At 41.6% G+C, this 461,373-nt stretch carries 380 protein-coding genes, 10 tRNA genes, 1 other RNA gene, 15 pseudogenes and 4 CRISPR repeat arrays (2 of these 410 only partly in view); of the genes and pseudogenes, 211 read left to right on the top strand and 195 right to left on the bottom strand.

Annotation, left to right across the window (positions count from 1 at the left end):
• The 39 genes and pseudogenes from PluTT01m_RS08795 to PluTT01m_RS08985 form a co-directional block, all read right to left on the bottom strand.
• On the bottom strand, positions 1–212 hold the beginning of the coding sequence (locus PluTT01m_RS08795) for a hypothetical protein (protein WP_011145975.1). 718 nt of this gene lie to the left of the window's left edge; the window shows 212 of its 930 coding nt (coding positions 1–212); it begins with the start codon at positions 210–212; its stop codon lies off the left edge, out of view.
• Between the two features lie 80 nt (positions 213–292).
• A complete protein-coding gene (locus PluTT01m_RS08800) occupies positions 293–1,195 on the bottom strand; it encodes a Pvc16 family protein (RefSeq protein ID WP_011145976.1) in 903 nt (300 codons plus the stop codon).
• Between the two features lie 24 nt (positions 1,196–1,219).
• Positions 1,220–3,286, bottom strand: a complete 2,067-nt coding sequence (locus PluTT01m_RS08805; protein ID WP_011145977.1) for an ATP-binding protein — start codon at positions 3,284–3,286, stop codon at positions 1,220–1,222.
• 9 nt (positions 3,287–3,295) lie between these two features.
• Positions 3,296–4,858, bottom strand: coding sequence for a contractile injection system tape measure protein (locus PluTT01m_RS08810; RefSeq protein ID WP_011145978.1), 1,563 nt, complete (start codon positions 4,856–4,858; stop codon positions 3,296–3,298).
• 178 nt (positions 4,859–5,036) lie between these two features.
• Entirely contained in the window at positions 5,037–6,062 is a 1,026-nt protein-coding gene (locus PluTT01m_RS08815; protein WP_011144720.1) for an IS630-like element ISPlu19 family transposase, read from the bottom strand.
• A gap of 49 nt (positions 6,063–6,111) precedes the next feature.
• Positions 6,112–7,062, bottom strand: coding sequence for a hypothetical protein (locus tag PluTT01m_RS08820; protein ID WP_011145979.1), 951 nt, complete (start codon positions 7,060–7,062; stop codon positions 6,112–6,114).
• 201 nt (positions 7,063–7,263) lie between these two features.
• Positions 7,264–10,170 (bottom strand): baseplate wedge protein, encoded by a 2,907-nt coding sequence (locus tag PluTT01m_RS08825; protein ID WP_011145980.1) that lies wholly within the window; start codon positions 10,168–10,170, stop codon positions 7,264–7,266.
• On the bottom strand, positions 10,167–12,869 hold the full coding sequence (locus PluTT01m_RS08830; RefSeq protein ID WP_011145981.1) for a baseplate J/gp47 family protein: 2,703 nt from the start codon (positions 12,867–12,869) through the stop codon (positions 10,167–10,169). The genes PluTT01m_RS08825 and PluTT01m_RS08830 overlap by 4 nt, the downstream gene beginning before the upstream one ends.
• Before the next feature lie 96 nt (positions 12,870–12,965).
• On the bottom strand, positions 12,966–13,382 hold the full coding sequence (locus PluTT01m_RS08835) for a hypothetical protein (RefSeq protein ID WP_011145982.1): 417 nt from the start codon (positions 13,380–13,382) through the stop codon (positions 12,966–12,968).
• Positions 13,379–13,870, bottom strand: coding sequence for a GPW/gp25 family protein (locus PluTT01m_RS08840; RefSeq protein WP_011145983.1), 492 nt, complete (start codon positions 13,868–13,870; stop codon positions 13,379–13,381). The genes PluTT01m_RS08835 and PluTT01m_RS08840 overlap by 4 nt, the downstream gene beginning before the upstream one ends.
• Positions 13,871–13,882: 12 nt before the next feature.
• The gene (locus PluTT01m_RS08845) at positions 13,883–15,484 is read right to left on the bottom strand and encodes a phage baseplate assembly protein V (RefSeq protein WP_011145984.1); all 1,602 of its coding nucleotides are present in this window, start codon (positions 15,482–15,484) and stop codon (positions 13,883–13,885) included.
• Entirely contained in the window at positions 15,481–16,164 is a 684-nt protein-coding gene (locus PluTT01m_RS08850; protein ID WP_011145985.1) for a CIS tube protein, read from the bottom strand. The genes PluTT01m_RS08845 and PluTT01m_RS08850 overlap by 4 nt, the downstream gene beginning before the upstream one ends.
• Positions 16,151–16,330 (bottom strand): DUF5908 family protein, encoded by a 180-nt coding sequence (locus tag PluTT01m_RS08855; protein WP_011145986.1) that lies wholly within the window; start codon positions 16,328–16,330, stop codon positions 16,151–16,153. The genes PluTT01m_RS08850 and PluTT01m_RS08855 overlap by 14 nt, the downstream gene beginning before the upstream one ends.
• Positions 16,327–16,785, bottom strand: a complete 459-nt coding sequence (locus PluTT01m_RS08860; protein WP_011145987.1) for a phage tail protein — start codon at positions 16,783–16,785, stop codon at positions 16,327–16,329. The genes PluTT01m_RS08855 and PluTT01m_RS08860 overlap by 4 nt, the downstream gene beginning before the upstream one ends.
• Before the next feature lie 13 nt (positions 16,786–16,798).
• The gene (locus PluTT01m_RS08865; protein ID WP_011145988.1) at positions 16,799–18,004 is read right to left on the bottom strand and encodes a phage tail sheath family protein; all 1,206 of its coding nucleotides are present in this window, start codon (positions 18,002–18,004) and stop codon (positions 16,799–16,801) included.
• Between the two features lie 48 nt (positions 18,005–18,052).
• Positions 18,053–19,537, bottom strand: a complete 1,485-nt coding sequence (locus PluTT01m_RS08870) for a phage tail sheath family protein (protein ID WP_011145989.1) — start codon at positions 19,535–19,537, stop codon at positions 18,053–18,055.
• 11 nt (positions 19,538–19,548) lie between these two features.
• The gene (locus PluTT01m_RS08875; RefSeq protein ID WP_011145990.1) at positions 19,549–20,625 is read right to left on the bottom strand and encodes a phage tail sheath family protein; all 1,077 of its coding nucleotides are present in this window, start codon (positions 20,623–20,625) and stop codon (positions 19,549–19,551) included.
• Positions 20,626–20,678: 53 nt separating this feature from the next.
• A complete protein-coding gene (locus PluTT01m_RS08880) occupies positions 20,679–21,128 on the bottom strand; it encodes a phage tail protein (protein ID WP_011145991.1) in 450 nt (149 codons plus the stop codon).
• 633 nt (positions 21,129–21,761) lie between these two features.
• Positions 21,762–22,046, bottom strand: a pseudogene (locus tag PluTT01m_RS08885) (ISNCY family transposase); the annotation flags it as partial.
• A 109-nt stretch (positions 22,047–22,155) separates the two neighbouring features.
• Entirely contained in the window at positions 22,156–23,178 is a 1,023-nt protein-coding gene (locus PluTT01m_RS08890) for an Rpn family recombination-promoting nuclease/putative transposase (RefSeq protein ID WP_011145993.1), read from the bottom strand.
• A 493-nt stretch (positions 23,179–23,671) separates the two neighbouring features.
• Complete coding sequence (locus PluTT01m_RS08895; RefSeq protein ID WP_011145994.1) at positions 23,672–24,694, bottom strand: hypothetical protein; 1,023 nt, start codon at positions 24,692–24,694, stop codon at positions 23,672–23,674.
• Positions 24,695–24,813: 119 nt separating this feature from the next.
• Complete coding sequence (locus PluTT01m_RS08900) at positions 24,814–25,656, bottom strand: hypothetical protein (RefSeq protein ID WP_011145995.1); 843 nt, start codon at positions 25,654–25,656, stop codon at positions 24,814–24,816.
• Between the two features lie 338 nt (positions 25,657–25,994).
• The gene (locus PluTT01m_RS08905) at positions 25,995–26,477 is read right to left on the bottom strand and encodes a hypothetical protein (RefSeq protein ID WP_011145996.1); all 483 of its coding nucleotides are present in this window, start codon (positions 26,475–26,477) and stop codon (positions 25,995–25,997) included.
• A 101-nt stretch (positions 26,478–26,578) separates the two neighbouring features.
• The gene (locus tag PluTT01m_RS08910) at positions 26,579–27,481 is read right to left on the bottom strand and encodes a Pvc16 family protein (RefSeq protein ID WP_011145997.1); all 903 of its coding nucleotides are present in this window, start codon (positions 27,479–27,481) and stop codon (positions 26,579–26,581) included.
• Between the two features lie 24 nt (positions 27,482–27,505).
• Positions 27,506–29,590 (bottom strand): ATP-binding protein, encoded by a 2,085-nt coding sequence (locus PluTT01m_RS08915; RefSeq protein WP_011145998.1) that lies wholly within the window; start codon positions 29,588–29,590, stop codon positions 27,506–27,508.
• Positions 29,591–29,599: 9 nt separating this feature from the next.
• Positions 29,600–31,255, bottom strand: coding sequence for a contractile injection system tape measure protein (locus PluTT01m_RS08920; RefSeq protein WP_011145999.1), 1,656 nt, complete (start codon positions 31,253–31,255; stop codon positions 29,600–29,602).
• Between the two features lie 63 nt (positions 31,256–31,318).
• Positions 31,319–32,623, bottom strand: coding sequence for a tail fiber protein (locus PluTT01m_RS08925; RefSeq protein ID WP_011146000.1), 1,305 nt, complete (start codon positions 32,621–32,623; stop codon positions 31,319–31,321).
• Between the two features lie 187 nt (positions 32,624–32,810).
• The gene (locus PluTT01m_RS08930) at positions 32,811–35,717 is read right to left on the bottom strand and encodes a baseplate wedge protein (RefSeq protein ID WP_011146001.1); all 2,907 of its coding nucleotides are present in this window, start codon (positions 35,715–35,717) and stop codon (positions 32,811–32,813) included.
• A complete protein-coding gene (locus tag PluTT01m_RS08935) occupies positions 35,710–38,427 on the bottom strand; it encodes a baseplate J/gp47 family protein (protein ID WP_011146002.1) in 2,718 nt (905 codons plus the stop codon). Before PluTT01m_RS08935 ends, PluTT01m_RS08930 begins: the two co-directional genes overlap by 8 nt.
• A 43-nt stretch (positions 38,428–38,470) precedes the next feature.
• Positions 38,471–38,887, bottom strand: a complete 417-nt coding sequence (locus tag PluTT01m_RS08940) for a hypothetical protein (protein WP_011146003.1) — start codon at positions 38,885–38,887, stop codon at positions 38,471–38,473.
• Positions 38,884–39,315 (bottom strand): GPW/gp25 family protein, encoded by a 432-nt coding sequence (locus tag PluTT01m_RS08945; protein ID WP_049789826.1) that lies wholly within the window; start codon positions 39,313–39,315, stop codon positions 38,884–38,886. The genes PluTT01m_RS08940 and PluTT01m_RS08945 overlap by 4 nt, the downstream gene beginning before the upstream one ends.
• Before the next feature lie 300 nt (positions 39,316–39,615).
• Positions 39,616–41,217, bottom strand: coding sequence for a phage baseplate assembly protein V (locus PluTT01m_RS08950; RefSeq protein ID WP_011146005.1), 1,602 nt, complete (start codon positions 41,215–41,217; stop codon positions 39,616–39,618).
• Positions 41,214–41,897, bottom strand: coding sequence for a CIS tube protein (locus PluTT01m_RS08955; protein WP_011146006.1), 684 nt, complete (start codon positions 41,895–41,897; stop codon positions 41,214–41,216). Before PluTT01m_RS08955 ends, PluTT01m_RS08950 begins: the two co-directional genes overlap by 4 nt.
• Entirely contained in the window at positions 41,884–42,063 is a 180-nt protein-coding gene (locus tag PluTT01m_RS08960; RefSeq protein WP_011146007.1) for a DUF5908 family protein, read from the bottom strand. Before PluTT01m_RS08960 ends, PluTT01m_RS08955 begins: the two co-directional genes overlap by 14 nt.
• Positions 42,060–42,518: a phage tail protein gene (locus PluTT01m_RS08965; RefSeq protein ID WP_011146008.1), complete on the bottom strand. Its 459-nt coding sequence runs from the start codon at positions 42,516–42,518 to the stop codon at positions 42,060–42,062. The genes PluTT01m_RS08960 and PluTT01m_RS08965 overlap by 4 nt, the downstream gene beginning before the upstream one ends.
• 13 nt (positions 42,519–42,531) lie before the next feature.
• The gene (locus PluTT01m_RS08970; protein WP_041380029.1) at positions 42,532–43,710 is read right to left on the bottom strand and encodes a phage tail sheath family protein; all 1,179 of its coding nucleotides are present in this window, start codon (positions 43,708–43,710) and stop codon (positions 42,532–42,534) included.
• A gap of 54 nt (positions 43,711–43,764) precedes the next feature.
• Positions 43,765–45,156: a phage tail sheath family protein gene (locus tag PluTT01m_RS08975; RefSeq protein WP_011146010.1), complete on the bottom strand. Its 1,392-nt coding sequence runs from the start codon at positions 45,154–45,156 to the stop codon at positions 43,765–43,767.
• Between the two features lie 11 nt (positions 45,157–45,167).
• Positions 45,168–46,232, bottom strand: a complete 1,065-nt coding sequence (locus tag PluTT01m_RS08980) for a phage tail sheath family protein (RefSeq protein WP_011146011.1) — start codon at positions 46,230–46,232, stop codon at positions 45,168–45,170.
• A gap of 14 nt (positions 46,233–46,246) precedes the next feature.
• Complete coding sequence (locus tag PluTT01m_RS08985) at positions 46,247–46,696, bottom strand: phage tail protein (protein WP_011146012.1); 450 nt, start codon at positions 46,694–46,696, stop codon at positions 46,247–46,249.
• Between the two features lie 120 nt (positions 46,697–46,816).
• Between PluTT01m_RS08985 and PluTT01m_RS08990 the strand changes: the two genes are divergently transcribed.
• From PluTT01m_RS08990 to PluTT01m_RS09045, 12 genes are all read left to right on the top strand, one after another.
• Complete coding sequence (locus PluTT01m_RS08990; protein ID WP_041380030.1) at positions 46,817–46,999, top strand: hypothetical protein; 183 nt, start codon at positions 46,817–46,819, stop codon at positions 46,997–46,999.
• A 382-nt stretch (positions 47,000–47,381) separates the two neighbouring features.
• Entirely contained in the window at positions 47,382–49,169 is a 1,788-nt protein-coding gene (locus tag PluTT01m_RS08995; RefSeq protein WP_011146013.1) for a Hint domain-containing protein, read from the top strand.
• A gap of 677 nt (positions 49,170–49,846) precedes the next feature.
• Positions 49,847–50,419 carry a type 4 pilus major pilin gene (locus PluTT01m_RS09000; RefSeq protein WP_011146014.1) on the top strand — a complete coding sequence of 191 codons (573 nt, stop codon included), beginning with the start codon at positions 49,847–49,849 and terminating at the stop codon, positions 50,417–50,419.
• Between the two features lie 157 nt (positions 50,420–50,576).
• On the top strand, positions 50,577–51,371 hold the full coding sequence (locus PluTT01m_RS09005) for a prepilin peptidase (protein ID WP_011146015.1): 795 nt from the start codon (positions 50,577–50,579) through the stop codon (positions 51,369–51,371).
• A gap of 39 nt (positions 51,372–51,410) precedes the next feature.
• Entirely contained in the window at positions 51,411–52,586 is a 1,176-nt protein-coding gene (gene pilV, locus PluTT01m_RS09010) for a shufflon system plasmid conjugative transfer pilus tip adhesin PilV (RefSeq protein ID WP_011146016.1), read from the top strand.
• Between the two features lie 116 nt (positions 52,587–52,702).
• The gene (locus PluTT01m_RS09015) at positions 52,703–53,227 is read left to right on the top strand and encodes a hypothetical protein (protein ID WP_011146017.1); all 525 of its coding nucleotides are present in this window, start codon (positions 52,703–52,705) and stop codon (positions 53,225–53,227) included.
• 103 nt (positions 53,228–53,330) lie between these two features.
• Positions 53,331–53,672: a toxin co-regulated pilus biosynthesis Q family protein gene (locus tag PluTT01m_RS09020; RefSeq protein WP_011146019.1), complete on the top strand. Its 342-nt coding sequence runs from the start codon at positions 53,331–53,333 to the stop codon at positions 53,670–53,672.
• 4 nt (positions 53,673–53,676) lie between these two features.
• Complete coding sequence (pilN, locus tag PluTT01m_RS09025; RefSeq protein ID WP_011146020.1) at positions 53,677–55,281, top strand: PilN family type IVB pilus formation outer membrane protein; 1,605 nt, start codon at positions 53,677–53,679, stop codon at positions 55,279–55,281.
• Between the two features lie 30 nt (positions 55,282–55,311).
• The gene (gene pilO2 / locus PluTT01m_RS09030) at positions 55,312–56,577 is read left to right on the top strand and encodes a type IV pilus inner membrane component PilO (RefSeq protein ID WP_228956764.1); all 1,266 of its coding nucleotides are present in this window, start codon (positions 55,312–55,314) and stop codon (positions 56,575–56,577) included.
• Positions 56,564–57,106 (top strand): type IV pilus biogenesis protein PilP, encoded by a 543-nt coding sequence (gene pilP, locus PluTT01m_RS09035; protein WP_011146022.1) that lies wholly within the window; start codon positions 56,564–56,566, stop codon positions 57,104–57,106. The genes pilO2 and pilP overlap by 14 nt, the downstream gene beginning before the upstream one ends.
• A 21-nt stretch (positions 57,107–57,127) precedes the next feature.
• Positions 57,128–58,690 (top strand): GspE/PulE family protein, encoded by a 1,563-nt coding sequence (locus tag PluTT01m_RS09040; protein WP_011146023.1) that lies wholly within the window; start codon positions 57,128–57,130, stop codon positions 58,688–58,690.
• A 6-nt stretch (positions 58,691–58,696) separates the two neighbouring features.
• Positions 58,697–59,794: a type II secretion system F family protein gene (locus PluTT01m_RS09045; RefSeq protein ID WP_011146024.1), complete on the top strand. Its 1,098-nt coding sequence runs from the start codon at positions 58,697–58,699 to the stop codon at positions 59,792–59,794.
• A gap of 672 nt (positions 59,795–60,466) precedes the next feature.
• Here the strand turns inward: PluTT01m_RS09045 and PluTT01m_RS09050 are convergent.
• Complete coding sequence (locus tag PluTT01m_RS09050) at positions 60,467–61,780, bottom strand: FAD-dependent oxidoreductase (protein WP_011146025.1); 1,314 nt, start codon at positions 61,778–61,780, stop codon at positions 60,467–60,469.
• Between the two features lie 162 nt (positions 61,781–61,942).
• Here PluTT01m_RS09050 and PluTT01m_RS09055 point away from each other — a divergent pair, with 162 nt between their 5' ends.
• The 6 genes and pseudogenes from PluTT01m_RS09055 to PluTT01m_RS09080 all read left to right on the top strand — a co-directional run bounded on the left by PluTT01m_RS09055 (position 61,943) and on the right by PluTT01m_RS09080 (position 67,773).
• Complete coding sequence (locus tag PluTT01m_RS09055; protein ID WP_011146026.1) at positions 61,943–62,617, top strand: TetR/AcrR family transcriptional regulator; 675 nt, start codon at positions 61,943–61,945, stop codon at positions 62,615–62,617.
• A 335-nt stretch (positions 62,618–62,952) separates the two neighbouring features.
• On the top strand, positions 62,953–63,318 hold the full coding sequence (locus tag PluTT01m_RS09060) for a hypothetical protein (protein ID WP_041380031.1): 366 nt from the start codon (positions 62,953–62,955) through the stop codon (positions 63,316–63,318).
• A gap of 102 nt (positions 63,319–63,420) precedes the next feature.
• A complete protein-coding gene (locus PluTT01m_RS09065) occupies positions 63,421–65,037 on the top strand; it encodes an IS1634-like element ISPlu4 family transposase (RefSeq protein ID WP_011144714.1) in 1,617 nt (538 codons plus the stop codon).
• Positions 65,038–65,053: 16 nt separating this feature from the next.
• Positions 65,054–66,439: pseudogene (ldtD, locus tag PluTT01m_RS09070) on the top strand (L,D-transpeptidase); the annotation flags it as partial.
• A 92-nt stretch (positions 66,440–66,531) separates the two neighbouring features.
• Positions 66,532–67,080: a peptidoglycan L,D-endopeptidase MepK gene (mepK, locus tag PluTT01m_RS09075; protein ID WP_011146027.1), complete on the top strand. Its 549-nt coding sequence runs from the start codon at positions 66,532–66,534 to the stop codon at positions 67,078–67,080.
• Positions 67,081–67,125: 45 nt separating this feature from the next.
• Positions 67,126–67,773 (top strand): MBL fold metallo-hydrolase, encoded by a 648-nt coding sequence (locus PluTT01m_RS09080; protein ID WP_011146028.1) that lies wholly within the window; start codon positions 67,126–67,128, stop codon positions 67,771–67,773.
• A gap of 416 nt (positions 67,774–68,189) precedes the next feature.
• Here the strand turns inward: PluTT01m_RS09080 and PluTT01m_RS09090 are convergent, their stop codons facing one another.
• The 5 genes from PluTT01m_RS09090 to pncB all read right to left on the bottom strand — a co-directional run bounded on the left by PluTT01m_RS09090 (position 68,190) and on the right by pncB (position 75,575).
• Complete coding sequence (locus PluTT01m_RS09090) at positions 68,190–69,380, bottom strand: amino acid aminotransferase (protein ID WP_011146029.1); 1,191 nt, start codon at positions 69,378–69,380, stop codon at positions 68,190–68,192.
• A 221-nt stretch (positions 69,381–69,601) separates the two neighbouring features.
• The gene (gene ompC, locus PluTT01m_RS09095; RefSeq protein ID WP_011146030.1) at positions 69,602–70,768 is read right to left on the bottom strand and encodes a porin OmpC; all 1,167 of its coding nucleotides are present in this window, start codon (positions 70,766–70,768) and stop codon (positions 69,602–69,604) included.
• A 505-nt stretch (positions 70,769–71,273) separates the two neighbouring features.
• The gene (locus tag PluTT01m_RS09100) at positions 71,274–72,419 is read right to left on the bottom strand and encodes a porin (RefSeq protein WP_011146031.1); all 1,146 of its coding nucleotides are present in this window, start codon (positions 72,417–72,419) and stop codon (positions 71,274–71,276) included.
• A gap of 336 nt (positions 72,420–72,755) precedes the next feature.
• Positions 72,756–74,156, bottom strand: a complete 1,401-nt coding sequence (gene asnS, locus PluTT01m_RS09105; RefSeq protein ID WP_011146032.1) for an asparagine--tRNA ligase — start codon at positions 74,154–74,156, stop codon at positions 72,756–72,758.
• Between the two features lie 204 nt (positions 74,157–74,360).
• Complete coding sequence (gene pncB / locus PluTT01m_RS09110; RefSeq protein WP_011146033.1) at positions 74,361–75,575, bottom strand: nicotinate phosphoribosyltransferase; 1,215 nt, start codon at positions 75,573–75,575, stop codon at positions 74,361–74,363.
• A 345-nt stretch (positions 75,576–75,920) separates the two neighbouring features.
• Between pncB and pepN the strand changes: the two genes are divergently transcribed.
• The 4 genes from pepN to PluTT01m_RS09130 all read left to right on the top strand — a co-directional run bounded on the left by pepN (position 75,921) and on the right by PluTT01m_RS09130 (position 81,092).
• Positions 75,921–78,533 carry an aminopeptidase N gene (gene pepN / locus PluTT01m_RS09115; protein ID WP_011146034.1) on the top strand — a complete coding sequence of 871 codons (2,613 nt, stop codon included), beginning with the start codon at positions 75,921–75,923 and terminating at the stop codon, positions 78,531–78,533.
• 175 nt (positions 78,534–78,708) lie between these two features.
• On the top strand, positions 78,709–78,876 hold the full coding sequence (locus tag PluTT01m_RS26875) for a hypothetical protein (RefSeq protein WP_011146035.1): 168 nt from the start codon (positions 78,709–78,711) through the stop codon (positions 78,874–78,876).
• 343 nt (positions 78,877–79,219) lie between these two features.
• Positions 79,220–80,230, top strand: a complete 1,011-nt coding sequence (gene pyrD / locus PluTT01m_RS09125; protein ID WP_011146037.1) for a quinone-dependent dihydroorotate dehydrogenase — start codon at positions 79,220–79,222, stop codon at positions 80,228–80,230.
• A gap of 316 nt (positions 80,231–80,546) precedes the next feature.
• The gene (locus PluTT01m_RS09130; protein ID WP_011146038.1) at positions 80,547–81,092 is read left to right on the top strand and encodes a cell division protein ZapC; all 546 of its coding nucleotides are present in this window, start codon (positions 80,547–80,549) and stop codon (positions 81,090–81,092) included.
• Between the two features lie 385 nt (positions 81,093–81,477).
• Here PluTT01m_RS09130 and PluTT01m_RS09135 read toward each other — a convergent pair whose 3' ends face one another.
• The 4 genes from PluTT01m_RS09135 to PluTT01m_RS09150 form a co-directional block, all read right to left on the bottom strand.
• On the bottom strand, positions 81,478–82,773 hold the full coding sequence (locus PluTT01m_RS09135; RefSeq protein ID WP_011146039.1) for a glycosyltransferase: 1,296 nt from the start codon (positions 82,771–82,773) through the stop codon (positions 81,478–81,480).
• 121 nt (positions 82,774–82,894) lie between these two features.
• Positions 82,895–83,779, bottom strand: a complete 885-nt coding sequence (locus tag PluTT01m_RS09140; protein WP_011144786.1) for an IS982-like element ISPlu6 family transposase — start codon at positions 83,777–83,779, stop codon at positions 82,895–82,897.
• A 217-nt stretch (positions 83,780–83,996) separates the two neighbouring features.
• Positions 83,997–85,295 (bottom strand): glycosyltransferase, encoded by a 1,299-nt coding sequence (locus tag PluTT01m_RS09145; RefSeq protein WP_011146040.1) that lies wholly within the window; start codon positions 85,293–85,295, stop codon positions 83,997–83,999.
• A gap of 277 nt (positions 85,296–85,572) precedes the next feature.
• The gene (locus tag PluTT01m_RS09150; RefSeq protein ID WP_011146041.1) at positions 85,573–86,688 is read right to left on the bottom strand and encodes a YcbX family protein; all 1,116 of its coding nucleotides are present in this window, start codon (positions 86,686–86,688) and stop codon (positions 85,573–85,575) included.
• 102 nt (positions 86,689–86,790) lie between these two features.
• On the opposite strand from PluTT01m_RS09150, the gene rlmKL reads away from it, so the two are divergent.
• The 6 genes from rlmKL (at position 86,791) to rmf (ending at position 94,805) form a co-directional block, all read left to right on the top strand.
• Entirely contained in the window at positions 86,791–88,908 is a 2,118-nt protein-coding gene (gene rlmKL / locus PluTT01m_RS09155; RefSeq protein ID WP_011146042.1) for a bifunctional 23S rRNA (guanine(2069)-N(7))-methyltransferase RlmK/23S rRNA (guanine(2445)-N(2))-methyltransferase RlmL, read from the top strand.
• A gap of 5 nt (positions 88,909–88,913) precedes the next feature.
• Positions 88,914–90,824 (top strand): ABC transporter ATP-binding protein, encoded by a 1,911-nt coding sequence (locus PluTT01m_RS09160; protein WP_011146043.1) that lies wholly within the window; start codon positions 88,914–88,916, stop codon positions 90,822–90,824.
• Between the two features lie 89 nt (positions 90,825–90,913).
• Positions 90,914–92,161: a membrane integrity-associated transporter subunit PqiA gene (gene pqiA, locus PluTT01m_RS09165; RefSeq protein ID WP_011146044.1), complete on the top strand. Its 1,248-nt coding sequence runs from the start codon at positions 90,914–90,916 to the stop codon at positions 92,159–92,161.
• A gap of 20 nt (positions 92,162–92,181) precedes the next feature.
• A complete protein-coding gene (pqiB, locus tag PluTT01m_RS09170) occupies positions 92,182–93,831 on the top strand; it encodes an intermembrane transport protein PqiB (protein WP_011146045.1) in 1,650 nt (549 codons plus the stop codon).
• Positions 93,828–94,391, top strand: coding sequence for a membrane integrity-associated transporter subunit PqiC (gene pqiC / locus PluTT01m_RS09175; RefSeq protein WP_011146046.1), 564 nt, complete (start codon positions 93,828–93,830; stop codon positions 94,389–94,391). The genes pqiB and pqiC overlap by 4 nt, the downstream gene beginning before the upstream one ends.
• 246 nt (positions 94,392–94,637) lie before the next feature.
• Positions 94,638–94,805, top strand: coding sequence for a ribosome modulation factor (rmf, locus tag PluTT01m_RS09180; RefSeq protein WP_011146047.1), 168 nt, complete (start codon positions 94,638–94,640; stop codon positions 94,803–94,805).
• Positions 94,806–95,386: 581 nt separating this feature from the next.
• Here rmf and PluTT01m_RS09185 read toward each other — a convergent pair.
• The 3 genes from PluTT01m_RS09185 to PluTT01m_RS09195 form a co-directional block, all read right to left on the bottom strand.
• Entirely contained in the window at positions 95,387–95,725 is a 339-nt protein-coding gene (locus PluTT01m_RS09185) for a hypothetical protein (RefSeq protein ID WP_011146048.1), read from the bottom strand.
• A gap of 425 nt (positions 95,726–96,150) precedes the next feature.
• Entirely contained in the window at positions 96,151–96,669 is a 519-nt protein-coding gene (gene fabA, locus PluTT01m_RS09190) for a bifunctional 3-hydroxydecanoyl-ACP dehydratase/trans-2-decenoyl-ACP isomerase (protein ID WP_011146050.1), read from the bottom strand.
• An 83-nt stretch (positions 96,670–96,752) separates the two neighbouring features.
• Positions 96,753–98,483 carry an AAA family ATPase gene (locus PluTT01m_RS09195; protein WP_011146051.1) on the bottom strand — a complete coding sequence of 577 codons (1,731 nt, stop codon included), beginning with the start codon at positions 98,481–98,483 and terminating at the stop codon, positions 96,753–96,755.
• Positions 98,484–98,689: 206 nt separating this feature from the next.
• Between PluTT01m_RS09195 and matP the strand changes: the two genes are divergently transcribed.
• Positions 98,690–99,145, top strand: a complete 456-nt coding sequence (gene matP / locus PluTT01m_RS09200; protein ID WP_011146052.1) for a macrodomain Ter protein MatP — start codon at positions 98,690–98,692, stop codon at positions 99,143–99,145.
• Positions 99,146–99,294: 149 nt separating this feature from the next.
• Here the strand turns inward: matP and ompA are convergent, their stop codons facing one another.
• Both ompA and sulA read right to left on the bottom strand, forming a co-directional pair.
• Positions 99,295–100,401: a porin OmpA gene (gene ompA / locus PluTT01m_RS09205; protein WP_011146053.1), complete on the bottom strand. Its 1,107-nt coding sequence runs from the start codon at positions 100,399–100,401 to the stop codon at positions 99,295–99,297.
• A 684-nt stretch (positions 100,402–101,085) separates the two neighbouring features.
• Positions 101,086–101,619 carry an SOS-induced cell division inhibitor SulA gene (gene sulA, locus PluTT01m_RS09210; RefSeq protein WP_011146054.1) on the bottom strand — a complete coding sequence of 178 codons (534 nt, stop codon included), beginning with the start codon at positions 101,617–101,619 and terminating at the stop codon, positions 101,086–101,088.
• Positions 101,620–101,867: 248 nt separating this feature from the next.
• Here sulA and PluTT01m_RS09215 point away from each other — a divergent pair, with 248 nt between their 5' ends.
• Positions 101,868–102,470: a TfoX/Sxy family DNA transformation protein gene (locus PluTT01m_RS09215; RefSeq protein ID WP_011146055.1), complete on the top strand. Its 603-nt coding sequence runs from the start codon at positions 101,868–101,870 to the stop codon at positions 102,468–102,470.
• 59 nt (positions 102,471–102,529) lie between these two features.
• Here PluTT01m_RS09215 and yccS read toward each other — a convergent pair whose 3' ends face one another.
• A complete protein-coding gene (gene yccS, locus PluTT01m_RS09220) occupies positions 102,530–104,671 on the bottom strand; it encodes a YccS family putative transporter (protein WP_011146056.1) in 2,142 nt (713 codons plus the stop codon).
• 210 nt (positions 104,672–104,881) lie between these two features.
• Between yccS and helD the strand changes: the two genes are divergently transcribed.
• Positions 104,882–106,936, top strand: coding sequence for a DNA helicase IV (helD, locus tag PluTT01m_RS09225; protein ID WP_011146057.1), 2,055 nt, complete (start codon positions 104,882–104,884; stop codon positions 106,934–106,936).
• Between the two features lie 122 nt (positions 106,937–107,058).
• On the opposite strand, the gene mgsA is transcribed toward helD, so the two are convergent.
• Positions 107,059–107,517 (bottom strand): methylglyoxal synthase, encoded by a 459-nt coding sequence (gene mgsA, locus PluTT01m_RS09230; RefSeq protein WP_011146058.1) that lies wholly within the window; start codon positions 107,515–107,517, stop codon positions 107,059–107,061.
• Positions 107,518–107,639: 122 nt separating this feature from the next.
• Here mgsA and PluTT01m_RS09235 point away from each other — a divergent pair, with 122 nt between their 5' ends.
• Positions 107,640–108,053 carry a CoA-binding protein gene (locus PluTT01m_RS09235; RefSeq protein WP_011146059.1) on the top strand — a complete coding sequence of 138 codons (414 nt, stop codon included), beginning with the start codon at positions 107,640–107,642 and terminating at the stop codon, positions 108,051–108,053.
• A gap of 424 nt (positions 108,054–108,477) precedes the next feature.
• Positions 108,478–109,943: a CRISPR direct-repeat array (repeat unit 28 nt; unit sequence GTGCACTGCCGTACAGGCAGCTTAGAAA).
• Between the two features lie 40 nt (positions 109,944–109,983).
• On the opposite strand, the gene hspQ is transcribed toward PluTT01m_RS09235, so the two are convergent.
• Positions 109,984–110,304, bottom strand: coding sequence for a heat shock protein HspQ (gene hspQ, locus PluTT01m_RS09240; RefSeq protein ID WP_011146062.1), 321 nt, complete (start codon positions 110,302–110,304; stop codon positions 109,984–109,986).
• Between the two features lie 223 nt (positions 110,305–110,527).
• On the opposite strand from hspQ, the gene yccX reads away from it, so the two are divergent.
• Positions 110,528–110,806 (top strand): acylphosphatase, encoded by a 279-nt coding sequence (yccX, locus tag PluTT01m_RS09245; protein ID WP_011146063.1) that lies wholly within the window; start codon positions 110,528–110,530, stop codon positions 110,804–110,806.
• 13 nt (positions 110,807–110,819) lie between these two features.
• Here the strand turns inward: yccX and tusE are convergent, their stop codons facing one another.
• A complete protein-coding gene (gene tusE, locus PluTT01m_RS09250) occupies positions 110,820–111,149 on the bottom strand; it encodes a sulfurtransferase TusE (protein ID WP_041380794.1) in 330 nt (109 codons plus the stop codon).
• Positions 111,150–111,333: 184 nt separating this feature from the next.
• Here tusE and PluTT01m_RS09255 point away from each other — a divergent pair.
• The 11 genes and pseudogenes from PluTT01m_RS09255 to cas6f all read left to right on the top strand — a co-directional run bounded on the left by PluTT01m_RS09255 (position 111,334) and on the right by cas6f (position 123,428).
• Positions 111,334–111,421: transfer RNA gene (locus PluTT01m_RS09255), tRNA-Ser, on the top strand.
• 60 nt (positions 111,422–111,481) lie between these two features.
• A complete protein-coding gene (locus PluTT01m_RS09260) occupies positions 111,482–111,721 on the top strand; it encodes a DUF6538 domain-containing protein (protein WP_125043751.1) in 240 nt (79 codons plus the stop codon).
• 797 nt (positions 111,722–112,518) lie between these two features.
• Positions 112,519–113,544, top strand: coding sequence for an IS630-like element ISPlu3 family transposase (locus PluTT01m_RS09265; RefSeq protein ID WP_011146066.1), 1,026 nt, complete (start codon positions 112,519–112,521; stop codon positions 113,542–113,544).
• Between the two features lie 203 nt (positions 113,545–113,747).
• Positions 113,748–114,287, top strand: a complete 540-nt coding sequence (locus PluTT01m_RS09270) for a hypothetical protein (protein WP_011146067.1) — start codon at positions 113,748–113,750, stop codon at positions 114,285–114,287.
• A gap of 770 nt (positions 114,288–115,057) precedes the next feature.
• Positions 115,058–115,192, top strand: a pseudogene (locus PluTT01m_RS09275) (type I-F CRISPR-associated endonuclease Cas1f); the annotation flags it as partial.
• Positions 115,189–118,470, top strand: a complete 3,282-nt coding sequence (gene cas3f / locus PluTT01m_RS09280) for a type I-F CRISPR-associated helicase Cas3f (protein WP_011146068.1) — start codon at positions 115,189–115,191, stop codon at positions 118,468–118,470. The pseudogene PluTT01m_RS09275 and the gene cas3f, both read left to right, overlap by 4 nt.
• A gap of 93 nt (positions 118,471–118,563) precedes the next feature.
• Positions 118,564–118,824: a type II toxin-antitoxin system Phd/YefM family antitoxin gene (locus PluTT01m_RS09285; RefSeq protein ID WP_011146069.1), complete on the top strand. Its 261-nt coding sequence runs from the start codon at positions 118,564–118,566 to the stop codon at positions 118,822–118,824.
• Positions 118,825–119,503: 679 nt separating this feature from the next.
• Complete coding sequence (gene csy1 / locus PluTT01m_RS09290; protein ID WP_011146070.1) at positions 119,504–120,862, top strand: type I-F CRISPR-associated protein Csy1; 1,359 nt, start codon at positions 119,504–119,506, stop codon at positions 120,860–120,862.
• Positions 120,859–121,827 carry a type I-F CRISPR-associated protein Csy2 gene (csy2, locus tag PluTT01m_RS09295; protein WP_011146071.1) on the top strand — a complete coding sequence of 323 codons (969 nt, stop codon included), beginning with the start codon at positions 120,859–120,861 and terminating at the stop codon, positions 121,825–121,827. The genes csy1 and csy2 overlap by 4 nt, the downstream gene beginning before the upstream one ends.
• A 23-nt stretch (positions 121,828–121,850) precedes the next feature.
• Entirely contained in the window at positions 121,851–122,864 is a 1,014-nt protein-coding gene (gene csy3 / locus PluTT01m_RS09300) for a type I-F CRISPR-associated protein Csy3 (RefSeq protein WP_011146072.1), read from the top strand.
• A 9-nt stretch (positions 122,865–122,873) separates the two neighbouring features.
• Positions 122,874–123,428, top strand: a complete 555-nt coding sequence (cas6f, locus tag PluTT01m_RS09305) for a type I-F CRISPR-associated endoribonuclease Cas6/Csy4 (protein WP_011146073.1) — start codon at positions 122,874–122,876, stop codon at positions 123,426–123,428.
• A gap of 129 nt (positions 123,429–123,557) precedes the next feature.
• Positions 123,558–124,965: a CRISPR direct-repeat array (repeat unit 28 nt; unit sequence GTTCACTGCCGTACAGGCAGCTTAGAAA).
• A 47-nt stretch (positions 124,966–125,012) separates the two neighbouring features.
• Here the strand turns inward: cas6f and iolB are convergent.
• The 8 genes from iolB to PluTT01m_RS09345 form a co-directional block, all read right to left on the bottom strand.
• Positions 125,013–125,840 (bottom strand): 5-deoxy-glucuronate isomerase, encoded by an 828-nt coding sequence (gene iolB, locus PluTT01m_RS09310; protein ID WP_011146076.1) that lies wholly within the window; start codon positions 125,838–125,840, stop codon positions 125,013–125,015.
• Positions 125,841–125,887: 47 nt separating this feature from the next.
• Positions 125,888–126,778, bottom strand: a complete 891-nt coding sequence (gene iolE / locus PluTT01m_RS09315; protein ID WP_011146077.1) for a myo-inosose-2 dehydratase — start codon at positions 126,776–126,778, stop codon at positions 125,888–125,890.
• A gap of 29 nt (positions 126,779–126,807) precedes the next feature.
• Complete coding sequence (locus tag PluTT01m_RS09320; protein ID WP_011146078.1) at positions 126,808–128,712, bottom strand: bifunctional 5-dehydro-2-deoxygluconokinase/5-dehydro-2-deoxyphosphogluconate aldolase; 1,905 nt, start codon at positions 128,710–128,712, stop codon at positions 126,808–126,810.
• A 75-nt stretch (positions 128,713–128,787) separates the two neighbouring features.
• Positions 128,788–129,921 carry a Gfo/Idh/MocA family protein gene (locus PluTT01m_RS09325; RefSeq protein WP_011146079.1) on the bottom strand — a complete coding sequence of 378 codons (1,134 nt, stop codon included), beginning with the start codon at positions 129,919–129,921 and terminating at the stop codon, positions 128,788–128,790.
• Between the two features lie 534 nt (positions 129,922–130,455).
• A complete protein-coding gene (locus PluTT01m_RS09330; RefSeq protein ID WP_041380033.1) occupies positions 130,456–132,159 on the bottom strand; it encodes a solute:sodium symporter family transporter in 1,704 nt (567 codons plus the stop codon).
• A 115-nt stretch (positions 132,160–132,274) separates the two neighbouring features.
• On the bottom strand, positions 132,275–133,261 hold the full coding sequence (iolG, locus tag PluTT01m_RS09335; RefSeq protein WP_011146081.1) for an inositol 2-dehydrogenase: 987 nt from the start codon (positions 133,259–133,261) through the stop codon (positions 132,275–132,277).
• Between the two features lie 365 nt (positions 133,262–133,626).
• The gene (iolD, locus tag PluTT01m_RS09340) at positions 133,627–135,561 is read right to left on the bottom strand and encodes a 3D-(3,5/4)-trihydroxycyclohexane-1,2-dione acylhydrolase (decyclizing) (RefSeq protein ID WP_198408808.1); all 1,935 of its coding nucleotides are present in this window, start codon (positions 135,559–135,561) and stop codon (positions 133,627–133,629) included.
• Between the two features lie 16 nt (positions 135,562–135,577).
• On the bottom strand, positions 135,578–137,089 hold the full coding sequence (locus PluTT01m_RS09345; protein ID WP_011146083.1) for a CoA-acylating methylmalonate-semialdehyde dehydrogenase: 1,512 nt from the start codon (positions 137,087–137,089) through the stop codon (positions 135,578–135,580).
• Positions 137,090–137,392: 303 nt separating this feature from the next.
• Here PluTT01m_RS09345 and PluTT01m_RS09350 point away from each other — a divergent pair, with 303 nt between their 5' ends.
• The 6 genes from PluTT01m_RS09350 to PluTT01m_RS09375 all read left to right on the top strand — a co-directional run bounded on the left by PluTT01m_RS09350 (position 137,393) and on the right by PluTT01m_RS09375 (position 140,859).
• Entirely contained in the window at positions 137,393–138,226 is an 834-nt protein-coding gene (locus tag PluTT01m_RS09350; RefSeq protein ID WP_011146084.1) for a MurR/RpiR family transcriptional regulator, read from the top strand.
• Positions 138,227–138,434: 208 nt separating this feature from the next.
• Positions 138,435–138,794 carry a hypothetical protein gene (locus PluTT01m_RS09355; RefSeq protein ID WP_011146085.1) on the top strand — a complete coding sequence of 120 codons (360 nt, stop codon included), beginning with the start codon at positions 138,435–138,437 and terminating at the stop codon, positions 138,792–138,794.
• A 269-nt stretch (positions 138,795–139,063) separates the two neighbouring features.
• Positions 139,064–139,399 (top strand): tRNA-binding protein, encoded by a 336-nt coding sequence (locus tag PluTT01m_RS09360; protein WP_011146086.1) that lies wholly within the window; start codon positions 139,064–139,066, stop codon positions 139,397–139,399.
• A gap of 56 nt (positions 139,400–139,455) precedes the next feature.
• Positions 139,456–140,163, top strand: coding sequence for a helix-turn-helix domain-containing protein (locus PluTT01m_RS09365; RefSeq protein ID WP_011146087.1), 708 nt, complete (start codon positions 139,456–139,458; stop codon positions 140,161–140,163).
• A 67-nt stretch (positions 140,164–140,230) separates the two neighbouring features.
• On the top strand, positions 140,231–140,518 hold the full coding sequence (locus PluTT01m_RS09370; RefSeq protein ID WP_011146088.1) for a type II toxin-antitoxin system RelE/ParE family toxin: 288 nt from the start codon (positions 140,231–140,233) through the stop codon (positions 140,516–140,518).
• A 14-nt stretch (positions 140,519–140,532) separates the two neighbouring features.
• Complete coding sequence (locus PluTT01m_RS09375) at positions 140,533–140,859, top strand: HigA family addiction module antitoxin (protein WP_011146089.1); 327 nt, start codon at positions 140,533–140,535, stop codon at positions 140,857–140,859.
• Positions 140,860–141,066: 207 nt separating this feature from the next.
• On the opposite strand, the gene PluTT01m_RS09380 is transcribed toward PluTT01m_RS09375, so the two are convergent.
• Positions 141,067–142,605 (bottom strand): peptide MFS transporter, encoded by a 1,539-nt coding sequence (locus tag PluTT01m_RS09380; protein WP_011146090.1) that lies wholly within the window; start codon positions 142,603–142,605, stop codon positions 141,067–141,069.
• 723 nt (positions 142,606–143,328) lie between these two features.
• Positions 143,329–144,270 carry a Kdo(2)-lipid IV(A) acyltransferase gene (locus PluTT01m_RS09385; RefSeq protein ID WP_011146091.1) on the bottom strand — a complete coding sequence of 314 codons (942 nt, stop codon included), beginning with the start codon at positions 144,268–144,270 and terminating at the stop codon, positions 143,329–143,331.
• A 286-nt stretch (positions 144,271–144,556) separates the two neighbouring features.
• On the opposite strand from PluTT01m_RS09385, the gene PluTT01m_RS09390 reads away from it, so the two are divergent.
• Positions 144,557–144,793, top strand: a complete 237-nt coding sequence (locus PluTT01m_RS09390) for a DinI family protein (protein ID WP_011146092.1) — start codon at positions 144,557–144,559, stop codon at positions 144,791–144,793.
• 243 nt (positions 144,794–145,036) lie between these two features.
• Positions 145,037–146,095 carry an oxygen-dependent tRNA uridine(34) hydroxylase TrhO gene (gene trhO, locus PluTT01m_RS09395; RefSeq protein ID WP_011146093.1) on the top strand — a complete coding sequence of 353 codons (1,059 nt, stop codon included), beginning with the start codon at positions 145,037–145,039 and terminating at the stop codon, positions 146,093–146,095.
• A gap of 45 nt (positions 146,096–146,140) precedes the next feature.
• Here trhO and PluTT01m_RS09400 read toward each other — a convergent pair whose 3' ends face one another.
• From PluTT01m_RS09400 to PluTT01m_RS09415, 4 genes are all read right to left on the bottom strand, one after another.
• On the bottom strand, positions 146,141–146,743 hold the full coding sequence (locus PluTT01m_RS09400) for a response regulator transcription factor (protein WP_011146094.1): 603 nt from the start codon (positions 146,741–146,743) through the stop codon (positions 146,141–146,143).
• Between the two features lie 203 nt (positions 146,744–146,946).
• Complete coding sequence (gene bssS / locus PluTT01m_RS09405; protein ID WP_011146095.1) at positions 146,947–147,201, bottom strand: biofilm formation regulator BssS; 255 nt, start codon at positions 147,199–147,201, stop codon at positions 146,947–146,949.
• A 192-nt stretch (positions 147,202–147,393) separates the two neighbouring features.
• On the bottom strand, positions 147,394–148,446 hold the full coding sequence (pyrC, locus tag PluTT01m_RS09410) for a dihydroorotase (RefSeq protein ID WP_011146096.1): 1,053 nt from the start codon (positions 148,444–148,446) through the stop codon (positions 147,394–147,396).
• Between the two features lie 390 nt (positions 148,447–148,836).
• Complete coding sequence (locus PluTT01m_RS09415; protein ID WP_011144786.1) at positions 148,837–149,721, bottom strand: IS982-like element ISPlu6 family transposase; 885 nt, start codon at positions 149,719–149,721, stop codon at positions 148,837–148,839.
• A 346-nt stretch (positions 149,722–150,067) separates the two neighbouring features.
• On the opposite strand from PluTT01m_RS09415, the pseudogene PluTT01m_RS09420 reads away from it, so the two are divergent.
• The 4 genes and pseudogenes from PluTT01m_RS09420 to PluTT01m_RS09435 all read left to right on the top strand — a co-directional run bounded on the left by PluTT01m_RS09420 (position 150,068) and on the right by PluTT01m_RS09435 (position 152,172).
• Positions 150,068–150,932, top strand: a pseudogene (locus PluTT01m_RS09420) (DUF6387 family protein).
• Between the two features lie 147 nt (positions 150,933–151,079).
• A complete protein-coding gene (locus tag PluTT01m_RS09425) occupies positions 151,080–151,298 on the top strand; it encodes a helix-turn-helix transcriptional regulator (RefSeq protein ID WP_041380034.1) in 219 nt (72 codons plus the stop codon).
• A gap of 145 nt (positions 151,299–151,443) precedes the next feature.
• Complete coding sequence (locus tag PluTT01m_RS09430) at positions 151,444–151,773, top strand: hypothetical protein (RefSeq protein ID WP_011146098.1); 330 nt, start codon at positions 151,444–151,446, stop codon at positions 151,771–151,773.
• 87 nt (positions 151,774–151,860) lie between these two features.
• Complete coding sequence (locus PluTT01m_RS09435) at positions 151,861–152,172, top strand: hypothetical protein (RefSeq protein ID WP_011146099.1); 312 nt, start codon at positions 151,861–151,863, stop codon at positions 152,170–152,172.
• A gap of 74 nt (positions 152,173–152,246) precedes the next feature.
• Here PluTT01m_RS09435 and PluTT01m_RS09440 read toward each other — a convergent pair whose 3' ends face one another.
• The gene (locus PluTT01m_RS09440; RefSeq protein WP_011145223.1) at positions 152,247–153,215 is read right to left on the bottom strand and encodes an IS30-like element ISPlu1 family transposase; all 969 of its coding nucleotides are present in this window, start codon (positions 153,213–153,215) and stop codon (positions 152,247–152,249) included.
• 121 nt (positions 153,216–153,336) lie between these two features.
• On the opposite strand from PluTT01m_RS09440, the gene PluTT01m_RS09445 reads away from it, so the two are divergent.
• The 4 genes and pseudogenes from PluTT01m_RS09445 (at position 153,337) to PluTT01m_RS09460 (ending at position 154,554) form a co-directional block, all read left to right on the top strand.
• Entirely contained in the window at positions 153,337–153,699 is a 363-nt protein-coding gene (locus tag PluTT01m_RS09445) for a hypothetical protein (RefSeq protein ID WP_232507910.1), read from the top strand.
• A pseudogene (locus PluTT01m_RS09450) lies at positions 153,599–153,937 on the top strand (IS4 family transposase); the annotation flags it as partial. The gene PluTT01m_RS09445 and the pseudogene PluTT01m_RS09450, both read left to right, overlap by 101 nt.
• A 14-nt stretch (positions 153,938–153,951) precedes the next feature.
• A pseudogene (locus PluTT01m_RS09455) lies at positions 153,952–154,269 on the top strand (hypothetical protein); the annotation flags it as partial.
• 9 nt (positions 154,270–154,278) lie between these two features.
• Positions 154,279–154,554, top strand: coding sequence for a membrane protein (locus PluTT01m_RS09460; RefSeq protein ID WP_041380036.1), 276 nt, complete (start codon positions 154,279–154,281; stop codon positions 154,552–154,554).
• Positions 154,555–154,594: 40 nt separating this feature from the next.
• On the opposite strand, the gene PluTT01m_RS09465 is transcribed toward PluTT01m_RS09460, so the two are convergent.
• Both PluTT01m_RS09465 and mobQ read right to left on the bottom strand, forming a co-directional pair.
• Positions 154,595–156,469: a KAP family NTPase gene (locus PluTT01m_RS09465; protein WP_011146101.1), complete on the bottom strand. Its 1,875-nt coding sequence runs from the start codon at positions 156,467–156,469 to the stop codon at positions 154,595–154,597.
• A gap of 60 nt (positions 156,470–156,529) precedes the next feature.
• Complete coding sequence (mobQ, locus tag PluTT01m_RS09470) at positions 156,530–158,044, bottom strand: MobQ family relaxase (RefSeq protein WP_011146102.1); 1,515 nt, start codon at positions 158,042–158,044, stop codon at positions 156,530–156,532.
• An 800-nt stretch (positions 158,045–158,844) separates the two neighbouring features.
• On the opposite strand from mobQ, the gene PluTT01m_RS09475 reads away from it, so the two are divergent.
• Positions 158,845–159,234: a hypothetical protein gene (locus PluTT01m_RS09475; protein ID WP_011146104.1), complete on the top strand. Its 390-nt coding sequence runs from the start codon at positions 158,845–158,847 to the stop codon at positions 159,232–159,234.
• On the top strand, positions 159,227–159,544 hold the full coding sequence (locus PluTT01m_RS09480; protein ID WP_011146105.1) for a conjugal transfer protein TraD: 318 nt from the start codon (positions 159,227–159,229) through the stop codon (positions 159,542–159,544). The genes PluTT01m_RS09475 and PluTT01m_RS09480 overlap by 8 nt, the downstream gene beginning before the upstream one ends.
• Positions 159,545–159,878: 334 nt before the next feature.
• Here the strand turns inward: PluTT01m_RS09480 and PluTT01m_RS09485 are convergent, their stop codons facing one another.
• Both PluTT01m_RS09485 and PluTT01m_RS09490 read right to left on the bottom strand, forming a co-directional pair.
• Positions 159,879–160,859, bottom strand: a complete 981-nt coding sequence (locus PluTT01m_RS09485) for a hypothetical protein (protein WP_011146107.1) — start codon at positions 160,857–160,859, stop codon at positions 159,879–159,881.
• Positions 160,860–160,914: 55 nt separating this feature from the next.
• Positions 160,915–162,501 (bottom strand): competence protein CoiA family protein, encoded by a 1,587-nt coding sequence (locus PluTT01m_RS09490; RefSeq protein ID WP_125043755.1) that lies wholly within the window; start codon positions 162,499–162,501, stop codon positions 160,915–160,917.
• Positions 162,502–163,226: 725 nt separating this feature from the next.
• On the opposite strand from PluTT01m_RS09490, the gene PluTT01m_RS09495 reads away from it, so the two are divergent.
• Both PluTT01m_RS09495 and PluTT01m_RS09500 read left to right on the top strand, forming a co-directional pair.
• Complete coding sequence (locus PluTT01m_RS09495) at positions 163,227–164,312, top strand: DUF4297 domain-containing protein (RefSeq protein WP_011146110.1); 1,086 nt, start codon at positions 163,227–163,229, stop codon at positions 164,310–164,312.
• Positions 164,313–164,371: 59 nt separating this feature from the next.
• Positions 164,372–166,105 (top strand): hypothetical protein, encoded by a 1,734-nt coding sequence (locus PluTT01m_RS09500; protein ID WP_011146111.1) that lies wholly within the window; start codon positions 164,372–164,374, stop codon positions 166,103–166,105.
• Between the two features lie 83 nt (positions 166,106–166,188).
• Here the strand turns inward: PluTT01m_RS09500 and PluTT01m_RS09505 are convergent.
• The 4 genes and pseudogenes from PluTT01m_RS09505 to PluTT01m_RS09520 all read right to left on the bottom strand — a co-directional run bounded on the left by PluTT01m_RS09505 (position 166,189) and on the right by PluTT01m_RS09520 (position 168,491).
• Positions 166,189–167,452 (bottom strand): annotated as a pseudogene (locus tag PluTT01m_RS09505) (tyrosine-type recombinase/integrase).
• A 179-nt stretch (positions 167,453–167,631) separates the two neighbouring features.
• Positions 167,632–167,707: transfer RNA gene (locus PluTT01m_RS09510), tRNA-Asn, on the bottom strand.
• A gap of 258 nt (positions 167,708–167,965) precedes the next feature.
• Positions 167,966–168,041: transfer RNA gene (locus PluTT01m_RS09515), tRNA-Asn, on the bottom strand.
• 374 nt (positions 168,042–168,415) lie between these two features.
• Positions 168,416–168,491 (bottom strand) — tRNA-Asn (locus PluTT01m_RS09520).
• 711 nt (positions 168,492–169,202) lie between these two features.
• Here PluTT01m_RS09520 and PluTT01m_RS09525 point away from each other — a divergent pair.
• A complete protein-coding gene (locus PluTT01m_RS09525; RefSeq protein ID WP_011146112.1) occupies positions 169,203–170,279 on the top strand; it encodes a hypothetical protein in 1,077 nt (358 codons plus the stop codon).
• 145 nt (positions 170,280–170,424) lie between these two features.
• Here the strand turns inward: PluTT01m_RS09525 and PluTT01m_RS09530 are convergent.
• Positions 170,425–170,500, bottom strand: a tRNA-Asn gene (locus PluTT01m_RS09530).
• Positions 170,501–170,644: 144 nt separating this feature from the next.
• On the bottom strand, positions 170,645–171,151 hold the full coding sequence (locus PluTT01m_RS09535; RefSeq protein ID WP_011146113.1) for a YlaC family protein: 507 nt from the start codon (positions 171,149–171,151) through the stop codon (positions 170,645–170,647).
• Positions 171,152–171,634: 483 nt separating this feature from the next.
• Between PluTT01m_RS09535 and cspE the strand changes: the two genes are divergently transcribed.
• The 14 genes from cspE to cheZ all read left to right on the top strand — a co-directional run bounded on the left by cspE (position 171,635) and on the right by cheZ (position 189,250).
• Positions 171,635–171,847 carry a transcription antiterminator/RNA stability regulator CspE gene (gene cspE, locus PluTT01m_RS09540; protein ID WP_011146114.1) on the top strand — a complete coding sequence of 71 codons (213 nt, stop codon included), beginning with the start codon at positions 171,635–171,637 and terminating at the stop codon, positions 171,845–171,847.
• 475 nt (positions 171,848–172,322) lie between these two features.
• On the top strand, positions 172,323–173,021 hold the full coding sequence (locus tag PluTT01m_RS09545; RefSeq protein ID WP_041380037.1) for an MgtC family protein: 699 nt from the start codon (positions 172,323–172,325) through the stop codon (positions 173,019–173,021).
• 3,796 nt (positions 173,022–176,817) lie between these two features.
• Positions 176,818–177,171 (top strand): flagellar transcriptional regulator FlhD, encoded by a 354-nt coding sequence (gene flhD, locus PluTT01m_RS09560; protein ID WP_011146117.1) that lies wholly within the window; start codon positions 176,818–176,820, stop codon positions 177,169–177,171.
• 3 nt (positions 177,172–177,174) lie between these two features.
• A complete protein-coding gene (flhC, locus tag PluTT01m_RS09565; RefSeq protein ID WP_011146118.1) occupies positions 177,175–177,756 on the top strand; it encodes a flagellar transcriptional regulator FlhC in 582 nt (193 codons plus the stop codon).
• A gap of 136 nt (positions 177,757–177,892) precedes the next feature.
• Positions 177,893–178,780: a flagellar motor stator protein MotA gene (gene motA, locus PluTT01m_RS09570; RefSeq protein ID WP_011146119.1), complete on the top strand. Its 888-nt coding sequence runs from the start codon at positions 177,893–177,895 to the stop codon at positions 178,778–178,780.
• Positions 178,777–179,778 carry a flagellar motor protein MotB gene (gene motB, locus PluTT01m_RS09575; protein ID WP_011146120.1) on the top strand — a complete coding sequence of 334 codons (1,002 nt, stop codon included), beginning with the start codon at positions 178,777–178,779 and terminating at the stop codon, positions 179,776–179,778. The genes motA and motB overlap by 4 nt, the downstream gene beginning before the upstream one ends.
• Before the next feature lie 2 nt (positions 179,779–179,780).
• The gene (gene cheA, locus PluTT01m_RS09580) at positions 179,781–181,832 is read left to right on the top strand and encodes a chemotaxis protein CheA (RefSeq protein ID WP_011146121.1); all 2,052 of its coding nucleotides are present in this window, start codon (positions 179,781–179,783) and stop codon (positions 181,830–181,832) included.
• A 53-nt stretch (positions 181,833–181,885) separates the two neighbouring features.
• Positions 181,886–182,383, top strand: a complete 498-nt coding sequence (cheW, locus tag PluTT01m_RS09585) for a chemotaxis protein CheW (protein ID WP_011146122.1) — start codon at positions 181,886–181,888, stop codon at positions 182,381–182,383.
• 176 nt (positions 182,384–182,559) lie between these two features.
• Complete coding sequence (locus PluTT01m_RS09590; RefSeq protein ID WP_011146123.1) at positions 182,560–184,254, top strand: methyl-accepting chemotaxis protein; 1,695 nt, start codon at positions 182,560–182,562, stop codon at positions 184,252–184,254.
• Positions 184,255–184,307: 53 nt separating this feature from the next.
• On the top strand, positions 184,308–185,942 hold the full coding sequence (locus PluTT01m_RS09595; RefSeq protein ID WP_011146124.1) for a methyl-accepting chemotaxis protein: 1,635 nt from the start codon (positions 184,308–184,310) through the stop codon (positions 185,940–185,942).
• Between the two features lie 6 nt (positions 185,943–185,948).
• The gene (cheR, locus tag PluTT01m_RS09600) at positions 185,949–186,836 is read left to right on the top strand and encodes a protein-glutamate O-methyltransferase CheR (RefSeq protein ID WP_011146125.1); all 888 of its coding nucleotides are present in this window, start codon (positions 185,949–185,951) and stop codon (positions 186,834–186,836) included.
• Complete coding sequence (locus PluTT01m_RS09605) at positions 186,829–187,881, top strand: protein-glutamate methylesterase/protein-glutamine glutaminase (protein ID WP_011146126.1); 1,053 nt, start codon at positions 186,829–186,831, stop codon at positions 187,879–187,881. Before cheR ends, PluTT01m_RS09605 begins: the two co-directional genes overlap by 8 nt.
• 319 nt (positions 187,882–188,200) lie before the next feature.
• Positions 188,201–188,590 carry a chemotaxis response regulator CheY gene (gene cheY / locus PluTT01m_RS09610; protein WP_011146127.1) on the top strand — a complete coding sequence of 130 codons (390 nt, stop codon included), beginning with the start codon at positions 188,201–188,203 and terminating at the stop codon, positions 188,588–188,590.
• 9 nt (positions 188,591–188,599) lie between these two features.
• On the top strand, positions 188,600–189,250 hold the full coding sequence (cheZ, locus tag PluTT01m_RS09615; protein WP_011146128.1) for a protein phosphatase CheZ: 651 nt from the start codon (positions 188,600–188,602) through the stop codon (positions 189,248–189,250).
• A 79-nt stretch (positions 189,251–189,329) separates the two neighbouring features.
• Here the strand turns inward: cheZ and tnpA are convergent, their stop codons facing one another.
• Genes tnpA through PluTT01m_RS27255 form a run of 4 tightly spaced genes read right to left on the bottom strand, consistent with a single transcriptional unit; the run spans position 189,330 to position 190,731 of the window.
• The gene (gene tnpA / locus PluTT01m_RS09620; protein WP_011146129.1) at positions 189,330–189,758 is read right to left on the bottom strand and encodes an IS200/IS605 family transposase; all 429 of its coding nucleotides are present in this window, start codon (positions 189,756–189,758) and stop codon (positions 189,330–189,332) included.
• A gap of 45 nt (positions 189,759–189,803) precedes the next feature.
• Positions 189,804–189,932, bottom strand: coding sequence for an IS110 family transposase (locus PluTT01m_RS27245; RefSeq protein ID WP_228956882.1), 129 nt, complete (start codon positions 189,930–189,932; stop codon positions 189,804–189,806).
• A gap of 54 nt (positions 189,933–189,986) precedes the next feature.
• A complete protein-coding gene (locus PluTT01m_RS27250; RefSeq protein ID WP_049789766.1) occupies positions 189,987–190,526 on the bottom strand; it encodes an IS110 family RNA-guided transposase in 540 nt (179 codons plus the stop codon).
• Positions 190,516–190,731 carry a hypothetical protein gene (locus tag PluTT01m_RS27255; RefSeq protein ID WP_049789767.1) on the bottom strand — a complete coding sequence of 72 codons (216 nt, stop codon included), beginning with the start codon at positions 190,729–190,731 and terminating at the stop codon, positions 190,516–190,518. Before PluTT01m_RS27255 ends, PluTT01m_RS27250 begins: the two co-directional genes overlap by 11 nt.
• Positions 190,732–191,511: 780 nt before the next feature.
• Here PluTT01m_RS27255 and PluTT01m_RS26880 point away from each other — a divergent pair.
• The 13 genes from PluTT01m_RS26880 (at position 191,512) to PluTT01m_RS09680 (ending at position 202,730) form a co-directional block, all read left to right on the top strand.
• A complete protein-coding gene (locus PluTT01m_RS26880) occupies positions 191,512–191,685 on the top strand; it encodes a hypothetical protein (protein WP_011146131.1) in 174 nt (57 codons plus the stop codon).
• 83 nt (positions 191,686–191,768) lie between these two features.
• A complete protein-coding gene (gene aepX / locus PluTT01m_RS09630; protein WP_228956880.1) occupies positions 191,769–192,497 on the top strand; it encodes a phosphoenolpyruvate mutase in 729 nt (242 codons plus the stop codon).
• Positions 192,498–192,678: 181 nt separating this feature from the next.
• Positions 192,679–194,010, top strand: a complete 1,332-nt coding sequence (locus PluTT01m_RS09635; RefSeq protein ID WP_011146133.1) for an LLM class flavin-dependent oxidoreductase — start codon at positions 192,679–192,681, stop codon at positions 194,008–194,010.
• A gap of 36 nt (positions 194,011–194,046) precedes the next feature.
• Entirely contained in the window at positions 194,047–194,733 is a 687-nt protein-coding gene (locus PluTT01m_RS27465; RefSeq protein ID WP_232507911.1) for a hydroxymethylglutaryl-CoA lyase-like TIM-barrel protein, read from the top strand.
• 6 nt (positions 194,734–194,739) lie between these two features.
• Positions 194,740–195,183: a homocitrate synthase/isopropylmalate synthase family protein gene (locus PluTT01m_RS27470; protein ID WP_232507912.1), complete on the top strand. Its 444-nt coding sequence runs from the start codon at positions 194,740–194,742 to the stop codon at positions 195,181–195,183.
• On the top strand, positions 195,180–196,421 hold the full coding sequence (locus PluTT01m_RS09645) for a 3-isopropylmalate dehydratase large subunit (protein WP_011146134.1): 1,242 nt from the start codon (positions 195,180–195,182) through the stop codon (positions 196,419–196,421). The genes PluTT01m_RS27470 and PluTT01m_RS09645 overlap by 4 nt, the downstream gene beginning before the upstream one ends.
• Positions 196,414–196,971, top strand: a complete 558-nt coding sequence (locus tag PluTT01m_RS09650; protein ID WP_011146135.1) for a LeuD/DmdB family oxidoreductase small subunit — start codon at positions 196,414–196,416, stop codon at positions 196,969–196,971. Before PluTT01m_RS09645 ends, PluTT01m_RS09650 begins: the two co-directional genes overlap by 8 nt.
• Positions 196,968–197,753, top strand: coding sequence for a class I SAM-dependent methyltransferase (locus PluTT01m_RS09655; protein ID WP_011146136.1), 786 nt, complete (start codon positions 196,968–196,970; stop codon positions 197,751–197,753). The genes PluTT01m_RS09650 and PluTT01m_RS09655 overlap by 4 nt, the downstream gene beginning before the upstream one ends.
• Positions 197,753–198,214 (top strand): GNAT family N-acetyltransferase, encoded by a 462-nt coding sequence (locus PluTT01m_RS09660; RefSeq protein WP_011146137.1) that lies wholly within the window; start codon positions 197,753–197,755, stop codon positions 198,212–198,214. Before PluTT01m_RS09655 ends, PluTT01m_RS09660 begins: the two co-directional genes overlap by 1 nt.
• The gene (locus PluTT01m_RS09665; protein ID WP_011146138.1) at positions 198,211–199,374 is read left to right on the top strand and encodes an ATP-grasp domain-containing protein; all 1,164 of its coding nucleotides are present in this window, start codon (positions 198,211–198,213) and stop codon (positions 199,372–199,374) included. The genes PluTT01m_RS09660 and PluTT01m_RS09665 overlap by 4 nt, the downstream gene beginning before the upstream one ends.
• A 2-nt stretch (positions 199,375–199,376) precedes the next feature.
• Positions 199,377–200,510, top strand: coding sequence for an ATP-grasp domain-containing protein (locus PluTT01m_RS09670; protein ID WP_041380039.1), 1,134 nt, complete (start codon positions 199,377–199,379; stop codon positions 200,508–200,510).
• Positions 200,507–201,745, top strand: coding sequence for an MFS transporter (locus PluTT01m_RS09675; RefSeq protein ID WP_011146140.1), 1,239 nt, complete (start codon positions 200,507–200,509; stop codon positions 201,743–201,745). The genes PluTT01m_RS09670 and PluTT01m_RS09675 overlap by 4 nt, the downstream gene beginning before the upstream one ends.
• Positions 201,746–201,866: 121 nt before the next feature.
• On the top strand, positions 201,867–202,730 hold the full coding sequence (locus PluTT01m_RS09680) for a hypothetical protein (protein WP_041380807.1): 864 nt from the start codon (positions 201,867–201,869) through the stop codon (positions 202,728–202,730).
• Positions 202,731–203,117: 387 nt separating this feature from the next.
• On the opposite strand, the gene PluTT01m_RS09685 is transcribed toward PluTT01m_RS09680, so the two are convergent.
• From PluTT01m_RS09685 to PluTT01m_RS09705, 5 genes are all read right to left on the bottom strand, one after another.
• Positions 203,118–203,477, bottom strand: coding sequence for a nuclear transport factor 2 family protein (locus PluTT01m_RS09685; RefSeq protein ID WP_011146142.1), 360 nt, complete (start codon positions 203,475–203,477; stop codon positions 203,118–203,120).
• A gap of 51 nt (positions 203,478–203,528) precedes the next feature.
• Positions 203,529–206,726 carry a non-ribosomal peptide synthetase gene (locus PluTT01m_RS09690; RefSeq protein WP_011146143.1) on the bottom strand — a complete coding sequence of 1,066 codons (3,198 nt, stop codon included), beginning with the start codon at positions 206,724–206,726 and terminating at the stop codon, positions 203,529–203,531.
• A 28-nt stretch (positions 206,727–206,754) separates the two neighbouring features.
• Complete coding sequence (locus PluTT01m_RS09695; protein WP_011146144.1) at positions 206,755–208,020, bottom strand: MFS transporter; 1,266 nt, start codon at positions 208,018–208,020, stop codon at positions 206,755–206,757.
• A complete protein-coding gene (locus PluTT01m_RS09700; protein ID WP_232507913.1) occupies positions 208,017–220,541 on the bottom strand; it encodes a hybrid non-ribosomal peptide synthetase/type I polyketide synthase in 12,525 nt (4,174 codons plus the stop codon). The genes PluTT01m_RS09695 and PluTT01m_RS09700 overlap by 4 nt, the downstream gene beginning before the upstream one ends.
• Before the next feature lie 93 nt (positions 220,542–220,634).
• Positions 220,635–221,453, bottom strand: coding sequence for a 2OG-Fe dioxygenase family protein (locus PluTT01m_RS09705; RefSeq protein WP_011146146.1), 819 nt, complete (start codon positions 221,451–221,453; stop codon positions 220,635–220,637).
• A gap of 757 nt (positions 221,454–222,210) precedes the next feature.
• Between PluTT01m_RS09705 and PluTT01m_RS09710 the strand changes: the two are divergent.
• Positions 222,211–222,318: pseudogene (locus PluTT01m_RS09710) on the top strand (transposase); the annotation flags it as partial.
• A gap of 167 nt (positions 222,319–222,485) precedes the next feature.
• Here PluTT01m_RS09710 and PluTT01m_RS09715 read toward each other — a convergent pair.
• The gene (locus tag PluTT01m_RS09715; protein ID WP_011146147.1) at positions 222,486–223,892 is read right to left on the bottom strand and encodes a carbohydrate porin; all 1,407 of its coding nucleotides are present in this window, start codon (positions 223,890–223,892) and stop codon (positions 222,486–222,488) included.
• A 1,241-nt stretch (positions 223,893–225,133) separates the two neighbouring features.
• Here PluTT01m_RS09715 and PluTT01m_RS25745 point away from each other — a divergent pair.
• The 6 genes from PluTT01m_RS25745 (at position 225,134) to PluTT01m_RS09745 (ending at position 233,134) form a co-directional block, all read left to right on the top strand.
• Positions 225,134–225,376: a hypothetical protein gene (locus PluTT01m_RS25745; RefSeq protein WP_041380041.1), complete on the top strand. Its 243-nt coding sequence runs from the start codon at positions 225,134–225,136 to the stop codon at positions 225,374–225,376.
• 185 nt (positions 225,377–225,561) lie between these two features.
• Positions 225,562–227,559: a dehydrogenase E1 component subunit alpha/beta gene (locus PluTT01m_RS09720; RefSeq protein ID WP_011146148.1), complete on the top strand. Its 1,998-nt coding sequence runs from the start codon at positions 225,562–225,564 to the stop codon at positions 227,557–227,559.
• A gap of 9 nt (positions 227,560–227,568) precedes the next feature.
• A complete protein-coding gene (locus tag PluTT01m_RS09725; RefSeq protein WP_011146149.1) occupies positions 227,569–229,134 on the top strand; it encodes a biotin/lipoyl-containing protein in 1,566 nt (521 codons plus the stop codon).
• Complete coding sequence (locus tag PluTT01m_RS09730; RefSeq protein ID WP_011146150.1) at positions 229,127–230,977, top strand: type I polyketide synthase; 1,851 nt, start codon at positions 229,127–229,129, stop codon at positions 230,975–230,977. The genes PluTT01m_RS09725 and PluTT01m_RS09730 overlap by 8 nt, the downstream gene beginning before the upstream one ends.
• Positions 230,978–231,625: 648 nt before the next feature.
• Complete coding sequence (locus tag PluTT01m_RS09735) at positions 231,626–232,048, top strand: cupin domain-containing protein (protein ID WP_011146151.1); 423 nt, start codon at positions 231,626–231,628, stop codon at positions 232,046–232,048.
• A gap of 834 nt (positions 232,049–232,882) precedes the next feature.
• The gene (locus PluTT01m_RS09745) at positions 232,883–233,134 is read left to right on the top strand and encodes a DUF2442 domain-containing protein (protein WP_011146152.1); all 252 of its coding nucleotides are present in this window, start codon (positions 232,883–232,885) and stop codon (positions 233,132–233,134) included.
• An 85-nt stretch (positions 233,135–233,219) separates the two neighbouring features.
• Here PluTT01m_RS09745 and PluTT01m_RS09750 read toward each other — a convergent pair.
• From PluTT01m_RS09750 to PluTT01m_RS09780, 7 genes and pseudogenes are all read right to left on the bottom strand, one after another.
• Positions 233,220–233,402: pseudogene (locus tag PluTT01m_RS09750) on the bottom strand (DUF6392 family protein); the annotation flags it as partial.
• 356 nt (positions 233,403–233,758) lie between these two features.
• On the bottom strand, positions 233,759–233,959 hold the full coding sequence (locus PluTT01m_RS09755) for a CPCC family cysteine-rich protein (protein WP_238401407.1): 201 nt from the start codon (positions 233,957–233,959) through the stop codon (positions 233,759–233,761).
• Positions 233,960–234,041: 82 nt separating this feature from the next.
• A complete protein-coding gene (locus PluTT01m_RS09760; protein WP_011146155.1) occupies positions 234,042–234,509 on the bottom strand; it encodes a DUF6392 family protein in 468 nt (155 codons plus the stop codon).
• Positions 234,510–234,612: 103 nt separating this feature from the next.
• Complete coding sequence (locus tag PluTT01m_RS09765) at positions 234,613–235,083, bottom strand: DUF6392 family protein (RefSeq protein ID WP_011146156.1); 471 nt, start codon at positions 235,081–235,083, stop codon at positions 234,613–234,615.
• Complete coding sequence (locus tag PluTT01m_RS09770) at positions 235,080–235,583, bottom strand: S-type pyocin domain-containing protein (RefSeq protein ID WP_324251768.1); 504 nt, start codon at positions 235,581–235,583, stop codon at positions 235,080–235,082. The genes PluTT01m_RS09765 and PluTT01m_RS09770 overlap by 4 nt, the downstream gene beginning before the upstream one ends.
• An 81-nt stretch (positions 235,584–235,664) precedes the next feature.
• Complete coding sequence (locus tag PluTT01m_RS09775; RefSeq protein WP_011146157.1) at positions 235,665–235,922, bottom strand: bacteriocin immunity protein; 258 nt, start codon at positions 235,920–235,922, stop codon at positions 235,665–235,667.
• Entirely contained in the window at positions 235,919–237,607 is a 1,689-nt protein-coding gene (locus PluTT01m_RS09780) for an S-type pyocin domain-containing protein (protein ID WP_011146158.1), read from the bottom strand. Before PluTT01m_RS09780 ends, PluTT01m_RS09775 begins: the two co-directional genes overlap by 4 nt.
• Before the next feature lie 305 nt (positions 237,608–237,912).
• Between PluTT01m_RS09780 and flhB the strand changes: the two genes are divergently transcribed.
• From flhB to PluTT01m_RS09860, 15 genes are all read left to right on the top strand, one after another.
• Positions 237,913–239,064, top strand: a complete 1,152-nt coding sequence (flhB, locus tag PluTT01m_RS09785) for a flagellar biosynthesis protein FlhB (protein WP_011146159.1) — start codon at positions 237,913–237,915, stop codon at positions 239,062–239,064.
• The gene (gene flhA / locus PluTT01m_RS09790) at positions 239,057–241,138 is read left to right on the top strand and encodes a flagellar biosynthesis protein FlhA (protein WP_011146160.1); all 2,082 of its coding nucleotides are present in this window, start codon (positions 239,057–239,059) and stop codon (positions 241,136–241,138) included. Before flhB ends, flhA begins: the two co-directional genes overlap by 8 nt.
• 521 nt (positions 241,139–241,659) lie before the next feature.
• On the top strand, positions 241,660–242,079 hold the full coding sequence (locus PluTT01m_RS09795; RefSeq protein WP_011146161.1) for a hypothetical protein: 420 nt from the start codon (positions 241,660–241,662) through the stop codon (positions 242,077–242,079).
• 231 nt (positions 242,080–242,310) lie between these two features.
• Positions 242,311–243,324 carry an IS630-like element ISPlu10 family transposase gene (locus tag PluTT01m_RS09805; RefSeq protein WP_011144774.1) on the top strand — a complete coding sequence of 338 codons (1,014 nt, stop codon included), beginning with the start codon at positions 242,311–242,313 and terminating at the stop codon, positions 243,322–243,324.
• A 775-nt stretch (positions 243,325–244,099) separates the two neighbouring features.
• Complete coding sequence (locus PluTT01m_RS09810) at positions 244,100–244,543, top strand: hypothetical protein (RefSeq protein ID WP_011146162.1); 444 nt, start codon at positions 244,100–244,102, stop codon at positions 244,541–244,543.
• Between the two features lie 181 nt (positions 244,544–244,724).
• Positions 244,725–246,296, top strand: a complete 1,572-nt coding sequence (locus tag PluTT01m_RS09815; RefSeq protein WP_011146163.1) for a WD40 repeat domain-containing protein — start codon at positions 244,725–244,727, stop codon at positions 246,294–246,296.
• Positions 246,297–246,314: 18 nt separating this feature from the next.
• Positions 246,315–246,716: a hypothetical protein gene (locus PluTT01m_RS09820; RefSeq protein ID WP_011146164.1), complete on the top strand. Its 402-nt coding sequence runs from the start codon at positions 246,315–246,317 to the stop codon at positions 246,714–246,716.
• A gap of 46 nt (positions 246,717–246,762) precedes the next feature.
• The gene (locus tag PluTT01m_RS09825; protein ID WP_041380043.1) at positions 246,763–248,259 is read left to right on the top strand and encodes a hypothetical protein; all 1,497 of its coding nucleotides are present in this window, start codon (positions 246,763–246,765) and stop codon (positions 248,257–248,259) included.
• A gap of 58 nt (positions 248,260–248,317) precedes the next feature.
• Positions 248,318–249,832 (top strand): hypothetical protein, encoded by a 1,515-nt coding sequence (locus PluTT01m_RS09830; RefSeq protein WP_011146166.1) that lies wholly within the window; start codon positions 248,318–248,320, stop codon positions 249,830–249,832.
• A 62-nt stretch (positions 249,833–249,894) separates the two neighbouring features.
• A complete protein-coding gene (locus PluTT01m_RS09835; RefSeq protein WP_011146167.1) occupies positions 249,895–251,397 on the top strand; it encodes a hypothetical protein in 1,503 nt (500 codons plus the stop codon).
• Between the two features lie 48 nt (positions 251,398–251,445).
• Positions 251,446–252,909, top strand: coding sequence for a hypothetical protein (locus PluTT01m_RS09840; RefSeq protein WP_011146168.1), 1,464 nt, complete (start codon positions 251,446–251,448; stop codon positions 252,907–252,909).
• A gap of 62 nt (positions 252,910–252,971) precedes the next feature.
• Positions 252,972–254,474 carry a hypothetical protein gene (locus PluTT01m_RS09845; protein WP_011146167.1) on the top strand — a complete coding sequence of 501 codons (1,503 nt, stop codon included), beginning with the start codon at positions 252,972–252,974 and terminating at the stop codon, positions 254,472–254,474.
• Between the two features lie 48 nt (positions 254,475–254,522).
• Positions 254,523–255,986: a hypothetical protein gene (locus PluTT01m_RS09850; protein ID WP_011146169.1), complete on the top strand. Its 1,464-nt coding sequence runs from the start codon at positions 254,523–254,525 to the stop codon at positions 255,984–255,986.
• Positions 255,987–256,044: 58 nt separating this feature from the next.
• On the top strand, positions 256,045–257,517 hold the full coding sequence (locus PluTT01m_RS09855) for a hypothetical protein (RefSeq protein WP_011146170.1): 1,473 nt from the start codon (positions 256,045–256,047) through the stop codon (positions 257,515–257,517).
• A gap of 1,079 nt (positions 257,518–258,596) precedes the next feature.
• Positions 258,597–260,072 carry a hypothetical protein gene (locus tag PluTT01m_RS09860; protein WP_011146172.1) on the top strand — a complete coding sequence of 492 codons (1,476 nt, stop codon included), beginning with the start codon at positions 258,597–258,599 and terminating at the stop codon, positions 260,070–260,072.
• Positions 260,073–260,208: 136 nt separating this feature from the next.
• Here PluTT01m_RS09860 and PluTT01m_RS09865 read toward each other — a convergent pair whose 3' ends face one another.
• From PluTT01m_RS09865 to flgA, 4 genes are all read right to left on the bottom strand, one after another.
• Positions 260,209–261,339 carry a hypothetical protein gene (locus PluTT01m_RS09865; RefSeq protein ID WP_041380044.1) on the bottom strand — a complete coding sequence of 377 codons (1,131 nt, stop codon included), beginning with the start codon at positions 261,337–261,339 and terminating at the stop codon, positions 260,209–260,211.
• Positions 261,340–261,684: 345 nt separating this feature from the next.
• A complete protein-coding gene (locus PluTT01m_RS09870; protein ID WP_011146174.1) occupies positions 261,685–262,125 on the bottom strand; it encodes a flagella synthesis protein FlgN in 441 nt (146 codons plus the stop codon).
• A gap of 11 nt (positions 262,126–262,136) precedes the next feature.
• Positions 262,137–262,439, bottom strand: a complete 303-nt coding sequence (gene flgM / locus PluTT01m_RS09875) for a flagellar biosynthesis anti-sigma factor FlgM (RefSeq protein WP_011146175.1) — start codon at positions 262,437–262,439, stop codon at positions 262,137–262,139.
• A 124-nt stretch (positions 262,440–262,563) separates the two neighbouring features.
• Positions 262,564–263,223, bottom strand: coding sequence for a flagellar basal body P-ring formation chaperone FlgA (gene flgA, locus PluTT01m_RS09880; protein WP_011146176.1), 660 nt, complete (start codon positions 263,221–263,223; stop codon positions 262,564–262,566).
• Between the two features lie 248 nt (positions 263,224–263,471).
• On the opposite strand from flgA, the gene flgB reads away from it, so the two are divergent.
• From flgB to PluTT01m_RS09960, 16 genes are all read left to right on the top strand, one after another.
• Positions 263,472–263,885 carry a flagellar basal body rod protein FlgB gene (gene flgB / locus PluTT01m_RS09885; RefSeq protein ID WP_011146177.1) on the top strand — a complete coding sequence of 138 codons (414 nt, stop codon included), beginning with the start codon at positions 263,472–263,474 and terminating at the stop codon, positions 263,883–263,885.
• A gap of 5 nt (positions 263,886–263,890) precedes the next feature.
• The gene (flgC, locus tag PluTT01m_RS09890) at positions 263,891–264,295 is read left to right on the top strand and encodes a flagellar basal body rod protein FlgC (protein WP_011146178.1); all 405 of its coding nucleotides are present in this window, start codon (positions 263,891–263,893) and stop codon (positions 264,293–264,295) included.
• Positions 264,296–264,307: 12 nt separating this feature from the next.
• Positions 264,308–265,003 carry a flagellar hook assembly protein FlgD gene (gene flgD, locus PluTT01m_RS09895; RefSeq protein ID WP_011146179.1) on the top strand — a complete coding sequence of 232 codons (696 nt, stop codon included), beginning with the start codon at positions 264,308–264,310 and terminating at the stop codon, positions 265,001–265,003.
• A 27-nt stretch (positions 265,004–265,030) separates the two neighbouring features.
• Positions 265,031–266,245 (top strand): flagellar hook protein FlgE, encoded by a 1,215-nt coding sequence (gene flgE, locus PluTT01m_RS09900; RefSeq protein ID WP_011146180.1) that lies wholly within the window; start codon positions 265,031–265,033, stop codon positions 266,243–266,245.
• 18 nt (positions 266,246–266,263) lie between these two features.
• Complete coding sequence (locus tag PluTT01m_RS09905) at positions 266,264–267,019, top strand: flagellar basal body rod protein FlgF (RefSeq protein WP_011146181.1); 756 nt, start codon at positions 266,264–266,266, stop codon at positions 267,017–267,019.
• Positions 267,020–267,042: 23 nt separating this feature from the next.
• Positions 267,043–267,825, top strand: coding sequence for a flagellar basal-body rod protein FlgG (flgG, locus tag PluTT01m_RS09910; RefSeq protein WP_011146182.1), 783 nt, complete (start codon positions 267,043–267,045; stop codon positions 267,823–267,825).
• A gap of 137 nt (positions 267,826–267,962) precedes the next feature.
• Positions 267,963–268,652 (top strand): flagellar basal body L-ring protein FlgH, encoded by a 690-nt coding sequence (locus PluTT01m_RS09915; protein ID WP_173362523.1) that lies wholly within the window; start codon positions 267,963–267,965, stop codon positions 268,650–268,652.
• A gap of 12 nt (positions 268,653–268,664) precedes the next feature.
• Entirely contained in the window at positions 268,665–269,774 is a 1,110-nt protein-coding gene (locus PluTT01m_RS09920) for a flagellar basal body P-ring protein FlgI (RefSeq protein WP_011146184.1), read from the top strand.
• Positions 269,774–270,715 carry a flagellar assembly peptidoglycan hydrolase FlgJ gene (gene flgJ, locus PluTT01m_RS09925; RefSeq protein WP_041380045.1) on the top strand — a complete coding sequence of 314 codons (942 nt, stop codon included), beginning with the start codon at positions 269,774–269,776 and terminating at the stop codon, positions 270,713–270,715. Before PluTT01m_RS09920 ends, flgJ begins: the two co-directional genes overlap by 1 nt.
• 126 nt (positions 270,716–270,841) lie before the next feature.
• Positions 270,842–272,491: a flagellar hook-associated protein FlgK gene (flgK, locus tag PluTT01m_RS09930; protein ID WP_011146186.1), complete on the top strand. Its 1,650-nt coding sequence runs from the start codon at positions 270,842–270,844 to the stop codon at positions 272,489–272,491.
• Positions 272,492–272,565: 74 nt separating this feature from the next.
• On the top strand, positions 272,566–273,531 hold the full coding sequence (gene flgL / locus PluTT01m_RS09935) for a flagellar hook-associated protein FlgL (protein WP_011146187.1): 966 nt from the start codon (positions 272,566–272,568) through the stop codon (positions 273,529–273,531).
• Between the two features lie 612 nt (positions 273,532–274,143).
• Positions 274,144–276,111, top strand: coding sequence for a type VI secretion system Vgr family protein (locus tag PluTT01m_RS09940; protein WP_011146188.1), 1,968 nt, complete (start codon positions 274,144–274,146; stop codon positions 276,109–276,111).
• Positions 276,111–277,037 (top strand): DUF4123 domain-containing protein, encoded by a 927-nt coding sequence (locus PluTT01m_RS09945; RefSeq protein WP_011146189.1) that lies wholly within the window; start codon positions 276,111–276,113, stop codon positions 277,035–277,037. The genes PluTT01m_RS09940 and PluTT01m_RS09945 overlap by 1 nt, the downstream gene beginning before the upstream one ends.
• Before the next feature lie 20 nt (positions 277,038–277,057).
• Positions 277,058–278,659 carry a hypothetical protein gene (locus tag PluTT01m_RS09950; protein WP_011146190.1) on the top strand — a complete coding sequence of 534 codons (1,602 nt, stop codon included), beginning with the start codon at positions 277,058–277,060 and terminating at the stop codon, positions 278,657–278,659.
• 49 nt (positions 278,660–278,708) lie between these two features.
• A complete protein-coding gene (locus PluTT01m_RS09955; RefSeq protein WP_228956958.1) occupies positions 278,709–279,686 on the top strand; it encodes a hypothetical protein in 978 nt (325 codons plus the stop codon).
• Between the two features lie 126 nt (positions 279,687–279,812).
• Positions 279,813–280,082, top strand: a complete 270-nt coding sequence (locus tag PluTT01m_RS09960; RefSeq protein WP_011146192.1) for a type VI secretion system PAAR protein — start codon at positions 279,813–279,815, stop codon at positions 280,080–280,082.
• A gap of 246 nt (positions 280,083–280,328) precedes the next feature.
• On the opposite strand, the gene PluTT01m_RS09965 is transcribed toward PluTT01m_RS09960, so the two are convergent.
• The 3 genes from PluTT01m_RS09965 to PluTT01m_RS09975 form a co-directional block, all read right to left on the bottom strand.
• A complete protein-coding gene (locus tag PluTT01m_RS09965; protein WP_011146193.1) occupies positions 280,329–280,703 on the bottom strand; it encodes a helix-turn-helix domain-containing protein in 375 nt (124 codons plus the stop codon).
• A 76-nt stretch (positions 280,704–280,779) separates the two neighbouring features.
• The gene (locus PluTT01m_RS09970; protein ID WP_011146194.1) at positions 280,780–281,040 is read right to left on the bottom strand and encodes a type II toxin-antitoxin system RelE family toxin; all 261 of its coding nucleotides are present in this window, start codon (positions 281,038–281,040) and stop codon (positions 280,780–280,782) included.
• Positions 281,041–281,521: 481 nt separating this feature from the next.
• Positions 281,522–281,806 carry a CopG family ribbon-helix-helix protein gene (locus PluTT01m_RS09975; protein WP_011146195.1) on the bottom strand — a complete coding sequence of 95 codons (285 nt, stop codon included), beginning with the start codon at positions 281,804–281,806 and terminating at the stop codon, positions 281,522–281,524.
• A 461-nt stretch (positions 281,807–282,267) separates the two neighbouring features.
• On the opposite strand from PluTT01m_RS09975, the gene PluTT01m_RS09980 reads away from it, so the two are divergent.
• Positions 282,268–283,011 (top strand): hypothetical protein, encoded by a 744-nt coding sequence (locus PluTT01m_RS09980; RefSeq protein ID WP_011146196.1) that lies wholly within the window; start codon positions 282,268–282,270, stop codon positions 283,009–283,011.
• 100 nt (positions 283,012–283,111) lie between these two features.
• Positions 283,112–285,199, top strand: coding sequence for a DNA methyltransferase (locus PluTT01m_RS09985; RefSeq protein ID WP_011146197.1), 2,088 nt, complete (start codon positions 283,112–283,114; stop codon positions 285,197–285,199).
• A gap of 423 nt (positions 285,200–285,622) precedes the next feature.
• Here PluTT01m_RS09985 and fliR read toward each other — a convergent pair whose 3' ends face one another.
• The 13 genes from fliR to fliF form a co-directional block, all read right to left on the bottom strand.
• Complete coding sequence (gene fliR / locus PluTT01m_RS09990) at positions 285,623–286,405, bottom strand: flagellar biosynthetic protein FliR (protein ID WP_011146198.1); 783 nt, start codon at positions 286,403–286,405, stop codon at positions 285,623–285,625.
• A 2-nt stretch (positions 286,406–286,407) separates the two neighbouring features.
• On the bottom strand, positions 286,408–286,677 hold the full coding sequence (gene fliQ / locus PluTT01m_RS09995; protein ID WP_011146199.1) for a flagellar biosynthesis protein FliQ: 270 nt from the start codon (positions 286,675–286,677) through the stop codon (positions 286,408–286,410).
• A gap of 20 nt (positions 286,678–286,697) precedes the next feature.
• Positions 286,698–287,414: a flagellar type III secretion system pore protein FliP gene (gene fliP, locus PluTT01m_RS10000; RefSeq protein ID WP_109791968.1), complete on the bottom strand. Its 717-nt coding sequence runs from the start codon at positions 287,412–287,414 to the stop codon at positions 286,698–286,700.
• Positions 287,415–287,463: 49 nt separating this feature from the next.
• Positions 287,464–287,916, bottom strand: a complete 453-nt coding sequence (gene fliO / locus PluTT01m_RS10005) for a flagellar biosynthetic protein FliO (RefSeq protein WP_041380047.1) — start codon at positions 287,914–287,916, stop codon at positions 287,464–287,466.
• Between the two features lies 1 nt (position 287,917).
• Entirely contained in the window at positions 287,918–288,337 is a 420-nt protein-coding gene (gene fliN, locus PluTT01m_RS10010) for a flagellar motor switch protein FliN (protein ID WP_011146202.1), read from the bottom strand.
• Positions 288,330–289,334: a flagellar motor switch protein FliM gene (fliM, locus tag PluTT01m_RS10015; protein WP_011146203.1), complete on the bottom strand. Its 1,005-nt coding sequence runs from the start codon at positions 289,332–289,334 to the stop codon at positions 288,330–288,332. The genes fliN and fliM overlap by 8 nt, the downstream gene beginning before the upstream one ends.
• Before the next feature lie 5 nt (positions 289,335–289,339).
• Complete coding sequence (gene fliL / locus PluTT01m_RS10020) at positions 289,340–289,816, bottom strand: flagellar basal body-associated protein FliL (RefSeq protein ID WP_011146204.1); 477 nt, start codon at positions 289,814–289,816, stop codon at positions 289,340–289,342.
• Positions 289,817–289,989: 173 nt separating this feature from the next.
• Positions 289,990–291,318 carry a flagellar hook-length control protein FliK gene (locus PluTT01m_RS10025; RefSeq protein WP_011146205.1) on the bottom strand — a complete coding sequence of 443 codons (1,329 nt, stop codon included), beginning with the start codon at positions 291,316–291,318 and terminating at the stop codon, positions 289,990–289,992.
• Positions 291,318–291,761: a flagellar export protein FliJ gene (gene fliJ, locus PluTT01m_RS10030; protein ID WP_011146206.1), complete on the bottom strand. Its 444-nt coding sequence runs from the start codon at positions 291,759–291,761 to the stop codon at positions 291,318–291,320. The genes PluTT01m_RS10025 and fliJ overlap by 1 nt, the downstream gene beginning before the upstream one ends.
• Before the next feature lie 42 nt (positions 291,762–291,803).
• Positions 291,804–293,168, bottom strand: coding sequence for a flagellar protein export ATPase FliI (gene fliI / locus PluTT01m_RS10035; RefSeq protein WP_011146207.1), 1,365 nt, complete (start codon positions 293,166–293,168; stop codon positions 291,804–291,806).
• On the bottom strand, positions 293,168–293,872 hold the full coding sequence (fliH, locus tag PluTT01m_RS10040) for a flagellar assembly protein FliH (protein ID WP_011146208.1): 705 nt from the start codon (positions 293,870–293,872) through the stop codon (positions 293,168–293,170). The genes fliI and fliH overlap by 1 nt, the downstream gene beginning before the upstream one ends.
• Positions 293,865–294,857 (bottom strand): flagellar motor switch protein FliG, encoded by a 993-nt coding sequence (gene fliG / locus PluTT01m_RS10045; RefSeq protein ID WP_011146209.1) that lies wholly within the window; start codon positions 294,855–294,857, stop codon positions 293,865–293,867. Before fliG ends, fliH begins: the two co-directional genes overlap by 8 nt.
• Entirely contained in the window at positions 294,854–296,557 is a 1,704-nt protein-coding gene (gene fliF, locus PluTT01m_RS10050) for a flagellar basal-body MS-ring/collar protein FliF (protein ID WP_011146210.1), read from the bottom strand. The genes fliG and fliF overlap by 4 nt, the downstream gene beginning before the upstream one ends.
• A 285-nt stretch (positions 296,558–296,842) precedes the next feature.
• Here fliF and fliE point away from each other — a divergent pair, with 285 nt between their 5' ends.
• Both fliE and PluTT01m_RS10070 read left to right on the top strand, forming a co-directional pair.
• A complete protein-coding gene (fliE, locus tag PluTT01m_RS10055; RefSeq protein ID WP_011146211.1) occupies positions 296,843–297,154 on the top strand; it encodes a flagellar hook-basal body complex protein FliE in 312 nt (103 codons plus the stop codon).
• Positions 297,155–297,751: 597 nt separating this feature from the next.
• Entirely contained in the window at positions 297,752–298,564 is an 813-nt protein-coding gene (locus PluTT01m_RS10070; RefSeq protein WP_011146212.1) for a DUF2829 domain-containing protein, read from the top strand.
• Between the two features lie 401 nt (positions 298,565–298,965).
• Here PluTT01m_RS10070 and fliT read toward each other — a convergent pair whose 3' ends face one another.
• From fliT to fliD, 3 genes are read right to left on the bottom strand one after another with little or no spacing between them, the layout of a single operon-like run.
• Positions 298,966–299,343: a flagella biosynthesis regulatory protein FliT gene (gene fliT, locus PluTT01m_RS10075; RefSeq protein ID WP_011146213.1), complete on the bottom strand. Its 378-nt coding sequence runs from the start codon at positions 299,341–299,343 to the stop codon at positions 298,966–298,968.
• A complete protein-coding gene (gene fliS, locus PluTT01m_RS10080) occupies positions 299,343–299,753 on the bottom strand; it encodes a flagellar export chaperone FliS (RefSeq protein WP_011146214.1) in 411 nt (136 codons plus the stop codon). Before fliS ends, fliT begins: the two co-directional genes overlap by 1 nt.
• Before the next feature lie 12 nt (positions 299,754–299,765).
• On the bottom strand, positions 299,766–301,187 hold the full coding sequence (gene fliD / locus PluTT01m_RS10085; protein ID WP_011146215.1) for a flagellar filament capping protein FliD: 1,422 nt from the start codon (positions 301,185–301,187) through the stop codon (positions 299,766–299,768).
• Between the two features lie 274 nt (positions 301,188–301,461).
• On the opposite strand from fliD, the gene PluTT01m_RS10090 reads away from it, so the two are divergent.
• The 3 genes from PluTT01m_RS10090 (at position 301,462) to fliZ (ending at position 304,063) form a co-directional block, all read left to right on the top strand.
• Positions 301,462–302,529: a flagellin FliC gene (locus tag PluTT01m_RS10090; RefSeq protein ID WP_011146216.1), complete on the top strand. Its 1,068-nt coding sequence runs from the start codon at positions 301,462–301,464 to the stop codon at positions 302,527–302,529.
• A gap of 246 nt (positions 302,530–302,775) precedes the next feature.
• Positions 302,776–303,498, top strand: coding sequence for an RNA polymerase sigma factor FliA (locus PluTT01m_RS10095; RefSeq protein WP_011146217.1), 723 nt, complete (start codon positions 302,776–302,778; stop codon positions 303,496–303,498).
• 52 nt (positions 303,499–303,550) lie between these two features.
• Complete coding sequence (fliZ, locus tag PluTT01m_RS10100) at positions 303,551–304,063, top strand: flagella biosynthesis regulatory protein FliZ (RefSeq protein ID WP_011146218.1); 513 nt, start codon at positions 303,551–303,553, stop codon at positions 304,061–304,063.
• Between the two features lie 76 nt (positions 304,064–304,139).
• On the opposite strand, the gene putA is transcribed toward fliZ, so the two are convergent.
• Positions 304,140–308,120: a trifunctional transcriptional regulator/proline dehydrogenase/L-glutamate gamma-semialdehyde dehydrogenase gene (gene putA / locus PluTT01m_RS10105; RefSeq protein ID WP_011146219.1), complete on the bottom strand. Its 3,981-nt coding sequence runs from the start codon at positions 308,118–308,120 to the stop codon at positions 304,140–304,142.
• A gap of 486 nt (positions 308,121–308,606) precedes the next feature.
• Between putA and putP the strand changes: the two genes are divergently transcribed.
• Positions 308,607–310,091 (top strand): sodium/proline symporter PutP, encoded by a 1,485-nt coding sequence (putP, locus tag PluTT01m_RS10110; RefSeq protein ID WP_011146220.1) that lies wholly within the window; start codon positions 308,607–308,609, stop codon positions 310,089–310,091.
• A gap of 78 nt (positions 310,092–310,169) precedes the next feature.
• Here the strand turns inward: putP and xylB are convergent, their stop codons facing one another.
• Both xylB and PluTT01m_RS10120 read right to left on the bottom strand, forming a co-directional pair.
• Positions 310,170–311,681: a xylulokinase gene (gene xylB, locus PluTT01m_RS10115; RefSeq protein WP_011146221.1), complete on the bottom strand. Its 1,512-nt coding sequence runs from the start codon at positions 311,679–311,681 to the stop codon at positions 310,170–310,172.
• A gap of 3 nt (positions 311,682–311,684) precedes the next feature.
• On the bottom strand, positions 311,685–312,713 hold the full coding sequence (locus tag PluTT01m_RS10120) for an NAD(P)-dependent alcohol dehydrogenase (protein ID WP_011146222.1): 1,029 nt from the start codon (positions 312,711–312,713) through the stop codon (positions 311,685–311,687).
• Between the two features lie 472 nt (positions 312,714–313,185).
• On the opposite strand from PluTT01m_RS10120, the pseudogene PluTT01m_RS27480 reads away from it, so the two are divergent.
• Positions 313,186–313,320: pseudogene (locus PluTT01m_RS27480) on the top strand (IS982 family transposase); the annotation flags it as partial.
• Positions 313,321–313,353: 33 nt separating this feature from the next.
• On the opposite strand, the gene PluTT01m_RS10130 reads toward PluTT01m_RS27480, so the two are convergent.
• The 3 genes and pseudogenes from PluTT01m_RS10130 to PluTT01m_RS28240 all read right to left on the bottom strand — a co-directional run.
• Positions 313,354–314,382, bottom strand: a complete 1,029-nt coding sequence (locus PluTT01m_RS10130) for an alpha-xenorhabdolysin family binary toxin subunit B (protein WP_011146223.1) — start codon at positions 314,380–314,382, stop codon at positions 313,354–313,356.
• A 42-nt stretch (positions 314,383–314,424) separates the two neighbouring features.
• Positions 314,425–315,651, bottom strand: coding sequence for an alpha-xenorhabdolysin family binary toxin subunit A (locus PluTT01m_RS10135; RefSeq protein ID WP_109791498.1), 1,227 nt, complete (start codon positions 315,649–315,651; stop codon positions 314,425–314,427).
• Positions 315,652–315,918: 267 nt separating this feature from the next.
• Positions 315,919–316,016: pseudogene (locus tag PluTT01m_RS28240) on the bottom strand (IS1 family transposase); the annotation flags it as partial.
• Here PluTT01m_RS28240 and PluTT01m_RS10140 point away from each other — a divergent pair.
• Positions 316,004–316,114, top strand: a pseudogene (locus tag PluTT01m_RS10140) (Tn3 family transposase); the annotation flags it as partial. The pseudogenes PluTT01m_RS28240 and PluTT01m_RS10140 overlap by 13 nt on opposite strands.
• A gap of 177 nt (positions 316,115–316,291) precedes the next feature.
• Here PluTT01m_RS10140 and wrbA read toward each other — a convergent pair.
• Both wrbA and cycA read right to left on the bottom strand, forming a co-directional pair.
• Positions 316,292–316,891, bottom strand: a complete 600-nt coding sequence (wrbA, locus tag PluTT01m_RS10145; protein WP_011146225.1) for an NAD(P)H:quinone oxidoreductase — start codon at positions 316,889–316,891, stop codon at positions 316,292–316,294.
• Positions 316,892–317,270: 379 nt separating this feature from the next.
• Complete coding sequence (gene cycA, locus PluTT01m_RS10155) at positions 317,271–318,677, bottom strand: D-serine/D-alanine/glycine transporter (RefSeq protein WP_011146226.1); 1,407 nt, start codon at positions 318,675–318,677, stop codon at positions 317,271–317,273.
• Between the two features lie 251 nt (positions 318,678–318,928).
• Between cycA and PluTT01m_RS10160 the strand changes: the two genes are divergently transcribed.
• Positions 318,929–319,004 (top strand) — tRNA-Lys (locus PluTT01m_RS10160).
• A gap of 385 nt (positions 319,005–319,389) precedes the next feature.
• Here the strand turns inward: PluTT01m_RS10160 and PluTT01m_RS10165 are convergent.
• From PluTT01m_RS10165 to dsdC, 3 genes are all read right to left on the bottom strand, one after another.
• The gene (locus PluTT01m_RS10165) at positions 319,390–320,235 is read right to left on the bottom strand and encodes a gp53-like domain-containing protein (RefSeq protein WP_011146227.1); all 846 of its coding nucleotides are present in this window, start codon (positions 320,233–320,235) and stop codon (positions 319,390–319,392) included.
• 624 nt (positions 320,236–320,859) lie between these two features.
• On the bottom strand, positions 320,860–321,408 hold the full coding sequence (locus PluTT01m_RS10170) for an Ail/Lom family outer membrane beta-barrel protein (RefSeq protein WP_011146228.1): 549 nt from the start codon (positions 321,406–321,408) through the stop codon (positions 320,860–320,862).
• A 309-nt stretch (positions 321,409–321,717) separates the two neighbouring features.
• Entirely contained in the window at positions 321,718–322,656 is a 939-nt protein-coding gene (gene dsdC / locus PluTT01m_RS10175; protein ID WP_011146229.1) for a DNA-binding transcriptional regulator DsdC, read from the bottom strand.
• Positions 322,657–322,897: 241 nt separating this feature from the next.
• Here dsdC and dsdX point away from each other — a divergent pair, with 241 nt between their 5' ends.
• Positions 322,898–324,235, top strand: coding sequence for a D-serine transporter DsdX (gene dsdX / locus PluTT01m_RS10180; RefSeq protein ID WP_011146230.1), 1,338 nt, complete (start codon positions 322,898–322,900; stop codon positions 324,233–324,235).
• A 684-nt stretch (positions 324,236–324,919) separates the two neighbouring features.
• Positions 324,920–326,251: a D-serine ammonia-lyase gene (locus PluTT01m_RS10190; protein ID WP_011146231.1), complete on the top strand. Its 1,332-nt coding sequence runs from the start codon at positions 324,920–324,922 to the stop codon at positions 326,249–326,251.
• 217 nt (positions 326,252–326,468) lie between these two features.
• Here PluTT01m_RS10190 and PluTT01m_RS10195 read toward each other — a convergent pair whose 3' ends face one another.
• Entirely contained in the window at positions 326,469–328,190 is a 1,722-nt protein-coding gene (locus PluTT01m_RS10195) for a phospholipase D-like domain-containing protein (RefSeq protein ID WP_011146232.1), read from the bottom strand.
• 515 nt (positions 328,191–328,705) lie between these two features.
• Here PluTT01m_RS10195 and PluTT01m_RS10200 point away from each other — a divergent pair.
• From PluTT01m_RS10200 to PluTT01m_RS10220, 5 genes are all read left to right on the top strand, one after another.
• Complete coding sequence (locus tag PluTT01m_RS10200) at positions 328,706–328,942, top strand: TA system antitoxin ParD family protein (RefSeq protein WP_011146234.1); 237 nt, start codon at positions 328,706–328,708, stop codon at positions 328,940–328,942.
• On the top strand, positions 328,911–329,240 hold the full coding sequence (locus PluTT01m_RS10205; RefSeq protein ID WP_011146235.1) for a type II toxin-antitoxin system RelE/ParE family toxin: 330 nt from the start codon (positions 328,911–328,913) through the stop codon (positions 329,238–329,240). Before PluTT01m_RS10200 ends, PluTT01m_RS10205 begins: the two co-directional genes overlap by 32 nt.
• Positions 329,241–329,623: 383 nt before the next feature.
• Complete coding sequence (locus PluTT01m_RS10210) at positions 329,624–330,679, top strand: alkene reductase (RefSeq protein WP_011146236.1); 1,056 nt, start codon at positions 329,624–329,626, stop codon at positions 330,677–330,679.
• A 181-nt stretch (positions 330,680–330,860) separates the two neighbouring features.
• On the top strand, positions 330,861–331,262 hold the full coding sequence (locus PluTT01m_RS10215; protein ID WP_011146237.1) for a nuclear transport factor 2 family protein: 402 nt from the start codon (positions 330,861–330,863) through the stop codon (positions 331,260–331,262).
• A 206-nt stretch (positions 331,263–331,468) separates the two neighbouring features.
• Positions 331,469–331,933: an Rrf2 family transcriptional regulator gene (locus PluTT01m_RS10220; protein WP_011146238.1), complete on the top strand. Its 465-nt coding sequence runs from the start codon at positions 331,469–331,471 to the stop codon at positions 331,931–331,933.
• A gap of 58 nt (positions 331,934–331,991) precedes the next feature.
• Here PluTT01m_RS10220 and PluTT01m_RS10225 read toward each other — a convergent pair whose 3' ends face one another.
• A complete protein-coding gene (locus PluTT01m_RS10225) occupies positions 331,992–333,032 on the bottom strand; it encodes a LacI family DNA-binding transcriptional regulator (protein ID WP_041380049.1) in 1,041 nt (346 codons plus the stop codon).
• 241 nt (positions 333,033–333,273) lie between these two features.
• Here PluTT01m_RS10225 and PluTT01m_RS10230 point away from each other — a divergent pair, with 241 nt between their 5' ends.
• From PluTT01m_RS10230 to PluTT01m_RS10240, 3 genes are read left to right on the top strand one after another with little or no spacing between them, the layout of a single operon-like run.
• Positions 333,274–333,717, top strand: coding sequence for a PTS sugar transporter subunit IIA (locus PluTT01m_RS10230; RefSeq protein ID WP_011146240.1), 444 nt, complete (start codon positions 333,274–333,276; stop codon positions 333,715–333,717).
• Between the two features lie 29 nt (positions 333,718–333,746).
• Entirely contained in the window at positions 333,747–334,034 is a 288-nt protein-coding gene (locus PluTT01m_RS10235; RefSeq protein ID WP_041380050.1) for a PTS sugar transporter subunit IIB, read from the top strand.
• Between the two features lie 13 nt (positions 334,035–334,047).
• Positions 334,048–335,304 carry a PTS ascorbate transporter subunit IIC gene (locus tag PluTT01m_RS10240; RefSeq protein ID WP_011146242.1) on the top strand — a complete coding sequence of 419 codons (1,257 nt, stop codon included), beginning with the start codon at positions 334,048–334,050 and terminating at the stop codon, positions 335,302–335,304.
• A 319-nt stretch (positions 335,305–335,623) separates the two neighbouring features.
• Here PluTT01m_RS10240 and PluTT01m_RS10245 read toward each other — a convergent pair whose 3' ends face one another.
• From PluTT01m_RS10245 to PluTT01m_RS10270, 6 genes are all read right to left on the bottom strand, one after another.
• Positions 335,624–336,319 (bottom strand): helix-turn-helix transcriptional regulator, encoded by a 696-nt coding sequence (locus tag PluTT01m_RS10245; protein WP_011146244.1) that lies wholly within the window; start codon positions 336,317–336,319, stop codon positions 335,624–335,626.
• Between the two features lie 180 nt (positions 336,320–336,499).
• Positions 336,500–336,745 (bottom strand): helix-turn-helix transcriptional regulator, encoded by a 246-nt coding sequence (locus PluTT01m_RS28055; protein ID WP_324251498.1) that lies wholly within the window; start codon positions 336,743–336,745, stop codon positions 336,500–336,502.
• 530 nt (positions 336,746–337,275) lie between these two features.
• The gene (locus PluTT01m_RS26635; RefSeq protein ID WP_011146245.1) at positions 337,276–337,710 is read right to left on the bottom strand and encodes a hypothetical protein; all 435 of its coding nucleotides are present in this window, start codon (positions 337,708–337,710) and stop codon (positions 337,276–337,278) included.
• Positions 337,711–338,044: 334 nt separating this feature from the next.
• Complete coding sequence (locus PluTT01m_RS10260) at positions 338,045–338,824, bottom strand: MurR/RpiR family transcriptional regulator (protein ID WP_011146246.1); 780 nt, start codon at positions 338,822–338,824, stop codon at positions 338,045–338,047.
• Positions 338,825–339,080: 256 nt separating this feature from the next.
• Complete coding sequence (locus PluTT01m_RS10265) at positions 339,081–340,439, bottom strand: 6-phospho-alpha-glucosidase (RefSeq protein ID WP_011146247.1); 1,359 nt, start codon at positions 340,437–340,439, stop codon at positions 339,081–339,083.
• A gap of 13 nt (positions 340,440–340,452) precedes the next feature.
• Entirely contained in the window at positions 340,453–341,994 is a 1,542-nt protein-coding gene (locus PluTT01m_RS10270; protein ID WP_011146248.1) for a PTS transporter subunit EIIC, read from the bottom strand.
• A gap of 976 nt (positions 341,995–342,970) precedes the next feature.
• On the opposite strand from PluTT01m_RS10270, the gene PluTT01m_RS10280 reads away from it, so the two are divergent.
• From PluTT01m_RS10280 to PluTT01m_RS10325, 10 genes are all read left to right on the top strand, one after another.
• Positions 342,971–343,591: a tyrosine-type DNA invertase gene (locus tag PluTT01m_RS10280; protein ID WP_011146249.1), complete on the top strand. Its 621-nt coding sequence runs from the start codon at positions 342,971–342,973 to the stop codon at positions 343,589–343,591.
• Positions 343,592–344,165: 574 nt separating this feature from the next.
• Positions 344,166–345,293, top strand: a complete 1,128-nt coding sequence (gene fruB, locus PluTT01m_RS10285) for a fused PTS fructose transporter subunit IIA/HPr protein (RefSeq protein WP_011146250.1) — start codon at positions 344,166–344,168, stop codon at positions 345,291–345,293.
• A gap of 72 nt (positions 345,294–345,365) precedes the next feature.
• Positions 345,366–347,033, top strand: a complete 1,668-nt coding sequence (gene fruA, locus PluTT01m_RS10290) for a PTS fructose transporter subunit IIBC (protein ID WP_041380052.1) — start codon at positions 345,366–345,368, stop codon at positions 347,031–347,033.
• A 152-nt stretch (positions 347,034–347,185) separates the two neighbouring features.
• Positions 347,186–348,091 (top strand): GntR family transcriptional regulator YhfZ, encoded by a 906-nt coding sequence (gene yhfZ / locus PluTT01m_RS10295; RefSeq protein WP_011146252.1) that lies wholly within the window; start codon positions 347,186–347,188, stop codon positions 348,089–348,091.
• Positions 348,092–348,114: 23 nt separating this feature from the next.
• On the top strand, positions 348,115–348,471 hold the full coding sequence (locus tag PluTT01m_RS10300; RefSeq protein WP_011146253.1) for a PRD domain-containing protein: 357 nt from the start codon (positions 348,115–348,117) through the stop codon (positions 348,469–348,471).
• A gap of 116 nt (positions 348,472–348,587) precedes the next feature.
• The gene (locus PluTT01m_RS10305) at positions 348,588–349,766 is read left to right on the top strand and encodes a YhfX family PLP-dependent enzyme (protein WP_011146254.1); all 1,179 of its coding nucleotides are present in this window, start codon (positions 348,588–348,590) and stop codon (positions 349,764–349,766) included.
• A 43-nt stretch (positions 349,767–349,809) separates the two neighbouring features.
• Positions 349,810–350,700, top strand: coding sequence for a phosphotriesterase-related protein (locus PluTT01m_RS10310; protein WP_011146255.1), 891 nt, complete (start codon positions 349,810–349,812; stop codon positions 350,698–350,700).
• 11 nt (positions 350,701–350,711) lie between these two features.
• On the top strand, positions 350,712–351,071 hold the full coding sequence (locus tag PluTT01m_RS10315; RefSeq protein ID WP_011146256.1) for a DUF2620 domain-containing protein: 360 nt from the start codon (positions 350,712–350,714) through the stop codon (positions 351,069–351,071).
• A 10-nt stretch (positions 351,072–351,081) separates the two neighbouring features.
• Positions 351,082–352,443 carry a YhfT family protein gene (locus PluTT01m_RS10320; RefSeq protein ID WP_041380053.1) on the top strand — a complete coding sequence of 454 codons (1,362 nt, stop codon included), beginning with the start codon at positions 351,082–351,084 and terminating at the stop codon, positions 352,441–352,443.
• A gap of 47 nt (positions 352,444–352,490) precedes the next feature.
• Entirely contained in the window at positions 352,491–353,627 is a 1,137-nt protein-coding gene (locus PluTT01m_RS10325) for an aminotransferase class V-fold PLP-dependent enzyme (protein ID WP_011146258.1), read from the top strand.
• 286 nt (positions 353,628–353,913) lie between these two features.
• On the opposite strand, the gene PluTT01m_RS10330 is transcribed toward PluTT01m_RS10325, so the two are convergent.
• The 20 genes from PluTT01m_RS10330 to PluTT01m_RS10430 form a co-directional block, all read right to left on the bottom strand.
• Complete coding sequence (locus PluTT01m_RS10330) at positions 353,914–354,609, bottom strand: helix-turn-helix transcriptional regulator (protein WP_011146259.1); 696 nt, start codon at positions 354,607–354,609, stop codon at positions 353,914–353,916.
• Between the two features lie 147 nt (positions 354,610–354,756).
• Positions 354,757–355,428, bottom strand: coding sequence for a helix-turn-helix transcriptional regulator (locus tag PluTT01m_RS10335; RefSeq protein WP_011146260.1), 672 nt, complete (start codon positions 355,426–355,428; stop codon positions 354,757–354,759).
• A gap of 27 nt (positions 355,429–355,455) precedes the next feature.
• Positions 355,456–356,136, bottom strand: a complete 681-nt coding sequence (locus tag PluTT01m_RS10340) for a helix-turn-helix transcriptional regulator (RefSeq protein WP_011146261.1) — start codon at positions 356,134–356,136, stop codon at positions 355,456–355,458.
• 51 nt (positions 356,137–356,187) lie between these two features.
• Complete coding sequence (locus PluTT01m_RS10345) at positions 356,188–356,397, bottom strand: hypothetical protein (RefSeq protein ID WP_041380054.1); 210 nt, start codon at positions 356,395–356,397, stop codon at positions 356,188–356,190.
• Between the two features lie 30 nt (positions 356,398–356,427).
• Positions 356,428–357,108 (bottom strand): helix-turn-helix transcriptional regulator, encoded by a 681-nt coding sequence (locus PluTT01m_RS10350; RefSeq protein ID WP_011146262.1) that lies wholly within the window; start codon positions 357,106–357,108, stop codon positions 356,428–356,430.
• Positions 357,109–357,137: 29 nt separating this feature from the next.
• Positions 357,138–357,818 carry a helix-turn-helix transcriptional regulator gene (locus tag PluTT01m_RS10355; protein ID WP_011146263.1) on the bottom strand — a complete coding sequence of 227 codons (681 nt, stop codon included), beginning with the start codon at positions 357,816–357,818 and terminating at the stop codon, positions 357,138–357,140.
• A 30-nt stretch (positions 357,819–357,848) separates the two neighbouring features.
• Positions 357,849–358,529, bottom strand: a complete 681-nt coding sequence (locus PluTT01m_RS10360) for a helix-turn-helix transcriptional regulator (protein ID WP_011146264.1) — start codon at positions 358,527–358,529, stop codon at positions 357,849–357,851.
• A 29-nt stretch (positions 358,530–358,558) separates the two neighbouring features.
• Positions 358,559–359,239, bottom strand: a complete 681-nt coding sequence (locus PluTT01m_RS10365) for a helix-turn-helix transcriptional regulator (protein ID WP_011146265.1) — start codon at positions 359,237–359,239, stop codon at positions 358,559–358,561.
• Between the two features lie 30 nt (positions 359,240–359,269).
• A complete protein-coding gene (locus PluTT01m_RS10370) occupies positions 359,270–359,950 on the bottom strand; it encodes a helix-turn-helix transcriptional regulator (RefSeq protein ID WP_011146266.1) in 681 nt (226 codons plus the stop codon).
• A 260-nt stretch (positions 359,951–360,210) separates the two neighbouring features.
• Positions 360,211–360,894: a helix-turn-helix transcriptional regulator gene (locus PluTT01m_RS10380; RefSeq protein WP_011146267.1), complete on the bottom strand. Its 684-nt coding sequence runs from the start codon at positions 360,892–360,894 to the stop codon at positions 360,211–360,213.
• Positions 360,895–360,936: 42 nt separating this feature from the next.
• Positions 360,937–361,134 carry a hypothetical protein gene (locus tag PluTT01m_RS27490; protein ID WP_041380055.1) on the bottom strand — a complete coding sequence of 66 codons (198 nt, stop codon included), beginning with the start codon at positions 361,132–361,134 and terminating at the stop codon, positions 360,937–360,939.
• A gap of 30 nt (positions 361,135–361,164) precedes the next feature.
• Positions 361,165–361,845 (bottom strand): helix-turn-helix transcriptional regulator, encoded by a 681-nt coding sequence (locus tag PluTT01m_RS10390; protein ID WP_011146268.1) that lies wholly within the window; start codon positions 361,843–361,845, stop codon positions 361,165–361,167.
• On the bottom strand, positions 361,835–361,975 hold the full coding sequence (locus tag PluTT01m_RS10395) for a hypothetical protein (protein WP_369931610.1): 141 nt from the start codon (positions 361,973–361,975) through the stop codon (positions 361,835–361,837). Before PluTT01m_RS10395 ends, PluTT01m_RS10390 begins: the two co-directional genes overlap by 11 nt.
• Before the next feature lie 30 nt (positions 361,976–362,005).
• Complete coding sequence (locus PluTT01m_RS10400; RefSeq protein ID WP_011146269.1) at positions 362,006–362,686, bottom strand: helix-turn-helix transcriptional regulator; 681 nt, start codon at positions 362,684–362,686, stop codon at positions 362,006–362,008.
• On the bottom strand, positions 362,676–362,816 hold the full coding sequence (locus tag PluTT01m_RS10405; protein ID WP_192880138.1) for a hypothetical protein: 141 nt from the start codon (positions 362,814–362,816) through the stop codon (positions 362,676–362,678). Before PluTT01m_RS10405 ends, PluTT01m_RS10400 begins: the two co-directional genes overlap by 11 nt.
• Positions 362,817–362,846: 30 nt before the next feature.
• Entirely contained in the window at positions 362,847–363,527 is a 681-nt protein-coding gene (locus PluTT01m_RS10410; protein ID WP_011146270.1) for a PAS and helix-turn-helix domain-containing protein, read from the bottom strand.
• A 26-nt stretch (positions 363,528–363,553) separates the two neighbouring features.
• A complete protein-coding gene (locus tag PluTT01m_RS10415) occupies positions 363,554–364,234 on the bottom strand; it encodes a helix-turn-helix transcriptional regulator (RefSeq protein WP_011146271.1) in 681 nt (226 codons plus the stop codon).
• Positions 364,219–364,365 (bottom strand): hypothetical protein, encoded by a 147-nt coding sequence (locus PluTT01m_RS10420; protein WP_369931609.1) that lies wholly within the window; start codon positions 364,363–364,365, stop codon positions 364,219–364,221. The genes PluTT01m_RS10415 and PluTT01m_RS10420 overlap by 16 nt, the downstream gene beginning before the upstream one ends.
• A gap of 29 nt (positions 364,366–364,394) precedes the next feature.
• Positions 364,395–365,072 carry a helix-turn-helix transcriptional regulator gene (locus tag PluTT01m_RS10425; protein ID WP_011146272.1) on the bottom strand — a complete coding sequence of 226 codons (678 nt, stop codon included), beginning with the start codon at positions 365,070–365,072 and terminating at the stop codon, positions 364,395–364,397.
• Positions 365,073–365,127: 55 nt separating this feature from the next.
• A complete protein-coding gene (locus tag PluTT01m_RS10430; RefSeq protein WP_011146273.1) occupies positions 365,128–365,820 on the bottom strand; it encodes a PAS domain-containing protein in 693 nt (230 codons plus the stop codon).
• A gap of 794 nt (positions 365,821–366,614) precedes the next feature.
• Here PluTT01m_RS10430 and PluTT01m_RS25795 point away from each other — a divergent pair.
• A pseudogene (locus tag PluTT01m_RS25795) lies at positions 366,615–367,031 on the top strand (S-type pyocin domain-containing protein); the annotation flags it as partial.
• A 219-nt stretch (positions 367,032–367,250) separates the two neighbouring features.
• Here the strand turns inward: PluTT01m_RS25795 and PluTT01m_RS10445 are convergent.
• The 4 genes from PluTT01m_RS10445 to PluTT01m_RS10465 all read right to left on the bottom strand — a co-directional run bounded on the left by PluTT01m_RS10445 (position 367,251) and on the right by PluTT01m_RS10465 (position 371,869).
• Complete coding sequence (locus tag PluTT01m_RS10445) at positions 367,251–367,919, bottom strand: LuxR C-terminal-related transcriptional regulator (protein WP_041380057.1); 669 nt, start codon at positions 367,917–367,919, stop codon at positions 367,251–367,253.
• Between the two features lie 706 nt (positions 367,920–368,625).
• A complete protein-coding gene (locus PluTT01m_RS10455) occupies positions 368,626–369,300 on the bottom strand; it encodes a PAS and helix-turn-helix domain-containing protein (RefSeq protein WP_011146275.1) in 675 nt (224 codons plus the stop codon).
• A 1,049-nt stretch (positions 369,301–370,349) separates the two neighbouring features.
• Positions 370,350–371,258 (bottom strand): lipopolysaccharide core biosynthesis protein RfaZ, encoded by a 909-nt coding sequence (locus tag PluTT01m_RS10460; RefSeq protein WP_011146276.1) that lies wholly within the window; start codon positions 371,256–371,258, stop codon positions 370,350–370,352.
• 35 nt (positions 371,259–371,293) lie between these two features.
• A complete protein-coding gene (locus PluTT01m_RS10465) occupies positions 371,294–371,869 on the bottom strand; it encodes a serine acetyltransferase (protein WP_041380058.1) in 576 nt (191 codons plus the stop codon).
• A gap of 627 nt (positions 371,870–372,496) precedes the next feature.
• On the opposite strand from PluTT01m_RS10465, the gene PluTT01m_RS10470 reads away from it, so the two are divergent.
• The 4 genes and pseudogenes from PluTT01m_RS10470 to PluTT01m_RS10485 all read left to right on the top strand — a co-directional run bounded on the left by PluTT01m_RS10470 (position 372,497) and on the right by PluTT01m_RS10485 (position 376,493).
• A complete protein-coding gene (locus PluTT01m_RS10470; protein ID WP_011146278.1) occupies positions 372,497–373,414 on the top strand; it encodes a phage tail protein in 918 nt (305 codons plus the stop codon).
• A gap of 793 nt (positions 373,415–374,207) precedes the next feature.
• A pseudogene (locus PluTT01m_RS10475) lies at positions 374,208–374,832 on the top strand (tail fiber protein); the annotation flags it as partial.
• Positions 374,833–375,062: 230 nt separating this feature from the next.
• Entirely contained in the window at positions 375,063–375,689 is a 627-nt protein-coding gene (locus PluTT01m_RS10480) for a tail fiber assembly protein (protein WP_041380819.1), read from the top strand.
• Positions 375,690–375,743: 54 nt separating this feature from the next.
• Positions 375,744–376,493 carry a phage tail protein gene (locus PluTT01m_RS10485; RefSeq protein ID WP_011146280.1) on the top strand — a complete coding sequence of 250 codons (750 nt, stop codon included), beginning with the start codon at positions 375,744–375,746 and terminating at the stop codon, positions 376,491–376,493.
• A 206-nt stretch (positions 376,494–376,699) separates the two neighbouring features.
• Positions 376,700–377,327: direct repeats of the CRISPR family, unit length 28 nt; unit sequence GTGCACTGCCGTACAGGCAGCTTAGAAA.
• A gap of 156 nt (positions 377,328–377,483) precedes the next feature.
• Here PluTT01m_RS10485 and PluTT01m_RS10490 read toward each other — a convergent pair.
• The 6 genes from PluTT01m_RS10490 to uvrY form a co-directional block, all read right to left on the bottom strand.
• Positions 377,484–377,570, bottom strand: a tRNA-Leu gene (locus PluTT01m_RS10490).
• Between the two features lie 6 nt (positions 377,571–377,576).
• Positions 377,577–377,650: transfer RNA gene (locus PluTT01m_RS10495), tRNA-Cys, on the bottom strand.
• Between the two features lie 48 nt (positions 377,651–377,698).
• A tRNA-Gly gene (locus tag PluTT01m_RS10500) sits at positions 377,699–377,774 on the bottom strand.
• 144 nt (positions 377,775–377,918) lie between these two features.
• On the bottom strand, positions 377,919–378,467 hold the full coding sequence (gene pgsA, locus PluTT01m_RS10505) for a CDP-diacylglycerol--glycerol-3-phosphate 3-phosphatidyltransferase (protein ID WP_011146282.1): 549 nt from the start codon (positions 378,465–378,467) through the stop codon (positions 377,919–377,921).
• 57 nt (positions 378,468–378,524) lie between these two features.
• On the bottom strand, positions 378,525–380,357 hold the full coding sequence (gene uvrC, locus PluTT01m_RS10510; RefSeq protein ID WP_011146283.1) for an excinuclease ABC subunit UvrC: 1,833 nt from the start codon (positions 380,355–380,357) through the stop codon (positions 378,525–378,527).
• A complete protein-coding gene (gene uvrY / locus PluTT01m_RS10515; RefSeq protein ID WP_011146284.1) occupies positions 380,341–381,006 on the bottom strand; it encodes a UvrY/SirA/GacA family response regulator transcription factor in 666 nt (221 codons plus the stop codon). The genes uvrC and uvrY overlap by 17 nt, the downstream gene beginning before the upstream one ends.
• A gap of 434 nt (positions 381,007–381,440) precedes the next feature.
• Between uvrY and PluTT01m_RS10520 the strand changes: the two genes are divergently transcribed.
• The 10 genes from PluTT01m_RS10520 (at position 381,441) to phoH (ending at position 390,801) form a co-directional block, all read left to right on the top strand.
• Positions 381,441–381,665, top strand: a complete 225-nt coding sequence (locus PluTT01m_RS10520; RefSeq protein WP_011146285.1) for a DUF2594 family protein — start codon at positions 381,441–381,443, stop codon at positions 381,663–381,665.
• 359 nt (positions 381,666–382,024) lie between these two features.
• Positions 382,025–382,453, top strand: a complete 429-nt coding sequence (locus PluTT01m_RS10525) for a universal stress protein (protein ID WP_011146286.1) — start codon at positions 382,025–382,027, stop codon at positions 382,451–382,453.
• A 260-nt stretch (positions 382,454–382,713) separates the two neighbouring features.
• On the top strand, positions 382,714–383,052 hold the full coding sequence (locus tag PluTT01m_RS10530) for a hypothetical protein (RefSeq protein ID WP_011146287.1): 339 nt from the start codon (positions 382,714–382,716) through the stop codon (positions 383,050–383,052).
• A gap of 178 nt (positions 383,053–383,230) precedes the next feature.
• Positions 383,231–383,668, top strand: a complete 438-nt coding sequence (locus tag PluTT01m_RS10535; RefSeq protein ID WP_011146288.1) for a universal stress protein — start codon at positions 383,231–383,233, stop codon at positions 383,666–383,668.
• Positions 383,669–384,159: 491 nt separating this feature from the next.
• Entirely contained in the window at positions 384,160–384,855 is a 696-nt protein-coding gene (gene aqpZ, locus PluTT01m_RS10540; protein ID WP_011146289.1) for an aquaporin Z, read from the top strand.
• Between the two features lie 382 nt (positions 384,856–385,237).
• Positions 385,238–385,957 carry a phage tail protein gene (locus PluTT01m_RS10545; protein WP_011146290.1) on the top strand — a complete coding sequence of 240 codons (720 nt, stop codon included), beginning with the start codon at positions 385,238–385,240 and terminating at the stop codon, positions 385,955–385,957.
• 21 nt (positions 385,958–385,978) lie between these two features.
• A complete protein-coding gene (locus PluTT01m_RS10550) occupies positions 385,979–386,605 on the top strand; it encodes a tail fiber assembly protein (protein WP_011146291.1) in 627 nt (208 codons plus the stop codon).
• Positions 386,606–386,842: 237 nt separating this feature from the next.
• Complete coding sequence (locus PluTT01m_RS10555; protein ID WP_011146292.1) at positions 386,843–388,129, top strand: phage tail fiber protein; 1,287 nt, start codon at positions 386,843–386,845, stop codon at positions 388,127–388,129.
• A gap of 233 nt (positions 388,130–388,362) precedes the next feature.
• Positions 388,363–389,361 carry an endonuclease gene (locus tag PluTT01m_RS10560; protein WP_011146293.1) on the top strand — a complete coding sequence of 333 codons (999 nt, stop codon included), beginning with the start codon at positions 388,363–388,365 and terminating at the stop codon, positions 389,359–389,361.
• A gap of 651 nt (positions 389,362–390,012) precedes the next feature.
• Positions 390,013–390,801 (top strand): phosphate starvation-inducible protein PhoH, encoded by a 789-nt coding sequence (gene phoH / locus PluTT01m_RS10565; RefSeq protein ID WP_011146295.1) that lies wholly within the window; start codon positions 390,013–390,015, stop codon positions 390,799–390,801.
• A gap of 434 nt (positions 390,802–391,235) precedes the next feature.
• Here the strand turns inward: phoH and PluTT01m_RS10570 are convergent, their stop codons facing one another.
• The 5 genes from PluTT01m_RS10570 to PluTT01m_RS10590 form a co-directional block, all read right to left on the bottom strand.
• Positions 391,236–392,069: a siderophore-interacting protein gene (locus PluTT01m_RS10570; protein ID WP_011146296.1), complete on the bottom strand. Its 834-nt coding sequence runs from the start codon at positions 392,067–392,069 to the stop codon at positions 391,236–391,238.
• Between the two features lie 138 nt (positions 392,070–392,207).
• Positions 392,208–393,296, bottom strand: coding sequence for a histidine kinase (locus tag PluTT01m_RS10575; protein WP_228956960.1), 1,089 nt, complete (start codon positions 393,294–393,296; stop codon positions 392,208–392,210).
• A gap of 208 nt (positions 393,297–393,504) precedes the next feature.
• Complete coding sequence (locus PluTT01m_RS10580; protein ID WP_071824106.1) at positions 393,505–393,663, bottom strand: DUF2474 domain-containing protein; 159 nt, start codon at positions 393,661–393,663, stop codon at positions 393,505–393,507.
• A complete protein-coding gene (cydB, locus tag PluTT01m_RS10585) occupies positions 393,644–394,651 on the bottom strand; it encodes a cytochrome d ubiquinol oxidase subunit II (protein ID WP_011146298.1) in 1,008 nt (335 codons plus the stop codon). The genes PluTT01m_RS10580 and cydB overlap by 20 nt, the downstream gene beginning before the upstream one ends.
• Positions 394,641–395,978: a cytochrome ubiquinol oxidase subunit I gene (locus tag PluTT01m_RS10590; protein ID WP_011146299.1), complete on the bottom strand. Its 1,338-nt coding sequence runs from the start codon at positions 395,976–395,978 to the stop codon at positions 394,641–394,643. Before PluTT01m_RS10590 ends, cydB begins: the two co-directional genes overlap by 11 nt.
• A gap of 131 nt (positions 395,979–396,109) precedes the next feature.
• Here PluTT01m_RS10590 and PluTT01m_RS10595 point away from each other — a divergent pair, with 131 nt between their 5' ends.
• Positions 396,110–397,531 (top strand): aminotransferase-like domain-containing protein, encoded by a 1,422-nt coding sequence (locus PluTT01m_RS10595; protein ID WP_041380060.1) that lies wholly within the window; start codon positions 396,110–396,112, stop codon positions 397,529–397,531.
• A gap of 37 nt (positions 397,532–397,568) precedes the next feature.
• A complete protein-coding gene (locus PluTT01m_RS10600; protein WP_011146301.1) occupies positions 397,569–397,769 on the top strand; it encodes an AbrB/MazE/SpoVT family DNA-binding domain-containing protein in 201 nt (66 codons plus the stop codon).
• 196 nt (positions 397,770–397,965) lie between these two features.
• Here PluTT01m_RS10600 and PluTT01m_RS10605 read toward each other — a convergent pair whose 3' ends face one another.
• The 3 genes from PluTT01m_RS10605 to PluTT01m_RS10615 all read right to left on the bottom strand — a co-directional run bounded on the left by PluTT01m_RS10605 (position 397,966) and on the right by PluTT01m_RS10615 (position 401,489).
• On the bottom strand, positions 397,966–398,808 hold the full coding sequence (locus tag PluTT01m_RS10605; RefSeq protein ID WP_011146302.1) for a hypothetical protein: 843 nt from the start codon (positions 398,806–398,808) through the stop codon (positions 397,966–397,968).
• A gap of 753 nt (positions 398,809–399,561) precedes the next feature.
• A complete protein-coding gene (locus tag PluTT01m_RS10610) occupies positions 399,562–400,587 on the bottom strand; it encodes an IS630-like element ISPlu3 family transposase (protein ID WP_011146066.1) in 1,026 nt (341 codons plus the stop codon).
• Positions 400,588–400,682: 95 nt separating this feature from the next.
• The gene (locus PluTT01m_RS10615; RefSeq protein WP_011146303.1) at positions 400,683–401,489 is read right to left on the bottom strand and encodes a hypothetical protein; all 807 of its coding nucleotides are present in this window, start codon (positions 401,487–401,489) and stop codon (positions 400,683–400,685) included.
• Positions 401,490–402,328: 839 nt separating this feature from the next.
• On the opposite strand from PluTT01m_RS10615, the gene PluTT01m_RS10620 reads away from it, so the two are divergent.
• Entirely contained in the window at positions 402,329–403,540 is a 1,212-nt protein-coding gene (locus PluTT01m_RS10620; RefSeq protein ID WP_011146304.1) for a phage tail protein, read from the top strand.
• A 68-nt stretch (positions 403,541–403,608) separates the two neighbouring features.
• On the opposite strand, the gene PluTT01m_RS10625 is transcribed toward PluTT01m_RS10620, so the two are convergent.
• Both PluTT01m_RS10625 and PluTT01m_RS10630 read right to left on the bottom strand, forming a co-directional pair.
• Positions 403,609–404,043: a type II toxin-antitoxin system VapC family toxin gene (locus tag PluTT01m_RS10625; protein ID WP_011146305.1), complete on the bottom strand. Its 435-nt coding sequence runs from the start codon at positions 404,041–404,043 to the stop codon at positions 403,609–403,611.
• Complete coding sequence (locus PluTT01m_RS10630; protein WP_011146306.1) at positions 404,040–404,261, bottom strand: hypothetical protein; 222 nt, start codon at positions 404,259–404,261, stop codon at positions 404,040–404,042. Before PluTT01m_RS10630 ends, PluTT01m_RS10625 begins: the two co-directional genes overlap by 4 nt.
• A gap of 608 nt (positions 404,262–404,869) precedes the next feature.
• On the opposite strand from PluTT01m_RS10630, the gene PluTT01m_RS27495 reads away from it, so the two are divergent.
• Both PluTT01m_RS27495 and PluTT01m_RS10640 read left to right on the top strand, forming a co-directional pair.
• Positions 404,870–405,148: a phage tail fiber protein gene (locus tag PluTT01m_RS27495; protein ID WP_041380061.1), complete on the top strand. Its 279-nt coding sequence runs from the start codon at positions 404,870–404,872 to the stop codon at positions 405,146–405,148.
• Between the two features lie 445 nt (positions 405,149–405,593).
• Positions 405,594–407,342, top strand: coding sequence for an ABC-F family ATP-binding cassette domain-containing protein (locus tag PluTT01m_RS10640; RefSeq protein WP_041380062.1), 1,749 nt, complete (start codon positions 405,594–405,596; stop codon positions 407,340–407,342).
• A gap of 150 nt (positions 407,343–407,492) precedes the next feature.
• Here the strand turns inward: PluTT01m_RS10640 and ychF are convergent, their stop codons facing one another.
• Positions 407,493–408,584 carry a redox-regulated ATPase YchF gene (gene ychF / locus PluTT01m_RS10645; RefSeq protein WP_011146309.1) on the bottom strand — a complete coding sequence of 364 codons (1,092 nt, stop codon included), beginning with the start codon at positions 408,582–408,584 and terminating at the stop codon, positions 407,493–407,495.
• A 141-nt stretch (positions 408,585–408,725) separates the two neighbouring features.
• Positions 408,726–409,316 (bottom strand): aminoacyl-tRNA hydrolase, encoded by a 591-nt coding sequence (pth, locus tag PluTT01m_RS10650; RefSeq protein ID WP_011146310.1) that lies wholly within the window; start codon positions 409,314–409,316, stop codon positions 408,726–408,728.
• Positions 409,317–409,719: 403 nt separating this feature from the next.
• Between pth and PluTT01m_RS10655 the strand changes: the two genes are divergently transcribed.
• The 11 genes from PluTT01m_RS10655 to ychH all read left to right on the top strand — a co-directional run bounded on the left by PluTT01m_RS10655 (position 409,720) and on the right by ychH (position 429,386).
• On the top strand, positions 409,720–411,660 hold the full coding sequence (locus tag PluTT01m_RS10655; RefSeq protein ID WP_011146311.1) for a phage tail protein: 1,941 nt from the start codon (positions 409,720–409,722) through the stop codon (positions 411,658–411,660).
• A gap of 409 nt (positions 411,661–412,069) precedes the next feature.
• The gene (locus PluTT01m_RS10660; protein ID WP_232507914.1) at positions 412,070–417,244 is read left to right on the top strand and encodes an inverse autotransporter beta domain-containing protein; all 5,175 of its coding nucleotides are present in this window, start codon (positions 412,070–412,072) and stop codon (positions 417,242–417,244) included.
• Between the two features lie 17 nt (positions 417,245–417,261).
• Positions 417,262–417,480 (top strand): hypothetical protein, encoded by a 219-nt coding sequence (locus PluTT01m_RS10665; RefSeq protein WP_041380063.1) that lies wholly within the window; start codon positions 417,262–417,264, stop codon positions 417,478–417,480.
• Between the two features lie 563 nt (positions 417,481–418,043).
• Positions 418,044–419,546, top strand: coding sequence for a hypothetical protein (locus PluTT01m_RS10670; RefSeq protein ID WP_041380064.1), 1,503 nt, complete (start codon positions 418,044–418,046; stop codon positions 419,544–419,546).
• A gap of 584 nt (positions 419,547–420,130) precedes the next feature.
• Positions 420,131–421,633 carry a hypothetical protein gene (locus tag PluTT01m_RS10675; RefSeq protein ID WP_011146314.1) on the top strand — a complete coding sequence of 501 codons (1,503 nt, stop codon included), beginning with the start codon at positions 420,131–420,133 and terminating at the stop codon, positions 421,631–421,633.
• 382 nt (positions 421,634–422,015) lie between these two features.
• The gene (locus tag PluTT01m_RS10680; RefSeq protein ID WP_041380065.1) at positions 422,016–423,518 is read left to right on the top strand and encodes a hypothetical protein; all 1,503 of its coding nucleotides are present in this window, start codon (positions 422,016–422,018) and stop codon (positions 423,516–423,518) included.
• Positions 423,519–423,935: 417 nt separating this feature from the next.
• Positions 423,936–425,456, top strand: a complete 1,521-nt coding sequence (locus PluTT01m_RS10685; RefSeq protein WP_041380066.1) for a hypothetical protein — start codon at positions 423,936–423,938, stop codon at positions 425,454–425,456.
• A gap of 83 nt (positions 425,457–425,539) precedes the next feature.
• Positions 425,540–426,226, top strand: coding sequence for a hypothetical protein (locus tag PluTT01m_RS10690; RefSeq protein ID WP_011146317.1), 687 nt, complete (start codon positions 425,540–425,542; stop codon positions 426,224–426,226).
• Positions 426,223–427,548, top strand: a complete 1,326-nt coding sequence (locus PluTT01m_RS10695; RefSeq protein ID WP_011146318.1) for a hypothetical protein — start codon at positions 426,223–426,225, stop codon at positions 427,546–427,548. Before PluTT01m_RS10690 ends, PluTT01m_RS10695 begins: the two co-directional genes overlap by 4 nt.
• A 114-nt stretch (positions 427,549–427,662) precedes the next feature.
• Entirely contained in the window at positions 427,663–428,631 is a 969-nt protein-coding gene (locus PluTT01m_RS10700; RefSeq protein WP_011146319.1) for an Ig-like domain-containing protein, read from the top strand.
• Positions 428,632–429,110: 479 nt separating this feature from the next.
• On the top strand, positions 429,111–429,386 hold the full coding sequence (ychH, locus tag PluTT01m_RS10705; protein ID WP_011146320.1) for a stress-induced protein YchH: 276 nt from the start codon (positions 429,111–429,113) through the stop codon (positions 429,384–429,386).
• Positions 429,387–429,481: 95 nt separating this feature from the next.
• Here ychH and prs read toward each other — a convergent pair whose 3' ends face one another.
• The 3 genes from prs to lolB all read right to left on the bottom strand — a co-directional run bounded on the left by prs (position 429,482) and on the right by lolB (position 431,994).
• Positions 429,482–430,429, bottom strand: a complete 948-nt coding sequence (prs, locus tag PluTT01m_RS10710) for a ribose-phosphate diphosphokinase (RefSeq protein ID WP_011146321.1) — start codon at positions 430,427–430,429, stop codon at positions 429,482–429,484.
• Positions 430,430–430,492: 63 nt separating this feature from the next.
• Entirely contained in the window at positions 430,493–431,368 is an 876-nt protein-coding gene (gene ispE / locus PluTT01m_RS10715) for a 4-(cytidine 5'-diphospho)-2-C-methyl-D-erythritol kinase (protein WP_011146322.1), read from the bottom strand.
• Positions 431,368–431,994: a lipoprotein insertase outer membrane protein LolB gene (lolB, locus tag PluTT01m_RS10720; RefSeq protein ID WP_011146323.1), complete on the bottom strand. Its 627-nt coding sequence runs from the start codon at positions 431,992–431,994 to the stop codon at positions 431,368–431,370. Before lolB ends, ispE begins: the two co-directional genes overlap by 1 nt.
• Positions 431,995–432,371: 377 nt before the next feature.
• Here lolB and hemA point away from each other — a divergent pair, with 377 nt between their 5' ends.
• The 5 genes from hemA (at position 432,372) to kdsA (ending at position 437,399) form a co-directional block, all read left to right on the top strand.
• Entirely contained in the window at positions 432,372–433,634 is a 1,263-nt protein-coding gene (gene hemA / locus PluTT01m_RS10725; RefSeq protein ID WP_011146324.1) for a glutamyl-tRNA reductase, read from the top strand.
• 31 nt (positions 433,635–433,665) lie between these two features.
• The gene (prfA, locus tag PluTT01m_RS10730; protein ID WP_011146325.1) at positions 433,666–434,748 is read left to right on the top strand and encodes a peptide chain release factor 1; all 1,083 of its coding nucleotides are present in this window, start codon (positions 433,666–433,668) and stop codon (positions 434,746–434,748) included.
• Positions 434,748–435,596 (top strand): peptide chain release factor N(5)-glutamine methyltransferase, encoded by an 849-nt coding sequence (prmC, locus tag PluTT01m_RS10735; RefSeq protein ID WP_011146326.1) that lies wholly within the window; start codon positions 434,748–434,750, stop codon positions 435,594–435,596. The genes prfA and prmC overlap by 1 nt, the downstream gene beginning before the upstream one ends.
• Positions 435,580–436,389, top strand: coding sequence for an invasion regulator SirB1 (gene sirB1 / locus PluTT01m_RS10740; protein ID WP_011146327.1), 810 nt, complete (start codon positions 435,580–435,582; stop codon positions 436,387–436,389). Before prmC ends, sirB1 begins: the two co-directional genes overlap by 17 nt.
• Before the next feature lie 155 nt (positions 436,390–436,544).
• Complete coding sequence (gene kdsA, locus PluTT01m_RS10745) at positions 436,545–437,399, top strand: 3-deoxy-8-phosphooctulonate synthase (protein WP_011146328.1); 855 nt, start codon at positions 436,545–436,547, stop codon at positions 437,397–437,399.
• A 115-nt stretch (positions 437,400–437,514) separates the two neighbouring features.
• On the opposite strand, the gene dauA is transcribed toward kdsA, so the two are convergent.
• A complete protein-coding gene (gene dauA, locus PluTT01m_RS10750; RefSeq protein ID WP_041380067.1) occupies positions 437,515–439,230 on the bottom strand; it encodes a C4-dicarboxylic acid transporter DauA in 1,716 nt (571 codons plus the stop codon).
• A gap of 756 nt (positions 439,231–439,986) precedes the next feature.
• On the opposite strand from dauA, the gene PluTT01m_RS10755 reads away from it, so the two are divergent.
• The 10 genes from PluTT01m_RS10755 to PluTT01m_RS10800 all read left to right on the top strand — a co-directional run bounded on the left by PluTT01m_RS10755 (position 439,987) and on the right by PluTT01m_RS10800 (position 451,158).
• Complete coding sequence (locus PluTT01m_RS10755; protein WP_011146330.1) at positions 439,987–440,679, top strand: SDR family NAD(P)-dependent oxidoreductase; 693 nt, start codon at positions 439,987–439,989, stop codon at positions 440,677–440,679.
• 594 nt (positions 440,680–441,273) lie between these two features.
• Positions 441,274–443,025 carry a carbamoyltransferase family protein gene (locus PluTT01m_RS10760; protein ID WP_011146331.1) on the top strand — a complete coding sequence of 584 codons (1,752 nt, stop codon included), beginning with the start codon at positions 441,274–441,276 and terminating at the stop codon, positions 443,023–443,025.
• Between the two features lie 321 nt (positions 443,026–443,346).
• On the top strand, positions 443,347–443,631 hold the full coding sequence (locus tag PluTT01m_RS10765) for a hypothetical protein (RefSeq protein WP_011146332.1): 285 nt from the start codon (positions 443,347–443,349) through the stop codon (positions 443,629–443,631).
• Between the two features lie 161 nt (positions 443,632–443,792).
• Positions 443,793–444,068: a hypothetical protein gene (locus PluTT01m_RS10770; protein ID WP_011146333.1), complete on the top strand. Its 276-nt coding sequence runs from the start codon at positions 443,793–443,795 to the stop codon at positions 444,066–444,068.
• Between the two features lie 539 nt (positions 444,069–444,607).
• Complete coding sequence (gene luxC / locus PluTT01m_RS10775; protein WP_011146334.1) at positions 444,608–446,050, top strand: long-chain-fatty-acyl-CoA reductase LuxC; 1,443 nt, start codon at positions 444,608–444,610, stop codon at positions 446,048–446,050.
• A 12-nt stretch (positions 446,051–446,062) separates the two neighbouring features.
• Positions 446,063–446,986 (top strand): acyl transferase, encoded by a 924-nt coding sequence (locus PluTT01m_RS10780; protein ID WP_011146335.1) that lies wholly within the window; start codon positions 446,063–446,065, stop codon positions 446,984–446,986.
• 176 nt (positions 446,987–447,162) lie between these two features.
• Positions 447,163–448,242 carry a luciferase subunit alpha gene (gene luxA / locus PluTT01m_RS10785; RefSeq protein WP_011146336.1) on the top strand — a complete coding sequence of 360 codons (1,080 nt, stop codon included), beginning with the start codon at positions 447,163–447,165 and terminating at the stop codon, positions 448,240–448,242.
• A gap of 17 nt (positions 448,243–448,259) precedes the next feature.
• Positions 448,260–449,234: a luciferase subunit beta gene (gene luxB / locus PluTT01m_RS10790; RefSeq protein WP_011146337.1), complete on the top strand. Its 975-nt coding sequence runs from the start codon at positions 448,260–448,262 to the stop codon at positions 449,232–449,234.
• A 61-nt stretch (positions 449,235–449,295) separates the two neighbouring features.
• The gene (gene luxE / locus PluTT01m_RS10795; protein WP_011146338.1) at positions 449,296–450,408 is read left to right on the top strand and encodes a long-chain-fatty-acid--protein ligase LuxE; all 1,113 of its coding nucleotides are present in this window, start codon (positions 449,296–449,298) and stop codon (positions 450,406–450,408) included.
• Positions 450,409–450,576: 168 nt separating this feature from the next.
• Positions 450,577–451,158, top strand: coding sequence for a hypothetical protein (locus PluTT01m_RS10800; protein ID WP_011146339.1), 582 nt, complete (start codon positions 450,577–450,579; stop codon positions 451,156–451,158).
• Between the two features lie 160 nt (positions 451,159–451,318).
• Here PluTT01m_RS10800 and PluTT01m_RS10805 read toward each other — a convergent pair whose 3' ends face one another.
• The 4 genes and pseudogenes from PluTT01m_RS10805 to PluTT01m_RS10820 all read right to left on the bottom strand — a co-directional run bounded on the left by PluTT01m_RS10805 (position 451,319) and on the right by PluTT01m_RS10820 (position 452,022).
• Entirely contained in the window at positions 451,319–451,621 is a 303-nt protein-coding gene (locus tag PluTT01m_RS10805) for a HigA family addiction module antitoxin (protein WP_011146340.1), read from the bottom strand.
• Positions 451,621–451,707: pseudogene (locus PluTT01m_RS28060) on the bottom strand (type II toxin-antitoxin system RelE/ParE family toxin); the annotation flags it as partial. The pseudogene PluTT01m_RS28060 and the gene PluTT01m_RS10805, both read right to left, overlap by 1 nt.
• 54 nt (positions 451,708–451,761) lie before the next feature.
• A non-coding RNA gene (locus PluTT01m_RS10815) (RtT sRNA) lies at positions 451,762–451,885 on the bottom strand.
• A 47-nt stretch (positions 451,886–451,932) separates the two neighbouring features.
• Positions 451,933–452,022, bottom strand: a tRNA-Ser gene (locus PluTT01m_RS10820).
• A 330-nt stretch (positions 452,023–452,352) separates the two neighbouring features.
• On the opposite strand from PluTT01m_RS10820, the gene ghrA reads away from it, so the two are divergent.
• Positions 452,353–453,294 (top strand): glyoxylate/hydroxypyruvate reductase GhrA, encoded by a 942-nt coding sequence (gene ghrA, locus PluTT01m_RS10825; protein WP_011146341.1) that lies wholly within the window; start codon positions 452,353–452,355, stop codon positions 453,292–453,294.
• A gap of 72 nt (positions 453,295–453,366) precedes the next feature.
• Entirely contained in the window at positions 453,367–453,906 is a 540-nt protein-coding gene (locus tag PluTT01m_RS10830) for a TorD/DmsD family molecular chaperone (protein ID WP_011146342.1), read from the top strand.
• Between the two features lie 190 nt (positions 453,907–454,096).
• Here PluTT01m_RS10830 and PluTT01m_RS10835 read toward each other — a convergent pair whose 3' ends face one another.
• On the bottom strand, positions 454,097–454,660 hold the full coding sequence (locus tag PluTT01m_RS10835) for a lipoprotein (protein ID WP_011146343.1): 564 nt from the start codon (positions 454,658–454,660) through the stop codon (positions 454,097–454,099).
• 37 nt (positions 454,661–454,697) lie between these two features.
• A complete protein-coding gene (gene mdtH / locus PluTT01m_RS10840) occupies positions 454,698–455,903 on the bottom strand; it encodes a multidrug efflux MFS transporter MdtH (protein WP_011146344.1) in 1,206 nt (401 codons plus the stop codon).
• 188 nt (positions 455,904–456,091) lie between these two features.
• On the opposite strand from mdtH, the gene rimJ reads away from it, so the two are divergent.
• Positions 456,092–456,676 (top strand): ribosomal protein S5-alanine N-acetyltransferase, encoded by a 585-nt coding sequence (gene rimJ / locus PluTT01m_RS10845; RefSeq protein WP_011146345.1) that lies wholly within the window; start codon positions 456,092–456,094, stop codon positions 456,674–456,676.
• Between the two features lie 227 nt (positions 456,677–456,903).
• Positions 456,904–457,231: direct repeats of the CRISPR family, unit length 28 nt; unit sequence GTTCACTGCCGTACAGGCAGCTTAGAAA.
• Positions 457,232–458,072: 841 nt separating this feature from the next.
• A complete protein-coding gene (murJ, locus tag PluTT01m_RS10850) occupies positions 458,073–459,608 on the top strand; it encodes a murein biosynthesis integral membrane protein MurJ (protein WP_011146346.1) in 1,536 nt (511 codons plus the stop codon).
• 364 nt (positions 459,609–459,972) lie between these two features.
• On the opposite strand, the gene argS is transcribed toward murJ, so the two are convergent.
• Positions 459,973–461,373, bottom strand: the 3' portion of a protein-coding gene (gene argS, locus PluTT01m_RS10855) for an arginine--tRNA ligase (RefSeq protein WP_011146347.1). It continues 330 nt past the right edge of the window; only the last 1,401 of its 1,731 coding nucleotides appear in the window; its start codon lies beyond the right edge, outside the window; it ends in the stop codon at positions 459,973–459,975.

Below are 461,373 nucleotides of genomic sequence, written 5' to 3' on the forward strand. Positions count from 1 at the left end.
GCTGCTGGTTTTTCATTTTTTTTCACTAAATTTGGTATAGATACCTGTGATTTTATTTTACTGTCATCATGTTTTAATTCGAGGGGGGCAGTTTTTTCTTCACTATTATTTAAAACTTTGGAATTAGAGATGGGATTTTTTTTACTTATATGATTTGGTTGATTCTGAATGGGATTTTCGAAACGGCTTAAAAGCTCTGTTAGTTTTGGCATAATATTGTCACCTATAAGTTATTATTAAGAGGTGTTCCTCGATAAAATAATATGGAAATTAAATCTATTAATGAAATGGTTTATATTTCTATTAATTCTTTAGAGTCCTCTTTTGAGATGGTAATATCTATCCCATTTACCTTAACAACGGATTTTTGACTATTTACCCATATTGAAATAATATTTCTTATTTTAGGTAAATAAGTTGAATAGGTAATGCCAGAAATCTCCAGAATAATGCTTTTATTTTCATTACTATCATTATTGTCTGTGACAAATTTAGTTACCAGATTGACTTTAGCCAAAGCAAGACGAGCATCTTCTGTACCACCTAAATCGGCACATAATTTATCTACCAGAGCTTGATTGATTTGTGAATTATTTAGGTTGGGTTTCTGCTCCACAGAAGCGGAAATTTGGTTAATGGGTGTAATATTGTCTTTAATATTTTGCAGTTTCATCGGTACGGTAATGGAATACATTAGAGAGAGGCGAGGGCGATTACCGAGAGCTTGCCAGAAATTACCCAAGCTGTTTAAATTCTCCTGTTGGGGAATAATTCGGGTATAAGCACCGGGAATGTCGGTTAATTGACGGTTGTTAATTAATGCATTTAGAACACGAGTCATCACTTGTGCAGCTTGATTATTGGGTTGGCTATCCGGGCTTGAACTGTCGCTTGATGGTTTATTAGCGTCCCAATAAGTAATTAAATAGTGACAATTGATATTGACCCATCCCGGTAATAATGTGCTGGTCATCGGGTTATAACGTCTTGGTTCGGCAGAACGTAATTGTAAATCTTCATTGATGTCATAAAGAAATACACTGACTGTCGGTTCCGATTGAATGGAGTTAATTTCGGGTAGATCAAAACGGATATCAATCTTATTGCCATTGATATTCAGATGCTGGGATAAAATAGTATTTAATGCATTATTTACTTCAATAATCGCATTGTCAGAAGCAATTAGGATTGTCATGTTTATTCCAATTTTGTTAAATGTTTAGAAAACCAATCGGCCAGTTTTATTTAATTCGAGTGTAATGGCTCGATTGATATGTTTATTTTCGATTTGGTCACAGTGGTCATTTTTCGCTAACATTGAGGCTAATAGCGCAATATTTCTGATATTAGCCCCGGTTAAATCAGCGCGTTTAGCCAGATGGGTAAAATCAATGGTATCGGATAATTTAATCTGTTCCGGCCAAATGACTTGCCACATTTTTTTACGTAACATTTCGTCGGGATAAGCAAAACGGGTAATAAAGGTAAAACGGCGATTAAAGGCGCTGTCTAAATGGCTACGATTATTGGTGGCTAAAATCACTAATCCCGGATAATTTTCCAATCGTTGTAATAAGTAAGAAACTTCAATATTGGCATGTCGGTCTTGAGCATCTTTGGTTTCACTACGCTTGCCAAATAAGGCATCCGCTTCATCGAAAAACAGTACCCCGGAATCTGCTTCGGCCAGATCGAAAATACGGGAGATATTTTTTTCCGTTTCGCCAATATATTTATTCACCACGGTAGAGAGATCCACTTTAATCAGATCAACGCCAAGATGCCCGGCAATCACTTCGGCGGCCATGGTTTTGCCGGTACCGGATTCGCCATAAAATAGCGCACTAATGCCGGTACCATAACCGATTTTTTCCTGAAAGCCGGTAGCCAGAATTTGGTCACGGTAATGAATGGCGGCAATAATTTCTTTTAATTGTTGCGTTAATACGTCTGAAATAACTAAATCATTAAGGCTGCGTTTGGGGGTTATTCGTTGCGCTAATTTACCGAAATTCTGTTGAGCACGGAAACTTAATGCTTTACGCAGATCGGTTTCTTCCAATTGACCTTCCGGTTGTCGGAGTATTTGGTATTGATTTGCTTCTTGAAGAATTTGCGGTAATGTTTCTGCGGTAAATGAAAAACGTTGGCATAATTGAGTGATATTTATTTTCTGGGCGATATTATCCGATAAATTGGCTTCCAGCATGGCTTTTTTATCTGCCAGAGTCAGGGCTGGCATATTAATTTGCACTATTGGTAAGTGTTTAATCCACACTAATGAATCTTGTGGTTCTGCCAGACAAACCACGCGTAATTTTGCTTGGTTCAATAACGTGGAAAATTCACTGTGTAATATTTTCTTTTCATCTTTGAGCAAAGAAAAATTGCGAATTAATAAACAGGCATCATGTAATCGTGCTTCCCGGACTGCATCTATTAGCAAGTTAGAGTTATTTTCTTCCGGCAGTTGAGCTAAGTCTAGAGTTAATGTACTGATATCATGAAGAGCCATCATATTGCTTACCGCTAATTCTCTGGCGCTATCTTGTTTTCCTCTGAGTATTACCAGCGGGCGTATTTCGTCAGTTTTATTTAATAATATCTTTTCAAGTGAAGGGTAAAGGGATTGTGGATACCAACGATGTGAGGCAGAAGAGTGCCAATAAGCACAAGTTGTCAGCGGCGGTAAAATAACCCGTTGGCCTGATAAGAAATGCCAGACAGCGCTGTGAGTTAGAAATTGAGTTTGTAACCAAATAGATTCTTCGTGGTTATTAAGCCGTAATAGTTGATGACTGATTAACGGTGTTTGCGGTAGAAAGCTATTTTGTCGTAATGGCCGATCACCTTGGCGTTGGCTAAATAATTCAATGGCTAAGTCAAAGCTAGGCCACTGTTTTCTACTGTTACCGTGCAGAGCCGCAAATAACGCATGATAACGGCTATCGAAATGGGGTAATAAACCTAATAATAAAACATCTCGTTCAAATTCAGTCAGTTCAAAACGTTCAATTAATTGTGATAATGCATTGGGGTTTTCGTCGATTTCAGGGGAATTAATAATATCATCTTGTTTGGTGACCCAATGAGGAATGCCTTGTGGTTTTGCCAGCCGCGGGTTTAATTCATCTTCGGTAAGTAGAAAACTCTCCGGTAAATAATCGTATTTTTCTCCATGTTGGTAATAGTAATGTTGTAATCGTAGATCAATACGTTCCAGATGGGGATAAATCCAGTGAAATTCTGTCGCCATATCATGGTTGTTTTTAAGTAAAGCGTTCATATAAACCTGTTAAATATTTTTCCAGTCGATTAATAAAGAGCGATCCAACCAGGGAAGTTTGGCGATATTTAATGGCCACGGCCAGTCAGCCAACAATGCATCAAATGGCTGTTGCTGGATGGTGATTTTGATTTCTTGCTCGTTTACCAATAATTCACCCGGTCGTTGTAAGAACAATTGGCGGACGTCATTGCAGCTTAATTTTTTCCAGCCGGGAAGTTGAGTAATAATGGTATCCAGCCATTGCGTGGTGGTTAATTGTTTTTCTGGTTCAACAGAGATTGATTCGGTATTTTCATTGATCATAAGTCCGCACAGAATGTTATTGAGTCTTTTACGTTCTGCCGGTGTTTCGTCGGTTCCCCAAATTAGATAGTCAAGGAAATTAACAGCATGGTATTGGGCTTGACGATGGATAAACTTTTTCCCCTCAAGTAGGCCAAGTTGATTAAACAATGCGGGTAGCATCGGCCAGAGCATTAATATGCCGGCATTATTGACTTGGCATGGAGAGTTTGATGTTGATAGTATTTTCTGATCTTCGGTAATAACCTTCTGATTTACCAGAGGTTGATGTTGCCGAACATCTGAAAAATTAATGTTATTCGTAGCTGATTTTTTGCCGGGTGTATTTTTATCTATATGGTTTGGCATAAAGCATGCCAATAGATATTGGTACTCCTTAACCGACAGATGTTTTTGGCAAAGCCGTGAAACAGAAACAGTTTGCCAGAGTTGTTTCAGCCAACTATTTAATGGCGTGTTTTGGTTCATAGCTTGGCGAAATAGCTTAATAATAGGATCGGTATTAAGTACGCCGTTATTAAGTTCAGTGATAATACGTGAAATGATTTTCGTATTGGGTTTAGGTATTTCCTGAATATTATGCCGCTGTAGATATTCCAGTGCGTTGAGTATCAGTTGTGTGGAGGAGACAAGCTCCTCCTGATGTTGTGGTTTGTTTACTTTTTCGGATAATCTGCGATTAATGGCAATGAATAAAGCGGGTTGTTTGATAGCCAAAAGTCGTTGTAGACCATGTTCAGATAGACAGCTTTTTGCTAATAGCAATATCCATTTGTTCTCTATTTGTGCTAATTGGTGAATAAGTTTATTAATATTAATCTCTTTATGATTGGTTATTGTCTCCAGTGTATTTAATTGGGAATCTTGTTGATATAAAAAATGAATAAAACTCTCCGCATCAATTAAATAATTATCGCAGAATGCGGAAGAATTATCGGTAAATTTATTAGATATTGGTTCATTCAGTAGAATTTCTTCCTGATGGTTGTTTATCTGATATTGGTTAAGTACTTTATTCAGCTCAGCCTTGAGACGAACAGGGAATAATGAGTTAAATTCATAGGAACTTATTTCACCAAGATTAAGGGTTAATGTCTCTAAAGAGATATGCTGATGAATGTTATATTCATCAAAGTATGAGCTGAGTAATTTATGTATATTGTCTTGATTAAGCAGGGAGCCATGCAATACTTTTTTAGCTAGCTGTTGATTATTAGTTGAAATAGTAATGGTAATCCGGTTTAACAGATTTGGTGCCCAAGACATATTAATATCTCATTTTTAACTAATAAATGTGGTTAATATAAATAGATGTATAATACTATTCTGATTAACGAGTCTATTTTTTCATGATATATTTTGTATAAAATGCACTTATTCTTAAATTTCCGTCTTGAACTTTTGTATTGTTTTCACTATTTTCACCATATATACCCAAGAAACTTCAAGATGCAGTTTTTAGCACCTGAAAATGGTCGTTAATTCTAGACATCAGCGAGTCCGCTATATCCGGTAGCGTTGTGGTGAAAAATTTGAAGACGTTGTCTCGAAATTCATGTTTATCCGCAAAATAACGGTTATTTCGAACCTGTTCATTCATGACCTTCCATAATCGCTCTATTGGGTTTAAATTTGGGCTATAGGGAGGAAGGTAATGTAACTCAATATTGCTAACATAAGCCCACTCCTTAACAAGATGAGCTTTGTTGTAACCCGCCCCATCCACAATAAGATGAATTTTTTGATGATAGTCAGGATAAGACTTTCTTATTTCATTGAAAAAACAGCAAATGTTGTAGTCATTGATGGTTTGATATTCCTGGAACACCGTACGACCAATGGCATTCAGGTTGAGCGCGCCCAATATATTCAGGCGAGTCCGGCTTCCTGTTGTTTTTACTGTTTTTTTCTCGCCTTTTCGCATCCAGCCATAACCGAGTTTGGTGCCTTGAGTCGGGTGAACAGCATCAAGAAAAAGGATGGGTTCGTCTTTCGCTGTGACTTTAAGATTCTCATAATATTCAATAAATTGTCGCTGTTTTTCTGCGTCGAATTTATGAGGGACGCCACAAGGTTTTTTATAAGAAAAACCCTGACGGTGTAGCCATTTATTCATGCCGGGAATGCTAAAGGTAATATTCCAGAGCTGAGCAACATAGGCCACGATTTCATGGGTGTGATGGAAAAGATGTTGAGATAAGTGATTGATTAAAAAATCAGTTTGTTCTTGAGAAAGCAAACTATCAGACCCCCCATTATCAGATTTAAGTTTACCTTGATTAAGGTAATCGCTGATATGACGGTTAACGGTCATTTCATGAAGACGCAGGGCCTGAGCGATCATCACTGAACTCCAGCCTTCAGAGGCCAGCAGGACCGCTTTGATGCGATCACACTCCCTCTTATCACGGCAGGTGTGATGGAGATGTTCAAGTTCGGCTTTTTGTTCATCGGTAATGAATATTTTCATAGCGAGGATAATGATCTCCATTTCGGATAAAATCAAGCATCTTCAATGATTACGGGTATATATTATTTAAGATAAAATAAGCACTATTTATTTTTTTTATCCAACCTGCAACTAAGGTGATCTCATTCGGTATACCCTTGTTTAGATTAGGTGTGCCATTATTCCCATCGCACCATAGCCAACCATTAGGTAAACTGCCATTACTATAAAATGGTACAATTGTTCCTGAAGGAATAATTAAGTCCGCGAGTGCTGATGCAATTTGTTGAATATTAACACTTACACCATTTGAATTAACTGTAATACCATTGCCTGCTTTAACTGAAACACCACTATTATCAACAGTAATACCATTACTAGCCTTGACAGCCACATAATCGTAACCTGCATCAATGCCATTACCTGGGTTAACTGATATTCCATTGTCTCTATCAAACAGGCCATTGCCTATCTTTACAGATAAAACATCATTTTTGGGTTCTAATATTAATGGAGAAAAGGCATTACTGATAGGTTTTCCCATTTTTAAACTGACACCGTTACTGTCTACTTTAATACCTTCACCAGCTTTAACTTTTACCCCTTCATTAACTATTTCAATACCGTGATGATTATTGACTTCAAGCTTATCGTTGTTAATTCTCAATCCTCTGCCGGCATTGACTGCTAATCCGTTATTATCAACTGACAGGCTTTTATTCTTGATTTTTACACTTAATCCATTCTCATCTGCCTTTAAACCACCGTTGTCGTTAATTTTTACCGCTAATGCACCGCCATTATCCAGTTTCAGCGCTGAATTTGGATTATCTGTTTGACCGGGAGCTTTACCAACAGCCCAGCGCCCCATATCAGCAATATTAATCAGGTCGGCATAATCGGTTTGTAATGGAATACTGCCTTCTTTAAAGCGCTTTTTTAAATCATCTGCTGATGGGCCATTTGATTTGATATTTTCCATATTGGATTTTGCATTAGATAGATTAGATTTTTTTTCCATTTTTATCATCCTATATTATATGGTGTTAAATTATTATGATTTAAATATCTTATAGGTATTCCTGTATAATTAAACAGGAGAAGATATTTAATATTAAAATAAGTCTTTTGTAGTGCTATATTAATTTATTTTTATATTGGATAAATTAGTTTATATTTTTGCTACTGTCTTTATTAATAATTGCATTGAGTTTAGTTATGCCTACGGCTTAGGCACATATAATAATTGATTACTTGTTATGACTGTTGCATTCCATTGATTGCCAGATCCACCAATGACCTCGGTACGTTGCTGTTTAGTGGCAATTCGCATATTACCAATACCGGTTGCATTAGAAGGTAGGCGTCCCAAGGTTAAGGTTTCTAAAATATGGTATGCTTCGTCTCCTAAAGGGGCGTCATTGTTTTGCCAGCGTTTATAGGTGCTGGCAAAATCTTTAAAATGTTCCGGTGATAACCAATGGATAATCATTGAAATATGCGCGGGGAATTCAGCTAATATTTCTGTTTTCACCCAAGATTCTAGTTTGTAAGGATCAACTTTGCCATTCTGAATTAACCGACGATTCACTACTACGCTAACCACAAATGAAAAGCGATCGGCCAAAGCATATTTTTCGCTGGAGAAATACCAGCGATAAAGCCATGCTTCGGCCTCTTTTGGAAAGTTTTTATTCGGTGAGTCTTGGTTGCATTTAATTAATATCTTGCCTTGAATACGATCAAATTTAACGACTCGTGCTTTGAGTTCATATTCGGTTCTCGGTTCAGGGATAACTGTACGAGGTGATATTTTTAGATCTGGCCCAGAGGGAGTAATCACATATTTCAGGGTGATTTCGTCATTTTCTTCAATCATAGCAGGGAAGGGGCTTTGAGCACTGGAAGTAATCCAACGTTGATCGTCGGTAGCATTTTTATATGTCTCATCGGCATAAACCAATTGATAATCCATATCTTCCAGCCACACTGGGCTATTTTGCCAGCGCAGATTACCATCATTAAATTTCTGTCTTATTCTGTCCAGATTGCGTTCCAAATCGCTGCTGTTACGGGTACTAAGGGAAAAGGTATCTCCTGTCACTTCGGTGATCATTTGGCTCCGTAATATAAACTCTCTATCATCTTCAATAATAATCAGATTAATCACCTGACCTTGTAATAACCGACCTGCAATACCTTGTTGTGTGATGATGAGTTGATGATTTTTAGAGCCTGAATTCTCTTCAATTACCTTTAGATCGTCAGGTTTTTGTTTATCGTCGAATTTCGTGTCGGGTTTTATCGGCAAAAGTTGACGATGTTCAATTAAATAAAAAGGCAGGTCATCCAGATTAGGTGTTTTACTGAAACATTCTCCACCCAAACCTAAGCGGGCGGCAATCCGTTTTTGCAGTGCCGACACTTTATCAATCCGAATATTATTACGTTGATAGGTTAGTTCGGGTTGTTGAGCCAGATAGCCTTGCTGAGTAGACAGAAAGTCTTTGAAACCCAGTAGTGAGTTCGATGTAAGTGGTCTGGCGGCAAGTTGAGCGCCAAAATAGCCCAACAGATAATTCAGAATTGTCGCCTCTTTTATATAGTTTGGCTTCTGAATATGGTTATCAATATAGATTTGTGAATCGCGGCTTAGTTTTGCGGTTAAATCAGGAATGACTTGTTGGTGAACACGATGGCTGACTGTACCCGTTTTAAAAGGCCATTGCACACCGTGTACTGTTTCTCCCCGTTGTTTAAAGGCCAGTAATTTCGGTAAAAGGGCGAGTTCGGCACAGCCGTTAGCCAACATTTGTTCAAAAGGGAGCATAAATTGGTGTAACTGTATTTGCTGTTGGTTGCTGGCATAGGTCTGCAATCCATAGCAAGTGGGTAATTTATTGCTTACCGGATAGTAATCCAGAACTTTACGATATTTACCCCAATGCAGTAATTCCGGCTGTATATCAATCAGTGGTTCTGCAATAAGCTTTTCTTCGATATCTTGTTTAGAAACACCAATTTTAACGCCCCCTTTGGCGGTAATGGTAAGCGGGCTGTTTGCTGAGGTAATTAATGCCAGTGGATCACTCCCCCATAATCTGGGGTAATATTTTTGAGCGATTTCCCAAGACCAATTATCGTTCGACAATGGCGTAATAGTTGTGTCGTGATGAGCTAATGCTAGCCGGGTTACACTCTGAATACCTTTAATCGCTAATAATCGATTAACCAGATGGCTGAGATTTAATACCGTATCGCCGGTGTAATCTTTGGTTTGAGGTAAGGTCGGTATCCAACCGTGATGTAAATAAGGGCCGGCAAATATCTCTTCATGATGGTAACCCTGATCTTTCATGGCCTGAGTGGTATAACGTTCGGGCTTGGGCAGTACCATCTGTTCCGCCGTCATGTAAACCTGAGCGAAGATATCAGGAAGATCAATGACGTTATCTTCAAGTTCAATATCAATCTGCAAGGGGAGATCGGCAGGTTGCAGCCAGATAATTTTGCTGACGGATTCCCCCAGATTACGGTTATCTTTTAGGAAAGTTTTCAGACTCTCCTCAGCCAGTGTTGTATTAGTTTCAGTTTCCCGGCTAGGAAGTAAATAGAGCCAATAATTTCCTCTTAGTGCTAATTGGCTATCTGAGCCGGAGTTTTTAAAGCTGTATTCACGTTTCTGTTTGTTATACCAATACTGATAACGTTGATTTTCAGGTTCACGAATTAATTGGACATCATTAAAGAAAAAATAACCTTCGCGGGTGTTATTAATTGTGTCGCTGCTATGTAAATCCAATAAAGCCCGGCGATAATCTTCTGCGGTGATCGGGCCACAGGTCAGTGTTTGTTGTGGGCCGAACTCCTGAGGAAAAATACCGTCGCCGGATGTTTGGTCTTCTGGTTTTGGCGTTAGAAGGTCTCTCAGTGGTAATGTGTGGCGGTAGGCCAGATCGGAGGCACCATAACAGCAGGCTTCCAATAAGGTGATGCCGGGATCATTTTCACTGGTATTGCTCCAGCATTGGCCGGATTGCTGCTCAATCACGGTTTTGGCCTGAGCGAGTAAGGCATCGAAGGTAATATCGTCTTTGACGATGGGAAACAGGGCATCCTGATGACTCATGGGTTAACTCCTTGGTTTAAGGGACGCTGTTCTGGCCAGACTAAAATCAGCACTTCATTATCGGCGGTTTCGATACTTTTACCCACGGCACCGGTGGTTCGGTTAGCAATGGTTAGGCTTAAATCGGTGACGCGTTCCACCAGAGAAGATTGCTGGATCGTGGCTAACAAGGGGTAGTAATCAATGTGATTACCGGTTGTCACGCCGATAGCGGTATTTTCGCCCCACGGCATATATTTTCGGCTTAATTGCTGTTGTAGCTGATGATATCCGTAGTCGGGGTTAACACCTGCGATAAAGGTCACTTGATAGTTCACATTAACGTCAATGTAAGTGGGATTGCTGATCTCAAGGGTTGCCCAAGGGCTGCTGAGTTGTTTGATCCATTCGACCATCTCTGCCAGCCGAGCGGGATTTAATTTTGGGCGCAGCGCATCGTCGTTATCTTTGTAACGGCTGTCAGGGATCACAATCAGTTGCTGTTTTTCCGGTGCCGGGATTTTGGTTAATTCACTGGCAGACGGGTATTTGACATCAAACAGGCTGACAAATTGCTCTTTTAATAAGGTGACAATGTTGCCCCAACTCAGCGCGCGATTACGGTGAGATAACCGAGGCGGGAGCCGCGTCAGGAAGGCTTGCTCGGTTTCTTGCGGATGACCATCCCAAGAGGCCCAAGGTTGGGTGATGTTGCTGACGGCAACAACCGTGTTTACCGGCTGTTTAATGCTGTCGGCGGCTAATCCGTTGATAAAGTGCGTCTGCTCAACGGCTTCTGCGTTGATCAACGTCGCGGTGGTAGCGTTATACAGTAGACCGTTAATGCGTGGGTAATCTTGCGGATCGGTTTGTTGCGTTATCTCAGCTTTCAGCCAGTAGCGTCCTGTCGGCATCAAGGCCGCCTGATTTGCCGCATCCTGTGGCAATAAAGTGCGCCAGATACCCCGGTCAAACAGGTTATGGGTTTGGTCGTCAACTAATTTGTCTAATTTGCTCCAGCTATTGCTGTTGTTGAGATAAAACCAAGATAACGCGAGCGATTTAATGCCTGCTAATTGCCAATAGAGAGATAGAGTTTGTCCCGGTGATACGCCCGTAAAGCCTAAATAGAAGGCTTCATGGGTTAATGCAGGTGTTTCTGCTGTTGCCTCGCCTTGGCCAAAAGGCGTCAGTGGATAGATGGAAAATTGCTTAGCTTTAGCGCTGAATTGAATCTGCAATGCACTGATTTGTGGCGTATAGGGGACATTTTTACCCGTGGGATTTTGCCAATATTGGGCGTGCATAAAATCTTGTCCGGCCAGTTCTATGCGCACGGATGCCGGCCATTCGTTGGGCGATGGGCTGTCTGCAAGGGGATAATGCATTGCCGGTAAGGTAAATGTCAGGTTTTGTCCTTGTGGTGCCTCTTTTCCATTGAATAATGCTTGCACCTCATTAAGCTTTTCTCTCTTTTGAGGTGTGATTAAGTAACCCTGTACTTTAAAGGCACTATTGTCGGGCTTAGTTTCATATCCTCCATACCATTTTGAAAAGTTTTGTTGAGGTAATCCCACCCATTGAGGCGTAATCGTCAATGTTGCGTTTTCAGAGCCATACCATTCCGGGGCAATCAGATTAAAACCGGAGCCTAACGACGGTGATTGACCAAACGGGAAGCTGGTGGTATCCGTCTGTTCAATACCGCCATCAGAGGCATAGTGCACACTGCGGTTACCGTTAATGCTGACTTCAATGTCGGTAATCTTGGGTAGAGTCGGGCCTTGAGTGGTGCCTAGCTTTAACACCGGTATATCAAACGCCATATTATCCAAGCCATCAGGGGAACTGATAGGGTCATTATTAGCTGATAAACAAAGTGTAAGATAATGGGTATTGTTGCTCTGTCCTTTTTTTGCAGATAAAGAAAGCCAGTGATCGCCCGAACTCATTTTAGCGGTGATGTTCTCAGCATTACCTGTCCATTCGCGGGCTAATGTGGCTTTAATCGTGCGCTCTCCTGCTGACATGGCAAATAAAGGAGAAGTGATCAGGTAACCGGATAGAACCGGAACATCATTGGCCGTTGGGCTAAAAAGTCGAATACCGTTTTCAGGCAATGCCATGTTATCTGCAAGATTTAATGCGATTGCCGATAACCAACCATTATTTTTTTTCCGATACCAACGTAAGTCGGTTAATTCCCCTTGGTTCGCCAATAAATCTGTATCTGACGCATAGTGTAATGGATTGCCGGCGCTGTCTTGCCCCGCATCAAATAGCGTGCTTTGAGCTATCAGCGATTCTGTGCTGTCGGGATTGAGGGTAATTCCTATCGCAACTTTATCTGCTTGCGCTTTTTTGGGTTTCAGCCCCAATAATTCCCGGTAATAAAGATCACGGTGCCGGGCCGGAAAGGTATTTAATAATCGATTAGTTGTTTCTAATAACGTTAAAAAAGCCAAAACAAAAGCTTGATGTGCGGGTAATCGACCATCGGCTTTATTCACATTTTGGTAAATGTCCGCTAGTTGTTGAGGATTATTCTCTTGAATAAAGTAGAAACTGTCCCAGAACTGTTTTTTCTCTTGATCGAAAGGAATTTCTTTAGCGTAAGCTTTAAGCCAGTTTAAAATATCTAGCGTACTTCTTTCATCAAGTTTAAATACAGTATCCGGCACAATAGCAGAGAGTTTATTTTCTAACTCGGCTTGTCCCATATTTTTACCACCTGTTATATAATTATTCCCGATAGGTTTTCAGGGATCGTGATTATTTGAAAATATTGTTATTTAAAATAAAGTTAAAAAGATTATTTATCCGGCAGTGACTGCATATTGGCTGGCAATAAACCGGCCTTTGCCCATACTGGGGGCGGTCACATCCGGGCCGCTCGATGGATTATTGGCTGGCTGTGTCGGGGTAAATCGGGCGATAAATTGTTGCCCGACAACAATTACCGTGACTGGACTACGGCAGAAGTTTACCTGCTGGCTGGCATCCAATTGAGCAATGGTGACCATCCCCATGCCGGGAACTGGGTGGCTTGGAGTGATATATTGCGCTTGAAGTTGCACCTTTTTTTCATCACCGACCATGACAATCTTTTTGCCCTGAATTTGGGTATGTCCGCTACCGCGGATGGTTGCCGGCCCCAGAATGGTGACTTGTCGGTTGCCAAATAACGGCTCGAACAGCAAAGTGTCGCCATCCACCACCAGTTGTTTGCTCATAAACTCACCTGTACCCGGCCTTCATTCACTTCAAGGGCACCTTCAATTTGCTGGCTGATTTCGCTGCCTCTCAGCGTGTAGGTGACCTGAATATGCAAGGTATTGGGCAGGTCGGTTCTCTGGTTGACCTGGATCTCGCTAATATCGGCGCGGGGTTCATAACGCAATACCCGTTCTTCAATTCGAGTCTGAATTTCTGCCATCATTTCGTCACGGATATTGGCAAACAGATAATCATTCAGGCCGCAACCATAATTCTCTCGCATAATTCGTTCGCCGGGTTCGGTGAGAAAAAGAATTTTCATATTTTGGCGGACATTTTCGGCCCCTTCCGCCATGGTGACGCCCGTGGGTATTTCAGGATGAGCGCTATCTTTATACGTACTATCTTTAATAGAAAATTGCAGCGGAAAGGCCCAACCCCGACCATAAATATCGGCTAATACTTTGTTGGTTAATACTTTATTGGCTAGTGCTTTATTTGTCATCTTATTACCTTATTATTGGGTTAGATTAATCTTCGCACCTTTAATATCTACGCCAGATTTACCGGCGGCGGACAGAGATTTTTGCGCCTCTATTTTAATTTCCTGAGCATGGGTAATAAGATTCTTAGCGGAATTAAGCGTGATATCTTTATCCTGTTGCAGAGATAAGGTATGTTTTCCGCTATTCAATGCGAGGGTTTTATCTTTATGATTAAAGAGTAATGCTTGCTGATTTTCTCCCTGTTTAATCACTAAGGTTTTCACCGGGTTTTTTTCACTCGGTTCTAACGGCGCTTTGTTTTTAGGATTGTGCATCGAGCCTAATATCACCGGGAAGCGAGGATCACCTTCAAAGAAGCCGATAATCACCTCATCCCCCGCTTCAGGATAAAAGCAGAAACCGCTTTCATGACTGGCGTAAGGTTTACTTAGGCGGGCAAAAAGGGTGCCGTTGGTTAAGTTTAACGCCGGGATTTTGACCGGAATACGGCCCAATGATTGGCTATCTCGCTGGTATTTTTCCACGATCCCGATATGCAGCTCTTTTGCCTGCGGTACAACTTGCTCTGTTTCCGGTAATAGCCCCAGCGTTAGCCGGGTACGCCAGCCTTGCCGTTGATTGAGGGTCTGACTGACACCGGTGATAATCGCCTGACCATCCATCCCCTGACCAAAGCCGTTTAACGCCAGCACATCCCCCGTTTGATAACGGTTATCGCCTTCGACCTCAAAATTACCGGAGACGTTGTGGCTTCGGCGGTTATTCAGGATGCCTTGAGCAAGCTGTTTGGCCTGTTCATTATCCAACGGATAGCTGAAAACCCACTGCCATGGTTGGCTGGTCAATGATGTCAGGTTGTCTGTGGCGAGTTGATTGCGACCAAGGCCGCTGTTTTTTACCTGATGGGCTGGAGACAGCTTCTGTTGGGCGATATCCCAAGATTGTACATTCACGGTTTTGGGGTTGCGTTGGTTATCCCATTGCAGATTCGCTTCAAATAACACCGCATCCTGAGGGTTGGCTCGCTGGTGGAGAGTATGCACGGTTGACCGATTCAGGGATTCCGGGGTGACCAGCGTCACGCTATCGTTGCCGGGCAGCAGCCAGGTATGGGTCGCGAGCAGCCGATTTTTTAGAAACGTCCAGTCATTACAGCGGAATTGCACCATTTGTTCATGCACCGTTTTAAGCTGAGGGGCTGGTTTTATCGTGACAGGGATACCCGCTTGGCTAAACAACTTCTTGATAATCGCCTCATCACTCTGTTTGTTGAACAGTTGCGAGTGGAAGTTGTGAGTTAATTTTTGCAACGCATGTTTGGCGGTCAGAGTAATGATGCTGTCCTGACCTTTAAGCCCCAATGTTTGCCGAACGATGATCCCCTTAAACACCACGGCTTTTTCGATCTGCACGCTAAGTTGATGATTAGGGCGGCAACTTGCCAGTTCAGCTTGTGCCTTGGCATCAAAAATATGGCGGGCATCACCGGCGATACCCAAGGTGATATTGGCCGAGGGGATGCCATTAATATGATGGTTAACGGTCAGAGTGATAACCGTAAATTGATTGAGGACTTTGCCGTCTATTTTGATCGTTATCGTCGGTATCTTCATGCTTTCCCCTGTGCTTGCAACATTTGTCCGGGGGTAAAGTCATCAAGATTATCCAGGCCGTTTTGCCAAGCCAGCGAGAGATAATCAATACCCCCCGCCAAAGAAGCGCCGGCACCTAAGGCGATCAACGGCAGGGAGAGCATATCCGTGACGTTAACCGCAGTAGCCGGGGGCGATTTTAATTGCTGCTCGGTAGCTTGAATCACAAAGCTTTCATCTGCCACCAGAGATAGGGTAGCGCTGGCCCGCAGCGGTGTGGCGTCCCGGTCAAACAGAGTGTAATGAATGCTGAGACCACTGGCCCGACAGGCAAAATAGCCTTTGTTTTCCCAACGCATTTTGCCCCATTTGATTTTAAGAAAGTGGGGAACGTGAGTACTGGCATCCACGGCACACAAGGCTTTTAGCGTTGCTAATTGCGTTTCTACCGGGGTGTTATGGCCGGGCATGGTGGCGTCAAATAACAGGACTAATGACAGGCCCGCCGGTTGGGATAACACATAGCGGCTGCTTTGGTTGGCACTGTTAACGCTTTCATCCTGCTGATAACGGGTTTGATAATCGAGCTGGATGGTATCGGGGTTATACATTGCCTGTAAACTGCCTACCGAGGTTTTTCCCTCACGATCTTTGAAAGCGGTGAGGGTGAGTTTGGACAGGCTGCGTTCAATTAAGCTCATAATGACCTCCTGTTTCGCGCAAGGCATCTAATACTGCTTGTTTCACTTTTTCAATCAGGTCGGCGTTATCCAGCACTTCCTGCGCTAGTGTTCGTGGAGTGACCGAATGACTGGCTGAATCGGTCACTTTAGCCTGAATAATCAGCTCTTTAATTTCAACAGTCATGCTTTTACTCCTAACCAGCGCATATCCTGATAACGTAATTCCAGAGCGTTCACCAGCACCGTATTGCTATTGGCGTCAAGGTCGCCGGTGGACCAGCGAACCGGCAGCGCGTTACTTAATGTCCAGCTTGCCACAGGAATTGAATGTTCATTCAGTAGAATGATAACCACATCGGCATACACGGCTTTCTCACCACGCAGGACGCGGTCAAACGTCAGAGTGAGTGGCGTAACGGTCATAACGCCGCGCTCCAGTACCAGACTGCCATGCTGGATCTTCTCGGCCAGCCAGGTATTTCTGGCGTTTTCCCCACCCTGACTATGTTGGCTAGTTTGCAACTCACGGCTGAGGCCAGATATCCGTTGAAAGGCAATGTCGAGTGGGCTGGGGATATTGTTAAACAGAAAACTGGCGATAAAACGGTGTGATACCGACGGGGTGTATAAATTGTTCATATTTTGTCCCTGTTTAATGGCTGATCCCGGTGCGGGTATCAAATGTCAGATTCAGCTCAATAAATTCCGCCGGAATTAACAGTGCCAGCCTGATCTTCATGATCATTTTCCCGGCCCGTGGATCTGCTTCGCTCATCGACTCGTCAATCCCCAGTAACACCTCAAATGCCTGATCTTCCTGCGTACCGCGCAGTCCGCCGTTTAGCCATAACTGACGTAACCAGTTGTAAGCCTGACCTTTAAACTTCATCCAGGTGATGGCGTTATTCGGTTCAAACACAAAGGCCCGGCCCAGTTGAGTCATATGGGCTTCGATATAGGAAACCAGACGGCGTGTCTGGATATAGCGCCAGGGAGAATCGGGGGTATTGTCCAGCGTGCGGCATCCCCAGATCTTGATCCCTTTGCCGGGGAAGCTGCGAACCAGATTCAACGAAGGGCCATTCTGGTTAAACAGGGTATCGGCTTCAATGTGAGAGCGTATTGGGCTTATCACCTTGGCTAACGCGACATTCGCGGGGGCATGCCAGACCGCCATTTGGTTATCGTTACGCTGAATGATGGCAGCCACTGCGGCGGTCGGCGAAAGAACAACAGGCTGATTTTGTTCCTGATAAGCACTGTTCAATCTTGGCCAGTATACCGCGCCCCATTGCCGATCACTGGAAGAGAGCTGCGTTAAACATTTCTCGGCCAGAGCGGGATCATCGGGGGCATCCAGCAATCCCATGATGCCGCGTCGGCACTGGCAGAGGCTAAGTACTGATTGCCAAAATTGTAGCCAGAACTGGATTTTGTCGTATTGATCGATTTCTGAATCGGGATCATCCATCTGATTCAGATAGACAATATCGGGGACCACAATCAGCGTGATAGCACTCTGTGCCGAGATCGCTTGTTTAACCCAATCTTGTTGTAGGGTGGTGGTCAATGAGTGAAAATCGCCTCGTGGTTTATCCGATCCTAACGACAGTACATAGGCTTGTTGACCCCCGTTGTCAAAAAAGTGACGCACGGAATAGTATGTTAATCCTGATTCACCAAATGACAGGGTAAAATCGGTCAGGCTGTGGAGCTTGACGGCGGTTTTGTCACTAGCACGATTGTTTTTACTCGGTTGAGTATAGCCGATAAAAACCGGTACACCGATAAACGCCTCATCTTGTTGCTGGGATATCAGGTTCTCCGTAATGGTGACGCCCGGCTGTTTTATTTCCATTCTCATTTCCTTGCCAGAATAGGCGCGGCGAACCGCGCCTCAGTACGATTACTGTGCTACATTTTGCGAAAATTGCAGGATAATAAATTCAGCCGGACGGACCGCCGCCATTCCAACCTTAACCACCATTTTGCCTTGTTTAATGTCAATGTCGGACATGGTGACACCTTGACCAATCTGGACAAAATAGGCTTCCTGCGGGCTATTACCGGCCAGCGCCCCTTGTTGCCAGAGTTGATGGAGATAGTTATCAATCGCTGAGCGGACCCGTTCCCAGGTGGGCTGACTGTTGGGTTCAAAAACGGCAAATCGCATGGCTTGCTTGATATCCCGTTCTGCCGCATTGAATAAGCGTCGAACCGGAATGTAGCGCCAGTTGTCATCATCTTGCAGAGTACGTGTGCCCCAGACGACAAACCCTTTGTTGGTGAAATAGCGAATAGCATTGATACCTTTTTGATTCATGGTGCCTTGCTCATCTTCCGTGAGTCGATCCGCTACATCACTAATCCCGCTGAGAACCACATTCGCTGGTGCTTTCCAGACGCCACGACGAGCATCGGTAGCACAATAGACACCAGCCATGATTGCACTGGCGGGAATGAGTTTTTTGTTATCAGCAATTTTTTGTTTTATTGCCTCGATAACTTGCTTATAGAGTCCTGAGTTTTGCTGTTTGAGCTCTGCCAGATGGGTAACTTTTGCATCCTGATAGCCTGAAACCGTGACGGTATTCTCCTCCACCTGAATAAGTTGTGAGACTTTTACTGCCGGATAATAAGTCGCGGTTTGTGATTGCAGGCTAACGCTAAGTGCAGTTTCTTTATTCGGATTATCCGCGATAAGAAAATATCCGGCCTTTAATAAAGGGGTCAGGTTGCCATATATTGCACTCTGATAAGCAGGATCCTGTTCAGGGCAGACGATCAAGGTAATTTCTAAAGCCTGCTCAATTAACTCAGGGATTAATGCCAGCGTGTTGGTATCTTCTGAATTAGAAATTGGCAGGATATAACAAGGTCCGCCACCATTTTGGAAATAAAGCTTTAAGGCATCACTGCTTGTCGTGTAGGTTACGGTAATCACCTGATGAATGTAATGGGTGCTTTTACCGTCTATGTGAGTAGGCTTTGTTACAGGGACAACTGCTGCATAGTCCTGGACTTCTGCATTAGCTTTAGTTTCTGCATTGTTTTTGGTTTCTGCAATGTGTTTGATTTTTGCATTGCTTTTGTCTTCTACATTATTGTGTTTGTTATCTGCATTACCTTCGCTTTTCTCAGGAACAGAAAGGGAAGGGGGTGGAGTAGACTCAGTTGATTTGATTGCTACCGACCTAATACAACCCACATTGAACAGATTAGTGAAATCCAACCAGCTACTCACGCGTGTTATTTCAGGTGTTGCGCTGATTTTTTTCGGTGAGAAACGGCCAATAAAAACCGGGATTGCCGTGTTCCCTTGGCTAACGGAGAGAGCCAGTGAGGCATCTTCTTCAATATAGACGCCAGGATAAGTTGGTGTAGTTGGCATGTTGCCTCCGATTATTGAGCGATGTTTTGCGTAAACTGCAAGATAATAAACTCGGCTGGACGAACCGCCGCCAGACCCACTTTGACAATCATTTTGCCCTGCTTGATATCGTCATCGGTCATGGTGAGACCTTTACCGATTTGGACGAAATAAGCTTGTTCGGCTTTATTGCCCATCAACCCGCCTTGCTGCCACAAAGTATGGAGATAGTTATCGATAGCGCTGTGGACGGCTTTCCAAGTGGGTTGGCTGTTGGGTTCAAATACCATGGCATTCATGGCATTTTTAATATTTTGCTCTGCACTGTTAAACAGGCGGCGGACCGGGATATAACGCCAGTTATCGCTGTTCTCAAGTGTACGAGCCCCCCAAACCAGCGTGCCGCTCTTAGGAAAGGTACGGATCATATTCAATGCCTTGCCTTGGTTATATTGCGTTTGCAGATCATCGGTTACCGGGTATTTAGGTTGTAAGCCGCCCTGAATAGCAACGTTAGCGGGCGCTTTCCAGACCCCCCGGCTGTTATCGACACTGGCATAAATACCGGCCATAACTGCACTGGGTGGAATATCAATGGCGGCTTTATTTTCTCCCCATTCAGCGGTTAGCCAAGGGTAATAAACTGCGCCATAAGGCGTAGGGGAATAAGGCTTGAGAGCTTTTTCTGGTTCTTTTATATCGGTATCACTTTGTGGGCCGTCAAAAATGGCAAATAACCCTTTGCCCGGCTGACAAAGTTTTCCTGCCACCTCGTTGATCTCTTCTCCGGCAGCAATCAATAATGTCACATCGTCAAGTTTTGGCACTTGTGTTTCTAACTCTTTAGTTTTGACGAGATAGCAATATCCACCGCCGTTAATAAAATAGGCACGCAGTGAAACATCAAGGATATTCTTGGGATCAAATGGTTCGCCTTTTAGTGTTAAATAGTTCATCCAACTACTAACACGAATATAGGGTTTATCTGATATTAATGAACTGTTGTTTGTAATAGCAAAGACTGGTACTGCCGTTGCACTGGAACGAACGGAGAGTGCGGGTGAAGCGTCCTCTTCAATATAAACGCCGGGATAGGAATATGTTGGCATGTTGCCTCCAATTATTGTGCAATATTTTGAGTAAACAGCTTTATAAATGAGTCTTAAGCCGCTTGAATAGTGACTCGATCTGCGGTCAGGCTAATTTCCTGAACCGCGACTTCATTGCTGGTGGCATCAAAAGCAGGAGCGGTTAATGAAGTTGGGAAGGCATTTGCCACGCTCCAGGTCATCAGGATTTCAGTGCCGGCTTCGTTGGTTAAACTAATTGAAATATCTTTTTTCTCGACCTGATTAAGTTGAATAGAATTAAGCCAATCAAAAAGTTTAGTATCACCGGAGAAGACACCTTTACGCAGCGTAATATTGATCGCCTGACGTTGGCCGGGCATTTTATAATAATTACCGGTGCCGTCTTTATATTCGATGACGTCATGAGAAATATCGAGCCCGGAAACACTGTTAAAGGGGACTTTCTCATCACCGATTGAGACAACAAACCGATAAGTAGGGATTGGATATTCAACAGCGATTTGTTCTGGAGTTGTAGACATGATTTATTCCTTGATTGGTTATTTACGTTTAAAAGATAAACAAAGCGTTATAGCCTTGTTTTGATTAATACTGAGGTTTTGATTCGCTCCGAGCTATGGCTATAGCTACCGCAGCAACCTGCCTTATGGCGGTTATTATTTATGCTGAAAAGATTTATTTCGCGATTATTTAGTTCGCATTTAATAAAGCGGCCTGATTATAAGTAATGAATATTTTTAGGGAATATTAATTAATAGTGTGTGATAATTATTAATTGGTATGGTAGGAGTTACTCATTTTAGGTATTAAGCGCGGTTTTATTTGGCTTTGGGGATAGGAAAATTATGAATGAATGATTATTTTCTATTTTGTCGATTAATTGATGATCAAAAGAGTGAGTGGAAAAGATCGTATTGAGCCTATGGTTTGCTTTTTTATGAACTCTGTTCGGATGCAAAAATCAATAATAAACGGTTACATCAGGCGCATGAACATCAAGGTTTTGACGAAACAGAACAAGTTATTTTGTTTCCGCAAACAGCTCACCTAATCGCATTCCCCATGCTCTTAAGGTGTCATTTCTCTCCCTATAAATAAGAACAAAAATGCCGATCTTAAATATCGGCATTTTGCTGTACAAAGAGAAGATTAATTTAATGCTTTAACGTTTCAATTTTATCCCGGCTCAGTCCGGTACTGGTGACAATAATGTCCAAACTCACGCCATGCCGTAATAAGGCACGAGCCGTTTCCAGTTTACCTTCCGCTCGGCCTTCCTTTCGGCCTTGCACAATACCTTGCTCAATACCTTGTTCAATACCCTGCTCAATACCTTGCTCAATACCTTGCTTGATACCTCGCTCAAGCCCTTTTTGTTCAAGCTGTTCTGCAATAGTCATCAACATCGTTTCATGCTCCGGAGATTGCTGTTTCAGTCTGACCGGTTTCAGCTTCGCCGGGCAAACGTAAAAGTAACCATCATCCTGAATAAGAACAAAAATGCCGATCTTAAATATCGGCATTTTGCTGTACAAAGAGAAGATTAATTTAATGCTTTAACGTTTCAATTTTATCCCGGCTCAGTCCGGTACTGGTGACAATAATGTCCAAACTCACGCCATGCCGTAATAAGGCACGAGCCGTTTCCAGTTTACCTTCCGCTCGGCCTTCCTCTCGGCCTTGCACAATACCCTGCTCAATACCTTGTTCAATACCCTGCTCAATACCTTGCTCAATACCTTGCTCAATGCCTTGCTCAATACCTTGCTCAATACCTTGCTCAATGCCTTGCTTGATACCTCGCTCAAGCCCTTTTTGTTCAAGCTGTTCTGCAATAGTCATCAACATCGTTTCATGCTCCGGAGATTGTTCAATCAGTTGATGGACAAATTGTGAGAGATCCGGCGTATGTCCATTCAGTAAAATATAGCGTAACACCACATTGCGCTGCTCAGTTGTATTATACCCCGCATTCAAGAGTTCCACCAATTGGAGGAGCCATTCCTGCATATCCCGACAGCGAATATGTTTTTGCACCAGCTCCATCAGGGCAACCCCTTTATGCGTCAGGATCTCTTCATCGCTGAGCACACTGACGTCCACCAACGGAAACGCCTGACGGTATAAGCGAGCCGCCTGTTCGGGGAGCGTGAAACAATCCAGCCACCGGTTTGAGTAAGGATACGGCCGAATCTCACCATGATAAAACAGCAGAGGTGCCACCAAAGGAAGTTCAGTATGGCCTTTTTTCAGGTGAGCCGCCATCGCTAACATGGCGTAATACATCAGTCGCCAGGCCATCAACGGGTCAGGGGTGGATTGATGTTCAATCAGACAATAGATATAGCCCTGTCCCCGGGCCGTTTCGACCGAGTACAACACATCACTGTGCAGTTGACGTAAATGCTCATCCACAAAACTGCCGGGCTCCAGTTTCAATGTGGCTAAATCACACAACAACTGGATCTCTTCGGGCAAATAAAGGGATAGAAATTCTCTGGCCGTTTCGGGCTGTGTTAAAAAATGTTTGAATAGCGCGTCATGGTGAGGCCGTTTTTCTTTCTTTGCCACAATCTGTTTCTCTGTCTTATTAGTTAGTCATTACCATTTATAGTGTTTTTACCAAGTTACAAAAAACATCTTCGCATATTTTCTCAGGCAAATCTTTACCGAATGCATTAATAGAAGAGCCTAAAGAATCAAATATCAGAAAAGGAAAAACGAGAAAATATTATATTTACAACAACTACTTTATGAAAGCCATTCATTTCAATCAGTTTTTAACTTGCATTCGCATAATGATAATCCTTTTGTCAAAATATCGATTACTTATATTTCCGTTAATCTTGGATGTTCAGATCGCAAAAATTTGTCTGAGTTCTTTCCAGATGATTACTTATTTTGAAGTGTTATTTAGGCAGCAACAAAATCTCTGCTTCAATTTCAGGAAATTCTGTTAGATCTTTATGTATTAAAGATTTCCCATGTGTAATGTTGAGTGACATAAAATAGGCCAAAATCCTCTTTATTTTGCAGGATGTTGTTGACGTAATAATAATTTATTTTATTTTTTCCGGCTAAATCGGGCCATTCCTGGTTTTTGTGGATTGGAAACGAATCCGGGATTTCCAGCGCCGGGTTTCCAGCTTGCTTTCATTTTTGCGCCAATACTATTATAGAATTGCTCCAGTTCATTGATATTATTGGCAATTGTCCATTTCCCTTTACTGACGATAGCAACCGGAAATTCGCCGGGTTCAGCAACGGCTTTAACAATTCCCCCGCGTTCCTTTATCTCTTTTTTTTCTTTATCCATCGCAAAAGCAGGATAGCTTACTTGAGGACCATGCCTGATAACATTATGTTCTATATCTTCAAATGGCCGGTTTGAATCAGATTTAGCGATATATTCGTTAATGCGATCGATAATTTTTTTTTCTTCTGATGAATTGGATGGCACTGAATGTGGCTGAGTGGTGAAACTAATCATGTCATGCATATCATAATCACCGGTGAAAGGCAGCGCAGCCCAGTTCTTTTTTTCTTTTAAAGGAGCCAGACTTGCTTCGAGGTTGTTTAAATCTATGGGATAAATTTTCCCATTGACCTGTCCATTTGGTAAACCGTGACCGCTGCTCATATAAATACCTTCGAGACGTCCCGTTTCTTTATTCCAGTGACCGACATAACCTTCAATACCCGCTTCCCGCACTTTCTTTATGACATCTGAAGCTTCGTTTTCAGGATATGCTTTTTCAATTGAACCGGGTTTAATGGTTTTTTCCAGAATATCATGGCCCTTAGCTGCGGCACCTTTACCCAAAGCTTCGAGTGTTGGTTTACCTGCGGCCCGAAAACTGACAGCAAAATTACCAAGTATGGACGCTTTTTCAATTGCCTCCATATGACCTTCCCAATGACCTTCCCAAATAAATTTTTCCTTAACTTCTTGGCGAACGGAGGAGTCATTAGTCGGAGCATTTGAAAGTGAAAGATGTTCAGTAGAAGAGTTTGATGATGGAGATGTTCTACGGGTATTTTTAGTACTTTGTGTAGGGGTTCTCTGAGAATTAGAATATCTTGGCATATTTATAAATCCTTTATTATAGTTAGATTTGTTATCTGTAGATTTTTTATTTATTTGAAAGGTTTATTTTCCAATGATAGGTTTTAAAATTACAGTTTCCTTTTGCGAAGTTAAAAATCTCACTTCTTGTCCCAATAACCATATCGGTTCTTGTAGGTACCAAGTAATTCTTCTGATTCCAAAGTGAGGTGCTGGCGTAATAAGTTTGGACTGATTGCGAGCTCGTAAGAGAATTCAGTTCCTTTCTCTGCTCCTTCTTTTGCATGGAGTGGCCCCATCCATGCATATCCTTTCTCTCCAAGTTCTTCCAGGAGAAAATTTTTGTCTTCTAGGTTTTTTAACTCGGGAAATGGATTGTCATTCTTTTCGGATTGAGATTGAACATCATTCATTATCTCTTTTGCTTTTTCCCAACCTTCTGTATCGCCTACATAGTAAGAATTAGAATTGTTGTGTGGTTTGAGAACTTTGATATCTTTTGTTACTTTAAATGTGTACAAGAAAACTTTGACTTCTTCTGTATTTTCCAGCAGGTCTTTTCCAGCGTTTTTCAGTAGGTTATTGTAGCTATCTGGCGCTTCATTTGCATATTCATCATAACTTTTTTCTAAGGCGAAATATTGCCCTGCCCACTGTGACTTATTTTTGAGTTTCTCAGCATCCTCAGCTTTACCTAGGTTTAAGTAATCTTGTATATCTTTATGTCGTTTCTCATATTCTGCTAAACCCAGGCTCTTTGCGTTGTCTAAAAACTCTGGGATAGCGGTCGTTTTATATAGAAGAGTACCTGCATTAATGGTACCTGTAGTGACATCTTTTGGTTCTATATCCGGTTTACTTTTCCCTGTATGCTCTAAGTTTATTTCCAAGTGATTATCGGTTTCTGTGTTTTCATGTTTTTCTTCTGTGTTTATTTTATTTATTGTTTGGTTGTCATTTTTACTAGAATATGTGCTGAACATGTTATCACCTTATGATTATTTTAATAAATATATTGCAAGATTTAGCATGGCAAGTGCAATATGCATGACTATGAAAATAAATAGATTGGTATTCTTTTAAATAACTCACTGGATATTTTGTACTTCAATATTCATATGAGAGATTGTTTTTTTATTTATTAAGACTCTATAATTAATCTGACTGAGATAACTTCATCCATTAATTTTGATTAGGTAGGTCAGGTATTTTTCCCCAATTTTTCATATTTTTTCCAATCCTCTAGTAATTTACCATCTAGTTTATTAAATGGTTTACCTTCTGTATAAGCTTATCTTATTTCTTCCAAAGAGGCATGTTTTTATTGAATCATAAATTCAACAATGTTTCCTCCCCATATTTTATTTTCACCGCCTAATCCCTTAGTAAAACAATTGGCAACATAGTCTTTATCGGGTAATATTTGTTTATAAACTTCTCTTGCAAAATAGTCTGTCACATATTCATCATAGTTTAGGTTGTCTGCTCCTGTATCAGTTTGAGACTGTAAGCCTTTATGCTGATGTGATGACGCATGAAGGCTTTCATGAATTATTGTAGATATTATTTTTGCCAAATTGAGCTCAGATTCTCCTTTATTATTCAAATGCGAGTATTCTGGAGAATTTATTCCTATATAAATTTTTCCATTATCAGGATTCGTCCAAGCTATAGGATAACTCGTTATATCTTCATCTTTGTATTCATATTGTCCATATTTTTCATCAGTTTTTTTCATTTCCTCGATTATTCCTTCAACAGTAACGCCTATAAGTTCCAATGGTTCTGTGTCTTCTTTTTTCAATACTTTTTTGATTTTTTCATGAATTTTAGAGAGATCGCCTTATCCTATATAATTATTTATTAGGTGAATGATTGTTTGTTATTTTAGTATAAAAATTAAGTTTAAATCCCAATTAGCTTATCAGCATTTTCTTTAGAAACAACAATGCTAACACCATTTATCTTAACAATAGCCTCTTGACTGCTTTTCCATTTGGTAAGTGTATCTTTTATTTGTGGTAAATAAGTTACGCTAGTAATACCCGAAACTTCAACAATAACACTTTCATTTTCCTGATTTTGATTATTTTCTGTATCAGGTTTGGTTGTCAGATTCACTTTAGCCAAGGCAAGACGTACATCTTCTGTACCGCCTAATTCTACACATAATTTATCTATTAAAGCCTGGTTTATTTGTGAGTTATCCAGATTGGGTTTTTGGTCCACAGAAGCGGATATTTTACTGACTGGGATTACATTGTCTTCAATATTTTTCAATTTCATAGGTACAGTAATGGAATAAAGTAAAGAAAGGCGAGGACGATTACCGAGAGCTTGCCAGAAATTACCCAGACTGTTTAGGTTTTCTTGTTGTGGAATAATTCTGGTATAGGCACCGGGAAGACCGGTTAATTGACGGTTGTTAATTAATGCATTTAAAATGCGAGTCATCACTTGTGCCGCTTGATTATTGGGTTGGCTGTCTGGGCTGGAGCTGTCACTGGAGGGCTTACTGGCATCCCAGTAGGTAATTAAATAGTTACAATTGATATTGACCCATCCCGGTAATAATGTGTTAGTTGATGGGTTATAACGTCTTGATTCGGCAGAACGTAATTGTAGATCTTCATGTATCTCATAAAGAAATACACTGACCGTCGGTTCTGATTGAATGGAATTAATTTCGGGTAGATCAAAACGAATATCAATATTCTGACCAGTAATATTTAAATATTGGGATAAAATGGTATTTAATGCTTGATTAATTTCGATAATCGCGTTATCAGAAGCAATTATGATTGTCATGTTGACTCCAATTCTACTAAGTTTTTAAAAAGCTAGCCGTCCCGTTTTATTTAATTCAAGTATCACGGCTCGTTCTATATGTTTATTTTCGATTTGTTGACAGTTATCATCTGCTGATAATATTGATGACAATAAAGCAATATTCCTGATATTAGCCCCGGTTAAATCAGCCCGTTTAGCCAGATGGGAAAAGTCAATTTCATTGGATAGTGTCAATTGTTCCGGCCAGATTTTTTGCCACATTTTTTTACGTAATTTTTCATCAGGGTAAGTAAAACGAGTAATAAAAGTAAAGCGGCGATTAAACGCGCTGTCAAGGTGGCTACGGTTATTGGTGGCTAAAATCACTAATCCCGGATAATTTTCTAGTCGTTGTAGCAGATAAGAAACTTCAATATTGGCATGTCTGTCTTGGGCATCTTTAGTTTCACTGCGTTTGCCAAATAAAGCATCGGCTTCATCGAAAAATAGTACCCCGGAATCGGCTTCGGCCAGATCGAAAATACGGGAGATATTTTTTTCCGTTTCGCCAATATATTTATTCACTACGGTTGAGAGATCTACTTTAATTAAATCGACGCCAAGATACCCGGCAATCACTTCTGCGGCCATTGTTTTGCCGGTACCTGATTCACCGTAAAATAGCGCGCTAATACCGGTACCGTAGCTGATTTTTTCCTGAAATCCAGCGCTTAGAATTTGGTCACGGTAATTAATGGCTGCGACGATCTCTTTTAACTGTTGCGCTAACATATCTGAAACCACTAAATCGCTAAAACTGCGTTTTGGGGTGATTCGTTGGGCTAATTTACCAAAATTTTGTTGAGCACGGAAACTTAATGCCTTACGTAAATCAGTTTCTTCCAGCTGGCCTTCTGGTTGCCGAATCATTTGGTATTGATGTGCTTCTTCAACAATGAGTGGTAATGTTTCCGCGGTAAAAGAGAAGCGCTGACAAAGCCGAGTAATATTAATTTTTTGCGCGATATTCTCCGGTAAGCTTGCTTTTAGCAAGGTTTGCTTATCCGCCAATGTCGCAATGGGCATATTAATTTGTACCATTGGTTGGTGCTTAATCCAGACTAATATATCTCCCGGCTCTGCCAAGCAAACCACACGTAATTTCGGCTGATTCAACAAAATAGATAAATTGCGATGTAATATTTTCTTTGCCTCTGTAAGCAAAGAAAAATTGCGAATTAATAAACAAGCGTTATGTAGCCGGGTTTCTCGGATTGTATCCGCTAGCAAGTGAGTTATTTCCGTTGGGTTCTCGTCATCTGGCAGAAGGGCTAAATCAAGCGTTAAGGTATTGATGCCATGAGATGCCATAATATTACTGACTGCTAATTCTCTGGCGCTGTCCTGTTTTCCTCTGAGTATGATTAATGGCTGTATTTCGTTGGTGTCATTCAATAATATTTTCTTAAATGAATGATAAAGAGTTTGCGGATACCAATTATGTGGGGCTGGAGTATGCCAATTAGCACAGGTTATTAATGGCGGTAGAATAACTCGTTGCCCCGATAAAAAATGCCATACCGAGTTATGAGTTAAAAATTGTGTTTGTAACCAGATTGGTTCTTCTTGATTATTAAGCCGTAGTAGTTGGTTGTTGATTAATGGTGTTTGCGGTAAAAAACTGTTTTGCAGTAATTGTCGATCACTTTGACATTGGCTAAATAATTCAATCGCTAAAGCAAAACTCGGCCACTGTTTTTTACTGTTACCATTGAGAGCAGCAAATAGTGCATGATAACGGCTGTCAAAATGCGGCAATAAACCTAATAACAAGGTATCCCGTTCAAATTCAGTCAGTTCGAAACGTTCGACTAATAATGACAATGCATCAGGGACAGTATTTTCCTTTGCTGCTGGGTGGCTGATAATATCATCTGGTTTAGTTAGCCAATGGGGAATGCCCTGTGGTCTTGCCAGACGTTGTTCTAATTTATCTTCTGCGAGTAAAAAACTTTCCGGTAAGGAATCGTATTTATCACATTTTTGATAATAGTAATGCTGTAACCGCAAATCGATACGTTCTAAATGGGGATAAATCCAGTGTGATTTTGCCGTTATATCGTGGTTATTTATCAGCGGGTAATCCATATAAACCTTCTAAATATTTTTCCAGTCAATCTTTAAAGGGCGATCCAGCCAGGGAAGTTTGGCGATATTTAATGGCCACGGCCAATCAGCCAACAGCGCATCAAATGGCTGATGCTGGATGGAGATTTTGATTTCTTGCTCGTCTGCCAGTAATTCACCCGGTCGTTGTAAAAACAGTTGACGGACATCATTACGGCTTAATTTTTTCCAGCCGGGAAGTTGGCTGATAACGGCATCCAGCCATTGATCTATTATCAACTGTTTTTCCGGCTCAACAGGAGTTAATTCAATCATTTCGTCGGCCATTAATCCACACAGAACGTTATTCAGTACTTTTCTTTCTGCTGGTCTCTCTTCGGTGCCCCAAATCAGGTAGTCAAGTAAATCAACGGCATTGAACTGAGCCTGATGATGGATAAATTTCTGTGCTTCGAGCAGGCCAAGTTGATTAAACAGTGCGGGTAGCATCGGCCACAAAATTAATATCCCGGCATTATTTACTGGGCGTGGAAAAAGGTGTTCAGGTAATAAAGTCTGTTCAGAGTATGGTTTGTTGATGGTTTGAAGTGGGTTGAGGTTATTTCCTCTAATAACCGATGGGTTATCTGATATTGATAATGCTTGCGGATCTTCGGCAATTACTTTTTGATTTGTCGGATGTTGATATTTCTGATCGTTTGAAGAGTTATCGCCACCCATGGAGGGTTTTATCTCAGATCTATTTTTATCCGTGTGGTTTGGTATAAAGCATGCCAATAGATATTGGTGTTCTTCAACCGACAGGTGCTGTTGGCAAAGCTGTGAAATAGCAACTGTTTGCCAGAGTTGTTTTAGCCAACTATTTAATGGGATATTGTCGGTCATAGCCTGGCGAAATAATGTAATAACAGACGCGGCATTAAGTGTACCGTTATTGAGCTCAGTTGTAATACGCGAGATGATTTTTGCATCGGGTTTAACTAGTTCCTGTGCATTATGTCGCTGTATATATTCCAGTGCATTGAGTATCAGTTGCCCGGAGGAGGCAAGCGCCTCTTGGTGTTGTGGTTTATTTATGTTTTCGGATAATCTGCGGTTGATGGCGCTCAATAAAGCGGGTTGTTTGATAGTTAAAAGCCGTTGCAGGCTATGTTCAGATAAACAGCTTTTTGCTAATAGTAATGCTGATTTGTTGTCTATTCGTGTTAATTGATTTATTAATTTCTTAATCTTGATATCACTGTTTTTATTATTCGCTATTGCCTCCGCTGGATTTAATTGGGGATCTTTTTGATATAAGAAGTGAATGAAATTCTCTGCATTAATAAAGTTATTATCACCAGATAAAGAAGAATTATGGGTGATTTTATTTGGTATTGGTGCATTCAGGTGAATTTCTTCCTTATTATTTATCTGATATTGGCTTAGTGCTTTAATCAGTGCAACCTTGAGGCGAGCAGGAAACAATGAATTAAAGTCGTGAAAATTTATTTCGCCAAGATCCAAGGTTAATGTTTCTAAATAGATATCCTTATTAATAGGATATTGAGTGAATAATGTATTGAATAAGTTATTTATATTGGCTTGATTAAGCAGGGAGCCATGCAATACTTTCTTAGCTACCTGCTGATTGTTAGCCTCAATAGTAATGGTAATCCGATTTAACAGATTTGGCTCCGAAGTCATATTGATATTTCCTTGGTAATGAGTAAATAATAGGTAATTTAAATCTGTATTTGTAGAATAGAATTAAAGTTTCATAATAAAGGCTAATAAGTAATAAGGTGGAATTACATTAACGCTATGATCATGTGAAGGGGATGATGCTGTTGCTGGGTGATTATGTCCTTGTCCTCCTCCTGAGGGTGATGTGTATGCGTATCTCGCGCCATTGGCTGATTGCATTACACTATCCAGATCATTACGTATATATGAAGCATACTCGCTGTAATATTCGGTACCATATTTCATTCCCTTATTAGTCCAATAACCCATACCTCCAATATGGTAATGATAAGGTATTTGTGATTCTGTTAATGTCGTATTTTTCACAGTAACACTAACAGAAACCGTCGTTGATGTTGTATTTCTGGAATAGTTTTTTCCATTTCCACTCCCACTAGCTTTATTACTGCTTTTCCCTGTTTCAGAAATAGTTTCACTGCACATGACAAAACGGCTTCTTAAGTCTGGGGTTCCATGATTACCATCACAAAAAGCCCATCCAGTAGGAGCACTACTACCAGAAAACATCACAATCATTCCTTTAGGGAGTACTGTTTTGGGATCAATACTGACGCCGCTTGAATCAACCGTGATACCGTTACCCGCTTTGACTTTTACACCATTTTTACTCAGGCTCAAACCACTTACACCACTCCAACCATTGTTTGTATTTCCCCCTTCTAATTTCAAATAGAGACCGGAATTATCAGTTGCTACAATACCTCCACCATCCCAATACTTAACAGCTATACCATCCGAATCAACGGAAATACTACCTTTATCTTTAGCCTTAACTTCCACTCCCTTTCCACTAACAGAAATGCCATTACCCGCTTTAACTGAAACACCATCGCTATTAACATTAATCCCATTACTTGCTTTAACTTTTACACCTTCGTTAACTATTTCAATACCATGATAACCATCGACTTCAAGCTGATCGTTATTAATTTTTACCCCTCTACCGGCATTGACTGCTAATCCGTTAGGGTCAGCTAATAAGCTTTTATCCTTAAGTTTTACACTTAATCCGTCTTGATCTGCTTTTAAACCGCCGGTGGAGTTAATTTTTATTTTTAGCCCAGAGTTGTCATCTAGTTCCAACGCTGAATTTGGATTATTAGTTTGATCTGGTGCTTTGCCTACAGCCCGGCGGCCAATATCCGCAATATCAATCAAGTCGGCATAATCGGTTTGTAATGGAATACTGCCTTCTTTAAAACGGCTTTTTAAATCATCGGCTGAAGGACCCGTTGATTTAATATTGGTATTTTCTAAATTGGTTTCTAAATTGGTTTCTGAATTATATGGATTATGTTCTTTTTCCATTTATATCACCTTTTGTATAATGTGAAATGATTATGAGTTTTTCATTATAATTAAATGAAAATTAAAAAAGATACTTGATTTAATGTAAGGTTAATATTTATTTTGTTAAAGTAAATTAATTTCTTTATCATTTGAAAATTAAACATGAGCGTTTTTAATCGATATTTTTCTATATTCATGATTAAAGTCAGCGTTTATTTAAATTTTCTCCAGTATAAGGTACATACACTAACTGATTACTAATAATCACTTCTGTATTCCATTCTTTACCGGATTCACCAACCACACCAATACGTTGCTGTGCGGTAGCAATTCTCATATTACCAATACCTGTTGCGGCAGAAGGTAATCTTCCCAGGGTTAAAGTTTCTAAAACATGGTATGCCTCGTCCCCTAAGGGAGCGCCATTATTTTGCCAGCGTTGATAGGTACTGACAAAATCTTTAAAATCTTCCGGTGACAGCCAGTGGATAATCATGGAAAGATGAGCGGGAAATTCAGCCAAAATTTCGGTTTTCGCCCAAGATTCCAATTTGTAAGGATCAACGTCGTCATTTTTAACGAGTTGGCTATTAATCACCATACTGACTACAAATGAAAAGCGATCGGCTAAAGCATATTTTTCGCTGGAGAAATACCAACGATAGCGCCAGGCGTCTGCCGCTAATGGAAAATTATCCTGTGAGTCCTGGGTGAGTTTAATTAATATCTTGCCTTGAATACGATCAAATTTAATGACGTTTGCCTTGAGTTCATGATCAGATTTCTTCGGCCCGGATGGGGTAATTACATATTTCAGTGTAATTTCATCATTTTCTTCGATCATGGCAGGGAAGGGACTTTGGGGGCTGGAGGTAATCCAGCGTTCATTTTCTGTTCCCGTTTGATATATCTCACTGGCATAAACCAGTTGATAATCCATATCTTCCATCCATACCGGGCTATTACACCAGTATAGATTACCGTCATTATATGCGTTCTGTACGTCGATCAAACTACGTGCTAAAGCCGTGCTATTACGGGTGTCAAGAATAAATGACTCTCCTGTAATATCTGTGATCATTTGGCCTCGTAATATGAATTTTACTCTAATATCTTGATTTTCTTTTTCTTTAATAATTAGATTAATGACCTGACCATACAATAGCTGGCCCGTTGTCCCATTTTGGGTAATGATTAATTGTTGGTTTTTAGAATTGGGTACGCTTTTTATTTTCAGCTTATCGGGTTTTTGCTCCTTGTCGAATTTCGTGTCAGGTTTTACCGGTAATAACTGTCGATGTTCAATCAGGTAGAAAGGAAGTTCATCCAGCTTTGAGGTTTCCTCGAAACACTTTCCTCCCAAACCAAGCCGGGCAGCAATACGTTTCTGAAGCGCTGATACTTTATCAATACGAATGTTATTACGTTGATAGGTTAATTCGGGTTGCTGTGCCAAATAGCCACGTTGAGTAGAGAGAAAATCCAGTGAATCCAGAGTGAGTGGTCTGGCCGCACGATGGGTACCAAAATATTCCAATAAGTAATTCAGGATTGATAGTTCTTTTGTGTAATTTTGTGAATGGATACCGTCATCACTGTTAATTTGGGAATCATTATTTAGTTGTTTGATTAAATCGGGCATGATTTCCTGATGGACTTGCTGACCGACAGTATTCGCTTTAAAAGGCCATTGTGTACCGTATACCGTATTTCCCCGTTGTTTAAATGCTAACAGTTTCGGCAAGAGAGCGAGTTCAGCACAGCCATTAGCCAGCATTTGCTCAAAAGGCAACATAAATTGGTGCAAGTGCACTTGTTGTTGAGTCTCCGCATAGGTCTGTAATCCATAGCAGGCAGGTAACTTATTGCTGACTGGATAGTAATCCAGGACTTTACGATGTTTGCCCCAGTTTAGTAATTCGGGCTGTGTTTCAATCAAGGGTTCTGCAATGATTTTGTTCTCTATATCTTGTTTAGAAACAGTGATTTTTACTCCGCCTTTGGCGGTAATAGTGAGTGGGCTTGCTGATGAGGAAATTAAGTCTAAGGGATCGTTACCCCATAGCCTGGGATAGTATCCTTGAGCGATTGTCCAGGACCAACTATCGTCCGCCAGCGGAGAAATGTTTTCATCATGCTTGCCTAATGCCAATCGGGTAATATTTTGTACTCCGGGAATAGCCAGTAAACGATTAGCCAGATGGCTGAGCTTTAATTCTGTCGGCTTGGTGTAATCTTTAGCCGCCGATAATTCCGGTATCCAACCGTGATGTAAATAAGGGCCTTCAAATATCTCTTCATTACTGTAACCTTGTTCAATCATAGCTTGGGTGCTATAGCGTAATGGGCTTGTAAGCACCATTTGTTCCGTTGTCATATAAACTTGGGCAAATATATCAGCAAGATCACTGACATCATCATCAAGTTCAATATCAAGCTGCAATAAGAAATCCACGGGTTGCAGCCAGATAATTTTACTGACGGATTCCCCCAGATTACGGTTATCTTTTAGGAAATCATTGAGCCTTTTCTGAGTCAGTGTTTTATCATCTTCCGTTTCCCGGTTGGGAAGTAAATAAAGCCAATAGTTTCCTCTTAGTGTTAACTGTAATTGTTCTTGTTCTTGTTCTTGTTCTTGTTCTTGAATAAAACTGTATTCACGGCTTTCTTTGTTATACCAGTACTTATAACGTTCACTTTCAGGTTCGCAAATAAGCCGTACATCGTTAAAGAAAAAATAATCTTCACTTGTTTCATTGTCGGTGTCGCTGCTATGTAAGTCCAGTAAAGCCCGGCGATAATCTTCCGCAGTGATCGGGCCACAGGTCAGCATTTGTTGTGGGCCGAATTCCTGTGGAAAAATGCCATCACCCAGTGTCTGCTCTTGTTTTTCGGGGGTAAGCAAATCGCGCAGGGGTAGCGAATGGCGATAGGCGAGATCAGATGCGCCGTAACAACAGGCTTCTAATAAGGTAATACCGGGATCATTTTCTTCGGTATTGCTCCAGAGTTGCCCAGACTGTTGCTCAATGACCGTCTTAGCTTGAGTGAGTAAGGTCTCAAAGGCGATATCGTCTTTAACGATGGGAAACAGGGCGTCTTGATTATTCACTGTCTGCTCCTTTATTAGTGGAACTATTTTCTGACCAAACCAAAATCAGTACTTCATTATCAGCAGCTTCTACACTGTCGCCGACTGCTCCTGCGGTTTGGGACGATTTTTTCAACGTTAAGTTGGTGACTCGTTCAACTAAAGGTGACTGCTGAATCGTGGCTAATAATGGGTAGTAATCAATGCGATTACCGGTTGTGACGCCGATAGCGCTATCTTCTGCCCACGGCATATATTTTCGACTGAGTTCCTGTTGTAACTGATGACGGCCGTAGTCGGGATTAATCCCTGTGACAAACACCAGTTGATAGCTGATCAGCACGTCAACGTAGGTCGGGTTGTTGATTTTGAGGGTGGTCCAGGGACTGCTGAGTTGGCTTATCCAGTCGACCATTTCCGCCAGTCGGGCCGGATTCAGAATCGGGCGTAGCGCATCATCGTTATCTTTGTAGCGACTGTCGGGGATCGCAATCAGTTGTTGTTCTTTCTGTGCCGGGATTTTAGTTAACTCACTGGCAGAAGGGTATTTAACATCAAATAAGCTGACGAATTGTTCTTTCAATAAAGTGACAATGTTATCCCAGCTCAGTACCCGGTTACGGTGGGACAACCGGGCAGAAACCCGTGTCAGAAAGGCTTGTTCTGTCTCTTCCGGGCGGCCGTTCCAGGATACCCAAGGCTGATTGATACTATCGATAGCAACTAACGCATTGACCGGTTGTGTAATACTGTCGGCGGGTAATCCATTGATAAAGTGGTCAGTTTCAACGAGTTCTGCATTGATTAAGGTAGCTGTGGCGGCGTTGTACAGTATGCCTTTAATTTTTGGGTAATCCTGAGATTCAGCCTGATGGGTTATTTCTGCTTTCAGCCAGTATCGTCCTGTTGGCATCAGAGTTGCCTGATTTGACGCGTCCTGTGGCAGTAGTGTGCGCCAGGTACCTTGGTCAAACAGGTTATGGGTCTGGTCGTCAACTAGCTGATCCAATGAACCCCAAGTGTTGCTCTGATTGAGATAAAACCAGGATAAGTTGAGCGCTTTAAAGCCCTCTAACTGCCAATATAGCGATAAAGTTTGTCCCGGTAACACATTAGTGAAACCCAAATAGAGTGCGTCGTTAGTGAATGAAGGGGGATCTTCGTTTGTGTTTGCCCAACCAAAAGGCGTCAGCGGGTAAACGGTGAATTGTTCAGGTTTAGCTGTAGTGCTGAATTGAATCTGCAATGCACTGATTTGTGGTGTATAAGGAACATTTTTATCCGTGGGATTTTGCCAGTACTGGGCGTGCATAAAATCCTGTTCGGCCAATTCTATGCGCACGGATGCAGGCCATTCGTTGGGCGATGGGCTGTCTGTGAGGGGATAATGCATTGCTGGCAAGATAAATGTCAGGCTTTGCCCTTGTGGGGCACCTGTTCCATCAAATAATGGCTGAGATTTAGCATCATTAAGAACGTCTCTCTTTTGAGATGTGACTAAGTAACCTTGTACTTTGAACACCCCATTACTGGCAGGTTTCGGATTATATTTGTCATACCATGTTGAAAAACTGCTTGTCGGTAAGCCAACCCATTGAGGAGTCATCGTCAATGTTGCGTTTTCAGTGCCATACCATTCTGGGGCAACCAGATTAAAACCAGAACCCAGTGATGGTGATTGACCGAAGGGGGAGCTGGTGGTATCCGTCTGTTCGATACCACCATCAGAGGCATAGCGCACACTGCGGTTGCCGTTAATATTGATTTCAATCCCGGTAATTTTGGGCAACATGGGTTTCTGAGTAGTGCCTAGTTTTAATACCGGTATGTCGAATGTCATGCCATCAAGATTATCTGGCGGGCTGATAGGATCATCAGTGGATGATAATTCAAGCTCAATAGTGTTTTTGTTAGTACGATTAGGATTTACCGACAACGATAACCAGTGATCTCCTGTACTGATTTTAGCGGTGAGATGTTCAGCTTGACCTTCCCAATCGTTTTCCAGCGTCAATGTGATATGGCGTTCTCCTTCGGGCATAGAAAATAAAGATGATTTAATCAGATAACCGGATAGCACTGCCACATCATTGGCTGTCGGGCTAAAAAGTTGAATACCATTTTCAGGTAATGCAATGTTATCTGAGAGGCTAAGAGGTATTGTCGATTGCCAGCTATCCTTATCTTTCCGATACCAACGCAGGTCGGTCAGTTCCCCTTGATTCGCTAGTAAATCTGTTTCTGATGTATATTGTAATGGGTTGCCGACGCTATCCTGCCCGGCATCAAACAGGGTTCCTTTAGGGATAAGATATTCTGCGTTATCTGTATTTAAGGTAATGCCTAAAGCAACGCTATCCGCTTGGGCTTTTCTGGGGCTTAGTCCCAGTAATTCCCGGTAATAAAGATCGCGGTGTCGGGCCGGGAAGGTATTTAATAATCGGTTGGATGTTTCTAATAACTTTAAAAAAGCAAAAACAAAAGCTTGATGTGGCGGTAAAAGGCCATCTGCTTTATTAGCATGTTGGTAAATATCCTCTAATTCTTCAGGAGTATTTTCCTGAATAAAGTAAAAACTATCCCAGAATTGATTTTTATCTTGATCGAAAGGGATTTTTTCAGCATAAGCTTTAAGCCAGTTTAAAATATCCAGTGTACTTCTTTCATCAAGTTTAAATACAGTATCTGGCACAATAGCAGAGAGTTTATTATCTAACTCGGCTTGTCCCATATTTATTCCACCTGTTATTTAAAAATAGGGTTGAAGAGGTTATTTACCCGGCACTGACCGCATATTGGCTGGCAATAAAGCGGCCTTTGCCCATACTCGGCGTTGTCACATCTGGGCCAGTTGACGGATTATTAGCAGGTTGGGTCGGGGTAAAACGGGCGATAAATTGTTGCCCGACAACAATTGCCGTGGCGGGAGTACGACAAAAGTTTACCTGCTGGTTCGCGTCTAACTGGGCAATGGTGACTATGCCCATGCCAGGTATCGGATGGCTAGGGGTAATATATTGCGCTTGAAGCTGTACTTTTTTTTCGTCACCCACAATAACGATTTTTTTGCCTTGGATTTTGGCGTGTCCGCTGCCTCGAATGGTCGCAGGTCCCAGAATTGTGACTTGCCGGTTGCCAAACAATGGTTCGAATAGCAGGTTGTCGCCATCAATCACCAGTTGTTTACTCATAAGCTCACCTGTACCCGGCCTTCATTAACCTCAAGGACGCCTTCAATCTGTTGGTTGATGTCGCTGCCTCTCAACGCATAGGTAACCTGAACATGTAGAGTGCTGGGCAAGTTTGTTCTCTGGTTCACTTGAATCGAGGTAATTTCTGCGCGTGGTTCATAGCGTAATACCCGTTCTTCAATATGGGTTTGAATGTCTGTCATCAATTCATCACTGATATTGGCAAACAGGTAATCATTCAGACCACAGCCGTAGTCTTCACGCATAATTCGTTCACCGGGTTCCGTCAGAAAAAGAATATTTATACTCTGGAGAACATTTTGGGTGCCTTCTGCTATTGCTATGCCAGTCCGAGAGTTGTCTTTTATAGAAAACTGTGGCGGATCATCTTGGCTAACACGAAGGACACCTTGAATTTTTTGGCTGATTTCGCTGTCTCCTAAGGTATAGGTAACCAATATATTCAGGGGATTAGGTAAATTTGTTTGCTTACTTACCTGAGTAGATGTGATTTTTGCGTGGAAGTCGTAGCACATTACACTCTCTTTTATACAAGCTTGGATTTTCACTATCTGTTCAGCTTCGATTTTTTTTTCACTCAGATATTTATTCAGATCACTACTATAATCTTCATAAGGAATACGTTCACCTATAAAAAACTGTGGCGGAAATGCCCAGCCCCGACCATAAATATCGGCTAATATTTTGTTTGTCATTTCATTGCCTTATTATTGTGTTAAGTTAATCTTTGCTCCTTTAATATCTACCCCCGATTTTCCTGAGGCGGACAGGGATTTTTCGGCCTGTATTTTAATTTCCTGAGCATTGGTGATGAGGTTGTTAGCTGAATTAAGCGTGATATCTTTATCTTGTTGCAGAGATAACGTGTTTTTTCCGCTATTGAGCGCGACAGTTTTATCTTGATTATTGAACACTAAGGCCTGTTGATGATCTCCTTGTTTGATGACTAAGGTTTTCATTGGGTTTTTTTCACTGGGTTCTACCGGAGCTTTATTTTTCGGGTTGTGCATGGAACCTAATATCACCGGGAAGCGCGGATCGCATTCGAAGAAACCGATAATCACCTCATCTCCTGGTTCAGGGTAGAAGCAAAATCCGCTTTCATGGCTGGCATAAGGCTTACCCAGGCGGGCAAAAAGTACACTGTTGGTTAAGTTTAACGCCGGTATCTTGACCGGAATACGTCCCAGTGACTGGCTGTCTGGTTGGTATTTTTCAACAATACCAACATGCAACTCTTTAACCGGAGGAACTGCCTGTTCTGCATCTGGCGGCATACCTAAGGTTAACCGGGTACGCCAGCCTTGACGCTGATTAATTATCTGGCTCACGCCGGTGATAATCCCTTGACCATCCATCCCCTGACCAAAGCCATTCAGCGCGAGGACATCACCCGGCTGATAGCAGCTATCACCTTCGACTTCAAAACTACCGGAGACGTTATCACTTCGCAGGTTATCCATAATGCCTTGAGCAAGATATTTAGCTTGCTCATTATCCAGTGGATAGTTAAAAACCCATTGCCAGTCTTTATTGGTCAGTGTAGTTATGCTGTCTACCGCTAGTTTATTACTGCCAAGCCCACTATTCTTCACCTGAATTGTCTGAGACAGTTTTTGTTGGGTAATGTCCCAGGACTGTACACTGACCGTTTTGGGGCTGCGCTGGTTATCCCATTGCAAGTTTGCTTCAAACAGTACAATGTCCTGATCGTTGGTGCTCTGATGGATCGTATGTACAGTTGATTGATTCAGCGCTTTAGGTGTTATCAGTGTAACGACTTCATTGCCGGGCAGCAGCCAGGTATTAGTGGCGATAAGTCGGCTTTTTAAGAATGTCCAGTCATTACAGCGAAATTGCACCATTTGCTCATGCACGGTTTTGAGCTGAGGGGCCTGTTTTATCGTCGTTTGTATACCGGCCTGACTGAATAGCTTCTTGATAATCGCTTCATCACTTTGTTTGCTGAATAGCTGTGAGTGGAGGCCATCTGTTAATTTTTGCAATGGATGTTTTGCCGTCAAGGTCATCAGGCTATCCTGGCCTTTGAACTTAAGTGCTTGCCGAACAATGATCCCTTTAAACAATATGGTTTTTTGGATCTGTACAATAAGTTCATTATTGGGGCGGCAGTTTGCCAGTTCAGCCTGTGCTTTGGCATCAAAAATATAGTTAGCATCGCCGGCGATACCCAGAGTGATGTTAACCGAGGGAATACCATTGATGTAGTGGTTTACTGTCAGGTTGATAGCCGTAAATTGATTGAGGGTTTTGCCGCTTATCTTGATGGTTATCTCAGGTATTTTCATGCCTTCTCCTGTGCTTGCAGTGTTTGCCCTGGGGTGAAGTCATCAAGATTATCCAGATCGTTTTGCCAGGCAAGGGAGAGATAATCAATGTCGCTTGCCAGAGAAGCGCCAGCGCCTAAGGCAATCAACGGCAGGGTGAGCATATCTGTCACACTGATTGTGGTGACCGGTGGTGATTTTAACTGCTGCTCAGTAGCCTGAATAACAAAGCTTTCGTCTGCAACCAAAGATAAAGTGGCACTGGCTCGCAGTGGGGTGGCGTCCCGGTCAAACAGGGTGTAATTAATGGTAAGGCCACTGGCCCGGCCAGCGAAATAGCTTTTGTTTTCCCAGCGCATTTTGCCCCATTTGATTTTCAGGAAGTGGGGCACATGGGTGCTGGCATCAACGGCGCATAAGGCTTTCAGGGTCGTCAGTTGTGTTTCTACTGGGATATTATTGCCTGGCATGGAAGCATCAAACAGCAGGACTAATGACAAGCCAGCCGGTGGCGATGACACATAGTGACTACTTTTTCTGGTATGGTTAACACTTTTATCCTGTTGATAATGGGTTTGATAATCGAGTTGAATGGCATCGGGGTTATACATCGCCTGTAAACTTCCCACGGAAATTTTCCCCTCCCGGTCTTTGAAGGCAGTCAGGGTGAGTTTGGACAAGCCGCGTTCAATTAAGCTCATAACGGCCTCCTGCTTCACGCAATGCGTCTAACACCTCCTGTTTTACCATCTCAATCAGACGGGCATTATCCAGCGCCTCCTGGGCTAATGTTCGCGGGGACAATAAGTCACTTGCGGAATCGGTAACTTTTGCCTGAATAATCAATTCTTTAATTTCGACAGTCATACTTTCACTCCTAACCAGCGCATATCCTGATAACGTAATTCTAGGGAATTCACCAAGACGGCATTGCTATTGGCATCAAAGTCGCCAGTGGACCAACGAACCGGCAGGGCGTTACTTAGCGTCCAGCTTGCCACGGGGACTGAATTTTCATTCAGCAGCATGATGACGACATCGGCATAAACCGCTTTTTCGCCCCGCAGGACGCGATCAAACATCAGAGTGAGTGGTGTCACCGTCATGACGCCGCGTTCCAGATGCAGACTGCCATGCTGGATTTTTTCGGCCAGCCAGACATTTCTGGCGTTTTCTCCACCTTGACTGTATTGGGTCGTTTGCAGTTCGCGGCTCAGGCCCGATATCCGCTGAAAGGCAATATCCAGTGGGCTAGGGATATTGTTAAACAGAAAACTGGCGATAAAACGGTGTGATACTGACGGGGTATAGAGGTTATGCATATTTTGCCCCTGTTTAGCTAGGTATGGTACCGGTACGAGTATCAAATGTCAGATTCAGCTCAATGAATTCCGCCGGAATTAACACGGCCAGTCTGATCTTGATGATCATCTTTCCGGCCCGCAGATCCGCTTCTCTCATTGATTCGTCAACGCCCAGTAATACTTCAAATGCTTGATCTTCTTGGGTGCCCCGTAGCCCACCCTTTAGCCATAACTGACGTAGCCAGTTGTGGGCTTGACCTTTGAATTTCATCCAGGTGATAGCGTTGTTGGGTTCAAAGACGAAGGCTCGGCCAAGTTGAGTCATATAAGCTTCGATATAGGAAACCAGACGGCGGGTCTGAATATAACTCCAGGGGGAGTCGTGGGTATTTTCCAACGTTCGGCATCCCCAGATCCTGATGCCTTTGCCGGGAAAGCTGCGGACCAGATTCAGTGAGGTGCCATCCGGGTTAAACAGGGCATTCGCTTCGATATAAGCGCGTACCGGGCTGATCACTTTGCTTAACGCGATGTTGGCCGGTGCGGTCCAGACGCCTTGTTGGTTATCGTTACGCTGGATGACGGCAGCCACTGCGGCGGTTGGTGAAAGCACGATAGGGTTTTGTGTATTATCCTGATAGGCACTTTTTAGCAGCGGCCAGTATACGACGCCCCATTGTCGATCAGCGGAAGAAAACTGTTGTAAACACTTAGCGGCTAATGTGGGATCGTCTGGGGCATCCAATAACCCCATGATACCGCGCCGGCTCTTGCAAAGATTGAGCACCGATTGCCAAAGTTGTAACCAGAGATCGCGTTGAGTATCGGAGATTTCTGTCTGATCAAAGCGGATAACATCTGGGGTGATAATCAGGGTAATGTCGTTCTCTGCGGCAATCGTTTGTGCCAGCCACGCTTGTTGCAGCGCAGTGATTAATGACGAAAAATCGCTTAATTGTTGCTCCGTACCCAGTGACAGCACATAAGCTTGCTGACCGCCGTTTTCAAAGAAATGGCGCACGGAATAGTACATTAATCCTGACTCAGGAAATGACCGGGCGAAATCGGCCAGGCTGTGGAGCTTGATAGCGGTTTTATCGACCGGCGATGAGGTATAACCGATAAAAACCGGTATACCGATAAACGAGTCATTTTGCTTTGGGAATATCAGATTTTCTGTGATGGTGACGCTCGGCTGTGTTATCTCCATTATCATCTCCTTAACGACTGAATAGACGCGGTGTTTAACCGCGCCTCAGTACGATTACTGTGCTACCTGTTGTGAAAACTGAAGGATAATAAATTCAGCTGGACGTACCGCGGCCATGCCCACTTTGACAATCATTTTCCCTTGTTTAATGTCGTCGTCAGACATGGTGACATCTTTACCTATCTGAACGAAGTAGGCTTCTTGAGGTTTATTTCCCGCTAATGCCCCTTGTTGCCATAAGGAATAAAGATAGTTGTCAATGGCTGACTTCACGCGTTCCCAGGTGGGTTGGCTATTGGGTTCAAAGACAACGGATTGCATGGCCTGCTTGATATCCCGTTCTGCCGCATTAAAGAGACGCCTAACGGGAATGTAACGCCAGTTGTCATCGTTTTGCAGAGTACGAGCGCCCCATACGACAAAACCTTTGTGGCTGAAATAGCGAATAGCGTTGATGCCTTTGGAATTCATCTCTCCTTGTTCATCATCAGTAAGCCGTTCGGCCACATCACTGATCCCACTCAGTACAACATTAGCTGGCGCTTTCCAGACGCCACGGCTGGCATCAGTGGCACAATATATGCCAGCCATGACAGCACTGACAGGAATGATGTTGCCGTTGGCGGCTATTTCGTCCTGTATTGCTTGAACCGCTTGTTGGTAGACAGTTGGGTTTTTCTCTTTGAGTTGCGCCAGGTTTTTGACTTCATCGGATTTTGTTTTTGCATCTTCATAACCTGATACTGCTATCTGGCTATCTTCTGCTTGGATAAGTTGTGAGACTTTAACTGCCGGATAATACGTCGCAGTTTGTGATGCTACTTCAGTAATGAGTGCAGTGTTTTTATCCTGGTTGTCAGCGATAAGGAAATAGCCGGCATTTAATAATGAAGATGTCAGACTGTTATATATTTTGCTCTGGTAACCAGAATCCCATTCAGGGCAGACGATCAAGGTAATTTCTAAAGCCTGCTTAATTAACTCAGGGATTGAGTCCAGAAATCCCTGAGTTAACCTATCTAGTTGTGGCAGGATATAACAAGGCCCGCCACCATTTTGGAAATAAAGTTTTAGGGCATCACTACTGGTCGTGTAGTTAACTATTACCTTGTAAGTGTAAGTGGGATCTTTATTGTCTGCATCAACAGAGATACCAGGAGTAGCAACAACTGCTGTATCACCTTTAACGTTCTCTAAAAGAGTTGGGGCAGGCATTGAAGCCCGTTTTGTTGATTTAATTGTGATTGGTGCAATACAACCCGCATTGAACAGATTAGTAAAATCCAGCCAGCTATTAACGCGTGTTACTTGTGATTTTAGGTTGGTGTTTTTTGGCGAAAACAAGCCAATAAAAACGGGTATTGCCGTGTTCCCCTGATTAACAGAAAGGTTTAATGACGCATCTTCTTCAATATAGACACCAGGATAAGTTGGTATTGTTGGCATGTTGCCTCCAATTATTGAGCGGTGTTCTGTGTAAACTGCAAGATAATGAACTCTGCTGGACGAACCGCTGCCATACCGATTTTGATGATCATTTTTCCCTGTTTGATATCGTCATCGGTCATGGTGATATCTTTGCCAATTTGAACAAAGTAAGCGTCATCTGGTTTATTTCCCGCTAAACCACCTTGCTGCCACAAACTATACAGATAGTTATTGACGGCACTGCGTACCCGTTCCCAAGTTGGTTGGCTGTTGGGTTCAAACACCGCGAAGCTCATGGCGTTTTTAATGTCCCGTTCCGCGCTGTTAAACAGGCGTCGAACAGGGATATAACGCCAGTTATCGTTGTCCTCAAGAGTACGAGCGCCCCATACCAGTGTGCCGCTCTTAGGAAAGGTGCGGATCATATTTAGTGCTTTACCTTGGTTGTATTGTGCTTGCAGGTCATCGGTTACCGGATATTTAGGTTGTAATCCCCCTTGAATAGGGACATTAGCCGGTGCTTTCCACACGCCACGGGTGCTATCGACAGAGCAATAGACACCAGCAATAGCAGCACTTGGGGGAATATCGATAGTAGTAGTCCAATCGGCGGTTAACCAGGGGTAGTAAACGGCAGCAAAAGGATTTGGGTCATAATCGCTGTTGGATGTGCCATCGGATTTTAACTCTGTGGTAGGACCATCAAAAATAGCAAATAAACCTTTGCCCGGTTTGCAAAGTGTACTTACAGCAGTAGTAATATTCTCTCCGGCAGCAACCAGCAATGTGACATCATCCAGCTTTGGAACTTGTTTTTCTAAATCTGTGGTTTGGACCAGATAGCAATATCCACCACCGTTAATAAAATAAGCGCGCAGTGAGATATCAAGTGTATTGGCAGGATCAAATTGTTCATTTTTTAGTGTCAGATATTCCAGCCAGTTACTAATGCGAATATAGGGTTTACCTGATATTAATGGATTGTCACCTGCGACAGCAAAAACAGGCACTGCTGTTGCACTGGAACTAACGGAGAGTGACAGCGAAGCGTCTTCTTCAATATAAACACCGGGGTAGGTTGTTATTGTGGTCATAAAATCTCTCCTTATTAAGCTGCTTGAATGGTTACACGATCTGCTGTCAGTGCTATTTCCTGAACAGCGATTTCATTGCTGGTGGCATCAAAAGAGGGGGAGGTGAATGACGTTGGGAATGCATTCGCCACGTTCCAGGTCATTAAGATTTCGGTGCCAGCTTCATTGGTCAGGCTAATTGCAATATCTTTCTTCTCAACTTGATTAAGTTGAATAGAATTAATCCAGTCAAACAGTTTGGTGTCGCCAGGGAAGACCCCCTTACGCAGGGTAATATTGATCGATTGACGTTGGCCCGGCATTTTATAGTAATTACCGATGCCATCTTTATATTCGATGACATCATAATGAACATCAAGCCCGGAAACGTTGTTAAATGGGATTTGTTCGTCACCGACTGAAACAACAAACCGATAAGTAGGAATGGGATATTCAACAGCGATTTGTTCTGGAGTTATAGCCATGATTCTTCCTTTATTAGTTATTGATGTTTAAAATCTAAGAAAAGCTCTATCGTTTTTTTACTAGCATTGAAAATATGGGTATGGCTACCGCAATAACCTGATTTTTAAAGGTTATTATTCATGATGGATATTTTTTGGTTTGTGGAAATAATTTTTATTTTATTCTTATCATTAATTAATAAAGTGATTCAAGATGGATTTTTTAATAATGTTACAGAACCGACATTTTTATATGCTCATAGCAAGTTTTTCATTATTTTAGTTTGGAATAGATTAAGTCTGATTATTGAAAACAGTGGGTGATATTAAGTACCTGTGACTTTTTTATTTCACTATGAAGGAAGAAATTTATGATGAGTTAATTATCTGGAGTAAACTTTTATTGGGATGTCTGCTGTGCTTAAAGTTAATAACACTTACTCAATGTTTGAATACACATCCCAGTAGATATTTACGCTAAAAATTTTTCATAAAGAAAGAAAATATAAAAATCTTGATGTTTTATTATAAGTGACTATTAATTATATATGTGGTTTTGGTTTTAATATACTTTCCCTTTAATTAATAATTTCAAGAGATAATATTAATAGTTACCTATCAGTTAAGTTCAATAAATAGCGATTTTAAATAAAGTTTGTGTAATGTTTCTGACTTAAGAAATTTTTATTACTTCATAGGAAAAATTATGACTCTATACAAAAGAATATTTATTTTTTTTACCATACTGCTCACCCCTATAATCTCATGCCTTGCTGATACGAAACTGGATACGTTATCTATAGAGGATAATAAGGCTATATCTGAACTTTTAGAAAGCATTAAGACACCTAATAAACCTAAAGTGATCAATTTAACTATTCCTTCACATGAGGGGGGCTATAGAGCACTGTTACGCTACAGTGGTATTACTGAACAGAAGCATCCTGATGTTTTTAAAGATATTGAGACGATAAAAGCAAAGCAACATGCACTGATTAAGAGTGGGAAATCGCTTGAAATACATCGCTCGAATAAAGATCCTGAGAATTTTTTCGGGCAGCCTGTAATCATACCTTCTAAAGATTATAAATCAATTTCAGCTACAGTTTTTAATTCTCTTTACTATCCTGATCCTTCCCTTCCTTCATCGTTCCAAGACTCACTTGTGGTTTTTGCACTTGATAAAGATAAAAAATCTAGACAGGTAATCGCATCAGGTTCAAGCAGTATAGAGGGTAAGGAAGTACGGAGCCATACAACGGAAGCCGTTTCTGAAGAAGATATACTTGATGGTATTAATAATCCTAATCAATCTTCTGTTATCGCTGTTGCAACATATCAGGGAAAAATAAATGGAATAAGTCTCAGTGACGGGCCAATTATCATGAAATCAAATATACTTTATTTCGACGATGTTCCAAAAGAGATGTGTAACACGTCACCTAATGCACCTGATTATGTAAAAAAGAAGATATGTAACACGGACCCTGGTTATAAGGAGTATTTACAGCATATGCGCCCAATAATCGTTTGCTTAAATAGATCAAATCCTGAACGCGGAGCTCCCGATGCTTGCGATTATGGTCCAATGACGCCAGAGATACCATATAGTAATACACATATCAACATGGAAATCATTGGCAGTGTTGAATTCGATGACTATATCCTGATTGATGAGAATAGAAAGCCTAAGGGAACCAAGAGATTACCAATAGGCGCGGATTTGACGCTGGTTGGCCTTGATACTGGTGGTGGATGTAAAGCAAGAGAAATTGATAAAAATATATTTTGGGAACATGTGACGGTTGATGAAAGCGGTAAAAGATTGACATGGGATTTCTCCAAAGGCTCAGGTTACGCTAATTTTGGGTCAATATGCTGGAAGAATAACGAGAGGTATGTATTGGATTTACAGGCTAGTATTCTCACAACTCCTGATGAGACTGATAAGCAAGCATATCCTATTCAATTCACTTATACTAATAAGGGCGGAAGTACTCCGTCTGATTTACAATTCATTTACCCACCCATTAACATCCAATATGGTTGTATTGCTGAAGGTACATTAATAGATATGGCTGATGGTTCTAAGAAGAAGGTTGAAGATATACGTTCAGGCGATAAAGTTCTAACAAAGCAAGGTGGTGTATTACAAGTGAAAAGCCGTATTGTAGGTCACGATACTGAATTTGTTGATTTAATTTATAATAACGATGAAAAAGTTTCACTGACTCCAACGCATCCTGTTGCAACATTACGAGGAATAGTCAAAGCTGATGAACTTAAGATCGGTGATACAATATATACACGTGATGGTCAAACTACCCTTAGCTCAGTTAAATTAAGAAACACTGATCCATTAAACGTATATAATTTCGTGTTAGAAAAAACAGATGATAAAAGTGAATTGTTACTTGAAGATGCTTTGCTTTTTGCTGGCGGCATTTTAGTCGGTGATAATAACCTGCAAAGAAAGGTATCGATAGCAAATTGATCTTTTTAATTGTCAGTATTAAACTGCACCACCTCCTAATGGAGGTGGTTTTTTACTTATTATAGTTTTGTCAAGTCAAAGAACCACACTCTCCGATTTAAGATATCGGCTTAGAGTTGATTTTGTTTCATTGAAGCTTAAATTCTCTATTCCTTTCTCAATAAATAACTAGCAAAAATTCTTTGTCGGCATTTAAAAAAGCCTTGGTTATTGAAAGGTGTTTTTCTTTAGCAAAGAACGCTGTTGTATGTCCTATTTTTACGAAAATGTGATCTGTGACAGCTTGGTACAACAGTAAGTCTTAACAACAAGCTAATTTTATATATAAAAAATATTTATCAATTGTTATTTTCCGCTGATTGGCAGAATAAAATCCATTGATTTTTTAATGAGCTGTATCATTAGTTTTAATCGATGTTTGCGATCTAAATTAATAAATTTGATAGTTTTTATCGATCAATTGCGTGATTTTTGAACGATTTAAACAATTTTATTTTCTAAATGATAACTTATAGTATTAATTTCATAATGAAACATTAAAGTTTTATAAATATTTTTATCAACGAAATCATAACGTAAATGTTTTATTTCTTTTGTAAGTATGTGAGTGATTCATCGGCAAAAGTTCTTAATAACGAGTTGTAACACATCTATTTTTCGATTTTGGAGTTATCAGCATGAATAAGAAAGTCAATGTATTGCGTGGTGCCAAGCGTCAATTAGGTTTTACGCTGATTGAAGCATTAGTTGTGATGATTGTTGGTATTGTGATATTAGCCGCCGCCGCCGCGGGGATTGGTAAGTTGTTTCGGGCTTCGGAAATCTCAACCGAATCGTCGAATATTACTCAGATGGCCGCAAATTTGAAGTCAATTAAAAATGGTGCCAAAGGCTATGACAGTTTGGATAACAAAATTGCTATTAATTACAAAGTGGTGCCGACCAATATGACTCAGGATGGTAAGTCCGGGATTATTTTTAATAGTTGGAATGGCAAGGTAACCATTTCTCCGGGAGATACCACCGCTCAGACTTTTAAGATTGAGTATCAAAATGTGCCTGATGAGGCTTGCCAGCAACTTTCGCTGAAATTGCGAGTGGCGGGTTGGTCGAAAATGACCGTGGGTGGTGGAGGTGGGAAAGGGCAACAGTCAGCCACGGAAATTAAATCAGATTCGACTTTGGCGCAAATTGAAGCGGCATGTAATGCCAATGATGCGAATACCGTGACGCTGGTTTCTGCCAGTTAGGACGTTGATTGATGTCTTGATATGACGTGTGGCTTGGCAAGCTTAGTGAAGGCTTTTCAAGCTGCATTTTCTTGGTGAGGGAAGTAGCTGGTTTCTCTGGTTCTGTTGTTGTTTCCCTTATCCAATCGTTGTGTGCTGAATCTGCCGGGAGATCATCATGATGATAGGGTGGTTGCAATCTTCTACTGGGTGTTTGGTGCTGGCATCAGGGTTGCTAGGGTTGTGCGTCGGAAGTTTTCTTAATGTGGTGATCTGTCGCCTGCCGATGATGATTTTCTCTGAAATCAATAATGAGGTTGCCAGCTTTAATCTCTGTTTTCCCCGTTCCCATTGTCCACGTTGCAGCCACGTGTTAGCGGCCCGCGATATTATTCCCCTGTTGAGCTATTTGCACCAAAAAGGGCTCTGTCGATACTGTAAAGGTGTGATTTCTATACGTTATCCACTGGTTGAAGGCGCAGTAGCGGTGCTCTTTTCCTTACTGGCTTTGGAGTTGGGGTGGAGTTATTCGTTGTTGGGGTTTTTAGTGCTCAGTTCGATGTTGGTCGTACTGGCAGTAGTCGATTTCGAATATCTGCTGCTGCCCGATCAACTGACACTTTCTTTGTTATGGCTAGGGTTGCTGTTTAATTTGCCATCCGCCGGTTTTGTCGCGCTGCCTTTGGCTGTCGTTGGCGCAGTTTGTGGGTATCTGTTTTTCCGGCTGGTTGAGTGGATCGCCCGGCGATTGACTCGGCGCGATGCATTAGGCATGGGAGATGCCAAGTTTCTGGCGGCGCTCGGTGCCTGGCTGGGGTTGGAAGCGCTTCCAGTTGTGATTTTGCTGGCGGTGGAGTTCACGCTGGTAAGTTATCTGGCAATGCGGTGGTTACGCAGAATTAAAACACCACAGATACCTTTCGGGCCGGGTCTGGCAGTGGCTGGATTAATTGTCGCGCTTTGTCATCGGTAGCTAGCCGTGGTGCTGCTTTATAAATAAGAAGGGCTGTTTATGCATGATGGTAAGTCTGTATCTGTATTGATGATACGCCGCCGTAATGCCGGTTTCACTCTGTTGGAAGTGACGATTGCACTCATGGTACTGGCGTCAATGATGGTGGTTGGTGTGATTTATCTGAATAGGCAGAGTGACATGTTGGTAAATCAGGTGGTAGCCGGGCAAATCCAGCACCTCGGCGATGCCGTGGTGGATTATGTCAATAATAATTACACCGCTTTAACTCATGGGCCCACGTCGGCACCAATCCATTGGGCGGAGATGCGCCCTTATTTGCCACCCGGATTGGATCAAAATACGGTCAATCCGCTTGGTCAGAAATATGATGGCGTATTACGTGTCGTTGTGCTGCCTAATGGCAAAAAACGCATCGATCCGCTGATTTATACCGTTCCAGCAATAGAAGGCGGAAAACAGCCGGATGTGGCGGAACATGCAATGAAAATCGTGCAATTGATTGGCGTTGGCGGCCTCTATCTCGATTACCAAGATCGTGACAGTAACAATCCAGTCACTTATTGGAACAGTTATGGTCAGGTCAATGTACCGAAATCTTTTGCCGGTTTTTTCAATCAACAACCTACTGAAATTGGGCGTATTTTTTACGCCCCATTTGTTAGAGATGCATCAACTTATGGTCCCGGTACTTTGGCCGGTGATTTGCTTCATCGGCAAAAAATAGATGGGCATCCAGAGTGGAATAAGATGGAGACCAGCATCAACATGAGTGGCAATCGCCTTGATCAGGTCGATACGCTGTCGATGCAAGGAACCGGTATGGTTGAGGGGGTGAATAAGGTCGCTTTCGCTTCCCGTTTTCAGCAAAAACAATCTTATATCGCGCAAGGTAATGATGGTGCAATGGTTGTTAATCCAACACATGGCACGTTGTTTATTTTGGATGGTAATGCTAATCCCGCGAGGAAAGGCACCTTGGCTGCCGGTGATGTTCATGCAGATAAAAACGTGGTTGTTGGTAATAACTTGGTGATAAGTACGAAAACAGGCAGTTTTGCCGGTGGGGGATGTCCAGCGTTAGGTAGTGTATCCATGAGTAAACAGGGAGAGTTGTTGATTTGCCAGCATGCGGGTTTTGGTATCCCAATTTTGCAATGGAAAGATGCCGCAGGGCAGAGGACAGAAGGCAGAGGACGGAGTATGGAAAGATAGAGGACGGAAAATAGAGTACGGAATACAGGGTATAGGGAACGGATGATTGGCTGTGTTCAATGTTGATTTTTCTGGTGGGTGGATTTTTACGTTTTTAAATTTGCAGGAGAACGAGAATGTGGCCATTAGCGATTGTTAGCGTTGTCGTTGTGTTTTTTATGCAATTGATTTTTGGTCAGTTGTTGCATGAAGTGCGTGTGCAGTCAGTGCGTGCCAGGACCGATGTCGCAGCGCTGTTTCGTAGTTATGCTTCAGCCGGTGTGCAATTACTTGATCATCATGCTCAAGGAAAGGTCAGGCGTCGGAATATGCAGCAGGCATTAACCACTTTGCATATGGAGTGGGTAAACACCGATGCTTGGTGTGACAATTTTTCCAGTCAATGTCTCTGGGGGGGATTTATTTCAGGGGCTCATGTCTATATTTTCCGCAAAAATATCAGTGCCGGTGACAATGTGTTGTTGCACGGGGCTTTCGCGGAATTGCTGAGATGGGGAGCAGAACCCGATCAAATCGGTTTCAAGCGTGGCTCTTGGCTTATCGATGGCAAAGGAAAACGCATAGAAAACCAACTTGCCAGACGATTACCGGGTGATGTTCGGGAATTTGTTTCTGACGGGGCGCTGGTGGAAATATTGTAGCTGGTGGAAATATTGTGGTTGCTATTCCGCAAGCGGGCTTTCTTTGGGTGACTGACCCATTAATGGGTTGTTTGGCTGCTGATTTTCCTTTGGAGAAAGATCGATGAATAAATTAATCGCATCTGTTTTTATGGCGCTTGTCTCTCTGTCAAATGTCGCCGTTTACGCCACACCAGTGCCAACATCGGTTCCTCTGGCGGTAGTGTGGACAGCAACGTCGGGGCAAACGCTGCGTGATGTTATACAAGTGTGGGCCAGTAGGTCCGGTTATGAGGTGGTGTGGGATGCCTCCTATGATTTTCCGATCCGGGCTAATCTGCGTTTCAGTGGCACGTTCATTCAGGCGGTGAGTGCGTTGTTCGACGCTTACACAATGGCGAATCGTCCTTTCAGCGTCGATATTTATCAGGAACAGCGGCTTGTCCATGTACAGGCTCAGGGGTAATAACATGGCTATTCAGTTTTTGACGTTTTACAGATGGTTGTTGTTGCCCTGCGTAGCCGCTGGACTGTCAGGTTGTGCAGCAATCGAGAAGGTCGATCAGCAGGCAGATACCGAGATGGCGCAAGCGACTGAGATTATTAAAGGATTACGTAATAGTGCCGCCGCAATGTCGGTACATGTGCATGAACATGGTTATTGGGTGTCAACTAAGGAGATCCCCTCGAAGAAGGAGAGTGAAACCGTCTCTTGCCGGTTGACCCTTGAGGAAGCTGAGCCAATTACCTTGGGTGAGTTTGCAGATAAGATCAAACGTATTTGCGGTGTACCGGTGGTGATCAGCGCCGATGCCCGGCTTGCTGTCTATCCCGGTTCGGCATCGGGTGAAAGAGGGAGTGAACGAGGTGTTGTGGTGGTCAATTCAGGCACACCGCCGGTATCTGGAGAGGGGGAGCCGGAAGTGTTGAAAATTCATGTGAATTGGCATGGATCGCTAGTGGGGTTGCTCGATTCGGTTGTTTCGTCGTCCGGTTTGCATTGGAAAGTACATAATGGTGCAGTGCATATTTTCAAAACAGAGACGCGGGTGTTTCAAATATATGCATTGCCGGGTACGGATGCATTGTCTTCCAGCGTGACCGCGACGACGAGTGCGACGTTCGGCAGTGGCGTAAGTGAGGGCGATAGTGGTAATAGCGGTAGTACTCAAACCCTGGCAACTTCTTTGACCCGTTCGGTGATGGATGAGATCCAAAAAACGGTATCAGCCATGCTGACGCCGGGGGAAGGTAAGCTAACGCTATCAATGGCGACAGCATCGCTGGCGGTAACCGATTCGCCCGAAGTACTCGATAGGATTAAGGATTACATTGATCAACAGAATAAATTGCTGACCACGCAGGTGGTGCTTAATGTCAAGATCCTGAATCTGACTTTCGATCGTGCTGATCAGTATGGTGTCGATTGGTCGCTAGCTTATAAAAGTGCTCGTATAGGATTGAGTAATGAGAGTGGGAATAGTGTTATTGATGACGGCGGAGTCAGTACCAATATTCATATCCTCAAAGGACCATTCAGTGACAGCACTTTGCTAATTAAGGCGTTATCAGCGCAAGGCAAAGTATCCATAGTGACGCAACCTTCGGTGACTACGTTGAATTTGCAGGCAGTACCGATGCAGGTGGCAACTCAGACCGGTTATGTTGCATCCATTTCCAATACTTCAACGCCACAAGTCGGTACTTCGGTGGGGATTGAGCCCGCAACAGTGACGACGGGTTTTAATATGTTGATGCTGCCTTATGCTATGGCTGATAAGCAAATATTGTTGCAGTACAACATTAGCTTGAGCGATTTAAAGAGGCTGGAGAAATTTGGCAAGGAAGAGACCGGTCAGGTGCAGTTGCCGACGATAGATTTACGCGCATTCAGTCAGAAGGTGCGGCTGCATTCAGGTGAAACGCTGGTGTTATCAGGGTTCGAGCAACAGTCAGATACCAGTGATCGCAGTGGTTTAGGTAGCCCGGATAATCAGCTCTTGGGAGGGAGCCGTCAGGGTAAAAGGAATCATAATGTGATCGTGGTCATGATTACGCCTATAGTGGTAGATTAAAAGATGACCGAAATAGGCGTGGAGCATGTCATGCAAATCAAGTTATATGGTAAGACTCTGGTGGCTGGCATCATCTGGCGGCCACCGGTAGCTGTACTGGCGCGGGCTAACATGCGCAGAAATGGGATTGCAGCGGGGTTTACCCTGGCCGTTCGCCATCGTGTTGGACGAGGTGTTCAGGTTGGTTATGCGCCGAAGGAGGCAGGAGAACCCGGTTATTATTCATTGGCTGCTGTTTTGGCTAAAGTGGTGGATAAATCTAACTGGATCGGCGCGTTTCGTTTGTCTGATGCGTGTTATGCGTTAGTGGCAGTACATCAGGGTGCAATCATGGCTGGACGTGATTTGATCGGAACGCGCGAAGAGATCGAGACGAAGTTGCGTGAGACGGTACAGTTAGTAGAGGACGCTAATGGGGTGTGGCATGCCATCTATGCACCGAAGGAGTTTGAATCGCTGTGGCCGGAGATGCCATTAGAGCAGCTATTATCGAAATCGATATTGAAAAAGTCTGTCGGTCAGCTAGAAAGTTTAACCGGTGAAATGTCGAAGTATCAAATTAAGCTCTTTGCCATGACCACCGGTTTAACACTTTTGTTGGGGGGCGGTTGGTGGATGTGGCATACCTATAAGCAGAATAGGGTGGTGGAAGTGCCGGATTTACCCCGTGAGGTGGTGGAAACCCTACCACCGCATCCGTGGCTTGCACAACCGCAAATGGCACGGCAATTCTCTATATGGAAGAGAGTGTTAGCCAGAGTGCCCTTGTCGCTGGCAGGTTGGCAGGTTGAATCGATAAGTTTGGATACTGATACAGTTTCCGTGAGTTATCAACGTCATGAAGGCATGCCGATCAATATTTTTCAGGTTGCTGCCATCAATATTTTCCGGGCTGGTCCGGTGATCTCCAATGGGGGAGAACAGGCACAGGTATTGATACCGATTGAGCAGCAGAGTGAGGATCAGGCAGATAATGATGATGTATTGCAGTCGTCCGATCAGGCGTTGATTGAATTGATCTCTTATTTTCAGGCGCTAGATTTGCCCCCTCCGGTTTTGACTGAGAGTGCTTCCGTTTTGCCACCACCACCGCCTCCCAGAGCAGAGGGAGAGACACAGGTGTGGGCCAATCCCGATTGGCAGACTTATAGTTGGACGCTCTCTTCTCAGTTACCTCCAGATGCTTTGTTTTCAGGTAAGCCTTTTCCTGGATTGAGGGTCACTAGTGCCAAAGTGGTGTTAGCTGATGGTTTTCCTCAGTGGGAACTCAATGGAGTTTTCTATGCAAAAAATTAGTCAGTTTATGATCAGTCTGTTGATGGTGCCGGTATTTTCGTTGGCATATGCACAAGTATCATCCACTGAGCGTTCAGCAATTCAGGCGAAACCTGTTGCACAGAAACCGGTATTGTCAGAGGTGACGGCGAACAATAGCGTTGCGGCGCAGTTGGAGAAATTACAGACAGATTTGATGTTACTTAGAGCCGAAACTGCAAGGGCAAATGCGCAGGCTGAACTCGATAAAATTTCCAGAATCGTGAATAGAGGCAGTGCTGTTAATAACGATTTGCCTTTAGTTAAGTCAATCTTTGGACGTAACGGTGGGTTGATTGCCACGCTCCGGTTTCGTTTGGGGGGCATTATGGATGTGAAAGCGGGTGATTGGTTACCGAATGGTTATAAGGTGATCCGCATTAATACGGGGGTGGTGACTTTTGCTAAACAAGGACGATGCTATGACGTGGGCCTTACCGCAACTAACGATGCATCGTTGTTGGATAGTCTTGATTTTATGGTAGCGCCACCGTTGCCGTTAAGTCGTTAATTGCTGAGTAGGCGGTTTCCTATGGAAATAACAAGCTCCGATCTGCTGTGTATGGTCAGGCAGGGCGCAAAAGTTTTATCCGCCCTGAGCGGTGCACTTGAAATCGAGTTAGCGAACCGTAGTTTGATCTGTCTGATTGAGTTGCCTCTGCAAAAGGGGCAGTGTGTGCTGGCGGTGTCTGCTTCCCATCGCCTTGATCCCCATGTGCTGGCCTATGAGGAAACGGTTAAAAGACACGGTTTCATCTATCAGATTGTCACCTGTGGAATGGGGAGCATATTGGAATTATACCGTCTTAACAAAAGCCACAATCATAGTCATGGATTAGGCGGAACGGAATCCGATGTTCAGCGTTATATCATTCGCTTAATTGGCGAAGCCACTGAGGAACGCGCGTCGGATTTACATATTGTCGCTCGTCATAATTATTGTGAGATCCGTTGCCGTATTGATGGTTATTTACGGCCAGTAGGACAGTTGCGCCCGGAGGAAGGATTGCGGCTGTGTGCGACGATTTACCAAAGTATGTGTGATGTGGCGGAGCCGACGTTTAAGCCGATGCAAGCACAGCGTGCGCGAATGAAGGATGAATTTCTTGCCGAGTGCGGGCTTTCTGGGGCACGGATTAACACACGTCCCCTTGATCGTGGCATGTTAATGGTGTTGCGATTGCTGTACGCGGATAGCCCCGGTACCGTGTGCACCCTAAGCGATCTTGGCTATTTGCCGGAACAGTGTCAGATATTGGAAGAGCTGATGGACCATCGGGCCGGTGTGGTGCTGCTATCCGGCGCGACGGGTAGCGGCAAGAGCACCACTTTGAAAGTCGTGATGCAGAAGATGATAACCGAGCAGGCCGGCATTCATCTGCTGACACTTGAAGACCCTCCCGAATATGAGATTGAAGGGGCTAATCAATCGCCTATCACCGGCGATCGGGGTGATAGCGTGGTTATCGAGCAAGAATGGGCAATGGCAATCGCTGATGCAATGCGACTCGATCCTGATGTAATTATGGTCGGTGAGATACGCGATGCAGTGACGGCAAAGATGACTTTCCGAGCCGCCATGACCGGCCATCTTATTTGGACCACGATACATGCAAACGATGCTTTAGCGATTTTGCCCCGCTTGCAGGATGAGGCGGTGATGGCGTCACTATTAATGGATTCGCGGCTGGTGATTGGTTTGGTCAGCCAAGCGCTGATTCAGGTGTTATGTCCTCATTGTAAAGTTCCCCTGCAAGGGCATGAGCAAGAAGTCTCCGAGCGTTTGCTGAAACGGCTGAATCTTTATTGTCAGCCGGAATCGGTTTGTCTACAGGGGGAGGGCTGTGACTATTGCAAACAGTGCGGCACCGTGGGCCGAACCGTCGTGGCGGAAGTGGTTCAGACTTCTCCTGGCTTAATGCAAGCTTATCGAACCGGTCATCATCATGAGGCAACCCGATATTGGATTATGGAGATGGGCGGTATCAGTAAGATCGATGCACTTATTCGCAAAATAAATGACGGAATGATTGATCCCCGTGCCGGAGAGCGTGTGATGGGGCCGATTGTCCCGGTGAGCTATCAAATCGAGTAAAACGCTATGTCAATGACCGATTTTGTTGCCAGACTGAATTATCGAATGGCGAAGATACAGTTCAGTAAGAAAGTGCGGGTCCGTTTCTATGAGCATCTGATTATGATGCTAGAGAATCGTGTCATGCTGATTGATGCATTACGTGAAATGTACAATATTGCCAGCGACGAAGGCCATAAGCCTAATGGTGGTTATGCGTTGGTGTTGAGTAGTTGCTATGAATCTGTGAGCCAGGGCAGCACTTTGTCAGAGAGTTTGCTGCAATGGATTGGTCCTAATGAAGTGGCGGTGATTGCCGCGGGTGAGCGCTCCGGTGATATACGTAGTGCTTTCATGGATGCGATCGCCATGATCGAAGCGGGTAGTAAGATCCGTAGTGCGGTTATTGGTGCATCTATTTATCCTGCGGTGCTCATTGGGATGATATGTGTATTGTTGCACATTGTAGCAGGCAGTTTGGTACCGAAATTGGCTGCGGTTTCTAAGCCAGAAACCTGGGATGGTGCGGCTTATACCCTATATTTGATGGGGACATTTGTTAATGACTATGGGCTCTATTCACTGATATTTCTGGTGATATTGTTCATATTAGTAGCATTATCGTTACCTTTTCTTGGGGGGCGATTGCGAACGGGGCTTGACCGGTTTCCACCGTGGTCACTGTATCGAACGATTCATGGCAGTATGTTCATACTGAATGTGTCGTTGTTGATCCGCTCAGGGATGATGTTGCAATCTGCGTTAGAATTGTTGCTGGAACAGGCGGGTTCACGCTGGTTGTATGTGCGTATCGCGGCCACGCTTGAACACATCTCAATGGGAGCCGGTTTTGGTGAGGCGTTGCGCGATACCGGTTACCGTTTTCCTGATAACGAGGCGATCAGTTATCTGCGGCTGTTGTCGCGGTTACAGGGATTTGATCAATCAATGGCAAAGTTCGCCCGGCACTGGCTGGATGAAACGATCATTAAAGTCCAGATCGTGACGCGTGGGTTTCTGTTCGCTTCGATCCTCATGATCGGTGGTATGTTGATGCTGGTGGTTACCGCGGTGTCTGGCATTGAGAATGCCATTGAGCAGTCGTTATCTCTGCCCTCTGTTTAATGTTGGGATTAACTGATGAAAATCAGTCGGGATATGGAAACTAGAAACGTGTGATACATGTCGTGAGAATGTGTTGAATGAGCTAAGAAAAACTTGCGGGCCGATTATCCTCTGAGCGCTTAATGACAAAGGTGTGGCGGAAATAATAATGAAAATATAAGAATAATAATGATAATAAATTTATCTATAATTCATTATCTGATTCTATTAATGGAATGTTTGTTATTTTTAAGATAATGATACTCCAGGTTAAATGATTAAATATTGCTGAACATTGATGTTTGTAGCTAAGAATGATAATTGATTTTTAATTATTTTCATTAATTATCAATTAATTATCTGGATATTATAAATGACAGAATTAATAGATTTACAAACGCATAATTCCCTTAAGTTTTTATGGCCCGGATAGTATAGGGTTAAGCCATTGTAAATTTGGCAAAAACCTACCAAATAATCCGGGCGTGGATTTTTATTATATTTTTTAGACAAAGATATTCCGGCCGATACGATGGTAAATAATCGATTCTGCCTTATCAAGTCTTTATTTTTCAAAAAGAGGTTCTCACTGGTTTACCAAAACCAAATTCTATTCTTGAGCCGACGCAATATTACCGCAAATGCTTTGCTAATCGTTTATTCAAGTTGTCTGGCGGTAAAGTGAAAGCCTCTTTATTGCGTACTACTAAAAGAGTGTGTAGTACCTAATTTTATTTTTCCCTGGTGTTGCGCAGATTTTGTTATCGGGAATAGCACTCGCTTTATTGGCGGTAAAGTTTGTGCAACCCGAAGTACAGTTCGAAATAGTATTCTCTTGATCATCGAACGATCGGCTGCATTTAACGCGGTACGTAATGAAATCTCAACCGCCTCATTCGCATATGTCCGCATTTGTTGTTCATAATCTGAAATCGCTTTGATTAAATCTTCATGACCGGATGCTACCCGAGTCAGGGTTTGAGTGAGCAAAAGTGCGTCTCGAAGCGCTATGTTTGCTCCCATTCCGACCATTGGCGTCATGTTGTGAATAGCGTCACCAAGTAGCGTGACAGCGCTGGAACGCCAGGGTAAGAGGTGATCCATACTGCGTAACGGAATCACAGAGAGGTTTTCCATATCACTTTGTTTAATCAGGGTATGCAGGTTTGGGTCCCATGAAGCAATGCGGGAGCAGATCAGATCACACAGAGATTTCGCAGGAAAATCAGTAATCGTATTCGGATAGCTGTTCGTTGCTGCTGCATAGGCCCACATGACAAAATCGCCAATTTCTGTCGATGTGGCTTTTACCTGAGTATTGATTGGAGCACGCCATAGAGAGACAAACAATCCACCGGGGCTTTTCGGCACAATATTGTTGGGCGAACCATCCAGCAAATAGGGAGGCAATGAGTCAGCAAGAGCTTGGGTAAGGCGCACACGTCCAACGGTGAGCGTGACGCCAATATCCAGCCTTTTTATCGCGGGGAGGTACTGCTTGCGTACTTTTGAATTGCTTCCATCTGCACCGATAAGAACATCGACATCTTCGTGACTTTTATCTGTGAAAAAAAGCCTGATTTTACCGCTTGGCATGTGTTCATAACGCTCGAACGTTTTGTTCCATTGAACGGTATCTGAGAGTCCCTCATTGAGTACTTCTAGAAGTTCAGATCTGCTAATTGACATCCGATCCTCGGTAATGATTTCCCCATTTTCTTGGTAAATATCTCTCTGAGCTGCGAGAAGAAGATGCAGATGTTCATCATAGAATCTTGTCTGTCCACCAACAGGCTTTGAAATCTTTTTAAAGCTTAGCCAGTTGGTTTCTGGGAGGCATTCCTGCATTGCTTGCTGACCGAATGTATCGACGTAAATTCCATAACCGGGAAGTATGGATGATGTAGCAGAGCCTCGTTCATAGACTTTCACCTTTATTCCGTTTTTGCGCAAGCCATGTGCCAGGCATGCTCCACCAATCCCTGAGCCAATTATTCCAACGTTCATTTCTTTTTTCTCCATAAGTAGTACGATGTGATTCTGAAAGAATCATGGTGACTGTAGCTGGCTAGGACCATTTGATCACAGCCATCGGGTTGTGTTACTGCTATAGTCTTAATAATAGTATACCGTACCGTTCGGTACCAATAAAAATTTAGGTTTTTTTACATGACAAATACACCTAAAGCCCAAACAGATCACAAAAGAACCCGTTCGTACTCTAGAATTTCAGGAGAACGAGTTAACGAGCTGTTAAAAATTGCTGCTCAAGTATTTGCAGAACGGGGTTTTGATGGTGCCAGTATCAGTGAGATGGCGAAACGTGCTAATGCTTCGAAGGGAACCTATTATAGTCGATTTCCTTCTAAAGAAGAGCTGTTAGTCGCTGTTGTTAGGCAGAGAATAGAAGAAGTTGAAGGCGGTCTTGACAAGACCATGAATCCCGAACCCGATATTGGGAAAGCATTAACCATTTTTGCAGAGGAAGTTTTCTCGGTAATTCTTTCAGAAACAATGATTGCGAATTATCGGGTAGTCACTCTGGAGGCCCAACGTTTTCCGCAACTAGGTAAAATCTATTATGAAAAAGGGGTCAAAAAGATAGTAGATTTTCTTGTCGAATATCTGGTACGAAAGATGGAGGAAGGAAAATTGAGCATAGTAGACCCGAAAATCTCCGCGGAGGTGTTTATCGATGGCATCATTGGAACGCCAAGGCTTAAGGCTACTTTGGGCATTGGTTTACCTACTCCAGAGGAGAAATCTCAGCGAATTGCTATCGCTGTTCAGTCATTTCTCGCTGCATATGGTACTTCCTCATGTGATAGCACTTCTTCATCATGATAGTCGCGCTGTAGTAAACCAGTCAGGTTGTAGTAAGCAGATGTAGTAAATCAGAAATTATCGTAGGAATAGCGTTGAATTAAGGGCCTGCCTGTTATCAGGTAGGTCTTTCTGCTGAATTAAGAAAGCGGTTTGCATACCTTGAATGATAGACGAGATGCTTTGGCGTCTTTTTTGCTGTTTTGTGTTTGGTGGGTTGGCGATGGTTTATTATATTTCCTTTGTAGGTAAATAGTTTACAATGTAAATAACTTGTTGTTTTTCTTTGATTAGAGTTTGAGTTTGTCATAATTAAAATTAACTCATGAGAATGTTCTGAAGGTGGGGATGTTGATATGGTAAAAAGAGCGATAAAGCCACTGTGTATTTCGGTTATTTGTAGCACATTGATAATAGCTGGATATGCTTTAGCTAATCATCAGAATAGGCTTATTGAAGGTGATATTCAAAATCTGCCAAAAATGCAGATTGAAAAGATATCTGAGACAACAACACCTGAACGCGTACAAATTCAAACTGCTACAATTTCAGAAACAGAACGCCGTAAAATGCTGCGAAGCTGGTTACCGGCAAAAATTAAGCCGGTTTTCTTTGACCGATTGGTTAGTTTGTACTCCTCTAACCAGATGCAACCTTTGTGGCAAGATAAAATCGCGGTTCAACGCTTTGAACCGTCATTCCGCACCGTATTTCTGATTTAAAAATAATGTGATCTTACACAGGTTTTTTGTATTGATGACATCGGTGGGGTTGACGGTAATCGCCAATTTTGATCTATTACTTTTATTTGCCGGAAAGCGAATATGTCCACACCTATACCTGCCATTAAACGTCTCGATCATCTTGGCCTTATCGCCGCTTTTTGTCATGAAGCCGGTTTACCCCGCATGATTGATGCCATTATCCCAAAATATTCATCGCATACTGTCTCTCACGGCGACGCTTTTCTGGCGATGATCCTTAACGGGCTGGGGTTTCACAGCCGGACATTGCACATGTTTTCCGGCTTTTTTCAACATAAGCCGATTGCGCGTTTAATTGGTGCTGACATTGAAGCTGAACACCTTAATGATGATGTGCTCGGCCGTACACTGGATGCCTTATATGAAGCGGGGGTGTCGGAAGTTTATCAGGTGCTTGCTGAGCAAGTGGTTGATAAATTAGGGTTAAATCCCGATTCCGTTCATTTGGATATCACGAGTTTTCATGTCGATGGTGACTATGACAGCGCATTGGGAGATGACACAAAACGTATTGCACTGGTGCCGGGTTATAGCCGGGATCACCGGCCTGAACTGAACCAGGTTGTCCTTGAACTGATTTGCGAAAATCAGGCAGGTATCCCTGTCTATATGCAGGCTATGAGCGGGAATACGAATGATGCCAAAGCCTTTGCCCAGACGATCAAAACCCATATTCAATGCCTGAAAGCAGCACAAAACAGCCGCTACTTTGTGGCCGATGCCGCCCTTTATACTGAAGCCGCGATCGCTTCGCTTCATCAGCAAAAACAACGATTTATTACGCGTGTTCCCCTGACGATCAAGGAAGCTAAACAGTCTCTCCTGAACGTGACAGCGGAGCAATTCAGCCCCATCAGTGAGGGCTATTCAGGCTGCTGGGTGACGTCATCATATGGCGGCGTTCCTCAGCGTTGGTTACTGGTGAACAGTACGGCGGCAGAAAAACGTGAAAACCAGACTTTCCGGAAAAACACACTCAGGGAAACAGAAAACGAGTCTAAACAGTTCGACAAACTGGGCAAAAAGCCCTTTGCCTGCCGGGAGGATGCCTTACAGGCACTGCATGATTTTGAGTCTCAATGCCAGTTTATCGGCATCGCCTCGCCGGAAATTCAGGCGATTACCGCGTATGCGGGGCGCGGGAAACCCGGCAAGCATCAACCCCCCAAATCGGTTCATTATCAATTAGCCGGTCAGGCTTATACCCGGTTAGACAAGGTGAAGCAGGCCAGATTGCGGGTCGGGAGGTTTATTTTAGCGACCAATGAACGGGATGAAGGACGGCTTGATATGGCGGCGTTACTGGCTAATTATAAGGCACAACAAAAGGTGGAGCGGGGTTTTCGCTTCCTGAAAAGTCCGGAATTCCTGACGTCTGCCATTTTCCTGAAAAAACCGGAGCGGATAGAAGCGCTGTTAATGGTGATGACATGTTGTCTCATGGTTTATGCGGCGCTGGAACATAAAATTCGCCATGAATTGAAACAAAATGTGCCGTTTTTCCCCGATATGAAGAACAAACCGACACAATCCCCCACCGCGCGTTGGGTATTTCTGGCCTTTGAAGGGATCAGCACCTTTGAATTTCAAGAACATAAAATGGTGACAGGAATGCAATCTTACCACCATGAGCTTTTGAGTTTATTAGGTGCACAATATAAAGCGGTTTATTCCTGAATTAGGTGCGGAATGAAGGTTTGAACAACAACTTTCAGAACTGGCATTGGCTGGGTTTCAGCCGCAATTTGGTCAATGGCTGATTGAACTCAATGATGCTCAATTGAGTCAGATGGGACGTGATCTCATCTTATCGGATGCTATGCTAGGTTATTTACAATTTGTCTCAGATGTCGGCCACCAGGGCCAACGCTGGCTCTATCGCACTGTACCATACAAAATTGTATTACCTTCACCAGTCGTTATAGATCAGTGGCAGCAAGCTATTATCGATCATAATGTGGCCGCTTATGTCGCTGCACTGGCACCACAACATCCGCAATATGAAAATATGCGCAAGGAGATGATGAAACAACTGGCTGATAGTAAACCGTGGCCACAGCTTTCTGGTAAAAGTGCGCTAAAACCGGGACAGAATAACGCTGATGTTGCTGTGTTGAAGGAAATACTTATTCGTCTTGGTATGTTGAACGAACTGACAGCTCAATCAGATCATATCTACAATCCTGAACTGGTGACTGCGGTAAAAAATTTTCAGCATTGGCAAGGGTTGGCTCCGGATGGTGTAATCGGTAAACGCACAAGAGATTGGCTAAATACTTCGCCTCAAACCAGAGCAGGATTGATGGCGCTTAATATCCAGCGTTTACGTATTATCCCAGGAGATGTGTCCACAGGAATTATGGTCAATATTCCCGATTATTCATTGCATTATTATCTTAATGATCAGGAAGTGTTGGACTCGAAAGTGATCGTTGGTCGTCCAAGCCGGAAGACACCCATTATGAGTAGTGTGCTGAATAATGTGGTGATTAATCCTCCCTGGAGTGTGCCAACTAGCCTGGCAAGAAAAGATATCGCACCACGAGCAGTTGATGATCCCGGATATTTTCAACGGCGAGGATACGTTATCTTTTCAAATTGGCGTGCTGATGCCAGTGTAATCGACCCTTACACTATTGATTGGAACGTGATTACGCCTGCTAACTTTCCTTATCGAATATGGCAAGCTCCGGGGCCGACTAACTCATTAGGCCGTTATAAATTTAATATGCCAAATTCTGATGCTATCTATTTGCATGATACGCCGAACCATAACTTGTTTAACAAAGACATCCGAGCGATCAGCTCTGGTTGTGTACGGGTTAACAAGGCTTCAGAATTAGCAAGTATGTTATTGGAAGATGTAGGTTGGCATCAGAGTAAAGTGAATAATACCCTGAAACAGGGCAATACCGTTTATGTTAACATCCCACAGCGTATTCCAGTTTATTTGCATTATTTAACTGCTTGGGTAGATGAGCAGGGGGTACCTCAGTACCGTACCGATATTTATGATTACGACAATAGTGTGAGACAAGGTGCCCAGTTTTTGTCAAAGTTGTTACCTTTACAAAACTAAATGCAACTAATTTTTGTTATTAATTGTCATATTGACCAGTGACCAATTGCCTGTTGGCCTATTTTTTCTATAATTTGGGTAGATGTTTCTTCATGGATATTATCGATCATAATCGCCGTAAGTGGCTTAGTGCGGGAGCCGCTGCTTTAGGTTTGAGTTTGTTGCCGGGGCATACTTTTGCCACTCTGGCCACTCCACGCCCACGAATTTTACGTTTTGACAACTTACATACGGGTGAAACGATTAAAGCCGAATTTTTTGACGGCTATCGTTACAACAAAGAAGAGCTGGCCCGCTTGGATCATCTGTTTCGAGATTACCGTCAAAATAGCGTTAAGACTATCGATCCTAAATTATTTGATCAGATTTATTTGCTGCAAATGATGATAGAGATTAATAAGCCTGTACAACTTATTTCTGGTTACCGTTCACTGGTAACCAACAATCAGTTGCGCAAGCAAAGTAAAGGAGTGGCTAAACAGAGTTACCATACTCGCGGGCGGGCGATGGATTTTCATATTGAAGGTATTGAGCTTAGTCGTATCTGCAAGGCTGCTCTGAAAATGAAAGCGGGAGGGGTAGGATACTATCCACACAGTAATTTCGTTCATATTGATACAGGTCCCGTCAGGACGTGGTAATCTGGTGAGTAACTATTTTGTTTTGACTATGGAGTAAATGAAATAATGAAATACCAAATTATTCCTGTTACTGCTTTTATGCAGAATTGTACCCTTATTTGGAATGAAGATAGTAAGGAAGCGGCAATTGTTGATCCGGGCGGTGAAGCAGAAAAATTGATCGCCGAGATAGAACGTCGTGGTCTGAAATTGACCCAGATTTTATTGACTCATGGTCATTTTGACCATGTTGGTGCAACAGCGGAGGTCGCTAAACATTTTAATGCGCCGGTCTACGGGCCACAGCAGGAAGATGCTTTCTGGATCGAAGGCTTGCAAGCTCAAAGTCGGATGTTTGGCATTGAAGAATGTCCATCATTTGAACCTGATCGCTGGTTAAATGAAGGTGATGAGCTGCGGGTGGGGGGCGTTGACTTATCTGTATTGCACTGTCCGGGACATACGCCAGGGCATGTTGTGTTTGTGAATCATGTAGATAAGCTGATTTACATGGGAGATGTGCTATTTAAAGGAGGAGTTGGGCGTAGTGACTTTCCACGCGGTAATCACCGGCAGTTAATTAACTCAATTAAAGATAAACTTCTGCCACTTGGTGATGATTATGAATTTATTCCGGGGCACGGACCAATGTCGACGCTAGGTCATGAGCGGCAGACTAATCCATTTTTACAGGATGAAGTACCAAGTTGGTGATGTGGTGTAGCGTTTATATTCAATATACCCGTCATCTTTCAAGTTGCCTCTTTGTTGGCTGCACTCACTCACCCCGGTCACATAGTTATCTATGCTCCCGGGGATTCGTTCCCTTGCCGTCGCGATGCATCTTGAAATCCATAGGGTATAAGTGTCAATTTGAGGGCTGGCTGATAGTTGTTTGATGGCAACTATAACTGGTTGGAGACTTCAGTCAGATTTTGATCCAGATCACGAAAATAAACGGACATAATGGCTCCGTTTGCTCCGGTACGTTTAACTGGCCCTTCAAGGATTTCAACTTCATTCCGATGTACTCAATAAGATTAATATCACAATTGTGTCGGACATCGAATCTTCTGAATGATAAAAGCCGCTGAATTTCAGCGACTTTTCATCGTGAGGTAAATGTTAATTTAGAGTACTGCAACAATGGCTTCACATAGTGGAGCCATGTTTTCTAACGTCAAGCCAGCGACGTTAATACGACCGGAACTGACAGCGTATATACCAAACTCATCACGCAGACGTTCTACTTGTTCTTTTGTCAGGCCACTGAATGAGAACATACCATTTTGGCTAATAATAAAGCTGAAATCCTGTTTTGCCCCTTTTTCCTGCAAGGTATTGACAAACAGTTGACGCATACGCTGGATACGTTCGCGCATGGTGGTCAGTTCCTGTTCCCAAGCTGCTTTCAGGTCTTCATTTGACAAAATGGTAGTGACAATAGATGCACCATGAGCGGGTGGGTTGGAATAGTTAGCACGGATAATCGCTTTAGCTTGGCTGAACGCTTTTTCTGCTGTATCACTGTCACTAGCAACAATAGTACAGGCACCGACACGTTCATTGTACAGGCCAAAGTTTTTGGAGTAAGAGCTGGCAACAATCAGTTCATTATGATTTTTCGCAAAAATACGTAGGCCCTCTGCATCTTCGTTTAGGCCCTTGGCAAATCCTTGGTAAGCGAAATCAAAAATAGGCAACCAGCCTTTCTCCGCAGACATTTCTGCCAGTTTAGCCCATTGTGCCGGGGTTGGATCGATGCCTGTCGGATTGTGGCAGCAGCCGTGGAACAGAACAACATCACCAGCCTGAGCTTCGGACAGGCTTGCCAGCATGTCTTCGAAATTCAGCGCGTGTTTTTCAGCGTCATAGTATTTATATTCACAGACTTCCAGACCAGCGGCGGAAAAAACGTTTTTATGGTTTGGCCAGGTTGGGTTGCTGATCCAAACTCGTTTAGCATTAGTCTGTTTGGCAATGAAATCCGCAGCAATACGTAAAGCACCGGTACCGCCTGGGCTTTGTGCTGTGCGGGCGCGTTTATCTGTGACAACTGGGTGATCTTTGCCAAACAGTAATTCTTGAGTTACGCGGCCAAATTCGGCTAAGCCGCTAATCGGCAGATAATTCTTTGTTGTTTCGTTTTCCAGTAAATATTGTTCAGCTTTTTTAACACTGGTCAGAACCGGGGTTTTTCCTGTTTCGTCTTTATAGACACCGATACCAAGGTTGATTTTATTTGTACGAGGATCAGAACGGAAACTATCGGCTAAGCCAAGAATAGGGTCGGCAGGCGCTGCGGTGATTTTCTCAAACATGTTTGTAATTCCAAAGCTCAGAGTTAAGCCCAAAAGGGCAGTCAGGTTAACGCTGCTAAAACAGTTTGCCAACTATTTGTCGTAAAAAGAAGATAATCTTGTGAGGCAGTTTGCGGAGTGAGAAAAAGAAAGAAAATATAAGACTAAAAAAGCAGCACATAAGCGCTGCTTTCTCTTAATGATGTTTAACTTGTTCAGCTAAATCTATTTACCAACGGTAATTAGAATTGGTAAATCATACCTACGCCAACAACGTTGTCAGTGCTGGTACCCGTTGCTTTGGTGAATTCATTGCTATCCAGCAGGTTGATTTTGTAATCAACATAGGTAGTCAAGTTTTTGTTGAAGTAGTAGTAACTACCAACAGAAATATATTTTACGAGATCGCGGCTGCTGGATTCTTTCCCATCGTCACCGAGCAGATTTTTACCTTTGGACTGAACGTATGCCAGAGATGGACGTAAACCGAAGTCGAACTGATATTGGGCGGTCAATTCGATGTTCTGGGTTTTGTTAGCGATATTTTCCCAGTTTACACCGTCAACATTTCCACCGAAACGAGTCATATTACGGGTTTCACCGTACATGGCAGCCAGGTAGATGTTGTTGGCATCGTATTTGGCGCCAATGTTCCATGATTCAGCGCGATCACCCAAGGCAGTAGAGCCAGTAGGTTTGTCTTTTTTCCCTTTTTCCTCAACAACGCTAAAAGCAGTTTTTTGCGCAGAAGTACGGGCAGAGTTAGAGTATGCACCACCGACGCTAATACCATAACCTACGTCATAAGTTGCAGAGAAACCGTAACCATCACCGTTGTCTTTACGGTTGATACGGCTATTAGCCGTGTTTTCACTATTTTCACCCTGATATTGCAGGGCAAAATTCAGGCCATCAACTAAACCGAAGAAATCGGTATTGCGGTAAGTCAACAGACCAGTAGAACGGCCGGTCATGAAGTTGTCAGTCTGCGCCATTGAGTCGCCACCAAATACTGGCAACACATCGGTCCAAGCGTTGACATCATAAACCACACCGTAGTTACGGCCGTAGTTCAGTGAACCGTAGTTAGAAAGTTTCAAACCAGCGAAAGCTAAACGCGTTTTGGTTTCTTCGTCAGTACCTTCTGCACGGTTACCTTTGATATTGTATTCCCAACGGCCAAAACCGGTCAGTTGGTCATTAACTTGAGTTTCACCTTTGAAACCCAGACGGGCGAAGGAGTTATCGCCATCTTCGCCACTTTTGTTGTTAGCGAATTTGTGCTGGACTTCAACTTTACCGTATAGGTCCAGTTTGTTGCCGTCTTTATTATAAACTTCAGCTGCATTTGCTGCCCCAGCAGCTAACAGAGCTGGGATTACTACTGCAAGAACATTGCGTTTCATCATTATTATTACCCTCATTGGTGTTATTCGGACACCTGCCACTGCCAAAAATAATTCTTTAAAAATCTACGGAACTATTTGTGAGAGTTTAGTGTCGTCTGTTTCGCTGTCAAGTGTTTCATTGGTTGTTATTTTTATCCACTCACAAAATGCTATAAAAAAGAAAATTTAGTAAAAATGTGAAATAAAGTGTTTCAAAATGTAAATGAGAGATTGTTTTTTAATCTCTGGTTGGTCCAGTTGATCAAAAAAGTGAAAAATGACTCGCGGTTAGTGGCGGAAGAAAATTACCTGTTGATCTTAATAAAAAGAGTAAAATGTGGTGTTTATTTCATCAATCATATTTCTTATACGTAACTTACTAATATGCTTGTCGATATGTTGCATATCATTTTTTAACAGATACCTGATAATGATTCTTCTTGGAAGAAGTAGTGCTCACTTTAAGTGAGCACCATACACATGTTAATTGGATTTTCTATTAATCTACCTAATTCATTTCAGATTGTTAGAATTGATATACCAAACCTATACCCACAGCGTTATTCGTATTGACATCAAGATATTTGGTGAAGGGGGTGTCATGGACTAAGTTGATTTTGTAATCAACATAGGCAGACAAATTTTTGTTAAAGTTATAATAAGAGCCAATAGAGATATATTTTACCCAGTCTTGATGAGTGAAAAAAGTTGTTCCCCTGGATTGAACATATGCCAGAGATGGGCGCAGACCAGAATCCAACTGATATTGGGCAGTTAATTCGATATTACGAGTTTTTGCAGAGACAATATCTTGGTAGCCGAAAGAGGTCATATTGTGAGTTTCGCCATACATGGCAGCCAGATATAGGTTGTTTGCATCATATTTGGCACCAACGTTCCATGCCTCAGCCCTTTCACCACGAGCGACAGAGGTAACGAGCCTTTCATGTGTAATAGGGCGGTCAGCATTGGAGTAGGCTCCTCCTACGCTGATACCATTGCCTATATCGTAGGTAACAGAGAGGCCGAAGCCGTCACCATTACTACCACCATTGGGCTTACTACGACTACCGTATTTACTGTGTGAATTGCGGCTGTTTTTGCTGTCTTCGTCGTTCTTACCTTGGTATTGCAGGGCGAAGTTCAGACCATCAACCAGACCAAAGAAATCCGTATTACGATAAGTCAGGACACCGGTAGCACGATTAGTCATGTAGGTGTCAGCCTGCGACATGGAATCAGCGCCGAATACTGGCAGTACATCAGTCCAGGCATTGACGTCATAGAGAACACCGTAATTACGACCGTAGTCTAGAGAACCATATTTAGCCAATTTTAGACCCGCGAAACCTAGACGGGTTTGATTACCTTCGGAATCATTTGCCTCAACTTGGTTGGCCTGAATATTGTATTCCCAACGACCATAACCGGTCAGTTGGTTATTGATTTGGGTTTCACCTCTGAAACCCAGACGGACGTAGCTTGCATCACCATCTTCACTATAGATAGGGTATATATCTGATTTTTGGGTAATTTTAGCGAATTGATGCCGTACATCAACTTTGCCATAAAAATCCAGTTTATTACCGTTTTTGTTATAAATTTCAGCGGCATTTGCTACACCAGCAGTCAACAGCACTGGGATGACCGCGGAAAAGATACTACCCTTCATTATTGTTACCTTCATTTAATTACTATCGTTAATGACCATCATTGGTGTTATTCGGATACTGTTACTGACATAAATAATTCCTTTAAGAAACTCGTTGAAATTATTTATGAAAATATCGTGTTGTCCGAGTTGGGGCACAGTTTTTCATTAGCCGTGGATTTTATCTATCATTTAATTGATACAAAGTGACGATTTTTGTAATAAAGTGAAAATAATATATTGCAAAATGTAAATGAAATAGGATTTTTGATCGTGTCTTGAATTGGAAGAATAAAAAAAGCCAGCTTTTGCTGGCTTTATACATAATGATTTTTTAATGTTTGTTTTACGCAATCATTAGAAGTTTGCGCTTCTTGGTGTGCGCGGGAAGGGGATGACATCACGTACATTTGGCACGCCAGTCACGTAAGCAACCAGACGTTCAAAGCCCAGTCCGAACCCAGAGTGAGGAACGGTGCCATAACGACGCAGATCACGGTACCACCAGTAATCTTCTTTATTAAGCCCCATCTCTTCCAGACGCTTATCCAGCATATCCAGACGCTCTTCACGCTGTGAGCCGCCGATAATTTCGCCAATGCCTGGTGCAAGTACATCCAGTGCCGCGACAGTTTTACCGTCGTCGTTCATTCGCATATAGAAGGCTTTAATATCTTTTGGATAGTTTTTCACGACAACCGGAGCTTGGAAATGTTTCTCTGCCAGATAACGTTCATGTTCCGAAGAAAGGTCAACTCCCCAGAAGACTGGATTTTCAAATTTCTGGCCGCAGTTTTGCAGAATTTCAATGGCACTGGTGTAATCAATCTGAGCAAAGTCAGAATTAATAAATTTTTCCAGGCGGGTGATAACATCTTTATCCACGCGTTCAGCGAAGAATTGCAGATCATCAGCACGTTCTGCCAATGCGGCTTTGAAAACATATTTCAACATATTTTCAGCTAATGTGGCGGCATCATTGAGGTTAGCGAAGGCGATTTCTGGTTCAAGCATCCAGAATTCTGCCAGATGGCGGCTGGTATTAGAGTTTTCAGCACGAAAAGTCGGGCCGAATGTGTAAACTTTGCTTAATGCACAAGCGTATGCTTCACCGTTCAATTGTCCAGATACGGTCAGGAAAGCTTCGCGGCCGAAAAAATCTTGGTTGAAATCCACTTCACCTTTGTCAGTTAAAGGCAGATTTTGTAGATCCAGCGTAGAGACGCGGAACATTTCGCCAGCACCTTCTGTATCAGCCGCCGTGATCAACGGGGTGGAAACCCAGAAGTAACCATTTTCATGGAAGAAACGGTGTAGTGCTTGAGCAAGGGTATGGCGCATACGAGCAACGGCACCAATCAGGTTGGTACGTGGACGCAGGTGAGCAACTTCGCGCAGGTATTCAATGCTGTGGCGTTTAGCGGCCATGGGATAGGTGTCAGGATCTTCAACCAGACCGATCACGACGATTTTCGTCGCTTGCAGTTCAAAGTTCTGCCCTTGACCAAGGGAAGCAACGACTGTCCCTGTCACTTCGACAGAACAACCGGTAGTTAAATGCAGAACTTCATCCTGATAATTGGGCAAATTATTATTAACGACGGCCTGTAATGGATTAAAGCAGGAACCGTCATAGACGGCGAGGAAAGAGATGCCAGCTTTAGAATCTCTCCTTGTACGTATCCAGCCGCGAACGGTGACTTCACTATCAACCGCAACCCGGCCTTGCAGTACGTCGACTACAGGCGCTACGCTCATAGATTTCTCTCTTCTTTATCAGTTCAAGTTTATGAAAATGAATATCCCCACAAGGGGCAACTTATTCTATGTTACTTGCCCTGTTTCAGGAAACAAGGGGAAATCATCAATTTAAACGGTGAAATAGAGGGGAAAGCGCACTTTTCAGATGTGCTGCTGCTTTATCTGCCAGCAGCACAGTGGTATTTTTTAATGAAACTTGAGTTAACAAGCTTGTTTAACCTGGGGTATATCAAAAGCGGCGCGTAGCCTGTTAACAAACTCGTTATCTTCACAAATGGTTTTGCCAGGGCTGTCTGAAAGCTTTGCGACCGGTTTGCCATTACACTCGACAAGTTTGATGACGATGTTCAGTGGCTTAACCCCTGGGATATTGCAGGTGAGCTGTGTACCGATACCGAAAATCAGGTTTATTCTGTTGTGGAAATGACGATAGAGCGCTAGTGCTTTTTGAAAGTCCAAGCTGTCAGAGAACACTAAGGTCTTTGTCATTGGGTCGATACCCAGTTTTTGATAGTGGGCGATCGCTTTTTCACCCCATTGAACGGGATCACCCGAATCATGGCGTAAGCCTTGATAATTTTTGGCAAACTGGGCATCAAAGTCCCGCAGAAACGCGTCCATTGTAATGCAGTCAGTCAAGGCAATACCTAATTGGTTAGGATATTCTTTCAGCCAACTCTGTAATGCTTCTCGTTGACTGCTAGCCAGATCCGGGCTGATTTGCTGATGAGCTTGAAACCACTCATGCGCTTGTGTTCCAACAGGAGGGAGCCCAAGCTGTTGTGCAAGTTGGTAATTACTAGTGCCAATCAGATAAGGGAAATGCTGTTGCAGCTCACTGACGACAGCGTGTTGAACACGGTGTGAGAAACGACGGCGTGTACCGAAATCCATCAGTTTAAAACTGGAGAGATCGATTCCTTCATTTTCAGCATGTTGATAGAACAGTTTGATCAACTTGCGTAGCTGGTTGACGGCATTTTCCACCGTATTATCTGGTGAGTGATGACGATGAATTAATTCACTGATTAACGCCAGTAATGGGACTTCCCACATAATCACTTCATACCATAATCCTGAAATATGGATAGCTAATTGGCCGCCATTTGTAACAGAAATATTGACTTGCTGTGGGTTAAAACGAAAGGTTTTTAACCAGTCCAGATAATCAGCCTTGAAAAAAGGCAGGCTGGAAAGGTAATTAAATTCAGCATCGGTTAATGCCAGATCAGCCATCATATTAACTTGATGACGTAATTCTGTGGCATATTCACCTAGCAGTTCGTCGCCGCGGCAGCGAAACTCTGCAACAACAGGCATGTGGCTGTAGCGGTGGTACACTGCTTGTTGCATATGAAGTTTATAAGCGTCAGTATCAAGCAGTGATTTAATAATTGGGGTAGCGTCTAGTGTCATAGCGCGTTATGCATCCTCACGGAGCGTATTCGTATTAGCTAAATCGATAAAGTTGGAAGAGTATACCGGGATTATTTTGTTATTGAAGTCACATAATGTCATATAGTTCACCAAAATATCGAAGCTAAACAGGGCCTTTGGTTAAATGTTATCATGTTATTTGATCATTAAGTGATAACCAGCACCAAAGAGTAAACAAATTTCTTACATAACATCATACTCGTTCTTAATGAATGTTAAACGCCAGAAGGTGCGTTATTCACTCTTGAAATTCAACCTCTTTCTATGGCAGCGTAAGGTCTAATATTGAATTAATTCCATCAGGCATGAAACAAAAGGTTTCTTATGACACAACAGCGACAAGCTAAGTACCGCCGGGATTATCGCGCTCCCGACTATACGATTTCTGATATTGAACTCGATGTTAATCTTGATGCCGATAACACGGAAATCACCGCAATCAGCCAGATAAAACGTCTGAGTCACGAAATAACGCCATTAGTGTTGGATGGTGAAGATTTGACACTGAAAAGTCTTCATGTGAATGGTCAACCGTGGGTGCATTACCATGAACAGGAGAGGGCGCTGATCATTGAGCAGTTGCCGGTTCAGTTCACTTTGAAAATTGTCAATGAGATCCATCCATCGAAAAATACGGCGCTGGAAGGCTTGTATGTTTCTGGTGATGCGCTTTGTACCCAGTGTGAAGCAGAAGGGTTTCGCCATATTACTTACTATCTTGATCGGCCTGATATATTGGCTCGTTTTACCACGCGTATCACAGCCGATAGAGCCAAGTATCCGTATCTGCTTTCAAACGGTAACCGGGTTGAACAGGGAGAAACCGATGATGGACGTCATTGGGTGAAATGGCAAGATCCATTCCCAAAACCATGTTATTTGTTTGCTCTGGTCGCGGGTGATTTTGATGTGTTGCGCGATACTTTTACGACGCGTAGTGGCCGTGAAGTTGCATTGGAGCTGTTTGTTGATCGTGGCAATCTCGATCGGGCTGATTGGGCAATGACCTCCCTGAAAAATGCTATGAAGTGGGATGAAAGCCGTTTTGGTCTTGAGTATGACCTTGATATTTATATGATTGTTGCGGTGGATTTCTTTAATATGGGCGCTATGGAGAATAAAGGGCTGAATGTCTTTAACTCCAAATATGTGCTGGCAAAATCTGAAACTGCGACTGATAAAGATTACCTTAATATAGAAGCTGTGATCGGCCACGAATATTTCCATAACTGGACCGGGAATCGCATTACTTGTCGCGATTGGTTCCAACTGAGTTTAAAAGAGGGATTGACGGTATTCCGTGATCAAGAATTTAGCTCTGATCTTGGCTTTCGTTCTGTTAATCGTATTAATAATGTGCGTGTTATGCGTTCGGCACAGTTTGCGGAAGATGCCAGCCCAATGGCCCATCCAATTCGTCCGGATAAAGTGATTGAGATGAATAACTTCTATACCCTGACTGTGTATGAGAAGGGCGCGGAAGTTATCCGTATGATTCATACCCTGCTAGGTGAAGAGCAATTCCAGGCAGGGATGCAGCTTTATATCCATCGCCATGATGGTAGTGCCGCAACATGTGATGATTTTGTTCAGGCAATGGAAGATGCATCAAATGTGGATTTGTCACTTTTCCGTCGTTGGTATAGCCAGTCTGGTACACCAGTATTAACAGTCCGCGATGAATATGATGCAGAAAAGCAGCAATATAAGTTGCATGTCAGTCAGATGACACCATCTACCGCCGATCAAAAAGAGAAGCAGCCTCTGCATATTCCCCTGGATATTGAGCTTTATGACAGTAAAGGTCATGTGGTTCCGTTACGTTATGATGGTCAACCGGTTCACAATGTATTGAATGTGACTAATGCAGAACAGACGTTTGTATTTGATGATGTGCCATCACTGCCGGTTCCCTCTTTATTACGGGAATTCTCAGCACCAGTGAAACTGGATTACACATTCAGTGATCAGCAATTGGCATTCTTGATGAAACATGCCCGCAATGCGTTTTCACGTTGGGATGCGGCTCAGTCATTGATGGCAAACTATATCAAACTGAATATTATCCGTTACCAGCAGAAGCAGCCGATCGAACTGCCAATGCATGTGGTGGATGCTTTCCGCGCGGTGTTATTGGATAAAGAGATTGATCCAGCTCTGGCTGCTCATATTTTGGCTTTACCATCAGAGAGTGAGATAGCAGAACTGTTTACGATTATTGATCCTAAAGCGATTCATGAAGTTTTGGATACAATCACCCGTACTTTGGCTCAGGAAATGGCTGATGAATTCGCGGTGGTTTATAACGCTATCAATATCGGTGCATATCGCGTCGCTCATCAGGATATTGCTCAGCGCTCTCTGCGTAATATCTGTCTATATTATCTGGCCTTTGGTCATCAAGAGCAGGCTGATAAAGTGGTATCAAATCAATATCATCAATCTGACAATATGACTGATGCGTTGGCGGCATTATCTGGCGCGGTGCTGGCAGAGTTACCTTGCTGTGATCAACTCATGGCGGAATTTGATGGTAGATGGCATCAGGATGGCCTGGTGATGGATAAATGGTTTAGCTTGCAGGCAAGTAGCCCGGCGGTAGATGTTTTGGCTAATGTACGCCATCTTCTGAATCATCGTTCATTTAGTATGAGCAACCCAAACCGGGTGCGTGCTCTGATTGGGGCATTTGTTAACAATCCGGTTGCATTTCATGTTGAAGATGGCAGTGGTTATCAATTCTTGGTGGAGATTTTGACTGATCTTAACAGCCGTAATCCACAGGTTGCTTCTCGTTTGATTGAACCGCTGATTCGCCTGAAACGTTATGATGAAAAACGTCAAAACATGATGCGTAGTGCGTTGGAACAGTTGAAAGCATTGGAAAATCTGTCTGGTGATCTATTTGAAAAAATTACCAAGGCATTAGAAAGCTGATAGCTATTTTTTATCAGGTTATCGGGCTAACGGTGATTTAGCCCGATATTTTTTCCAATTTATGCCCTATGGATTTCAAGATGCATCACGGCGGCAAGGGAGTGAATCCCCGGGAGCATAGCAAACTATGTGACCGGGGTGAGCGAGTGCAGCCAACAAAGAGGCAACTTGAAAGATGACGGATATAAGTGTTGTCACCAAAGCAGATCTAACAGTTGCTACTGAGAGCATTAAAACCGATATTGGTACTATAAAAACAGATTTAGATTGGATTAAGAAACTGACATTAGCAGTTGGTATTGCTGTTGTTATTGCGGCATTGAAATACATTTTTATTGGTTGATGCTTGTAGTATGAAAATTGCTCAAGATATTAAAGAGCATCCATTGGTTTGCTCCCCTTTGTAGTTGTTCGAGAGAAGCTAAGTATCTTGGGCAAAAATGTCAACGATTGTAGTTACCAGTGTATTCTTGTTTCACGCGCAACATTTGGAAAAAATTTGCTTCTGGTGAGTATATTTCTGTAGATTCAGCCCATGTTATTCGGTTACCCTATCTGCCGAAATATTGGGGGGTTGAAAATGGGCGTTCTTTAGCTCAGAAACTTCCAAATGGTATCTGAATGTGTCATGTGTAGCTTTATCTTTGTAATTTAATGTTTATAAATTAATTAATGGGTTTAGAATTATGTGCTACCCACTAGCCAGGAAAGCGTTGTTCCAGCTTGATCCAGAACACGCCCACGAATTAACCTTCCGCCAGCTCAAACGTATTACCGGTACTCCTTTCGAGTTTTTTATCCGCCAGTCAATTGCGACAAAGCCTGTGACTTGTATGGGCCTGTCATTTAAAAATCCCCTTGGTCTGGCTGCCGGCCTTGATAAAGATGGCGATTGTATTGATGCATTTGGTGCAATGGGGTTTGGTTTTATTGAAATTGGCACCGTAACCCCACGTGCTCAGGCAGGAAATGATAAACCAAGATTATTCCGTATCGTCGAAGCAGAAGGGTTAATTAACCGTATGGGCTTCAATAATCTTGGTGTTGATAACCTGGTAGAGAATGTCAAAAAGGCAAAATATGGTGGAGTGATTGGGATCAATATTGGCAAAAATAAAGATACCCCAGTAGAGCATGGAAAAGATGATTATTTAATCTGCATGGATAAAATTTATCCTCACGCTGGTTATATCACGATTAATATTTCTTCGCCCAACACGCCGGGCTTAAGAACATTGCAATACGGCGAAGCGTTGGATGATCTATTATCGGCGATTAAAAATAAACAGGGTGAACTTCAGCAAAAATACCAAAAATATGTCCCTGTTGCGGTAAAAATCGCCCCGGATCTTTCTGAAGAAGAGTTGATTCAAATTGCAGATAGTTTAATTCGTCATAATATCGATGGTGCTATTGCCACTAATACAACGTTAGATAAGCGCTTAGTTGAAGGGCTTAACTATTGCCAACAAGCTGGTGGGTTAAGTGGCCGACCGGTTCAGTTACGTAGTACAGAAGTTATTCGTCAGCTCTCCCAAGAATTAAGAGATAAAATTCCTATTATCGGTGTTGGTGGAATAGATTCACTCACCGCAGCCAGAGAAAAAATAGCAGCGGGGGCTTCTTTAATACAGATTTTCTCTGGATTTATCTATCATGGTCCAAAATTAATCAAAGATATCGTCAATCATATCTAAATCTTGCTGTTAATTTATCATTGGGGGTTTATTTTTGCCCCCAACTCGTCTATATTCACTCTGATCACCTAATTTTTATCTGTATCTTCGCATATCTTTTAATTATGGCAGGGCTTATTTCACTGAATAGCTGGCAAGTTATTTACAATCTGTTTGGCGATGTAAATTTTCCTGGCATATACCCTATGGATTTCAAGGTGCATCGCGACGGCAAGGGAGCGAATCCCCGGGAGCATAGGTAACTATGTGACCGGGGTGAGTGAGTGCAGCCAACAAAGAGGCAACTTGAAAGATAACGGGTATAAAAGGATAATTCATGAATATTAAACCCGATGACCAATGGCGCTGGTATTTTGATGTTAACCATGACCGTGTAATGCTCGATCTGTCTAATGGTATGGTTTTTCGTTCCTGTTTTCCTGCTAAGATGTTGATACCCTATGCAATGGGAGAAACTTCATTTTCTGTAGAAGATGCGACGCTTTATTATTGTTTTGAAGAACAGACACGCCGAATTAATATTTCAGATGAATCCAGAGCTGAATTAGTTCTTAATGCGTTAGTGGCTTTCCGCTTTATTAAGCCACAGATGCCAAGAAGCTGGTATTTTTCTCGTTTTGCCATGATAGAGAAGCCGGTACAAGGAGAACTGATTCAGGTACGGCTCCAGGATTGCGGGACAGATGCTATATTCTTGGTCGTAGAGGCCGGGGATAGTGCGAGCCTTTGTCTGCTAGCTCAACCACAATTAACATTATCCGATCGAGTAATGAACTTTTGTGATCCCATTAAGATTATGAATGATCGATTGATGCCATTTGTGGAATCTATTTATATGCCAATTTATGGCACTGCGATTTGATTTGGGTTTAAGATCCCATTGTTCTGTGATTTCAAGAGTAAAGAGACTTTTTGAAAATAGAGCGACAAGTCAGAAGATAATCACCGTTTTTAATTAAGAAAATTGTTCTTTATCATTTGAGGAAATTTTATCGCATTTACATCTTCCCATCTGATTATGAGTAAGTCACTCTTTTCCTGTTTCCTGTTTCCTGTTTCCTGTTTCCTGTTTCCTGTTTCCTGTTTCCTGTTTCCTGTTGGCTATTATCACAGAGACTTGCCTATTATATGTGATAGCTATAGCTTGTTCATTTGGAGTTGGTGTGAAAAATAGATAAGAAATATTTTAATAATTTCCTCCCCTTTGGATAACATTAGCTCCGAGATGGGGAGGGGGGATATTGAAGTTAATTAGCACGATTTTCGAAGATTAATTGTTCTGCGTGATGGGATATTGCTGCTAATGCGTCATGACTGGAGTAATCGTCTTGAACGATTTGTGCGCGTTGTTTAAATAAGTTTGTACGTAGCATATTTTCCACTGTTTGCTTAAGCTGAGATTCCGTCGGTTGTGCTGTATCCAGATTAATACCGCATCCAGCCCATACGACGCGAAACGCTGTTTCCTGTTTGCCTTCTCCTGTATCGGCAATGAGCACCGGTGTACCGTGGTTAAGGGCATAATTAATGGTTCCGTAACCCCCGTTGGATATTAGCAATGAAGCTTTTGGTAGCCAGTGCTCAAATGAGATAAATTCTTCGATACGTGCGTTGTCAGGTATGTTCTCTGGCTGTATTTCTATTGAACTACCACCGGTGGTTGCTAATACACGCACAGGTAATTTAGCCAATGCACGTAATGTGGGGAAAATTAACTGGTTTAGATCAGTATTAGACATGGTGCCCTGAGTGACTATAACCAATGGGCGTGGATCATCTTCTTCCCATAATTGAGGTGATTCTGTTATCGGAGCAGGGTTAGGGAGAGGGCCAATAAAATGGACAGTATCAGGCAATTCCTCTCGTGGGTATTCAAATGCCAGGGTTGAAAGTTGCAAAAAACGATCAGAACCCAAAATAACTTCATCGTTGAAAAATCTGGTTAACGTAGTGCACCCTGACTGAGCTAATGCGTCATTGAAGCTATCCTGTACTTCGGTTATGAGTTGTCGGGTTTCCTCGTCTACGAGTTGTTCATGTGTCAATTCTGATGGTAATAGTGCGGGTGGGATACGTGGCCCCCAGAAAATGGAATCTTTCGAAGAGTAAGCCAGAGGTGTTATGCCAATGATGATCACAGGAAGGCGATGAGCTTTTTCTTTTTGCAGCAGTGGCAATATGCCATAAAAGCAATTCTCGGCTATCAGTAATTCTGCTTGTTGTTCATGGATGATTTGTTGTAGTTGGCGGTCGAGGAATGGGATTGGGCTACAGAAAAAATCTTTAAACGCGAGTGCCATTTGCAGATTTCCTGGCGGCAGATGCGCTCGGTCGGGAAAACGTTGTTTTAAATGGCGGTAATCAAAGTCTATCTGCTCATCAAAAGGGATAAATTGTGCGTTTAAAGCTTCTACTTGTTGGCGAAATAATGCGCCAGTGAAGACAGTTACCTGATGTCCTTGTGTTATCAGTGATTGAGTTACCTTTAACATCGGATAGACATGCCCGGGTGTTGCAACCGCTGCAATGACAATTCGTGCCATAATTTGCTCCTTTGTACTGTTTTGATTTAATTACGCTAGTTAGCTCCTGACTCAGAGTGTGATTATTTTATGACTACGGTTATAAATTCATTACAAAAATAATAATTAACCCGAATTCTGCTTAATCCGTCATTGAAAAATCGTCTTCTGAGTAGAAAACTTTCAGTGATGGCTTCTTCAATTTAAGGCAGTAAGCAATCAATCCACCTAAAACGCACAACAGAAAGCCTTTTATACTTCGGTGGCGGGAATGCTCTATTTGAGAAAGAGTTTTTAATTGCCCATTAATCGTTTCAATGATAAAACGCTTTTTTAACATTATCTTATCCCACTCAGCTTGCATACTCGCTTTCATGTTACGCCGTTTTTTCGTGATGAAAGTGACATCGGTTTTAGCTAAATCGTCCGCCAATTCCTGGCTGAGGTAACCTTTGTCACCGTAAAGAGAACCCGTTAATTCTTTTGATAATTCACGAACAGGTTCCCGATCATCCACATTACCCGGAGTCACTTTAAGCGCGAGAATTTCACCCTGATGATTGACAACCAGGTGTAATTTGAAACCGTAAAACCAGCCCATTGAATTTTTTCCGCGCTTTGCTATCCCCGCAAAGACCTTATGTCGAGGGATGCGAATGTTATGGCAGACACTCAAACGGGTGGAATCAATAAAAGCAATGCCTGTGGGTTTCCCTTTTAATTGAGTCAGATAGCTGCATAATGGCACCAAAACGGAAGGAGCCACACTGACAAAACGAGGATAGCTAAGCAAGGTTGGAAAATCCTTATGGTGATATTTCCAAATATGTTCTAGATAAAAATGTTTAAAATCACGGTAATGCGACATATGAAAAAGGATCAAAATGGTCATGATTTCACTGGGATACATATGACCTTGTCGGCGGCGTAAACGATGCCCGCTATCGAGACAAAATTGTTCCCATTGAGGGATGAAAAAACGGCAAAAATCATCGACATCACAGAAAATTTCAACTAAGTTGTCCATAGCCTGTTCCCCCCTCGGAGCTGTTTTTGGTGCACACCAAAACTTTGCTCCTGGAACAGGCTTCTCGTCAATTTCTTATCCAGAATTCGGGTTAATTAATTATGACAATAATAACTTTGATTTATTTTTTCATAATGTGATGAAATATGCTGGTTTCCTCTCCCTGTCGGTCTGTGTTAGCACCAAAACGGAGAGGAAAGAAGAAGGTATCTAGGGTTTAGTGAATGTGGCTTTGTGCAAGAATTAATTGTTCTACGTGACGGGATATTGCTGCTAATGCATCATGTCTTGCGTAATCTTTTTGGACAATTTGCGCACGTTGTTTAAACAAGTCTGTACTCAGCATATTTTCCACTGTTTGCTTAAGTTGAGATTCAGTGGGATGTGCTGTATCCAGATTAGTACCGCATCCAGCCCATACAACACGAAACGCTGCTTCCTGCTTGCCTTCTCCTGCATCGGCAATAAGTAATGGTGTTCCGTGGCTGAGAGCGTAATTGATGGTTCCGTAGCCCCCGTTGGATATCAGCAATGAAGCTTTCGGCAGCCAGTGCTCAAATGAAATAAATTCTTCGACACGCGCGTTTTCAGGTAGATCTTTACTCAGTGTTTCTACCGATCTGCCACCGGTGGTTGCCAATATACGTACCGGTAATGTAGCCAGTGCACGCAATGTGGGGAAAATCAACTGATTTAAATCGGCATTGGAAATAGTACCCTGAGTAACTATAACCAATGGACGTGGATCATCTTCTTCCCATAATTGAGGTGATGTTGTTGTCGGTACAGGGTTGGGAAGTGGTCCAATAAAATGGACTGTATCAGGCAATCCTTCTCGTGGATATTCAAATGCCAGAGTTGAGAGTTGCAAAAAGCGATCAGCACCAAAGATGACTTCATCGTTGAAAAGTCTGGTTAATGCGGAGCCTCCTGACTGGACTAATGAATTATTGAAGCTATCCTGCACTTCGGCTATGAGTTGTTGGTCGGCTTTATCGACGAGCTGTTCATGTGTTAATTCAGGTGGTAATACCGCAGGTGGGATACGTGGTCCCCAGAAAATGGAATCTTTCGAAGAGTAAGCCAGAGGTGTTATGCCAATGACTATGACTGGAAGACGATGGGTTTTTTCTTCTTGCAACAGAGGTAATATGCCATAAAAGCAATTTTCGGCTATCAGTAATTCCGCTTGTTGTTCACGAATAATTTGTCGCAGTTGATGGTCGAGAAATGGGATTGGGGCGGAGAAGAAATTCTTGAATGCGAGTGCCATTTGTACATTTCCCGGAGGAAGTTGAGCACGGTCGGGAAAATGCTGTTCTAAATGGCGGTAGTCAAAATCTACCTGTTCATCAAAAGGGACAAATTGTGCATTTAAAGCTTCTACCTGTTGGCGAAATAATGCACCGGTGAATACGGTTACCTGATGTCCTTGTGCTATCAGTGATTGAGCGATCTTTAACATTGGATAGACATGTCCAGGGGTTGCGAGCGCTGCAATGATGATACGTGCCATGACTTATTCCTTTCTGTGTTTTGGTTGAGTTGCTTTAGCTCCTAATTAGAGTGTAATCATTTTATGACAGTAGACATAAATTCATTATCGTAATAGTTAATTCATTATTGCAATAATCAATATGATTGATTTTTTGGTGAAGTTATGAAAAGGGTCCATTAATTTCCTCCCCTTAGGCCATGTTAGTGCCAACATGGGGAGGATGATAACGGAATCAGGATTTAGATAACGCCTCTTTGTTGAAAAATTAATTGTTCTACATGGTTAGATATTTCTGCTAACGCGTCATATTATTAAGAATAAGGTTATTCTTTGGAATACAACAGCAGGCCAGAATGTGGCCATTTTCTTTAATTGCTGTGGCTTTTAAAGGAAAAACATCTCCTTTAATTAAAGCAATTTTACAACATCCACATATGCCTGCCCGACATGAATAAGGGACTCTTATTCCTTGTTGTTCCAGTTGCTCTAAAATAGTTTGTTGATTGTTACCTGTAAAAGTTTGCCTGTTATATTCGATAATGACAGATTGCTCATTTGTTTTTGGTACATCAATATTCTCAGCTTTTTCACTGCTGCCATATTGACGTGGGTCTTTTTTAGCTAATACGGTGACATTATCTCCGATTCGAATAATACCACTGGAGCGAGCAATTAAATTCTGACCAAAATCGATATCACCATTCTCTGCTGTCCGGAATGATTGCAATGTTGTTAATGGTTCTCCGTTTGGATTTTTAATGCCTTTATCAATGCTGACCGTGGTCAGAATACAGCGGCTGCATGGTTTGGGTAAGTCAAAAATAACATCCCCAATCTGAATTGATTGCCAGCTATCTTCCGCAAATGCTTCTGCGCCGGTAATGACAATATTTGGGCGAAATTGTTCTAATTTAATACTGGCTGGGCAACGTTGTTGTAATAAATGAAATGAGACTTCATTAATAAGCAGAAATGGATAACCATCCGCAAATGATAATGGAATTTCGGGGTGTTTTTTTACTCTGCGGGTTAATTCATGGCTTAACCAGCGTAATTGCACCGGAATGTCAAAGAAACTACTTAGCCATTGGTTAACAGTTTCTGGTGCAATGAGAGCCGTAAAATGGTTGCCCCATACTTCCGTTGGTTGCTGTTCAGGCAGGAAATCACGATAAAGTACCGTGGCGTTTTCTCCGTTGGGCGCACGCAGATAAATACCATTATTTAACATAGCTGGAGTAAATAACAGCATCTGAGGGTATTTACGGGCAGTAATAAAAGTTCCATCTGTCGTTGTGACCATAAAATTGCGATCAAATATGAGGCCACTTTCACTGACTAATGCATGGGAAAGTTGCAAACCACGCATAGATTTTACTGGGTGGGTATACAGGCGAGACAGCGTGATCATCCATTAATCTCCACAAAACATTTTTCTGACATGCGCAACTTTATGACATGTCATCCGGATTGGCTATAATGCGTAACAATTTTCTTTTTGGTGATATGTCATATGAACTCTCTGTTTGCCAGCACGGCGCGTGGATTAGAAGAATTGTTGAAGAACGAACTGGAAATGCTGGGTGCGCAATCATGCAAGATTGTGCAAGGTGGAGTTCATTTTCAAGGTGATGGCAGAGTGATGTATAAAAGTCTGATGTGGAGTAGGCTGGCATCACGTATTTTGCTACCGCTAAATGAATTTAATGTTTATAGCGATTTAGATCTCTATCTTGGGGTTCAGTCTATTGATTGGAGCCAGGTTTTTTCTGTACATAGCACTTTCTCTGTGCATTTCAGTGGTACAAATGAAGAGATACGTAACACGCAATATGGGGCGCTAAAAGTTAAAGACGCCATTGTCGATAGTTTTACTCGTAAGTTGGATCAACGCCCGAATGTGGCAAAGCAGCAGCCGGATGTTCGTATTAATGTTTTCCTAAATAAAGAGAAAGCCAGTGTTGCATTGGATTTGAGTGGTGATGGTTTGCATATCCGAGGTTATCGCGATCTTGCTGGTCAGGCTCCGCTGAAAGAAAATCTGGCTGCGGCGATTGTCCAACGTTCAGGTTGGCAGATAGGGACTCCAATGGTTGATCCCATGTGTGGTTCCGGCACATTGTTAATTGAAGCTGCAATGATGGCGGCTGATCGTGCTCCGGGTTTACATCGTGATCATTGGGGCTTTACTGCTTGGTTAAAACATGATGAAGCAATTTGGCGTGAGGTAATCACAGAAGCGCAGATCCGCTTTCGTAAAGGTCTTCAGGAGACAACTTGCCGTTTTGTTGGTTCTGATATTGATCGCAGAGTGCTGGATATGGCTCGGTCAAATGCTCGTCGAGCTGGGGTTGCGCAGTTGATCACTTTTCAGCAAGGTGATGCCAGTCGTCTGGAAAATCCATTACCAGAAGGCCCTGCTGGGACAGTATTAAGTAATCCACCTTATGGTGAGCGTTTGGAAAGTGAGCCGGCATTGATTGCACTGCACAGTTTGTTTGGGCGGATAATGAAAAGCCGTTTCCCTAGCTGGCGTCTGTCGCTATTCAGTGCGTCACCTGAATTGCTGAGTTGTCTGCAATTACGGGCTGAACGTGAGTTTAAAGCTAAAAATGGTCCACTGGATTGCGTACAGAAAAATTATCTGTTGTCGGATAAACCGCATTCATCAGAGGTGAATGTGGCGGAAGATTATGCCAACCGTCTGCGCAAAAATGAAAAGAAATTAGCTCACTGGGCAAAACAGCAAGGGATTGATTGTTATCGTCTGTATGATGCTGATTTGCCAGAATACAATGTGGCTGTTGACCGCTATGCGGATAAAGTAGTGATTCAGGAATATGCTCCGCCGAAAAGTGTTGATGCTAATAAAGCGCGTCAGCGTTTATTCGATGTTATCAGTGCAACGATGCAAGTTCTTGGACTCTCATCAAATCAATTAGTACTTAAAACTCGTCAGCGTCAGAAAGGCAAAAGCCAGTATGAAAGAATGGCAGAAAAACAGGAATTCTTTCTGGTAAATGAGTATGACGCAAAATTCTGGGTCAATTTAACTGACTATTTGGACACTGGCTTGTTCCTTGATCACCGTATTGCCCGAAAAATGCTAGGTGAAATGAGTGAAGGGAAAGATTTTCTGAATCTGTTTGCCTATACCGGAGCAGCAACGGTACATGCTGGATTAGGCGGTGCGCGTTCAACAACGACGGTTGATATGTCTCGCACTTATCTTGAATGGGCTGAACGGAACTTACAGGCTAATGAATTAACTGGGCGTCAGCATCGGCTGATTCAGGCAGATTGTCTCGCTTGGTTGGCACGGGCCAATGAACAGTTTGATTTGATTTTTATTGATCCGCCAACTTTTTCCAATTCTAAACGAATGGAAGATACATTTGATGTACAACGCGACCATATCATGTTGATGAGACAGCTTAAGCGCTTGTTGCGTCGTGGCGGAACGCTGATGTTCTCTAATAACAAACGTGGTTTTAAAATGGATTTTGCTGAGCTGGAAAAAGTTGGCTTGGTGGCAGAGGAAATCACCAGTAAAACCCAGTCGCAGGATTTTGCCCGCAATCGTCAGATTCACAACTGCTGGCTATTACGTCATGCTGGTGAGGAAAAATAATTACTATGTCATTGATCAATTTATCTGGTGCGTGGTTGTCGTTCAGTGATGCACCATTACTTGATAATGCAGAATTGCATATAGAAGAAAATGAAAGGGTTTGTCTGGTTGGCCGTAACGGTGCTGGAAAATCTACTTTGTTACGGGTATTAGCAAAAGAGCAGCCGTTGGATGATGGTCAGGTTATTTACCAACAGGATCTGGTTGTCGCTCGCTTACAACAGGATCCTCCGCGTAATGTAGAAGGGACGGTTTTTGATTTTGTTGCCGAAGGTGTTCAGGAGCAGGCCGAATATATTAAATCTTTTCATCTGGTCTCCCGCTTGGTGGAGCAGGAGCCAAATGAGAAAAACCTTAACCGCCTGGCAGAATTGCAGGAGGTACTGGATATCCGTGGATTATGGTCACTGGATAGTCGCATTAATGACGTATTGAAACAGCTCTCTTTACCTGCGGAAGCGAAGCTCTCTTCTCTTTCAGGTGGTTGGTTGCGTAAAGCAGCCTTGGGAAGGGCGCTGGTGAGTTCGCCAAAAATCTTGCTTCTTGATGAACCAACTAACCACTTGGATATTGATACGATTGAATGGCTGGAGAATTTCCTGAAAGATTTTCAGGGTAGCCTTGTTTTCATTTCTCATGACCGTTCATTTATTCACAATATGGCAACCCGTATTGTCGATTTGGATCGTGGTAAGTTAGTATCGTGGCCGGGTAATTACGATAAGTTTCTTGAAAGCAAAGAAGACGCGTTGCGTGTGGAAGAGATGCAAAATGCTGAATTTGATCGTAAGTTGGCTCAGGAAGAAGTGTGGATCCGTCAGGGGATTAAAGCGCGTCGTACTCGTAATGAAGGGCGTGTTAGGGCATTGAAGGCATTACGTATTGAGCGTTTACAACGCCGTGAAGTAATGGGAACCGCTAAAATGCAGATGGGAGAAGCGAGTCGTTCCGGAAAAATTGTCTTTGAGTTGGAAAATGTTAACTATCAAATTGGTGAAAGGAAACTGGTCAATAATTTCAGTGCGCAAATTCAGCGTGGGGATAAGATTGCACTGGTAGGGCCAAATGGTTGTGGCAAAACCACTTTACTGAAACTGATGTTAGGTGAGCTGCAATCTGATAGTGGCCGTGTTCATTGTGGTACTAAACTAGAAATTGCTTATTTTGATCAGCATCGGATAGCACTTGATCCGGAAAGAACCGTAGTGGATAACCTGGCTGAAGGTAAACAGGAAGTGATGGTGAATGGTCGCCCTCGTCATGTTCTGGGTTATTTGCAGGATTTTCTGTTTCATCCAAAGCGGGCAATGACACCGGTTAAAGCGCTTTCTGGTGGTGAAAGGAACCGGTTGTTGCTGGCGCGTCTGTTCCTGAAACCCAGTAATCTGTTGGTACTTGATGAGCCAACCAACGATCTGGATGTGGAAACATTAGAGTTGCTGGAGGAGCTGGTAGAGAATTATACAGGTACTGTATTGCTGGTGAGTCATGATCGTCAATTTGTTGATAACTCCGTGACAGAATGTTGGATTTTTGAAGGTAATGGTGCGATCAATAATTATGTTGGTGGTTATTACGATGCTCAGCAACAGCGCGAACAGGTTGTATCGTTGCGCCAGAAAAATGCGAAAAAACTTCAAACGGAAGTTAAAGTAGAAAAGATTCAGGAACCGCCAAAAAACTCTCGTAACAAAATGAGTTACCATTTATTACGAGAGTTAGAGCAATTACCATCATTGCTGGAGAAACTGGAAGAAGAGCTTGATCAGTTACAATCTCAAGTGAGTGCTCCTGAATTTTTTAATCAGCCTCATGTAATAACCCAAAAAATATTGACTGAACTGTCTCAAAAAGAGCAAGTATTAGAAGCGGCTTTTGATCGCTGGCAGGAATTGGAAACATTGAAAAACAGTTAATAGTTAACATAATTAGCAGAATCATACTGCGAAATTCTTCTGAGTATGATTCTGTGGATATTCCCGATTTCCTTAACAGGAGAAAGATCTTGTGTTCCGCTAACCATCATCATGAAATGGTATTGTGCCCTCAATGTGATTTGCTGGTGACATTGCCAGAATGGGTTCAGGGAACGAAGGCAATTTGTCCTCGTTGTAAGACGACATTAGTCACATGGTGGAAAGAACCAAAACATCAGCCAACAGGTTATGCAGTCAGTGCATTATTTATGCTGTTAATGGCTTGCCTGTTTCCGTTTATCAGCATGAGTGTGGCGGGAATTAGCAGTGAAATTACCTTATCTCAAATCCCTCAGGTGATGTTTAATGAAAATTACGTCAGTGTGGGAACATTCTTTTTGCTCTGTGTTCAACTGGTGCCTGCGTTTTGTATGGTAGCGATTATTCTCTTGTGCCAGAGTGTTGTTATTTCTCAGAAGATAAAAGTCTGGTTGGCCAGAATGTTATTTCAGATGAAAAGCTGGTGTATGGTTGAAATCTTTCTGGCAGGGGTGTTAGTCAGCTTTGTTAAGTTAATGGCTTATGGTGATATTGGGTTAGGTTTAAGTTTTTTGCCATATTGTCTGTTCTGCCTTCTCCAGGTGAGAGCATTTCAATGTTTGGATCGCCACTGGTTATGGAATCAGATAACACTCGCACCTAAGGTGAATATACCGTTACAGGCAGGAAGATCGGGGTTAGTGCAGGGTGTTCGATTATGCCAGTGTTGTACGGCTATTTTACCGGCAGACCAATTGGTATGTTCACGTTGTTATACGCGTGGGCATGCCCGTCGTCGCAACAGTCTGCAATGGACAATGGCACTGATAGTGACAGCTTTAATGCTTTATATTCCTGCTAATATCATGCCAATGATGGTGACAGAATCGTTAGGTAACCAGAGTGATTCCACTATTATGGCTGGAGTGATATTACTGTGGAGTGTCGGTTCATACCCGGTCGCTTTAGTCATTTTTATCGCTAGTATTATGGTGCCATCCCTGAAAATGCTGGCAATTGGCTGGTTGTGTTGGGATACCAAAGGTCACGGTAAACGGGATTCTTCCCGCATGCATTTTATTTATGAAGTTGTCGAATTTGTTGGCCGTTGGTCAATGATTGATGTATTTGTTATCGCAATATTGTCATCACTGGTACGTATGGGGAAATTGATGAGTGTCTACCCTGCTATGGGGGCAGTTATTTTTGCTTTAGTTGTGATCCTGACTATGTTTGCGGCAATGACATTTGATCCGCGTTTAATTTGGGATAGAGCCAACGTTAAACATTCGTTATAAGGCAATGAAGGGGTGTCAAGGTGACGGATAAAGTTGAAGACCAGAGTCAGGCTAAAATCGATAAAATTAAAAGTTGGTCGCCAGTTTGGATTGTACCAATTGTGACAGTGCTTATTGGTGCTTGGATATTGTTTTACCATTTCAACCACCAAGGGCCGGAAGTGATGTTGATTACCTCCAACGCGGAGGGTATTGAAGCTGGAAAAACTAAAATTAAAAGCCGTAGTGTGGATGTCGGCGTAGTTGAGAGGGTCATGCTGAGTGATAATCTTAGTCAAGTTATTATTAAAGCTCGGCTGAATGATGGCATGGAAAACCTATTGCGTAGTGACAGCGCTTTCTGGGTAGTGAAACCGCAGATTGGCCGTGATGGAGTATCTGGTCTTGGTACCCTTCTGTCTGGGGCTTTTATTGAGCTTCAACCGGGAACAAATGGTGATGAAGAAGATAAATTTAATTTGTTGGACTCACCACCATTGGCTTCACCTGATGCAAAAGGTATCCGCGTCATCCTAATCAGTGATAAAGCGGGCCAGCTCAATCCGGGTGATCCGGTGTTGTTTCGTGGTTATCGGGTTGGTTCTGTTGAAACCAGCGAGTTTGAACCGAAATCTCATCTGATGAGATATCAGCTATTTATTAATGCACCTTATGATGGTTTGTTGACAAGCAATGTCCGCTTTTGGAAAGAGAGTGGTATTACCTTTGATATGTCTTCTCAGGGGGTACGTGTTGAAATGGCTTCGTTATCAACGCTGTTTGGTGGTGGTGTCAGTTTTGATGTGCCTAAGGGTTGGGAATTGGGAGAGCCAATTAAAGAAAAAGCTATTTATAAACTTTTTGACAACCAAAGAAGCATTCAGGATTCTTTATATACCGAACATAAAGATTATCTGTTGCTTTTCTCTGATTCCGTTCGAGGGCTACAGCCGGGTGCGCCAGTAGAGTTCCGTGGTATCCGTATGGGGACTGTGGCAAAAGTACCATTCTATTCAGAGGGAATGAGACAGCGGTTAGATAACGATTTTCGTATTCCAGTACTTATCTCGATTGAACCGGAGCGCTTTGAGAAGGAGTTGGGAGAAGGGTTTGATGTTGAGAAAGAGCTGAATAGCATAACTAAACGCGGTCTGCGGGCGTCCCTCAAGTCAGGTAATTTGCTGACAGGGGCACTGTTTATTGATTTGGATTTCTATCCAAATGAAAAAGGGTGGGCCGGTCCGTATGAAATTGCAGGTTATCCGCTATTACCGACAATCAGTGGTGGCCTTGCTCAAATTCAACATAAGGTTATTGCAGCGTTAGACAAAATTAATAATATGCCGGTTGAGCCAATGTTTAATCAGGCTATTCGCACTTTGGAAGAGAGCCAGAAAGCGATCAGAAAAGCACAACAGACCCTTGATGAATTGAATAAGGTGCTGGCGAATCCTGAAACCAAAGATCTGCCAAAAGATATACAGAAAACATTGCAGGAGTTTAGCCGCAGTATGCAAGGTTTTCAGCCTGGCTCACCGGCTTATAATAAGATGTTGGATAATATGCAGCGATTAGATCAAGTATTGAGTGAACTGCGACCTGTTCTGAGGACGTTGAATAATAAGAGCAATGCGTTAGTTTTTGAGTCTAAGCCAATTGAAGATCCAGAACCGAAAAAGGCTAAAAAATGATGAGAAGATTGGCATTAATTTTAGTGATTTTTATTTCTGCTTGTAGCCGTCAGCCAGAAAAAACTTACTATCAATTGCCGGTAGTGGCAATAGCATCACAAAAGAGTGCTATTGTGCAGCATGATCGCCAATTATGGGTACAACGGGTTATGTTGTCCGATTATCTGTCCTCCTCCGGTGTGGTGTATCAAAGTAGTGATGTTAGTTATGTCAGTGCGGCGAATCACTTGTGGGCAAGTCCACTTGAACAACAATTACAGCAAGTGCTGGTAGCTGAGTTGACTATGGCATTGCCTCAGCGTTTAGTTTCTGCTCAACCATTGGTTAATAAGCCCGATACTCTAGACGTGACAGTCACCAGTTTTCATGGTCGTTATGATGGTAAGGTGATTTTGCAAGGTTACTGGACATTAACTCATCAAGGGAGTGTCGTTAAACAGCCCTTTAATCTAGAGCTAAAACAGGAAGAAGATGGTTACGATGATTTAGTCCGCACATTGGCAAAAGGATGGAGTCAGTTGGTGCAAGCTATTGCCAGTCAATTAATTTCCCAATCATAACCCTCTGTCATTCTCCGAGTGTAAAACTTTTGCGCTCGGAGAAAATTGGTATTATCAGTAGGATAAAAATTTTTCTTTATTATTAATACGTTATCGTTTTTTTTGTACTGATATAACAAATATTACATTAATATGAATTTCTTGACTTGATTTTCAAAATTTATAGGGGTATTTCTAAATTGTGGTTGGATAAATGATGACCACTGTTTTCTTTCTACTGATCTAGCTTATGAGGTAAATAAAAGCATGAAGAGACAGAAACGAGATCGTTTAGCACGAGCATTATCGAGAGGGTACCATGCAGGTATTTTGGGGCGTCCAAGGGAGCATTGTCCCTATTATTCATTAGATGCCCGTTCTCATTGGTTAGGAGGATGGCGTCAGGCTATGGAAGACAGGGCGATGATGGCTTAGTCTGCCAAACTGATGGTATAGGTTAGGTGAGAAAAACCTCCATTCCTTATCAACGTGGTATATATCCCAAATTTAATCTGACAGTGACTGATTGTTTATACAGATATCTGTCAGATTGAATCCTGTAAGTTTTCTCTGTCCAGATTTTCTTTCAGTTGTGACTAAAGTAAAAATGCTCGTACCGTGTAAAATAAGTTTTTCCCGGCGTCAATGGCTTACCAGCTATTTATTAAATTATTAAATTATTAAATTATTAAAGCATCGTGTAATGAAAGCTTTAAATAAGATTCCAAAATAGTGCCGCATTTTATACCACCAATAATTTCATAACAATGTGTTGAAGAAGGTTATGTGTAGCAGAATTATGAAACGTTATTTAATGCATTGTATGTAATAAATCGATAAGTATTATCAATGTCAGGATTACAATTTTTTCATGTTGTTGTGCTGTTATTTGCGAATTAGGTAATATGTGAATGAGTGGCCGCTAGGTGACATATCCTATTTAACCTATTCAACATGATGACTGAAATTGCGGCCATTAAATAATCCATTTGCTAAATACGAGAGATGATGGTAATTCAATAATTGCAGTAAGATGGGTTTGATAAACATTTATGATGTAATTCAACCCAAAAGAGACGGCTATATTCTTCAATCCCATCGACTGATATGGTTATAGTTTCATGACTTGTATAGGCTGTTTGAAGCAATGATAATAGCGTCGATCCGCCATTAATCGTACATACCCACCTAAATCCCTGGACACGGGTAGGCGTCGCTATTTTTCCATAGCAATCTCCATTTGTGTTAGGCGCTTTTAGCATTTCGACGGTACCGTCAATTCTATCGAGTTTTGCAATGGCAGTTGGTGTAAGAGTCAATGCGATGATTATGAGCAGTATTTTTCTGATGTTCATATAATATTACCTCGGTGTGTTTGTTAATATTAATCATCAATCTTAATCATTATTAATGCTTTTACCTGTTATCAGTATGCTTTGGTGAGCTTGTTTGATATATCAGGTCAATTTGATCATAGCACAATTTGCCAATTGTATACTGATTGGTCAGCGACAATTGGGTGTTTGTAATGCAGATATTCAGGTGCGGATTTGTGTTATTTCTAGTCGAGATAGGCCAAAGTTAGGACTTGATTTGATTTTTTTCTGTATGAATATTGAATCCTATACTCTGAGATATAACCGGAATTACCTTTGAGGGAGCAAAAATAGCACCAGGTATTTTTTTAAGATATTGATTACTTGGTAGTATGCTTTTAGTGAAAAAAGGTGAAAAGCAATTAGCCAGTCACCTTCCTTTTCGATATGTTACTGATTATTGATTAGAAAGCGCTGGTATCTTTAAACAAGCCTACTTTCAAATCCGTTGCCGTATAGATGATTTTACCATCTACTAACACTTCACCATCAGCCAGTCCCATAATCAATTTACGGTTAATGACACGTTTAAAGTTGATACGGTAAGTGACTTTTTTAGCCGTTGGTAATACTTGGCCGGTGAACTTAACTTCGCCAACGCCAAGGGCACGGCCTTTGCCTTCACCGCCTAACCAGCCAAGGAAGAACCCAACCAATTGCCACATGGCATCAAGACCGAGGCAGCCGGGCATTACCGGGTCATCAATAAAATGGCAGTCGAAAAACCATAAATCAGGGGTAATATCCAGCTCGGCTTCTATGTAACCTTTATCGTGGGTACCACCGTTTTCTGTCATTTCAATGATGCGATCCATCATTAGCATATTACCAGATGGTAATGGCGGCCCATTTTCTCCGAACAGCTCACTGCGTCCAGACGCGATAAGATCTTCTTTTGTGTAGGATTTAAGTTTATCAACCATATTATCAGATAGCCTTATATTTAGTGTAGGGTAAATAATAGAGTACACTTGTACGCTGAACAACTCCGATCAGACATTCTAAATTAACCCAACCAGCGAAGAAACCACGGGAATTTAGGTCGTTCCTGATTATTCGCCTGTGTTATACGGTCTTGTATCATAGCTAACAAGTGTGTTTCTTGTTGATCATAATAAGGGATACCTGTCAATAAAGGCAGTGCTTCAGAAACATGTTTTACTGACCATAAATGAAATTTTTGCGCTTTTACCGCATCTACAATGGGTTGATTAAGGCATAAATGATGGATATTCGCTGCTGGTAGGATGACACCTTGTTGACCCGTTAGCCCTCTGCGGTGGCATACTTCAAAGAAACCTTCGATTTTTTCGTTAATACCACCGATGGGTTGAACATAACCAAATTGATCTACTGCACCTGTGACGGCTAGTTGTTGATCAATGGGTTGCAGGGAAAGAGCACTTATCAATGCGCATAATTCGGCAAGAGAAGCGCTGTCGCCGTCAACTTCACCATAGGACTGTTCAAATACAATAGATGCAGAGAAAGGTTGTGGTTGATCCAATTTTAGCTCGGAAATTAAAAATGCTTGCATAATCATCATGCCTTTCGCATGGATATTGCCACCTAACTCAACTTTGCGTTCAACATCAACAAATTCTCCATCTCCCATATGGGCCACGCAAGTGATACGGGATGGCTCTCCTACTGGATCAGGATGGCCGGGATACTCTAGCACAGATAACCCATTAATTTGGCCAATGACCATGCCTTGGGTATGGATAAGAATCTGGCCTTTATGAATTTCTTCTAAACCACGTTCAGGCAGATAATTGTGACGCCAGCGGCGATTTTCCTCTGCTTGTTTAATTGATTGAGCTGTAATCTGATTTTCTTGCTGATAGAGTGCCGCAGTAGTCAGTTGCCGTTGTAGCCAGAGCATATCCAAAGGCAGGTGGTGTTGATCTTCTACATGGCGGGTTGCTTGTTGGACAAGCTCAGGCCAAGCATTATGATGCAATGGAGGTAATTGCCATTGTTGAATGAGCCCATTGATATAATTGCACCACAGGCTTAAATCCTGCTCATTATGAAATGGCATATCTAGCTCAAATTCGCCATATAGAGCGCTTTTTGCTAATTCAGGTTCTGTAGCCTGAAACTCTTCAAGGCTTAGACGATCTCCAACCAGGATCAGACGTAGCTTTAATGGCATAGAAGGGATAGGTAATGGTAACGGTTTGTTGCTATCCGGAGACAACCATTCAAAGCGTTGCTGAATAATCATCTGTTTCAGGCGAACCCACATTAAGGGCTGAGACAGTAGGGTACGTAACGGTAGAATAAGTACACCGCCATTTACCTGATGAATCAGACCGGGTTGTAAGTGAATTTCTCCGTTGTGAGAATGGAAGCGGCCAAATAATTGCTCTGCTTCTATCCATTCACGATAGGCGACGCGTAACTCAGGTGTGAAATGGCCTGCTGTTGAGGGTTGCCAGCTAATTTTCTGTTGCTGTATGTGATAATTGCCACCAATTTGGGGAAGCTCTTTCGTGAGTAATGGACGGATAGACTCAGCTAATGCTGACAAATAAATATCACATTCTTCGGCTTTCAATAGCATAAAAGGCTGGCGGGAATCCATCCGGCAAAAAAGCTGTAAACCACTATGTAGCCGTGATTGAACGGCTTCCATGCTGGCAGACGCCTGTTGGGAAGCAGAATGAAAAAGCGCATCATAAGGAACGCAATTCGGCAGTAATGCCTGCCAGTCTAGTTTGTTAGTGGTCAAAGTGATCGCTGTATGTTGTAAAGTAGGAAAGCGTCGATTATACAAGATTAAGATATAAACCAACATGCTTGAATGTTTGCTATTGCAGACACTTTATGTAAAAAATAATTTTTTCAAAAAACGGATATTAATCAGTTTGGCTATAAGCAATTTACTAAAATAGTTGTTATGCTTATTTTTAGTTACGCTGTCACTGAGAAAGTAAGATGAAATATCAACAACTGGAAAATTTGGAATGTGGCTGGAAGTGGACTTATCTGATGAAAAAACATCAAGAAGGCGAGCTAATTACTAAATATATTGAAAACAGTGCAGCTCATGCAGCCGTTGATAAACTCATTGAACTTGAGAGTGAACCGGTAAGGGTACTGAAATGGATTGAGCAGCATATGAATCCTGATTTATCCAACCGGATGAAACAAACTATCCGCGCTCGGCGTAAACGGCATTTTAATGCGGAACATCAGCATACTCGCAAGAAATCCATCGACTTAGATTTTCCTGTGTGGCATCGCTTATCTGCACTTTCTCAGCGACGGGGTAATACACTGTCTGAAACTATTATCCAGTTAATTGAAGATGCTGAGCGGAAAGAAAAGTATGCCAATCAGATGTCCAGCTTGAAACACGACTTGGAAGCTATTCTGGGTAAGAAAGAGTAATTTCAGTTGTGATAGGTTGTTATAGGCTGGTATCGCCACAAGCTTCTTAATAAGTTTGATATAAAATTTCACTATCGGTAAAAGAAAACCCCAGTCTGACGATGGGGCTTTCTGAGCTTTTAATGATTAATGATAACCAAGAAAGGCTATTATTGAGCAGATTGAGATTGTGCTTGAGTAACAACCTCTTTAGTACCTTGAATTTCGATCTCTACGCGACGATCTGGTGCCAGGCAGTTGATTAGGTTAGGTTTGTGAACCTTATCACAGGTAGAACCAGTGACTGGGTTTGCTTTACCGTGACCTTCCGCGCTGATGCTGCCGGAAGGGATACCTTTAGATACCAGATAGTCAACTACACTTTGAGCGCGTTTCTGAGACAGTTTCTGATTGTAAACATCTTTACCGATACGGTCGGTGTAGCCTAAAACCAGTACTTTGCCCTGATTTGGGTCGATATTTGCTAACTCAGTATAGAGTTGATCCAGATTGTGCTTACCTTCGGCTTTCAGCTCAGAACTTGCAAATTCGAACAGCACATCAGAACGCAGGGTAAAACGTTTATTTTCAACAACGGGTGCTGGAGCTGGTGTTGGAGCAACAACCGGAGCTGGAGCAACAATTGGGGCTGCTGCTTCATCTTGGCCGAAGCGGTAAGAAACACCTACGCTCAACAGACCGTTATCAGGACGTGCACCTACTGAACCTGCATCCCCGATATTGTTAACCCACTGGTAATCCAGACGAGTAGCCCAGTCTTTAGTTATCGCATACTCAACACCGATAGCTGCCAGTGGAGAAACACCGGTATCATGATTTTTCAGATGAGTATTGGTTGCGCTATAAGTTGCTTTGGAATCTGCCCGCCAAACCATACCACCCAGGCGAGTATAGATATCCAAGTCATCCATAATTGGATAGCTCAGTTTGGTTGCCATTTGGAAACCGTGGGCTTTGAAGGCACCATTATTGACGCTGCCTTTGTAAGGCATACGGCCTAACCAGTCGTAACCTATTTCAAAACCTAGGTACGGATTGGCTTGATAACCTAAGAAAGCACCCGCACCCAATTGGTTTTTGTGAGTAGGGCCATTACCGATTGCACTGGTATAACCGTTACCGTAGAAATTCACGTCATGGTATTGGGACCAACCCAACTTACCACCGGTATACCAAGTGTTGTCTTTTGGAGCTGCTTGCGTTGCAGTTGTGAAAGCGGCCACTGCCACTGCTACCGCGATAGCTATCTTTTTCATTTTAACGCCTCGTTATTATCATCACCCAATAGGCAATTGGCTTTGGGAGCCTTTTTACTTACTGCCTACCCCATTAGGCTATTTCATTTGCCATTCTTTGTAATAAAAGCGAACACTGAGTTGTGTTCAAATTCTTCGGTACCGTTATTGTGTGTACGCTTTGAATTTTACGCATTTCCGTGTTCACTGTTTACCCATAAGAATGGCCCGCACTAATTTATACCCGTCATCTTTCAAGTTGCCTCTTTGTTGGCTGCACTCGCTCACCCCAGTCACATAGTTATCTATGCTCCCGGGGATTCACTCCCTTGCCGTCGCGATGCATCTTGAAATCTATAGGGTATCGTATCTTTTAATATCTACTAAGATAGGCTGTTGAGCCATATTGATTAAAGAACTCAGTTAGGAATACTGCACTTCCATAAAACCGATGGACTAAACAATACAAAGGTAGTAAGTGCAGTAACCTTTAATGGTGTAAAGTCTACAACGAAGTTAAAAAGTTACAAGTGCCCCTTGATTAATAGAGTAAAAAATTTAAAAGATAATGTATGATTTCAAAAAAACTTTACTATTCTTTACAACTGATCTTACCTTAATTAATTGATTTTAATTGTGATCAGTGGTTCTTGGTCTGAATTGGCTATTTTGTGTTATGAATATTGCGATAATGCTTGGTTTTAGTCAATGGTAGTGAATGGAGTGGATTTTTAGTAAATCCGATCGCGATTCAGCACGGCTAGTTTCTTTACTTACATCTTGTGGGCGCATAATAAAGCCTAGTGCATTACCTTTTTGTGCCGCAGCCTGTAATCTCACGGTATCTTTTCCCGATAACGTTGGTAACCAGCCAAGCACCACGCTGTAATTACCACTCGCCAATGCTCTTTCCATTGCTTCTACCGTTGTAATGGAGCTCATGCGATTTAATTGGATAATCTTATCTAAAGGTAATCCAGAGTTAATTAACCATTGGCGGCTCAGTTTTTTATGTGGACTAACCCATAGCAACCAGCGGGCTTCATTTCCAGATTGGCGTAACAAAGGTAGCAATATACGATTAATGACCGCTTGGTTATCGCTATATTGGTTATCACTATATTGGTTATTACTATAAATCAATTCACTCACTATACCTCCTTTACCCTCTTTCACCATACCCTCTCTTTTGGCTGACTGATGTTTAGAAGAGTAAAACCAGGATGATTGAATGCCCATAAATGAACCTCGCCATAATTAACTGTATTAATATACAGTATCTTCATGCCAAGCTAAGATCAAGTCTATTTTTTCAAAGAGCTTCGCAAATATTGACTGTAAATGGCTGTAAACTCATTTAACCATTGGCAGATAAAATTGGATTGCGTATGTTTTTAATTGCTTGTTCCTGTTATTTATTTTACTAATAACTGGAACAAATCTATGGATAAGAGATTTATTTGCACAAAACTCATGGAGTGATCTGTATGTTTTTGTCTGAGGTACGTTTTACTCAACTCAAAAATGGTTTTTCTTCGTTTGGGGCACTGACAAGGAAGCCACAGTTCGGCGGTTACAGCCTGTTAGCTGATGGGATTATGTTCGCTATTATTGCTGATGGAGAATTATATTTAAGAGGAAATGGCCATGCTGAAGTATTATTTAAAGCCAGAGGAATGAAAAACTATATTTACTCGAAAAAAGGGGTGCCTGTAACTTTGCGTTATTATCAAGTTGTTGAGTCACTTTGGCAAGATCAAGAGTTGTTATCTCAATATGCGTATTTGGCTTATCATTACTCATTTATTGAAATGGCGGGTAAAAAGAAGATACCAGAGCGTTTGAAGGATTTGCCTAATCTTGGAATGTCTTTGGAACGTCAGTTATGGAAAGTCGGAATATGTAAAGTTGAAGATTTGCGGTTGTTAGGTGCGAAAGCCAGTTATTTAAAACTGCATCAATATAAAAGAAATTCTAATGTTAGTTTGTTACTTGCTTTGGCTGGTGCAATTGAAGGATGCCATTCAGCCGTTTTACCGGTACAGATCCGTAATGATTTATTACGCTGGCACAAAGAATTGGCTTGTTAGATCTTTATCGTGAACAGCTAAAAGAAGGGGCAGTCAACTGCCCCAGTATGTCAATCTGGTTATAATTGATTAATTTGTTTAATGATATTGGTGATTTTAGGTAGCAATTCTATTAATAAACTGATTTGTTGCAATACCAGTTGCTCTTTACTATTTCTTTCTGCCGGCGCTTGCTCAATTCTTTTCACTATGTTGACAGGTATTTGCTTAATTCTATCATCGTCTATTAATATCGATTTTAATGCTGTATCGACATAACAAACGGCATCATTAAGAATATCCAGAATAGCTTTATTATCCAATTTATCTCGATGTGCTCCCAGCGCAGAGATGTAACTTAGCATGGTGTGATTTAGGCACAATAGCTGGAATGCTTTTTCTTGAGAAGTTTGGTCACTTTTCGGCTCGGCAGACATGTTTGAAATAGCGGATACCAGTTCTGCATCACTATTATGGGCATCACGGCGGGCAATTCGATAGGTCAATCCATTATCTTTTCCCTGATAATATTGAACTAAAATGGCATCAAGGTAGCGACAGTTGGTATTCATCGTCCGGTTTATCACTTGTGATAACTGGCGGAATTTCCAGTCTGGCCAAATGAAATTTACGGCTAACCAGGCGCTACCACAACCAATTAATGTATCAATAATTCTTGGTAATGCGACGTCAAAGCCTTCACCTAACAAATTGAAGCATAATAATACCAGTAATGTGATAAACAGGGTTGCATGTGCATATTGGGTGTTACGGAAGACGAAGAACAATACACCAGAAATGACAATTAACACCAGTTGCCCCTCAATGGATGGCACAAAGTAAAGGATTGGTAAGCCGATCAATACGCCGGCAACGGTTCCTATTATTCTCAGTGTTAAACGGCGGCGAGTAGCGCTGTAGTTGGGTTGGCAAACAAATAAACTGGTTAGTAAAATCCAATACCCATGTTGTAAATCTAACCACTGGATCATGGTGTAGCCACTACATAGCAGAACAGACATACGGATTGCATGGCGGAACAGGGCTGATTGTGGGGTTAGATGATGGTTGAGCCTTAGACAGATATCACGCCAGCCAGTCAACGTTTCGTCAGATAGTTGAGTCTCATCTTCTCTGTCTTTGGAAAGATTGTATCGTCCAGAACTCATACTTGCTAATTGTGCATCAATCGCGCGTAGGTTTTTCAGCAAATTATATAAGGCGGTAATCTTGAGGTTATGTTTCTGTTGTTGACTGAGTTGTTGCAGGGAACTTTCCAAATAGTTAAATGCACGTTCGATACGCGGATTGTGCTGGTATGGTTTGTGCCAAAGTATCGATTGAGCAATCTGTTCGCATACACGGGCTTGCACAGAGAGAAGACGTTGAAAGCGGAACAGAATATCGCTGTAACGGAAAGTATGTAATAGGCTCTGATATTGCACATGAGATGAACTTGCCCGTTCGTGAATATCTTGTGCAACAAAGTAATAATGCAGAGTGTGGTGAGTTCCGCGTTGGCGGTTATCGCCTTTCAGACGGGTCAGTAGGGAGGTTTTGGCTTGATTTAGCGTGTTAACTAAGACACTGTTTGCCATTGCTACATTAACGACAGATTGCTGGTATCCTTCTTCTATTATATCGGGATCAAACAGATTAGCTTTAGCATCAAGGTAAACTGCAAGTTGTTGGTAACAACGTGCTAGATTGTCTTGTAATGGGCGAATAGGGAACAGTAAATGGCCCGTTAGAGTTAACAGGTTATACCAGATTGCACCTGTCAGCAGTAATAGGGGTTGTTGATACCATAGTGGGAAAATAGATGAGCCAAGCATGGTATAAATTGCGATCAGCAACGCACCAAATGCAATAGTGGCATAACGTTGTCCGAGAGCTCCCAGTAAGATAAAACTGCAAGTGGATAACGCCAGTCCAATGGTAAAAAGCCAGGGATAAGGGAACAGTAATTCAATAGAGACTGAAGCGATAAAGAAAGAGATTAGCGTAATCACTAGATTACGTAAACGACCAGTCAGACGATCATCAAGATCAGCGAGTGCTGCGGCAACAACGCCCAAGGTCAATGAGATAGTTATTTTAGGTTCTTTATCCAGAAACCAAGGCACTAGTGTTGTTCCAGCCAAGGCGATTAGGATACGGTTATAGTAGAGAAAATGACTGTTATAAAGAAAACGGCGTAGACCAGAGAAAGCAGTTAGCACAAAATACCTCTGAGGTAATAATAATGGTCATAAATAACGATACCCTACGGATTTCAAGATGCATAGCGAACTCTGTGACCGGGGTGAGCGAGTGCAGCCAACAAAGAGGTAACTTGAAAGATAACGGGTATATTATGATAAAAGGTTTATTAGTGATAAAAAACTCTTATAAGACATAATTTAACTATTTTTTAGGTACGGCGCTCGATAATGGAACTTAAAGCAACACAAATTGGCCAATGCCTTGCTCAGCATCCTTATAATCGGGTGCGCTTGCTGAATGCGGGTATTGAAGTCAGTGGTGAAAAGCATCAATACCTGATCCCATTTAACCAGTTAATTAATATTCAGTGTAAACGGGGTATCATCTGGGGTGAGTTAGAGTTTGAACTATCCGATGGACAAGCGGTTCGCCTTCATGGTACTGAATGGCAGCAAACTCAGCGTTTTTACCATTATCTGCTTGGTGAATGGCAGAAATGGAGCCAGGAAATGAGTGATATTAGTGCGAATGTACTGACAGCTCAGGTTAGTGAAATCAACAGAATTGGACAACAGAATCGTTGGTTGAAAAAAGCTGATTTACTCCAATTACAACAACAAATTCAAGCAACATTTCAGGCTTTACCGTTGCCATTACAGCGTCTGGAACAATTTGATCATTGCCGGGATGGGTATCAAATTTGTTTGCGTTGGCTTGAGAATGGCGAAAAGTGTGTTGAAAAAATCAATCTGCAATGGACAGAACGTATGTTGGAGCAACACTGTGACTTTTTTCAGCGGATAGAAGCATCTCCTTTAAACCGTTCTCAGAGTCTGGCTGTTATTAATGGTGAAAATTCAGTTCTGGTTCTTGCTGGCGCGGGTAGTGGAAAAACATCGGTGTTAGTAGCGAGAGCGGGTTGGTTATTACTTCTCCAACAGGCGATTCCTGAACAGATATTATTGTTAGCCTTTAGTCATCAAGCCGTCAATGAGATGAATGAGAGGATTCAGAGTCGTCTTGGTGTGAATGATATTAAAGTAAAAACGTTTCATACTTTGGCGTTGCATATCATTCAGCAAGGGAGTAATAAAGCGCCAAAAATCAGCGTATTGGAAACAGATGGACAAAAAAGAAAAGACTTTCTGATTAAACACTGGCAACAACAATGTAGCGAGAAGAAAGCACAGGCCAAAGGTTGGCGGGAATGGCTGACAGATGAGTTGAAATGGGAAGTGCCGGAAGGTGAATTTTGGCACGATGAACAGCTTGCTAACCGCCTGTCAAATCGGCTTGAGTGCTGGCTGGGGTTGATGCGTATGCATGGTGGTAGTCAGAAAGCAATGATAGAGCAAGTTCAGGAAGAGTATCTGGATCGGTTTCAAAAATGTATTCGCTTGATGGAGCCTTTATTAAAGGCGTGGAAATCTGAATTGAAAACAGAAGGTGCTGTTGATTACTCAGGGTTAATCCATCAGGCAGTGAATATTCTGGATAAAGGGCGGTTTATCAGCCCGTGGAAGCATATTTTGGTCGATGAGTTTCAGGATATTTCACCATTATGGGCCAAATTGCTCACTGCAATGCGAACCCAAAATAGCCAAAGCTGTCTATTTGCCGTAGGGGATGACTGGCAGGCAATTTATCGTTTTAGTGGCGCGGAACGGATGTTGACTAGCGCATTTGCTAATTACTTTGGCAAAGGTGCTGAATGTGTACTGGATATCTCTTATCGGCTTAATGATAGGATTAGTAAGATTACTAACGCGTTTGTGCAACAAAATCCAAATCAGTTAAGGAAATCACTAAATGGTTTGACTAAAGGTAATAAAAAATCAATTGTTATCCTGCCAGAAGACCAGCTTGAACCTTTGTTAAATAAAATGAGTGGCTATGTCACTGAGCAAGAAACGATTTTATTGCTGGCGCGTTATCACTATTTGAAACCTGAATTACTGAAAAAAGCAGCAACTCGCTGGCCTAAATTGAAAATAGAATTTATGACTATCCATGCTTCTAAAGGACAGCAAGCGGATTATGTGATTATTCTTGGTCTGCATCAGGGGCAAGATGGTTTTCCTGCACCAGCAAGGGAATCTGTGATGGAGTGGGTTTTATTGCCACAGCCGGAAGATTTTTCGGATGCGGAGGAGCGTCGTCTTTTGTATGTTGCATTAACACGGGCGAAGAAGCAGGTGTGGTTGATGCAAGACAAGAATAATCCATCGGTGTTTGTACGTCAGTTAGAGCAGTTAAGTGTGCCTGTTCAACGTAAACCTTAAGGTTTTGCGTTGGCTGAAATATTCAGGGCTATCATGGGATACCTTTCTTGGAAATCCCACTCTGTTTTTTCCTGGTATTTGACGTGGAGAAACGTGTAGTTGTAGGTATATGTTGTAAAGACTTATTTCAGACGTCCATTCAGATAATGTTGATAATCAGGTACTTGAATATCTACTGATTCAGAAAATAGAGGAGAACTAACAATAAAATCCGCAGACGCTAGATTAGTTGCAACAGGGATATTCCATACTGTAGCAAGGCGTAGAAGTGCTTTTACATCAGGATCATGAGGCACGGAATTAAGTGGGTCCCAGAAAAATATCAACACATCAATTTTCCCTTCTGAGATTAGAGAACCAATTTGTTGATCTCCACCCATTGGACCACTAAGCATATTGGTAACAGATAATCCGGTTTCGTTCTGAATCAGATTACCGGTTGTGCCGGTAGCGTATAAATGATGTTTCTTGAGTAAACTTTTATGTTTTTTGGACCAAGCTAGCAGCGAAGTTTTACAGTGGTCATGTGCAATAAGCGCTATATTTTTAGCGGTTGCCATTGTGCGGGTTGTCAATTCCATGAGGATGCCTTTGGTAATCGTTATTGTGTTTTCGAATGCAGTGAACTCAATTGATAACAATGTTTATCATATACATTGTAATAAATAAACAAAGTAAAAATATCGAATTTAAGGAGGAGCGAATGAGTGACCAGAAAATTGCAGACATACTAAAACGAGTAAAAACTATCGCATTGGTAGGTGCGAGTGAAAAAACTGCTCGTCCAAGTTATAAAGTTATGGCTTATTTACTGGAACAAGGCTATCAGGTGATTCCTGTCAGCCCGAAGCTTGCCGGACAAACACTGCTTGGGCAACGGGTGTATGCACAACTGGCAGATATTCCACAGGCTGTTGATATGGTTGATGTATTCCGTAATGCTGACGCTGCATATGACATTGCGCGAGAAGCTATAGATATCAAAGCAAAAGTGCTCTGGTTGCAACTTGGTGTTATTAATGAGCAAGCAAAAATATTGGCAGAGGAAGCAGGTCTGGATGTTGTGATGGATCGCTGCCCAAAAATTGAAATTCCAAGATTGGGACTCGAAAAATAATATTTTTCAGCTTGTAGTTATTTGGTTTCTAATTAGTGGATGAAGGGACCCTGGCACCAATATCTAATGTAAACTTAAGGCGTTGGATGAGAAGCGGTGTCCGGGTTCCAAGTGTTCAAAATAATGTTTGAGTTGGATATTGAGTTTACTTTTCTAGACATCTTATAAAATCTATTTTTACAGTTATTACAATATCTTAAGGAAAATTTAGTTGCTCTTATTGCTGCTAAATTTTGCCAGAATCTACACTTTTATTGCTATAAGATATGGTGCTTTTGTTGTGCCCTAGTTTTGACCCTTTTTTATCATCAAAAAACAACCTATTAATTTAAAAGAAAAATAAAACATCTCCTGAAAAAAGGGTTTTTTAATTTTTTATCACTATATTCTTTAACAGTCAGCAACTTAAGGTTAATATGTAACAGTGCACTGCCGTACAGGCAGCTTAGAAAACAAGTAACTATTTTCGTTACCGTAACCTTCTGTGCACTGCCGTACAGGCAGCTTAGAAAATCAAGTAGTGCTTACAAAGGAGAAGAATGTAGTGCACTGCCGTACAGGCAGCTTAGAAACGCATACCAAGCATCGAATCCCCGTTTAGATAGTGCACTGCCGTACAGGCAGCTTAGAAATAAACGATAACCCCATGCTTCTAATGATTGAGGTGCACTGCCGTACAGGCAGCTTAGAAATTTCCGCTGTACGTTGTACTGCACTATTTAATGTGCACTGCCGTACAGGCAGCTTAGAAAATCAAAGCACAGCAACGAACAGGCAAGGAAAGCCGCACTGCCGTACAGGCAGCTTAGAAATGATACGTCCACAGGTAGCTATTTTCGTTACCGTGCACTGCCGTACAGGCAGCTTAGAAAAAGGGAGTGGACCAAAGGGTAAACCTCAGTTAGTGCACTGCCGTACAGGCAGCTTAGAAAAATCAAACTCCAGTCAGTATCGCTATCCGTACGTGCACTGCCGTACAGGCAGCTTAGAAAGTAAACAAACGAAGTATCGGTCTGCCGCTCTTGTGCACTGCCGTACAGGCAGCTTAGAAAAGACGTGCTCCTTGGGTCCTCTCATTAAGTGTGTGCACTGCCGTACAGGCAGCTTAGAAATGCATCCATCAACATTAAGCCCGTTGACGATTGTGCACTGCCGTACAGGCAGCTTAGAAAGGTAGCGCCCGATCCCTGATTCAGCTTTAAGTGCACTGCCGTACAGGCAGCTTAGAAATTACATAGGCGGCGAGTTCTGCACTGATAGAAGTGCACTGCCGTACAGGCAGCTTAGAAAGAGATGAATGACATTGCGCTTCAATGGCAAACGTGCACTGCCGTACAGGCAGCTTAGAAATAACACATCAGCAAGCTGTTGCTGTGGCAAGTGTGCACTGCCGTACAGGCAGCTTAGAAAACACGTCAGTTCGATAATAAAATCCAGGTCATGTGCACTGCCGTACAGGCAGCTTAGAAAAAAATGAGAGTAAGACGATTAGATAGCGATCAGTGCACTGCCGTACAGGCAGCTTAGAAATTTCTCTGTATCAATAACCGCTGTTGTGCCGCGTGCACTGCCGTACAGGCAGCTTAGAAAAATGAAATTAATCGTTTCTCTTACAATATTTCGTGCACTGCCGTACAGGCAGCTTAGAAATACTATGTTGGGATATGCTGCATTATCTAGAAGTGCACTGCCGTACAGGCAGCTTAGAAATCTTGGCCCACATGCGCCACAACGTGGGATGGGTGCACTGCCGTACAGGCAGCTTAGAAAAGTATGCACCTTGCGGAAAGCGACAAAGTGGTGTGCACTGCCGTACAGGCAGCTTAGAAAAAATCCCCGGTCGCTATCAGTAATTGCATCAGGTGCACTGCCGTACAGGCAGCTTAGAAGCGCGATAACTGCCTTAGGTTGTTAGGTATAATATTGGAGGTTAATTGCGCAGTCTTGGGGCCAGTAGTTGATGGCGGATGGATTCTGCTAGCTCATCGAGAGAAGGTTGCTCTGGATGTTCATCGGATGTTTCATAGGCTAATTGTGCTTCGGCCAGATAAGTATGTACAGGTTGACCATTGTCATCTTCCATCACAACGTGATACCAGGGGGCGGAACGCAGGGTAGCATTGGATGCAATGTCATCCTCTTGGGGTTGTTCCAGCGAGTATTCCACATCAATATCCACGATGACTCCCAAATAACCCAGAAGTTTGTGACGTACTTGTTGGCCGATACCGAATTTGCTGGCGATAATCATAGTCACCTCCAAAGAAGTCTTGTATTGACATTGATATAAGGGCAGTAAGGTGAATTACAAGAGCTGTACCCGGTAGTTGAAGCCATTTTTTGTTTTAAATTGCAAATGTGGCTTCATCTATTTTCAGGTTAGCTGTAGTAAATATAAAACACAACCAAGAGTCGTGTGCTTAACTATATATGTGAGCGATACCGCAAGGTGACTGGTTGATTAGGGGGTAATTATGATTAAATATGGGGTAACAATTTATGTTTATGGCCGGGTTCAGGGAGTTGGATTTCGCTATCAAACTTTTCGTTGGGCGAAACTTAATAGGCTGACAGGTTATGTCTGTAATTTGCATGACGGTAGTGTCAAAATCGTAGCTTATGGTGATAGTGAACAACTAAATACATTAACCCATTGGTTGGAGCAGGGTGGTCCTCCAGGAGCACGAATAGATAACTTTTCATCTCAATCCTGCGCAGTGGAGGATATTGCAGATTTTATTGTCCGCCACTGAGCTAGTTTATTGATTAGATACACTTTACCGGTTTCGGTAGCCCGGCGATCTTAGTTGCCTGTTTTGCTGGCCCTTTGGGAAACAGACGGTAAAGATAGCGGCTGTTGCCTTTTTCTTCGCCATACTTTTGTGCGATCGCTTTTACTAACATACGGATAGCTGGGGATGTATTAAATTCCTTATAAAATTCCCGGATAAAACGAATGACTTCCCAATGCGGTTCAGTCAAAGTGATTTCTTCCTGTTTGGCGAGAAGTAAAGCTATTGCTTCCTCCCAGTCACTACTGTTTTTCAGATAACCTTGCGCATCGGTTTCGATTTCTTGACCTTCGAATACCAGCATAATCATTAATAACCATTAAAGAAAAGTAGCCGTAATTTAGCAAAAATCACTTCCATACCCAAGAATGGTATGCACATGTGACGATAAAGTAAGCCAACAACCATAAAAAAGGGTAAATTTACGGCAATCGAACAGAAGGATACTTTACATCTGTCTCGGTGCTGTTTATAGTGCACGCCATTGCGGAGGGGTGGCCGAGCGGCTTAAGGCAGCGGTCTTGAAAACCGCCGATGGGAAACCATCCGAGAGTTCGAATCTCTCCTCCTCCGCCAATTCTTTCTAACTTTATGTTTATAAACAATTTTCCTAAGATTCACACCTTACTGTTGCACATGAGTGTACCACATCGTTCCAACGGTGCTGGAGAATTCATTCGTATGTGTACTCATCTTTATCGTCGTGGGCTAATGTATTATTTCCGCCGGAGAATACCTGCTGATTTGGTACAAGTTTGTAGCAAATCTGAAATAGTTCAATCTCTTAAAACAACCAATAGGGTTGAAGCGCTGATACGTCTTCGTCAACTTGATGTAAATTTAGACCTAAAGTTTGCAGAAATGCGTCTTGGGTAAGGTAGGGATACCAAATTCACTATCATTGTAAGTTTCAAAAGTTTTACCGGAGTTTTTATATATAATCTTTATTCTATTATTTCTTTATCATTATAGTTATTTGGCTGAATGTATTACAAGCGGTTTTATCTGTAAAATCAATATTTATTATGAGTGGTTAAATGCTTATGTTTATTAGTGATGTGAAAATGGTTTAGTAAAGTAATTGGATGTGAAATATATTCAGTAGTTTGCAAATATAATATTTGGTGGCTTAATTGATTAGCTTTTAATTAAATAATTTAATAGTGGAATATGAACATTGTATCCAAAGGTATTGAATTACCTCATAATGAACAATAATGACAAATTGATGCTTGATAACCGTTAATTCTATTAATCCTTATGTTAGGTAAATTTCAAATAATATTGAAAAGAGTACCGTGATTATTTTTTAATTGGAATGTATGTGGTTTTTTAGAATTAAAAATAAGGTCTTGTGATTTTTTAAATATAAATTATTAATTTGATTTTTACATAAAAATGGATTTATTTAAATGGTTTTCACCTGCAATAATATAGATTATTTAAAATCACATTTTTAAAATATCAGACTTTAATAAAGTTTTTGATTGATAGGTGAATTTAGTTATAAATAGATTGAATAATTGACCGTGAAGAATATTGGATGGCAAAATATCCAATGGATTATTTAAAGAAATATGAAATTATTTATAGAATAATAATATTGCATATGTTATACCCGTAATCATTGAAGATGCTTGATTTTATCCGAAATGGAGATCATTATCCTCGCTATGAAAATATTTATTACATCAGAACAAAAAATCAAACTTGAACGTCTTCACGACACCACTCGTGATGGTCAGGTACGAGACAGAATAAAAGCGATCCTTCTGGCTTCTGAAGGGTGGAGTTCTGTGATGATAGCCCAGGCATTGCGACTCCATCAGACCACCGTTGACCGCCATATCAGTGATTACCTTAATCAAGGTAAACTTAAATCTGATAATGGAGGGTCTGATAGTTTGCTTTCCCGAGAACAAACTGATTTTTTAATCAATCACTTATCTCAACATCTTTTCCATCACACCCATGAAATCGTGGCCTATGTTGCTCAGCTCTGGAATATTACCTTTAGCATTCCCGGCATGAATAAATGGCTACACCGTCAGGGTTTTTCTTATAAAAAACCTTGTGGCGTCCCTCATAAATTCGACGCAGAAAAACAGCGACAATTTATTGAATATTATGAGAATCTTAAAGTCACAGCGAAAGACGAACCCATCCTTTTTCTTGATGCTGTTCACCCGACTCAAGGCACCAAACTCAGTTATGGCTGGATGCGAAAAGGCGAGAAAAAAACCGTCAAAACAACAGGAAGCCGGACTCGCCTGAATATATTGGGTGCCCTCAACCTGAATGCCATTGGTCGTACGGTGTTCCAGGAATATCAGACCATCAACGACTACAACATTTGCTGTTTTTTCAATGAAATAAGAAAGTCTTATCCTGACTATCATCAAAAAATTCACCTTATTGTGGATGGAGCGGGTTACAACAAAGCTCATCTTGTGAAGGAGTGGGCTTATGTTAGCAATATTGAGTTACATTACCTTCCTCCCTATAGTCCAAATTTAAACCCGATAGAACGATTATGGAAGGTCATGAATGAACAGGTTCGAAATAACCGTTATTTCGCGGATAAACATGAATTTCGAGACAACGTCTTCAAATTTTTCACCACAACGCTACCGGATATAGCGGACTCGCTGATGTCTAGAATTAACGACCATTTTCAGGTGCTAAAAACTGCATCTTGAAGTTTCTTGGGTATAGTTAAATCCAGAGTGGTTAAATTCTATTTTTATACAGTAGCTATACCCTACGGATTTCAAGATGCATCGCGACGGCAAGGGAGCGAATCCCCGGGAGCATAGATAACTATGTGACTGGGGCGAGTGAGTGCAGCCAACAAAGAGGTAACTTGAAAGATAACGGGTATATAACGAAAGGAGATTGAAACATGATGTATTCAGTTAAAGGTGTTCAATATCAAACGTTAGTGAATATCCCTAAAAATATTGGGTTAGGATATTCTGGGAGTAACGGTAAAGTTCACCTTGTTGATGGTGACTTCTTATTTTATGGTTCTGTTGATATTCAAGGTGAGAACGGGACTATCAATAAAAAAACGGAAGTTGATGCTAACTGGACGGTGAAATTTAATGAAATGCCTTGTGATAGTCAGGGTAATATCTTGCTCAAATCTCACTGGTTTAGTCCTGCGAGCAATGATCGCTGGCTTATAAAAGATAAAATGCGGCTCATGATTCTTTGCTCAAAAGAACCAACTCATCGATTGATTCTTGAGACCGGTGAAATCATTGATAATAAAGTTGACAACGATTATCTTCGTAACATGATATTTTCTTACACCATAACTACGGCGCTAATAGTAAGCAATGCGTTTAACTTAAAAAATGCTCTGATATTTTCAGGGCATTTCCTTAATTATAGAGATAATCCACCATTGTTCAGATGGAATGGAATATTAGATATATGAGAAAACAACCTGATGTTTTTATTTAATGATGGGAGTGGTTGCTGAAATGGTTTATGTAAATGATTGATATAATAGATGTATATTCTGGAGGTGAGTCATTATAGGATTATTAGCTAATAATAAAGAATCATTTTTTATCTGTAATGTTTATATTTGCTCTCATAATAACATGTAATATAGATTATATCTTTAATTAAGCTAATTATATTTCTGAAAATATGAATTGGATACTTGTTAAATTGGGTAATACTGAATTTTTCAATATTTAAGTACATGGTGAAATTAATGAAACTGTTGGAATATTGGATGATGTCACTATTGAAAGGGGCTGTGAGATTAAGAGGTACTGATTTTTGTCGATGACCGAATTCAGTGAATGGTTCCAGTATCATTGAACATTTTACAGGCAACAATTCTCACTTACTGCATAGATCTTAGGCTTAGAACAGATGACTTAAGTATGTGATGGTATTTTTGCTGCTACCTTATTTTTACCCTTTTTTTGAAGGGAGTTGTAATTTATTGATTTTATGGATAAATTAATTATCTCTTATAAAAAGGGTTTTTCACTTTTTAGTAGTTATGCTATTTAAAAATCAGCAGGTTAAAGTTAATATGTAACAGTGCACTGCCGTACAGGCAGCTTAGAAAAACAACAAAACCAACATGTCCTCCACCAATATGTGCACTGCCGTACAGGCAGCTTAGAAAAAGCATCCCGATCACTTCGGTAATATGAATGAGTGCACTGCCGTACAGGCAGCTTAGAAGCGGCAATGGCTGGAGAAGATGAACAGGAGTTTCGCCAACGCTGTATTAGTGGATTTCAAAAAGCTGATGCTTTAGACACCATGATTGAGGCACTACAAACAACTGCGCAACAATTGAGTCAGGTGGCACGATGAATATTCTCTTAGTTTCCCAGTGTAATAAACGAGCGCTAACAGAAACCCGCCGAATTTTGGATCAATTTGCTGAACGTAAAGGTGATAGAACTTGGCAAACGGCTATCACCCAGGAAGGTTTAAATACTTTGCGTAAGTTATTGCGTAAAACGGCACGTCGTAATACGGCGGTGGCTTGCCATTGGATAAAAAGTGGTGGTCAAACTGAGCTGTTATGGATAGTCGGGAATTTGCGGCGCTTTAACTCACGAGGAGTTGTACCTACAAATACAACACAACGTGATGTGCTGAAAAGTCAGGATGAAAATCATTGGCATAGTGTAGAGGCTATCAGCTTATTGGCAGCGATTGCCGGGTTATTTCATGATTTTGGTAAAGCTAATACATTATTCCAGCAAGGTTTACAGGGTAATGGGCGGTTTCAACCGTACCGACATGAATGGGTGTCTTTGCGGCTGTTTCAGGCATTTGTTGCGGAACAAGATGATAGGGAGTGGATGACTTCGTTGAGTCAGATTGAGCCTAGTGATGAGGATAAGATTCTTTCCCGTTTGGTTAAGGATGATATCGATAAAAAATATGCAAACCCTTTTGTTAACTTACCGCCATTGGCAACCACTGTCGCTTGGCTAATCCTCTCTCATCATCGTCTTCCTGTTTATCCTAGTTATGACGATCGATATGTACGCAGACCACAATTAAAAGATATTGATAGTTGGCTGATTAACCACTTAGAACCGTCATGGAACTCAATCAACATGGATAATAAGGTCTGGAGTGATCAGGATAAACGTGATGTCTGGACATTCCCAAATGGTACACCTATCCGTAGTCAGACTTGGCGTCAGAAAGCACAAAAATTTGCGCAAAGAGCGCTGCAATCAACGTCATTAGTGCAATATGGCAATCTGAACCAGCGTTTCACCAGTCATATGTCTCGACTGGTTTTAATGCTGGCCGATCATCATTATTCATCGTTACCTGCAACTTTGGGTTGGCAGGATGTTAACTATGGGGTATTTGCCAATACTGATAGAACCACCGGTAAGTGCAAGCAGCGATTAGATGAGCACAATATTGGTGTTGGACAGAATGCTTTACTACTGGGGAGAAGTTTGCCACATATTCGTAAAACGCTGCCTGCGATTACCCGGCATAAAGGATTTAAACAACGCAGTAAAGATGAAAAATACCGTTGGCAGGATCAGGCGTTCTATGTCGCATGTGCTTTACGCGAACGTTCAGTAGAACAGGGCTTTTTTGGCATTAATATGGCTTCTACTGGTTGTGGTAAAACTTTTGCTAATGCACGCATCATGTATGGATTAGCTGATGAAAAACAAGGATGCCGTTTCTCTATCGCTTTGGGGTTAAGAACGTTAACGTTACAAACCGGTGATGCGTTACGTAAAAGATTGCATTTAGAAGAAGATGATTTAGCGGTACTGATTGGCTCGCAGGCAGTGAAAGAATTACATCAACTCCGCCAAAAGGCGCTTGAGCCTGATGTGGGCAGCATATCCGCGGAAGCGTTATTTGCTGAACACCAGTATGTTAGTTATGACGGTAGCTTAGATGATGGGCGTCTGAGTCATTGGTTACGTAAAGATAATAAACTTAATAAGCTGCTTAGCGCACCTGTACTGGTGGCGACCATCGACCATTTAATTCCAGCTACAGAAGGTATTCGTGGTGGAAAGCAAATTGCACCTATGTTGAGGTTACTCACTTCTGATCTCGTGTTAGATGAGCCTGATGATTTTGATATTAACGATTTGTCGGCTTTATGCCGATTAGTGAACTGGGCAGGATTATTAGGTTCGCGGGTATTGCTTTCATCTGCCACATTACCACCTGCGTTGATTCAGGCATTGTTCAATGCTTATCGTGCCGGACGCCAAGATTATCAATTAGCATGTGGTCAACCTGGTGCTCCGGTGAATATCTGTTGTGCTTGGTTTGATGAATATGAAACAACGCAACAGGATGTGGTCAATGCATATCAGTTTCAGGAACAGCATAATATTTTCGTTAATAAGCGTATTGGCAGGCTTAAAAAAATAGTGCCATTGCGTAAAGCTGAACTTGTGCCGATTATTTCTGAAAGTCGTAAGATTAATGATGTTATTAATACTATCGCCGAAGTGATGCATCACTCTATATTGAAGTTGCGTGAGGAGCATCATCAAACTCATTCATCGGGTAAAACCGTCTCTATTGGTTTAATCCGTATGGCAAATATTGATCCATTGGTTGCTGTTGCACAGCGGTTATTACAAATGCCATCTCCTGAAAATGTGCGCATCCATTATTGCGTTTATCACAGTCAACATCCTATGGCGATACGTTCTCATCTTGAACATCGGCTGGATTCCACATTAACACGATACGATGAAGAAGAGTTGTGGCAGGTGGCGGAAATTCGCAAAGTATTAGAAGAGACATCGGAAAGGGATCATATTTTTGTAGTAGCGGCAACTTCTGTAGCTGAAGTTGGCCGAGATCATGATTACGATTGGAGTATAGCTGAACCCAGCTCAATGCGTTCATTGATACAACTTGCCGGACGTATTCAACGTCATCGACGAAAAGAACCACGGGAGCCTAATCTGCATATTCTGGCGAAAAACTATAAGGCACTTAAAGCGACTGATTTAAAACATCCGGTTTATTGTCGCCCAGGGTTTGAGTCGAAAGATTATCTTTTTGCTAATCATGATTTACATGAATTACTGGAACCTTATCAATATGAACTAATCAGTGCATTGCCGAGAATAAAGGAACGCGATAATGCTGGAGATAGTTCACCTTTTGAAAATTTGGTCGATCTTGAACATCAACGTTTATGGGAAGAACTTCAAGGTGGCTCTGATAATAAACACGGTTACTGCTCAGCTCTTTGGTGGCGAGAACAGGCTTCATGGTGTGCAGAATTACAACGCCATAAACCATTTCGTCAATCAGAACCTGATGAACTACATTATTTGTGGCTTGGAGAAGAGGGTGAAGAAGCGAAGTTTGTGGCTCTGGACAGCGGTCAGGCAGGGATAAAAGAAAGCGACACGTTTGACTATGTGCCAGAATTAGAGTTTGCACTTGGTGTGAGTGCTTGGATTGAACTTGATACTGAGACGATTTACCAGAATTTGGCTGATACAAATGAAATGGAGTTAAAAAATGTAAGCCAACATTTTGGTGAGATTCGTCTTAGGAAGAAAGATGACGGAGAAGCATGGCGTTACCATCCATTTTTAGGGGTGTTTGGAGAAATTGGTTGAATGACATGCAGTGTTTTTAGGTAATGATCGTGGTGATTGTCGTTCGATTCAATCAAACTAAGCGAATCGAACGATATTTGTGAGACTACAAATATGTATGAACTTTCTGCCAATGAAGTTAAAACTCACTTTGGTGATATGCTGCTAAGAGCGCAGCGTGCTCCAATCCAGATTAATAAGAACGGCAAGCTTGTTGCTGTTGTCCTATCAATAGATGAATATGAAAACATTGAAGCGCTTAAGATTCAGCTTTTGAAATCCAGAGCAATCCAAACCAAAGCTGATATTGAAGAAGGTAACCTAGTTGATGGTGAATCGTTTTTTGATGAACTAGAGACAGGTAAATACGACTAATGTCGATTCTCTATCGTTTAACACCGGATGTCCAAAGAGATCTGATCGAAATCCACTGATTCGAGCGAGAAGTGATTTAATGTGATTGATTGTTTTGAATCGAGACTAGAGGTGGAAAATACTAAATGTATTTGCCTGTTATCACGTACGGAAATCGAAGAATTTTATGTTCGTCTGAGTTTAATGCCTATGGATAACGCCTGTATTTTGTATTGAGCCTATTTATAACGAGCTGTACTATGAAAATTCTATATAAAATTGCGGATTACCCTTCAAAAGCACTTAAAGGAGGGAGATTATTTTTTTAAAGATACATTGAACATTTAAAGAAATAAACTGTCTAATGAATATGTCATTGGTGATGAGATGTTTCATGGATATATTCATCTTGAATTGGCAGAAGAAACAAGCTTAATACCGTGACTTGATTGATACCCTATTTCTCATTACCACTGTAATAATTTTGGGTGAAAATAGGATGATTTTTAGGTATTTTGTTGTGAAATACACAGAGGCAAAATTTTGGTAAAGCGAATGAACGGAATAAATTAAAATACACTGGTTAGGGTGATGAATTCAAAGCTGGAGTATTTATTAGTTTATGATGTACAAGATCATGTTTTCGAGCTAAATTTAGCAGACAACCAGATAATCATTTTGATAAGGTAGGTAAGAGCCTATGAATGAAAATGGATTGAGTCGATTTATTGTCGATTATATTGAAAGCCGTAAACAGTCAAAGTTGGAGGTTTTTGATAAAGAGGCTGAAAAAAAATTGGCAAAACTAACCTCTATGGAGGATATTACGCCAGTTAAACAAAAGTTAGCTGAACAACGCAAGGAATTGGAAGAGCACTATGAAGTTAGAAATTGGCTGGATGATGCAGTTAGCCGAGTAGATCAAATCCGCTTAGTGACACATGTTCTGAAATTTGCCCATACTGATGCAAGAGGTAGCAGTATTTTCGCGGTACAATCAAAAGCAAATGTAAAAGAAGATATTAAATATCTTTCCATGGCAGCTTTAGATAGACCTGCTATAGATGCGGCAGGAAATGCGGCTGCTCTTGATATTGCGAAATTATTATTGACAGAATATCGGGAAGGTGATTCATTGCTTGCAAATATAAATCGGGCAGACTATTCAGCACTAGCTGAACTGGCGAAAAATGAGCAGCAGCTTGAATTATGGATCAATGGGTTTAGGCAAGTTTTATCAGATAAACGACTTTCTTCACATAGACTAGCAAAACAGCTTTATTTTCCTGTCGGCTATGATAAATACCACTTATTAGGCCCACTATTTTCTTCATCTCTAGCGCATACCATGCATCAGCGTATTACTGAAGCACGCTTTGGTGAATTATCTAAAGAAATTAACAAAGCGAGAAAAGAAGAATCTTGGCGTCCTGAAACTATCGTGGTTTATCCCAATACTGCTGTGCAGTATTTTGGCAGCACTAAGCCACAAATTACCTCTTATCTTAACAATATGCGGGGTGGACGAGTTTATCTTCTACCATGTTCAGCCCCTGAATGGAAAAATATAACTAAACCACCTATGAAGCACAGATCTATTTTTGATCTGGGCTGTGAATTTGTATCATTAGTCCGTAGCACTGTTTGGCAGATGCAACGGTATTTGTTGAGTGTACAAAAATATGAAAACACGTTAGAGATTCAGCAATGTCGTCAGGAATATGTTGATGAAATTATTGATGTTTTGTTTAACTATGTCGTCGGTATACAAAATTTGATTGAGCTTAAAGGCTGGAGTGCCAATGAAGATTGTGCGTTAAAACGTGCTCAACAACTCTGGCTTGATCCTTATCGTTGTCAGCAAGATGAAACGTTTAAATTTGAACGCGAAGGTGGTGACTGGAAAAAAGAGATAGCCGCAGATTTTAGTTACTGGCTGAATCAGAGTTTAAAGCATGAGCGGTTAGAAATGGGATTATCTGAACGTCGTGAGTGGGCTTCTGTGTTTAAAGAGCGGTTACGTGAATTTGAAGATGAATTACCGGAGGTTATGCCATGAGCCATCTGATTATTTTGCGTAAAATTAAAGTAGAAAATGCGAATGCGATTACGGGTATAACTTATGGTTTTCCGGCAATTACCCACTTTCTTGGATTTACTCATTCTATCTCACGTAAGCTACAAAAAAGCTATAATCTAAAACTGGAAAATTGTGGTGTAATTTGTCATAACCATCAACTTCATGCATATCGGTCCGATCCAATTAAAGATAAAGTTTTTGCATTAACTCGCAATCCGTTAACCAAAGAAGCAAAAACGGCAACGATTAATGAAGAAGGTCGAATGCATATGACAGTTTCTTTATTAATAGAATGTTCTGGTGAAATTGCTGGTGATACAGAAGCTAACGAATTGGAACAATATTTACTAGAAATATGTCCAACTCAGAGACTAGCAGGCGGTACTATCACTGAAATTGCTAAAGTGGATGTTATTGCTTTTCCGCAAGAAGGACAGGATACCCGTAAGTTAATGCGGCGTTTATTACCGGGTTTTGCCTTGCTAGATCGCTCTGAATTGTTAGCTAAACACTACGAAGAATTAAAACAGGATAACCCTCAAGCAGAGATGATTGACGCCTGGCTTGATTTTTCCGCTATTAAAATGCGGGCTATTCCTAAGCAGGATGATAAGCAACCTGAAATTGGTGACCCGGCATATTGGGAGTATGTTCCCAAACCTGCTTCGGGATATTTAGTCCCCTTGATGACAGGTTATCAGGCAATATCGCCGCTATATCCCGCCGGGAAAGTAGATAAAACCCGTGATCCTAATGCTCCATTTTGTTTTGTTGAAGCAATCTACGGAGTAGGTGAATGGAAAAGCCCGCACCGTATTGACGATATTCGCCAGTTACTCTGGTGTTATGACTATCAAGAAGGAGAGGGTGTCTACAGGTGTTGTAATCAACAGACTGTTTCCCGTCAATCCAAACCCAATAAGAAAGTAAGAATAATCGACTGATTAATTTAAAGAAGGATATCTACATGTCTAAATCAACTATTAAAACGGCTTCTGTACTGGCATTTGAGCGTAAACTTTCTAATTCTGATGCTTTAATGTTTGCTGGAAACTGGAAACAAATCGACGGTGAATGGAAACCTATTGCTATTCAGGAAAAAGCTGTCCGGGGGACGATTTCCAACCGCTTGAAAAACGCTTTAACTAGCGATCCAGCTAAGTTGGATGCAGAGATTCAAAAAGCAAACCTGCAACGTGTCGATGTTGCCGCATTGCCTTTTGATGCTGATACTCTAAAAGTCAGTTTTACATTACGGGTCTTAGGTAATCTTTCAACACCATCAGTATGTAATGATCAGGATTATCAAGCTGAACTGGCAAACGTGATCAACGGTTATATTGCTGAACATGGTTTCAAAACGCTTGCAGCACGTTATGCAGAAAACTTGGCTAATGGACGGTTTTTGTGGCGTAACCGGGTTGGAGCAGAAGAAATTAAAGTTCGCGTAAGTGGTAAGAGTGGCAAATGGTGGGAGTTTGATTGTGAAGATTTCAGCTTACGTGAATTTGGTAAGGTAGAAGGTAAGTTAGCGGAACTTGCCGCCGAAATTGAGGAAGGATTGGCAGGCGATAGATCAACATTATTCAATGTTGAGGCTTTTGTTCGTTTGGGGCATGGGCAGGAAATTTTCCCTTCTCAGGAGTTGGTTCTCGACAGTAACAGTAAAAAAAGCAAAGTGTTGTATCAGGTCAATGAGATCGCTGCATTGCATTCGCAGAAAGTGGGTAATGCGCTCCGCACTATTGATACGTGGTATCCAGACGCTACGGAATTGGGTCTTGGCCCAATAGCGGTTGAGCCCTATGGTTCTGTAACTAGTCGTGGTAAGGCATATCGTCAACCTAAAGCAAAAATGGATTTTTATACTTTGTTAGATAACTGGGTCGTTAAAGGAAAAGCGCCAGAAGAAGTAGAGCAGCAACACTATGTTATAGCGACGTTAATTCGTGGCGGTGTTTTTGGTGAAAAAGGTGAATAAGGGGATCAGATGGATTATTACCTTGAAATTCGCGTTCTTCCTGATCTTGAATTCAGTCAGCAAAGCCTGTTCGAAGCGTTATTTGCTAAACTGCATCGGGCTTTGGGGCAGTTAAGTAATGGGCAGGTTGGTGTCAGTTTTCCGTGTGCGAGAAAAACACTGGGGGATACGCTGAGAATTCACGGTTCAAGCGAAGCGCTGAATGACTTACAAGCATTACCGTGGTTAAAAGGGCTCAGGGATTATACTGAGGTGATTGATATCCAGCCAATTCCCCAAGAAACTAAGTACCGCTGTGTCAGCCGAGTGCAGGTTAAAAGCAGTGCGGAACGACTTCGTCGTCGTGCTATTAAAAAGGGATGGTTAACGGGGGAACAAGCTCGGCAGCGTATTCCTATCAGCAAAGAACAACGTACTCATTTACCGTTCTTGTTTCTCAAAAGTTTGTCATCAGGTCAAAGTTTTCTGTTGTTTGTCAAACAAGGGCCAATACAAGACAAACCGACGTCAGGAATTTTTAGCTCGTATGGATTAAGTTCATCAGCTACCATCCCTTGGTTTTGACCCTTTTTTAGCGGCTAATTATAACTTATTGATTTATTTAAGGGATTAGCCGCTGCTAATAAAAAGGGTTTTTCTGCTTTTTATCATTATGTTCTTTAATAATCAGTAAATTAAAGGTAGTATCTAACAGTTCACTGCCGTACAGGCAGCTTAGAAACAAGGGCACGATTTCCCTTTGGTTTTATATGCGTTCACTGCCGTACAGGCAGCTTAGAAAGATGTGCGGAACAATTCAGTCTGCAAATACGTGTTCACTGCCGTACAGGCAGCTTAGAAAAATCGAAGAGCTTCATCCTTGTGAGTTTCTTCGTTCACTGCCGTACAGGCAGCTTAGAAATGTCCAAAGAGTGAAGCCGGTTCCTCCTCCCGGTTCACTGCCGTACAGGCAGCTTAGAAAGGCTGATGAGACAGTCCGATAATAGAACCCACGTTCACTGCCGTACAGGCAGCTTAGAAATGGAATGCGACTTCATCACCATTTTCAATCATGTTCACTGCCGTACAGGCAGCTTAGAAATTTACCGAAATCTTTTAGAGCGCTAGTTGTTTGTTCACTGCCGTACAGGCAGCTTAGAAAAACATTTAAAACATTATTTATTGTTACTGTTCGTTCACTGCCGTACAGGCAGCTTAGAAAATTTACGTAATGACCAATGACGATGGACATGAGTTCACTGCCGTACAGGCAGCTTAGAAATCGTCGATTTGAACGCGACTCAAGCTGCAATTGTTCACTGCCGTACAGGCAGCTTAGAAAATACCGGATTGTTAGTAAAACCTATCCACTTTGTTCACTGCCGTACAGGCAGCTTAGAAACATAAGCGGGACTAACCCGCCATTAATCAAGAGTTCACTGCCGTACAGGCAGCTTAGAAATGTTGAGCAGATGCCAACTCGGGTAGTGTCCAGTTCACTGCCGTACAGGCAGCTTAGAAAGGTCTCGATGTGCTGGTGGGTATCCCGGCTGAGTTCACTGCCGTACAGGCAGCTTAGAAATCACGTCATTTGTACCAATTTACTGACAACAGGTTCACTGCCGTACAGGCAGCTTAGAAAATTAGCGCAGATAACCCCAACTCGGAAGCTCTGTTCACTGCCGTACAGGCAGCTTAGAAATCCTATTTTTAAATAAATCATACACCTATGCAGTTCACTGCCGTACAGGCAGCTTAGAAAGTTGATAGCTGGCGAGATAGCAGCGGTAAGCTGTTCACTGCCGTACAGGCAGCTTAGAAATGTCGTGTTTCATGTAGTAATCTATTGCAACTGTTCACTGCCGTACAGGCAGCTTAGAAAATCAGGAGTACGCAAGAGCCGGACACAGATAAGTTCACTGCCGTACAGGCAGCTTAGAAAACCTATGTGTTCTGCCGACTCTTTAACGTCCAGTTCACTGCCGTACAGGCAGCTTAGAAAAATTAGCGAACAACGTAACATTGTTGATTCTGGTTCACTGCCGCACAGGCAGCTTAGAAAATTACGCAAGCTGTCACTAATGTTGCGTGCCCGTTCACTGCCGTACAGGCAGCAGCGCACTCGATTGAGTGCGCTAAAAAAGCAACCTATTTTCTTCTCGATATGCATCAATTGTTATGCTTTTGTGCATATTCTCCACTATTAACCCATTGATGGTCTTTTTCCCAGGTAAATAGCCACTTGCGGGTTGGTCCGGCCATTACGTTGAGATAATAGTTGTCGTAACCGGCAAGGGTTGCTACTGGGTGGTAGCCTTTGGGGACCATGACCACATCCTTGTTGTAAATAGCCATTGATTCATCCAGTGAACGGTCATCGGTATAGACCCGTTGCATGCAGAATCCTTGAGAAGGGTTCAGGCGATGGTAATAGGTTTCTTCCAAATAGGTTTCCTGTGGCGCATTGTCGGTATCGTGTTTATGGCTAGGGTAGGAACTGGTACAGCCTTCGTCGGTAAAGACTTCAACCACCAACAAGCTATCAGCAGGTTTGTTATCCGGTAGAATGTTGTGAACATAGCGTCGGTTGTAGCCATTGCCACGTTGTTCTGCATCAATATCCTGTGGCGTAATCAGTCGAGTCGGGTAGCTTCCTTTACCCGGTGCTTGGCATACCGCGAGTTCAAGAGCGGTATCGGCAATAATTTCAACAGATTCCCCCGCAGTGATGTAAACAGCATAAGGTTTTTTGCGTTCAAATGGCTGCATGCGATCGCCAATATGCTCAAACCGTTGATGTGGCGTAGTCACTGTGGCTTTGCCTGCCACTAAAACCAGACAGGTTTCATTTTCTGATGCGGGCAAGGTGATTTTTTCACCCGAAGCCAACTCATAAACATCGAAGTGGACATACTTCCAGTTTGCTGATTCCGGCGTGATATGTTGAGTTCGTTTGTTTTGATCCGGTGCATGATATTTTGATAATAATTTGGACATATTATCTACCCTCAGTACTATTTTTGCATGAATCAGATTGTGATTAATTAAAACAATCCGGTATCTCTGGCAAATTTGCGTAAATTGTTATAACCCATCGTGGCGTAGGTCAGTGGGTGAGCAACAGCAGGATCTTGTTCTGCTTCAACTACCAGCCAGCCTTTATAATTTTGTTTTTTCAACACTTGAAAAATTGCCGGATAATCCACACAACCATCTCCCGGTACTGTGAATACACCATTCAGCACAGCATCAAGGAAACTGGTTTTACGGTTTTTTATATCGTTGAGTACGTCAGGACGGATGTCTTTACAGTGAACATGATTAATGCGTTTTGCCCAGCGTTCTGCAACAGCCAATGGATCAGCGCCGGCAAAGGTTAAATGACCGGTATCCAGCAACAATCCAACTTCATCTCCGGTATTTTCCATCAGATGATCAACATCTTTCTCAGTTTCAATAACCGTTCCCATATGGTGGTGATAAGCAATCTGAACACCTTGTTCTTGGGTGTAACGGGCAAATTCAGTCAATTTTTCACCGTATTCTTGCCAGCGGTTAGCTGGAAATTGAGGACGAAGATGGACTGGTTTATTTTGATCGCCGTGAATGCAGTTTGTCACTTCCGCAAATACCATGACATTAGCTCCCAATTCGCGTAGCAGGGTCAGGTGAGATTGTACCGCTTTAATCTCTTCTGCTACTGAACGGGTGAGTAATTCGCCAGAGTACCAGCCAGATACCAGTACGAGATTGTGGGCGGCAAGTATGGGACCCAATACGTTAGCCTGACGAGGGAATTTGTTGCCCAATTCAAAACCGGTAAAACCTGCCTGGCGGCCCTCGGTTAAGCAGGTTTCCAGAGGTGTATCTGCGCCGAGAGTGGGTAAATCATCATTAGTCCAGGTCAGAGGGTTGATACCAAGTTGAACAGCCATGATGGTGCTCCTAGTTGAATAAAATAATGCTATCCGCGCTGACGCCACAGGCTAATCAGGTTGTGATAGTTGGTTTTTATTTTCTGGATCAAACGGTTATCATCAATCTCATTTTTTAGCCATTTTAGGGATGGTTGACCAAATAGGGTTCTTCCGACAGCAAAACCTTTGACGATAGACTTGCCGGCTGCGGCATTAAAGCCCATTTCCAGCTCTTCTTGTGGAGCATCAAGGCCAAGAATAACGACGCCACGGCAATAGGGGTCTCGCTGCTCGATGAGATAGTTAATGTTGTCCCAACTTTCAGAACTGAGAGGTGGGAGTTTCCACCAATCCGGTTTAACGCCAAGGTTATAAAATCGTCTAAGTGCGCGAATATAGAATTCATCTGAGTGTTTCATTTCCGCAGGTAGAATCACTTCCAGTAAAAGTTCGTGACCAGATTTACAGCATGCGGCATAAATTTCCCGAATTTTTTTCTCTTGCTCCAGGCGGAGTGGGTGAGCATCTTCTGGATGGAAAAACACCAGGCATTTGACGATGTGTTCCAGTGGCCAGTCAATAAGTTGGGAACCTATGTTGCCATGTTCCAGACAAAGTGGGCGAGAGCCGGGTAGCTCAATTGGGCGGCCTATCCACCAACCTTGACCGGTAATTTCGTTTAAAACATCCTGACCAAACGTGCTGTCACATAACAGGCCTATTTTTCCTTGTAACCCTGCTTCTGTGGCAACTTCCCGGCTGGCGCGTAATAGAAGTTGTTTTAATGATGAAATACGTTTGATACTGGCATTTGCTTGTCGGGCTAATTCGATAAATTGAATACGATGATCAAATGCCATGACGCACAGTTCGTCCCATTGATTTTTACGGGCGCTGATACGGTGAAGGTGATTAAGTGTTTCATCCAAATCAGGGCGTAGTATTTGATTGGCGCGTGATAGATAGTTATCAAGCTCTGTTTTATCTGGCATTGCCGGTGCGCAGCCATGACGAGAAACAACTAATGCGCCACAGGCATTAGCGTAAGTACAGGCTTTTTCCCAACCTTCGTTATTTAGATAGCCGCGTAGCAGGCCGGACATAAAAGCATCCCCGGCGCCGAGAACGTTAAGCACATCGACAGAAACGCCCTGTATAGTGATGCTGTCATTCAGATCATTAGGGATTTCAGCGGTAAAAATAGAGCATCCCAGTGATCCCCGTTTGCAAACCAATGCAGCAGATGTGAGTTTACGAATGTTGCGTAGTGCTTCGATAGTATCTGTGGAACCACCAGCAATATGGAACTCTTCTTCTGTGCCAACAATGAGGTCAAATAGCGATAATACTTCCTGTAGCTGAGCTGTTACCTGTTCCGATGTGATATAACGTGTTTCACCATCTCCCAAAGAAGTTAACCCCCAAAGTACCGGGCGATAATCAATATCCATGACCGTTTTCACACGGTTACGGCGGGCGTAGTTGAGGGCCGTCAGCACCGCATCGCGAGTGTTAGGATGAGAAAGATGTGTTCCGGTGATAGCCAGACAACGAGCGGATGCAATGTATTCTTCACTGAAATCATCACCGGTAATTGCCATATCGGCGCAGTTATCACGATAGAAGATCAGGGGAAAAGTGGTTTTATCTTTGATTCCTAGCAGCACCAGTGCCGTAAGGCGTTCTTTATCCGTGGTTAGATGGCTGGTATCACAGCCAACACTTTGCAACTCTTCCCTAAGGAAACGTCCCATATGCTCATCACCGACTCTGGCTAGCATGGAGGATTTAAGCCCCTGACGAGCGGTACCATAGGCGACATTACCGGAAGAACCCCCAAGATATTTTGCAAAACTTCCCATGTCTTCCAGACGTGCTCCGATTTGTTGGCCGTAAAGGTCAACGGCGATTCGTCCCATGCAGATGACATCAAATTTTTTTTGCTGCTCCATTGAACAATTCCTTATTAAGTACAACATCAAGCGTTGCTATGATGAGCTCCGACAGTGGAAGATTGATAAAAATAATTAATTAATTTCAGTGACATTCACCCAACGTTGCTCTTGATAAGAATGAGCAATGGCATCCAGAATACGTGAGACTTTCCAACCTTCGGTGAAATCTGGCCATATCGCTTTATTGCTGGCGATGCCATTGATCAAGTCTCTGATTTCCACTGTTTTTTGATCATTGAAGCCGATGCCGTGACCTGCACCGAGACAGAATGGCGCATAGTCAGGATGTTCTGGTCCAATAAGAATAGTTTTAAAGCCTTGGCGGTTTGCTGGTTCATCGTGACGGTAAAGTTTTAGTTCGGCCATTCTTTCTTGTGTAAAGCTCAAAGCACCTTTTGTTCCTGTAATGGTGTAGCTCAAACCCATTTTGCGACCGCAAGCAATACGGGAGGTTTCAATAATACCCCTTGCTCCGCTGTTGAAACGTACCATAGCATGTGCTTGATCTTCGTTTTCTACCGCAACCATAATGCTAGAGCCGGTTTTTTCCGGGCGTTGTTTGATAACAGTGGTCATGTCTGCGCAAACAGTTTGGATATCCCCAACCAGGTACTGCGCCATATTGATGATATGAGCAGCAAGATCGCCTAATGCACCTAATCCAGCTTTATCTTTGAAACAGTGCCAGTGGATAGGAGTGAATGGATCGGCCATATAATCTTCGTTATGAGTGCCGTAGAAGTGAATAACCTCACCTATTTCACCATTCGAAATGATCTCTTTAGCCAGTTGTGCGGTAGGGTTTTTCATATAGTTAAAACCGACTAATGTTTTCACTCTGGCTTTTTTGGCGGCTTCGACCATTAATTTTGCATCATGTGAGTTTAGTGCCAGTGGTTTTTCACAATAAACATGCTTGCCATGTTTGATCGCTTCGAGAGCCATCTCTTTATGAAGGAAATTTGGTGAGCAGATATCAACAACATGAATATCGGGATCTGATACTAATTTGCGCCAATTATCAGTAAAACGCCGGAAACCTAATTGCTCAGACCGTTTTGCGGCGAGTTCAGCAGAAACTTCCGCTACCATTTCACAAACTAGTTTGCCTGCCAGAGGGAAAACAGTCGGCGCTTGTGCGTAAGCAATGGCATGCGTCCGTCCGATGTAACCAGTACCGATTAGGCCGATACGAATCTCTTCCATATAGTTGTTTCTCCGAATAGAAGGAAGCGGATAGGTCGTTTATACCCGTTATCCTTCAAGTTGCCTCTTTGTTGGCTGCACTCACTCACCCCGGTCACATCGTTATCTGTGCTCCCGGGGATTCGCTCCCTTGCCGTCGCGATGCATCTTGAAATCCATAGGGTATATTGTTGCAGTCAATTCTTTAGTGTTTGCCAGTTAGCCTTGGTTATTGTCGTATACCTGTTATAGGAAATATTTGTTTCATTTTCAACTTAAATGAAAACATTAGTTCCAAGTTGTGATCTGATAAGGGTTTTTAGGTAACATCTCGTTATATAAGGTTAATTTTATAATGAGTTAGGTACCATTCAGAGGTAAGAACAGAAAAAATAGAATATTAGAATTTTTGTTTCATTTATGGCTTGGTATATATGGAGTGTGTGTTGGTTAGCAAATCTCCAGGATTTCCTCTTTCAAATATGGGATGCAGGGAAATCCTGGCAGTGAGTTATTCTGATAATAATATTGGAGTAATAAAGTCAGTTATTTATTTTATCTACCTGTTCTTTTTGGTGTACTATTTATTGCAAGCTTGCTGAATAGCGTTTTACCTATCTGGTATAGCGCATAAGATAGTATTAATGCAGCAGAAAGGTAATAAATAATCATGATTACTTTGGGAACGTTATGTGCAAGAAATACGTATATAGAGATTGAACATAGTGTAATTAACCATGCAACGGGTTTCACCATAGACCAAGGTGTAATATTTACCTGTTCGGTATAAACATCTGCAAATGGTTTAGCTGGAAAAAAGTAGCCAATAGCCAACATGAAAATAACATTGAGAACAAATAAAATGCCAACCAGATGAAAAAAGTGCAGGTCAATTTTTAAAATAAAATTACAGATAATATAGGCAGACATCCCGAATAATAGGCCAAGTTTAGCGGCAATAGGCGGCACTCGTTTGGTCATCAGACCAACTAATACCACGCTGAGAATTGGCGCGTTAAAAATTCCTTGTAATTGTTGAATGAGATAGAACAGACCATCCGGTGCATTAGCGACTAATGGTGCGACGATCATAGTGATTAACGCTAGCCCGATCCCTAGATATTTACTCATAGCGACTGTTTGAGTTTCGGTGGCATTTTGGTTGATTCGCGGTTTGTAAATATTGACGATAAACAGTGTTACAGATGAATTAAGTCCGCCGCTGAATGTGGAAAATACCGCACCGACCACCACCGCGGCGAAGAAACCAACCAATATTTCCGGTAGAATTAAATGGACTAATTCTGGATAAGCGTTATCTGGATTATCTATTTGTCCTTTGAAAATATGGAAAGCAATAATGCCTGGCAAAATAATAATAGACGGCATGATGAGTTTAAGTAAAGCACACAACATGACGCCTTTTTGTCCTTCGGCGAGATTTTTTGCACCAAGAGCCTTCTGAACAATGGATTGATTGGTACACCAAAAAAACATATTGGAAACAATTAAGCCGGTAAATAATGTAGAGAAAGGAACCAGAGAATCTTCACTACCGATGGAGTTAAATTTATCAGGATTAGATTGATAAACTTCAACTAATCCTTGCCAGGCATTGCCATTGCCGACATAGAGCAGAGCAAAAATGGTTACCATTAACCCACCAACGATTAAGCCAATGCCGTTAATGGTATCCGCGGCGGCAATGGCTTTAATACCGCCAAAGATGGCATAGACCGCACCTAATCCACCAACGCCCCAAACCATAATCCATAATGCCGTAGTTTTATCAATCCTGAATACATTGGAAACCTGAAATAGACTTTCCAATGCAATCGCGCCGGTATACAGCACAATGGGGAGTAGTGAAATGATATACATAGCCAGGAAAAGAATTGAGGTAATAAGCAGCGTATTTTTATCAAATCGGCGTTCAAGATATTCCGGGATGGTTGAAATACCGAGTTTCAGATATTTAGGCAGGAAATAGATAGCGAATAGAACGATTGTCACCGCGGCTATCACTTCCCAAGCCATAACGATAAAGCCAGTTCGGAATGCTAATCCATTTAAACCGATTAAATGCTCTGTGGACAGGTTCATCAATAACATAGAGCTACCAATATAAACACCTGTGAGAGATCGTCCGCCAAGAAAATAGCCTTCAGTGGATTCTGTCAGACGAGCATTATGGGTTTTGTAATAAGCGAAGCCAGCCACTAATAAGGTAAAACCAATAAATGAGAGAAAAGCTAACATACTATCCTCCAAGCCTGATTGACTATTTTCAGGCAGCAATATGCTGACGGGAAAGCGGCCTTTCCCGTTTTTAGGGTGAAAATAAATGTGAGTCAGTTAGAAATGTAGGGCTGTTTTATAATCTGATTTCTTTACCTGAATGTAAGGATTCGAGAGCTTTATCAGCCAGATAAAGTGCCTGTTCGCCATCAGTGCCATTACATTCTGGTGTGGCACGACCCGCCATGACATCGACAAAATGGTCCCATTCAGCAATGTAGGCTTCCCGGTAACGTTGCAGGAAGAAATGCTCTGGCTTGGCTGTTAAACAACCGCTGTTTTCCCAGAGTTCAACGCTGTTTTCTTTGATGTTGCCGGCGCTAAGCAGCCCTTTTTCACCATGCAATTCAATCCGTTGGTCATAGCCGTACCCGGAGCGACGGCTATTGGTAATGGTTGCCATTGCCCCTGATGGGAATTTCATAACGATAAAGGCGGTGTCAATATCACCCGCTTGCCCAATTGCTGGATCAACCAGATTACTGCCTTGGGCGTAGATCGAGCAGGGTTCCTCACCAATAATGAAACGTGCCATATCGAAGTCATGTATTGTCATATCCCGGAACATACCACCAGAACCTTTGACATATTCAGCAGAAGGAGGAGAGGGATCACGGGAAATAATCAGCAGAGATTCGGCTTTTCCTATCGCGCCGGCGTCAAACAGGGTTTTTACTCGGCGGAATTGCGGATCATAACGGCGGTTAAAGCCAACAAATAAGGGAACCTGATACTGTTTAATCGTTGCAAGGCACTGACGAACACGTTCAATATCAAGATGAACCGGTTTTTCACAGAAGATTTTTTTATGATGTTTTGCTGCGAGTTCGATCAGGTCTGCATGAGTATCTGTTGCTGAGGCAATAAGAACACCATCTATTTGAGGGTCAGACATTGCCTGTTCAATAGTTTGTCTTTTTGTTTGGTATTGCTGTACTAAAAGTTCAGCACTTTTCTGATGGGGATCGACAACCGAATAAAGAGAAGTTTCTTTATGATGAGAGATATTTGCTGCGTGTACTTGCCCAATTCGTCCAGCGCCAAATAATGCAATGTTGAACATGGATGCTCCTTGATACCTAAGTATCTGCTTATGAGATACTTTAAAATATATCAAATAAAACATTTATTTCAATTTATCAATATTTGGAAATTATATTTTTGAGTGTGGCGTAGCATTTTGTTAATAACAATATTGAATTTGTGTTAATTAGATCACGTAAAGTAAGATTGATACTGGATGGAGTGGAGAATTTGTCCTTTAAAAACAAATTATAATATGCATTCGACTCACTATATGGTTACGCTTGGTTATAGAGATTAATGAAAGGAAAAGAGTCACTTATTTCCAGAATAAAAATTTCAAAAATGGTATTGAAAGCGGTGAGGAAAGGGAAAATGGCCTGCAAGATAGCAGGCCACTAACATCTAGTACTGACGCACTTTGGTTGCAACCATCTCCTTTATTTTTTTTGCGGCAGATTCTATCGCTGGGTTTTCTGCTACTTGTGCTGTGCCTACTCGCCAGCATGATTCATAATCATGCGTCATTGTTTTAGGTAACACTTTGATATCTATGAGTACTGGTACCGTCTGTTTTTGGGCTTCCTGTAACGCACAAAGCAGTTGTTGCTCATCGTGGACTCGGTAACTTTTGCAGCCGTAGCTTTCTGCATTTTTGGCGAAGTCGACTTTAATCAGTTTGCCATCCATGTTGCCGCTTTCTGGGTTACGATAACGATTTTCTGTTCCGAAACTGCCCATCCCTTGGCTCATTTGCAGATTATTGATGCAGCCAAATCCCGCGTTATCAAATAGCAACACGGTGATTTTGATATTTTCCTGTACTGCGGTTTGCAGCTCTGAATGAAGCATCATATAAGCGCCATCACCGACTATGGCATAAACCGGTTGGTTGGGGCAGGCTAGTTTAGCGCCAATAGCAGCGGCTATTTCATAGCCCATACAGGAATAGCCATACTCAAGATGATAGGTATCCGGTTGTTTGGGTTGCCATAATCGCTGTAAATCGCCAGGGAGGGAACCTGATGCGCCAACAATAATCGCTTCGGGCTCAAGATATTTGTCTAATAATCCCAATACGCTAGTTTGTGTCAGGCGGGTTTGTAATGTTTGGCTGTACTCTTCCAATTTATCATCGAGATGACCGGGAATTTCTGGTGTGAAATCTGCCTGATACTCAATGTTGAACAGACGATTTAACTCTTTTCTCCATGTTTCCCGTGCCTGATGAATCTCATCTTGATAACCACTGCGATAATTCAATTTAATAAGTTGTTCTGCAATAGCGTTTAACCCTGCTTGGGCGTCTGATACAACGGGTATTGCATCCAGTTTGCAGGCGTCGAATTCCGCTACATTGATAGTGAGAAATTCAACTTCTGGGTGCTGAAATAGCGATTTGGATGCAGTGGTGAAATCAGTAAACCGGGTGCCAACGCCAATAATCAAATCGGCCTCTTTGGCGATCAGGTTGGCCGCAAGACAGCCTGTTGTGCCTAAGCCACCACAATTAAGGGGATGGTCGGCAATTACGGTGCTTTTACCTGCTTGTGTTTCAGCAAAAGGAATATTGAAGTGTTCTGCGAACTGACGAAAAGCGTTATGAGCTTCTGAATAGCGCACTCCACCACCACAGATAAGTAAAGGTTTTTTCTTGCGGTTTATGAGTGCCACCGCATCGTTAATCATGGCGACAGAAGCAGGACGGCGTTCAATGCGGTGAATTCGTTTTTGGAAGAAATAGTCAGGAAAATCCCAAATCTCGCCTTGAACGTCTTGTGGTAGGCAAATTGTGACGGCACCAGTATCGGCTGGATCGGTCAGAACTCGCATCGCATTAATCATAGCGCTCATTAGCTGTTCTGGTCTGGAGATACGATCCCAATAACGAGAAACAGGGCGGAAACAGTCATTGGTGCTGATAGTATGGTCGTGGAACTGTTCAACCTGTTGTAAGACTGGATCAGGTTGACGGCAGGCGAAGAGATCACCGGGTAATAACAGCAGAGGAATGCGATTAGCTGTGGCAGTTGCCGCAGCGGTTACCATATTGGCGGAGCCAGGGCCAACAGAGGAGGTTACGGCAAAAATCTGTTTGCGCTTTTTCTGTTTAGCAAAACCTGTGGCGATATGGGCCATACCTTGCTCATTGCATCCTTGGTAAACGGTCAAGTGACCAGGATCTTGCTCCAGTGCTTGCCCCAATCCAACAACATTACCGTGACCAAAAATGGTAAAGATTCCTCTGATGAATGGGTATTGCTCTCCGTCTGCTTCCACATATTGCTGGTTCAGGAATTTCACCAATGCTTGAGCTGCTGTCATTGTTGATTTGTTCATGTTACAGGACTCCATTTTATTCCATTGTTGGCATCACAAAATTGCTGGAATGATGTTCTAGCCTGATACTTGCTGGCCAGCGGCTGGTAACAGTTTTCATGCGGGTGTAGAAGCGAACGCCATCATTACCGTGAACGTTAAGTGGGCCAAAAATTGAGCGTTTCCAGCCCCCGAAGCTGTGGAAGGCCATTGGTACCGGAATGGGAATATTGATGCCTACCATACCCGCTTGTACATCTTCGCTAAACTGGCGAGCTGTTTCTCCGTCGCGGGTGAATATCGCGGTACCATTACCATATTGATGGCAGTTAATTAATGTTAGCGCGGTGGCATAATCGGGTACACGGACAATTGACAGAACAGGACCGAAGATCTCTTCTTGATAGATTTTCATCTCCGGCGTGACATTATCGAACAGCGTCGGGCCAATAAAATAGCCATTTTCATAACCGGGAACCTTGAGTTGACGGCCATCAATTAACAAGCTGGCCCCCTGTTTTTCGCCACTATCGATGTAATCACAGATTTTAGCTTGGTGTTGGGCGGAGATAACGGGACCCATATCGTTTTCTGTAGTTGCGACAATACCGGGACCGACAGATATTTTGTTGATCTGTTGACGTAATTTTTCAATTAATGCATCTGCCGTTTCATCCCCAATCGCTAATACAACAGACAGTGCCATGCAACGTTCACCTGCTGCACCAAATGCTGCACCTGCAATAGCACTGCTAGCCATATCGAGATCGGCATCTGGCATCAGAATACAGTGATTTTTTGCGCCTCCCAACGCCTGACAGCGTTTCCCGTGAGCTGAGGCGGTAGTGTAGATATATTCAGCGACAGGCGTTGAACCCACAAAGCTGACAGCTTGCACGTGTGGATCTGTTAGTAGTATATCGACGGCTTCTTTATCGCCGTTGATAACATTAAATACGCCATTGGGTAAACCGGATTGTTTAAGTAGTGATGCTAATTCAAGCGCGAGAGAGGGATCTTTTTCTGAAGGTTTCAATACGAAAGTATTCCCTGTCGCTAATGCGATAGGAAACATCCACATAGGAACCATTGCCGGGAAGTTGAAAGGGGTAATGCCAACACAAACGCCTAAAGGCTGCATTAATGAATGGCTGTCCACTCCTGTCCCGGTATTCGCGGAATGTTCACCTTTTTGTAGATGAGGGATGCCACAGGCAAACTCAACGACTTCCAGACCACGAGTTAATTCACCGATAGCATCTGAATAGATTTTTCCGTGTTCTTCTGAAATCAATCGTGCCAGTTTGTCTATATTAGCTTCCAGTAATGTTTTGAACTGGAACATGACACGAGCACGTTTCAGTGGTGATATTTTAGACCATTCTCTGTAAGCTTGATGAGCGATTTCAATTGCCTGTTCAACTTCATGGGCTGTGCTTAGTGCTACCTGACGTATCTGTTTTCCTGTTGCTGGATTGAAAACCGGCGAAAAACGGGTGCTATAACTGGGAATAAGTTGCCCATTAACATAATTCTGTACCTGTTCCATTCTGAGCCTCTTTTGCGGATTTGATGTTAGTACTGAATCGGAAACTTTGATAATAGATATATGAAATATATGTTTTATTTTCAATATGATTTGGAACAAAAGGCAATTAATGTGATCGGCGTAAAGTTTCTATGAATTACCGATAATTAGGTGACTAATTAGATGTTAATCAATATAGTGGTAATAATAAATCATTACAATGAATGGATTATGTATTTCATTTTTAACTATAAAAATGAAATATGATTCAGCTTATACGGTAAAACGATTACAATTGCTGGCGATAAATTTTATGGGGGATTTATGTCTGTCGCATCGAATCTAAATGAATTTCAAGAACAAGTCCGTTCACGTTATAGTGGGTTGAGTAAACGCCTGCAACAAGTAGCTCGATATGTGCTGGATAATACCAATAGTGTCGCTTTTGATACTGTTGCGGTGATTGCCAGAGAAGCTGATGTTCCTCCATCAACATTAATTCGTTTTGCTAATGCGTTTGATTTCAGTGGTTTTAATGAAATGAAACAGCTATTTCGTATGCATATGGTGGAAGAAACCGCCAGTTATGCAGACCGGGCCAGATTATTTAGAGAACTGGATGGCGAACAGGAACCGCCTGAAGACCCTCAGCATATTTTGCAGGAATTTGCTCGTTCAAATGTGCAGGCTATGCAACAGTTAGCTGCCAGAACAGCCCCTGAAGATTTAAGGAACGCGGTAGACTTATTGGCTCAAGCTAAGAATATTTACATTATTGGGCTGCGTCGTTCTTTTAGTGTGGCGGCTTATCTTTCTTATGCATTGAATCATCTGGAATGTCGTCCTTTACTCGTGGATGGTTTGGGGGGAATGTTCAGGGAACAGATTAATTTAATTGGGGAAGAAGATGTTGTTGTTTCAATCAGTTTTACCCCTTATGCAGAAGAGACGCTGATGGTCAGTGAACGGGCGGCAAAAGCCGGGGCAAAACAGATTGTGATTACAGATAGCCAGATTAGCCCGCTTGCCAGCTTTAGTGATGTTTGTTTTGTGGTTAAAGAAGCACAGGTGGAGGCATTCCGTTCTCAGTCTGCTACTTTGTGTTTAGTGCAATCTTTGGCTGTTTCTCTGGCTTATCGGCAAGGAAACACGATTTAATTGTGTATATTCCCGATGAACCTCTAATGACTATTGACCCGCGAATCCCGGCGGGTTAATGCTTTATCAGGTCAGTAGAAAGCACATAATTTAAATAGAGTGTAAACCTGATATTGAAACTGGTTTGTTAGACATAAATGTTGTTGATTCTTATTGGTGATAATTATTTAATAATTATTCTGAGTTATGGTTTTGAAAAGGGATCAATATGATGAGTAAAGGATCGCGTTACATTTTTGTCATTTTATCTGCAATTTCTTTCCAGGCATTTGCCTCAAATTTTGACTACAAAAGTGATATTCCTGCTGATAATAAGCCATCTGCGGACTATTTGAAGAAACGGGAAAATCTTCAACCTAAGCATTGGGATGTGGATAAACTCATTACGGATAATAATGCGGTGGAGAAGCGGGAACTGGCAAGACAGGTGAAAGAAGATGAACTTAATCGGAAGAGCCGAGAGTTTAATGATCGTGTCAATGAGAAAATCCGTCAGGATCTTGAGCGTACTGCGCGTATTAAAGAGAATAACGGTATGACCAGAAGTAACTTTTTTGATCGGGAATAACCGTGACTTAAAGCAGTTCGACAGTGAAGTGAATGACTGGTCGGGAAAAATAGGCAGTTTGTCGATAATCATTGACACTCTTTCGAAAGAATTTCCTCCATTAGCATGTGATTATATACCCTATGGATTTCAAGATGGATCGCGATGGCAAGGGAGCGAATCCCCGGGAACACAGATAACGATGTGACCGGGGTGAGTAAGTGCAGCCAACAAAGAGGCAACTTGAAAGATGACGGGTATAATGACTTCGCACTAAAGGAGAAGAATATATGGAAAAGATCGAATGGACTGACTTTGAGAAAGTCGACATGCGGGTTGGCACAATTATTTCAGTAGAATTGAATCCTCAAGCCAGCAAACCTGCCTATAAATTACAAATTGATCTTGGCGAATTGGGCGTTAAAAGCTCAAGTGCCCAGATAACGGTGCATTATACACCTGAACAATTAATTGGCCGTCAGGTTCTTTGTGTGTGCAATTTTCCACCAAAGCGGATTGCTGGTGTCAAATCGGAAGTATTGCTGACCGGCAGTGTGGATGAAAATGGTGCGGTGGTGATCGCAGAATTTACTCTTCCTGTCCCAAATGGTCATAAGTTATTGTAAATCACACTATTTTGTTGTCGAATGAATGGAGTTTATTTTAATCAGCGACAATGAATATGGCTGTTCAATTACCTTCATTACATTTACGCCGGTATTCTGCCGAAACTATTAGCCATAGCCACCAAGGGTTATGGCAGTTCGTTTTTGGCTATAACGGGCAACTTGAGTTAAACGTAGAAGGACAACAACGTACCGTTAGTTTTGGAAATGTTGTGATGATCCCACCGGATGCGAAACACAGCTTTTTCGCTAGTGGTGAAAATCAGCAATTGGTGCTGGAGTTGCCTTCGGCACTGTTTAATCCATTACATAGTGATGCTTTCTGGCAACCATTACCTGATTCTGTGCTTGCTCTTATTAAGTGGTTACATGATTACCCGCAACCACCGGCTAATCACGCTGATGCTGCCCGTTTGCTGCTCGCTCAGCTACCACAAGTAGGTTCATCTTCAGCGTTGATAGTTAAACTACATCGGGGGCTTGTTGGGCGTCTGCATGAGAAAGTGACGGTGATGGATATGGCTAATATTTGCGCAGTATCTGCCAGTACCTTGCATCGTAAACTTTTTAATGCAACAGGGATGAGTCCAATGGCTTATTTAAAAACGTGCCGGATGGAATTTGCCTATAATTTGTTGGCTTACAGTGATAGGACTTTGGCTGACATTGCTTTTCTGTCTGGTTATGCCTCCCAGTCAGCTTTTACTTTTGCATTTAGTCAACATTATGGTTGTACTCCAGCCAGGTTGCGTAAAGGCAAATGATATTTTCAGCATTTTATGACTTGATGCACAATGTGATTGTGCGTAATATACAAACAACGAGGATGTTATGGCTGTTGAATTCAGGGATGGATGGCTAGAAAGATTTTATGAACAAGATTTACCGCACAAATGCATACCTGCATCTTTACAGCGTGCGTTATACAGAAAACTACAAATTTTGGATGCTTCGGTTAAAGAGGCTGATTTAAGAATCCCTCCGGGAAACCATTTTGAATACTTGAATGGCTATTTGAGGGGATGGTGCTCAATAAGAGTAAATAAGCAATATAGGCTTATTTTTCAATGGATTGATGGTATTGCGGTTGATACATATCTGGATCCTCATAACTATTAAACTGAGGGAAATAAATGATGAGGAATACAAAACGTCGCCCTGCAACAGTGGGTGAAATATTGGTGAGTGAGTTTCTGGTGCCTTTGAATATCGAAATTAATGTGCTTGCGGAAGCTATGGGTGTTCACCGCAATACATTAAGTAGAATTGTGCATGATAAAGGTTCGCTAACCGTTCCTATGGCGATCAAATTGGCAGCGGCTTTGGGCAATACAGCGGAGTTTTGGCTTAATATTCAACATTCAGTTGAACTGTGGGATGTGCGTAATCATGCCTATCAAGCGGAATCACTGAATGTAAAACAGATAGTTAAGCTATCAGTTACAGCGGCAATGCACTAATGTGTTTGTTTTTAAGAATACGAATGCGTTGAAATACGTAAAGCCATCTTATGATGAGATAGCTTTACGTGAGTGATATACCCTATGGATTTCAAGATGGATCGCGACGGCAAGGGAGCGAATCCCCGGGAGCATAGAGAACTATGTGACCGGGGTGAGTGAGTGCAGCCAACAAAGAGGCAACTTGAAAGATAACGGGTATAAATATTATTGAGCTTTCGCTTCTGATTTATCAGCACTGTTAAGCAGGCGGCGAATAGGGACAATTAATACCATTAATACGGCTGCACAAATAACCAGTGCCAAAGATACACGGGAGAACAGATCAGGTAGGTTGTCCAGTTGGTCAGCGCGCACATGTCCACCAATTAAGCCAGCAGCTAGATTGCCCAAAGCACTTGCACAAAACCACAAGCCCATGACCTGACCGCGCATTCGAGATGGGGCCAGTATTGTCATCGTTGCGAGCCCAATGGGGCTAAGGCACAGCTCACCGAGTGTCAGAAACAGAGAACTTGATATCAGCCAGAAAGGAGAAACGGTTTCACCGGTTGCCAGCACATTTTGCGCAGCCAGAATCATCACGCCAAAACCACCGGCAGCGAACAGAATACCAATAATGAATTTACTAATGCTGCTCGGGTTGATGTTGTTTTTTGCTAATCTGGGCCAGAACCAACTGAATACGGGGGCCAGCAGGATAATAAACAGTGCATTAATTGACTGGAACCATACTGTCGGGATCTCAAACCCCATCACTATACGGTTAGTATAATCATTGGCGAACAGGTTGAATGACGTTGGTGTTTGCTCGTATGCAGACCAGAAGAATGCAGCAGATACCAGCAGGATAAAACAGACCAGCAGGCGCGAACGGTCACTACTGCTTAAGCCGGCAAACAGGAACAAATAGGCAAAGTAAAGTGTTACACAGGATGAGATCACATAGACCATTGCGCTGGCTACGGCTACCGGATTGAATGGAATTACACCAAGGATTAGCAGAGCAATAATAGCAATGATAGCGATAACAGTGGTAAAGACCCATTTGCCGACGTTTTCACGCTTCACTGTAGGGTGGTCCCAGCTTGAATCCAAACCACCTTCTTTATCATACTGACGCATCAAAGGGATCGTGTAGAAACGGAATATCAATAGGGCAACTAGCATCCCCAACCCTCCGATACCAAAACCCCAGTGCCAGCCATAGTCACGAACCAGCAAGCCTGTAGTCAGAGGAGCAATGAAGGAACCGATATTAATTCCCATATAAAATAGGGAAAAACCACCATCACGACGTGGATCATCTTTTTTATACAGAGTTCCGACCATCACGGTGACACAGGTTTTAAACAGTCCTGTACCTAATACGATCAGTAATAAGCCAATAAAGAACAAATAATGACTGAAGAAAGCGGAAAGAGCGATAGACAAGTGCCCTAGTGCAATAATGATTGAGCCATACCAGACTGCTTGACGTTGGCCTAACCAGTTATCCGCCAGCCAACCACCGGGTAGTGCGGTCAGATACACACTACCTGCAAAGATACCGACAATGGCAGCGGCCTGTTCACGAGGAATACCCATACCACCATCATAGATGGTTGCAGCCATGAATAAGATCAGCAGTGGACGAATGCCGTAGTAAGAGAAACGTTCCCACATTTCTGTGAAGAACAAAGAACTTAATGGATAAGGATGTCCAAAGAAAGTTCTGGTTTTCGTATTGTTAATGGAGGATTGCATCTAAGTTTTCCTATAAGACTACACTCTAAGAGTGCAGTGTGTGTGACAAATAAAGCTTTTAAAAAGCTCTTTTAAATTTAGGTTTAGAGCAAACAAAAAAGCCACGTTTTTATTAAATAATGTCCTATCTTGTTAATATATTTTTAACATATTTTTCGATCAATTTTATTAACAAGTAGGATATCTCTTACTTTATATTCCATATTTCAGAGCAAAATCCGACATAAATCTCATTTCTCATAATTAATAGGCTAAAATGAGGATAAAACCTATTGACTTATTTCTATTTATATTCGATGTTTTTTTATGGAAAAAATATTTTAAAATAATAAATTAAATAATAACGGTAATATATACCCAATGGATTTCAAGATGCATCGCGACGGCAAGGGAGTGAATCCCCGGGAGCATAGATAACTATGTGACCGGGGTGAGCGAGCGCAGCCAACAAAGAGGCAACTTGAAGGATAACGGGTATATAAGGTATCTTTTCAAAGGCTAGATATTAACGGTAATAATGAAGGGTAAGAAAAGTAACGTGATTTGATTGTCAATTTAGTATTTATTTTGAAATTTTAAATGAATCCTTATTTCTTATATAAAAATTGGAAAAAAATTAAATTAAAAAATATGGCATCAGCATTGAAATGAGATAGTCAATTATTGAGGGATACCAAAGTGATTATGGCTGTTTCCTGGATAAAGAAACAGCCATGAATAGATTTAATGGATTTTATCAGCTTGCCCGTAGAGAGAAGGCATCCCCTTAGGCCGGGTTTTAAAGCGACGATGCAACCACATATATTGATCAGGTGCCTGTAAAATTTCCTGTTCGACAACTCTATTCATGAAAGCAGCCGCTTTCACTTCATCATCTTTTGGAAATCCTGCCACTGTTGGTTGAATAATCAGTTCATAACCCTTTCCATCAGGCAGACGACGGGGAGTAAAGGGGATCATTGCCGGATCAGCGAGGCGCACAAGTATCGACGTGCCGGTGGTGGTTGCAGCGTGTTCTACAGCAAATAGTGGTGCAAATACACTTTTTCGTGGGCCGTAATCATGATCGGGGGCGTACCAGACAATTTCGCCATTTTTCAGACAGCGGATCATGCCTTTGACATCTTTTCTATCCAGCATATATTTGTTGGAGCGCAGTCGTCCCCATGTTTGTAGCCAATCCATAACTGGATTATCATTTGGTCGGTAGACGCCAATGCCAGGATTGAGCAAACCGAGAATGCGGGCACCGAGTTCCAGTGTCAGGAAATGGATACCAATAACAATAATTCCTTGCCCAGTAGTTTGAATTTTCTGAATGTTTTCTTGCCCAGTCACTTTAAACCAGCGTTCTATCCGCCAGTCAGGCCAAAACCAAGCCATGCCCGTTTCAAATATTCCCATTCCGACGGATTCAAAGTTTTTTATTAATAGCGCGTTGCGCTCCTCTTGTGGCATATCAGGAAAACATAGCTCAAGATTTCTTTCGGCAACTTTGGCACGTTTTTTCAGAAAGTGCATAGAAAATCGGCCCAGACGAGTGCCTATCCGGTAAATAATGGGATAGGGGAGCAGCACCAGTAAGTAAAGCAGACTGATACCAAACCAAGTAGGCCAATAACGGGGATGCAGTAGTGAACGTTGAAAAGAAGGCGCTTGTATCATGGATTCTCAGGTTTTTATAGTTCCAACAAGATGGACAAAACAATTTCCTTATTGTGACATTTTTTGACGGGATATCGAAGTTTTCAAGTATGAAATGTTTATGATCTTGATTTTGGTGCACTTAGCTTTTGTCATTGGTAAAGAGTGATAGCTCGTAATTTACTGATAAATAAAAATTAAAATAGTTTTACAGAGCTATTTACAATTTATGTAGATAATATTACTGTTTATATGAACAGTATTGTTTGTGGAGGGAAAAATTATGCATGTAATTATGCATGTAATTATGCATGTAGAAGTTACGATCGATAAATCTAAAAAACTGCCAAAAGGTGCTGTCCCTGCGCTTGCTGTAGAACTAGATAACCGTCTTAAACGTCGCTGGCCTGATATTAAAACCAATGTGAAGTTGGCAAGTCATGATGGGCTGTCTGTTCGTGGTGGCACTCCTGATGACAGGAAAGCTGTTGAAGAGATTCTACAAGAGACATGGGAAAGCGCTGATGATTGGTTCCAGCCTTGATAGAGAGTTACAAATGACTACTCGTTGAAAATCATTTTCGTTATCATATACCCTATAGATTTCAAGATGCATCGCGACGGCAAGGGAGCGAATCCCTGGAAGCATAGGTAACTATGTGACCGGGGTGAGCGAGTGCAGCCAACAAAGAGGCAACTTGAAAGATAACAGGTATATTACGCTTGATAGCGGAGGCTATCACTTATACATCCCTATTTTATGACTTGAAATTCAGGAAAGTACACCATGCCAGTGTTACACAACCGCATTTCTAATAAAGAGCTGAAAGCACGTATGTTGGCGGAGACCCAACCTCGTACGACCATCTCTTTTTACAAATATTTTAACATCTTAAATCCTCTGGATTTTCGTAACAGCTTGTATCAACAATTTACCGACCTCTCAGTATTTGGCCGGGTTTATATTGCTAAAGAGGGGATTAATGCTCAGATAAGTTTACCAACTCATAATTTGGAAGCATTCAAGGCGTTATTGTATAGCGTTGATCCTGCATTGGATAATTTGAGGCTGAATATTGCGCTTGATGATGATGGGAAATCTTTCTGGGTTTTGCGTATGAAAGTACGTGATCGTGTAGTGGCTGATGGGATTGATGATGAAACTTTTGATCCATCAAAAACCGGCGAGTACCTTAAAGCAGAGCAGGTCAACCAGATGCTGGATAATCCTGATACGCTATTTGTCGATATGCGCAATCACTATGAATATGAAGTTGGGCATTTTGAAAATGCAATTGAAGTTCCTTCTGATACATTCCGTGAACAGTTGCCAATGGTTGCGGAAATGTTGCAGGATAATAAGGATAAAAATATTGTAATGTACTGCACTGGTGGTATTCGCTGTGAAAAAGCCAGTGCTTATATGCTGCACAATGGCTTTAAAAACGTCTATCACGTAGAGGGCGGTATTATCGAATATGCTCGTAAAGCGAGAGAACAGGGATTACCGGTACGTTTTGTTGGTAAAAACTTTGTCTTTGATGAGCGGATGGGAGAGCGTATTTCAGACGATGTGATTGCTCATTGCCATCAATGTGGCGTGTCTTGCGACAGTCATACTAATTGTAAAAATGAAGGTTGCCACTTGCTATTTATTCAGTGTCCAGAGTGTGCAACTAAATTTGAAGGCTGTTGTAGTGAAATGTGCAGAGAAGAAGTCAGGTTACCGGAAACCGAGCAGCGTGCTCGCCGTGCTGGTCGTGAAAATGGAGCAAAAATATTTAATAAATCCCGGCACCGTCTACAGGATGGGTTGAACAGTACTTCACTACAGTCTGTTGAATAACGTGATTAATCGCTGGCACAGAGATCAATGTGCCAGTTGATTTGATTAATAGAGATATTTAAATACATTGTAAATAAAGCAGAGTTCAATTCTATTACGCACATTGATTTTTTCAGTAATGTGTCTTTTATGAGAATAGACTGTGCTATTACTGATTTTTAACTTTTGGGATATCTGGTAATTAGGGATTTCTTTCATCCAGTAATCGATAACTTTATGCTCTTGAGGGCTGAAAATAGAGCAATACTGGTCGATTGTTGCTCTGTGTCTCTGAATTTCTTGCAATGTGGTTTTGCTAATTTTATTAAGCAGATAGGTAAGATTTCTCTTTGCCAGAATAACAGCATTATCTTTCAATGTAATATAATTGTCACAATAAGGATAGGCGCTATTAAGGTATATATAAATACGAGTGTTATCTGTAAGAGTTATAAATTTCTGTAAATCGGAACAGTAACTGGCATGATGACAATAATGTGTCAAGTTAGCTAAAACGATATCAGGAGCAAAATGAGTTACAATATTTATCGCCTCATTAATTGAAGGTGAGTCAACAATTTCAAGATCTTCGACATTATCATTTTTCTTTAAAAACTCTCTGATACCTGAACGGGTATAATAGCACTCTTCAACAATTAAGATTTTCATTATTGCACATCCCTGTTCCTGTTTGGCCAAACTCACAATAAACGCCCCATCTATCAGTAGTCAACTCGGCAAATTTGATGGTTAAGTTAGCTTAATCCGAAATTATTATATAGTGATATGGTATTCCAGACAAAATCTTTGAGATGAATCGATGCGTCTCCTAACCGGACACCCATTTATACGGGTGTCCGGGTTTAAGATTATTAATGTTTTGTATGGTTTAGATCGCTGTATTCTGAAGATTCGATCTTTTCAATTCCTGCCTGGAGGATGTATATCAATTGCTTTGCAATGTCAGTTGTCAACCATAAGGTTCGATCTACCATGACATGTTCTGGTGTTTGATCTTGGGAGGACAAATAGTGAAGGCGTAGCATCACTGCATCATATGTATCGACGGTACTGACATCCCAGCCTACAACAGGATGCGTTTGAATAACTTCATCTTTACTGCCCATAAAACCTCCTAATCAGATCACTGCATTATTTATTAATATCATTGACTAAGAGCAAACTACCTCATTCCTGAATGAGTCATTAGTTAGTATATGCTTTTTAATGAAAGTAAGAAGGTTTTTTGTTAGGAATTATGAGTTGGTGTGTTGGTAACTATGTAAATTAATGGGGATGATGACCATCCCCATGTTATATCAGTCTGTTACTTTCACATCCCAGCGGGCATCTTCGCCAGCCAAAAATGGAATAAGTTTTTCATTATTGCAATCAATGTGTTCAATGACGGTAGAAGGTTTGCGAGTTAGTTCAATAAAGCCTTCATTGACAGGTAGCCCGTAAAATTTAGGGCCATTAAGTGAACAGAAAGCTTCAAAATGCGGTAATGCATTCATCTCCTCAAACACTGTTGCATAAGCAGGTAGCGCTGATGGTGCGTTAAAGACGCCGGCACAACCACAAGAGGATTCTTTCTTTTGTTGTGCATGTGGTGCTGAGTCTGTACCTAGAAAGAAGCGATCACAGCCACTGGCGACGGCTGCCCGTAAAGCCTCTTGATGCACATTGCGTTTTAGCACAGGCAGACAGTATAGGTGTGGCCGAATCCCACCAACTAGCATATGGTTGCGATTGAACATGAGATGCTGTGGAGTTAATGTTGCTGCCAGATTGTTATTGCCTTCCAGCACATATTGTGCGGCTTCTTTGGTAGTTATGTGTTCAAACACAACTTTCAGTGCTGGGAATTGATTACGTAGTGGTTCCATGACTTGTTCAATAAAACGGGCTTCTCGATCGAAAATATCAATATGAGAAGCAGTAACCTCACCGTGGACGAGCAGAGGCATCCCCAGTTTTTCCATCACGGCTAATAGTGGATAAATATTCTTTATATCAGAGACGCCGTGACTTGAATTGGTTGTGGCATTGGCAGGGTAGAGCTTGCAAGCGGTAAAAATGCCTTCTTTATAACCAATTTCTATCTGAGAGCTTTCAGTCGTGTCAGTAAGATAACAAGTCATAAGAGGCTGGAAATTATCTCCTTCGGGAATAGCTGCCAGTATTCTGCCTCTATAAGCCTTGGCACTGACCACTTCTGTAATCGGCGTAAGCAGATTAGGCATGACGATAGCTCGGCCAAAGTAATGACTGGTGTAGGGAACGACAGTTCTTAGCATTTCACCATCACGAAAATGGATGTGCCAGTCATCAGGGCGGCGGATTTTTATTGTGTATGATTCAGTGGTCATGAGAAACCGGCTCCAGTATATATGATAGGAATGAAGATGCTGAGTTCAGCATATCCAGGCCGGGAATGGATGATAAAGCTAAAATGGTTGAATAGCTATTAATGAATATAAGTTTTAGAAAAAAATTCAGCCAAATCAACTAGGTTAGGGTAGTCAGAGGTGGATTTTCTTATAACAAAGGAAAAATGAAATATGAGGGTAAAAAATAAATGAAGTTGGCTCCTCTGACTGGACTCGAACTTCATCTGTATCTCCTATTATTACTGCCATTGTGAAAATAACATGATTATTTACCAACATATTTACCATCATTATTGTTTTCTTATGATAAAAATGTCAATTAAAAACAACTGGTTGTTGTCATAACTATCTAACTAACCCGAATTCTGCTTAATCCGTCATTGAAAAATCGTCTTCTGAGTAGAAAACTTTCAGTGATGGCTTCTTCAATTTAAGGCAGTAAGCAATCAATCCACCTAAAACGCACAACAGAAAGCCTTTTATACTTCGGTGGCGGGAATGCTCTATTTGAGAAAGAGTTTTTAATTGCCCATTAATCGTTTCAATGATAAAACGCTTTTTTAACATTATCTTATCCCACTCAGCTTGCATACTCGCTTTCATGTTACGCCGTTTTTTCGTGATGAAAGTGACATCGGTTTTAGCTAAATCGTCCGCCAATTCCTGGCTGAGGTAACCTTTGTCACCGTAAAGAGAACCCGTTAATTCTTTTGATAATTCACGAACAGGTTCCCGATCATCCACATTACCCGGAGTCACTTTAAGCGCGAGAATTTCACCCTGATGATTGACAACCAGGTGTAATTTGAAACCGTAAAACCAGCCCATTGAATTTTTTCCGCGCTTTGCTATCCCCGCAAAGACCTTATGTCGAGGGATGCGAATGTTATGGCAGACACTCAAACGGGTGGAATCAATAAAAGCAATGCCTGTGGGTTTCCCTTTTAATTGAGTCAGATAGCTGCATAATGGCACCAAAACGGAAGGAGCCACACTGACAAAACGAGGATAGCTAAGCAAGGTTGGAAAATCCTTATGGTGATATTTCCAAATATGTTCTAGATAAAAATGTTTAAAATCACGGTAATGCGACATATGAAAAAGGATCAAAATGGTCATGATTTCACTGGGATACATATGACCTTGTCGGCGGCGTAAACGATGCCCGCTATCGAGACAAAATTGTTCCCATTGAGGGATGAAAAAACGGCAAAAATCATCGACATCACAGAAAATTTCAACTAAGTTGTCCATAGCCTGTTCCCCCCTCGGAGCTGTTTTTGGTGCACACCAAAACTTTGCTCCTGGAACAGGCTTCTCGTCAATTTCTTATCCAGAATTCGGGTTAACTATGAACGCCATTTCTTACTTTCTCTGTCAATACGATATTGCTGTTATTTTTCTGAAAGTAATTGATATAAAACAATTAGTTATTGTTTAGTAAATAAAAGATGTTTAGTCAAGATGAGATTGCTCATCTTCAAGGTTACTTGTCTGTCATCACACCATTTTGAAAACCTTCCCCTCATTTTCACTTTCTCTATCATGTTGAATGGGCTAACTTTTATGAAACATGAATGTAATCGGCAGGACAAGAACAATGACTACTCAAAAGGAAATGGACGATATCAGGACAGCCTTATCTTGGTTTGATGTACGCCGATATGATGCCCTGAAAGATCTTACTTTAGAGCAAATCTATGCTGAACTTGAAAGACGGATGTTTGCTTACAAAACAAGGCAGCAATGGGATACAGCAGGCAAAAATAATCAAATGCAAGCTATATACCATGAGGCAACAATCCGATGCGGTGATGTGATACTTGAATCGAAATGGATTTCAGATAATCAGAGACTCTCACATAGCTATGCTGTCAGACCAATGACCAGAGGTGCATTGTTTAACTATGGACGGGCGATGTATCGACTGGAGACTTCTGAGCAAACAGATCCTGTTGCAGTGAGTTCTGACTACATCTCTGAGTATCTGAAACAAGGAGGCATGAACCCTACTAACAAGATGCTGATCGAAATTGACTTGGAACAAGCCAGCAGTGACGATCTCGCAGAACACCTGAAAGTGCTGATTGCTCTATGGCAAAAGCACCTTAAAACGGCAAAACCACCTAAACGATCTTTTCGTTTTGGTCATAAGACCTTTCAAAGAATACTTGATTACAAAGTCATCCCTTTAATGGATTTGATCTCATGGGAACAGACCTACAACGAAGGTAAGAACATACCGTTCAACATTTTAGCTGACATCCTGCATGGTACTGGCGGGGTTCGGAGCCGTGATCACATCAAAGATACTGATTATGATTACGCGAAAAGCTATCTCGATAAGGATGAGTATTTCAAGGTTTTGAATGATTTCTATATAAAAAACATCCTGTTAAAGGACTGGAAGATCACTGAAGTCATAAAAATCAACGATAAAGCCCCCTGATAAAGACAAAAAGTAAACACAAGGGATGTTCACTATCTGTGAGTATCCCTATAACTACTTCCCCTCTACCAGTTTCCGCGAAGTTCGGGATTTGCGAACGTCCCTAGTTTAGAACCAGCCAAAATCCTAGAATTATCTCCATCGAACAACACAGGAGATAAACATGGTCCAAATCAAAACAGACAAACATCAGAAACTTATTCGTTTGCCCGAAGTAATCAGAAGAACGGGGTTTGGTAAAACGTGGATATATACCCTTATAAGAGCGGGTAAATTTCCTAAACAAGTTAAAACCGGATTGCGTTCTATAGCATTTATTGAAAGTGAGATTGATGCATGGATCGAAAAGGTTATTCAGGCATCACGTACTCAAGCAGTTTAATAGATACTGTTAATATAATAATATAAGGAGGTTTTATGTAAAATCTGAAAAAAGAAGTTTGCTATTAACGACATTCCTTACCGAAATAAAATAATACAGGTTTTCTGTAGGGATATTTTCACTCAAATTATAGAAGGAAATGAATATGAATATGAATATGAATAATACAATAACTGAAACTCATGTGATAACAGTCACCAATGAATCAACCAGACTGTTTATTGTTAAAGCATTTGAAGGTTATGAGCTTTATATCAATAATATGCAGGAATACATGGGGAGCCGATTCTTTAAAAATATTGCGGACATGAAATATATGGATGATGTTTTTGATAAAGTAATAGAAAACAGTAAGGAGGGATTTAGTCAGTTCCTGAAAAAAAACAAAAGCGCAGGATCTCTAAAAGAGGTGTTTTTCGATGAGGTCAAAGTCAATCTGAGGTTTATGCATAATGTGATGTTAAACTCAGACTAATAGTTCTGTTATCTCTATTTGGCCCCGCAAGGGGCTAATAGCAACGAAAGAGAATATAAATCTGTATCTAACCATGAGGATATAAATATGAATAAAGAACTTAAGACCGAATCGAATAGATGTTTTTTCCATTTGATGACGATATTTTATGATCTAAGAATGCGCACTGCCATGAACGAGCGTCCTGATGAGATTGAAGCACTATGTAATGATGAAGCTTTCATGGGAGTTGTTTTTAAAGAATGTATCAAAAAAGCTAAATCACATTTACCATTGGTCGAGCGGCATCACCCCGGCGCTGAAGGTGTATCAGTAAAACTGGTTGATCTTGCTTATGTGATGGAAAGGCTGAAAGCATATCATCAGGATAAAGGTTTTATGAAAGAGTCTCAAAAGTAGTCTGGTTTATTTAGGCCCTGTCATTGGGCCGAATAAAAATAAAGTCTTGGATTCACATAATAAGTGCAACATCGTTAATCTGGAAGTAAACATGTTCGTATTCCTTTAAATAATTCATTCGGTGTTTTCCCACCCCGTGTTTTTCGAGGACGATTATTTAATCGGTTTACCACAAAATTTATTTCCTGATCAGAGATTTCATTAAAATTGGTTCCCTTTGGAAAGTATTGTCTGATTAACCCATTGATATTCTCATTGATCCCTCTTTCCCAAGGCGAATAAGGGTGAGCAAAGTAAATTTGGGTTTCTAATTCTTCACCGATGATTTCATGATCTGCGAACTCCAAACCGTTATCGAACGTGATGGTCTTAACCTTTTGTTTTAACGGGTATAATACTTTCACTGCTGCTTTCGCGACTTCTGATGCCTGCTTGCTATCAAGTTTAACGATAATTGTATACAGCGTCTTGCGGTCAACCAATGTTAATAAGACACTTTTTTTATCTTTCCCTATTATCGTATCTCCTTCCCAGTCCCCAATACGTTCTTTTTTATCAACAATTTCCGGGCGTTCATCAATACTGACCCGATTTTTAATTTTACCTCTTCTTTCATAGCGACCATAGCGTTTGCGATAGGGTTTTCTGGCTATTCGCAGATGTTGCCATAAATCACCCCCCTCTCTTTTATCTTGATAAATCAGTCTATAAATCGTCTCATGATGCAAAGATATCCCTTTATGTTGCTTCAAATAATCAGCCACCTGTTCAGGGCTTAAATCTTTCCAAATTAACCGTTTTATCCATCTTTTTACTTCCGGCGTTATTTTCACGGCCTTTTTAGCAAAATGACGACGCGCCAATACCTTCAAATGAGCCTGTTCAGGGCAGTATGTCTGGACTTCTTGATTTCTCTTCAATTCTCTGCTGATGGTCGATGGGCTTCGCTTAAGTGACTTCGCAATAAAAAGCTGTGAAAAACCCGCTTCTCTTAAACTGGAAATCTGGTATCTTTCTGTTTCGGTCAGTTGTGTATAGGCCATAGTGCATTTTCCTTTGGCGAGAAAGATGCCTACTATAGCAACTGACCGCCCTTCTGAAAAATTGCACTTATTAGTCGAATCCGCCAGTTAAATATATATCATTTTAATATGAGGAGTTGTCATGTCAAAAAACATTGAAATTGAAAATACATCTACAGAGTTATTTTATGATCTTGCTAAACGTTCATTTGAAGCAAGCTGGGAAGTTATGCAGGATATGTGTAGTGATAGCATTTCGCATCTTGTCGATGATGCTGATTTTATGAGTGCATTTATACGGCTCATGATTAATCATATTTGTCATAACTTTGACAAGTTTACTACGCAGGAAGGTAATCAAGGAAATATTGATGAGGTTAACTACGAGGAAATAGCAGAACGACTTGTACGTAATGATAGTGCTGCTGGCCTTTATTGCGGTACGAATACACCAGCTGCGTTTTATGGGTCTGAACAAAGAAGAGGCAGAGAAAGAGAGCTGTGAGACAGTATTAAGCCCCCTGGCGTGGAAATTACTGTGGTCAAAACAAGAAAAACGCCGTGTGCCGAAAAAAGCCCCGAGTTTGCATTGGGCCTTCATCAATCTGGGAAAACTGGCCGGCTGGTACGATTCCAAACGCACGGGTCGAGTCGGATGGGAACGACTTTGGGAAGGCTGGTTTCGGCTGCAAACCCTGATAGACGGCTATTTGCTGGCTAAATCAATTGATTTGGAGATCTGATCAAGAGACAGCTCGTAGAACAGGGCTTAATGGCCTTTGTTAAAGGCTGGGATAACAATACGCTTGGGATAACAGATGAAGGTAAACTAGCCAAAATCTGGGATGCCAAAGAAGGTGTTTGTATTGGTCGCCGGGTTGTTGATGAAGTGAAGGAATGGACTGAGCCGGGTAATGGTAATCAGAAAGTTGTCCGCGTCACCTATACATGGAAATTAACTGATGTTCCATCATGGGTGGACAAAAGCGCGTTCTCTGGTGTGAAAGGGATGAATGAACCTGCTGATGGTGCCATGAATCTTGTTAAAACCAGCAATGGTTGGAAAGCGAACTAAGGGGCTATCATGGAAAACAATACCATCAAGTGTCCTTTCTGCCTGCGAGAAAGCCAGCGAGGTGTGCATGTTTGTACCGGTTGTATGGCGACTGTTTTATATGGAGCCTTCCCCGGCTGGTATGCTGCCGTAGCTATCTTACTGTCCTTTGGCCTGTCTATACTGATTGGAATGTCTACAGGTACGGCGGGGGCTACTATCAGCCTGCCAATAATTTTTATTGTAGCTTTTATAGAAGGTAAGGCGATCTTCTCTGATAATGTTGTGTTCAGGCGAAGAATGTAATTTTTAGGGGCTGGTCAATAATATGTCCTGCCCCAGAATCTTACACATTTGGCACTGAAGATAGGATTGTTATTATCTCCTTAATGGTTGTATCAAGCTGTTCCATGAAATGTTTTTTTAGGGGCGGCATTCGAGGTATTTCTTTCGAGATTTTATTTTGTAACTCAATCCAAAACCCCTCTTCAACTTTCAGATAGTTACATGCTTTTAGACCGTTAAGTGTATCTCCTGATGTATAACGTTCTTTTATGATATAAGTGAAGTAAGATGTTATATGATTGCTTGATTGTAATAAGCATTTTACTAAGTCTTTAGCATTTAATTTATTGAAAAATGGCTTAAACTGATTTTCAGTATATAAAATATTGATCAGCTCATCCTTGTTTCCTTGCGCAAGGTATGTAAATATTTCATTTGCTCTGATGATTTCTGCTTGGTATTTTAATTTGTCAGAGATAGATTTACGTTCAGACTTGAGTAAATTAAATAGTTTTCTAAAGTCTTCATCTGAATCATTGTAGTAGCTATAGCCAGTATTGTTTCCAAATACTATATCTTCAATAGAGTGATTGTCCAAAATAGCCCAGTGATCTTTATAGGTTTTAATGTATTTATAAACTGTATCATTTATTTCATCGATTTCCTTACTAATTAGAGCGTTTTTTGAGAAGTAAATAATTAAGGCTAATTTATGTAAGTAAACCTGATGCTCTTCCTCCTGAAGAGAGTCGAACTCCAAAAGAAGCTGATTGGTAAGAGAGATAAACTGCTCCTCATTAAGTGTGTTAAAATTCCATAATTTGAACCAGAGGGGATGCTCATTGTTTTTTGGTTGTTTAAAATATACAAGTTCATCAGTGGCTGACTTTAAATTACTTGCATCACCTTTGAACAAAATATCAGCCCATAAATCACCGGTATACAAGTTTCTATAACTAATGTCATATTTATGAAATACATTCTTAGAACCATCGCTATTGGCTTTTTCACATTGGAATGGCTCATTATGTCTTAATTTTTCCTCGCTTAGCTCACCACTTTTCATTTCTAATGATAAAGCAAAGAAAACACGAATCAACAGCGATGAATACTCTTCATTTTTGAGTTGTTCTTCATCGATATAATTTGCAATGTATCCAAAATCTAAAATACTTTGCTTGAGTTTTCTGAGATTTGTATCCTCTGAGCGTATATAAATATTTTTAATGACATCTCTATGTCTTTTTAATGACTCACATTTTGATTGATCAAGGAAACCTTTCAAAACCCTATCAATATTATGCTTGATTTGAAATGTCTTACCGATAACTTTTTCTTTAAATTTTGAATAAACATCCTTAGTTTTATCCTCGTGTGATTTATCCTTTTCATATAGAATTTTTTCGTTAGCTATGAGAATGACTTTAACCTTTGAAATTTCGACAAGGTAATTAACATATCCCAGAATTTCCTTTAACGGGATATCAGTACGCTCAAGATCATCTAAAGCTATGATGATCTCTCCGCTATCCGTATTAGTAGAGAATATGTCGCTGAATTTTATTTTATCTAAACTTGCATTAATATCTATATCTGGTTTGCTATCGCCGTTTATATCTATCTTACAACCGAGTTTTAATGCTCCCTTTAGAATATTACCAGCTAACTTAGTATATCTGTGGCCTAATAGTGGGTGTAATGATTGAAAAATCATTTCATCAATACTGGATGTGGTTTTAAATCCGAATAAACTTATTTTTATTATTTTATTTCCAGACTGATTATCAACGGCGTTTTCATTATATTCCTTTATAAAACTTTCTATAAAATGGGTTTTTCCCGCTCCCCACCCGCCAGTAATCATGAAAGCATACTCTGGAGCACTTGTATTTAAATAATAATTTAGATTGTCAATTATATGTTTATTAAGTTCCATTTTTTACAAACCATTCACTGTTGAGTAATTTTTATATTTTATATCAAAAATGTTTGATTGTCATTTGTTCTTAATGATATTAGAGCTTGATGGCTTGAGTTTAAGAAAGTTTACCCCCTTAATTAGTTCGAGTGGTAATGAAGGTGACGTCCCATTATCGTAATCACTAACGGATTTAACGCTATTAATACGACTTGGGAAACGGCTGATCTCATCCGGTGTTGGCTTATAGTCATCGTGGTTAAACTTAGCTTGTTTCTCATATTCACTACGTGAAACACGACGGCCTAATACCTCATCAAAGACATAGTTTTCAGCAATACGTTTATCATGTTCTTCACTGATAATATCAACTTTAGTTTTGTTCGTTTTAGCCCATATAAATTTATCTCTGATAAAATCAACTAAAAGAGCAGTGAAGCGTTTAAAGATATTATCCTGACGTGGAGTAGCCTGTATCCTTTTAACATGTTCAGGGGCGATTCTGGATGGCCTTTTTGGGGTTTTAGAAGAGGTTGTTTTCAGAAGAGTATTTGTTCCAGAGTCAGAAATACTTACATATGGCTTCTTAGCAGCAACGACCTTACTGATTTTTGTTTTATCACGGTAAGATTTAACACCTCTGGCTCTTGTATGAGGAGCCGGAGCGACCAGAACAGGTTTCAGTTCTTCAGCGTTCAATGAACAGGTACGGGATTCAGGTAATACAATTTCTTCTGGTTCAGCAAGAACAGCTACAGTAAAGCTTCTGACGTCAACGACGATTTCAAGATCAAGTTCACTGAATGTTTTGTAGACTTCAACGGCTTCTTGCTTGGCAGCATCACGAACAGCCTGTTCTGCGGCTCTTTGTTCCTGAGCTGCTTTACTACGCCATTTAGCACTGTGGATACGCTTCATAGAAGGGCGGTTTGTTTCGGCGGATTTAGCAAGCCACAGCGCTTTTTCTTCATTATCTAAAGCTACTGCTGCTTTTTCCAATGCTTCCTCGTGCTGGGCCTGAAGGGAACGATGATCAATACGTTCTGATGAACCAGCAGCAGCAAGGAAGCTGTTCGCCATCGATGCCCATGATTCACGCCACAACACAGACATTTTTCTGTCGTTCCAGCTTCTTTCTTTTTTACCAAAACCTTCCGGGCCAATGGTTTTTAATGTCAACATAACGTGAGCGTGGGGGTTATCACTATCAAGATCATGGAAAGCGATATCAGCAATCATGCTTTTATCAACGAAATTTTTCTGACAATACTCAAGGACAAGTTTTTTCTTATCATCATTGTTTAACTCGGTAGGAATAGCAACATCGAAATAACGAGCTGTTTGTCCGTTATTTTGACGTTCAACTCTTTCAACTTCATTCCACAATGCCGTGGAGTCCTTTACGATATGTTGAGGAGCATTAACGGGGGCTAATATGAAATGCCCGCATAAATCAGTACGGCGGCTATAATCATAGGTATCACCTGTTCTTTCATCTGTGATTCTGCAACGGGCATGATAGGCAGCTTTAGCAACGGAAGACTTGCCTTCAGAGCGTTTCACAATTTTAAAATCAAGATGAAAAATAGCCATGCAATATAAACAACCTCATATAAATTTAAATATCAAACCAAAATATAAATCTCCAATGCGACTATGCAGGTTTTAGTTTTTCGTAAGAAAAACTCTGGTGTTGACGTTGACCTTGCTTTTAGCCTGCGGCAGGCAACCGTCGGTAGACCCCACACGCTCACGAAGTGAGTGTATAGGTGGGCATTGCTTTATTTTTATATCTCCTAAAGAAGCTAAAAATAACGACAATGTAAAAAGTTTTTCTATGCTTAAATAATAACGCTAGTTTTAATGTCTGTGAAATTAATAGGGTAGGAATCGGACGAACGGCAGAGGTAGCGTAGTTATATTGGGTCTCTGAGAGCGCCCGCGAGGGCAAAAGTAGTGTTTTCTTTCCCGCCGTAAGGCGGGAAAGCGTAAATCAGATGAAATAGTGAAAATAACTGATACTTTTATGTGCTGCACAATTCACAGGTTAAAGTCAGAAAACAGAATATAAAAACAATAGATGAAATTGTTTTCATTAATTTGATAAAATAAGTAACGCGGAGAGTATCAGACATTCAATGTTAGTGGTTGCACTCGTTTGTGTTGCATAATTTTATTTTGAGCTTACTGATATCTCATTTTTAAAACCAAAACACCATTATTTCGGGATAAATCCCATCATTAACAGGGTAAGCCTGTCAGCAGGTGATTGTTTAAAACAATCTTACAGAGCTGCTTCATTATTTATAACACATCATTGTCATATTATTTGACCTTTTCATTTTTTAATTGTATTGCAATGAGTAATCATTGAACAACAAAAGGAAAAATAAATGACATATAAATACATTAACTTCATGGGGCTGGATTTCAATAAGATAGCGGAGATGAAAAAATCGTTCACTGGATTTGAAAAACGAATACAAATCAACAATGATGACTTTGACGATGAGCTATTCTATTTTTGTTGCTTTATGGATTACTTTCTTGAACGCCATGACAGCGTATCTTTCCCTGCTTATTATAAATTTTGCGTGTCTCTGGATGCTTACCTGTATTCACTCATGTATCTCGGAGAAAACATCTCAATGATGAACTTAATCGGTTTCTTTCCCGGCAAACTGTTCTGGCATACCGTTGATAATGGAAATGATGATGTTTTTTGTATACTTCTTTCATTTTACATGAATGAATGGAAAAAAGGGAAGAATTCTGATGAGTAAACAGGGAGATATTAAAAGCAGAAAACCACGAATAGAAAAAACAATTAAACAAAAAATAGCTTCGGCACAGATGCATCTGAATCGACTTAAGAGCAAAGAAAAATCTCTGACCAAGAGTGCTGAAACACGTCTGAAGATTATTTTAGGGGCAGAAGTGGCTAAAGCTGTTGGCTGTAAAGTAGAAGATGTCGATAAGGAGTTTGTATTGGGAATGTTATTACAGGCTTCGAATATTAATGTGGAGGCTAAAGCAAGAATTAAGTTACGAGGAAAAAGATTTCCTGAGGATATGGTGGGAAGGCAGGAATAATATACTCATAAAAGCGATGTGGGATAAATATTTTTTGATCCTCCAGATTTTTATGGGGGATTAAATTTATCCAGAGTAAGCGATTATGATAATCTTTTATTTAAATAGATAAATATATTTGACAATTGATATTTAATGTTATAATTAGTAAGTGTTCCTTGAGAACATTCACTTCAACGAAGTGTCTGATTGCCCCATATATGGGGAGTGGTTTACAGCCCAATGGGCTGATTGAGTTGCCCCAAGTGTGGGGGTATGTATTCTGCCCAATGGGTAGTTCCCTTAAAGGGAAAACAAAGGGCCGTATGGCCCTTTTGCTTGTGTATTTGTCTAATTAATCACAACTTACTTCACTTAGTTCTTTGGCTATGAACATAAACTCTGCACGATGATTTTTATCTTTAGATATGTATATCTTTCCGTCTACATCAGCAATAATGAATAGTTTTATCTTGCTTTTGTCTTTCTGTATTATAACTAACCTTTCAGGTATGGAGTATTTCACCAGATCCTTTTCGTGATAACATTGATTAACATAACCTAACCCGATCATATTCGCTATTTTTTCTGATACACCTGTTGAAAATGCTGTTGCAATATAAAAAACAATAAGCAAGGAGAAAAAAACGTAACACCATATCCTATTCTTTTGATCTCGATTACGTTGATGTATGTCTGCTAATCCAATAATCGCCAATGTAACGATAATAACAAATATTGAAAGAGCTTGAATAATACTAATAAAAGAAAAATTTGTTTCTATATCAAAGTTCAGTGTAATGGAAAGAAACCCAAACATAGCAATGCTTATTGCTAATAATAATACCGTATATAAAAATAACTTTAATGTGACGGCTATTTTCTTATAATGAAAGGGTTTTGTTATCGCTAAAAAATGAAGAGTAAGTACAATTATAACAACTAATGAAACTCCGACATAAAAATGGTAAAATGCGAATGAAGAAGCTACTCCACATGATGTGAAGTATAATAAATATATTAATTTTCTTCTTTTTATCCCCTTTATCTTTTCTTTGACTAATATATCATAATAGAGGCATCGGGCAATTGCTGGAGATAAGTTGAATGATATTAAAAAACATCCAACAATAAAAAGTATTATAAAAAAAGATAATGCACCTGTACTGATGAGTAAATTTGATTGTATCAGATCAATAAACTTCACACCGTGGGTGCGTGCATAGCTAAAGAGGAACCATGCTCCTGAAAACGTACACATAAAAATTATTAGAGTTATGATTTTTTCTATGTTTTTTAATCCCAAGATGGATTGTTGTTTTATTTTGTTTAACACTTTGTTATCCTTTTCATGGGTTTTATCTGGCAGAGATCTTTTCCCCGATTGACAGTTAAACTATGCTTTGAAGAAACAATTGTAGCAGTGGTGTTTCTTTAATGACAATATCACCTTTCACCGTCAAAATACTTCTTTCGATTAATGGTCGTAGAACCTCAAGGATTATATGCCTTCTAAAAATAAGATGGCGATGAGGTAATTGAATGGTTTTCTTATTGGCAATTGCTTCTGCTTCTAAAGATATAAATTCAGGATCGAGAGGTAGGATGTCACTCATTTCATCAAATATGTTATAAACTGTAATGCTGCTTCCAGTTGATACATTATCTATTATATTAAGCATGATGCTTATTACTAAAATTGACCATCTCTGGAACATCCAAAGGCTGGGTGATTCTTTCATTTCTTTGAGCATTTTAGGTAATTTTGGCCACTTCCTCTGTATGCTTGGTGTAAATAGATCATTGCTTATAAGCCATTTACTCCATGTGTTATAGTCTCTATTGAAGAGTTCATCTGTCATGTCTAAATACTCATATGAGCGATTTTTTAATCTATTGCTCATATAAATTGTTAGGGATTTTATATGTATATTTTCTTTACAGGTTTTAATAAATTGAGACCGTACTCGTGATTTTTCTTTTTCAATAGACGGATGTTTCAACCAGCGCCATTGCGGTTTGTTACTATCTTCAGGATAGAATCTAATAATTACACTTCCATCAAATTCATCCATTAGATTCAAATTAAAATAACTTAGTAAATATATTATCCATATATGAAATTCTTTCCCTTTATGCAAGATGTCTCCACGCACGATAAAACCACCATCGGTTTTTTGTATAAGCGATAGCTTATCAACGGTACGATTCCTCTTTGCGTACAGACAGAAGTTTTCAGTAAAAACCTCATTAGATTCTTCATAAGATATACTGTCGTGAATACTTGGCAGGAATACGGTTTTATTTTTCATGGTTTTATTTATTGAATTTATTGTGTTTTTTAATCTTCTTGAGCGCCTCTCATTTATTTCTTTTTCGACAGCTAACTCATGACATTCAATCGCTTTAATACTCTCAGAGTAATAAAACCATTCATTGGGGACTTGATTGTTTTTAATACGTTGATGCCATTCTTCTATCTCGATATCTTCAGAGTATTCGAACACTAACTCTACTGAATTTATTTTGTTATTTTTAAAGTAACGTACCTTTTCAGGTTCGCATTTATGTGTTACGCAGATCTCCACGATGTATAATCCAGTGTCTGTGTTAAGGCAGACATCTGATACATAGTTTCCAATTCGGTGTTCTAAAGTTGCGGATAAAATTTTGGTTTTTATTAGTGGTGTTTTTAGCGTGTGGTTCTTATACGCAAAAGTCAATTGAGGTATTGTTAATACATCTAAGCGAAGGAAAAAATGTTGCATTGCTAAATGCAGCTGTGTCATTCGGCAAGCACGATTCTCAATAAGGTTTCTATGAGCGAAATGATGTTTTTTTAATTTTCCTCCATTGCGAGCTATTAATTCATCATTGCATGACTTACATATGCAATTACACTTAGCCCCGTTAGGAACATCATCAATATGCATGATCTGTTTTGTTTCTTTTTCCACAGCATATTCAATGATCAACACAAACTCCATTTCTTTACTATGACTGACATGTCTAGATTAAATCCTTGTATTGTGTATGTCTACTGCATAAGGCAACGCGATCCTTAGCTTTCAGGTCGTTACTTGCTGCGAGCAAACTTAGATAGCCTGACCATGTCATTAATATTGGCACCTAAATAGCTGCGCGGGATAGCAATCCATTTAGAGCGTAAGGCATTGGTGCTGTTTTCTCTGTCTACCACGCTGTATCAGGTCTACGATGTATGCCTTTACGCAACATGTTACATGCCAGTCAGCGTAAGTGTAGCGGTATTAGATACAGCTATTTAGATAACAAGTCCACCACTGCAACATCAGGAGGTGCTGATCAAGATGTTTGCCTAAGAGTGTAAGTAATGTGAACGCTGTTGTCTTACTTATTGCATATCTGAATGATTTTTACTTTTCATATAACTATATTGCATAATGAATTACCTATTGACCTGTCAATGCAACCATATAACCATCAATATTGATCCCTGATAGTCATCATCATTGTCTTTATCACTCGATTACCGACACGAGCATGAGATGCTGGTAGCATATGTTGAAAAAAATGCTGGCTCTGTTTATCTGCAACGCTCTGTGCTGTGATAGCTCTACTTCAGAGCGGGCTAAGACCACGATTTTATAGACTTTTTGCCCTTCCTAAATTAGATTGGTTAGAAAAGTCAGTAGCGATTCATTAAGTAAGGGTGGGGTTTTCAATGGAACGTAATGTTTTGGGTCATGCTCAAAGAGAAATTTCAGGAGCAACCACATTCGGAAAATATGATTTTCAATATCATTGGGCCTTATGCAGAATAATTGAAAAGCATAAATCAAATTCTGACTATGCATTATTAATCGAATATCATGAGGATGTCGTTATCGCAGACTCATTGTATGGAAGTTCGGCAAAATTTGAATTTTTTCAAGTAAAGAATACTGGAAAACCTTTCACTTCTGACGCCTTAACCAAACGAGAGCAAGGTGCTGAGGGAGCTAAGAGTTCCATTCTAGGTAAGCTATTAAGCTCATGTATTGGTACAGACTATGAAGCACGCATTACGGAAATCGGTCTTGTGTCCTCAAGTGGTTTCTCATTTGAACAAAGAGATAAGAAGTTAAAATTAGACATTATAACTTCAGGTGATCTTAGTGTAGATTGCTTATCGGGGTTAACTGAAAAATTAAAGGATGAGCTTGGAATAGCTCTCTTGCCAGAAAATCTAAAATTCATTGTTCCAAAAATAAAATTAGAGAACCAAGAAGAGTTTGTCATTGGTAGATTTGCTGAATTAGTAAATGAAATATTTCCAAATAGTCATTGTAATGCCGTTAATATTTATAGAGCAATAATCGATGAAATTCATCGCAAAGGACAGAATACTTACGATTTTACTGTTTGGGAGAAAATGGTAGAGGATAAATCTCTCACATCTCATAAGGTAAAGGATGTTATAGCTGTTAACACAACAAGCCCAAAATTTGAAGACTTTGAGAAAGACTTTGAGTACTTAGCTAAAAATGATATGAAATGGAACACCTTAACTTATCGGAAGATTAATAAAAAAATAAAACAACTTTTCTTGCGCCGAATCGGACATTTGTCGGCTTTTGATATGAATATAATGAGAATAGTCCAGCAGGCGCTAAGTAGTGTCCCAGAAGAAGACTTTACAGAAACCCGTGATTACATTGAGTCAGTTATTGTAAAAGCTCAAGAACTTAATATTGAAGATCAAGTACCAGAACATGACGATATATTATGCGAGATAGTTTATAGCTTTTTAAAGGTGATGCATGAATAATATTGGAAGTAATAAAGAAAACTATAAATTATTAATTCGGAATTTAAGGAACAAGAAAAATGAGAAGCTTGAAATTTCAACGATTAGTTCTGATATCAGATTCGAAAAGACTTGCGAATCAGTTCTCGTTCCAGAAAAGATTGAATTTAATTACCGGAAAAGATAACAGTATTGGCAAGTCCACTCTAGCAAAAAGTTTACTGTGGTCTTTAGGATGCGATCCTGTTTTCGATGAAGAATGGAAATCAAATGACATTAAATCTATTTTATATTTTACTTTAAATAACAAAGAGTATTTTTCATGTCGAGGAAGTCACTCAATAATTTTGGGAGCTATCGGTGATGAAGCTCAAAGATATATAAATATAACTGGTGATTTTTCGAAAGGCTTCTCGGATCTCGTCAATTTCAAAATGAAGCTTCCTAATCGTGGTGATGGAAACTTGGAGACACCTCCTCCAGCATATTATTTTTTACCATTCTATATTGACCAGATAAAAAGCTGGAGTTCACCTTGGAATTCATTCGAGAACTTAGGGCAATATTCCAACTGGAAAGGTCCATTAATCAAATACTTTACTGGTTATCTTAAGCCTGAGCATTTTGATATTGAGGAAAACATTTATGAATATAGTGAAATCAAAAAAGAATCAGCACATAAAATAGAAAAATTTCAAAGCGCCGTTGAAGTTATAGTTGATAACACGGTTGATTCCCCTATAACTTTAGATAATAATGACTTCATTAAGATTCAGAATGAAATAAAAAATGAACTTTACGACTTGATTGATTACCAAACAAGACTTTATGATGCTCAGGCTACGATCACTTCAAATATTTATGATCTCGAAAGTCAGTATGCGTTAGCCATTACTTCTGCAAACGAACTCGAGGCAGATTATAAATTTGCGGTAGAATCCATACCTACTGATTATTTAGAGTGTCCATTGTGTGGGACTCTTCACGATAACTCACTACCTAACAGAGCGTTGCTTCTTTCAGAAAAGGACTCATTGCTTAATGAGGCAAATTCAATAGCATCTAAAATAGTGGAACTCAAATCTTCATTGAACTCATTAAATGAGGACGCTCAGTTTATTACTAACGAAATCGAAAGAATAAATAATAAATACATTACAGACGACGATGCGGTTAAAAAAGGTCTCATTGCTCAAGTAATCGATACTCTATCTACTGAAAACGTCTCAAAAAATATTCAAATTAAAATCGATAATGAAGACCTTAACATCAGCAAGGCCAACAGTTCCATCAAGGAATTAAAAAAGGACCAGAAAAAACTTCTTTCTACCAAAGAAAAGGAAGAATTGAACTCGTCCTTTATGTCAAAACTGCTGGCAAATATTGAAGCACTGGGTTCGACAGGAATAAACCTTAGCAAAGTTAAATCACCCACTGATTACAAACAGTTGCTTGGTGGTGGTGCTGCTGAGGCTGCTAGAGGATTACTTGCTTATCAACTCTCTGTACTGCAACAAATTCATGGTGCTAAAACTTGCGTAGTGCCTCCTTTCGTCATCGATACGCCCAACCAGCAGGAACAGGCGGGATACCGTTATGAAACTGTCATTAAAGAATTAATGCGTAGCGTTCCTCAGGATTATCAGATAATACTGTGTGCAATGGAGAATGATGCATTAAATGAATTTAAACATGATGCTAATGTTATTGTGTTAAATTCAAATAGACTTCTAACTGCTTCACAATACGATTCTTTGAGGTCTGAATATAAATCTATTCAGGCAATAGTTACAGATCAAAGTGATAAGGAATAAATAAGGTTAGCTACTCAATCTTCATTTTAGATAATACAAAATAGAGGTAAAGTATGATGGAAGGCCATCCTTGGCCTCTATTTCTATCTTCTTTGAGTAAACTCAAATGGCCTGACCATACCGTTATGGTTTGCATCAAGGAAATCAGCCCACCATTGGAGCATCAGGCGGCGCTGTTCGAGGTGTTTTGCCTTGTGGGTATAAGCAGCACGGACGCTGTTGCTTTCCTTATGGCTCATTTGAAGCTCCACAGCGTCTTCTGACCACAAACCTGACTCAATTAAGGCACTACAGGCCAGCGTGCGAAAACCGTGTCCACAGATGTCCTGCTTCGTGTCATAGCCCATATTGCGAAGGGCTTTGTTGATGGTGTTTTCGCTCATGGGCTTAAACGAGTCATAACAGCCAGTAAAGATTAATCCATCATCATGGCCTTCTTTATAAGTCAGTTGTCGGATCTCTTTCAGTATCCTCATGGCTTGCTTACACAAGGGAACGAAATGCTTACGCTTCATTTTGGCCCCACGAGTGGAATGTTTGACGTTTTCAATCGCTTCCCGCTGTTCGGGGATCACCCACAACTTACTTTTGAAATCAATTTCAGACCAACGGGCGAAACGAAGTTCACTGGAACGAATGAAAATCATCAGATTGAGCTGAATAGCCAGTATGGTTAACCTGCGACCTCTGTATTCGGCAATTTTTTTCAGTAGTTGAGGGATTTCTTCCAGCTCCAGTGCCGGGCGGTGTTCAGTCTGTGGTTTCTGAACAGCACCTTCCATATCATAGGCGGGGTTATGGAGTATCAGTTTTTGCTGTACGGCATGACGCAGGATCGCTGTAATGTATTGTTGAATGCGCATGGCAACTTCAAGATAACCAAGTGCCTCAACCTTTTTCACAGGAACCAGCAGATCGCCTGTATCCAGCTCGGCAACATCTTTGTCTCCAATCGCCGGGAAGACATAGGTTTCAAGGCGCTTCCATACGGAATCACCATAATCTTTTGACCATTTTGTTTTTGTGGCAAACCAAGCCTTAGCCACCATAGCGAAGCAACGTGTCTTATCACGCTTGGCCTTTAGCTCTTTAACCTCTGCCTGTAGGGTCAATACCCTGAGCAAGAAGCCTTCTGGCCTCATCACGGCGTTGTCTTGCATCAGCAAGTGAAACAGCAGGGTAAACACCTATAGAGAGGATTTTTTGCTTCCCTTCGAAGCGGTAAGCCATTTGCCAGTATTTGGAACCCTTCGGGGTAACGCGAAGGAACATACCAAAGCCATCAGTTAACTTGTATTCCTTCTCGAGGGGTTTTGCATTTTTTGCTTTAATATCAGTCAGTGACATGAAAACACCCCTCGATTGTTGGTAAAAGGCAAATCGAACCAGCATTACCAGCATTTTTACCATCAAAATGATATGGCTTCGAGAGGTTTTTAGTGAACGAGGGTGAACGACTGAAGGGGGATAACCAATTGATAGAAATGCAGAAAGCAGACGTCAGTGAACGTCTGCTTCCCTTAAATTGGCTCCCCCAACTGGACTTGAACCAGTGACATACGGATTAACAGTCCGCTGTTCTACCGACTGAACTATGGAGGAACTCCTTCACAACGGGGCGTATACTAGTGATATGCTTTGGCTTTGTCAAAGTAGAAAACAATAAAAAAAGTTTGTTTGCGGGCAAAATGCACTTGTTGTTATATTTTTATGCTAATCACTTGAGATTTGATGGAATTTTATTCCACTAACGTAAGTTGAATAGAACTACCGTGCTTATGTTGTGAGTAAATAGTTGGGAGAATTAAGTAGAGAAGTCAGAATAGCAAAAATCCCGCATTAAGCGGGATTTTCATAATTTGGCTCCTCCAACTGGACTTGAACCAGTGACATACGGATTAACAGTCCGCCGTTCTACCGACTGAACTATGGAGGAACTCCTTCACAACGGGGTGCATATTAACGATATGCTTTTGCTTTGTCAAAGCAGAAAATAACAAAAACGATCTGTTTGCTGTCAAACTGAACTTGTTGATCTATTTTTATGCCGAATAAGGCTTATTTGTTGGAGATGTATGCTATATACCCGTCATCTTTCAAGTTGCCTCTTTGTTGGCGGCACTTGCTCACCTCGGTCACATCGTTACCTATGCTCCCGGGGATTCACTCCCTTGCCGTCGCGATCCATCTTGAAATCCATAGGGTATGGAAGGAAACGGGTTGATTGGAATTGTTATATTATGTTGTAAGCAATTGGTGGAATTAGGAATGCAAAAAGCCCGCACTTGGCGGGCGGGCTTCTTATGAATTTGGCTCCTCCAACTGGACTTGAACCAGTGACATACGGATTAACAGTCCGCCGTTCTACCGACTGAACTATGGAGGAATTGTCCTTGACAACGAGGCGAATAATATCTGGGTATTTTGGGCTTGTCAAAGGGGAAAATTAAAAATTGAGTTTGATTGGTTAACTGATGTTCAATAATGATATTTTTTACCATTTTTTGATCAATTAAATTTTCAGCTCAAGGAATGCGAGAGTTAACTGATATTTATCCATGATAATTAGATGGTGAAAATATCATCTATATTTTTATTTAGGAAATAATTAATCATGAGCATTAAAAATATAATTAAATATATATTAGATAATTTTATTTTTGTGTTATTTATGATATTTTTATATTTCATGGTAATTTTCCTATTTTATCTGTTTTAATAGATCACTTATTGTATTTTGATATTTATTAGCGGATTTACTCGTCTATAATTATTAACTGAAAAAGTAATTTGTTATTTGATCTCTGATTTGGCAAACATGATGTTAATTCACGCCAAAACGAATGGTAAAGAGTTTGCCATTAATAATGAAATCTCATTTTCTGCTAGTATACTAAGATATTCTCGATCTAATAATATGTTTGTATAGGCATATAAAATGCAATAAAGTGAATAATAACTATTTCAGGAAGTATTTTAAATTAAATAATTGGTAAGGAGGTGAAAATAATTTTAAATATAAAATAAGTAAATAATATTTCCCCGAAAAGAGTGGCTAATTTTCTGGTGATTTTTATAGAATAGATGAGGAGAAGTCATGAAGTTTTTAATTAATACTGATGTAACTAACTGGGTTTCACATAAAGACTGGTTTAACGTTCCATTACGATTGTTTGTAGTTCTACAAGATGATGATGGTTCTGCATCATTAGAAAATTACAAAAGTAAAATCGTGGTGAATGGCTTGAATGAGGGCGAATATGAAATCGTAAATAACAATAACATATTTGATCCCATTAGTAGAGCATCTGAAATATTAGTAAAAATCAAGACAGATCAGAGGGTTAATGCTACAATCGGTTTTGATGCTGAAGTAACGGATGCGAGTGGTGGTGTGGTAGCGAAAGCCGCTCTGAGTCGATTTAAACTAAAGTCAGTAGGATTGGCAGCACCTGTATATCCGGCACATTATGATAATGTTATTAGCGGTGATGATATAAAAGCAGGAGTTAGAGTACTTTTTACTGATTCCAATATTTTAGATAAATATGAACTGAAATTTGTTTTTGATAATGATAATGTTGAAGTTGTTCCTGGTGTACAAAATAGCGGTGATATTCGTAGTTTGCCGGTGAAAAATGATCTTCTTACTGAAGGCAAGCATGATAGCCTTTATTATACTATTAGCGAAAGCGGTACTGCTAGATTTTCTGCTATTCAACGTGTACTTGTAGAGCTTGATAAAGATTCTGCAACAGTCCAGGTGCGTCGTGATTTAGAAGTGCCTTATATTGAAGAGTATGATGAAAATAGGGGTCGACCGATTGGTGAGAGTATTATTGATTATGATATCAATATTTTGGTCAACGATGTAAAACTTAAAGATAAGGAGTTGAAAAAAGGTACAGTACATATAAGAGGGTATTCTGCTGACAATCGAGATACAGGGGAATTAGTATTAAAGATAGATTCTTTACAAGGTAGTGAAGATAATATCTTCCGGTTAGCTGTAATTAAGCCTGAAGAAAATGCTGATGGTCAACCGGGTGGAGTTGATTTCTTTAATTATATAGGTAATGGTCAGGTAAAAATTCACTACGAAATATCATTTGTTGGTGAAGTGAATGTATTGCATAAATCTAAAGAGAAGGTTTATAAGGTAGTTCTGGACTGATTATTTTGGTGCTGGCAAATGTGCTGTTGCTTACATAGAAAAAAGCCCAATAAGAATTGGGCTTTTCTGCATGCTAGCCATATTTTTGTATACTGGTTATTTCATGCGTCCTAGAGATTCTCTTTAGCATCTCCAGGCTTGAATTTGGCTCCTCCAACTGGACTTGAACCAGTGACATACGGATTAACAGTCCGCCGTTCTACCGACTGAACTATGGAGGAATCGTTCTTGAGAACGGGGCGAATATTAGCGATCAATTGAAAAGCTGTCAACGCAAAAAAGCTTACTAGTTTGTTATTTGCTTGCCATATGAGCGCATTGTCTTATAACTATGCTATTTTACTGAAATTGAGTACTTTTGTTCATTATCGGCTATGCATCATCGGTAACGATGTTGCTATATGTGATTGTTCAGGAAATGCCATGATATAAACATCATAAAAATGAATTTCACCTTTCATTTGTATAATGCGCTTGATTTCATCTTTTATTGTCAATGGAACATGAGGGTGGGAACAAAGCTCTTTGATTGCACAGTCTGAGATTTTTTCGCTGACGAACCATTCGCCGTTGTAACATACCCGTAGATCAAGTACGCCGATATCATCAAACCGATACACAGGTTTGATTTCGAGTAATAAAACCGCCGACATAATAATGAAGAGTACTGTAAAAGCTAGCAGTGAAAGTAAACTAAAATAGGGGGCGTACCAGATAAGTGCAGCGAGAAACAGATAGGATACAAGCATAGCCAGGCAGAGATAAGGATGGTTACTGATGAATTGGCTGTTAAAACGGGGTTTACCATCACGTTGTTCTTCGATGTTGATTCGTTCAAGATCCTGAATCAGTATCTGTTTAATGATATTCATATATTGACCTGATTAAGCAAAGGAAAAGTGAAATATTTTCATAAATATATTGTTCTTAAGGTTAGCATGGGGGAGGTAATCTTACGTAGATCAGTTGTTTTATTTTAATCAGCCAATTGTTATTGACTAAGATTAACTCTAATGCTTTCATTAAGATAAAGGTTGAATAAATCAAAAAAATTTATAACTAATGGCATTGTTTGTTAATTATTGCTTTAATAATGAGCATAAATATTTTTTTTAAAACACCTATGCATAAAAAGGTTGCTATTCCTTTTCTATCATGAGTTAATGCAGCCGGCCTGATAAACAGACCTACTTTATGTACGACATCTTGAGTTAATGAGTTATGTGTAAGTGTTATCCCCAGATAGCCTTTGTTGACGCGTTTCCTTCTTAGTGCCTCCATAAGTAATAGCTGATATAACTGGCCAATACATGCCCAATGGTGGCAAAATTTTTTTGATATATAGGAAAGTCACAATGTCTGACAAAATGAAAGGTCAAGTGAAGTGGTTCAACGAGTCTAAAGGCTTCGGTTTCATCACCCCAGCTGACGGTAGCAAAGACGTATTCGTTCACTTCTCTGCCATTCAGGGTAACGGTTTCAAAACTTTGGCAGAAGGCCAGAACGTAGAATTCACCATTGAAAATGGTGCGAAAGGTCCAGCTGCAGCAAACGTAATGGCTATCTGATTGCTTGGATGATTTTGAAGCCCGTCACTATTTTCTATAATGACGGGCTTTTTCTTTGCTAAAGCCATATCTTTCTTTACTTATTAGTTACTCCTGATTATACTTCGTACAAATTTTATTGGAGAGATAGTCATTGGATAGTCAAAGTTTTCAGTTAAATAGACAATAAAACGGCAAGCTATTTATTTCCTTCCGATCTGCTGCTTGCCAAATAAAGCGGGCAGTACCACTCAAAATATCTGAGCTGTACTTACTCAAAGAATGGTGTTATCCGATACTTAGAGCCTATTGAGATAGGCAGTTAGTCAAGTAGTCGGGATAGTATATTGGGTTTTTATTATGCTGTTATATATTTACGCTTTGTTACCTCCTGGTATAGACAGAAAATAGGGCTGAATTAAACATTCAGCATACGTTTCTGTGTGCAAAATAAATGCACATGATTATTTATCCATTTGGTTGTATGGAGAATGTCATGTTAATAACTCCTTTTGTCTTTCATTTATTATCGGCTATGTGCTTTGGTGCATTAATTGGTGCTGAGCGCCAATGGCGTCAACGTATGGCAGGTTTAAGAACCAATGCATTAGTTGCGACTGGTGCAGCAGTTTTTATCCTTAGTTCAATAACAACTTCACCCGATAGTGCGGGTCGTATTGCTGCACAAGTTGTTTCAGGCATTGGTTTCCTTGGTGCGGGTGTCATTATGCGGGAAGGTATGAACATTCGTGGATTAAATACCGCAGCAACCTTATGGTGTTCTGCTGGAATTGGTGTGCTGTGTGGCCTTGGCCAATATTGGCTAGCTGCGATAGCAACTGCCATTATTCTTTGCGCAAATATATTGTTACGTGAAGCAGCTCAACGTATTAATTTACAACCCAGGCAGCAGGCCATTGATCAAGTACAGTGTTATAAAATTCACGTAGTGTGTGACAGTGATGACGAAATTCTGGTGAGAACGTTAGTATTACAGGCGCTCAATGGAGTAGCAGTGAGGTTAAAATCATTGAGTTTCGCTGATAAAGTTCAACCTGGAAAATTTGAAGTGTGCGTTGAAGTGTTAGCAACACTGGATGAGCAAAAAGAGATAGAAGCAATTGTTTGTCGTATAAGTCTGGAAAAGAGCGTTAGCTCAATAAACTGGAAAATGGCTTCTGAACTACCGATCTGAAAATCTTTTGTGTAAAACAGCAATCACTAGTTTGATAAGGAATCACCATTGACGAATGGTGTTTCGTCATAAGAAACAAACAAAACGTTGCCTATGGTGTGTTTCCTCGGTTAGGCAACGTTAATTAAGCAGTTATTTAGCACTATTTTTCCGAATAATTAAGGTGAATATTTCGCCTGTAACGCTTTTATTGATATGTTGGTGATTCTGGCAAGGGGATAAATTATAAACAAAGCGGTGAAGCTTGTGATTAGAACGGTGGTAACAGTACTGTGTTGTAGTTTTGCAGATCTTGGTACTAAGAATGACTGATCGAATATCTTGTACCAAGAGAGAGGATGTTCTTGCTGCTATACCTGTTATCTTTCAAGTTGCCTCTTTGTTGGCTGTACTCACTCACCCCTGGTCACATAGTTCGCTATGCTCCCTTGCCGTCGCGATGCATCTTTGAAATCCATAGGTATATTTGAGGCAGATATGCGAAATGGTACTGGTCAAATAGTTACTGTTGTTACAATTAAATCTATAGTTGATGTAGATTTCATCTGACATTTAGTCGTAAACCAAGTTGATTACAAATTTGCTTTATGCTAGCAATAGTTTCGGATGGTATTGTTGATTAATAGCTTCTCTAGGTAAAAGTCGTTCAATGCGGTATTTTTAGCCTTGGTTTTGTCACTGGATTGACTGTTGAACATTGCTATTCTCATATCAGAATTTAGTCGTGGTAAACCTGATATCGGTATCATACGCGGGTACAGAAAAATTGATGAGTTGATATTTAATTTGGTTCTCCATCAGCCGCTCATTATTGCTCAGAATTTTCAGTGAAAATATCAATTATTTTCAAAGGGTAAGTAGAAGAAGTGATCTAAGTTTGTTCTTATATAAGAGTAAAATAGATAATAATTCTGCTTGATGGAGAATGTCGTGAAAAAATAATGGAAGTAGCTGATGGTTACCATCAGACAAGATCTTAGAGTATTAATTTAACAGTTCGATATTTATCCGATGATAAAGTAAAAACGTTTGTCATCTTTATGGTGATGAAAGCGTGATGATATTACAGGAGTTGCTAACTTTCCTTGATCCCGTGGAGGGGAGTGTGGTCCCTGTTATTTCTGTATTAAGAAAGAGTAACACAGCAGCAGGAGTTCTTACCGAGGATAATTCTGCTATTACTGTCAGGATTTGCCATGATGTAGGGTTAGAATTCAAAGTTATTTTAGCATTCTAACAAACAGAGTTGATGGTGACTGAAATCTTGAGAAATGAAATCAGATTGGTATTTAGCAAACTGTGCATCGTAAAAATCTTGTATTGCAAAAGAATGGGCATACAGTTGGTTTCTTGATGATAACATTAATGGTGCTGTGGTATTGAGATACGCTAGTGTAGGCGTTTTTGCTAGTAAAGGTACAGATAGTGCAAAAAAAGCGATAGATATTACTAGGCTTGATAAGAATTTAGGGGTGTCAAATGAAGGGCCGTTAAGAGAAGAGAGGCGAGTGGAAGTATTATCAAGTGCTTGAATATAACGGCAAGTTTGAACTTTGCAATGTTTTTTCAATGTTGATTACCAGAGCCTTTATTCCATTCTTTTTGGCGCAAAATATTCATTTACTAGTACAAGATCTGATGTGTGATATTTCTTGGTTTTTTACATTGAGATAAAATGGATTAAACAGTTCCTGAGAAGATCATTATAAATGAGGTATCAAAAATGTTGAATATTCTGTGGTACTGGCAGAGCTAGTTTACTTCATTTTGATTTTATAGATATATATGTTGATATTGATAATTTTTTAGTGAAAAATTTCGTTCGTCAGGTTTTATTTTAGCCAGATTAGTGTATTGAATTGTTATTTTTTCAGATATCTTTTGCTTATATATTGTGCTTATATATTGTGCATATAAAGGATGTGTTTTATCCAAAAAACAGATACATTTCCAGTGTTATTGATTACATAATTGATAATGATTCTCGATAGCCATATTCTCTTCTTGTTTGATGAACTATTGGGTTTAGTGTCTTCGTTCTGAGAGTGTTTCTGTGATTAGGTTAGGTTGTAATCGGTTGTTGCATTAACTGTCATGTTTGATGAAGAGTTATAATTACTTGGAAAATTATCACTATTATTTATATGGGAAAGTAAATTTCTTATCAAAACCCTATTTTTTTCATCTTTTTTATGGATATCAGGATATTTATATCACCAATGATTATTAATTTCATTATTCTGGTGGGAAATGATATTGATTTTTATCTCTATTTCTATTAATTATTTATACGGTAAATCTCAATTAATTATTTTGTTCCTGTAGAGTTAATTATTTTATCTATTCTTATCATTTAAGAAAATGACGTTAATGATATATATTAATGACATCATTAGCTATGTTTTTTATACGTATAAATAATGTTTTTGGGATGATAATCGTAAATATCACATGAAATAATGAAAAATGGAAAAAATGACTTTTAATATTTCACTTGATTTGTATCATAAGAATATGAATTCGGAAATATCGTGTATTTTTTATTTAAATATTAATGTGTGTATTATTCATTTTTTATATTATATAAAGGGTGGTAATTTAATTTATGATAGATATTTAATAGGGTTATATATTTATGTAGTTTGGGAATTTTATTTCTGGAATTGTATCTCTTATAGAACTTTAAATGTAGATTGTGAGGATAATAAATCATATTTAATTAGTTTAAAATTATTAATGTATTTGAAATATATATATTGAACATGTGTGAATTTAATTAATGATTAATTTGAAGTATGAAGACTAAAGATGAAAAAGATAAAGTAGTTGATAGAGGGGTTTTGCGTATTATTATATCATGAGATACAATTTTTGATAAGTTTTTCTAATTAATTTTGCTGCGGTTTGGGTTGTCAGGAGTCGAAATAGACCGATTTTTCTGGCTATCTCTAGGCTGGATATTGATTGTTATGCAATCAATAAAATGTTGTTATAGTTGTTTTTTTATTCATTATCTTACTGTATTTTATGCTATTTTTGTATGGTTAGTGTTATCTTTGCATGGTGGTATGCATTTTTAGTTAAGCCTTTTGCTTAAAAAAAGCACAAATCTAAACGAAAAGTGATCATACCAGTATCTTTTTTGCAACTAAATTTTACATAAACTCAATCTGTTTTATCGTACAAGTGGAGATGCCGGATCTCAGAATAAGATTATTGTTTACACTTATTACTCAGGGATAAAACTGTCTTTTTTAGTGCTAGTTTGACTCAAGATAGGATTTTTTATCGTTATTTTAAATTTATAAGTTTAATAGATCGTATAAAATCAAAAAATATATCTAATATTTTTATTTAGATAATTTAACTTATTAAAATTGAGAATTCGGATTTTATTTAATTGTTTGAATAGTTAATGAGCAATTCATCGATTAAATGCATATTAAAAGCCCTTGTTTTTGTGAGTTATGTCACATAGTATTTAAAATTGCGCCCTCTTTCCGTTGTATAAGTTGATGATTCAGGAGTAAAGTTGTTCTGCATTAAGAATATTCTTAATCGCCAATGAAAAATGTTATATCAGGTAACGCAATAATACTTTTGCATCTCACTACCGTAATATTTTTGAAGTTGGATGAATCAAAAGTAATACAAAGGATGGTTACTGCTCTGACTAAGCCTGTATATTTTAGTTATGTAAGAGATTATTAATCCCTAAGCTATTTTAGGAATTTTGTCACGAGTGGTTTTTCGAACACTTAACTGATTTTTTAATGTAATCGGACGGGATAGAGAAATGAGTACGGTTGAATTGCTCAAACATATTTATGACATAAATTTATCGTATTTGCTTTTAGCTCAGCGATTAATTAACCATGAAAAAGCGTCAGCGATGTTCCGTTTAGGTATTAGCGATTCTATGGCTGATACGTTGTCTGAATTGACATTACCTCAGTTGGTCAAGCTCGCTGAGACTAATCAATTAGTCTGTAATTTCCGGTTCGAAGAGAGTGAAACTATTCAGCAGCTTACTAGGGAATCTCGAGTGGATGATTTACAACAAATACATACAGGCATTTTGTTATCGACTCATTTGTTTCAGAAGTTATTTTCGAAAAAAGACGATACGTCAGTGAAAAAAAGAGCATAAGAGATGGCCGAGAAAAGTATAGTTCAAGAAGCTAAGGATATACAATTGGCGATGGAACTCATCACTTTGGGGGCACGGTTACAAATGCTTGAAAGTGAAACACAATTGAGCAGAGGGCGACTAATTAAGCTTTATAAAGAATTGAGAGGGAGTCCTCCGCCCAAGGGGATGCTGCCTTTTTCAACAGATTGGTTTATGACGTGGGAACAGAATATTCATTCATCGATGTTCTATAATGCCTATCGTTTTTTACTCAAGAGTGGTTATTGTGAAGGTGTAGAGGCTGTTGTTAAAGCGTATCGACTCTATCTTGAACAATGTCCTCCTGCTGAAGGGGATGCACCGGTTTTGGCGTTGACTCGTGCCTGGACGTTGGTACGTTTTGTGGACAGTGGCATGTTGCAACCTTCACAATGTCGGACTTGTGGTGGAACTTTTATTACTCATGCTCATCAACCTGTGAATAGCTTTGTTTGTAGCCTTTGCCAACCGCCATCACGTGCAGTAAAAAAACGTAAACTTTCCTCAGAGTCTGCCGATACTAATTCACAACTGCTGGATGGACTTGCTCAGCACGCAGTGTGAATTTAAATGGGAAAATTATTCCTACAGGTTACAGATTTTACTTTTTCCTCCTGTAACCTGTATTGAAATCACAACCATTCTGGATTCAAACTGCTCAACTTCCCATCCGCTCACCAGCTTAGCTAAAGGATATCGCGTGTTAGTACTTTTAGGATATATCGTAGTTTTTGGTGCGGTAATCGGTGGTTACCTGATTGTAGGTGGTCATTTAGGCGCACTTTATCAACCCGCTGAATTTTTAATTATCACTGGTGCTGGTATCGGTGCTTTCATTGTTGGTAACAACGGAAAAGCGATTAAGGCAACATTACGTGTTTTGCCAAAGGTCATGCGTAGATCTAAATATAACAAGGTGATGTATATGGATCTGATGGCGTTGCTTTTTCGGTTGTTAGCAAAATCCCGCATGCATGGTGTCTTAGCATTAGAGCGAGATATCGAACATCCTCAGCAGAGTGATATTTTCACCCAGTATCCGCGTTTGCTTAAGGATAAGCATTTGATGGATTTTATCACTGACTACATGCGATTGATTGTGAGTGGCAATATGAATCCCCATGAAATTGAAGCTTTGATGGATGAAGAAATCGAAACTTATGAGCAGGAGAGCGAGATTCCGGCAACCAGCTTGATGATGGTTGGAGATTCTCTTCCTGCTTTTGGTATTGTCGCTGCTGTTATGGGGGTTGTTAATGCTTTGGGGTCGGCAGATCGCCCGGCAGGAGAACTTGGCGTGCTGATTGCTCATGCAATGGTTGGGACATTCCTCGGTATTTTGCTGGCATATGGTTTTATCTCGCCATTGGCAACATTGCTACGTCAGCGCAGCGGTGAACATCTTAAAATGATGCAATGCATTAAAGTGACATTATTGTCCAGCCTGAATGGTTATGCTCCACAAATTGCGGTTGAATTCGGTCGTAAAACACTCTACCTCACAGATCGCCCTTCTTTCACTGAATTGGAAGAACATGTTCGCCGGGTAAAAGCACCTGTTCAGCAAGAAACTGAAGAACAGGTATGAAAACGCGTAACGTCTCAGTCATTAGGGTAAAAAGACGTAAAAGGAATGGCATCAAACATCATGGTGGTTCATGGAAAATTGCTTATGCTGATTTTATGACTGCCATGATGGCATTTTTTCTGGTTATGTGGCTGTTGGCAATTTCCAGCCCACAAGAATTGACCCGAATTGCAGAATATTTCCGTACCCCGTTACAAGTTGCAATTAATAAAGGGGAGCGTAGCAGTGATAGCTCGAATCCTATTCCAGGAGGAGGGGAAGATGTGCTTCATCAGGAAGGCGATATTCTGCGTCAGGTTGAAGTCGTTGAAGCTAATGATGAGGCTCGCAAGTTAAATAGGCTGCGTGAGCAACTTGATCAATTGATCATTACGGATCCTCGCCTTAAAGCATTACGTCCACATCTGTTGATTGACATGATGGATGAAGGGTTACGTATCCAGATTATTGACCGGGAAAACCGGCCAATGTTTATGGTTGGCAGTGCAAAAGTTGAAAGTTACATGAGTGACATTTTGCGGGCTATTGCACCCATCTTGAACGATATTCCCAATAAAATTAGCCTATCCGGTCATACTGATGACTTGAAATATGCTAATGGTGAGCGTGGTTACAGTAACTGGGAACTCTCCGCAGATCGGGCGAATGCATCAAGGAGAGAGCTGTTGATAGGTGGGCTGGATGAAGTAAAGATATTGCGGGTAGTTGGCATGGCTTCAACGGTTCGTTTGAAACAGGAAGATGCCAGTGCACCGGTTAACCGTCGTATCAGTATCTTAGTGCTCAATAAACAAGCGGAAGAGCGGATTGAACAGCAAAACACCGGCAGCGACTCCTTGATTATTAATGATAGTAAGGAAATTCACGAGGTGATTGGAAAGGATTCGGCTGAAAGTAGGCCAACACAGCAGTCCAATGAAATCACAGTATTGGCCCAGCCAGCACCAGCGTCGCAGAGTGCTGAGCCTAATCGTGTACCGACCAAGGTGACAAAGTAACGATGGATATTACCGCGTTTTATCAGACCTTTTTTGATGAAGCAGACGAATTGCTGGAGGATATGGAGCAGCATCTATTGCAGCTCGATCCTGATGCGCCAGATCAGGAGCAATTGAATGCTATTTTTCGTAGTGCTCACTCAATAAAAGGTGGCGCTGCGACTTTTGGTTTTATCAAACTACAGCAAACCACACATGTTCTAGAAAATTTGCTGGACAGTGCCAGACGAGATGAAATGAGTCTGACGACTGATATTATCAACCTGTTTTTAGAAGCGAAAGATATTATGCAGCAACAGTTGGATGCCTATAAAAGTTCTCAGGAGCCGGATGAAAGTGCGTTTACCTACATCTGTGAGACTTTGCGCCAGCTTGCATTGGAAGTACAGAGAGAGAATGAAGGCGGGGTTGAGTCTGCCACAGATGCGGTGATGCCAGAGGTGCCTGAATCTGAGCCAGAATTAAAATCGGAGCCTGTTGCGACTGAAAATCAGCAAGGTAGAGTTCGGGTTCATCTTTCTGGTCTGAAAGAGCGTGAAGTTTCTCTGATGCTTGATGAGCTGAGTAATCTGGGGGAGGTTTATGATGCTGAACAGACTCGGGATAGTGTTGAAGCATCATTGGTAACATCAGCCACAGAGGATGATATCACGGCAGTTCTCTGTTTTGTTATTGAACCGGAACAGATCACTTTCTTGCCGGTAGCTGAACCCAAAGACAAAGTTAAAAATAAAGATACAGATACAGCTAAAGCCGTTAAAACAACTGCACCGGAAAAAGGTTCCACACCGCCTGCCGGGCGTCCTGCGCCGATACCACCGGCGGGATCGCCACGTCAACGGGCAGAATCTTCCAGTATTCGGGTTGCGGTTGAGAAGGTTGATCAACTGATAAACCTGGTTGGTGAATTGGTTATTACCCAATCTATGTTGGCTCAGCACTGTAACGCTCTTGAGCCGACTTTGCATGGCGATTTGCTAAATTGCATGGTTCAGTTACAGAGAAATTCCAGAGATTTGCAAGAATCTGTGATGTCTATCCGTATGATGCCAATGGAATATGTGTTCAGCCGTTACCCGCGTTTAGTCAGGGATCTTGCTAGCAAGCTGAATAAAAAAGTGGATCTAACTTTGGTTGGCAGTTCCACTGAATTGGATAAGAGTTTAATCGAGCGCATTATTGATCCGCTAACTCATCTAGTCCGTAACAGTCTGGATCATGGTATTGAAGAGCCAGAAGCTCGGCTTGCTGTGGGCAAACCTGAAATGGGCAACTTGACACTTTCTGCTGAACATCAGGGCGGGAATATCTGTATTGAAGTTGTGGATGATGGTGCCGGGTTGAACCGTGAAAAGATTCTGGCCAAAGCGATATCACAAGGGTTATCAGTCAGTGAAAACATGAGTAACGAAGAGGTTGCGATGTTGATTTTCGCACCGGGTTTTTCCACGGCTGAAGTTGTAACAGATGTATCTGGCCGCGGTGTAGGAATGGACGTGGTTAAGCGAAATATTCAGGAAATGGGAGGGCAAATCCAGATTAACTTCCAGGCAGGTAAAGGGACAGTGACGCGGATTTTGTTACCTCTGACACTGGCAATCCTTGATGGGATGTCAGTGAAAGTGAATGACGAAGTGTTTATTTTGCCGTTGAGTGCAGTAGTAAGTTCTCTTCAACCGCAGGAAGAAGATATTTATCCCTTGGCGGGAGATGAAAAATTATTGCATGTCAGAGGAGAATACTTGCCACTCATTAAGTTATATCGAGTTTTTGATATTCCTGATGCAAAAACAGATCCGACGAAAGGGATTATTGTGATTGTACAAAGTGCGGGTCGTCGTTATGCCTTGCTGGTTGATCAATTAGTTGGGCAGCATCAGGTGGTTGTGAAAAATATCGAAAGTAACTATCGCAAGGTACCCGGGATCTCCGCTGCCACAATTATGGGAGATGGCAGTGTGGCGTTGATTATTGATATTTCTGCCTTGCAGCAACTCAATCATGACCAATTGGCACTCAACAAAGCTGAGTTATTAGCAAAAAATAAGCACTGAATGGGGAGGAATCCCCATGGAAAATCGTCAATCTCATAGTAAAAGGTAAGATCATGTCGGCCATAGAAGCGTTTAATAAATTGTCAGGAGAAACTGCCGGGGAAGGATATTTAGTTTTTACCCTAGGTGATGAAGAGTATGGTATCGAAATACTGAAAGTACAGGAGATTCGGGGCTATGATCAGGTTACCCGTATTGCAAATACGCCAGCATTCATTAAAGGGATAACCAATCTGCGTGGCGTTATTGTGCCTATTATTGACCTGAGAATTAAATTTGCTCAGGAAACGGTTACCTATAATGATAATACCGTTGTTATTGTTTTGAATCTGTTAAACCGGGTGGTGGGTATTGTCGTTGATGGTGTTTCGGATGTTTTATCGCTCAAAGCTGAGCAAATCTGTCCGGCACCTGAATTTGCAGTAACATTATCTACCGAATATCTAACAGGATTGGGTTCACTTGATGATCGCATGCTGATTTTGGTGGATATTGAGAAGCTGCTTAACAGTGAAGAGATGGCTCTGGTAGATTCAGTAGCCAAAAGTTAATCATTAAATATCACTGCCATCATCGACATCGACATCGACAGATGGCAGCTACTTTTTGTCTATCCCTCGTTAATTTCATCAGAAAAAATATTCAAATTTCTTTTATACGACCAGTAAAGTTTCCTTTGATGATGCCGATAACAGAGCCATGCTGATCTATTGTAAAAAGGGAAAACATGTTTAACCGAATGAAAATAGTGACCGGACTGATGGCGGTCATCATATTATTTGGTGCTCTGCAATTTATATCCGGAGGACTTTTCTTCCATGAGTTGAAAAGTAACAAGGAAAATCTAGAAATACTGGATAAAATGCGGGAACAGCAGACATTTTTGAATGACACTTGGGTTAATTTGTTACAGGCCCGTAACAACTTGAACCGTGCGGGCATTCGTTACATGATGAAAAAAGATGAGGGAGTCGATAATTACTACACACTGGAGCAGTTACTGACAGATGCCAGAAGTAACCTCTCTATCGCAGAGCAGCGTTTTGAACAATACGAACAGACCGCTAAATTGCCTATTCATGAATCAGAAAGTCTTAATCGCCTTAAAAAAGCCTATGATGTTTATATTTCAGCGCTTCATGAACTTATTGTTCTGCTTGAACATGATCGGGCGGTAGAGTTTTTCAACCAACCAACGGGCAAATATCAGAGCGCTTTTGAGGAAGAATATAACTTCTATTTGACCCAAAACGATCATCTCTATTCTGATGTGGTATTTGATGCCAGTATCTCTTACAGAAATGCGGTGATTATGTTGGGTATTATCATGCTGATTCTGGTTTCAGCCATGATTTTTAGTTGGGTTAGCATTAAGCATAGTTTGCTGAATCCGTTAAACAAATTATTGGAGAATATTAAGGCACTTTCTACCGGTGATTTGACACAAAATGTAACTGTTTCAGGCAGAAATGAGATGAGTACGTTGGCTGTTGGCCTGAAGCATATGCAAAAAGAATTTATCACTACTGTCAGTAGTGTTCGTCAAAGCAGTGAAAGTATTTATAACGGAACCAGTGAAATTGCTGCTGGAAATAATGATCTTTCTTCTCGCACTGAGGAACAGGTTGCTTCTTTGGAAGAAACCGCCGCCAGTATGGAGCAATTGACAGCAACTGTACGCCAAAATGCGGAAAATGCTCGTCAGGCAAGTAACTTAGCTGATAGTGCTTCTGAAGTTGCACGCCAGGGTGGGAAAGTCGTGGCGAATGTTGTACAGACAATGCGTGAAATTGCCGGTAGTTCTCAGAAGATTTCCGATATTACTAGTGTTATTGATGCTATTGCGTTCCAGACTAACATTTTGGCACTGAATGCCGCAGTGGAAGCAGCACGTGCTGGTGAACATGGGCGAGGTTTTGCTGTTGTGGCAGGAGAAGTACGTAACCTTGCACAGCGTAGTGCTGAGGCAGCAAAAGAGATCAAAGCATTAATAGAAGATTCAGTAAGCCGCGCAGATACCGGTTCTGTCTTGGTTGAGAGCGCCGGTGAAACAATGAATAACATTGTTAGTTCAGTCACCCGTGTCACTGACATTATGGGTGAAATTGCATCTGCATCTGATGAACAAAGTAGAGGGATAACTCAGGTTGGCCTGGCTATCTCCGAAATGGATCGTGTAACACAACAAAATGCTGCTTTAGTTGAGCAATCCGCGGCTGCGGCGGCTGCACTGGAAGATCAAGCTGCTGGATTGAAGAAACTAGTTTCTTTGTTCCAATTACCGAATCTTGACGATAAATCTCAATCCGAAATGAAAATTGAGCATTTGCCTGTGGCTAAGACTCCTCCTGCAAAATCGAATCCACTGGTGTTGAAGAAAGCCAACAATGTGGAAGAACAAGCTAATTGGGAAACATTTTAAAACACTAAGCGATAACTACGGCTGCACATGCAGCCGTTAACAGAGGTGATTACATGTTAGGCAGGCTTCGTATATCAACCAGTTTATATCTGTTACTGATGATGTTTTGTGTAATGCAGATAATCTCAAGTGGTTTATCACTTGGAATCATTCACGCAGATCAATCTTATATTGAGCAGATTGATCTGGGAACACAGAAGAGGGATACCTTAGGGTTGAGCTGGGCAGCTCTGCTGCAATCGCGTAATACACTTAATCGAATCGCTGTAGGGAAAACGTTACAACAATCTGAGGATCATATTGGCAGTATGGTTGCTAATGTTAAGGAAACCTTAGATAGGGCTGAGATGCATTTTGCTGAGTTTATTGCGCTGCCTAAATTGAATGACGAGGATGGTAGTAGTGTATTGCTGGCCTCGGTAGAAACCAGTTATAAGGAATATATCAACGCGCTTAGAGAACTCTCGGCTTTTTTAGAAAGTGGTAATTATGATGCATTCTTAGATCAGCCGACAGAAAAGTATCAGCAGCAACTTGAATCTGATTTCAATCATTATATGCAATATATCGGTGAGGTGATTACAACCGCCGTTCAAGATGGTCGTCTTTATTACCAAATTTCAGTTGCCATGTTTGTAGGTGCGATCTTAATGGTACTGGTTGTTGCTTGGGCGGCTCATTGGTGGTTGAAAAAGAATCTTCTCAGACCTTTTGCCAATATGCGTAGTCACTTCCAGAATGTTGCGGAAGGAAAACTCAATAAAGAAGTTTCTGTTTTCACTCAAGATGAAATTGGTGAAGTGTTCCTCAAATTACGTGAAATGCAACGTTCACTGGTTAATTCCATTACGTTGGTAAAAGAGAATACTAACTTGATGTATAACGGTATTCAGGAAATTACTCAGGGTAATACCGATCTCTCTTCCCGCACTGAAGAGCAAGCTGCATCACTGGAAGAAACGGCAGCCAGTATGGAACAACTGACTGCAACTGTGCGTCAGAATGCGGAAAATGCTCGCCAGGCCAGTGAATTGGCGGTATCTGCATCGAAAACAGCCTCTAAAGGAGGCGAACTGACCGTTGATGTTGTGGAAACAATGGATGCAATTGCCAATAGCTCACAGAAAATCAGTGCCATTATCAGCGTCATTGATGGTATTGCATTTCAGACCAACATTTTGGCACTGAATGCGGCAGTAGAAGCTGCACGGGCAGGTGAACAAGGCCGAGGTTTCTCCGTTGTTGCTGGTGAAGTGAGGGATCTTGCTCAGCGAAGTGCCGAAGCAGCGAAAGAGATTAAGACATTAATTAGTGAATCTGTTCAGCGGGTAAGCCAAGGTTCCGAGTTGGTTAGTCATGCAGGGAAGACCATGAATGAATTGGTCGTTTCTGTAAACCAAGTCACGGATCTGATGGCTGAAATTGCTGCGGCATCTGATGAACAAAGTCGGGGAATTCATCAAGTAGCACAAGCGGTTACACAGATGGATCAGGTTACTCAGCAGAATGCGGCATTGGTTGAACAGTCAGCGGCGGCGGCGGCGGCACTTGAAGATCAGGCCGATATTTTGGTGCAAATAGTGGCACAATTTGAGTTACCCAATAATTCAGAAAATAAGCTTGAAAATGAACTTTCACTGACGCTGAGGTCTGCGGATAGCGAAGGGGCAGTCAATCAGACTCACTGAGGCCAGATGAAATCAAATTTAATTGCTTCAGTGACAAGTTTGCCATCTTCGCCACTGCATCACATGATTCAGCGTTATACCATGTCAGATGCGCATTTTGAGCGCATCTGCCAGCTCATATATCAACGTGCGGGTATTGTGCTAGCTGCACATAAACGGGAGATGGTTTACAACCGTTTAATTCGGCGTTTGCGTACCCTCGAAATACGTGATTTTGGGCAATACCTGTTCATTCTTGAAAATGATCTGAATAGTGAGGAGTGGCAGGAATTTATCAATGCATTGACAACTAACCTGACGGCGTTTTTCAGGGAAGCGCATCATTTTCCTCTGTTAGCTAAACATGCAAGTAAGAAGAATGGATCGTACCGGGTATGGAGTGCAGCAGCATCGACAGGAGAAGAGTCCTATTCGATTGCAATGACACTAAGTGATGTCTTAGGGGAGCGTTTTCACCGGGCAAAAATTATTGCCAGTGATATTGATACCCATGTATTGGAAAAAGCACGCAAAGGGGTTTATCGACTGGATGAATTGCGTCACCTGACCGATCAACAGAGAAAACGTTACTTTTTTAAAGGGATTGGATCTTATGAGGGTTATGCTCGTGTCCGGCCGCAACTTGCTGACATGGTGACATTCCAGCATCTAAACCTGTTAGATCCCAATTGGCCGTTTGAAGAGAAGTTTGATGCCATCTTTTGCCGTAATGTTATGATTTATTTTGATAAAAAGACGCAGGAACGGATACTGCGCCATTTTGTTGCTTTGTTAAAACCTGATGGATTGCTCTTTGCAGGGCATTCTGAAAATGTCACTCAAATAAGCCGGGAATTCTACTTGCTAGGACAGACCGTTTACGGTGTAGGCCGGGCAAGGAGAGGTCATGAATAAAATAACTGTTCTTTGTGTCGATGATTCAGCGCTTATGCGTCAAATCATGCGAGAGATCATCAATAGTCACTCGGATATGGAGGTAGTGGCTTGTGCGCCAGATCCACTGGTAGCACGTGATCTCATTAAAAAGCATAATCCACAAGTGCTCACACTGGATGTTGAAATGCCACGCATGGATGGTATTGATTTTCTGGAAAAATTAATGCGCTTACGGCCAATGCCGGTGGTTATGATCTCTTCTCTGACAGCCAAAGGCTCTGAAATCACATTAAGGGCATTGGAACTTGGTGCTGTTGATTTTATAACCAAACCTCAATTGGGTATTCGTGAAGGCATGCTGGCTTACAGTGAACTTATTGCGGAGAAAATACGGACAGCAGCACAGGCTAAATTATCTGTGCCAATAATCACACCGGTAAGTTCTGCTCCTTTAAGTTTTAAGCCTTTGTTATCCAGTGAAAAACTGATAGCAGTAGGCGCTTCTACTGGAGGAACGGAAGCAATAAAGAATTTATTGCAACCGTTACCTGTCACTAGCCCGGCACTCCTTATTACTCAACATATGCCACCTGGTTTTACCCGTTCTTTTGCTGAACGACTGAATAAACTTAGCCAAATTACCGTGAAAGAGGCTGAAAATGGTGAACGGATTTTGCCGGGGCATGCTTACATTGCTCCGGGTGATCGCCATATGGAACTATGTCGCAATGGTGCTGATTATCAGGTTCTGATCACCGATGCACCGGCTGTTAATCGTCATCGTCCATCTGTAGATGTGTTGTTTCGATCAGTGGCTAAATTTGCCGGGAAGAATGCTGTTGGAGTGTTACTAACCGGCATGGGCAGTGATGGCGCAGCGGGTTTACTGGAGATGAAGCAAGCGGGAGCGTACACGTTGGCTCAGGATGAAGCAAGTTGTGTGGTATTTGGTATGCCAAGAGCGGCAATACAAATGGGGGCGGTGGACGAGGTCATGGATATACTCAAAATGAGCAAGAGAATGCTGGCAAAAATAAGCTCGGGGCAAGCTGTCCGTATTTAACGGCTGTCGGATATACACTAAAGATTTCAAGATGCATCGCGACGGCAAGGGAGTGAATCCCCGGGAGCATAGCAAACTATGTGACTGGGGTGAGCGAGTGCAGCCAACAAAGAGGCAACTTGAAAGATAACGGGTATACACTAAAGATTTCAAGATGCATCGCGACGGCAAGGGAGTGAATCCCCGGGAGCATAGCAAACTATGTGACCGGGGTGAGCGAGTGCAGCCAACAAAGAGGCAATTTGAAAGATAACGGGTATAAATTTAATATTTTTTAAGCGGCTCTGTGCTGACTGGTAACTAATTTCAAGGAGTTTTTATGGCGAATAAGGATCTGAGATTTTTGGTGGTTGATGATTTTTCAACCATGCGTCGCATTGTTCGTAACCTTTTAAAAGAATTAGGCTTTAATAATGTAGAAGAAGCTCAGGATGGGGCAGAAGCTTTGGCTAAGATTCGTGCATCTCAATTTGATTTTATTATCTCTGATTGGAATATGCCCAATATGGATGGTTTAGAGTTACTAAAAATCATTCGTGAAGATGCCCAATTGGCCAAGATACCGGTTTTGATGGTGACCGCAGAAGCGAAGAAAGAAAATATCATTGCTGCTGCGCAAGCCGGGGCCAGTGGTTATGTCGTTAAACCTTTTACCGCAGCTACTCTGGAAGAAAAGCTCAACAAAATATTTGAAAAACTGGGCCTCTAAGGAGACATAATGAGTGTAAATCCAGTCATGCCAAGGGATGAGACCATTAGCGCCAGTGAAATTATCAGCCGTATCGGCCAGCTTACGCGCATGTTGCGTGATAGTTTACGTGAGTTGGGATTGGATAAAACTATTGCTCAGGCGGCTGAGGCAATACCTGATGCAAGGGAACGTTTGGACTATGTTGTGCAGATGACAGCGCAGGCGGCGGAAAGGGCGCTTAATTGCGTTGAAGCGGCGCAACCTCGTCAGAATGAGTTAGAGTCATCGGCAATATCACTGAAAAAGCGTTGGGATGAGTGGTTTGAAAACCCAGTTGAGATGCCTGTGGCTCGCTCGTTGGTTATAGATACCCGGAATTACCTCAATACGGTACCTGAACATACTGCTTTCACTAACGCTCAATTGCTGGAGATCATGATGGCGCAAGACTTTCAGGATCTTACCGGTCAGGTTATCAAGCGGATGATGGATGTTATTCAGGAAATAGAAAAACAGTTGGTGATGGTATTAATGGAAAACATGCCGGCTGATCAGGTGATAAAAACCAAGAAAGAAGCTGACAGTTTGCTAAATGGTCCGCAGGTGAATCAAAATGGCGTGGGTGTTATTGCTAATCAGGCTCAGGTTGATGATCTACTGGATAGCTTAGGTTTCTGAATAAACAACCACCTACTAAAGTAGGTGGGTTAGTGATTAATGGACTGAAAGTCCGGATACGCGTCGGCTAAACGACGCGTCAATTATCCATCCTGAAATTATCATTCGGATTGGGTTCAAAATGATGTTCTAAATAGCTTTTGATCATTTCCTCCGTTAACTGCCCCACCGTTGCACAAAAATAGCCTCGCCCCCAAAAATGTTGGCCCCAGTACCGCTTTTTCAAATGCGAAAATTCTTCAAACAGCTTACTGGCCGTTCTTCCCTTCAGCCTTCTCATGATTTCATTTGGCGCTAATGTTGGGGGACTGCTGACGAGTATATGCACGTGATCTTGACTCACAACTCCCTTTAATATTCTGATTTCAAAGGAGCTGAATGTCTGACGGATTAATTCTCGCACTCGACTTGCCACTTCTCCTGTCAGCACTTTGTATCTGTATTTCGTTACCCACACAAAATGGTATTCAATCTGAAATACCGTGTGGCTGCCATATCTGTAATCCATGTTGCACCTCCGGTACAACACAGTATCGCAGCTAAAGCTGACCGGCTAAAGCCGGTAGTTAATGAGATGGTCACCCTCACCTAAGCCATCATCGCGTTTTTGACAACAGCGCATCACCGCACGGGCACCATGAATGATTAACGTTCGCAGGTGACGGTTACCCTGTTTGGTCATGCCTGACAGGCGGCTTTTCCCCCCAGAACTGTATTGGCGTGGAACCAGACCACACTAGGCCGAGAGCTGTCGGCCATGCGAGAATTGTTCTGCATTAACTTCACTGATAAAAGCCGCGGCAATCAATGGCACCACACCGGGAATGGTTAGTAAGTGGGAGTAACTTGATTGCTGGTTTGATACCGTCTGAATTTCTTTATCTATTTCGTGAATACGGGCATCAAATCGCCGCATATCTTCCTGTAGCGAATGGAGCAGACGGCGGAGGACAAAGGATAATGAATGGTTTCCCTCTTCCAAAATATCAGGTAAAGCCTGCCGGAGTTGCTGGATGCTCGCAGGGATAACGATCCCTTGCTCGGCGGGCAACGCCCGGATTTGATTAACCAGTGCGGTACGTTGTTCCACCTTAAGTTGTCGGGCACTGCATAGTGCTTTGATATCCTGTTGTTCAAGGGTTTTGACCAGCACAAAGTGGATACCGGGACGACAGGCGGTTTCACAGATAGCCAGCGCATCATTGGCATCATTTTTCTGATTTTTACAGAGTGCCTTGACATGCTGCGTCGGGATAAGCCTGATTTCATAGCCCATGGCTTGTAGCGTTCTTCCCCAGTAATGAGCACTCTGACAGGCCCTCCATCGCAATAAGTGTATCGGGAGGAAACGCCCAGAGTGTATCCAGCAATTTTTGCCGTGAGACTTTTTTGTTCCAGGCGACGGAGTTATCCGTTAACCAGACACAGACCTGGAAAACATTTTTAGCGAGATCAATGCCCACCACTTTGGTTGTGTTCATAAGAACCTCCCGAAATGCAATATATTCAGTATCAAGTCAAAGATGACACGATCAGCAACTGAAAAAGGGAGCGTCCATCATATCACTACATAAAGAAACCGGATAACTTTCATCGTCAGACGGTGGGTGATGTGTCCAACGATATCTGCTTCCAAAAGTGCGCAGATGTACCACAATTTTGTTCTCCCGAGTTTTCGTTCGCCACCTGATGGATAATCCTTTCAGGCAATGGAGCACGAGTAATAGTTATTATCGATTGGATTAAGCGGGGCAAATTTTTGTTTGATTATGAGAATAGCTTCACCTCTATTCATAACATTGGCAGCTTACAATATTTCTTAATCTATATGGTGGACGTTTCCGATTGTACAAGCATTGGAGTAACCTCTCATCTTTTTCTCACAAGCGTTACACTTATTTAAACTGGCGGCAGTTTATATTTGTGTTTATGTGGCTGAAAACCGCATAAACTCTGGGTTTGTAACGATGTAGATCACCTCCAGGTTAATATTATCTGAACTCCTGTTTTATTTTGTGATGATTATCACGGATAAATCGCATTTATATGTTAATTTATGGTTAACTAAAAGTAGGTATTTTACATAAATTTAACTATTGTTTTTTCATTTTTCAATTCATTGTATAAGTCCTCAGGGCGAGAGCATGGGCACCTAAATTTCATTTAGATAGAGTTATAATCAAGCAGTGTTGGCAGTAATACTCATTGAACTATTTGAAATAGCATCTTGATCTGATTGGCTTTTAAACTGAGGTTGTTTTATGTTGAAGAAGTTACTCAAAGAGAAGAAATCGCTTACTTTTATTGAAGCACATAACCCGCTTTCGGCACTCATTATCAAAAATACAAATTATACAGATGATAATGGCTGTACCCATAAATTTGATGGTATCTGGTCAAGTTCTTTAACTGTCATTCCGCAGCTATATCTGTAATGTACTGATTTAAAATCGTTTGTATAAAATTTATTCATTTATTAATTCTTAATTAAAACAACAAATTACGAATGCGGTGCGGAATGTCGGCTTTAACTGACTCAGCTGTTAAAGGTATTCCTGATAACGAAACATTGGATATTAATAGTCGTTTACAAAATATTCATGAGATAAAATTACTCACTAAAATGCCGGTTATTATGGATGCTGACACAGGTGGACGGGTTGAGCATTTTGTCCATTATGTCAGAAAAATGGAGCAGGTAGGTATTGATGCAGTCATTATTGAAGATAAAACGGGCAATAAAAGGAATTCCCTGTTTGGCACCAGTGTTAAACAAGAATTGGCTGATATTAAAGAATTCAGTAACAAAATAGCTAAAGGTAAAGCTGCACAACAAAAGAGCCGATTAATGATTTTTGCACGACTGGAAAGTTTAATTGCTGGTTACGGAATGGAAGATGCATTGGAGAGAGCCAATGCCTATGTTAAAGCAGGTGCTAATGGCATTATGATCCATAGCTGCCAGAATACGTCTGATGAAGTTATTGATTTTAGTCAGTCATTCAGAAAGAAATATCCAAAATTACCACTGATATGTGTACCAACGACTTATTCAGCAACTTATCATCATGATCTGAGCGAAGCAGGTTTTAATATTATTATTTATGCCAACCATATGCTCAGAGCGGCTTATAAAGCAATGGAACATGTATCTCACGAAATATTAAAGTATGGACGTTCCGCAGAAGTAGAGAAAGATTGCATAAGTATAAAAAAAGTCATCAATCTTATTCCTTATGCATCTTGATGCTTGAGTTTTAATATTTTTCTATCAAGAAAATATATTCTCATATATATAACCTATGGATTTCGAGTTGCATCGTGGTGGCAAAAGAGCGAATTCTCGGGAGCATAGATAATCGTGTGTTTATAAAAACGGCGAAGGCTGCCAGAAAAGAGGCAATTTGAAAGATGACAGGTATAGTATAATGGAAAGTGATCAGAAACAACTCGTGCTTGGTGCTTATCTTACTTATGGTACTGGGCATCACCCGGCTGCATGGCGTCACCCTGATGTTAATCCGCAAGCTGCACAAGATATCGGGCATTATCTGAATATGGCTCGTATAGCGGAAAAAGGTTTATTCGATTTAATTTTTCTTTCTGATACACCTTCGGTTTTTCAGGATGATCAGCGGGGTTATGGTAGCCGGGTAGTCATATTCGAACCCATGACTCTTTTATCAGCATTGGCAATGGTGACTGAACATATCGGTTTGGTTGCTACCGCATCCACCACCTATAAACATCCATTTAATATTGCCCGTGAATTTGCTTCGTTGGATCATATTAGCCGTGGGCGCGCTGGCTGGAATCTGGTGACCTCGTCTAAATCTCATGCAGCGAAAAACTTCGGCTTTGCTCAACATCCTGAGCATGATGAACGATACCATCAGGCGGCTGAATCCTGGGACATTGTGACTGGATTATGGGATAGCTGGGATGATGATGCTCTGCCACGTGATAAGCAGAGTGGTATTTTTTATGATCCATCAAAATGCCATGAATTAAATTTTCAGGGACAATATTTCTCCGTAAAAGGGCCATTGAATATTTCCCATCCTCCTCAGGGGCACCCCATTATTGTACAGGCTGGTTCTTCAGAACCAGGAAAAGAATTGGCAGCTAGAACGGCTGAATTAGTTTTCACTGCACAACCTGATATGAATTTAGCAAAAGCATTTTACAGCGATTTAAAATCCCGACTCAGTCAATATGAAAGGCACTATAACAATATTTTAATTATGCCGGGGCTGTGCTTTTTTATTGGCTCTGATGAAGAGAGTGCCAAAAAGAAATTTAACGACTTGCAGGCGCTTATTCACCCTGAATTTGGTCTCAGCATGTTATCTGATTTGCTCGGTGGTATTGATTTATCAGGCTACGATATTAATCAACCTCTGCCAGATCTTCCTGTTTCTAATGGGAATCAAAGCCGTCGGGCGATTATTGAAAAAATGGCCAGATCAGAGTCTTTAACGATTAAACAGTTATACGAAAAAATCATTATTGCCAGAGGCCATTTAATTTGTATTGGCTCTTACCAACAAGTTGCTGAACAAATGGTGCAGTGGCTACAGGAAAAAGCCTGTGACGGATTTAATCTTATGCCTCCTTATATGCCCGGATGTCTGGAGGAGTTTGTGACTCATGTTGTACCTGAATTACAAAAACGAGGAGTGTTCAAAATGGGTTATAAATCAGGGACATTAAGGGAGAAGCTGAATATTCCCAAACCGCCCAGTAAATTTCACGTTTAAATAATACTCATTAATAAAAAATAAGGTTTTGACGCTATGACTATTCAACAAAATATTATTCTGGAAGATACAACGTTACGCGATGGTGAGCAGGCTCCTGGTGTTGCATTTTCAAAAGAAACAAAAGTGAGTATTTTTAATTCGTTGGTAGACGCCGGTGTTAAGTGGATAGAAGCCGGGATACCCGCCATGAAAGGGGATGAAGTTCTGGCATTAGAAGAGATGCTGGAACGCAAGAATGAAGTGAATATTATCGGCTGGAATCGGGGGGTACTGGAAGATATTAAATATACTTTCTCTCTGGGATTTAAGGCGATACATATCGGCCTTCCGACTTCCAATATTCACCTTAAACACAGTGTGAGCAAAGACAGATATTGGTTATTAATGACCGCCAGCGATATGATCAAATTTGCTAAAGATAAAGGTGCTTTTGTCTCAATCAGTGCCGAAGATGTTGGCCGGACAGAAATCAGTTTCTTGCAAGAATATGCGGCTACCGTCGAGCAGGCCGGTGCCGACCGTCTACGTCTTTCAGACACGATAGGCATTCTGAATAGCCAGCAATATGCACAGCGGGTTTCTGCTGTTCGTCAGGCATCAGCCATTGATTTGCAGTGTCACTGCCATAATGACTTCGGGCTGGCTGTAGCCAATACGCTGGCGGGTCTTGAAGCAGGGGCTCGTTATTTCCATGTCTGCGTTAATGCGATGGGGGAATGAGCCGGGATGCCAGATTTAGCCCAGATGGTAATGGCTCTGCAACATTTCCATCAGATAGATACCGGTGTTGATACTCGACAACTTACCCGCCTCTCTCAGAAAGTCGCTCAGGCCAGTAAATATACAATTTCTCCTTGGCAACCTATTGTTGGTGACAATGTTTTTGCCCATGAATCCGGTATTCATGTCAATGGAATGCTGAAAGATAGCAAAACATTTGAACCTTTTGAGCCTGAGCAGGTTGGCGGTCAGCGTCGTCTGGTTGTCGGCAAGCATTCCGGTCGGGCTATCTTACAAAATATGTTAGAAGAAGATAGCATAAAGACAGATCCACAGGCATTGGAATATTGTCTGGCGCTGGTACGAAAAGCTGCCGGAGAATATCCCGGCGGGATCCCAACACATGTATTACATGAACTCTATCAGCAGGCAGAAGGAACATCAGAATGATGATTCATGAACAGCCTATCGTTAATCAGATTATTGCTGAACACAGCCAGAAACCCCGGGTTATGGCTAAGGAGCTGATCACTGTTGATGTCGATAGAATTTATGTTCAGGATGGGAATTCACCGACTATCGCTAAACTCTTTCGCCAGCATAATCTGAAACGGGTTCTGCGCCCGGAAAAAATTGGTTTTTTCTTCGACCATTCAGTGATTGTGCCTGATAGGTTAATGGCTGAACGTGTTAATGAAGCAATGGAATTTGCCAAATCGATTGGTGTCAATATTTTCGCTAGAGGTGAAGGTATCAGCCATTTAATTGCCTTGGAAGAGCAGTGGTTTCAACCTGGTAACATTGTAATTGGAGCTGATTCTCATACTTGTACAGGGGGTGCCGTACAGTCACTGGCCTTAGGCATGGGAGCTTCAGATGTATTGGCAGCAATGCTGACTGGGCAGACTTGGCTGAAAGTACCAGAAACAGTCAGTTTAAGTATTTCCGGTCAACCCCATCCGGCTACACGGACTAAAGATGTGATGCTCGCTTTATTGCGACATTTCGGGCAATCCCCCTTTTTATATCGTTCAGTGGAGCTATGTGGAGAATGGAGCCAGACACTTTCCTTAGATTCTGCTGCCAGTTTCGCCAGTATGGGTGTCGAACTTGGTGCCAAATGCGTCTTTATGCCGGATGGGCCCGGTAGGCCAGCCAATATGCGGCCTATCAATCCAGAGGTCGTTGATCATCATCTGACATTTTTGCTGTCAGAACTGACGCCTCATATCTCCCTGCCACATTCCCCTGCTCAGTCGGTACCGCTGGAAACGCTGTCAGGGCAGAAGATAGATTATGTCTTTATCGGCAGTTGTACCAACAGCCGATTAGAAGACATTGCGGAAGTAGCGGCAATCCTTGATAAGCACCGCGTACATCAGGATGTTCATTGTATCGTTACGCCTGGTTCAAAACGTGTATATCTGGAAGCTATGCGACGTGGCTATATTGAAAAAATTGTTTCTGCGGGTGCTCTGGTGACTCCTCCTGGGTGTGGGGCTTGTGTTGGCACACAAGGTACCATTCCCGCCAAAGGGGAAAGGGTTCTTTCAACGATGAACCGGAATTTTCAAGGGCGTATGGGCAATGCTGAAGCGGAAATTTATCTCTCATCGCCTTTAGTTGCAGCAAATGTGGCATTACATGGCAGGGTGCCGCTGATTACGGAGCTTGAATGGCATGATTGATCAAAAAAACGATTTTGCAAAAAGGAATCCCATCAAAAATCAACGCGTCAGGATGATTACGGGAGATATTTCTACCGACGATATTATTCCTGCACGTTATAAACACATGTACACCGAGCCAACTCAACTGGCTCCTCATCTGTTTGAAAACCGGTTTCCTGAGTTTGTCTCCACACTTCAACTCGGAGATATCATTGTCTGTAATGGTATTTTTGGTATTGGTAGTTCAAGGGAACAGGCGGTGAGCACTTTATTAGCAGTAGGTATACCTATGGTTGTTGCTCCCGCTTTCGGGCGGATTTTTTTCCGCAACTCATGGAATCTTGGCTTGTTAGCGATTGAAGCCGACATTAAAGGTTTTCGTGAAGGATTAGCTGTTGAATGCTTAATTAACGAAGGCCGTTTTATCGCTGAAACGTCATTAGCGGATTTTTATCCACCATCCGAACAAATGTTGGCGGTTGTCCACGCAGGTGGACGACTCAATTACATTTTTAATCAATTGCCCAAAAACCCATCACCCAAAGAGAAGGAGCAGAGGATAATATGACACAGCATAAAGAGAAATTTGATGGTTTGGCTAAAGGTTATGATCGCTACCGCCCTCGTTACCCGCAAGCACTTTTCCGTGAAATTTGCCACTGGCTGCCTAAAGACAAGGCACTGTCTGTTGTCGATATTGGTGCCGGAACTGGTATTGCTCTCGAAGGACTAGCAAATCTGCTTGGTCAGCAACACCACTACACTGCCATTGATATCTCGCAGGATATGATCGACATCGGTAAACAGAAACTGCCATGGGTCAGTTGGTTACATGGCAGTGCTGAACAGCATCTCGCCAATGTGGGTAATCCTGACCTGATCATAGCAGCACAATCTTTTCAATGGATGGATCGGGCAACGGTATTAAATCTGGTCAGAAACAGTCTGGCAGATAATGGCATCATAGCGATCCTGCAAAATAACCGAGATTACCGGCATAGTGAATTTCTGAATGAGTATGAAAATCTGCTGGAAGAATTAAGCCCTAACTATAGCCGTCACTATCGGGATTTTGATTATGCGCTGGAATTGAATACGGCATTCCTGCATGAAAATGCCCTTCATATTACACTTAATACCCGCTGGAGTATGCTTATTCCCGGCGAAGCATTTATCGGGATGAGTCGTTCATCGACTCAAGTGCAACGTGCTTTAGCTGCCTACGGTGAGTTATTTATCGAAAGATTAAAAATGCTGGTGGATAAATATCAATTTGAGGGGAATTTGGCAATTTTATATGAAAGCCAACTGTTTATGGTTGTTAAGCAGGTTAATTCTGGAAATGAATAATGTCAGAAATAGCAATCAGCTTCTCTATACCAACTGAGGAAGATATCAAGGGAATATTGGTACTCTTGCAAGACGTTTATCTGCCATTTGTGGCTGATTTTATGCCGACAGCACTGAATGAAACGCCTGTCAGTATTATGGAGAAGTTAATTTATTGGAGAATTGCTAAATATGATAATCAGGTTGTTGCGGCTGTATTAATTGAGCAAGAGGACGATAATTTAACATTCAGTTATTTATCTGTATTACCGGCATTCAGGTGCCGGGGAATTGCCAGCAAATTACTCAATATCATTTGCCAAGAAGCAGTCCAGCAGGCGCAATTACCTATTATTATTGCATTACGTCGTTCACTGGCGATGAATATTCATTTCTTTACTCAACGAGGATTTGAATATTTAGGCCCTTTTAATACCAACGAACACGATCTCTATATCTGGCGATCAGGAGAAAATGAATGAACAACACGGTTATTGTATTAGGATATCGTGAAGGTATTGCGACAGCTCTAGCCCATCAGGGATATCAGATTATTCATATAGTGAAAAGAGTTAAGCCTGCCCTTAATGGCACGAGGTACTATATAGTTAAAAATCTAGAAGATGCACAAGAAGTTCTTCGGTGTGTATTAAACTTTTCCTTACATACAGTTATAGGTATTGTTACAGGCAACGAAGACGGTGTATTTACGGCGGCGGTATTACGCGATATGTTGCAATTACCTGGCCCTAAAGATTATCGTAATACTTTATATTTTCGGGATAAATTTTTACAAAAACAGAAGCTGGCACACCTTGTCCCTCATGCTTATTGCCGGTATGTAACCCGTGATGACGATTATTCACAATTGGTTGTTGAGTTAGGTACCCCTTTCATCATAAAACCAGCTAATGGCATGGGTTCTTTTGCTACTACTGCTATCAACTCAGAATCAGAGTATGAAACTTATTTCCAACAGTATGAAAAAAATCTAAGTAATGTGGCCTACGTTGCGGAAAATAAGATCACTGCTGATGAATTTTGTGTTGATGGGATTTGGTCTGAAGGTAAATTACATTGGTTCTCTATCAGCCAATATGCCACCCCGGTGATGCAATGTAATGAAGGAAAAACACTGGCTTTACAAATACTATCACGTCGAGATTTTCCAGATATTTACCAACAAATTGATCAGTTTTGTCCACGTATTTTGGAACGTTTAGATGCCGTTAATGGGGTATTCCATCTTGAATTTTTTAAAAATGGGGAAGGGGTATTTTTTAGTGAATGTGCTTTAAGACCTGCTGGTGCCTGGGTACCTGAAATGATAAAACTGAGCTATGGTGTCGATCTATATAGTGCTCATGCCACACTTTCTTTGGGGCTACCTTATGAACACCACCTGCTTGAATATCCTTCTCAGCTTTTTGCTGTTGTGCTATTACGTGCTTTTGACGGTGTTTCACTGACAAAACAGTCTTTTTACCAGAATTTTGATTTGGTTGAACTGGATTGGACAGAAGATACACAGATGCAATCTCAAGGTATTTATGGTCGTGCTGGCTACGCGATTATCACGCATAAGGATCACTACACATTAGTAGAAAATGTCAATAAACTTATTGCGTTTACGGGGGAATGATAATGTCTGAACGAGCCCTTATTCTGGATACTCACAAAATAATGTTAGAACAATCGATTAATCAACATCAGAATATTGATTATATTCGTGTTTCTGAACCGCAGGTGTACTTTGCTTCACAGGAGAAAACGCTGGCAAAAATAGATAACATAATGAATCAGACGCCTTTTCATTATGTGGTTGCAAGTTCAGAGAGTAACATGGCATTTGCTGGATTTCTCCGTAGTCGCTATGGATTGCCAGGCTTAAATTATGAACAGGCGTTATGTGTAACCAATAAATGGCGTATGCGTAAATGTCTTGAAGATGAATTACCTGCCCCAAGGTGTTGGCTTTCCGGTCATTTCTACAACAATTTTGCACAATGTACCCAAGGAGCAGCCACCCATTTTATTATTAAGCCGCTGTCTAGTTCTTCATGCCAGAATGTTGAACGTCTAACCGTCGATCAGCTGTATCAAAAACTTACTCATCTGGATACATTAATGTTGATTGAGGAAGAAATAGATATAGAAGAAGAATTCCATCTTGACGGTATCGTCAATTTGTCTGAGATCGCTGTAGCCTGCCTTTCTTGTTACAGCCTTCCTATCCTCAGTGCCAGAGGTCAAACAAGGGCAAGTATTCACCTACCTTCATCCCATCCAATGTTTTCAATAGCCTATTCTATGGCTCAACGAGCCATTACCAAATTAGCGTTAAAACAAGGTGTTTTTCATATGGAAGTTTACAGACGGGGTGAACGATTAATTTTTGGTGAAATTGGCCTACGGCCACCAGGAGTTGGCGTTGCTGAGTCACTACTGCGTTTTACTGGAGTAAATTTATGGCAGGCTTTTGTTAACAGCCAGTTACTGCGCCCAATTAATAATATACCATCACAGGATTATCACGGTTATTCTGGGGTTATTGGTGTTTATCCCGAGAGGCTCAGAGCATCAGATTTATTACGTTTACCAAATGTTGTTGCTGTATCGGAATTAGAAAAAACACGCCATAAAATGACACGTACTGGTGCTCACGACTTTCGCTATTTGGCATTCGCCTCATGTCAAAGTCTGGCTGAATTTCATAATTTGATTAATCAATTGTCAGACTCTTCCCCATCAACGCATGTTAAGAGAGAAGTACAATGAAGAATCAACAGTTATTGCGGAAAAAATTTATAGGGTTCCAAACTTATACGGCTTTTTCTGCCTTAGCTGAGGGGATGCAAAGTGTGATTATTCTCTGGTTGGTTTTCCAAATCACACATAGTCCATTAGCTGTCAGTCTCACGATAATAGCAGGGTATCTTCCGTCCGCAATTATGGGGTTTTTTCTTCTTTCATTTGCTGATACTAAAAACCCTGTCCGGCAACTCACTGTCAGTAATGGCATCCTCACTCTGTCAGCACTCTGCCTGCCACTGTTTTTTTTATTTTCATCAACACAACCTACACTACTCATGTTGGCAGTTGTAACTGTACAAAGCATTTTATCTCTAGTGAAGATGTTCAATAAAACGTCGGTTAACCGTATTGTCCGGGATAATTTTACGCCGGAGGATGGCAGTAAAATGTTGCAAATTTCGGCAGCAAATATTCAGATTTCGCAAACATCGGGTGCTGCATTGGGAGGAGTATTTCTCACATTGGATGCTGGTAATTCAGGCTTATTTATTGCTGGTTTTTTTTATGCCGCCAGTACAATAGCAACCGGCTTTTTTACTTCTTTTACTTTATCAGTGATACCAACAACAGTTCATACCGATAAAAAACAGAAACAACTACTGGATAAGGCGTATCTCGTTCATGTATTTAACCGACAGGAATTAAGAAAAGTATTATTATTTTCGATTCCTGCCAGTGGTGCATTGCAATTTATTAATACCTCTTTACCACCACTGGCGGATATTCTTACTGAATCGGGGGCGAATTTTTACGCGTCACTCAATATTAGCTGTATGATAGCGGGGTTTATCTCTGGGTTACTTCTGTCGCGAAAAATAGTCGGAGAAAAATTTATTCTTAATCATGCGCTATTAATCAGTGCAATCATAATTGTATTAATGGCTGGAGCAGAGAATAAATATCTGGTAGCTGCATTGTTATTTTGTGTAATACTGTTTACCACCTGTCACATTATATGTATTCAGGTGAAATGTAACCAGGTGCCTGAAAAACAGGATGTCGGCAAATTTATTATGCTAAGAACATCCATTGCTTCATTGTCTAAGATAACGTTTTCATTAGGTGCTGGGGCATTATTATCACTCTTTTCCCTGAAAACTACTTATTACTTGGTGGTTGGTATCTTATTATTATTTTCTTTGCAATGGTATTTATCTCAGCGAGATTTACCTTATAAAGGAATAAAAAAACATGAATAATATAATTTATCGTTAGTTAGTTATTTCACAGATAAATAATAAAAAATCTCTGCTTTTTCCAACCATGCCGGATACATTATCACATCAAATATGGTCTTTATTAGGTTGGAATGAGGTAACATTGAAACGTTTTCTCTGTGCAAAAAAAATATTTGTCACTTTACCCCATGCCAGTCCTAATATCTTTTTTCCACGGGCTGGTGTCAGTAAATTCGTTACTGACAAACAGAAGGAAGACCATGAAATTTTTCATCTCCGGGTTGTGCTGACTCACACAAATTTTAGTGATCTTGGCTGGCGTCCTTATTCTTGGTGGTATCTCAATGAGGAAGGAGTATTAATAAAACAATCTATATTCAGTCGTAATAAAAAGAAAAAACATTATATTATTTCCAGTCAACCTCCTTTATTATTAGATAAACAGTATTATCCCTCTGTTCTTGGGCATGGCATACAATTAGCGCAATATGCCGATAATCTGGCTCTCTCATATATTATTTTGCAGGCATTTCAGGAACAGTTATCGGGGTTTTCTCTTGCCGCCAGAACCCTTTATCTCCCACTGGATATATTGATCTTATTGATGCAGACACTTGCCAGACAGCAACCTGGTGTACACCCTTGGTTATTGAATTTATTAACTCATGCACAAAGCCGAAAACTTAATGAATATCAACTTGAAGATACACATCAGTGGGAAAATGCATATGTTTATGATAATTATACAAATATATCACTATTATTTCCGTTGGCTCCGACTGCAATCGTCGGGGGAATAAAGATGCAGCGGTATTGGCCGGATATTATTGATAGTGTCAGCATAATTAATGAAAAAACCACAACTCCTTGCCCGATACCGCAATGTCTTGCTTTTCCACAGTGTCAGGAATATCTGTTACCTTACCGGCCTAAACAGGAAACATTACGCCAAATTCAGATGGCAGATATTGAATACAGTCTTGCAATGGCAATAACCGAATATTAGCTTTATGTAACTTCATAAATTTGTTACTACATACTTAGGGTGTGTAGTAAGCATGTAAAATTGGTCTACCACATTGCATTACAGGTATACGGTAGTGGTTAACAATTTCCGGAAATATCATTGATAGTATTGAACGGTATTAATCTTATTCTCTCTGGCGGAATGAAATAGAACAGTTGTGGTTATCTTTGCATGAAACGGTTATATACCCGTCATCTTTCAAGTTTCCTCTTTGTTGGCTGCACTTGCCCATACCCCGGTCACATAGTTTGCCATGCTCCCGGGGATTCGCTCCCTTGCCGCCGCGATGCATCTTGAAATCCATAGGGTATAAATTAAATACAATATCCAGAGAGCACCAAATCTTTTATTACAGTGATATCCTGCTTAATGAGGTACTTCAAATTTAAAGTAATCGCTGAGGAGAACTATTTTGTCGTCCATAATTTCTATTAATGTCACGCCCATATTGCTATAAGTATCACTATTTTTACGGCGTCCTTCATTTTCCCAAATAACGCAAGCCTGGTTATTACTAGCAATGAACCCCGTTTGCCTAAAATGTAAATATTCAAAATTCGAAAAAAGTTTCTTGAGAAAAATAATCGACATCTTTTTACCTACCATTGGAGTAAGGCCCGGATAATAAAGTGAAATATCTTCAGAGAAAATATTATCCAGCCGTTTAAGGTCATACTGATTCATTGAGCTAAGAAGTTCTGCGGTTAATTCATCTATTCGGTTCATTATGTTTTTTCCTCTGTTTTATTTATTTGCCAGCATAATCACGTTAAAAATTTAGGTCTGGCTAACGACTTCATTTTCCTGCTGCAAAGCGTTCAATCGTTGCACCAGTTGGCTGACCCTCGGTGCGTTAAATAGATCGCGCAACGTTATTTCAACGCCGAAGTCACTACGCACTCTTGCTATTACCCGCATTGCAACCAAAGATTCGCCGCCGAGCTCAAAGAAATTATCCTCTGGAGAGATATTTTCTAATCCCAGCAACTCGGCAAACAGACGACAAAGCGAGAGTTCTTGTGGGCTGGAGGAGCTACTTTCATTGATTACTACACTGTTCCACATGGGTTTCGGTAACGCTTTACGATCTAACTTTCCGTTAATGGTCAACGGGAAGTGATCAAGCTGCACTATTGCTGCTGGAATCATCGCTTCGGGCAAGCATGTGGTCAGACTGGACCGTATTAACTGTGATTCAAGCGTAATACCTTTATGGGCAATGACATAACCTACCAACCGCTTCTGTTGACCTTCATCTTCACGCACAATGACCTCAGATTGCACGATATCAGGGTGTGCATTTAGCGCTGCCGCCACCTCGCCCAATTCAATACGGAAACCGCGGATTTTAACTTGATCGTCAGTACGGCCAAGGAAGTCCAGTACCCCATCCCGACGCAATCTTGCCAGATCACCCGTGCGATACATGTGTGCATCTGTGCCGATAAAGGGATCAGCCATGAAGCGTTCAGCAGTAAGTTCTGGACGATTCAGATAACCACGCGCTACCCCTGCGCCGCCTACATATATCTCTCCCACGAAACCTACCGGAACCGGGTGTTGAGCCTCATCAAGAATATAAATACCGAGATCATCAATAGGTTCACCAATAAGACTTGAAGCAGGCTGAGCAACGACTTCACGTGAAAGAGGGAAATAGGTTACATGTACAGTAGTTTCAGTAATGCCATACATGTTGACCAACTGAGGAGCGTTATCATCGTGTCTTTGATACCACTCTTCCAGAATATGCGCATTCAGTGCTTCTCCGCCAAAAATCACCGTGCGTAGTACCAAACTCTGCCCAAGTTCAGGGGCTTCGCGATCAGCATGGATCAGCGCCTGAAACGCTGAAGGTGTCTGATTTAACACCGTCACTTTTTCGCTAACTAAAAGCTGCAAAAAATCTGTAGGTGAACGGCTGACTTCCCAGGGAACAATCACCAATCTTCCGCCATTCAATAATGCTCCCCAACACTCCCAGACCGCAAAATCAAAAGCATAAGAGTGAAACATTGTCCAACAATCAGTTTCAGAGAAGTTAAACCAGCGCTGAGTACTTTGTAGCAAACGCATCACATTATGATGAGTCACTACCACGCCCTTGGGCACACCGGTGGAGCCAGAGGTGTAAATGATATAAGCAGGATGTGCTGAAATCAGCGGTTGCAAGCGCTCTTTGTCAGACAGATCAGCAACACTTTGCATTTCCAGATAGGTGAGCAATTCGGGATCATCTAGCAATATCATGGGGATATTGGCTGTCAGGCGTTGCGCAATTTCACTGGTGGTGATCACACAAGCAGGTTCAGCATCGTCGATCATAAAATCAAGACGACTTTGCGGATAATCCGCCTCCACCGGCACGTAAGCAGCACCAGCCTTGATGATAGCCAGCAGTGTCACCATCATCTCAATAGAACGTGGTAAACAGACCATAACACGCTGTTCTGGGCCTATTTGCCGTGATACCAGATAGTGTGCCAGTTGGTTAGCACGTTGGTTCAATACCGTATAACTAATATTCTCCTGTTGATAAGTCAGCGCCACACTATCCGGCATGGCAATTGCTCGTTGTTCAAAGCGCGAGGTCAGTGTTTCCTCATTTAATACGGTGCGCCGTGCAGGCAATAGGCTGTCTCCTATGTGCCAATCTGGCAATGTCAGCTCACCAATGGGGCGTGATATATCCGCCAGCAATTCAGTGATGAAATGCTGAAAAAGAGATTTTTGCAGGTTAATATCGTGGGGAGTGTAGAGGTTATCATTGGTATCGAGCGTAAACTGCAAGCTGTCGCCTTCGCCATGATCATAAATGGTCACAGTGAGGTCTTCTACCGGCCCACTGGACAAATTTTTGGTACGCCCAAAATTACCCGCAAAGCTCACATTGCTGTTAAACAGCATCACATTGATATTCTGCGCAAACAAGCGGGGAGCAGAACCATTTCGCTGTAAATCACGATAGATATCTTCAGAACGATACTGTTGATGTTTGAGTAACTGGCGGATTTCTTGGCTGACCAGCTTACTAATGTCACCGATGGAATGAGCAGGATCTATTGTCAGGCGTAGAGGTAATACATTCGATATCATACCTGGAATACTACGTAACGCACGCCCTGAACGCGCAGTGACTGGCATACCTAAAGTAATATCCTGCTTATCGGTCATACGAGAAATCCAGGAAGCAACGATAGCAATAATAATTTGTGCCATACTACTTCCACTCTCTTCACTCAGAGTACGCAGGATATCCTTGACCTTGGCCGGGATTTCACACGGGGTGCAACTGAACGAACCCAAGTCGGCAAACTGACCGGGCTTCGCTCCCACGGCAAGGCTCTGTGGCTCACTTCGGCCTACCATATATTGTGACCACCACTGACGGTCATGTTGAAAATTTTCCGAGCGACGGTACTCTTCATCAAAAGCCAACAGATCGCTAAGAGGTCCGAAAGGATTTTCCAGCTCAGCAGCGCCAGTCAATTTCTGGGTATACAGTTCAGCAAGCCGCTGAATCAGCAACGTAGTGCCAAAAGCATCACTAGCCAGATGATGGACACGAATAAACAGAAAATAGTGTTCATCACTGATTTTTAGCAGCGCAAGACCAAACAACGGCCCTAGGGTTAACGCCATCGGCCGCACCAATTCAGCATTCATCCAGGTTTCAGCTTCTATTAACGCATCTTCATGGTGAGATAAATCAATAAGTGGGCATTTCCATTGCAGGTTGGTAACAATCTGTTGTTGTGGTCCTTGTGGGTGTTGCACAACGACTACTCGTAAACATTCAGCTTCATCTATCAATTGGGACAACGCCGTGTTAAGTGTCTCAATATCGATAGCACCTGAAATATCAATATAACAACCAGTGTTATAAATTCCTGTGCTTACATTTAATTGTTCAGCCAGCCAAATTTCCTGCTGTGCTGCGGTCAGGGGGTAATAGCTTCCTTGATGTTGTTTCATAATTAATCCTCACAGGCTGGTGATATTTTTATTTATATAAATTGCGTAATGTGATGTCTGCCTGAGAACCACGCAGCAAAATCAATATGGCGCAGAGGCAAACAACGACAGCAATAACAAAGGGAATTCCTTGAAAATAGAGAGATTGCTCCTGACGAGATGAAAAATGCAGTAATAATGCACCTAACAGGGGTGAAGCAGTGATAGCCAGACCTAACATACAGTTCTGCGCTCCCAGATATTCCCCTTGTCGCTCATTGCCGGCACGCAATGAAATCAAAGCACGAAGCGTTGAATCGCTGATCAACGCCAGTGCATGCAGAGCAATTGCACCAGCAACAATCAGTGGTGATACCGCCAGGCTATAAGCGATAAATGCTAACGTATAGAGTCCGTAACCGATGATCGCTGTGCGGTATTCGTTACAACGCGCCACGAACATTTTTAGCAACCAAGTTTGCGTTATGATGATCCCGACGCCGAGTCCGGTGAGAGCCAGCCCGTTTTCACGTGGTCCCCAGCCCAAACGCATTTCATTGAGTAAGACAAAACAGGCCAGAAAAATGCCATAAGCCACCATGCCAAGAGCTGAAGCATAAACCAGTCGTCTTAATACCCCATCCGTCGCCAGTAGTTTCAGGCTGCCCAAAGGGTTGGCACGGTGCCAGTCGAACGAACGCCGGTTCTCCTTGGTCAGACTTTCGTTCAGAACGAACATAGCGGCAATAGCGTTCACGGCGGCCAGTGAGCCAGCAATCACAAACGGAAGGCGCGGTGCAATCATGCCCAATAACCCTCCGAAGGCTGGCCCGGCAACCATGCCGAAGCCAAGAACACCGCTGACCAGACCGAAACGTGCGGCCCGCTGTGCTTCTGGTGTCACATCTGCTACGTAAGCCGATGCCGCGGAAGTACTGGCGGCGGTGGAGCCTGAAAGAAATATACCGGCTACCAGCCATCCTAGTGACGGTGCTGTCGCCACCAGCGCATAGCTCAGCGCTGTGCCAAACAGGGTTGCAAGCAATACCGGCCGCCTGCCCCAAGCGTCGCTAAGCGCCCCTAACAACGGGGCGAAAAGGAACTGTGCAAAAGCATATAGTGAGACAAATAACCCGATTAACGGCATACCCGCTTCCGGTGGTTGCGGGGCAACCTCCCGCAACAGATCGGGTAAAACCGGGAGTACAATCCCGATACCCAAAGCATCCACAGCCAATGTCATTAGGATCACGGCCAATCGGCGTTTATGTTGGCGGTTTTCAGGAAGGTGAACCGTTGGGGAAGAATCACTCATATCTGTCCTCCTGTTATTATTGATGGAAAGTGATGGATTATCGCCCGCGATACATGTGCTACGTGCTCTTCCATCAGGCAGCTATAATGATTCCCCGGCACTTCTGCGATACGAATGGGAAGAGTGGAGAACTTTTCCCAACCCCAGCCATTGGTCTCCCGGATCTCCGGTACAACAACCCCTTTCGGTAGGGGGTCTACCGCTTTTACTAACAGCATAGGAATTGGCAACTGTACGGGTATTGGTCGATATTTCGGTGACATATCCGACGCAGCCCGATAGACATTGAACAATCCGTTAATTGAGCCCATATCATTCTGTGCCTGAATCAACGAGAAACGTTTTAGCTGCTCTTTGATATAGCTCAGTAACGCCTCACGTGGTAATGCACGCATTTCGTTGTCATCCAAGCTGTCGATCATCTCCAGTCGGTTAGTGTAGTAGGCAAAAATACCAAGAATAACTTTGGCAATATCAGCATCTTCCTGATATGGAACCGGTGCATAGGGTGGTGCGGCAGAGTCGAGTAGCACCAGAGAACCGATGCTTTCTCCCTCAGCATGAAGCTGCCGTGCCATTTCATAAGCTACTTTGCCCCCCAATGAATGACCGCCGATATGATATGGCCCCTGTTTTTGAGCCGAGCGCAAACAGGCAATATAATGTGTTGCTATCTCTTCCACCGATTGGTGCGGCGCAGTTTTTCCATCAAGCCCCAAATACTGCATACCGATAAATGGCAGTTCTGGTGGTAATGCCCCGGCTAGGGGCATAAATTGGGTAACATTGCCGCCCATACCCGGCACACAAAAGAAGGGTGAATAATTACCGTTACCGCCGTGATTAATTGGCACCAGGCAATAGCGGATATGGGCATTCTCAGGAACCGAGCTCTTTTTCTCGTCAGATAGTGAACGGACAACACGTGCCATTGTCGGTTGTTCGAGAAACTCCGCCAGCGTCAGGCAGTGCTGGAAATGATCACGCAAACGGGAGATCATCTGCGTTGCCAACAGTGAATGACCGCCCAGTTCGAAGAAATCATCTTCCAAGTGAATCGTCTCTTCGCCCAGTAGCTCATACCACAATTGACGAACCGCTTCCTCTGGGCTGGCGGAATCAGATATCACTGATAAATCCTGTAATTGTGTGCGCTGAACAGGGGGAAATTTATTGACAACGATCTGTGCTTCCATTCCAGCGATCGCCAGATCGAAAATAGCGCAGCCCTCTTGATTACTGAGACCGATCACGCTTTCTTGACGGCGTGCAGCATAATCCACGGCCATCCCCACTTCTGCCCAGGTATCCCAGTTAACTGACGTTACCGGTATAGCCTGCTGTCGCCAATAGTGCGCCACGGCATCAAGATAACGGTTCGCCGCCGCGTAGTCTGCCTGACCCATTCCACCTACCAATGAGGCAAGTGAAGAGCACAACAGAACAAAGTCGAGAGGGTCCTGACTTATCGCCGTCATCAATTGCTGTGTACCACTTACTTTTGCTGCCATCACATGCCGCCAGTCCTGCGACGTGCCATGCTCCAGCAATCCACTGGCTTCAATACCCGCTGAATGAATCACACCGTTGATAGCACCAAATCTTGCCCGCATCTGTGCCAGTGCTTTAGTCAATGCCGCATCATCAGCAACATCAGCGCGTAACATCATGACTTCAGCACCAGATTTCTGTAACACATCGAGTAAAGCTTCACTTACCGCATTAGTTCCTCGGCGGCTCAAAATACCGAGTTTAACCTTACTGCATTGATTGCTGATGTGACGTGCCAGTAACTGACCGATACCCCCCAATCCACCCGTAATCAGGTAAACACCGCCATCCCGCAGAATTTGCCGACGAGGTATCTCATCAAGCTCAGTAAATGTCTGTAATTCACGTTCACCCTGTTTAAGCGAAATGCTGGTAACCGGTATTCCTTCTGTCGTCTCTTCCGGTTGCATATCCGTATACAGTTCCGCAATCAGCGATTGATATGTAGCAAAAGTGTCATCATTTAGATCGATATGACGTGCAGAACATCCCGGATACTCGGCCGCCAATATTCCGAGCAAACCAAGCGCGGGTGCGGCATTACAGGCTTCTAGCACTTTGGCTGCCTGTAGCCCGCGGGAAATCAGGGTAATATTAAAAACTCTGTGATGACCGGTAAGTGCTTTAATTGCAGCCGCCAGTTGTTCAAATGCAGCCTCTGGTTGAGAAATCCCCGCCGCAGTCCAGCACCAGATGATACGTTCTGGTAGCACTTGTTGCTGTATCAGGCAATCTATCAGTCGTTGATAATCTTCGGGCTGGTCCTTACGCAAACTAAAGCGGTAGGTACTCTGTTGCAGAAATTCATCAGCATCTTCAACAACGATACTACCGGGTGCCGCCGCTTGCGATAAATCACTTAGCTCAGCGGCTTGGGCACCAAAAATCAACCACGGCGCACGATTCTGTTTTGCTTCGCCTAGAGGCTTCGGTAACCATCGAGGGTAACGACACCACCGTGCTACATTCGACTCGCTGGCTGGCTGGAATGGTAAGGAATTGAACTGTCGTAAATTGTAACCGTGGATTTCAGCCAGCACCTGTTTGCAATTTTGACGCTCATCCCAACTAAATAGCGTTATGTCATAAGTCCGAGGTGCCGTTTCAACCGCCAGACTGTAAAATTCGGCGCATAATGGTTGGTGCAGCGTCAGCGAACCGTAATGGAACGGTATTGAAGCATCACCCGGCAACAGACAGGCATGTAAGAACACCGTGCCCAAGTCGAGCAAAGCCGGATGTAATGCAATATCCGGCAAATCATCGATAAATGCCTGATTGAGTCGCAACTGTGCCAGCGCACAGCGATCCCCCATCCATACACCTGCAATGCATTGCCAGCGTGGTCCATAGTCAGCAAATGCTTGATTGAAACGCTCCGGTGCCTCTGCAACCTCTTCAAGCTGCAAATTCCGACGCAACTCATAAGGTGAAACAATTTCTGCTGGTGGAGAGCATACGGCAGTAACATTGCCGTTTGCATGGAGTTGCCACATGTCATTACCATCGTCGTGAGACTCCAGCGTAAAGGCCAGGCTGTTATCAATGGCAGTCAAACTGATGCGTATCTGACGTTCAACACCTGACGATAGTACCAACGGTGAGGGGAAGTAAACTTCACTGAAAGTAGCTGTGCCACCGGGTTGCAATTCGTTGAAAACACGACGCACTAATTCCAGGCAACCTGTACCCGGCAATACACCTTGCCCTTCGAAGATGCGATGTTCATCGATAAACCAGACATTATCATCTAGCTTACAAGTAAACCGGGTGATTCCCTCTTTATCTGATGACCGTGTGAAAGTCGGTAGTTTTCTCCGCTGTGTACTGATGACGGTGGCTGATGTAGTGACAGGCTGTTCCAGCCAGAGATGTTGTCGTTGGAGAGGGTACACTGGCAGCATAACCCGATGTAATTTGTGTGAATGACCAAATGCAGCCCAATCGATAGCAACTCCTTGCTGCCATAACTGCCCAACGGTATTGAGCAGCACCTCTTCATCCGGTTTTTGCTGGCGAGTATGGCGCATCGTGGTTAGTATCTGGGCTTGGCCTGTTTGCTGTAGATCTTTCAGCATACTGGTCAGTGCACGCCCTGGACCGACTTCAAGCAGGATCGGATTGTCATAATGGTTCAGTAACGTAAGAATACCGTCATAGAAGCGTACTGGCCGACGCAGATGATCTCCCCAATAACCAGAATTATCGCGATCTTGTTCACTGAACCAACGGCCACTGATATTGGATATCATCGGAATGGTACTGGATTGTAGCGTGAAGCCTGCGCTGAATTCCCGCATCTGTTGTGCGGCAGCATCCATCAATGAACTATGAAATGCATGTGATGTCGTTAGTCGCTGGCAAGAAATACCTGCCTTGTTGCATTGTTCTTCCAGTACCGCAATATTGTCATGGCTGCCAGTTATCACGCACTGTGCGGGCCCGTTGAGTGCTGCAAATTCACACTCCGGTGCCAGCGCAACCATACGTTCAGATGATGCCTGTACCGCCAGCATTGCTCCTGTGGGCTGGCGCTGCATGATTGCCGCTCGATTTGCTACCAATGCCAGTGTATCTTCCAGTTCAAGCATACCCCCTACACAGGCCGCAACCAGTTCACCGAGGCTATGACCAATCATTGCTTGCGGTGTAATACCCCAAGCTTGTAGCTGGCAGGCCAGCGCATACTCAACAGTGAACAGCGCAGGTTGGGTATAACGTGTAGCATTTAACCGGCTGATAGCATTGTCGCGCTCCGATTGCGGATAAATCAACTGCCTGATATCCAGTTTGATGTGTGGCTGTAGCAGTTCGGCACAGCGATCAAATTGCTGGCGGAATACACCATCACGCAGATAGAGCGATTGCCCCATTTCAATAGACTGACTGCCTTGTCCCGGAAACATAAAAATCACCGCACGAGGCTGTTGTTTGCGATTAATCGTCTGCGGTGATAGTTGGCGTAGTTGATTGATTAATTGCTCCCGATCTTTTCCCACAACAAAAGCACGCTCACTGAAAGCGCTGCGTCCTTGTTGCAAAGTTCCGGCAATATCCGCTAATAGCTCATTACCGGTAGTCAATGCTACTGCCAAGCGTTCCCCTTGCTGAAGCAACGTTTGCGGCGTTTTCGCTGAAATTGGCAGCAGATGCCAGCGCTCGTCATCTAATATACGGGCATCTTGCTGGCGCGGAGCTTCTTCCAGAATAAGGTGCGCATTACTGCCGCCAATGCCGAAAGAACTTACACCGGCACGACGTGGCTGACTTGTCTGCGGCCACGGGCATGCTGTATTGATCACAGAAAACGGGGTCTGTTCGAAGGGGATTGCAGGATTGGGTTGATGATAGTGAATACTTGGTGGCAAAGTCTGGTGACGCAGCGCCAACACGGTTTTGATTACCCCCGCTATACCGGCAGCAGCATCAATATGTCCTATATTTCCTTTCACAGAACCTATTGCGCAGCTCCCTACAGGTAGCACTTCACCATCAGATTGTTCCAGGAAAGCCTGAGTCAGCGCACGTATTTCTACTGGATCGCCTAAAGAAGTCGCCGTACCGTGTGCTTCGATATAACTGATGCTGGCAGGCGATACCCCGGCATTACGCAGCGCGTCTTTGATCACTGAAGATTGGCCGTCAATACTTGGTGCTGTGTAACTCACCTTTTGTGCACCATCATTATTGATAGCAGAACCTTTAATTACCGCATGGATGGTATCGCCATCTTGCAAAGCAGCGGACAGACGTTTCAGTAATATCATCCCACCGCCGCTGCCGCTGGCTGTACCGTTGGCCGCAGCGTCAAATGGCCGACAAAGGCCATCTGGAGACATAATTCCACCACTGACATGGACAAAGCCAACCTGTTGCGGATCGAGTGCTACAGCGCCTGCCAATGCCATGTCACATTCACCACGTCGTAGGCTTTCGCAGGCAAAGTGAATAGCGGTGAGTGATGACGAACAGGCGGTGCCAATACTGACAGACGGTCCGCTAAGGTTCAGTTTGTAAGCGGCACGTGTAGCGATAAAATCCTTGTCATTACCTATTTGCCACTGACCGGGGTCGAGGTGCATCCGGTCTTTATTTGGCATGACGTTTTCCAGCAGGTAATAATTGAAGCCACTGCTACCAAAGACACCGACTGAACGCGGTGTACTATCATTGCCATAGCCAGAGAGTTCCAACGTTTCCCATGCCATTTCAAGAAATAACCGCTGTTGTGGGTCCATCACCTGCGCTTCACGTGATGAATAACCAAAGAAGCGTGCATCAAACTCCGCACAACCCTCCAGCAAACGTGCGCGTCTGACAAACTGTGGGTGACTTAACAGCGCTGGATTGACGCCCCGTTGTAACAATTCCTCGTCAGACAACTCCACACTGGCATCGTAACCCGCCAACAACCGCTGCCAAAAAGTGTCGAGATCTGGCGCTTGTGGGAAGCGGCCAGTCATACCAATAATCGCAATAGCATTGCTATCCTGAGTCGAAACATCCAACATTGGTATTGCTGTTGGTATTGCTCTCTTTTCAGTGACTATCAGCGGTGTGACTGCGACTGTAACGGGTGTTTTTTGTTGCGACAGCGTGTCCAGTAGTTGCGCCTGTTGTCGAATGGTGGGATGGGCGAAAATATCGGTCACAGACAAGTTGACACCAAACGCTTCATTCAATTGCTGGAATAGCGCCATAACCCGTAGTGAGTGGCCGCCAGCATCGAAAAAGTTTTCGTCATAACCGATTTCATCCCTCTCTAGCAGTTCACGCCAGATAGCCTCAACGCGACTGAGTGATGACACAACTTTGGCTGGCAAAGGAGAAGATTGATGCTGACCGGCACGTGTCAGTTTCATTTCAGCTAATGCTTTCAGATCGACTTTTCCCGTAATGCCGGTAGGCAGTGCATCAAGAAAGAACAACGCTGTTGGCACCATCACCTCACTAACCTGTTGGCGTAATGCGCTCAGGATCTCACTACGGCTGGTTTCGCCGACAATGTATCCCGCCAACTCTTTATTCCCTTGGCTATCGGTGATCGCCAGTGCTTCGGCCTGACGTACACCCGGTAGCGCACTTAGGGCAGCACGCACAGCATTCAGCTCAATTCGGTAACCACGGATTTTTACCTGACGGTCAACCCGACCAATAAACTCCAGTGCGCCATCCATGCGTTGACGCACAATGTCGCCGGTACGGTACATGCGAGCCTTTAATTGTGGTGCAAAGCTATCGGGTAAAAACACCCCAGCGGTTTTTTCATCCATACCCAGATAGCCCTGTGCAACACAGGTTCCCGCTAAATAAAGTTCACCCATTTCCCCCGGTGCTACGGGCTTTCTCTGTTCATCAAGCAGATGGAAGCGAACATCGCCCATTGGACGCAGCACCAGATTTTGCCCTGCGGCATGATAATCGGTAAGGGATACCACAATTGCGCATTCAGTAGGGCCGTATCCATTCATCAGCCTGCGCCCTACAGACCAGCGCTGGGCGACTTCGGGCATACAAGGCTCACCGGTTACGATAATCACCTGGAGACTTGGCAGCGGTACTAACGGCACTATCGCCAACGCAGAAGGGACAATCCACATATGCGTAATCTGTTTATGTGCCAGCCACTCTGTCAGATTACTGCCAGGCAACAGTTGCTGTTTATTAGCGAAGACCACGCAAGCACCCGCTACAAGTGCTGGAAAAATTTCTCCCAACATCACATCAAATACGGGCGAGGAGTACTGCACTATGCGAGAAGAAGGTTCAAGCCTCAGCTCATCGCGGATTGCCAGAATGTTATGGCAGACACTGCGGTGGGTGACAGCAACACCTTTTGGTTTACCCGTTGATCCAGAAGTGTAAATAACGTAAGCGCAATCATCCGGCTGACAGATCGCCGCCATAGTCATATAAGGTGCATTGGCTATATCTAACTCATCGATATTCATTGCCGCCAGACTAAGACGCTGACACAGAGGCGCTGTTTCATTTCGGCACAATATCGCTTTTATTTCCGCATTATCAATCACATATCGATTTGCTGGTTCGGCGTTATCAGGAGCCAGTGGCACAAACACCGCACCAATTCGGTTAATTGCCAGCATTGCCGTGACATTATGTGGATGGTGTCCCATCAGAATGCCAACTCGATCACCTCGGCCTACACCTACTTGTTGTAATTGTTGCGCCACATATGCGGTCAATGTATCAAGCTGCTGATAACTTAGACTTAATTCATCACTTTCCAGCGCCACATGTCCGCCATACCGGGACAGGTTCTGTTGAAACAACTGAAACAGTCCTTGTGGCTTATCAACAACGAGTTCTGGTTGAGCACTACGGTCAGAATTAACCGTCAACAAATCAGCCAATGCAGTATCTGGTTTTTCAATGAGTTGTGGCAACATCGCCAGCAAATACTCACTCATCCGTCCCAGAGTGACGGCAGATAACCCCCCCGGCATGGCCATAAAATGAGCGTAAACCTGACCATTTACACGATTAATTGCCAGCTCTAAATCAATTTTGGCGCGATAGTCCCCCAACTCAACGTCTGAAACCTTCATGTCCCCGAATGTTGCATCGTTTGGTTGATCCAGTTCACAGGAAAAAATAGTTTGGAAAACGGGATTTTTACCTGCCACACGCGGCAAATTAAGTGTTTGTACCAAATAATCGAACGGCAAATCACGATTTTCAAGAATGTCGAGACTAACCTGTCGCGTGTGCATCAGGAGTTGCTGAAAAGTTTGCAACTCACGGCTATTGATACGTACCGGCAAAGTGTTAGCAAAGTAGCCAATTAGCGTATCCCATGCAGGTATAGTGCGCAGCGACACTGGTGTGCCGACGATAAGATCCTGCTCCCCACTCTGCTGGCGCAACAGGAGGGCAAACAAACTCAACCAGACCATAAACGGTGTACAGTTTTGCTCACGAGCCAGTTTCTCTACACCTTCAACATACACATGAGGAATAGCACAACTTATTGCAGCCGCTTCGTCAGTTGGTGCCGCCATCTCATTCAGTATCAGAGTCGCTGGCGCATCCGCCAATTGTTGACGCCAGAAATGAATCTGTTGCTGCACCGCTGGATCAGTCAGTCGGGAGCGCTGCCAGCTAATGAAATGCCCATAGTTTGCTTCCAACATGGGTAGCATGGGTGCCTTACCGGCCAGACGTGCCTGATAGCCGTGCCGTAACTCATCAAAAAGTATTGCCAGTGAGCGACCATCGGAAATAATGTGGTGCAGAGTAATACAAAGCACATGCTCTTGCGGGGACAGCGTAAACAGTACCGCACGGATGAGTGGCCCATTGACGAGATCGAAACTTGCCATCATCTCTTCCCGCAATTTCGATGCCAGTGCAGACTCACCGCCGGAGATATTTTGCTGGCGCAGGGTTAGCGTTAATTCAGACGCAACCTGATGACTAGGTTCAAAACTGGATGTTCCATCTGGCTCGCTTACTTTGCTGACTTGGCTAGAGAATGTGGTACGTAATACGTCATGACGTTGCACTATGTCATTCAGCGCCTGCATTAACGCAGTAAAATGCAGATTACCATGCAGACGCAATGTGAAAGGCACGTTGTAACTGCAATCATCCGGTCGTTGCATCGCAATCAACCACAAACTGCGTTGACCGAATGAGAGTAAATCACTGACCTGCGAAACGTGCTGCACAGTAACACTCTGTTTCGCATTGCTCTTTTCAACGCCGTCCTTTTCAATACTGTTCTTTTCAATACTATCTTTTTCAACACTGCCCAGTAACGAGGCTAACCCGACGATAGTTGGATGGTTGAAAATAGCGGAAAGTTTAAGCTGAACACTAAATGTCTTATTGATCTGCGTAATCAGATTGGCAGCAATTAATGAATTACCACCACAATAGAAGAAATTATCTTCAGTACTGATGACCTGAACTCCTAACGCTGTTCTCCATAATGCCAGCAATTGTTCTTCACGGGCGTTAGCCGGTTCTGTCATAGACTCCTGATTTTCTGGTAGTGAGAAATCCGGAACTTGTAAGCGCTTGCGATCAACCTTCCCGTTGGGGGTGGTTGGTAATTTATCGAGAAACACGAAAGCACGCGGCATCATATGCCCGGGTAGCCGCAGGGACAAATAACCACGTAACTTGTCAGTATCAGCCGATGACACAACATAGGCGACCAACACTTTATTATTTGTACTGTCATTACAGGCGACAACTGCACACTGGCGCACATCGGCGTGCTCCAGTAATGCACTCTCCACCTCGCCTAATTCAACGCGAAAACCGCGAATTTTAATCTGATGATCACTGCGTCCCATGAAATCAATAGTGCCGTCAGCCAGGAAACAGCAAATGTCTGAGGTGCGATAGAATCGCGTACTGCTATTCTCTGCTACAAGGCCGTCTGCCACAAAACGGCCATGGCTATCGAATTTGCCGGTAATAAATTTTTCTGCCGTGAGTTGGGGATTATTGAGATATCCTTTTGCTACGGTAACACCCGCAATCAACAATTCACCACTAACGCCAATCGGCACTTGTTGCAGGTGTTTATCAACAATGAACAACTCACAGCTAGCCAGCGGCCTACCCAATGGAATGACTCGCCCGGTTTCCAATGGATGTGTTTCCGGATCAAAAACAGTGCTATCAATGGTTGCTTCAGTTACACCGTAAGAACCCAGAATACGCGCATCCGGGCGGCACAGCGCTTGTGCTGCATGCAGCTCATGACCGAACCAGACATCAGCCCCACACACCAGTGTTGATAATCCATCCAGACGTTTCCCATTATCCTGACAGAACTGAATTAATTGACGTAGTACCACGGGAGGAAAATCACCGAAGGTCACGCCTTCGCTCATCATTAAGCGGTGCATTTCAGGGGCATCCAGCAACCACTCACGCGGACACATAACCAAGCATCCACCACAGCCCAGAGTACGACTGAAATCCCCTATACTGAGATCGAAAATCGGTGCCGCAAGTTGTAGTGATACCGGCTCACCGGGTTGGGTGAAACGATAGTCATGGCACCAAGCATGGTACGATGCATGCAGACTACCGTGGCTTACCTCCACCCCTTTTGGATTGCCGGTTGAACCAGAAGTGTAAATAACATAGGCTGAATCACTCTCCTGAACTGGCCAAATGGGTTGCACATCCGGCGGCGCGGGTTGACGAAACAGCTCATCAACGTCCAGCATAATGGCACGAAAATCAAGCAAACCAACAGCATCCTGTTCACTGGTGAGGATCAGTACTGGTTGTGCATCATTTATCTTATCGGCGAAGCGAGGATCAGAAGGGGACAACGGCACATAAACCGCACCGGCAGAGAGAATAGCGTAAAAAGAGATGACAATTTCTGGCCGGTAGCTCATCAATACTGCAACCCGGCTACCCGGCCCAACGCCACACTGGCGCATCTTCGCGAGCAGGTATTGCGCGTACTCGTCCAGTTGCGCATAGGTGAAACGTTGATCACGCCACACCATAGCCCGTGCATCTGGATGATTACGCACTTGTGACTTGATGCGTTCAGCTACCGAAATAAATTCCAATACCGGCAGAGGTTCTGCCGGCCGGGAGAAGCGAGCTAGTGTTTCCAGCTCTTCTGGCGGTAACATGCTACATTTGGCGACAGAACGCTCAGGTTCACTTAGCAATGCATCCAACAATGTCTCATAGTGATTCACCATGCGAGTAATGGTGAGGTTATCAAACAAATCGGTATCAAATTCAACCAGACAGAGTAGTGAACTTGGGGATTCTTCTATCGATAACGTTAAATCATATTTAGCAGTACCAGAATGGATAAATTGTACTTCTGCTGCTAACCCATCCAGTTGCAATGCTTGTCCCGGACTCTTCAAATAATCAAACATAATCTGAAAAACAGGGGAATGGCTCAGAGAACGCAGGGGTTGTACCACATCGACAATCTCATCAAACGGCAAATCAGCATTTTCATATGCATCAAGTAATATATCGCGTGCTTGGACCAATAGATCACTGAAACTTATCCCTTCATTAACGCGAAAACGCAACGGTAACAAATTGATAAAAAAGCCAAGGCGGACATGTTCATCAATATTGTGACGATTCGCAAATGGACTGCCAATAACGATGTCGTCATCGTGTGAATAACGATTCAGTAATACCGTAAAAGCGGAAATCGCCACCATATAAGGTGTCAATCCATAACGTTGGCAGATTTTAGAAATACGTCCAACGAGAGATAAAGGAAGTGACTTATGATATACCGCGCCACGTCCCCGTTGTTCCAAGAGTCGTGGCCGATCGGTAGGTAATTTATGCAGTTCAGGCAATTCCACTAACTGTTTTCCCCAATAGTTGCGTAAGCGTTGCCGATGAGCGCTATTTATATGAATATCTGTTATAGAATCATTGACATGCGGGTAGGTAATCGTCGCCAACTTAGGCTGTTGACCTACTTTATACTGGTTATAGGCATGGCTAAAATCATTAAGAAAAACGTGAGTAGACCAATCATCAAATACAATGTGGTGCAGCGTAAATATTAACTGATGATCGTTCTCTTGCCGACGAAGCAGTAAATAACGAAAAGGCAAATCGTTACTGAGATTAAAACAATATCTGACTTCATTATCACAGATTGACTGTATTTTGGTTTCGCGTTCCTCCGGGGAATAATCGCTGAGATCACTGATACGTAATTCAGGCCACTGCGGATTCAGTACTATCTGTAATTCTCCATTGACAACATGAAATTGTGAACGCAATACCGGATGACGCTCAATCATAAAAATAATCGTTTTTTCAAGTGCTTCTCTATCTAACGTACCACGCAAACGTAGCGAAAATGGCACGTTATATAATGCTGAGTCCATATTTCCTTGGCTAATAAGCCATAGCCTGCGTTGAGCCGGCGTTGGCAATAAGAATGGAACATTCGATAAGGTGTTTGAATAATTACTCACGAAATTTTTCCTAAGATAAAAAGATTTTTGCAGCTTAGTGATTGCCGTAAAAGCTATCACTCCTGGGTGTCAGCCACTTTCATGGCAAAAGCGCTACTGGGAACACCTGTCAATCTGTTCTAGTGGGGTGAAATCAATCAGAATGATAGTGCGGACGCCAACGCTAGCGTTTTCATCGCAAGTTACGGGATTGATGTAATGACAAATCGCTGCATCATCGATGATGTAGCTATCAAGGGGATCATTAAGGAGAAAACGAGTTATCTCATGAGCAGGGACTTCTTCAAGCTGGCAATTCGCATAAGAAGGTGGCGCGATATGCGTTGTACCACCTTCGATATTGTAACGTTCAATTAAATGTACAGCGGTGAACGGCTGACCGTCACGATGAAAACAGTTAGGCGTAATTTTTGCCGGTTTACCCGGTAGTGCCTGCATTCGGATCAGATGTACACCACATAGCAAACGGGAATAATGTTCTGCCATGCCGGTTAGACTCAGATCGTGCCAAATGAGTTTATTAAGTAGCCCTTTATTAAGTATCTCATCAGGCATACGCAGGAATTTTCGTACCACACCACCAAATTCAGGTTGATATTCACTTCCCTGATGATAATCAATCTCTATACTACCATCAGATTGCTGATGACCTGTTTTCCAATCAATAGTTTCTGTTTCACGGTGCCACACTCCCTCACAATAACTGCGGTGACGACCACCTTCACCAAATCGATCTAACGGCAGTGACTTAGATAATTCACACAGAGAGATAAGATCGATTTTTTCACTGTCAGAAAGGTCAAGATCGGTGGCATTGAAAGTGGCAAAACCTTGTTGGTGCAAGCTGTTGCGGATATGTGTGGAAGTAAGATGGTAACTATCTGGTGCGTTAATAAATATATTCCAGCCCATTGTAATATCTCTTTATTAGGGTGAATTACGATGACATCGTATTAAATTAATTACGATATCTTGGGAAAAAACAGTTAATACTGATTAACTCAAAAAATTATTTAGTTATATCCGTCATCTTTCAAGTTGCTTCTTTGTTGGCTGCACTCACTCACCCCGGTCACATAGTTTTCTATGCTCCAGGGGATTCGCTCCCTTGCCGCCGCGATGCATCTTGAAATCCATAGGGTATATATTTAATGATTTTAAAAAACACCTATAAATAAGAATATCTCGATTTAGCATAGAACAACACTGCCATGCTTTTTGTCGATCTACAAAGTCAATCAATCAATTTCTGACAAATCAGATAGTAAAGGATATTGCTGGATAAGTAAGAGAGCTAACTTTAAATAAATAGGCTATTAAAAAAACCTACTATATTATAGCAACTGTTTTTTGAGGGAATTAATGACCTCAATAGTATTACCTTTCTTGCCGGGTGAAACAATATATACCCGTCATCTTTCAAGTTGCCTCTTTGTTGGCTGCACTCACTCACCCCCTTGCCGTCGCGATGCATCTTGAAATCCATTGGGTATATAAGCAGTCCAATAATAAAAATATGTTCACTAAAATTAAATAAAAAATAGAACGCAAAGTATACAATGTCAACTCGGGTCTTTATTTTTAATTTGGCAAAAAAAATTTACATATAAAGAGGTATTAGAATATGATATTAATCTTAATTGATTTTAACTTTGGTATATCATCAACCGCTTTTATTGATTCGACCAAAATTGCTGTTTGTCACAACCTCTATATTCCCCGTCATAGAGTATTTGAGGGAGTTGAGCAGCGAGGAAAAACGAGTACGGGCTGGTTTTTATGGCTTTTTAAACGAAACCGAGGTTAATTAAGACAAAGTGCCGGATAAAAACCAGCACTTTGTCAATAATCTGAGTCCGCAGAGCGGGCTTTCTTCCTTAAAGGTGGAAAGCTATGCGTTTACCTGTTGGAAGAGTCACCTCAAGGCGGCTTATTAGTTTGCAATTAGAAGAGATATTTAAATCTGGCACGTGCACCGTAGCGTCGGTCATTATTACTGTTGGCAATTTTGTTGCTATCATTTGCCTCCAACATAGAGACGTAGGCCCCAAGATAGAGATTAAAATTCTTCATATTCATGATACTAGGAATCTGATATGACATATGGATGGTATTTATATCGTATTTACCCGGCTCATTGAATGGGTGATTAATATATGCGGTTGTATCGTCAGTATTGAACGCTTTGATATTGTTATGGGCATAGACATAACCCAGTTCGAAACGATGCCACATCACATTAATTCCGGTAGTGAAATTGTGTTCATCTGAGGCATCCAGATAAGCGGTATTCAGGTTAGCGACAATGCCATCATCAGGATCGGCCTCCAGGCCGTTCCAGCTTAATGTCATACCGTAACCATTGCGTCTGGATTGATCGACCCATTGCCCTTGATTATTCTGGTAGCCATAGGCGTTATTGACGACATTACTCTCCATCGCTATGGCTGCACTAAACTGATCTTTTTTCCAGGCTGCTACCGGGCGCAAATAGGCGACATTTTTTTTATTTTCCAGTGTGTTGCCGTGGTAAGTGTTATCTCGGAATAGTGAAGTGCCATCTTCAAGTAGAGTATTGAGTTCGAAATACCAGTTACCTGCGTATTTGCTCAGCATCAAGTTACCACCGCTATTACTGCGGCCACGTCCTTCTTTCATCATGTAGATATAGCCGAAACCGTCGGCATACAAATCGTTGGCAGTATTACCAGAATACTGAATAAAAGTATCTTGGTTGAGTGGGAACATATCGTAAGCTTCAAAACGCCCGATTTTTACCTGCCAGTTTTTCTCATTGCCGAAGAAGAAAGCGGCGTCGTCGAGATTCATTTTGCCAGTCATGTCTGCTAATGGTTGCACTCTAAAGCCGGCAAAGTTGTTGTTTTGATCACGGTGGTAACCGTCCAGCCCGATCAAAATGCGGCCATTAACATTCCAACGCTCTTTGTCGCCAGGTTTCCAGTCTTTATTATCGCTGGTTTTAAGTGAAGTAAGCTGACCGGTTCGGCTGGCGCTATCGAGATTGAATTCTACATCGCCATACAATTTTAGATCGCCAAAATCATTCAATTTCAAGTTGCTGGTTGATGGAGCACTATTTTCCTGCGAAGTGGGGTGTTGTGCTACTTGTGTGGTCTGTTGTTTGGTTTCGATAGCGCGTTGTTCTAGTTGCTGTGCGTGTTGCTCGGCGGCAGTGGCGCGCGCTTCCGCTTGGGCGGCTCGTTGTTCTGCTTGTTGTAGTCGCTGCTCCAGTGCATCAAGGCGTGCTTCGATGCTATTAGCAGGTGAAGCAAGGACTGAGGCCGAAAGCATTAATCCTGGTGTGACAATCAGATAGCGAAGGTTCTTCATGATACTGTACTCTTTAGGATATTAGTTATTATATCGTAGCTAAATTATCAAGCTGGTTTTTTTGGATTAAAAGATAATTGAGTTGATTGGCAGATCGCAATCAAGTCGACTAACCAGATAAAACTATTGTGATCGAATACGCAAATTTGACATGAACGATAAGTAACAGTGGAATGGATGACCACCACCGAGTGTTCAGGTTTGCATTTGCAAGATCAACAGGAATGATTGGCATGGTGCGAAAGTGCTGGAGCTGTTTGTCAATGTTAAACCAAGGGGGTTGTCAAAGCCGTTGTTATTTGAAATGAGAGAAAATATCTGAAATAGGAATAATTGCATGAATTAATCATTTTTCGAAGTATGAAAATGATCTATTTTATTCTATATTTATCGAAATAATTTATAGAGATAAGTTCATTAAAATCAATCTTTTGGAAATTATATTTTATCTTATCATTTTTTTAATTTACTATTTGAATGATTGGTAATATATTCAAAAACCTATAAAATATATTTTTATATACCTTATGGATTTCAAGATGGATCGCGACGGCAAGGGAGTGAATCCCCGGGAGTCGGGAGTATAGATAACTATGTGACCGGGGTGACCGGGGTGAGCGAGTGTAGCCAACAAAGAAGCAACTTGAAAGATAACGGATATATGTTGATATCCTACTAATTGCATTATATTATCAGCGCTGTTTGGGATGATAACTTCATAATAATCATATAGTTAAATTTTTTGCTGCCCTTTTTGTGATCATTCCCGCATTACTACAGTTTTTTTTATGATAAAACATAAGAGATAATAAGCTAAATTTGTATAAAATATCAGGATTGATGTTGGATGATTTCATCAATTCAGCTTTATCTATTGTTTGATATGAGGAGGTCATTATTGATATTCATCACAAAACATAATGAATTCTAATGTGAGCATAAAGTCTCAAGTTCGATTGATATAATACGTGTTATTATTGAGGCTATGTCTTGGTTAAACATAAAAATACCTAATGAAGAGCTTGTCGAAAAAATCTGATTATCAAAATAATTTAGCAAAGTAATGAATTATTCCTATGTCTTATCATTGCAGGGCTCAAAGATATAGGTAAGAACCTGTTTTTTAATTGTATTGTGATTATTCGTATTGTGATTATATTGTATTGTAATCATGGAAATGCCGGCGCTTGTTGGTCCTACTCTTAACGAATGGCTGTTGTTCATCGGTTGGAGTTTTTTAAATGGTGTCACATTATGTTCAGGACAATGCTAAAAATTTAGGGAATACCATGACAGCCGAAACCATTTATGGTTATGGAGATAATTTTTCCCCCCATGTTAGATGTATATACCCTATGGATTTCAAGATGCATCGCGACGGCAAGGGAGCGAACCCCAGGAGCATAGATAACTATGTGGCCGGGGTGAGTGAGTGCAGCCAACAAAGAGGCAACTTGAAAGATGACGGGTATAAACGTAATTAAAAATTGTGGCCGTATATCTCTATCTTTTGCAATTCGTGTAGGTAATAACCCTACATTCACTTCTTTATCGGGATCTATAGTCTCTCAAGTAATCATGAACGGGACTACCCCGTGTTCGCTTTTTTATCAAGCATTAAGCGCAATAACGACAACTACCACGTTAACTATTTGTGAGGAAAAAGAGAGTGATAGACGTACAGATCAATGAAGTACCTCTTAAGGAACACAGCCCTTCAATTAATGATTGTTTGGATGAGCAAAAGTTACTTTATGACATGCTGCTGTCACGGGAATTTGATAATCGTAGTGCGATAGTCACACGACAAGGCCGAGCTTGGTTTCATGTGTCGGCTGCTGGACATGAAGGGTTGGCTGTGTTGCCTCAGCTTATGGAAAAAAATGATGTACTGGTTCCTTACTATCGTGATCGGGCGTTAGTATTAGCGCGTGGTATGTCTATTGTTGAAATGACAAGGGAACTTATGGGTAAGGCCACTTCTCACTCGGCCGGCCGAACCATGTCGAATCATTTCTGCTCCAAAGAGCATAATATCTTCTCGGTAGTCAGCTTGACCGGAACCCAATGTATTCCCGCGGCTGGCGCTGCTTGGGCAAGCGTGTTGGACAATAAAAATGGGCTTGTTGTGTGTGGTGTCGGCGATGCGGCAACTCGGCAGGGAGAATTTTATGAAGCGGTCAGCTTTGCGGTTGAAAAGCGTTTGCCAGTCGTCTTTGTGGTTTCCGATAATAAATTGGGTATTAGTACCTCAACGGAGAAGATGGCTCCGTATCGATTGGGAATATTTAACGAGTGTTTGATCCGTCGTGTTGATGCCCGTAAGCCGGAAACTTTGTTTACTGTTGCACAGGAGGTATTCAATAAGGCGCGATTTGAGCGGACTCCCTGCATATTGGTTTGTCGTATGGATCGGTTAGATTCTCACTCCAATTCAGATTCTCACAAACTGTACCGTACCCCGGATGAGCTGGAGGTACTACAGGACCCTATTGAAAATTACGTCGCTTATTTAAAGGAAAAAGGAGCGATTACCGAGCAAGCTCTGGCTGAACAAAAAGAGCGCATTAAAGCGGATGTCGCGGAAATATTTGAGCGTGTTTACCACGAAGAAGAGCCTGATCCTGCAAGTGTCAGTACCTATTTATGCAATCGTGAAGGGACGCCTACCGTACATGTTGAGATGGAAGCCGAAGAGACACAGGTCAAAGCGGTAAATCAAGTTTTGGACGAGGCATTGAGTCAGCATCCGAATGTGCTGATATTTGGTGAGGATATTGAAGATCCTAAAGGTGGTGTTTTTGGTTTCACCCGTGGCTTATCCACTCGCTATCCTGATCGCGTTATTAATGCTCCCCTTTCCGAAGCCACGATTATTGGCTCGTCTGTTGGGTTATCTGCCAGTGGTTGGCGTCCGATTGTTGAACTGCAATTTATTGACTTTGTTGGGCTAGGTCTCAATCAGTTACAGTCACAACTTGGCACTTTAAGTTGGAGAACGGTGGGAAAATGGCGCTGTCCGGTGGTGATATATGCTCCTTATGGCGCTTATCTCCCTGGCGGTGGTATATGGCACAGCCAAAGCTCGGACGGTATCCTGGCGCATATTCCCGGTATTAACGTTCTGGTTCCAACGACACCGGCTGATACCGTCGCGTTGTTCCGTACCGCGTTAAGTCTGGACATGCCGAGTCTGATTCTGATCCCTAAACACCTTATGAGAGAGCGCCATGAACGCCGGCTGGTGAGTCCAGTGTCGCTTGGGCAGGCAAATATCGTCAGGGCAGGAAAGGACATTACACTGGTTGCTTGGGGAAATACGACTCAGCTTGCGACGATGGCGGCTCTTCAGGCGGAAAAAGACAATATTGACATTGAAGTGATTGAATTACGTAGTCTGGTACCTTGGGATAAACAACGGATTGCGGAATCTTTACGCAAAACCGGGCGGCTTATCGTTGTGCAGGAGGATACCCGGACGGCCAGTGTTGGTGCATCCATTATTGCTGATATTTTGGATGAGAATGACAATTTCTTCTCTTTATTGGCACCTCCGCGTTTGGTGACGCGTGAAGATATTCATATTCCTTTTAATCCTTGTTTAGAGAAAGCTGTTTTACCCGGCACGGATGACATTTTAGCCTCCGTCTATGCGGTAATGAGCTAAGGAGAACTTATGGCACAGTTGCTTATTCCCCCGATGGGAGAAGGAACCACTGAAGTCGTCATCATCCAATTACTTAAGCAGGTAGGGGATCATGTCAAACGTGATGAACCTGTTTATGAAATGGAGACGGATAAGGCTGCCTTTACCATTGAATCTGATGTTGAGGGGATCTTGGAAAAATGGTTGGCGGCGGAAAATGATATTATCCCTGTTGGATCTCCTATTGCCGTTATCAGAGCTGTTGGCGAGATGGCAGAGCCTTCCCCTGTCAGTGAAGCGTTAACGCCTCCGCCGGAGAAAATGGAGAGAGTGGCGGAGGATGTCGAAAAAATAGAGAAAGTGGAGGCGGCTCCTGAAGTCTCCGCTCCTCCTGCGCGTATTCCGCCAAAAACCCGTCAGTACGCACAAGAGCACCAAATTGAGCCACTCATTCTTAGTCAACTGGCGGAAAAACATGGCACATTATTGCCTGGTCATATAGATGATTACCTCCAGCAGCACCGCGAAACTAAGATATCAGAAGAAACCAGGCCATCAGAAAAGAGCAATACAGAAAATGACAATGTGGGTTTTCTGTCCAGAGATCAGCAGCGTCTTAATCGTGCAATACGGTTAAATAGTGCTGCGGTACAACCTTGTTGGGCAGCTAAACCACTACCGATTGAGCTTGTTGATAACGCCATTCATCATTTAACGGAAACCTCCGGGCAGCAGGAGTGGATAACGCCATTTCAGGTCATCACTTATGCGATTTCTCAGGCGTTGAAAAAATTCCCGATGTTGCGTTCGAGACCGCTTGATCAGGAGCGTTATCACACTTATACGGATATCAACTTGGGTATTGCTTTTCTGGATGAGAAAGGCGATTTGAGTTCATTAAAAGTACCGAACACGCAGACCATGAGCTTTTTTGAGTTCAGGCAACACTTGAATGGTGTACTTGATCCCGATGCGGAAAAACTGCCTGTTGATATTGATGTTCCTATGATGATCTCCTATACCGGCAACGATGGTGCTACCTTTGCCGTACCTGTTATTGTGCCGCCATCTCAGTCAACATTGTTCATTGGTGCGCCTCACAACAAAGAGATGAGCCTCGTTCTGGCCTTTAATCACTATCTGCTCAATGGGGTAGAGGCATCTGAGTTTATTTCCGAGATTATTGTTCAGGTTCGTGCTCTGTCTGGGCCACGATCTGCCGCACATCAGATAGAAGGTAAAGTAGGTAAATCGGTTTCCGGGCAATTACGCACGTTGCTGGCGGATTTCCTGCATTGGGACGAAGATTTTACTGAATCAATGATGCCGCGCACTTGGGCTGATTTGGGCATTGATTCGCTCAAGGCAGTAAAGCTTGCAGAGTTAATGTCAGTGCATTTTCGTCGGAAATTATCGCCGACGCTGTTCTGGCGTTATAGTTCACCGCATCGATTGATTGAATATCTTGACACTGCCAAAACTGAACTGACTGAGAACAAACATTCCTTAGATGACTTTATTAATGCGATGCGTGGTCTTGATGGCGAAGCAGCATTAAGGTTACAGCGCCTCATAGAAGGAGGAAAGCATGGATAATCTGCACCACATATATCATTCGCTTAGTCCGGATGAACAACGGATAGCTAAATCTGCCTTGTTGGAACATTTAAGTTCCATTACTCCCTCAGTAAGTAGTGCGGGTGATACCAAACAGATGCCTATTGCTATTGTGGGCATGGCTTTCCGACTGCCTGGAGCGGAAGATTCCCCAGAGCAAATGTGGGAGATCTTAAGATCTGGACACAGTGTAATAAAAGAGATTCCCGAGCAGCGGTTTGCATCCGGGAAACCTTACGTCATTCCATTGCCGAAAAAAGCCTTAAAAGCCGGGTTGCTCGATAGTATTGATGGTTTTGATGCGCCATTCTTTGGTATTTCTCCGCGAGTTGCGGCCATGATGGATCCGCAACAGAGAATGCTATTAGAGCTGACTTGGCAAGCGATCGAAGATAGTGGTGCGAATCCGCTTGGCTATTCAGGATCAAAGACGGGTGTTTTTATTGGCTCGTGCAGTAATGATTATCGTGAACTGGTTGCGGCCGATATGGCGATGGCAAATGCTTATGCGCCGACAGGGACACTGAATTGCCTCTTGGCTAACAGATTGTCATTTTATTACAACTTTATTGGCCCAAGTTTGCAAATTGATACCGCGTGTTCAAGTGGATTGACGGCACTGACTCAAGCGGTGAATTCATTGCGTTCTGGGGAATGCCAACAGGCGATAGTTGGCAGCGTTAACTTATTGAGCAACACATTCAACATGGCTGCTTATTACCGGGCGGGGATGTTATCTAAAGATGGCTGTTGTAGGGTTTTTGACGCGGATGCTAATGGTTTTGTCCGTGGTGAAGGGGCTATCTGTCTATTCTTGAAAACGCAAAAACAGGCATTAGAGGATCGGGATCCGATTTATGGATACGTTCGGGCATCGGCGGTTAATCATGGTGGACGTGCTAATTCACTGACTTCACCTAACCCTGAGCAGCAAATTGCGTTGGTTAAAGATTGCTTGCTACAGGCTGGAATTTCTGCGGAACAAATCAGTTACCTTGAAGCACATGGAACGGGAACCTCGTTGGGTGATCCTATAGAATTTAATGCGCTTAATGAGGTCTTTAATCGCGATGAATCAGGAGGAACGCTACAACCTTGCTATATTGGTTCAGTAAAAGCCAACATTGGGCATTTAGAAGGCGCTGCGGGGTTAGCTGGCATCGTTAAAGTTTTATTAATGTTGCAGCATAAATCTATTGTACCTAGCGCTGCGTTTCAGCGTTTGAATCCTGAAATTGATAGTGTGGATTCACGTTTACAACTGGCTACAGAGGAAAATTCTTGGCGAGTGGGGGCAGGGCAAAAGCGTTTCGCTGGACTCAGCTCTTTTGGATTGGGGGGCAGCAATTCCCATGTCATTTTAGAGGAGGCACCAACCCAAGCGCAGCAACAGATTAAAGCCAACCTGGAGGGGTATTATTATCCCATCTCGGCTAATAGCCAGGCATCGTTACAAAAAATAGTGGCTATGCTAGGGGATTTTATCGAGAATGATGAAAGCGTTGAACTACCAGCGGTTAGCTGGACATTACAGTTTGGCAGGGCAGCGTTATCCTATCGGGCACTGTTCGTTGCAACATCACGACAGGATCTTTTGAAGCAGTTACGGGATTTTGCTTCGTCTACGGCAACGAAAGAAGATCAATGGCTTCATATGGCGGAAGATGACTCTCGATTTTTATGGTTACGAGGTCAAGATATAGATTGGCGTACTTGCTGGCCTTCCGGGCAGAAACCGTTGCGTATTCGATTACCCAAATATGCTTTTGAACATCGGCGTTACTGGTTACCTCACAATGAATCCGTGGTTGCAAAACAGTAAGCAGTGAAGCGGGATAGGAAAACCAGAAAGCATGGTGGAGATCCCACAATTTCGTAAGAGGTTGTGGGGTTTCTTTGAGGCACAATTTATGCTGTTCACCCTTGTGATAAAGATGAAATATCAGATCTATACCCGTCATCTTTCAAGTTGCTTCTTTGTTGGCTGCACTCACTCACCCCGGTCACATAGCTATCTATGCTCCCGGGGATTCGCTCCCTTGCCGTCGCGATGCATCTTGAAATCCATAGGGTATATATATCTTTGAAATAATTATTTTTAGTGAGGGTTAAGATCAAGCTTAATTAACGCCATTATTGTCCTAATTTAATAATATAATTAACCTGACTTTTTTCTGATATTATTTTCAACTCGGATTATATTCTACAAAGAAATTTAAAATAAGCGTTTTACAGTGATTGTTATCACAGAGTGAGCTTTTGTAAAATACTACTATGGAATTATATATTTCTATTTGATATATTGTTAATAACTAGTTGGTTTCTTTATCGATATGAGTTTGTGATGATTGAGGTTTTACTGTGAAATATCATTTTATTTGATAGAGAGATAATGTTAATTCAATTAACCAAGAGAAATGATAGTCACTTTAAAATAAAATTTTATTTGTAGAGATAAAAGGAAGGTAATATGGAATTTATTAAAAATAGATTTTGTCACTGGAACGGTGAACACCTTGTTGTCGATACAATGGCCAGAAATCATAAAATGGTTAACAGTATGGGAACGGGCGAGGGATTAGTTTCGTTTGATGGCTTTGGTGCTGATCTAATTCGTTTCAGCAAAGATGAGGGGATGCAGAATCATACTCACTTAGGGCATCATATCTTATTTGTCCTCGCAGGAACGGGTTATGTTATTTATGCGGGTGAAAAGCATAAAATAGAGCCTGGAGTTTGTTATTTTGTGAATGGAGAAATAGATCACGCGATTAAAGCAACCAGCGATTTGGTTATGCTTGTTGTCGGTAATAATCATTGTGCGGTTGATGCGCAAGATAGGACGACGCTGGTGCCATATAGAGAGGGAACGCCAGAGGAATTAAAGGTTTAACTTGGGATAAATTAAATATGTGCTAGTGCTTGATGGGTTGCGAGAATGCCATGATATTCATGAAGGTAATTATAAATCAGGATAAGTCATTGGAGTGATAAAAGGATGATATGAGCATCTCATGAAGGGGATCAGGTACTAGCCTATGGAATATTAAATTTACTGAAAATAAAATGGAGAAATATATTAGAGATAATATGCTATTGTAATGATAAAGGTGGAAATAACGATTGAAATTATTTTAATCTAATATTTAAATTGGAAAATAATTTCAATGAGTGGCGGTAATGAGTTTTCGGATGGAAATTAACTTATACCCTATGGATTTCAAGATGGATCGCGACGGCAAGGGAGAGAGTCCCTGGGAGCATAGCAAACTATGTGACCGGGGTGAGCGAGTGCAGCCAACAAAGAGGCAATTTGAAGGATAACGGGTATAAATAACCTGAGTTCTGGTTAAGCCGTTACTAACATATCCATTTCTAAGCAGGAAATATTCAGTGACTGTTCTCTTTGAGATAATAAGCTATCTGTCCCTCTAACACATTTAACATTAATCCTTGCACACTACAGTGTCGTGAATGTTCTGTTTGGGAAATATTGGGTATCCGTATTTAGGGGTTGATGAACCAACTAAAGGATTCCCTTTCTCGATATTTATATCTCGTATTTAATGGTTGAGTAGTGTCAATCTTAATGCTACGGTGAATAGTATTATCATTGTTTCTCAGGCCATTACAAATGCCAACTATCAGTGAATTTTTTGACATCTTGATCTGGATGTATTAACCATAATCCGCCTCTCAACAAGATTGAACCACTGGAGAGATTATCATGCGCAGAGTAACGAAAGTGGAAATAAAGCCAGAATACACCTTGGCGGTGACGTTCGATGATGGCACCTATGGAGAGGTGTGCATCGCGGATCGGTTGTTCGGACCCATGTTCGAGCCACTGAAAGAGCAGGAATTCTTTGCCCAAGCGCGTGTTGATGAGTGTGGCGCAGTGTGTTGGCCGAATGATGTTGATCTGGCACCCGACGCACTCTACAAAAAGCTCAAATCCCACTTAAGGGGTAATATATGACTGAACTGTTTGCATCGCTTGCGTTTGGATATTGGCAAAAGCGAGCGTTTTAGTCATTTTCTAGAAGGTATTGATGGACTGACTAAAATACAATTTTATCCTTCCGTTTAAAAGCAAGATAAACACCTTCTTTAACCATATCTAGAGATATATATTCAGTGCCAAAATTTCCTGTTGGCTTGGTTTTATAAGGAATGAGTTCTTCATTGAAGATTTCTTGGTAAGATTTCCCTAGACTGTTTATTAATGCCTCTACATTGACTGTCACTTGTATAACCCTTTTTGCTTCCTACCAGCTATCACTCTAGTTGATTTCGGTGGATAGTAGTTTAACACCTGAACCGACTGGAAATACTAGAATATTGCTATTCTTCTGTACCTTCATTCGATATTATTCTTGAAGTCAACTTTTGTTTTTCAATTCCATCTTACATACGCTCTCATTCTTACAGAGTTTATTATAGTTATGACTAAGCTCTGCTGGTTGCAGAGCTTAGTCCTTGTAAGCCACTATTTCTTATTGATAATGTTATGCGAATAATTCATTTGATAGTAATTTCATGTAAATATTAACCACTTACAAGAAAAACAGTGAAATACGACAAAGAATATTTAACTCTAAAATCAATCTTTCTTTGAAAGATAGAGTTTCTTCGCATCTTCCAAACTCATAGAATTAGCTCCTCCTGAAAAATGTGGGTCTGCTGATTGAACAGGATCATCTTCCCAATGACATATCGAACATATTTCATATTCGCCTAAACGTTCAATTGTCTGTTTACCACAACAAGGACAAGTATTATATCCCATTATTTCCTGTTCCAATATTCAAATTCACTTTCAGTTTAATTTTTTAATCTATTGATTAATGAATTGATTTTCAAGAAAAATTTCCTCTTTATATTGACTACCAACACACTTCTGAGGTGAGTAGGAGTGTTATGTATTCAACACGGTCAAGTAAATCATAGGAGATCTGCATACTTGTCGGAACACGGAAATTAAGTAATGTATATAAGTCCTTACGACCAAACTGGTGCTTCATAATCATCTCAGGCGGATGCGACTTTTCAGGCTCTCCAAACTGTTCATGAATCCATTGACGAGACATCATCGAAATTAGGGGAGATGGCAACTCGTTGGGAAATTGATATGATGGCTTATCTCGATCAATTAGGGTAATTGTCACAACAAATAAAATCTTATTTTTTCTTTTAAATGCCAAATACACACCTTCTTTAATCATATCCAATGATATATAATCACAGCCTAGGTGTCCTTTAGGCTTTGTTTTATAAGGAATTAATCCTTCACTATAAATTTCCTGATAAGTTCTACCTAAACTATTAATTAGTACTTCAATGTTAATCGCCATTATTTATATAACCTCTTTTCTCAATTAAGCCAATTCATCTTCAATTTAACCTTTTAAGCTGCTGATTAATGAATTGGCTCTCAAGAAAATCTCCTCTTTTTGACTACCACCAACGTACTTCTGAGGTGGGTAGAAATGTCACTTCTTTAACGCGATCTGATAGATCATAATCAACTTGCATGTTAGTTGGTATACGAAAATCTAGTATCGTGTACAAATCAACCCACCCAAACTCTTCTTTCATTATCACTTTTGGTTCTTTTGACTTTTCAGGCAATCCGAATTGTTCATGGATCCACTGACGTGACATATGTGAGATCAGCGGTGATGGTAACTCATTTGGAAATGTGTATGATGGTTTATCACTATCTAGTAGAGTAAGTGTCACATCAAATAAAATTTTATCCTTCCGTTTAAAAGCAAGATAAACACCTTCTTTAACCATATCTAGAGATATATATTCAGTGCCAAAATTTCCTGTTGGCTTGGTTTTATAGGGAATGAGTCCCGCATCAAAGATTTCCTGATACGTTTTCCCCAAACTGTTTATTAATGATTCTATATTTACTGTCATTTGTATAACCTCTGTTCCTGATTTAGTTTATGCATTTTTACTCTAGCTTCTTCGAGCTGACGCTCTGTTGCACCATATTCCTGTAATGCTGGCATTATCGTATTAAAATCTCGATCGACAGCTCCCCGTAAGTCACAGGCATCCTGTCGTATTTGCTCAGGGGTATTACGTCCCCCATAGGTCGCACTGAGTTTTCTATGGACATCAGCAGGAATAATTATAGCTGCTACATTTTTCGATAATCTTTCCAGTTGCTTGGGTTTCAGTTCTGGATAAAGGTTTTTCCAGTAAGCCTGAACCGCAGCATCCGAAGGCATATGATCTGCATGTGTTCCATTCCTCAGTCTCCCCGCAAAGTTTTTATACAAATCCACCTCAAACAATTTCACCGGCGGTTTACTCAAATACACATACACCGGCGGCATATTCGGGATGGGGAGTATCAGAATATAATCCCGAAAATCCTTCTCTTCCGGCATTGGCAACGATTCAATACCAATATGATAGCTGTGTGAGGTATTAACCTTACTTAACCGTGATAAAAAGGATTATAAAAATCCTTTTTATCACTGACTTAATTGCTATTTTTTAAAGCCAGGTTTACCGCTTTTGGCTCGCCATTCTTTGATTTGCTTCACTATTCCTTCAGGAGAATCATCCTGACCAGACGATGGGTAAAAAAGGATATCAGTACCATCTGGATGCTCTGATAAACGGATAAAATCTTGAACTGCAACATTAGCTTCATCTTCCGTCGCATAGTCTGCATTGCATACTTTTCTGGCAAATTCTAAAAACTCAGCTTCTGTATAATCTTCTAACTTTTTATTTAGCTTCATTTTATTCCACCTTTGCTTGAATGAATTTCGATATGCCTTTTTGGTGTTGTTACACGAAGGTTATCGAGATTATAGACTTCACCACCGTCTTTAATAAATTTAACATGATGGATCTCATATTTTTCTCGATTTCCAATGTGTTCCTGTCGTGGTGAATATGGAGAGTAACTCTTTTTTAAAAACTCTTTATTATGTGAATTAAATTGCTGAGACAACTCAGGATCATTACCAACCTCTTTCCAAAATGCCCTTCTGAAATCATCAAAGTTATTAAATCTCCTCCCTCGTAACTTATCCGCTATCTGGCTAGGGATGGGTGCCCCCATATCTTGTCCTGCGAGACTTAACCAATTACCTTCAACTCTTTGTCCTTGGCCAGTTACCACTCCCGGTTGGTTCCGAGGAGTATTAAACATCACATAAACTGGTTTCATTCCTGAACCGGCGGGAAAGACCAGAATATAATCCCGAAAATCCTTCTCTTCCGGCATTGGCAACGATTCAATATCGCTGCCGACTTTATCCGGGATCGGCAATACGGTTATCTGCGACGGAATAAACGGCTGTTCCTCATTCCCGGTATGGGGTGGAACTTTGAATTCCTGATCGTTTGGTGTCCATAAAATCGTTGGCCGATATTCTCCTGGTTCCCAGAACTCATAATTACCGGTGACTGGATTCCGTTTCATCATACGAACCGGCACTTTATCCAGACCACTTTCTGGGCTGACGTGATACCCCTGAACCGTCATCCTGCCGCTTTTTTCATCTCTGATCCAGCGAAAACGGACACGGGTCGGTGCTTTACCATACTGACTGGCAATTTCACTAAGATGATATTGGTTTAAGTAATCTTCCTCGCTTTCATTTAACCCCGATGAATAAAACAACCCCATTAATCCGACTGTCAACGGATTCGGCGCTGCCAGCCAACGTCCGGCACTAGTAACGCCACCGCCAATGAAACGCATCACCAGCGCTTCGCCATCCGCTACCGCGCTGCGAGTCGTTGCAGCTACAGCAGTCGCAGCGGCTTCGGCTTTATCTTTGCTATTGCTAAACCACCGTTTATACCACGGTAATTTTTTATCCTGTGGCTTATCCGGTTCTGGTGGATGTTTTTTGCCTTGCGGAGGCTGTTCAGGCTTTGATTCCGTGACAGGGGCGGGCGATGATAGAACCTGATATATCCCCATCCTACCGAAATTATTTGCCGGTTCAGTCTCCGTACCGGCGTCGGTACAGCCTTTGCCCCGTTGACGAGATTTGGCAAATACCGGGATCGGTGGAGGCGGCACTTGTGTCACCGGTGGAGGATTGGACTGAACTGTTGTTGCTTCCTTCATTGGTGATGAGAAGTTTTGCGTCGCCGTATAAGCAGGTGTTACCGCTTGTTGACGAGGCTGTTCCTGCTTCTCGTAGCTGTCCATAACCGAATTGATAAACCGGGCCCGGCAAGGGCAGGTGCTGACACTATCCAATGTGCCGGCTAATCGTTGCCCCATATCAAACATATCTGATATGCCGCCGACAATCATATAAGTACCGGGATGCTTGCCGCAGGTAACTTTATCCCCTTCACGCGCGGTGGCTCGCCCATTAAATGTCATGGTGTGATCACCCGTAATAATCTGTCCACCACAGGTAGTTTTGTCACCAACCAGCAGGTAATACCCTATTGCCATCTACTTCACTTCCCCTTTGACTAGCCACATTAATCTTTTTTTTAACTAAAATAATTACCGTATCGTTACAACTTAAAAGGTAATAATTGATCGGTAATGCAATATATTTGAGTTAAAGAGATATAGAAAAGTTCAGAAATTAATGAAAATAAAATCGAATTTTTTGCTGCTAGCTCTATCCCGCAAATACCCGGTCAAATTTCTCATTGTTCCAGCCATCGGATTTTTTCTCTTTTGTCATGCTAACCGCCATTTGATTCCATATTTTCTGATCGATAGCGTTTGAAAATCTGACAAGGAAAGCCGTGGCTGAAGATAGCGATCTTGAGAAAACAGAAGAACCCACGCCCCATAAGCGGGAAAAAGCGCGAAAAGAGGGACAAATAGTCCGTTCCAGAGAGCTGAGTTCTATCTTGATGTTGACCAGTGGTTTAAGTTTGCTCTGGATGAGTGGTCAGTCAATGACGCATGAATTGTCGTTGATGGTGTTTGAAGGGTTTAGCTTTGATCACAGCATGGTCAGCAATGATAAGCAGATGGTTCAACAGATTGGCAGGTTGCTGCAACAGGCTGTTTTGGCCCTGCTGCCGGTTTTTGCTGGATTAGTATTAGTTGCATTAAGTGCCCCGGCGCTATTGGGTGGATTAGTGTTCAGTACCAAATCCATCAAATTTGATCCGAAAAAATTGAATCCCATTTCTGGCCTGAAACGTATTTTTTCAATGAATGCGTTGGCGGAATTATTCAAAGCATTACTTAAAGCGGGATTTGTCGGTATTGGTGCTGCTTTGTTCCTTTGGATGAACTGGCCTGCCATGTTACGGCTTATAGCTCAACCGCCACTGTTGGCACTGGATGATGCTATGCAAATGCTGATATTCGCCGGTTATGTGGTGGTTTTCATGTTGATACCGATGGTGGCTTTCGATGTTGTTTACCAGATATACAGCCATTTGAAAAAACTGAGAATGACCCGGCAGGAAATAAAGGATGAATTTAAAGAACAAGAGGGGGACCCACATGTCAAAGCGCGTATCCGTCAGCAACAACGGGCGGCTGCTCGTCAGCGTATGATGGCGGATGTACCGAAAGCGGATGTGATTGTCACCAACCCAACTCACTATGCCGTTGCGTTGAAATATGATGAAAAAGCGATGAGTGCGCCAAAAATATTGGCGAAAGGGGCGGGGATCATTGCATTACGGATTAAAGAAATAGGTACAGAAAATCGTATTCCATTACTTGAGGTGCCGCCACTTGCCAGGGCGCTTTATCGCCATGGTGAAATTGGCGGGCAGATCCCCGCGACACTGTATGCGGCAGTCGCGGAAGTGCTTGCTTGGGTCTACCAATTGAAACGTTGGAAACGGGAAGGCGGCTTGAAGCCGAAGAAACCTGAAAATCTGCCAGTGCCGCCAGCACTGGATTTTGCTGGAGAAAATAATCGTCATGGCTAATCTGGCCTCTATACTTCGTTTACCGGGCAATATGAAAGGCTCGCAATGGCAAATGCTTGCCGGGCCGGTATTGATCCTCTTGATTTTGTCGATGATGGTATTGCCATTGCCGCCATTCATGCTTGATTTACTGTTTACGTTTAACATAGCGCTATCAATCATGGTGTTGCTGGTGGCGATGTTTACCCGGCGTACGCTAGATTTTGCTGCATTTCCGACCATTTTGCTGTTCTCCACATTATTGCGCTTATCTCTTAACGTAGCTTCAACCCGTATCATTTTATTGGAAGGGCATACGGGTTCTGCGGCAGCGGGGCATGTTGTAGAGGCATTTGGCCATTTTCTGGTTGGTGGCAACTTCGCTATCGGTATTGTGGTATTTATCATCTTGGTATTGATTAACTTTATGGTCATTACTAAAGGTGCAGGGCGGATTGCCGAAGTGGGTGCCCGTTTTGTGTTGGATGGCATGCCGGGTAAACAGATGGCAATTGATGCCGATTTAAATGCGGGATTGATTGGTGAAGAAGAAGCGAAGAAACGCCGTGCTGAAGTGACACAGGAATCGGATTTTTATGGTTCGATGGATGGTGCCAGTAAGTTTGTGCGCGGCGATGCGATTGCGGGATTGATGATCTTAGTTATCAACGTCGTTGGCGGCTTAATTGTTGGTGTGGCTCAACATGGTATGAGTCTGGGGGATGCGGGGGAAGCGTATACCCTGTTAACCATTGGTGATGGTTTGGTTGCACAGTTACCTGCTCTCATTATTTCTACTGCGGCGGGTGTTATTGTGACTCGCGTAGCAACGGATCAGGACGTTGGTCAGCAGATGGTGACTCAACTGTTCAACAATCCCAGAGTGATGATGTTGAGTGCGGGTGTTCTTGGATTGTTGGGCATGGTACCGGGAATGCCCAATTTTGTTTTCCTGTTATTTACCGCGGCATTAGCTGGTCTTGGCTGGTATCTATATCGCCGCACCGATGCGCCGGCGATAAATACAGAAAAACCAAAAATAGAAGAGCAGCAACAGACATCAGAAGCTTCATGGTCCGATGTTCAGCTTGAAGATCCTTTGGGTATGGAAGTAGGTTATCGTCTGATTCCGATGGTTGATTTTCGCCAGAATGGTGAATTACTGGGGAGGATCAGCGGCATTCGTAAGAAATTTGCTCAGGAGATGGGATATTTACCGCCGGTTGTTCATATCCGGGATAACCTTGAACTGGCCCCAGCGGGCTACCGTATTCTGATGAAAGGGGTAGAAATTGGTCGTGGTGAAGCGCATCCGGGGCGCTGGCTGGCGATTAACCCCGGTGGTGCCGTGGGGGAATTGCCGGGTGATATCACCAAAGATCCTGCTTTTGGCCTGTCTGCGGTTTGGATTGATGATAGCCTCAGAGAGCAAGCTCAGGTTCAAGGGTACACGGTGGTTGCCGCCAGTACGGTGGTTGCGACCCATATGAATCACCTGTTGACGCAATATGCGAATGAGTTATTTGGTCGTCAGGAAGCTCAACAACTGTTTGAGCGGGTCAGTCAAGAGATGCCTAAACTGACCGAGGACTTTATTCCTGATGTTGTTAATCTGACAACCTTGCATAAAGTGCTGCAAAATCTGTTGTCCGAACAAGTGCCGATTCGAGACATGCGGACAATTATTGAAACCTTGGCTGAACATGCACCTGGACAAACTGATCCTTATGAATTGACATCTTTGGTTAGAATTGCGCTTGGCCGGGCAATTGCTCAACAGTGGTTCCCCGGCGCACAGGAAATTCAGGTCATCGGATTGGATGCGGGCCTTGAGCGCTTGTTAATTCAGGCGTTACAAAATGGCGGTGGTCTGGAACCCGGATTGGCGGATAACTTACAACGGCAAGCGACGGAAGCACTGCAACGCCAAGAAATGTTGGGCGCGCCTCCGGTGCTGTTGGTCAATCATGCATTACGCCCGCTGTTATCGCGTTTCTTACGTAGAACTTTGCCTCAATTAGTGGTTTTATCTAATCTTGAAATCAGTGATAACCGTCAAATTCGTATGACCGCGACCATTGGTGGTAATGGATAGCGGTATCAATAGAATAGTGGGCCATTTTTATTCCAAAATGGCTTGCTATAATCATCTTGAAATCCATAGGGTATATACCCGTCATCTTTCAAGTTGCTTCTTTGTTGGCTGCACTCCCTTACCCCGGTCACATCGTTATCTATGCTCCCGGGGATTCATTCCCTTGCCGCCGCGATGCATCTCGAAATCCATAGGGTATATATTTATTTTAACTTTTCCATCTTGGATAAATGTAAATAATGGACACAATCTATATGTTATTTATTCCCAACATGCGTTTTATTTGGAATTCATAAATGATGATATTATGTCCGTCGCTGATGTTAAAAGATTTTCGAAATAGCTCAAAAACAGATCAAGTTACACTGGGTGAGAATAATAAATAACGGGATAAATAATCGCATATTGAATAAAAGAATGATAAAGGAAAGATAAAAAATAATACCCAAAATTGGGTGACGAAAAAGGAAAATTCAGTAATATCGGATGCCCTACACAATTCAAAAGGATGAGAGTTAAATATGTATAAAAATATGTTAAATCCCGTAACATTAAGAAAAACAGCAAACGGACCTCAACTAAAAGGAAATGAGGGTACATATGACACATCAATATTAAAAGGCAGCCCTGTAGGACGAAGAGATATTGGGAATTCCGCACCACTACCCGCTCAAGCAGAAGTTTTTCAAAAAGTTGTTGACGAAAAAATAGCAAACTTCAAAACAAAGGGAAATCCAATATCAATCGTTGTCTGGCATAATAGTCGGACAGGGCTTACCCATATCATGGATGGTCAGCATCGATTTATTGCTGCATGTATACTTGGAGTGCCGGTTAATTTGACATGGAAAAAGTTCGGCATACCGCCTAATCAGATAGACTGGAGTGGTACAAAATTCTCAGATGGAATACCAGCCAAAACCAAGATATTTGGAAAATGATCGATTAAGTTAATTTAATGTGTATTAAGCGCAACTTGAGTTGATACAACACCTTGAAAAATTGAGAGTTACCGGTTTTGGTATAGAGTTGAAATCTTAAACAAAATGCCAGGTAACTCTCATGCTTCATAAATAACTTTTCAAAATAGTAGAACACTTGGAGGGAACTCAGTCCAATTTTTGCAATCTGATCAATTGTAGATAATCCCAAACCACTAAACGGACTGAGTTATGCCTATCATAGCACCTATACCCCGCAATGAACGACGCCAGATGAAAAAAATTATCCAGAACACCCGAGATAAAGATTATGCTCGCAGGCTCATGGCCATATTGATGCTGCATCGAGGCGAGTCTGTCTCTCTGGTCGCCAAAACCCTTTGCGCCAGTCGTTCTTCTGTCTATCGCTGGATAAACTGGTTGACTTTATATGGTCTGGAAGGACTCAAAAGCCTGCCTGTGGGCAGACCCGCTGTCTGGAATTTAATCCCGCTTTATCCTTTACTGTCTTTTTTATTGCAATATTCTCCCCAGCAATTGGGCTGCCTGCGTTCTCGCTGGAGTCTTGAGTTTTTTATAATTAAAATCAATGAATTATTAAACATAAAATTATCCATCAGTACCTTCTATCGTTACTTACATAAAATGGGTATCGTGTGGCGAAGGGCAGCCCCGACGCTTAAATTACCCGATCCCGAGTACCATGAAAAAATGGCGAAAATTACCGAGGCATTGTCAACGTGTTCAGAAAAACATCCCGTTTTTTATGAAGATGAAGTCGACATCGAGCTGAATCCAAAAATCGGGGCTGACTGGTATTTAAAAGGGCAACAGAAACGTATAGTGACACCAGGAAAAAACCAAAAACATTATTTTGCAGGTTGCCTGAATGTTCAAACGGGAAAAGTGACTTATGCTGACGGGTTAAATAAGAATTCTCATTTATTTATCAATGTATTGGAAGAACTTGAACGCCAGTATTGTCATGCTGAAACCCTCACTTTGATTTTGGATAATTACAGTATCCATAAAAGCCGACGGGTCAGAGATTGGCTGGCTTGTCATCCTAAATTTAATCTGTTGTTTTTACCTGTTTATTCACCCTGGCTGAATAAAATTGAGCGTCTGTGGCAATCCTTACATGAAACGGTGACACGAAATCATGGCTGTCAGTATATGTGGCAATTGCTTGAGAAAGTGAAAACGTTTTTAAATTCATGTCCCTACAGGAATAGCAGAGAATAAAAAGAGTGAGTGTATTATAATTATGAAAAGTTATTTATTACCAATCCTATTATCAAATATATAAATCTGGAGGATGAGTTCTATTTTTATATTTTGTTAATTTTAAATCTCTATATTCTTAATTCTTTACTATTGTATAATAAATTTTCCATTTAAATGAATTGTTAGTCATATTAAAACAAATCAGTTTTAATTGTTATTTTTAGTCTTATTTAATGTTATGGAAAATTAAATCGGTAATTGATGTGGCTGTTAATAAATTTTTTATATATATTAAGTCTCTCCTTTCGTCATTTTATCGGTTATTCCCGGTTATGAATTATTTAATGTGAATAATTATGATTCTGGTATTATTTAAGTGTACGCTCTATTTTCTTAATTATTAAAATGAAATGTTTTTATTATGTAGCAGAGAAATATCTCGAAATAAATATGTGACATTTATAAATGTCATTGATTATTATGTTTGTCCTAATAAAATTCTTGGTTAATTATTTTGAATCTAATTAAATTAATGGTTGTTTCGATACTGATGGAATATTGTTTAAACGATATCTTTTTATGTGAGATTTTAAAAAAAAAGTAATTAAAATTTTATTAAATAGCTGGCAAAAATTCACTTTTCTATAATGCTTAAATATAGCTGATTGTTTCACACGAAAAACGAATAACGTAGTCAAGTTAAATATTAAATAAGTGTTATCGGAAGCGAGTCTGCCGAGCGCAGTTTCAGCTATAAATAGCCAAGGTCTGATTTTATTAATAGGGGGAAATAATGCCCACTGAACCGCCGCTACATCAAGAAGATATTGTCGTGATACATGTTGCCACACCCGACGATTTGGCGAAGTTTGCTGATCAATCACTTTTCTGGAATGAAGAAACCTATGAACAGATGAAAACTGCGGAAGTGTTGTTTACGCCAGCGGGAGAGATTCCACCTGGCTTGGGAATTAAATATGTCGCCACGCCCGGTGATTTGGTGAGGTTTGTCGATGAAGAAGGCTACTGGAGTGAGGAAACCTATAAACAGATAGAGGTTGTAAGGGTGTTGTTTATACCAGCAGAAAGAATCCGCGGTGTGGGGATTAAACATGTTGCCACGCCCGACGATTTGGCGAAGTTTGCCGATAAAGAGCTTTTCTGGAGTAAGAAAGATTACGAACAGCTAAAAGCCGCAGAGGTGCTGTTTGTACCCAGAGAAGGAATGCCCGGTTAGGGGGCTAAACATATCGCCACGCCTGACGATTCGGTAAAGTTTACCGATAAAGCGGTCAATTAGAATAAAGAGGAAGTATCGAGAGAGGGATAAAGCCGGAATATTGTTTATCCCGAAAATAAAAGAATAGAACGGCGTGTAATAACATTAACTTATCTGTCATTCGGAATTGGAGGTATTAATGGCTCACAACAAGACATCTACTACATCCAGCGAGAATAGTTTGTTGGATAAAGAGGAAGTTAAATCCTGGTTTAAATTATATTCCCTGCCGAAAAGTGAAAATTATGCTCAATTGGTGCAAATAGCGGCGGAAGGTCGACGTTTGGCCGGGCTGGACCCTGCTCAGCTCGATAATAATCCAGGGGCAGGATTGAACCGGGATCTGGATGAAGTGAATTTACTCTTAGTGAATCCCGGTGATGGGGTGCATATCGGCGAAGACCGTGAAATTGCTGTCAATATTGATAAAAGCAGCGGCTTACAGTTCATTAATGGCGAATTGGGATTACGCCCCGACTTTAAATTGTCGCTGGAATTGTTTGAGAGTTTTACAGAGGAACAAAAAAGGGAGCTTTACCGTTGGCTGATTCATGCTGAGGAGATGGCAGCAAGTAAGGCGCAGTTGCCCGCGTTTGACTTGCCGGCCAATGGTAACAATAAAAACCTTGGCGCTGTTGTCAGTGTCAGCGGCGATGGGAAAACTATTGCGCTTAGTGGGGCAGAAGGAAAGGATCCTGTATATCTATTTTCTTATACCGATAACGGTTGGCGGCAGCAATTCGCTGATTACGTTAGTGGTTATAGCGGCAGAGCGTTAAGTTTGAATCGCAATGGTAATGTCCTCGCGGTGGGGATTGATAACCGAAACAGTGATGGTGGGCATGGTTCGGTGTTCGTTTATCGCAGATTGGCAAATGGCGCGTGGGAGAAATCGGCCAAACTTTGGCTTAGTGAGGCGAACGTTCAGCAGCATTTCGGTTGCGCTGTGGGCCTAAGTGCTGATGGCACACTATTAGCAGTAGGTTCTTATGGCTGGAGATCGGGTTTATTGGCTAACTGCGGCGCAGTGTATCTTTATCAGTATGACGGGAAGAAATGGTCACAGCTTGGTGAGCGTCTGACCTTATCTTCTCCGGCACAGGGCGATATGTTTGGCGGCAAACTTAGCTTGAGTGCCGATGGTTCAACCTTGGCAGTGGCGGCAACGGGGCGTAATGGTAATGGTGAAGTGACGATATTTCATCGTCACGGGGAATACTGGCAACCGCAACTGCCACTCAATTCGCTGACTTCGCCTTTAACCATCAGTAAAGACGACTTTGGTGCCAGTCTCAGCCTGAGCGATAGCGGCAATATTCTGGCGGTGGGGTGCCCGGGAGAGAAGAACAATATTGGTGCGGTCTATCTGTACCAGCGTCACCGTAATGTATGGCAAGTTATAGGGATATTGAGAGAAGCGGTGACTGCCGGGGAAAGGTTTGGCAGCGAACTCTCTTTGAGTAGTGACGGCCAGATGCTGGTGGTGTCAACACCTGTTGGTAAAAATGACACAGGTGTGCAAACCGGTGCGGTATGGTGGTTTAGCTATCAGAATGAACAATGGATTATGCAGAGCAAATTACTGGAGCTGGATGGGGAATCAAACCATAAATTTGGTGCCGGTGTTTGTTTTAGCGGTGACGCCAATACATTGGCGATTGGTGCCAGTGGCTGGAAAAGTGGCGAAGGGAAAGTTTACCTTTACGACTAGCTAAATGAGGAAAAGACGATGGTGAAAGAGATAACAGATGAAACGGTCAGTCAGCTTGGTACCCACTTCGCCCCTGGCAAGATCCCGACTGAGGCGGCGTTTTATTCACTGATTGATTGGGCCACGTTGTGGCGACAGCTTTTTGGTTGGCAGGATGGTGCTCAAGCTTATCATCCGGGGGGCGGTTTGCAGGTTATCGACAACCGTTTGGCGGTTAAGACTGGCAATGGCATCGCGGTGAAACCGGAGGGGCTTGCGTTAAGGCTACAGCCCAATGGGGGATTGATGTTGGATAAATCTGGGGCGTTGTCAGTGGATGGTACTGTAGCCGTTTCGGCACAAGCTTTTAAATTGCTTCCTGAGGAGACGCGGAAACAAATTGCCAAGTTGTTATTGAATGCTGAGACAGAAAACAGATGACAGAGAATAGATGACGGTGACTGCCTAATACGGCTTTTGAGGACATATTATGACTGATAAAGAAATGAGTTCTGTTGACTCATTGAAAGCGAGTTTTAAGTCTGGTGTTCCGCCTATGCCTGAAGCATTTTCTCATTTGATTGATGAGGCATATAGGGCATATGAAATCATTGATGGTGATAAGCGGGATGGCCCGACCGCAGGGCTGGGACGAGATGACAAAGGAAAACTAGCCCTCAACACTCACCATTCTGGCGGGTTAAACCTTGATCAGAGAGCTTTGGCCCTGTCACTGAAGCTAGAAGGTGGGCTCTCTTTTGATGGGGGAAGGCGTCTGAAATTAGATGCCGATCGGCAGGTTCAGTTTGCCGATTTTTTCAGTTTATCGCGGTGGGAGCGGATGGAGATCGCACAGTTGTTGGGTTTGAAACGCAGTACCACGATGATGCGTATTGTTTCTCCTTCCCCTAAAGAGAATGAACGCTTTGGCACTTCTGTTAGCCTGAATGCAGCGGGAGATTGCTTAGTGGTTGGGATGGGGAAAGAGCTCTATTTGTATATGAGCCGGAAAGGTGAGTGGAATACAAGCGCTCCCATTGTGTTTGAGGCTGATGGAGATAAATATCGTAGTGCTTCATGGAGTGTCAGTCTGGATGCGGAGGGAGATAACCTGGCTGTGGGATACTCAACTCCAACTGATACTCAAACAATGGAAGTTTGTTTGTATATGCGCACGCATGGTGTTTGGGATACAAAAAATCCCATTGTGTTTCCAATCAAGCGTTCTTATGGAGACTATGATGTGAATGTCAGCTTGAGCGCAGCAGGAGACTGTCTGGTGGTGGCGGGGGACACCTATCCATTCTATGTGTATACCCGCACGAATGGGATCTGGGACAGAGAAAACCCCATTCAGCTTCGTTTTTCGAATGTTGGGGCCACGATTTGTCTGAGTGCCTCGGGAAATTGTCTGGCGGTGCATGGTTCCTATTATTCTGATCGTACTACAATAAACATGGTTTATGTGTGTACACGTACGAATGGGACCTGGGATGAAAGCTACATTAGGTTCAATCCCCCTGAAGATAGCTCACCCGGTTTTGGCAAGGTTTTTAGCCTGAATGCAGAGGGAGATCGTCTGGCGGTGGGGGCGGATGATGATTCACCTATTATTAATGGGAAGGTTTATCTGTATACGCGCACGAATGGGATCTGGGATACACAAAATCCCATTAAGTTTTCGGTGCCTGCAAGTGGCGTAACGTATTTTGGCTGCGCTATCAAACTGAATGATGCGGGAGACCGTCTGGCAGTGGGGGCGGCTTCTAGGGTGTATGTGTATACCTATCTGAATGGTAAGTGGAATATGGAAACACCTACCGAGATTTTGGACCCTTCAGGCAATTTAGACAATTTAAATGGTTTTGGTAAGGCTGTCAGTTTGAATAAGTTAGGAACGAGTTTGGCGGTTGGTGCGGTTTTAGCCAAGGTCGGTTCTGCTCCTGAAGCCGGTGCAGTCTATACCTTTGAGAAGGTCAAATAGAGGACAGAAGACAGAGAACAGATGACGGTGACTGTCTAACTACGGCTTTTGAGGAAATATGATGACTGATAAAGAAATGAGTACTGTTGACTCATTGAAAGCGAGTTTTAAGTCTGGTATTCGGCTTATGTCTGACGCCTTTTCTCATTTGATTGATGAAGCATATAAGGCATATGAAACCATTGATGGCGCTCCGTGTGATAGTCCAACCGCAGGACTGAAACGAGATGGCAAAGGAAAACTGGCCCTCAACACTCACCATTCTGGTGGGTTAAACCTTGAACAAGGGGCTTTGGCGCTATCCTTGAAGCTAGAAGGTGGACTCTCTTTTGATGGGGGAGGGTATCTGAAATTGGATGCCGATCGGCAGGTTCAGTTTGCGGATTTTTTCAGTTTATCGCGGCGGGAGCGGATGGAGATCACGCAGGTGTTGGGTTTGAAACGTACTATGATAACGCGCATTGTTTCTCCCTTCCCTAAGAGAAATGGATCCTTGGGCGATTATGTTAGCATGAATGCGGCGGGGGACTGCTTAGCGGTTGGGATGATTAATAAAGTCTATGTATATACGCGCCGGAAGAGTGGTGAGTGGAATACAAGCACGCCTACTGTGCTTGAGCCTTTTCAAAATGATTATTTGGGATCTTCATGGGATGTTAGTTTGGATGCGGCGGGAAATTGCCTGGCGTTGGGAAATAGAGGACCCGCTGATGCTAGCATGATGGTTGGTGTATATACACGCACGAATGGCGTCTGGGATGCAAGAAATCCCGTTTGGTTCCCGGCTCTGGGTGCCAGAGAATACTTTGGTATTAATGTCAGCTTGAGCGCAGCAGGAGACTGTCTGGTGGCTGGGGGCATATACTCCTCTACGTTCCATATGTTTACACGCACGAACGGGATCTGGGATAGAGAAAATCCCATTAAATTTCCGATCCCTTCGGGTTCTTATGAATTTGGCTGGGCTGCCCACCTTAGTGCTGCGGGAAACTGTCTGGCAGTGTTTGGAGAGGATCCTTCTTCTGGTTACATAAGAGGCACGATTTATGTGTATACACGCACGAATGGGATCTGGGATAGCGAAAACCCTATTAAGCTCAAGCTCCCTGAAGGCAGCTCATCCCTTTTTGGCAAGGTTTTTAGCCTGAATGCAGAGGGAGATCGTCTGGCGGTGGGGGAGGTGCGTGATTATTTCCCCATTATTAATGGAAAAGTTTATCTGTATACACGCACGAATGGGATTTGGGATAGCGAAAATCCTATTAAGTTTTCGGTTCCTGCAAGTGACGTAATAGATTTTGGACGCTCTCTCGAACTGAATGCTGCGGGGGATCGTCTGGCAGTGGGTGCGGCTGCCAGGGTGTATGTGTATACCTGTCTAAATAATAAGTGGAATATAGAAACACCTACGGAGATTTTGGACCCTTCAGGCAATTCAGACAATTTAAATGGTTTTGGTAAGGCTGTCTGCCTAAATAAGGCGGGGACGAGTTTGGCCGTTGGTGCAGATTCAGAAAGTGTCGATTCTCAACCCCGAGCCGGTGCAGTTTATGTTTTTGAGGATGTCAATTGATGGCTGTTATAGAAGACAGAAGGCAGATGACGGTGACTGTCTAATACGGCTTTTGAGGAAATATGATGACTGATAAAGAAATTAGTTCTGTTGACTCATTGAAAGCGAGTTTTAAGTCTGGTGTTCGGCTCATGCCGGAAGCATTTTCTCACTTGATTGATGAGGCATATAGGGCATATGAAACCATTGATGGCGCTCAGGGTGATGGCCCGACCGCAGGGCTGAAACGAGATGGTAAAGGAAAACTGGCCCTCAACATTCATCATTCTGGCGGGTTGAACCCTCATCAAGGCGCTTTGGCCCTATCACTGAAACCAGAAGGTGGACTCTCTTTTGCTGGAGGAGGGTATCTGAAATTGGATGCTGATCGGCAGGTTCAGTTTGCGGATTTTTTCAGTTTATCGCGGCGGGAACGGATAGAGATCACGCGGGTATTGGGTTTGAAACGCACCATGATGACGCGTATTGTTTCTACCACTCTCTCTCCCGAGGCGCGTGAATTTTTTGGCTATTCTGTTAGCTTGAATGCGGTGGGAGACCGTTTAGCGGTTGGGATGAATACTAAAATCTGTATATATACGCGCCGGAAGAGTGGTGAGTGGAATACAAGCACGCCTATTGTGCTTGAGTCTTATCAAAGTGATTCTTCATGGGATGTCAGTCTGAATGCGGCGGGAGATTGCCTAGCGTTGGCAAATAGGTTCAGACAGAGGGTTGGTGTACATATGCGTGCAAATGGCGTCTGGAATGTAAGAAAGCCCGTTTGGTTTCCGGCTCCGAGCCGCATTGAATTCTTTGGCCTGGGTGTCAGCTTGAGCGCAGCGGGAGATTGTCTGGTGACTGGGTGCGAATTCAAATCTGCGTTACATTCTACGTTCCATATGTTTACACGCACGAACGGGATCTGGGATAGCGAAAATCCCATTAAGTTTCCGGTCCCTTCGAGTTCTTATGAATTTGGCAAGGCTGTCCGCCTGAGTGCCGCAGGAAACTGTCTGGCGGTGCATGGTTACGATGATTTCACAATAAGCACGATTTATGTGTATACACGCACGAATGGGATCTGGGATAGCGAAAACCCCATTAAGTTCAGTCACCTTGAAGGTCAATCATCTGTTTTCAGCAAGGTTTTTAGCCTGAATGCAGAGGGAGATCGTCTGGCTGTGGGGGTGGGTTTTTATAAGTCCACGAATATTGTTAGGGAGGTTTATCTGTATACACGCACAAATGGGATTTGGGATAGAGAAAATCCTATTAAGTTTTCGGCCCCTTCAAGTGACGTAACGTATTTTGGCCGCGCTATCGAACTGAATGATGCGGGAGATCGTCTGGCAGTGGGTGCCGCTTCCCGGGTGTATGTGTATACCTGTCTGAATAATAAGTGGAATATAGAAACACCTATCGAGATTTTGGACCCTTCAGGCAATTCAGACAATTTAGATAGTTTTGGCGGGGCTGTCGGCCTGAATAAGGCGGGGACGAGTTTGGCGGTTGGTGTAATTTCAATGAAGATTGGCTCTGCGTCTGAAGCCAGTGCAGTTTATATCTTTGAGAATGTCAAATGATGTCCATACAGAAGACAGTGACTGTCTAATACGGCTTTTGAGGAAAATATGATGACTGATAAAGAAATTAGTTTTGTTGACTCATTGAAAGCGAGTTTTAAGTCTGGTGTTCGGCTCATGCCGGAAGCCTTTTCCTATTTGATTGATGAGGCATATAAGGCATATGAAATCATTGATGGCGCTCAGGGTGATGGCCCAACCGCAGGGCTGAAACGAGATGGAAAAGGAAAACTGGCCCTCAACACTCATCATTCTGGCGGGTTAAACCTCGAACAAGGCGCTTTGGCGCTATCCTTGAAGCCAGAAGGTGGACTCTCTTTTGATGGGGGAGGATATCTGAAATTGGATGCCGCTCGGCAGATTCAGTTTGCGGATTTTTTCAGTTTATCGCGGGGAGCGCGGATGGAGATCACGCAGTTGTTGGGTTTGAAACGTACTATGATAACGCGCATTGTTTCTCCCTTCCCTAGAACGGATGAGTATTTTGGTAGCTCTGTTAGCCTGAACGCGGCAGGAGACTGTTTAGCGGTTGGGATGAATAGTCACGTCTATGTGTATACGCGCCGGAAGAGTGGTGAGTGGAATATAAGCAAGCCGATTATGTTTGAGGATGTTGAATATGATTTATCTTCATGGCGTGTCGGTCTGGATGCGGCGGGAGATTGTCTGGCGTTGGGAGACATATGGCCCGAAGTGGTTCGTGTATATACACGCACGAAGGGCGTTTGGGATACAAAACATCCCGTTGTGTTTCCGAGGGATGCTGTAAGATTTGGTGCGAATGTCAGCTTGAACGCCGCAGGAGACTGTCTGGTGGCTGGGGGCAAATACTCCTCTCCATTCCGTATGTTTATACGCAGGAATGGGATCTGGGATACAAAAAACCCCATTCTGTTTCCGGCCCCTTCGGATGCTTATGAGTTTGGTGCGATTGCCCACCTGAGTGCTGTGGGAAACCGTCTGGCGGTGTGTGATGATTACATTTCCGCGATTTATGTGTATACACGCACAAATGGGATTTGGGATATAGAAAACCCCATTAAGTTCCGTCGCCCTGAAGGTGGATCATCTAGTTTTAGCGGGGTTTTTAGCCTGAATGCAGAGGGAGATCGCTTGGCGGTGGGTACGGATTTTTATAAACCCTATAATGGGGAGGTTTATCTGTATACGTGCACGAATGGGATCTGGGATAGAGAAAATCCCGTTAAGTTTTCGGCCCCTGTAAGTCGCATAGATTTTGGACGCTCTCTCGAACTGAATGCTGCGGGGGATCGTCTGGCAGTGGGTGCGGCTGCCAGGGTGTATGTGTATGCCTGTCTAAATAATAAGTGGAATATAGAAACACCTACGGAGATTTTGGACCCTTCAGGCAATTCAGACAATTTAAATGGTTTTGGTAAGGCTGTCTGCCTAAATAAGGCGGGGACGAGTTTGGCCGTTGGTGCAGATTCAGAAAGTGTCGATTCTCAACCCCGAGCCGGTGCAGTTTATGTTTTTGAGGATGTCAATTGATGGCTGTTATAGAAGACAGAAGGCAGATGACGGTGACTGTCTAATACGGCTTTTGAGGAAATATGATGACTGATAAAGAAATTAGTTCTGTTGACTCATTGAAAGCGAGTTTTAAGTCTGGTGTTCGGCTCATGCCGGAAGCATTTTCTCACTTGATTGATGAGGCATATAGGGCATATGAAACCATTGATGGCGCTCAGGGTGATGGCCCGACCGCAGGGCTGAAACGAGATGGTAAAGGAAAACTGGCCCTCAACATTCATCATTCTGGCGGGTTGAACCCTCATCAAGGCGCTTTGGCCCTATCACTGAAACCAGAAGGTGGACTCTCTTTTGCTGGAGGAGGGTATCTGAAATTGGATGCTGATCGGCAGGTTCAGTTTGCGGATTTTTTCAGTTTATCGCGGCGGGAACGGATAGAGATCACGCGGGTATTGGGTTTGAAACGCACCATGATGACGCGTATTGTTTCTACCACTCTCTCTCCCGAGGCGCGTGAATTTTTTGGCTATTCTGTTAGCTTGAATGCGGTGGGAGACCGTTTAGCGGTTGGGATGAATACTAAAATCTGTATATATACGCGCCGGAAGAGTGGTGAGTGGAATACAAGCACGCCTATTGTGCTTGAGTCTTATCAAAGTGATTCTTCATGGGATGTCAGTCTGAATGCGGCGGGAGATTGCCTAGCGTTGGCAAATAGGTTCAGACAGAGGGTTGGTGTACATATGCGTGCAAATGGCGTCTGGAATGTAAGAAAGCCCGTTTGGTTTCCGGCTCCGAGCCGCATTGAATTCTTTGGCCTGGGTGTCAGCTTGAGCGCAGCGGGAGATTGTCTGGTGACTGGGTGCGAATTCAAATCTGCGTTACATTCTACGTTCCATATGTTTACACGCACGAACGGGATCTGGGATAGCGAAAATCCCATTAAGTTTCCGGTCCCTTCGAGTTCTTATGAATTTGGCAAGGCTGTCCGCCTGAGTGCCGCAGGAAACTGTCTGGCGGTGCATGGTTACGATGATTTCACAATAAGCACGATTTATGTGTATACACGCACGAATGGGATCTGGGATAGCGAAAACCCCATTAAGTTCAGTCACCTTGAAGGTCAATCATCTGTTTTCAGCAAGGTTTTTAGCCTGAATGCAGAGGGAGATCGTCTGGCTGTGGGGGTGGGTTTTTATAAGTCCACGAATATTGTTAGGGAGGTTTATCTGTATACACGCACAAATGGGATTTGGGATAGAGAAAATCCTATTAAGTTTTCGGCCCCTTCAAGTGACGTAACGTATTTTGGCCGCGCTATCGAACTGAATGATGCGGGAGATCGTCTGGCAGTGGGTGCCGCTTCCCGGGTGTATGTGTATACCTGTCTGAATAATAAGTGGAATATAGAAACACCTATCGAGATTTTGGACCCTTCAGGCAATTCAGACAATTTAGATAGTTTTGGCGGGGCTGTCGGCCTGAATAAGGCGGGGACGAGTTTGGCGGTTGGTGTAATTTCAATGAAGATTGGCTCTGCGTCTGAAGCCAGTGCAGTTTATATCTTTGAGAATGTCAAATGATGTCCATACAGAAGACAGTGACTGTCTAATACGGCTTTTGAGGAAAATATGATGACTGATAAAGAAATCAATATCGTTGACTCAATGAAAGCGAATTTTAAATCTGGTGTGCGGCTTATGCCGGAAGCCTTTTCCCATTTGATTGATGAAGCCTATAAAGCATATGAAATCATTGATGGCGCTCAGGGTGATGGCCCAACCGCAGGGCTGAAACGAGATGGAAAAGGAAAACTGGCCCTCAACACTCATCATTCTGGCGGGTTAAACCTCGAACAAGGCGCTTTGGCGCTATCCTTGAAGCCAGAAGGTGGACTCTCTTTTGATGGGGGAGGATATCTGAAATTGGATGCCGCTCGGCAGATTCAGTTTGCGGATTTTTTCAGTTTATCGCGGGGAGCGCGGATGGAGATCACGCAGTTGTTGGGTTTGAAACGTACTATGATAACGCGCATTGTTTCTCCCTTCCCTAGAACGGATGAGTATTTTGGTAGCTCTGTTAGCCTGAACGCGGCAGGAGACTGTTTAGCGGTTGGGATGAATAGTCACGTCTATGTGTATACGCGCCGGAAGAGTGGTGAGTGGAATATAAGCAAGCCGATTATGTTTGAGGATGTTGAATATGATTTATCTTCATGGCGTGTCGGTCTGGATGCGGCGGGAGATTGTCTGGCGTTGGGAGACATATGGCCCGAAGTGGTTCGTGTATATACACGCACGAAGGGCGTTTGGGATACAAAACATCCCGTTGTGTTTCCGAGGGATGCTGTAAGATTTGGTGCGAATGTCAGCTTGAACGCCGCAGGAGACTGTCTGGTGGCTGGGGGCAAATACTCCTCTCCATTCCGTATGTTTATACGCAGGAATGGGATCTGGGATACAAAAAACCCCATTCTGTTTCCGGCCCCTTCGGATGCTTATGAGTTTGGCGCGATTGCCCACCTGAGTGCTGCGGGAAACCGTCTGGCGGTGTGTGATGATTACATTTCCGCGATTTATGTGTATACACGCACAAATGGGATTTGGGATATAGAAAACCCCATTAAGTTCCGTCGCCCTGAAGGTGGATCATCTAGTTTTAGCGGGGTTTTTAGCCTGAATGCAGAGGGAGATCGCTTGGCGGTGGGTACGGATTTTTATAAACCCTATAATGGGGAGGTTTATCTGTATACGTGCACGAATGGGATCTGGGATAGAGAAAATCCCGTTAAGTTTTCGGCCCCTGTAAGTCGCATATCTTTTGGCGGTTCTCTCGAACTGAATGACGCGGGAGATCGTCTGGCAGTGGGTGCAGCTTCCCGGGTGTATGTGTATACCTGTCTGAATGGTAAGTGGAATATGGAAACACCGATGGAGATTTTGAACCCTTCAGGCAATTCAGACAATTTAAATGGTTTTGGTGGGCCTGTCGGCCTGAATAAGGCGGGGACGAGTTTGGCTGTTGGCGCAGCATCAGAAGGTGTTGATTCTAAATCCAAAGCTGGTGCAGTTTATATCTTTGAGAATATCAATTGATGCCCATACAGAAAACAGATGACGGTGACTGTCTAATACGGCTGGCTTTTGAGGAAATGTGATGACTGATAAAGAAATTAATACCGTTGACTCATTGAAAGCGAGTTTTAAGTCTGGTGTGCGGCTCATGCCGGAAGCCTTTTCCCATTTGATTGATGAAGCCTATAAAGCATATGAAATCATTGATGGCGTTCAGGGTGATGGCCCAACCGCAGGACTGAAACGAGATGACAAAGGAAAACTGACCCTCAACACCCAGCATTCTGGCGGGTTAAATTTTAATCAATGTGCTTTGGCGTTATCACTGAAACCAGAAGGGGGACTCTCGTTTGATGGGGGAGGATATCTGAAATTGGATGCCGATCGGCAGGTTCAGCTTGCGGATTTTTTCAGCTTATCGCGGTGTGAGCGGATGGAGATCACGCAGGTGTTGGGTTTGAAACGCACCATGATAACGCGCATTGTTTCTACCTTCCCTAAAGAAGATGAGCGTTTTGGCGCTTCTGTTAGCCTGAACGCAGCGGGAGACTGTTTAGCAGTTGGGATAAATAATCAAGTCTGTGTGTATACGCGCCGGAAGAGTGGTGAGTGGAATATAAGCAAACCTATTGTGTTTGAGGCTTATGAAGATGAATATTATAAATCTTCATGGGATGTCAGTCTGGATGCGGCTGGCGATACCCTGGCGTTGGGAAACATGTCGCCGTATCCCACTTATAACCAAGGGCGGGTTTGTGTGTATACGCGTACGAAGGGCTTTTGGGATACAAAACATCCCGTTGTGTTTCCGATAGGACCTGAATACTTTGGTGTGAATGTCAGCTTGAGCGCTGCGGGAGACTGTCTGGTGGGTGGGGGCAAACCCTACCCTCCGTTCCGTATATTTATGCGCCGGAATGGGATCTGGGATACAAAAAAACCCATTCCGATTCCGATCCCTTCGGATTCTTATGAGTTTGGCTGGATTGCCCATCTAAGTGCTGCGGGAAACTGTCTGGCGGTGCGTGATTATGCTCCCGTGATTTATGTGTATACACGCACAAATGGGATCTGGGATGGAGAAAACCCCATTAAGTTCAAGGTCCCTGAAAATAACCTATTCGTGGGTAGGGCTTTTAGCCTGAATGCAGAAGGAGATCGCTTAGCGGTGGGGATAGAGTTTTATAACTCCACAGATGGGGAGGTTTATTTGTATAAGCGCCGGAATGGGGTCTGGGATACAGAAAATCCCATTAAGTTTTCGGCCCCGGCAAATAGCGTATATTTTGGTAGCTCTCTCGAACTGAATGATGCGGGAGATCGCTTGGTAGTGGGGGCGTATTCCAGGGTATATGTGTATACCTGTCTGAATGATAAGTGGAATATGGAAACACCGATGGAGATTTTGAATCCTTCAGGCAATTTAAATGGTTTTGGTGGGTCTGTTGGCCTGAATAAGGCAGGGACGAGTTTGGTTGTTGGTGCAACGTCAGAGAGTGTTGATTCTAAATCCAAAGCCGGTGTAGTTTATGTTTTTGAGAATGTCAAATGATGACTATAATCATTAAACTGGATGTTAATTAGGTGATGTCGGATTGCTTTTTAAAGTCCTTGGACTTTCCGCCTTATATTCCCGTCCGCATTAGATGAAGGTTTACGGCGTTTTTCGTTAAAAAAGTGTGTTAGCATCATGATTAATTAATTCAACTGTTCTCTTATTTAGTTTTTGTAGAGTTATTGGCGGCATAGAACAGAATATGGGTATCTAACAATTATTTTGTTTTTTTACCTTCAAACATGGAAAGTAAGTGCATGATAATATCTAATAAAAATCAATTAAACATAACAGGAACATATTGTAAAAGGATGTGGTGTTATCATTTTAGGTGATTTTATATTATTTTTAATTTTGTGGTAATTGTGTTTATGAGGAGTTTTAAATTTATTTATTAACCATTATTCTTGTCTTTATATTGATTTTATTTACGATTGTGAATTATTTAACATGGGTAATTATGATTTTGATATTGTTTGAATATGTGCTAATTTTTCTTTAAAAATTAAAATGAAATACATTTATTGAATGATAGTAAAAAGATTATATTTAAATAAAGATGTTTTATTATGTTATTTTTTAATTTTTTAATTTTTTAATTTTTTAATTTTTTAATTTTTTAATTTTTTTGTTTTTTGGTGGATTGATTTTAATCTAATTAACTTTATGGTTGTTGCGGTAATTATATTTCTTGAGTTATTATTTAAGCGGTATATTTTTATGTGAAATTTTATAGGAACAATTAATTTTTTATTAAATAACTGGCAAAAATTTACATTTCCATAATGCTTAATAATATCAGATTGTGTTATACGAAAAGTTAATGACATATTCAACTTAAATATCAAATCAGTGTTATCGGGGATGTGTTTTTAGAAGATAGCAACATACCTGAGGTAGTCAGTGAAGTTAAGTATCGCCAAACCGCAGGATATCGAGCTAAAAGGTGTGAAGGCATTAATTGTGGTGTATTTCGTAGTCAGTGCCGTCACTTAATTCCATCGACTTTAACGAAGTGGATAAAACATTAACAGAAACCGATGGCAGTGACGGCCTAATACGGCTTTTGAGGACATATGATGACTGATAAAGAAATTAGTTCTGTTGACTCATTGAAAGCGAGTTTTAAGTCTGGTGTACGGCTCATGCCTGAAGCCTTTTCCCATTTGATTGATGAGGCATATAAGGCATATGAAATTATTGATGGCGCTCAGGGTGATAACCTAACCACAGGACTGAAACGAGATGGCAAAGGAAAACTGACCCTCAACACCCAGCATTCTGGCGGGTTGAATTCTAATCAAGGCGCTTTGGCCTTATCACTGAAGCCAGAAGGTGGGCTCTCTTTTGATGGGGGAGGGTATTTGAAATTGGATGCCGATCGGCAGGTTCAGTTTGCGGATTTTTTCAGTTTGTCGCGGCGGGAGCGGATGGAGATTACGCAGGTGTTGGGTTTGAAACGTACCATGATAACGCGAATTGTTTCTCCCTTCCCCAAAGAGAATGAGTATTTTGGTAGCTCTGTTAGTCTGAACGCAGCGGGAGACTGCTTAGCGGTTGGGATGAATAATCAAGTCTGTGTGTATACGCGCCGGAAGAGTGGTGAGTGGAATATACGTAAGCCAATTGTGTTTGAGGCTTTTGAAGATGAATATCATAGATCTTCATGGGATGTCTGTCTGGATGCGGCGGGAGATACCTTGGCGTTGGGAAACATGTTGCCGTATCCCACTTATAACCAAGGGCGGGTTTGTGTGTATACGTGCACGAAGGGCGTCTGGGATACAAAACACCCCGTAGTGTTTCCGATTGGAGTTGAATACTTTGGTGTAAATGTCAGCTTGAACGCCGCAGGAGACTGTCTGGTGGCTGGGGGCAAAGACTACTCTCCGTTCCGTATGTTTACACGCATGAATGGGATCTGGGATACAAAAAAACCCATTCTGTTTCCGGCCCCTTCGGATTCTTATGAGTTTGGTTGGATTGCCCACTTAAGTGCTACGGGAAATTGTTTGGCGGTGCGTGATAACGGTTACACGATTTATGTGTATACACGCATGAATGGGATCTGGGATGGAGAAAACCCCATTAAGTTTAGTGCCTCTGAAAATAACCTATTAATGGGCAGGGCTTTTAGCCTGAATGCAGAGGGAGATCGCCTAGCGGTGGGTATGGAATTTTATAAATCCACAGATGGGTGGGTTTATTTGTATAAGCGCACGAATGGGATCTGGGATAAAGAAAATCCCATTAAGTTTTCGGCTCCTGCAAGTGACGTAACGTATTTTGGCCGCGTTCTCGAACTGAATGATGCAGGAGATTGCTTGGTAGTGGGGGCGTATTCCAGGGTATATGTGTATACCTGCTTAAATAATAAGTGGAATATGGAAACACCTATGGAGATTTTGAACCCTTCAGACAATTTAAGTGGTTTTGGTGGGTCTGTCGGCCTGAATAAGGCGGGGACGAGTTTGGTTGTTGGCGCAGGTCCAATCAAGCTTGGTTCTGAGTCCGAAGCCGGTGCAGTTTATGTTTTTGAAAATGTCAAATGATGGTCTAATCTAGGACAGCCCCATTTTTTGTATATATTACAAGGAAATGGGACTACCACAATGGATGGTAATGTACTGACACAGTGCGCAGTTAATGGCCGGTAAGCCACTGGAATTTCCATCAGACTCAGCGGATTCAATATTGTTTGAAAAAATAGTCAATCATTTCTTGTTCAAATTCAAAGGTATCACGTCGTTCTGCAAGGTAGCTTTTTAGTACGGTGAGTGAGCGTAGGTTTTCGCGCAGTTGGATTTCGTTTTCTATATTTTGCCGCAATTTTTTGCAATGTTCGCGGAGGTTATTCTCTATTGTCTTCGATGTATTACCTCCCAGTGTGCGCCAAATCATGCCCGGTAACGAATCAGATTTTTTTAGCTGATTAAGCTCATTGGCTAATATGTCTATACGTGCTTTGAGCAATTTATTGATGTTGGATATATCCCGGCTATTAAAACTGAAAGTTGGATCAATGTACTTGTGGTACATGTCTATTATCGTCCAGACATCATTATCTTTCTTGGCTTTTGATAACTGTACCATCAACTGGTTTTTCTTCTTCTTCTCATCCAAATCTTGTTCACGATCCGGATGCAGTACCTTGGCTATTTTTCTATACATTTGGCTCACTTCCTGCGATTTAAACAAAGAATCCAGTTTTTTCTGGTCTTCTGCCGCAGGATCGAAGTCAGAGGTCTCTTCTGCATCATATTCATCGTGGAAATGCTCTGATTCCCGTTGAAAACGCTGTTCTATGGTGGAACGCATTTTTTCGGGATTTTTTATCATATCAAGTAATTCTTCATCAGATATTTCTTCACTAAAATCAAAATATTCACTAAAAGTCTGTCGGATATCATCCATCTGTTCTGGTGTCGGAATTTCCTCTTCTTTCAACGCATTAAGATTGGAAAAGTGATCGGTCAACTTATTGAGATCAAGGTTTTCGTTAAAGGGGTAAGTATATAACTCAGCAAGCTCTTCTTCTATCCAGGAAAATAATTCTCTCCGTTGGTTTTTCCCCAGCGATTTTTTATCGGCAAATGAAAGCAACCGTGCCGCTTTATCATATCTGGACTGCATATATTGATGTTCTACCGGTAAGATCTCCTGTTGAAAGCGCATGAACAATTCGTCTTGTTGCTGTTGTAGCTTGGCGATCTTCAATTGGTATTTTTCGATGGACTTCCAGTAAGTTTTGAATTGTTGCTGAGGCGTTTTTGGTACCTGTTGTCCGCTCGATTTTCTTTTTTTTAGTTGCTTATGCATCAATGTATTATTCCCAAGGTAGATTAATGAAATGAAGAATGTTCTCGCTGTTAATTTTGATAGTTACCCATTGTTGCTTATTCCTATTTTGCAATATATTTTCGTAACACGCAAAACATTATAGTTGTGCAATTGTTATGTTGACTTACAAATGGTGATTTTTGCTAATCCGTTCTTCCCCGATTGCAACAACTGTTTCACAGTACATTTCGTTTCGTTTGAATTATTCATGCTTGAGGACTCCGTGAGCAGCGACGAAGCTCGGGTTGAACAGGAAGGTGGGCTTACAGATACTATCAAAACAATAAAAAGTAGCACTACCGCAATGGGCGGTAATGCACTGAATCAAACCTGAACTTTGTGGCCGGAAAGCATGCTGTGACGGGCAGCCTGGCCGTCTGAACCGTAAAGCGAGGGGCTATGATGGCTTTTTAGGAAAGCAATGGCTTTACTATTCAAATCAAGATGCTGGGTTAACAACGAACCGTTATGAGTGTTTAAATCACGAACCCGGATAACTGCTTTGCCGATCTGTTGCCATAATGTGGCCAGCAAAGGTTGTTTATCATAAGGCGCAGTAATGTTTAATGCTTTGCTCAAATTAAGACGTTGCTGTTCTGAATGGCTAAGCGCGGACAACAGGAAAATTTTTCGTTCTGTTATCTGGTGCAAATCTCGTGCTTCAATAAAACCCTCGCACAAAATACGCTGTTCTTCCGCCACAGTTTGGGTCAGCGAGGTCAAATAGGTCACTTGCTGTTCGAGTAATTGTTGAAGTTCTTCCATAGCGGGTTTAATTATTTCTTATCGTATTGAAAGTTTTCGGCGGCTTCTTTGAGCAGAGCGTCTGCTATTTTACCGCTGTTCATTTTTAAGCTTCCCTGAGCAATAGCTTCTTTCAACTTTTGCACCTTTTGGATATTGATATCCTGGCTGCTTGGTTGAACCAGTTTTGTTTGTGCTTCGCTCAGTTTTACTTGTGCATCGCTGCTTTGTAAGGTAACGCCGGCGGTTTTTCGGGTGCCCTGGGCGCTTTCATTAGTTGGTCGCTGTTGAACAGCAGCGATAGCTAATAAGGGGTGAGTGCGTTCGATACTCATAATCATTATCCTTTATGGCCAGGCATAGGTTCACCTATGGATCGGAGCAGGTTACATGCCATTTGCATACCTGCAAATCGTGCTCTGCTGGTTATATCGGCACAGTGAAAGAAAACTTTAGAACTTATAACATGATTTTTACATTGCCGTTTTCTAATGCCTGGCCGGTTATAACATGCCCTGAATTTATTCGAACTCTGACTTTATCAGAAATAGCGGCGTTATTAATAGCTTTCCCTTCGTTTCGTATCTGAAAGCCATTTCCCTGTATAATCACCGCCACACTCTGGCCTGACCGTACAACCCACGGGCGGCGTAACATATTATGCGTAATCGCCTGCCCCGCCGGGATGTTACGTATCGCAATACTATTTTTTATCTCATTTTTGTTAATGACCAGATCATGCGGTAGTCTTTCCAGTAATCCTCTTCTGACCTGAAAATCTTTATCTGATAAAACATCATTACGCGAGATAGCTCGGCGGGTAACCAGATAATTCCCTGTCACACTGACAGCGACTTGAATGAATTTGCGTTGTTGATGGCAGATAACAGGTAAAGAGAGATTTCCCCAATTTTGACCACCGATAGCGGGTTGAATTTCTGGCCGTTCACACTGAGGCCATTGTTGTTCAGGGGTTCTGATGTTAACAGAAACTTTGTAATGATTATCCCTATGTATCTGCTGGAAATAGTGCTCCATAGCTTGGGGTAAATTATTGCCCCATGCCATCGAAGTGATAAAGAAAAATGCGAACAGCCCGATAATATTTATAGCTTGCATCTTCTCGCTCTCATTATTTCTGTAGGTCAATATGCTGCCGTTTAGTCGCATATATTAGTCGCGTAATTAGTCGCGTATAAGTGTACCTACATTGAATATCGGCCAATGGGATAAATAGCAATTCAATTAGCGTCTATTCATCCGATAGGCTTTTCCTTCTGCGTTTATTCTGTTTACTGCGAATTTCGCGATCGCGAACAGCGCTATTAAGTTTCACAACACAGGTCAGTCACATCAGAGGGAGGAATATGCTCGATAAATTAGATGCAGCCTTTCATTTTCAGCAGGAAGCTCTGTCATTGCGATCACGGCGACAAGAAATATTGTCCGCTAATATCGCCAATGCGGATACGCCCGGTTATCAAGCGCGGGATATTGATTTCGCCACACAACTGAAAAAAACCATTGCACACGGTCGGGTCACCGGAAACGGGATCGGGCTGACGCTGACATCCGATCGGCATATTCCTATTCAGCCTCAGAAGAGAATGGAGATGGACTTACTGTATCGGGTGCCTTATCAGCCAGCAATGGATGGCAACACGGTGGATATGGATATGGAACGCAGCAATTTTATGGATAACAGCTTGAAATATCAGGCTGAACTGACGGCGACCAGCTCTCAAGTTAAAAGCATGATGGCAGTCTTACAGCAAGGATAAGGGCAATGTCTTTACTCAGTATTTTTGATATTGCCGGCTCGGCATTATCAGCTCAATCCCAACGATTAAATGTCAGCGCCAGCAATATGGCAAATGCCGATAGTGTTGCGGGACCTGATGGTCAGCCGTATCGGGCTAAACAGGTGGTTTTCCGTGTTGCCGCACCGGCAGGGCAGGAAACCGGTGGCGTCAGAGTCAGTGAAATTGTTGATGATCCCACCCCTTTCCGCCTTGAGTATCAGCCGGGACATCCATTGGCTGATGAAAAGGGTTATGTGCGGATGCCAAACGTTGATGTGGTCGGAGAAATGATTAACACCATTTCCGCTTCCCGTAGTTATCAAGCCAACGTTGAAGTGCTTAATACAACTAAGTCGATGATGTTGAAAACATTGACGTTAGGTCAGTAACAGGAGTGACTCATGGCGATTACCGGTTCAGTGAATGAATCACTGAATAACACGATTGTTGGAGAGCCAGTATTGGCTGGCAAGAAAAAGGGTAGTGAAGAGCTCAATAGCAACTTCATGAAATTGCTGGTCGCGCAAATGAAAAATCAAGACCCCACTAACCCGATGAAGAACAATGAGCTGACTTCCCATTTGGCGCAGATTAACACACTAGCGGGGATCGAAAAGCTGAATACCACACTGGGGTCTATTGTCGGTCAGATAAATAATAATCAGCCTGTACAGGCATCAGCTCTGATTGGGCGAGGCGTTATGATCCCTGGGAATACTATTTTGGCAGGTTTAGACAAAGAAGCTGGGAACGTCAGTACGACACCATATGGTATTGAGTTGGAAAGGCCCGCGGATAGTGTGCAAGTCACCATTATTGATAAACAAGGCGGGGTTGTACGCCAAATTGATCTCGGTGGATTGGAAGCGGGTGTCCATAGCTTCCGCCCTTGGGATGGCAAAAAAGAAGATGGCACGAATGTTGAGGATGGCGCTTATAACTTCACTATTACTGCCAGCTATAAAGGCGAACAGAGAGTATTTCAGCCGCTGAGGTTTGCGAAGGTAAATGGTGTTACTCGTGACGCGGACGGCGCTAAGCTAGATTTAGGGCGGATCGGTGCCGTCACTATGGATCAGATACGTCAAATTCTTTAACCAGCAAGAATTTTAACGGAGAATAATATGGCTTTTTCACAAGCAGTAAGTGGTTTGAATGCCGCGGCAGGTAATTTGGATGTTATTGGTAATAATATCGCTAACGCGGCGACATATGGTTTTAAATCCAGCACGGTTGCTTTTTCTGACATTTTTGCCGGTTCTCAGGTGGGACTGGGGGTAAAAGTATCGGGTGTTAATCAGAATTTTAAAGATGGTACGCCAACGACGACTAACCGAACACTTGATCTGGCGATCACGCAGGGCGGTTTTTTCCGTATGCAAGGCGGTGATGGCGGGATTTATTATTCCCGTAACGGCCAATTCAAGATGGATGAGAACCGCAATATTATCAACATGCAAGGCATGAAATTGACCGGCTATCCCGCTGCCAGCGTCAATGGTGGCGCGCCGGAGATTCAGAAAGGGGCTAACCCAGAGCCAATTACAATACCTCAAGGTATATTGATGGCTAAAGCAACAACTAAGGTTACGATGACAGCCAACCTTAATTCGATGCATAAAAAACCGACAGAGGCTTTCTCGCCGGAAAATAACGATTCTTATAACTATCCTACCAGTGTTACCACCTTTGATAGCTTGGGTAACCCACATGCTATCCAGGTTTTCTTTGTGAAAACGAATGATAACGAATGGCAGGTTCATGCTCAGGATAGTGCGGTTGAGGGCGCTAAAGCCGCTTCGTTGGGGACGTTGAAATTTGATGGCAACGGTAAACTAATTGGTGACAATAATCAGTTTACATTTAATGTTCCTTCTCTGAATGGTTCTAATGCCGCTGATATCACTATTGATTTTAATGGCAGTAAACAGCAAAAGATTGATACTGACAGCATATCAGCACCCAAGCAAGACGGTTATGCCGCAGGTGAATTCAAGGGCTACCGTATTGAGCAAGATGGCCGTGTCATCGGCACCTATACCAATGAGCAATCCCAATTATTAGGTCAGATCGTTCTGACTAACTTTGCTAACCCAGAAGGACTGGCAGCGAAGGGTGATAACGTTTGGGTAGAGACGAGCGCTTCAGGTAACCCAGTGGTTGGCATTGCGGATTCTGGCGGTTTTGGCAAATTGCTCAGTGGTTCGCTGGAAGCATCCAACGTCGATATGAGCCAGGAGCTGGTTAATATGATCGTGGCGCAGCGCAACTACCAATCCAGTGCGCAAACCATTAAAACCCAAGATCAGATCCTACAAACGCTGGTCAGCATGCGCTGATAGTTTCAGGATAGCATTATGGATCATGTCATTTATACCGCAATGGGCGGTGCTCGTCAGACACTAGAACATCAGGCAGTGACGGCAAATAACCTGGCTAATGCCTCGACGCCGGGTTTTAAGGCGCAACTGGCTGCTTTGCGAGCGGTGCCTGTTGAAGGGGCTGCCTTTAATACCCGTACTTTGGTTGTGGCTTCAACGCCGGGTTCTGACAATCGTCAGGGGCCGATGAACTATACCTCTCGTCCGTTGGATGTGGCGATTGGGCAGGGGGGATATCTGGCGGTTCAGCTTGAAGATGGGTCTGAGGCTTACACGCGTAACGGCAGCATTCAGATTTCAGCGGAAGGCCAGTTAACTGTTCAAGGTAACTTGTTGATGGGGGACAACGGCCCGATCAATATTCCGCCACAGGCTGAGTTAACCCTGGCGACGGATGGTTCTATATCTGCACTGATTCCTGGTGATCCGCCAACACAGTTGGGGCAACTTGGCAGATTGAAAATGGTGAAACCGGAGAGCGATCAGCTAGTCCGCGGCGATGATGGCCTTTTTCACATGACGGAACAGGCGCAAGGGTTACAGGGTGATGTCTTGCCAGCCAGTGATGAGGTGAAATTAATGCCCGGTGTGCTTGAAGGAAGTAACGTCAACCCAATGGAAAGCATGGTGAGCATGATTGCCAATGCCCGCCGTTTTGAAATGCAGATGAAAGTCATCCATAGCTCAGATGAAAATGCACAACGTGCTAATCAGCTATTAGCAATGAGTTGATTTAGACACAGAGGATAAAACCGATGATCCGATCATTATGGATTGCTAAAACTGGGCTGGATGCCCAGCAAACCAATATGGATGTGATTGCCAACAACTTGGCAAACGTCAGCACCAATGGTTTTAAACGCCAGCGTGCCATTTTTGAAGATCTGCTTTACCAGAACATTCGTCAACCAGGGGCGATGTCATCGGAGCAAACTCGCTTACCTTCTGGTTTACAGATAGGTACTGGGGTACGCCCGGTAGCAACAGAACGTATACATAGTCAGGGAAACTTATCTGAAACTAATAACAGCCATAATGTTGCCATTAGAGGAAAGGGTTTCTTTCAGGTTCAGTTACCTGATGGTACCAGTGCTTATACCCGTGACGGTTCATTTCAGGAAGATCAAAACGGACAGTTGACAACCGCTAACGGTTTTTTGATCTTCCCTACTATTACCATTCCTGATAATGCGACGGACCTCACCATTAGCAGTGATGGTATTGTCAGTGTGAAAGTACAGGGGCAATCGGTACCTCAGCAAGTTGGTCAATTTACTCTGACAACTTTTATCAATGACAGTGGGTTAGAAAGTATCGGTGAAAACCTTTATGTAGAGACTAGCAGCTCTGGCGTACCGATTGAAAATACACCGGGAATCAATGGCGCAGGATTGCTCCAGCATAAATATGTCGAAACATCTAACGTCAATATCGCGGAAGAATTGGTCAATATGATTCAGACTCAGCGTGCTTATGAAGTTAATAGTAAAGCGGTGTCGACGTCTGATCAGATGCTACAAAAACTGACTCAGTTATAACCTAATCGTCAATCAGAACCGCGGGGGAACATTCAGTTTCCCCGTTATTCAGGGATAAATTAAGAGTATCGAAGATGGATACAATGGCTGTTGCCGAGACCAGCGCCGTTTGTCAGTTCCGCCATTTACGGAAAAATATGGCGAATAAATGGCGTTGTAGTATAGCACTGGCGGTATTGTCACTAACGGGCTGTGCGTATATACCGCAAAAACCCCTGGTTGAGGGAGCAACCACCGCCGCACCTTCTGTGGCAACTGCACCAGTCCCTAATGGTGCTATTTTTCAAGTAGTACAGCCGGTTTATTATGGTTATCAGCCGCTATTTGAAGATCGCCGACCACGAAATATTGGCGATACCCTGACGATTACATTGCAGGAAAATGTCAGCGCCAGTAAGAACTCTTCGGCTAATGCCAGCCGTAATGGGAAAAACACGTTTTCCGCAGCACTGACTCCCCGTTTCCTGAAAGGGCTAATTGGTGGAGATAAAACCGATCTGGACATGGAAGCCGAGAACACGTTTGGTGGGAAAGGCGGCGCTAATGCGAATAACACCTTCAAAGGGACGATTACCGTGACAGTCGATCGGTTACTGGCAAACGGTAACTTGCATGTGGTTGGTGAAAAGCAGATAGCTATCAATCAGGGAACCGAGTTTATTCGTTTTTCCGGTGTCGTTAACCCACGGACAATTAATGCTAATAACACGGTCAGTTCCAATCAGGTCGCTGATGCTCGCATTGAATATGTGGGGAATGGCTATATCAATGAAGCGCAGAACATGGGGTGGTTACAGCGTTTCTTCCTGAATGTTGCACCATTTTAACAGGGGATGGTTATGATAAAACAATTTGCTGTCAGCCTTCTTCTTGTATTGCTGACTCTGGTGACAACGACGGCATCAGCAGAACGTATCCGTGATCTCACCACGGTTCAAGGAGTACGGGAAAATGCGTTGATTGGTTATGGATTAGTAGTTGGGCTGGATGGAACGGGTGACCAGACGACTCAGACGCCATTTACCACCCAAAGTTTAAGCAACATGTTATCCCAATTGGGGATTACTGTTCCTCCGGGAACCAATATGCAGTTGAAAAACGTGGCTGCCGTGATGGTCACCGCGAAGTTACCGCCGTTTGGCCGTGCCGGGCAGAATATTGATGTGGTGGTTTCCTCATTGGGGAACGCGAAAAGCTTACGTGGTGGTACTTTGTTGATGACACCACTAAAAGGTGTTGATAATCAGGTCTATGCTCTGGCGCAGGGTAATATATTGGTTGGTGGTGCCGGTGCCAGCGCGGGGGGAAGCAGTGTAAAAGTCAATCAACTTGCAGGTGGTCGGATTAGTAACGGTGCAGTGATTGAACGCGAATTGCCTACCCAGTTTGGTGAAAATGGCGTACTGAATCTTCAATTAAATAACGAAGACTTCTCACTGGCGCAGCAAATTAGCGATACGATCAATCGTACGGATGGAACGGGAACAGCAACGCCGTTGGATGCCCGCACAGTACAATTGCGTATGCCGAGAGATAAAAGTGCGCAGGTTAAATTCCTCTCCCATGTGCAGAATCTCACTGTCCGTGTTGATGTCGGTGATGCCAAAGTGATCGTCAACTCTCGCACCGGCTCTGTCGTGATGAATCGCAATGTCATGCTAGATAGCTGCGCTGTTGCTCAAGGGAATCTTTCTGTCATTGTCGATAATCAAGTGGTTGTTAGTCAGCCAAATACACCGTTAGCAGGTGGTAGTACCGTTGTTACTCGTAATCCCGCTGTTGCTGTCCGTGAACAAAATGGTGCGTTGCAACAGGTTAACGCCAGTGCAAGTTTGAGCCAGGTTATTCAAGCATTGAATGCTCTGGGTGCGACACCGAATGATTTAATGTCAATCTTACAGGCAATGGAAAGTGCGGGTTGTTTGCGGGCGAAATTGGAGATCATTTGATGAATGATTTTTTAACCCTGCCCGGTGCGGCTTATGATGTACAGTCGGTTAACGCGTTAAAATCCAATCTGGCAAAAGATCCACAACAGGGGCTACGGCAAGTAGCCCAACAAATGGAAGGGCTCTTTGTTCAGATGATGTTGAAAAGCATGCGTTCAGCTCTGCCTAAAGAGGGCATGTTGAGCAGTGAACAGACACGACTCTATACTTCGATATACGATCAGCAAATCGCGCAGAATATTGCTCAGAAGGGGCTAGGTTTTGCCGATATGATGCTCAAGCAGCTTGCTAACAACAAAATTGCCCCTGGCGAAATGGCGGGTAAGGTCCCCATGACGCTGGATAACGACGTTTTGCAAACTTTGCCAAGGCAGGCGCTTGAGCAATTTATCCGTCGAACGGTACCGAAACCCGAGGTGGCACCTAAACCGCTCCCCCTGAACAGTACGAATTTTGTCTCTACGCTCTCGACCCCTGCCCGGATAGCTAGCCAACGCAGTGGTATTCCTCATTTGCTGATTATTGCTCAGGCCGCATTAGAGTCTGGTTGGGGGCAAAGAGAGATTCTGACCGCTGATGGTAAGCCAAGCCATAATCTGTTTGGTATTAAAGCGGGTAAAGGTTGGAAAGGGCCGGTAACCAATATCTTGACCACAGAATATATCAACGGTGAGCCACAGAAAATGAAGGATAACTTCCGTGTTTATGGCTCTTACGTGGAAGCGATTGAGGATTACGTCAAATTACTGACAGAGAGTCCCCGTTACGCCAACGTTGCCCGCTCTGCTACCGCGGAGCAAGGGGCTTATTCCTTACAACAGGCAGGTTATGCGACCGATCCCGGATATGCGAAAAAACTGGTCTCAGTGATTCAACAGCTAAAAGGTGCCGGAGAGCAGGCGGTAAAAGCCTATACCTACGATTTGAGTAAACTATTCTGATCTTTATTTTGCTCAAGTTTTATTGAGTTCAGCCGATAAATTAAAGCAGTTCAGACTTTGTTTCTAGCTGAAAGATTATTTGCCGCCACCAGCGGAGACATAAATAAAACGTAAAAGGATCTTCTGATGTCCAGCAGTCTTATTAATATCGCGATGAGTGGCCTGCAAGCTGCTCAAATTGCTCTGGGAACCGTGAGTAATAACCTCGCAAATTCCAAAGTTCCTGGTTATAACCGGCAATCGACAGTTGTCAATCAAAACGGCGGCACGATGACATCCGTTGGCTTTATCGGCAATGGTGTTACTGTCACCAGTATTAACCGTCAATATAATGAATTCATTAATCAACAACTGTCTGAGGCTCGGGCGAAACAAGGTGAATTCACCACTTATTCTCAGCAAATTTCCCAGATTGATAATTTGCTGGCAGATAAAGCGAATAACCTGTCAAACACCATTGATGACTTCTTTACCAGTTTACAAAATGTTGTCAGTAATGCGGAAGATGATGCAGCCAGAACAACAGCGATTGGTAAATCAAAGGGGCTGGTAAACCAGTTGCAAAGTGCGGATGCTTTCCTGCGTAAAATGGAAAATAACATTAATCGGGGAATCGCTAATTCGGCTGAGTCTATTAATAACTATGCGCAGCAACTTGCTAAACTCAATGGTGAAATTACCCGTATGAGAGGCGGTGGCAGTGCTGAGCCGAATGCATTACTGGATCAGCGTGATCAATTAGTCAATGAACTGAATAAGCTGGTTGGCGTGAGTGTGATTCAGCAGGATGGCGATTCTTACAATGTCTCTTTTGCGGGGGGATTGACACTGGTTCAGGGAACAACCGCTTACCGAGTAGAAGCGATTTCATCCAATGCGGATAGCAGTCGCATTACATTAGGTTATGATCGTGGTTTTGGTGATGTTGTTGAAATTGATGAAAAATTCATTGATAAAGGGCAATTAGGCGGTACATTACGGGCGCGTAGTGAAGTACTGGATAATTCCCGTAATCAGTTAAACCGATTAGCGTTGGTATTGGGCGATCAATTTAATCAGGTTCATCGTGCTGGTTTTGATTTAAAAGGCAAACCGGGTGAAGATTTCTTCACATTTAATAACCCGGATGTGATTGCCAATAGTAAAAATAAAGGTTCTGCTAATTTTAAAGTGGAATATACAGATACCTCGGTGGTAAAAGATAGTGATTATCATATTAGCTACGATGGCGCTAATTGGAAAATTCAGCATGCTTCTGGTAAGGTTAAGGTGGATATTGCCGCCAAAGTGACAGGTAATACACTGGAATTTGATGGACTAAAAGTTGAAATTGATCCAACCAATGTAAAAGAAAACGATCGATATACACTGAAAACCGTCAGCGGTGTTATTGGCAATATGGCGGTTAATATTAAAGATGCGTCGAAATTGGCGGCTGCCGGTAATAAAGATGGTGGGGCGAGTGATAACGTCAATGCCAAAAAACTCATTGAATTGCAGAACAAAAAATTGGTAGAGGGTAACGCATCATTTTCTGGTGCTTATGCTTCGATGGTCAGTACCATTGGTAACCAGACCAGCGAGGCGAATGTTGATTTAGAAACTCAGAATAATATTACTAAACAACTTTACGCTGACCAGCAGTCGGTTTCCGGCGTCAACGTAGATGAAGAATATGGCGCATTACAAAACTTACAGCAATATTATCTGGCGAATGCGCAAGTTATCCAGACTGTCACAACGTTATTTAATGCCATTTTGGAACTCCGTCGCTAATAAACGTGCCATTTAATAAAAAATAGCCTGAGACATCTTAGGCATTTCGCTGAATATTTAAAAGGAATGAAATTGTGCGCGTAAGTACCAATATATTGTACGACCAGAAAATGACGAGTATCACTACTGCTCAGTCGAAATGGATGCAGCAGGGAGCACAGCTATCCAGTGGTCAGCGGGTGATAAATCCATCCGATGATCCGATGGCGGCATCTCAGGGTGTCATGGTCGCTCAAGCTGAAGCTCAGAACCAGCAATATATAACGGCCCGCTCGTTTGCTAAAAACGCGATTTCCATGCAATTGAGTGTAGTATCCAAAGCTGTCGGTGTGGTTCAAGATATTCATGAAAGTTTGGTAGCCACAGTAAACGGTGTATTGAGTGACGAAGATCGTAACTCGCTGGCTATTCAACTGACAGGGTTTAAAGAACAACTGGTGAATTTGGGTAATACCACTGATGGTAATGGCCGCTATATTTTTGCCGGTTATAAAACGGATATGAAACCTTTTGATGAGAGTACAACCGGCACAGTCAGCTATCTAGGAGGCTCTGAGGAAATAACTCAGAAAGTGGATAGCAACCGCTCTATGATTATTGGACATACCGGGAAGCAAGTCTTTCTCTCGTCTACCAGTAATCCGATAAAAGAGCCGGATGGCAACCAGAGTGAATCTGATATATTTAAAACCATAGATATGGCGATTCAGTCATTGAAAACACCATTCGTCGAAGCAGATCAAAAGAGTCGTGATGATGCGCTGGAATTGTTGAATAAGGCTAACCGCGGCGCTCGCAACGCATTGAATAATATCTCTTCGGTGGAATCGGTATTGGGTTTACAACTGAGAGAAATGGAAGACTTAGATAATTTGGGGGCGGAACGCAGCCTGGCGAATAAAAGCCGGTTAAGTCAACTGGTTGACGTAGAATGGAACTCAGCGATTTCGAATTATTATCAACAACAAGCCGTACTTCAAGCATCATATAAGACATTTGCTGATATGAAAGGCATGTCGTTGTTTGAGATATTTCGTTAATTCGGTTTTCCTTATTTATATTAATCGCTGGTTCTCAGGCCAGCGATTTTCTCAATTAAATAATCCTGTTTTCTGTTCTCCGTTTTTAGTGAATTTATTCTTATCAATATTTTTATTACTGATTCAGACCAGCGATTTTAGTTAATAAAATCATTATAATTCATTTTAACGTAACCTATTCAATATATTGAAATTTTCTGCCAAAACCCCTCCTATTTATTAGAATAAAATGTTGTTATTTTAAAAAAATAAGTTGATTATTTCTTCCCTCTTCTACCCTCCCGTTCATATGTTGAACAGAGAAAAGTTTGGTTAATGAATTTGCTAGTGAATATTTTCGGTAATCATTTAACGGCCTATCCCAATAGGGCTATTTTATTTGCCCTTCTTTGCCATAAAGAGCGAACCTGGGCAGTGCTCAAAATCCTCACGTACTACGTGTACGTTCCGGTTTTTCCGCGCTGTCCGTGTTCACTGTTCATTGATAAGAATGGCCTGCAACAATTACGCCTATTGGGATAGGCTCTAAGTAAAAGAGGGTGAAATTATGGTTGTTTTACATGATCTATTTAATTCCTGGAGCTTCGACCTCACTCAGTCAGGAGGAATGTAATGGCGGATTCAGGACTGGTTTTTACACTGACTGCGGGTCATCTCCCGGAGAAAACGTTTGCTGTAGTGGAGTTTACTCTAGATGAAGCACTATCAACGTTATTTTGTCTGGAGGCGACATTAACCAGTGCTGATCCAGATATTAATTTCGCTGATGTTCTTGATAATTTTGCGACACTGACCGTTTATCGTGATGGAAAACCCGAGCGCAGTATAACTGGGATTGTGACTCAATTTGAACAAAGTACGACAGGTCGTCATCGCAGTTATTATGCCTTGACCATTCAACCTGCTTTATGGCGTGCGGGATTACGGGTTAATTCCCGTATTTTTCAGCATCAATCTGTGGCTGAGATTATTGACATATTATTGAAAGAAAATGGCGTTAGAAACTTCTATTGCCAATTGCGTTATGAACATCCTGAACGGGAATTTTGTGTGCAATATGATGAGAGTGATCTGGCGTTTCTCCATCGTTTATTGGCTGATGAAGGGATGTTTTATTATTTCGATTTCACTGAGGAGCGGGGTGAACCGATAATTATTTTCATTGATTCTCATCGGATAAATAACAAATTTTCATTGCCCTATCACCCAGAATTGGATGCTACAGGAAGCCAATGCAGCATCAATCGATTCTGCTGGCGTGAACAGGTCGGGATTGCCAACATTGTGTTGAAGGATCGTACTTTTAAAAATCCGCTGTGGGGGGCTGACTGTTACTATCACGAACGCCAAATTAATCACCAGCGTTCAGATTTACCCAGTTACACTTACTATGATTTTCCCGGGCGCTTTAAAGATGAGCGTGGCGAGCGCCTGAGTCAATATCGTCTGGAAGCACTCCGCACTGACGCTATGTTTGGCCGTGCACAAAGTGACTGTTTTGCTCTGGCGCCGGCATCAGGGTTTACGCTTACTGATCATCCGAAAGAGCAATTTAATACCCTGTGGCTGGTCATTAAAATCAGTCATCACGGTAGACAGCCGCAGGCGGATGAATCCCGTTTCGGTGAAATGGGGACGACCTTAACGAACAGCTTCACCTTTGGCGATCGCAACCGGGTGTGGCGTCCCTCGCCTTATCCCAAACCGCGCATTGACGGCTTGCAAATTGCGACAGTGGTTGGCCCGGAGGGGGAAGAGATCTTCTGTGATGAATACGGGCGTGTGCGGGTGCAGTTTGCCTGGGATCAATATGGCAAATTCAATGACCAGAGTTCCTGTTGGATCAGAGTCAGTCAGGCTTGGGCTGGCAAGCGCTGGGGCATGATTGCAATCCCGCGTGTGGGGCAGGAAGTGCTGGTGGATTTTCTGCATGGCGATCCAGATCAGCCAATTATTATTGGGCGTACCTATCATGCCAGTAATGTTGTGCCTAACCCTTTGCCGATAGCAAAAACCCAGATGTCAATTCGTTCAAAAACCCATAAAGGGGACGGTTTTAATGAACTAAGATTTGAAGATGAAAAAGATCGGGAAGAGATATTTATTCATGCTCAGAAGAATTTGGCGATTAAGGTACTGAATTCCTGGGATGAGCGAATTAATTATAACCGTACAACCAGCATTGGTCATGATGACGAACTGGTCATTGCCAATAACCGTAAAATAACGGTTGATGGGCAACAGGAACACAAAACTACCGGGAACTACGTTGTTCAGATTGAGGGTGACAAAACTTTGCAGGTCGATGGCAATGTAGCACAGAAAGTTCAAGGTATGCTCAGTATTGATACCAATGGTGATATTACGGTGCAAAGCGGCAATAAAATCAGTCTGAAAGTAGGTAATAGTTTTATCGTTATTCATGCTGATGGTGTCGATATCAAAGGTCCATCTATCAATCTGAACTCAGGGGGGAGTCCCGGAGATTTATTGCGACCGGCGGATCCGGTCATTTTGCAAGCTGCCGCCAGTGCCGGCTCCTTGTTTGTTGCACATTGTCCGAAGGAGGATAACGACTGATGGCCGCTGAAAAATATTATGCCGTCATTGACGGTGCGATTGAATACCGATTGTTTTTTATCTTGGAAAATTTTAATCCCCCCGCGGTTTGTCTTTATGATGAATCTTTACCACCTGAACGGCTTAAGGTAGCGCCTTACTTGGTGGAGGTGACAGAAAAAGTCGGACTTTATTTGGAGGAATGGCAAACATGTTGGGGAATTTGTCTTCACTCAAAAGCGGATATGAAAACATTGCGTCAGCATTTACGTAAATATCTTCAAGTATTATTACCCGATCAAGATAAACCGGTATTTTTCCGGTTTTACGATCCGCGCAATATCTGGGAGTTTCTCAGTGTCCTCAGTGACTGGGAAATTCACTGTTTTCTGGGGCCGATAAATAAAATTAGCACTTCTCTGATGGGCGTTAAGCATGAAGATAATTTTCACGCGGTCAGAAAACAATTTCCCGTAGAGGCTGGCTCCAGACAAAAGATGTTGCGGATCACAACAAAGCAATATGCTCAGTTAAATGAGCTATTCGAACAACGATATATTAATAAACTGACGCGATTTATTAATGAAGTCAATTACTATAATAGCGCTGGTACCATAGATCTGCCATACGACTCCCTGTCGGCACATTCAGACCGGATATTGAAAAACCCGTTCCCTGATACACATTATTCTCCCGCCTATATGGATGAGGCCACATTTATTCAACATAAAACCCTAGCAGAGGATTGTTTTTATTTTTGTCGGGATAATGAAATCACGGATGAACGCGCCATTGGCGGGTTTCTCTATTTGCTGATGGCGAGACATATCAATCAGTTTGAGCAAATCCCGCTGGCATGGTTAACCGCACTTAGAGACCCCCAGTGGCCGGGTTATTATCGGATGGAAACATTATTAAAAAGCGAATTGGGTTTTATCCCCGATTAGGTAATTAAAAGGTAATTGATATGGCTGAACAAACTATTTCATCCCGTGCCGGTGTTGCTTGCATGACATGCGACAACCCGGACCCCTGTATTTATAAAATCAGCGTCACTTTTGGTCAGAATACTCAGGTATGGCCTGAAAAGCCGGCAATTAAGATGAGCCTGATTGATCATGGAAAAGGTCAAAAAGGGACGATACAGATTGAAGGTAAATGTAATAACACGGTTAAACATCATGCGGTGCTAACGGGGGGACAGAAAGAGAAAACGCTAGAATTTAATGCGCCACAGGAGGTGACATTATTTTATAAAGATCAACTGAAAGACGCTGAGATTGAAAGTGACCTGGATAGTGTCTGGTTTTATTTATCTAATCTTGCCAACCCGACAGATATGTACAGTGAGCCGCGTTATTATAAGTTAATAACCCAGGGTTGCCTGGATAGTCGACAGTACGCGACGATAGCGGTTTACCCGTCGGTCAGTTTTATGGTTTCGGTTGGATTGAGCTTTGATTTTTCCCACGGAGAACGTTCTGTAAAGGAGCGGCGTGATGAACAGAAAAAAGCGCGTCAGGCGATGGAAAATGTCAAGCCTAAAAATGGCAATAAACTGCGCAGTGGATGGACAACCCATACGGACCCATTTTATCTGACCCGACAGACGGCCATTAACGTCGAATACGCTTTAACGGTTCAGGATATGGATTACTCGGCGAAGTTTGCGGAAGTTAATCAGGTGAGGAAAACCCTGCCCAATTTAGAGGCTATCAATCGGGTGGAAAAGCTACTGGGTTATACCAAGGAATACCTGGCGCCCGATCCGGATTCAAAAGGCACCCGCAGCTACCAACTGCTTGAGCTCAAGGTAGATCCCATCAATATTGGACTGGCTTATGCTTATGGCCGAACCACTTCGATGGATGACCGTACCCATTTTTTGGGTTTCAGTGCCGCACCTTTTATGGGGATGACGGCAAAACTGGATCTTATCCAAATGGGGGCGGCGTATTGCAAGATAAAGAAGGTGGTAGCCAAATTCAGGGAGGCGCTGGCCCGCAGGAATTCAAATGATAAAAACTATTTAGATCTGGAATGTTGCCTTATTTTGACATGCAATCTGTCCTTTCAGTTGGGTGCCGCTTATAAACAAAAGCAGTGGACTTTTGACGCCGGTAATAAGAATGATTTGAAATTGAGTCTGGAAGGAAAAGTGAATGTCGCCTTTAAGACTCATATTATGATAATGGAAGTCGCAATGGGAGCGGGTGTGGCTGTAAAAACAGCGGCGGGTTTTGAACTTGATCAACATGATAAAGGGATCGATCTGGCTGGCTACCATAATGGGATTGTTGCTGAGATTCAGGTAGCTGTTGATGCAAGGAGAAATAGTAGTAGAAATTCTATAATCGAAGTTAAAAAGAAGTGGAAATGGGTTATTGCCGATCCGTTAAAAGCCAGTGAATCCCCGTTAAGAATTAATCTGATAGGAGAAGAGCGGCCTATTAATCGACCGGAGATAGTCCCAGGTGCTGAAACAGCATCGTGGGAAATGGGTTATGACCCTAACTTTAAGCCTAAGATGGATAACATCCCGTTTATCACCGGATTACCCGGAATGTGAGGATAAAATGAGATTGAAACTGTTATTGCTGTTATCAGGAGTGATTTTTATGTTAAGTGCTCAGGCAAATGAACCGAGGTTGTATATTCGCAGTTTATTCGATATCCAATATGCCTTTTGTGATATTAAAACCAATGGCGTAACGGGAATGGATAACCGTGATTCGGCTCAAGAAGGACGGGGATTTGGTACTGCCAGTACGGCCTCTATGTTATTCTTGGCAAATGGTGAAAATGAAGTTAGCCTGGAGTTTGGTGCGTTGGGTTGGTTTTCCTCAGATGCGTTATCAGATAAAGACCGCAATCACTTTAACCCTGAGGCTAAATGCACGCTGGAACTGACGGCTATGCGTGGTAAAAAAAGTGAAGTATTGACGGCAATTGAAGTGGCAATTGATAAAAACGGTCAGCCTGTGGCAACAACACCCGCGAATGAAGCTAAATATGCTGCTATTAGCACACCGGTGGTACGCCATGTGGTACAGGCTCAAAATGTAGAAGATGGGCATGTAGAGAAAAAGTATTTTAATCCGAAAGAATTTCCTCCTAATATGACCTTGTACCGATTTAGCCGCAGTGTAAAAATCAGTGGTTTACCTGATTGGGAATGGGTGAAGGCAACCCTTTATACCGATACCCCAGAGCAACGTCGGCAATTGCAACAGGCTTATATGGCGGTCTGGCAGGCTTATAATGCCAAAGATATAAATACTCTTAGGGAACAACAAAAAATTGCGCTTAGAGCCTGGGCTTGGGCCACTGATGAAAGTGAAGAAAGTGTTTTTGCCGATCAACCTATTAACAGTGATATCAAAGAAAAAAGTTTCAAAATGATACCGATTAATTGGGATGACTATATCGTTAAAATAATGAATAAGGGTAGAATGGTCAAATTAGTGAATAAATCAATTTTAGAATATTCTCCAATATCCTATTACACTGTTAATAATGAAGATGGCGATACTTATTTCAGTACTACTGCGCCGATTTTCTCATTAATTAATGGCCGTTTTGTTCAGGTAATTTAATGGGTAGCAATATCGGGTTATTTGACCCGATATTTTTTCTGGATGGGAACAGTAAAAGAAAGCTATTATCGGTTACGCAAGATAAAGACTAATTATGTTAATTCTGCCAGATATGGAGGAAGCAATATGGGTAATGCGGTAAAGATTGGTGATATTGGTACAGCGCATGATGATTGTGGCGCGACACCGGTTATTTCGGGATCGACCAGCGTGAAAGTTGACGGTATTCCTTTAGCTCGTCAGGGCGATAGTTTAGCGCCACATTCATCTCATTCACGAATAATTGCCGGTGGTTCCAGTACCGTTTTTGTTGATGGTAAACCTGCGGCGAGAACCGGTGACGCGGTGAGTTGTGGCGGAATTGTGATTGGTGGTGGTAGTGTTAATATTGGTTAAGGAAAAAACATGCTTTCGATTAACATGAAAAGTGCCGTTTGTGATTGTAAAACCCCGGACCCTTATATTCACAAAATTAGTGTTAAAAGTCGGGAAATGGGTTTTTCATTATAACCAGATTGAACCGATAGGGGATATTTGAGTGGTTGATGAAACGGGTGGTATACCGGCAGAAATTTCATTGGTGGGAAAACAGCAGGGTGAGATCTCACCCTGGTCGTATTGGTAACTTTTTACTAACTTTAATCAGTCGAGCACTAGTTGACTTATTCGGCAATCATATAAATCCGCTAATTTTTCAATCGTTGCTTTGCGTGGGCGATCTGATTTCTCAAACTGAGAAACGGCAGCTTGTTTTATACCCAGTTTTTCCGCTACCTCAGCTTGTGATAGTCCACGATAAATGCGCCAAGCGGCTTGTAGTGAAACTTCATCGTCTACCATGATAGAAACGACTTCATGAGGAATAGTTTCATCGTCATTTGGTCCCGTTGTATAGGGAATAATTTGATAATTTTCATCATGATCCGCAGCTGCCAACAGTCTTTCGTACTCGTCCATTGGCAAAATAACGGCTTGTTTTTTGCCATGCTCGTCTGTAATAAATTGAATACTAGCCATATTCTTTTGCTCCGTATGTTTACGTAGTTACGTAGCCCTTAGAGGTAAATGGTTAAATGGAAAATTCACCTATTTGTTAATAGGTTTTTGTCTGGCGTCGCCTAATTTCCTGAATTTCCAGGATATTAGGTTCTCCATCCAGTAATTCAAACAAAACCCGATAATCGCCAACTCTGAGCCTATATCTGTTATCGAATCCTGATAATTTTCTGATATCCAGAGCAACAAGAGGAAAATCTGTTAGCGAACTCACCTTTTGTTTTATCGTCTTCTGATATCGAGTATCGATCCTCGTTAGCTGTTTGATTGCAGCTTTAGACCAAATGACTTTAACCATTTCTTTCCCTATTTTAAAAGAGCATATCCGCTTTGGATACTCAAAATATAAGTGTTTATTCTTATGTCGTCAAGGGAAAGTCTTATATTTTAAGAGGAAAAATAAGGTTGCGTCCAGTAGAGTTCAATTTTTTATGATGAAATCAGATATAAATTTTATGATGATTGGAATTTATTTTTTAATAAAATTCTTTCTCTGTTTTAAATGTGATTATAGAAATGAAGATTAGTTTCTATTTGTTTTTTTATATTGATTTTATTCCTAATTAAATTAAAAGGGTTTACCCCTTAAATAAAAGATTGTTGTTTATACCCGTCATCTTTCAAGTTGCCTCTTTGTTGACTGCACTCACTCACCCCGGTTATATAGTTTGCTATGCTCCCGGGGATTCGCTCCCTTGCCGTCGCGATGCATCTTGAAATCCATAAGGTATATATTTCCTCACGGTCTTGAATGGCTTCTGGCGTCCAAAATAATTGCATTACTTGGCCTCAAAACGGCGAAGTGTGGCTTTGCGGCGGGCTAAAAATTTAGCTTCAACTTGGTCGGCTGGCACTAGATTGCCGGCATCGGCAGAAGCTTGGCCTATTTCTATTTGCCTGCGGAGCCAAGCATCATGGACGCTCGCTTCTTGTTGCTGACGCACGAAATCGCGCATGAAGTCACGTAGTAGCTGTGCGCCTTTGCGATCGAGTGATTTCGCTGCTGCGGTAAAGTCATTTTTCAGGGCATCATCAACCCTAAAGGTAAAAGTAGTTTCGCTCATAGCTAATGATTCCATCGTAATGTGTTACAAAGTAAGTACAGTGTAGTACTTAAATGGGTAGAATACTGCCAGAAGGACGGTAAAATGATATACCCGTTATCTTTCAAGCTGCCTCTTTGTTGGCTGCACTCTCTCACACTGATTACATAGTTCGCTATGCTCCTGGGGATTCGCTTCCTTGCCGTCGCGATGTATCTCGAAATCCATAGGGTATAATATCTATGAGCCGGGACATATGCAGGATAAAGAGTTGCTATTGCAGAAGTTCGGCGAATTGCTTCATAATTAACCATGTTTGCCAAGTTTGGTCCTGGTTCCCGTGTTATTTGATTTCCCTTTTGATCTTGCTTTTAAAAATTGTTACGGTATAACGCCTAAAGCGGGCAGCGTTTCTGGTTACTATTGCATGGAAGTGGTTGAAAACAATAACCAATATTAGAAAATAATCTTAAGGATTGTGCATGTACCATAATGAACATCAAATAATGAAAGCCGTTTACGATAACTTTTATGGTCAGATTAATGATAATGGTGTTATACCTGTTGACCTGCGTGTGCCTTCTTTGGTTGGTACAGTTCAAGACGATCCCTTTGATTGCTTGATTGAACAAAAACTCCAACAAGCATTTCCTGAATTGGAAGTTGTTCGTTCAGGTAAGCTGACTACCCCTGATATTATTATTCGTGACAAGCGAACGGGTATCATTGTTGGGCTTGAAGTTAAAAAGTTAATTCAGAAGCCGAATGGCGCTGATTCACGTGGTCTTACTATGGATTACAATAGTTGCTTGCCGTGCGGAACTGCTTTGATAAAGATGGGCAATGCAATGGTCGAGATTCCTTGTTATTACATGTACGCATTATTGAGCAATGACAATAGCAGTATTGTAACTTTCATTTTGATGCACGGTGATTTCATCAACTATGATTTTAATCTTTATAAGAAAGCCAAAGTTGCGAACCAAACCAAGTATAACCACGGTCCGTACGGTGAAGGTTCTGTTCGTCATCGGGCAATGTATACGTACCCTAATCCACTAAACTACAAATTGAAGTGTTTTCATACAAGAAAAGTTTTTGTAGCGAAAAAATTTGATTGTGAAAACCTTCAGATATCGCATTTGGCTACAGAAGAAGTATCAAGGTACGACATTTACGAAAACAATTTTTTGTACAATATCATTGATAATGGAAAGCCTGATTAATCTGTTGAACCTGTTCTGATTGAAGATATTTTTGCTGACTGCAAAGCACGTATAGCAAAAATACGTACGTCTGTCTCTATGCCAGTGTTAACAAAATAATATGAAGTATATAATTGAAAATGATTTTCCTTTCGAGCAGATTGATCCAATTGCGGAAATCGAAAGTTACAGAAAGGAAATTAACCGTCCTATCTACCATATTCATAAATGGTGGGCGAAGCGTTTAGGAAGCGTATTCCGTTCTATTGTTTCCGGTGCTCTTACTGAAGGCCAATGGAAGGATTTTTACGAATACCAAAAATATACCGGAAAGGTTGTGCTTGATCCTTTTATGGGTTCGGGAACCACATTGGGGGAAGCGGCGAAGCTTGGAGCAAGTATTATAGGATGTGATGTTAACCCAGTTAGTACATTCTTAGTCACACAAGCAATGGCTAGCGTGAATATAAATGAACTGAAAAAAGAATTTAAATCCATTGAACGGGATGTAAAAGAGGAAATCCTTTCCTACTATACAACAATGGTTCCCGATGCGTCGAAATCCACGCCGGCACTTTACTATTTTTGGGTGAAGGTTGTCGCCACGCCAGAGGGTGAAGAAATTCCGTTGTTTTCAAGTTATGTATTCAGTAAAAATGTCTACGCTAGCAAGAAACCGGATTCGCAAATATGGTGTCCGTCATGCGAATCTATTATTGTGGGGAAATACAATAGTACTGACATTAAATGCCCTTGCTGCTCACATAACTTTAACCCCCAAAATGGACCTGCCAGGGGAACAAAAATTATTGACAGTAGAGGTAATGAATACAAAATCAAGGAATTGGTATCTAGCAAAGAGTGTCCACCCAAGCATAAATTATATGCCATTATGGCGCTTAACGAAGCAGGTGAAAAGGTCTATATCAAACCGACCCAATATGACTACGACCTTTTTAATGAAACGCGTGAACGCTTTTCCCTGATCAAAGGCGATCTTCCATTACCTACTATGAAAGTTAGAGCTGGATATAACACGAACCAAGCACGTGGATATAATTACAATAATTGGTGTGACTTCTTTAATGAACGTCAATTGTTATGTCTTGGATTATTGCTTCAACGGATATTGAAAATTAAAGACAAGGTGATTCGGGATCATTTTGTTTGCCTGTTCAGTGGAACACTTGAATTTAATAACCTGTTTTGCAGTTTTAAGGGAGAAGGTACTGGTGCTGTTCGTCATATGTTTTCGAACCATATTTTGAAACCAGAGAGAACACCATTAGAAAATAGTATATGGGGAACACCGGGGAAAAGCAGCGGTACATTTTCGACATTATTTGAAAGTCGTTTGATTAAGGCGAAGACCTATCTTGACGAACCATTTGAAGTATTCATTGAAAACAATGGGGCAAAATGTTTTTCAAAAAAAGTCGTTTGCAGTGATCCGATAAGGGTAAATCCTACTCAATCATGGGAAACGTTCAAAAACGCTTCTCAAGGTGCTTTGATTTTGAATGCGGACAGTTCTTCACTTCCCATCCCTAATTCATCGGTTGATGCGGTAATTACTGATCCACCGTATTTTGATTTTGTTCACTATAGTGAATTGAGTGACTTTTTCTATGCCTGGCTTTCTAATGCTCTTAGTGGCGAATATGAATACTTAAATAGAAAAGATTCATCACATGAAAATGAAGTTCAAGATAGGGATAACGAAAGTTTCACAAGGAAAATTTGCAGTATTTTTAAGGAATGCAACCGAGTGCTTAAAGAAGATGGTCTCTTGTGTTTCAGTTATCATCATTCGACAATAGACGGCTGGATGGCAATATACGATTCTGTCACTAAAGCTGGTTTTGACATTGTAGCTGCTCACCCGGTAAAAGCTGAAATGTCTGTTGCCAGCCCTAAAAGTGCAGCAAAAGATCCTATCAATCTTGATGCAATCTTGGTTTGTAAAAAGGAAGTTAATCCGCCAAAAATTGAGAACCCACAGGACGAAATCTTTTCTCGGTTCAGTGATTATATTGAACGATTCAACGCTGTTGAAAGAAATCTAAGTTCAGGGGACCGCTTTGTAATTGCTTGCTCTCAGGCAATTACGGTTGCTTCATGCCTTCGAATGGATAGAGGATCGACGATTGACTTGGTTAAATGGTCTGTTGAAACATGTGTTCAGCGTAAAAAGATATCACTTAAATGACCAGAGCGGGATTCTGTTTTACATAAAAAGTCATCAATGGGCGGACATCGATAATTTTGTTCAATTAATACGATTTTATCAATACACTCTGATTGCCATATTAAGAGTATGAAAAATAACAGGTACCGTGCATAAAAACATGGGCGCTGGTACCAATATTGACTTTGTTGTGTAACATATACCCTACAGATTTCAAGATGGATCGCGACGGCAAGGGAGCGAATCCCCGGGAGCATAGATAACGATGTGATCGGGGGTGAGTGAGTGCAGCTAACAAAGAGGCATCTTGAAATCCATAGAGTATGGCTAATTAAAACCTGTGTTTCTTTTACTTATCGATAAGATTTTATAGCATAAATAGTACAATTTATATCATATAAAATACGGATTTTTTCTAGGTAAACTTTGTTTTAAATAATATCTTTAAATAACCATTCCACTGATAATGACCGCCAGTCGATTAAACAATTCACTAAACATACGCTCGGTAAATGGCGCTAACATCGGGATTAAAAGCGTGAGTACCAATATACCGGTAGTCAGTGTTAACGGAAAACCGACCACAAAGATGGAAAGTTGTGGTGTCATCCGGTTTAAAATCCCTAATGATAAATTCAGTGTTAATAATAGTGTTATTAATGGCAGAGCCAGCATCATGCCGTTGATAAATATCATACTGGCGCTTTGTGCTAGCAGTAAAAATCCTTGAGCACTGAGTTGCAGTGGTTGTATCGGTAGAATCTGGAATGTGTCTGCCAGAACCGATAATAGCCATAGGTGACCGTCAAAGGCCAAAAATAACAGTAAGGTCAAGAGGTTAAAGATTCGCGCCAAAATAGGCATATTCGGGCCGCCGGAGGGATCAAAAAAGGTAGCGAATGAGAGCCCCATTTGTAAACCAATCACTTCACCGGCATAACGTACTGCTGCAAAGGCAATTTGCATTGTCAGGCCAAGTGATGCCCCAATCAGGATTTGCTGGAGCATCACCCAGAATGCGGTAACAGAGAAAATAGGCACTTGCGCAGGTTGCAGGTTTGGCATCAAGAGCAGTGTTACCATCACGGCCAGTCCAATTTTGACTTTCTTAGGTGCCTGTTTTTCACTGAATAATGGCGCAGTACTGAACAGCGCAAGCACCCGAACCAGCGGCCAGAAAAATTCACTGACGAACTGGATCAGCATTTCACTGTTAAAAGAGATCATAATTAGCCAATTATCACAGGGATGCTGCTGTAGAGTTCACGCATGTAGTCCAGAAATAGGTTTAGCATCCAAGGTCCGGCGATAACGGTAGTGACAAATACCGCCAGAATTTTGGGAATAAATGATAGTGTCATTTCGTTAACCTGTGTTGCCGCTTGCAACAAGCTCACGATTAAACCACATAATAAAGCCGCTAACAGCAACGGCGCAGCCAGCGCCAGCGCGACTTTCATGGCTTCTGTTCCCAATGCCATGACTGATTCAGGAGTCATAATGTTTGCCTCTTTTCAGGTCAACCGTAAAAACTTTGTGCCAGAGAACCCAGTAGTAATTGCCAGCCGTCAACCAGAACAAATAGCATGAGTTTGAAGGGCAGTGAGATGGTAGCAGGGGGGACCATCATCATCCCCAACGCCATCAATACGCTGGCGACCACCAGGTCAATAATCAAAAATGGAATAAACAGGGTAAAACCAATCTGAAAAGCGGTTTTTAGTTCGCTGGTAATAAATGCTGGCATCAGTACTCGCATAGGAACGGAATCGGCGGTTTCAAACGGCGGCTGATCAGCAAGACGAGCAAACAGCGCTAAATCGTTTTCCCTTGTCTGACGCAACATAAATTGCCGTAATGGCTTGGCACCATTTTCTAAAGCGGTTTCCAGACTGATTTTATCTTCACTAAAAGGCAGATAAGCATCTTGATAAACTTTATCGAAAACCGGTGACATAATGAAAAATGTCATAAATAGCGCCAGTCCAAGTAGAACCTGATTAGGTGGTGCCGATGGGGTGCCTAAAGCATTACGCAGTAAACCCAACACGATAATGATGCGGGTAAAACTGGTCATCATGAGTAAGGCGGCGGGAATAAAGGTCAGCGCGGTAATGAAAACTAACGTTTGAACCGGTAGTGACCAGCTTTGTCCACCGTTTGCCAGCGGTTGACTGATGATGCCCGGCAACTGTGCCGCGGCATCCATCGGTAAAATAAGCGCAGCGAGTATCATCCCCAGGCGGCATGACAATGCAAACTTATCCCTTGTCATAAAGAGAGAACTACTTTTTTTCATCATCCTTGCCTTGTCGCATCAGCGTATTTTTTAAAATCTGACCAAACAGCGCCGGTTTTATAGCTTGTCCTTCGGTGTTATCACGGTTGGATTCAGGTATTGGCATCTGATGTAATAAATTGATTTGCTGAGCAGTGACACCCAGTACCAGCCAGTTATCTTCAACTTCTACAATGACGACACGTTCACGTTGTCCCAGAGAGCAACTGGCTTTGATACTTAATTGTTGCTGAGTCTTCCCTTTGCTGGAAAACAGCCCCATACGGCGTATTAACCAAGTGAGGGTGAAAATTAATAGCAACACCCCCGCCAGTGCACTGCTGACCTGCATCAGTGTCTGACCTGCGGGAAGTGGTGCGGATGTGGCGACTTGAGTCGCCGTTTGGGTTTGCGCGGCAGGTTCTGCCGCGCCATTATGCAGCGAGGGCTGGAAAGCCATATTAACGACTCAGGCGACGCATACGTTCAGAAGGGGTGATGATATCGGTGATACGGATACCGTATTTATCGGATACAACCACAACTTCACCCTGAGCAATCAGATATCCATTGATTAAAATATCCAACGGCTCCCCGGCAAGGCCATCAAGGGAAACAACTGAACCTTGAGATAATCTCAGTAGCTGTTTGATGGTCATTTTTGTCCGGCCCAATTCTACGGATAATTTGACCGGAATATCCAAAATCAGGTCGATATCCGATAAGTGAGCCAGTGCATCCTGAGGCTCCAGAGATTCAAAAATTGCCGCGCTACTGTCAGAGGTTTGTTGTTGCGCGGCCTGTTGTTCCAGAGCTTCTGCCCACATATCTTCGGCAGATCCGGTTGCAGCGGTATCTGTGGGTTGCTTAGCATCACTCATTGGGCTGTTCCTCATCCAGAGCATTTAAAACTGGGTTAATAAGATGTTCGACTCGCAGGGCATATTGCCCATTTAATGTTCCGTACTGGCTGGTGAGCACGGGCACACCATCGACGTGAACGATCAGGCGTTCGGGTTTATCAATAGGTAAGATATCGCCCGGCTGAAGTTGCAGGATTTTTGACAGCCTCAGCGGGATATCAGCAAAGTTAGCGACCAATTCCAGCTCTGAATGCTGAACTTGTTTTACCAGACTCTCTCGCCACAGGCTGTCTTCTTGCCGGGCATTTTCCAATGGTGGATTGGTCAGACGTTCCCGTAGTGGTTCGATCATGGCAAACGGAATACAGATATTAAATTCACCACTCAACGCACCAATTTCCACTTGAAATGGCGTTGTCACCACAATATCGTTCGGTGATGTTGTAATGTTGGTGAATTTCACCTGCATTTCAGAGCGAATGTATTCCACTTCAATTTTGAAAATGGCGCTCCAGGCATCACGATAGGAATCCAGTGCCATACGTAACATCCGGTTAATCACTCGTTGCTCGGTATGGGTGAATTCTCGGCCCTCTACTTTGGTCGGGAAACGTCCATCTCCACCAAACAGGTTATCTACCGCGATGTAAACCAGACTGGGTGCGAATGCAAACAGTGCTGTCCCTCTCAACGGTTTCAGATGAACCAGATTAAGGTTGGTCGGTACTGCCAGATTGCGGGCGAATTCATGATAAGGCTGGATTTTTATTGCGCCGACGGTAATGTCAGGACTACGGCGGAGCATGTTAAACAACCCCATCCTGAAATGACGGGCAAAGCGTTCGTTAATAATTTCCAGTGCTTGCAGACGTTCCCGAATAACCCGGCGTTGGGTATTGGGATCATAAGGGCGAATCTCATTTTCCCCGGACGAGGTATTTTCTACGTCGTCACTGGCACTGTCGCCATTGAGCAGAGCATCAATCTCTGCCTGTGAAAGAATATTGTCACTCATGGTGATTATCGCAGAATAAACGTGGTAAACAGCACATCGGTGATGACCTGATCCGGTTCACCGGGTACCAAGGTTGGGCGAAGTGTTTGCTTGATGTCGTCCATCAGACGCAATTTACCGCTGTCATGAGCCAGATCGGCCGATTTTTGGCGTGATAATAGCAACAACATACGACTACGAACTTCCGGCAGATATTCGTGGAAGCGCTGGCGAGTTTTTTCATCGGCTAAACGTAAAGTCACACCAATGTAAAGCACTCGGTCAAAGTGATCTTCATTGTCGATCAGGTTGACGGTAAAAGGCTCCAGAGTCATAAAGACAGGGACTGCTATGGCTTTAGATGCCGCAGAGTCACTCTCTTTTGCCTGTTTAAGTGCCCACCAACTGTATCCCCCGATGGCGGTACCGATAACGGCAATCAGTACTAACAGTATCATCCCAAATGGATTTTTGCGTTTATGCTCGTAGCTATAGTCAGACATGGACAGACAAATTCCTGTTTTTGTTGCGGATAAGTGTCCACGCATTCCATGGTGGGCTGACTTATCCATCAATATCGATAATCATTATCCCGCGTATTTCCGCAGGCAATAGCTGGAACAAACGGGGAAAAAACGACTAACTCGTTCGTTTGTTATGAAGTTACTTGCTACTATCAGGCGAAAATATCCACACCTCCCCGGGCGGACGCGAGTTGATGAGGTGTTAAATGTACTGTGGATTCAGTGGCTGAGTGATTTTCTGAGGTGGCATCAGCATTGCGACTTGCGGTTCCGTCTGAATGTTGTGAACCAGCACGTTGTTCTTGTTGCCACGGACTCGCGTTGTCACTGCTGACACTGCTTTGGGTCAGTTGAATACCACTTTCTGCCAGTGCATGGCGAAGTCCAGGTAATGCCGCTTCCAGTGCCGCCCGGACATGGCTGTGAGCCGATGCCAGATGCAATTGCGCTTGATTATCTTCAACAGACATGCGGATTTGCAATGCGCCTAGCTCTTGTGGATGCAGGCGTAGCTCTGCCTGTTGCAGGCCATTGCGGTTAAATAAAATGATTTGTTGATTTAATTGTTGTTGCCACTCTTCACTACCCAATTGGGCATTCAGTAAGGGGGTAGAGGCACTGGATAACTGAAACTGGGCTGTCTGATTGTGTCCGGCGGAAAGCAGGGGAGAGGTTGCCACAGAGGAGATTTGCCCGGTTTGTTGATTTTCAGTGGCTGCTGGCGCGGGCTGGATCTCAGCTTGAGCGGTAGTTTGAGTGAGTGCTGATTCACGTGGATGAGTCGGAGTTGCAGTTTCATGTTGGATAGCTGCGGCAGCAATCTTGGGTTTTACCGAAGAATTTTGCCCAAGTCCGTTTTCAGGTTTGGTTTTAAAAAAGGCGTCTGCTTTTTCTTCTTCCTGTTTTGGTTGTTTTGCAATCGCTGTCAGAGGATTCTCTTCAGTCGATAATTCTATAACGACTAATTCTTTAACGCTAATTTGACGGTTTTTATCATTATGCTTAACGAGTCCGTCAGGTTGGAGGCTGGTTTTCTGGTTTTCTGGTTTGATGGCTAAACCGGATAATTGTATGGGTAAACTTGCCGCCAGCTCTTCTGCTGACATAAGTTTCTCATCAACAGCAACCGGTTGTTTATTTGTATCTGCTTTGACATCAAGAGGAATCAGCGAGGAGGTAATAGGCTCTGTTGGTATTTTATTTGAGGTAGATAATTCATTTGCGATAGACAGTTCGTTTGGGGCGGATAATTCGTTTGGGACGGATAATAGTGGCGACAAATCGTGGTCTGTATCATCTGTAACCTCTTCTTCTTTGGATGATACTTTTCCTGGTTTGACCCCGCCTTTCTGTGCCAGTTCGGTTTCCAGATTAAGAAACTGAGCAAAAGCCGAAGGTTGATCGGCATCAGTGAGTGAATTGCTGCGCGTTGGTTGATTTTCTGTCGGTTTCAGGTCGGCAGGCAAAAGAGTGAGATTCATTATTTATTTCTCCGTTGTACGCTACGTTGGGCATATTCATCCATCTGTTTCTGTTCCGTTCTGTTCTGATGTAATCTTCGGTTGTTATCTGCCCGTTGTTGCAAAGTATCGAAGGCATTGAGGCGCTGTTGTTTTTCCCGCCACTGTGATAAAGCCGTATCAAGCCGCTGTTGCCATTGATTGAGCTGCAATTTGTGCTGTTCAATCGCTTTTTCCAGCGTTTTCATGAATTGCTGATAATTTTGCCAAGTGGTACATGGCATACCATGACTCAGTGTGTCATTCAGGCGCTCCCGGTATTCATCTTGATAGCCCATCAACGTTGCGAGTTGTTGCTCCATTTGCTGATAGTTCTGACAAACTTGTGCCAGGTGAGTAGCGGCTTTTTCCACTGCATTTTGTGCAAGGTCACGCAAGGTTATGAGAGGTGATTGTTGCTGCATCTTATTCCTCGCTTTAATGGCAACACCCAGAAAATCGTTACGTTATGTAGGTAACAACTGTTGTAATTGAATGCAGGCAGCGTCATATTCACTACGTTCTTCAATATCTTGCTGTAGAAATTGTGCCATGTAGGGATAAAGCTCAATGGCTTTGTCTAGTAGCGGATCACTGCCCGCAGCATAAGCACCGACATTAATCAGATCACGGTTACGCTGATAGCTTGCGAGTCGTTGTTTGAACTGTTGTACCCGCCGGTAGTGCTGTTTATCAATGAGTGCGGTCATTGCGCGGCTGATAGACGCTTCAATATCAATCGCCGGGTAATGCCCTGATTCTGCCAGCGAACGGGAGAGGACGATATGACCATCCAGAATTGCCCGCGCGGCATCGGCTATCGGGTCTTGCTGATCATCACCTTCGGTGAGTACGGTGTAGAACGCGGTAATCGAGCCACCGCCATTCACCCCATTGCCTGCACGCTCTACGAGCGCCGGAAGTTTGGCGAAAACCGAAGGCGGGTAGCCTTTGGTTGCCGGAGGTTCGCCAATTGCCAGGGCAATTTCACGTTGCGCCATGCTGTAACGGGTCAATGAATCCATAATCAGCAATACATGTTTACCTCGGTCACGAAAATCTTCAGCGATACGGGTGGCGTAGGAGGCACCTTGCATGCGCAACAGCGGTGAGATATCGGCGGGTGCGGCGACAACCACTGAGCGGGCTAAACCAGCGGCACCAAGGATATTTTCAATGAAATCTTTAACTTCGCGGCCACGTTCACCGATCAAGCCAACGACAATCACATCAGCCTGTGTGTAACGTGCCATCATGCCAAGCAGAACACTCTTACCGACCCCGGAACCGGCAAACAACCCCATACGCTGCCCACGGCCTACGGTCAGTAGGGCATTAATCGCTCGCACACCGACATCCAGTACGTCGCTGATTGGTGTACGTTGCAGAGGATTGATTGGCGGCGTGGTGAGTGGGGCACGATAGCTGGTATCTGGCGAAGGAAAACCATCCAGTGGACGACCGGCACCATCCAAAACTCGTCCTAACAGTTCCGGGCCAAGCGGTAACTGGCGCCCACCGCCACAATCTTCACTGTACGGGCGGGCGTATACCCGGGCACCGGGTACAATCCCTTCCAGATCTTCAAGTGGCATAAGGAGAAGTTTTTCGCCATTAAAACCGACAACTTCACTTTCAACTTCTTCAATATTGCTGCCATTTTGTCGTTCAATCAGGCAGGTTGCCCCCAGAGGCAGATGTAAACCCGTTGCCTCCATCACCAGCCCGGTCGCTCTGGTCAGACGTCCATAACGACGCACTGGTGAGGTTTTCGCTAGTTTCTGCTCAAAAGTATCCAGTGTCGCCAGCCAGCGCCCGAGTCTTGCGGTCATTACAATTCCCCCGGTGCGGCCAGCCGGCACAACTCATGCCAGCGGGTGGCCAAACTAGCATCTAAATCGCCTTCATCTGCACTGATTTTGCAACCACCAGGATGCAGTTTGTTATCTGCCAGTAAGCGCCAGCCGTGTAGTGAGAGCGTATTGCCTAATTGTTGTTCAACCATTGGCATATCTCGTGGATGAACCCGCAATTGGGGTTTACCACTCAACATCGGCTCCTGTTGAATAAATTCACGGATCTGATTGAGCAGGGCAGTGCCATCACAAATCGCAGGCTGACCTAAGATCTGTTTTGCAGCGGTCAGTGACAGTTGCATCAAGCGGGAGGCAATGATCGTGTCAAGCCCTTCGAGTGAATGCTGGAAATCGGCCAGCAGATTTTGCCACTGCTCGGTGATAGGTTGCTGCTGCTGAATAGCCTCTTTTCGCCCCTGTTCCAGACCAGCCTCTAAGCCAGCTTGGTAACCTTGTTCATAACCTTGCGCTTGACCCTCGGTAAATCCCTGTTCATGGCCTGTCTGCCGTGCCTGTTCTTTCAGATTATCCAGCATTGCCGCTTGTTCAAGGATTTCATTACGCTCTGACTCTTCCTGTGAGTCATCAACGGGCTCGGGTTTGGCCCGTAGTTTTTCCCACTGTGTGAGCTCGTTTGGTTTCCAGGGTTGCCAGTCAGCATGGTTTAACTTATCAGACATAGCTATCGTCGCCACCATTTAGGATAATCTCACCGCTTTCTGCCAGACGGCGAACAATAAGCAGAATCGCTTTCTGTTCGTTCTCCACTTGCGACATCCGCACCGGACCACGGTTTGCCAGGTCATCGCGCATAATCTCTGCGGCACGTTGAGACATATTGTTGAGGAAATGATCGCGTAGTTGCTGGTTGCAGCCTTTCAGTGCAATGAGCAGGGAGTCAGTGGTGATTTCCTGCAACAGACGCTGGATACTGCGGTCATCCACATCGATAAGGTTTTCGAACAGGAACATTTCATCGATGATTTTTTGCGCCAGTTCGTTATCGTAGGCACGCATGGCTTCGATAACATTCTCTTCCTGCTGACTTTTCATCAGGTTGATAATTTCAGCCGCAGTACGAACGCCACCCATTTTGCTACGTTTGAGATTTTGGCCGTCTAACAGGTTATTGAGTACTTCTGTCAGTTCAGCCAGTGCCGCCGGCTGTACACCCCCGAAAGTCGCGATACGTAGCATGATGTCGTTGCGTAATTTGTCATCAAACAGCGCAAGGATATCGGCTGCTTGTCCGCGATTTAAATGAACCAGAATGGTGGCGATAATCTGTGGATGCTCTTCACGGATCATATCGGCTGCCATTTGAGGTTCCATAAAGTTGAGGGTCTCAATACCGGTGGTGGTTTCACGGGATTCGAGAATATCCTCAAGCAGACTGGAAGCGCGTTCTTCTCCTAGCGCTTTAATTAACACCGAACGCAAATAGTCACTGGCATTGATACTCAGTGCCGCATACTGGCCGGCATCTTCTTCAAACTCTGCCAAGACATCCACCAGTTGCTGGTTAGAAATTTGGCGCATACCTGCCATTGTGATACTGAGTTGCTGGACTTCCCTGGAGTTCAGGTGTTTAAACACCTCGGCCGCTTGATCTTCTCCCAGGGTCATTAACATGACGGCGCTTTTTTCTGTTCCGTTCAGGCTCATTGTTCGTTACTCATCCATTGACGGATCACCAGCGCCACTACGCGAGGATCTTTTTCTGCCAGCTCACGAATGCGTTGGCTTTGAATTTCAGCACTGACTCGTTGACGTGTCAGTTTCTGGCGCGTTTTTTCATCCATTTCCGCACTCGATTCAGTCACTTGTCTTTTCTGAACTTTCTGTGCGTCGAGGGCGGCTTTTTCTGCGGCGCGTTTTTTGGCAAGTTGAGGCACCACCATTTTGCGCCACAGCAGCCATGCCACCAGAATCAATAGCAGGTAGCGGCCAAAATCGAAGGCTTTTTCTAACAGAACCGGGTTCTGCCAGACAGGAATAACCTCGATATTTTCTTTGCTTTCAGTAAATGGTGTATTAACCACATTCAAGCTGTCGCCACGCTCTTTAGAAAAGCCCATCGCTTCTCTGGTCAGCGCTTCTATTTTTGTCAATTGCTCAGGGGTTAGGGCCTGAGTTTCCGGGCCATTTTTGCCTTCTACCGTGACATAATTGACGACAACGGCGACGGATAAGCGTTCAACACCACCGGCTTGTTGTTGCACATGGCGAATAGTCCGGTCCACTTCATAGTTTGTGGTTTCATCACGGCGGTTATTGCGATTACTGTTAACCGTGCGCTCATTACTGTTACCGGCGGATGATGCTTTCTTATCGCTCTTGTCGTTTTTATTGTTCTCTTTGGTGTTTGGTTTATCAATCGGCGCACTCGGTGGTGAGCTCGGTTGATTGGAAAGCGCACCGGGAATACCGCCAACCTGAGGGCCGCCACTCTGCTCACTTTCACTCAACTGTTTTGAGCGAACCGCAGCCTGATTCGGGGGTTGGTTAGGTTTATATTCTTCTGCCGTCTCTTCACGGCGTGAAAAATCCACCTGCGCTGTCACCTGTGCGTGAACGTTACCACGACCGACAACCGGGGTTAGAATCGTTTCGATACGATGCTGGAAGCGATTTTCCACTTCCTGAATGTATTTCAGTTGACTGGTATTGAGATCGCGTCCGGTCGCATCGGCTTGTGTCAATAGACGTCCGGTCTGATCAACGATGGTGACATTGCCCGGTGGTAAGCCAGCGACACTGCTGGAAACCATATGGACGATGGCGTTTATCTGGCCTTCATCCAAGGTACGACCTTGCAGTAATCCAACCGTAACGGAAGCTGAGGGCGATTTCTGTTCACGGACAAACAGCGAGGGTTTGGGAAGTGCCAGATGAACACGAGCATTTTGCACTGGCCCTAAAGATTCAATGGTGCGTGACAGTTCACCTTCCAATGCTCTTTGGTAGTTAACCTGCTCACTAAATTGGCTGATGCCAAACTTTTCTTTATCGAGTAGTTCGAATCCCGCAGCCCCACCTTTGGGCAACCCTTGTTGTGCCAATCTTAGCCGTGTCTCATGCACCTGCTCGGCAGGGATCATGATCGCAGCGCCATTTTCGGCAAAACGGTAAGGGATATTTAATTGGGTTAATTGGGTGACAATATCGCCACCATCTTTATCGCTCAGATTACTGTAAAGCACCCGATAATCGGGGCTGCGTAACCACAGGAAAAGGGCAATGACAATCGCAACGGCTGCGCTGCCGGCAACTAATAATGGCACTTTAGGATCAGCTTTTATCTGGTTAATGATAGCACTGAAACCTTTAGTTTGATTTTCAACGTCGGTTGTTGCGGCACTCATAGACGATCCTTGCCTTGCTGTTCAACATGAATACTAAAAGCGTGGCGTAACAAAACAGACTCCCCATACGCAAGCGAAAAAATTCTTCCTATTTTCAGTTTTGTCATTATTCGCTGTTCACTCATCTTTTAATGGCACAATAAGCCCTGACTTTTTACTTTAATTACCCGCTTTAGATCGAGAGGGCTATGTTAGGGTGGCAGTCTAAAAATATGCCGTATATTACTTTGGGTTAATATGGCATTGAATGGCGTAGGTTATAGGGTGGTTTAACACGAGGTTTTTATGTCAATTCAGGCAATTGAAAGCGTGCTGCAACTGATGCAAGCTCAGGCATTACAGGCAGCCAGTATCGCAAAACCACTACCGTTGCAGAGTGGATTTGCCAGTCAACTGATGGCGGCTGTGGGTAAAATTAATCAAACACGTTTGAATGCCACAAAACGAGCTCAGGATTTTACACTGGGTGTACCCGGTGTTGAATTGAATGATGTAATGGTGGAGATGCAGAAATCCAGTATTGCTTTGCAAATAGGCGTTCAGGCAAAAAATAAGCTAACGGCTTCTTATCAGGAGATTATGAATATGCAGGTGTAGGTATGTTAATTTATTGATGTCTATCGTTAATAAGAGAGATCGCGAGTGTCGTGGATAAATTCCGCGGCGCTGCAAACAGGATATTCCATCGGTTTTATTTCTGGTCTTTTGTGTTGAGAGGCAATCCATAGCTTCATACTGAGATTGCATTTCTGTCCACATTTCAGTACTGCCCATTTTGTTACAATCAGCCCCTTTTAGCGGATGAAGTTTTCAACTCGGAGCGTTCATATCATCTGGTTTTTTAGCCGTGTTTATTGTGGTTAACTGAATTTACAACTTTACCGTATGTTTTGGTTGAATGTTTGTTGTAGTTAGCGATTTAATTAAATATTGTAAAACTCATAGTCAATAAAATATTTAAGGTGTCACGGTTTCGAATAATAATTTTCAACTCTAATTTCTGAGGTTAATGCTAATTTATTGATAAGTATCAAAAAACGATAAGGAGAATGAGCGGTATATCCTGTTATAATTGAATCTTAAGTTTTATGCCGGTTGCATTAATTCATAAAAATTTACTGAATGTTTAATAATAAATTGAAAGTTAAATCATGTGGTTTAATTTTTAATTATTTATAGATATAAGGAAATAATATGTCTGAGGTTATTAAGCTTGAAAATGAATGCCAGTTTGATCCTAAGCAATATGAATGTCATAGTGTTGTCGCTCCGGTTGGTTCTTTTTCTTGGGCCCTGATTCAATTAAAGCTACGTAAGCTTGTCGCTCGTTCTGTTTGGCGCGATAAAAAGATGTATTTGGCTATTACCCCTCGTGTGAATGATTTAACAGTGGAAGAAGGCAGTGCTTACGTTGTTGATGGTGTCGCCGTTGGCACTAAATATGATTATTTGACGCATATTGATCTGCGTAATGAGCATGGCAATTTTGTACCGTGGCAGCCAACGCAAGAAGATATGATGGCTTGTGATTGGGAATTTGTGGGAGAAAAACCAGTTAAACCTAAGCCGCATATTGAACCTGCGTATCAACTGAAAGCAAGGTTAACTGTTGGTAAAGCCTCTAGTATGAAAACCGAATATTTTGGTTACGCTAATAAACTTAATTATTCACTTGGATATAGCATGGGAAAATGGGAAGAAATCAGTAATAATACATTGCTCCTAAAAAATATTATAGAATTCGATGTAGCTCATACAGCTAGCACTCCTCCAAATTGTTTTGTTATTCATGTAGAAGATAATTCCAGTAAAATCAAGGAACAATTTGGTTCAAAAAGATTAATTGTAAAATGCTTAGGTAAAGAATATGATTTAGGGGTAGCTGAAACAAAATATTTATTGACTCTTTTGTATACTAAAACTGATGACTCATCAGAATTAGAAGCGTTATTTGTTGAATCAGTCGGTAAGACACTAGAAATTGAATTGAATTTCTTTGATGAATAATTGAAATTGGTAGATTAACATATCCTTCAATTATCATATTATATTAAAACATCAAGGTTGCGCTCCGGCGTGGCCTTTTTGTTTTTCACAATCAACTGAAATCACAGGGCTGCATATAAAAGCTTATTAATACCCGTTGATCAATGATGGGAGTGGAATATGAAAATGAAGGGCAAGCTTGAGTAGAGCGGGATATTACAAGGTTTTAAAGATGCTTAGTATCATTTTAGTCAGAAATGTAAAATACTTTTCATTGGTGTATGAAATATTGAGAATGAAAAGCCGAACACTATTTAATTGCCAAGACTCCTTATAATCTGAATTGAAATCAATACATCCTAAACCAAGCTCACAAAACGGGTAAATAATGGTGATGAGAGTACATCACCTTTATTTCTCAATTACTTTTGCTCCGTAGAGTTCATAAGGGTATTATGATAGGGTTCAACAGGGAATTGGCCGTAGCTATCATTTAATAATTGCTGTTGGCTTGCTTGTTTGATGAGTTTACTTAATTCATCAAGTCTTTTCTGTAGTAGTTTTTTAATCTCATTTTCATTATCTAAAATTATTTGCAAAATGTTGGTCATTTTTTGCTGTAACGAAAGAGAAGTCGTCGATGATATTGAAGAATGGCTGATCACTTCTACTGCTTTGAGGTAGGTGATTTCCATATCAACAAGTTCATCCCATTTTTCATTTTTAGCTAAATTAAGCATTTGCTCACTTAAACTTAGGATCCGTTGGTAAGCTGACAAAAGATCCATTTTATTATCCATTAAACAATATCCTGACTGGCGTTGTAATGAGGGCCAATTTGCCGCCAAGCATCTGAAATCTCGGTGAGTAACTTTATTACTTCGGTAATGGCTGGCTCATCATTGCGTAAATTAGCGTAGAGTAAACGTTGGGTCATATAGTCGTAAAGGGAAGCGAGATTGTGTGCCAGCTCTCCACCTTTTTCATTATCTAACCCTTGTTTGAGGCCATTATCGATGATATTGATCGCTTTGGAAATAGCTGCGCCTTTTTCCGCGATATTACCTTGTTCCATCAGAATAATTGCTCGACGTAGGGCGCTAAGCGCCCCGTTGAACAAAATCTGAATCAACTGATAGGGGGAGGCGTTCATAATTTCGCTCTCCACATCTATCTGGGCATATAATTGACTTGCCGAACGTTGATACATAATTTCCTTTAATTATCTTATTTTCTGTAATTGTGATAGGAAGTTACCGGTGTTTCCCAAGGAAGAGACCATTTTATCCAGTTGTGAAAATTGGCGTTTATAACGTTCAATTGTTTCGTTAATATTCTGTTTAGTCCTGTCTACTTGTTGATCAAGGGTTTTTAGACGCTTGTTAATACCATCAGTAGCGGTAGCTAAGGTACCTTCATGGCTATCCAGAGCATCTTTTAATAGCTTATGTGTCTGAGTGGCAAAACCCGTTTTTTTACCGTCACCCATAAAGAACGCTTTCACATTAGTCGGCTTTTCTTTTAGATTTTTTTCCAGTTTTTCGTTATCAATTTCCAGCTTACCGTCAGGCTTTTGTTTAATGCCCAGCTTATTCAGGGTTGGAATATCATTAGCCGCCTGAGAGCTGAAAATCTGGCTTCTTAGCTGGTTCTGTATTCCGCGTAATGTGCTGTCACCTAATAAAGCACCATTATCTTTCGACGGTTCTTCACCCTGTTTTACTGGCTTAAATTTGGTCAGTGAATCAAATGTCGTTTGTAATTCATTATAAGCATCAACCCAATTTTTAATCGCCTCTTTCATCGGCTCAATATCACGGGATATAACCAGTATTTCTGGCTTATGTTCCCCTGGTTTATCTTTATCCTCGGTCGTTTTTTTCAGATCCAGTTTAACGCCTTCGGGTGCATCGGTAATATGGTTTGTCTGACGCTCAATTGGGATTTTGTTGACGGTCAATTTCGCATTTTTCGCTTCAACCGTTTGAGTGAGTTTACTCGTTGTACCTGGATAGTTTAGCAACTCGCTAAGTTTGTTATCACCTTCAACCTTGATGGTCATCACCGATTCAGTGCCCGCTTTTTTAGCCGTCAGCACTAAATAGTTTTCGCCATCTTTGGCTTTAATAATACTGGCGTTGACATTACCTTCCTGTTTATTAATCGCATCACGGATCTCAATAATCGATGTTTGTCCGTCTGTCAGCTCGATTTTCATCGGCTTTTTTTCGCCAGGCTGAGTAATGGTAATTGTCCGGGTTTTACCTTCACCCAAAGATTCACCCAGATACTCTTTGATATTACTGACTTTTTCTGTCTGTAATGATTGTGCCTGTGCCAATTGTTTAACTTCAATACTGTAGTTACCTGGGCTGGCTTTAGAATCAGTACTGGCAACGAATGCATCATGTTTTTCGCTGGCAGTGGTTGTGTTAAGTTTATCGAACTTTTTCAGTGATTCAGATGCGGTTTCCAGTTTTTCTAAACTGCCTTTTAATGTACCAAAAGCGGTTAGCTTACCTTTATAACTGGTTTGTTGCTGTGCCAGCGGTACTAAACGTTTTTGTTCTGCTGCCTGAAGTTTATCCAATATAGAGCCCAGATCCATCCCCGACCCGGCGCCTAATGAAGAAATGCTAGCCATTTATTGACTCCTTTATTAGTAAAGCTTTATTGAACCGGTTATCGGTAAGTTTTTGGAAAAGTTTACTAATAAAAATAATTTTTCTATGGTAGGAATAGTCGTGAAGAACCGACGCTGTTTGGCTTATCAGTGCAGCGTGATAAAAAAGAAAAAGTTTTTTCAAGAAAAATTAAAGGTTCTTTGAGGAGCGCCGATAAAACTGTTGGCGGTGATGAACACCGTGGGTAAAACCCAAACTTATATATCGACTTGATTTTAAAAAGGAACTCTAACTATGGCACAAGTCATCAACACCAACAGCCTGTCCCTGCTGACTCAGAATAACTTGAATAGATCCCAGGGTACTTTGGGTAGCGCTATTGAGCGTCTATCTTCTGGTCTGCGTATCAACAGCGCGAAGGATGACGCGGCTGGTCAAGCGATCGCTAACCGTTTCACTGCAAATGTTAGAGGTTTGACTCAGGCAGCACGTAACGCTAATGACGGTATCTCTATTGCACAGACTACCGAAGGTGCACTGAACGAAATTAACACCAACTTACAACGTATTCGTGAACTGACTGTTCAGTCACAAAACGGCAGCAACTCTGAAAGTGATATCAAATCTATCCAGGAAGAAGTGACTCAGCGTTTAAAGGAAATTGATCGTATTTCTGAACAGACTCAGTTCAACGGTGTTCGTGTTTTGCGTGAAGATAGCAAAATGACCATTCAAGTTGGTGCTAATGATAACGAAGTTATCGACATCGATCTGAAAAAAATCGACAAAGAAGCTCTGAATCTGGGTAAATTTACTATTTCTGCGGAAGTTCCACACGGAGAAGTAGTTAAACAGGTTGACGATGGTGCAGGTGGGAAGAAAAATATCGATCACACTGCCGACGCTAAAGTTAAGGGCCTGAAAAGTGTAGAAGTCTATGAAGCTCTTAAGGATGATGGTTCAGTTAATCCTGGTAAATATGTTGTCAAAGGTACTGACGATACAGATGGCAAAGTAAAATATTTCGAAGCCACTATTACTAAAGAGGGTAAATTAACAGCAGATGCAGACATCACTGCTAAAGCATCAGAAAAGCCTCTAGAAACTTTGGACAGCGCTCTGGCACAAGTTGACAGCCTGCGCAGTTCTTTGGGTGCTATCCAAAACCGTCTGGAATCTACCGTTAACAACCTGAACAACACCGTTAACAACTTGAGCGCTGCTCGTAGCCGTATCGAAGATGCTGACTACGCGACCGAAGTGTCTAACATGAGCCGTGGTCAAATTCTGCAACAAGCGGGTACTGCGGTTCTGGCTCAGGCTAACCAAGTGCCTCAGAATGTAATGTCTCTGCTGCGTTAATCGCTCAGCTAGGGCAATATGTGAACCTGATTCACATAAAAATCCAAACAAATCAAGGATCGGCTCGCCGGTCCTTCTTTTTTAGGAGTTTATCAGGAACAGCCTAAAATTTGTGATACTATTAGGCAGACAATAAATTTCGCATAGGTGAAAAAGAAGTGTTTTTACTACATTGTTCAAACGATTGCCCTTGTTAGGGGATTGGATAATGATGGTTAGTCTCTTTTTCCAAAGGTGTCTGTTGTTGTGAGCGATTTGTATACCGCCGAAGGCGTGATGGACAAAAACAGCCTCTGGAAGCGCTACGTACCATTAGTTCGCCATGAAGCGTTAAGGCTACAAGTTAGGTTACCCGCGTGTGTGGAGCTGGATGATCTACTTCAGGCCGGGGGAATCGGCTTACTAAATGCGGTGGAACGTTTTGATTCCTTACAAGGAACCGCGTTTACCACTTATGCGGTACAACGCATCAGGGGTGCAATGTTGGATGAGTTAAGGAGCCGTGATTGGGCTCCGCGTAGCGTGCGCCGTAATGCGCGCGAAGTGACGCACATCATCCGTAAACTTGAGCAAGACTTAGGCCGTCCAGCCAGTGAGCAGGAAGTTGCTAAAGAATTAAAGATTGATCTGGTAGAATATCGGCAGATACTGTTAGATACGAATAACAGTCAGTTGTTTTCGTATGATGAATGGCATGAAATGCATGGTGAAAGCTGTGAACCTGTCATTGAAGAGGGGCATGAAACTAATCCCTTACAACAATTGCTGGAAAGTGACGTTCGTCAACGGGTAATTGAAGCTATCGATTCGTTACCTGAACGAGAAAAAATGGTTCTGACGCTGTATTATCAGGAAGAACTTAATCTGAAAGAGATTGGCGCAGTACTTGAAGTCGGGGAGTCCCGTATAAGTCAGCTACACAGCCAGGCGATTAAACGCTTGCGGGCACGCTTAAATCCGGAAAAGTAACTTTTTTGCTTATTTGTTTTTTGTTTAAGACTACACACAGGGCTTATCTCTTATGTCTGTTACAACACAAAAGAAACGGCCGCTCAGCCGTTACATTAAAGACTACAAACATAGTCAAACTCATTGCTTGCATTGTCACAAAGCTCTTGACCGTATCTCTTTGGTTTTTAATGGCCAAGTGATCAACAAAGAGTCCATCTCCGAGATGACGGAGTTGATTGATGACAAGACTTGGGATGAGCTGCAAGATAAATTTGTCGCGTTATGTCGTTTTTGCAGTGAGATTTATTGCAATAGCGAGACAGATTATTTTGACATCATGTCTTTCAAACAGTACCTGTTTGAACAGACTGAAATGAGTCATAGTACTGTTCGTGAGTATGTGGTTCGTTTACGACGTTTGGATGAATTGCTCACTTCAAGCAATTACCCTGTAAAAGAGTTCACAACAGAGAAAATTCAGGAAAAACTGAGTGAAAAGCTGTCACAGTCAGCATTCAGTAACTACAACATTGCTTTGCGCAAGTATGAACAGTATTTGAGCTGGCAACAGGGCGGTCACTAAGCTGGAAATATAAACAGCAAAGAGATGTTAATTTTGGGGAACACATTTGATGTGTTCCCCTTAGCTACAGCCGAAATTAACCGATAGTCATCAGGCTGGCATTACCCCCCGCTGCCGCGGTGTTAATGCTCAGTGAACGTTCATGTAGCAGACGTTCTAACAGCAGATTAGTTTCTCCACGGGCAAAACCTTGTACGGAAATGATAATGCCTTTACGTTGAGCGACTTGTCCGCAAACTTGACGCAGTTGATCAGAGTCGCCGTGGTAAATAACCGCTTCGAATGCCGTATCTTCACTCTGCCAGTCCTGAACCAAATGGATTGATTTACGGACGCTATCTGGCAATTGACGAAACAGTTGCTGATGTAATTCATCATTTTGCCATAGCAACTGACAGCCTACAGACAGTGTTGCTGCCAGTTGGATCAATGTATCTTGTTGATTATCCGCCAGACACAGCACCTGACCACGAGGTAATAGGGTGTAAGTATTACGTTCGCCGGTCGGCCCCGGCAACAGACGGGTGGTACCACCTTGTGCCAGCAATTTATATTGTTGAACTAACTGATTTAGCTCTTCGTTGTGCTGATTGGCTGCCCATTCTGTCAGCGCATCAAAGGGAGCCATTAGCGCTGAACGAACATTAGCATCCAGTGGATATTCCGCATCCTGACGTTCCAACGTTTGGTTGATCGCATTTTGAGGACGGCAAGAGAGCAGACGATACAGATAGAGTGGGCCGCCGGCTTTTGGTCCGGTACCGGACAAGCCTTCACCACCGAATGGTTGCACGCCAACAACAGCGCCTACCATGTTGCGGTTAACATACAGATTGCCGACTTTCGCTTTAGCGGTAACTTGTGCAATTGTTTCATCAATACGGGTATGGACACCAAGGGTCAAACCATAGTTAGAGTTATTAATCTGATCCAGTAATTTATCCAGTTCATGACGTTTAAAACGGACAACATGCAGAACCGGGCCGAAAATCTCCTGTTTCAATTCATCAAAGCTTTCCAGTTCAATCAGTGTCGGTTTAACGAAAGTGCCTTGATCCCACTCTTGATTGTCGACCACATTATCTTGTGCTGCCTGATAAATCGTGCGCCCTTTGGTACGCATTGCTTGAATATGGCGATCAATGCCGGCTTTGGCTTCCGCATCAATGACCGGGCCGATATCGGTAGACAGGCGTTCAGGATTACCCATCCGGCATTCAGACATGGCACCTTTCAACATAGTCATGGTGCGTTCTGCCACATCATCTTGAATGCAAAGGATACGCAAGGCAGAACAACGTTGACCTGCACTGTCAAAAGCAGAAGCGACCACATCCATAACAACTTGTTCTGTCAGCGCGGAAGAGTCGACAATCATGGCATTTAGGCCACCGGTTTCGGCAACCAGAGGGGTTGGTCGCCCTTGTGCATCAAGTCGTCCGGCAATGTTACGTTGTAATAGACTCGCCACTTGAGTGGAGCCAGTAAACATCACACCTCGCACTCTCTCATCACCCACCAGAAGAGCACCGATGGTTTCACCTTGGCCGGGTAATAATTGCAATGCATCAAGGGGAATACCTGCTTGATGCAGTATTTTGACCGCTGTTGCCGCAATTAATGGGGTCTGTTCCGCAGGTTTTGCTAATACGCTGTTACCGGCAGCCAATGCAGCCGCTATCTGCCCGGTAAAAATGGCTAATGGGAAATTCCACGGGCTGATACAGACAACCGGCCCCAGTGGGCGATGAGTATCGTTAGCGAAATCATGGCGAATCTGTCCCGCGTAATAATGGAGGAAATCGACCGCTTCACGTACTTCAGCAATCGCATTATTAAAGGTTTTGCCGGCTTCCCGAACCAAAATGCCTAATAACGGCTGCATCTGGTTTTCCATCAATTCCGCCGCACGAACCAGAATGGCAGCCCGTTCTGATGGTGGTGTTGCAAACCAGATTGCGCCAGCTTCTGTTGCGACATCCAACGCATGACTGACTTCCTGTTCAGTTGCTTCACGAACATAGCCGACAATATCCGAAGGGGTTGCCGGGTTAATAACTGGTTTGGCGGCCGGTAACTCACCTTGATGGTGATAATTGCCGCCCAGTCGCGGCTCGCTATACTGCTCTTCGGTAGCAGAACTTAATAGTGCACTGGAAAGAGAAGCCAGGCGATGTTCGTTGGCAAGATCCAAACCGGCTGAGTTTGCGCGATCTTTGCCATACAAATTGTGAGGCAGAGGGATTTTAGGATGTGGAAGACCGATTTGGCCGTCGGTTTCGGCCAGCTTCTTGACCTTTGTCACTGGATCGGCAACCAGTTCATCCAGTGGTAATGTGGTATCGGCGATACGGTTGACAAAAGAGGTGTTAGCGCCGTTCTCCAACAGACGACGGACCAGATAAGCCAACAGTGTTTCGTGAGTGCCTACTGGTGCATAAATACGGCATGGGCGGTTTAATTTACCATCAGCGATTTTCCCGACCACTTGTTCATACAATGGTTCTCCCATGCCATGCAAACACTGAAATTCATATTGGCCAGGATAATAGTTTTGGCCCGCCATATGATAAACAGCAGCTAAAGTATGGGCGTTATGGGTAGCAAACTGAGGATAAATCAGATTAGGTACTGACAATAGTTTGCGGGCACAAGCCAGATAAGAAACGTCAGTATAAACTTTGCGGGTGTAAACGGGATAACCTTCCAGCCCGTCGATTTGAGCACGTTTAATTTCGCTATCCCAGTAAGCGCCTTTTACCAGTCGCACCATCAGTCGGCGGCGGCTGCGCTGTGCTAAGTCAATAACTGTATCGATAACAAAGGGGCAGCGCTTCTGATAAGCTTGAATAACGAAACCAATGCCATTCCAGCCAGCCAGTTGCGGTTCAAAACAGAGCTTTTCCAACAGATCGAGAGAAATTTCCAGACGATCTGCTTCTTCGGCATCAATATTGATACCAACATCATATTGGCGTGCTTGTAATGTCAGGGAAAGCAGGCGTGGATATAGCTCATTCATGACGCGTTCATATTGAGCACGGCTATAACGCGGGTGCAGGGCAGAAAGCTTAATGGAAATTCCGGGCCCTTCATAAATGCCGCGGCCGTTGGATGCTTTCCCGATAGCATGAATTGCTTGTTGGTAGGAAACCATATAATTCTGAGCATCTTCCTCAGTTAAAGCGGCTTCACCTAGCATGTCGTAGGAGTAACGGAACCCTTTTTCTTCCAGCTTACGTGCACTTGCCAGCGCTTGAGCGATGGTTTCTCCGGTCACAAACTGTTCACCCATCAGGCGCATTGCCATATCTACGCCTTTACGCACTAATGGTTCGCCACTCTTACTGATAATGCGATTCAGTGAATTGGAAAGTTTAGCTTCGTTATGGGTAGAAACCAGTTTGCCGGTAAACAGCAGCCCCCAGGTTGCTGCATTGACAAACATGGATGAACTTTGGCCCAGATGGGAATGCCAATTGCCGTTACTGATTTTGTCGCGGATCAGCGCGTCGCGAGTGGCTTTATCAGGGATACGGAGTAAAGCTTCCGCAAGACACATTAGTGCAACGCCTTCCTGAGATGAAAGCGAGAATTCTTGCAATAACCCTTGAACCAGACCTGAACGACCCATGCTGTTTTTCTGGTTACGTAATTTTTCTGCAATGCTGTAAGCCAGCTTATGAGTTGCTTGTGCCTGATCTTCCGGCAATTGTGCCTGTTGTAACAGCATGGGAATGGCTTGTGTTTCTGGCAGGCGATAGGCCGCAGTAATTGCGGAACGTTTTACTGATTGAGGCAGGATATGCTCAGCGAAGTCGAGGAAAGGTTGATGAGCAGAATCTGTTACCGTTTCTTCTGCGATTATCTTCTCCTCTTTAACATCTTGATTGGACGAGAGTTCAGCGATCTGTTCATCATTTTCAAGACGTTCAAGATAATTAAAAATAGCTTGTTTAATTAGCCAATGTGGAGTGCGGTCAATCCGTTGTGCCGCAGCTTTAATGCGATCACGCGTTGCTTCATCAAGCTTCACGCCCATTGTTGTACTACCCATCTTTGCTCCTTAATAGGTAAGGTTTATCTAAAATTGCATGATAATATCTGACATGTTGCAACTTTGTGCAACCTTATGAGAATCGCTTGTTTTATTTTTGTGAAATTAATCTAGTTATTATAATTAGGTGGATATATTTATTCTTGTGACTTTATTTGATTGAGACACATTGGTTTAACATTTTGTGGCTAACATAAGGGTATAACCCTGAAATGGTTAAAAAGTATAATTTTTAAAGCAAATAAATGTGATTCAGTAAACGTTTTTTGTAAAAAATGGCGTTAATTAGTTGTTAAATTACCTGATGCTAATCTAGGATTCACTGTAACTTTCTAATTGGTTACAAAAATAATTATTTCAATTTAGAATTATGGACCATTTTTAGGTGCAATCAGGTGCAACGTTCCTGAACCTGACAGGGAAAACTCTGTGTACCCGGGAGAACTGCGGATTTGCAAAACACAGATAACACTATGGAGAACTTGCATGACAGTAAATACACCAATGCTAATCACCTTTATTGTCTACATTACTGGAATGTTGTTGATAGGTTTTTTGGCTTATCGTTCAACTAAAAATTTTGATGACTATATCTTGGGAGGAAGGCGATTAGGTAGCGTGGTAACGGCTTTGTCTGCCGGTGCTTCGGATATGAGTGGCTGGTTATTAATGGGCTTACCTGGGGTAGTCTATTTTGCGGGGATTTCAGAAAGCTGGATAGCCATTGGTCTTGCTTTAGGTGCTTACCTGAACTGGAAATTGGTCGCAGGCAGGCTACGTATCCAGACCGAAATCAATAATAATGCGTTAACATTGCCGGATTATTTCACCAGTCGTTTTGACGATAGTAGCAAGATCCTACGTATTATTTCTGCGTTGGTTATTTTGATCTTCTTTACTATCTATTGTGCTTCTGGCGTGGTTGCCGGAGGATTGTTATTTGAAAGTACGTTTGGTATCAGTTATCAGAAAGCTATGTGGCTCGGTGCCGCAGCGACGATTGCTTATACTTTCCTTGGCGGCTTCTTGGCGGTCAGTTGGACTGATACGGTTCAGGCTTCATTAATGATCTTTGCACTTATCTTGACCCCAGTTATCGTTATTTTCTCTGTGGGTGGCATTGATACCTCTCTGGCGCTGATAGCAGCAAAAAGCCCGGCTTATATGGATATGTTTAAAGAGTTGAACTTTATTGCCATTATCTCGTTGTTAGGTTGGGGATTAGGTTATTTTGGTCAGCCACATATTCTGGCGCGTTTTATGGCGGCCGATTCCCATTACACTATCCGCAAGGCTCGTCGTATCAGTATGACCTGGATGGTGTTATGTTTGGCAGGCACTATTGCTGTCGGTTTCTTCGGTATTGCTTATTTTGAAATGCATCCTGAACTGTCTGGCCCAGTCATAGCCAACCGTGAGCGTATCTTTATGGAATTGGCGGTTATTCTGTTTAATCCGTGGATAGCGGGCATTTTACTCTCTGCTATTCTGGCCGCGGTGATGAGTACCTTAAGCTGTCAGTTGCTGGTGTGTGCAAGTGCTTTGACGGAAGATCTTTATAAACCCTTTATCCGTAAATCTGCCAGCCAGAAAGAATTGGTATGGGTGGGGCGTTTCATGGTGCTGCTGGTGGCGGTCATCGCGATGGTGATAGCAACCAATCCCGACAATAAAGTACTGGCTCTGGTAAGTAATGCATGGGCTGGATTTGGTGCTGCATTCGGCCCGGTTGTACTGATTTCTGTTATCTGGAAACGTATGACACGTAATGGCGCATTAGTGGGGATGTTGGTAGGGGCCGTCACGGTATTGGTGTGGATGAAATACCAGTGGTTTGCGTTGTATGAAATTATTCCTGGCTTTATCTTGGCTTCGATTGCGATCGTGATTGTGAGTCTGTTGGGCAAAGCGCCGAGCAGCGCAGCGCAACAGCGTTTTGTTGATGCTGAGGCGCAATACAAGACTAAATAAGGTAAATTGGAATAAAGGTAACCAACAAACCTCGTTTAAAATAGCGAGGTTTGTTTTTTCATCATGAAAAATATGTCGTCATATTTTCACCTCTGGATATTCAGTAGTCAGCAGAGATAAATAATCTTGATAAAACACATCATATAATGCGGCCGTTTCGGGAGTTGGAATGGTGCGGGTCTCTTCATCAAGATGAACAAAATGTTGGCAAAAGTGGGCGAGCTGCATTTGTTTATCTTTCTCTTCTGTCAAGGAATCACACCACATAGCTTGAATAGCCGCACCTAATGCGGCAGCTTCTTGGTTAGTGACACAAATAACAGGCGTATTCATGACATCAGCCACAATTTGCCGCCATTTTTTGCTGCGAGCGCCGCCACCAGTCAAACGGATCTCATTAATTTCAATCCCTTGCTTGCGAAATAATTCAATGCCAAAACGTAGTCCGTACGTGGCACTTTCAACCGCAGCCAAAATGAAATTTTGTTGATTCATATTGCTAGTATTCAGGTTATGGAGACTCGCTTTGGCATGGGGGAGTGGTGGAACACGTTCACCATTAAAAAACGGTAGCATCATCAAACCATTAGCACCGGGTTTGCTCTGGTTCAATGTGTCATTAAAAGTCTGAATATCCATATTAAACAGCTTTTGAATGGTGGTTGTCGCTGAAGTCACATTCATCGTGCAAATCAATGGTAGCCATCCATTATTAGAGGAACAGAAACCCGCGATCATTTCAGAATCAGCGACAATCGGTTTGTCAGAGTAAGTGAAGAGAGTACCGGAGGTGCCTAAACTCATGGTCGTGATGCCCGGAATGATATTACCCGTTCCAATTGCAGCCATCATATTATCGCCCCCACCAGATGCAACTTTGGTTGTCGGTGAAAGCCCTAATCTTCTTGCTATTTCAGGTCTTACTGTGCCAATACAGGTCTCAGCAGAAACCAGTTCAGGCAGTGCATTCCAAAGACGACCATCTGGATCAATAAATTGGGCAATTTGGTTATCCCATTCGCGTTTACGAATATTCAGTAATCCGGTTCCTGAAGCATCACCATATTCGGCAACTAACCTGCCTGTTAGCCAATAATTGAGATAATCATGAGGTAATAAAACAGCGTTCAGTTTTTCCCATAACTCGGGGCGGTATTTTTTGAACCAAAGAATTTTAGATGCGGTATAACCTGTCTGCGGCATTAATCCGAGTTGTGCTAAAGTGGCTTGGGTACCACCAAGTGCATCAATAATTTCCTGATTTTCGGCCGCAGTTTCAGTGTCACACCAGAGTTTTACCGGTGCTAAAACATGACCTTCTGCATCCAGAGGAACAAAACCGTGCTGTTGACCTGATACGGCAAGAGCGGCAATTTCTGTACCAGAAATTCCTGCTTGCTCAATCGCTTGAGAAAAGGCACTTTCCAATGCCTCTGTCCACCAGTGAACCTGTTGTTCACGACGGCCGTTTGAATCGCTAATTATTGGGTGAGGCGAGCTGCCTTCACCCAAAATAGGCGTTTTTTGGCTATCGACAATAATGACTTTAGTACTTTGTGTACCGCAATCGATACCAGCATAGAGCGCCATGTGTTACTCCATTTCCAACATAATTTTGATATCTGTCGGGCGACCCTCCGCGGCTCGTTCATACGCCTGAACGCTGTCTTTAAATTTATAGGTTGCGGATAATAGAGGGGTTACTTTGAGCTTACCTGAGCTAAGTAAACGAATAGTACGAGGGTACATATTTGCGTAGCGGAAAATAGTTTTGAATGTGATCTCTTTAGCTTGAGCAGAGACAACATCAAATGGTGCCGGATCGATAGGCATACCGACTAGAACAGCTATTCCTCCCGGTGCAATGTGCTCTGAAATAGTGGCAATGACCGGTTTTGCGCCACTACATTCAAAGAGAATATTGACGCCATTACCCTCGGTTAATGCATTCACTTTCTCAGTAAGTACTTTGCTATTAACCGGGTGAAGACCTGGATACTGTTTTGCAATTTCTAGCTTTTCATCGAACACATCGCAAATAATGACATCAGAACAACCACCGGCTAATGCGGCAAGTGCGGTAACAATTCCGATCGTGCCAGCACCAATAACTAATGCGATATCTCCTGGTTTAATTTCTGCTTTTGTGGCGGCTTGCATACCGATAGCTAATGGTTCAACCATTGCACCTTCGGCAAAACTGACATTATCCGGTAATTTGAACGTAAATGCTGCCGGATGAATAACTCTTTCACGTAAGCAACCATCAATAGGGGGCGTCGCCCAGAAACGCACTTCTGGATCTAAGTTATAAATACCTGCCCGTGATTGTGGTGATTGCAGATTAGGAATGCCAGGTTCCATACAGACACGATCGCCGATTTTTAAGTGAGTCACATTTTTACCTACTGCGGTGATGACACCTGATGCTTCGTGCCCGAGGATCATCGGCTTTTCGACAATAAATGGCCCAATACGCCCGTATTGATAATAATGCACATCGCTGCCACAAATCCCCACCGAGTGAATTTTTATTTCAACATCATTTTCACCCAATATTTCGGGGGTTTCCCAGTCTTGAATTGAAATCTGACCTGCTTTTTCTAATACTAATGCTTTCATGATCTGCCCTCTTATTTGGATATTATCGATATCATTTATTTGGAGGGATATTAGATCGAAAATTATTATATTTATGTGATTTAAGTTAAGGTCTTATTAAATGGTGATGTTTTTGCGTTAATATTAAAAAGTGAATTGTTAAAAAGCAAATTGTTTACTTGGTTACTCTTTTAATATGTATATTGACAATGTAATGATATCAATTTCAATAATAAGAATATAAGCATGAATAAACAACTTTATATTGAAAAAATAATAGTTTTTTTCGAAAGGCATATTCAATTCAAGAGTAAAGTGTTTGGATATTTGAATTCGATAAAGATCGTGATATGTCGTTTTTGCGTGACTGAATGGGTTTAAGTGATTAGCATTTAATTGAAAATGGATTACTCAAATGTCATCGCGAAGCTTCCCTTTCTCTCAATGAAATCATGATGTTCCTCATTTTATTTCATAAAAATATTTCTTAGATGAGCATTCAAGGCACCGTAGTCAGCTCGGTTTTTTATTGGAAGTCGCTGCAGGCCTAATCGCTTATACATTCCAACCTAAAAAACCGAGCTTGAATTTACGGGATTCTGATATCGCTATTCTTAAACGAAGTTGACGTTACCAATATATTTATTTCTATTTCAACATATTATATTGATATTACCAAATTATCCAAGAAATTTAATTGTCCGTTTATCAGATTGGTTAGATAGTCCTGATTAATATTCTTATCTGATAATTCGTGTAATTGACTGGAGAATAAACGCCATGCTTTTTCTAGTTTACCTACCTCGTTAAGCATAGTGGTGCGTTCTGTATCGATTTGCATCACATCTTTTAAACCGGAAAGCCTCAGCTCTGTTTCCTCTAATGTCGTTTTTAGTGCCTTGGATTCTTGCATGGTATGATCAATTTGTTCAGTGAGCTTCATTCTGGCATTTTCCAAATCGATGTACTTCAATCCTTCAGAAATTTTGCCCAATACTTTTTTTACTATCTCAATACTTTGTTTAATAATTTCTTTTTCAGGTTGAGCGAAATTCAGGCCATCGATGTCATTGGTATTTGGGAGATAATCTTTAAACATATCCGCAATATTTTTTGCGCGAATAACATCCTGACTTTCGATAATTTTATCCCGTTCGGCATCTAACTTTTTTCTTTCTTTGGTTTTCTGTTCAATATCACTCTGCAATTCTGCCTTTTGTTTTTTTGTTTTTGCCAACACATCTTCAAAATGCCCTGCAATCACTATATCGTTAATATCATTAATTTTTCCAGTCAGTTTGTTGATTCTATCATCGAAATTAGCAATCACATTGTCAATATCTTTTGATAATTTCTGAATAAATTGATCGCGTGCTTTTAGTATGTCACTGCGCTTCTCATCACTCAAATCATGGGCTTCCAGGGCTTTATCAATTTTACGGATTGATTGGAAAATATCTCCTGCTAAAAATTGACTTAATATTGGTGGTAATTTTGATAAAGATTCACTTACCAATTCACTGAGTTCACGGCTATAGGAGCTGACTCGCTCGGCTTTCTCTGCAATAGCTGTAATACCAGATGTTTGTTGTTTTGCCAAAAGCCAAATTTTATTTACAGTCTCATCCAAGGATTTGATATTAACTTTTGGATACTGGATTTCTTTTTGTGAGATGATGCTTTCAGACACTTTTTAATATTCCTTTTTTACTTTATAAATTAATTTAAGAAATTATTTAGAACGTTTTTTATATTCCGCCAATGCTTCATCAAAAATTTTAACCAATTTTTCAGCAGAACCTTGAACTTCTTTCCAGGGGCTAATAGCTTGTTTAAATGTTTCCTCAAACATTAAAAGCATCGATGCATTATCAATTTCAGCAAACGACTTTTTGGAGAGATTAATTTGCTCTAGCATTGTACTCCACATGACATCCAAGTGTTTTAGGGCAACTTCTGCATCTTGCATACAGGAACGAATATTAAGGAAGTGTAAGGATAAATTTTGGAGTGCCGTTTGTAATGCGCTTGCACCTTTAATTTGCTCTTGTAACTCTTTGACTTTCTCAATCAATTCATTTTTCTGTTTACGCGCATTTTCTGCTTTAGGACCAAAAATACTACCGGTAATCACCACGCCAATAACACTAATCGCGCCAGACAATGACAATTTAACATATTGATCATAGTCTTTTTGGAGTTGCTCAATATCTCTTTTTTTCTCATTGATCTCATCTTGCAGCTCTTTGACAGTTGTAGAAAGATTATTATCATCCATCAGTTTTTTCTTGGTATCAACCTGTGGCAGTAATCCATCAGCTGTTTTGCCATCTGATAAAGTTCCACCAAACAGTGTGATTTTAAAGTCGGTTATTGCATCTTTAACTTGCTGGCTATTCTCCCTATATCCTTTTACATCTTTCTCCATGCTTTCTAGGATACTTTTCAATCCGACTGCTACTTTTTTATCAACATCGGTATAAGTTATTTTGAATAATTGCTCATTGGTTGGTTTGCGATTATTGTATGTGTTTTTTAATGTTTCTATACTGTCTGTAATCGGCATTTTTTCAATGATTTTGATTATTGACTCTCCCTTTTGGGTAATTTGTTTTCCTGCATTTTCCAGATCGATACTCTGCTGTTGGACTTTATCTTCTACCTTACTCCAGCTAAGCGCATGGTTATGAATTTCTTCAAATAAAGTCTTAATATTTTCAGGTTTCAAACCCTCAATATTAGTATCATTGTAATGAATATATTCCTTTACCGTCGGCAAAGTAAAAGGAAGTTCCAAGCCATTTTTAACATATAATTTGATATTAATGAGGTCTTCTTTAGTAAAGATTCCCGCTGAACGGGCTGCTCCTTGCACTTGGCCGGTTAATATATTTAAAGTGGCAGCGGGAACTTCTGAGTTAGGTAATTTATTTTCTTCTAAAGATTGATTTAATAACATATTGTTATCCATTAGTTATGGTGATTTATTAAATTAAATTTAACTATATATTTAATGTTATGAAAACCTTTTTATTTAATTACAATTAAAATATGTTTGCTTACATGGACTTTAATGACAAAAGTAAATATTTTAATCTAAAAATTTAGTTTAGTTTATTATTTTATTTATTTAAAGAAAATACTTATGAACTGAAATTTGACTTTAATAAAATTAAAATAAAAAAGTTTAATAATATGGTTATGTATTTAAAAGTTAGATTGCCTATCAAATGTAATATTCGTGTTCAATAAAAGTCCCTATGACCTTATCGTGCATTTGGAATGGCTCATCATTTTTCGGTTCAGCCTTTTTACGTGAACACGGTCAGGCTATTGATGTCGAACTGTTACAATGCCTGTCCCCGCTGGGATGGGAGCACATCAATCTGACTGGTGATGACCTCTGGCGCAGTAGCGCCAAAAATGTTTTTGTTATTCATGGTGTTGATAAGAATAGTGCACCAGATTTCTTTAAAGGGATGGAAGAAAAAGACGAAGGTGAGCACAACCGATCCGGAAAGTGGGTTTATGCATCGCATTAGTAAAACTTATCTCCAGCGTCTGGCGCGTTAGCTCAGTCTCTTCGCCTTGGTATCATGTTAATCTTTCAGTTTTTTAGCGATCTTTGCTACATGCTCACCTTGATAACGGGCGATCTTCAATTCATTTTCGTTGGGGATGCGTGAACCATCACCGTCAGCAATAGTACTGGCGCCGTAGGGGGTTCCTCCCTGCATCTGAGAAATATCGCCAATTTCAGGAATACCGTAACCAATTGGTACAATAATAAAGCCGTGGTGAGCGAGCGTTGTCCAGGTTGAAGTAATCGTCATCTCCTGACCACCACCAACGCCTGTGGAAGTGAAGACGCTAGCGACTTTGCCGTACAGTTTACCTTCGGCCCACAGGCCACCGGTCTGATCTAGAAAGTTTCTCATTTGGCCGGCCATATTACCAAAGCGGGTTGGGGTGCCGATAATTATGGCATCATAATCAACCAGCTCTTGTACGGATGCAACCGGAGCAGATTGATCTACTTTACCACCTGCTTTGGTAAATGCTTCTGGTGGAATGGTTTCTGGTACGCGTTTAATCGTGACTTCTACGTCAGCGACTTTTTTAGCGCCTTCTGCCACTGCGGATGCCAGCGCTTCAATATGACCGTACATGGAATAATAAAGCACAAGAATTTTTGTCATATTACTTTCTCCTACAAGGTTAAAAAGTGGCTGCGAAGTTTACAATAATAGCAGCCTGTTATTTAAATTCATCAATACCCTTCATCTTTCAAGTTGCTTCTTTGTTGGCTGCACTCACTCACCCCGGTCACATCGTTATCTATGCTCCCGGGGATTCGCTCCCTTGCCGTCGCGATCCATCTTGAAATCCATTGGGTAAATATTATTGATGGAATGAGGTGAAATGCTCACGTTATGAAAATTGCCTAATGCTTTTGTAAGGAAGATTTTCTTAACCGATGGAGTTAAGTGTAGTGGTAATTTTTCAGCTTGCAGCAATAAAAAAGACCTGTGGAGTATTATTCCAACAGGTCATATAGATATTAAAGATTTGAATAAGTTAGCTGTACAAACGTGTTCTACGTTTTTTTACAATTTGAAAACCGATAATTAAGATCAGAAACCAAACAGGCGTGATGATTAATGCCTGGCGGGTATCATCCCGTAAAGTGAGTAAGATCAGAACAAATGCAAAAAATGTCAGACAGACCCATGACATGATAATACCCAATGGCATTTTATAGGTTGAAGCCTTATGTAATGCCGGGCGACGTTTTCGGTAAACCAAATATGAGCATAGGATCATGCTCCAAATAAACATAAACAGAATGGCTGAAACGGTAGTTACTAGGGTAAATACATGCATAACATCAGGAATTAAATAAATCAGCACCACACCACAGGATAAACATAAACAGGTGAAGATTAACCCCGATGCAGGTACAGAACGGCGTGAAAGGCGGCTGAATTGCTGTGGTGCATCACCTTCTTTTGCTAACCCAAATAGCATGCGGCTGGTGGAGAAAACTCCGCTGTTGGCTGAAGAGGCGGCAGAGGTTAATACCACAAAGTTCACGATACTGGCGGCGGCGGGTAAACCGATTAGAACAAACAGCTCAACAAAAGGGCTTTTGTCTGCAATGATTGAACGCCACGGTGTGACTGACATAATAATTATCAGCGCCAGCACGTAGAAGGTGATAATACGAATCGGGATGGCATTAATAGCTCTGGGAAGCGATTTCATTGGATCTTTAGTTTCTGCGGCTGCCGTGCCGACTAATTCAATGCCCACAAAGGCAAATATAGCTATCTGAAATCCGGCAAAAAATCCGCTTAACCCTTTGGGAAAGAATCCACCATCATTCCATATATTTGCCAGTGAAGCGGTATGACCGGCTGGAGATTGAAAATGCATGCCAATTAGAACAGCACCTGTTGCGATTAAAGCGATAATGGCAACGATCTTTATCATGGCGAACCAGAATTCCATTTCCCCGAATAATTTCACTGTAGCCAAATTAAGGGAGAGCAGTAGTGAAACACAGAGTAGGGAAGTAATCCATTGTGGAAAGTCTGGTTGCCAATAGCTGATATAGGAAGTGATTGCGACTACATCGGCGATACCGGTAATGACCCAACAGAACCAGTAAGTCCAGCCGACGAAAAAACCTGCCCAAGGACCGAGCAAATCGGCGGAGAAATCACTGAATGATTTATAATTCAGGTTCGAAAGCAGTAGTTCTCCCATTGCGCGCATCACGAAGAACAGCATGAAACCGATAATCATATAAACGAATATGATCGATGGTCCGGCGAGAGAGATTGTTTTCCCTGATCCCATAAACAGACCCGTGCCAATGGCACCGCCAATAGCAATAAGTTGTATATGCCGGTTGCTTAGATTGCGTTGCAACTGCGTTTCCCCGGTTTTAGTGGAAAGCGAAGTGTGTATATTTTCTGCCATAGTAATAGTGTCCAATATTTTCTTAGGTAAATTGTTACGGCTCTTTAAGTGGCCTTATATATGATGATGTTTGCAAAAAATATTGTGACACAGATTACTATAGTAATAACAGCCTGATCTCACTTTAAAAACAAATTGGTTACAATTTAACTTGTTAATGCTGTTGGAATTGGGTATGAATTCTCCGCCGAGAAAAAAATAGCCATAATATATTGACGACAGCTTTGTATCGGGGAATAATTGTCCATATTGGGTTGTTAGCTCAGTCGGCAGAGCAGTTGACTCTTAATCAATTGGCCCGGGGTTCGAGCCCCCGACAACCCACCAATTAAATGAATGAGTTGTAAATATTTCACTGACAACTTATTTTTCTATGTAACTTATTCATGTCATAATCTCTGATTTAATATTCTTTGCATGCTCTTAAGATGATTTGGTGATAAATACACATATCTTCTGAATTTCTCTTACAGTGGTTGTTTCTTGTCATATCATACAGGTAATAGCTCTTGCATTTGAAGTCTGTATATACCTGTTATCTTTCAAGTTGCCTCTTTGTTGGCTGCATTCGCTCACCCCGGTCACATCGTTATCTATGCTCCCGGGGGTTCACTTCCTTGCCGTCACGATGCATCTTGAAATCTTTAGGGTATAAATCATCGGTAACTTTCAATTTTGTAATTCAGTCTTGAGCTAGTACACATCTATTTCCTTACCATCCAATAGCAAACCAAAAAACTTTAGCTGATTGATCATTTGAAGCTTGATCAAGAGTTAATTTAAATCTCGCATTATCCATAATTTTAAAATATGCGGAAATGACACCAGCTTCTATCTTATGATGATCGGGTGTTGCTACTCCGATAGCACAAGTAGAGGGAAATACAATAGGGAAATAATAAATATTAGATGTTTCATCAATTTCCTCAGGAGATTGTCCCCATTGATAAATTAGCCCAGTATCACCACACCGCCACCAACCATTTGTAGTTCTTAAAGAAGCCGTGTTTCTACTACCATAATTACCACGTGGTTGGTATTTCTCGTCTGATTCTGATTTATCGTAACTTCCTACATCCCCGGCAGTTAGGTTAATATCGCTGGATAACACCTTCCCATTGACTTTACGAGTATTGGGTACTTTACCATTAATATTTTCATTCAATGAATTTATGATATTCTGAGCAAATTTTTGCGTAACAGCTAATGTATCATCATTACCCACAACATTTGTAAGCTGGACAACGCCTTTTTGGGTTAATGAGGCATTTGGTATTGCTGTTGTGACTTTTTGTTCTAATGCTTTATGTAATTGTGTAGTAAGTTTAGTTATATTTCCATCATCCAGAATATCATTGTTAGATTGTGTTGCGATAAAATTAGCTACCACAGATGATATCGTCGAAGACTGGCGTAATACTTTATTTAACAAGTGAGTGGGAACATTATCTGGTTGAAATCCGGTATTCAAATTCAGACTTTCTTCATATCTTTCTTGGCTCACTACATTAGCATTGTTATCAATAGAAAACGCCTTAAAATCATTTTTCTGGCTCATATATATTCCTTAAATAATGTTGATTTATAATATACTCGTTATCTTTCAAGTTGCCTCTTTGTTGGCTGCACTCGTTCACCCCGGTCACATCGTTATCTATGCTCCCGGGGGTTCACTTCCTTGCCGTCGCGATGCATCTTGAAATCTTTAGGGTATAAATATATTAAATTGTTGTATAAATGATTTCTTGTCATTTGTATCAACCATAGTCTAGTTCAGATAAAGAATAATGATATGTTTTTATTAGATCAGAAGATTAACTGTTTTTATATTGTTGATGGAAATAAAAAATCAAAAGTATTGTAAATAAAAATATATTTGAATAATATATATTCAACGTTTGGAAATTATTTTTCTTTCATCTATTCAATTTTTTATGATAATATTCAATGGATTTATTATAAATAGTTATGGCGATTTAATATTTAGACAAATCACCAAGGTTGTCAATCGAATAAAATATTCAACCTTGGTGATGATACATTGCTCATTGATTATATCCGTTATCTTTCAAGTTGCCTCCTTTGTTGGCTGCACTCGCTCACCCCGGTCACATCGTTATCTATGCTCCCGGGGATTCACTCCCTTGCCGTCGCGATCCATCTTGAAATCCATTGGGTAAAGTTAGAAACGATAGCCGACAGTTATATTAAAACCGTTAGTAGATAAATGATCTTTCTCGTTTCCGTCTTTAATACTAAAACGGCTACCTTCATAACCGGCAGTAATTGAGGTATTGGTTGTTGGGTTGATAATAAAGCCCGCTCCCCAACCTAAAGTGTTTTTGCTTGTTGATTCCTTCTCGATATATCCACCACTATAGTGGGCAGTAGATTTATCATTTATTCTGGATAGCCCGAGTTGCCCATATAAACTAATGTAGTCATTAATTCTATAGGTTGGGCCAATCATTACAGAATAGTACTTCAAGTCCTCCCCTGTGTAATATTTTGTCTCTTTTTCATCTCCTTTAGCAAAGGTAAATGATGATAATAGCCCCCATTGATCATCAAGTTCATATCGATAACTCAATGTTGCACCATTTAGTGCACTTACATCTTGTGGTTTCACGTAGGCGTATCCGATTGAAGCTGTATGTTGTTCTGCTTGAGCAGGTAAAGTTATCGCAGATACAGAAAAGATAACTCCACAGCTTAATAACAATTTTTGCATTTCATTACACTCTATATACTTCTAAAATAAACGACTTTATAACGCATTTAAACGATTTGCTTACTAGCAGTTGTGATGAATATCATAACTTACACCATGAGTATATATTTTTTGATTAAATTTAGATGTTATTTTCAAATAATTACATTATTACTGATTTTTTAAGGACAGAAATAGTGATAAAGATAACGGGTATAAATAATAGGATTGAAAGTACGGTAGAATCCGTTGCTAAATTCTGTGGCGACTAACATGTCGCCACTTAAAATAGAGCAGGTTTGTTATATCCGTTAATGGTTGGCTATATTTTTATTCGTCTATAGTTGATTTTAGCCATTGGATAAAGGCATTGACTTTCTCATTCTGTTGTTGAGGCAGGGTACAGGTATAGTAATATTGTTTACATAATACTTCAGTGTTGGGAAAGGGGGCGACTAATTCATTGTTTTCAATTTTTTCCCAAATCATATTTTTTCTTCCCATTGCAACACCTGCATGGTGTATTGCAGCAACGGCAGCTAAATCGGAACGATCGAAGACAATACACTTTTGTGATGGCTCCAGTGTAATGTCAAAGTGTTCTGCCCAAGTATTCCACTCTTTGGTATCAGAGTCGTAACTCCATGCTTGTTTATCATGCAATAGTGTGCAGTATCGTAGATTGTCAATATTTCCCATTAGATCATGTTTTTCAGCATACTGCGGGCTACAGACCGGGGTAATATACTCACTCATCAGATATTGATGTGATAATTCATTGGATATAATATCATCAAAATAGATCGCAAGATCGATACCATAACCGCGGAAATTCACATTTTCATTACCGACTAAGATGTTCAGGTTAATGGATGGGTATAGCTGATTAAAATCAGCTAATTTAGGCACTAACCAGCATTGGGTAAAGGTCGGGCGGGAGTAAATAGTCAGGTTACCCGATAACTCCTGATTTTTTATTTCCAGAATTTCCTGATTTAGGTGTTCCAGCGTTGATTTAATTGTCCAAAATAAACGCTTTCCTTCACAAGTTAATTCAATTTTTCTGTGAAAACGCTGGAAAAGTTTGAATCCTAACTCTTGTTCCAGAGAACTGATTCGATGGCTGACCGCACTGGCAGTGATAGCTAATTCGTCAGCAGCCAGAACAAAAGAGCAGTGGCGAGCGGCTATCTCAAATGTATGCAGCTTTGATAACTGGCTTCCATTGAGTAACTTATTTACAACCATGAAATTATCATCTGTGTACATATTTATCGTGTTTCTAGTTCATCGACGACGGATAATATAACCGTATCATTAAGGCGGTATGTTTCAGATAGTTTTAGTGATTTAAATCGCAAATAAAGTGAAAATTTTGATCGGTATCACTGAATTGGCTCAATCTGATTCATGCATGGCTATGTATTAATCATTTGTCAAAAATTGAATATTCATATTCAATAATGAAAATTCGCGTGACGAACAAAGGTTAACTGTGGGGAATGATTAAGTGGATTCACAACCTTGGGTGATTGGTACGTTACTCACAAGTATTGCGTTAATTGTATTTACGATAATTAAATTAAAAATTCACCCTTTTCTTGCTCTATTGTTAGCCAGTTTTTATGTCGGTGCCTTAATGGGAATGAACCCTGTTGAAATGGTGAACGCCATTCAAGGGGGAATCGGAGATACGCTAGGTTTTTTAGCCGTAGTGATTGGTCTGGGGACCATTCTTGGTAAGATGATGGAGATATCCGGCGCGGCAGAGCGGATTGGTATCACATTGCAAAAATGCCGATGGCTATCACCTGATATCATTATGGTACTGATTGGTTTGGTTTGTGGTATTACGCTGTTTGTTGAAGTCGGGGTGGTATTGTTAATTCCATTGGCATTTTCTATTGCCAGGAAAACCAATACATCATTGCTGAAATTAGCGATCCCATTATGTACAGCGTTGATGGCGGTTCACTGTATTATTCCTCCGCACCCGGCTGCATTATTTGTGACGAATAAACTGGGTGCGGATATTGGCTCGGTGATTGTTTATGGGTTGATAGTTGGCCTGTTTGCCGCTTTGGTGGGGGGGCCATTATTTCTGAAATTTCTCGGTAGCCGTCTGCCTTTTAAATCGGTTCCGGCTGAATTTTCTGAAATTGCAGTTCGTCAAGAAGAGGATTTACCCTCTTTAGGCATGACATTGTTTACTGTGTTATTGCCAATTGGGTTAATGTTGACTAAAACGGCTGCTGAATTAAATATGGAAAAAGGTACCACGTTTTATACGGTGCTGGAATTTATTGGTAATCCTATTACAGCCATGTTCATTGCCGCGTTTGTTGCCTATTACACCTTGGGCATTAAGCAAAATATGGGAATGAGTACACTGTTGACGAAGACGGAAGATTGTTTCTCTTCTATCGCCAATATTTTATTAATTATCGGCGCGGGCGGGGCATTTAATAGTATTTTAAAAGTCAGTGGCCTTAGTGATACGTTGGCCGTTATTTTGTCGAGTCTGGATATGCACCCAATTCTTTTGTCTTGGTTGGTTGCCATTATTTTGCATGCGGCGGTTGGTTCAGCAACGGTCGCAATGATGGGGGCAACAGCGATTGTTTCGCCTATGTTGCCGTTATATCCAGATATTAGCCCTGAAATCATTACATTGGCGATTGGTTCTGGTGCTATCGGCTGTACTATTGTGACGGATTCACTGTTTTGGTTGGTTAAGCAATATTGCGGAACAACGCTCAGTGAAACTTTTAAGTATTATACAACCGCAACATTTATTGCCTCTGTGGTTGCGTTGGTTGGGACGTTTCTTCTTTCTACCATCGTGTAGTGGCTACCATTATGTAATGGAAAGAAGTCATCGCTCAGCTTGAAAAATAAGAATAAGAAGTGCGAAGTGTCAATACCAGGGAAGCCTATAAAATAGGCAGATTTACATCTAAAATAATAAATAAGATATACCCTACGGATTTCAAGCTGCATCGCGACGGCAAGGGAGTGAATCCCCGGGAGCATAGCAAACTATGTGACCGGGGTGAGCGAGTGCAGCCAACAAAGAGGCAGCTTGAAAGATAACGGGTATAAACATTAACGTAGTAATCAAAATAAGGGGAAGATAAAAAATAAATAAATACCCAATGGATTTCAAGATGGATCGCGACGGCAAGGGAGCGAATCCCCGGGAGCATAGATAACGATGTGACCGGGGTGAGTGAGTGCAGCCAACAAAGAGGCAACTTGAAAGATAACGGGTAAAGTATGATGTGCTGATATATTGTAGGAAGTTGTAGTAAACATAACATATTGAATATAATAAAAAATTCTAATAATCAAGCAAGTAAGAGTTATTTTATATATCCTATAGATTTCAAGATGGATCGCGACGGCAAGGGAGTGAATCCTTGGGAGCATAGATAACGATGTGACCGGGGTGAGCGAGTGCGGCCAACAAAGAGGCAACTTGAAAGATAATGGGTATATACCAGGGAAACACTTATCTTGGGTTAATACATATATGAAACGTACTGAAATTCAACAATTACTAAATGAATATCCGTTAGTAAAAAATTTGATGGAATTAGAGGAAATCTTCTGGTTTAACCCTTGTAATACCACCTTGAAAGAGGGATTGCCTTTTGTCGGTTTGGGCGCTGATGATGTTGAGGATGCTGAAGCACGCTTGGATCGTTTTGCGTCTTATTTATGTAAAGCTTTTCCAGAAACAGCCGTCACACATGGCATTATTGAATCAGAAATAGTGGCTATACCTACGATGCAAAAAACACTGGAGCAACATTATGGTGTGGGTATCACAGGGAGAATTTTGCTTAAAAAAGATAGCCATTTGCCCATTTCCGGTTCGATTAAAGCCCGTGGTGGAATTTATGAAGTGTTAACTCACGCGGAAAAACTGGCATTACAAGCGGGGTTGCTTGCTGAAAACGATGATTACAGCAAACTGTTTTCAGAAGAGCTTAGACGGTTCTTTAATCAATACAGCATTGCTGTAGGTTCTACCGGCAATTTGGGGCTTTCCATAGGTATTGCCAGTGCAAAATTAGGCTTTAATGTCAGCGTGCATATGTCCGCCGATGCTCGTGAATGGAAGAAGCAAAAGCTACGTTCACATGGGGTCAATGTCGTGGAGCATGAGCTAGATTATGGGGTAGCCGTGGCCCGAGGGCGTAAAGAAGCCGAATCTGCTCCTAACTGTTTCTTTATTGACGATGAAAACTCCCAAACGTTGTTTCTGGGATACTCTGTCGCAGGTGGACGGGTAAAGGCGCAGTTTGAGCAGATGAATATTGTGGTTGATGAAGATCACCCACTCTTCGTTTATTTGCCGTGTGGCGTCGGTGGCGGTCCGGGGGGGGTTGCATTTGGATTGAAACTGGCTTTTGGTGATCATGTGCACTGCATTTTTGCTGAACCGACCCATTCTCCCAGTATGTTGTTGGGGGTATATACTGGTTTGCATGACAATATTTGCGTGCAGGATATCGGGATCGACAATATCACTGCTGCTGATGGTCTTGCGGTAGGCAGGGCTTCCGGCTTTGTTGGGCGTGCGATGGAACGTTTGCTGGATGGATTTTATACTGTTCAAGATCAGGAAATGTATAACCTGTTGGGCTTACTGGATCGTGATGAAGGTATCCGGTTAGAGCCTTCGGCGCTAGTTGGGATGGCGGGCCCTGCTCGTGTGAGTGGAAACCTTGATTACCTGAACAATAAGAACCTTTCAGCAGAAAAGATGAAACAGGCTACGCATTTGGTCTGGGCAACCGGTGGTGGTATGGTACCCGATGATGAAATGACAAAATATTTGGCGACAGCCAAGATCTAATTGGTCTCCTGAAAAGTCATTTCTTTAATGTTTTTCAAGTTATATTCCCGCTAGCAGTTGGCGGGAATATATCCGTTATCTTTCAAGTTGCCTCTTTGTTGGCTGCACTCACTCACCCCGGTCACATCGTTATCTCTGCTCCCGGGGATTCGCTCCCTTGCCGTCGCGATGCATCTTGAAATCCATAGGGTATATATCAGAACACTTGTTATTTACATCAAGTATTTTTGTAATTAAATGAATGTGTTCCTGAATATTTCCACAACGGTTCCCAGTAGGATTCTATAAAAGCTTTCACCGCGTCTTCTCCCTCAATAAGATAATTGAACTCCGAAAGATACCCCGGATAGAGATTATCAGAACCAACCACGTAGAGTTCATCATCAATTATTGTTACTTTTGCATGATTCCCAGGAGCAGGGGGAACTTTGGGATATACCGGACCACTTGCTTTAATTAAGGATCGGAATGGGCGTCCTATAGCACCTATCTGTGGAGGTCTTTCAGAAAGAGACGGTTCTTTTAGCGTAGCAGTATAAGAATTTTCATCCGGGGTTGGCCATCTGTATGTCGTCCCTTCAATCAAAAGATCTTCAGGTACTTTGTCTGTAAAGAAAAAAGGGGCAACCTCTATTCTTTTCAGTGCGGCTTGCCTGATTCCATCCGGATCTTCCAGCTTCTTATCGGTATGCTCATCATGTGTCAAATAGTATTTAAATATTTCAAACGTTCTTTTGGCTCCAGAACCAAAAGAATATTGATCACCAGCAGCACCGGCTGCTGCATCAAGTGGCGATACAACAATTTGAACTTCCAGTTCGGGGTTGGCAAGTAATGCTTCGATCAACCATCGGCACACATGATGATCTCGCCATTGTTTTTTCCATGCACTGACAAGATCCTGTTGGGACATGCGGATTTTTTTCTTTGCATTCTTTATTATAAACTCTTTCATTATTTCAGAGCCTTTTTTATAATCCGTTCGCATATCAGGTCCAGACCAATATTTACCTACGGATAATATCCTGCTTGTTTTCTTATATTCTGGGTCTTTAGGTGGATTTTTTAGGCTCTCTTCTTTTTTTCTATCGATATATTCAGTAACGTACTCTTTTTTTAATGGATCTTCCGGCTTTCCCACAATACCATTTGCATTAACCCATCTATTTTTATCTATATCAAAGAATTCTTTTGTTAAGAGGTCTGTATCAGCCACCCACATGTTATTTAAAAATAATTGTGAGCTTAATGATGCCGTTCCTATAACTTTAACAGAGACATCATGAACTGGAGGGTAATTTTTAAACAGATCCATATTTAAATTATGGCCGCCGACAAATGACTCAATTCCATCAACTGCGATAATTTTTGTATGATTCCATGTCATTCTGGTATCATCTTCTGGAAACATTTCCTCTGGCAGTACTTTCTTCTCTAATGATACTTTAAGTCCGTCTACTATCCGGTAAAACCGACCAATCCATATTTCAGGTACACACTCCCAATGATCTCTCCTTTCTTGAATTAATTTAATAATATCCTCCTTCAATGCCAGATATTCAGGGGTACCTTCAAAGTATGAATTTACACCGTTTAACAAAGATGTCGGTGTTTGAGCGAATAAGAACCTTATCTGAGTTCTCTCCTTCCTGTTTATTTTTTTGGTAAATGCGCTATCAATAGCTGATAGGATAACTTTTCTCCACTCTGCATCCGGGGCATTTAAAGAGGAAATATCACAGCGATAACGCATGTTTTCCAGAATGCTTACAATAGCATCTTCAAATTCCGCTGCTCTTTTAACCGCCTGTGGCATTATCTCTTTTCCAAAAGGAAGCCCCCATATTTGGGGAGTATCAAATATTTTTACATAGTTGATTTCACTTGTTTTATTAAAGTAACCGTCCAGTTTTTTTTGTAAACCATCCAATAAATTCATATATGCATCCTCCGGGCAACAATTTTTTACATATCAACTAACAGTCTGCCAGCATCAGGCAACCCATTTATAATCATAATCAATTTTTGATAGGAGGAGGCTAAAAAAGATAAAACTGGGATCACGTATTTTCAAACTTAATTTATTGCATCTATTCATTAAAGAATATTTCAAGGCTGCGCATTGCTTGGCTTTTTTGTCCCTTAATCGGGCTGGAATTCAGACATTTAATCCTCAAAAAGGGGGAATAAGTCGATTTTTCTGAATCATATGTCCGAAATTCAGGCGATATTGACAATTCAATGAGACCAGTTTTATTGAGGATGAGAATAAAATTGGTCTTGCTGTGCCTTATTACGTTGAGCAGGGGATTTTGAGGGGGTCCCTTTTGTATCACGGGAATAGACATGTTGAAATCGTAATCAATGATTGCATAATGCGATAAAATGTTGCATTTTATACAGATGCGTTTTATATCGCATGGAGTACAAAATCCCAGAGGGGTAAACTAAATTATGGCTATCAGTATACGTTTGGATGATGATTTCGTGAATGATGTAAAAATTCATGCAGAAGCTTCAAGCAGAAGTGTACCTAAGCAAATCGAGCATTGGGCTAAGATTGGCCGCATTGCGGAGGATAACCCTGATTTGCCGTACTCTTTTATCCTTGATTCTTTACTGGCAAAAAGCGAAGTCAATAGCGGTAAGGTGTCGCGTTATGTCAGAAGGACAAAAAGATCCAAAGATTGATGTTTATGAAACAAGACGTTTTTCTAAGGCATTATCCAGGTTATCTGAGGATCTTCTTAGGATAGTAGAAGATGAGATTGATAGAATAATTGATAACCCTGAAATTGGTGAGCAGAAGAAAGGTGATTTAAGTTTCCTTCGAGTTCATAACTTTCAGTTAAATAACCAGTTAACATTGCTTGGTTATTGTTGGGTTGAAGGGAAAATAGAGTTATACCTGCTGAACTTTGGCTCTCATGAAAATTTTTATCAGGAACAAAAGCGACACAGAAAAGCGGATTTAAAACTCATTGGATAGGGGTTCTATTCATTAAAGAATGTTTCAAGGCTGCGTATTGCGTAGCCTTTTTTATACCACTCATTCAACGAATTTCTATTCACTTAAATCAAAGGCGACAAATGGCCTATGTCATTCTTAAGCAAAGTCATTGTTGTGTCATAACATTATTATCTTGCAGATATTCTGGCATCTGACATTTTTATCCTGTTGCAATATGTAACTGTGTAAGTTACATTGATTCATGCCAGAGAAGCCGCCTGCTACTAAAGACTCGGGAACAGAATCAAGAGAAAGAGTTCACACTTCCTAATTAACACTGTTTGTTTCTGGTATGACCTGGCTATGCAGTTATTGATGATTTGCAACGAAGTGCATTTATTAATCTATATGAGAGAAAAAATATGCCTACACTTTTTGATCCAATTCGCATTGGTGATCTCGACTTGCCAAATCGCATCATTATGGCTCCTCTGACACGTAACCGTGCAGAAGGAGAAGGGCGTGTCCCTAATGCGCTGATGGCGGAATATTATGCTCAGCGCGCTTCTGCTGGTTTGATTATCAGCGAAGCGACTTCAGTCACTCCGCAGGGAGTTGGCTACGAGAATACGCCGGGTATTTGGTCAGATGAGCAAGTTGCTGGTTGGCGGTTGGTCACGGATGCTGTGCATGCTGCTGGTGGGCGTATTTTCATACAGCTTTGGCATGTGGGGCGGATATCGGACCCTGTTTTCCTTAATGGAGAACGGCCGGTGGCACCAAGTGCAATTGCGGCTGATGGTCATGTTAGCTTATTACGCCCAAAACGTCCTTTCGTGGTTCCGCAGGCGCTTGAGTCTGAGGAGATTCCCGGCATTGTCGAAGCATTCAGACGCGGAGCGGAAAATGCGAAAACGGCAGGATTTGATGGAGTAGAAATACATGGTGCCAATGGATATTTGCTCGATCAATTCTTGCAAGATAATGCTAATCTGCGGACAGATCAGTACGGAGGTTCAGTCGAAAATCGGGCCCGGTTGCTACTGGAAGTGACAGACGCTTGTATTTCAGTTTGGGGATCATCACGTGTTGGTATGCATTTGGCACCACGTGGTGGCCATTACTCTATGGCGGATTCCAATCCTGTGGCGACATTCGGATATGTCGCACGTGAACTCGGTAAACGTGGTATTGCTTTTATCTTTTCACGTGATGCTGTCGTTGATGGTGACTTAAGTAAGGTGATAAAAGAGGCTTTTGGGTCAACCTATATTGCTAACGAGGAACTGACTAAAGAAAGTGCCGAGCAAGTTCTTGCTGACGGTCGGGCTGATGCAGTGGCTTTTGGTCAATTATTCATCTCTAATCCAGACTTACCTCACCGGTTTTTAGTTAAAGCGCCATTTAATGAACAACAACCGGAAACTTTTATGGTTCCTGGTGCTATAGGCTATACTGATTATCCAGCGCTTACCTAAGTAAGGGGATATCTTACCCGCAATGGATAGCCTAACATGAAAGATGTTCGAATTGTTTTCCGGGGATGTTAATTTAAAGCTTTAATGGCGCTTTTTGGTTGAACGTCCCAAGATATCCGGCCGGCTCATTTTATAAGAGCCGGCCATATTTCATTGCAGGATAATTTGAAGGAGAATGATAATGTCAGATTCATTAAATGTATCTATTGTTCGTCGCTTTTATGACTCTACGGGTGATATTGATGTTCTTCGCCAGATTATGGCGAGTGATGTTATTTGGGATGTTACTGAAGGATCTCGGTATGGTGGGGTTTATGAAGGAATTGAAGATATATTGAATAATTTCTTTGTGCCACTTCTTAATGATGTTGATGAATTCGTTGTAGATGGTTCTGAATATTTTGAGTCAAATGATCATGTCATTGTTCTGGGTAATTATTTGGGACGGGTGAAGCGTGGCAAACGATTCATTGCTCGTTTCGTTCATATATGGACAGTGCGGGATGGGCAGCTAGTTAAATTACAACAAACTGCCGATACGCTTCAAATTGAGCGTGCTCATACCGATTATTCCATTCGGTAATATGGGCTATCATGTTTGTAACATTAACTGAGCCAAACAATAGCATACGGCGGCAAAACGGGAGGAGTAGGAATGTTAATCAGACAAATTAACATTCTGAATTTTACTTCTTGTTATGTGACGAAATTAGTGACATGCTACGCGGTCTTTTTATTCACGCTCTGCTATTCTTCCATAACATCCTTTAAGGTATACAGGATCCTCCAGTGCCAACATCTACCCGTTTTGCTGTTGCTATCCATATTCTCACCGATATTGCGCTTCACCACGGACAAGCCGTGCGTTCTGAAGATATCGCAAAAAGCGTGAATACTAATCCGACGGTTGTTCGCCGGCTCTTAGGTGCCCTTGCGGAGGCTGGTCTGACTTATTCACAAATGGGGCAAGGAGGCGGAGCGTTACTCGCCCGGCCGTCGAATCAAATCTCATTATTAGATATTTATCGCGCAGTTGAAGATCCTCTGTACTTTACGTTGCACCGTTCTAAACCTAATCCCAAGTGTTATATTGGGCACAATATCACCCCAGTATTAGAAGATGAATTCTCGCGTGTTACTTGTGTGCTAGAAACCGCTTTAGCTGAAACGACGGTGGCTGACATAGTCAATAGGGTTGAGGATTGCGCGGGCTTTCCTTTCGCGCCACATGATCTCAGTCAGCAGATAAAATAGTTACCACAGTTAGCGGCTTTAATGGCAATTGATGTCTCATCATGGCGTTATCATTTTGCTAAGCACTTTGTCTAGGCTCGAACTTATATGAAAATAGGTGATATCGGTTGTTTTGATGTTTTGTTTCATCTTCACCTTGTTGAGTGAGCAGTTTTATCAGTAATTTTCCGGTGTCCCTGCCTATTTGGGGATAATTAATGCGAATTGATGTCAGTGTTGGCTGTGTGTGGTCACAGTTATCTGAACCATCCAGACAAGCAACAGCCAAATCAGCGGGTATTTTAAGTAGACGCCGCTGGCATTCAAACATGACACCTAGGGCAATCACTTCATGACTGCAAATCACACCTTCCAGTTCAGGTTGACGTAATAACATTTCAGTAATTGCCTGGCGACCAAATTGCATGCTAGCAGTATCCGAGGTAGTGATATTTTGGTCAGCATTCTGATAGTGATGAAGCATGGCTTTATGCCAGCCATTAATCTGCTGATTGCGTAAACGGCTATCCATTTGGGCACCAATATAACCGATATGCTTGCGGCCATTATTCAACATATGCTCAGTCAACATATAGGCAGCCGCGGAAAAATCAGTTTCTATATTAATTGCCGTCTGCTGTTGATGAGAGCCAGCAACATTAATAATGGGAATATTGATATGAGAAATATTGCTGTAGGTTTTATCTGCCAGTTGTGAACTGAAAATCACCAGTGCTGCGGCATTGCTTTGCAGTAATGTCATGATAATTTCAGCTTCTTTATTATGGTCATATTCATGACATCCAAGCAAAACTTGAAAGGCATGTTTATTCAGCACTTGTTGCAGTGATTGTATAAACGTAGCACTAGCTTTATCTGTCAGTGAGGGCACAAGTACCGCGATAATATTACTTTGGCCCGAAGCAAGTACGCCAGCAGCGCCATTTGGGATATATCCCAATTCTTGTATAGCCTGCTCAATTTTTTCTCGTAATTTATCCGATACCATTTCTGGTGTTCTCAATGCGCGTGAAACTGTCATTGAACCGACACCGGCATACTTAGCAACATCTTGTAATGTTACTCGCCCTGTATTACGGCGTTTTCGTGTCTTTTTCATCAAAATATTTTTCTATTTTTTTAATTAACGGCTATGAATTTGACGATGGGATTCTACCTGATCTCAGGCAAGTCGTGGGAAAAAACCATGATGTACTTGCGCTTGCTGGTGAATTAATCAAATAACAAATGATAGCGCTATCACAATTATGAGCTACGATCATAGATAGCGCTATCATTTGTGACTAATATCACTAGCAGAAGACAGGTAGAGCGGAGTGAGATTTTAATTAGGGGGATCGATGCTAAAGACGTTACTCACCCAAGATGTGATCCAAGTGATACCGGATGTTAAAAATTGGCGCGAAGCGATCGCGATTGCTTGTCAGCCTTTGGTGGAAAATGGTGCTATTTCTGCTTGTTATATTGATGCTATTTATCATTCGCATGAGGTAATTGGTCCCTATTATGTTGTTGGGCCGGGAATGGCTATGCCACATGCCAGACCGGAACAAGGGGTCAATAAATTAGCTTTAGCATTAACTGTGATTAGCAAAGGAGTGGAGTTTGGTTCTGAGGAAAATGATCCGATCAAATTGTTGATTGTTTTAGCAGCAACTGACAGCAATAGTCATATTGAAGTGATCGCTCAGCTCGCTGAGTTGTTTGATAATCAACAGGATGTCGCATTGCTGATGAGTGCCAAAAGTAAAGAAGAGATTCTTGCCGTGATTAGCCAGTATTAAGTCGCTATTTTTTGCTATGGGGAAACAGTATGAAAATTACCGTCGTTTGCGGACATGGGTTAGGTACCAGTTTGATGATGGAAATGAGCATCAAAAATATTCTGAAAGAGATGGGAGTAGAGGCCAGTGTTGATCACATCGATTTGGGATCAGCAAAAGCAACTCAAAGCGATATTTTTGTCGGTACTAAAGATATTGCAGAACAACTGGTTATTCAGGCAGTCGATGGCAAAATTGTTGCGCTGGACAATATGGTGGATAAATCGGCAATGAAAGTACGTCTGTCCGTGGCATTAGTTGAACTTGGTGCACTGTAACCGGGAGGTTGTCATGGAATTTTTTCATTTTCTGATGAGTGATGTCCTGTCAGAACCTGCGATTTTGGTGGGGTTTATCGCGCTTGTTGGTTTGATCGTGCAAAGGAAACCGGTGACTGAATGTATCAAAGGTACCATAAAAACCATTATGGGGTTTTTGATCTTGGGGGCGGGGGCTGGGTTAGTCGTCTCGTCACTGGGGGGTTTTGCTGAAATTTTCCAACACGCTTTTGGTATTCAGGGAGTCGTACCAAACAACGAAGCAATTGTTTCTATTGCGCAAAAGAGTTTTGGTAAAGAAATGGCAATGATCATGTTCTTTGCTATGGTGATTAATATCCTGATTGCACGTTTTACCCCGTGGAAATTTATCTTTCTGACCGGGCACCACACATTATTTATGTCCATGATGGTCGCGGTGATTCTGGCAACCGCCGGGATCAAGGGTTCGATGCTAGTGGCTATTGGTTCTGTGGTTGTTGGCGTTGCGATGGTTTTTTTCCCGGCGATTGCCCATCCATATATGAAGAAAGTGACAGGTTCTGACGACGTTGCGATTGGGCATTTTTCCTCGCTTTCCTATGTGCTCTCTGGCTTTATTGGCAGCAAACTAGGCAATAAGGCTCACTCAACTGAAGAGATGAATGTTCCGAAAAGTTTGCTGTTTCTGCGTGATACACCGGTTGCTATCTCTTTTACGATGGCGATTATTTTCATGATCAGTTGCTTATTCGCTGGCGGTGATTTTGTGAGAGAAGTCAGTGGTGGGAAAAATGGATTTATGTTCTCGCTAATGCAATCTATTACCTTTGCCGCAGGTGTATACATTATTCTGCAAGGTGTGAGAATGGTCATTGCAGAAATCGTTCCCGCGTTTAAAGGAATTTCTGACAAACTGGTCCCAAATGCTAAACCTGCATTAGATTGCCCGGTTGTCTTTCCTTACGCACCTAATGCAGTATTGGTAGGATTCTTGAGCAGTTTTGTGGCGGGCGTTATCGGTATGTTTGTACTGTATGCACTCGGTATGACGGTCATTATTCCCGGCGTTGTGCCGCACTTTTTTGTTGGTGCGGCGGCCGGGGTTTTTGGTAATGCGACAGGGGGGCGTAGAGGCGCTATTCTCGGGGCTTTTGCTCAGGGCTTTCTGATCACCTTCTTACCCGTATTTCTGTTACCCGTTTTGGGGGATATCGGGATTGCTAACACGACATTCAGTGATGCTGACTTTGGCGCATTGGGAATTCTGTTAGGTATTATTGTTCGTTGATTGTGGCGTATCTGGATCTTGGAATGGAAACAGGGTTATAAGCCCCCTGTTTCTTGGCAAGATGTTGATGTAAACCATTCGACCATGATAAAGCACCTGTCAGTGCTCATGGGAATCTCTTGGTTTCATCGTTTTTTATATAAAGTCTTCAACAGAAATAGAAAAGTAAATTTTCAAAAAAATGATTATTTAGTCACGTTTTTAGCCCTTTATTTTGATTTATCAAATTGTTATCCGTATATCAGTTAGGGGGAATTTAAGTAAAATTCAGGTTAATTAAACAGGTCAGAGAGAAATATGTAATAATGAAATCGATTATTTATAGCAAAATATGGCCTATAGATTGAAGGTATTGGGGGGGAATATAAAGATCATAACTATTCTCTTTGCAAAGTGTTCTTAACTCAATTGCTGAGCTAACTGATAGTTTCTCATAGATACTTTCGAAATACTTTTCCACAGTACGATATGAAATTTTCATTTCGTCAGCGATATATCTATTACTAACGCCACGGCAGAATAAAAAAATGATTATCCATTCCTTCTCTTTTAATATATTGTTAGGTTTTTGAAATCGAATTGATATAGGGATATTGTTCTCCATATAATGAGATACAGTAAAGTTATGTATTTCTCTTGCGTGAGCAATTATGCCAATACACTGTTTATTTTCATCCATTAACGGATATTTATCACAGAAATAGGATGTGGCTTGTTCATTTTTTGCTTGAGGGTAAGTGCTAAGAGATGATATTCGTTGCATACCCTGTAACACCTTATGATCATGCTCCTCAAAAAGATGAGAGAATTGACTAACTGGCGAAGGTAATTCTTTATCGGTATACCCAATAATATCAATATTTTCAGGTAGCTTATTAGCTTTAATAAACATTTTATTCGCATAAATAAAGCGGAACTCCTTATCTTTTACAAACCATGGTTCTGAGCTTTTATCCCACATATTAGTTAATTGAGGAGTAATAAAAGGGGCTTTTTTACATCCTGATTGACTCATATTTGACCTTTATAACATTATTACCTTATATACCCGTTATCTTTCAAGTTGCCTCTTTGTTGGCTGTATTCTCTCACCCCGGTCACATAGTTATCTATGCTCCCGGGGATTCGTTCCCTTGCCGTCGCGATGCATCTCGAAATCCATAGGGTATAAAAAATTTGAATAAATAGACGATATTTATAAGTAAGACAATAAGAACCTTTTTGGCGCATAGAGATCAAAACTATTTAGTCGGCAATATTCCTCCAGTTGTGAGTCTGAGTTAACTTTCAATTTATTATAAATCTTTCTTATATATTCCTCTATGGTTTTATCTGAAATTTTGAGTAATTGACAGATTTGTGTCCTATTGTATTTTTGTAGAAAAAGAAAGACAACTTCCCATTCCTGTTCAGTCAAGAGATGAGTCGGCGATTGAAACATAATAGAAGGAGGTAGTTTACTGTGAAATAGCCGAGTCAGTGAATTATCCTGAACTTTCCAGGCATGGAAAAGAATACCGATGCATTCACCTTTATCATCATCGAGTGGAAATTTTTCTTGGAAATAAGATGATAAAACTTTATCTTGTCCAAATACATGTGTCTCTAATGATAAAATACTTTCTCTATTTTTTATTACCTGCAAATCATGTGTAATAAAATCTTTGGCAAATTCATTGCCCCTCTAGGGAATATCACTATCATATTTACCTTCATAATCATAGTTGGCATTTATATTTTGGAGTTTAATTAATGCATCATTACCATAGAGGAAACAGGAAGATTTATCTTTTACTCCCCACGGTTCATTGCTTGCTGCCAATGTGTTGATTATTTGTAACGAGGTAGTTGAGTTTTTTCTAGTCATATTTGTGTAATATTTTGATTTAGGAAAATATAATACTTTCTTGTGGCAAAAATTTTTCTGGTGTGTCGCGCGCGATCAACATCGTTAAGGCAACAATATACCCGTCATCTTTCAAGTTGCCTCTTTGTTGGCTGCACTCGTTCACCCCGGTCACATAGTTTGCTATGCTCCCGGGGATTCACTCCTTTGCCGCCGTGATGCATCTTGAAATCAATAGGGTATATTCTTTTTGTTTTTGGCCGATGTATTTTTGTAAAACACAGACAGGTTAGAGAAAAATCTTTTGCTTTATTGGTATCAAAGAGAGTATTAATACAACTTCCTGAATCTTCATATTTTGCAATAGGCAAGGGTAACTCACTTGCTGAAAATTCGATAATATCAGAATTTTCAGATAAGTTGAGTCGTTGGCAAAAAAACGGATTTGCATAGATAAATGTTGACCGGCAATGTTTAGTTTCCCAAAGATCATGACTATTTTCCCACATGTAAACTAATTGCGGAGTGATATTATTTTGTTTGTTTTTTATATTTAACATGGCAACTCCTTAATGAGTCTTTAAATCATTATCTGAAACGTTTTTTTAATGATTACACTTAAAATAACCTGATTATATAAGAGATTGCAATAATTAATTCGTAGAGAAATAAAATTTATCGATTTTTACACATATCTGTTAATTAAATGGCTTATTATTCTATGTAAAAAAATACCTCTATGTAAAAAAACATAAGCATTAATATTGTTTAGTTCTGAAATTATTTAAATCGTCTTTATACAGGTTTGATTTAATCCTTAACATCTCTTTTTCTGTTTTTATTTTCCTTTTCTTTGTCTGTCGAGATCATGTTGTATGGCTTGTACTCAATGAATTAAGACGTTGCTTGTAATAATAGTAAATCAATGAGCATGATCAGATTAGACTCGAATGAAGTTATTTCGTTGATTTCTGCATCGAAATAAATTGCCTCGTCATACAGTGCAAAGTGCACATCAGCCAGTGAAGCTAATGGATTAGCAGATGAGCGGGTAAATGCAATGACTGTCATACCAACATTATGAGCAATGCGTACTTTATCCAATACTTGTTCTGTCTGGCCGCTGCGAGAGATAGCAATAAAAACTTCATATTTCACCGCATTACTTAGGAAAATCTTACGGCTATCTCCTGGGCCGGATTTAAAAGCAGTTTTCCCTAATATTTGCAATTTTTGCGTCAAGTAATCGGCAAATAGTCTGGAGAAACCGGCACTATAGAGAAAAAAATTCTCTTTCTCACGTAGCAGAGTGCTAAAGCGTGACATTTTTTCTGGTGTAATTAAAGAGAAAGTTTTACGGTAATTAGTCACGAAGTGTTCAAATGCATCAGGAATTATCTCAGTATGATGGGGCTGAATATTCCCGGAAATAGACGTTCCACTGGACAGTAATTGTTTACAGTACCAAATAAATTCACTATAGCCACTGAACCCCAGTTTCTGACATAAACGCATAATAGTGGCGGGAGAAATGAACGTAGCTTTTGCCAGCTCACGTACTGTAATTTGCCCAATTAACAATGGATGCGCGGTTAAATAGGATAATACGCGGTATTCCGCGCGAGTTATTCTTTCGCTGTGCTGTAATAAGGGTGCTAATCGATTATCCGTCATCTTTCAAGTTGCCTCTTTGTTGGCTGCACTCGCTCACCCCAGTCACATCGTTATCTATGCTCCCGCTCCCGGGGATTCACTCCCTTGCCGCCGCGATGCATCTTGAAACCCATAGGGTATATGTTCGGCTGTTCGGTAATTGAATTGTGGTGAATTTTCTTAATCTCCTCAAGATAGTGATTGTCGGATAGTGAGCCGGCTCGCATAAAAATCTGCTTTACTATGTAAGAAAGGCAGATTATAGGTTAAATATGGGTTAAATCGCTTCACCTTGGTGCCAGGCTGGATTTAGCGTAGGCCAATAACCCAGGTTGGCTTCGATCATTTCATCCAGAATCGCTTTGGCTTGTTGCATGGTAGGGACGGTACGATTCAGTGTGAATGCTTGCAGCACTTTCTCATAGCTACCTTCTAATGCCGCTTCCACTAACAACTGTTCTGAAGCCAGTTGTTGCGCTAGCAGCGCTTGATGGAACAGTGGTACGTTCCCTATACATACCGGTTCAGGGCCTTGAGCGGTAATGTAAGCAGGTACTTCCACCATTGCATCATAAGGTAAGTTAGCGATAGCGCCTCTGTTTTCGGTAATGACCAAATGGCGTTGGCGCAAATCAAAAGCCAGTGAACATGCTACATCAACAATAAAAGCGCCATGTACCCCTACATGGAAAGCGTCGGGTAAAATCCCTGTATGTTTAAACTCAGCCGCTGCTTTAAACAACTTCTTTTCGCGCCCGTCCATCACTTCATTGGCACGGGTATAGTCAGGATTTTGGTGCTCAACAATATGGTTTGGCATCAGATAGTATTGCAAATAGGGGTTAGGCACATAATCAGGAAAATGGTCCATGAGCGGCTTGATATTACGCCAGGTTTTAACCCATGACGGATCGGCATGTTGCGGATCTGTCTGTGCGGCATTAGCAGTCAGTAAACCATGCTGAGCGATATGGCGACGCAATTCAGGCAAATGATCTTTTCCGTTCACCCATACCTTGGTAAACCAGCCGAAATGGTTCAGACCAAAGTAATCGACAGTCATATCGTGGCGATCTACGTCTAAAATTGCTGCCATGTTGCGCATAGCGGCCACTGGCATATCACAGATATTGAGTACGCTAGCGTGTGGACGTAGACGGCGTATTCCTTCAGCAACGATAGAGGCAGGGTTGGAGTAATTTACGATCCAAGCGTTGTCTGCGTAGCGCTCCACTAAATCGATCAGTTTCACCATTGGCATAATAGTACGTAGACCATAAGCCAATCCGCCAAGGCCACAGGTTTCCTGACCAATTACGCCGTGGTGTAAGGGGATCTTTTCGTCCTGTTCTCGCATTTTATACTGACCGACGCGTATCTGAGCAAAGACAAAATGGGTACCACTAAAGGCGGTTTTTGCCTCGCTTGTCACGACAAAGCGAATCGTCTGGCTATGTTCGCGTATCACCTTTTCTACTACCGGCGCGATAGTGTTTTGTCGGTGAGTATCGATGTCATACAAACGAATTTCCGCTAGTGGGAAGTCGTTTAGCCGTACCATCAGGCTTTTTACGATACCTGGCGTATAGGTACTCCCGCCGCCAGCGATAGTTAAAATGAAAGGGGCGTTAGCCATGTTTATGCTCCTGTTAAAGTGCTTCTTCTACGGCTTCACGCATTTTTTGGACGTGCAGACCGTAAATTACCTGAACGTTATTTCCCTGACAGATGACACCTTTTGCGCCGGTTGATTTAAGCCTGTTTTTGTCAATGAGCGTGGTGTCATGTACTGTTATGCGTAGCCGGGTGTAGCAGTTGTCGATAGCGACAATATTTGCTGTACCACCTAACCCACAGATGATTTGTTGTCCTGGTTTGTCATCATTGGCAACTTGATACTGTTGCTTGCTATAGAGGCGTGTTTCCTGATCGTTATTTTCGCGTCCCGGGGTTTTCAGGTCGTAATGTAAAATGAGGAAACGGAATGCGAAGAAATAAATCACCGACATGATTAGCCCTACGGCGATATACATTGGCCAGTTAGATTTTTCGGTACCGAGCGGTAAGTTGTACAGTATGAAGTCGATTATGCCATTAGCGCCGATAGCATGTACGCCGAGTAGATAGAACAGCATAAAACCTAAACCGGTTAGCACGGCATGAACACCAAATAGTAGCGGAGCAACAAACAGGAAAGAAAATTCGAGTGGTTCGGTCACGCCTAACAAAAAAGTGGTCATGGCGGCAGGGATGAGAACAGCTTTTGCTGTACTTTTCTTTTCTGGGCGGGCAGTCACATACATTGCCAGTGCAGCGGCAGTCAGGCCAAACATCTTGCTGATCCCTCGTGCATCCCATACCACGCTGTGACTGAGTTGATGTACAGCCGGGCAGGCCATTTCAGCGAAATAGATATTACGAGCTCCTTGATGTACAGTGCCGCATACCTCTGCAATGCCCCCTAATTCGGTATACAAAAAGGGCGTGTAAACCAGATGATGTAAACCTAAGGGGATCAGAATGCGCTCCAGAAAGCCGTATATAGCGACGCCAAATGCCCCGGACTCATGAATACCATGCGCAAGGGCGCTGATGCTCCGTTGCGCATAGGGCCAAATATCACTCATTAAGTAACCCGATATAACGGCCAGAGGGATCATCAGAATGGCAACAAAACAGTGCCCGGAATAAATTGCCATTACACCATTAAACTGTTTTGACGAATAACGGTTATAGCAATAGCCAGCCAGTGCACCGATCAATATCCCGGCAAAAGCCCCCATTTCCAATACTTGCACACCTAGCACCATTCCTTGACCAACATTGCGCATTTGCGTTTCTGGCACCAATTTTCCTTGTAATGCTAAAGTGACGTGCATGGCGTTGATAAAAATGACGAAAGTAACCAGACCGATCAATGCGGCATAACCTTTATTGCGTTTTGCCAGTCCGATAGGGATTCCAACAGCAAAAATCAACGCCAGATTGCTCAATATTGAAATAGCAGATTGGGCGATCAGTTTGCCAGATTGCTGAATTAACCCGTGGTTTAAAAATGGAAGATATTCTGCAAGGTTACCGTTTCCCAATACATTGCCAAAAGCAATAAACAGCCCGACAATAGGGAGAATTAACACCGGGCCATACAAAGATTTGCCAAGGTTTTGCAATGTGTTAATGATTCTTTTCATTAAATTTTTGTTCCCTGCTATGGATATTATTTAATGACATAAAACTAAAGAGACAGATTAAGAATAACAGCATAGGGAGATAAAATGACACTTACCCGATTGTTTTAAATAACAAATAACGGGAAAAGTAACATGTAACTTTTAAACGTGTGATTATGCTCGCAAACTAATTTTTGTTGTAAATGATTGGCGGAGAAGGGCAATAATGGGTCATAATATTGAGGTTTAAAAAATTTATAAAAGGCATCATTGATGACGATATGGATAAAATCTGGTAGTAGTTTGAAAAGCTGAATATTGTATCTAGCTGATATACCAGATTATTCTGTATAGAGGATCGTCTACCCGTGTTACCAGTTTGTTAGATTTGCTGCCCCGCCGGTTTCTTCTAGCAAAGATATATACCCTATGGATTTCAAGATGTATCGCGACGGCAAGGGAACGGATCCCCGGGAGCATAGAGAACTATGTGACTGGGGTGAGTGAGCGCAGCCAACAAAGAGGCAACTTGAAGGATAACGGGTATAGAGAGATTAAATGTTTATCGGAAGCTGGAAGCCGGAAAACATTGCTGCATCAACATCCTTCCTTAGTGATTTGAACCAGACATCAATCTGACGGACACGTCCTTTTGTTAAAATGGTTATTGGGCCTATCGCAGCGATTTTTGTTGGTAATTTTAGCCAAAAAGCCTTATTGGGTAGGGATCGGTTAATTGAATCACTATTTTTCTTTTGGCCTTGTGATGGTAAGAATAGGGGGAAATTACCGGAGAACAGACATTGAATATCTATCCATTACACAGCTTGAGCATAGATCAAGTACAGAAACAGAGGTTTCATACAGTCATCTGCCGCTATTCTGGCGCAGGTTTAATTACTATGGGGGATTTAGGGTTGGTTCCGGGTCTTAATCAGTTACAGATAACGCAGCGTGTTAAATGCGTTGCAACAAAGAATATTTGGGATAGACCATAATGGGTCAGCGAAGACATCTAACGCAATACGAAGTGGAAAGAATGCTGGAAGTGGCGAAAAAGGGCCCTAATGGGGAGCGCGACTATTGTCTGGTATACATGAGTTTTGTTCATGGCTTACGTGTTAGTGAAGCCAGGTATCTACGGATATCTGATCTGGATTTGGAAGATGGCAGTTTGTATATCCGGCGTTTAAAAGGCGGATTTTCTACTATTCATCCTCTGTTAGGCTATGAAATCCAGGCGATCAGGGAGTGGCTAAAAGTCCGTAAAACCTTCCGAGGGGCAGAAAGTGATTGGTTGTTTCTGTCACGCAGCGGAAACCCACTGACTCGCCAGCGCATTTATCAACTTATTAGTCAATTAGGACGATTGGCTAATATTTCCGTAGGCTCTCATCCGCACATGTTGCGCCATGCCTGTGGTTTTGCGCTTGCAGATAGGGGGATAGATACTCGGTTGATACAAGATTATCTTGGGCACAGTAATATTCGCCATACAGTACGCTATACTGCCAGTAATGCAGAGCGTTTCCACGGTGTTTGGGGTGTAAAAAGGAATCGGCACCGAGAATTACACTTTGATTACGTCCCAAATGAAAATCCTTGTCCAACTGAATAAGCGATTCTGATGTATGCGCCTGTTAAGGCGCATATACCCTACGGATTTCAAGATGCATCGCGACGGCAAGGGCGTGAATCCCCGGGAGCATAGGTAACTATGTGACCGGGGTGAGCGCGTGCAGCCAACAAAGAGGCAACTTGAAAGATAACGGGTATACATAAAGACCATCTTAGACCATCTTAAATAGCGTGACGTTTAATATTCTCATATTGAGAGTTCTTACCATCGCTGTAAAACTAACTTTTCTATAAGTGTTTCGGAATGAGTTGACCACTACATTTATAAATGCGGTTAAATCTGTTCCCTCTGTCGATAAAAAAAATGTTTCACAGAACCCTCAAGGTTTACCAAATCTCTTAAACCGGAGATAGACAAAAAACGATGGCTGGAAAAATGTGAGTAATCTCAAAAAATTGCGATTTTATTTCACATAAGTATTGAATGAAAATTAGTCATGTTCCACACTCGTTGAAACGTTTCAGTTTTTTATCTCTTTTTCTTTCTATGGACTTAATGCTTTTTTCTCTGCGTAAACTGAAACGATTCTATTTTTGGTAATAGGGAGAAAATTATGTTCCAGTTGGCTCTGCAAAATATCCATACAGGCGCAATTGCGACCAGTAAAGAGGATGCTATTCGCCAGGTGGCGGCCATGTTAGCCGCGAATGGTAACGTCGGTGATGCCTATGTTGACGGCATGTTGCAACGTGAAAAGCAAATTTCCACCTACCTTGGCAACGGTATCGCCATTCCCCATGGCACGTTAGATACTCGTGATCTGGTCATGAAAACCGATGTACAGGTATTTCACTTCTCACAGGGTGTTGAATGGGATCAAGGCGCGATGTGTTATGTGGTTATTGGTATCGCCGCGCGTTCCGATGAGCATTTGGCACTACTGCGCCAGTTAACACACTTACTGAGTGATGATCGTATTGCAAAACAGCTAAAAACTATTGAGTCAGCACAGGCACTGCATAGCTTGCTAATGGGAGAAGTTCAGCAGTCTGAGTTCAAATTCGATACCAGCTTGATTACGTTAGATGTTAATGCCTGCGATCTGATGACATTACAGGCATTGAATGCCGGGCGGTTACAGCGAGCGGGGGCCGTGGATACGACCTTTGTCAGCAAAGTGATTAACAGTAAGCCACTGGATCTTGGGCAGGGCATTTGGCTCAGTGATAGCCCCGACGGTAACTTAACCAGCGCTGTAGCAGTGAGCCGATTATTCACGCGGGATAACGAGCCGGTGGTGATGTTGCTGACGGTGGCGGTTGCTGACGACCAACCACTAAGTGTGTTGCACCACCTAAGTAACTTGCTATTAGCACAAAAAGCGGAATGTTTGCTGAAAGCTGATGCGCCGACAGTGCTGGCATTACTGACCAGCGGCGCACTGGCGCAGAGCACCATATCCAGCGGGGAATTTGTCCTGTGCAACGAACATGGCTTACATACTCGCCCAGGTGCTGTGTTGGTCAATGTTATCCGGCAATTTTCCAGTGAAATTACCCTCATCAATCTTGATGGTGCCGGTCAACCGGTAAACGGCCGTAGTCTGATGAAAATCATGACATTGGGCGCTAAAAAAGGCCATCGGCTTCACATTACTGCCAATGGTGATGATGCGCCGCAGGCGATAGCGGCCATTGGTGAAGCGGTGGCCTCCGGTTTGGGCGAGGGGCCGCGAGAGTAGAAATCCCCCATTTGCCGTGATAATGGCGCACGTCGATCTACAACCCTTTTAGCTAACAGCAGGAGAAGCATGATGAAAATGCTGCTTATCGTTGATCCTTCACTCGGACTTGCCGGAAGTTATCTGGTGAAAACAATCCTCAGTGCCGCTGCGGCGGAAATCGGGCAGATACTAACAGAAAATCCAGCAGAGGCCGATTTGGTGGTCGTGACCGGCAGTCGCATCCCCACCGATAACACATTGAACGGTAAGCTTGTTTATCTCGGTGACACGGAACAGGCATTGCATGCGCCGAAAAATTTCTTTCAGCAGGCAAAAGCTGACGCCAAGCCGTATCAGATACCGGCAACTGACATCAGTTGTGATACAAAACGGATTGTCGCGGTGACTGCTTGTCCTACAGGGGTAGCGCACACCTTTATGGCCGCTGAGGCCATCGAAACCGAAGCCAAAAAGCGCGGTTGGTGGGTCAAGGTGGAAACGCGTGGTTCAGTAGGTGCGGGTAATGTGATTACGCCGGAAGAGGTAGAAAAAGCGGATCTGGTGCTAGTCGTTGCCGATATTGACGTAGATCTGGCGAAATTTGCCGGAAAACCGATGTACCGTACCTCTACCGGGCTGGCGTTGAAGAAAACAGCGCAAGAATTTGATAAGGCGCTAGCCGAAGCCAAGCTTTTCGAGCCGGAAGGGCAAAAGGTTAAAACTGACCGGAGGGAAGATAATACCGGTATCTATCGTCACTTGTTGACGGGTGTTTCTTACATGTTACCGATGGTGGTGGCGGGTGGCCTGTGCATTGCATTGTCATTTGCTTTTGGCATCACTGCATTTAAAGAATCGGGTACATTGGCGGCGGCGTTAATGCAAATCGGTGGTAGCTCAGCTTTTGCGCTGATGGTCCCTGTACTGGCAGGTTACATTGCTTTCTCGATCGCTGATCGCCCAGGTCTGACACCCGGTTTAATTGGCGGCATGCTGGCAACTAGCACGAACGCGGGATTTATTGGCGGTATTATTGCGGGTTTCCTCGCCGGTTACGTAGCGAAGTTGCTTAACAGCAAAGTGAAATTGCCGCAAAGTATGGCCGCATTGAAACCGATCTTGATCATTCCGCTATTTACTAGCCTGATCACTGGCCTGATTATGATTTACGTTATTGGTAAACCCGTCGCCGGTATTATGGCGGGGCTAACGTATTGGCTTTCTCACATGGGGACAACCAACGCACTCCTGCTAGGAGCCATTTTGGGCGGGATGATGTGTGCTGATATGGGGGGAGCGATAAACAAAGCTGCCTATGCGTTTGGTGTCGGCTTGCTTAGCTCACAAACCTACGCGCCAATGGCGGCCATTATGGCTGCGGGGATGGTTCCCCCGCTGGCTATGGGAGTGGCAACACTGATTGCCCGGCAGAAGTTTGATAACGTTCAGCGGGAAAGTGGTAAAGCCGCATTGGTGTTAGGACTCTGTTTTATTTCCGAAGGCGCGATTCCCTTTGCTGTCCGTGATCCGATACGTGTGCTCCCATGTTGTATCGTTGGTGGTGCGGTGACGGGAGCGATCTCTATGGCAATAAGTGCGCAATTAATGGCACCGCACGGTGGCCTGTTTGTGCTGTTGATTCCAGGTGCTATCACACCAATACTGGGTTATTTGATGTCGATTATTGTCGGTACTTTGTTGGCAGGATTGATCTATGCACTGATTAAGCGTCCAGAAACGACCACAACTAAACCATAAAAACAGAAATTATTAATTATCAAACTAAAATCATTGAAATTTCAGAAAATTACCTATTTATTCGTGACCTCATTCGCATTTTTACTATTTTTCGATTGTCATTTGCCTGCTTAAATTGGATATAAATATATTCAAAAAAATGAAGAATTATTATGAGTCATGGGCTGCTTAAAAAAGAGGGGGTTGCTCAAGCGTGTCTGGCACGTTATCTGCTAGGTGAGCGCTGTGGTAATCGGTTGAAAACGATTGAAGAGCTGTCATCTGACTATGGGTTATCTGTTGGGTTAGTTCAGTTTGCATTAAAAAAACTGGAGAGTTCTGGCGCGGTTTATGTGGAACGACGAGGGCGTAATGGTAGCTATTTGGTCAGTATGGATCACAAAGCACTGTTAGCCCATGCTGATATTAGCAACGTAGTTTGTGCAATGCCGCTGCCTTATACCCGATTGTACGAAGGGCTGGCGAGCGGGCTGAAAGCGCAATTTGAGGGCATTCCATTTTACTTCGCCCACATGAGAGGTTCAGATGCCAGGGTGGAATGCTTGCGTAAGGGTATTTATGACTTGGCGGTGGTATCACATTTGGCGGCGCAAACTTATCTGGAACAAGGTGATGTTTGTACTGTACTTGAATTGGGGCCACATACCTATGTTGGTGCACACCAACTGATTTATCGCAAAGGAGGTGAACATAATATCCGTCGTGTTGGGTTGGATCATCGTTCTGCCGACCAGAAAATCATGACTGAAGTGTACTTTGCCGGGCAGGATATCACGTTGGTGGATATTTCTTACCACGAGAGCCTGTATAAGGTCGCGAAAGGTGACATTGATGCCGTGATCTGGAACGTCAGCAGAGAAGTTGAACTCAGTTCCAGAGAGCTTATTGCAGTACCGCTCAGTGGAAGTGCATGTTTTACCCGAGCCTCTGAAGCGGTGATTTTAACCAGAGCTGATGACATTCTGATGCAACAACTTTTACGCACGATGGTAAATACAACAGAGTTATTAGTTCATCAACAACGTGTACTGGCAGGTCAACAGGACCCAAGTTATTAATTTGGCATGGATGGCGTTAACGCGTGGAAAATCGGCTGAATCTGCTCTATCAGGGAAATGTCATTGATCAGGATATTCATGATGGCATGTTACAAGTTGTGGCGCAGCTTGAAAACGATTGGGAAATTCCTGTCAGGAATGCGTTAGGGGAAATAGTAATAACACATATGGCCAACGCGTTAATGCGCTCACGCCGGGGAGAACAAATCAGTTCAATGGATAATGAACTGCTGATGGAAGTGCGTCAATCGAGAATCTTTTCTCATTTGCAAGCAATTAACGCTTCGCTGCTGGCACATTTTGACGTGCAATTACATCCCTGTGAAGAGGGTTATCTGCTGGCAAACTTGTTTAGCCTTTGGGCGGCAAAGGGGCAGTGATAATACCACCATAGAGATGAGGGAATTTTTTTCCATCAAATATTCAAAAAAATGATGATTTAACATCTAACTTAATGCAGTGGCATTGATCGCCGAAGGAGTACAGGAGGTACTGCATGTTTATACATGCACTGAACAAACAAAATCCGGCACTGATTGAGGCAGCCCAGACATTATGGGCGCAAGGGGTCTTACTGCCTGATACTTATGTGATTGACGTGGATCAGGTTTTAGAAAATGCCAGACGATTGCTTGCGGTAGCGGAGCATTATGGCATTGCTCTCTATCTGATGACCAAACAGGTTGGGCGTAACTCCTGGTTGGCACGTAAACTGATGGAATTGGGTTATCAGGGTGTCACCGCGGTGGATTTTAAAGAGGCTAGAGCCTTGATGAGTGGGAAGATCCCAGTGACTCATGCAGGCCATCTGGTACAGATCCCTCGTAATATGGTCTCCTCAGTGATGCAGCAACATCCGGAAGTGATCACAGTATATTCTTTAGAAAAAGCGGAGGAAATTTCCAGTCTGGCGCGGCGTGAGGGAAATGTGCAACGCATTATGCTGAAAATCTACGATGATCATGACCATTTATATCCGGGTCAGGAAGCGGGTTTTCACTTGTCGGAATTGCACACCATCGTTCAGCACATTATGGCAATGCCCGGTGTAAAACTGACGGGGTTGACACATTTTCCTTGCTTGCTGTGGCAAGAGGATCAGCAGCAGACACTGCCGGCACCAAACTTATTTACTTTACTGAAAGCAAAAGACATTTTACGACAAACTGGGGTTGAGGTGACGCAGATAAATGCGCCATCGGCGTCAAGCTGTAGCACACTGCCGTTACTGGCAAAGTATGGCGTGACCCATACCGAGCCCGGGCATGCGCTAACAGGAACCATCCTTGCCAATTTTCGGGGAGAGCAGCCAGAACGCATTGCTATGCTCTATTTGACGGAAATATCCCACCGATTTAACGGTAACAGTTACTGCTATGGGGGCGGTTATTACCGTCGTGGACGGGCGCATAACGCGCTGATATTCCTGCCAAACGGCCAGATCGCCGCCACGCACCTGTTACCGATGGATAACACCAGTATTGATTACCACTTTCCTCTGAGCGGTGAATTTCCGGTCGGCTGTGCTGTCGTGCTGTGTTTTCGCACCCAGATATTTGCTACCCGCAGTGATGTGGCGTTAGTTAGCGGTATCCAGTCAGGGCATCCGGTCTTGGAAGGGCTTTATGACAGCCAGGGAAACCCTATCCCGATTAATGGAGAACATGGTCTGTGAACAGACACAGTTCCACTCTCTTCGTCTGCGGACCGCCTTACTCATGACCCAGAAAAACAGAATTGACGCGTCCGGCTATACCTATGTACATGAGCACCTGCATCTCGATTTATCATCATTTAAAAACAACATTGACTGCCGACTGGATCAATACGAGCTGATTTGTGAAGAGATGAAAACACTGGTCAGCTTGGGTGTACACAATATTGTGGAGATGACCAATCGTTACATGGGACGTAACCCACAGTTTATGCTGGATCTGATGCGGGACTCCGGCATTAATGTAATAGTTTCAACTGGCTATTACCAATCTGCCTTTTTTCCTGAACATGTAGCACATACCACAGCTCGACAACTGGCGGATGAAATGATCGCTGAGATTGAGCAGGGTATCGACGATACAACGCTGAAAGCCGGAGTGATCGGGGAAATTGGTTCCAGTAAAGGGGTAATTACGCCGGATGAAGAGAAAGTCTTTCATGCTGCGGCTATAGCTCATCTGGCAACCGGGCATCCTATTTCGACGCATACGACATTAAGCACGATGGGCCTTGAACAACTGGCGTTACTGAAAAAGCACGGTGTAGATGCTGAACGTGTAGTTATTGGTCACTGTGATCTTAAAGATAATCTGGACAACATTTTGCGCATCATTGAACTGGGGGCCTATATCCAGTTCGACACGATTGGCAAAAACGATTACTACCCGGATGAAAAGCGGATCGCTATGTTACAGACCTTGGCCCAACGTGGCTTGCTTAACCGCGTCATGTTATCGATGGATATTACCCGTCGTTCTCATTTAAAAGCCAATGGCGGCAATGGATTTGATTATTTAATCACCACCTTTGTGCCGATGCTAAACCGGGCTGGATTAACGCAAACCGATATTGATTTGATGTTACGTGATAACCCAATGCTATTTTTCAACTAAAGGAAAAACCTATGAGATTTGTTATTGGAGGACAAATTGAGAAAGAAAAAATTGCTGAAACTTTACGCCATCTGGCTGGCGATAAAGCCTCATCCATTACCGTGATGGGTGACATAGATGCCGCTATGGCGCTTAAGAGTGGTGATGCGGATTACTATTTTGGTGCCTGTAATACCGGTGGAGGCGCTTTGGCAATGGCAATTGCTATTGTTGGTATTGACAAATGCGCCACCGTCAGTATGCCAGGCAAGATCCTGCCTGATGAAGAAATTATTGCCCATGTAAACGCCGGGAAAACCGCATTTGGTTTTACCGGTCAGGATATAGACGCGGTTATTCTGGTAATTATCAAGGCTATTCTTTTTTCATAAGGAGAGGAAAATGGAATATGAATTTTTCACCCGTTTAATGGAAATTGATCCATTTAAAGCGGGTTTATTGGCGGTGATTGGTGGGATATCTGCCATGATGGCTAACCGCGGTATTGCAGTATTTCATGATGGGCTACGTCCTTTAATGCCGGAACATCTGGAAGGGCGTATGAATCGTAAAACCCTGGCTGCCACCAGTTTTGCCCTAAGTTTTGGGTTAGTTATCGGCTTTGGTATTCCGTTCTCGCTGACCGCCCCGATTATTCTGGTGCATAGCTTATTATTGGGAACCGATGTCATTGGTACTTGGTGTGCAAACAGTAAAAAAGGTTTCATACTTTCTGCTGTCTTGGGAGCGCTGTATGCCGTTGCCTTGATGACCGGTTTACGATCGGTTGTCGATATCTTTGCCCATTTACCGGTTAATTTCATGGGCAACCTGAGTAAAGTTGGCGATCCTATCGTAGCCTGCTTTGCACTATTTCCTGCGATTGTTGTGGCCTATCAATACGGATATGGCAAAGGAATATGGGTACTGATTGCGACATTGGTGGGGTATATCGCGACCAAAGCGGTAGGATCATTAAGTTTTGGTGGGGCTCTGAGCAAACCGGTGCAATTGGATCCTAACGGGATAGCCCTGCTGATCTCAATGATTGTGATGTTCTACTTCGCGATGAAACAGCGTGTTCCCAAAGCTGGCGAGGGATCTGCTCCGGCCAAAGGGGCGAATGAGACGCTGGTTGGGTTATTCTCCACGCGGATACAGCGCATTCAAAATAACATTTGGTTGCTGGTATTAAGTGGTGGTTTGACGGCGGTAGCGGCTTCAATGTCACTCAGTCTGCTGGCGGAAGGTCCGGTATCCTTGCAACTGATGGCGCAGGGGGAAGGGGCTAATGCCATGCTGGTGGCGCTTGCCAGAGCGATCAGCTTTGTGCCGTTAGTCGGTATGACAGCCATTGCTACCGGGGTTTATAGCCCGGTCGGCATGAAGTTTGTATTTGTCGCCGGATTAGTCACGAATAATCTGTGGATTGCCTTCATTGCCGGTAGTTTGATTATGTTTATGGAAATCAAACTGCTGGCGAGAATTGCTATCTGGTTGGATAAATATCCCGGCGTCAAAGCTTGTGGTGAGCATATTCGTACTGTTATTACCCGCATGTTAGAAGTTGCCTTATTGGTGGGGGGAATGATGGCTGCCAACGCCATTCTGCCGGGCATGGGATTTATGGTGGTGGCGGGGATTTATCTACTCAACCGTACGGCTAAACGTCCTTTGGTTGAAATGGCGATTGGGCCGATTGCAACGATTGTAGTTGGGGTGCTAGCTAACGTTATTTATCTGTTCTCCCCCTTTATTTTGTGATGATAAAAATAGAGGGGGGGAAGTGAGGGAGAACAGGAGAACAGATAGTGAACACATATCCATTACCTAGTCTGAGCATGGAGCAGGCGCAGCACAAACAGTTTCATTTAGTTGACATTATTTGCCGCCATTTTCCCGGTGCTGATTTCCTCACCACCGGAGATTTAGGGCTGGTGCCGGGATTGAACCGGCCACAGATAACGCAACGTGTTGAACAGGTCATTGCCGATTTCTTTTCTGCTGAGGCTGCTGTGTTAGTACAAGGGGCGGGAACCGGGGCAATACGTTGTGGGCTATCGGCATTACTTAATGCGGGTGATCGCTTGCTGGTTCATGATGCGCCGTTATATCCCTCGACGGCGATTATTGCCGAGCAGATGGGCTTGCATCTGGTGCGGGCCGATTTCAATCAATCCGAACAAATACGAGCTGCGATTTTGCAACATTTACCGGTGGCGGGGTTGGTACAACACACGCGGCAGAAAATTGATGATGCTTATGAGCTGGCAGACGTTATATCACTGCTGAATGCGGCATCACTACCGGTTCTGGTTGACGATAACTATGCTGCCATGAAAGTGGAACGTATCGGTTGTGAATGGGGCGCGGCGTTATCGGCCTTCTCCAGCTTTAAACTGTTTGGCCCGCAAGGTATCGGTGTTGTGGTAGGTCAACAAGCGGCAATAGAGCGCATTCGGCGTAGTATGTATTCCGGTGGCAGTCAAGTACAGGGATTTCAGGCATTGGAAGTATTGCGTGGATTGGTATTTGCTCCGGTGATGCATGCTGTGCAGGCTCAGGTGAGTGAAACATTAGTGGTCCGGCTTAATCAGGGGATCATACCGCAGGTGAAACAGGCGTTTATCGCCAATGCACAATCGAAAGTATTGCTGGTGGAGTTTTATGATGAGATTGCCGAACAGGTACTTCATGTTGCTCATCAGCTTGGTGCACTGCCATATCCGGTGGGCGCTGAATCAAAGTTTGACATTCCGCCACTGTTTTACCGATTATCTGGTACATTTCGCCAATCTGATCCCACGTTAGAGAGGCGGATGATAAGGATAAATCCTAATCGAAGTGGTGCGGAGACAGTGATAAGGCTGCTGAGTCAAAGCTGTGCACAGGCTGCTTCCTTGCTACACCCTCAACCACTCCCGATATACCGCTTTCCATCAGTATGAGAGGCAGACAACAAGTCCGTTCTTGGGTCTCGTTTTCATTTTGCCGGCGCGTGTGACGATGCTCGACGTTGTGAAACACTATACGGGACGTTAGTCCCGTCGAAACGCCCCTCCCGCCTTATTTCGGCGAGAGTAGATTCATTCCCTTGCCGTCGCGATGCATCTTTAAATCCATAGGCTATAAATCCTGAATTAACGTAAAGGTTGGCGATGTCATTAATTGTATCCCTAATTATTATCTAAATAATTAATAGAATTATTAATAATTAACAGTAAAATCGATTATTTATAATATAAAATGGCCTATTGATAGAAAATACCTTGATGGAACATAGAGATCATACCCTTTTTCTTTGCAAAGTAATCGTAACTCAGTCAATGAGCTGACCGATAATTTTTCATAAATACTTTCAAAATATTTTTCCACCGCATGGCATGAAACATTCATTTCAATGGATGTTTCATTATTATTCATACCGCAGCAAAATAGAAAAATAACCATCCACTCTTTCTCATTTAACAAATCATTAGGTGGCCTGAGGCTAGCTGACGTTGGTATATGCTCTTTAATATAATGATAAACCGTAAAGTGCTCTAATTCTCTGGCGTGAGAGATAATGCCGACACAGTGATTATCCTCACTCATCAATGGATATTTTTCGCAAAAATAGGATTTAGGCGGCCGACCATTACCTTGAGGATAAGTGCCGACAGAGCATACTTTCTGCATACATTCTAACACCTTGCGATCATGTTCTTTAAAGTGATGGGCAAAACCATTAACAGCTATTGGTAATTCTTCAACGGTATACCCTATAATACTAAAGTTTTCCGGTAACTGAATGATTTTAATAAACTTGGTATTTGCATAAATAAAGCGGGATTCCTTATCTTTTACAAACCAAGGATCAGGGCTTCTGTCCCATACATGTGTTAACTGGCGGGTAATAAAAGGGACTTGTTTTAATCCTGATTTATTCATAAATATCCTTTAAGATAATTATTGCTTTTTTAACTTATTGAATGTAAATACATCATTGAAAGCAAAGCATATTTCCATAGGGCCGTATATTTTATCAATAAATAACTAACAAAGGTAGCATGTAGAAACTGGGGAATAATACGTAATCTAAGACAATAAAAACCTTTCTGGGATATAGTGCTCAAAATTATTGGCTCGAAAATACTCTTCCAACTGTTGACTGGAGTGAATCCCGATTTTGCGATATATTCTTAGCATATGTTCTTCAACCTCATGATAGGCGATATTCAATATTTTCCCAATCTGTTTTTTGGGCTGTTTCTGTAAGAAGAGAAAGATAATATCCCACTCCTGTTGAGTAAAAAGATCGGAGGGGGGCTGGAATAGCAAGGATGGCGGTAATTTATCATAATATTGATGTAGGCAGGTCAATGAATACTCTTTAGCCTTCCACATATGGTACATAATTCCCATACAATGACCATTATCATGATAAAGAGGCAATTTTTCACAAAAATAGGATGACAAAGTTTGCTCTTGCCCAAAAACATGGGTTTCAAGTGAACAGACTCTTTCGCCTTTAGTCATGACACTTTTATCGTGGAGAATAAACTCCTTGGCGAATTCAGCACCATCCCAGGGCAATTCATGATCATAAAGCCCTTCATAATCAAATGACGCTTTAAAATTATGGATAAATTTTTTTGTGGCTGAATTACCGTAGATAAAGTTTGAAGAACTATCCTTGACTCCCCACGGTTCATTACTTATTTCCATTGTATTAATAACTTGAGGTGATAGTGAATAGTTATTTTTCATATTAGTAAAACTCCTTTATTCTAAAGGTTAAAGAAAAACTCTGTTTTTTGGATGGATAAATTTCTTTGGCATATAGAGATGATAATCATGAGTGCGACAATACTCTTCCAATTGATCACTAGAATGAACCCCAATTCTTCCATATATTCGTGAAATATGAGTTTCAACCGTACGATAAGAAATATTTAACACCTTACCGGTTTGTTTACTGCTATGCTTTTGTAGCATAAGGAAAATAACATCCCATTCCCGTTGAGTAAAGAGATCAGTCGGTGGCTGGAACATAATAGATGCCGGCAGTTTTCCATGAAATAGCCAAGTAAATGAGGGATCCTGAGCTTGCCAACCATGATATATAATGCCTACACAGCTTCCGTCTTCATGATAAAGAGGATATTTTGCAAAAAAGTAAGATGATAGAATTTGTTCTTTTCCATGTATATGTGTCTCAAGTGAACATATTCTTTTCTCCTGTTCTACCACCTTTCTGTCATGGGCCATATATTCTTTGGCAAATTCGGCACCATCCCAAGGTAATTCATGCTCATAAAGCCCTTCATAGTCAAAATAGCTTGAAATATTTTGAAGGCGTTTACATGCTTGATTGACATAAATATAGCATGTGTTTTTATCTTTTATTCCCCAGGGTTCATTACTTTGCTCCATTGTATTAATAACTTGAGATGAAATAATTAGTTTATTGCTCATGTTATCACTCCTTTTTCTTTAGCCTTGAAATTGGATTTTTTAATCTTATAATCAATTTAACTCACGACTACCTAAAATCCTAGGGTGGTTCATTATCATAAAATTCTTTATAATTAAATGATTGCTTAAAGTCACGAGTAAATCTTTTTTAGCTGAATTGCCATAGATAAAGTTTGAAGAACTATCCTTTATTCCCCACGGCTCATTGCACTTTTCTATTGTGTTAATAAATTGAGGTGATATTGCATAGTTCTTCTTCATATTAGTGAGAACTCCTTTGTAATCTAAGGATTAAGGAAACGTTCTGCTTCCAGGTTGCACAAATCTTTTTGGCACATAGAGATCATAATCATTGGTGCGACAATATTCTTCCAATTGACGACTGGAATGAAGACCAATTCGTTTACATATGCGTGAGATATGGTTTTCAACCGTACGGTAGGAAATATTTAACATTATACCGATTTGCTTATTGCTATATTTGTGTAACATCAGGAAAATAACATCCCATTCTCGTTGAGTAAAGCGATCGGTCGGTGGTTGGAACATAATATTGGCGGGCAATTTTCCACGGAATAATCGGGTGAATGAGAAATCCTGAACTTGCCAACCATGATATATTGTTCCCATACAGCTTCCGTCTTCATGATAGAGAGGATATTTTTCAAAAAAGTAAGAGGACAGAATTTGCTCTTTAAAAAATTTATGTGTTACAAGTGAGCATATTCGTTCTTCTTTTTCCATTACTATTTTATCATTGGCCATATACTCTTCAGAAAATTCAGCTCCGTCCCAAGGAAGATCATAATCATAAAGACCCTCATAGTCAAAGGAGCGTGAAATATTTTGAACGCGATTACATGCTTGATTAGCATAAATAAAGCATGAGTTTTCATCCTTGATTCCCCAGGGTTCATTACTCTGCGCCATTGTATTAATAACCTGAGGTGAGATGGCATGGTTCTTCTTCATATTAGTGAGATTCCTTTTTAATCTAAGGGTTAAAGAAACATTTTGCTTTCTGGATGTACAAATCTTTTTGGCACATAGAGATCATAGTCATTGGTGCGACAATATTCTTCCAATTGGCGACTGGAATGAAGACCAATTCGTTTACATATGCGTGAGATATGGTTTTCAACCGTACGGTAGGAAATATTTAACATTATACCGATTTGCTTATTGGTATATTTGTGTAATATCAGGAAAATAACATCCCATTCCCGTTGAGTAAAGCGATCGGTAGGTGGCTGGAACATAATATTGGCGGGTAATTTTCCACGAAATAGTCGGGTGAATGAAAAATCCTGAGCTTGCCAACCATGATATATCACGCCCATACAGCTTCCGTTTTCATGATAGAGAGGATATTTTGCAAGAAAATAGGATGATAGAATTTGTTCTTTTCCGAATAAATGTGTTTCGAGTGAACATATTCTCTTTTCCTGTTCCATGACTTTTTGATCATGAAGCATATATTCTTTGGCAAATTCGGCTCCATCCCAGGGTAATTCATATTCATAAAGACCTTCATAGTCAAAAGAACTTGAAATATTTTGAAGATGTTTACATGCCTGATTGACATAAATAAAGCATGAGTTTTTATCTTTTATTCCCCAGGGCTCATTACTCTGTTCCATTGTATTAATAATCTGAGGAGAGATGACATAGTTCTTATTCATATTAGTAACAACTCCTTTTTAATCTAAGGATTAAGGAAATATTCTGCTTTCTGGATGCACAAACCTTTCTGGTACATAGAGATCATAATCATTGGTGCGACAATATTCTTCCAATTGACGACTGGAATGAAGACCAATTCGTTTACATATGCGTGAGATATGGTTTTCAACCGTACGGTAGGAAATATTTAATATTATACCGATTTGCTTACTGGTATATTTGTGTAATATCAGAAAAATAACATCCCATTCCCGTTGAGTAAAGCGATCGGTCGGTGGCTGGAACATAATATTGGCGGGTAATTTTCCACGAAATAGTCGGGTGAATGAAAAATCCTGAGCTTGCCAACCATGATATATTGTTCCTATACAGCTTCCGTCTTCATGATAAAAAGGATGTTTTTCAAAAAAATAAGATGAAAGAATTTGTTCTTTTCCATGTACATGTGTTATAAGTGAACGCATCCTTTCTTCTTTTTCCATCACCATTCTGTCGTGAGTCATGTATTCTTCAGCAAATTCGGCTCCATCCCAGGGAAGATCATAATCATAAAGCCCCTCATAGTCAAAAGAGCTTGAAATATTTTGAACACGTTTACATGCTTGATTGGCATAAATAAAGCATGAGTTTTTATCTTTTATTCCCCAGGGCTCATTACTTTGCGCCATTGTATTAATAATCTGAGGGGAGATGACATAGTTCTTCTTCATATTAGTGAGAACTCCTTTTAATCTAATGGTTAAGGAAACATTTTGCTTTCTGGATGCACAAACCTTTCTGGCACATAGAGATCATAATCATTGGTGCGACAATATTCTTCCAATTGACGACTGGAATGAAGACCAATTCGTTTACATATGCGTGAGATATGGTTTTCAACCGTACGGTAGGAAATATTTAGCATCCTACCGATTTGCTTACTGGTATATTTGTGTAATAGGAGGAAAATAACATCCCATTCCCGTTGAGTAAATAAATCAGTCGGTGGCTGGAACATAATATTGGCGGGTAATTTTCCATGAAATAATCGGGTGAATGAAAAATCCTGAGCTTGCCAACCATGATAAATAGTTCCCATACAACTTCCGTCTTCATGATAAAGAGGATGTTTTTCAAAAAAATAGGATGACAGAATTTGTTCTTTTCCAAAAGTATGTGTTACAAGCAAACATACTCCTTCTTCTTTTTCCATCACCTTTTGATCATGAGCGATGTATTCTTTGGCAAATTCGGCCCCATTCCAGGGTAATTCATTATCATAAAGCCCTTCAAAATCAAAGGAACGTGAAATATTGAGAAGACGTTTACATGCCTGATTGACATAAATGTGGCATGAGTTTTTATCTTTTATTGCCCAGGGGGCATTACTTTGCTCCATTGTATTAATAATCTGAGGAGAGATGACATAGTTCTTCTTCATATTAGTAACAACTCCTTTTTAATTTAAGGGTTAAGGAAACATTTTGCTTTCTGGATGCACAAACCTTTCTGGTACATAGAGATCATAATCATTGGTGCGACAATAATCTTCTAATTGACGAGTAGAATGAAGACCAATTCGTTTATATATGCGTGATATATGGGTTTCAACCGTACGATAGGAAATATTTAACATTCTACCGATTTGCTTGCTGGTATATTTGTGTAATAGGAGGAAAATAACATCCCATTCCCGTTGAGTAAAGAGATCAGTCGGTGGTTGAAATAATATAGATGCAGGAAGTTTTCCATAAAATAGTCGAGTAAGTGAGAAATCTTGGGCTTTCCATGCATGGAGAAAGAGACCGATACATTCGTTTTCATCATTATAGATTGGATATTTTTCCGAAAAATAAGATGATAGAAATTTATCTTTCCCATATGTATGTGTTTCAAGTGAACATATTCTTTTCTCTTGTTTCATAACATTTTTATCGTGAATAACGAATTCTTTTGCAAATTCAGCCCCGTTCCAGGGGAGTTCACTATCATTTTTCCCTTCATAATCAAATAAATCTGGGAGATTTTGGATTTGTCTAAATGCCAAATTACCAAAAACCCAACATGAGTTTTTGTCTTTGATTGCCCAAGGTTCATTACTTTGTTGCATAGTATTAATAACTTGAGGCGAAATAATTAATTCATTTTCCATGTTATCATTCCTCTTTCTAGCCTTAAAATTAGATATTTGATATTTAACTCACGACTACCTCAAACCCTAGGATAGTTTATAATCAAATAATTGTTTAACATTGATGAATAAATTTTTTTATCTGCATTGCTGTAGATAAAGTTTGAAGAACTATCCGTTATTTCCCACGGTTCATTGTTCATCTCCATTGTACTAATAATCTGAGGTGATAGTGCATAGTTCTTTTTCATATCAGTAAAAACTCCTTTTTAATCTAATGGTCAAGGAAACATTTTGCTTCTAGGTTGCACAAATCTTTTTGGCACGTAGAGATCATAATCATTGGTGCGACAATAATCTTCTAATTGACGAGTAGAATGAAGACCAATTCGTTTATATATGCGTGATATATGGGTTTCAACCGTACGATAGGAAATATTTAGCATCCTACCGATTTGCTTACTGGTATATTTGTGTAATAGGAGGAAAATAACATCCCATTCCCGTTGAGTAAAGAGATCAGTTGGTGGTTGAAATAATATAGAAGCAGGAAGTTTTCCATAAAATAGCCGGGTGAATGAAAAATCCTGAGCTTTCCACATATGATATATAGTTCCTATGCAATCCCCGTTATCATGGTAAATAGGCGTTTTTTCACAAAAGTAAGACGATAGAAATTTATCTTTGCCAAACAGATGTGTTTCAAGAGAACATACCCTTCCTCCTCTTTCCATTACACTTTTATCATGAGCAATAAATTCTTTTGCAAATTCAGCTCCATCCCAGTTGAGATCATCATCATAAAGCCCTTCATAATTAAATGATTTTTTAAAATCATGAATGAACTGTTTTGTTGCTGAATTACCATAAATAAAGCATGAGTTCTTGTCTTTTATTCCCCAAGGATCATTACTCTGCTCCATTGTATTAATAACTTGAGATGAAATAATTAATTCATTTTCCATGTTATCATTCCTCTTTCTAGCCTTAAAATTAGATATTTGATCTTATAATCTATTTAACTCACGACTACCCCAAACCCTAGGGTAGTTTATAATCAAATAATTGTTTAACATTATGAATAAATTTTTTTTATCTGCATTGCTGTAGATAAAGTTTGAAGAACTATCCGTTATTCCCCACGGCTCATTGTTCATCTCCATTGTATTAATAATCTGAGGAGAGATAACATAGTTCTTATTCATATTAGTAACAACTCCTTTTTAATCTAAGGGTTAAGGGAGCATTCTGCTTCCAGATTGCACAAATCTTTTTGGCACATAGAGATCATAATCATTGGTGCGACAATATTCTTCCAATTGCCGACTGGAATGAAGACCAATTCGTTTACATATGCGTGAGATATGATTTTCAACCGTACGGTAGGAAATATTTAACATTATACCGATTTGCTTATTGGTATATTTTTGTAACATCAGGAAAATAACATCCCATTCTCGTTGAGTAAAGAGATCAGTCGGTGGTTGAAATAATATAGAAGCTGGAAGTTTTCCACGAAATAACCGAGTGAATGAAAAATCCTGAGCTTGCCAAGCATGATATATCGTTCCCATACAACTTCCGTCTTCATGGTAAAAAGGATATTTTGCACAAAAGTAGGATGACAGAATTTGTTCTTTCCCAAATACATGTGTCTCTAGTGAACACACTCTTTCTTCTTTCTCCATCACTTTTTGATCATGAGCGATGTATTCCTTGGCAAATTCGGCTCCATCCCAAGGTATTTCATCATCATAAAACCCTTCAAATTCAAATGAACTTGAAATATTCTTAATAGATTTTAATGCCAAATTACCATAAATAAAGCATGAATTTTTATCCTTTATTCCCCAAGGATCATTACTTTGCTCTAATGTATTAATAACTTGAGATGAAATAATTAATTTATTGTCCATGTATTACTCCTTTTTCTTTAGCTGCATTGCTGTAAATAAAGTTTGAAGAACTATCCGTTATTCTCCACGGCTCATTGTTCATCTCCATTGTATTAATAATCTGAGGAGAGATAACATAGTTCTTATTCATATTAGTAACAACTCCTTTTTAATCTAAGGGTTAAGGGAGCATTCTGCTTCCAGATTGCACAAATCTTTTTGGCACGTAGAGATCATAATCATTGGTGCGACAATATTCTTCCAATTGCCGACTGGAATGAAGACCAATTCGTTTACATATACGTGAGATATGATTTTCAACCGTACGGTAGGAAATATTTAACATTATACCGATTTGCTTATTGGTATATTTTTGTAACATCAGGAAAATAACATCCCATTCCCGTTGAGTAAAGAGATCGGTCGGTGGCTGGAACATAATATTGGCTGGCAATTTTCCACGAAATAGTCTGGTGAATGAGAAATCCTGAGCTTGCCAACCATGATATATCGTTCCCATACAACTTCCGTTTTCATGATAAAGAGGATATTTTTCAAAAAAATAAGATGAAAGAATTTTTTCTTTTCCAAAAGTATGTGTTAAAAACAAACATACTCTTTCTTCTTTTTCCATCACCTTTTGATCATGAGCGATGTATTCTTTGGCAAATTCGGCCCCATCCCAAGGTAACTCATGCTCATAAAGTCCTTCAAATTCAAATGAACTTGAAAAATTCTTAAGAGATTTTAATGCCAAATTGCCATAGATAAAGCATGAGTTTTTATCCTTTATTCCCCACGGGTCATTACTTTGCTTCAATGTATTAATAACTTGAGATGAAATAATTAGTTTATTGTCCATGTATTACTCCTTTTTCTTTAACTGCATTGCTGTAAATAAAGTTTGAAGAACTATCCGTTATTCCCCACGGCTTATTGTTCATCTCTATTGTATTAATAATCTGAGGTGATAGTGCATAGTTCTTCTTCATATCAGTAAAAACTCCTTTTTAATCTAATGGTCAAGGAAACATTTTGCTTTCTGGATGCACAAACCTTTCTGGTACATAGAGATCATAATCATTGGTGCGACAATAATCTTCTAATTGACGAGTAGAATGAAGACCAATTCGTTTATATATGCGTGATATATGGGTTTCAACCGTACGATAGGAAATATTTAACATTCTACCGATTTGCTTGCTGGTATATTTGTGTAATAGGAGGAAAATAACATCCCATTCCCGTTGGGTAAAGAGATCAGTCGGTGGTTGAAATAATATAGAGGCAGGAAGTTTTCCATAAAATAGTCGGGTGAATGAAAAATCCTGGACTTGCCAACCATGAAATATCGTTCCCATACAACTTCCGTCTTCGTGGTAAAGAGGGTATTTTTCACAAAAATAGGATGACAGAATTTGTTCTTTCCCAAATAGATGTGTTTCGAGTGAACATATCCTTTCTTTTTCTTCCATCACTATTTTATCTTGAGTCACATGTTCTTTAGCAAATTCAGCACCATTCCAAGGAATTTCATCATCGAAAAGCCCTTCATAGTTAAAAGAATTTGGAACATTATGAAGAGATTTTAATGCCAAATTAACATAAATAAGGCATGAATTCTCATCTTTTATTCCCCAAGGATCATTACTCTGCTCCATTGTATTAATAACTTGAGATGAAATAATTAGTTTATTGCTCATGTTATTACTCCTTTTTAATCTAATGGTCAAGGAAACATTTTGCTTCTAGGTTGCACAAATCTTTTTGGCACGTAGAGATCATAATCATTGGTGCGACAATATTCTTCCAATTGCCGACTGGAATGAAGACCAATTCGTTTACATATGCGTGAGATATGGTTTTCAACTGTACGGTAGGAAATATTTAACATTATACCGATTTGCTTATTGGTATATTTTTGTAACATCAGGAAAATAACATCCCATTCCCGTTGAGTAAAGAGATCGGTCGGTGGTTGGAACATAATATTGGCTGGCAATTTTCCATGAAATAACCGGGTGAATGAGAAATCCTGAACTTGCCAACCATGAAACATCGTTCCCATACAGCTTCCGTCTTCGTGATAAAGAGGGTATTTTTCAAAAAAATAAGACGAAAGAATTTGTTCTTTTCCAAATTTATGTGTTAAAAGCAAACATATTCTTTCTTCTTTTTCCATCACTTTTTGATCATGAATGATATATTCTTTGGCAAATTCGGCCCCACCCCAAGGAATTTCATCATCGTAAAGTCCTTCATAGTCAAAAGAGCTTGAAATGTTTTGAAGATGTTTACATGCTTGATTGGCATACATGAAGCGTGAGTTTTTATCCTTTATTGCCCACGGGGCATTACTCTGCTCCATTGTATTAATAACTTGAGATGAAATAATTAGTTTATTGTCCATGCTATTACCCCTTTTTCTTTAGCTGCATTGCTGTAAATAAAGTTTGAAGAACTATCCGTTATTCCCCACGGCTCATTTTCCATTTCCATTGTATTAATAATCTGAGGTGATAGTGCGTAGTTCTTCTTCATATCAGTAAAAGCTCCTTTTAATCTAAGGATCAGGGAAACATTCTGCTTTCTGGATGCACAAACCTTTCTGGTACATAGAGATCATAATCATTGGTACGGCAATAATCTTCTAATTGACGAGTAGAATGAAGACCAATTCGTTTATATATGCGTGAGATATGGGTTTCAACCGTACGATAGGAAATATTTAACATCCTACCGATTTGCTTACTGGTATATTTGTGTAACATCAGGAAAATAACATCCCATTCCCGTTGAGTAAAGAGATCGGTCGGTGGTTGGAACATAATAGATGCCGGCAGTTTTCCATAAAATAGCCGGGTGAATGAGAAATCCTGAGCTTGCCAACCATGAAATAGAATCCCCATGCAGCTACCATCTTCATGATAAATAGGTAGCTTTTCAAAAAAATAGGATGACAGAATTTGATTTTTCCCATATACATGCGTTTCAAGTGAACACACTCTTTGTTCTTTTGTCATTACAGTTTTATCATGAGTAATAAATTCTTTTGCAAATTCAGCTCCATCCCAGGGAATTTCATCATCAAAAACTCCTTCATAGTCAAAAGAATTTGAAAGATTTTGGAGGGTTTTAAATGATTGATTAGCATAAATAAAGCATGAGTTCTTGTCTTTTATTCCCCAAGGATCATTACATTGCTTCATTGTGTTAATGATTTGCGATGAAATTATCTTGTTACTCATAGTATCATTCCTTTTTCTAGCCTTAAAATTAGCTTATTGATATTTAATTTTGTAATCAATTTAATTCCACACTGCCGATAGTGACAAATCTTGCAGGAATATAAGCGTCAAGTTTATTTTCTTTACAGAAATCTTTTAATTCTTCGTGTAATGATAAATTGAATTTTTGGTAGATTGACTGAATATGATTAACCACATCTTCGGCACTTATCATTAACGCTTCACCGATTTTCTCTTCATCTAATGAACGTAGCGTTAGAAAGAGAACTTCCCATTCAGTTTGTGTCAATTTGTCATTAGGGGCGATAAATTCCAACGTTGCCGGAGGGGTTTTATCATAATAGTAGGCAGTAGAAAAGTTTTTGGTTTTGCACATATGAAAAGTGAGCCCAATACAATTGCCATCTTCATCGCAAAGTGGGTATTTATTACAAAGATAGATTTGCTTAATCTTATGTTCTTCAAATGGATGCGTTTCTAGTGAACTAACACGTTGCATAGTTTGAAGAACTTTTTGATCCTGACGATGGAATTCTTTTTCATATTCTGCAATAGGTGAGGGTAATTCACCTGTGGTAAGCCCGGTAATCTCGAAATCGTCAGGTAAATTGTGTAGTTGATAAAAAGCGGAATTGGCGTAAATAAATCTCGATTGGAGATCTTTAGCTCCCCAAGGTTCATCACTGTTTTCCCACATATGAATTAATTGTGGGGTGATATTATTAGGTCTATTTTTTATATGTTGCATTAGTGACTCCTGAATGATTATTTCAGTTGTTATCTGACATGTTTGCTAACTAATTATACTTAAAATGCCTTGGTAATATAATAGAATATAATAACTTGCTCGTCAAAATACATATATTTATTAATTAAACCTTTTATTGTTATATAGTGATACTTTTAACATTAATGAATATAACTAAAAATACTATTTAGTATAAAAATATTTTAGTTAACTTATTAAACAGCAAAATTAATGAATAAATTTTTTAAGTCATGAATAATTAAGTGACGTAGATCAAAACTTTCTGTCATTAATCGAAGCGTGAAGGAGCGGTTGTTATAACGATGATAGGTAATAGAATGAAAAAGAAGGCGTTATTTTTGGCGCGGGATAATGGCGAAAAAATGACATTTAATCGGAATAATATTCGATCAATTAAAGAATGCTTTTTAAACGGCGTATTTAGAGCATTGTAATTAGATAAACTATATTTTGGAATTATCAGAATAATCAACTAAATAGAGTTTTCAATCTAAAAACCGAGTTTGAATTTTCCTACTGCTGACAATAGCTATTCTTAAATAAAATTAAGGTTAGGTAAATTCTATGAAATTAAATTATCGAAGAATAATTAAGTAAAAAACTTACTTAAAATGGTATAGCCCAAGATATAAAGTTGTATTTCAAGTTCCACTTAGATGTTTGCCACCATCACGTTCTTACTCTATTTCCCACAGTTTGTATCAATGATTTTCTGCTTTGACAGTGCCGGCGAGGTAACGTCGGAGGCAAAAAATTGACCTGATTTTCATTATCAAGGCGAAGAGGACGAATTAAATCGGTATCACCTGAGTAAAATTGCGGAACGGTCCGGTAAGGCGCTGACTCGTATTCGCTTTCGTTGGATCAGAGATGAAAAAAACGGAAAGATGACGGTTCAGGGCTATCATGTCAGCCCGGAAAGTGGTTTGGATAACGTGCTGGTTCGTATGATGAGATTGAATCCGACTACCGGTAATTATGAATTCTGGGAGCCGGGAGAAAATCGACCGACGATTTTATGGACGCCGAATGAACAGGAATGCAAGGCTCCACCGCATACCGGAAATGAAGAGCAGTCGTTTATTCCGTCGTAAATAACCGTATTACCAATCCCGGATAAAGAGGGTAGTGATATTGAATCGCTGCCAATGCCAGAAGAGAAGGATTTCCGTGATTATATACCCGTTATCCTTCAAGTTGCCTCTTTGTTGGCTGCGCTCGCTCACCCCAGTCACATAGTTACCTATGCTCCCGGGGATTTACTCCCTTGCCGTCGCGATGCATCTTGAAATCCATAGGGTATATCCCTAATATGATGTTTTTAAATGAAATATTTAAACAGGGCGGATTATTTTCTCCATTAATAATGGATAAGGGTAATATGTAAAAACTAGGAATAAATACGTAATTTAAGACAATAAAAACTTTTCCGGTATATAGTAATTAAAATTATTGGCTCGACAATACGCTTCCAGTTGTTGGCTGGAATTAATTCCTATCTTACGGTATATCCGAGTCATATAATATTCAATAGTGCGATAAGCTAGATTCAGTATCCGCCCAATCTGCTTTCTGGTATTTTTCTGTAAAAAGAGGAAAATGATATCCCATTCACGGTGAGTAAAAAGATCCGTTGGTGGTTGCAGCATAATTGAGGCCGGTAGTTTGTCGTGGTATTGATGTAAATAGGCTAATGAATAGTTTTTTGCTTTCCAACCATGATATATGACTCCGATGCAATCTCCATCTTTATGGTAAAAAGGTGATTTTTCGAAAAAGTAAGACGATAGGATTTGCTCTCTGCCAAATATATGGGTTTCGATTGAACATATTCTCTGCTGTTTTTCCATTACCTTTTTATCATGATTAATAAATTGTTCCGCAAATTTAGCGCTATCCCAAGGAAGTTCATTTTCATAGGCCCCTTCAAATTCAAATGAATTTGAAAAGTTCTGAAGAGATTTTAATGCTAGATTACCGTAAATAAAGCATGAGTTTTTATCTTTAATTCCCCAAGGCTCGTTGCTTACTGCCAATGTATTAATAACTTGAGATGATATAGCTATGCGATTACTCATATTATAATTCCTTTTTACCCATTTTGGGTTTAAGTTGTGATATGTTTGAATCATATTATCAGTTTAATACTTTATTATCAGTAATAATAGACTTTTTCAGAAAATAATTATTGTGGCTATTTTTATTACGAGAATTGTTTAGTTGTGCATGCCATTATAGATTTAATTTGAGGTAAATTTTCTTAATATAATTAACCGTGTTTTCTATAATGGATGAGAGTAATTTATCAGTTGAGAATCGATCAATTTTACACAGATAAATTAGTTCAATAATGATATTATTTAAATGATTTATTTGTTTGTGATATTTAAAATAGCTGTGTTTTATGATGGAAAAAAGCCAATTCTTTCTGCTGATTAAATTTATTTTTATTTAAGATGTGAACTTTAAATATGAGTAACTGTAACAGGAAATAATTATTTTTCTAAAAATAAAATAGGCGTAATTGTTGCAGGCAGTTTGAACACGGACAGCGCGGAAAAACCGGAGCGTACACGTAGTACGTGAGGATTTTGAGCACTGCCCAGGTTCAAAATGGCAAATAAAATAGCCCTATTGAGATAGGCAGTAAACTGTTTATATAACTGATGTTTCTAATATATGAAAATTGTGTCGGTATAATTTTCATATATTACCTGTATCATACCGACAGCGATAAACTATTTAATCATGTTTTTTATGACTAAAAAATAGTAAATAAAATTATTAAAATAGTAAAAATTTTTCGGGTACATAACGTTTAAAATTGTTGATGAGACAATATTCTTCCAGTTGTTGGTTGGAATCAACACCTATCTTATGATATATATTGGCCATATGGGATTCAATTGTACGGTAAGAGATATTTAATATTTTTCCAATCTGTTTCCTGGTATATTTTTGTAAAAAGAAGAAAATAATATCCCACTCACGTTGGGTAAAAGTATCTGTTGGTGGTTGAAATATAATAGATGTGGGGAGAACGTTATAATATTGATATAAGTTTATTAATGAAAAATCTTTGGCTTTCCATCCATGAAAAAGTATGCCTATACATTCCTTTGCATCGTTATATAGTGGTAATTTTTCTTGGAAGTAAGACGATAAAATGTTTTCTTTTCCATATGTATATGTTTCAAGTGAACAGATTCTTTTCCCTTTTGTCATTACAATTTTATCATGATCAATAAATTCTTTTGCAAACGCCGCTCCACCCCAAGGAAGTTCGTCATCAAAAAGCCCTTCATAATCAAATGATGTTGGAATGTTTTGAATAGATTTTAGGGCCGGGTTACCATAAATAAAGCGTGAATTTTTATCTTTGATTCCCCACGGTTCATTGCTTGCTTCCATTGTGTTTATTATTTGTGATGAAATGTATGTTCCATTAATTTTTTTCATGATTAATGCCTATTATAGTGATGATAAATTTATACCCGTTATCTCTCAAGTTACCTCTTTGTTGGCTGCATTCGCTCACCCCGGTCACATAGTTACCTATGCTCCCGGGGATTCGTTCCCTTGCCGTCGCGATGCATCTTGAAATCCATAGGGTATATAATATTCGGCGACCCTAAGTGATCAATGTTTATAGGGTGTAAAAGAGGGTAGTTATTTTTCTTGTCGTGGTCTCCAAATGAGTGAGTTTCTAGCAAAGTGGCTCTGCATCGTTTCAAAGTATGTTTTATCTTAGTAACGGAATTCTTGTTCATATTTTAAGATTATCAAATATAATTTATATGTTTAAATGACTCCATTTTTATTCTTCGTACACGTTAAGATTAAAGTGATACTGATTAGTTTACTTTTTATATTTTGCATAGTAAATCCTTGGTGATTACTTAAGACATTATCTGAATGATTTAAGTAATAATTCTACGTAACATGATTTGATTCTATAGCATAGAATAACAATTTGCTTTTCAAGGTAAAATAACTATTAATTAAATTATTTATTATTTAACAATGAAATTTTAAATAAACATAAATGTATTTATGAATATTATTTCACAGAAAAATTATTTAGTAAGGGTGTTTTTTATGAATGTCCAACTATAGCCGGTAATACTTATTTTTTTCGATGTTCATTAGTGATGAATGGGTATCAATAGTCTCGGCATATTGTATACCCGTCATCTTTCAAGTTGCTTCTTTGTTGGCTGCACTCACTCACCCCGGTCACATAGTTATCTATGCTCCCGGGGATTCGCTCCCTTGCCGCCGCGATCCATCTTGAAATCCATAGAGTATATCGAACAATAGATTTAACATTTTGGGAATTAATAAAAATCCCTTAATTGAAATAAGACCAAATGAAATGTATCTGTGATCATTTTAACTTTTTGTAAAATTATAATGGTTAAAATTTTTGAGATAAAAAATAAATCAATCTAGGAATATGAAAAATTTATTAATTATCTCGTTGCTCTGCTTATAAGAAATCTAATGACTTAAATTTTTCTATAATCTAACTTTTCAAATGAATTTATAGCGCTATTTTTCGATAGATTATAAATTTTAACTCCTTTTCTTATGGCTATTTCATGAGCCAGGTTGAAACAAGGAATGATGAAATCATGTAAGTTATTATTTAATTTGGTATCTAGCTTGTCATTTTGGGTTTCATAAAACCTTGGTTTTGAAAAATTGTTCATGTCTAGACCTGCGAAATATATTTCTTTATACCCCAAAAAAAATGCTATTTGCAAAGCAGAATATGCCACTGTTGTTCCGTTGTAGAATCCGAGATTTAAGTTCAATGAGAAGGCGACACTGTTCTGTATTATTATTTCATCACTCTTTATTTCAAAAAGTTCTTTTTCCTGTTGATAAACTGGCTGGTCAATGTTCTCAATAATAATGACTTTACATTTTAATTCAAGATAACCGTAATGAATTAAGATATCATTGAGACAATCCATTGTTGTGAAGAGTATCAATTCATTATCTTTTAATATATTTAAAACGATATTCTTCCTATTTAGAATGAATGTTCGGTCAATTATAACATGATATTTGAATTTTACCTCTGGTGATAATTCATACGAGCCGTTAACACCCATAATATCAAATTTGGTATCATCAAAAAAATCTGTTTTGATGGTAGATACCGACGGTCCAGATGCAATAATGATTAAGGGTTTTTCTGATTTTTTTGGGAATTCATTGATGTTTATACTTTTCTTATTGAATGAAACGGCGTCGATTTTGCCATTAATGTTTCTTGAGATCTTTATGTGAGGCCAAAAGTTCATATTGTGTTTCATTTTTTTACTGGATACATTTCTGTATATTGATTTTGTTATATTCTGCTTACAGAGCATACCTAGTTTTAAAAGATATTTATATTTTAAAAACATATTGTGTTACCATTTTTTATTTTAAATTGGAATGTTCAATTAATTATTTTTTGCTTTTTTATCTTTATCTCATTTTGAGATTTAGGCGTATATGCAATACAATCAGCAGGGATATCTTTATTGATAAATGACATGGCGCCTATGTAGACATTATCTCCAATTGTTATGTTGTCACTTATAATACAAGAATTTGCACCTATTTTTACATCATTACCTATACTTATTTTCCCTTGAATATCTTCATTAAGAACGCCAATGGTTGTATTTTGTAAAACATGAAAATTATCACCAATAATGCAAGTGCGGGAAATAACAATGCCAACATAATGAGATATACGTAAATTTTTTCTTATATAGCAGCCTAATCCTAAATCACATCCATATTTATTTCTTAAATTTCTATTGATACGAATCGAGATTTTCTTGGCTTTATTTGTCCTATATAAGTAATTAGCAATTCTCCACCAGAAATAGAACCTGCGGTCTGGGCATTTAAGGGCTCGATGGATTGCTTTGAACCATGAAAACGATGTCCGTGAACAGATAACTTCGCTGAGTAAACATGCTGTTAAATGGCTTAGCTCTTCTTTATGTGATAATACCTTGTTCATTTTTCTATCAAAACCCTGCACTGATTAGCCGTATCATTTTTCAGATATGGATTATATTAAAAATATCGAATTTAGCCAAATATACCCGTTATCTTTCAAGTTGCCTCTTTGTTGGCAGCACTCGCTCACCCCGGTCACATCGTTATCTCTGCTCCCGGGAATTCACTCCCTTGCCGTCGCGATCCATCTTGAAATCCATTGGATATAGATCAATTTGGCAAACCTGGCTATGTGAATTTTTGTTGACGAAATACAGGTGAATCTCAAGAAAAAGTCACCGTCAAGCGTAAACATAGTAAATCCAGTCAAACCATCTTGCAGAAAAAAGAGAAAAAACAGGGAAATTACTGGGTTGGCAGTGAGACGTATATCTGGGTAATTTAATTAAAATGTCAATAGTGATACGTAATGGGTATTAATAGATAAATTTCCGGCTGTCGTTTCTAATGTTGAACTATTTATTACTACCAATTATATAAAAATAATTAACCTTATAAGTAATAAGAACGCTGCATTATTCTTTTTCTGAACTAGACTTGATTGGCGTGAATTGCAAGAGAGATTGTTTTTACAATAATTCAATATATTGGTTGTAAAATAATATTATTTAATTGCAGGAGAAAGTATATGAGTTATAAGAATGATTTTAAGGCTTTTTCTACTAGTGATAATGCGAATGTAATCAGTCAAGACAAATACGAGGTAAATCAGAGTTTACAAACTGGATTTTCACCAGATAATGTTCCCACCCACTTATTAAATAAGGTATTACGTCAAGCGTCAGCGGTATCATCTGCCGTGACTGATTTTATCGCGACACGATCTGGCAATGATGTTCTGGATGATGGAAACATAGCCAAACTCACCGCTCAATTAAATAAAGCGCTAGAGCAAAAAATGACAACAGATATTCCCAGTGCTTCATTAACACAAAAAGGTGTTGTCCAGCTTACAAATGTGGTTGGTAATAGCGATACATTGGCGGTTACACAAAAGCTTGTTCAGGAAGTAATAAATTCATTACGTGAATATACCCGCGAAGAGATAGACAACCGGATGAAAACAGCCAATGAAATTCCTGTCGGTTCTCCTATTCCGTGGCCGTTACCTCATCCACCATTCGGTTATTTCACTTGTAATGGTTCAGCTTTTAATAAATTACAGTATCCGAAGTTGGCGGAAGCTTATCCTGACGGTAGATTACCTGATTTAAGAGGCGAATTTATTCGCGGATGGGATGATGGTCGTGGTATTGATAGCGGCCGTGGAATTTTAACTCATCAAGGGGATGCCATTAGAAATATTGTAGGTTCATTTCCTGGGGCAATAGCACTTCATTTTGAGCTGGCAGCAAAAGGGGTTTTTTACGGTAACGCAACTTTTGGCGTGGCTACAGATGGTAATCCTAAATCAGTAGATCATTTTACCCGGGATGCTGTATACACTACATACGGTTTTGGGTTCGACACGTCAAGGGTTGTTCCTGTAGCTTCGGAGAACCGTCCTCGCAACATCGCCTTTAATTACATAGTAAGAGCGGCGTAATGGCTGAACAAAAATACGCTTGATAGCCGGAAATAGAAAGAGAGACGGCTTTCTACTTGGATGGAAAAAATTTTGACCCTTTTTTAACGGTAAATTTTAATCTGTTGATTTTTCAGTAAATATTGTTTATCCCACAAAAAAGGGTTTTTTATTTTTTATAATGGTTGCTCTTTAACATTCAATAGGTTGGGGTTAATATGTAACAGTGCACTGCCGTACAGGCAGCTTAGAAAATACAACTAACATAGCGAGATAATCATGACAGGTGCACTGCCGTACAGGCAGCTTAGAAAACCTTTTAGTTATGAGGGTGTGCGTTTTTATTGTGCACTGCCGTACAGGCAGCTTAAAAAACCAACATTTTCACTTACCAATCTATTTTCAGAACTGTCGGCTCAAGTGTATCGTTGAGAACAATGAATGTGTGTTTTATGAAGATAGAGAGCCTATGACATTCCAGAACACCGTCGCTTAGATATTCGTGTCCAAATGCCAGAAGATTCATCTTGGAATTTAAAATAGCAGGCGTTACAGGAAGAGATAGAAGGAATAAGAGCAGAATAGTTTTCAGATGTTAAATATAAATGGTTTGGGTATGTTTTCGATTCTAAAATATTTAATTACTTATTACTGCTAATTATATAAAAATAGTCAATCTCCTAATAAATAGGAATGCTGTATTACTCTTCTTTCTGAACTAGACTTTGATTTTAATGAATTACAGACGGATTATTTTTACAGTAATTAAATATGTTGATTATAAAAAATATTATTTTGCTTAAGGAGTAAGGATATGAGTCAAAAAAATGATTTTAAAGCTTTTTCTATTAGCGATAATGCTAATGTAATTAGCCAAGAAAAATATGAAGAAAATCAGAATTTGCAGACTGGGTTTCCACAAGATGGTATTACCACTGATATGCTAAATAAGGCATTACGTCAGTCTTCCACGATATCCTCTGTAGTCGCTAATTTTATCGCTACACAATCTGGCAATGATGTTCTGGATGATGGGAATATAGAGAAACTCACCAGCCAATTAAATAGAGCGCTGGAACAGAAAATGACAATAAAGGTTCCTGATGCTTCATTAACACAGAAAGGTATTGTTCAACTTACAAATGTGGTTGGCAATAGCAATACATTGGCGGTTACACAAAAACTTGCTCAGGAAATAATAAATTCATTACGTGAAGAAATTAATATACCTGTGGGTTCCCCCATTCCGTGGCCGTTACCCTATCCACCTGTCAACTATCTCGTTTGTAACGGTGCATTTTTCAATAAATTGCAGTACCCAAAGTTAGCAGAAGCTTATCCTGACGGCAGATTGCCCGATCTAAGGGGAGAATTTATCCGTGGCTGGGATAGTGGGCGAAATGTGGATCCATCTCGTTCAATATTGTCATGGCAGGAAGGGGCTTATTTGGTACAGAATGTTGATCGGGCTAATAATTTTATGATTACCCTCTCACGCAATGAGTTTGCAAAATTGCAGTGGGATATTCCACAAAATAAAAATACTTCGGTAAAAGCTGTATATTATAAAGCTCAGGCAGACTGGATTGCGAATTCCGCATTTATAGGGGTATCGAGGCCCCGTAATATAGCATTTAACTACATAGTGAGAGCAGCAGCATGCAGCATAATGACAGAACAAAAATACGCGTTAGAACATGAAACCGCTGTATTGGGTGAAGACGGATTAGCAATTCAACCCGGTTGGATAAAAGTTTATCACACGAATCAAATAACAAGAGAATTTATTAACGCTGGTATTGAATATGTCATGCTCGGTGTCAGTTTATCAGCACATTCTTATTTAGATGCACCAGACTTTCCCGATTCTGATGATGTGGCTGTTTGTCGCAGTGAAGACGGTAAGTGTTGGGAGATCGTCCCTGATTATCGGGGGAAAATAGCTTACGACACGTTAACATTAACTCAACAGAAAATCACTGAACTGGGTGAATTACCTGAAACTCTGACCTTCAAGCAACCGACCACCGGTTTTGATAAATGGGATGGCACAAAATGGGTCACTGATAATGTAGCTCTAAAAGCAAATCAAATTGAACAAGCGGAACAGCAGCGTGTAACTCTGTTGCGACACGCGAGTGAATCCATTGCATTACTGCAAGATGCTGTTGATTTAAATATCGCTACCGAAGTAGAAAAATCCGCCTTACTGACATGGAGAAAATATAGGGTAATGCTCAATAGAGTAAATATTTCATTGTCTCCCGATATTGAATGGCCGGAACAGCCGAGGTAAAGACTTTGATTGATGTGAGTTGCGAAATAATGTTATTTAATTCAAGGAGGACATATGAGTCCCAAGAATGATTTTAAAGCTCTCTCTGTTATTAATAATAAAAACATAGTGAGTCAAGAGAAATATAAAATAAGTTCGGATTTGCAGACAGAGTTTCCTTCAAATGATGTTCACTCTCATTTGTTAAATAAGGCGTTGGATCAATCATCAACTATATCAGCCGTCATAGCTAATTTTATTGCGGAACAATCTGGCGAGGATGTTTTAGATAATGGTGATATAACCAAGCTTACCGCTCAATTAAATAAAGCATTAGAACAGAAAATTTCAGATACCTCTAACATTCCTGTCGGTATTCCTGTTCCTTGGCCGACTGCCGTGCCGCCTGCTGGGTGGTTGCAGTGTAATGGGGCGGTCTTTGATAAGTCGAAATTTCCGAAATTAGCAGAAGCTTATCCTGATGGTAACTTACCTGATTTGAGAGGAGAATTTATTCGGGGTTGGGATGATAGACGAGGTATTGATAGTGGCCGTAGAATTTTAACGCATCAGGGGGATGCTATCCGAAATATTCAGGGTTCGTTCGCCGGCATGATAGCACTAAATTATCATTTGGCAACAAGAGGGGCTTTTTATGCTAGTCAAGTTCTTGGAATAGCGACAGATGGCAGTTTCAAATCGATAAATATTTCTGACACAGATACTCCATACGGCTTTGGGTTCGAGGCGTCAAGGGTTGTTCCTGTAGCCTCAGAGAACCGCCCTCGCAACATAGCATTTAATTACATAGTGAGAGCGGCGTAATGGCTGAACAAAAATACGCTTGATAGCTAGAAATAGAAGAAGAGACTGCTTTCTACTTGGATGGAAAAAATTTTGACCCTTTTTTAACGGCAAATTTTAATTTATTGATTTTTAAGTAAATATTGTTTATCCCACAAAAAAGGGTTTTTTATTTTTTATCATGGTTGCTCTTTAACATTCAATAGGTTGGGGTTAATATGTAACAAGTGCACTGCCGTACAGGCAGCTTAGAAAACAGCCGGAAAATTAATGGCAAAGCATTAAGTGTGCACTGCCGTACAGGCAGCTTAGAAACGTAATTTCCTGCTTATCATTACTCTTTAAAGGTGCACTGCCGTACAGGCAGCTTAGAAATACGTTTGCACTCTTCTATATAGTGAGGGTTAGTGCACTGCCGTACAGGCAGCTTAGAAACGTAATTTCCTGCTTATCATTACTCTTTAAAGGTGCACTGCCGTACAGGCAGCTTAGAAATACGTTTGCACTCTTCTATATAGTGAGGGTTAGTGCACTGCCGTACAGGCAGCTTAGAAATGATGCCGACGAACGGCAACAATGCCGGTGATGTGCACTGCCGTACAGGCAGCTTAGAAATTTGAAAACTCCCTGAAGCAATGGCGTGACCGGTGCACTGCCGTACAGGCAGCTTAGAAAAACTTCTCCCGCACACAAAGGGAGAGTGGGCGGTGCACTGCCGTACAGGCAGCTTAGAAATAGAAATCCTTGAATATAGTCAGACCCGTAATGCGCACTGCCGTACAGGCAGCTTAGAAAAACTTCTCCCGCACACAAAGGGAGAGTGGGCGGTGCACTGCCGTACAGGCAGATTAGAAAAGAGGATTAATTGAGCGCTTTTAGTGAATATTTATTCATTGCACCACAGCGATGTTAGGAAAGCATGTTAGGAAGGGGAGGGGCCGGCATAAAAAAAGCCACCTTGCGGTGGCCTTTTCTTTTTTCTAACTCACTGTTTTATCAGCGAATTTCATTTGGTGCCCAGGGCGGGACTTGAACCCGCACAGCCTTACAGCCGAGGGATTTTAAATCCCTTGTGTCTACCGATTTCACCACCTGGGCTGAATTTGGAGGCGCGTCCCGGAGTCGAACCGAGGTTGACGGATTTGCAATCCGCTGCATGGCCACTCTGCCAACGCGCCTTTCTATATTCAACGACTAATTCAGCATCCAACTTCTGAACAGTAAGTTGGAGCGGGAAACGAGACTCGAACTCGCGACCCCAACCTTGGCAAGGTTGTGCTCTACCAACTGAGCTATTCCCGCACCGCTTTGAACTAGCTGATTTACTTATTTGTTTTCGTAAATCTCATGTGCCGTTCGATGCGTTGCATTCTACTTACTTCACGTATCGAGTCAACACAATTATTGTTACACCGTGTTTGTTCGATGGTTTTTACGTCATTTCGATCAAGCTTCACGCAAATCAGACCAAGCCGCATTTATGTATTGAAACATTGACCAAAATGTCATCACCGTAGCAACATAAAGTAATATGAATCCACCCAATTCGAATTCAAAATTAGGGCGCCATAATAAAGCAATTAACGCTGCCATCTGTGCTGTCGTTTTTACCTTACCCATCCAGGAAACGGCAACACTACTGCGTTTGCCTAATTCAGCCATCCATTCTCTGAGAGAAGAGATGATAATTTCACGCGCTATCATGGTTGCTGCGGGCAGGGTTATCCACCATGTATGATAGTGTTCGGAAACTAAGACTAATGCGGCCGCAACCATGATTTTGTCCGCGACAGGATCAAGAAATGCGCCAAAGCGAGTTGTCTGTTTCCAAAGGCGAGCGAGAAAACCGTCAAACCAGTCTGTCGCCGCAGCGACAATAAAAATTATGGCACAAACCATCGGCGCCCATGTGAATGGCAAATAGAATGCCAGGACAAAAAATGGGATCAGGGCGATACGAAATAGAGTGAGCCATGTTGGTATATTTAATTGCATAGTGCTTCTTAACTATCTGGCTATAGTGGAATTTATAAGTATGGTGCATCAATGTACTTAGTGTTTCAATGCATTATAAATTTTTTCTGCTAATGCATAGGAAATAGTCGGTACTTTTGCGATCTCTTCGACACTTGCATTACGTAAAGGCTGCAAACCTCCCATGTATTTCAGTAACATTTGTCGGCGTTTTGGTCCAACGCCTTCAATAGATTCCAGTGTACTGGTGTTTCTAACTTTAGATCTACGCTGACGGTGCCCGGTTATTGCATGATTATGTGATTCGTCACGAATATGCTGAATCACATGCAGGGCAGGAGAGTCCGGCGGTAATGCGATACTTTTATCCTCCGTTGCGAAAAATAGCGTTTCAAGCCCGGCTTTGCGATCACTGCCTTTGGCAACACCTATTAATTGAGGTCGCGTTTTATCCCATTCAACATCAAGAGACTGAAAGACATCGATTGCTTGAGCTAATTGCCCTTTACCACCATCGATGAAAATAATGTCGGGAATTTTTGACTCATCTAATGCTTTCCCGTATCGACGGCGTAGTACTTGATTCATGGCAGCGTAATCATCACCGGGAGTAATACCACTGATATTATAGCGCCGGTATTCAGAACGTAGTGGACCATTGCTATCAAAGACGACACAGGATGCAACAGTTTGTTCTCCCATAGTGTGACTAATGTCAAAACATTCCATTCTCTGAATTTTTGCTAACTTAACTAATTTGGTGAGAGAGTCTAATCTTTGGTGAATAGTTGATTGTTGTGATAAGCGGGTCGATAGGGCAATTGTTGCATTTGTGCGGGCAAGTTTCAGATAACGGGCTTTATCTCCGCGGGGCCGGGTTTGAATATGAATTTTTCGCCCGGATATTTCAGATAAAGAATCAGACAAAATGTCTTTCTCTGGCAGAGTAAAATCCAGCAAAATTTCTGAGGGCAAAGTCCGATTTTGGCTGCCTTGTAAATAAAATTGGCCAAGGAATGTTTGTACAATCTCATCAAGCGTTGTCCCTGTCGGGATTTTAGGATAGTAACTTCGGCTACCCAGTACTTTGCCCTGACGTATAAACAGTACATGCAGGCAAGCCATGCCCGCGTCAAAGGCAACACTGATAACATCGAGGTCATCGTCTGTTCCTGAAACAAATTGTCTTTCAGTAACCTGACGAACGGCCTGGATTTGATCACGGTATCTTGCAGCATCTTCAAATTTCAGTTGCTGGCTGGCTTGCTCCATTCGTTCAATTAATCTGGTTAAAACTTGCTGATCTTTGCCTGAAAGGAACAGACGAATATAATCAACTTGCTGCTGATATTCATCTTCACTTACCAACCCTTTAACGCAAGGCCCAAGGCAGCGACCAATTTGATATTGCAGGCATGGCCGCGAGCGATTGCGGTAGACACTATCCTCACATTGTCGGATAGGAAAAAGTTTTTGCAGTAAGATTAATGATTCCCGTACCGCATGAGTGTTTGGAAATGGGCCGAAATATTCACCTTTGAAATGTTTAGCTCCCCGGTACATTGCCAGTCGTGGATGTTTATCTGCGCTGAGAAAAATGTAAGGGTAGGATTTGTCATCTCGCAGTAAAACGTTATATCGGGGTTGATAGAGCTTAATGTAATTATGCTCCAGCAGCAGTGCTTCGGTTTCGGTATGCGTAACCGTAACATCTATCTGAACAATATTTTTAACCAGAGATTCGGTTTTACGACTGGTGACTTGTGCGCGAAAGTAACTGGCAAGCCGTTTTTTTAAATCCTTGGCTTTACCGACATAAATAACCGTGCCTGAGGTGTCATACATACGATAAACGCCAGGTTGACTGGTTACTGTTTTTAAAAATGTTTTTGAATCAAATTGTTCCGTCACTATTTAATAGACTCTCTGTGTCGAATAGCCCATAACGTATTGCCATATGTGTTAATTCTACATCACCGTTGATATTTAGTTTACTAAACATTCGGTAGCGATAGCTATTGACGGTTTTTGGGCTGAGATTAAGTTGTTCAGAGATATCGCTCACTTTTTGTCCTTTCGTGATCATCAGCATAATCTGTAATTCACGATCAGACAGACAACTTAATGGATTGTCTTGCTGTGGGCTAATTTGGCTAAGAGCCATTTGTTGAGCAATATCGGGAGCGATATAGCGCTGGCCGGCATTAACTGCACGAATTGCATTTACCATGTCCTGAGGGGTAGAGGCTTTACTGAGATATCCTCTGGCACCAGCCTGCATCACCTTCATTGGCAAAGGATTTTCAGTATAGATAGTCAACATGATGACACGGACATCGGGACAATAGCGTAGGATTCTTTTTGTTGCCTCCAGGCCCCCAATGCCTGGCATGTTCATATCCATTAACACGATATCTACTTTATTAGCTCGGCACCATTTTATCGCATCTTCACCACAATTAGCTTCTCCTACTACGGTTATCCCTTTTACGTCATCAAGAATACGTTTTACACCAACTCTGATCAGCTCATGATCATCGACTAACAAAACATTTATCAAAAAAGTGTCTCCAACTGGCTCTATGCTCATACATGAGCTTCATTGATATTGCTTGTGTATTGAATTTGTTTCAGAAAAGTTAACTTCAATTGTCTGTTTTTTAACTTTTGGTAAAGATTATATAAAACAATAGAATAGATAAATTATCCTTAAAGTTCATCAGGAATGTGAATATTATACTTATCTCTTCCAAAGACAAAAGAGAATTATTTTATACGATAGGAAGTATTATTTATTTGCAATCATAATATCTCATATATTCTGATTATGATAAAATTAATAACTAAATAAATATTTATAAAATATATGATTTTAACAACAATTTAACGTTTTTTGGCGTAGATCTATTTGGAAAATGTATAAAAATAGGGGATGAATTATGTGGTATAATTATTATTTTCATGACGCAATTAATACGTAAACAGGTAACGACTATGAATAAAATCGATTTAATTCCTTCATCTGATACTGAAACCTTGGCAACAGAGGTGACATGTTTGAAAGTTCTGTTGGCCTCTATTCTTAAAACTATGGGACAAGCTCATGCAGGGAGAGTTGTACTGAATCTGGAACGTGTTATTGCAGAAATGGGCGATGAAAAACAGGCCAAGATATTTGAAAATACCGTTCAGCAAATAAAAGCGTTATATCGGCAGTGAGGTAGAGTCTCAGGGGTTAATGTTATTGCCCCTGTACATATCCCACTTTTGCCACGTATTGAAATGAACAGCACCTATTTTCATAAAATTTTTATTTGGAAAAATATATATAGTTGAATAAGAGCCTATCTCAATAGGCGTAATTGTTGCAGGCAGTTTGAACACGGACAGCGCGGAAAAACCGGAGCGTACACGTAGTACGTGAGGATTTTGAGCACTGCCCAGGTTCGCTCTTTATGGCAAAGAAGGGCAAATAAAATAGCCCTATTGAGATAGGCAGTAACTCATAGTAATTAACAGGATATAGTGTATACTAAATGTAGTAGTCTGGTTTGGTATGTAAATATAGGAGCGTGCGTATGTACAAAACTATTTTAGTACCGGTAGATATTTCAGAAGATGAACTAACGAGTAAAGCGGTTAAGCATGCACTGTCTTTAGCAAAAGAAACGGGTGCGAAGCTCCATATTCTTCATGTACTGCCAATTTCATCCGCGATTGTTAACGCATATTCGTTGGGATATGATGAAATTAAGGATAAAGCGACAATTAAAGCCGAAGATGATTTAAAAACGCTGATTGATGCCATCGATTTTCCTGCTGACAGGTTATCTTATTCTATTGCATTTGGGTCGCCAAGAGATGAAATAACAGCAGCAGCGACAGAAATTAATGCTGATCTTATCGTTATTGGCTCTAGAAGGCCCAATATTACAACGCACTTATTAGGATCTAATGCATCAGGTGTTGTCAAATATTCGACAACATCTGTTTTGGTTATCAGGTAAGGTGGTTATACCTTATGGATTTCAAGATGCGTCGCGACGGCAAGGGAGAGAATCCCCGGGAGCATAGGTAACTATGTGACCGGGGTGAGCGAGTGCAGCCAACAAAGAGGCAACTTGAAAGATGACGGGTATAATGGCTAGCCATCTTCGGGTGGTTTGCTAGCTAACGCTGGGTTGCACTATTTTTATTAAATTTGCTCTGATTTCATTTTCATTGAGATTGCATAAGGTTTTGTAGAATTGTTGAGGATGCAATAATTGTGGAAAAATTTACTGATAAACTGATTCGTTTGGACCATTTTGTATGGCGGGTGATACGCTTTTACTTTATTGCTGCAACGTTTTTCTTTATTGGAATAATTCCGGGTGTCCTAGGGTTTTACCTGATAGAAGAGCATACATTTTCTGAATCTTTGCTTAACGCTTTATTTATGCTGGGATCGCAGGGGTTAGATCCCGTTCCTGTTAGTTTATCCGGTAAATATTTTATTGCCATATATGGGGTATTTTTGGAAAGTGTGTTCTTTATTACTTTGGGGCTTGTTGTAACACCTTTCATTCATCGAATATTACATAAGTGGCATCTTGACTCTGAGTGATTGAAAATAGAGCGATACGGTAATTTATTTGATTTAGTTAAATAATTCACAACAAATAATGTAATATTTTATACACTCATTGAAATAGTTATACCCTATGGATTTCAAGATGCATCGCGGCGGCAGCCAACAAAGAGGCAACTTGAAAGATGACGAGTATATAAATATAGGAGTACGTATGTACAAAACGATTTTAGTACCGGTGGATATTTCAGAAGATGAGTTGACCGATAAAGCGATTGCACATGCAGAGTATTTGGCGAAGTTGTCTGATGCTAATATACATCTTTTCCATGCCGTTCCTGATATATCAAGATTTTCAATTAGTTATAGTTACCATTATGATTTGCTCAACTCTTTTGCCAAGAAATCTATTGCAAGATCAGAAGAGGAATTGGCAAAAGTGGCTGAAAAAATAGATTTGCCAAAAGAGCGAGTCTCTTTCTCCGTAGCCTGTGGATCACCGAGGGATAAAGTATTATCGACAGCAGATGAGATTAAAGCAGATTTAATTGTTGTTGGTTCCCGGCGGCCTAATATTTCCACCCATTTATTAGGCTCAAATGCTTCAGGAATTGTCGGATATGCAAATATTTCAGTTTTGGTAGTCAGATGAATGATTTGTTTAGCAGTGAAAAAACCCGTTTTCACATATACCTTATAGATTTCAAGCTGCATCGCGACGGCAAGGGAGCGAATCCCCGGGAGCATAGCAAACTATGTGACCGGGGTGAGTGAGTGCAGCCAACAAAGAAGCAACTTGAAAGATGACGGGTATAGTACTCATTGCTTAATAGATATTGTGTTATTTAATACTGATGTAATAATCCGGTGCAGATATTTTGCATCGGATCATCCTATTTTTAGAACAGAATATTGAACTTATTTTGGTGATAATTGATTTTAAGCTATCCATTTTTCACCAAAAAGTTGATCTGCACAGGATAGATGTTGCATTAAATCCCGGATTAAAGTGAATATCAGACAAAGATGCCACAAGAATCAGCAACTTATGCGGTTATAGTAAAAATAAGCATGATTTTAATTTATTGGCTATAGTTAATTTCAGCAAGGTAACTCGTTTTGATATCTGGATGAGGACAAAACATGTTAAGAAAATTAGCGGCTGAATTACTTGGAACTTTTGTTCTGGTTTTTGGGGGATGTGGTAGTGTTGTATTCGCTGCGGCATTTCCTGAATTAGGGATTGGTTTTGTCGGTGTATCTTTGGCATTTGGTTTAACCGTATTGACGATGATATATGCTGTTGGGCATATTTCTGGCGGGCATTTTAACCCCGCTGTAACAATTGGTCTTTGGGCTGGTGGTCGTTTCAGGGCAGTGGAAGTTATTCCTTATATTATTTCTCAGGTTATCGGTGGTATTCTTGCTGCTGCGGTATTATATGTTATTGCCAGTGGGCAAGTGGGTTTTGATGCGACCACGAGTGGCTTTGCCTCAAATGGTTTTGGTGAGCATTCACCGGGTGGATTCTCGCTTCAATCGGCTATTGTAGCTGAAATTGTTTTAACGGCTATTTTCTTAATTGTTATTATTGGTGCGACAGATAGACGAGCACCTCCGGGTTTTGCACCATTAGCAATAGGTTTGGCGCTGGTTTTAATTAATTTGATTAGCATTCCTATTACCAACACGTCAGTCAATCCGGCACGAAGCACGGCTGTTGCGATATTCCAGAATACCTGGGCTTTAGAGCAGTTGTGGTTTTTCTGGGTGATGCCAATTATTGGTGGGATTGTTGGAGGGGGAATTTACAGGTTATTGTTCGCTGAAAAACAATGATTTTTACTGGTGAGTTACCTTGCTTAAGGCCACGCTGTAGTGTGGCCTTTTTATTTTTCAATGAAATAACTTTTTGTCACTATTATTTTTTCATTTGTTTTAATAAAGGTATGAAATATTTTCATGAAGATTTTTAGTTATAAATAGTAAAGATAAAGTAAAAGATGATAAATGCAAATAATCTGGATGTGTTTTATTGCAGTGTGTTGGGTGATTTATTAGTGTCAATTATACAAAAATAATTAACCCTATAAGTTATAAAATAAATTTCATTATTATTTTTCTGAACTAGACTATCATTAGCGTCAATTGAGAGAGGCTATCTGTACGAAAATTTAATATATTGATTACTGAATGATATTATTGAATTAAAGAGGAGTATATGAGCCAAAAAAATGATTTTAAAGCCTTTTCTATTAGTGATAATGCTAATATAGTGAGTCAAGAAAAGTATGAAGAAAGTCAGAATCTAAAGACGGGATTTCCACCTGAGAATGTTTCTACTCATGTATTAAATAAGGTATTACGCCAATCCTCAACAATATCATCTGTTGTGGCTAATTTTATTGCGACACAATCAGGTGAGGATGTTTTGGATGATGGTGATATAGCTAAACTTACTGTACGATTCAATAGGGCTTTAGATAAAGCTTTAGAGCAAAAAATTTCAGGTATTTCCAGTATTCCCGTTGGCTCTCCTATTCCTTGGCCGTTGTCCCATCCACCTTCCGGTTATTTCACTTGTAATGGTTCCGCTTTTAGTAGATCACAGTATCCGAAGTTAGCAGAAGCTTATCCTGATGGCAGAATACCCGATTTAAGAGGCGAGTTTATTCGTGGCTGGGATGATGGGCGAGGTGTTGATAGTGGCCGTGTTATTTTAAGCGCACAGACTGACAACACAAAAAGAATACAACTTACGAAAGGACTCCCTGATGGGCAATTTCTTTCTAGTTATCAAGGTCCTGTAGATAGATACCAGTTCCCGCTGGGGCGTGATGTTCTTGAGAGTGCCACTGTTACATCAATTGCTAACAATACAGGCGGTCATGAAACCCGCCCCCGTAATATCGCATTTAACTATATCGTAAAAGCAGAATAATATCGTAAAGGTAGAATAATAATGACACAAGAAAATATTTTAGATACTGAAACCGCTGTATTAGGTGAAGACGGATTAGCAATTCAAGCTGGCTGGATAAAAGTTTATCATGCTAATTCCTATACGAGAGAATTCTCTGGCTCTGATTTCGAATATGTTGCGGAAGGCGTGGGTTTGTCAGCGCATTCTTATTTGGACGCACCAAACCTGTCCGATTCTGATGATATGGCTGTGCGTCGCAGTGAGGATGGAAGTTATTGGGAAATTGTCCCGGACCACCGTGGAAAAATAGCTTACAACACGCAAGCGGGTGTACAGGAAGAAGTGACTGTACTGGGTGAATTGCCAGAAATATTAACATTCGAGCAACCGTCCACCGATTTTGATCAATGGGATGGTGAAAAATGGGTAACGGACTTTGAAGCTCAAAAAGTCAGTCAAATTGAACAGGCAGAGCAACAACGGGCTATTTTTCGTCGGCAAGCCGATGAAGCCATCACTGTATTGCAATATGCAGTTGAAACTGAAATGGCATCGGAAGAGGAAAAAACTTTATTGTTAGATTGGAAAAAGTATTTGGTATTATTGCGTCGGGTTGATGTTTCATCGGCACCAGATATTAATTGGCCTGAACAGCCGCAAGAATAATACCATTAATGTCTTATAATCCTCAGACATTCACAAGGCACTGGTTTTTTAATCAGTGCTTTGATTAAAGAAATTCGTATAAAAGTCCATATAAAAATGAACTCTGGTTCGTAAAGTTGATTTGGTGATCGATTTTGAATTTATTTTCTTTAAAAATGGTGAGTGATCAACAAGGATATTTTAAGATGTTGAATATTTTTGATTATAAATGAACATTATTTAATTTGGGGAAGGTATATGAGTAAAAATGATTTTAAAGCTTTTTCTACTAGTAATAATGCTAATGTAGTGAGTCAAGAAAGATATGAAGAGAGTAGGGATTTACTGAGTGGGTTTCCACCAAATGATGTTCCTACCCATTTGTTAAATAAAGTATTACGCCAATCGTCAACCATAGCTTCTGTCGTGGCTAATTTTATTGCGGCACAATCTGGTGATGATGTTCTGGATGATGGTGATATAGCTAAACTTACTGCGCAATTAAATCGAGCATTAGAACAAAAAATCACAGCAAAAATTCCCAGTGCCTCATTAACACAAAAAGGTATTGTTCAACTGACCAATGAGATGGGTAATAATGACACACTGGCTGTGACGCAGAAGCTGGTTCAGGAAATAATCAATTCGTTGCGTGAAAATATTAATGCCAAAGTACCTAATAGCCGGAAAATAAACGGTAAGGCGTTGACTGGGGATATCAATCTGACTGCGGGGGATGTGGGTGCGGTACTAGCTAATGATGCAATGTATTCAATGAATATTGATCGTTTGGATGGTCGGGAAAATCTATACAATGGTTGTGCTGGATTTAAACCGAATGCGCCGTTCCTCACTCGATATGGGCTGCCATCTGATCGTTTTGGCGTTCAGCTAAGATTTAGCAATATAAATGGTCCATCAAGTGAAGGAATAGATCAAGTATGGAGTCATAGGCTAATTTTTGTTCATGGAAGCGATACATATCGTACAGATCATATAAATTTAGATTACAAAATTACCCGTAAATTCTGGGACGATATAAATGCTAAGCCAGACGCCAACGGAAACCTCAAGGTAGCCTCCCCGGTAATAGAAATCTACCCTGATGGCACATTCTCGACTAATGACGAATCTGAAGGTGCAGAAGTGATAAAACAGGGAACCGGCATATATCGTATATCAAATATCTTGGGCTATAACGCTGATGGTGGTTGGGGTGTTAATGGGGGTATTTCTGTTCCTCGCGACAATAATAATCTCGAACTGATTTTTGTTGATGATCAGGTTCAGTCTGACGGCTCTATTATTATTGAGACTTTCCATCGCCAACATACGCATTTACCGGAGAGATTCCAAAATTGGCGACTCAAATCTATTGATGACAGTGGTAACAAGATATTCTATCAAGATGGGGAGCCCTGTGATATTCCCGATTCTTGCCGTTTAGATATTCGGGTCCAAATGCCAGAAGATTCACTCTGGAACTTGAATCGAAAGAGGTTACAGGAAGAAATGGAGAGTACCAGCGCTTCTGCTAATAAATGATTCTGGTAGTAAATTGCAGTAAGGCGGGGCCGTATATCGGCCCTGTATCCATTCCTCAATAATAGGATAACTGCCATTTTGTGATATCTCAACCTGTTCATTGAATAGCTTTTCTTTTTAAAAGAGATGCTAAGAAGAAATGCAAAGAAACAATGTTTGTCTTATAGGTCGATTATGAGGCAACATAAAAGGTTAAAATCAGAATGGTATTTTTATATAAGTAGGGTTTATCATTGAAACGTAAAGTTATTTTTTGGGCAATTCACATTGGGTGTTTCAGTTTAATTGCTCCTTTATCTTCTTTTGCCGCACCGGCTACTTTTGAACAAGCTAAAGTTGAATTGCGTAAACGCATATACCATGATCAATTTAAGTCAGGGGAAGGGACATTTTACTGTGGTTGCGATTGGCAATGGACAGGTAAGAGCGGTGGACGCGCAATCCTTTCTTCGTGTGGTTATCAAGTCAGGTCACAACAGAATCGTGCTGAACGAATTGAATGGGAACATATTGTTCCCGCCTGGGTTTTTGGTCATCAGCGGCAATGTTGGCGGAATGGAGGGAGGAAGAATTGTGTCTCTTCCGATCCTGTTTTTAGGGCAATGGAATCTGATATACATAATTTGGTTCCATCAATTGGCGAGGTTAATGGCGATCGTAGTAATTTCAGTTATGGAATGTTACCAAAAAATATGCCGAATAATTATGGTCGTTGTACCAGTAAAGTTGATTTTAAATCTCGAACGTTTGAACCGAGAGATGAAGTAAAAGGGCAGGTCGCTCGGATCAATTTTTATATGCACGATCGTTACAATCTTTCCATGTCTCGCCAACAACAGCAGCTATTTATCGCCTGGGATCGTCAATATCCACCGAGTAAATGGGAGCGGGAGAGAGATAACCGAATTACCGGTATTATGGGGCATCATAACCCTTTTGTTACCGGTGAACAGAAATGGCAATTATGGCATAAAAACTCCGCCTCTGGCATTCCAAAAAGCGAGCAGATAAAAGGGCAGAGAAATAGTCAAACAGATACCCAGAAACAACGGGTATTATCTGATTCATCCTCTAGAGGATTAATTAAAGGGAATAACAACAGCAAAATCTACCATTTTTCTCATTGTTCAGGTTATAAGGTGATTCAGGAGAAGAACTCGGTCTATTTTAAAACAGAAATTGAAGCAAGAAATGCGGGTTTTCGGTTGGCTGGAAACTGTAAGGGGACTTAATAAAACAGATATACCCGTCATCTTTCAAGTTGCTTCTTTGTTGGCTGCACTCACTCACCCCGGTCACATAGTTATCTATGCTCCCGGGGATTCGTTCCCTTGCCGCCGCGATGCATCTTGAAATCAATAGGGTATAGTTAACTATTTGCTCTGTTGTCATCAATAATAATATTATTGCCATCCGGTGAAGAAGAGTGCTTTCAGATAGTGACTTCTTTGCCGGATAGTAGCTGGATGTATCAATACCATGGTAGTCAAATCAATAATGGCTACTATGATGTTAAGTCATTAGCTTATATTAAGTCATATTATTCAATGAATTAAATTTCTCGCAAAACTAAATAAACGATACTGTCGATTATTTTTAATTGAGCGTCCTTGGCTTGTTTGTCATAACTCAGAGATTGTCATTATACTGTCATAATGATTCGTTAGTTTTCACTAAATGGAAATAATGGTGAGTAGTGTTAATGATTGATATACCGATCATATGCGAGCTAGCGGGAATATCAAGGTCATTAATATATGTGGCGGTTCCACTACCGTTTTTCTATGGGGCTAAATAAGCGGAAAAGAGGCTTGAAATAACGTAGTGATTGTATCGGTGATATGACACCGCATGGGTGAAAACAACGATAAGGTGATACTGCTATGAGTAGACAGAAAGCAGTGATTAAATCGCGTCGAGAGGCAAAACGGATGATGAAAAGGGATTTGCGCCATCAATGTTATCGGGATGATAATGTAACCTCTTTAGTGCAACCCGGTGGCGTAGAAGCTATTGGTATGGCACGTGATAACCGGGATACTTCGGAAATTTTGCCACGGACTGAAACGCAATGGCGTTATATGCGCGCAATAAACTATAAAAAACTGATTATTGCCAGTGGGGAGGCGGGTTGCGGTAAAACGTTTATTAGTGCGGCAATGGCTGCGGATGCATTGATTAATAAGGAAATTGATAGAATCATTGTTACCCGTCCTGTATTACAGGCGGATGAAGATCTCGGCTTTTTGCCCGGAGATATGGCTGAAAAATTTGCGCCTTATTTCCGACCGGTTTATGACGTTTTATTAAAACGTATGGGCGCATCGTTTTTGCAATATTGCTTGCGGCCTGAAATTGGCAAAGTGGAAATTGCGCCTTTTGCCTATATGCGGGGCAGAACATTTGAAAATGCATTTGTAATTCTGGATGAAGCCCAGAATGTCACGGTTAATCAGATGAAAATGTTTCTGACCCGGCTTGGGGAAAATGTTACTGTGATTGTAAATGGTGATATAAGTCAATGTGATTTGCCAGTGGGAGTGGTATCAGGATTGCGTGATGCACTGGGAAGATTTTCAGATGATGAAGTCGTCAGTGTTATCCATTTTAATCAAGAGGATTGTGTTCGTTCTCAATTGTGCCAGAAAACGTTGCTGGCTTATTGTAAATAACCGATGGAAATATGCCGTGGGGGCTTTTGCAAGAGCGCCTCACGGTGTGATCTTTTAGCATATTCTCTGATTATTCGGTATATTTTAACTCTCTGATCTTCAGCCAGTTTCCCTTTTTCTTCCTGCTGACTGACGGCCAATGATTTTTATTGGAAATTCTGATAGAACTACTTTATTTTCCAGTAGTCTATCGTTTGGCGGTGAAGGTCAATTCGCCCGTTAGGATATTCAACCCATTCCTTTTTTTAGTCACCGAGATCTTGGGTATTTTGGTTTCTTCCTACAGCATTATCTATACCCAATGGATTTCAAGATGCATTGCGGCGGCAAGGGAGCGAATCCCCGGGAGCATAGATAACTATGTGACCGGGGTGAGTGAGTGCAGCCAACAAAGAAGCAACTTGAAAGATGACGGGTATAAATATGTAAGGCCATTAATCGTCGCTATCCACCACTTCATGACGCAGGGCATGATAACCTTCTTCATCAAAGCCATGCCTCCAATAAGGAATGGCATATAGCTGGTGGCGTTCATAGCCTTTTTCCCGGCGAATATAGTGACGAAGTTCTTTTACCAGCTTATCCTCACCGGCCAGCCAGAAAGTGACATTTTCTGTTGGTAATGACCAGGATTTGAATTCAGATACGATTGTGTCAGTTATTTCAACGTCACCAGTGATCCAGTGAACTGTTATTCCTGCCGGTTTTTTTAATTCCTGAATATCTTGCTCACTTTCGATACGAATAATGACTTGCCCGGTTGCATCTGGTTTTACTGTTGCCAATAGCGCAGCAATAGCAGGCAAAGAACTTGGGTCGCCAGCCATATAATAGTGGCTGACTTTTGGCAGTAATGGATCAGGTCCACCGGGGTTAGTAATACCCATCCAGTCACCAATTTGGGCTCTATAAGCAAATTCTACCGCCGGGCCGCCATTGTGATGTAGTGCAAATTCAATATCGATCTCTTTTTGTTCGGTGCGGATGGCTCGAACCGAGTAAGTGCGCGTTATTGGACGCAGTTCACTCGGCGGCCATATCGGGCCTTCTGGCGATAAAGTCGGTAATACCGGTTTAGTTTGTCCCGGAAGCGGTAAGAATATCTTTAGGTGTCCGCCTTCACATTCCGTGGGATAACTATCCAGACATTCACCGGTGAAAGTCATGCTGCGCATATTAGGTGTCACGTCGAAAATGTTTTTCACCTGAACAAGTCTAGGGGGGGCAGGTCGGTAAATGTTTTTTTCTTCAATTGTTTTATTGGTCACGTAAAATTCCTCTGGAAAATTTACCGAAGGTTATTATCTGATAAAGCCAAAGTTAGTGTAACAGCAATTAACGAAAATGATAATTATTATCATTAAATAAATTGCGCTGCCGTCGATAATGGGATTGATCTGCCTTTTTCAATCCACTGAAAATTGAATTTCTACCTCTGTACCACCATGTTTACGGTTTTTTATCTGTAATTGCCCACCTAGGATAGAAACTCTGTCTTGCATAATAGCCAGCCCAAATTTGTTTTTATTAGCGGAGTCCAGATTGATACCCTGACCATTATCACTGACAACGGTAATGATTTTGTCATCGATAGGATAAATACGGATACTGATCCAATTGGCATTGGCATGCTTATAACAGTTGTTCAAACATTCCCTAATGATTTGTATCAAATGTTTGCTGTAACTGTCAGGAATGTGCTGATGTGTCAGGCGGTAATTGAATTCAATGTTGAAGCCTAGACGATGGTTAAATTCACTAATCAAGGTCTGTAAAGATTCTTGTAGATTACATTGAGGTTGTTCGTTCCTGAACGTTGCCAGTAATTCTCTGAGCTGGCGATAGGCAATATTTAACTCATCTTTAATCATATTCAACGAGGTTAAACTTTGCTTGGGTAAATTATCACTGCCGATATATAGACAATTAACTTGAATCTTAAGGAAAGAGAGGGATTGGGCAATGGAATCGTGGAGTTCACGAGAAATAGCGGTTCTCTCTGCGGCCAACATACTCTGGTGTTGGCATTGGATCTGATTTTCCCGTAATAGTTTATTTGTCATTAACGTCACCACATCCTGAACCAGACTTTTTTCATCGGGAGTGAGATCACTATTCCTGTGTGTTTTTATCCAGAGTGTCCCATAGCTATCAATATTATCATCTAGATTCCATCTCATAATCAGCGGCATATCAAAATAGGGACATTGATGGGGATTGCGAAAGAAATATTCTTGTTGTGATGGATAAAAGATGATTTTGGCTTCACAGAAAGGGATCAGACGATTGAGGTGAGAAAAAATCTCCTGAAGCTTTTCAGGTAGCAGTTTACAATTTTGTAGTTTGAAATGGCTTTGACAGAGAAAATCCAAATAGCTATTTTTTTGTTTCAGTGCGTTAATTTCTGCTTTGTATCTTGCATGTTGCCATTCTTTGACAGGAGCAGAGTTATGTACCACTTTTATCAGGAAGTAGATATTTGTAATACTTAACATTATCAATAACGGTAAAATTAAATCTGGAATCGACGGTTTATCAATCAACAACAGTATAAAAAGTAAAAACAAATTTATAATAGAGTTGATTACAAACAGTTTTTGGTTTTTGAAGATGGTGTTATTTGAACTTGTTTTCATCAGGCTAAGATTCCGTTCTGCAATACTGATGAAAACTTTAGCTCAATTTGTTAAATAGTGTTAATAATTACTTCAATTTCATACCTGCTGCTGTCATCAGAAGGCGAAATAGTGTGGAAACAGCAAAAAGAGCCATCACACTGCATAACCAGATCATTGCCATCCAGCCTATCCGTTTCCATACAGAAGGGCGTGGGGTGTTTTGATTAGTGGTAGCCTTGTTCATGGTTAACTTTCCCCCGAAAAACGTAGTAGCTCCAATAGGTGTAAACCAGAATCACTGGGATGATAAGTAGGGCACCGACCAGCATAAAACCTAAACTTTGTTGCGGCGCTGCCGCGGCTTCATAGCTGATGGTCGGTGGGATCAAGTTAGGCCAGATACTGATGCCCAACCCACTGTAGCCAAGGAAAACTAACAATAGTGCGACCAGAAACGGTGTGTAATGAGCTTTACGTTTGATGGAGTGCAGTAGTTTCCAGCCAGACCAGACCACCAACAGTGGCACAGGAAGGAAGAACAACAGGTTAGGTAAGCTGAACCAACGTTCAGTGATTGCCGGATGAATGAATGGTGTCCATAAACTGATAATGGCGATAACTGTCAGCATCAGAAAAGTGAGCGGGCGGGCGACACGGTACATCTCTTGTTGTAGGTGACCTTCGGTTTTCATAATTAGCCAGCCACAGCCTAATAGTGCGTAAGCAATTATCAGGCCAAAACCACAAAATAGGGGGAAGGGTGAGAACCAATCAAAATAGCCGCCAGTGTAAGCTCGGTTTTCCACCGGGAACCCTTGAATAAAGGCACCCACCACCACGCCCTGAACAAACGTCGCCATCACAGAGCCGCTGATAAAAGCGTTGTCCCAGATATGACGATGCTCAGGCGCGCATTTGAAACGAAATTCAAAGGCGACACCACGGAAGATCAGGCCAAATAACATTAATGTCACGGGGATCGTTAATGCATCAAGGATAACGGCATAAGCCAAAGGAAAAGCACCGAATAAACCTGCGCCGCCAAGCACCAACCAGGTTTCGTTACCATCCCACACCGGCGCAACGCTGTTCATCATTAAATCACGGTCCTTATCGCTTTTAACCGTGGGATAGAGCAGCCCAATCCCAAGGTCAAAACCATCCATGACAATGTACATCATGATGCTGAACACAATGATGATGAACCAGATTAACGGCAGATCAATACCCATTGTTTAACTCCTTTTTGGGACCTTTGCGGATAAGTTTCATCATGTAGGCGTAACCCACACCGAATACCGAGCTGTAGACCGCGATGAAAAGCAACAAACTGATGTTCATATGTATTTCACCGTGTGCGGATACCGCATCTTTGGTACGTAGCAGACCATAAACTACCCACGGTTGACGGCCTATTTCGGTAGTAAACCAACCGGCAAGAATGGCGATCAGGCCGGAAGGTGCCATTAAGAAGATAAAACGCAGGAAAGCTTTTGACTGATAAAGTCGTCTCTTATAGCGTAGCCAAAGTCCCCAAAAGCCGGCAACTATCATCAACATACCGAGGCCGACCATCACTCTAAATGACCAGAAAACCATAAGCGCGTTTGGTCTGTCTTCCGGTGGAAACTCCTTCAGCGCCGGAACCTGCTTATCTATACTGTGAGTTAAGATTAGACTGGCGAGATAAGGAATTTCAACGGCATAACGCGTCTCTTCCCGCGCCATATCCGGGATACCAAACAGGATCAGCGGCGTGGCTTCACCGGGAAGATTTTCCCAGTGGCCTTCCATTGCCGCGACTTTAGCGGGTTGATGCTTGAGGGTGTTGAGACCGTGAGCATCACCAATCAATGCCTGCAAAGGCGCAATAATCAAGATCATCCACATCGACATGGATAGCATTTTTTTCATTGCTGTCGAGTCATTGCCTTTTAATAAATGCCATGCCGCGGAAGCTGCAATAAAGAATGCTGAGGCGAGGAAGGCCGCAGTAGACATATGAGCCAGGCGATAGGGAAAGGAGGGATTAAATATCACTGCCAGCCAGTCGACGGGGACGACCTGATTATTGACAATTTCGTGACCTTGCGGGGTTTGCATCCAGCTATTGGAAGCCAGTATCCAAAAAGTGGATATTAGAGTACCTAGTGCAACCATAAAGGTGGCGAAGAAATGTAATTTTTCACCCACACGATGCCAGCCAAATAACATAACGCCGAGAAAGCCCGCTTCAAGAAAGAACGCGGTCAGTACTTCGTAAGTCAGCAATGGGCCGGTGATTGAACCGGCAAAATCGGAGAAAAAACTCCAATTGGTACCGAACTGATAAGCCATAACCAGACCGGAAACCACGCCCATCCCGAAGTTAACAGCAAAAATTTTCGACCAGAAATGATATAGCACTTTGTAATCACTATTACGCGTTTTCAGCCATAACCCTTCCAGTACCGCTAAAAAACTTGCCAGCCCGATGGTAATTGCCGGAAAAATAATGTGAAACGAGACGGTAAACGCGAATTGAATTCTGGCCAGTTCCAAGGCACTTAAACCAAACATAGTAACCTCTTATTTTTAGTTTGAATAAAGGCAGGAAATGTATGCGGACAAGTAAAGCATGAAAAAAATGACTATAATAGTGACAGTTTTCTGTATATTGACTATAACAGTTTGCGGAGAGGTCTGAATTGATGAAGCGTTATGAACAATTTGCCAGGCAAATTCTTCAACATATTGAAGATGGTACCTGGCTGGTGGGAGATAGATTACCTTCATTGAGGGAATCAGTGAAGTTATCAGGTTTGAGTTTGATGACCGTTGTTCAATCGTATCAATTACTAGAAAGTCAGGGATGGATCATTTCCCGGCCTCAATCGGGTTATTACGTCGCTAAACGTTTGCAGCCCTTTGCCGCAGCAAAAGGGGGAAAGCGATTACATTTAAGTGAAAGCGTGGAAATAAGCGCTTCTATTTTTGATGTATTACAGGCGTGCAAAGATCCTGCGATTATTCCGTTTGGTTTAGCATTTCCAGATCCATCCTTATTGATTCAACCTAAACTTTCCAAAGCGTTAGCGGCTGCTGCCAGACGAATAGCACCACATAGCGCTTTAGCTAATTTACCGCCGGGTAATGATAAGTTACGCCGTAACATATCGCGCCGTTATGCAATGCATGGTATTCATGTCCCTCCTGATGAAATTGTCATCACTGCGGGTGCGATGGAATCACTGAGTTTCAGTTTACAGTCGGTGACAGAACCGGGGGATTGGGTGGTGATTGAATCACCGGCTTTTTACGGTGCTTTACAGGCCATTGAACGTTTACGTCTGAAAGCGGTAGCCATCAAAACTGATCCACAAAACGGTATTGATTTGGATGCGTTGGAGGAGGTGATCCAGAAATACCCAATAAAAGCTTGTTGGTTAATGACTCACTTTCAGAACCCGCTAGGGGGAACGATGTCCGCTGAAAGTAAATTACGGCTGGTGAATATCCTGAACAGTAATCAGGTGGTGCTGATTGAAGATGATGTTTATGGTGAACTCTACTTCGATCAGCAACGGCCTGTACCGGCGAAAGGGTTAGACAGTGAAAACAACTTTATGCACTGCTCCTCGTTTTCTAAATGTCTGGCCCCGGGATTCCGTGTGGGTTGGGTGGCAGCAGGAAAACATGCCAAGAAAATCCAACAGTTACAAATGATGAGTACCGTTTCTGCCAGCATGCCGACGCAATTGGCAATTGCTGATTATCTTGCGGAGGGGGGATATGACAACCACTTACGTCGCCTTCGTCGCATATTGGAGCAACGTCAGCAACTGATGTTACGAGCAATTGGTGACTATATGCCTGCTTCAGTCAAAGTGAATCGCCCTAAAGGTGGCTATTTTCTCTGGTTGGAATTTGAGCCTCTGTTCAGTGCACAGCGGCTTTATCAACTGGCATTGGCAGAAGGGATCAGTATTGCACCGGGCAGTATGTTTTGCACCAGCGAACAGTTTAACCATGCCTTTCGTCTGAATGCCTCTTTTGATTGGAATCAGCAAATGGAACGTGCGATGCAGACTTTGGGCAATATTTGTCATACATTATTGGTTGAAATAGCCTGATCCCAGGCTGATATTAATCCCTATCAAGGAGAAGTTCGTGGAGAAAGCAACGGTATTTAAAAGTAACCGTTCTCAAGTAAGCCGTCCGACTTTCCAAAGTCGTGGTTTTCCCGAAGGTGTGAGACAGGTTGATATGGCTGGTGAGTCTTGGGACAGTTGGTTTGATGGTCTTGGTGTTACGGCAGATTTCTTGACAGAACGTGACCAACCGCCAGTACAAGAACGTGAGGGATTCTGAACGCCCTCATCACATATGAAATTTATGGTGTCCACAACGCTTTTGCCGACACCATTTTGAGGTTATTTCACTATACCCGTCATCTTTCAAGTTGCCTCTTTGTTGGCTGCACTCACCCCGGTCACATCGTTATCTATGCTCCCGGGGATTCGCTCCCTTGCCGTCGCGATGCATCTTAAAATCTATAAGGTATACATTATTCTATACAAAGCGCTCTTACGTTACTTCCTTGCTTTCTCCGAGTGGTCATACTGTCAATCCAATCTTCTAATGATACCTTCTGTGCTTTCTCGAATGCGGGCCTTACATTTACCCATGATTCGTACCTTAGGTTATATTCTGCTTGTGGCAGGAAGTAATGAGATTTGAATTCGATAAGACCTTTATCATCTTCGTAAGCGATGATTGAAAACTCAGACCAATACAAGAAGAATGACACGCCACCTCTTGGTGATGTAGCAAGAACACTTTGTACGAAATTGGATTGAGTTTGCCTTCTACCAGCATAAGATAATGCAGCGATAGCCAATTGTCTCAGTGGGGTTTTCATCTGCTCTCTCTCCTGACTCGATAATCCTAGGAAGTTTTCCAGGAAAGAGTTGATCAAAACATCGGCATCATGGCTTTTTTGAATAACATTTTGTGTACTTGTTGACAGTAAAGAAAGGAATGGAACGCCAGATAATTCTGCTGTAAATGAGAAGAAATTCTTTTTATTACCTTGGCCTTGAGGATCTAAAGGATTATAGCCTGAAACCGCACGGCACATATTAATAACAGTTTGCAAGCCTTCGGTAATGCTGAGTGGGTTTTTAGAGGGTGAGGCAGAATCTTTTGCCAACTGGGTATAATTTCCTGTAGCTGCGCCATTCGCTGGGCTCTGTACATCAGAATAATCGCCAGCCTCAGGATACTCCATAATAATATTACCTGAGCGTTCCCAATCTTTAAGGAGCCTTGTGCCTCCTTTTTCAATATGTTCTATCCATTCTTGGGCTTTTTTAACTGCATAATCAGGATTATTTAAGATATTTTCCATGATTTTTATCCTTAATAGATTTATACCCGTTATCTTTCAAGTTGCTTCTTTGTTGGCTGCACTCTCTCACCCCGGTCACAGAGTTATCTATACCCTTCATCTTTCAAGCTGCTGCTTTGTTGGCTGCGTTCACTTACCCCAGTCACATAGTTATCTATGCTCCTGGGGATGCGTTCTCTTGCCGCCGCACTGCAACTTGAAATCTATTGGGTATATGCTCCCGGGGATTCGCTCCCTTGCCGCCGCGATCCATCTTGAAATCCATAGGGTATATTAAGTTAAGTATTGAATGTTAGGGTACTGTTGAAAGTAGGGAACAATGTTGAACCCTATTTTTAACAGTGAGATAAATCGATAATCATGTACTTAATATTACTGTTTTTTTAGCTTGGTAATTTTTATTTTAAATTTTTGTTAATAAGTGTTAAATATATTTTTGTATGAACTAAGTATATCCATAAGTGGATGTTTTTCACTATCAAATATTAAGGGTATGTAATTTAACTTATTCCTCACGGATAAATGTTTTTTTATGTGATATTTTCATATTAATAGTAAAATACTGCTTGTGAAATTTATCGATTTGAAATTCACATTTTGAGATAATTCATTTTTATATATATTGATCGTATGTTCTATTCTTTATGTTATATTTGTCTATTCTCCTTTAATTTAATGGTTTTATTGAATAACTATGATGAGAATAATATCAGCACATATTGGTAATAATGTTATTGATATACCCAAGAAACTTCAAGATGCAGTTTTTAGCACCTGAAAATGGTCGTTAATTCTAGACATCAGCGAGTCCGCTATATCCGGTAGCGTTGTGGTGAAAAATTTGAAGACGTTGTCTCGAAATTCATGTTTATCCGCGAAATAACGGTTATTTCGAACCTGTTCATTCATGACCTTCCATAATCGTTCTATCGGGTTTAAATTTGGACTATAGGGAGGAAGGTAATGTAACTCAATATTGCTAACATAAGCCCACTCCTTCACAAGATGAGCTTTGTTGTAACCCGCTCCATCCACAATAAGGTGAATTTTTTGATGATAGTCAGGATAAGACTTTCTTATTTCATTGAAAAAACAGCAAATGTTGTAGTCGTTGATGGTCTGATATTCCTGGAACACCGTACGACCAATGGCATTCAGGTTGAGGGCACCCAATATATTCAGGCGAGTCCGGCTTCCTGTTGTTTTGACGGTTTTTTTCTCGCCTTTTCGCATCCAGCCATAACTGAGTTTGGTGCCTTGAGTCGGGTGAACAGCATCAAGAAAAAGGATGGGTTCGTCTTTCGCTGTGACTTTAAGATTCTCATAATATTCAATAAATTGTCGCTGTTTTTCTGCGTCGAATTTATGAGGGACGCCACAAGGTTTTTTATAAGAAAAACCCTGACGGTGTAGCCATTTATTCATGCCGGGAATGCTAAAGGTAATATTCCAGAGCTGAGCAACATAGGCCACGATTTCATGGGTGTGATGGAAAAGATGTTGAGATAAGTGATTGATTAAAAAATCAGTTTGTTCTCGGGAAAGCAAACTATCAGACCCTCCATTATCAGATTTAAGTTTACCTTGATTAAGGTAATCACTGATATGGCGGTCAACGGTGGTCTGATGGAGTCGCAATGCCTGGGCTATCATCACAGAACTCCACCCTTCAGAAGCCAGAAGGATCGCTTTTATTCTGTCTCGTACCTGACCATCACGAGTGGTGTCGTGAAGACGTTCAAGTTTGATTTTTTGTTCTGATGTAATAAATATTTTCATAGCGAGGATAATGATCTCCATTTCGGATAAAATCAAGCATCTTCAATGATTACGGGTATATAAATCAATTAATCTACTGACAGAGAGTTTTCAGTTTATGCTTTCATTTTGGTTGTCATACAATCAATTAAATACTCTATGGTTATCTTATCTTCTTTCTCGAATACTGATCTTACTATTTCCCACGTTTTCTGGCTGAGATTATATTCTGCCTGGCAAAGATTATAATGAGAGGTGAATTTAATAGTACCCTTGTTATCTACTTTCTTTATTATCAATATAGAAGAATAGAGTAAGAGTGACACCCCATTTGGGGTTTTAGTCAGAGCATATTGCACCAGATTGGATTTTTTTTCCTTTTGATCGGCATATGATAAAGCGGTATGAATCAACTTTTTCAAATAAATCTTAATAGTAATTTTATCCTGAGGAGATAACCCTTGAAAGGCTTCAACAAAAGAATCGATCAAGACATCTGTGTCATGACTTTGTTGAGTAATCGTATTTGTGTCTGCCCATAGTAAAGAGAGAAAGGGAACCTTTTCTATTTCTTCTGTGAATGCTGTGAATTTCTGCGCATTGCCATTACCTTCCGGTTCCAGCGGGTCATAACCTGAGGCCACTCGACATAAGTTAATGATAGTTTGCAGCCCTTCAGTGACACTGACTGGGTATTTATTTGATGTGGCCGATTTCTTGGCGAATAGTGTGTATTTATTTGTCGCGGCTACACTGGCTGGACTTTGTATATCAGAAAGATTCTCAATTTCTAAGAAATGAGTAAAAATGTTATCTGAATGTTGCTGCGTTTTAGAATATTTTTCTCCTCTGTGTTTAACGTATTCTCTCCACTCTTGGACAGTTTTAATTTTATGATCAGAATTTGTGAGTATATCTTTCATGTCTATTTTCCTTTATGGATTTATACCCGTCATCTTTCAAGTTGCCTCTTTGTTGGCTGCACTCGCTCACCCCGGTCACATAGTTTGCTATGCTCTCGGGGATTCACTCCCTTGCCGTCGCGATGCACCTTGAAATCCATAGGGTATATTAGATAATTAATTGATTTTCATTCTTTACTCAAAATGAGATCCAGATTCAGAAACTATAATTTTTTTTATATCAACAATATAGGGTTTTATTTATATGATAAGCATATGTTCCTGAAAACCGAGAATATCTTAATCAATAGGTAAAAATATATATCTAATCTTTTAATAATAGTGTAAAAATGTAGTATGTAAAGTCCATTATCGCAAAATTTGTGTTTTGGTTGTTCTAATTGAATAATCCTGCATTATATTATTCGGATATTTATTTTTTATTTTATAATAATGCGCTTTGTTATTAATTATTTGTCGATTTATTTTGGTTTATATTTATTTGGAATGAATAATTACAAGTTAAAATTACGATCAATTATATTGGCTTCTTGGTTAAAATATTTTGTTATATGGTGGGATTTATTTATTTTTGGAAAGTAAATGTTATTATAAATATTTTCGAGATGAAATGGATGGAAAGAGTTACTTTCATATATTGGACAGAAATGGTTTTAATATATGTCTGGTTTTAGGGAGTTTAAAATTTATTGCTATCAATTATAAAAATAGTTGGCAATTTAGGTTGTAAGAATATTCCATTATTGTTTTTCTAAGCTAGACTATGATTGAAGTGAATTATGGGGAATGATTTTCACGGTGGTTAAATTAAAATAATATTATTTGATTTTGGAGGGTGTATGAGTTCTAAAAATGATTTTAAAGCCTTTTCTATTGGTAATAATGCTAATATAGTGAGTCAAGAAGGATATGAAGAAAGCCGGAGTTTAAAGATTGGGTTTCCACCAGACGACAATATTACTGTTCATTTGCTCAATAAGGTATTGCGTCAGTCATCGACAATATCATCTGTTGTGGCTAATTTTATTGCGACATATTCCGGCGATGATGTTTTGGATAATGGGGATATCGCTAAACTTGCCGCCCAATTAAATGGCGCGTTAGAACAAAAAATTGCCACCGAAGTACCAAATGCCTCATTAACACAAAAAGGTGTTACTCAGCTTACAGATAAAACTGGCAACAGTAATACCCTGGCGGTAACACAGAAGCTAGTTTCTGATGTGAATGATAATGCTAATAACCGATTGGCAAAAGGCCAAAACGGCGCAGACATTCCTGATAAAAAAGCCTTTGTGGAAAATCTCGCTTTAGAAGTGATTAGTACAAAACCGGTTATTGTTGGGAATAATACAGCTTCTACAATCGATAATTTTGATAACATTCCTCAGAATTCGACATATTTTGGCTATCCAGTAGGGTTAAATGGTCCAGGTGTACATGGTCCCGGAATGAGATTTTCAGGAGGGTATGGGACTTTTAAGGGTTATGAGCTGATGATTCACTCCTCATACTTGCCGAAGAGCGAATTATACTATAGAACGCACAATGGTGACGGTAACATCAATAAATGGAATCCGTGGTATAAAGTCTGGTCAACAAGCAACGCCAAACCAGATACTAATGGCAACCTTAAAGTTTCCAGTCCAGTGGTAGATATTCATCCAGACGGAACTTACCAGTTAACTTGCGAAGCGGAAGGGGTGACGGTCAAGCGAATAGAGACAGGGAAATATCGTATCAGCGGCTGCAATGGTTTTGCTAAAGATGGGGAATGGGGAATTCATGGTGGTACTATTGTTCCGGCAGATAGCAACGGGTTAAATCTTATTTGGGTTTGTGAATTGGTAGATTCAGCCAGTGGCGATATAACCATTGAATGTTATCATCGTCAAAATAGAGATGCGCCGATATTTGCGCAAAATAAGCGTGTTAAGAGTATTAACGATGATGGAGAAGTTGTTTATTACAATGATGGTGAGTTATGCGACATTCCTGATGGGCGCGTCATTAATGTTCGAGTGCAATTGCTGGAAAAATCACAAGAATAAAATAAAAAAATCCACGCAACTGCGTGGATTTCAAGGGCTTTAGCTAACTCCAGCATAATGCCTTTCCTCTAAGGCTCTTCTGTACCATCGATCTCCAAGGCGGCTTTATCAAATGTATAAAGCGGCGAAACCGATTTTTTGTTTTTTATGCCATACCGCTGAGACTTATTCACTATCAATGCATCCGCAAAGTCGGCCTGCTTCGTCTTGCCGCCGCATTTAATCGGTTTGGCATTGATGTAGTCATCCAACGCACACCAGAGCGCATGACCATCTTCGAAGACAACATTAGGCTCTTCAATGAGCCTGTGCAACACTTCTATCAGCGCCTCTTTAGGTAGCAAGTAACGCTTGCCTCTCAATGTCCAAATTGTCTCGACTAAGACCACATCGGTGATCAAGATTTTTTGTTTGCCTTCAAAAAGTGCATTGGCCTTTTGAGACTGGTTCGCGTCATCTTGCAGAAGATATCTGAGAACAATATTTGTATCTACCGCAATCATTTGTGTATGGCACTCTCAAGTGATTCTTCTTCACTCACCTGGTGATCGGCCAGGATACCCTTTAATATCCCCTTCGCGGCCCCTTTGCGCTTTGTGACAATTGAGATGACTCCTTTTCGGCTGACGAAACTCTCATACTCATCACCTGGCTGAATGTTAGCTATCGAACATTGCTCAAGCGGTAACGTTACCTGCCTTTTCTGGCTAACTATTGGCATACAAACACCTCTTTACTAAATGTAAAAGATAAAGATATGCACGTCTTTACATATTGTCAATAGTAAATATCTATACTTATACCCGTCATCCCCGTCATCTTTCAAGTTGCCTCTTTGTTGGCTGCACTCGCTCACCCCGGTCACATTATGCTCCCGGGGATTCACTCCCTTGCCGTCGCGATCCATCTTGAAATCCATAGGGTATATTAGATAAGTAATTGATTTTCATTCTTTACTCAAAATGAGATCCAGATTCAGAAACTATAATTTGTTTTATATCAACAATATAGGGTTTTATTTATATGATAAGCAATGTTCCTGAAAACCGAGAATATCTTAATCAATAGGTAAAAATATATATCTAATCTTTTAATAATGGTGTAAAAATATAGTATGTAAAGTCCATTATCGCAAAATTTGTGTTTTGGTTGTTCTAATTGAATAATCCTGAATTATATTATTCGGATATTTATTTTTTATTTTATAATAATGCGCTTTATTATTAATTATTTGTCGATTTATTTTGATTTATATTTATTTGGAATGAATAATTACAAGTTAAAATTACGATCAATTATATTAACTTCTTGGTTAAAATATTTTGTTGTATGGTGGGCTTTATTTATTCTTGGAAAGTAAATGTTATTATAAATATTTTCGAAATGAAATGGATGGAAAAGAGTTACTTTCATATATTGGACAGAAATGGTTTTAATATATGTCTGGTTTTAGGGAGTTTAAAATTTATTGCTATCTTTGCGCAAAATAAGCGTGTTAAGAGTATTAATGATGATGGGGAAGTTGTTTATTACAATGATGGTGAGTTATGCGACATTCCTGATGGGCGAGTAATTAACGTTCGAGTACAACTGCCAGAAAAACCATAAGAATAAAATAAAAAAATCCACGCAACTGCGTGGATTTTAAAGGCTTTAAAGAGGTAACTCTCATATGTCCTTATTTGAATCATGATTTTAATCGTGAAGCAGCTTTTACCAAAATATCTAAAAAAAACGCATAACCGCCTGTTAGTCATTAAATTTATTGATACCTGGTTATTTTTATTTAATTATTGTTTGCCTGTAAATAGACAGCTTTGTTACGATGACAGTATCGTTCAATTTGGAAAAATAAGGAGGCTAATTATGATGTTGTGTGATGTGATCGAATATTCACACTTCTTTGGTAATCGCCAGAGCTCAGGCTTTCACAGTATTACACTGCGATAACCTGTCTGAGCGAAGTTATCTAAAAAAATCTCTTCCTCAGCTTACTGGGTTGTCGCCCCCTGACTTAACCCGGGTATCTCTGTACCTGAAAAATGAGTAAGCTATGAGCACATTATTATCTGTAAAATCAATCTGTTACGAAGTATCTACCGCCATGTTGCTGAATAATGTCTTTTTCACTATTCAGGCTGGTGACCGTATTGGTCTGATTGGTCATAACGGCAGTGGAAAAAGTACGCTATTAAAATTATTGACAGCGCAACTACTTCCTAGCGTTGGCACTATTCACTATGCCAGCCATTGTGTGACTGCCTATATTGAGCAGCATTTACCGGAAGACGTGGAAAATCAGCCATTAATTGATGCGGTTTTACAAAAATTACCTGTTGATGAACGTGTGACAGAACGCTGGCGTGCGGAAATTCTTCTGACACAGCTCGGTTTTGCTGAAACCTTGTGGGCACAACCTGCCAGTCAGCTCAGCGGTGGGCAACACACACGTCTGCTATTAGGCAGGGCATTAATACAGGAGCCTGATCTGCTATTACTGGATGAGCCAAGTAATCATCTGGATTTACCTACTCTATGGTGGTTGGGCAATTTTCTTCAGTCCTGGAAAGGGAGTTTTATTCTGGTTTCCCACGATCAGACTCTGCTCGATAAGGTCACTAATTGCACATGGATATTGCGCGACAAGACCCTCTATTTTTATCGTTTACCCTGTTCTGAGGCCCGTCAAGCTCTCGCAGAAAAAGATATGAGTGATGAACATCGCCATCAGTTTGAACAGAACGAGATTGATCGTGTTACGTCCAGTGCCAAACGCCTTGCAAACTGGGGACGCATTTATGATAACGAAGATCTGGCACGCAAAGCGAAACAGATGGAAAAACACATTGAACGTTTGAAAGATGCGCAGACAGTATTGACTGAAGGTTACCAGTGGCAGTTGACATTAACCGGCCAGCCTATTCAGGCTGATCGCGTTCTTGAACTTGACTATGCCACCATAACAGTACAGGGTGGCTCAATACCACTGTTTACCACCGGCTTTCATCAGGTAAAGAGTGGTGATCGCATTGCTATCATTGGTGCCAATGGTTGTGGTAAATCAACCTTGTTGCGACTGTTGTGGCAACGTTATCTCTCAGCGATGCGCCACAGTCCTGATATAAAGTTCCATCCGGCCATTACAGCAGGTTATTACGATCAGCAATTACACCAATTGCATGATAACGACAGCCTGATAGATGCATTACGGCCATTTGCACTACTGACAGACGAACAGCGCAAGATGGCGCTGATTGGTGCCGGTTTTGCTTACTCGTGCCATCAGCAGAAAGTGGCTACTCTCAGTGGTGGTGAACGTTCAAGGTTGCTGTTTGTGGGACTGAGTTTGGCGAAGTATGAATTGATCATGCTGGATGAGCCGACCAACCATCTGGATATTGAAGGTAAAGAAGCATTGTGTGAGCAAATTGCGACATTTAGTGGTGCATTACTTGTTGTTAGCCATGATCGCTGGTTGATCGAAAATAGCTGTCAGCGTTTTTGGTTTATCAATAACAACCAGTTGGAAGAGTATCACGATGTTGAGGCTATTTATCAGCAAATTGAACAGATGAGTCAGCAGCAAAGTAAACACAAAGAGTATGGCCGCTATGCTTCCCACATTGCTGATGACAGGTTACAACCATCCTTATTGCTGGAAGAGCAATTACTGGAGCGCCTGTTTTATCTTGAAGAAAAACTGGAAATCGATAGGAAACGTAAGATTGCTCACCAAAAGCCACATCTTCAGCAGCAGTGGATAAAGGAGATAGAAAAAATACAGGCTCAGTTGAACCTGTAATTCGTTGCCCGTAACAGACGCATTTAGCCCGAGCTGTTACGATATTTTTTGAGACATCATGAAAACAAAAATCCACGCAACTGCGTGGATTTTAAGAATTTTAATCAGTCTCAGAGAGATCTTGTGATGTTGTCAGAGATGAAAAATAAATTAGACATTAAACAAGAAATTCATTACATCGCCATCTTTAACGATATAGTCTTTACCTTCTGAACGCATCTTGCCGGCCTCTTTGGCCCCTTGCTCGCCTTTGTAAGTAATGAAATCTTCAAAAGGGATGGTTTGTGCGCGGATAAAACCTTTTTCAAAATCAGTATGGATCTTACCGGCTGCTTGTGGTGCGGTTGCGCCAACTGGGATGGTCCATGCCCGAACCTCTTTCACGCCGGCGGTGAAGTAAGTTTGCAGATTCAGTAACTGATAGCCAGCGCGGATAACGCGATTTAAACCGGGTTCTTCCAGCCCAAGTTCAGCCATAAATTCTTCGCGTTCATCATCTTCCAGCTCCGCGATATCCGCTTCTACCGCCGCACAAACCGGTACGACCACTGAACCCTCTTTTTCTGCGATCGCACGAACCGCATCCAGATGAGGGTTGTTTTCGAAACCCTCTTCGTTGACGTTAGCGATATACATGGTGGGTTTCAGCGTCAGGAAACTCAAATAGCGGATAGCCGCTTTCTCTTCGGTACTGAGATCCAACGCCCGCAACATACCCGCTTGTTCCAGATGAGGCAGACATTTTTCCAGAGCTGCCAATTCTGCTTTGGCCTCTTTATCGCCACCTTTGGCTTTTTTCTGCACACGATGAATGGCCCGTTCGCAGGTGTCCAGATCGGAAAGGGCCAGTTCGGTATTGATGATCTCAATATCAGCAGCAGGATCAACTTGACCGGAAACGTGAATGATATTGTCATTGACAAAGCAGCGCACAACATGGCCGATAGCTTCTGTTTCACGAATGTTAGTTAAAAACTGGTTGCCCAAGCCTTCACCTTTTGATGCACCTTTCACCAGACCCGCAATATCGACGAATTCCATTGTGGTCGGTAAGATTCGCTGAGGTTTCACAATTTCAGCCAGTTGTTCAAGCCGTGGATCTGGCATAGGGACGACACCGGTATTAGGTTCAATGGTGCAGAACGGGAAGTTTGCTGCTTCGATACCGGCTTTAGTCAGCGCATTGAATAAGGTTGATTTTCCGACGTTAGGCAGGCCAACGATACCGCATTTGAATCCCATGATTTTCACCTTAATTTACTTATAAATCAAAAGGCTGTATCAGCCTTTTCGATGAGTCAAAAAAATTGGCGCCATTATACACGGAATGACGGGTTATCACGATCTTACAGACAAGATTTATCGATTCCAGATTCCATGTCATCAAACGCTGGCTTTAAAGCTATGTAAACGGTTGATCGCTTTATCCATATCTTGTTTCATCAGGATATCAGTACAACGCCGTGCTTCATCAATGGCATCATCAATCAACTGTTGTTCACTGGCTGGTGGTTTGCCTAGCACAAAGCCAACCACTTTATTTTTATCGCCGGGATGGCCGATACCAATACGTAAGCGATAAAAGTTAGGGTTATTGCCAAATTTGTTCTGAATATCTTTCAAGCCATTATGACCGCCATGACTACCACCCAGCTTCATTTTTGCCACCCCGGGCGGTAAATCGAGTTCATCATGAGCCACCAGAATTTCATCCGGTTGAATACGGTAGAAGGAGGCGAGGGCTACGACAGATTTACCACTGAGATTCATAAACGTCGTCGGGACTAACAGACGAACATCGTGACCGCAGATATTAATCCGGGCGGTATAACCGAAAAATTTACTCTCTTCTTTCAGTGATTGATTGTGGCTCCGAGCGAGTAGATCAACATACCAGGCTCCGGCATTGTGTCTGGTTTGAGCATATTCAGCACCGGGATTAGCCAGACCGACGATTAATTTTATGTTACTCACTATTTTTCTTCACTTTTGGCAGTAAAACAAAAAGGAGGATAGTTTACCTGCCGGGTACGACGAGTACAAAGTTCAGTTTGATTGAGTCTTCCTTGTCAGTGATTCCCGATCGTTAAGTGACTTTCATTATGTAAAATTGTAAAAAATAATTTAATAAGTTTTGCAATTGTAATAGCAAGTGAGGAAATGGATGGAAATATTTTTGATATAGATCTGGCTTAATGACATTTGGTTTTTCATTGCTATCAATTATAAAAAATAGTTGGTAATTTAAGTTGTAATATTGGCTCAATTATTATTTTTCTAAGCTAAACTATAATTAAAATAAATTGAGGGGAATTATTTTTACAGGAATTTAACATGTTGATTATGAAATGATGTTTTTTTAATTTTAGGAGTATATATGAATCAAAAAAATGATTTTAAAGCTTTTTCTATTAGTAATAATGCTAATGTGGTGAGTCAAGAAGGATATGAAGAAAGCCAGAGTTTAAAAACGGGATTTCCACCAGATCATATTACGATTCATTTACTAAACAAGGCGTTACGTCAGTCGTCAACCATAACATCTGTTGTGGCTAGTTTTATCGCAACATATTCCGGTAATGATGTTCTGGATGATGGGGATATAGCCAAACTTATTGTCCAATTAAATAGAGCATTAGAACAAAAAATCGGAATAGCAGTACCAAGTGCTTCATTAACACAAAAAGGTGTTATCCAGCTCACAGATACAATAGGTAATAGTAATACCCTCGCGGTAACGCAGAAACTGGTTTCTGATGTAAATGATAATGCGAATAACCGATTGGCAAAAAATCAAAATGGCGCAGATATTCCTGATAAGAGCGGGTTTGTGAAAAACCTCGGCTTATCGGAAACAGTGGAATTGGCGAAAAATGCGGTATCGGCCAATGGCGGGAATTATCCACAGTATTTTAGGTTTAAACAGGTTGAAACACTGCCCACCGAACGTAATGCGACGATGTTAGTTTCTTTGCAGGGAGCCAGACCGCAAAATGGGCTAGTCGGGTTTACGCATTACAACTGGTATGACAATTATATTAAAACAGGTATTGTGCGTGGTGGTAATGTTAATACCTACGGATATGCGATAGATATTAATGACAAACGGGTTTTTTCTGTTTCTCCTGAGGGTTTGATTGAAGCCGCGTCAGCGAATATAAATGGGAACGCTAGGTTTAAACAGGTTGAAACACTGCCCACCGAACGTAATGCGACGATGTTAGTTTCTGAATCTGGTTTAAGATCGACGGGTACAATAGTCTCGTATACGCTTTACAATTGGTATGACAATTATGCTAAAGCCGGTATTGTGCGTGGTGGTAGTGCTAATACCTACGGATATGCGATAGATATTAATGACAAACGGGTTTTCTCTGTTTCTCCTGCGGGTCTGATGGAAGCCGCGTCAGCGAATATAAGGGGAAATGCGGGGGTTTTTAACATAACCCATGATACGGGTAAACATGCATATTTTCAGTTTATTGAGGAAGCAAAAAGGACGGCCTATGTTGGATTCCCGAGTGACGGCTCACCGGATTTTGATATTTGTAACGAAAAAAAATCTAGCAAATTAACCATTGGTCGAGAGTTGGCGGCATATATTAATAATAATCGGGTTTTCTCTGTTTCTCCTGCGGGGCAGATTGATGCCGGGTCGGCAAATTTAAAGGGGGCCGGGGGTATTTTTAATATAATATATGACACGGGTAGACACGCATATTTTCAGTTTGTTGAGGGAGGAAAAAGAACTGCCTACATTGGAGTTCCAGGTGACGGCTCATCGGATTTTGATATTTGCAACGAAAAAAATTATGGCAGGCTGACAGTTGGCGAAAAGTTGAAATATAACGGTAATCCTATTGCTGTTTTTAATGATAACTGTATTGCTGATACTAACGGCAATCTTAAAATATCCAGCCCTGTAGTGAGTATTCATCCAGACGGCACTTATGAATTAACTCGCGAAGCGGAAGGTATGACTGTCGAGCGGATCGAGACAGGGAAATATCGCATCAGCGGCTGCAACGGTTTCGCTAAAGATGGAGCATGGGGAATTCACGGTGGTACAATTGTCCCGGCAGATAGCAACGGATTAAATTTGATTTGGGTTTGTGAATCAGTAGATCCATCTAATGGCAATATAACCATCGAATGTTATCATCGTCAAAATAAAGATGCGCCGATATTTGCTCAAAATAAACGTGTTAAGAGCGTTAATAGTGATGGAGAAGTCATTTATTATAATGATGGTGAACTCTGTGATATCCCCGATGGACGAGTGATTAATGTTCGAGTTCAACTGCCGGAAAAATCATAATAACCATAATCACTGAGTGTAAACTCAATAATGATAAATAGACAGAAAACCCGTTGGAGCGGGTTTTCTGCTTATGTTTTTAATGAAAGTTTGTTTTTAATGAAAGTTGTATAAATATTTAATGCCGTGTTAGTAAATGATTTACGACGATTTTTATTTTGCTAAGTGATTACTTATTGTTATCGACTGATAATTTATTTTCATTATACAAAGTCATAAAAAGTAATTTATTGTACTCATTAGCTATAACTGAATATATACCCAATGGATTTCAAGATGCTTCGCGACGGCAAGGGAACGAATCCCCGGGAGCATAGATAACGATGTGACCGGGGTGAGCGAGTGCAGCCAACAAAGAGGCAACTTGAAAGATGACGGGTATAACAGCAATAACTTTAGGTAATTTCTGATGAGCATCAATCGTAATTCTCGTAATGTAATAAATTGTAAGATAAATAAAGGTGTGCTAATCGTCTGTTTTTTATTTGCAGCGCTTATGCTACTAAAAAGTTATCCTGCTTTATCTGAACCAGTAAAGTCTTTGATTGGTATTGAAAATTGCCAGGAATACCCAGAGGCAGTTATAGAGCATAATATTGATAGCAAAAAACAGATAACCGAGCAGGCTAGCAATAAGTTACACGAAAACGTTACTTATAAAGAGAAAAAGCGATCAGAGCCGAGGAGATGTGGTAATTTTTTATCAAAGAGAAGCGTAGTAGGAAAAAACGATAGCGGTGAAAAACCAAAAATACTGTGGTTAGACGAAGATAGTCATAAAGACGGTAATCACCCCCTCCCTCCTTTAATTTTATCTCATGGCACTAAAATCCTTGGATTATTAAATTCAGATCCGAAAAAATTGGCACAGGATTATATTGTTAATAAATTAAACAGTCAGATAACAAGTAATACCCAGAAGTGGTTATCACAGTTTGGTACAGCTAAAATTAATTTAAATGTTGATCATCGTGGGCGACTGGATGAAAGTTCTGTAGACTTACTCGTTCCTTTTTATGATGATAAAGATCATTGGCTTGTTTATAGTCAATATGGCTATCGTCATAAAGATAGCCGTGACACTGTGAATTTAGGCATTGGCACCCGTTTATTCATAAATAACTGGATGTATGGGGCGAACACTTTTTACGATAATGATTTAACTGGTAATAATAGCCGATTCAGCTTGGGTGGTGAACTATGGACTAACTACCTAAAGATGTCTGCTAACGCCTATTTTCGCCTGAGTGATTGGCATAACGCCCGTGATTTAGTCAATTATTATGAGCGCCCTGCCAATGGTTATGACCTTATTGCCGACATGTATTTACCTTCAATGCCGTCACTCGGTGCCAAAATAAAATATGAACAATATTTTGGTGATAATGTTGCATTATTCGGAAAGAACAAGAGACAAAAAGATCCCTATGCGGCAACTATTGGGGTAAATTATACCCCAATTCCACTGATCACAGCAGGGATTGACTATAAATTAGGAAAAGAGGGAAAAAGTGATGGTATATTTTCATTCAATGTGAATTACCGATTTGGTGTTCCGTTGTCAGAACAACTTTCACCAGAAAATGTCTCTTCACTACGAAGCTTGGCCGGCAGTCGTTACGACTTAGTTGAAAGAAATAATAATATTATTTTGAATTATCTGAAAAAACAGCAACATTTTAGGTTACTGGTCCCTGTAATAGAAATTAGTAGTTACGGTGGTGAAGTTAAACCAATACAAATTCAATCTGATACTCCATTCAAAAATGTGACTTGGGATATACCTGAATTATTCCAGAAGAATGGCGGGATGATAAATATAGAAAGTACTCATGGTTATACCATTCAGTTACCGGAATATCAGCCTGATGGAAAAAATGACTATACTATAACAGGTACAAGTAAAGATGATCAGCTGAGGGTGCAAATACAAGCTCATGTATTACAACGTAATATCTCTTTGAGTGTTAATACAACCGATCCTTTAATTGCTGATGGAAATGCGAAATATGTCTATACAGCTACCCTGCTTGGCGCTGACAAAAAAACGCCGATAGAAAATGCCAAATTGATTTGGGATACGGATAAAAAAGATCCTGGATTGAAATTAAAGCCTGATTCAGAAGCAACAGATAAAAATGGACAACAGACTGCAACATTAACCAGTACAACGCCATTATCCGATATACAAGTTAGCGTCAGGATTAATGGCGAACGTGTTACTACGGATAAAAAAGTCAGTTTTACGGAGTCCAGCAGCAGCTATCGAGTCACCGGCGTGACGGTGGGTGTGGATAAAGACAAGAAGCGCTACAACAACGGTGCTGACAGTTATACCTTCACGGCGACGGTGGTAGATGGGCATGGCAAGCCGGTGGCGGATAAACTAATCGACATTGACTGGCAGACAGACTCAAAGGTTGACGGACTAAAACTGACGAAACAGAACAACTCGGTGAGTAACGCGCAGGGACAGGTGACTGCGACCTTAACCAGCACGGCGGCGGTGGAGAATGTGCAGGTATCGGCGAAAACAGCCAGCCAGCAGACGGCGGTGAACGCGAACGGCAAAGTCAGTTTTACGGAGTTCAGCACCAGCTATTATGTCGCCAGCGTGACGATGGAAGTGGATAAAGACAAAGTACGCTACAACAACGGCAGTGACAGTTATACCTTCACGGCGACAGTAAAGGACGGGCACGGCAATCTGGTGATGGGTCAACCGGTCAACATTGACTGGCAGACAGATCCAAAGGCTGACGGACTAAAACTGACGAAACAGAACAACTCGGTGAGTAACGCGCAGGGACAGGTGACTGCGACCTTAACCAGCACGGCGGCGGTGGAGAATGTGCAGGTATCGGCGAAAACAGCCAGCCAGCAGACGGCGGTGAACGCGAACGGCAAAGTCAGTTTTACGGAGTTCAGCACCAGCTATTATGTCGCCAGCGTGACGGTGGAAGTGGATAAAGACAAGGCGCACTACAACAACGGCAGTGACAGTTATACCTTCACAGCGACAGTGAAGGACGGGCACGGCAATCTGGTGGTGGGTCAACCGGTCAACATTGACTGGCAGACAAATCCAAAGGCTGACGGGTTAAAACTGACGAAACAGAGCAATTCGGTGAGTAACGCGCAGGGGCAGGTGACCGCGACCTTAACCAGTACAGTGGCGGTGGAGAATGTGCAGGTATCGGCGAAAACAGCCAGCCAGCAGACGGCGGTGAACGCGAACGGCAAAGTCAGTTTTACGGAGTTCAGCACCAGCTATTATGTCGCCAGCGTGACGGTGGAAGTGGATAAAGACAAGGCGCACTACAACAACGGCAGTGACAGTTATACCTTCACGGCGACAGTGAAGGACGGGCACGGCAATCTGGTGGTGGGTCAACCGGTCAACATTGACTGGCAGACAGATCCAAAGGCTGACGGGCTAAAACTGACGAAACAGAACAACTCGGTGAGTAACGCGCAGGGACAGGTGACCGCGACCTTAATCAGCACGGCGGCGGTGAAGGATGTGCAGGTATCGGCGAAGGCGGTGGCGAACCCGTCATGGGTCGAGGCTGATCGAAAGGTGAGCTTTGAGGAGCTGAGCCTCAGCTATCAAGTCACCGGCGTGACGGTGGAAGTGGATAAAGACGAGAAGCGCTATAACAACGGTACTGACAGTTATACCTTCACGGCGACGGTAGTGGATGCGCATGGCAAGCCGGTAGCGGATAAGCCAATCGACATTGACTGGCAGACAAACCCGAAGGCTGATGGGTTAACCCTGACGAAACAAAGCAATCCGGTGAGTAACGCGCAGGGACAGGTGACGGCGATCTTAACCAGCACGGCGGCGGTGAAGGATGTGCAGGTATCGGCGAAGGCGGCGGCGAACCCGTCATGGGTCGATGCTGATCGAAAGGTGAGCTTTGAGGAGCTGAGTCTCAGTTATCAAGTCACCGGCGTGACGGTGGAAGTGGATAAAGATAAGGCGCACTACAACAACGGCACTGACAGTTATACCTTCACGGCGACGGTGGTGGATGGGCATGGCAAGCCGGTAGCGGATAAACCGATCGACATTGACTGGCAGACAGAGCCAACGGTTGAGGGGTTAAAGCTGACGAAACAGAACAACTCAGTGAGTAACGCGCAGGGACAGGTGACGGCGACCTTAACCAGTACAGCGGCGGTGGAGAATGTGCAGGTATCGGCGAAAACAGCCAGCCAGAAGACGGCGGAGAATGCGAACGGCAAAGTCAGTTTTACGGAGTTCAGCGCCAGCTATTATGTCGCCAGCGTGACGGTGGAAGTGGATAAAGACGAGAAGCACTACAACAACGGTACTGACAGTTATATCTTCACGGCGACAGTGAAGGATGGGCACGGCAATCTGGTGGTGGGTCAACCGGTCGACATTGACTGGCAGACAGATCCAAAGGCTGACGGGTTAAAACTGACGAAACAGAACAACTCAGTGAGTAATGCGCAGGGACAGGTGACCGCGACCTTAACCAGTACAGTGGTAGCGATTGATGTACAAGTGTCCGCAAAAACAGCTACTCAGCAGACGCCGGTGAATGTAGATAAAAAAGTCAGTTTTATCAGCCCTGATGAGCTTGCTTCTCTTACTGTTAGCCCAGATCACGTAACAGAAGGAGAAGGCGAGGGGCATACTTATACCTTCACTGCCACAGTAAAAGATTTTTCCGGGCAGGCGAAAAGCGGTATTACGGTGGCCTGGAGTGCAGCAAATAGTAAGGGAGTCACCATTACTGATAAAAACTTGGTAACTCAGGTAGTGGGTGATGGTAAAACAGATGCTGATGGGAAAGCGCAATATCAGGTATATAGTAAAAGTGGCGGGTTTGTTGCTGTTATGGTAACGGCCAAAGTGAATGATTCATCTGTTGGTTCTAAGAATAAAACGGTAGAAATTAAGGCTAATGAGCAGGATGTTACTGACTTCTTTATAATGGATTATGACACTAAAGATGGAAAAGGACCCGGGCGTTCGGTTCCAAAAGAAAGAATGAATTTTGCTTGGCCAAAAATGAGGTTTGAACCCGAGTATTTGCCTGGAGAATTAACTATAGCTGGTTATACTGGAGTATATGACTCAAGTAATAGGAACGTAGTTGATGTGGATGGACATTATTTTCAAGTTAAAAAAGCAGGAACGGCTACATTAACTACGACGTTTACACACCCAGAATCTGGCCGGTATTTAAAATATATTATTCCCGATGTGAAAATTGATCACTTTGTAATTGTTGATTCTAGCTCGACAGGGCCGGGGATTGGTTCCGCTTACTCGAAGGATCGTATTGACACGAGTAAGCCTTTACCTAGTTGTACAAGAGGAAATAGGATAAAGGAGAGTGATCTTGGTGGTTCAATTGATTATTTGGTTAAGGATTTGAATTTGAATCTTATTGATAAGGGTTTATTAGGAGATCCACGAGCTTCGTTAAATTCTAACGGAATAACAATGGGAGGGCTACAAATAAATGACGAAAGTATTCAGGTTCATTTGTTGAAGGAGAAAGATCCAAATGCAATTTTTTATGTGGTTTTATGTGAAGAGTAGGAAGGAAATAATAGGTAGTGAGCATTATTGTTGAAGCGCACTATTTTGATAGAAAATTAGGTGTTTGTTACTGGTTGGTGTTTAATTTTAATATGAAGTTTAATATGTTAACACTTACAGCAGATATAATTTCAGGAATGACGATTTTAGAAGAGTGCTCAGTTGTCATTACTGCTACTTATAGTGAAAATGTAGCCATGCTATCTTCTCGTTATTTTAATCGAGCCAGTCTCTAATGAACGATCACAGGGGTTTCTCGTGCATTAGCTGTAGCTGGAATTTTTACTCACCAAGGTTATTTAGAACTTGAACAGCGAGGGAAAATCAATTATTTGATTATTCAGGGAAGGGACTTGGATGCTTATGTTGTAGGGCTGGAAGTTGAAATCAATGTAGATGATGTTATTGATGTAAGTGTTTACGCTGATGGTATTATGGGAGAGGAGTTAGATTAAGTATTTATTACTATTGATCCTCATACATGAATCAAGGAAGATACGGAGGTTAGAATAAGTGTTATTCAGCTTGGTCAGTCGCTTTTTTCATATGTGGACTCATATGCTGATGGTTTCTGACTTAGTTTTTTGAATGTGAGGAGGAAGCATCGTATCCTATTTTACGATATCTTTTGGATAAAGAATACATTGCTATTACAGTAATGGCTAAAGTGAATAATTTATTTGTGTGACAAACAGGAAGGAGGTAATAGAGAGTAAACATCGTTGTATAAACGCATTATTTTGATAGAAAATTAAGTGTTTGTTACTGATTGGTGTTTAACTTTAATATGAGGTTTAATATGTCGACACTTACAGCAGATATAGTTTCAGGAATAACGGTTTTAGAAGCGTGCCAAGTTGTTATCACAGTGACTTATTCAGGTGATGATGCTCATAAAGTAACGGAAACGACTGGCATAGTGCACAGTACCCCCAAAAATACCTATTTTGATAAAATTCCTCGTATTTCAAGAGATGTTGAGAAAAATACCTGCACTGCGAAATTTGTTGTTACTGCTAATTCTGGCACTGGTGATTTTACCATAGAATTTTCAGTGGATAGGGCTACGGACCCCGATGCTAAATTAGAAATTGCATTTCATTCTATTGATAAAAATGGTTTTTCACATGCAGCATTTGAACCTATCATTATTGGTGATTCGCTGATAAAAGATTTATCTCCGGCAGCAGATAATGAGGAGCCTTCTGATTTTAATGGTAACCTCCTCGTTAATCTATATGCGCTGAGTAAAACAAATGATCCATTACCCTATTTTCAAATTCCCCTGGTAACGGATAAATTAGTACGTATTTTTAGGTATGATAGGGAAAAAATTACGGAAGAAATATTTCCTTTTATTCAAGAACTGAATAATAATAAATACTATATTAATACAGATGATAAAGGTTTTGTTGCCTTAAAGATTTTTCCCAGTCAGGAGGAAGATGGGAACTATGCAGTTAATATGTTCACTGAATTGCAGGGTTTTTCAAGGAAATCTTCATCAAATATTCTGTTTATTACAGAAGACATTGCTCCAGCGCTGGTGATGCCAGATATAGAAGAGCTGGACGGTGATAGATTAACGCCATCAACAGGATATAGCAATACAGGTTTTCATGTGAGTATCCCGTTCTATGAAGGTGTTAAACCGAGAGATAGAATTTTCTTAATGATCAGAGAAGATAATGATGAAACGCCAAGTGCGTCCACTGTCATTACTGATCTGAGTCAGTTGGATATACCATCTATTTTAGTTCCATATGCCAGTATTCCAAATATTGGCAATAATGGGTTATACTATTACGTAGCTGATGTAATAGGAAACATAACTATGTCATCTGCCCTCTATTTTAATTTAACGAGATCAACACCAAATATACCACCAGAGATTAAGCGTATATTAGCGAGACCTAGAATCTTTAATCATAAACGACAGAAGGAATTTAGTTGGCCAGGTAAGATTAGTTTTAAGTATATTTTAGGTGGAGGGTTGGATGCCCATATTGCTGTGGGTAAAAACAGTGGAATAGAGGTAAATCATGTCATTAATGTACGTATTTACGTTAATGGTATTATCAATGATAATCCATCTTCGAAAATTTATTCTATTGATCCTCATACGGTAACTGCCGACGAAGTGGCGGCAGGAGAGACTATTATTCCACTTGGTCAGGCGTTTTTTACTAATATAGATTCATATGATGATGGTACGCCAGGCTTGGTTTATATCACTTACAGCGTAGGCAAAAACGAATCTAAGATTTGGTTTGGACATATTGATACTGTTCCACCTAGGTAATAAATTTAACTGATTGAGCTTTTATCTGTTTGTTGGAAAATGCTCACGCATTTTCCACTTTTCTGAACATATTTCTTATTGATGAACTGGCGATTCTTCATTACCAAGCTATAATATTTTATTAAGCGTTGTCATTTTACTTTCAACCAATGAATCACGGAGTTAATGGTGGCAGTATGAATAATGGTCAATATGGCGAAAAGTGATTTAACAATTATCGTAGTTTTAGCCCCAGATATATTGTGACTATATAGTATATACTTGGATATAAAGCTTATGTTATGAGTAGTGGGTTTATTGCTATTACATTAATAGCTAAAATGAATACTTATTTGTGTAACAAACAGGAAGGAGGTAATAGGATAATAAATAGTAAGTATCGTTGTATAAACGCATTATTTTGACAGAAAATTAAGTGTTTGTTACTTATATACCCTATGGATTTCAGGATGCATCGTGGCGGCAAGGGAGTGAATCCCCGGGAGCATAGCAAACTATGTGACCGGGGTGAGCGAGAGCAGCCAACAAAGAAGCAACTTGAAAGATAACGGGTATAGGCGTTTAACTTTAATATGAGGTTTAATATGTCAATACTTACAACAGATATCGTTTCAGGAATAACGGTTTTAGAAGCGTGCCCGGTTGTCATTACTGTGACTTATTCAGGTGATGATACACATAAAGTAACGGAAACGACTGACATAATGTACAGTCACCCAAAAAATACCCGTTTTGATAAGACCCCTCGTATTTTAAGAGATGTCGAGAATAATACCTGTACTGCAAAATTTGTTGTTACTGCTGGTTCTGACGCTGGTGATTTCATCATAACATTTTCAATGGATAAGGCTACGGACCCCGATGCTGAATTGGGGATTGCATTTCATTCTATTGATAAAAATGATTTTTCACATGCAGCGTTTGAACCTATCATTATTGGCGATTCGTTGATAAAAGACTTATCTCCGGTAGCTGATGATGAACGACCTTCTGAATTTAATGGCAGCTTGCTTATTAATATCTATGCGTTGAGTAAAACAAATGAGCCGTTACCCTATTTTCAAATCCCTCTGGTAATTGATAATTTAGTACGTATTTTTGGGTATGATGGAGAAAACATTACGGAAGAAATATTGCCTTTTATTAAAGAAATCAATAATAATAAATACTATATTAATACGGATGATAAAGGTTTTGTTGCTTTAAGGGTTTTCCCTCGTAAGGAGAAGATTGGTAATTATACCGTTGATATGTTCATAGAATTGCCGGGTTTTTTAAAGAACGCTTCATCAAATATTCTTTTCATTATAGAAGACACTGCTCCAGCGCTTCCTGCGCCAGACATTGAAGAGCTGGATGGAAATAGATTAACGCCATCAGTAGGAAATAGTAGCACGGGGTTTCATGTGAGTATCCCATTTTATAAAGGTGCTAAACCGAGAGATAGGATTTTTTTAGTAATTAGAGAAGATAATGACGAAACGCTAGGTGCGTCTACTGTCATTACTGATCTGTATCAGTTGAATAATCCATTTATTTTAGTTCCATATGCCAGCGTTCCAAATATTGGCGACAATGAATTATGTTATTATGTGGCTGATGTAGTGGGAAATGTAGCTATGTCTTCTGCTCTCTATTTTAATTTAACAGGGTCAGTACCGAATGAACCACCAGAAGTTAAGCGGACATTAGCAGTACCCAGAATCTTTGCTCATAAACAGCAGTTAGAATTTGAACAGTCAGGTAGGATCAATCTTGAAAATATTTTAGGAGGAGGGTTGAATGCCCATATTGCTGTGGGTCAAAACAATGGAATAGATGTGGATAGTGTTATTAATGTACGTATTTACGTTAATGGTATTGTAAATGATAACCCATCCTCACGACTTTATTCTCTTGATCCTCATACGGTAACTGCCGATGAAGTGGCTGCTGGAGAAACTATTATTCAGCTTGGCCAGGCTCCTTTTACTAAGGTAGGTTCGTATTGTGATGGTACACCAGGCTCAGTTTATATCACTTATAGTGTAGACACGAAGGAGTCTGAGATTTGGAGTGGGCACATTAATACTGCTCCAGTAGGATAATAAATTTAACTGATTGAGCTTTTACCTGTTTATGGAAAATGCATAAGCATTTTCCATTTTCCCGGACATGTTGCTTATTTTGTGAATTGGCGATTTTTTCATTACCGAGATACAATATTTAATTGAGTGTTGTCCTTTTATTTTAAACCAAGGAATCATGGCACTAATGATGATAGTATGAATAATGGCAAACAGGGTGAGAAGTAATTTTACAGTTATCCTAATCTTGACCAAAAAATAACGGATGAAGTAAATAATTTATTTTTGTAACAAACAGGAAGGAGGTAATAGACAGTAAGCATCGTGGTGTAAACGCATTATTTTGGTAAGAAGATTAGACGTTTGTTACTTATTGATGTTTAACTTTAATATGAGGTTTAATATGTCGATACTTACAGCAGATATCGTTTCAGGAATAACGGTTTTAGAAGAGTGCCCGGTTGTTATTACGGTGACTTATTCAGGTGATGAGTCTCATAAAGTAACGGAAACGACGGATATAGTGTACAGTGACCAGAAAGATGTCAGTTTTGATGAAACCCCTCGTATTTCAAGGGATGTCAAGAATAATATCTGCACTGCAAAATTTGTTGTTACTGCTCATTCTGTCGCCAATGATTTCACCATAATATTTTCAATGGATAAGACTACGGACCCCGATGCTAAATTAGAGATAGCATTTCATCCTATTGATAAAAATGGTTTTTCACATGCAGCGTTTGAACCTATGATTATTGGCGATTCGTTGGTAAAAGACTTATCTCCGGTAGCGGATGATGAGCAACCTTCTGAGTTTAACGGCAGCCTCATTGTTAATATCTATGCGCTGAATAAAACAGATGATCCGTTGCCTTATTTTCAAATTCCCTTGGTAACTGATAGGATGGTACGTATTTTTGGTTATGAGGAAGGACAACTTACGGAAGAAATATTTCCTTTTATTCAAGAACTCAATAATAGTAAATACTATATTAATACGAATAGTGAAGGTTTTGCTGCCTTAAGAGCTTTCCCTAGCAAGGGAGAGGGGGGTAACTATACAGTCAATATGTTTACAGAGTTGCAGGGTTTTTCAAGGAAATCTTCGTCAAATATTCTGTTTATTACAGAAGATATTGCTCCAACCCTTGTGATGCCAGATATTAAAGAGTTAGATGGCGATAGATTAATACCATCAGTGGGAAATAGTAGCACGGGTTTTCATGTGAGTATCCCATTTTATGAAGGTGCTAAACCGAAAGATAGAATCTTCTTAATGATCAGGGAAGATAATGATGAAATACAAAGTACATCTACTGTCATTACTGATCTGAATCAGTTGGATAGTCCGTTTATTTCAGCTCCATATGCCAGTATTCCAAATATTGGCGATAATGAGTTATACTATTATGTGGCTGATACAATGGGAAACGTAGCTATATCATCTTCCCTCTATTTTTATTTAACGAAGTCAGTACCGAATCAACCGCCAGAGATTAGGCGTACATTAGCGGCAGCTAGAATTTTTACTCATAAAGATCAGAGCGAACTTAAACAGCGAGGTAAGATCAATCTTGTAAAAATTTTAGGGGGAGGGCTGGATGCGCGTATTGCTGTGGGTAAAAAAAATGGAATAGATGTGGATAGTATTATCAATGTACGTATTTACGTTAATGGTATTGTCAATCATAGCCCATCTTCAAAAATTTATTCTCTTGAACCTCATACGGTAACTGCCGAAGAAGTGGCGGCAGGAGAGGCTATTATTCTGCTTGGTCAGGCACCTTTTACCGGTGTGGACTCGTATGATGATGGACCAGGATTAGTTTATGTCACTTATAGTGTAAATATAAAGAACTCCAAGATTTGGTTTGGACGCATTGATACGGTTCCCCCCGGACAATAAATTTAACTGATTGAGATTTTACCCGTTTATGGAAAATGCGTAAGCGTTTTCCATTTCCCCGGACATGTTTCTTATTTGTAAACTAGCGATTTTTTATTGTGGGTTATTTTCAACCAATGAATCATGGAGTTAATGGTGACAGTATGAATAATAGCAAACATGGTGAAAAGTGATTTAACGATTACCATTGTCTTAATCATATAAAAATTATGGTTATGTTGTCTGCTTGGATATAAAGCTTATGCTCTGAGTGATGGATTTATTGTTATTACATGACCGGCTAAAGTAAATAATTTATTTGTTGAGAAGTAGAAAGGAGGTAATAGGTAGTCGGCATCATTGTGGAAGTGTATTAATTTTGATAGAAAATTAGATGTTTTTTACTTATTGATGTTTAACTTTAATATGAGATTGAATATGTCTACACTTACAGCAGATATCGTTTCAGGAATAACGATTTTAGAAGGGTGTCCAGTTGTTATCACTGTGACTTATTCAGGTGATGAGGTTCATAAAGTAACGGAAGCGACTGATATAGTGTACAGTGACCAGCAAGATGTCAGTTTTGATGAGATTCCGCGTATTTCAAGGGATGTCAAGAATAATATCTACACTGCAAAATTTGTTGTTTCTGCTTATTCTGATGCCAGTGATTTCACCATAATGTTTTCAATGGATAAAGCTACCGATCCTGATGCTAAATTAGAGATTGAGTTTCATTCTATTGGTAAAAATGATTTTTCATACGAAGGGTTTACCCCTATAATTATTGGCGATTCGTGGGTAAAAGATTTTTCTCCGGCAGAAGATAATTGGCGACCTTCACTATTTAATGACAGACTGCTTATTAATATTTATGCTTTGAATAAAAAAAATGATCCACTTCCTTATTTTCAAATTCCTCTGGTAACGGATAAGCCAGTGCGTATTTTTGGTTATAATAGAGGGCAAATTAGGGAAGAAATATTGCCGTTTATTAGTGAAAAAGATAATTGTCAATATTATATTAATACAGATAGTAAAGGATTTATTGCCTTAATAGTTTTCCCTAAGAAATCTGAGGGTAACTATTCAGTGAATATGTTGACAAAACTGCCATATCTTTTAAAAAGCGCTTCATCAAACATTTTGATGATTACCGAAGATATTGAGCCAACGCTTCCAGCGCCAGATATTGCAGAACTGAATGGTAATAAATTAATGCCATCAGTAGGAAATAGCAATACAGATTTTCATGTGATTATTCCATTTTATGAAGGTGTTAGGCCGAGGGATAGAGTTTTTTTAATAATTAGAGAAGATGATGACGAAACGCAAGGTGCGTCTGCTGTCATTACTGATCTGAATCAGTTGGATATGTCATTTATTTCAGTTCCATATGCCAATATTCCAAATACTGGCAATAATGAGTTGTATTATTATGTGGCTGATGCAACTGGAAACGTCGCTGTATCATCTGCCCGCTATTTTAATTTAACGAAGCCAGTACTAAATGTACCACCAGAGATTAGGCGTATATTAGCGGTACCCAGAATTTTCAGTCATAAAGATCAGGTAGAATTTAGACAGTCAAGCAAGATTAATCTTGCAAGTATTTTAGGAGGAGGGTTGGATGCTCATATTGCTGTGGGTGAAAAGAATGGGATAGAGATAAATAATGTCATTAATGTACGTATTTACGTTAATGGTATTATCAATGAGAATCCATTTTCAAAGATTTATTCTCTTGCACCTCATACGGTAACTGCCGACGTAATGGACGCTGGAGAAGCTATTATTCCACTTGGTCGGGCGATTTTTACTAATGTAAATTCATATCGTGATGGTACGCCAGGCTGGGTTTATATCACTTATAGTGTAGGCATGGAGTGTAGTGAAAGTACAAAGCACTCTAAGATTTGGTATGGACGCATTGATACGGTTCCCCCCGGACGATAAATTTAACTGATTGAGATTTAATATTTTATTAAGCGTTATTATTTTATTTTCGATTAATAAATCATGGAGTTAATGGTGACAATATGAATAACGGCATATCAAGTGTGATTATCACAGAAAACGCGGCGATGAGTGATTTAACCGATTACCCTAATCTTAACCCTCAAAATATTGTGACTCTATATGGTTTGCCTGGGCATAAATTCTATGCTACGACATCTATCGGTGCTTTCATTGTAGACGATAACATTAATCTAGATCAGATCATATTGACGTTAGATGAGACTGGAAAAGGACATTTTTATGTTCGTTCTCCGTTTGAACATAAAAATATTAAAAATAGCGAAGAATTTTCGGCTTTTGTGGTGATTGCCCCGCAAGAGGATATCAATAAAGTAATGTCTTTTCCGCTTACTTTTGGTAATTATCGTCAGTCTGATGAGGCTATAATATTTACCGCCTATAATTATACTACAGGCGCTCCGGCAGATGGCAAGACGCCTTGCTCGATATATCTTTTCATTGATCGTGAACATAATGATGATATTAATCAAATCCGGATAAGAGTGAATAATAATGCCCTCATCGATGGTTATAATAAAGATTGGGCAGATATTCCATTAAAGGAGGATGGTAGTGCGACAGTGAATGTGATTAGCAACACAGTAGGTAAAGTTAATGTTTGGCTAACAGCGCCTGATTCAGATTCAGGCGATAAAGTCAATTTTGTTTTATCGTTCAGACCGACTCCAATGGGAGGTGAAATATGATTACCAATAACGACAATACACCTATTTCTTTATCGTCGCCAGAATTGCCGCAAGCAGAACACGATGGCCTGATTGATGTTTCTGTTCAACAGAACCAAGATTTAATTATCAAAGTACCTTATCATGAGTGGCTAAGAATCGGGGATATGATCGTGGTAAATGTTGGGGGGATATTTTCTCGGCCCTATTATATTCAGAATATTAATCTTGATTTTTTTACTGTAACTATTCCGTTCTCTGAAATACCGGATGGTTGCTATAATGTGACTTATACATCAGCCGATGATTTCGAGAATGAAAATTTCTCTAAACCGGCTGTTATTAAAATTATTAATTCCCCATCGATAAAATTATTACCATCCATTTATCCAGATTCAACATCTGGCGTGATTCACTATTCATCTCTTGTACAACATAGTGGGTTAAATGTGCATATTAGTTATCAGCAGATGCAGAAAGGCGATAGCGTCATATTCCACTGGCAAGGGCATAATTTTGACTATGATCCGATTGCGAGGGCGGCCTGGGATGCACAACCAATAACAGTCAGTGATGAGGATGTTAAGCAGGGTTATGTTTCTTTAGTGGTGCCGGCGGAAAATGTGCTTTGTTTGGGTCAAGAGGGCGTGGGAACAGGGTATTATGAGGTTGGTAATAATAGTTCTGCTCCAGGTTCAGTGATATTGTCGCTAACGGATATGTCATCTGCCATGATATCAATTAGTGAAGGTGCGCCGATGGTATCTAATGAATATCCCAGAATAAACCCGAAAAATTTAGCTGTGGTTTATGGGCCGCCAGGAAAGAGATTATCGGCCAGTGTTGAATCAGGCAGTATTGTTGAAGGGGGTGGTGCAAAATATCAGTTTTCCCCTAATAGTTTCGGGCTGGCTTATTTCCATTTGCAATCTGAGGTAGCGGGTAGTTTTCGTTGTACTGTTTCGGCGGAGGATGGTTCTATAACACCGGGTGTAAGTCAGGCAGTATTTAGTGAGTGGAGAGATGGAGGAAATATTATCAGTGCTTATGCATTTACCTCTGAAGTACCTGCTGATGGCGTGAGTGTTTGTAGTGGTTATGTTATTGTGGACCGTACTGTCTATTCCGGTAAAAGATTACTTGTTCGTACTGATGGCTCCGCGATAATTTCAGGTTATGGTGATAATGAAAGAGAGTTGCAGGTTGCGATTAGTAAAGATGGTTGTACAACTTTCCATATAACTAATACCAAAGCAGAAAAAAATAATGTGATAATAAGTTTACCCGATACTGATAAGTCGATTCAATTTTCTATTAATTTTAAACACTTTCCTTTTGTTTAGCGTAAGGAATATTGTTAATTAGTATAATGTTATCAACTTGAAATTATTTTTTTAACTTTAAATCGATGATGACATATATAAATATACATGATAGTGATAAATTAGGAGAATGAAATGAATGACGAACAAGCACCAAAAGAGGCTAAAACATTAAATTGGCTATCAAGTGAAAAAACGGAAACTGCGGATAAACCGATAGATATCGGTGTAAGCGCAATCCAGGATGGTTATTTATTGCATGGGGTGAATATAATTTTCACGTTAGATAATCAATCTATGGTATTTAAAGAGAATAATGATCGTAAAATTATAAAAGGTACAGGAGTACTGGGTAAGGTATCAGTTGAAATAATCTCTACTGATTCAACTCCGTGTCAAGGGAATGTGTATGCTTGCTTGGAAGATGATACTGAAATAGAAGCCCCTCCTCTCCAGGTCGAGTTTACTGTTGCTCCTCAATCGGTGGCAGTGCTTAATCTTGACTTAGAAAAAAATAATGCATGGACTAAGGGTGCCGATGAGAATAAGGTAGTTGCAACGGTGTATGATCGGTTGGGTAATGGAATTAAAAACCAAGAAATAACCTTCTATGCAGATAGTGGAGCAACAGTAGTTCCGTCGTCGGGGATGACAGATAAAGATGGTAAGATAACGGCGTCAATACAATCTAGTCGTGCTGGTGAAGTGATACTAATGGCACAAGCGGGAGCTATTGAAAAGGCTATAGCTATGTGTTTCACGTATAATCCATATCAGTTAAAGATTATAGAATTTCCGGCTGTGCTGTATTCATTTTCAAGCGGTATTATAGCTGGATATTTATATAAGAATGGCGTAGGTGAACCTAATGTCACTATAGGAGTATCTATGGGATCTTATCTGTCATTGAGTGATCAAGACAAGCATATGACTACCGATAAAAATGGCTATTTTAGCTTTAGAGTTTCTTCTTCTTATTCTCGGGGGTATTCGCCTCATAATCATGTACCTCCCATGAGTGAATTTTCATCGGTGTATATAAGTTGTATTGATGGGAGGGTATATTCTCAAGCGTGGATAGAATTAACCCCAGGGCTATATTAGGTGTTGGATATTTGGGGATGCTGATTGATGGTTACTCATTAAAAAATTAGACAAATCCCCTGTTTTTAGCCGTTATCATGCAGTGTGAAAATAAGATGATTTTTATTATCCCGGTAGGAATCATTGATTAAGAATATATAACCTGGGTGGGATTTCACAACTATCATTGTTATATATCAATATTTAGTTAAAAACCTGAACTTCTCTTTAAGCAAAGTTCAGGTTACTAACTCATTATTTCTTCATGTTATTTCTCACAATGATGAGGGAATTGTTATTAAATCTCCTTTAGTTGTGATCGTGTCCGCAATGACCTTTTATGAAATAGGGCTATACTATAAATAGGCTATAAAGTTATATAGAGTCAATTAACGTTAGCTGTTGAATTTTCGGTTCTTAGTGTTCACGGAGAGTGTGTATTAACGGAAAGTGTGTATTAACGAAGAGTGTGTATTAATGAAGAATGTTGGAGGTAACATATGAAACGTCAAAGTGCCTTCATAGTCGGTAATGTATTGATGGGTGTCGGTATGTTCACCATAGTGAGTAGCCTGGTTTATACATTACTGCCTCACATCTTCGGTTTTGGCTGGCCTGAGTTTTTATCTGAAGCAGCGCTATTGGGCGTTTTTATTGGTGCGCTTGTTTGGTTGGCTGGTGCCGGTGTGGGAGGCCGGGAAGGTGTGGCAGATCGTTATTGGTGGCTAAGAAACTATGATGAGCGTTATCGTCGTGGTAGTCATCGGTATCCATAACAAAAATGGAGAAGTATTATTCTTCCAGAGTAAGCAGAAAACCCGTTGAAGCTCTTGTACAACGGGTTTTTTCATATATGAGTACAACTTATTTATTAGTGCTCAAACATCGCAGAAATTGACTCTTCATTACTGATACGCCGGATCGCTTCAGCTAACATACCGGACAAAGTGAGAGTACGAACTTTATTGAGCGCTTTGATCTCAGCAGACAATGGGATGGTGTCACAAACAACCACTTCATCAATCACCGAGTTTTTAATGTTATCCACCGCATTGCCGGAGAAAATCGGGTGAGTAGCATAGGCAAATACACGTTTTGCTCCGCGTTCTTTCAATGCTTCAGCCGCTTTGCATAAGGTGCCTCCGGTATCGATCATGTCATCGACCAGCACGCAGTCGCGGCCAGCAACATCACCGATAATATGCATCACTTGAGAAACGTTAGCGCGTGGGCGGCGTTTATCGATAATGGCCATATCGGTATCATTCAGCAGTTTAGCAATAGCACGTGCGCGGACAACCCCGCCAATATCCGGGGAAACAACGATAGGGTTTTCTAACTCTTTCTGTAGCATATCTTCCAGCAGAATTGGACTGCCAAATACGTTATCAACCGGAACATCAAAGAAACCTTGGATCTGTTCAGCATGCAGATCAACAGTCAGTACGCGGTCTACACCGACACTGGACAGGAAGTCTGCAACAACTTTGGCGGTAATTGGCACACGGGCGGAACGGACTCGACGGTCCTGACGGGCATAACCGAAATAAGGGATTACTGCGGTAATACGTCCTGCGGAAGCACGACGCAGTGCATCCACCATAACGACTAATTCCATCAGGTTGTCGTTAGTCGGTGCACAAGTGGACTGGATGATGAAAATATCACCACCACGCACATTTTCGTTAACTTGCACGCTGACTTCACCGTCGCTGAAACGGCCGACAGCAGCATCTCCAAGATTAGTGTACAGGCGGTTGGCAACACGTTGTGCTAGTTCCGGGATAGCGTTACCAGCAAAAAGCTTCATATCGGGCACGAGAAAGACCTCAGGCTTGCGTCCAGAGAGATATTGTTGACCAATGTTAAATAACATATTTATTCATTGGCTCAATAACACGGGTATCCCAGAGCGGAAATTGTGCAAAGGTGAATTGTTAACGCCACGCGCAACAAAACCCTGCAACCACTCAGGGGCTTGATTTAACACCTTACGGGCCGATGCTTCTGATTCAAATTCACCGAATACACATGCACCGGTTCCGGTCAGGCGTGACGGCGCGTATTCTAGCAGCCATGAAAGAAGCTGTTCAACCTTACGGAAACGTTTTCTTACAAGAGATTCACAATCATTTAGGTACGGAGCCTTTAATAATGCGGCCAGAGGGCGAATTGGTGTATCACGTTTTAATTCTGGATCTGTGAAGACACGCAGAGTTGAGATTTCAATACCAGGATGCGCAACCAGATACCATTTTTCTTCCGGCTCGGCTATGTGCAGGATTTCACCAATACCTTCTGCGAATGCGGCATGCCCTTTGACAAAGATGGGCACATCAGCACCAAGACTTACGCCGAGGGCGGCCAGTGTTTCGTCTGTGAAACCGGTTTGCCAGTGATAATTCAGGGCTATGAGTACGGTAGCGGCATTGGATGAACCTCCGCCTAACCCACCGCCCATTGGCAGACGTTTGTTGATATGAATATCAGCACCTTTATGAGCAATACCCGCATGGTGTTTGTCGCTATAGGATTGCAGGAGACGTGCTGCGCGAACAATCAGGTTGTTATCGTGTTCCACTCCCTCCACGGGTGTCAGTAAACGAATTTCATTATCCTGACGAGGGGTAATCGTAATTTCATCACCATAATTAAGAAATTGAAATAGCGTTTGTAACTGGTGGTAACCGTCAGCGCGACGACCGGTGATATAGAGAAATAGGTTCAGTTTTGCCGGTGAGGGCCAAGTGAATGTCATTATTTTGTGGTCCAGTTATCCATTTTCAGTTTAATGCGGCGATCACCCTGAATCAGTTCCAGACGGTTGGGAAGGGCGGGGGTGGTTGAGGTATCGTAGGATTGATAGTTAACCTGCCATGTTGCGCCATTTTGCTGGTAATTGACGGTTTTCAATAGATAGTTAGCATCCAGTTTAAAGTTTTTGGCATCACCGGGGAGACCCGTTATCCAATGCCGCAGATTATCTAATGGAATATCCATATTGGTGAACTGATAAATTATCTCTTCGGGGTTATCACTAAAATATTTTTTACCTTGACTATCGGTTAATTGCGTCATGTTTGGCTGAACGATCAGTTCTAATTCCGTGCTGCCCAGTGGGTTAGTCAGTAATAAACGGTAGCGTTCAGGATGATATTGTTGCCAGAAAAAGCGGGCATAAACTTTTTTCTCATTAGACAGATAGGCAAAAGATCCACGTGTTTGATATTGATTTAATTGCTGTAGCTGTTGGGTATGTGCTCGCCATTGAGGAGAATCCGCCGAACCTGTTCCGCCAGGTTGTGTTAATGTACAGGCGGTCAACAGTAGTACACAAGAGAGTGGCAATAGGCGGAATAGTGATAATTTTTGTATTGGCTTCATCGGTAATCTCTGTTTAATAACGTGAAAACTTTTACATCACTTAATAATGAAGAATGAACTATTAATCCAGTTAAATTTCAAAAAAATGTTCTGAATAATGATATCAGACACTGCTGATTGTCTTTTATTGAGCTGAGGTATCAAGTAGAATGCACAGCTTATAAGAGTCCTTATTAAGGGTGATGATTTCATCAATATTATACCCTATGGATTTCAAGATGGATCGCGGCGGCAAGGGAGCGAATCCCCGGGAGCATAGATAACGATGTGACCGGGTTGAGTGAGTGCAGCCAACAAAGAAGCAACTTGAAAGATAACGGGTATAGAATGTTTTTTACGATGAACGATCTCTCTGCTGATAACTCAATGAAGTTGATATGACTTTGTTAGCACTTGGTATTAACCATAAAACGGCCCCTGTATCCTTGCGTGAACGGGTGACTTTTTCTCCAGATACGATTGGTGAAGCGCTTGATAACCTCCTCCAGCATCCCTTGGTGAAAGGGGGGGTTGTGTTGTCAACGTGTAATCGTACGGAGCTTTATCTCAGCGTAGAACAGCAAGATAATCTGTATGAGCAGTTAATTGGCTGGTTGTGTGAATACCATCAACTGAATCCCAGAGAGCTAAAATCCAGTATTTACTGGCATTGTGATAATGAAGCCGTTAGCCACTTGATGAGAGTGGCGAGTGGGCTGGATTCGTTGGTACTTGGGGAACCTCAGATTCTTGGGCAAGTGAAGAAAGCATTTGCCGAGTCGCAGCACAGCCACTCTTTATCGAGTGAACTGGAGCGACTATTTCAGAAATCATTTTCTGTTGCCAAGCGCATCAGAACGGAAACAGAGATTGGTTCGAATGCGGTTTCTGTTGCATTTGCCGCTTGTACCTTGGCGCGGCAGATTTTTGAATCACTTTCTGAACTGAATATTTTGCTGGTAGGTGCCGGAGAAACCATTGAGCTAGCGGCTCGTCATTTGAGAGAGCATCGTGTGCACCATATGATGATTGCTAACAGGACAAAAGAGAAGGCACAGGTATTGGCTGATGAAGTTCAGGCGGAAGTGATCACCTTGCCTGAAATTGATATACGTTTAGCTGAAGCTGATATTGTTATCAGTTCGACGGCCAGCCCGCTGCCTATTATTGGTAAAGGGATGGTTGAACGTGCATTAAAGTTACGCCGTAACCAACCGATGTTGCTCGTTGACATTGCGGTTCCTCGTGATATAGAGCCTGATGTGGAAAAACTCAATAACGTCTATCTCTACAGTGTTGACGATTTGCAGGCAATTATTCAGCAGAATCTTGCGCAGCGCAAAGCAGCGGCGGTTCAGGCTGAATGTATTGTTCAGCAGGAAAGCCGTTATTTTATGGATTGGTTGCGTTCGCAGAGTGCAGTGAATTCAATCCGTGAGTATCGTAATCAGGCAGAACAGATGCGGGCTGAGATGGCGGCTAAGGCACTGACTGCTATCAATCAGGGAGCTGACGTAGAACAGGCAATCAATCAATTGACTCATCAATTGATGAACCGCTTGATACATGCTCCTACCAAATCACTCCAGCAAGCAGCCAGCAATGGTGATCTGGAGCGTCTTAATTTATTACGTGACAGCCTGGGGCTGGAACATAATTAACCATATCTCGGAATAGGGTCTGAAACCAAGAATGAAGCCTTCTATTGTTGCTAAATTGGAAGCATTGCAAGAACGTCACGAGGAAGTTTTGGCTCATCTCGGTGATGCCGATGTGATTGCTGATCAGGAACGTTTTCGTGCTTTGTCGCGGGAATATGCTCAACTGACTGATGTGACGAACTGTTTTAAGGCCTGGAGTGCGGTTCAGGATGATCTTAAAGCAGCCGAAATAATGCTTGATGACCCTGAAATGCGGGAAATGGCACAGGAAGAGATCAGGGACGCTAAGGTTCGCAATGAAGAATTAGAGCAGCAACTGCAATTGTTGCTGTTGCCGAAAGATCCTGATGATGAGCGTAACTGTTTTCTTGAAGTGCGTGCAGGAACCGGTGGTGATGAAGCGGCGATTTTCGCCGGGGATTTGTTTCGTATGTACAGCCGTTATGCTGAATCCCGTCGTTGGAAAGTTGAAGTCATCAGTGCTAACGATGGTGAGCATGGTGGCTATAAGGAAATTATTGCGAAAGTTTCCGGTGAGCAGGTTTATGGTCATTTAAAATTTGAATCGGGTGGTCATCGTGTTCAACGTGTACCGGAAACCGAATCGCAGGGGCGTATTCACACTTCTGCTTGTACCGTTGCGGTTTTGCCGGAGATCCCGGACGCCGAGTTGCCGGAAATCAGTCCAAGTGATCTGCGTATTGATACGTTCCGTTCATCGGGTGCGGGTGGACAGCATGTCAACACCACGGATTCCGCCATCCGTATCACTCATATTCCAACTGGCATTGTCGTTGAATGTCAGGATGAACGTTCACAGCATAAAAACAAAGCGAAAGCGATGTCGGTATTGGCGGCCCGTATTCGCGCTGCGGAGGTTCGTAAACGTCAGGAAGCGGAAGCTTCTGAGCGCCGTAACTTGCTGGGTTCCGGTGATCGTTCAGATCGCAATCGTACTTACAATTTCCCGCAAGGGCGGGTGACGGATCACCGCATTAACCTCACTTTGTACCGCCTTGATGAAGTGATAGAAGGCAAATTGGATATGCTTGTTCAGCCGATTGTGAATGAGTATCAGGCTGATCTATTATCGGCTTTGTCAGAGCAGGATTGATGGATTATCTATCTTGGCTTAAACAAGCCACAATGCAGTTATCGGCAAGTGACAGTCCTAAACGAGATGCAGAAATTTTGTTGGGGTTTGTCACTCACCATTCCCGAACTTATCTATTGGCATTCGGTGAAACTCAGTTGGCTCCAGAGCAGTTCAGCCAGCTTGAGGCTTTACTCGCTCGCCGGGTGAAAGGTGAACCTATTGCCTACATCACCGGTGAGCGTGAATTCTGGTCGTTGCCATTAAATGTCTCTCCCGCTACGTTAATCCCACGTCCTGATACAGAATGTCTGGTAGAAAAGGCACTTGAACGGCTATCGCTGACACCTTGCCGCATTCTGGATTTGGGAACGGGAACCGGCGCAATTGCATTGGCAATCGCGAGTGAGCGCCCTGATTGCCGGGTTACCGGGGTTGATATCAATCCTGATGCGGTGATGCTGGCGCAGGGCAATGCTGAAAAACTCAAAATACAAAATGTGGATTTTTTGTTAAGTAATTGGTTTTTTTCGTTGAATAATCAACAGTTTGGTATGATTGTCAGTAATCCGCCTTATATAGATGAAACCGATCCACATCTATCTCAGGGCGATGTTCGGTTTGAGCCAGATAGTGCATTAATTGCGGCAAAACAGGGAATTGCTGATCTGAATACCATTATTGATCTATCTCGCCATTTTTTGTTACCTGGTGGGTGGTTGTTATTGGAACATGGTTGGAAACAGGGAAATGTTATAAGAAGCCTGTTTTCTGAAAGTGGTTATCGGCAGGTAGCTACTTTTCAGGATTATGGCGGTAATGAGCGAATAACACAGGGTCAGTGGAAAAGTGATGAAAGCCATAGCTGATTATGAATTTAATAATGCATCGTTAAGTAGCGGTATCCTGTTAATTTCCCGAACATTGCGTTCTGATTTTCCTCAGCATTCAGTGGAAATGCAGCTTCAAGCATTGATTGATGAAGCCAGACGTGAAATATCTCCGCAGTTAACTATAGAAGAACGGTTGGAAAAATTACTGAGGCTTTTTTATCAAAGCTGGAAATTCGGCGGTGCCGGTGGTGTTTATTGTCTGTCGGATACATTATGGCTAGATAAAGTACTGCAAACTCGCCAAGGTTCCTCTGCTGTTTTAGGGGTAATTCTTATCCATATTGCTCAGGCTTTAGCGCTACCGTTTATGCCGGTGGTTTTTCCAACCCAGTTGATTTTGCGTGTTGATTATCCAGATAACACGGCGAGGTTTATTAATCCACTCAATGGTGAAGCGTTAAGTGAATATGTGCTTGATGTGTGGCTTAAAGGCAATATTAGTCAGACAGCTAAATTAACAGCCGATGATTTGCAAGGAGCGGATAACGCCAGCATTATACGTAAAGTGCTGGATACAATAAAAGCTGCATTGATGGACGAAGGGCAGATGGAATTGGCACTGAGAACGAGCGAAGCTGTGCTGATATTTGATCCCGATAACCCCTATGAAATACGTGATAGGGGGCTGATTTATGCGGAACTTGATTGTAATCATATTGCGGTTTCTGATTTAAATTATTTTGTGGAGCACTGCCCGGAGGACCCGGTGGCAGAAATGGTCAGAATGCAGATATATGCTATTCAGCAGCAATGCATTGTTTTACATTGAAATAAATATTGTTTTACATTGAATATTGTTTTGTACTGAAATATTGTTTTGTACTGAAATATTGTTTTGCACTGAAATATTGTTTTGCACTGATGAATAGCGCACTGCACTGATTTATCTCATTAATTTATTGGTCCCTAACGGAAGGTATAAGTATGCAACAGAAAGTGGTTCATATTGGTGATATCAAGGTCGCGAATGATCTGCCGTTTGTTCTCTTTGGTGGTATGAATGTCCTTGAGTCACGGGATTTGGCCATGAGTATTTGTGAGCACTATGTGACAGTGACACAAAAATTGGGCATTCCTTATGTTTTCAAAGCCTCCTTTGATAAAGCAAACCGATCATCAATTCACTCTTACCGCGGCCCGGGTCTGGAAGAGGGAATGAAGATTTTTCAGGAACTGAAACAAACTTTCGGTGTGAAAATCATCACTGACGTGCATGAGTCGGCACAGGCACAACCGGTGGCGGAAGTGGTTGATGTCATCCAACTGCCGGCATTTCTGGCGCGTCAGACTGATTTAGTTGAGGCGATGGCGCGTACCGGTGCGGTGATCAACGTTAAAAAACCCCAGTTTATTAGCCCGGGTCAGATGGGAAATATTGTGGATAAATTCAAAGAGGGCGGCAACGATCAGGTGATCTTATGTGACCGTGGCAGCAACTTTGGTTATGACAATTTGGTGGTGGATATGTTGGGCTTCAATGTTATGGCTCAGGCAACGGGGGGGCATCCGGTCATTTTTGATGTCACTCATTCACTCCAATGCCGCGATCCATTTGGTGCAGCGTCTGGTGGTCGTCGTGCTCAGGTTGCTGAACTGGCGCGTGCGGGAATGGCAGTCGGCATTGCTGGCTTGTTCCTTGAAGCGCATCCTGATCCGGCGAATGCAATGTGCGATGGTCCATCAGCATTGCCGTTGGCAAAACTTGAGCCATTCTTGAGCCAGATGAAAGCGATTGATGATGTGGTGAAAAGTTTCCCTCAACTGGATACCAGTAAATAAAATGGCTTTTTGATGCCATGACATCAAATGATGGCGAGATTTGGTGATGAATAGATTTGGCGCTGGTTTACAGCGCCATTATGTTGAAAAAAGTTAAACGACTCTTTATCGGGTTTTAGTTAACTGTTTTGCTATTGAAATTCAACTCTTCCATTGCTCGTGGCAATGTTGCATGAAAGCTAAGGTGATTTTCAATCAATTGTATTCTGGCTCTGGCCAGTGTTTTTAACGGCTGAAATGGAATATCACAAACAGCAATATATTTATCCTTACCCACTTCATCAATAAAACGCTGGAAAGCGTGCAGCCCACCGGCATCTAGCACAGGAACGGCATCCCATTGCATGAGAATTGTCTGATAACTGGCGCTTTCTTCCTTTAATTCGGTGAAGATACGTTCAGCGGCGGCAAAGAATAGCGGGCCATTGATACGAACAACCAGCAGAGCTTTATCGACATTGGTTTGTGGCAATTGACTGATGCGAGTCATATTAGCTATTCGACGCATAAACAGCAGTGAAGCTAATACGATACCGATCGTAATTGCGATAACCATATCAAACAGCACCGTGAGCGACATACAAAGCACCAGCACAATAATGTCATCCCTTGGTGCACGGCGGATCAGATCGATAACTTTATGTATTTCACTCATATTCCAGGCGACCATAAGCAACAAGGCAGACATAGCGGCCAGAGGAAGATAGGAGAGCATGGGGGCCAATGCCAGTAAAGTCAATAACACGAGCAGAGAGTGAACAATGGCTGAAACCGGTGATGTTGCGCCGGCTCTGATATTGGCGGCTGAGCGGGCGATTGCGGCGGTAGCTGTAATGCCACCGAAGAATGGTGCGGCAATATTTCCCAACCCTTGACCAATCAATTCACTGTTTGAGTGATGCTTCTTACCGGTCATACCATCCAAAACCACGGCACAAAGCAGTGACTCAATGGCACCTAACATTGCCATTGAAAAGGCGGCGGGTAATAGGGCTGAAACCGTTGACCAACTTATATCAACCTGATGAGCACCCATATCAGGTAAATGCCACGGTAAAACAAATTGCGGTAGGATGGGAGGGATACCTTGCCCTTGTGTACCATCATTCAATATATAACTAAATTCAGAACCAATAGTAGCAACATGTTGATCGAATAAGTTCATGATCCCCATCACAGCAGTTCCTGCAATGAGAGCAGGAAGATGCCCGGGTAATTTCAGCCTAAGCTTAGGCCAATAAATCAGAACAGCAAGTGTCGTCAGGCCAATCAGCGTATCACTCACATACAGCGTTGGCAGAGCTTGAAACAGAGCCACAACCTTATTGATATAATTCTCTGGCATATGTTCCAATTGCAGACCAAAAAAATCTTTTACTTGCATGGTTGCGATAGTTATCGCGATTCCAGAAGTAAAACCGAGTGTGACGGGTAGCGGAATATACTCGATCAATTTACCAAAGCGGGCTAATCCCATCACCAGCAAAATAATGCCTGACATTAATGTTGCAATGAGCAAACCACTCAGACCAAATTGTTGAGAGACCGGATAGAGAATGACAACGAAAGCGGCGGTAGGGCCGGAAACACTATAGCGTGAGCCGCCGGTTATCGCGATAACTATCCCGGCGATAGCGGCGGTATAAAGCCCATACTGTGGCGCGACACCACTGCCGATGGCTAGCGCCATAGCGAGCGGGATGGCGATAATACCGACAGTAATACCGGCAATAATATCTTTAGTTAAACGAGCAAAAGAGTAAGATTCCTTCCAACAAGCATCAATTACAGCACTAAACGGCCGTATGCCGTTCATTCTACGAGTTTTCATCTGTGCATAAACCAAAAATATAGAGGGAAAAAAGTAATAAGGTCGTTACAGACAAATTGCAAGGCCAAATTACAAAGCCGAATTATAAAAATAGTGCTTTTAGTTCAAAATGATAGTGCCATAGAGCAAACTTAATGTTAATAGCTTAACGGCAGGAAAGTAAAAAGTAAAAGGGAGAATAGCATTTTTATCATTGGGAGATATGCTGAAATCGATTCTATTAAGAATCTATTCTTATTGGTGAATATTATTGAATTAATTCCATAAAGAATCTGATTAATATTTTTAAAATTGAAGCCAGATGTTTATTCTATTAATTATAGCATTATAATATTTCATTTTTATAATTAATTAACATAATTGATAACAATTTTTAATTGTTATTGTTAGGGAGTTAAATAATTAATTATGCATTCACCACATGTATTGATTATGACTGAATTAAATTAGCTATATTGAATGTTTTTACGCATAATATTTTTTATTTAATTTTTGGATGTAATTTAACCAATGCGTTGATATCGCTTAAATATTAGATTAATAATTTGACAGATATAAGAACTCACCCTATTATTTAGGGTGACTCATAGAATTAGATGGAACAAGTGAGTTGAAAATAGGTAAGCTAAAATATATACGTTAATAATATATAAATTAATAATGTTTTTTTGTTTAGATAATATTTATTCTGAATGCTTTATTTAAAGTAGGGTTTACTGTTGGAAAATAACTTTTAGATAAGGTAGGAATGTTTAAATGCATAAATATAACAGCAAGATACTTATTATTGGCTCATCAAGTGAAATTGGGAATGCAATTTGCCGGCATGCGGTTGCAAGTGGTTATGAAGTATTAGGCACTTCACGTAAACCGCGTAATGAAGAAATTTATTTAGATGTTATGTCGGATAACAGTGTTAGAGAAGCCATTGGCATTGCAGTTGAGAAGATGAAATGTATTGACGCGGTTATCTATACACCGGCAATCTCATTGGATGGTTTATTGCATGCTCAGGATATTGAGGGTTGGCATGACGTTTTTAATGTCAACTTATTTGGTGCAGCAAGAGTAGCAAAATATTTGCTGCCACATTTTATGAAGAATCGTAATGGCGTGATGCAATTTATCTCTTCTACAGCAAGTTTACGTGGAGAGACCGGTGCCACCGCTTATTCTTGTTCGAAAGCCGCCATGAATGCATTGGTAAAAAACATCTCTAATGACTATGGCCGTTTTAATATTAGGGCCTACACTGTCATGCCGGGATATGTTGATGGTGGTATGTTGCGTCATATTTCCCCAGAAAAGAAGATGGAATTCGCTAGAAGCACCGCATTAAGACGAATGGCAGATATTAATGAAATTGCCAGTTTTTGTGTGGGGACGTTGAGTACATCAACCTATATTACAGGAACATCTCTTTGCATTGATGGGGGATTAAGTGGTTAATAGCTAAAATAGCAGATTGGATTTATAATAAATATATTTCTTCACCTGGCTGAATATTGCCAATCGTTTTAATGAGAAAAGGTTATTATTTCAATGTTGGCTTCGCTATTTTTAATAGAATCTGTACCCTATGGATTTCAAGATGCTTCGCGGCAAGGGAGCGAATCCCTGGGAGCATAGATAACGATGTGACCGGGGTGAGTGAGTGCAGCCAACAAAGGGCAATTTGGAAGATGACGGGTATGAAACTGATTATCAGATATCTTTACTTTTATATTGTTTATGAGTTATTTTTCTGGGTAAATGAGAGTCTATCCCAATAGTCGTAATTGTTGCAGGTAGTTAGTTGGAATGCGTTTTTCAATATATATTTTGCCGGAGGGTGTTGAATTTAAATTTAATTTAATCACTCATTAAATAGAAATGAAGAATAATTTTAAATACATAAAATAATGCATTTGGTTTCGGTGGTAACAATGCCATTACTTTGTTTGGCAAGGTAACTTGATTCCACTTAATACAAAATGGGCTATCAGTATAAAGCGTATAGTTTAATTTTTATGAAAGAAAAATAACAATTTGGAGGTGAAGAAAATGATTATATTAGGGATCAGTGGCCTTCCTAATGCTCAACGTTTTCTGCGAGAGAATAATCCAGAGGTGAGTAAATTAGATGAACGTATTTGCCAGGGAGTCGATAGTGCAGCCTGTGTGATTATTGATGGAAAAATTGTTGCAGCGGCGGCGGAAGAGCGTTTTACGGGAGAGAAAGGAACAGGGCGGTTTCCTGCTAATGCCATTAATTATTGTTTGGCGGAAGCAGGTCTTACGCAAGATGATATACAGGTGATTGCCCACGGTTTTAATTATGATAATTATCGCCGATTTTTCATGTCTAATGAAGCGTTATTCGAGGAGGTTTTTAGTGGAAAAACTATGATTAATGCATTAACTGCTGAGGGATGGCAGAATATTGAATCGCGTTTTCAAGGGGTAGATCATCATTTGGCTCATGCGGCATCAACCTTTTATCCTAGTGGCTTCCCTTCTGCATTGTGCATTATTTCAGACGGTATGGGTGAAATAGAATCCTTAAGTGTTTATCTTGCTAAAGACCAACAATTCCAGAAATTGTACAGCCAGCCAATTAGCTCTTCATTAGGCATATTTTATTCTATCTGTACCCGGTTCCTTGGCTTTGTATTTAATAGCGATGAATATAAAGTTATGGGACTTTCTGCGTATGGTAACCCTGAACGATATCGTGATATTTTCAATGAATTAGCTCAATTCGATGTAGAGAGCGGAACGATACAGATAAACTGGTTACCGCCAGCATTTGATAATGCGGAATATGGTTTTCCCGCTGCAATGGCACAACTTAGTGATATGTTTGGTTTTACGCCGAGAAGAGAAGATGACACTTTACGGGATGTTCATCAGGATTTTGCTGCCGGATTACAGGAAAAATTTACACTGCTGCTGAAACAGTTAGTAACCTATTGGCTGGGAAAAACGGGTGAAACATCACTCTGTCTTGCTGGAGGATCATTCTTAAACTGCAAAGCAAATCAAGTTCTTTGTCAGCTTGATGGTGTGGAAAACGTCTTTGTTCAACCGGCATCGGGGGATGATGGTTCGGCTTTGGGCGCTGCGCTTTTTGTGGCTGGTGAATATCACAATGGTGCCGATTCTTGCTTTAATCCTTACCTCGGTCCTCGTTTCTCTACCGATGAAGTCCGTAATGTATTATTCCGACATGGTGGCAATGCAGGAATGAAATGGCGTTATTTAGGGCTGAATGATGATTATTTTGCGACCGCGGCTAAAGATATCGCAGAAGATAAAATCATTGCTTGGTTCCATGATCGGATGGAATTTGGCCCAAGAGCACTGGGCAACCGTTCAATTTTGGCTTTGCCGGCAGGTGAAAGAATAAAAGATAGAATCAATAGTACAGTGAAATTCCGTGAGGCTTTCCGACCATTTGCCCCGGCAATTTTGGATGAGGATTGCGACACTATTTTTGAGACACGCAATTTAATGCCGACTCGATATATGCTTTGCACCGCCAAAGTAAAACCAGAAATGATGAAGCCGGTGTCAGGTATTGTCCATGCTGATGGAACGGCGCGTATTCAGCTTGTTGAACGTGCTTTTAACGCAACTTTTTGGCGATTATTGAAAGAGGTACAGAAGATAACCGGTTATGGTTGTCTGGTGAATACTTCATTCAACGTTAGAGGACAGCCGCTTATTATGTCACCGGAGATTGCAATAGAGACGTTTTTGAAAACTTCACTGGACAAACTTTATATTGAGGGATTTGTCGTATGGAAAGAATAATCCTGATGGCGTCCTGATAAAAATGTCAGTTAATTGATTTTGGGATAACATGTGTTTCTTTGTCATCTTAGAAAAATGTTTGGAGATAATATTTGATGATATGGAAACACATTCTTTCTATTTGCAAAACAGAGATTGTTTGCCGGGCGGCATAACGTTATCATCGATCAGCAAAGGTAATATAAAAATATGATATACCCAATGGATTTCAAGATGGATCGCGACGGCAAGGGAGTGATGGGGATTTGGTAACGTATATCAATATGCTATCATGATATAGAGTTGATATATATTGTTTTGGCATGATTCGGAGAAAACACTATGCACAATACCCAAGGAAAAACCATATCCAGTTTCTTAATCCGTTTACGTAATCAGGATACGCCCACAGGGATCAGCGCCGGGACGCTCGATGAACTGGTTAAAGTCACTGGTCTGAGTAAAACTGAAATCGCACACCTTGCTTTGCGCAACTTTGCTGACCGCTACCTACCGCACTACGAGAAAGATGACGGACCATTGAGTGATGAGCAGATCTGTACCATCCGTGAAGCGAGCGCAGCTAGCGACATTGCGGATGATAACTTTACTCAACGCCTGTTCTGATCGAGAGGCAACGGATGGCACAGCAACACAAAACTATCAGGTTTACTCCCCTTGCCACTATCGGCAGCATTGTGTGGTGCCGGTTTCCTGAAAGGGTCGGGACGCCGGGACCGAAACCTTGACCGGCGCTAGTAGTCGCTGTATCCCCTACTGATCACGCGGTGATTGTAGTTTACGGCACCTCGCAGAAAACCCATCAGATTTACCCTGGCGAATTTCTTATTCAGACAACGGACACCGATTTTGAACTGACTGGCCTTGCTTACGACACAAAATTCAATTTAAACCACGAAGTAAAACTGTTTTATGATTCTAACTGGTTTGAAATTGTGCCAGCTTGGCGTACGTTGCCAATCTCTGTTACGCCGTGTATGGGGATACTGCCAGCCAGCTACTATGATGCTGTACGACAAGCCGCGGCACACCTCAAAAAGTAGCTAAATTTATTGCTTTAATTGGAGGGGCGGGCTATATACACAAAGAGCTCAGGTATTTTGAACTTGAGCTCTTCTTCTAGAAATTTGCTGGTGGAAAGCGGCATTGCCATTCAATGTATTCTCTCGGTATGAGAGAAATAGCATAAGGAGTTATTAAATGAAGAATCAGTTTAATCAGTTTCATGAATATTTGTATATAAAGAAGAGCTTGATTTCTTTAATTTAAATTTTTATTAATAAATTTTGTTGATATAAAAAGTTTCCTTTGCTATTTTACAGACATTACAAATGGAACAGGAATTATATTTATGAGCGCGAAGTTACATTAATAGTTTTGAGCATAAAATTCAGGGCGTTATTATTTCTAACGAAACTTATAGATTGAGATTATTATAATAAAAAATCTTATTTTCTGGATATTCTTTTTATTTTTATCGTTGTAACATAAAAATACAAGAAGCAAATATTGGTACAACCAGTTTGCAAGATGATTAAACAATAACTTAAGTTGAAGTTACCCCATTAAATGGATGGCTAATATGACTAAAAAAATTTCATTCATTATTAACGGCCAGGTTGAAATTTTTCCCGAAAGTGATGATTTAGTGCAATCCATTAATTTTGGTGATAATAGTGTTTACCTGCCAATATTGAATAATTCTCATGTAAAAAACATTATTGATTATAATGAAAATAATAAATTACGGTTGCATAATATTGTCAATTTTCTCTATACGGTAGGGCAAAGATGGAAAAATGAAGAATATTCAAGACGCAGGACATACATTCGTGATTTAAAAAAATATATGGGATATTCAGAAGCAATGGCCAAGTTAGAGGCCAACTGGATATCTATGATTTTATGTTCTAAAGGTGGCCTTTATGATGTTGTAGAAAATGAACTTGGTTCTCGCCATATCATGGATGAATGGCTACCTCAGGATGAAAGTTATATTAAGGCTTTTCCGAAAGGTAAGTCTATACATCTGTTGGCAGGTAATGTTCCATTATCTGGGATCATGTCTATATTACGCGCAATTTTAACCAAGAATCAGTGTATTATAAAAACATCGTCAACCGATCCCTTTACCGCTAATGCATTAGCGTTAAGCTTTATCGATGTAGACCCTAATCATCCGATAACGCGCTCTTTGTCTGTTGTATATTGGCCACACCAAGGTGATACATCACTCGCAAAAGAAATTATGCAACATATGGATGTTATTGTCGCTTGGGGAGGGGAAGATGCGATTAATTGGGCTGTAGAACATGCACCACCCTATGCTGACGTGATTAAATTTGGCTCTAAAAAGAGTTTTTGCATTATTGATAATCCAGTTGATTTAACGTCAGCAGCTACCGGTGCGGCTCATGATATTTGTTTTTACGATCAGCGCGCTTGTTTTTCTGCCCAAAACATATATTACATGGGAAATCAGTATGAGGAATTTAAGTTAGCGTTGATAGAAAAACTTAATCTATATGCGCATATATTACCAAACGCCAAAAAAGATTTTGATGAAAAGGCGGCCTATTCTTTAGTCCAAAAAGAGAGCTTATTTGCTGGATTAAAAGTAGAGGTGGATGTTCATCAACGTTGGATGATTATTGAGTCAAATGCGGGTGTGGAATTTAATCAACCACTTGGCAGATGTGTGTATCTTCATCACGTCGATAATATTGAGCAAGTATTGCCTTATGTTCAAAAAAATAAGACACAAACCATATCTATTTTTCCTTGGGAATCCGCATTTAAGTATCGAGATGCGTTGGCATTAAGAGGTGCGGAAAGGATTGTAGAAGCAGGAATGAATAATATATTTCGAGTTGGTGGATCTCATGACGGAATGAGGCCGTTACAACGATTAGTGACATATATTTCTCATGAGAGGCCATCTCATTATACTGCTAAGGATGTTGCGGTTGAAATAGAACAGACTCGATTCCTGGAAGAAGATAAGTTCCTTGTATTTGTCCCGTAATAGGTAAAAAGTATGGAAAATAAATCCAAATATAAAACCATCGACCATGTTCTTTGTGTTGAAGGAAATAAAAAAATTCATGTTTGGGAAACGCTGCCAGAAGAAAACAGCCCAAAGAGAAAGAATACCATTATTATTGCGTCGGGTTTTGCCCGAAGGATGGATCATTTTGCTGGTTTAGCGGAATATTTATCGCGGAATGGGTTTCATGTGATTCGCTATGATTCACTTCACCACGTTGGGTTGAGTTCAGGGACAATTGATGAATTTACAATGTCTATAGGAAAACAGAGCCTATTAGCCGTGGTTGATTGGTTAAATACACGAAAAATAAATAACCGTGGTATTTTGGCTTCAAGCTTATCTGCACGGATAGTTTATGCAAGTCTATCTGAAATTAATGTTTCATTTTTAATCACCGCAGTCGGTGTTGTTAACTTAAGATATACGCTTGAAAGAGCTTTAGGATTTGATTATCTCAGTTTACCCATTAATGAATTGCCGAATAATTTGGATTTTGAAGGCCATAAATTGGGTGCTGAAGTCTTTGCGAGAGATTGCCTTGATTTTGGCTGGGAAGATTTAACTTCTACAATCAATAGCATGATGTATCTTGATATACCGTTTATTGCTTTTACTGCAAATAACGACAATTGGGTAAAGCAAGATGAAGTTATCACATTGTTATCAAATATTCGTAGTAATCGATGCAAGATATATTCTTTGCTAGGGAGTTCGCATGACTTGGGTGAAAACTTAGTGGTCCTGCGCAATTTTTATCAATCGGTTACGAAGGCTGCTATCGCGATGGATAATGATCGTCTGGATATTGATGTTGATATTATTGAACCATCATTCGAACATCTAACTATTGCGACAGTCAATGAACGTCGAATGAAAATTGAGATTGAAAATCAAGCGATTTCGCTGTCTTAAAACCTATTGGGATAGATATTACCCTATAGATTTCAAGATGGATCGCGACGGCAAGGGAGCGAATCCCGGGAGCATAGCAAACTATGTGACCGGGGTGAGTGAGTGCAGCCAACAAAGAAGCAACTTGAAAGATAACGGGTATAGTTAATTCTATCACTCAAATATAAGGGCTCTCTATGAAATTTGGAAACTTTTTGCTTACATACCAACCCCCCCAATTTTCTCAAACAGAAGTAATGAAACGTTTGGTTAAATTAGGTCGTATTTCTGAGGAGTGTGGTTTTGATACTGTATGGTTACTGGAGCATCATTTCACGGAGTTTGGTTTGCTTGGTAACCCTTATGTCGCTGCTGCATATTTACTTGGTGCAACCAAAAAATTGAATGTAGGGACTGCGGCTATTGTTCTTCCCACCGCTCATCCAGTGCGCCAACTTGAAGATGTGAATTTATTGGATCAAATGTCAAAAGGACGATTTCGGTTTGGTATTTGTCGGGGGCTTTACAATAAAGACTTTCGCGTATTTGGCACGGATATGAATAACAGTCGCGCTTTAACGGAGTGCTGGTACGGGTTGATAAAAAATGGCATGACAGAGGGATATATGGAAGCTGATAATGAACATATCAAGTTCCATAAGGTAAAAGTAAACCCGACAGCATATAGTAAAGGTGGAGCCCCTGTTTATGTGGTTGCTGAATCAGCCTCGACAACTGAATGGGCCGCTCAATTTGGTTTACCGATGATATTAAGTTGGATTATAAATACTAACGAAAAGAAAGCACAGCTTGAGCTTTATAACGAGGTGGCTCAAGAATATGGGCACGATATTCATAATATCGACCATTGCTTATCATATATAACATCTGTAAATTATGACTCAAATAAAGCGCAAGAGATTTGTCGGGATTTTCTAGGGCATTGGTATGATTCTTATGTGAATGCCACGACCATTTTTGATGATTCAGACAAAACAAGAGGTTATGATTTCAATAAAGGGCAGTGGCGTGACTTTGTATTAAAGGGACATAGAGATACTAATCGCCGCATTGATTACAGTTACGAAATCAATCCCGTGGGAACCCCGCAGGAATGCATTGACATAATTCAAAAAGACATTGATGCCACGGGAATATCAAATATCTGTTGTGGGTTTGAAGCGAATGGAACAGTAGACGAAATTATTGCTTCCATGAAGCTCTTCCAGTCTGATGTCATGCCGTTTCTTAAAGAAAAACAACGTTCGCTATTATAGTAGCTAAGGAAAAAGAAATGAAATTTGGATTGTTCTTCCTTAACTTCATCAATTCAACAACTGTTCAAGAACAAAGTATAGTTCGCATGCAGGAAATAACAGAGTATGTTGATAAGTTGAATTTTGAACAGATTTTGGTGTATGAAAATCATTTTTCAGGTAATGGTGTTGTCGGTGCTCCTCTGACTGTTTCTGGTTTTTTGCTCGGTTTAACAGAAAAAATTAAAATTGGCTCATTGAATCACATCATTACAACTCATCATCCTGTCCGAATAGCGGAGGAGGCTTGCTTATTGGATCAATTAAGCGAAGGGAGATTTATTTTAGGGTTTAGTGATTGTGAAAAAAAAGATGAAATGCGTCTTTTTAATCGCCCTGTTGAATATCAACAGCAACTATTTGAAGAGTGTTATGAAATCATTAACGATGCTTTAACAACAGGCTATTGTAATCCCGATAATGATTTTTATAGTTTCCCTAAAATATCGGTAAACCCCCACGCTTATACCCAAGGCGGGCCTCGGAGATATGTCACAGCAACCAGTCATCATATTGTTGAGTGGGCGGCTAAAAAAGGCATTCCTCTCATCTTTAAGTGGGATGACTCCAATGATGTTAGATATGAATATGCTGAAAGGTATAAAGCCGTTGCTGATAAATATGGTATTGACTTATCAGCGATAGATCATCAGTTAATGGTATTGGTTAACTATAACGAAGATAGTCACAAAGCTAAACAAGAGACGCGTGCATTTATCCGTGATTATGTTCTTGAAATGTATCCTAATGAAAATCTCGAAAATAAACTTGAAGAGATAATCACAGAAAACGCTGTCGGAGATTATACGGAATGTATAGCTGCGGCTAAGCTGGCAATTGAAAAGTGCGGTGCAAAAAGTGTATTGTTATCTTTTGAACCAATGAATGACTTGATGCACCAAAAAAACGTAATCAATATTGTTAATGATAATATTAAAAAGTACCACATGTAGTAAAAGAATATGGCAGCAACGCTGCCATATTCTCTAAATTATTTGGAGGGGTAAAACAGGTATGACTTCATATGTTGATAAACAAGAGATCATAGCAAGCTCAGAAATTGATGATTTGATTTTTTCCAGCGATCCATTAGCTTGGTCTTACGATGAACAGGAAAAAATCAGAAACAAATTTGTTCTTGATGCATTTCGTAATCACTATAAACATTGTCAAGAATACCGTCACTACTGTCAGGTACACAAAGTAGACGACAATATTACGGAAATTGATGACATACCTGTATTCCCAACATCAGTTTTTAAGTTTACTCGCTTATTAACTTCTCAGGAGAACGAGATTGAAAGTTGGTTTACCAGCAGCGGCACGAGTGGTTTAAAAAGTCAGGTGGCGCGTAACAGACTAAGTATTGAGAGACTCTTAGGCTCTGTGAGTTATGGCATGAAATATGTTGGTAGTTGGTTTGATCATCAAATAGAGTTGGTCAACTTAGGGCCAGATAGATTTAATGCTCATAACATTTGGTTTAAATATGTTATGAGCTTGGTAGAATTATTATATCCCACGACATTTACCGTAATGGAAGAACGAATAGATTTTGTTAAGACATTGAATAGCCTTGAGCGAATAAAAAATCAAGGAAAAGATATTTGTCTTATCGGCTCACCATACTTTATTTATTTGCTCTGCCAGTATATGAAAGATAAAAATATCTCATTTTATGGGGATAAAAACCTTTATATCATAACGGGGGGCGGCTGGAAAAGTTATGAAAAAGAGTCCCTAAAACGCGATGATTTCAATCATCTTTTATTCGACACGTTCAACCTCAATAATATTAGTCAAATCCGCGATATATTTAATCAAGTTGAACTCAACACTTGTTTCTTTGAGGATGAAATGCAACGTAAACGTGTTCCGCCGTGGGTATATGCGCGAGCACTTGATCCTGAAACATTGAAACCTGTACCTGATGGAATGCCGGGTTTGATGAGTTATATGGATGCGTCATCAACGAGTTATCCGGCATTTATTGTTACCGATGATGTCGGGATAATGAGCAGAGAATATGGTCAATATCCTGGTGTACTTGTTGAGATTTTACGTCGCGTCAATACGAGGGCACAGAAAGGGTGTGCTTTAAGCTTAAACCAAGCATTTAATAGTTGATATACTCTATGGATTTTAAGATGCATCGCGATGGCAAGGGAGTGAATTCCCGGGAGCATAGCGAAAAAATTCTCCAAAACATCTGCATTTGGGGACTTGATAGAGGTTTGTGGGGGTTGGCTTAACACTATTTTCATTGTTATATTGCTCAAAGCAAAAGGAGATAATATGAAAAAATTAGCAGTTATGCTTGCATTGGGAATGATTAGCTTTGGTGCAATGGCAGTTGATGGGTATAAAGATGCAAAGTTTGGCATGACAGAAGAAGAATTTCTTTCGAAAAGATTATGTGATTTTGAAAAATTTGAGGGAAATTCTCAAATAGAAGAAGTATCACTTTATTCATGTTCTGACTTTTCGTTTGCTAACAAAAAGCGTGAAGCAATGGCATTTTTTTTAAATGGAAAATTTAAAAGATTAGAGATTAATATTGGCCGCCTCGTGAAGCCAGTAAGCAAATCGTTAACGAAAAAGTACGGAGATGAATCATCGTATCCATCACAAGAAGAATTTGAAAATGCGCTAAAATACAATGGAACTATGTCTATAGGTTATGATAATAATACGGTATTAGTTGATATACATATAATGTGTGGCAAAGAAGGCATAGAAACCAGTCGACTGATTTATACGAGTCCAGATGTTCATACGATCCCCGATTTAGAGAATAAAATCCAGGAATTAAGGGGATTAAAGGAATTCCAAGAATTACTGGAATTAGATCGTGAAAAACTGGATGAAGATGTTTGAAACGGCAATAGCCACCTTCGGGTGGTTTTTTATATCTGTTTAGTCCCAACATTTGATAGTTGACATCTTTTGTCCAAGGCTTTCGAGGTAAATATATTGCCGTTTTGGTGTTATGAAAGTAAAAAGCCCAGGTGGTAACCTGAGCTCAGGTTGTTGACTTTTAGGTGTGAGATAAATGGACAGGCTTAAATAACGGAGTCAGTTTGGAAATATCAACCGTCTTTTCTGCTTTATCGAGGCTATAAGTTTCTTGCAGTTTTAGCCACAGCCGTGGAGAGCTACCAAGTACTTTTGACAGTTTTATTGCCATCTCTGGTGTAACTGCTGCTTTGCACGACACTAAACGTTGAGCCGTAGATGGAGCAACATTTAGTGCTCGCGCTAGATCACGAATTCCTAAACCTAGTTCTTCCAAAGAGTCAGCAATAATTTCGCCTGGGTGAGGTGGGTTAAACATTTTCATTAGTGATAATCCTCGTAGTTAACGATGTACGCATCACTATCGATAAATTCGAATGTCACACGCCAATTTCCTGAAATGGTAATTGTAATGTCCATATAAGAAAAAAGCCCAGGTATTTAACCTGAGCTTTCTTTCGAATTTGGCGGTGAGGGAGGGATGGATTCGCTGCGCTCACCCTGCGGGCCGCCGTTGGCGGTCCAAAACGGCAAGCCGTTTTGTCGAACCCTGTTCGAGGGTTCTCGACCCTCCCTGCATCGGAGGTATATATAAGTAAAAAGCCCAGGTATTTAACCTGAGCTTCTCTTCAATTCTGGCGGTGAGGGAGGGATTCGAACCCTCGATACGTTTTCACGTATACACACTTTCCAGGCGTGCTCCTTCAGCCTCTCGGACACCTCACCATTTTTTTCATTCCAGTAACTTTGTCTAACATCGTCGCTGCAACGGGGCGCTACTATAGGGAAAAGCGTTACAAGCGTCAACACTCTTCTGATATTTTTCTTTGGTTTTTTGATTGGTTAGCTAAATAAGAGTCAATTCGGTGAATTGATATCCATCTGGTGTCGCTGAAATAGAAAATGTACAAGTCTTTTGATAAGAAAAAAATGAATTCGTTAACTACTTAACATTCTCAAAATTTTCGTAATGATGATTAACAAAGGGTCTTGCAACCTATACTCAATCATCAGATAACCCTATATGAAAATGTAAGATGATGAGGATAAATAGTCATGGAGATTATCTTTTACCACCCCTTTTTTGATGCTGCTCAGTGGATTCAAGGTATGCAGCAACGATTACCCAATATCAATATCCGCCAATGGAAACGCGGCGATAATAAGCATGCGGATTATGCAATGGTTTGGGCTCCCCCCTATGAGATGTTGGCAAATCGCTCTGGATTGAAGGGGATTTTTATTTTAGGAGCAGGTGTAGAGGCGATTTTAAAGCAGGAACAGCAAAAACCAGGGATGTTACCCGCCGGTGTGCCACTGATGCGGCTTGAAGATGCAGGTATGGGGCTGCAAATGCAGGAGTATGCGGTAGCAATGGTTTTACATTATTTGCGGCGCATGGATGAGTATAAGCTGCAACAAGGGCAGAGGAGGTGGAAACAACTCGAACCTTATGATCGCAAAGATTTTGTTGTGGGTGTGTTGGGTGCCGGTGTTCTGGGTCGCCGTGTTGCACAGACGTTAGTTGAATGGGGCTTTATTGTGCGTTGTTGGAGCCGCACTCCAAAACAGATTAATAACGTAGTTAGCTTTCACGGTGAAGATCAATTGGGCGATTTTCTCTCCGGCAGTAAGGTGCTTATCAATTTGCTGCCCGATACACCAAAAACCCGTGGTATTCTGAATTTATCGCTGTTTAGCCAGCTAAAACCAAAGTCATATCTGATTAATATCGCGCGAGGTGCCCATTTAGTAGAACATGATCTGTTGGTGGCGATTGATAAAGGTTATATCGTCGGGGCTTCATTGGATGTGTTTGTTGAGGAACCACTACCAGAGATGCACCCGTTCTGGACTCACCCCCGTATAACGGTGACGCCACATGTTGCGGCTATTACTATTCCTGATATTGCTATGGATACGATTAGTGAAAATATTCGACGAATTGAAAAAGGAGAATTATCAACCGGCGTTGTGGATATAAAACTAGGATATTAATAACGTCTCTTTACAGTAGGGGCAGCTATTGGAGACAATAACGGCAAAATTGCTATTTATTTGGAAACTGAGATGAATGAATTTTCAATAGTCTGCCGTATTTTAGGGACTTTATTTAATCGTCAACCGCAAGACCCGATTCTGAAACCACTTCTGACGGTGATTGTCGAAGGTAAATTGAAGCAATCATGGCCATTGGAGCAAGATGCATTGTTGGATCGTTTGCAACAAAACTGCGATCTATCCGCAATGCAAGCTGATTATATGGCACTGTTTTATGGAGATAATGCTAGCGTACCGAGCCGCCGTTCTGACTATACCGGGGAGAGTGAAAACGATATTCGTCAATTTTTGATTGAACGAGGCATGCCATTGTCCGATGGGCCTGTCGATCAGTTTGGTTCTCTGTTATTAGGGGCTTCATGGCTGGAAGATCAGGCAGCAGAAGATGAGGTTCAGGGGCAAATTATGCTGTTTGATGAATATTTGCTGCCGTGGTGTGGGCAATTTTTGGGGAAAGTGGAAGCCCATGCAATAACCAGTTTCTACCGAACATTAGCAATGATTACCCGTGAAGCGTTACAGGCGTTAAGAGAAGAACTGGATTCTTAATGTTTAAATGATAAAAAGGCAAATAACTTCGAATTATTTGCCTTTTTGCTATATCCGTCATCTTTCAAGTTGCTTCTTTGTTGGCTGCACTCACTCACCCCGGTCACATCGTTATCTATGCTCCCGGGGATTCGCTCCCTTGCCGTCGCGATGTATCTTGAAATCCATAGGGTATATATCTTGATGAAGATTATTTATCGGTCAGCATAATAACTAATTTGCCAGGCTTCACTTCTAACCTTTTTGCTAATGTTTTAGCTGCGGCTTCAGCTTTACTATGATCTGCTTTTATTACATAAATAGGATGAATATCAAAGAAAGCGCTGAGTGATTTATTCAGATAAGGAACTAATGCGTTAATCGGTTTTTCCATTTTTTCCGGTGTGATTTGGTAATCAACGATTTCCAACTCTTTCAGAAAAATAGCCCCTTTTTCCTGATCAAAAACAGGTTGTGCTTTCAGGCTGAGTTTCATATCGGCTTTAGCCGGGCCAAGCAAGGATGTAACATTGACATTTGCACGGCCAGTTAATGCTATTTTATTTGGTTCTGTTCGACCAATTTGGCTGGAGAGTTCTGTCAATTCAATATCCGCATTGGCAATACCATGTAATTCGAGCTGTTTCTGGTAATGGACGTGCTTTGCTAGATAACCATTAATTAACTCTTCGCTGATACTGATATCTTTGAACTGATCACAACCACTGATTAACCCCACTAGCAGCAATACTGCCCCCAAGAAAAATTTTCTCATATCGACTCCTTTATTTTGGAGGGCAGATTTTACCTCATTAATTGCCACTCAGCATGGCAGATTCAATCTTACGTTGGTTAAATTGACGGTGCAGGGCATACAGCGTTATCAAGCCAATAATCCCAAGCAGAAACCAAGGCAATTGCGGAATATTCAGCGCATGGCCGGTATCATATAACCAACCACCGCCGGTATAACCCAAGGCACCACCCAATGCCAGACCAAGACGGCTGAATCCCATATAACTCCCACGCGCACGTGGATCAGCGAGTGAAGCACTTAATGTCTCACGGGCAGGTTCAGCGGTAACGGTGCCGAGATAGAACAGGCAAATAAGGCCAAATAAGGTATTTATTTCACCAATCAAACCGACTGGGAACATACTCAGGCTCATCAGGAAAAGCCCGGCCATTAGACGCTGTTCTAGCCGGAATCGTTTTTCGCTCCAACGGGCGATTGGATACAGCAAAGTGAGTGATAGGGTTGCTTCAATTGCGTACATCCATTTTACCGCAGCGGGTGTGCCGGCGATTTCGTTGACGATAATTGGGAACATTAACATCACTTGGACAGACAGCATAAAATAGCCGGTTAACGTCAATACATAGGTGAAGAAGCGACGATCTTTAATAACGCGCTCCATCCCTTCCCAGATGGGAGTTCGAGTAGTAGAAATCCGGTAGGCAGGGAGGAATAATGCATTCCAGATGGCTGCCAGAACAAAAACACCGGCACCTGTCCAGCAGACAAATTGGAAATCATATTGCAGCAGCCAGCTACCAATCAGTGCGCCGATAACCGCACCGGCACTGTCCTGCATTAACAGCAGCGAGAAGAAACGGCCACGTTCGTGCGGTCGGGTTAGTTTGATGACCAGTGCAGTCCGGGGAGGATCAAATAAGGTACCTCCCAGTGCGGATAATATACAGGCAAGCCACAGTATCCACGGTTCGGTGGCTAAGGCGATGAAAGCAAAACCAAGGGCGCGTAACAGCATGCCGGTGACGATCATCGGCTTCGCGCCAAAACGGTCTGCAATTGCGCCACCAAAAATGCCTAAACCTTGTTGTACAAACTGACGTAAACCAAGCGCAAAACCGACAACCAGCGCGGCCCAACCCAGTTGCTCAACAAAATGTATTGATATTAAAGGAAAAACGACGAAGAAACCTAGAACGACCAGCAAGTTATCGAATAACAGGAAGTACTTACCCAGGCTACGTGCTTGTGAAACCAGTGACATTGCTCACCATTGGAGTAATTAAGAAGAGAGGACAATACAGTTCTTTTATATTCTGTACTTAATTCGAACATTAGGATAGTGAATTATGGATAATATTTTTTTGTCGTAAAGTAATGAGTGGAAGCTGTTTTTTACAGATAAATCACTTAAATTTTTAACGGATAAATTAACAGAGCTAGGGAGAAATAATGTTTGGTTATCGTTCCACTTTACCGAAAGTTCGTCTGATTACGGAACGAATGGTGGTGCGTTTGGTGTACGAGCGGGATGCTTATCGTTTGGCTGAGTACTATTCAGAAAATCACGAGTTTCTTAAACCTTGGGAGCCGACTAGAGATAGAAGTCATTGCCAGCCTTCCGGTTGGATAAATCGATTGAATTTAATCATAGAAATGCAAAGACAGAGTGCGGCTTTTCATTTTCTGCTGCTTGATTCAAATGAGAGTGAAGTTATTGGTGTTGCCAATTTCAGTAATATTCTGCGTGGGGCTTTTCATGCCTGTTATTTGGGATATTCGCTTGGTGAAAAGTGGCAGGGAAAAGGGATGATGTACGAAGCTTTACAACCAGCTATCCGTTATATGCAACGCCAACAGGGGATGCATCGGATTATGGCTAATTATATGCCGGATAATCATCGTAGTGGGAAGTTGTTGGAACGATTGGGTTTTGAACGTGAAGGCTATGCTAAGAAATACCTGATGATTAATGGAGTTTGGCAGGATCACGTATTAACCGCATTGACAGATGAAAAATGGAGTGGAAAAAGTTGATTATTACGCTGTACTGTCACCAAATAAAGTAAAGCAAATTGGTAATGATGAATTAAATCACTGTTGAAAATCTGCCTTCTCCACCCCTTATTTTTGACCCTTTTTTGAGAGTGGATTTTAATCTATTGATTTTTAATGGGATATTATTTCTCTTGTAAAAAAGGGTTTTTTCATTGTTTTATCAATATATGCTTTAATTGTCAGTAGCTTAAAGTTAATATGTAACAGTTCACTGCCGTACAGGCAGCTTAGAAATGTAAGAACGATACCAAAGACAAGTATTCCCAGTTCACTGCCGTACAGGCAGCTTAGAAATTGTTTATTCTTAAGAACAACGTAGTAGCTGGGTTCACTGCCGTACAGGCAGCTTAGAAATATTAAAGGGGATCAAAATGAATACATCAACAGTTCACTGCCGTACAGGCAGCTTAGAAACTTTTGAAGGGCTAAGTGTTGCCGGGCCGATAGTTCACTGCCGTACAGGCAGCTTAGAAAGCAAGTAAACCCGGTGGCTATAATCTCATCTCGTTCACTGCCGTACAGGCAGCTTAGAAATGAGTAAGCTTCAATGAGTTGATTTATTTGACGCACTGACTTCGGTTGGTGCGTTTTTCGAAGTGGCTATTTGGGCTTTCTGTAGTAAGGCTAGTTGCAAGGTACCATCATTTAGGCCAAATACAATGTTACATTGGCAAATTATAAAAGTTAATGATTTCTAGTGTATGAGAATGAATTTATGCATACTCGCCGATTTTGTTAACAAAGTGAATGATTAACCATGGTAGATTCATATAATAAGTACAATATCGCTACTCTGTAAATAAATATTTCCGAGTAATTCATTTATCATGAAAATAATTTTAATGGTTTCTTAGTTACATAAAAATAGGTGTTATTCTAATTGGTTTATTTAATAAGTGCTGAAATTCCGTTTCATAATTATTTGATAAATGCTAACTTTGATTTTATATTTTTGGGATAATAGTAATTGAATAGAAAAAATAGATAAATAAAGAGTGAGTGAAAATAAATATTCATATAACTTGAGTTCGTACATGATTTTATATTAAATAATAATTTATTGATTTTAAAAGATAGCTTAGCAAGCTGGATTAAGAGGGTGTGATTTGGTGGTTTTTTGCCCTAATACAGGCAACTTAAAAAGTACCGACAGTTCACAAGTATCTCAGTCGTGTATATACCCTATGGATTTCAAGATGCATCGCGACGGCAAGGGAGAGAGTCCCCGGGAGCATAGGTAACGATGTGACCGGGGTGAGCGAGTGTAGCCAACAAAGAGGCAACTTGAAGGATAACGGGTATAATCCATTTTCCATTTTTGCACTGACGTACAGGCAGTTCGGAAATTAACTAACATGATTTTGAGATAAATACGATGAATTTATTGAAATCGCTGGCTGCGGTTAGCTCTATGACCATGTTCTCTCGGGTTTTAGGCTTTATCCGAGATGCCATTATTGCCCGCATATTTGGGGCTGGTGTTGCAGCGGATGCTTTTTTTGTTGCATTTAAACTGCCTAATTTACTGCGCCGTATTTTTGCAGAAGGTGCCTTTTCTCAGGCATTTGTGCCCATTTTGGCGGAATATAAGAATCAGCAAGGTGATGAAGCGACTCGGACGTTTATTGCTTATGTTTCCGGTATGCTGACGTTAATTCTGGCCATTGTTACTGTACTGGGAGTTTTGGCAGCACCGTGGGTGATTTATGTTACCGCACCCGGTTTTACCGATACCGCCGATAAATTTACGCTGACAACAAATTTGTTAAGAATTACTTTTCCCTATATTTTTCTGATATCACTGGCCTCGTTGGCAGGTGCGATATTAAATACCTGGAATCGATTTTCTGTTCCTGCCTTCGCTCCAACATTACTTAATATCAGCATGATTGTGTTTGCATTATTTGTCGCCCCTTATTGTAATCCGCCGGTGATGGCATTGGGTTGGGCGGTGGTTGCAGGAGGGATTTTACAGCTCTTATATCAGCTTCCTCATTTAAAAAAGATTGGCATGCTGGTATTACCGCGTATTTCTTTTCGTGACAGCGGCGTATGGCGGGTTATGCGGCAGATGGGGCCTGCAATTCTTGGGGTTTCAGTCGGCCAGATTTCATTAATTATTAATACGATTTTCGCCTCATTTCTGGTGTCCGGTTCTGTCTCCTGGATGTATTACGCTGACCGTTTGATGGAATTACCCTCTGGTGTATTGGGTGTTGCGCTTGGAACAATTCTTTTACCTTCATTAGCGAAAAGTTTTTCCAGTGGAAATCATGAGGAGTACACCAAATTAATGGATTGGGGGCTGCGGCTCTGTTTTTTATTAGCGCTGCCTTGTGCTGTTGCTTTAGGTATGCTGGCAGAACCTTTAACAGTTTCTCTATTCCAATACGGTAATTTTACGGCATTTGATGCAGTAATGACTCAAAAAGCGTTGATTGCTTACTGTTTTGGACTGATGGGGCTAATTATTGTTAAGGTACTGGCACCGGGTTTTTATTCTCGTCGAGATATTAAAACGCCGGTGAAAATTGCGATTGTCACTTTGATTTTGACTCAGTTAATGAACCTTGCCTTTGTTGGCCCGCTGAAACATGCTGGGTTAGCCTTGTCTATTGGTCTGGCATCTTGTTTCAATGCTAGTCTGCTTTACTGGCAATTACGTAAGAAAAATATTTTTAAGCCGTTAGCGGGTTGGGGGAGGTTCTTATTTAAACTGGTTGTGGCAATTACGGTAATGATTGCCGTATTAGCTGTTACTTTATGGTTGATGCCAGCATGGGAGCAGGGAAATATGGCTACGCGCCTGTTGCGATTGATGGTGGTTGTTATCGCTGGGGCAAGCAGCTATTTTGCTGCGTTGGTGCTGATGGGTTTTCGGCTAAAAGATTTTGCCCACCGCAGTTTTTAATAAATTGAGGTATCCCGGTAGTTATTGTTAGCTCAAGCTGAGCTTGAGTTTTCTGAGGTTACCGGGATATCAGCTAATAAGTCTATACCTTATAGATTTCAAGAAGCATCGCGACGGCAAGGGAGCGAATCCCCGGGAGCATAGATAACGATGTGACGGGGTGAGTGGGTGTAGCCAACAAGGAGGCAACTTGAAAGATGACGGGTATATATGGACATTAATTGCAACAACCGGGATTCGCTCAGCGAGTGGCGGTCGCGTTGGGGATGATGAAGCGTGGCGGTGCCTATTGTGACAGGCGTGATAAGGCAATAATAGATATTCCCAATCACGCCAATTTTTCAGAAAAACAACGATTATCCTGTTACATCCGTTCTACCGTCTCAATACCCAATGTATTCAGACCTTGCTTCAATGTCTTAGCAGTCAGGAGCGCCAGCTTTAGGCGGCTTTGACGCAACTCTTCACTTTCCGCATTAAGAATTTGGCAGTGTTCATAGAAACAGGAGAATAGACCAGCCAAATCGTACAGGTAAGCACACATCACATGTGGCGTACCTTCACGGGCGACGGTGGTGATGGTCTCTTCAAATTGTAATAAACGGGTGGCCAATGTTTGTTCACGATCTTCATTTAGGATAACCGGTAGGGTCAGACTGCTTTCATCGATTTCGGCACGTTTAAAGATGGAGGCAACACGGGTGTAAGCATATTGCATATAAGGTGCGGTATTGCCTTCAAAAGCGAGCATATTATCCCAATCGAAGATGTAATCTGTGGTACGGCTCTTGGAGAGATCAGCGTATTTCACGGCACCGATACCGACAGCAGAAACCACTTTTTTCAATTCATCTTCTGGCATATCCGGGTTCTTTTCACGGATAAGGGTGTTGGCACGTTCAATAGCTTCATCCAATAGATCGGTCAATCTGACAGTACCGCCGGCGCGAGTTTTAAATGGTTTGCTATCTTTGCCCAACATCATGCCGAACATATGGTGTTCCAGTGACACGGATTCTGGTACATAACCCGCTTTACGAACGATGGTCCAGGCTTGCATCAAATGTTGATGTTGACGGGAATCGATGTAGTAAAGAATGCGGTCCGCGTGCAGGGTTTCATAACGGTATTTTGCACAGGCGATATCGGTTGTGGTGTAAAGATAACCTCCATCCTGTTTTTGGATAATAACGCCCATCGGTTCACCTTCTTTGTTTTTATATTCATCAAGGTAAACTACGGTTGCACCATCGCTTTCTACTGCCAGCCCTTGCTGTTTCAGATCCGCGACAATACTGGGCAGCAGATCGTTGTACAGACTTTCACCCATGACAGAATCTTTAGTCAGCGTGACATTCAGACGATCATAGGTTTGCTGATTTTGGGCCATCGTGATATCCACTAGCTTGCGCCACATGGTGCGGCAATATTCATCACCGCCTTGCAGTTTCACCACATAGCCACGGGCGCGGATGGCAAACTCTTCATCTTCATCGTAATGCTTTTTCGCTTCGCGATAGAACGCTTCCAGATCGGACAATGCCATATCGCTGGCATTTTCATTTTGCACTTTTTCCAAATAGGCAATTAGCATACCGAACTGGGTTCCCCAGTCACCCACATGGTTAGCGCGGATAACCTTATGACCGAGGAATTCCAATGTACGGACGGCGGCATCACCAATAATCGTGGAGCGCAAATGACCAACGTGCATCTGTTTCGCGACATTGGGGGCGGAATAATCGACAACAATAGTTTGTGGTTT

This window comes from Photorhabdus laumondii subsp. laumondii, from assembly GCF_003343245.1.
In the GTDB taxonomy this organism is placed as follows: domain Bacteria; phylum Pseudomonadota; class Gammaproteobacteria; order Enterobacterales; family Enterobacteriaceae; genus Photorhabdus; species Photorhabdus laumondii.

Bases quoted from the DNA above. Each gene is read 5' to 3' on its own strand.
- PluTT01m_RS08800 (WP_011145976.1), bottom strand. From the start codon at position 1,195: ATGACAATCCTAATTGCTTCTGACAATGCGATTATTGAAGTAAATAAT.
- PluTT01m_RS08805 (WP_011145977.1), bottom strand. From the start codon at position 3,286: ATGAACGCTTTACTTAAAAACAACCATGATATGGCGACAGAATTTCAC.
- PluTT01m_RS08810 (WP_011145978.1), bottom strand. From the start codon at position 4,858: ATGTCTTGGGCACCAAATCTGTTAAACCGGATTACCATTACTATTTCA.
- PluTT01m_RS08815 (WP_011144720.1), bottom strand. From the start codon at position 6,062: ATGAAAATATTCATTACCGATGAACAAAAAGCCGAACTTGAACATCTC.
- PluTT01m_RS08820 (WP_011145979.1), bottom strand. From the start codon at position 7,062: ATGGAAAAAAAATCTAATCTATCTAATGCAAAATCCAATATGGAAAAT.
- PluTT01m_RS08825 (WP_011145980.1), bottom strand. From the start codon at position 10,170: ATGAGTCATCAGGATGCCCTGTTTCCCATCGTCAAAGACGATATTACC.
- PluTT01m_RS08830 (WP_011145981.1), bottom strand. From the start codon at position 12,869: ATGGGACAAGCCGAGTTAGAAAATAAACTCTCTGCTATTGTGCCGGAT.
- PluTT01m_RS08835 (WP_011145982.1), bottom strand. From the start codon at position 13,382: ATGAGCAAACAACTGGTGGTGGATGGCGACACTTTGCTGTTCGAGCCG.
- PluTT01m_RS08840 (WP_011145983.1), bottom strand. From the start codon at position 13,870: ATGACAAATAAAGCACTAGCCAATAAAGTATTAACCAACAAAGTATTA.
- PluTT01m_RS08845 (WP_011145984.1), bottom strand. From the start codon at position 15,484: ATGAAGATACCGACGATAACGATCAAAATAGACGGCAAAGTCCTCAAT.
- PluTT01m_RS08850 (WP_011145985.1), bottom strand. From the start codon at position 16,164: ATGAGCTTAATTGAACGCAGCCTGTCCAAACTCACCCTCACCGCTTTC.
- PluTT01m_RS08855 (WP_011145986.1), bottom strand. From the start codon at position 16,330: ATGACTGTTGAAATTAAAGAGCTGATTATTCAGGCTAAAGTGACCGAT.
- PluTT01m_RS08860 (WP_011145987.1), bottom strand. From the start codon at position 16,785: ATGAACAATTTATACACCCCGTCGGTATCACACCGTTTTATCGCCAGT.
- PluTT01m_RS08865 (WP_011145988.1), bottom strand. From the start codon at position 18,004: ATGGAAATAAAACAGCCGGGCGTCACCATTACGGAGAACCTGATATCC.
- PluTT01m_RS08870 (WP_011145989.1), bottom strand. From the start codon at position 19,537: ATGCCAACTACACCAACTTATCCTGGCGTCTATATTGAAGAAGATGCC.
- PluTT01m_RS08875 (WP_011145990.1), bottom strand. From the start codon at position 20,625: ATGCCAACATATTCCTATCCCGGCGTTTATATTGAAGAGGACGCTTCA.
- PluTT01m_RS08880 (WP_011145991.1), bottom strand. From the start codon at position 21,128: ATGTCTACAACTCCAGAACAAATCGCTGTTGAATATCCAATCCCTACT.
- PluTT01m_RS08895 (WP_011145994.1), bottom strand. From the start codon at position 24,694: ATGCCAAGATATTCTAATTCTCAGAGAACCCCTACACAAAGTACTAAA.
- PluTT01m_RS08900 (WP_011145995.1), bottom strand. From the start codon at position 25,656: ATGTTCAGCACATATTCTAGTAAAAATGACAACCAAACAATAAATAAA.
- PluTT01m_RS08910 (WP_011145997.1), bottom strand. From the start codon at position 27,481: ATGACAATCATAATTGCTTCTGATAACGCGATTATCGAAATTAATCAA.
- PluTT01m_RS08915 (WP_011145998.1), bottom strand. From the start codon at position 29,590: ATGGATTACCCGCTGATAAATAACCACGATATAACGGCAAAATCACAC.
- PluTT01m_RS08920 (WP_011145999.1), bottom strand. From the start codon at position 31,255: ATGACTTCGGAGCCAAATCTGTTAAATCGGATTACCATTACTATTGAG.
- PluTT01m_RS08925 (WP_011146000.1), bottom strand. From the start codon at position 32,623: ATGGAAAAAGAACATAATCCATATAATTCAGAAACCAATTTAGAAACC.
- PluTT01m_RS08935 (WP_011146002.1), bottom strand. From the start codon at position 38,427: ATGGGACAAGCCGAGTTAGATAATAAACTCTCTGCTATTGTGCCAGAT.
- PluTT01m_RS08940 (WP_011146003.1), bottom strand. From the start codon at position 38,887: ATGAGTAAACAACTGGTGATTGATGGCGACAACCTGCTATTCGAACCA.
- PluTT01m_RS08950 (WP_011146005.1), bottom strand. From the start codon at position 41,217: ATGAAAATACCTGAGATAACCATCAAGATAAGCGGCAAAACCCTCAAT.
- PluTT01m_RS08955 (WP_011146006.1), bottom strand. From the start codon at position 41,897: ATGAGCTTAATTGAACGCGGCTTGTCCAAACTCACCCTGACTGCCTTC.
- PluTT01m_RS08960 (WP_011146007.1), bottom strand. From the start codon at position 42,063: ATGACTGTCGAAATTAAAGAATTGATTATTCAGGCAAAAGTTACCGAT.
- PluTT01m_RS08965 (WP_011146008.1), bottom strand. From the start codon at position 42,518: ATGCATAACCTCTATACCCCGTCAGTATCACACCGTTTTATCGCCAGT.
- PluTT01m_RS08970 (WP_041380029.1), bottom strand. From the start codon at position 43,710: ATGGAGATAACACAGCCGAGCGTCACCATCACAGAAAATCTGATATTC.
- PluTT01m_RS08975 (WP_011146010.1), bottom strand. From the start codon at position 45,156: ATGCCAACAATACCAACTTATCCTGGTGTCTATATTGAAGAAGATGCG.
- PluTT01m_RS08980 (WP_011146011.1), bottom strand. From the start codon at position 46,232: ATGACCACAATAACAACCTACCCCGGTGTTTATATTGAAGAAGACGCT.
- PluTT01m_RS08985 (WP_011146012.1), bottom strand. From the start codon at position 46,696: ATGGCTATAACTCCAGAACAAATCGCTGTTGAATATCCCATTCCTACT.
- PluTT01m_RS08990 (WP_041380030.1), top strand. From the start codon at position 46,817: ATGATGGATATTTTTTGGTTTGTGGAAATAATTTTTATTTTATTCTTA.
- PluTT01m_RS08995 (WP_011146013.1), top strand. From the start codon at position 47,382: ATGACTCTATACAAAAGAATATTTATTTTTTTTACCATACTGCTCACC.
- PluTT01m_RS09000 (WP_011146014.1), top strand. From the start codon at position 49,847: ATGAATAAGAAAGTCAATGTATTGCGTGGTGCCAAGCGTCAATTAGGT.
- PluTT01m_RS09005 (WP_011146015.1), top strand. From the start codon at position 50,577: ATGATGATAGGGTGGTTGCAATCTTCTACTGGGTGTTTGGTGCTGGCA.
- pilV (WP_011146016.1), top strand. From the start codon at position 51,411: ATGCATGATGGTAAGTCTGTATCTGTATTGATGATACGCCGCCGTAAT.
- PluTT01m_RS09015 (WP_011146017.1), top strand. From the start codon at position 52,703: ATGTGGCCATTAGCGATTGTTAGCGTTGTCGTTGTGTTTTTTATGCAA.
- PluTT01m_RS09020 (WP_011146019.1), top strand. From the start codon at position 53,331: ATGAATAAATTAATCGCATCTGTTTTTATGGCGCTTGTCTCTCTGTCA.
- pilN (WP_011146020.1), top strand. From the start codon at position 53,677: ATGGCTATTCAGTTTTTGACGTTTTACAGATGGTTGTTGTTGCCCTGC.
- pilO2 (WP_228956764.1), top strand. From the start codon at position 55,312: ATGCAAATCAAGTTATATGGTAAGACTCTGGTGGCTGGCATCATCTGG.
- pilP (WP_011146022.1), top strand. From the start codon at position 56,564: ATGCAAAAAATTAGTCAGTTTATGATCAGTCTGTTGATGGTGCCGGTA.
- PluTT01m_RS09040 (WP_011146023.1), top strand. From the start codon at position 57,128: ATGGAAATAACAAGCTCCGATCTGCTGTGTATGGTCAGGCAGGGCGCA.
- PluTT01m_RS09045 (WP_011146024.1), top strand. From the start codon at position 58,697: ATGTCAATGACCGATTTTGTTGCCAGACTGAATTATCGAATGGCGAAG.
- PluTT01m_RS09050 (WP_011146025.1), bottom strand. From the start codon at position 61,780: ATGAACGTTGGAATAATTGGCTCAGGGATTGGTGGAGCATGCCTGGCA.
- PluTT01m_RS09055 (WP_011146026.1), top strand. From the start codon at position 61,943: ATGACAAATACACCTAAAGCCCAAACAGATCACAAAAGAACCCGTTCG.
- PluTT01m_RS09060 (WP_041380031.1), top strand. From the start codon at position 62,953: ATGGTAAAAAGAGCGATAAAGCCACTGTGTATTTCGGTTATTTGTAGC.
- PluTT01m_RS09065 (WP_011144714.1), top strand. From the start codon at position 63,421: ATGTCCACACCTATACCTGCCATTAAACGTCTCGATCATCTTGGCCTT.
- mepK (WP_011146027.1), top strand. From the start codon at position 66,532: ATGGATATTATCGATCATAATCGCCGTAAGTGGCTTAGTGCGGGAGCC.
- PluTT01m_RS09080 (WP_011146028.1), top strand. From the start codon at position 67,126: ATGAAATACCAAATTATTCCTGTTACTGCTTTTATGCAGAATTGTACC.
- PluTT01m_RS09090 (WP_011146029.1), bottom strand. From the start codon at position 69,380: ATGTTTGAGAAAATCACCGCAGCGCCTGCCGACCCTATTCTTGGCTTA.
- ompC (WP_011146030.1), bottom strand. From the start codon at position 70,768: ATGATGAAACGCAATGTTCTTGCAGTAGTAATCCCAGCTCTGTTAGCT.
- PluTT01m_RS09100 (WP_011146031.1), bottom strand. From the start codon at position 72,419: ATGAAGGGTAGTATCTTTTCCGCGGTCATCCCAGTGCTGTTGACTGCT.
- asnS (WP_011146032.1), bottom strand. From the start codon at position 74,156: ATGAGCGTAGCGCCTGTAGTCGACGTACTGCAAGGCCGGGTTGCGGTT.
- pncB (WP_011146033.1), bottom strand. From the start codon at position 75,575: ATGACACTAGACGCTACCCCAATTATTAAATCACTGCTTGATACTGAC.
- pepN (WP_011146034.1), top strand. From the start codon at position 75,921: ATGACACAACAGCGACAAGCTAAGTACCGCCGGGATTATCGCGCTCCC.
- PluTT01m_RS26875 (WP_011146035.1), top strand. From the start codon at position 78,709: ATGACGGATATAAGTGTTGTCACCAAAGCAGATCTAACAGTTGCTACT.
- pyrD (WP_011146037.1), top strand. From the start codon at position 79,220: ATGTGCTACCCACTAGCCAGGAAAGCGTTGTTCCAGCTTGATCCAGAA.
- PluTT01m_RS09130 (WP_011146038.1), top strand. From the start codon at position 80,547: ATGAATATTAAACCCGATGACCAATGGCGCTGGTATTTTGATGTTAAC.
- PluTT01m_RS09135 (WP_011146039.1), bottom strand. From the start codon at position 82,773: ATGGCACGAATTGTCATTGCAGCGGTTGCAACACCCGGGCATGTCTAT.
- PluTT01m_RS09140 (WP_011144786.1), bottom strand. From the start codon at position 83,779: ATGGACAACTTAGTTGAAATTTTCTGTGATGTCGATGATTTTTGCCGT.
- PluTT01m_RS09145 (WP_011146040.1), bottom strand. From the start codon at position 85,295: ATGGCACGTATCATCATTGCAGCGCTCGCAACCCCTGGACATGTCTAT.
- PluTT01m_RS09150 (WP_011146041.1), bottom strand. From the start codon at position 86,688: ATGATCACGCTGTCTCGCCTGTATACCCACCCAGTAAAATCTATGCGT.
- rlmKL (WP_011146042.1), top strand. From the start codon at position 86,791: ATGAACTCTCTGTTTGCCAGCACGGCGCGTGGATTAGAAGAATTGTTG.
- PluTT01m_RS09160 (WP_011146043.1), top strand. From the start codon at position 88,914: ATGTCATTGATCAATTTATCTGGTGCGTGGTTGTCGTTCAGTGATGCA.
- pqiC (WP_011146046.1), top strand. From the start codon at position 93,828: ATGATGAGAAGATTGGCATTAATTTTAGTGATTTTTATTTCTGCTTGT.
- rmf (WP_011146047.1), top strand. From the start codon at position 94,638: ATGAAGAGACAGAAACGAGATCGTTTAGCACGAGCATTATCGAGAGGG.
- PluTT01m_RS09185 (WP_011146048.1), bottom strand. From the start codon at position 95,725: ATGAACATCAGAAAAATACTGCTCATAATCATCGCATTGACTCTTACA.
- fabA (WP_011146050.1), bottom strand. From the start codon at position 96,669: ATGGTTGATAAACTTAAATCCTACACAAAAGAAGATCTTATCGCGTCT.
- matP (WP_011146052.1), top strand. From the start codon at position 98,690: ATGAAATATCAACAACTGGAAAATTTGGAATGTGGCTGGAAGTGGACT.
- ompA (WP_011146053.1), bottom strand. From the start codon at position 100,401: ATGAAAAAGATAGCTATCGCGGTAGCAGTGGCAGTGGCCGCTTTCACA.
- sulA (WP_011146054.1), bottom strand. From the start codon at position 101,619: ATGGGCATTCAATCATCCTGGTTTTACTCTTCTAAACATCAGTCAGCC.
- PluTT01m_RS09215 (WP_011146055.1), top strand. From the start codon at position 101,868: ATGTTTTTGTCTGAGGTACGTTTTACTCAACTCAAAAATGGTTTTTCT.
- helD (WP_011146057.1), top strand. From the start codon at position 104,882: ATGGAACTTAAAGCAACACAAATTGGCCAATGCCTTGCTCAGCATCCT.
- mgsA (WP_011146058.1), bottom strand. From the start codon at position 107,517: ATGGAATTGACAACCCGCACAATGGCAACCGCTAAAAATATAGCGCTT.
- PluTT01m_RS09235 (WP_011146059.1), top strand. From the start codon at position 107,640: ATGAGTGACCAGAAAATTGCAGACATACTAAAACGAGTAAAAACTATC.
- hspQ (WP_011146062.1), bottom strand. From the start codon at position 110,304: ATGATTATCGCCAGCAAATTCGGTATCGGCCAACAAGTACGTCACAAA.
- yccX (WP_011146063.1), top strand. From the start codon at position 110,528: ATGATTAAATATGGGGTAACAATTTATGTTTATGGCCGGGTTCAGGGA.
- tusE (WP_041380794.1), bottom strand. From the start codon at position 111,149: ATGCTGGTATTCGAAGGTCAAGAAATCGAAACCGATGCGCAAGGTTAT.
- PluTT01m_RS09260 (WP_125043751.1), top strand. From the start codon at position 111,482: ATGAGTGTACCACATCGTTCCAACGGTGCTGGAGAATTCATTCGTATG.
- PluTT01m_RS09265 (WP_011146066.1), top strand. From the start codon at position 112,519: ATGAAAATATTTATTACATCAGAACAAAAAATCAAACTTGAACGTCTT.
- PluTT01m_RS09270 (WP_011146067.1), top strand. From the start codon at position 113,748: ATGATGTATTCAGTTAAAGGTGTTCAATATCAAACGTTAGTGAATATC.
- cas3f (WP_011146068.1), top strand. From the start codon at position 115,189: ATGAATATTCTCTTAGTTTCCCAGTGTAATAAACGAGCGCTAACAGAA.
- PluTT01m_RS09285 (WP_011146069.1), top strand. From the start codon at position 118,564: ATGTATGAACTTTCTGCCAATGAAGTTAAAACTCACTTTGGTGATATG.
- csy1 (WP_011146070.1), top strand. From the start codon at position 119,504: ATGAATGAAAATGGATTGAGTCGATTTATTGTCGATTATATTGAAAGC.
- csy2 (WP_011146071.1), top strand. From the start codon at position 120,859: ATGAGCCATCTGATTATTTTGCGTAAAATTAAAGTAGAAAATGCGAAT.
- csy3 (WP_011146072.1), top strand. From the start codon at position 121,851: ATGTCTAAATCAACTATTAAAACGGCTTCTGTACTGGCATTTGAGCGT.
- cas6f (WP_011146073.1), top strand. From the start codon at position 122,874: ATGGATTATTACCTTGAAATTCGCGTTCTTCCTGATCTTGAATTCAGT.
- iolB (WP_011146076.1), bottom strand. From the start codon at position 125,840: ATGTCCAAATTATTATCAAAATATCATGCACCGGATCAAAACAAACGA.
- iolE (WP_011146077.1), bottom strand. From the start codon at position 126,778: ATGGCTGTTCAACTTGGTATCAACCCTCTGACCTGGACTAATGATGAT.
- PluTT01m_RS09320 (WP_011146078.1), bottom strand. From the start codon at position 128,712: ATGGAGCAGCAAAAAAAATTTGATGTCATCTGCATGGGACGAATCGCC.
- PluTT01m_RS09325 (WP_011146079.1), bottom strand. From the start codon at position 129,921: ATGGAAGAGATTCGTATCGGCCTAATCGGTACTGGTTACATCGGACGG.
- PluTT01m_RS09330 (WP_041380033.1), bottom strand. From the start codon at position 132,159: ATGTTAGCTTTTCTCTCATTTATTGGTTTTACCTTATTAGTGGCTGGC.
- iolG (WP_011146081.1), bottom strand. From the start codon at position 133,261: ATGTTCAACATTGCATTATTTGGCGCTGGACGAATTGGGCAAGTACAC.
- iolD (WP_198408808.1), bottom strand. From the start codon at position 135,561: ATGAACAAATCAACAATGACAGCAGCTCAAGCATTGGTGAAATTCCTG.
- PluTT01m_RS09345 (WP_011146083.1), bottom strand. From the start codon at position 137,089: ATGGAACAGGTACAGAATTATGTTAATGGGCAACTTATTCCCAGTTAT.
- PluTT01m_RS09350 (WP_011146084.1), top strand. From the start codon at position 137,393: ATGTCTGTCGCATCGAATCTAAATGAATTTCAAGAACAAGTCCGTTCA.
- PluTT01m_RS09355 (WP_011146085.1), top strand. From the start codon at position 138,435: ATGATGAGTAAAGGATCGCGTTACATTTTTGTCATTTTATCTGCAATT.
- PluTT01m_RS09360 (WP_011146086.1), top strand. From the start codon at position 139,064: ATGGAAAAGATCGAATGGACTGACTTTGAGAAAGTCGACATGCGGGTT.
- PluTT01m_RS09365 (WP_011146087.1), top strand. From the start codon at position 139,456: ATGGCTGTTCAATTACCTTCATTACATTTACGCCGGTATTCTGCCGAA.
- PluTT01m_RS09370 (WP_011146088.1), top strand. From the start codon at position 140,231: ATGGCTGTTGAATTCAGGGATGGATGGCTAGAAAGATTTTATGAACAA.
- PluTT01m_RS09375 (WP_011146089.1), top strand. From the start codon at position 140,533: ATGATGAGGAATACAAAACGTCGCCCTGCAACAGTGGGTGAAATATTG.
- PluTT01m_RS09380 (WP_011146090.1), bottom strand. From the start codon at position 142,605: ATGCAATCCTCCATTAACAATACGAAAACCAGAACTTTCTTTGGACAT.
- PluTT01m_RS09385 (WP_011146091.1), bottom strand. From the start codon at position 144,270: ATGATACAAGCGCCTTCTTTTCAACGTTCACTACTGCATCCCCGTTAT.
- PluTT01m_RS09390 (WP_011146092.1), top strand. From the start codon at position 144,557: ATGCATGTAGAAGTTACGATCGATAAATCTAAAAAACTGCCAAAAGGT.
- trhO (WP_011146093.1), top strand. From the start codon at position 145,037: ATGCCAGTGTTACACAACCGCATTTCTAATAAAGAGCTGAAAGCACGT.
- PluTT01m_RS09400 (WP_011146094.1), bottom strand. From the start codon at position 146,743: ATGAAAATCTTAATTGTTGAAGAGTGCTATTATACCCGTTCAGGTATC.
- bssS (WP_011146095.1), bottom strand. From the start codon at position 147,201: ATGGGCAGTAAAGATGAAGTTATTCAAACGCATCCTGTTGTAGGCTGG.
- pyrC (WP_011146096.1), bottom strand. From the start codon at position 148,446: ATGACCACTGAATCATACACAATAAAAATCCGCCGCCCTGATGACTGG.
- PluTT01m_RS09415 (WP_011144786.1), bottom strand. From the start codon at position 149,721: ATGGACAACTTAGTTGAAATTTTCTGTGATGTCGATGATTTTTGCCGT.
- PluTT01m_RS09425 (WP_041380034.1), top strand. From the start codon at position 151,080: ATGGTCCAAATCAAAACAGACAAACATCAGAAACTTATTCGTTTGCCC.
- PluTT01m_RS09430 (WP_011146098.1), top strand. From the start codon at position 151,444: ATGAATATGAATATGAATAATACAATAACTGAAACTCATGTGATAACA.
- PluTT01m_RS09435 (WP_011146099.1), top strand. From the start codon at position 151,861: ATGAATAAAGAACTTAAGACCGAATCGAATAGATGTTTTTTCCATTTG.
- PluTT01m_RS09440 (WP_011145223.1), bottom strand. From the start codon at position 153,215: ATGGCCTATACACAACTGACCGAAACAGAAAGATACCAGATTTCCAGT.
- PluTT01m_RS09445 (WP_232507910.1), top strand. From the start codon at position 153,337: ATGTCAAAAAACATTGAAATTGAAAATACATCTACAGAGTTATTTTAT.
- PluTT01m_RS09460 (WP_041380036.1), top strand. From the start codon at position 154,279: ATGGAAAACAATACCATCAAGTGTCCTTTCTGCCTGCGAGAAAGCCAG.
- PluTT01m_RS09465 (WP_011146101.1), bottom strand. From the start codon at position 156,469: ATGGAACTTAATAAACATATAATTGACAATCTAAATTATTATTTAAAT.
- mobQ (WP_011146102.1), bottom strand. From the start codon at position 158,044: ATGGCTATTTTTCATCTTGATTTTAAAATTGTGAAACGCTCTGAAGGC.
- PluTT01m_RS09475 (WP_011146104.1), top strand. From the start codon at position 158,845: ATGACATATAAATACATTAACTTCATGGGGCTGGATTTCAATAAGATA.
- PluTT01m_RS09480 (WP_011146105.1), top strand. From the start codon at position 159,227: ATGAGTAAACAGGGAGATATTAAAAGCAGAAAACCACGAATAGAAAAA.
- PluTT01m_RS09495 (WP_011146110.1), top strand. From the start codon at position 163,227: ATGGAACGTAATGTTTTGGGTCATGCTCAAAGAGAAATTTCAGGAGCA.
- PluTT01m_RS09500 (WP_011146111.1), top strand. From the start codon at position 164,372: ATGAGAAGCTTGAAATTTCAACGATTAGTTCTGATATCAGATTCGAAA.
- PluTT01m_RS09525 (WP_011146112.1), top strand. From the start codon at position 169,203: ATGAAGTTTTTAATTAATACTGATGTAACTAACTGGGTTTCACATAAA.
- PluTT01m_RS09535 (WP_011146113.1), bottom strand. From the start codon at position 171,151: ATGAATATCATTAAACAGATACTGATTCAGGATCTTGAACGAATCAAC.
- cspE (WP_011146114.1), top strand. From the start codon at position 171,635: ATGTCTGACAAAATGAAAGGTCAAGTGAAGTGGTTCAACGAGTCTAAA.
- PluTT01m_RS09545 (WP_041380037.1), top strand. From the start codon at position 172,323: ATGTTAATAACTCCTTTTGTCTTTCATTTATTATCGGCTATGTGCTTT.
- flhD (WP_011146117.1), top strand. From the start codon at position 176,818: ATGAGTACGGTTGAATTGCTCAAACATATTTATGACATAAATTTATCG.
- flhC (WP_011146118.1), top strand. From the start codon at position 177,175: ATGGCCGAGAAAAGTATAGTTCAAGAAGCTAAGGATATACAATTGGCG.
- motB (WP_011146120.1), top strand. From the start codon at position 178,777: ATGAAAACGCGTAACGTCTCAGTCATTAGGGTAAAAAGACGTAAAAGG.
- cheA (WP_011146121.1), top strand. From the start codon at position 179,781: ATGGATATTACCGCGTTTTATCAGACCTTTTTTGATGAAGCAGACGAA.
- cheW (WP_011146122.1), top strand. From the start codon at position 181,886: ATGTCGGCCATAGAAGCGTTTAATAAATTGTCAGGAGAAACTGCCGGG.
- PluTT01m_RS09590 (WP_011146123.1), top strand. From the start codon at position 182,560: ATGTTTAACCGAATGAAAATAGTGACCGGACTGATGGCGGTCATCATA.
- PluTT01m_RS09595 (WP_011146124.1), top strand. From the start codon at position 184,308: ATGTTAGGCAGGCTTCGTATATCAACCAGTTTATATCTGTTACTGATG.
- cheR (WP_011146125.1), top strand. From the start codon at position 185,949: ATGAAATCAAATTTAATTGCTTCAGTGACAAGTTTGCCATCTTCGCCA.
- PluTT01m_RS09605 (WP_011146126.1), top strand. From the start codon at position 186,829: ATGAATAAAATAACTGTTCTTTGTGTCGATGATTCAGCGCTTATGCGT.
- cheY (WP_011146127.1), top strand. From the start codon at position 188,201: ATGGCGAATAAGGATCTGAGATTTTTGGTGGTTGATGATTTTTCAACC.
- cheZ (WP_011146128.1), top strand. From the start codon at position 188,600: ATGAGTGTAAATCCAGTCATGCCAAGGGATGAGACCATTAGCGCCAGT.
- tnpA (WP_011146129.1), bottom strand. From the start codon at position 189,758: ATGGATTACAGATATGGCAGCCACACGGTATTTCAGATTGAATACCAT.
- PluTT01m_RS27245 (WP_228956882.1), bottom strand. From the start codon at position 189,932: ATGACCAAACAGGGTAACCGTCACCTGCGAACGTTAATCATTCATGGT.
- PluTT01m_RS27250 (WP_049789766.1), bottom strand. From the start codon at position 190,526: ATGGGCTATGAAATCAGGCTTATCCCGACGCAGCATGTCAAGGCACTC.
- PluTT01m_RS27255 (WP_049789767.1), bottom strand. From the start codon at position 190,731: ATGAACACAACCAAAGTGGTGGGCATTGATCTCGCTAAAAATGTTTTC.
- PluTT01m_RS26880 (WP_011146131.1), top strand. From the start codon at position 191,512: ATGTTGAAGAAGTTACTCAAAGAGAAGAAATCGCTTACTTTTATTGAA.
- aepX (WP_228956880.1), top strand. From the start codon at position 191,769: ATGTCGGCTTTAACTGACTCAGCTGTTAAAGGTATTCCTGATAACGAA.
- PluTT01m_RS09635 (WP_011146133.1), top strand. From the start codon at position 192,679: ATGGAAAGTGATCAGAAACAACTCGTGCTTGGTGCTTATCTTACTTAT.
- PluTT01m_RS27465 (WP_232507911.1), top strand. From the start codon at position 194,047: ATGACTATTCAACAAAATATTATTCTGGAAGATACAACGTTACGCGAT.
- PluTT01m_RS27470 (WP_232507912.1), top strand. From the start codon at position 194,740: ATGCCAGATTTAGCCCAGATGGTAATGGCTCTGCAACATTTCCATCAG.
- PluTT01m_RS09645 (WP_011146134.1), top strand. From the start codon at position 195,180: ATGATGATTCATGAACAGCCTATCGTTAATCAGATTATTGCTGAACAC.
- PluTT01m_RS09650 (WP_011146135.1), top strand. From the start codon at position 196,414: ATGATTGATCAAAAAAACGATTTTGCAAAAAGGAATCCCATCAAAAAT.
- PluTT01m_RS09655 (WP_011146136.1), top strand. From the start codon at position 196,968: ATGACACAGCATAAAGAGAAATTTGATGGTTTGGCTAAAGGTTATGAT.
- PluTT01m_RS09660 (WP_011146137.1), top strand. From the start codon at position 197,753: ATGTCAGAAATAGCAATCAGCTTCTCTATACCAACTGAGGAAGATATC.
- PluTT01m_RS09665 (WP_011146138.1), top strand. From the start codon at position 198,211: ATGAACAACACGGTTATTGTATTAGGATATCGTGAAGGTATTGCGACA.
- PluTT01m_RS09670 (WP_041380039.1), top strand. From the start codon at position 199,377: ATGTCTGAACGAGCCCTTATTCTGGATACTCACAAAATAATGTTAGAA.
- PluTT01m_RS09675 (WP_011146140.1), top strand. From the start codon at position 200,507: ATGAAGAATCAACAGTTATTGCGGAAAAAATTTATAGGGTTCCAAACT.
- PluTT01m_RS09685 (WP_011146142.1), bottom strand. From the start codon at position 203,477: ATGAACCGAATAGATGAATTAACCGCAGAACTTCTTAGCTCAATGAAT.
- PluTT01m_RS09690 (WP_011146143.1), bottom strand. From the start codon at position 206,726: ATGAAACAACATCAAGGAAGCTATTACCCCCTGACCGCAGCACAGCAG.
- PluTT01m_RS09695 (WP_011146144.1), bottom strand. From the start codon at position 208,020: ATGAGTGATTCTTCCCCAACGGTTCACCTTCCTGAAAACCGCCAACAT.
- PluTT01m_RS09705 (WP_011146146.1), bottom strand. From the start codon at position 221,453: ATGGGCTGGAATATATTTATTAACGCACCAGATAGTTACCATCTTACT.
- PluTT01m_RS09715 (WP_011146147.1), bottom strand. From the start codon at position 223,892: ATGAAGAACCTTCGCTATCTGATTGTCACACCAGGATTAATGCTTTCG.
- PluTT01m_RS25745 (WP_041380041.1), top strand. From the start codon at position 225,134: ATGGTGTCACATTATGTTCAGGACAATGCTAAAAATTTAGGGAATACC.
- PluTT01m_RS09725 (WP_011146149.1), top strand. From the start codon at position 227,569: ATGGCACAGTTGCTTATTCCCCCGATGGGAGAAGGAACCACTGAAGTC.
- PluTT01m_RS09730 (WP_011146150.1), top strand. From the start codon at position 229,127: ATGGATAATCTGCACCACATATATCATTCGCTTAGTCCGGATGAACAA.
- PluTT01m_RS09735 (WP_011146151.1), top strand. From the start codon at position 231,626: ATGGAATTTATTAAAAATAGATTTTGTCACTGGAACGGTGAACACCTT.
- PluTT01m_RS09745 (WP_011146152.1), top strand. From the start codon at position 232,883: ATGCGCAGAGTAACGAAAGTGGAAATAAAGCCAGAATACACCTTGGCG.
- PluTT01m_RS09760 (WP_011146155.1), bottom strand. From the start codon at position 234,509: ATGGCGATTAACATTGAAGTACTAATTAATAGTTTAGGTAGAACTTAT.
- PluTT01m_RS09765 (WP_011146156.1), bottom strand. From the start codon at position 235,083: ATGACAGTAAATATAGAATCATTAATAAACAGTTTGGGGAAAACGTAT.
- PluTT01m_RS09775 (WP_011146157.1), bottom strand. From the start codon at position 235,922: ATGAAGCTAAATAAAAAGTTAGAAGATTATACAGAAGCTGAGTTTTTA.
- PluTT01m_RS09780 (WP_011146158.1), bottom strand. From the start codon at position 237,607: ATGGCAATAGGGTATTACCTGCTGGTTGGTGACAAAACTACCTGTGGT.
- flhA (WP_011146160.1), top strand. From the start codon at position 239,057: ATGGCTAATCTGGCCTCTATACTTCGTTTACCGGGCAATATGAAAGGC.
- PluTT01m_RS09795 (WP_011146161.1), top strand. From the start codon at position 241,660: ATGTATAAAAATATGTTAAATCCCGTAACATTAAGAAAAACAGCAAAC.
- PluTT01m_RS09805 (WP_011144774.1), top strand. From the start codon at position 242,311: ATGCCTATCATAGCACCTATACCCCGCAATGAACGACGCCAGATGAAA.
- PluTT01m_RS09810 (WP_011146162.1), top strand. From the start codon at position 244,100: ATGCCCACTGAACCGCCGCTACATCAAGAAGATATTGTCGTGATACAT.
- PluTT01m_RS09815 (WP_011146163.1), top strand. From the start codon at position 244,725: ATGGCTCACAACAAGACATCTACTACATCCAGCGAGAATAGTTTGTTG.
- PluTT01m_RS09820 (WP_011146164.1), top strand. From the start codon at position 246,315: ATGGTGAAAGAGATAACAGATGAAACGGTCAGTCAGCTTGGTACCCAC.
- PluTT01m_RS09830 (WP_011146166.1), top strand. From the start codon at position 248,318: ATGATGACTGATAAAGAAATGAGTACTGTTGACTCATTGAAAGCGAGT.
- PluTT01m_RS09835 (WP_011146167.1), top strand. From the start codon at position 249,895: ATGATGACTGATAAAGAAATTAGTTCTGTTGACTCATTGAAAGCGAGT.
- PluTT01m_RS09840 (WP_011146168.1), top strand. From the start codon at position 251,446: ATGATGACTGATAAAGAAATTAGTTTTGTTGACTCATTGAAAGCGAGT.
- PluTT01m_RS09845 (WP_011146167.1), top strand. From the start codon at position 252,972: ATGATGACTGATAAAGAAATTAGTTCTGTTGACTCATTGAAAGCGAGT.
- PluTT01m_RS09850 (WP_011146169.1), top strand. From the start codon at position 254,523: ATGATGACTGATAAAGAAATCAATATCGTTGACTCAATGAAAGCGAAT.
- PluTT01m_RS09860 (WP_011146172.1), top strand. From the start codon at position 258,597: ATGATGACTGATAAAGAAATTAGTTCTGTTGACTCATTGAAAGCGAGT.
- PluTT01m_RS09865 (WP_041380044.1), bottom strand. From the start codon at position 261,339: ATGCATAAGCAACTAAAAAAAAGAAAATCGAGCGGACAACAGGTACCA.
- PluTT01m_RS09870 (WP_011146174.1), bottom strand. From the start codon at position 262,125: ATGGAAGAACTTCAACAATTACTCGAACAGCAAGTGACCTATTTGACC.
- flgM (WP_011146175.1), bottom strand. From the start codon at position 262,439: ATGAGTATCGAACGCACTCACCCCTTATTAGCTATCGCTGCTGTTCAA.
- flgA (WP_011146176.1), bottom strand. From the start codon at position 263,223: ATGCAAGCTATAAATATTATCGGGCTGTTCGCATTTTTCTTTATCACT.
- flgB (WP_011146177.1), top strand. From the start codon at position 263,472: ATGCTCGATAAATTAGATGCAGCCTTTCATTTTCAGCAGGAAGCTCTG.
- flgC (WP_011146178.1), top strand. From the start codon at position 263,891: ATGTCTTTACTCAGTATTTTTGATATTGCCGGCTCGGCATTATCAGCT.
- flgD (WP_011146179.1), top strand. From the start codon at position 264,308: ATGGCGATTACCGGTTCAGTGAATGAATCACTGAATAACACGATTGTT.
- flgE (WP_011146180.1), top strand. From the start codon at position 265,031: ATGGCTTTTTCACAAGCAGTAAGTGGTTTGAATGCCGCGGCAGGTAAT.
- PluTT01m_RS09905 (WP_011146181.1), top strand. From the start codon at position 266,264: ATGGATCATGTCATTTATACCGCAATGGGCGGTGCTCGTCAGACACTA.
- flgG (WP_011146182.1), top strand. From the start codon at position 267,043: ATGATCCGATCATTATGGATTGCTAAAACTGGGCTGGATGCCCAGCAA.
- PluTT01m_RS09915 (WP_173362523.1), top strand. From the start codon at position 267,963: ATGGCGAATAAATGGCGTTGTAGTATAGCACTGGCGGTATTGTCACTA.
- PluTT01m_RS09920 (WP_011146184.1), top strand. From the start codon at position 268,665: ATGATAAAACAATTTGCTGTCAGCCTTCTTCTTGTATTGCTGACTCTG.
- flgJ (WP_041380045.1), top strand. From the start codon at position 269,774: ATGAATGATTTTTTAACCCTGCCCGGTGCGGCTTATGATGTACAGTCG.
- flgK (WP_011146186.1), top strand. From the start codon at position 270,842: ATGTCCAGCAGTCTTATTAATATCGCGATGAGTGGCCTGCAAGCTGCT.
- PluTT01m_RS09940 (WP_011146188.1), top strand. From the start codon at position 274,144: ATGGCGGATTCAGGACTGGTTTTTACACTGACTGCGGGTCATCTCCCG.
- PluTT01m_RS09945 (WP_011146189.1), top strand. From the start codon at position 276,111: ATGGCCGCTGAAAAATATTATGCCGTCATTGACGGTGCGATTGAATAC.
- PluTT01m_RS09950 (WP_011146190.1), top strand. From the start codon at position 277,058: ATGGCTGAACAAACTATTTCATCCCGTGCCGGTGTTGCTTGCATGACA.
- PluTT01m_RS09955 (WP_228956958.1), top strand. From the start codon at position 278,709: ATGTTAAGTGCTCAGGCAAATGAACCGAGGTTGTATATTCGCAGTTTA.
- PluTT01m_RS09960 (WP_011146192.1), top strand. From the start codon at position 279,813: ATGGGTAATGCGGTAAAGATTGGTGATATTGGTACAGCGCATGATGAT.
- PluTT01m_RS09965 (WP_011146193.1), bottom strand. From the start codon at position 280,703: ATGGCTAGTATTCAATTTATTACAGACGAGCATGGCAAAAAACAAGCC.
- PluTT01m_RS09970 (WP_011146194.1), bottom strand. From the start codon at position 281,040: ATGGTTAAAGTCATTTGGTCTAAAGCTGCAATCAAACAGCTAACGAGG.
- PluTT01m_RS09975 (WP_011146195.1), bottom strand. From the start codon at position 281,806: ATGAGCGAAACTACTTTTACCTTTAGGGTTGATGATGCCCTGAAAAAT.
- PluTT01m_RS09980 (WP_011146196.1), top strand. From the start codon at position 282,268: ATGTACCATAATGAACATCAAATAATGAAAGCCGTTTACGATAACTTT.
- PluTT01m_RS09985 (WP_011146197.1), top strand. From the start codon at position 283,112: ATGAAGTATATAATTGAAAATGATTTTCCTTTCGAGCAGATTGATCCA.
- fliR (WP_011146198.1), bottom strand. From the start codon at position 286,405: ATGATCTCTTTTAACAGTGAAATGCTGATCCAGTTCGTCAGTGAATTT.
- fliQ (WP_011146199.1), bottom strand. From the start codon at position 286,677: ATGACTCCTGAATCAGTCATGGCATTGGGAACAGAAGCCATGAAAGTC.
- fliP (WP_109791968.1), bottom strand. From the start codon at position 287,414: ATGATACTCGCTGCGCTTATTTTACCGATGGATGCCGCGGCACAGTTG.
- fliO (WP_041380047.1), bottom strand. From the start codon at position 287,916: ATGGCTTTCCAGCCCTCGCTGCATAATGGCGCGGCAGAACCTGCCGCG.
- fliN (WP_011146202.1), bottom strand. From the start codon at position 288,337: ATGAGTGATGCTAAGCAACCCACAGATACCGCTGCAACCGGATCTGCC.
- fliM (WP_011146203.1), bottom strand. From the start codon at position 289,334: ATGAGTGACAATATTCTTTCACAGGCAGAGATTGATGCTCTGCTCAAT.
- fliL (WP_011146204.1), bottom strand. From the start codon at position 289,816: ATGTCTGACTATAGCTACGAGCATAAACGCAAAAATCCATTTGGGATG.
- PluTT01m_RS10025 (WP_011146205.1), bottom strand. From the start codon at position 291,318: ATGAATCTCACTCTTTTGCCTGCCGACCTGAAACCGACAGAAAATCAA.
- fliJ (WP_011146206.1), bottom strand. From the start codon at position 291,761: ATGCAGCAACAATCACCTCTCATAACCTTGCGTGACCTTGCACAAAAT.
- fliI (WP_011146207.1), bottom strand. From the start codon at position 293,168: ATGACCGCAAGACTCGGGCGCTGGCTGGCGACACTGGATACTTTTGAG.
- fliH (WP_011146208.1), bottom strand. From the start codon at position 293,872: ATGTCTGATAAGTTAAACCATGCTGACTGGCAACCCTGGAAACCAAAC.
- fliG (WP_011146209.1), bottom strand. From the start codon at position 294,857: ATGAGCCTGAACGGAACAGAAAAAAGCGCCGTCATGTTAATGACCCTG.
- fliF (WP_011146210.1), bottom strand. From the start codon at position 296,557: ATGAGTGCCGCAACAACCGACGTTGAAAATCAAACTAAAGGTTTCAGT.
- fliE (WP_011146211.1), top strand. From the start codon at position 296,843: ATGTCAATTCAGGCAATTGAAAGCGTGCTGCAACTGATGCAAGCTCAG.
- PluTT01m_RS10070 (WP_011146212.1), top strand. From the start codon at position 297,752: ATGTCTGAGGTTATTAAGCTTGAAAATGAATGCCAGTTTGATCCTAAG.
- fliT (WP_011146213.1), bottom strand. From the start codon at position 299,343: ATGGATAATAAAATGGATCTTTTGTCAGCTTACCAACGGATCCTAAGT.
- fliS (WP_011146214.1), bottom strand. From the start codon at position 299,753: ATGTATCAACGTTCGGCAAGTCAATTATATGCCCAGATAGATGTGGAG.
- fliD (WP_011146215.1), bottom strand. From the start codon at position 301,187: ATGGCTAGCATTTCTTCATTAGGCGCCGGGTCGGGGATGGATCTGGGC.
- PluTT01m_RS10090 (WP_011146216.1), top strand. From the start codon at position 301,462: ATGGCACAAGTCATCAACACCAACAGCCTGTCCCTGCTGACTCAGAAT.
- fliZ (WP_011146218.1), top strand. From the start codon at position 303,551: ATGTCTGTTACAACACAAAAGAAACGGCCGCTCAGCCGTTACATTAAA.
- putA (WP_011146219.1), bottom strand. From the start codon at position 308,120: ATGGGTAGTACAACAATGGGCGTGAAGCTTGATGAAGCAACGCGTGAT.
- putP (WP_011146220.1), top strand. From the start codon at position 308,607: ATGACAGTAAATACACCAATGCTAATCACCTTTATTGTCTACATTACT.
- xylB (WP_011146221.1), bottom strand. From the start codon at position 311,681: ATGGCGCTCTATGCTGGTATCGATTGCGGTACACAAAGTACTAAAGTC.
- PluTT01m_RS10120 (WP_011146222.1), bottom strand. From the start codon at position 312,713: ATGAAAGCATTAGTATTAGAAAAAGCAGGTCAGATTTCAATTCAAGAC.
- PluTT01m_RS10135 (WP_109791498.1), bottom strand. From the start codon at position 315,651: ATGTTATTAAATCAATCTTTAGAAGAAAATAAATTACCTAACTCAGAA.
- wrbA (WP_011146225.1), bottom strand. From the start codon at position 316,891: ATGACAAAAATTCTTGTGCTTTATTATTCCATGTACGGTCATATTGAA.
- cycA (WP_011146226.1), bottom strand. From the start codon at position 318,677: ATGGCAGAAAATATACACACTTCGCTTTCCACTAAAACCGGGGAAACG.
- PluTT01m_RS10165 (WP_011146227.1), bottom strand. From the start codon at position 320,235: ATGAGCCAGAAAAATGATTTTAAGGCGTTTTCTATTGATAACAATGCT.
- PluTT01m_RS10170 (WP_011146228.1), bottom strand. From the start codon at position 321,408: ATGCAAAAATTGTTATTAAGCTGTGGAGTTATCTTTTCTGTATCTGCG.
- dsdC (WP_011146229.1), bottom strand. From the start codon at position 322,656: ATGTACACAGATGATAATTTCATGGTTGTAAATAAGTTACTCAATGGA.
- PluTT01m_RS10190 (WP_011146231.1), top strand. From the start codon at position 324,920: ATGAAACGTACTGAAATTCAACAATTACTAAATGAATATCCGTTAGTA.
- PluTT01m_RS10195 (WP_011146232.1), bottom strand. From the start codon at position 328,190: ATGAATTTATTGGATGGTTTACAAAAAAAACTGGACGGTTACTTTAAT.
- PluTT01m_RS10200 (WP_011146234.1), top strand. From the start codon at position 328,706: ATGGCTATCAGTATACGTTTGGATGATGATTTCGTGAATGATGTAAAA.
- PluTT01m_RS10205 (WP_011146235.1), top strand. From the start codon at position 328,911: ATGTCAGAAGGACAAAAAGATCCAAAGATTGATGTTTATGAAACAAGA.
- PluTT01m_RS10210 (WP_011146236.1), top strand. From the start codon at position 329,624: ATGCCTACACTTTTTGATCCAATTCGCATTGGTGATCTCGACTTGCCA.
- PluTT01m_RS10215 (WP_011146237.1), top strand. From the start codon at position 330,861: ATGTCAGATTCATTAAATGTATCTATTGTTCGTCGCTTTTATGACTCT.
- PluTT01m_RS10225 (WP_041380049.1), bottom strand. From the start codon at position 333,032: ATGAAAAAGACACGAAAACGCCGTAATACAGGGCGAGTAACATTACAA.
- PluTT01m_RS10230 (WP_011146240.1), top strand. From the start codon at position 333,274: ATGCTAAAGACGTTACTCACCCAAGATGTGATCCAAGTGATACCGGAT.
- PluTT01m_RS10235 (WP_041380050.1), top strand. From the start codon at position 333,747: ATGAAAATTACCGTCGTTTGCGGACATGGGTTAGGTACCAGTTTGATG.
- PluTT01m_RS10240 (WP_011146242.1), top strand. From the start codon at position 334,048: ATGGAATTTTTTCATTTTCTGATGAGTGATGTCCTGTCAGAACCTGCG.
- PluTT01m_RS10245 (WP_011146244.1), bottom strand. From the start codon at position 336,319: ATGAGTCAATCAGGATGTAAAAAAGCCCCTTTTATTACTCCTCAATTA.
- PluTT01m_RS28055 (WP_324251498.1), bottom strand. From the start codon at position 336,745: ATGTTTCAATCGCCGACTCATCTCTTGACTGAACAGGAATGGGAAGTT.
- PluTT01m_RS26635 (WP_011146245.1), bottom strand. From the start codon at position 337,710: ATGTTAAATATAAAAAACAAACAAAATAATATCACTCCGCAATTAGTT.
- PluTT01m_RS10260 (WP_011146246.1), bottom strand. From the start codon at position 338,824: ATGACGGATAATCGATTAGCACCCTTATTACAGCACAGCGAAAGAATA.
- PluTT01m_RS10265 (WP_011146247.1), bottom strand. From the start codon at position 340,439: ATGGCTAACGCCCCTTTCATTTTAACTATCGCTGGCGGCGGGAGTACC.
- PluTT01m_RS10270 (WP_011146248.1), bottom strand. From the start codon at position 341,994: ATGAAAAGAATCATTAACACATTGCAAAACCTTGGCAAATCTTTGTAT.
- PluTT01m_RS10280 (WP_011146249.1), top strand. From the start codon at position 342,971: ATGGGTCAGCGAAGACATCTAACGCAATACGAAGTGGAAAGAATGCTG.
- fruB (WP_011146250.1), top strand. From the start codon at position 344,166: ATGTTCCAGTTGGCTCTGCAAAATATCCATACAGGCGCAATTGCGACC.
- fruA (WP_041380052.1), top strand. From the start codon at position 345,366: ATGAAAATGCTGCTTATCGTTGATCCTTCACTCGGACTTGCCGGAAGT.
- yhfZ (WP_011146252.1), top strand. From the start codon at position 347,186: ATGAGTCATGGGCTGCTTAAAAAAGAGGGGGTTGCTCAAGCGTGTCTG.
- PluTT01m_RS10305 (WP_011146254.1), top strand. From the start codon at position 348,588: ATGTTTATACATGCACTGAACAAACAAAATCCGGCACTGATTGAGGCA.
- PluTT01m_RS10310 (WP_011146255.1), top strand. From the start codon at position 349,810: ATGACCCAGAAAAACAGAATTGACGCGTCCGGCTATACCTATGTACAT.
- PluTT01m_RS10315 (WP_011146256.1), top strand. From the start codon at position 350,712: ATGAGATTTGTTATTGGAGGACAAATTGAGAAAGAAAAAATTGCTGAA.
- PluTT01m_RS10320 (WP_041380053.1), top strand. From the start codon at position 351,082: ATGGAATATGAATTTTTCACCCGTTTAATGGAAATTGATCCATTTAAA.
- PluTT01m_RS10330 (WP_011146259.1), bottom strand. From the start codon at position 354,609: ATGAATAAATCAGGATTAAAACAAGTCCCTTTTATTACCCGCCAGTTA.
- PluTT01m_RS10335 (WP_011146260.1), bottom strand. From the start codon at position 355,428: ATGAAAAATAACTATTCACTATCACCTCAAGTTATTAATACAATGGAA.
- PluTT01m_RS10340 (WP_011146261.1), bottom strand. From the start codon at position 356,136: ATGAGCAATAAACTAATTATTTCATCTCAAGTTATTAATACAATGGAG.
- PluTT01m_RS10345 (WP_041380054.1), bottom strand. From the start codon at position 356,397: ATGAAGAAGAACTATGCAATATCACCTCAATTTATTAACACAATAGAA.
- PluTT01m_RS10350 (WP_011146262.1), bottom strand. From the start codon at position 357,108: ATGAAGAAGAACCATGCCATCTCACCTCAGGTTATTAATACAATGGCG.
- PluTT01m_RS10355 (WP_011146263.1), bottom strand. From the start codon at position 357,818: ATGAATAAGAACTATGTCATCTCTCCTCAGATTATTAATACAATGGAA.
- PluTT01m_RS10360 (WP_011146264.1), bottom strand. From the start codon at position 358,529: ATGAAGAAGAACTATGTCATCTCCCCTCAGATTATTAATACAATGGCG.
- PluTT01m_RS10365 (WP_011146265.1), bottom strand. From the start codon at position 359,239: ATGAAGAAGAACTATGTCATCTCTCCTCAGATTATTAATACAATGGAG.
- PluTT01m_RS10370 (WP_011146266.1), bottom strand. From the start codon at position 359,950: ATGGAAAATGAATTAATTATTTCGCCTCAAGTTATTAATACTATGCAA.
- PluTT01m_RS10380 (WP_011146267.1), bottom strand. From the start codon at position 360,894: ATGGAAAATGAATTAATTATTTCATCTCAAGTTATTAATACAATGGAG.
- PluTT01m_RS27490 (WP_041380055.1), bottom strand. From the start codon at position 361,134: ATGAATAAGAACTATGTTATCTCTCCTCAGATTATTAATACAATGGAG.
- PluTT01m_RS10390 (WP_011146268.1), bottom strand. From the start codon at position 361,845: ATGGACAATAAATTAATTATTTCATCTCAAGTTATTAATACATTAGAG.
- PluTT01m_RS10395 (WP_369931610.1), bottom strand. From the start codon at position 361,975: ATGAATAAGAACTATGTTATCTCTCCTCAGATTATTAATACAATGGAG.
- PluTT01m_RS10400 (WP_011146269.1), bottom strand. From the start codon at position 362,686: ATGGACAATAAACTAATTATTTCATCTCAAGTTATTAATACATTGAAG.
- PluTT01m_RS10405 (WP_192880138.1), bottom strand. From the start codon at position 362,816: ATGAAGAAGAACTATGCACTATCACCTCAGATTATTAATACAATAGAG.
- PluTT01m_RS10410 (WP_011146270.1), bottom strand. From the start codon at position 363,527: ATGAGCAATAAACTAATTATTTCATCTCAAGTTATTAATACAATGGAG.
- PluTT01m_RS10415 (WP_011146271.1), bottom strand. From the start codon at position 364,234: ATGGACAATAAACTAATTATTTCATCTCAAGTTATTAATACAATGGAG.
- PluTT01m_RS10420 (WP_369931609.1), bottom strand. From the start codon at position 364,365: ATGAAGAAGAACTACGCACTATCACCTCAGATTATTAATACAATGGAA.
- PluTT01m_RS10425 (WP_011146272.1), bottom strand. From the start codon at position 365,072: ATGAGTAACAAGATAATTTCATCGCAAATCATTAACACAATGAAGCAA.
- PluTT01m_RS10430 (WP_011146273.1), bottom strand. From the start codon at position 365,820: ATGCAACATATAAAAAATAGACCTAATAATATCACCCCACAATTAATT.
- PluTT01m_RS10445 (WP_041380057.1), bottom strand. From the start codon at position 367,919: ATGAGTAATCGCATAGCTATATCATCTCAAGTTATTAATACATTGGCA.
- PluTT01m_RS10455 (WP_011146275.1), bottom strand. From the start codon at position 369,300: ATGAAAAAAATTAATGGAACATACATTTCATCACAAATAATAAACACA.
- PluTT01m_RS10460 (WP_011146276.1), bottom strand. From the start codon at position 371,258: ATGTTTTTAAAATATAAATATCTTTTAAAACTAGGTATGCTCTGTAAG.
- PluTT01m_RS10465 (WP_041380058.1), bottom strand. From the start codon at position 371,869: ATGAACAAGGTATTATCACATAAAGAAGAGCTAAGCCATTTAACAGCA.
- PluTT01m_RS10470 (WP_011146278.1), top strand. From the start codon at position 372,497: ATGAGTTATAAGAATGATTTTAAGGCTTTTTCTACTAGTGATAATGCG.
- PluTT01m_RS10480 (WP_041380819.1), top strand. From the start codon at position 375,063: ATGACAGAACAAAAATACGCGTTAGAACATGAAACCGCTGTATTGGGT.
- PluTT01m_RS10485 (WP_011146280.1), top strand. From the start codon at position 375,744: ATGAGTCCCAAGAATGATTTTAAAGCTCTCTCTGTTATTAATAATAAA.
- pgsA (WP_011146282.1), bottom strand. From the start codon at position 378,467: ATGCAATTAAATATACCAACATGGCTCACTCTATTTCGTATCGCCCTG.
- PluTT01m_RS10520 (WP_011146285.1), top strand. From the start codon at position 381,441: ATGAATAAAATCGATTTAATTCCTTCATCTGATACTGAAACCTTGGCA.
- PluTT01m_RS10525 (WP_011146286.1), top strand. From the start codon at position 382,025: ATGTACAAAACTATTTTAGTACCGGTAGATATTTCAGAAGATGAACTA.
- PluTT01m_RS10535 (WP_011146288.1), top strand. From the start codon at position 383,231: ATGTACAAAACGATTTTAGTACCGGTGGATATTTCAGAAGATGAGTTG.
- aqpZ (WP_011146289.1), top strand. From the start codon at position 384,160: ATGTTAAGAAAATTAGCGGCTGAATTACTTGGAACTTTTGTTCTGGTT.
- PluTT01m_RS10545 (WP_011146290.1), top strand. From the start codon at position 385,238: ATGAGCCAAAAAAATGATTTTAAAGCCTTTTCTATTAGTGATAATGCT.
- PluTT01m_RS10550 (WP_011146291.1), top strand. From the start codon at position 385,979: ATGACACAAGAAAATATTTTAGATACTGAAACCGCTGTATTAGGTGAA.
- PluTT01m_RS10555 (WP_011146292.1), top strand. From the start codon at position 386,843: ATGAGTAAAAATGATTTTAAAGCTTTTTCTACTAGTAATAATGCTAAT.
- phoH (WP_011146295.1), top strand. From the start codon at position 390,013: ATGAGTAGACAGAAAGCAGTGATTAAATCGCGTCGAGAGGCAAAACGG.
- PluTT01m_RS10575 (WP_228956960.1), bottom strand. From the start codon at position 393,296: ATGTTAAGTATTACAAATATCTACTTCCTGATAAAAGTGGTACATAAC.
- PluTT01m_RS10580 (WP_071824106.1), bottom strand. From the start codon at position 393,663: ATGAACAAGGCTACCACTAATCAAAACACCCCACGCCCTTCTGTATGG.
- cydB (WP_011146298.1), bottom strand. From the start codon at position 394,651: ATGGGTATTGATCTGCCGTTAATCTGGTTCATCATCATTGTGTTCAGC.
- PluTT01m_RS10590 (WP_011146299.1), bottom strand. From the start codon at position 395,978: ATGTTTGGTTTAAGTGCCTTGGAACTGGCCAGAATTCAATTCGCGTTT.
- PluTT01m_RS10595 (WP_041380060.1), top strand. From the start codon at position 396,110: ATGAAGCGTTATGAACAATTTGCCAGGCAAATTCTTCAACATATTGAA.
- PluTT01m_RS10605 (WP_011146302.1), bottom strand. From the start codon at position 398,808: ATGGAAAATATCTTAAATAATCCTGATTATGCAGTTAAAAAAGCCCAA.
- PluTT01m_RS10610 (WP_011146066.1), bottom strand. From the start codon at position 400,587: ATGAAAATATTTATTACATCAGAACAAAAAATCAAACTTGAACGTCTT.
- PluTT01m_RS10615 (WP_011146303.1), bottom strand. From the start codon at position 401,489: ATGAAAGATATACTCACAAATTCTGATCATAAAATTAAAACTGTCCAA.
- PluTT01m_RS10620 (WP_011146304.1), top strand. From the start codon at position 402,329: ATGAGTTCTAAAAATGATTTTAAAGCCTTTTCTATTGGTAATAATGCT.
- PluTT01m_RS10625 (WP_011146305.1), bottom strand. From the start codon at position 404,043: ATGATTGCGGTAGATACAAATATTGTTCTCAGATATCTTCTGCAAGAT.
- PluTT01m_RS10630 (WP_011146306.1), bottom strand. From the start codon at position 404,261: ATGCCAATAGTTAGCCAGAAAAGGCAGGTAACGTTACCGCTTGAGCAA.
- PluTT01m_RS27495 (WP_041380061.1), top strand. From the start codon at position 404,870: ATGGTGGGCTTTATTTATTCTTGGAAAGTAAATGTTATTATAAATATT.
- PluTT01m_RS10640 (WP_041380062.1), top strand. From the start codon at position 405,594: ATGAGCACATTATTATCTGTAAAATCAATCTGTTACGAAGTATCTACC.
- ychF (WP_011146309.1), bottom strand. From the start codon at position 408,584: ATGGGATTCAAATGCGGTATCGTTGGCCTGCCTAACGTCGGAAAATCA.
- PluTT01m_RS10655 (WP_011146311.1), top strand. From the start codon at position 409,720: ATGAATCAAAAAAATGATTTTAAAGCTTTTTCTATTAGTAATAATGCT.
- PluTT01m_RS10660 (WP_232507914.1), top strand. From the start codon at position 412,070: ATGAGCATCAATCGTAATTCTCGTAATGTAATAAATTGTAAGATAAAT.
- PluTT01m_RS10670 (WP_041380064.1), top strand. From the start codon at position 418,044: ATGTCGACACTTACAGCAGATATAGTTTCAGGAATAACGGTTTTAGAA.
- PluTT01m_RS10675 (WP_011146314.1), top strand. From the start codon at position 420,131: ATGTCAATACTTACAACAGATATCGTTTCAGGAATAACGGTTTTAGAA.
- PluTT01m_RS10680 (WP_041380065.1), top strand. From the start codon at position 422,016: ATGTCGATACTTACAGCAGATATCGTTTCAGGAATAACGGTTTTAGAA.
- PluTT01m_RS10685 (WP_041380066.1), top strand. From the start codon at position 423,936: ATGTCTACACTTACAGCAGATATCGTTTCAGGAATAACGATTTTAGAA.
- PluTT01m_RS10690 (WP_011146317.1), top strand. From the start codon at position 425,540: ATGAATAACGGCATATCAAGTGTGATTATCACAGAAAACGCGGCGATG.
- PluTT01m_RS10695 (WP_011146318.1), top strand. From the start codon at position 426,223: ATGATTACCAATAACGACAATACACCTATTTCTTTATCGTCGCCAGAA.
- PluTT01m_RS10700 (WP_011146319.1), top strand. From the start codon at position 427,663: ATGAATGACGAACAAGCACCAAAAGAGGCTAAAACATTAAATTGGCTA.
- ychH (WP_011146320.1), top strand. From the start codon at position 429,111: ATGAAACGTCAAAGTGCCTTCATAGTCGGTAATGTATTGATGGGTGTC.
- ispE (WP_011146322.1), bottom strand. From the start codon at position 431,368: ATGACATTCACTTGGCCCTCACCGGCAAAACTGAACCTATTTCTCTAT.
- lolB (WP_011146323.1), bottom strand. From the start codon at position 431,994: ATGAAGCCAATACAAAAATTATCACTATTCCGCCTATTGCCACTCTCT.
- hemA (WP_011146324.1), top strand. From the start codon at position 432,372: ATGACTTTGTTAGCACTTGGTATTAACCATAAAACGGCCCCTGTATCC.
- prfA (WP_011146325.1), top strand. From the start codon at position 433,666: ATGAAGCCTTCTATTGTTGCTAAATTGGAAGCATTGCAAGAACGTCAC.
- prmC (WP_011146326.1), top strand. From the start codon at position 434,748: ATGGATTATCTATCTTGGCTTAAACAAGCCACAATGCAGTTATCGGCA.
- sirB1 (WP_011146327.1), top strand. From the start codon at position 435,580: ATGAAAGCCATAGCTGATTATGAATTTAATAATGCATCGTTAAGTAGC.
- kdsA (WP_011146328.1), top strand. From the start codon at position 436,545: ATGCAACAGAAAGTGGTTCATATTGGTGATATCAAGGTCGCGAATGAT.
- dauA (WP_041380067.1), bottom strand. From the start codon at position 439,230: ATGAAAACTCGTAGAATGAACGGCATACGGCCGTTTAGTGCTGTAATT.
- PluTT01m_RS10755 (WP_011146330.1), top strand. From the start codon at position 439,987: ATGCATAAATATAACAGCAAGATACTTATTATTGGCTCATCAAGTGAA.
- PluTT01m_RS10760 (WP_011146331.1), top strand. From the start codon at position 441,274: ATGATTATATTAGGGATCAGTGGCCTTCCTAATGCTCAACGTTTTCTG.
- PluTT01m_RS10765 (WP_011146332.1), top strand. From the start codon at position 443,347: ATGCACAATACCCAAGGAAAAACCATATCCAGTTTCTTAATCCGTTTA.
- luxC (WP_011146334.1), top strand. From the start codon at position 444,608: ATGACTAAAAAAATTTCATTCATTATTAACGGCCAGGTTGAAATTTTT.
- PluTT01m_RS10780 (WP_011146335.1), top strand. From the start codon at position 446,063: ATGGAAAATAAATCCAAATATAAAACCATCGACCATGTTCTTTGTGTT.
- luxA (WP_011146336.1), top strand. From the start codon at position 447,163: ATGAAATTTGGAAACTTTTTGCTTACATACCAACCCCCCCAATTTTCT.
- luxB (WP_011146337.1), top strand. From the start codon at position 448,260: ATGAAATTTGGATTGTTCTTCCTTAACTTCATCAATTCAACAACTGTT.
- luxE (WP_011146338.1), top strand. From the start codon at position 449,296: ATGACTTCATATGTTGATAAACAAGAGATCATAGCAAGCTCAGAAATT.
- PluTT01m_RS10800 (WP_011146339.1), top strand. From the start codon at position 450,577: ATGAAAAAATTAGCAGTTATGCTTGCATTGGGAATGATTAGCTTTGGT.
- PluTT01m_RS10805 (WP_011146340.1), bottom strand. From the start codon at position 451,621: ATGAAAATGTTTAACCCACCTCACCCAGGCGAAATTATTGCTGACTCT.
- ghrA (WP_011146341.1), top strand. From the start codon at position 452,353: ATGGAGATTATCTTTTACCACCCCTTTTTTGATGCTGCTCAGTGGATT.
- PluTT01m_RS10830 (WP_011146342.1), top strand. From the start codon at position 453,367: ATGAATGAATTTTCAATAGTCTGCCGTATTTTAGGGACTTTATTTAAT.
- PluTT01m_RS10835 (WP_011146343.1), bottom strand. From the start codon at position 454,660: ATGAGAAAATTTTTCTTGGGGGCAGTATTGCTGCTAGTGGGGTTAATC.
- mdtH (WP_011146344.1), bottom strand. From the start codon at position 455,903: ATGTCACTGGTTTCACAAGCACGTAGCCTGGGTAAGTACTTCCTGTTA.
- rimJ (WP_011146345.1), top strand. From the start codon at position 456,092: ATGTTTGGTTATCGTTCCACTTTACCGAAAGTTCGTCTGATTACGGAA.
- murJ (WP_011146346.1), top strand. From the start codon at position 458,073: ATGAATTTATTGAAATCGCTGGCTGCGGTTAGCTCTATGACCATGTTC.